Origin of the sequence: Rhodococcus sp. DMU2021 (genome assembly GCF_019641445.1) — a bacterium.
GTDB lineage: Bacteria > Actinomycetota > Actinomycetes > Mycobacteriales > Mycobacteriaceae > Rhodococcus > Rhodococcus pyridinivorans.
Genome location: NZ_JAIFKB010000001.1, coordinates 345080 through 736332, shown reverse-complemented (window position 1 = coordinate 736332; position 391253 = coordinate 345080). Strand labels below are relative to the sequence as shown.

Genomic DNA, 391253 nt, shown 5'->3' with positions numbered 1-391253 from the left:
ACGCAAGATGTCCGTCTTTCACGTCAAACATCCGTATCAGCGGAACGCGCCCTATATCGGACGCCGCCCTGTCGTCCTCTCAGGCGACTCCGTCCCATCGCCATAAGTAAACGGTATTGTGCTTAGCCTCGATCTTTCGCGCGGATCACGTGTCGGACTGAGCAGCTTCGGATTCGGTGGGGAGACCGTGGATGCGGTGTGCATCCACGGTCGACTGCCCGACACGGTCGGGTGACGCCGAGGTCCACGGCCCCGGAAACAGTTCCTTCGTCTCGATGGAGCAGGTACGTGCAGGTCACGCAGGCGCAGGAAGCGCTGCGAGCCGATTCAGGCCGACCACGAAGGACATCGACATCCGGAGCTGTGATGGCAGCGGCAGACGAACACGGCGGACGTGTCGGGCGATCCTCCCCGCGATCGACAGCAGCCTCAGTCGTAGCCGTTTCGGCTCCCACCTGCGTGCCGGAACCTCGGTGAATGCGAGCATCTGCATCCACGCGGTCAGCTCGCATGCGAGCTGCACGAGCGCGAGCCAGATCCGGTTCTGATCGAAACCGTGCAGCGGAAGATTCTGCAGCCCAGTGACTTTCGCTGCTCGGATCCGGTCCTCGCACCGGGCCCGACGCCGGTGCCGCAGCTCCAAGTCCGGGAGTTGCCCGCGCCGGGGGTTGGTGACGAACGCGGTCAGGCGTAGGCCGTCCCGGTCGGTGAACCGCAACTGCGCACCCGGATGCGGCCTCTCTTTCCGGACGATCACCCGCATGCCTGTCGACACGACGACAGATCGAGCAGGCCGGTCAACTCCGTCACCCAGGCGCCGTCGCGGACCTGTCCGTCGGCGTCGTAGGCCGGGGTCCAGGCCCGATCAGGAACCAGGTCGATCGCTTCGGCGTGGGCGTCGGTCAACCCCAATCCGACCTGGGGGTCCCTCCCGCTCGCGGGGGCGTACGACAGGCGCCGCTTGGTCAGATACTCGATCAGTTGGTGGGTGTCGCCGGCACCGTCGATGCGCACCAGCACCTTCTTCCCGACCCGGTATCCCGGGTAGAGCGGCAGCTGCGCGAGTGCGTCCTGCACGACGGTGATGGGGGTACCGCCCTGCACGTAGTGCTTGGGGGAGGATCGGCGGCGGTGTTCGATCCCGAGTTGCCCGGGCCGCAGCAGCATCGCGACGGGTTCACCGGTGCCGCCCACGCCGTGGTCGGCGAACGCGCACAGCAGATGGAAACCGAAGCCTCGCGTGAACGTCGGGGCGGCCTGTTCCTTCTCGGAATGCGCGGTGACCTTCGGTGACATCGATGTCGAGGACCAGCGGATGCGCTTCGTCGACGGCGTGCTCGGGAGCCGACGCACCGGCGGCGGTCCAGGCGTGGCGACGGGCTGTGGCGCGGGCCCGGTCGATCGCGGCGAGCGCGGTGTCGGCGTCGACGGCCAACACGCTGATCAGGCGGGAGACGGTGGGGTCGGAGGCCACCGCACCGAAGATCTCCGGGTGAGCCCGCAGTTGGCTGATGTCGGCGAGGCAGTCCCCACCGATCGCGAATGCCGTCGCGAGATCGAGCACGATCTTGTCGGGATCGTGTCGGGTCAGCGGTTTTCGATACGGTGCGAGCTCGGCTCGAGGTTAGGACGATCTGCTCCCCGATGAGCGTCGGTCCGCAAGCGCGGCACCCCGGCTGTCGTGTCGGTCATGACGGACGCAGATCCGGCCCGTAGCCCTCCACAGTGCGTCGCGCCGCGTCGGCAACCACATCGGTGAAGGAACCCCCGCTCTCCAGCACGCCGCGCGCAGCAGCTCCTGATCGACCGAGGGCGTCGGCTCGCCGCGTTCGATCGATGCCGTCGCCTGGGCGACCAATGCATACACCAAGGTGGCCAGCGTGACGGTCTCCTCGACGGTCGCGGGCACGTCCGCGATGCGGATTTCGAGGGTCGGATGATGCGCGGAGATCCGCACATCCCAATAGACCATTCGAGGATCCAGGATCGTGCCGGTGGTGAGCAGCGATTCGACCGCCGCGTCGTATTCCGCGGCCGAGGCGCACTGCGGGGGCAGTCCCGCGCTCGGCCAGCGCCCCCACCGCAGGTATCGCCAGCTGGCATATCCGGTGTCCCGGCCGTCGGTGATCGGCGAGTTGACGGTCAGCGCCAGCAGGGCGGGAAGCCATGGGCGCAGATGGTTGATGAGCTGGGCCGCGCGGTCACGATCGTCGACACCGATATGCACGTGGCATCCGCAGATCACGCCGTCGGCGACGCCACGATAGTGCTGTGCCATGCGTTGGTAGCGAGGCGTGGCGGTGACCGATCCGCTCGGAGGTTCGAAGATCGGTGTGCCGACCGCTACGAGCCGGCATCCTGCGCGCGCTGCGGCGTCGGCGGCCGTCGCGCGGGAGCGGCGCAGCTCTTCGCGTAGGTCCTGCAGGTGTGTACATACCGTGGTGGCGGTCTCGACCTGACACGGGGAGAGCTCGACCTCGAGCTCGATGCCGAGTGTGCGTCCGGCCGCGAGCACGTAGAGACTGCGCAGGAGGGGACGACCGGTACGGGGATCGACCAGGACGAATTCCTCTTCGACGCCGATCGTGGCCGCCGCCCCGCCGCGCACAGGAGCGGTGTCGGTCGGTCCTGTGGCGGCCATGGCGTTCTCCCCACTCGAGATCTTTCACTCTACGAAGGAAGAGCGGCCGGCGTGGGTGTACTGCAGTCGGAGATCTGTCTTACCGGACAGTGCGTGCGCGTTGCCGGTTGGCGGCGTGGCGGAGCTGCAGAATCCGCAGGCCCCCGGCGAGGCCGACGATCACCGCTCCGGCGATCGCAGCGAACAGCAGTGCCACACCCAGCGGCAACGAGAAGTCCCACGCGAACAGTTCGAGGGTGACGCTGTCCAGGTTCTGCAGGATGAACACCAACAGCAACAGCAGGATCAACACACCGACGATCAGGGCAGTCCACAACGCCCCGGTGCGGGTGCCTCTGATGCCTTTGCCCCGGGCGACGTCGGGATGCAGCCTGCTGGGAGCGTCCGGATCCGGTGTCGCCCCGGATGGGGGTACCGGAGTATCGCTACGTCGCGCGGGCGCCGAGAAATCGGGGTTCGAATCGTCAGGGCCCCTCGAGCTGGTCGTCATGTGCGATCGGGTACCCCGGCCCTGTTCCGGTTATCCCACCGGCAGAATCTTTGCGGTCAGTTCACGTCCCGGCTCCGCACCAGAATCCCGGTGGCGACCACTGCGACGGCAATGTAGGCGGCGACGGTGATGAGCGCCCTCGGTCCCGAGATCACATCCACCACCCCGGGTGTGCCCTCCCCTCCCCCGGTCACCGCGCCGACGAGCGATCCGGCTGCGGTTCCCGACAGGAAGGCCGTCACGTCCTCGACGAGCTGCAGCGCGGAGCCGACGCCTCGCAGCAGATTCTCGACGACAACCGTCCATACCAGCCCCAGGCCGACCGACAGCGCCGCACTGCGGGCGTAGGTGCCGAGGGCGAAGCCGATCGTTCCCCACATCATGAACACGAGGTACGCCGCACCCGCGGAGCGAAGAAGTGCGCCGGCCGACGGCATCGTGAGCGGTTGTGTTTCGATCGTGGCGAGCGAGACGGACACGACCGTGCACAGCACAGCGGTGACGACCACCATCGCGGCAACGATCACCGCAAGAGCGAGCAGGGCACCGATTGTCGGGCGCAGACGGCCGTGAGTGAACACGGTCTTCCACGTTCCCCAGCTGTACCCGTTCCCGGCGATGAGAGCACCCAGGACGAGCACGAGCGCACCACCGAACAACGGTGTGCCCTGGACCAGGACGTCAGGGATCGATTCGGGCAGGACGCTCTGCAGCAACGCTTCGGTCGGCTCCCCTTCCGTGGAGAAGCCGGCCGTTCCGGTCGTGTAGGAGACGTACGGGAATACGTAGCCGAAAACCATCGCGAGCAGGAACCACGTGCCGACCGTCGTCCACATCGCCGGCCACGAACGCAACCGGTACAACTCGGCACGCAAGCTCCGAGCAACGGTGTTGTGCCGTGCGGCAAGTGAGGTGGAATCGGAGTGCGAGCGGAGTGTCGAGGCGGACATGTCACGCCCCCTTCGTGGGTGTGGAACGAGTGGTCATTTCGAGGAACACGTCCTCGAGGATGCGTTCGGCCGGTCCGACCGACAACACATCCATGCTGTCGGCGACGAGCGCGCGGACGACGTCGGGCCGCGATCGGGCGGCAGATCCAGCAGCACCGAGTCGCCGTCGATTTCGAACCCGTTCTCTCCGGCGAGATCCGATGCGATCGAGACCACCCGATGCCCGGGCGTGCCACGAACTTTCAGCACCGCGTCGCCGAGCAGGGTGGAGACGGTCGTTTCGCGCACCGGGCGCCCGGTGACGAGATCGGCAGGATCGGTATTCGCTCCGCACAAAATGACGCAGGGCCTCGGGTGACACCCTCTCACCGAATGTCCCACCACGGGCGCCGCTTCTGTAGGAACGCCGTCACCCCCTCCGCGGCTTCCTCGGAACCGAACATCCGCGCCGAACGTGCTGCCAGGTCGTCTCCGTAACGATCGAAGTCCTCGAGGATCCGCTGCGTGACGAGGCGTTTCGATTCGGCCAGACCCTGCGGTGAGCAGGCACGGATCTCCGCGAGCAACTCCACCAGGACAGCGTCGGTATCGGACACCGACAGGGTGACGAGACCCTCGGAGGACGCCTCCTCGGGACCGAACCGTTCGCCGGTCAGGAAGTACCGTGCCGCTGCGCGCGGCGACAATCGCGGGAGCACGGTCAAGGAGATGATCGACGCGGCCAGACCGAGCCGTGCCTCGGTAAGTGCGAACGTCGACGCCGGCCCGGCGACCACGATGTCGCAGGCACCGATCAGACCCATGCCGCCGGCGCGGACGTGCCCGTCGATGCGGGCCAAGACCGGCTTGGGGAGCTCCAGGATCTGCCGGAGCAAGGCCGTCATGTCGCGGGTGCGTGCGGCAGCCGTTTCCTGCGCGGATCCGGAAGAGCCGCTCAGATCCGCTCCGGCACAGAATGTTCCACCGGTATGGGTGAGGATGACCGCGCGGACGGCGGGGTCGGCGGCCGCGTCGACGAGTCCGCGGCTCAGTTGGGTCAGCAGCGGTACGGACAGGGCGTTGCGGTTGTGCGGGGAGTCGAGGGTCAGTGTCGCAGCGCCGTGGTCGACGACGTAGCGCACCACCACCACCGGATCGGGTTCGGTCATGACAACTCCTTGATGTGGTGGCCCCCTTCGCTGTCGGGGCTCTCGACCGGTGCGGACACGTCGTGCGGGGTGAGGACAGCGAGGACGGTGCCGACGGCGACCTGATCGCCGACTTCGACGGCGAGCGTCGTGAGCGTGCCGGCAGTGGGTGCGGTGACGGTGTGCTCCATCTTCATCGCTTCGAGCCACACGAGCGGCCTCCCCGCTTCCACCACATCGCCGACGGCAGCGCCGAGCCGGATCACCGATCCCGGCATGGGTGCGAGCAGTGATCCTGCAGCAATTCGGGCGGTGGGGTCCACGAAACGCGGCACCGCAGTCAAGCGCACCGGTCCGAGCGACGAGTCGACGTGCACCGCGTCGCCGTATCGCGCCACCACAAAATGCCGGCGGACACCGTCGACGTCCAGAACCACGCGATCCGGGGCGAACCCGACGACACCGAGGTCGTCACGGCTGTCGACGTGGACACCGTCGCGGGTGACTCGGTAACGCACCACGTGGTCATTGTGGACGCCCGTGAATCGTGTGGCCTGCGGCTGCGAGGGCAGATTCCGCCATCCCGAGGGCAGTCCCGCATTCACCGTGGCAGCGGTGCGATTGGTGGCCGACTCCGCCAGAGCAGCGGCGATCGCGGACACCGCTTCCGCGTGCGCTGAGGCGAGCGGTGCCGACAGTTCCGTGAGTCCGTGGGTGTCGAAGAAGGCGGTGTCGGTCTCCCCCGCACGGAAGGCGGGATGTTTCAGCACCGCGACGAGGAGGTCGCGGTTGGTGACAATGCCGTGGATCTCGGTGCGCGTCAACGTCGATGCCAGCAGCCGCACCGCGCGGTCACGGGTCGGTGCGTACGAGATGATCTTGGCGAGCATCGCGTCATAATGGACCCCGACCTCCGATCCCGCGAGGACACCGGAATCGACGCGCACACCGGTGTGCCGGAGCACGTCGAACTCGCGTGCCTCCTGCGGCAGCGCGAAACGGTGCACGGTGCCGGACTGCGGTTGCCAGTCTCGGGCCGGGTCCTCGGCGTAGAGCCTGGCCTCCACGGAATGGCCGTGTACCGGGGGTGGTTCGGGGTCGAGGAGGTCACCGGCGGCGATGCGGAACTGGAGATCGACGAGATCGAGCCCGGTCGTGCATTCGGTGATGGGATGCTCGACCTGCAGGCGCGTGTTCATCTCCAGGAAGTGGAACCGCCCCGAGCGGTCCGCGAGAAACTCGACGGTGCCGGCGCCCTCGTACCCGATGGCCTGAGCGGCGCGCCGGGCGGCGTCGAACAGGCGTGGGCGCATCCCCTCGATCGCGTCGACGAGCGGCGAGGGGGCTTCCTCGATCACCTTCTGGTGGCGACGTTGGATCGAGCATTCGCGTTCGCCCACCGCCCACACCGTGCCGTGGCGGTCCGCGAGGATCTGGACCTCGATGTGCCGCCCGTTCTCGAGATACCGCTCGCAGAACACCGTCGGGTCGCCGAACGCCGACGCGGCCTCCCGGCGGGCCGCGTCGAGTTGCCCAGGCAGGTCGGCCAATGTCCGCACCACCCGCATTCCGCGCCCACCGCCGCCTGCGGAGGCCTTGACGAGCACCGGGAGGTCGGCGTCGGTGATGTCGGCAGGGTCGAGTTCGGCAAGAACAGGGACACCGGTGTCGGCCATGATCTTCTTGGCCTCGACCTTCGAGCCCATCCGTTCGATCGACTCCGGGCGCGGTCCGATCCAGATCAACCCCGCCTCGAGCACTTCGCGCGCGAATCGTGCGTTCTCGGAAAGGAATCCGTAACCCGGATGGACCGCGTCGGCGCCCGTCGCCAACGCTGCCGCGACGATCTTCTTCCCGTCGAGGTAGGCCTCGGAAGGGGTGACTCCCGCAAGTCGCACGGCAGCATCGGCGTCGCCGACATGCGGACTGTTCGCGTCGGCATCGGAGAACACTGCGATCGCCCCCAGTCCGGCCCGACGGCACGACGCGAACACGCGGCGGGCGATCTCCCCGCGATTCGCCACGAGCACCGTGGTGATGGTCGATTCGGTCACGGGAACCTCACATCCGGAAGACGCCGAAGGATTCGGCACCTGTGATCGGGGCGGTGGCAACAGCCGACAAGCACAGTCCCAGCACAGTGCGGGTATCGCGGGGGTCGATGATGCCGTCGTCGTAGAGACGACCGGACAGGAACATCGGCAGCGATTCGGCTTCGATCTGGTTCTCGACGGCCGCGCGCATCGCCTCGTCGGCGGCCTCGTCGAAGTCCTGGCCGCGTGCCTGCGCGGCAGCGCGTCCGACGAGAGAGATGACCCCGGCCAGTTGGGCACCGCCCATGACCGCAGACTTGGCGCTGGGCCACGCGAACAGGAACCGCGGTTCGAAGGCACGTCCGCACATGCCGTAGTGACCGGCGCCGTAGGACGCGCCGATGAGGATGGAGATGTGCGGCACCGTGGAGTTGGCGACCGCGTTGATCATCATCGCCCCGTGCTTGATCATGCCGCGTTCCTCGTATTCCCGACCGACCATGTACCCGGTGGTGTTGTGCAGGAACAACAGCGGCGTATCGGCACGGTTCGCGAGTTGGATGAACTGGGCTGCCTTCTGCGATTCCTCGTTGAACAGCACGCCGCGCGCGTTGGCGAGAATCCCGACCGGATAGCCGTGCACCTGTGCCCAGCCGGTCACGAGCGACGACCCGTAGAGCGGTTTGAACTCGTCGAAGTCGGAATCGTCGACGACGCGGGCGATGACCTCACGCGGATCGAAGGGTTGCCGAAGATCCTCAGGGACGATCCCGAGCAGCTCCTCGGCGTCGTACCGCGGTTCGCGTACGTCCGTCCGGGGTGCAGGGCCGGCCTTGCGGTAGTTGAGGCGCCGCACAATGCTGCGACCGATGCGCACCGCGTCCTGTTCGTCGACCGCGAAGTGGTCGGCCAGACCCGAGATACGCGCGTGCATCTCGGCGCCGCCGAGCGACTCGTCGTCGGATTCCTCACCGGTGGCCATCTTCACCAGCGGCGGGCCGGCGAGGAACACCTTCGACCGCTTCTCGATCATCACGACGTGGTCGGACATGCCGGGGATGTATGCGCCGCCGGCGGTCGAATTGCCGAAGACCACCGCGATCGTGGGGATACCTGCCGCCGACAACCGGTTCAGATCGCGGAAGAGCCGGCCACCGGGAATGAACACTTCTTTCTGCGTGGGCAGATCCGCGCCGCCGGATTCTACGAGGGAGATCAGCGGCATCCGGTTCTGCAGGGCGATGTCGTCGGCACGCAACGTCTTGCGGAGCGTCCACGGGTTACTAGTTCCCCCGCGCACGGTGGGGTCGGTGGCCACGATGACACATTCGACGCCTTCGACCACACCGATGCCCGTGACGACGCTGCCGCCGACGGGAAACTCGGTGCCCCAGGCCGCGAGCGGTGAGAGCTCGAGGAACGGCGAGTCGGGGTCGAGGAGCAGTTCGATCCTCTCCCGCGCAAGCAACTTGCCTCGGTCGTGGTGTCGCCGGACGTACTTTTCTCCCCCGCCGGCGAGGGCCTTGCCGTGTTCTGTGTCGAGTTCGGCCAGGCGAGCACGCATTGTATCGGCGGCTGCGCCGTATTCGGTGGAGCCGGCATCCAGGGTCGAGATCAAGGTGCTCACGTGTGCTTCTCCAGCAGGACGGTGGGGATGTCGAGGTATCGGGCGCGCAACCATTCACCGAGGCCCTTGGCCTGGGGGTCGAAGCGGGCACGGGAGGCGACGCCACGACCGAGGATTCCCTCGATTACGAAGTTCACGGCCCGCAGGTTCGGGAGCAGATGACGTGTGACAGGCAAGGGTTCGATCTCGGGGAGCAGGTCCTTCAGCGTGTCGACGGTGAGAGTATTTGCAAGCCATTGCCATTCGTCGTCGGATCGGACCCACAACCCGATGTTGGCGTCACCGCCCTTGTCGCCGCTGCGGGCACCGGCGATCGTGCCGAGCGGAACGCGACGAGTCTGTCCGGACGACAGCGGCGCGGGCACACTCGGGTCCGGCAACGGTTCGAGGGTCCGGGTGGTCGCCGCGGCCGGGATGTCGACGCGGGTGCCGTCTGGCAACACTGCAATGTGCGGCACGCGGGTCGCCTCGACGTACTCGGCCGTGTAGACACCGTAGGCGGTGCCCGGGCCGGGCGGAGCGGTGACGAAGAACCCGGGAGAGCTTGCAAGGGCGAACTCGACCGCCGTGGAGGTGAATGCGCGTCCGACGACGTCGGGATCGGGATCGCGCGCAGTGCAGCGCAGCAGAGCGCTCGCGGTTTCCTCCGTGTCGGCATCGGCATGGTCGGTGCGAGCAAGAGTCCATTCGAGTTCGGCAGGCCGCCTCGGCAGATTCGATTCCATCTGGGATCGCACCAACTGGGCCTTCGCGTCGATGTCCAGTCCGGTGAGGACGAAGACGACCTCGTTGTAGAACCCGGCGAGCGCGTTGAGGCACACCTTCAGGGTCGGTGGGGGCGGCTCGCCCTTCACGCCGGTGATGCGGACACGATCGGGTGCTTCCCGGCTCAGCGTGGCGGTGTCGATGCGCGCGGTGACATCGGGGTTCGCGTAGCGTCCGCCCGTCACCTCGTACAGCAGTTGTGCGGTGACCGTGCCGACGGTGACGGCTCCTCCCGTGCCCGGGTGCTTCGTGATGGTCGCCGCGCCATCGGCTTCGATCTCGGCAATGGGGAATCCGGGGCGGACGAGGTCGTCGAGTTCGGTGAAGAACGCATAGTTTCCGCCGGTCGCCTGGGTACCGCATTCGATGACGTGCCCTGCGACAACAGCACCCGCGAGTGCATCGAAGTCATCAGGAGCCCAACCGAAGTAGGCGGCGGCGGGACCGACGATCACCGAAGCGTCGGTGACGCGCCCGGTCACGACGATATCGGCTCCGGCATCGAGGCACCGCGTAATGCCCCACGCACCGAGATACGCGTTGGCGGTCAGCGGGCGCGGGTCGGCGTCGAAACCGAACTCGTCGATGCGAGCAAGGAGATCGTCGCCTTCGACGTGGGCGATGCGCGGGGACAGACCGAGCCGATCCGCAACCGTGCGCAGCGCCGCGGCCAGACCCGCAGGATTGAGACCCCCGGCGTTCGCGACGATCCGCACCCCCTTGTCGAGGGCAAGACCCATGCAGTCCTCGGCCTGCCGCAGGAACGTCTTGGCGTAACCGAGATCCGGATTCTTCAGACGATCGCGACCGAGGATGAGCATCGTCAGTTCGGCGAGGTAGTCACCGGTCACATAGTCGAGTTCGCCGCCTTCGAGCATCTCGCGCATCGCCGACAGACGGTCACCGTAGAAACCGGAGCAGTTGCCGATTCGCACGACGCGGCTCACGCGATCCACTCCTGGACCGGGCGTCCTGTCCGCTGAGTAACGAGCGGACAGAGATCGTCGAGAAGCTCACGCGACTCCACCATGTGGTCAGCGTCACATGTCGCTGCTCTCGGAGCAAGCACTCATGACTGTTTCACGCGGCCCCTGGTCGTACCCCTCACCGCCGATAACGGGCTCACCGCTGTGCGCGGCGACGACGCCTCCCATCCGGCACGTCGGATTGCCCGGCCGGCTCTGCGGCTCCTCGACTGCTCCCGAACTCGACGGCATCTGCGTCCGCACCTCGGCCGGTCAGTGCCTGCACCACCATCTCGAGGTCGTGCAGCGTCACCTCATCTGCCGACGAACGGCCTTCTTCATCTCGAACGGAACGGGCCATGACAACTCCTGACAGAAGAACCACCGACCGCACCGTCGACCGTCGCAACACGAACAGAACCATCGCCACACGAACCGGCACCGGCAAGGCACCGGGCCCGACATCATCGGCAGGCCTGCGACACCGGCAAGTCTAATCGCGCCCGGAAGTACTTTCGCCGCGATCGGTCGCGCGCACGTAACTTGCCAGGACGGCGAACCTCGAAATCGTCACGACTCCTCGTTCACGACTCCTCGTTCACGACTCCTGCCTACCCCGCGGCAGATACCGTGGATGCATACTTCACCGAGGTCAGGAGTTGCCGTGCCGAAGCTGGAGATCAAGCAGAAGGCCGAACTTTCCCGCAAGCAGGCATCCGAGCGGTTGATCGCACTCGGCCGCGCCTTGGCGACGGGATCCGAAGTGAAACTGGACTCGGGCGGTGACACCATTTCGCTCGTCGTCGCCGACCGACTCGAATGGGAACTCGAGATCGAGGTGGACGGCGCCCAGGTCGAGATCGAGGTCGAATTCAGTTGGCGCGACGCACCATCCGACAGCCCAAAAGCCGATGCGGACGAGGAGGAGGACGAGGAGCCGGACGAGGAAGCGGACACCGCCGAAGGTTCGGATGAGGACCCGGGTGAAGACGAGGACGAAGGCGAGCCGCAGCAAACCGAGCCGCGACGAAGAGCCCCGGTCAAGAAGACGGCGCGGCGTGGCCGGCCACGTAAACGCGTCGCCGACTGATCGATGCACAGCCCCTGCCCGTCCACCAATTTCCTGAGCAGCCGCTACTACGACGGTCGCGGCATCACCGACCTGTTCGACTCGCCCGACCGGGCCCACGCGTGGATGCAGACACTGAATGAAGAGATCAGCTTCCCTCGATCACCTTTCACACCGACCGAGGACCAGCTCGCGCAACTCCGACAACTCCGCGACACGCTCGGCTCCGTCTACCGCGACACGCTCGACGGTGATCCGGCCCAGGCAGCGGCCCACCTGCGCACGGTGCTCGATCGCACACGCATCACTCCCGGCATCGTTGTCGGTGACGATCGCCTCCACGTCCGCTGGACCACGGACTCCCACGACCCGTTCGAGGAATTGGTCGCCGAAATCGCCGTATCCGCAATCACAGCGGTAACCGGTCACGCGGCAACCTTGCTGTGCAAGTGCGAGGCACCACGGTGCGTGCTGTACTTCACCCGACTCAACGCACGTCAGCACTGGTGCAGTGACGTGTGCGGCAATCGCGCACGTGTCGCTCGCGCCGCAAGGACGCGCCGGAAATCGCATCCCGCAGAAGGCTCACAACCGAAAAGCGAGGCTCACAACCGAAAAGCGAGGCTCACAACCCTGGTGGTCGACCCTCCGGGTTGTGAGCCTCACTTCTGCATTGTGAGCCTCCCGTCGAACGCCATCTGCGGTCAGCGGGCGTAGCGGTCAGCGGGCGTAGCGGTCAGCGGGCGTAGCGGTCGGCGAGCTCGGTTCCGATCCGCGCCAGTTCCTCCTGCACCGAGACCAGCTCGAGGACCTCGACATCGTCGACTCCGTGAAGGTCCCCTGAGATACACCTCGCGACGGACGGGCGCACACCGACCCCGACGACCGGCGACCTGCACCCGCCTCGCTACGCTCCAGCCCATGAGTGAGCCGACTTCGACCTACGCCAACGTGACGCTCGACCCGCGTGCCAACGTCTACTTCGACGGCAAGTGCGTCAGCCACAACTTCCATCTGGCAGATGGAACCCGCAAGTCGGCCGGCGTGATCCTGCCCGCGACCCTGAACTTCGGCACCGCTGATCCCGAGGTCATGGAGCTGCACAGCGGCGCGTGCCGCGTCCGGCTCGCCGGCAGCGAGGACTGGACCTCCTACGGCGCAGGCGACTCCTTCTCGGTGCCCGGCGACTCGTCGTTCGACATCGAGGTCACCGAAGCCGTCAGCTACGTCTGCCACTACGGCTGACCACACTCCCCAGCGAACGAGAACGCTCCCACCGAGTCCTGCTCGGTGGGAGCGTTCTTCCGTTCGTGGCGACCGGGCCACTACATACGAACCCGACTCAGCCGGTGACCTCTGCGCGGTCGGCCGAAGTGCCGGCCTGCGCCTTCCGCTGCGACGAGGCGTGGCCGACGAACATCGCCGACGCCACGATCCCGATGATCAGGACCGAGGCGGGCAGGAGCATCGACTGGCTCAGCACGATGCTGAACTTCTCGGCGATCTGCTCCGGGAGACCGGCTCCCATCGCGGCTCCGCCGCCCTCACCGGCCTGCACCTCACCCAATCCTTGGGCGGCCATCCGCGACGAGATCAGAGCACCGATCGCGGCGCTGCCCAGCACCGAACCGACCTGGCGGGTGGTGTTGTAGATGCCGGCACCGGCGCCCGCCTGGTGGATCGGCAGGTTGTGCGTTGCGGTGGAGGCCAGCGGCGCCCAGATGCACGAATTGGACAGGCCGGCGATACCGGCGATGAGCAGGAACAGCACGATGGGGCTGTCCGGCGTCATGAGCACCGCGAACCCGAAGATCGTCGCGGAGAAGAGCGTGAAGCCGACGGTGGGCAGCACCCGGGGCGGCATCCGGTCGGAGAACTTACCGATGAGCGGTGCCGTCAGACCGGTGACGATCGCCATCGGGGCGAAGATCAGGGCGGCTTTCGTGGGCGAGAATCCGCGGACCGTCTCGAGATAGAAGTAGGCCGGAACCATCAGGGCGGTCATGGCTGCGCGCCTGGTTGAAGACGAACAGCACCATCACCGCGATACCCGCGAGGATCATCGTCCAGGTCCATACGTCCCAGTCGCGGCTGGAACCTTCCTGGATTCCGAAGACCAGCAGGAACAATCCGACGCCGCTGAGGATCACGCCGACGACGTCGAACTTGTGCGGTTGGGTCTCGAGACTGGGCACCAGCCATGCCGCCAACACGAAGGCGATGATGCCGACCGGGACGTTGATGTAGAAGATCCAGTTCCAGCCCTGCCAGTCGACCAGTACACCGCCGACGAGGGGCCCGAGCAGCGAGGCCAGTCCGGCGACCGCGCCCCACAGACCCATGGCGGTGCCACGCTTGTCGGGCGCGAAGGTGCGGGTGATGATCGCCATCGTCTGCGGCGTCATCAGCGCCGCGCCGAGTCCCTGGACGGCGCGGGCGGCGATGAGCATCTCGATGGTGCCGGAGGTCGCGCACCACAGCGACGCCGCGGTGAACACCACCAGGCCCGCGAGATAGACGTGCTTGGGTCCGAACCGGTCGCCGAGACGACCGGTGAACAGCAGGGGCACCGCATAGGTGAGCAGATATGCGTTGGCCACCCAGACGACCTGATTGATGTCGGCCTGCAGGTCGGCCATGATCGCCGGGTTGGCCACCGCGACGATGGTCAGATCCAGCAGGATCATGAAGAACCCGACCACCAGGGCCGACAGGCCCCACCACGGATTACGTTCGGTTTGGATCGATTTCGTTCCTGTTCGTACCGGTCGAGCACGACCGGCGATCTATTGGGTCGAGGTGTCCCGGTTCGGTCGTTGCGCTACGACCGACCGGGACCGCTACTTTCCGCACTGCTCCTCCGCAGTTCGGCGAGAGTCTCATCCGTCAGCGCCGCACCCCAGTCGCGGCCGAGATCACGGGGCGGGTCCGGAAGTCGTCGATCGGCGGCATCGACGCTCTGCCACACCAGGGAGCCGTCGCGGATCTCCTCGATCAGTGCACGAAGCCACTCCGATTCGTGGGCGGTCCTGTCCCGGAGGAAGTCGACGGCCACCCAGTAGCGACGCGGCACGCCGTTGTCCGCGGCCCACGTGCGGATCGCGTCGAACTCGACAAGTTCCTCCTCGAGCCTGTCGATGCGCTCGCCGAGGAGGACGACGACTTCGTCGGCCGGAAGGTTGTGCGATTCGGCGAGGCCGAGGGGAAAGATCGGATACTCCCGCACCGGGCGTCGGATGATCTCGGCGAGGCGGGCCCGCACGGTCGCGGCACCGGCCTCGGTGATGCTGTAGGTGGTGCGCTCGGGCCGATTACCTGCGCGTTCGGTGCCCTCCTGCCGGATCAGTCCGCTTTCCGCGAGACGGGAAACGGTGTGGTACAGCGAGCTCGGCCGGAGCTTGATCAGGTTGTCCTCGCGGCGCCTGAGCAGAAACTGGGTCGCTCGACATCGGCACGCTCGAGCGACCCCGGAATCGGCGCGTCCGGGTGGCAGAATGCCTGGGGGTGGAGGCCGATTCGCCGACGCACACCTGATGGGCACGTCCGTAGGAAGGACTTTCGAGTAGTCCGCTACGCATGGTTCCGCAGCACCGAGGGTGATGCTTCATTCGATGCCGCTTCCGGAGCAGGAGAGGATCCGTCATGGCCGACCTGGACTCCCCATCGACCCGCGAGGTCTGCGGAACGCCGGACAGGGCAGCGCGCACCGGCCCCGACAGGTGTCGGGAGCATTCCGGTCGTCGTTCACGTCGCGCATGATCCCGCGTCGCCGTCCCAGATCCTCAACTACGCCCAGTTCCCCGGCTGACCGGCAGCGACCGACGGTGTCGTCATCGCCCACTCGTGCTTCGGGACCACCGGCACAGCGCGACCTCCCTTCCATCTCGGTCGCACCGCGACATACGAGATCGGTCGCTGGTTGAGCCTACGCCGCATCTGGGGCGACGACGGCGATGCGATGCTCATGTTCACCTCCGGGCAGTCGCTCCGCATGCGGGCGTACCTGGAAGGACCGCGTGCGCCGTTCCTGCTCGGGGCGATGGACCCGGCCCAGCCGGACCCACTCGCGCTCGGTCCGTCCGGCAACGGCGGGACACGAGCCGATACCTCGGCACTTGTGTCACTCGACGGCGAGGTGGACGAGCTGCGACGTCAGATCGCCTCGCTCCGGTCGCTTCTCGATCAGATCGGCGCAATCCTGGACCGCGTCGGCTGATCACCCACCACGGACCCGTCAGGACGCACTGTGAGCGAACCGTCGTCGATCATCGGTACCTGGTTCCATTCCTACGAGGAGGACACCGACACCGCGAGGGTCTACCGCCGTCGCGGGTTTCCGGTTCCTCGCTCACGAGGTCCTCACGTTCGAATCGGGGCAACCATGAACCTGAGATGAGCGGTTCCGGCCGATGCGACGCACCGGCCGGAACCCGTCGTTCGAATACGGTCACGATCTGTGCAGCCACACATCGACGCTGCCGAACCCCATGTGTCCGCGCGACCGTCCCCGGTTGTATCCACCAGGAACCGCGGGGATGCCGATCGGTGCGCCACGATCCGGCGTTGTACCCGAAAATGTTGACGGCGAGCTGCGGCACCCATACGAGGTGCCCGCGAGTGAAGCCGCAGACAGTGAACGTGTTGCCCTTCATCAGGCACGGGACGCCACCTGCGGCCGCGCAGTTCTCGAGGTCGGAAAGACCGAAGATCGTGTGCGGTCAGTGGTTGAGATGTTGCAGCCGTTCGTGTTCCGACAGTCCACCCCACACTCCGTGCGGTTCGCCGCTGAGTATCGCGTGGGTGCGGCACTCGGCCAGCACCGGGCAGTTCGCGCAGATGCGCTTCGCGACGACCTCGCGCCGCCTGCGGATGTTCGGTGGTTCGCCCTCCGGGGCGAAGAAGAAGTACTCGTCGGAGGTCCGGCAGTTGGCATGCTGTTGCCATCCGAGTCGCGGCCGGACACGCTCGGTCAGCATGGTCATCCGACCATCACCACCTCCAGTGTGCGGGGGCCGTGCACGCCCTCGACGCGTTCGAGTTCGATGTCCGACGTCGCGGACGGTCCGCTGATCATCGTGATCGGCCGCTCCGGGACGAGCCGGGCCAGCGCTTCGGGCACTCCCACCTCGACGTCGCCCATCGCCACCACACACACGTGCAGGTCGGGGACCAGTGTCAGCGCGCGTCGCCCCTGGTCGGGGTTGCCGTCGAGGAAGATCGTGCCCGTCTCGGCGCAGGTGACCGCAGAGCCGGTGACGACCCCGTCGAGATCACCGAGGTCGGCTGCAGGTCGGTCGGTGGAGTCGACCACCACCTCGCCACCGAACTCCGCCATCCACGAGCGTTCCAGGCCCTCCGGGATCCCGACGCGGCGCACCCCGCGATCCGTGAGAATCTTCGCCAGCACGACGGGTAGATCCTCCGGCGTGCTCTGGTGCACGTGGGCCTTGTAGTCGACCAGTCGGTCGACCAACAGCTCACGGCGTTCGGCGTCCGGCAGGGTGCGTCCGAGACGGTAGTCGCGCGGTACCTCGACCGGTACCGGCGGTGCCAGGGTCTGCGCCGAACGGATCCGGCCGAGAATCGCGTCGCGACTGCTCATCGCTGCTGTCCTTCCTCGCGTGCCTTCGCGAGCGCGGCACGTCCTTCGTCGGATGCCCACCATTGCCGGAAGGTCTGTTTCGGCGGGGCCGGCATGTCGCGGGCGTCTGTCCAGCCGGCCAGTGGACCGGGAAGATGGGTGATCTTTCCCTTTTTGCCGGCGAGGACGCGGCCGAGCCCGGCGGCCTTCTGCGCGGCCGTCCAGCGTCGTGAGGTAGACATGGCCAGCGAGGCGGCCTTCATCGCCGCGGCCTCGGGTCCGAAGCGGGCGTGTTCGACCTTCTGGTGGCGCAGTTCCACCAGCAACGAGGGGATGTCGATCTTGACGGGGCAGGCGTCGTAGCAGGCACCGCACAGGCTCGATGCGAACGGCAGGCTGGCGTTGGGGTCGTCGGGTTCGTCCATGCCGGCCAATTGCGGGCTGAGGACGGCGCCGATCGGGCCCGGATAGGTCGAGCCGTAGGCGTGGCCTCCGGTGCGCTCGTAGACCGGGCACACGTTCAGGCAGGCCGAGCAACGGATGCAGTGCAGTGCTTCACGTCCGATCTCGTCGGCGAGCGCGGCGGTGCGGCCGTTGTCCAGCAGTACGAGGTGGAATTCCTGCGGGCCGTCGCCGGGGGTGACACCGGTCCACATCGACGTGTAGGGATTCATGCGCTCTCCCGTCGACGAGCGCGGCAGCAGCTGCAGGAACACCTCGAGGTCGCGGAAGGTGGGCAGCAGCTTCTCGATACCCATGACGGTGATGAGCGTCTGCGGCAGCGTCAGGCACATGCGGCCGTTGCCCTCGGATTCGACGACGGCGAGGGTGCCGGTCTCGGCGATGCCGAAGTTCGCGCCCGACACCGCAACCGGCACCGTCATGAACTTGTGTCGCAAGAATTTTCGTGCCGCGGCTGCGAGATGGCGGGGGTTGTCGTCGAGGTCGGGGTCGACGTCCGGCATCTCACGCAGGAAGATCTCGCGGATCTCGGCGCGGTTGCGGTGGATGGCAGGCACGAGGATGTGCGAGGGCTTGTCGTGGCCGAGCTGGACGATGAGCTCGGCGAGGTCGGTCTCGTAGGCCGCGATCCCTTGTTCCTCGAGGTGCTCGTTGAGTCCGATCTCCTGGGTGGCCATCGATTTGACCTTGATGACCTCGTCGGATCCCGTCTTCCGGATCAGGTCGGTGACGATGGCGTTGGCCTCGGCGGCGTCGGCCGCCCAGTGCACCACGCCGCCGCGCGCGGTCACCGCCTCCTCGAGCTGGGTGAGCAACTCCGGGAGGCGGTTGAGCACGTCGGTCTTGATGGCGGCGCCGGCGTCGCGCAGTTGCTCCCAGTCGGGCAGTTCCCCGGTGACGTCCAGTCGCTTGGCACGGATCGTGTGGGTGGCCTTGCCGATGTTGCGGCGCAACTGCGGGTTCGCGAGTTCCTGGTGCGCTGCGTCGGGAAACTTCCTGATGCCGCGCAGATTTCCGGATCCACGCGGCGGGACGACGGGCATACCGAGTGCGGTCACGCGGGCACTCCCTTGGGGGCGACAGCCGGTTCCACGGAGGCGAGGATCTCGGCGAGGTGGATGGTGCGGGTACCGGTGCGCAGTCGTGTGAGACCGCCACCGATGTGCATCAGGCACGACGAGTCGCCAGCGCTGCAGTATTCGGCACCGGTGGCGGCGACATTGTTCAGCTTGTCGGCGAGCATCGCGGTGGAGGTCTCGGCGTTCTTGATCGCGAAGGTGCCGCCGAATCCGCAGCACGAGTCGGCCTCGGGCAGTTCGACGAGGTCGATCTCGCGCACGGCCCGCAACAGCTGGAGCGGCTTCTCCCCCACTCGCAGCATCCGCAGCGAGTGGCAGGTGGGGTGATAGGTCACTCGGTGGGGGAAGTAGGCGCCGACGTCGGTGACGCCGAGGACGTCGACGAGGAATTCGGACAACTCGTACGTCTTGGCCTTGACGGTGTCGACCCGCCCGCACAACGACGCGGAACCGTAACGGGAGGCGACGATTTCGTGCTGGTGGCGAACGGATCCGACGCATGATCCGGAAGGGGCGACGACGGCGTCGATATTGGTGTCGTCGAAGGCATCGACGTAGTTCTCGACGAGCGGCAGCGCGTCGGGTTGGTAACCGGTGTTGACGTGCATCTGGCCGCAGCAGGTCTGGCGTTCGGGGAAGACGACGTCGTGCCCGAGCCGGGTGAGGAGCAGGGCGGTGGCCGAAACGGCCTTCGGGAACATCGTGTCGCCGAGGCACGTCGCGAACAGGGCGATTCGCATGGAGATCTCCGCATCGGGGGTGTGGTCTGACCACATTGAACCACACGTTCCGGAGATGCGCCGCACATTTTCGGATATCGACCACACATTCCGTCAGGGGGTCGACTGTGACGCGGACCATGGTGTACCTTCACGTGGTCTGACCACATCGGTCGAAATCACATCCGCCGCCGACAGCGGCGCAACCACAGGAGTTTCGTGTGGCAACCCGTATATCGGCGGTGACATTCACTCCCGCCACTGACGCCATCGCAGGCAGCCTCACCGCATCGGCTCTCGTGGGCCTTGCGCCGCTGCTGACCTTCTTCGTCCTGCTCGCCGGCTTCAAACTCAAGGCCTGGTATTCCGGACTCGGTGCCCTCGTCGTCGCGCTCGTCGTCGCGATCATCGGTTTCGACATGCCCGCGCCGCTGGCCGGCCTGTCCGCCCTGCAGGGCATCACCTTCGGGCTCTTCCCGGTGATGTGGATCGTGATCACCGCGATCTGGTTCTACGAACTCACCGTCGTCAGTGGCCGGTTCGAGGATCTGCGGCGCATCTTCAACTCGATCGGTCACGGCGACATGCGGATCCAGGCGATGCTCATCGCTTTCTGTTTCGGCGGCATGCTCGAAGCACTCGCCGGATTCGGCGCACCCGTCGCGATCACCGGCGCCATGCTCGTCACCCTCGGTATGCCCGCCCTGCGGGCCGCGGTCACGGTCCTGATCGCCAACACCGCACCGGTCGCCTTCGGCGCCATGGCCATCCCGATCACCACCGCCGGCGCCCTGACCGACATCCCCGCCACCGAGATCGCTGCCGTCGTCGGCCGTCAGACACCCGTCCTGGCGCTCTTCGTGCCGCTGTTGCTGCTCTTCCTCGTCGACGGTCGTCGCGGTGTCCGGCAGGCCTGGCCGATCGCACTGGTCACCGGCACGACCTTCGCACTCGCCCAGTTCTGGTGCTCGAGCCACTTCTCGTACGAACTCACCGATGTCGTCGCCTCGCTCGCCGGCCTCACCGCAGCCGTGCTCATGCTCCAGGTCTGGAAGCCGCGGACCCCCGAGGACCAACTATCACGCACCCGCACCCGCACCGATGCCGTCGCGGTCCAGGCCGGCAAGGAGGGACCCGGAGGCGCTCACGCTCCGCAGCGTCCCGTCGCCGACGAATCGCTGACCGCTTCGCGCGTCGTCATGGCCCTGTTCCCGTATCTACTGGTCATCACGGTGTTCGGTATCGCGAAGCTGTGGACCGTCGGTGTCGATCTGCCGGAGCGTCTCGCCGCCACCGACGTCAAGATCGAGTGGCCCGGCCTGTACGGCAATCTGATCACGGGCAACGGCGACGCATCGAGCAGCGCGGTCTACACGTTCTCGTGGCTGTCGTCGCCGGGAACACTGCTGCTGCTCAGCGGCGCGATCGTCACCCTCGTCTACGCACGGTGGGACAGCGGTGGCATGTTCCCGCTGACCGTCCGCCGGGCCGCGGCAACCTTTGGCACCACCGTCGTGAGGATGAAGCTCGCCATCGCCACGGTGGCCACCGTCCTGGGTCTGAGCTACGTGATGAATCAGTCCGGCCAAACCGTCGCGATCGGCACGTGGCTCGCCGGAACCGGCGCGATCTTCGCCCTGTTCTCCCCGATCCTCGGTTGGCTCGGCACCGCCGTCACAGGCTCGGACACCTCCGCCAACGCCCTGTTCGCCCGCCTGCAGCAGGCCGCCGGGCAGACCGCCGGCATCGACCCGACTCTGCTGGTCGCGGCGAACACCTCCGGTGGTGTGGTCGGCAAGCTGATCAGCCCGCAGAATCTCACCATCGCTGCCACCGCAGTCGATCGGCCGGGCAGCGAATCGGTGTTGCTGCGCAAGGTGATCGGCTACAGCGTCGCGATGCTCGTCCTCCTCTGTGTGCTGGTCTACCTGCAGTCCACCCCGGTGTTGTCCTGGATGCTTCCCTGATCCGGAATCGACTAGGCTCTGAAGTCATGTCGTCGTCCGAGGGTCGTGCGTGGGAGCAGGTGCTCAACCACTTGGAGCAGATGCTGGTCACGGGAGAACTCGGCCCGGGCCAGCGTCTGCCCCCGGAGCGCACGCTCGCCGCACAACTCGGCGTCGGCCGGTCCTCTGTTCGTGAGGCGCTGCGGGTGATGGAAGCCCTCGGTCTGCTCAGCACCCACACCGGATCCGGGCCGAACGCCGGTGCGATGATCGTCTCGCGACCCACCGGCGGGATGTCGATGCTCATGCGCCTGCAGGTTGCCGCGCAGAACTTCCCGGTCTCCGACATCGTCCGCACGCGCCTGGTGCTCGAGACGGAAGTGATGCAGACTCTGGCCGACCGGACCCCGGCACCGGAACTCATCCAGGCCGAGGAACTCTTGGACGCGATGGACGATCCGGAGTTGGCCGCACCCGAGTTCCTGGTTCTCGATGCCCAGTTCCACGTCGCGATGGCCGACGCGGCGGGCAACCTCGTCGTCGCGGCGATGATGGCCGGTCTGCGCGACTCCATCGAGAGCTACGTCCTCGCGGGCGCACCAAGTACCGACTGGCCCATGACCTGCGTGCGGCTGCGTCACGAGCACCGTGGTCTCGTCGACGCGGTCCGCGCCGGCGATGCCACGCTCGCCCGCAAGCGCATCGTCGAGCACATCCGCGGTTACTACACTCAGAGTTTCGGCGCCGACGCGTTCTGACGTCCGACTCGGGCGATGTCCACCGAATGGTCTGTGACCGGTTCGGGGACGCGTGTGGATCGTCGGCGATCGACCAGCACCGCGAATACCACGATGAGCAGCAGCGACCACCCCCAGGTAGGGCGCATGTACTCGGCATACCGTCCCGCCTCCACCCATCTGCCCGAGTACCATTCGTCGGCACTGAGGAAGCCGTACACCGCCAGCCAGGCCGGCCAGTTCCGCATCACGGACTGTGGGAGGACCACGCTCATGAGCAACGGGAACAGGAGCATCGAGTAGTACATCTGCCCGAGCGAACCGAGCAGGAACGACGCGGTCATCAGCACGCCGGCACCGGTGACTACGAAGAACACCTCGTCGTGCCGGTGGTAGCGGTGGAGCAGATACATCGTGGCCGCGGCGAGGAACGCGAAACCGATGCGCAGCGCGAGGATCAGTGGTTCGGGCAGACCGTAGTAGGTGCCATTGCCGGTGATCGAACTGTTGAAGTAGTCGCGGGACTGCAACAGATACGGAACGGTGCGTTCGACGAACTGCCACGGATCCGCAGCCCACGGCCACGCCAATGCGGTGAGCCCGACCGGCACCAATGCGGCGGTCAGGAGAACCTTGCTCTGGCGGCGCAGCACGGGAAGCAACAGCAACGGCGCGAGAATCGGTTTGATCGCGAAGGTCACCCCGATCGCCGCGCCCGCCCAGAGGTCCCGCCGCGCCAGCAACAGCGTCAGGAACGCCACCTGGCCGAGCAGGATCACCCCGTTGATGTTGGTGAACACCAGGGTGTTGATCACCGATTCGGACGCGAAGGCGACCGTCACCGCGATCGGGAACACCGTCGATCGCGCCGTGTACCCGAACATCCGCACGACGAGATACACGGCGACGAGGACGGCCGCCGCGTTGACCCCGATGAACGCCCATCGCGAGAGTTCGTGTTCGAGGACCGCGAACGGTGCGATCAGCAGCGAACCCGACGGCGGGTAGAGGTAGTGCGGGTCGACGTGTTCGTACGTCGCTGTGTAGACCGGTTCACGGTTCCAGAAGGCGACGGCTGCGCGGTAGACGCCAGTGAAGTCGTCCGTGCGCGCACCGTCCACGGCGCGGATCACCGTGTGATGGACGACGAGCATCACGGCGACCGGCCAGAAGACACACTTCAGCAGAGCCTGCGGTGACCGCACGGTCGGCTGGACCCACCACGGCCCACCGTCCCGACCGCGATCCGAGCTCTCGCTCATCGCTGATAAACGTCGGGAATCCCGTCGCCGTCCTCGTCGACCCGCTCGGCCGCCGTGATCCTGCGGTAGGCACGGTTACGGGCGACGAGAACAGTCGAGGCCAGAGCGGCGCTGAGCAACGATCCGCACAGCACGGCCACCTTCACGTGATCGGCTGCGACGGTGCCTGCACCGTAAGCGAGGTCGCCGATGAGCAGGGACACCGTGAAGCCGATACCGCCGAGCAGGGACACACCCAGCACGTCCACCCAACTCAGCTCGTCGTCGAGATGTGCTCGGGTGAAGCGCGCCACCAGGTAGCTGACCCCGAAGATTCCGACGACCTTGCCGACGACCAGACCGGCGATCACCCCGGCGGAGATGGGATCGGTGAGGGCGTTCGCCAGGCCGGTGAATCCGCCGACGGTGACGCCGGCGGCGAAGAAGGCGAAGACCGGCACGGCAATTCCGGCGGACAGCGGCCGGATCCGGTGTTCGACGTGCTCGGCGACCGGAATCGTGCGGTCCCCCACCTGCCGGGCGACGGGAACCGCGAAGCCGAGCAGTACACCGGCGATGGTCGCGTGCACACCGGATTCGTGGACCAGCCACCAGGTCACTGCCGCCAACGACGCCAGGAGCCACCAGGCACCGAAGCCGCGTCGGAGCGCGATGCCGAACAGCGCCAACGGGATCAGCGCCCCGCCCAGGTAGAGCAGGTTCACCTCGTCGGTGTAGAAGACCGCGATCACGGTCACGGCGAGCAGGTCGTCGACCACGGCGAGGGTGAGCAGGAACGTTCGCAGCGCCGACGGGAGATGACTACCGATGACGGCGAGAATCGCTACGGCGAACGCGATGTCGGTGGCCGTCGGGACCGCCCATCCGTTCAACGCGTCGGCGCCACCACGAAGATTGATGACGGCGAAGATCAGGGCCGGGACGATCATGCCGCCCAGGGCGGCGGTCACCGGCATGGCGGCACGCCGCAGGTCCCGCAGACTGCCTTCGACGAATTCCCGTTTGAGCTCGACGCCGACGACGAAGAAGAACACGGCGAGCAGTCCGTCGGCCGCCCAGGTGCCCAGGGACAGGTCCAGGTGCCATGACGCCGGACCGATACGGGTCTCTCGCAGGGCGTGGTAGGAGTCCGACCATCCGGTGTTCGCCCAGATCAATGCGATGACGGCGCCGATGAGCAGCAGGACACCGCCGACGGTCTCCTTGCGGAGGATCTCCGTCACACGGCGTGTGTCCTGCCATGTTCCGCGAGAGAGGAAAGGGACTCCGGAGAAGATGTTCGGCATCACAGGTCCTCGGAATTCTCGACGGCACGCGGTACGCGAACGTGGACCGGCTGGGTCGGATGCACCCGATCCGCATGGGCGGCAGTATGTTCCGATCCTCGGAGTGGAATCGGATACCGAAAACTAGGGCATCCCTGCGATTTCGGTGTCGGACGCCGACACGCAGCAGGGAGGCCGATGCGACCTCCGGCGCTGCGGTGGGCATGCCTCGCGAGAGTGCCGCTCACTGCGCCGGCTGCAGAGCTCGGGCGCGACGGGTGGCGACGGGACAGACGGGTACAGACACGGGTCCTCCGGTTCGACGACGTAATTCCTTCTGCCGACCAGACTTCCCGGCGCACCGAGATCGACCATACCGCATCGGGTCAGTTCGACGCGGTGCCCGTCACGTTCTCCTCGGGAGCGACCCGAACGGCGACCGTGGGTTCGTTCGTACCCGCATCCGGCGAGACGACGGTGGGATCGACGACGAGCACAGGCACATGAGAGTGCCCGATGAGGTATTCGGCGACGCTACCGAGCATCCGGGAGGACATGCCTCGTCCGCGGCGCCCCACGACGAGAACGTCGGCGTGGTGTTCCTCGGCGAACCAACCGAGGCATCGACCGGCCGGGCCGGCGAGGACGGCATATCCCACCGAAATATCACCCATCGATTCGACGGCCTGCTCGAGGCGTCGTCGCACCGTGGCGAGAAGTTCGGAGTCGGGATCGCCGGCGTCGTCGTAGGAGATCACGACGACGAGTTCGAGCACTCCACCGGCGGGGCCGAACAGTCGTCGCGCCGCATCCAGCGCATGCTTGGCCTCGGTGGATCCGTCGTAGCCGACCATCACGCGAAGTTCGCCCTCGTCGACCTCCCCGGCGTGCTGCCGGGCCACCGTCGTCACTTCGACGGACCGGGGAACACGCTCGATGCGCTCGAAGGCGATAGGGACGAACAACGGCCCGAGGATGACGGCGATGATCGTCCAGCGAGGGTCGTGGCCTCGCCGTGCCATCCACAGACCGGTCACGAGCCCGGACAGCACCCACACGACGAGGAAGGCGACGAAGACTGCCCAGTTCATGGCGTGCCCCCAGATGCGTGCGCCGAGAAGAGGTGTACCGCTGCGTTCATGTCATCCTCCGGGGTCGTCGAAGAAACCTGTTCCCGCCGACCAGTCTTCCCGGCACACCAGGGGAGACGATACCCGACCCGGCCGCGTGATCTCACCTGTTGTTCCGACAGGTCTGCGCGGAGGACGTCGCCGCGAGATCGCCCCCGTCAGCGTCGAGTCGGACCCCCGGCGGTATCCGCCCGATCACTGTCCTGCAACTGCCGGATGGCGTCGACCAGCGGCGCCAGGACGGGTTCGGTTGCGGCCTCGTCGAGCGCCTCCCGCAGGGCGGCGTTGTGGGTGGGCCGGGCCTCTTCGAGCAGGCGCCGGCCGGCGTCAGTGACGTCGGTGTAGATGCCGCGGCGATCGGTGGGACACAGATAGCGCGCGAGCAACCCGCGGTCCTCGAGCCGGGTGACCAGCCGCGTCGTCGCGCTCTGACTGAGGACCACAGCGTCGGCGACCTGGCGCATCTGCAGGTGCCCGCCCTCCCCGTCGTGCTGACGGTTGAGCACGTCCAGCAGCGAATATTCGCGCACGCTCAATTCGTGGCCGGACTGCAGAGCGCTCTCGATCCGGTTCTCGATTCGCCCGTGCAGGAGCGACAGCGCCGACCAACTGTTGGCCAACGCGGTCATCGACGGGTCCGTGGCGGTCATGGTCGGCTCCTGGGTCGGCTCGTACGAACAGGTGACGCCGACGGCATGCCGACGTCGCCACATCGCTCACTATACCCGCGCTTGCAGTTAGTCGGCGTCTGCAATTATTGTCTACGCCAGTAAAGCGCGTCTGCGTCTCTTCTCGATCGAAGGATCGTTCTCATGCCACTCGCCCTGCTGGCCCTGGCCATCGGTGCCTTCGGAATCGGCACCACCGAGTTCGTGATCATGGGGTTGCTCCCCCAGGTCGGATCGGATCTCGGAGTGTCGATCCCCACCGCCGGATATCTCGTCACCGGCTACGCCCTCGGCGTCATGATCGGCGCCCCGATCATGACGGCGCTCGGCACCAGAATCTCCCGTAAGAACATGTTGATGCTGCTCATGGGCCTGTTCGTCCTGGGCAATGCCGTCTCTGCCCTCGCGCCCACCTTCGCCGTCATGCTGATCGGCCGCGTGGTCGCCTCCCTCGCTCATGGAGCGTTCTTCGGCATCGGCTCGGTGGTCGCCGCGGAGCTGGTGGCACCGCAGAAGAAGGCCGCTGCCATCTCCCTGATGTTCACCGGACTGACGGTGGCCAATGTCGTCGGCGTCCCACTGGGTACCTTCGTCGGCCACACCGCGGGCTGGCGGGCGACGTTCCTGGTCGTCGCCGCGCTCGGCGTCGTCGGTCTCGTGGGCGTCGCGAAACTCGTCCCCGACGTCCCCCGACCCGAGGGCGTCCGGCTGCGTCACGAGATCGCGGCGTTCAAGAACGTCCAGGTCGTGCTGGCCATGACCATGACGGTCCTCGGCTTCGGGGGCGTGTTCGCCGCGATCACCTACATCGCACCGATCCTGACCGATGTCGGCGGTTTCGCCGAGTCCTCCGTCCCCTGGCTGATGGCCGTGTTCGGAACCGGCATGGTGGTCGGCAACCTCGTCGGGGGACATTTCGCCGACCGCAATCTCATGCCGATGCTCTACACCGCCCTGGCCGGTCTGGCCGTGGTGCTCGGTCTGTTCACCTTCCTGGCCTCCGACAAAACCGTGTCCGTCGCGGCGGTCTTCCTGATCGGCGCTCTCGGTTTCGCGACCGTCCCGCCCCTGCAGAAGCACGTCCTCGACCATGCGCACGGCGCCCCGACCCTGGCGTCCGCCGCCAACATCGGTGCCTTCAATCTCGGCAACGCTCTGGCCGCCTGGCTCGGCGGCATGGTGATATCCGCCGGATTCGGGTACACGGCACCCAACGCCGTCGGGGCCCTCCTGGCCGCGTCCGCCCTTCTCCCGGCGGTCCTGTCCCACCGACTACAGCGAAAGGACGATCACGCCAACGCAACTCGCCCATCCGCAGAACCCGACCTCCACAGCACCTCCCGTACGGCCGTCGACCCCGTCCGACTCTGATCCCGAACTACGCGAACACCCCCGAAGGAGCACCCTCTCGTGACATCGTCCACGATCCCCACCGTCACCCTGAACAACGGCGTCGAGATCCCCCAGCTCGGCTTCGGCGTCTTCCAGATCCCCGAGGACGAGACCACCGCGGCCGTCAGCGCCGCACTCGAGACCGGCTACCGCCACATCGACACCGCCGCGATCTACGGCAACGAGGCCGGCGTCGGCCGCGCGCTGGCGGACTCCGGACTGTCCCGCGACGAACTGTTCATCACGACGAAGGTGTGGAACTCCGATCAGGGCTACGACGCCACCCTCCGTGCCTTCGACACCAGCCTCGCCGCGCTCGGCCTCGATCGTCTCGACCTCTACCTGATCCACTGGCCGACCCCGGCCCGCGACCGCTATGCCGACACCTGGTGTGCCCTCGAACGCCTCGTCGAGGAAGGACGCCTCCGCGCCGCGGGCGTGTCGAACTTTCAGCCCGCCCACCTGCAGCGCCTGCTGGACGGCAGCTCGCTCGTCCCGACGATCAACCAGATCGAATTGCACCCCGGTCTGCAGCAGAGCGAACTGCGCGCCTTCCACGCCGAACACGGAATCGCCACCGAGGCATGGAGCCCGCTCGCCCAGGGCGCCGTGCTGAACGACGAGGCGATCACGTCGATCGCCGAACGCACCGGCAAGTCGCCGGCCCAGGTGGTGCTGCGCTGGCATCTGCAGCTCGGCAACGTCGTCATCCCCAAATCGGTCACGCCGTCCCGGATCCGGGAGAACTTCGAGGTCTTCGACTTCGAGCTGACCGACGAGGACATGTCGACCATCGCCGGTGCCGATCGCGATCTGCGCACCGGACCTCATCCGGACGAGTTCAACTGACAGACCTCGCGGCTCCGGACGGATCCACCGCCCGGAGCCGGTAAGGCGCTCGAAGAGCTGCGTTCAGGTGTACTCGACGGTCATCCTGTCGATGCTCCCGTCGAACGGGAACGGTGCCCGGTCGAAATAGTCGAGCGAAACCGGTGAACCCAGGCAGGTGCCGATGTCCAGGCAGTCGTTCGCCGTGAACAGCAACGGCGCACTGACCGGCACGACGCTCTCCCCCACCGACTGCCCGTCGACTGACATCCGGACGTTCAACGGACCACCGGGGCGCGCTTCGGCGTACTTGGTGACCACCTCGACGAGGTGGTGTCCCGGTGCGACGCGGCTCGCCGAACGCATCTTCGTCCGCATCAGGATGAACAGGTTGTACTCGTAGCAGAGGTAGCCGTCGTCCGCGAAGCACGTCAGGCCACCACCGTTGGCACCCAGCGCATATAGGACGCCGTGCGCCCGCTCCGGGAAGGTCACCTCGATGCAGACCCGGTTGTTCTTGTTTCCCAGTGCAGGAGCACAGAATTCGGGCATACGCGTGACGTCGCCGGTGAAATCCCAACTCGTGTACGGCGTGGTGATGCGTTGTTCCGGATGGATTGCCGCGACCCAGAGGCCCCCGCCGATGGGAAGGGCGTTGTTCTTGGCCGCTTCGATCGCGAACATCTCCCGCATCTGGGCCAACTTCTCGGGGTACTGCTCGGCGAGGTCGCGGTTCTGCGTCCAGTCCTCGTCGAGGTTGTACAGCTCCCAGGTGTCGTCGTCCGGGCTCCAATCGCGGATTCCGCCGGGCAGGCCGGGCAGCCACGGTGCGCGGGGCCCGAAGGCCGACGCCATCCATCCGTCGTGGTAGATCGCTCGGCTGCCCATGACCTCGAAGTACTGGGTGAGTTTGCCCGCCGGCGCGTCACGGTCCACGAAGGTCCGGGCGAAACCGGCGCCGTCGATCGGATCCTGCGGAATCCCGTTGACGGTCCGCGGCGGTGTGATGCCCAGTAGCTCGTAGAAAGTCGGTACCAGGTCGTTGCAGTGCAGGAACTGGGTGCGTGGGGTGCGCTCCGGCGTGATGCGCGCAGGCCAGCGCACCACCATGGGATTGCGGGTTCCCCCGAGATGGGACGCGAGGAGCTTCATGCCCTTGTAGGGCGTGCTTCCGGCCCAGGCCCATCCCGCGTGGTACATGTTGTCCGTCTTCGGCGAGCCGAGAACATCGAGTCCGCCGAGTTCGTCGAGCGCCGCGATGTGCTGGGCCGTCGTCGTGGGGATCCCGTTCTGCGCGAGCAGTTCGCTGATGGTGCCGTTCTGGCCCTCACCGGACGACCCGTTGTCGCCCCAGATGTAGAAGACCAGGGTGTTGTCGCGATAGCCCAGCCGGTCGAGTTCGTCGAACAACCGCCCCACCTGGACGTCGCAGTGTTCGGCGTATCCGGCCGCGACCTCCATGAGGCGTCGCTGGAAGGGCTTCTCGTCGTCGGGGATGTCGTCCCACGCTGTCATGGTGGGATGCCGCTCGGTGAGTTCGGCCTCCGGTGGGATCCAGCCTTTCTCCTTGGCCCGCTCGCACACCCGCTCGCGGTATGCGTCCCATCCGTCGTCGAACTTGCCTGCATACCGGTCGGCCCACGGCTTCATGATGTGGTGCGGCCCGTGCAGACAACCGCTGGCCCAGTACATGAAGAACGGCCGGGACGGATCGAGCGCCTTGTGGCGGCGCAACCAGCCGATCGCGTCGTCGGCGAGGTCCTCACTGAGGTGGTAGCCCTCCTCGGGAGTCTTCGGGGGCAGGACGACGGTGGTGTTGCGGACGAGGTTCGGCTCGTACTGCGACGCCTCGCCGGCGAGGAAACCGTAGAAGTAGTCGAAACCGACTCCGGTGGGCCAGTTGTCGAAGGGACCCGCTGCGGTGGTCTCCTCCGCAGGGGTGTTGTGCCACTTGCCGAAAGCCGCTGCGGTGTACCCGTAGTGGCGCAGCACCTCTGCTCCGGTGGCGCTCGACTTCGGGATGTGCCCGGAATAGCCGTCCCAGTCGTTGGCGAGTTCGGCGATCTGCCCGTTCCCGACGCGGTGATGGTTGCGCCCGGTCAACAACGATGCGCGGGTGGGCGAGCACATCGCCGTGGTGTGGAAACGGTTGTAGCTGATGCCTTCGTCGAGCAAGCGGTCGAGCGTGGGTGTGTTCACCTCGCCGCCGAATGCGCTCGGCAGACCGGGACCCGCGTCGTCGATGAGGACGACGAGGATGTTCGGGGCGTCATCGGGAAGGCGACGGTGCTGTGTGCGTGGGCTGTAGACCGATTCCTGCATGGTCCGTCCTGCGATGCTTCCCGACGGCACCGGTGGGAACGGCAGAGTTTCTCCGCCCGGGATCGGATCCGGACGCAGATCCTGGCTCATGGTGGATGCCTCTTCTCACCCCATCCGTTCCCAGTACACCACCGGTATCGGGCCGCACACACCCCTGATCAGGGTGAAACCTGCCCTGTTACGGGCGAATGATGCAGCGGAATCCGATATGGCACGTCGCGGTCTCCTCGGTGTCACCCTGACGGGCCGCGGGTCGGTACCGCAGGCAGTAGTTCGGGGCGCACAGATGCGATCCGCCCTTGATGACACGGCGCGGATACGCCTCGCGCGGATCGTGTTCGGCCTTGTCGACGCGGGGATTCGTCGGGATGCAGCACGACGACGCCGGCGCGACGTTCTTGCCGCTCGAAGCATGGTTCGCGGTGAAGTAGTCGGCGGTCCACTCCCACACGTTGCCCGCCATGTCGTGGAGCCCGTATCCGTTCGGCCGGAAGTGTCCGACAGGTGAGGTTCCGGCAAATCCGTCCGTTTCGAGGTTCTGCCACGGGAATTCGCCCTGCCAGACGTTCCCGCCGGGCCGGCCCTTCGGTTCGTGCTCGTCGCCCCATGTGAAGGCCGTGCGGTCGAGTCCGCCGCGGGCGGCGAACTCCCATTCGGCCTCGGTCGGCAGTTCCTTGCCGGCCCACTCGGCGTAGGCGCGGGCATCGAACCACGACACGTGGGTGACGGGATGGCGTTCCCGCCCGCCGACGGTGCTCCCCGTCCCTTCGGGATGACGCCAGTTCGCGCCCGGGACGAACGACCACCACCTCGTGTAGTCATCGAGCGGTACCGGCCCCGGAGGCGGCGTGAACACGAGCGAGCCGGGCACGAGCAGGGACGGATCGGCGCCCGGATAATCGGCGGGGTCCGGCGCGACCTCCGCGGTGGTGACGTATCCGGTGTCCTTCACGAAGCGCCGGAACTCGGCGACGGTCACCGGGTGCGTGTCCATCCAGAACCCGTCGACCGTCACCTGGTGGACCGGTCGCTCCTCCGGATAGAAATCCTCCGACCCCATCCAGAACATGCCTCCGGCGATGAGAGTCATGTTCTGTGTCGCAGCACGCGTCATGACGTCAGCCTCGCACGGCCCGGGTCGCGGCGCGAGGGACGCACCGACGCGACGAGACCGCGCATTCACCGGTCCCGTCCCTGCCCCGTACCGCAGACTCGGGATATGCCCTCCACGACGACGGAACTGTCCCCGATGCTGGCGACCCTCGGTCCGCCGCCGACAGGGAACTGGGCGTTCGAGATGAAATGGGACGGCCAGCGCACCCTCGCCACGGTGACCGACGGACAGTGCCGGCTGACCAGCCGCACCGGGAACGACATCACCCGGAGCTTCCCCGAACTCCCCCACCTGCTCACCACCGCGACGGGCGGCCGGGACTGCATCGTCGACGGCGAGATCGTCACCCTCGATTCCGAGGGTCGGCCGTCCTTCGCCCGGTTGCAGCGCCGCATGCACGTCCACCGTCCCACCGAGGAGCTACGCGCCGAGCTACCGGTGCTGATCTACCTGTTCGACGTCCTCGCTCTCGACGGGGAGTCCACGACGGAGTTGTCCTATCGGCAGCGCCGGGCCGTCCTCGACGATCTGATCGTCCCCGGACCTCGGGTTCAGCTGTCGCCCTACTGGACCGATGTCGACGCACCGACCATGCTCACGGTCGCGCGCGAACACGGCCTCGAAGGGATCGTCGCCAAGGACCCGGACGCACCGTATCTACCCGGGACCCGCAGCGACGGCTGGATCAAGACGCCGCTGCGTCGGAACACCGAGGTGGTCGTCGTCGGGTGGCTCCCCGGATCCGGCAAGGCTGCCGGCGGCATCGGTTCACTGCTGCTCGGCGCGCACGACGACGAGGAACGGTTGGTGTTCATCGGCCGGGTCGGGACGGGATTCACCGCCGCGACCCGACGTGAGTTGCGATCGCAGCTGCGTCCCTTGGAACGACCGACGACCCCACTGGCGGTTGCGCCGCCGGCACGGGAGACCCACGGCGCCCACTGGGTGGAGCCCATCCTCGTCGGAGAGGTCGAGTACCGGGAGTACGCGGGCGGAAGTCTGCGGCATCCGAGCTGGCGAGGACTACGCACCGACAAGACGGTGCCGGAGGTCGATCTCCCCGGCCGACACTGACCTTCCGGTTACCGTGAGGCGCATGGACCTCCGTCGCAGTGTCGCCGATGCCCGAGTGGCCCGCCTCGCCACCGCCGACGGATCGGGCGAGCCGCACCTCGTTCCGATCGTGTTCGCCCTCGACGGCGACGTGATCCACACGTGCGTCGACGACAAACCCAAATCCACCCGGCGCCTCCGTCGCCTCGCCGACATCGCAGAGAACCCGCGGGTGTGCGTGCTCGTCGACCACTACAGCGACGACTGGTCGCAGCTGTGGTGGGTCCGCATCGACGGCATCGCCACGGTCCACGACGCCGATACTCCCGAGGGAACTGCGGGCATCGACGCACTCGTCCGCAAGTACCCGCAGTACCGAGCGAAACGACCACCGGGACCGGTGATCACCATCGACAGGCTGCGCTGGCGGTCCTGGTCCGCGTGAGCAGCTAACGATCCAGCGCGAGCATCGCCTCGGCGATCTCGTCGACCGCCGCGACGGGGATCGCGGTGCCGGCATCGACCAGGACGAGCAACCGCGCTCTCGGGATCTTGCGTGCGATGGCTTCTCCGTTGCCGGCGGGGAAGAACGGAACGACGGGCTACGGGAGAAGCTGTGCGTGGCGCTTGGCCGACCCGAGCTCGCGACCGATGCACGGTTCCTCCACCACCGTGATCGCATCGAGCATCGCAGCGAACTCGACGAGGTCCTCACCGCGGCGTTCGCGACCGGGACGGTGCAGCACTGGTGCCGCGTCCTGGAAGACCACGGCGTGCCGGTCTCCCCCATCCGGCATCTCGACGAGATCTACAGCGACCCGCACACCGCCGCGATCGGCATGGTCGGCACCGTCGACCATGCGTCCGGGCCTCTCGAACAGATCGCGTTCCCGGTCAATTTCGGAGGGGTACGACCGCCGCTGCGGTCGGCGCCGCCGCTGCACGGGGAACACACCGACGAAATCCTCGCGGGATATCAGGAGGTCTCCGTTCCGTCCTAGCGACGAACGTCTCGAATATCGCTGACCTACGGCCGTTTCCGATCGATCGGGAGCGGCCGTAGGACTGTTCGACCAGAACGACGGTAGAGACATCCCGCTCCGGGTGCCGTCGCGGTCACGCAGTGCGGCAGCGCTTCTGAGGCCGACGTGTCCGGATTTCTCCGCGATACGCGGGGGTAACGTCCGCGAAACAACCGCCGCGCATGATCGGCATCGATTGCACGACCGCCGACTCGCACGAAAGAACAACATATGCAGCTGACTCCCGCCGACACCGAGAAACTCCTTCTGGCCGTCGCCGGCATGGTGGCGCGCGACCGGCGGGACCGCGGCGTCCGACTGAACTATCCCGAAGCCGTTGCCCTGTTGTCCACCTGGGTGATCGAACGCGCCCGCGAAGGCGCCGAAGTCGCCGACCTCATGGTGAAGGGCCGCGAGGTCCTCGCCCGCGACGAGGTCATGGACGGTGTCGCCGAGATGTTGACCGACGTGCAGGTCGAGGCCACCTTCCCGGACGGACGCAAGCTCGTCACGATCCACCACCCGATTTCCTGAAAGGAGCTCCGACATGGCATCCGGACCGACTTCGGGACCCGGAGCGATTCGCGTCGCCGAGGGCTCCCTTACCCTCAACGCGGACCGCTCCGACGACGAGCGCATCACCCTCGTCTTCCTCAACACCGGCGACCGTCCCATCCAGATCGGATCGCACATCCACCTGCCGGACGCGAACGCGGCCCTCGAATTCGACCGCGAACGCGCGCAGGGCTACCGCTTGGACATCCCGTCGGGGACCTCGCAGCGCTTCGAACCCGGCAGCAGCCGCGAGCTGGGCGCCGTCGCCCTGCGCGGACGACGCGTCGTACCCGGCATCCAGGTGCGGAAGCAGGAGGACTGAGAACGTGGAGATCACACGCGCCGAGTACGCGGCACTGTACGGACCGACGGTCGGCGACCAGGTACGTCTGGGCGACACCGACCTGTGGATCCAGATCGAGGAGGACCGCACCTTCGGTGGTGAGGAAGCCGTCTTCGGGGGCGGCAAGTCCATCCGCGAATCGATGGCACAAGGCGTGACGACCCGGGCCGAAGGTGCTCCCGACACCGTCATCACCAATGTGATCGTGCTGGACTGGTGGGGCATCGTGCGCGCCGACGTCGGCATCCGCGACGGCCGCATCGTCGCCCTCGGCCGCGCCGGCAACCCGGACATCGCCGACGGCGTGCACCCGAAGCTGCAGATCGGCCCGTCCACCGACGTCATCTCCGGTGAAGGTCGCATCCTCACCGCGGGCGCCTTCGACTCGCACGTGCACCTGCTGTCGCCGTCGCAGATCGTCGAAGCACTCGCCACCGGCATCACCACGATCGCCGGCGGCGGAACCGGTCCGTCCGAAGGATCGAAGGCCACCACCGTCACGCCGGGCCCGTGGCATCTGATGCAGATGCACCGCGCGCTCGACGCGCTGCCGGTGAATGTGCTGTTGCTCGGCAAGGGCAACACCGTCTCCGCCGAGGGGCTGCGCGAACAGGCCCTCGCCGGTGCCGCCGGGTACAAGGTGCACGAGGACTGGGGCTCCACTCCCGCCGCGATCGATGCGGCGCTGCGCGCGGCCGACGAGCACGGACTGCAGGTCGCGCTGCATTCGGACTCACTGAACGAGGCAGGGTTCGTGGAGAGCACCCTCGCCGCGATCGGTGGTCGCTCGATCCACGCCTTCCACGTCGAAGGCGCCGGAGGTGGGCACGCCCCGGACATCCTGAGCATCGCCGGATTGCCGCACATCATCCCGGGCTCGACCAACCCGACCTTGCCGCACACGATCAACACCGTCGACGAGCACCTCGACATGCTGATGGTCTGCCATCACCTGAACCCGGCCGTCCCGGAGGACCTCGCGTTCGCCGAGTCCCGGATCCGGGCCACTACCATCGCGGCCGAGGACATCCTGCACGACATGGGCGCCCTGTCGATCACCTCGTCCGACGCCCAGGCGATGGGCCGCATCGGTGAGGTCGTCACCCGCACCTGGCAGGTCGCGCACGTGATGAAGAACCGGCGCGGGGCGCTCGACGGCAGCATGCCCGCCGACAACGAACGGGCCCGCCGCTACATCGCGAAGTACACGATCAACCCCGCGATCGCGCATGGTGTCGACCACGAACTCGGTTCGATCGAGGTCGACAAGATGGCCGATCTGGTGCTGTGGGACCCGAAGTTCTTCGGTATCCGGCCGTCGCTGGTCATCAAGGGCGGATCGATCGCCTGGGCGGCGCTCGGCGACCCCAACGCCTCGATTCCCACGCCGCAGCCGGTGCTGCAGCGCCCGGCGTTCGGCGATGCACTCGCCCCGCACACGTCGGTGTCGTTCGTCTCCCCCGCCGCCCTCGACGACGGCCTGGAAGAACGACTCGGGTTGCGCCGCACACTGCTGCCGCTGCGGCCGACCCGGCACATCGGCAAGGCCGACATGAAACAGAACAATGTGTTGCCGCGCATCGAAATCCGTCCCGACACCTTCGACATCGACATCGACGGCGAGCGGGTCGATCCGGCGCCGGCCACCGAACTGCCGCTCGCGCAGCTGTATTCGATGTTCTGATGTTGCCCGACACTCTGTCCCCCACCACGGTGCTGCTCCTCCTCGCGGACGGGCGCGCGCCGGTCGGCGGGAACGTCAACTCGGGCGGGCTCGAACCGGCGCTCCAGGGTGGGATGTCGCCGACCGAGGTGCGTCGCTTCCTCGTCGCGCGGTTGCGCACCTCGGCGGCAGTCGAGGCCGGCGTCGCCGTGGTCACCCGGCACGCCGTGGACTCCGATGCCGGAACCGCCCCGGCGCTCCGGATCGACGAGATCGAGGACCACTGGGCGGCGCGCACTCCGGGCCCGGCCCAGCGCGACGCGTCCCGGTTGCTGGCCCGCGGTTACCTGCGACTGGCCCGGAACCTGTGGCCCTCCACCGTTTTCGACGACCTCGACGCCCGGACCCCGCGACCGTCGCGGGGACTGGTCGTCGGGGCCATCGCGGCGCTCGCGCGCATCCCGGCGATCGACACCGCCCGACTGGTGTTGTACGAGGAGGCGCAGGCGATCGTCGCGGCCTTCCTCAAACTGCACCCCACCGACCCGGCCATCGGTTCGCGATGGGCGCTCGAGACCTGCGCTCATCTCGAACCTCTCATCGCCGAGCTGTCCGCCCTCACCGATCCGGCGGACATCCCGGCCACCGGTGGCCCCCAGACCGAACTGTGGGCCGAAGCCCACGCATCCGCTCCAGAAAGGCTGTTCCGTGCCTGAACACACCACCACCCGTTCGCTCCGTCTCGGCGTCGCCGGTCCCGTCGGCACGGGCAAGAGCTCGCTGATCGCAACCATCTGCCGCACCCTCGCGTCCGAGCTGCAGCTCGGCGTGATCACCAACGACATCTACACCGACGAGGACGCCCGATTCCTCCGCTCGGCCGGCGTGCTCGATCCCGAGCGCATCCGCGCGGTGGAGACCGGTGCGTGCCCGCACACCGCAATCCGCGACGACGTGACCATGAACCTGCTGGCCGTCGAGGATCTCGAACGCGACTTCGCGCCGCTCGACGTGGTGCTGGTGGAGAGCGGCGGCGACAACCTCACCGCGACCTTCTCCCCCGCGCTCGTCGACGCGCAGATCTTCGTGCTCGACGTCGCCGGTGGTGGCGACGTCGCCCGCAAGGGCGGTCCCGGCATCAGCCGCGCCGACCTGCTCGTGGTGAACAAGACCGATCTCTCCCCGTATGTGGGTGTCGACGTGCCCCAGATGGTCGCCGACGCCGAGAAGGCCCGCGAGGGCGGACCGGTGCTGGCGCTGTCCCGGACCGACGCCGCATCGGTGCAGGCGCTCGGTGACTGGGTGCGCGAGATGCTGGCAGCCCACCGAACCGGGTCGCACACTCCTGTCGATCCCGGTCCGATGGCTCCGCACTTCCACGCCGACGAGGACGACGACCACGATCACAGCCATGGGCACGGGCACGGTCACGGTCACAGCCACGATCACGCCGTCGCGCACACGCACGACTGATCATGTCCCGCACCACGATCCGTATCGACCGCGCACCAGGCCGGGCACGACTGACCCAGCGGGCGGGCATGCTCGTCCCCCGCACGGTCGAGGTCGGTCCGGACCACGCGCGGGTCGCCCTCGTCGCCGCCGGCGCGCTGTTGCTCGGTGGTGACTCGGTGACCGTCGACGTCCACATCGACGCCGGATGCACACTCGAACTACAGGACATCGGTGGCACCGTCGCCTACGACGCCGACAACCGGCTGTCCCGGTGGGACGTGCGGATCACCGTCGCCGAGGGCGGCACCCTCGTATGGGACACCTACCCGTTCGTGATCGCCACCGGCGCCCGCGTGCACCGCGACACCCGGATCGAACTCGCCTCCGACGCCGCCGCGAGCATGCGGGAGACCCTCGTCTTCGGACGCCACGGAGAAACCGGGGGCGCGATCCGCAGCCGTACCTCGGTCACTCTCGATCGTCGTCCCCTCTTCGTCGAGGAGTTGTACGCGCACGGCGCGTTCCCCGAGCCCGGGATCCTCGGTTCCGCCCGGGTGCACGACGTCATCGCAACCTACGGGCGACGCGCCGAGGGCGACGGCGTCGTCCAGCTCGAAAGGCCCGGCAGCCTGCTGCGGTTCCTCGGTGCCGAGACCCATTCCTCGCCGCTCGAGTCGACCTGGCGCTCCTGGCGCTCCGCACACGTTCACCCGTCCACCCTCGAAGGGAGTCTCACCCATGCACGTCCCTGACCATTTTCTCCCCATGAGCGCCACCGCGCCCGCCGCGGCGATCGCCACCGGTGCGGTCGTCCTCGCCGCCACCGCCGGGCGGCCGCGCATCACGACCCGGGACACCCTTCTCGCCGGAACGACCGCAGCGATGATCTTCGGCGCTCAGATGGTCAACTACCCCATTGCCGGCGGCATCAGCGGCCATCTCATCGGCGGCGCTCTCGCGACCGCGCTCCTCGGGCCCCGGCTCGCGCTTCTCGCGATGACCGCCGTGGTCGGCGTGCAGGCATTGCTGTTCGGGGACGGCGGGATCAACGCCCTCGGGGTGAACGTGCTGCTGATGGCGGTGCTGCCCGTTCTCGTCACCGCCGGTGTCCGTACCGGCGCCGAGCGACTCGGCCTCGGGAAGCTGACGCGGACCACCGCCGCCGTCGGCGCCGGTCTGTCCGTGCCGGTGAGTGCCGCAGTTCTCGGCGTCGCGTACTCGGCGACCGCCGGAACCGGCGCCGCAGCAGCGTTCCTCGGCGATCTGACCGCGGTCCACCTGGCCATCGGTCTCGGTGAAGCCCTCATCACCGCTGCCGTGCTGAGCGCCGTGATGGCGTTCGCGCCCGGCGTCGCCGCGTGGGACGCGCGGCCTTCCGTCACTCCCGTTGCCGTCCGACGGGGTCTCGCCGCGATCGGCGGCCTGGGCGTGGTCAGCGCCTGTGCGCTGGCTCTGGTCGCGTCCCGCAGCCCGGACGGTCTCGAGCACATCGTCGGCGCCTATTCGCTGCCGGTCGGTGACGCCACTTTCGCCGGTCTTCCCGGCCTCGCCGACTACGGCACGCTCAGTGGCACCGAATTCCTCGCGGCACTGGCCGGGCTTGCCGCCACCGCGGTGATCGGCGCCGCCCTCGCCGCGATGGGTCGTCACACGCCGGTCCGTCAGAGCGCGTAACGGTCCTCTCGAAGCCCCTTCGAACGGTGCGGTCGCTGATGCGGCCGCACCGTTCGGCGTTTCGCGACCGATACGATCACCGACCGTTGCAGCTCCGTGACCTGGCGTTTTCACCGCCGATCAGGAATGTCGGAAATTTTTTCGATCCGGAGGGAACCTTTCCGCCTCCCGGTCCCTCTTACCTGTGTCAGTCACCGAGACCCCGAAAGAGGCACCGACCATGGCTACCAACTCCTTCCCCGGCAGCAGCTCCTCGAACGCCGACCGCGCCGCATCGCAGTCCACCGCCAGCGACCGTGCGGACTCGTCGTACGGCTCGCAGTCCTCCTACGACGGCAACTCGTCCTACGGCTCCTCGTCGTCCGACCAGTCGGGATCGACGAGCTACGAGTCCTACGAGCGTTACGAGCGTTACGACAGCTCCGGCTCCTCGAGCTCGGACTCGTCCTACGGCTCGGCGAGCAACTCGGGTGCGTCGAGCTCCGCCGGATCGGCCTCCTCGGCTTCCGATCGCGCCGCCGCGGAGAACGCCGAGTCCACCTCGAGCGTGACCTCCGGATCCGCCTCCACCGAGCCGGTCGTGCTCGACGAGTACACCCTCGGTGACGGCACCCGCGTCGCCGACGTCGACGTGGACGGCGACGGTCAGGTCGACCTGTCGCTGGTGGACTACGACGGCGACGGCAGGACCGACGCGCAGATCAGCGACTCCGACGGCGACGGCAACGCCGACCTGATCGAGTTCGACCGCGACGGCGACGGCTACATCGACGCCGCCGCCGGTGACCTCGACGGTGACGGCCGGCTCGATCTGGCCGTCTTCGACGAGGACGGTGACGGCGAGGTCGATGTGGTGGTGGACCTGCACTCCGGTGCGGTGGACTACGACGGCGACGGCATCGCCGACGACTACGTCGACGTCTCGGCTTTCGACAACGGCTCCGAGTCGACCGACGCCGGTTCCGATCTGGTCTGACACCCACTCCGACCGATCCGAGACGAAGGGCAAGCAGGTGATGTCACCGCAGATGCGTGAGCGGATCGACGAACTGATCGCGGCGGCGGACGTCGCGGCGGACGGGCCCGAGCGCGCCGCCGCGACCACACGACTCGCCGATCTGGGAGTCGAACGTCTGGCCGTCGAGCCCGGGACACGGTTCGATCCGAGCCGTCACCGTGCAGTGGCGGTGACGCCGGCAGCGGCACCGGCGGAGGAGACCCTGGTCGCCGCGATGATCCGGCCCGGCTGGTGTCACGAGGGGCAGATCCTGCGCTATGTCGAGGTGCGGGTGCAGGTTCCGCCGGCGCAGTGCCCGGCTCCGGGGGCGTCGTGACACCCGCCACCGGGCGACCACCGTTCGCCGCTATAGAGTCCGCGACGGTCATCGCACCGTCCATGCAGGTTTTGTGGGTTCGCATTCGAGAGGCACGATCGAGATGAGCTGGGTTCTGGCGGTCGATTTCGGCACGTCCAACACGTCGGCGGCACACCGGATCGGCCCGGACCGGGTCGAATCACTGCCGCTGACCCACACCTCCAACCTCATGCCGTCCTCGGTGTACGTCGACCACACCGGGGCGATCACCACCGGCGACGTGGCCATCAACCAGGCCACCGTGGACCCGGCCGGGTTCGTCGCCTACCCCAAGACCCACGTGGCCGTCGGGTCGGTGATGGTCCGCGGCCAGGACGTCCCCGTCGCCCACACCATCGCCTCGGTCCTGCGCACCGTCTACCACCAGGCGTTGCCCCGGCACAACAACCGCCCTCCGGCGGAGGTCGTGCTCACCCACCCCGAGGCCTGGTCCCAGCGCGAACTCGACGTGCTGCGCCTCGCAGCGTCCCTGGCCGGTCTCGGCGGCAGCGTCTCGCTGATCTCCGAACCCCGCGCCGCCGCGTTCTACTATTCACGTCAGCACGACGCGAAGATCGTCAAGGGCTCGACGATCGCGGTGTTCGACTTCGGCGGCGGCACCCTCGACATCGCCGTACTCACCGCGACAAGCGAATGGACCTTCGAGGTGATCCGGGCCGGCGGCGACAACACCCTCGGCGGCAAGAACCTCGACGCCACCGTCGCCCGCTGGGTCGACGAACGCCTGCGCGACGACGATCCGGATCTGGCGGCGTGGTTGCGCACCCCGGACGGGCTCGATGCCCGTCGCACCCTCGACGATCAGATCCGCCGCGCCAAGGAACTGCTCTCCGAGCATCCCTCGGCGTCGATCCGGGTCACCGGCAACGGCGCGGATCTGACCTTCACGATCACCCGCGACGAGTTCGAGCAGCTCATCGAACCGCAGATCACCCGAGGCGTGCAGCTCGCCGCCCAGGTGTTGCGCGATGCCGGGGTGGACCGGCCGGGTCTGCAGGCGCTGTATCTGACCGGCGGATCCTCACGGATTCCGTACGTGCATCGGCGGCTGTCCGAACTCGGATCCATCGCCACCCTCGACGACCCGAAGACCGTCGTGGCCAAGGGCGCGGCCGGCTTCGTCGCCGGTGGACGCACCACCGAACCCGCCGCCGACCTCGACACCGAGGTGCTGCGACCGGACACTCCCCGCCCCGCAGCACCGCGACCCGGCGTTCCCCGTCCGGGTACCCCTGCGGCACAACCGAACCCGGCACCGACCCGCGACATCGAGCGGTCACGGCCGTCTCGGCCCCTGCTCATCGCCGGGGCCGCCGTGCTGGCGGTGCTCGTCGCCGCAGGGGCGGTCTTCGGACTCACCCGTGGGGACGCGGACGACGGAGCGGCGGCCGGCGCCGCAGCCGCCCCCGCTGTGGCCGAGGACAGGTCGGACACCGGAGCACCACCTCCGGCGACGTCGGATTCGGTCTATCGCAGCGAGAGCACCGACGAGGTGGTCGAACTGCTGCCGACCAAGTTGCTCACCGGGTCGAGTTCGTGCGAGAAGTCCGGCTTCTCCTCGGAAGGTGCCATGCAGGTGCGGTGCCAGATCAGCCCCAACTCCAACCTCGGGAAGGCGCTGGGCATGGAACCCACCGACTACGAATCCGTGTCGGCGTACCGGGACGATCAGTACGCACGCTCGAACTTCATCCGGCTCCGCGACGCCAAGAACGACAACACCAGGATCGTCTCGGCGGACGGCACGCGTATCGCCGACTACGACCACCCACCGGGCGGCAACTCGTACTTCACCGTCATCGACAAGTCCACCGGACTCGTCGCGCAGTTCTCGACGACGACGGAGCGCGGCGAAGCACTGCTCGCCGAACTCGGTTGGAACGCCTGACCTGCCTTACCTCCCATACCTTCCTCTTCAGGAGTCCTCTTCTCATGCACATCCCTCGAACCGGCCGTCTCGCCCTGGCACTGGCGGCCGTCACCATCGTCACCGTGGCCGGCTGCTCGTCCGACAGCGACGCCACCGTCGTCGACGAGACCACGACTGAACAGACCTCTGCCGGTGTGGATCTCGACTCGCTCGATACCGGTGACTACAACACCCAGCCGCGCGATTTCGTTGCGCTGGGCATGGCAGCCGAGGATTTCGGTCCGGCGGTGGAAGGCCAGCGACTCGCCGAGTTCGTCGTCCACCCGCACACCGTCGACCCGGCCCTCACCGTCGGCGGATCGACCAACGGCGTGTTCCTCGGCGGCACGGGCAACATCTTCTCCGGCGACGAGAACGAGATCCTGAGAGAATTCTCGATCATCAACGCCTTCACCAGCTTCCGGAGCACCGACGACGACAGCCGCGAGTTCGGTGTCAGTGTCTGGCGATTCCCCACCCCCGAGGACGCCGCCGGCACCGCGCAGGCCCTGTACGAGTACAAGCTCGGGCCCGCGGACGGTCCGTTCGCCACCGGTCCGGAGACCCCGACGACGCTGCCGGAACTGCCCGACACACTGGCCACCACCTACTCCTGGCCGGAACTGGCCACCACCTCCCTGAGCACGCTCACCACACGCGGCATGTTCGTCGTCTACACCTACAGCGGCGACGACAGCGGTGGGACCGAGTGGATCACCGATACCGCGACGCGCGGTGTGCAACAGCAGATCGAGCTGCTCGACCGGTTCCCGGCCACCCCTACCGACGAGATCGCCTCGCTGCCCATCGATCTGGACAAGGTGATGGCCCGGGCCGTGGGATTCGTCGACAGCGAGTACTCACGTAACTCCGACATGGCGGTCTACGGACCGGACGGCTGGTTGCACTACGACTCCGCTCCAGCCGACACCGAGGTGGTGTTCGAACAGACCGGCACCGATCGTGTCGCGAAGGTCAACAGCGTCGTCTATCGCACCGCGGGCCCGGACGAGGCCGAAGTCCTGAAGGACGCGTTCGCTGCACACACGGCCGAGACGTATCCGGACCTGGTCGAGGACCCCTCGCTGACGCAAGGTCTTCCGAACACCACCTGCTGGTCGGGCGACGTCGCCGACGGTCGAGCCGCCGCGTGCCTGATGACCTACGGCCGCTACGTGGCCGAACTGTCCGGCTTCCGCTCGATCGGCAACGAGAATCCCGACTCCGACACGCTGCGCACCGTGCCGCAGCGCGTGGCCACTCAGTACGTGAAGTTCGTCCGCGCCGAGGAGATGGGCCTCGGCGAGAACTGACCTCCTCGCGGTCCGGTGACCGTCGGTGCACGACACCGAGGGCGGTCACCGGACCGCTGCGCGACGCGGCCGGGTAGGTTACTCCGCGTACAGATGGGGGTGCCATGCACGAGACGGAGTTGATCGAACGGTGCCGGTCCGGCGACCGGGCCGCGTTCGCCGCACTGGTGGAACCGTCGCGCACCCAGGTGTGGGCGGTATGTGTACAGATCACCGGTAACCGCCACGACGCCGAGGACGCCCTGCAGGACGCCCTGATCGCCGCCTGGCAGAACCTCGACAAATTCCGGGGCACCTCCCGCTTCGGTTCCTGGCTCTACCGCATCGCGAGCAACGCCGCGCTGGCGATCGTGCGCAAGCGCCGCGAGATCCCCGACGACGAGATCGACCTCGGTCGGGCCTCCACGGTGCCGGGACCGGCCGATCGCGTCGTCGACACCGACGCGGTGCGTCACGCCCTCGCTCGACTCCCGGAACAGTTCCGCGTCGCGGTCGTGCTCCGCGAATACGCCCAGATGAGTTACGCCGAGATCGCCGAGCATCAGAACGTGCCGGTCGCGACGGTCAAGACCCGCATCAACCGGGGGCGAGCACAACTCGTCGAACTGCTCGATCCCGCCCGCCTCGATCCCGCCGGTCTCGATCCCTGACCGGTAGATTGGGACGTGGCAGGAACATTCCGGGGCCCACACGACTCCAACCTGACGACGACGGACAACGGGGGAAGAAGGAAGAGCCCATGACAAGCGATGAGACCGATCCGCTGCCCTCACTGGGGGAGCTGCTCGGTATCGATGTGCTCGCCGACCTACCGGAACTGCCCGATCAGGTCTGGGAGCGCGCGCTCGACATCGCCACCGACCCCGGCACTGCCGCGGTCGATACCTCGTTGATCCCGGACGACGACGAGATCGTTCCGGAGACGGTCACCGTCGACTCTGTCGACCTCGATCCTGCCCTCGACCCCGATGCCGACCTCGACAGCGCAGGTGGAATCGACCCCGGCCTTGTCGACGACGACAACGGCGAGGCTTCATCCGACGACGAGGCAGCCTCGTTCGGCTTCACCGACAACGTCGACGAACCCGATCTCGGCGCGTAACCCACCGACCGGGTCAGTGTCCGCGGACGATCACCGTATAGGCGTGCGTCAGCGCTGTCAGCGCCGTGTCCTCCGCCGCCGACCGCGTCGACACGCTCTGGGCCTGCACCGCGACAAGCTTCTGTTGCGCCATCGCTCGGATCTGCTCGGGTGACGCCGTCGGCTCCAGCCCCAACGCCTCGGCGATCGTGCCGCCGCGCAGCACCTGGACCAGTTCGTCGACCGCCGGCGCGCTCGGGTCGGCCTGCAGCAGAGATCGCAACGCCCGCAACAACTCCACCGGCACCAGCGCCGGGTCCGTGCGCAGCGCCGAGACGATCTGCCGGATGGCGTCGCGCGCCGGATGCGAATAGACGAGGGCGTCGAGTTCGGCGAGGATCCGGCCGGCGCGGTGCAGCACCGCGAAGCGACGCAACGACTGTTCGAGCACCGCTCGCAGCGGATGGACGCCGGACACCCCGGACAACCACTGGTTGACCTGGTGCGCCCCACCCGTTGCCTGCGCGCGGGCGTGCACGAGCCCGTACTCCCCGATCAGCTCCAGCAGTCGCCACACCTGATCGCGCGGCACCGGCAGCGCGGCGGGATCCGCGTCGAGCAGATCGAACAACTCCAGCGGGGCCAGTGGGGCGAGCGCCACGAGCGCGTGGGCGTCGGCGTCGGTGAACGCACCGGTGTGGGAGGTCTGCGCCAGCAACCCGGCGACCGGCACCACCGTGCCGACCTGTCCCGCCAACCGCCGCGCGAGCACGTTCGCGTGTTCGGCGGCGTGTCCGAGCGGATCGCGGTTGCCGAGCACCCCGCGGCCGAAACCGTCTGCGCGCGACAGCACTCCGAGTGTGTTCAGCGGAGTGAAGCCGAGGCGCTGCAGGAATTCGACCTCGTCGGTGCGCGGCATCGAGTCGAACAGGAACACCGCCGCGTCGGCGTCGACGGACGCCGAGCGGGTCTGCTCGAATCCGTCGATCAGGGCGCGCTCGGTGGCGGCGGCGTTGGTGACGGTCAGTGTCGCCAGACCGGGGGTGTCGACGAGGGTGATGGTGCTCAGCGCATGGGAGGGCAGGTAGCGGTGCACGTACGCGACCTGCTCCGGCGGGACGCCGAGGTCGACGGTGGTGCCGAGTGCCAGCGGCACGGGTCGACGGGTGCCATCGGTGGACACCACGTCGGCGCGGGAGGGCGCACCGTTCTCGTAGACGGTGACGACATTGGTGGCCTCGAGCGCCGCGGTCTCGGCGACCGGCGCCCCGATCAACGCGTTCACCAGGGTGGATTTGCCGGCCTTGAGCCGCCCGACGACGACGATGCGCGGCGGTGACCACAGGATCGCGCCGATACGGTTGGCGTGGGCGACGAGATCACCGCCGAGCGCGGCGAGTTGGTGCAGGGCGGCGTCGATGCGCTGGTGCACCGGATCGGGTGCCCCGGTCTGCGGTGGGATGTGCGGGGCGCTCATGCGGCACCTCCCCTCAGAGCCGTATCGATCGGGGTGATGCGGGCGCGAGTGATGCGCAGGTTCTTCTCCAGTCGTTCGATGTTCGCGGTGCGGGTCGCGGCGTCCGCCTGCGCGGCGCGCTTGGCCTCGTCGATACGCTTCTGCAACTCGGTGATCCGGTCCTGCAGGTGTTTGCGGCGACGCAGCACGATCTCCGGGCGGGTGGTGGCCATCGCGGCCTCGAGCATGCGGGTCGTGACGGTCCGCACGGTCGCGAGGGTCTCGCGCAGCCAGGTCAGCAGGTTCGTCTTGCCGGTGCGCATCGCCTTGAACCCGAGATTGATCGCCACCCAGGCGACGCCGGCGATGGCACCGGCCCCGATCACCGCGCCGAGCATGGTGGTGCCGATCATGCCCATCGTCAGCACGCTCGGATCCAGCAGCCCTTGGCGTTTCGAGCCCACCTCCCCGGTCACCAATGGATCGGTCTGCAGCGCCTCGAGGGTGACCTCGCGGATGTGCTCCCACTGCTGCGGGTCGTCGAAGAGGTCGGTGACGATCTTCTCGAGGTCGTCGAGGAAGACCTGCGCGGTGGTGGCCATCGCGTCGAGCAGGTCGGCCTGGATCTGGGCGGTGAACACCTGCGGGGAGCGCCGCAGCACCTGCATCGACGACTTGTTGATGCGTGTCGTCCAGTCCTCGCGCACGCGGGCGAGCTCCTCGTCGAGGCGGGTGATCGCCCGTTGCCGCGCGAGGGTGAGGTCGCGCTGCAGGTGCTGTTCCCACTGCTGCGCCTCGTCCTTGAGCCCCTTCAGCCGTTCCATCTCGGCGGTCAGGTCCGGGATCGCGGATTCGCCGTCGCGCACCACGGAGAGTTCGTCGCTGATTCCGGTTTCGATGCGGCGCAACCCGTCGAGGGCGACGCGCAGCGCATCGGCTTCGGGGCGGTGCCGTGCGGCGGCGACCCGCTCGTCGAGCATCCCCCACAGTCCGGGGAGACCGGAGCAGGCGAGGCTGCGCTCGCGCACCGGGGAGGGCGGTAGCGCGGTCGCGGCCAGGGCTCGCACGCTCGAGACGGCGACGACGGGGATGTCGCGGCCGACGTGTTCCGCGACGGCGCGGCGGTTCTCCGCGACGATCTGTTCCCAGCGGGTGAGGTTCTTGTCGGTCTTGGTGACCACGACCAGCACGTTCTCCACTCCGGCAGCGCTCTCGCGCAGGAACCGCATCTCCGGTTCGGTCAGCGGGGTCGACGCATCGCATACCAGCACGAGCACGGCGGCCCGATCGGCGGAGTGAGCGGCCATCGCCGCGTGCCGGGGGTCGAGGCCGCCGATGCCGGGAGTGTCGACGACCGACGCGTTCGTGAGCTTCTCGGACGCGATCGGCACGACCGCCGCGACCGGCAGCGCCTCGACGGTCGGGTCCTGGACGTAGCGGCCGCCGGTGGTGATCCACTCCCCCAGCTCGGCGCGGTCGATGCGCCGGCGCCCGTCGGGGAACACCAATTCGGCGGTGCCCTCCGGGAAATCGTCGGTGGCGGTGACGAAACGGGTTGCGACGGCGGTCGAGTGCTCGACGTCGTCGAGAGCGGCGCCGTCGCGGCCGATGAGAGCGCTGACCAGCAGACTCTTGCCGCGCTTGATCTCCCCCACCACCACGATCGACGTCGGCCGGCCGGTGTCGGCGAGTTTGCGTTCGGCGCGGTCGGCGACCTCGTCGTGCTTGTAGGCGCGCAGCACCTTGCACGCGCCGTCGATCAGGTCGGCCACAGACGGATCAGGAGACACGCGACGACACTACATACCGGTCGGTACGGGGCCGTGCTCCACTCCGGCGTTCGGACTCGTGGCCGCGTCCACGATGATTTCCGGCTCCTGCCCCGGTCAACATTCGTGAACGGATCCGTCCGACTCCGGGAGACGTCATGACCCAGCAGACCACCCGCGCCCTTCCTCCGATCGTCGACGAGCAGACATGGCGGTCGGCGCTCGACGACCTACGGCGACGGGAGAAGGCCGCCACTCGCGAACTCGACGCCATCGCAGCGCAGCGCCGCCGGCTGCCGATGATCGAACTGCCCGACTACACGCTGATCGGCGCCGACGGCCCGACCCGGCTCGTCGATGTGTTCCAGGGCCGCTCGCAGCTCATCACCTATCACCACATGTGGTCCGACGGTGCCGAATGGCAGTGCGGTGGATGCACGAGTCTCACGACGCAGTGGACCCGGCTCGGCATCCTCGACAACTACGACGCCCGCATGGTCGTCGTCACCAACGGGCCGATCGACGAAGCCCTCACCTACAAGGTGAAGGTGGGCAACACGATGGAGTGGTACTCGTCGTCGGAGAGTTCGTTCGGCGCCGACGTCGACGCACCTCCCGGTGGAGGGTTCGCGGTCAACGTGTTCCTGCGCGACGGCGACACGGTCTACCGCACCTGGCACACCACCGGCCGCGGCACCGAGCAGCTCAGCTACACCTTCGCGCTGATCGACATCCTTCCGTGGGGTCGTCAGGAGGAATGGCAGGATTCGCCCGAGGGCTGGCCGCAGTCGCCGACCTATTCGGGGTGGCTCGATTCCCCCGATGTGGCGCGACTCTACGGTCCGGGCACCGGCGCGCGGTGAAAGCGGATGACATGGTGGACGCGACCCCGTCACGCGCCTGGTACGTGAGAACCGGTGTGTCACAGGAATTCAGTCGGCGAGGTAGCGCAGCATCACGGCGGTGGTGAACTGTCGGGTCTCGACCAGGCGCAGATCCACGCGCTTCTCCAGGGGCGGGAACATCGGTGTGCCACCACCGAGCAGGACGGGTGAGACGAACACCTGGTACTCGTCGATGAGACCGTGTGGGATCAGCGACGCGGCGAGGTTCGCCCCACCGACCTCCATGACGCCGTCTCCCTCGGCCTTGAGCCTGCGCACCTCCTCCACCGCGTCGTCGCTGACGAGGCGACTGTTCCAGTGGACCTCGGTGAGGGTGCGGGAGAAGACGACCTTGGGCGTGGTCGTCCACAACTCGGCGAAGTCGCGTTCGATGGGCGAGGCGTCCTCGGGCAGGTGCGGCCAGTACTCGGCCATCAGCTCGTACATCCGCCGGCCGTGCAACGAGAGCTCGAGCCGGCGGAACCGGTCGTTGTGGAACTGGTGCAGTTCGTCGTCGGGGTCGGTCCAGTCGATATTGCCGTCGCGGTCGTTGATGTAACCGTCGAGGGACACGCCGAAGTCGTAGATCAGTGTTCTCATGCTCCGATAGACCGTCGGCGCACCCCGAACTCATCGGCCCGGTGCGCCCGTGTCGGGCTTAAGGCTGGAGCAGCACGTCCAGACCACGCTCGAACTCGTCGATACGGCGACCGAGGGCATGGTGACCGCCGTTGACCAGCTCGGACACCCGGACGATCCCTGCGGTGTCCGCGATCTCGTTGAGGTTGCGCGACGTCCAGTACCAGGCGGCGGTGGTGAAGGCGTTCTCCGGCGCGGCGAGCAGCTCGGGGTGCGCGACGAAGTCGACGCCGATGTGCTCGCTGACCTTCTCATAGTTGTGGCGGCCCGTGATCTGGATCGCGCCGCGACCCTTGTAGCGCTCACCGTCGCCGGGATGGGTGTTTCCGAGATCGGCGCGACCCTCGTATGCGCGACCGGACGCGTACTCCTCGAAGGTGCGGAAGGAGTCCGATTCGACGGCCAGCTGGGCGATGAACGCCGCCTGACGGACCGGGTTGTCGATGCCGCTGCGCGCCATCGCGTCGTTCAGCGGCGCGATGAACTGCTCGACCTTCTCCGCCGGGATGCCCGGCACGATGCGGGTCAGTTCCTCGGGTGTGACGGCGGGGAGCGGCGCAGGAGTCGTCTCGGCGACGAGTTCGACCACCTCGCTCGCCTCTGCGGATTCGGCCTCTTCCTCGTCGTCGGTCACGGTCCAGCCGTCGGCGGCCAGGGCGTCGAAGTCGAGCGCCCGGAGCAGGTCGCGGGGCTCCTGGAAACGGGTAGGTGCAGGGGTGGTGGGTGCGGTGTCGGCGTGGGCGACGGAGGTACCGACGCCGAGCGCGGCGGTGAGGACGGCCGCGGCGGCGACCGCGGCACGGAAACGGCGCAATGATGAAACGGACAAGGGTCGTGCTCCAAGATTCGCCGAAGCTGGGTTCGGCCTTCGAACGGGGCCGCGGGCATCACCGGCGGGATCGTTACCACCGCACGGAGGGCCAACACACGACCATCAGGTCACAACCAGGTAACGTCGCAGGTCGAGAGGTTTTCAAGCGATCGTGGCCGACGCCATCTGAACCAATGAAAGTGGTGCGTGCCATACTCGGAAGTCGATCATTGCGGCGATCGCATCCGGCCGGCCCAGCGAGAACCTGCCGGAGCGGTACCTGGCCGATCCTGCCCCTTGTCCACCGAGGATCGCTGCACTCTCACCGAATTAGTTGTGCAGCAGTACCTTCGATCACGAAACCGCACGCGCCGAAGGTCCGTCCCGCAGATGGTCGAATCGAGGCCGCGATGGGTCGCCCCCCCTCGGGAACAGACCGGTTCGATTCGACCGAAGAGGTGTACACCCCCGAGCCGGGTCGTAATCATTTCGTGTCCGACGACACACCTCGATAACGCGTAGCCGCACGCCGACCGAGACCGTCCGCGTTCACAATACGACGACCCGAGCAGGAAGTACCGATTGGTATGTTCACACAGGTCGAAGACCCCGACCGTTCGGTCGGGTCTTCCATGATCAGCGCGCTGAAGCGGGTCGGCGCGGCGTGCTGCAGTAGCAAGCCCCGGTTCATAGCGCGAACTGCGCGGAGCGGTACCGACCGCCCTGTATGCCGCGCCGAGAACACTCAGCGGTCGCGGTAGTACGCCCGGATCGCGCGGCTCATCACCTTGATCTCACGGGTCCGCTCGTGCCGCAATCGGGCATCGGACCGGGCCGCGATCCATTCGTTCTCACGTCGCAGTTTGCGATGACTCTCCACTCGCCGGGCATCGAGGTCGCCGCGGTCGACAGCGGCACGAACCGCGCATCCCGGTTCGGTCTCGTGCGCACAGTCCGCGAAGCGGCAGTACTGAGCGAGCTCATCGATCTCGGGGAAGGCGGAGGCGATGCCGGCACCGGCGTCCCACATCCCGATACCCCGCAACCCCGGAGTGTCGATGAGGGTCACGCCGCCGCCCAAAGGGAACATCTCCCGATCGGTCGTGGTGTGCCGGCCCTTGCCGTCGCCCTGGCGCACCGGTGCCGTCGCCTGGATGTCGCGACCGCACAGCGCGTTGACCAGCGTCGATTTCCCGGCGCCGGACGCTCCGACGAACACGACGGTGCCGTGGAGCACCTCGCGCAGTTCATTCAGGCCGGATCGATTCGGCGCACAGACCTCGACCACGCTCGCTCCGGGTGCGACCATGGCGACCTGCTCGAATACCGCTTCGGTGGCGATGTCGACCTTCGTCAGGGCGACTACCGGTTGCGCGCCGCTGTCCCAGGCCAGCGCCAGCAGACGTTCCATGCGACCGAGATCGAGGGTGTCGGATGCGACCGTCACCACGACGGTGTCGACGTTGGCAGCGAGAACCTGCTCTTCCGAACGCCCCGACGCGTCGGCACGACGAATCGCGCCGGTACGCGGCAGCACCGCACAGACCGTGCAGGTCATATCGCCTTCGGTGGCCGGTTCGCGCACGATCACCCAGTCGCCGGTGCAGACGTGGTGGCGCGCTGTCCGTACCCGACCAGCGGATCGGTTCCGGGTGGGACATCGGGGTGCACGGTGACTCCTGGATCATGACGAGGCGCGGGTGGTCCGCTCCGACAGATCCGATGGTGAACTTCGCACCCTGCAATGCAATCGAATTTCCGCGTGCACCCTCAATCGCGGTGGGCCGACAGCAGCCAGGCCGGGAGCATCGAACGGCCCTTGTCGTCGCGTTGCCACGCGGCAGCCTCTTCGTCGCCGAGAAATGCGTGGATGAAGGCCGGCCGCACGTCGTCAACGGTCCAGAACTCGGCAACCACGTCGCGTAGCTCGTCGTCCGTCACAGGATTGGGTCCCTGGCCCTCTTCGGGGAAGGCGTCCTTCGAAAAGGCAAGGACGAAGAAGGACGCGTTCGGAGCAGCGGCACGGGTGACGGCGCTCAGGTAGGCACGGCGCCGGTCCACGGGCAGCGAATGGAACAGGGTGCTGTCGACGATCGTCGCGAACCGGCCGTCGAAACCCGTGAACGAGCTGATGTCGGCCACCTGGAAGGTCGCGGTCGTCAGTCCCCGCTCCGCCGCCGCGGCCCGAGCGGCCTCGATGGCTGTGGGCGACAGATCGAGACCGATCACGGTGTATCCCTGTGCCGCCAGACGGAGGGAGGTCTCGGCATGCCCACAGCCTGCGTCCAGCACGTCGCTACGGAATCTGCCCTCGTCGATCAATCGGGCGATCTCGGGCTGGGGTTCGCCGATGTTCCAGGGTACGGGGCCCGAAAACCCTTCGGCGACGCCCCGGTAGATGTCGTCCCACGGTGCAACCTGGCCGTCCTCGGTCATGGATCCGACGGTACGCCCGCCGCCGGATCCACCGCACCGATTCCGAATTCGGCACCGGTAACCGGTTCACTCGGCCGGGTTCGTGAGGAAGGATCGACAAGCGCCACCGTTCGAGAGGGGAACTCACTCGTGACCGAAACCGCCGCATCTGCACCCGCCGGCCCCGGCCGCGAACGTCAGGGGGTCGTGTACCGCAACGGCGCGCTGGGCCGGCGTCCGGCCGTCCCGACGTCCTTCGGCGACCTCGAACACGCCGCGCGACGCGCGAGTTCGAAGCGGGCCTGGGCGTATGTCGCGGGCGGCGCCGGCGAGGGACGCACGATGCGCAACAATCGGCGTGCGTTCGACCGATGGGCGATCGTCCCGCGCATGGCCCACGGAGTCACCGAACGCGACCTGAGTACGACCGTGGCAGGCACGTCGCTGTCCTCACCGCTGTTGCTGGCACCGATCGGCGCGGGAGCATTGATGGCCGCGGACAGCGACCTGGCGATCGCGCGGGCGGCCGCCGCGACCGGCGTGCCGTACATCTTCTCCAATCAGGGCTGCAATTCCATGGAGGACTGCGCTGCCGCAATGGGCTCCGCGTCCCGCTGGTTCCAGCTGTACTGGAGTTCCGACGAGGATCTCGTCGACAGCCTGCTGCGGCGGGCCGAAGCGGCGGGCGCCGAGGCCGTCGTCGTCACCCTCGACACGACGATGCTGGGATGGCGTCCGCAGGACCTGAATCTCGGGTCGTTGCCGTTCGCACGCGGCGAGGGCATCGCCCAGTACACCTCGGATCCCCGCTTCCTCGACATCGTCCGGCAGCGGATCGACGCCGCCCGCGACACGCTGACGGAGCGACCCGATGTCACGTTCGGCGCGATCCGCACACTGCTGTCGATGACCCGCAACCATCCGGGTCGATTCCTCGACAATCTCCGCTCCCCCGTACCGCGCGCCGCCGCGGAGACCTTCCTCGACATCTACTCCAATCCGGGACTGAGCTGGGAGCATCTGGCGACGTTGCGGGATCGGACGCGACTTCCCATCGTACTCAAGGGAATTCTGCATCCGGACGACGCGCGTCGCGCCGTCGACCTCGACGTCGACGCCCTCGTCGTGTCGAACCACGGTGGACGCCAGGTCGACGGATCGATCGCCTCACTCGATGCTCTGCTCGACATCCGTGCCGCGATCGGCCGGGAGCCGACCGTGTTGCTGGACAGCGGGATCCGAAGCGGCGCCGATGTCTTCGTCGCGCTCGCGCTCGGCGCGGACGCCGTACTCCTCGGCCGGCCCTACATGTACGGACTGGCGATCGCGGGTCGGCAGGGCGTCGAGGAGGTGGTCCGCAACGTGATCGCCGAGTTCGACCTCACCATGGCATTGACCGGTGCCCGTTCGGTCGCCGGTATCGACGAACGGTTCGTCCGGCCGAATCCCTCCTTCTGAAACAGGGTCAGGCCTTGCGCGCACGCACCTTGCGGTACGGGGTCTCGTCGATGCGCGTGGTGATCTCGGCGACCATCCTGTCGTACGACTCGTTCTTGCGGGCGATGCCGATGAGCCGCTTGGTGGTGCGCGCGGCGGCGCCCAGGTTCATCGGGCGGCCCTCGATGCCGTACATCAGGCGCGCCCACTCCGGCAGCAGCGACAACATGTCGTCCTGCACGACGACGAAGGTGAACACCTTCACCGGATTGCCCCACAGGTTCGGCTTCCGGAGCGCGTGCGTCACCTCGGCGGCGGCGAGCGACAGCGACAACCAGTGGCGCTGCTCGTCGACGTACGCCTCGAGGTCGGCGCGGGTGGCGGGAAGACGGGCCGGGTCTGCGCCGACGAGCTCTGCGGCGATGTGCTGTTCGACGACGAACTTGTCCTGTTCGGCGGGGGTCAGGTCGAGGCCGAAAGCCTCCGCACCACGCAGCAGCGCGAACGCGAGAGCGTTGTGAGTCCAGTCGATCCACACGGGCTCGTCTGCGCGCAACGTCGTGCCGATGTGCAGCCGGTACTTCACGGTGTTGCGGTGGAGGACGAGTTCCTCGGAGGTCTGCACATAACTTCCGCCGGTTCGCAGGAACACCCCCGTCGTGTCCCGTAACCGCTCCGCGGCCGGGCTGTCGATCGCGAGCCGGCCCAGCGTATCGGCGACAAACGCGTGGTCGTCGCGAAGTCACGTGCCAGCACCGCGATTTCACCCTCGTCTCGTCAGGCGAGGAGCGCGGCGTCGAGCACTCGGCGCGCCGCTGCGGGATCGTCGACATGGATCGCGAACCGGCTCACGAGCGCTGGACGGCGGCGATGTTCGAAGAAGCCCGGCAAGAGGGCCTCGACGGGTTCCGCGAGGACGAGATCGAGATTGGTGCCGTCGGGACCGGGCAGGAACAGCACCTCGCCGTCCACACCCGTCTCCGCCGGCTGGAAGCGATGGCGCGGGATACATCGCTGCAGGTTGTCGGCGTCGATACGTGCCACGACCTGATGTCCGGAGCGCAGGACGAGGCCGTCCCGTGTCAGAAGATGCGGGTTGACGACACGATCCGCGAGCCACCCCGCGAGAGGAAGAAGCGAGTACACCGAGACGATCAGCAACGTCCAGCGCAGCCATTCCCACGGCACGAGTATGTGGACCACCGCGATCTCGATGACCGACGCCACGAGCCACGCGATCGGCACGCTCATCGTGCCGCGGGTGTAACCGATCGTCGTCACCTCAGGTCCGGCGCCGACCCGACGTCCTCGTATCAGGAACCACAGTGCGCGGTAGCTTCTCAACTCTGCGCGTATCAGGGCCCCGGGCACGCGGCCGACGAGTTCGTCGAGCACCCCCGCCCACGGTGTTCCGGATCGGCGCAGGATTCGAACCCGCAGTGCGCCGACGATCAGCACCAGGATTCCCAGAGGTAGCTCGAATCCGAGCCAGACCTTCAGTGCTGTCACCGGTGTGAGGATGCCCAGTGCAACGAGGAGGGCGTTCGTACAGGCCACCACCACGGTGAGGACGAGAGCGGCTCGGTGGACGAGCCGGACGGTGCGCTCAGTCATGCCCGCGCTCCGTCCTGCTGCGGTCCCGACTGTGCGGCGACGCGCCGGACGAACCCGATCGCGACGGCCTGCTGGGCCGGGTCCGGAAGGAACTCGGCGAGCACCTCGGTGTTCGATTCGAGGGCAGTTGCCGCCTCGGCTGCCCACGAACCGAGCACCTCCGCCATGATCGGGATGTCGTCGAGCAAGGCGGTCATGCCGTCGATGACGGCGCTGACCTCGTCGGCTGCCGCGGTGGGATCTTGTCCGGCAAGTGCACCGAAGCGTCGGTAGACGGCGACCATGGCGTGCCGTTGTTCGGGGTCGTCGAGCAGGGTTCGCATGGCGTCGAGATACTCCGGTGATGCCTGCCCGGAGAGTGCGAGCATCTCCCAGCTGTCGCGTTCGCGGACGAACAGCCTCCGGGTGTGCGGGTCGTCCTCGCCGTCGATGAGTTCGTCGAACGCGTCGACGATCGGTGACGGCAGGGGCGAGAGCCGGTCGCCGACGCGGTGACGCTCGAGAATCGCGGCGAGTGCCTCACGTTTGACCTGCAGCGTCCGGATCTGATTGTCTGCCGCCTCGAGCAGCGATTCGAGGTCTGCGGTGAGATCGGACTCGGCATCTCGGTCGCTGCCGTCGGTGAAGTGGCCGCCGAGGACGGTCGCCACCGCACCCAGTGGAACACCCGACTGGGCGAGCCAGCGGATGCGCAGCAGACGCACCAGGTCGGCGAGTTCGTAGTCCCGGTATCCGTTGGGTGCCCGTGGGGGTTCGGGCATGAGCCCGAGCCGGTGGTAGTGCCGAACGGCGCGAACGGTGGTTCCCGCGGCCTGGGCCAAGTCGCTGATCCTCATGGCTTCAGCATCGACCCTGACGCTACGTCAGGGTCAAGCCATGAATGCGTCGGCGCACATCGGGGTGGGAACAACCCGAGAAGGACTGCGGTTGAGTGCAGTAAGATAGTTGACAGATCAACTACATGACCGAGAGGGGTTACCGTGCCTGCCGTAACCGTCGACAACGTTCTCGCTCTTCCTCGCGTCGAAGAGCCCGCACCCGAAGCGCTCTCGCGTCCCGTCCTGTCCGTGACCATTGCACCGCGCGGCTTCGAAGGCGAAGGCTTCCCGGTCCGCCGTGCGTTCGCGGGCATCGAGACGAAGTACCTCGATCCTTTCATCCACATGGATCAGATGGGTGAGGTGAACTACGCGCCCGGCGAACCGAAGGGCACCCCCTGGCATCCGCACCGCGGTTTCGAGACCGTCACCTACATGATCGACGGCATCATGCAGCACCGCGACTCCCACGGAGGCGGCGGCACGATCGGTGGCGGCGACACCCAGTGGATGACCGCCGGCAGCGGCATTCTGCACATCGAAGCACCACCGGAACATCTCGTGGTCAGCGGTGGACTGTTCCACGGCGTGCAGCTGTGGGTGAACCTGCCCAAGGCCGAGAAGTTCGTCGCCCCGCGGTATCAGGACATCGGCGGCGGCGAGGTCGCCCTGCTGTCCTCGGCCGACGGCGGCGCGCTCATCCGCGTGATCGCCGGAGAACTCGACGGGCACCGTGGCCCCGGTTCGACGCACACACCGATCACCCTGCTGCACGCGACCGTGGCGCCGGGAGCAAGCGTCACCCTGCCGTGGAACCCCGAATTCAACGCCCTGACATACGTGCTCGCCGGTGATGGCGCGGTCGGACCGGAACACCGCCCGATCCGGACCGGACAGACCGCCGTCTTCGGTAGGGGTGAAAGCCTGACCATCTCTGCTGCCGCGACACAGGATTCGCGCACCGACGCCCTCGAGGTGTTCGTGCTCGGTGGCAAGCCGATTCGTGAACGCGTCGTCATGGCGGGTCCGTTCGTCATGAACACCCGCGCCGAGATCATCGAGGCGATGGAGGACTTCCAGGCCGGGCGATTCGGTTCCATTCCCGCCGTGCGCCCGTCGGACGAAAATGCCTAGATGGGTAGTTGCGTTAGGGTGGCTTCGACCCCGGAGATCGGGGTTGAAGCCACCCAAGTCGGCTACCGTGCACCGGGTTCATCCTCACGCATGCCACGAATCCGGTGTTCTCGACCGCGCTGAGCGAGGTCGAGAACACCAGATCGTCGGCCGCGCCGCTTCTACGCCAGCGCCAGCGCTACGAGCGCGACCAGCGACGGCACGCTCTGACACAGCGACCCCACCACCCCGGTACCTCGTGGACGGCTCATCGCCATCCGGTCCGAGGCGAACAATGCCATGCCGGCCAGGAACATGAACGCGCACGTGTAGACGACGAGGGTGCGGCCCGGGGTTTCGTGCCCGGTCCACCACAGGATCATGCCGGCGAGCGCTCCGGATCCGAGGAAGAGGTTGTAGAAGCCGACGTTGAACGCCCACATCCGCACCGGTGGAACATCCGCAGCGGGGACGCGGAACACGCCCCAGTGGATGCTCGGACGGCGAAACAGGATCGTCTCCCACACGAAGACCATCAGGTGCACCGCGGCAGCGACCAGGGCCGCGAGTTGCGCAACGACGATCATGGCGAGACCTCCTCGGCGAATCGGATTCCGTAACGGGTGGCGATCTGCCCGAACCTGCTCATCAGTGCATCCTCGGGCAGGTGCTCCTCCCCCAGCGCGTCGAGGTCGGTGAAGAAACCGCTCATCCCGGTCCCGGAGCAGACGAGGAGAAAGGCCGCGTCGTCGGTGAGCACCGAGAAGCTGTTCATCGTTCCCGCCGCGATGGTGAGCGTGTCACCGGCGGCGAGTTCGCAGCCCTCGCCGTCGAGGAGGACGAGGATCCGGCCGCGCAGGAGGTGGTAGGTCTTGGGCCAGGGCTCGGAGTGCAGCGGCGGTGGGCTGCTGCAGGGCGTCTCGACCAGCATGAGCTCGTAGGCGTCGCCGGTCTGTTCACCGGACGACAGCACGGTGACGACGGCATCCGGCACCGACAATTGCCCGCCCGTACTGGCACGTTGGAGATCGATCGTGGACACAACTGCGACGCTATGGATCCGGAAACAGCCGGACCATCCCCTGAATCGGGGATGCTCCGTCTTCCGGATCCAGCGCATACTGGGTTCATGCTCGAAGTGCGGACGGAGCGCCTACGCCGCGAGATCCTGGAGTTCGCGGGCACCGGCGTCGGCGTCACCGCACTGCACCAGCGTGCCATCGAACTGGTCGATCGCACCGTACGCAGCGACTTGACGTGCTGGGCACTGTTCGATCCCCTGACCCTGGCGTTCGGTTCGATGACCAGTGGGCGCAACCGCATTCCCGGTGAGTACGAGCCACTGCTCGCGGAATCGGAATGCGGTGGACACGATCCCGCAACCTTCGCAGACATCGCCCGCAGTGGACGAACAGTGGTGCGGGCCTCGGATCTACCGTCGACCGAAGTCGCCCACAGCCTCCGGAACGCGGCGGTATGGCGTCCACTCGGACTCGACCGCGAGGTGCGAGTCGTCTTCACAGTGGACGGGTTGTGTTGGGGAGCGGCCGGTTTCGTCCGCTCGGGTCCGGACTTCACGGATCGGGAACTGGAGTTCCTGACAATGACCGCACCGGCGGTGGCGGTTGCGACCCGGGTGGCCGCCGTCCATACCCTGCACGCACGCCCCGGAGCCGATCCCGGTCCTGCCGTGATCGTGACGGATCCCGCGGGTGAGCCGGTCGCATCGACGGTCGCGGCGCGGATCTGGGAGGATCGGCTCGCCGGTCCGGTGCGACTGGCGCTGCTGTTGCGGGCGGCAACATTCGGGGCTCGGGCGAGTACGACCGGGGTGTTCCGGGCACGTATCCGCAACGACGGCGGAGGCTGGATCGTCGTCCGTGCGGCGCCGTTGAGCGCCGACGGCGACGAGGCCCGCACGGCGGTCACCATCGAACCCGCGGCCGACAGTGAACTCACAGACATGCTGTTCGCCGCGTACGCGCTGACCGCCCGCGAGTGCGAAGTGTGCACCGACGTGCTGAACGGACTGTCGACGGCCGAGATCGCTCGGCACCGGGGCATCACGCCGAACACGGTGCACGACCATCTCAAATCCGTCTATGCGAAGACGGGGGCGGGTAGTCGCGCGGAACTCGTCGCTCGGTTGGCCGGCCGGCAGATGCCCCGACCGTCCCTGTCGCCCCCATACACGCCGACGATCAGGTCCGCGCACTGAGCGATCACGCTCACTACACATTGAGCGGGGTTGCTCGTTGTATGCCACAGTGCCACTCGGTGCATGCAGCTGCCACGCCCGAGATCCCTCTGTTCCAGAGCAGGTGACGTCGGCCCGTTGTTTTTTGCACCTTGTTGCACATAGTCTGGCGTGAGAGGGACCGCCCCAGACGAAGAAGGAACACACCATGACGCTGCCACCGATCCTGTCCGGCCCGCTGAGCCTGCCCCTGGTCGCTTCCCCGATGTTCATCGTGTCGGGACCGGAACTGGTGTCCGCCCAGTGCCAGGCCGGAGTCGTCGGGTCGTTCCCGGCACTCAACGCCCGTCCCCAGTCGATGCTTGTCGACTGGCTGCAGCAGATCACCGAGAGCAACGCCGACTACGCGGTGCGCCACCCCGAGGAGTACGTCGCGCCGTTCGCCGTCAACCAGATCGTGCACCGCTCCAACGAGCGACTCGAGCAGGACCTCGAGGTGATCGTCGAGCATCGGGTCCCCATTGTGATCACCTCGCTCGGTGCCCGAGAGGAGGTCAACGAGGCTGTTCACTCCTACGGCGGCATCGTCCTTCACGACGTGATCTCGAACGAGTTCGCGCACAAGGCGATCGACAAGGGCGCGGACGGCATCGTCGCCGTCGCCGCAGGCGCCGGCGGCCACGCCGGGACGCAGTCACCGTTCGCATTGCTCCAGGAGATCCGCCGGTGGTTCGACGGCCCCCTGCTGCTGTCCGGCTCCATCGCCCACGGCCGCTCGATCCTCGCTGCCCAGGCCGCCGGTGCCGACCTCGCCTACGCCGGCACAGCCTTCCTCGCCACCGAGGAGGCCCGCAGCGCCGACGACTACAAGAACATGATCGTCGACAGCACCGCCAAGGACATCGTCTACAGCAACCTGTTCACCGGCGTGCACGGCAACTACCTGCGGGGAAGCATCGTCGCCGCCGGACTCGACCCCGACGACCTCCCCGAGTCCGATCCGTCCGCCATGAACTTCGGGTCCGGTGGCAACACCGGCGCCAAGGCCTGGCGCGACATCTGGGGCGCCGGCCAGGGCCTCGGCGCGATCGAGTCCGTCGTCCCCGCCCGCGAGCTCGTCCAACGACTCCGCGACGAATACGAGCTGGCGTGGACGTCCCTCGAACGACGCCGAGTCGCCATGATCGACGCCGGATAGCGTGACCTAGGCTGACGCGGTGTCTCTCAGGTTCGCCATCCTCACCGCACTGGTCGAGCGCGACAGCACCGGACTGGAACTGACGCGGCGCTTCGACCGGTCGATCGGGTACTTCTGGCCCGCGACCCACCAGCAGATCTACCGAGAACTGGACCGGATGCGGGCGGGCGACCTGATCCGTGAAGTCCCGACGGACGGAAAACCCGGTCGCGGTCAGCCCCGACGTTTCACCATCACAGCGGACGGTCGCCGACTGCTGCGCGGCTGGATCTCCGAGATCGAGGATCCGGACGTGGTGCGCTCCGGTGTCTCCGTGCGCCTGCGCGCGGCCGCGGCGCTCGACGATCCCGACGCCGCGCGTCCCGCGCTGGAACATCAACGCGCCTACCGGACGGCGATGCTCGAGCAGTATCGTGCCATCGAGCAACGCGACTTCGTCGAGGTCCGGGGCGACGCGCGGAGCACCCTGCAACATCTCGTGCTCCGCCTCGGCATCCTCCTCGAAGAAACGTGGCTGACCTGGCTGGACGAGGCGCTCGACACGATCGACCGGCTCGACCCGACACCGGATTCCTCCGCCGACCGCAGCGGAACGGTCCCGTAGACCGGAACACGAGAACCGGGCCGAGGCGTACCACGCGAGGGAGGTCGGCTTGTCTACACGGATGCAGGTCTACCTGTCACGGTGCGTTTCCGGCCTCAGGGTCGACTGCCGTCAGCGCGGTGATCAAGGTCCGACTCGGCCGCATCACGGCCACGGTCTTGTCCCTGTCCGGCCGGTAGTAGCCGCCGATGTCGACCGGCGCGCCCTGCACCTCGTTCAACTCTCGCACGATCGTGTCCTCGTCCCTGGCCAGTGCCTCGGCCAGCGGGGCGAACTGTTCTGCGAGTTCCGGATCCTCGGTCTGCGCGGCAAGTTCCTGTGCCCAGTACATCGCGAGGTAGAACTGGCTGCCCCGGTTGTCGAGCTCGCCGACCTTGCGCGACGGGCTCTTGTTCGTCTCCAGCAGCTTGCCGGTCGCTGCATCGAGCGCGTTCGCCACGATCTTGGCGCGCTCGTTGCCGGTCTTGATGCCGAGGTCCTCCAGGCTTACGGCCAACGCCAGGAACTCACCGAGCGAATCCCAGCGCAGGTGGTTCTCCTCCACCAACTGCTTGACGTGCTTGGGCGCCGACCCGCCGGCGCCCGTCTCGTAGAGGCCGCCACCCGCCATCAGCGGCACGATCGACAGCATCTTGGCGCTCGTACCGAGCTCGAGGATGGGGAACAGGTCGGTGAGGTAGTCACGCAGGATGTTGCCGGTCGCGGCGATGGTGTCCATTCCGCGGTTCAGCCGCTCCAGCGTGTACCGCATCGAGCGCACCTGCGACATGATGTGGATGTCGAGGCCATCGGTGTCATGATCCTGCAGGTACAGCTCGACCTTCTTGATCAACTCGTTCTCGTGGGGGCGGTACGGGTCGAGCCAGAACAGGACCGGCATACCGGAGTTGCGTGCCCGGGTGACCGCGAGCTTGACCCAGTCGCGGATCGGCGCGTCCTTGACGGTGCACATGCGCCAGATGTCACCCGCCTCGACGTGCTGGGTGAGCAGCACCTCACCGGTCTCGGCATCGACGAAGTTGGCCTCGCCCGCCTCCGGAACTTCGAAGGTCTTGTCGTGCGAGCCGTACTCCTCGGCCTTCTGCGCCATGAGACCGACGTTGGGAACGGTACCCATGGTCGTCGGGTCGAACGCGCCGTTGGTCTTACAGAAGTTGATGATCTCCTGGTAGATGCGCGCGAACGTGGACTCCGGCATGACCGCCTTGACGTCCTTGGGTCGTCCGTCGGCGCCGTACATCTTGCCGCCCGAGCGAATCATTGCGGGCATCGAGGCATCCACGATGACATCGCTGGGGGAATGGAAGTTGGAGATGCCGCGTGCGGAATCGACCATGGCCAATTCGGGACGGTGCTCATGGCAGTTGTGCAGGTCCTGCTTGATTTCGTCGCGCTGCGTACTGGGCAGCGTCTCGATCTTGTCGTACAGGTCGCCGAGACCGTTGTTGACGTTGACGCCCAATTCGTCGAACAGCTTCTGATGCTTGGCGAAGGCGTCCTTGTAGAAGGTCTTCACCGCGTGGCCGAAGACAATGGGGTGCGAGACCTTCATCATCGTCGCCTTGACGTGAAGGGAGAACATCACGCCCGTCTTGCGCGCATCCTCCATCTGCTCCTCGTAGAACTCGAGCAACGCCTTCTTGCTCATGAACATGCTGTCCATGATGTCGCCCTCACCCAGCTCCACTTCGGGCTTGAGGACGATCGTCTCGCCCTCCTTGGTGACCAGCTCCATCCGGACCTTGCGCGCCCGGTCCAGCGTCATCGACTTCTCGCCGTGGTAGAAGTCGCCGTGCCGCATGTGCGCGACGTGGCTGCGTGAGGCCATCGACCACTCGCCCATGCTGTGCGGGTGTTTACGGGCGTACTCCTTCACCGCCCGGGGTGCGCGCCGATCGGAGTTGCCCTCACGCAGGACAGGGTTGACCGCACTGCCGAGAATCTTGCCGTAGCGCTCCCGGATGGCACGCTCTTCGTCCGTCTTCGGGGCGTCCGGGAAATCCGGGACCTGGTAGCCCTTGCTCTGCAGTTCCTTGATGGCAGCCAGGAGCTGCGGCACGGACGCACTGATGTTGGGCAGCTTGATGATGTTGGTCTCGGGCAGTTGCGTCAGACGACCCAGCTCGGCCAGGTTGTCCGGGACGCGCTGCTCTTCCGTGAGGTGCTCGGGGAACTCGGCCAGGATCCGCGCCGGCACCGAGATGTCGCTGGTCTCGACCTCGATGCCCGCGGCTCCAGCGAAGGTACGCACGATCGGCAGGAAGGCGTAGGTCGCAAGCAACGGCGCCTCGTCGGTCAACGTATAGATAATGGTCGACTGCTTGTCGGCGCTCATTCTTGTCTCGACTCCCTACGTCGGTCCGGTCCGCCTCACGAAATGCTCCGCGTGCGGGATTGCATCGGGTATCAGGCTACGTGCGAGAACTCGAGAACGACATTTACTCGCCGGTAACTCGAACTCCGCCGACAGGCTTCGACGGCCCCTCGGGCGCCCAACCGTCGACCTCATGTCCGCTCGCGACCGAGAACGCCGCAGTCCTGCGAGCCACCGCTTCGATGGCCCCTCGACCTGTCGTAACGCGGGTGCGACCGGCGCACAGCATCGCCGTCAGTAAAGAAGTCTTCACAAGCAGTGGGAAGACTACTGTCACAAGCGATTCCGTTGTCGAACCGGACTGCGATCCCTCGTCCGTCCGATCGCGGCTCGAATGCCGACGCCGGAAGATGCTGTCGGCGGGGACGATCGTTCCGTCGAGAATCGAGGTTCGTCGATCGTTGCTTGGGGGAGACGACCGCGGACCCGAGAGGGAACCGCACGCCTGCGTCCCGATGAAGTACTTCACATTTCTCGCCGACGACTCGACCCGAGCGTCTACCGACAGGAGCCCGCCACTACTCCGACATCAATCGCAGGCGGGCGCGGGAACATCCTCGAACAGCGGCGACCCGATCGGCACGAGGTACACCACGTCGAGGATCACCGGTTCCGTGCCGAGATTGCGACCGACGTGCAGATGGTCCGGACCCGAGGGTTCGTTGATGAAATCACCGGTCTCGAACGTGACAGGCTCGCAGTCTCCTTCAGGATGCGTCAAGGTGCCGGCCCGCACGATGCCGAGCACGGGACCATCGTGATAGTGCCAACCGGTGCTACCGCCCGGTTCGATGGTGATCTCCCGGGCCACGGCGTGCACGCCGTCGGGTACGAACGGCAGCAGTCCCGGTGGCACCTCGATGTCCACCCATGTCACCCCTGAGATGCCCTCGCTCGGAGTGGCGTAGGCCCACCCGGGTATCGCCACCGCTACTGCACATGCCGTCGCCGCGAGTACACCCTGCACAGAGCGCTTCATGCGCACGGACGCTACCGTCTACACGACACTGCTGCAGGACAGCTCGCATTGCGACCCGCTCGCCTGCACCCGCGTCACTGTCGCCGGGTACGTCGAGCGGCCCGAAGGCGAGGAACTGGCCGCCGCGCGCGAAGCCCACCTGGCCGCTGTCCCCGGGACCCGCGTGTACATCGATTTCAGCGACTTCACGCTCTGGGTTCTTCGGGTTCGGCGCGTGCGCTGGGTCGGTGGGTACGGGCGGATGGATTCGGCCACCGCCGAGGACTATGCCGAAGCATTGCCGGATTCTGTGACCCCGTCGGCAGCTCGTGCGATCGCGCATCTCAACGACGATCACGCCGACGCGCTGCTGGCGATGGCCCGGAAGCTCGGCGGGTTCCCGGATGCGGCGGCGGCAACCTGTGTCGGAGCGACCGATACGGCCTCGACCTCGATGTCACCACGCCGCATGGGCGAGCCATGACGCATGCCGGCTATCTGTCACCGCCCGACTCCGACTACGAATTGCGCTCAGCAACAGTTGCTTTGGCTCGCGCGGCGCACCGCCAGACCGTCGTGGACACGTCCGTCTGCATCGACGTCGGCGGCGAGGGCGACACGGTAGTCGAGTCCCGCCTCGTTCACCGTGACGCCGACAGGTGCAGGTCGTGCCGGGCGGCGAGCGCGAGGGCGTCGGTGACATCGAAGGGTCTCATGCGGTTCACGCTCTCTTCGCCGCGTCGTTCCGGTCTACCGATATCCTCGGACGGTGGTGGCGGCCCACGTGCTGCTACAGGCGGGGAACAGGTCGGCCCCACACGCGTGTCCTGCCCGGGAATCGCCGCCCACTCGTGGCAATGTCCACAGAATGCATCCGTACGACCAGGGGTTCGAGCCTCCGCAAGCGTGCTCCGAGTGGTGCCGGGCACGCTCGTTCGACCTGCAGGTGCTCGACGAGGGCGTCACTGTCGACCTCAAATGGTGGAACAGCCACCTCGAACGGACCGGGCACGATATCCGCCTCCGGGGACGGAATCTCGACGGACGGATCATCGACGACGGCGACGCGATCGTCCAACGCAACGACCTCCGCCTCGACAGTGAACTGATCGAAGCCGACCACGCCGGTCTGGGGCTGTTGTTCCTGTGCGCGGCCTGGCGCAGCGCACATCCGCGACGACGCGGTGCCCGACGTTTTCCGGACGTCCGCGACGCACACGCCCCGAAGGACCGGGACCGGTTCACCAAGATCAAGGGAGTCCTCGACTACTGCGCGAAGACCAAGTCGCTACCCGACACCGCGCGGCAGACCTGGTCCGGATGGCCGGACACCCCCGGCGTCGGCGTATCGCTCCTGGCGACCTATCTGTGGGCGGTCGAGGTGCGGACCGAGGCGGGCCCGGCGCAACTTCTCGATCAGCACGCGGTGTCGACGCTCATCCACGAAGGGTGGCTCGAGGATCCGTCGGTCGCCGACTTCACGCTGCGGCGCTATCACCGGTACCTCGAACTCCTCAACATGTGGGCGTCGTTGATCGCCACGCGTCCGGAGATGGTCGAGATGTGGCTCGTCGACCGGTGGCACGCCCGAATCTGCGAAGCCCGGGACGGGTCGCACGCGACTCCGCGATTGTTCTGATCCTCTTGGGCGTCGCGGTGAGGCCGCCCGAATCGTCCCGTGGAGGCTGATGCACACTCGCAGAATGGGGTCACCGACTACGACGACCATCACCATGACGACCGGCGCGCAGCCGATTCCACAGCCGCGATGGAGACTGCCGCTGGTGGGTGATCTGCTCAGCATCGACGTGGCCAAGCCGGTTCAGCGTGAGATGCAGATGGCACAGGAACTCGGTGGGATCTTCGAACGCAAGATCCTCCAGCACCGGTTGATCGTGGTCTCGGGCGCCGATCTGGTGCGCGAGGTCAACGACGAGGACAAGTGGGCGAAGTTCCTCGGCAAGCCGCTGCGCAAGCTTCGCGTCATCGCCGGCGACGGACTGTTCACCGCGTTCAACTCCGAACCGAACTGGAGCAAAGCCCACAACATCCTCGGCCCGGGCTTCAGCCAGGCCGCGATGCGCGGCTATCACGACTCGATGCTCACCGTCGTCGACCGACTGGTCGACAGCTGGGACCGCGCAGCGGCCGACGGCGAGTATGTGGACGTGCCGAAGAGCATGACGTCGCTGACCTTCGACGTCATCGGCCGGTGCGGCTTCAGCTACGACTTCGACTCGTTCGGCCGCACCGAACCCGATCCGTTCATCGCGGCGATGAGCCGGGCGCTCGAGTACATCAACCGTTCGTCGAACGACATCCCCATCCTCCGGACACTGTTCGGCCGCAGTGCCAGGGAGCAGCATGAACACGACATTGCGCTGATGCAGGAGACGGTCGATCGCATCGTCGAGGAGCGGATGCGCTCCGGCGAGCAGCACGGCGATCTGCTGGACCTGATGATGCACACCGTCGATCCCGACACCGGCGAGCCGCTCGACCGTGAATCGATCCGCAATCAGGTGCTGACCTTCCTGGTCGCGGGTAACGAGACCACCGCGGCCACTCTGGGGTTCGCGGTCCATTTCCTGAGCCGACATCCCGAGGTGGTGGCGAAGGCACGCGTCGAGATCACCGAGGTCGTCGGTGCCGACGGCCGGATCGGGTACGAGCAGGTCGCCAAGCTGCGGTATGTGCGGCGGGTGGTGGACGAGACGCTGCGGTTGTGGCCGGCCGCCCCGGGTTATTTCCGCAAGGTACGCGGTGAGACCACCCTCGGCGGACGGACGCTGCCGAAGGGTTCGTGGGTGTTCGTGCTGTTGCCGCAACTGCACCGCGACCCGCTGTGGGGCGACGATCCCGAGCGGTTCGACCCGGACCGGTTCGAGCCCGCGGCCGTGCGCAAACGGCCGGCGCACATCTTCAAACCGTGGGGCACCGGCATCCGGGCCTGTATCGGTCGGCAGTTCGCGCTGCACGAGGCGGTGCTCACGCTCGCATCGCTGATCCGGCGGTACGACTTCGCTCCGGAACCGGGCTACGAACTCGACGTTCACGAGGCGATCACATTGAAGCCCCGTGACCTACGGGTGCGGCTCTCCCCCGCATGACCCGTCGCGTCGCCCCGGCAAGAGGGACGGCGGTCGGGTCGTCGACAGAGGCTGGCCGATCGGTGGCGACGAGCACGGCGATCCTTCCGATCATGCACTGAAGGACCACACGTCATCGCTCTATGCTCGGACGATGTTCCTTCTCTTCGGCTTCGGCACCAAGCGACAGAATCTCGGTCCAGGGCAGAACCGGACGTGTCCGCGCTGCCACAACACCACGCAGTGGCTCCGGATCCGGGAGTCCAAGCAGTTCACGCTGTTTTTCGTGCCGGTCGCGCGGTGGGGCCGCCGACAGTTGGAGCAGTGCGGGATCTGCGGTACCGCCGTGGAGATGTGAGCCCGGTCAGTCGGGATCGGCGAAGGCCACGAACGTCCTCGGCTGCCGTTCGGAGACGTGCCGTCATCCAGGCACCGCCCGCCTCCGGCGTGCAGACCGTGACCGAACCGTTATAGTCGGCGTCGTGACTACAGTTCTCGGTGTCTCGGTCGGTGCCAGCGCGGTGCGCTTTGCGCGACGTGACACCGGGAGCCTCGACAGGCCCGTCTTCGGATCCCACTCGATGCCCGCCCTGCTCGACCGGCCGGCCGAGCTGGCCGCGGAGTCCATCGAGACGATGCTCGCCGAAACCGACGAGATCGAGCAGGTGCGCGCCATCGGCGTCGCCTACCAGAACGAGACGCAGGCCGATTTCGTCCAGGGCGCGATGAGCCGCCTGGACATCGACAACTTCCGGCTCGTCCCGGAAGTGACCGCCGCGCTCGAAATGCTGGAAACCACAGGAGATCTCGACGACCACGAGACACTCGTGTTCTACGACCTCGGCAGCTCGGGCCTCACCGTCACCGTCGTCGATCGGGGCACCCGCATCGCATTGAGCACGGCACGCTCGGACCGGATCAGCGGCGACCTCGTCGACCACCTGATCTACGACCACCACGTCGAACTGCAGCGCTTCGCCGAGCCGGCCGACATGGCGGCGCAGCGGGCCCTCACCGCCCGGTGCCGCGACGCGAAGGAGCAGCTGTCCTCGAAGGACGCGGTGTGCATGCCCGGCGAGGGGGGTCTGCTACTGCTCTCGCAGGCCAGCTTCGATTCGCTCATCGACGGACCCGTGAAGGCCTCGGCCCGCCTCACCCTCGACGTCATCCGCCGCTCGGGACGCACTCCCGACGCCGCGGTGCTCATCGGAGGCGGAGCGAACATTCCACTGGTCACCGCCGTGATGGAGTCGTGGCTCGACATTCCGGTGATCGTGCCCTCGCAGCCCGAACTCGTGGCGGCGGAAGGCGCGGCGCTCCTCGCCCGCCCGGACACTGCGAAGGTCGTCGAGACGGCGGAGTTCGCTGCGCCGACGGAGTTCACCGAGACCGCACAGTTCGCCCCGCAGCTGGTCGCGCCGGACGCACCGACCGCAAGCTTCGCTGCCCCCGACATCCGGCAGGAGACCGAGACGCCCGCGCAGCCGCGGAACCGTCGACGCCTCCTGCTCGCCGGTGGTGCCGTCGTCGTCGCAGCGGCGATCGGCCTCGGTGTCGACCTGCTGCAGAATTCCGGTCGCGATCCGCAGCCCACCTCCACGCACCAGGAGACGCAGGAGCCACCGGCAGCGGAACCGCGGCCCATGACCACCACGGACGCATCGCCCGCGCCGGAAACCGTCCCGGCAGTGTCGGACGAGCAGTCGACGGCCATCGATCGCAGCGAGACCCGCACCACCTACCGGCCGCAGACGACGGCGGAGACCTCCGCGCAGGTCCCCATCACCACCGGCGCGCAGGACGATGCGGCAGCCGACACCTCGGTGCCGTCACTCGAACCGGAGCCGGCCCCAATGGTCCCCGGGCTCCCCCAGTTCGAGCTGCCGACGCTGCCGCCGCCTCCGCAGATCCAGCTCCCGCAGCTGCCCAGCATTCCCGGGTTCTGATCAATCAGCCGGAGACCGCCGCGGTGCGGCGCGCCGTCTCCGGTTCCGGATGAGGCAGCAGTCGCTGCCACCACCGGGCCACCTGCGGACTAGGAATCAGTCGCGCGATATGGAACCGGTTCGTCTCGGGTCCGGTGCGAACCGGCGACGCGGGCGGCAGGATCCGCTTCCGCGGAGGCGGACGGCCGGGGGCCGACCGTGGCCGCGGAGACCTTCGAGGCGCTGGGGGCACTCGCCGACGCGGCCGATGCCCACGCCCTGGCCCCGATCGCGTACCGCGACCACGCCGACACCCAACGGTCCGTCGAAGCCGCCGCCGCGGCCGCGGCACTGGCTGCGCGATGCGATCACGCCTCGTCGCCTGCGCTGGACGAAGCGGCCCGCCCACTCCCCCTGACCAGCCGGGAACGGGAGTTCGCCGCCATGGTCACCGCCGGGCTGTCCAACCGGCAGATCGCCGACCGGCTCGTGGCGCCGGTCGGCACCGTCGAGGGGCACATCTACCGGGCGTGCACCGAACTCGACGTCTCCGACCGCACGGAGCTCGCCGAGTTGATGCGCGACACCGGCCGGCGCTAGCGCGACCTCCGGTTCATCCCATCGACTTCGATCCGTCGAGGGACTCGCGGATGATGTCGGCGTGTCCGGCGTGCTGCGTCGTCTCGGCGACGATGTGCAGCAGCGCGCGACGCACCGACCAGGCGTCCTCGATGTTCCAGGGGGCCTTGGGGAGTTCGTGGACGACGTCCAGCGACGGCAGCGTGCGCACCAACTCGTCGGTTCGGGCCGCCACCTCGTCGTAAGCGCGCAGCGCACCTTCGAGGGTCTCACCGGGCTGCAGCTGGAAGTCCTTGTCGCGTTCGGCGAAATCCTCTTCGGTCCACTCGGTGAAATCCTTCTCCATGTAGTCGGCTCCGACCACGAGGAAATCCGCCCAACCCCGCTCGACCTCGGTGACGTGCTTGATGAGACCACCGATCGTCAATTTGCTCAACGTCGTTCGCTGAGACGCCTGTTCGGTGGTGAGATCGCGGGCCGTGAACCGCAGGAAGTGCCGAGCGTGGGCGAGGCTCGACAGCAGATCCCGGCGTTCCTGGTCGAGGGTCGGGGTGGCGTTCCGGGTGGTGGTGCTCTCGGTCATCGGGTGCTCCTCGTCGTCGTGATCCGGCAAGATCTACGTTACGAGCCATTGGTGCCAGTTCCTGTCACTTATAGGTCGGCAGGTGCGGAAGAATGAGGTCATGTCCGACACGAGCTCCCGCATCCTGCGGCTTCTGTCGCTGTTGCAGACCCACCGCTACTGGCTCGGCGCCGAACTCGCCGACCGGATGGGCGTCTCGTTGCGCACCCTGCGCCGCGACATCGAACGGCTCCGCGATCTCGGATATCCGGTGCGGTCCGATCGCGGGGTCGGCGGTGGGTATCAGCTCGCGCCGGGCGCGTCGTTGCCACCACTGGCTCTCGACGACGACGAAGCGGTCGCGCTCGCGGTCGGCCTACTCACCGCGGCCCAGACCTCGATCACCGGGATCGCCGAGATCTCCGTGCGCGCGCTGGCCAAGGTCATCCAGGTGATGCCGCCGCGACTGCGACGCCAGGTGGAGGCGATCGATGCGGCGACGGTCTCCGCCGATATCCCCTGGGCGACCCGCGCGACCGATTCGCAGCAACTCGTCACCGTCGCGCGCGCCTGCCGCGACGACGAACGCATCGTCTTCCAGTACACCGCCGCCGACGGCACCGCGACGGGCCGGCGCGTCGAACCCCGGCAGCTCGTCTCCCTCGGGCGACGCTGGTATCTCGTCGGCTACGACCTCGACCGCGGTGACTGGCGCAGCTTCCGGCTCGACCGCATGGCCGAGACCACGGCCACCGGGATGCGTTTCCGACAACGCGAGCTGCCCGGCGGCGACGCCGCGGCCTTCGTCGAACGCGGCATCCGCAGCCGCTCCCAGGTGAAGGTCAGCGCCGAACTGGAGGCGTCGGAGCACGAGGTGCGCCGCCGGATCGGTCAGTGGGCCGAGGTGATCGCGATCGACTCCGAACGGTGCCGGATCGAGGTGGACGCCGACAGCATGGACTGGGCGGTATTCGCCGTGGGTATGTCCGGTGGGCGGCTGCTCGGCGCGTCGCCACCGGAGTTCGTCGAGTACCTGGAGAACTGGTCGAATCGGCTGGTCACCGCCGACGAACACTCGAAGTGACCATCCATCTGGCGCTATGACACATCCCACAATCGGCCGGGCATCGGAATGCCGTCGGGGGTGGGGGTGGTTGCGCCACCCATGGATCTGTTCACACCCGTAGCCCTCGGAGACCTCGAACTCGCGAACCGCATCGTCATGGCCCCGCTGACCCGCCTGCGTGGTGGTTCGGCCGGTGTACCCGGAGACCTGATCGTCGAGCACTACCGTCAGCGGGCGAGTGCCGGCCTGATCATCACCGAGGGAACCTATGTGAACTTCGAATCGCAGGCCTTCGTCGGTCAGCCCGGCATCGTCACCGACGAGCAGGTCGCCGGCTGGCGTCGCGTCGCGGATGCCGTGCACGAGCGCGACGGACGCGTCGTGCTGCAGTTGATGCACGGCGGCCGCGTCACGCATCCCGACGTCAACGGTGGCCGGCGTGTCGTCGGGCCGAGCGCGATCGCCATCGATGGCCAGGTGCACACCGAGCAGGGCAAGCAGCCCTACCCTACGCCGCACGCGCTGACCATCGACGAGATCCCGTCCGTCGTCGATGATTTCGTCGCCTCGGCTCGCCGCGCGATCGATGCCGGATTCGACGGCGTCGAGGTCCACAGCGCCAACGGCTACCTGTTGCACGAATTCCTCTCCCCTGCATCGAATGTGCGGGACGACAAGTACGGCGGTTCGGTGGAGAACCGGATCCGCCTCGTCGTCGAAGTCGTGAAGGCCGTGTCGGCGGCAGTCGGCGCCGGACGTGTCGGGTTGCGGATCTCTCCCGAGCACAACATCCAGGACGCAGTCGAGACCGATCGCGACGATGTGCGTGCTGTCTACGGCTCTCTGGTCGACGCCCTGCAGCCCCTGGGCCTGGCGTATCTGTCGGTCCTGCACAAGGAGCCGACCGGAGATCTGGCGCAGGAGCTCCGGAAGCGTTTCGGCGGCAAGGTGATCGCCAACAGCGGTTTCGGCTCGCCGACCACGCGTGACGAGGCCGTGCAGCTGATCGACGATTCGCACGCCGACGCCGTGGCCGTCGGCCGCGCGCTGATCGCCAATCCCGACCTGGCCGAGCGCTGGCGGGACGGGCATCCGGAGAACGCACCGCGTCCGGAGCTGTTCTATGCATCCGGAGCCGAGGGGTACACCGACTACCCGTTCCTGCAGACCGTCTGAGCGTAAGCCCTACGAGGCGCTCGGATCCTTGCGCGCCGAACCGTTTCTCGCCGCTGCTGTAGCGCGGGCGAGCCTCGGTTCGGCGCGCGAGGTCGTTTCGGTCTCCCGAGACAGGTCGGGCATCATCCGTTCGAGCACCGGCCGCCAGCGCGCCACATCATCCGGGAAACACGTGCTCAGCAGCTCGACCATCGCCGACGGAGCGATCGAAGCGCCGGGCGACGCCCCGAGCAACCCGGCGATGCTGCCGTCCGCGCTCGCCACGACCTCGGTGCCGAAGGTCAGGACCCCGACCCTGCGACGATCGGGTTTGACGAGCTGAGCTCGTTGCCCCGCGTCGATCAACTCCCAGTCGGACTCCCGCGCCTCGGGACAGAATCGCTGCAGCTGCCGGAACTTCCGCGCGCGGGACGCGAGCAGCTGGCCGACGAGATAGCGCACCAGCGACAGATTCTGCAGGCCCACCGCCACCAACGGGGCGATGTTGTGCAGGCGCAGGGTGGTGAACAGATCGGTGAGCCGGCCGCGTGTGAGCAATCTCGTGCTGAACGTGGCGTACGGCCCGAACATCAACCACTCGCGGCCGTCGACGACCCGCTTGTCGAGATGCGGCACCGACATCGGTGGTGCTCCCACGTCGGCCTGGCTATAGACCTTCGCTGCATGCTGGGACACCACGTCGGGCTCGCCGGTGCGCAGGAACTGCGCGCCGATGGGAAAGACGGCGAAACCTCGCACCTCCGGGATCCGGGCCTTCTGCAAGAGTTTCAGGGCGTACCCGCCGGCGCCGACGAACACGAACCGGGATCGGACCGAGAACCGTCCCGTCTTCGTGTGCCCGGAGACGGTCCACCGCCCGTTGGCGGCGCGGCGCAGGCGTGTGACCTCGTGTCCGGTACGAAGCTCGACGCCACGACGACGCGCGTCCGACAGCAGTCGGTGTGTCAGGGCACCGAAGTCGACGTCGGTGCCCGCCTCGTAGCGCGTGGCGGCGACCGGTTCGGAGCCCGAGCGACCGGTCATCACCAGCGGTGCCCACCGCGCGATCGCGTCGGGGTCCTCGCTGTACTCCATGGCCGAGAACAGCGGCGAGCGTTGCAGGGTGGCGTGCCGCTGTCGCAGATAGTCCACATCGCGTTCGCCGAAGACGACGTTCATATGCGGTGTCACGTTCACGAACGTCGCCTCGCCCGGGTCGTCGAGGGACTGCCAGAACTGCCGTGAGATCCGGAACTGTCCGCCGATCTCCTCGGCCCGGGTCGAATCCGCGGGATCGGGCATGTAGTTCAGTTCGCACAGACCTGCGTGGCCGGTGCCCGCGTTGTTCCATGGGGCGCTGCTCTCGGCCGCGACCTCGTCGAGTCGTTCCAGGACGAGGATCGACCGATCGGGTTCGAGCCGTGTCAGCAGTGCACCCAGTGTTGCCGACATGATGCCGCCGCCGATCAGGACGGCGTCGTACTCCTGGTCGCCGTACTGTGCTCCGTCGGCAGAATGCCTCCGATCCACCATCATTCACCTGCTTTCGCCGTTGTCGACCTTCAGCGTGCCCCCTTCCGATTCATCCGTCCAATGAGATCTTGCAGGCAGTACCATGCAGATATGGATTGGTATGTGACGCCCGAGACCGCAATGGTCGCCCCGCTGCTCGTCGCCTTCGACGCCGCGGCGCGCGAAGGTCACATCACGCGCGCGGCGGATCTGCTCGACGTTCCCCAGTCTTCCGTCAGTCGCCGCATCCGGGCACTCGAGAAGGCAGTGGGTGTGACGTTGTTCCAGCAGTCCGGGCGAGGGGTCGTGCTGACGACTGCCGGGAGGGAGTTGCACGAACGCACCCGGCATCTGGTCCGCGAACTCGACGGTGCGATCACCACGGTGCGTGAGCACGCCGATCCCGACCACGGCCTCGTCCGCTTCGGGTTCCCGCTCACCCTCGGGCCGGTGAGCATCCCGTCGTTGCTGGCCGAGTTCCACCGACTGGCCCCCGGCGTCCGGTTGCATCTGGTCCAGGCACACGGTGAAGAGCTCGCGGAGATGGTTCGCGACGGCCGGCTCGATCTCGCCGTCATCATCCCTCCACCGGAGGATCTGCCGGTCACCGTGCTCGCGCAACAGCGACTGTTGCTCCACCTCCCGAGCAGCCATCGACTCGCCGGCCGTGCCCGCCTCGACCTGCGCGATCTCGCGGACGATCACTTCATCGCCAGCCCACCCGACTATCACATCCGCAGAGAACTCGAATCAGCTTGCGAAGAAGCAGGATTCGAACCATACATCGCGTTCGAGATCAGCGAGTTCGAAACGATCCGGGCACTGGTCGCCCAGGGCCTCGGTGTCGCACTGCTGCCTCGCTCGGAAACGCCTGTGCCCGGAATCGTGACCGTGCCGGTCGCCGGAATCGCGAATCGCACCATCGGATTGACGACCGGGACGAGGACGCCGTCCCCGGCGGTCGCGCGACTGCACGCTCACATCGCCGGGCACGCCGATAGATTCGACGGTCGCCGGCTCGATTCGTAGGTATCGTCCATCGAACGCAAGACATGGCGCACAGCTTCGCGAGCCGTGCGCCATCTCCTGCGTCGCCGGTCCCGACAAGGCGCAAGTCCGGGTTCGAATGGTCGCCGGCGGGGTATGCCACACAGATGCGATCGCCCGCAAACAGTGGTACCCGACGCCGCTGCCTACCACCAGCAAGGCGGCGCACTGTGAGAACATGTTCGATCTGCGCCATCCGGGCAGGAGCCGGTAACGATCTGCGACGTGCTCCGGCCGATGCTGGGGCGGTTCCCGTTCGGTCGGCCGGTGAAGACCGATCCGCTCGGGCAGATCGACACCACATTCGACGATTCGGCAGACACATCGACCCCCGAGCCGGTCGTCGCCTTTCTCTGACCTACCTACCGTCGAGGAGTTCTCCATGACAGCAACAGATCTCGGTTCCAGTGCCACGTTCGCCGGGCAACCGGTCGCCTCCCAGTTCATCGATGGGCAGTGGCGCGAGGGACGCTCCGACCGCGTCCTGACCGACACCAACCCGTTCGACGACAGCGTGGTCGCCACGATCCGCCTCGCTTCCGCCCAAGACGTCGACGCCGCCTACACCGCTGCCCGGGCAGCACAGACCGAGTGGGCCGCGACCGCTCCCGCCGAGCGCGCCACGGTCCTGCGTCGCGCCGCACAGATCCTCGAGCAGCGCCGAGCCGAGATCATCGACTGGCTGGTCGCCGAGTCCGGCTCGACGCGGATCAAGGCCGATACCGAGGTCTCCCTGGCCATCGGCATCACGCAGGAGGCGGCGTCGTTCCCGTCCCGGGTCCACGGATCGATCTTCGATTCGAACACCCCGAACCGTGAGATGCGGGTGTACCGAAAGCCCATCGGAGTGGTCGGGGTGATCAGCCCGTGGAATTTCCCGCTGCACCTGTCGCAGCGATCGGTGGCACCGGCGTTGGCGTTGGGCAATGCCGCGGTGATCAAGCCGGCCTCGGACACTCCGGTGACCGGCGGCCTGTTGATCGCGCGGATCTTCGAGGAAGCAGGCCTCCCGGCGGGAGTGTTGTCGGTGGTGATCGGCTCCGGTTCTGAGATCGGCGATGCTTTCGTCGAGCATCCCGTCCCGCGGTTGATCTCCTTCACCGGCTCGACACCGGTCGGCAAGCAGGTCGGTGCGGTCGCCACCGGCGGTAAGCACCTCAAGAAGGTGGCACTCGAATTGGGCGGCAACGCACCCCTGGTGGTCCTCGACGACGCCGATCTCGACGCGGCCGTCGAGGCAGCGGTGACCGGGTCGTTCCTGCATTCCGGACAGATCTGCATGGCCGTGAATCGCATCATCGTGCAGGCGCCGGTGTACGACGATTTCCTCGATCGGTTCACCCGAGCCGCGCAGGCCGTGTCCTACGGCGATCCGTCCGCAGACGGCACTTTGGTCGGGCCCGTCATCAACGATTCGCAGTTGAAGGGCCTCGAGGAGAAGATCGAGCAGGCCCGGGACGCCGGAGCACGCGTTGCGCTCGGTGGGGAGATCGACGGCCGGGTCGTGCCTCCGCACGTGTTCGTCGACGTCACGTCCGATATGGAGATCGCCCGCGAGGAGATCTTCGGCCCGATGGTCGCGGTCCTACGCGCCGATGACGAAGCACACGCCCTCGAACTGGCCAACGACCACGAATTCGGTCTGTCCAGCGCGGTCTTCACGCAGAACATCGACCGGGGACTGCAATTCGCGCATCGGGTCGAGGCGGGCATGACGTTCATCAACGAGATGACCGTTCAGGACGAGGCACACGTGGCATTCGGTGGCGAACGCAACTCCGGTCTCGGACGATTCAACGGCGAGTGGGCGATCGAGGAGTTCACCACAGATCACACCATCGGCGTGACTCGGCTGGTCTAGGCACGCCGCAGCGCCCTCCGACTCCGATACAGCATTTTGCCGTCTGCACCCTGCCCAGCCTCGGGGTGCAGACGGCAAGCTGTCACAGAAGCCTCCTCGGTTGACGGTGAGAACGCCCGGGCCGGCGTGCCGTTGCGTTCGCTGCCTCCTCTTTGTAGGCTCCGTTCATGGCAGGATTGTTGACAATCCTACAAACCCGGAGGCGGCCGATGGAGTTCCCGAACCGACGCGCCCATATTCTCTGCGGCCCCCGATCCTGACGCGGCGCACGCGATGAACGACGACCAGCTCAACATAGGACAGCGCCCCAGCGTCTCCTGCACGGACGAGGACGTCCGGATTCGCGTCCTCGCCGACAGACTCCGGACACTGGGCGTCCCGGTCGACACCTCCACGCGTCGACGGGCCGAGTACTCTTACGACGCCTCCAACTACCGGGTGCCACCTTCGGCCGTGGTCTTTCCTCGGTCGGTGGACGACGTCGTGGCGGTGGTGACCGTCTGCGGCGACACCGGGATTCCGTTGGTCAGCCGAGGGGGCGGGACCTCGATGGCGGGCAATGCCGTCGGCCCCGGTGTGATCGTCGACTTCTCCCGGCACATGAACCGCATCCTCGAGATCGACGAGACGGCCGGTGTCGCCGACGTCGAACCGGGCGTCGTGCTCGCGACCCTCACGCGGGTGGCCGAGGACGCGTCCTCGGGCCGGACGACCTTCGCCCCCGATCCCTCCTCGAAGAACCGGGCCACGGTCGGTGGCGCGCTGGGCAACGACGCCTGCGGCAACCACTCGGTGCGCTACGGCCGCATGTCCGATCACGTCCACGAGATCGACCTCGTCACCGCCGACGGGTTCCGGCTCACCGCGGCGCAGCAAGGTCTGCGTGCCACCGATCCCGACGACGCGGCCGCTGCGGCGCGCGCGCAGCAGCTCGACGCCGAGCTCACCGCGCTGGCAGGCGAGCACCTGTTCGAGTTCCGCACCGAACTCGGGAGGATCCAACGGCAGGTCTCGGGTTACCACCTCGATCATCTGTTGCCGGAGAAGCGGTTCGACGTCGCCCGTGCGCTCGTCGGATCCGAGGGAACCTGCGCGGTGATCGTCGGTGCCCGCGTCGAGCTGGTTCCCCGCCCGTCCAGCGCGTTGCTGGTCTGCCTCGGCTACGACGATGTCGTCGACGCGGCCCGCGACATCGGAACCATCCTGGAGTTCTCGCCTGCGGCAGTCGAGGGTGTCGACGCGGCGATCGTCGAGACCATGCGGCTGCGTCGGGGCGAGAACTCCGTCCTCGGACTCCCGGTGGGAAACGCCTGGCTCTACGTCGACCTGGACGGTGACGACCCGGACTCCGTGGCCGCGGCCGCCGACGCACTGCTCGACAAACTTCGCCGGAACGGCCGCCTCGTCGACGGCCGCGTCGCGGCCGACACCACCGAGCGTGCTTCCCTGTGGCGGGTGCGCGAGGACGGCGCCGGACTGTCCTCCCGCCTGGCATCCGGCGGCGAATCCTGGCCGGGCTGGGAGGATTCCGCTGTCGCGCCGGAGAACCTCGCCGATTACCTCCAGGACTTCCGCGCACTGCTCGACCGGCACGGTCTGCAGGGCGTGATGTACGGGCACTTCGGCGCCGGCTGCATGCACATCCGCATCACCTACGACCTGCGCACCGAGGAAGGCCGACAGGTCTTCCGCGAGTTCACGCACGAGGCCGCGCGGCTGGTGGTCCGTCACGGCGGATCGCTCTCCGGAGAACACGGCGACGGCCGTGCCCGCTCGGAACTCCTGCCGGTGATGTACTCCGCGCGGATGATGAGCGCATTCCGCGCCTTCCGCACGATCTGGGACCCGCAAGGCATCCTGAACCCGGGATCGCTGACCGACCCGGCGCGGATCGATGACGATCTGGCGTTGGCGGACGTTCCCGAACGAACCTGGCGGACCCACTACGACCTGCACCCGATCGAGGCGGTCCGTCCCGACGGCGCGCGGCCGCAACACACCCCCGCCCCGTGGGTGCACGCCGTCCAGGGCTGCATCGGCGTCGGACGATGCCGGGCCGACTCCGGTGGCGTGATGTGCCCGAGCTACCGCGCGACCCGCGACGAGAAGGACTCCACTCGGGGCCGGGCCCGGGTCCTGCAGGAGATGGTGCGCGGCGCCCGCACAATCGAGCAAGGGTGGAAATCCGAGGAAGTGCGTGAGGCACTCGATCTGTGCCTGTCGTGCAAGGCCTGCTCGACCGACTGCCCGGCCGGCGTCGACATGGCCACCTACAAATCCGAGTTCTTCTCGCACTACTACGACAGCACACGACGACCGGTGTCGCACTATTCGCTGGGGTGGCTGCCACGCTGGCTCCGCCTCACGGGGTTGGCAGCACCGCTGGTCAACGCGGTCCTGCGCACTTCTCTCGCCAAGCGCGCCGCCGCACTCGGCGGCATTTCCCCCGACCGGGTATTTCCGCCCTTCGCCTCCCGGCGGGCCTGGAAGAAGGCCGTGCGCGACGCACTACGTGGCCGGTCCGGTTCGACGCCGGTGGTGCTGTTCGTCGACACCTTCACTCGCGGGTTGCGGCCGGGGGTCGCCGGTGCCGCCGCCCGCGTGCTCGCCTCGGCGGATCAGCAGGTGATGAGCTGCTCCGCAGACGCGTGCTGCGGACTGACGTGGATCTCCACCGGCCAGCTCGACACCGCGAAGAAGAAGCTCTCCGACGCCGCCCGCACACTGGACGACGGCACCGACCGGCCGATCGTCGTCGTCGAGCCGAGTTGCGCCGCCGCCCTGCGCAAGGACCTGCCCGAGCTGGTGCCCACCGAGGCTGCGCGTCGCGTCGCCGCACGGGTCCACAGCTTCGCGTCCTATCTGGACACCATGGTGCGCAACGGCTGGACACCTGCCCCTGCACAACCGCTACCGAACGAGATAGTGCTGCAGACCCATTGCCACGAGTACTCCGTGTTCGGCGCCGGAAGCCATCGCCGGATCCTGACCGCAGCGGGAGTCGACGACGTCCGCGACGCAGTCGGATGCTGCGGCGTGGCAGGAAACTTCGGATTCGAGAAACAACACCACGACATCAGCATGAAAGTCGCCGAGACCTCCCTCGCCCCGGCACTGCGCGCGGCCGACGACGACTCCGCGGTGGTCACCGACGGCTTCTCATGCGCGATGCAGGTTGCGCAGATCGACGTGTCCGCCCCGGGGCAACATCTCGCAGAACTTCTCGACCCCGGGCCACGAATGTCGATGAACAACACCATCTCCGAGGAGGAAAGCGCATGACCGATGCAACGATCGTCGGGACACGGGTGGGCGTCTCCGACGCAGTGTCCCGCGTCAGCACAGAATTGTTCATCGACGGTGAGTGGGTCGAGTCGACCACCGGCGAACGATTCGAGGTCGTCGCCCCGGCGACCGAGGAGGTCATCGCGACCGTCGCGAACGGCAACGCCGACGACGCCCGGCGTGCCGTCGAGACCTGTGCTCGCGTGCAGAAGCACTGGGCGAAGACCGCTCCGCGCGAACGCAGCGTGATCCTTCGCCGGGCCTACGAGCTCATCCTGGAGCGGCAGGACGAGTTCGCGACCATCATGACCACCGAGATGGGCAAACCCTTCGCCGAGGCGAAGGGCGAGGTCGCCTACGCCGCGGAGTTCTTCCGGTGGTTCTCCGAGGAAGCCGTCCGCATCGGCGGCGATGTGACCAGCACCGGCGACGGCGCGACCCGCATCCTGGTGTCCAAGGAGCCGGTGGGACCGTGCGTCCTCGTCACGCCGTGGAACTTCCCGCTCGCCATGGGTACCCGCAAGATCGGACCCGCCATCGCAGCCGGATGCACCATCGTCTTCAAACCCTCGGAGCTGACGCCGTTGACCTCGCTGGCCCTGGTCGACGTGCTCGTCGAGGCCGGTGTGCCCAAGGGTGTGCTGAACGTCGTGCCCACCACCGCACCCGGGGAGGTCGTCTCGACCTGGATGTCCAGCGGTATCGCACGCAAGATCAGTTTCACCGGTTCGACCGCGGTGGGCATCCGGCTGCTCGAACAGGCATCCCAGCACGTGATGCGCAGCTCGATGGAGCTGGGCGGAAATGCCCCGCTCATCGTGTTCGAGGACGCCGATCTCGACCGGGCCGTCGACGGCGCGCTCGCCGCGAAGATGCGCAACATGGGTGAGGCCTGCACCGCCGCGAACCGCATCTTCGTGCACCGCGCGGTCGCCGATCGGTTCACCGAGAAGCTCGCTGCCCGTATGGATGCCCTCGCCGTCGGGGACGGCCTGGTCGAGGGCACCCAAGTCGGTCCGCTGGTCGAGGAGAAGGCTCTGACGAAGGTGGAACGTCTCGTCGCCGATGCCGTCGAACGTGGAGCGCGCGTGGTGTGTGGCGGCAGCCGGCCCGAGGGACCCGGCTACTTCTACCCACCCACCGTCCTCGCCGACGTGTCGAAGGACGCCGCGTTGATGAGCGAGGAGATCTTCGGGCCGGTCGCGCCCATCGTCGTCTTCGATACCGAGGACGAGGTCGTCGAGATCGCCAACAACACGCCCTGGGGACTGGCCGGATACATCTTCACCCAGGATGTCGACCGCAGTTTCCGTGTCAGCGAAGCGCTCGAGGTCGGCATGGTCGGGCTGAACACCGGCATCGTGTCCAACCCCGCGGCACCGTTCGGCGGCATCAAGGCATCGGGTCTCGGACGTGAGGGAAGCACCATCGGTATCGACGAGTTCCTCGAGGTCAAGTACGTCGCTGTTCCTCGTCGGTGACGCATGGTCTCACTGCGCCGCCGATCCTTGCGCGCCGAACCGTGTTTTGCCGCAACTGCAACGCGCACGAAGCCCGGTTCAGCGCAAGGTCGGTACGGCCTACCCGCGTAGGTCAGGAATCACCCGCTCACGCAACGGTTCCTGCTCGGCCGGCCGCAGTGCCGCACCACTTCGCGAGCGCGGCGTCGAGACCGTCCGTCGAGCCCTCCCCCACCCACGCCACGTGCCCGTCCGGGCGCACGAGCACAGCCGACGGCGCGACGACCTCCCCGAACAACGGCAAGTCCCATGTGCCCTCGTAACGCGCCCACACGAGGTCGACGCATTCAGGACGAGGCCCGGAATCGATTGGCGGGACATCGAATTGCAGCAGAAGTGGACGAGCCCGGTGCATGAGCCCGAACATGCGCACCGGCTTCTCCTCGGCGATGATGTCGAGATCCGGCATGCGGCGTCCCAGCAGCGGGTGTCCCTCACCGAGGTCGTAGGCGACGTCGAGACCGGAGATCAACGCCGCGATCGGTGGCCCGGTGTCGCCGACGCGAAGCACCTCGTCGATCAGATCGCGCAGGGCCTGCTGGCGCGGATCGGCCTTCTGGATGCCCAGGCCGACACCCAGTCCGCCGGTGGGGAGTTCCTCGGTGACCCGCACTTCGACGATCAGGCTGCTACGTGTCGCAGCCGACCCCTCGAATCCGATCCCGGCCTCGCAGCGCACGACACTGCGCCCACCACGTACCGAGCCTGGTGCACCCGAAGGTCGCGGTGTTCACCGTTCGCCCCTCGGCAAGGAGGCGCCCGGCGATCCCTCGATGATCGACGAGCGTCCCGGGTCAGCCCTCGATGATGCGCTTGATCGCGTCCAGGGTCGCCGGAATTCCGCTGCGGGCGGCCTGTTCCCGCGCGGCGATCCGGGCAGGAGCTTTCGCCCCGAGCTTCTCGTGGAATAATTTCTGCCCGGCTTCGGTGAACTCCCAGGTCTCCGTGAGTTCCGTGCCGGCGTCCGCGGGCTTGATGACGTAGCTCCAGCGCACGAGGCCCGGGCCGACCGACCATGCGAATTCGCGGCCCGGGGAGGCGACGACGACCTTCGACCGGGCCTCCCAGATGCGTTCGGGGGTGACGTTCCGGCCGGTGAAGAAGGAACCGACCTCGGGGCCCTGCCCTTCGTCCCACCAGCACTCCGCGCAGACGGGCGACCATTCACCCGTGCGGGTGACGTCGGAGACGAGGGCGTACACCTCGTCGGGGGTGGCGGAAACGACAACGGAGGACTCGAAGGTCAGGGGTGTGGTCTGCATGGCCACCATCCTGCCCTGTCCCGATCAGTGCGGCGCGACGCACCTGCCTGCCTTTGCCGACGACTACGCAGCGACGGCTCTGGTCCCCACACGCGCGGGCACGGGTCCGGCCGCGACCAAGGTGAACGGCGTCTTTACCGGAAAATCGTCGTGAAGGGATTCCACCTCGAGTTTTCGCACCACACTGGGCGAGGCCCAGGATTGCTTCGAGCATGGCGAAATGATCTCCGATGCAGGTGCGTGGGCCACCACCGAACGGCAGATACTGCCACCGCGACCTGTCTACCGATTGCCCGGGGGCGAACCGATCCGGGTCGAATTTCTCGGGCTCGTCCCAGAGCGACGGATCATGGTGGAGCGCGTAGGTGCCGACGATCGTATTCGTCCCGGCAGGGATACGGTAACCGTCGACCTCCACGTCGCGCATTGCCATTCGCGCGGCCGTCGCTGCGGGCGGACAGATCCGCAGTGACTCATGGACTATCTGGACGGTGTAGGGCAGATCCCCGATATCGCTCGCGCGCAACAGGCGGTCTCCGATGGCTGCAGCCTCCCGCGCCACCCGCTCCTGCATCTCGCGATTGCGGCCGAGCTGCCACAAGCTGTAGGCGAGAGTGGTCGCGGTGGTGTCGTGACCCGCGAAGAGAAACGCGAGCAACTCGTCACGGATCTTCTCGTCGCTGAACGCTCTGCCAGTGACCGGATCGGTGAGCTCGAAGAACAGCTTGATCAATTCGGCGCCATTGCCAGCACCGCTCCGCGCGGCGTCCATCGCCTCGTCGAGCGTTTCGGTGACAACAGCCAACGAAACACGGAAACGATGACGGGCACGTGTCGGCAGCCATGTCGGGGTTCGTATCGGTTGCAGGGCACGTCGTCCCACGAATTGCACCACCTGTCCGAGTGGAACTCCGACAGCTTCGGATTTCTCGCTGAGATCCGTTCCGAAGAGTGACCGGCCAAGGACACGCAGGGTGAGTCGCCGGGTTTCGGTGTCGAGATCGATCGACCCGCCCTCGCTCCACTCTGCCGCCATCGTGTCGGCGACCTCGGCGATCCGGTCGGCGTAGACCGCTACGTGCTTCTTGGTGAACAAAGGCTGCAACGCACGACGGTGCGGCACCCACGAATCGTGAGGAAGATTGAAGAGATTGTCGCCGACCCACACCCGTCCCTCGACGTGGACGGTCATTTCCTTGTCGAAGGAACCGTCGAAACCGCCGAGAACATCGTGGGCGCCCTGCGGCGAGGTGACGATAGCGAAGGTCGGCGCCCACCGGGCAGGACCGATATGTACGAGGGTGACCGGCCCGCCTGCATCACGGAATTTCTCGGGACCGGTATCGAGATGTCGGAGTGCCCGGATGCGGTCGATCAAATGCATCGGCACGTCGGGCGCAATCGGAGAATCCTGGGCCTGTGCGCTTGTCCTGGCCATTCTCCGAGTGTGGTCCGCCTCGGACGGTCACACCAGACCCACTACCGAGTCATTGCGCAACCGCAACCTTGCTGAACTCGAAGGGCAGGCTCGCATGTAACAACAGTTTGACCCGTGGGAAGACCGGATCTCGAATTGCACTTTCGAGACGTAAAGCGGGGTCCGCGTGAGGATGTCCACTTGTACTCGCGCAATGTTGATCATCGGAATCATTCTGTTCGGGCTGCTCGTCGGCGCGGTGGCACAGCTCGTCGTGGGCAGGTCCGGGACCGGGATCGACTGGACTCTCGCGTTGGTCGCGGGCGTCGGGGGTTCGTTCATCGGCGGTCTACTCATCAGCCTTCTCGCAGGTGACGGACTCGAATTACGCCCCAGCGAGATCATCGGCTCCCTCGCCGGCGCGATCATCGTGACCGCTGCCTGGTCGGCCTGGAAGTCCCGGTCGCGTCAGGCCTAGCGCTATCGGTATCCCGCGACGAGAGACGATGCCCGAGTGACCTCACGCCCCGCAACCGAGCAGCGACTGCTCGACATCGTTCCCGGAAATCCGGTGTGCCGGGTCGTCCTGGACCGGACGGGTGAACTCGGCATCGGAGACTGGTATCTCACCGCGGGCGGAGTCTTCCAGACGGTCTGGAACTTTCTCGACGGCCGCGACCGGCAGGCCGGCATCCGGGACTACGGGTCTACGCTCCGCACGGTTTCGACGACCTGTTCGGGATGGTGCTCCGCCCGAATCCGGTGCTGGCACCTCGCAACGTGTACGAAGCGAAAGCCCGACGATGGCAGGTGGAATAGCCTCGATTGGTCGTCGAACCGTGGCCCGAGCGCTGACATGCTCATTCGTCGAGATCCTCGTCGAATCTGCGTCGCGCTTCCTCGATGCGAGGAAGATTCGTCGACGCCCACATCAACAGAGCGTCGATCGGTTCACGCACCGTCTTCCCCAGTGGCGTGATGCGGTATTCGACCGCGACGGGGCGGGTGTTCACCACCCGGCGTTCGACGATTCCGTTGCGTTCGAGTCTGCGCAACGTGGTCGTCAGGGATTTCTGCGTGACCTCGGGAACGGCGCGCCGCATCTCGTTGAAGCGGCGCGGAGCCTCACACAATTCGGTGAGCACGCTCAGGGACCACTTGTCGAGGATCTGCCCCAACAGTTCCCGGTGGGCGGCGACGGCGAGCAGATCGTGGTCAGCGGTATCCGACATGAAACCTGGTTTCGTTGAAGTGACTTGCGGATACCAAGTATAACTTGGATACCAGTTGGTTCCGACCCCAGGAGAACTCCATGTCCGTGTCCGTCACCCTGTTCAGCCCCGAAGGCACGCTGCCGAACGCTCCTTACCACCACGTCGCAGTCTCCACCGGCACGCGACAGGTCGATCTCGCCGGACAGGTCGCATACATGCCGGACGGCTCACCGATTCCTACCGAGCTGGCCGGTCAGGTGGCCCAAGCGCTGCGCAACGTCGCACGAGGCTTGGACGGAGCCGGCGCGACCTTCCGCGATGTCGTGCGCCTGACGTTCTACGTCACAGACTGGCATCCCGAGAAGATCGGACAGTTCATGGCCGGTGTGCAGGCCGTCGCGCAGGAGATCGATCTGCCCGATCCGATGCCGCCGGCATCGCTGATCGGTGTCGCGGCGCTCTACGAACCTGTCGTGCTCGTGGAGATCGAAGCCACCGCGGTTCTCGAGGGATGAGCGTCGTAGATCAGGCCGCGCAGATCCCGAAGACGGGGAATCCGTCGTCACCCGCAGTGGACCGGAACGCGACCCGCACCCGGGCCTCGGCGCAGTCGGGGAACGATCCTTCGATCTTCGAGTAGAGCCATGGCCCGTCGTCGAGTTCGACGATTGCGAGGGTGACCGCGCTGTCGTCCTGCGCGCCGTCGTCGAGCGGTTCGACGACCTTCCAGGACACGATCGAGCCGGTGCCGGAGCAGCGGGCGGACTCGAGGTTCGCGCCGCCGCAGGAGGAGCAGCACGCTGTCTCCGGAGCGTGAAGCGTCGTGCAGCTTCCGCAGCGCAGGATCGTCATGCAGTTCTGCGTCGCGTGGGGCGCCATCGCAGTCCTTCCGTCAACGGAAAATGTCCGAGCCACGAAGCGGTCCGTCGTAGAGGGGGGCGGGACCCCGACGGGCCGATGACGTGGCTCCGATCATCGGCCCCCTATTCGAAGGTAGGTCGACTCGGGACCTTTTCCATCGGTACGCGAGCACACAGATCGTGGGGGTTCGCTGGTCGCAGCGCACAATGCCGGGTCGGTCGACAGGGGCTTTCGGGTCGTTCGGGCCACCGGATGTCACTTGGACAAGCGCCCGAGTAAACCTCCCTACCTGCAGATCTTCCCTACTTCGACGTGTTCCAGCTCGCACCGGCACCCAGTGCCACGCGCGGACACTGTGCGCACAGCCCGAATCACTACCGAAACAGTGTGCAGCCGCACCGGTGAACCGAGGGACGTTCGTCCTTCACGTGGAAGACAGCGGCACCCGATTCGCCGGGTCGACTCGCCCGCAAGCTCGGTCACTCCAACGCCGCACACTGCGCGCTGTTGCCCGGCAACGCACTCGAAGCGCTGGCCGGCCTTGCAGGACGTCGCCAGGAGTCGGGGCGGATCTGCCCCGCCGACGCGGATATGCCGGGCATGCCGCCCACGCTCATCCAGGTCGGCTCGCACGAATTGTTCTTGTGGACGCGGAGTCGATGGCCGACCGTCTCGCCGACGCCGGTAGGGCGTGCGATCTGCAGGTCTGGGACCGGCAGGTGCACATATTCCAGGCCGCCGCGGATCTGCTACCCGAAGGAGTCCGCGCGATCGGCGAGAGCGGACGGTTCGTTCGCAGCACCGTGCCCGCGTCCCGCTGACGCGCAGTCAGCCGGACGCGGGCGGAATCTCCGAATCGGGGGCGAGCACGGCGGCGCCGAGCCAGTGGCACAGCGCCAGCGCGTTCTCGAGGTCGAGCCGACACTCGCGGACACTGTGCCCGATCTGCTCCTCCGCCTTGCTGATCCGGTAGGCGACCGAATTCCGGTGCAGATGTAGTCTTTCCGCTGTGGCGACGAAACTCCCTCCGCTGGAAAGGAATTCCCGCAGCGTGTGCCGCAGTTGCGCGGCAGCGGGATCGTCGGCGGCGAGGCGACCGAGCACATCCCCCACCCAGCCGCGGGCCCACTCGAGATTCGTGCACATCAACGCGACCGCGCCGACCTCGTCGATCGAGACGAGACGCGGACCCGGCAGCGCCGATGTCAGAGCCACCTCCCGCGCCTGCGCCGCCTGCCGATGGGTGCGGACGAAACCGTCGATCCCCTCCTGCGGCGCGCCGACGGCGACACCGACAGGTCGCTGCCATGCCGCGACGATCCCGGACAGTCCCTTCGGGTCGATGCGATCGACCGTGCCGAGCGGGATCCATGCCCAGGCGGTGTACTCGTCGAACTGTTCGAACAGCACCCGACCTCCCCGCCCGAGATGTTCGGCCAGAGTCGTCACTGCCTGCTCGAGACCGTTCCATTCGGTGCCGGACCGGTCCCCACCGACCACCTCGATATCGTCCGTCCAGACGATCACCCCGAGGTGGCGCTGGCCGAGCCGGTAGCCGAGGGTGCGCTCGGCGTCCCCCACCTCGATCGGTCGTCCGGCCAGGATGTCCTGGATGCGGGCGGTCCGGGAGGCGTTGCGGTTGAGCAGCCAGGTATCGCGCTCGGTCTCGTAGACCCCGAGCAGCTTCTGCGACACCCCGTCGATCCCCGCGGAGAGTTTCATCAGGATCTCCACGCCCGCCTGCATCACTGCCGCGGCGTCGTCGCTGAGTCCGGCCAGCACCTCGAGGCACCAGCGCATGATGCTGTCCTGCGCGAGCCGGTTGCTGCGGTCGACCACCGAGACGGGGAATCCCTGTCGGGCCAGCATGCGCACCAGCGAGTAGGACGCCGCCGGGATCTCGATCTCCTCGAGGTCGTCCCGCAGGAACCGGGTCATGGCTGCGACGCCTTCCTCCGCGGCCTGGGCGAGGGAGCGGCGGGTGTGGCGGTCGGTGGACACCGCCTCGATCTCGGCCGAGATCCGCTCGGTCATGTACTGCGTGATCTCGGCGTGCCGCGTCGTCGACAGGTCGGCGACCGCCTCGATCAAGGCACGCGTGGCAGGTCCGGGATCGCCCACGCTGTGGGTGTCCTGTCCGATCTCGTGAGGATTCATCGTGTCCGATTCCGGAGGCTACGGCGTCTGTCCGAGTGCACTGCCTTGCCGAGCGCACCGCCTCGACCGTAACGGCTCGGGACGGGCCGCCACCGCGGATCGGGGCGTCCCTCGGGCAACGATCATGCCGACACTCACGCCGGGTGTTGTCCGGACCCGTCGGTTGCGCCGCCTAACCTGTCACGGTGAGTGAATCAGGCCGAGCGCGGTTCGGCGCGATGGAGGACGCGTTGGTGCGGGACGACCGCCTGCGCCTGTTCTCGTTCGCGACGGCCGAGAAAAGGGTGCACTACCTGTGGGTTCTGCGCGCATTCGATCACGCGCGCGGCAACTACTCGGTGCTGTTGCACGCCGGCGACGTCGAGAACGTCCTCACCCGACTGCCCGGCGCGAGCGGCGACGACGTGCCCGATTCCTCCGAGATCCCGGCGCTGCTCGAGCAGCTGCACGCGTGGGGTGTGCTCGAACGCAGCTACGACGGATCCCGGGCAGCGACGCTCGCCGAGTACCGCAACCGGCACTACGTCTACCAGTTCGGGCAGGCGGGCTACCGGGTGTTCCGCGCCGTGGAGGACGTGTTGTCCTCCCGCGGGGAGGACGTCTCGCTGTCACGTCTGGCCCTTCCCGATCTGCTTGCCGATCTCAACGATCTCGCCGACGCGAACGCCGCCGGCGACGGCGAGCTGGTCTACCGGAAGTTGAGCCGCCTCGACGCGACGTTGTCGGACATGGCCGAGCGCGCCGCCCGTTTCTATCTCGTCCTCGGCGAGCTGGTGCGCACCACCGAGGTCACCCCGGAGACCTTCCTCGCCCACAAGGACGCGCTGCTCACCCATATGCGCGAGTTCAGCACCGACCTGGCCCGCTACGCCCCGAAGCTTTCCACGGCGCTCGACCGGGTACAGACCACCGGGGTTCAGAAGCTCACCGCGGCCGCGGCCCGGCACGACGAGCGGGTGCTGCTCTCGTTCGAGGAACGCGAAGCGGACTGGGCGCAGCGCTGGTGGGGCGTCGAACACTGGTTCGTCGGTGTGGGCTCCGAACCGAGCGAATCCGAACGCCTGCGCGGCGCGACCATCAACGCGATCTCCGCGGTGCTCGGGCTGCTGCGCCGGCTCACCGAGCAGCGTCGTGGGGGTGTCAGCCGCGAGTCGCAGCTGCGGCATCTCGCGGGCTGGTTCGCTGCCGCGCCGTCCGAGGAGGCCGCGCACGCACTGTTCGATGCGGTGTTCGACCTGGGCCGGCCCCGACACTTCTCCGTCGCCCATCCCGATGCCGACATCGTGCCGGTCACCCGCTCGTGGTGGGAAGCGCCTCCCGTGGAGATCGCCCGCACCCTCGCCGAGACCGGCCGGCGCCCCGCAGCGGGAGCGCCGGGGCGGATCCAGCGCAACGACGCCGGAGTACGGCGGCTGCGCGAGGCGCAACTCGAGAAGCAGCGTCGCCGGGCCGAAGCGGCGCGTTCCCTCGCCGCCGGAGGGGTGCGCGAACGGAAGCTGAGCGAACCGGAAGCAGAGGTGCTGTTGAGCCTGCTCGACGCCGCACTGTCGGCCCGCGTGCCCGTGAGCGGGCGGGTGCGCAGCGACGATGCGTCCTCTGGTACGCAGAACGGCGTCAAGCTCACCCTCCGACCGAGCGGCGAGTCGACGGTGGTGCACACCGCGCGCGGGCGCCTGTATCTCGACGGTCTGTCGGTGGAGGTGCGATGAGGGCGCGTTCGATTCCGTCCGTCCAGCTGGATTCGTATCAGCGCGCCGCGCGGCTGGTGCTCACCCACCACCTCGTCACCGCGACCTTTCCCGACCGGTCGGCACTGGCGACGGTGCGCCGCTGGGCCACCGAGCTGCGGGAGGATCTGCTCGCCACCTTCGGATACCGGCTCGAGGTCACCGAGACCACCGCGCGGCTGTTCGCCGTCGCCGATCGCCTCGACGCGGGGGCGGGCACGTCGACGCACACCGGCCGGCCGTTCGACCGGCGCCGCTATGCCTATCTCGCGTTGGCGATCGCGGCGCTCGGTCGCGGCGCCGGGCAGATCACGCTGTCCGAACTCGCCGAGCACGTCGCGTCCGAGGCCAGCCGGGTGGACGGTGTCGAGCTCGACACCGAACGTGCCGCCGATCGCGATGCCTTCGTCGATGCCGTGACCTGGCTCGGCGTGCGCGGGGCGATCACCCTCGCCGACGGTGATGCGGGCAGGTGGGCGAGCGATCCCGACAGTGGTGAGGCGCTCTACGACGTCGACCGCGCGGTCGTGCATGCCCTGTTCCGGCCACCGCGGGCGTTGCAGCACCTCGAATCGGTGCGCGGTCTGCTCGGCAATGCCGGTGCCCCGCAATCAGATACGGCGGAGGTCCGGAGGCGGGTGCGACGCGCACTGGTGCAGCGTCCCGTGGTGTACGCCGACGATCTCGACGACGACGAAGCGCTGCAGTTGGCGTTGCCGCGCACCACCGACGAAGTAAAGTTGCTCACCGGCCTGGTGTGTGAGCGTCGCGCCGAAGGTGTTGCGCTGGTAGATACCTCGGGACGACTGTCAGATGTACGGTTTCCGAACACGGGGACGGTCGCGCAGGTCGCGCTGTTGCTGGCCGGGGAGATGTGCGATCGCGTCCTCGATCCCGACGCCCCTGCCCCACCCCGGATACCCGTACCTGCACAGACACAAGACGCTCTCCTCGCGGCCGTCGATTCCGCGATCCCGAGGTCGACGGTGTTCACCCCGCTCGCGGCGTCCGACACCCCGATCCCCGACGAGCTGGAGCAGGACGACGCCGCTCGTGCCCCGCTCGAGCATCCCTTGCTCGAGGATTCGTGGCTGGCGGGCACGGTCGGGCGTCTCGTCGACATCTACGGCCGGACCTTCGCCGCGCAGTGGCAGGCCGACCCCGCGGGACTGGCCGAGGCCGCGGTGGACATGCTCGACCGGCTGCGGCTGGTGGCCCGGGTACCCGGCGGGGTACTCGTCCTGCCCGCGATCGCCCGCTTCCGCGGCGTGACGGTCAGTGTGCGCGAACGTGATCCGGAAATCGACCTGTTCCCCGAGACCACCCCGCCGACAGTCCCCGCACCCGATACGAACCCGACGGAGATCTCATGAGCAGCGCCCGATTCCGCCCCACGCGTGCCGGGATCATCAACCTGTGGGACTACCGCGACCAGGAGTTCTCGTTCGCCGACGGACGACTGGTGCTGCGCGGACCGAACGGGTCGGGCAAGACGAAGGCGCTCGAGGTGCTGTTCCCGTTCGTGCTCGACGGCCGGATCGAACCGCGACGTCTGAACCCGTTCGCCGGCGAGGAGCGCACCATGCGCTCGAACCTGCTGTACCGGGGGCAGGACAGCGCCCACTCGTACGTGTGGATGGAGTTCTGCCGCGGCCGCGCCGACGACCCGGAGGCCGTCACCATCGGCATCGGGATGCGCGCCACCCGCGGCAACGACAAGGTCACCCGCTGGCATTTCGTCGTCGACGGCCGTGTGGGAGTCGACTTCTCGCTGCTCGACGACGAGGACCGACCGCTCACCCGCAAACAACTGGTCGATCAGATCGGGGCCGACGCGATCGCCGATCGTCCCGTCGACTACCGGGCGGCGATCGACGCGCGCATGTTCGGTCTGGGCGCACAACGCTACGACCAGCTGATCAACCTGATCCTCACGCTGCGCCGCCCCCAGCTCGCCAAGAACCTCGACCCGAAGGGCCTGTCGCAGGCGCTGACCGACGGTCTTCGTCCCCTCGACGACGATCTCATCGTCGAGGCCGCCCGCTCGTTCTCCGCGATCGAGGAGGTCGAACGCACCCTCGAATCCCTCGCGGCCGCCGACGATGCGGCGCAGCAGTTCGTCAAGGTGTATTCGAAGTACATCCGGCAGCAGGCCCGTACCGCCGTCGACAAGGCCGCCACCCGTCTCGGGGTGGTGGACACCGCGGTGCGGTCGCTGCGTGAGGCGGCCGAGGCCCGCACCGAGGCCGCCACCGCACGCACGGCCTCGGAGGAACAGCTCCTGGTGGCCGAACGTGACCACGAACAGGCACGCACCACCCTCGAGGCACTGCACCGCTCCAGCGCCTACGAGGGCAAACAGCAACTCGACGACCTCGCCTCGGCGGTGAAGAACCTCGAGCGCACCACCGCCGCGCAGGCCGAGCAGGCGAACCGCGCCCAGGCCGTCGTGGCCGACCGGCTCCGCGACCACGACAGTGCCCGCGACGCGCTCGAGACGGCGACGGCGGCACGTCGTCGCGCCGAGGACGGGCTGAGTGCGGCGGCCGAGGACGCCGGCATCACATGGACCGGTCTCGACGGCATCGAACGGACCGAGCAGCTCAGCGCGGCGATCGACGCGCTCGCCGAGGAACGCGACGCCGACGTGCGCGTGGTGCGCAGCGCACTGTCCCAGCTCGACGGTGCCGCCGCTGCGCGGTCGCGGGCCGAGGCTGCCGCGCTGCGTGCTCGCGCGCAACGCGACACCGCGTCGGCCGCGGTGGAGGCCGGCGAGACCATGGTCGAGCTGTCCCGCAGCGAGGTCGCCGCCGAGCTGGGCCGGTGGTGGTCCGATCGCGCCGAGACCTTCGCGGCCGTGGGCCTGTCCACCCCGGTCTTCGAGGCGCTCGACACCGCCTTCGGCACCGTCGGTCAGGACGATGCCCCGTCCCCGGCGGGTGTGTTCGCCGAGCACACCGGGCCCGTGCTCGACGACCTGCGGTTCCGGCGTCGCGTGTGCGGCGCGGAGATCGAATCGCTCGGCACCCGGATCGCCGAACTCGAGGCCGAACGCACCGCCGTCGCAGCCGAAAGTGACGACGCTCCCCCGACCTTCCCGGCCCGCACCGGCAACCGCGACGATCTCGTCGGCGCGCCGCTGTGGCAGCTCGTCCGCTTCCGCGACGACGCCTCGGCGCAGGACGCCGCCGGCATCGAAGCGGCCCTGCAGGGCGCGAACCTGCTCGACGGGTGGATCACCGACGGCCTCGGCGACCTGCCGGACATCGAGTCGGAGCAATTGTTGGTGCCGCTGGCACCCGGGCACCGGCCGAGCGGTCCCACGCTCGCCGATGTACTCGTTCCCGAAACCGACACGGCCGTCCCCGAGGAACGGGTCGCCGCGGTGCTGTCGTCGATCGCATGGGCCACCGATCCCGGCCCGGACGCGCGGGTGTCGGTCGATGCGCACGGTAGGTTCCGGCAGGGAGTGCAGCTCGGTCGCCACGTCAAGGAGCAGGCCGAGTTCATCGGAGCCACCGCCCGCGCCCGGCGGCGGCAGCGTCGCATCGTCGAACTCGAGACCACCATCGCCGAGTGCCGAGCCGACGTGGCGTCGCTGCGCGAGCAGGATCGCGAGATCGGCGACCGGCTCACCGCACTCGACGAGGCCGTGAAGTCGTTGCCGCGCACCGGATCCGTGCTCGCCGCGCTACGCAAGGTCACCGAATGCGCCGGCGCGCTGCGGACCGCATCCGAATCCGCATCCGCCGCCGACCGCGATCTGGACCAAGCGATCGCCGCGGTCGCCACCAAAGAACAGCACCTGCGGTCGACGGCCGGCCGACACCGGGCACCGCTCACCGCGACGGAACTCGACAGTCTCGATGCGGCCGTGCGGCACTTCCGTTCGCAGGGCCAGGCCTTGCAGCGCGCGCTGCGCGAGCAGGTCACCTGCGGTGATCGCCTCCGCGACAACGACGTTCGCCTCGACGAGGCGCGGGTCTCCGCCGAGAATGCGGCCGAACTCGCGGCGGAGAACGCCGAGACGCTGGCCAACGAGCAGCAGAAGCTCGAGACGCTACGCGAGTCGATCGGGGCGAGCGCCGACCGAATCGATGCCCAGCTCGACGAGGCCCGGCGCCGAATCGAGGCGGCGAAGACCGCCGAGCGGACCGCACGTAAGGCCCACGAGTCGGCGCTCGAGCGGATCGGCAAGGCCGAGGCCGCCCACGCGGGCGCCGAGCAGACACTGCGGTCGGCGCTCACCGAGGCCCGCGCCGACGCCGATGCTCTGGCTCCCTTCGCCCGCCGCGACCTGCTGACCCTGCTAGGCGTGGAGAGCGAGCACATGTGGCCGTCCAGCGCCGCCGCGTGGCTCGACGCCGATCAGCTGACCTATCGGATCCGGCAGTCCCCCGACGACACCGTCGACGTGCTGCCCACCGAGGTTGTCGCGTTGTTCCGGGCACTCGACGCCGCCACCGACTCGGTCACGGCCTCCGAGTCGACCCGCAAGTCCACCGCGTCTGCACTGAACTCCGCGCTGCAGGAGTTCGACGCCGAACTCGCCCGGGGTCGCGACTACCGCCTGCATTGGGACGCTGCCGACGGCATCACCGTCGTGCAGGTACAGGACGAACAGGGCTACACGTCCGTCGCGGCCTTCGCGCAACGTATCGCCCGAGCGCGGCAGGAACAGGAGACCCTGCTCACCGACTCCGAACGGCGCATCCTCGAAGACGCGCTCCTCACCGGTCTCGCGCAGCAGATCCACGAGCGCACCGTCGACGCCCGCGACCTCATCGCCCGGATGGGTACCGAGATGCGGCAACGGCACATGTCCTCGGGCAACACCATCGGGGTGCACTGGGTGCTCGCCGACCATCTCGACGAGCCGGCCCGGGCGGTGTGCAAGCTCCTCGACCGCGACGCGTCGATGCTGGCACCGGACGATCTCGCGGGGATCCGCGCGCATTTCGCCTCGCGGATCCGCGCGGAGCGGGCCGCGCACCCGGAACGGTCGTACCCGGAGATCCTCGCCGCGACGCTGGATTACCGCCGGTGGCGGGTGTTCTCGTTCAGTCTCGTCGGTGCGGACGGCAGCGAGGACCGCCTCACCCCGGCCCGGCACTCGGCGTTGTCCGGTGGCGAACAGTCCGTCTCCCTGCACCTGCCGTTGTTCGCCGCGGCGCACGTGATGCTCGATTCGGCCGACCCGCACGCGCCGCGCCTGCTCGCCCTCGACGAGGCCTTCGCCGGTGTGGATGACACCGGCCGCAGCGAATTGCTCGGCCTGTCCGTGCAATTCGACCTCGACCTGTTCATGACCGGTTTCGACCTGTGGATCACTTATGCGGGCGTGCCGGGGTGCGCGCACTACGACCTGTCGCATTCGGTGGCCGAGCACACCGTCGCCACCACGCTGCTGGTGTGGTCCGGTGGCGAACTGCTCGCCGAGCACGACGGGTCGGATCTGGAGAGCGCGCTGGGATCGCCGCGCACCCGACGGATCACACGCCCGGTGGAAGGAGCCCTCGAGTTCGCATGATCATGACGACGGTCACTACGGCGTGTTCCTCCTCGATCGAGGCTCTCACCTGCGCCGCGGACCTACGATCCGGAAGATGACGAGGCTTCGGGTATCCAGACTCATCGTCGGCGCCGCGACCGTGGTCGGGCTGCTGCTGGGCACGAGCCCCGCGGCAGCGGCACCGGCACCGGCACCGGGCGCGCGGGTGACCGCGTCGCCGGACGGTTTCGCGCTCGACGGTCGGGCCTGGTGGCCCACCGGGTTCAACGCCTACCAGCTCGCCACCGACTGGTCGGTGAACTGGGGATGCGGAGCGATGGTGGACCTCGACGCCTATTTCGGTACGTTGCCCCCGAATTCGCTCACCCGCTTCAATCTCTTCCAGGCGCTCGCCGTCAACCGGTTCACCGGGCAACTCGACTTCGGACCGATGGACGCGGTCTTCGCCGCGGCCGAAGCGCACGATCAGATGCTGCTGCCGGTCCTGGCACCACAGAACGGCGCGTGCGAGGACGAGGTCTTCAAGGGACGGCAATGGTACGTCGACGGGTGGACCGAATTCACCCCGGGACACGAACAGGTGGTGATGAGCTACCGGGACTGGATGCACACCGCCGTCGCCCGCTACCGGAACTCACCATCCCTCGCAGCATGGGAACTGGTCGGCGAACCGGAGACGAGTTCGTGCACCGACCCCGCGTGCCACTGGTGGACCCGGTCGTGCGAGCCCGGCGCCGCGCAGGTGCTGCGCGCCTTCTTCGACACGGCCGGAGCCGAACTGCGCGCCGTCGACCCACACACCCTGATCACGGCCGGTTACACCGGGGGCGGTCAGTGCGGCACCCAAGGTGACGAGTACCAGTTCGTCAGCGCCTCCCCCTATGTCGATGCCGTGCAGTACCACGACTACGGCGCCGACGGCCTGCCGTTGCCCGGCGATCAGTGGAACGGTCTCGCCCGGCGGGTCGCGCAAGCCGCAGCCGTCGGAAAGCCGTTGCTCGTGGCGGAGATCGGTGAGCTCGCCGGGTCCTGCGGGTCGCTCGGTGACCGCGCCGACCACATCACCACAAAGATCGAGGGCCAACGCGCCGCCGGCACCGCAGGTGCACTGCTGTGGGCGTTCGTGCCCGACCCGAGGGAAGCCGACTGTACCTACGACATCGGATTCGACGACCCGTTGTGGGATGTGGTCGAGGACCTCGGATCCCTCGAACCCTCCACTCTCCCGAACGCGCAGTTCTCTCCGTAAGAGCAGTCCTCACGCATCGACGGTCAATCGACGCTCGCGCCCAGAACGATTGCATGGTCCCCGATCTTGTCCATCTCGTCATCTCCGTCGTCCGGTCGACTGTCGCACTCCGTGCCTGTACACGAAGTCTGTGGTGGCGATCGCCGAGGGTCGCGAGTAGCGCACTACTCGATTCGGAATCCGGTTGACCGGCCGCGGCGGCACTGCTTCGATCGGTGCCATGAGCGACCGCACGCGCCTGACCCGCAAACCCGAACGCGGCACCGACGATCCGGCGGTGCTGCACCGGCTTCTCGACGAGGCCCGCATCGCGCACGTGGGTTTCGTCCGCGAAGGATCGCCTGTGGTGCTGCCGATGGCGATGGGCCGCGACGGGGACCGGTTACTGCTGCACGGCTCGACCGGCGCCGGCATGTTTCTCGACGCGCGGTCCGGGATCGAGGTGTCGGTCGCGGTGACGCATCTCGACGGGCTCGTCTTCGCCCGGTCGGCCTTCGACCACAGCATGAACTACCGCAGTGCGGTGTTGTTCGGTGTGGCCACACCGGTCGCGCCGGGCGAGAAGGAACACGCATTGAAGGTGGTGACGGAGCATCTGATTCCCGGTCGGTGGGACGAGGTCCGGTCGCCGACACCGAAGGAACTGGCCGCCACCACGGTCCTGGAAGTGCCGCTCACCGAGGTGAGCGTAAAGGTCCGGGCGGCCGGACCGGGAGAGGACGCCGGGGACGGTGAAGACCACTCCGTGTGGGCGGGAGTGGTGCCGTTGCGGACCGTCGCCGACGATCCGATCCCGTCACCGATCACCGGGTCCTCGACCGCGTTGCCACGCTCCGTGCGCGCATTTCTGTGACATCGAACGGGCTGTCCGTTGTGACATCGAAGGGGCTTTCCGTCGTGTCCGCCCCCGAATCCGACATCGGTGATGAAAGGATGCCCGCGTCGAAGGAACAGATCGGAGTCGCCGCGAGTGCCATCAACGTCCGTGTCCGTGAAAGCCGCACGCAAGCGGCTCGGTGAGCTGGTCCGGGAGGTCAACGACGAGACCGTCGCCGTCGAGATCGTCGGCAAACGCGGCACAGGCGTCCTGATCTCCAAGGACCGCTATGCGGCGCTGCAGGAGGCAACCTTCCTGCTCCGCTCCCCCGAACTAATGGACAGCCTGCGCCGGGAGATGCAACGTTCGCTCGAGGCCGCCGCGTCGACGGGCCGGCGGCAGCCGCCGGCTGCTCGCCGGCGCGCGAAGAACAAGAAGAAGCGCAAGAAACGGCGTCGCGCCCGTTGACCGTCTCCATCCCGTACATCTGCACACCGCCGCCGAGCACTGCGGCCGGGCGGTGCAGATGCCGGAAGTCTCGCCGCGAGGCGGTGAAAGCGGTCGTCCAGCTCGCCGATCCCGCGGCCGCCTCCGACGCGAACTCGCCACCTGCAAGTGCCCGACCGGAGTCGAGTTCGTGCGTAACCGGCCGCGCGATCCGACCCGCACCCGACTGGTCCAGAATCGACCGAGACCGGTGTTGTTCGCGAAATCCGTTGGGAACTCGCGAACAACACCGGTCTCGATTCGTCAGGATCGGGCGGTCAGGTGCCGCAGAAGGTCCGGAAGGACTCGGCGAACGAACGCGGTGCGGGCGAGACGTATTCGTTCCACTCGGCACGCGCCTCGAAGGGATGTGTGACGACCTCGAGCAGCCTCGCGAACGGTTCGAGGTCGCCGCCGGTCGCTGCCTTCAGCGCGGCGTCGACCTGATGATTGCGCGGGATGTACAGCGGGTTGACGCGGTCCATCGCCTCCGCCCTCTCCCCTGCTGCCCGGTCGTCCCGCTCGGCCGCGGCGTGCCAGCGTTCGAGCCACGGCGCCGAGCGCTCACGCGGCACGAGTCCGTCGAGGGGTGCCGGATTGCCGCGCAGTTCGTCGGCGAGGGCACGGAAGGTCACCGTCCAGTCGGCGCGGTGCTCTTCCAGCAGCGTCAACAGATCGTCGACCAGTTCCTGATCGAGAGAGTCCTCCGGGAGACCGAGTTTGGCGGCCAGACCGGACCGGTAGTGACGCTCGTAGCGGGTGTCGAAACTGTCCAGAACAGCGGTGACCGCGGCGATCGCCGCATCCGGAGTCGAATCGACGAGTCTGAGCAGGGTTTCGGCGAAACGCGCCAGATTCCATTTCAGGAGGGCGGGCTGGTTGCCGAACGCATAGCGCCCGCTGTGGTCGATGGAACTGAACACCGCCGCCGGATCGAAGGCGTCGACGAAGGCGCACGGACCGTAGTCGATGGTCTGCCCCGAGATGGTGGTGTTGTCGGTGTTCATCACCCCGTGGACGAAACCGACGAGCATCCACTGCGCCACCAGCGACGCCTGCGCCTCGACCACGGCGGTGAACAGTCCCAGGTAGCGGTTGTTCTCGCCGGTCTCCGGCAGGTCGAGCAGATCCGGATAGTGCCGGGCGATCGCGTGGTCCGCCAGTGCACGCACGACCTCTCCCTGCCGCGCCGCGAACTCGAAGGTCCCCACCCGCAGGTGGCTGGCCGCGACACGGGCCAGCACCGCGCCGGGCTCGGCACCCTCGCGGTGGACCGGCCGACCGGTCGCCACCACCGACAATGAACGGGTGGTCGGAATGCCGAGGGCGTGCATGGCCTCGCTCACCAGATACTCGCGCAGCATCGGCCCGACGACCGCGAAGCCGTCCCCACCCCGGGAGAACGGAGTGGGCCCCGAACCCTTGAGATGGAGATCGACGCGGTCACCGTCCGCGTCGACGAGTTCACCGAGCAACAACGCCCGACCGTCGCCGAGCAGCGGAGCGTATCCGCCGAATTGATGTCCGGCATAGGCCATCGCGACCGGCTTGGCACCCGCCGGCACCTCCGCGCCGGCCAGGACGGCGACGCCGTCGGCGCTGCGCAACGCCGCCACGTCCAGTCCCAGCGACACCGCGAGGTCCTCGTTGAGCGCGAGCAGTTCCGGGTCGGGGGCCTCGGCGCCCTGCCACGGCACCGACAATCCGCTCAATTCGTCGGCGAAGGAACTGCCGAGACCGGATATCGTGGTGTTCGTGCCGACGGGGAAATCCGGAATCGCAGTCATCCTTCGAGGGTAACCGTGTGAGACCGACGCATGTCGCGGGCGAGGAGCACGCCGGTGGAGCCCGGTCACCGGCGGCGCATCATTCCGTCCCGGACCGGGTATCCGCCCCCGTGCACACCGACCCGGACGATCCTCGCCGTCCCATCCGGCGGATCCAGGTCCGCGACGTCGCCGAGCACCTCCGCGATGTCCTGCGATCCGGACCAGCGGACCGGCACGACCATGTGATCACCGGCATCAGCGACGATTCCCGGACGGTGCGCCCCGGCGATCTGTACGTAGCGCTACCCGGACACCACGCCCACGGCCTGGACTTCGAAGCCGAAGCCGCCACCCATGGCGCGGTCGCGGTGCTCAGCGACCGGCCGTCGCGCCTGCTGCCCGCCTTCGTGGTCGATCGACCGCGCGACGTGGTCGGCCCGTTGGCGTCGTGGATCCTCGGGCATCCCTCCCACGACCTGCAGGTCCACGGCATCACCGGCACCAACGGCAAGACGAGCGCGACCTATCTCCTCGACACCGCACTCGCGGCCACCGGCGTGGTGACCGGCATGATCGGCGGGGTCGTCGTGCGCGGTCCGGCCGGCACACGACCCGCGACCCGCACCACTCCCGAGGCCTCGGTCGTGCACCGCACGCTTGCCGAGTTCCGTGACCAGGGCGTGCAGGCGGTGACGCTCGAGGTGTCCTCGCACGGCATCAGTCAGGGCCGCGTCGACGGTGTGCGGTTCCGTACCGTCGCCTTCACCAATCTCGGGCCCGACCACCTCGACTTCCACCACACGATGGAGCAGTACTTCGCCGCCAAGGCGGCACTGTTCACCGCCGACCGCACGCAGACGGCCGTGGTGAACATCGACGACGAGTACGGGCGACGTCTGGCGGCCTCCGTCGACGTGCCGCTGTGGACGCACTCGACCTGCGATGCCCGCGCCGACGTGTACGCGGACTCGATCCGGTGCGATCTCCACGGCACCTGCTTCACCGTGCACACGCCGGCCGGGAGTGCGCCGGTGCGACTGTCGCTGCTCGGACCACACCAGGTGGCCAATGCGCTGACGGCGCTCACCTCGGTGGCCGCCGTCGACGGCGACGTCCTGCAGGCCGCAGCGGGTCTGGAGACCCTCGCGGGTGTGCCCGGCCGGCTCGAACGCGTCGACGCCGGTGAGGGTGTTCTCGCGCTCGTGGACTACATGCACAACACGTCCGGGCAACGCGAACTGTTGCCCTTCCTCCGGTCGCTCGCCCCCGAGCGGCGACTGGTCCTCGTGATCAGCGCGACCGGAGAACGCTATCCCGGCAAGCGATTTCCGCTCGGGCACACCGCCGCGACCTACGCCGACGTGGTGGTCGTGACCGACGACAGTCCCCTCTCGGAGGACCCGCGTGTGCTCAGGGATGCGGTCGCCGAAGGGGCCTTCGCAGCGCGCAGCGCCCGCGTCGTCGTCGAGGCCGACCGACGTCGCGCGTTCGATATCGCCGTCGCCCACACCGGCCCCGGAGACGTCGTCGTCGTGGCCGGACGCGGATGCGAGCCACGCCTGGTCTCCGGGGACACGGTGCAGGTGTTCGACGACTGGGACGAACTGCGGCGCGCACTGCACCGTGCGCAACACCGGTCCGTCTCGCGCGTCCCCCGCCCCTGAGTCATCCGCCGGGTGGCTACGGCTGCAGCCACATGTAGCCGCTGGTGCCCCAGCTCGGAACTCTCATGGCGCCGGTGTTCGGGACGGAGACGAGCAGGCTCACACCCGCACCGGGATTGATGATCGTGCTGGTGCGGCCACCGGCGACGGTCACCGAGTACCGACCGTCCAGGATGTTACGAACGCGGCTGCAGACCCGGCTGACCGGACACGATGACGAACGACGCCACCGTCGACACCGGCGCGTCTGGTTCGGTGACCGTGTCGAGCACCCGGAAGTCGGCGTGCACGGCGTCCGGGGTGATCGTGGTACGCACGTAACCGCGCCGGTCGTTGTGGAACTTCAGGTGCGGGTTCGCCGCCATGTGCTCGACCTGCGTCGCGCCGGTGCCGTTGCCGTTCGACGTGATCGACGTGCACACCAGTTCCGAACCCACGACAGGCGCGTCCAGGTCTGCGAAGTCGACCTTGATGTCGTTGGCCCAGTGCCGGTGCACGTCACCGGTGAGGACGACGGCGTTGCGTACCGGCGAATCCACCCAGCCCTGCGTGATCCGCCGTCGCGAGGCCGCGTATCCGTCCCAGCCGTCCATGCTCACCTCGTCGGTGTCGGGTCTCGGGTCCTTGTCCTGTTCGGCGAAGAAGACCTGCTGGCCGAGGAAGTCCCACTGTGCGGTGGAGGTGCGGAAACCGTCGAGCAGCCACTGTTCCTGTTCGGCCCCGGTGAGTGTTCGTGCCTCGTCGTGACGTTCGGCGACGTTCTTCTTCCACCCGTCGCCGGCGGCCTGGTCGTCGCGGTACTGACGGGTGTCGAGCATGTGGAAGTTGGCGAGAGTGCCCCACCGGATCCGCCGGAAGATCTTCATGTCGTGCCCCGTCGGTGTCGACGAGGGGCGCAACGGCATGTTCTCGTAGTAGGCCTGGAAGGCAGCGGCGCGGCGGGCGAGAAAGTTCTCGGTGGTGTCGTTGCTCTGAGCGGCGTCGGTGTTCTCCGGAACCGTTCCGGCCCAGTTGTTGTCGACCTCGTGGTCGTCCCACACCACCAGCCACGGCGCGATCGCGTGCGCGGCCTGCAGATCGGCGTCGGCCTTGTACTGGGCGTGACGTTGCCGGTAGTTCGCCAGGGTGACCGTCTCGGGCCCGTCGAGCGAGCGGACGAGACCGGTGTCGCTGGTGTAACCGCCGCTGGTGTACTCGTACAGGTAATCCCCTAGGTGCAGAACGAGATCAGGGTTGTCCTCCGCCATGCGCCGGTAGGCGGTGAACCAGCCGTGTTCGTACTGCGCGCAGCTCGCGAACGCCATCGTCAGAGCCGCCGCGGTCTCGGTGGCCGACGGTGTCGTCAGCGCCCGCCCCACCGCACTCATGTGGTCGCCGGTACGGAACCGGTAGAAGTACTCCCGGCCCGGACGCAGCCCGAACAGTTCGACGTGCACGGAGTGGGCGCTGTCGGGGACGGCTCGTTCCTCACCGCGTGCGACGACACGGGTCATCTTCTCGTCCTCCGCGACCTCCCACTGCACGGTGACGGGACGGTTCGGCATGCCGCCGAGTCCGTCCTCGGCGAGCGGGTCGAGCGCGAGGCGGGTCCAGATCACGAATCCGTCCGGCACCGGGTCGCCCGAGGCAACACCCAGCAGGAAGGGGTCGCCCTTCACTCCCGGCGCGTCGGCGCGCGCGTATCCGGTGACACCGACGGAGGTGGCTGCGGTGACGACAGTGATTCCGAGTCCGGCCGAAAGGAACGATCTACGTGACAAAGGCATGGCCACGGAAGGTAGTGGCCGAATCTCCTTCGCACGGACTACGTTACCGAACGTAGGAAGAACACTCGGAAACATTTGGGGATACGCCGACAGGGGTCGGCAGCACCGCATCGAGGTCTACGATGAGGAGGGGCCTCGAACGGAGGAGACTGTCATGGTTTTTCCCGCACTCACCCACGTCGCCGTCACCGTCTCGGATCTGGCCGCAAGCACGGCCTGGTACTCGAACCTCTTCGACGCCACACCGGTCCTCGACGAGGACGACGAATCGGGCACCTTCCACCACGCGGTCTTCGCACTCGACGGTGGCACCTTGTTCGGCTTGCACACCCACCCCGGTACGCCGGCGCAGGCGACTTTCGACGAACGGAACACAGGGCTCGACCACATCGCATTCGGTTGCACGGCGAGCGATCTCGAGAAGTGGCGCGATCGGCTCGACACCCTCGGAGTTCCGCATGGAGACATCAAGAACGCCTCGTACGGTTCCGGGTTGTCGTTCCGCGATCCCGACAACATCGCGCTCGAATTCTTCGCGCCGCCGAGCTGATCACCCTCGCCCCCAGCGACGATCCGCCGCGCCCGGATGCTCTCTAGCGCAACCTCCGCCGCGGACGATAGCTCAGTCGCGGACGATAGATCGACGTTGCCCATTGAATGGCGTCCTCGAGTTGCCGCTCGCTCATCTCGAACACTTCGTCGACCTCCGGCTCCACCGGCTCGCAGGGGCAGTAACCGTTTGCAGGTCCGGCATAGGTGGACAGGACGGCACCACCTTCCACGACGAACACCCCGGGGTAGATCTCGCACGCGAAACGCCGGTTCGCCAGGACCCGATGGGTGACCTTGACTTCGTACACCTTCGTTACCTCCTCGGAAGCCCGAGTGTTCGGACCGGGTAATTTGCAAACCTGCAGAACCCCGCAGCGAACCGATCGAGTCGAATACTCGCGGTCGTCCAGCGATTGCTCGAATTCACGCCTGACGGCACGATGCTTCGCTCTGCCTCGACGGGAGTTCCGCGAACGAGGCCAGAGCAGCAGCGGGAAGTTGCCGACAATGCGACGGCTTGTATGCCGACTGACGTTTACGCATCAAGTCGAGGTTGAACTTCGCAGCCGCAGCGCGGACGTGCTTCGATTTCAGAGCTGAACGCACGAAGCGGATGTCATCGACAATCAAGCACTGCTCGAATCCTCCGCCGGACTTGTGGGTCCCCTCGCCGAACATCACTCCCCGAGCGGCGAGCAACACCCGGCCCCACCTACTGACCGGGAGATAGCGACTATCCACGAAGAACACGGCGGCTATGTCGTCCGACTCGTCGGAGACCGCAATGTAGAACGTCTCCAGGGCAGCCATGGAGATGCAGAAGATTCGCCTGCGGTTGGAACTCGGGAAACAACTCACCGTCCAGAATGTCGCCTCGGTACGGCACGGATACGGCACGCAGCGGGAAGGTACAGTCCAAGCGCCGCGACGATCTGGTCGTATCGAGGGTGTTCCTGGAGCCGTCGGAAGTCGCCGGCGTGATCCTTGATACGTTCGAGGCCCTCGCGTTCGTGGTCGAACGGGGAAGGGCTGATTTCGACCCACCGGTCACTGCGCACCGGGTTCCCCCTCTTCATTCCGATCGTTCACGTCCGTCACAACGTACCCGGACACACACAGTAGGGATCAGCGGCTATCCGGATCAGGACAAGGACTGTCGGACGCCCCAAGCACCAGGAGCATTCGAAGCTGGAGAAGTCAGACGGATTCGGCAAGCAAAGACTCGTCACCGACACGGACCAGCGACTTCTTCAAGCGTGGACTCGGACGATTCGACTCGAGCCAGCGCTTGATCGCCATCTTCTGATCCGACTTCGACAATCGACTCAGACCGAGGTTGTTGATCAACTGGCCGACGGCCCGCGGCTCCGAACGCTGAGTCTCAGGCGGATGAAAGCCTCTGTCGTCCCACCGACGACACCGAAGTCCGACATCAGATCACGTCCGCTTCCAGAACCGGCAGGACAACGCCAGAGCAGTCGGAATGACTGATCCGGCCCACGCGATGGGAGCGACCTGGGCCGAGCAGTGGCTCGCATCGGTACCGGAGGATCCGCTGAATCCGCTCGTAGAGTCGATCTGATCGCTGACACCGCTTCGACGCAGCGCGCTGCGCCTGGGTAAATTCCGCGGGCGCAACACTCCGACAACCACGCGGCCTCGATGGCATTCCCACCCGAGAGCACCAGCGAGCGCCCCACGTCCCCTCCCTCATGGCTTCGTTCCGGTGCCCTTCAGATCGCAGATGTGCCGATCTGCACCACACGCGCCCATTCCGGCGGCCTGTCCGGAACGAAGTCGGGGTTCGATTCGCTGTGGGTCGCAATGCGGGGGAACAGACCGACGATCGTCCGGCACCCCGGACGGCTGCTGGGCCAGGGGGTTTCCCCGTCGGTGAGCACCACCATTACATCCGGCCGGGGCCGAAGACGCAGCATCCGGGCGAATCCGGCGCGCAGATCCGTGCCACCGCCTCCGACCAGCGGAATGTCCTCGGCCTGACACAGCGGGTGCACGATCCGCGCGGCCGCGTCACAGGACAGCACCGTGACCAGGTCACGACGCCCTCCCACGGCCCGCGCGATAGCGGCGACCTCGAGCAGTGCACTGCCCAGATCCGCGTCGCTCACCGAGCCGGAGGTGTCGACGATGACACCGACCCGCGGCGGGGTTCGCCGCAGGCTCGGCAGCACCGCTCCGGGCACGGCAGCAGAGCGCCGCGCCGGCCGGCGGTAGGTGTAGTCGTCACCGGCGCCGGACGCGGAGGTGGCCGAGCGGATCGCCGCCCCCAACAGAGTTCGCCACGGCTGCGTCGGGTGCAGAGCTTCCTCCGCCCACCGCTGCCACCCGCGGGATGCACTGCCCGGCTGCCCGATGATGCTGTGCGCCACCCGGAAGCGCACAGCGTCCCGTTGCTCGTCGCTGAGCGCGTTCGCCCCTTCCGGTCCCCACTCCCACTCACGGCTCAGTCCGTCGGCACCGCTGCCGCAGTCGAGCCAGGCCAGCCTGTCGGTGCACGGACCGAGGCCGAACTGCTGCAGATAGTCCTCCATGAGCTGACCGGCGGGCAACTGCAGGGTCGACGGCAGAACGGCGTCGTCGGGTAGGGGCAATCCGTCACCGAACGCATCGTCGTTGATCTCCGCGTCGGCGGCGATGTTCATGCGTAGTCGATCGGCGCGACCGCCCAGGTCGTGCGCGCGGGCGTAGCGGTCGCTGCGGCCGTGGTGGTCGCGCAGTACGTGCGAGACCTGGTGAACAAGGACTGACGCCAGTTCCTCGACCGGCCGCTGAGCGACGAAGACGGGTGAGATGTAGCAGCGCCAGTGCCGGTCCACACCGATCGTCGGTACGCGAGGCGATGCGACGATGTGCAGCGCGTGCAAGGCGGTCGCGAGATACGGCCGGGCGCGCACGGCATACAACCGTGCGGCATAGATCCTGTTCGCGTCGAATGCCGGTGACGTCGTCATCGGCCGACTTGCGCGGCAGCGTCGTCCGCTGATCGCGCGACCGAGACGACACCGGCAAGCTCGTCGATCGATGCCGGCACCTCCCAGTCGTCGCGGCGCAAGGTGGCCAGTGTGGTCGCCGGCACAACCACGAGATCGGGCGGCCCGGATTCCACCGCAGTGGCCAGCAGTGCCCACGCCGCGTCCCAGCGGGGTTTGTCCGGCCGTCGGCGGACCGCGGCAACCACCGCGTCGAGCACGGCCTGGCGCAGATCGCCGCGCTCGGGAAGATCGGCAGCCGCCGGATCGGCGAGCAGCGCCTCCGGATCCGGAAGGTCCATACGCTCGATGGCGGCCAGCAGCTCGAAACCGGGTCCGTCACCGACACTCCCCCGAACCAGGAGGGACAGCACATCCTTCGACGACGAGGTGGCGGTGGCGAACGCGATCAGCCGCACGGTCATGTCCCAGCTCCGCGGCGACGGCCAGGCACTGCCACGACGGGTCTGACTGCTGGGGAGTTGATGTACGAGGGCGGGCCGGGCGGCGAGGAGTTCACAGACCGCGCGGCGGGCGAACGTCACGGCGTCGGAGAACTTCTCCGGATCGAGGCGCGGCAGCGTCGCGCGTGGCCAGGTTCCGCCGAGACCTCGGACGACCACGTCGTGGTCGTAGGTCCAGTTCAGATGCACGAATCGGTTCGCCAACGGTGGGCTCAGCTCCCAGCCGTCCGCTGCCGAGGACGGTGGGTTGGCGGCGGCGACGATGCGGATACCGGTCGGGAGTTGCATTGCCCCGATTCGTCTTTCGAGGACGATACGGAGCAGGGCCGCCTGCACGGCGGGTGGTGCCGTCGACAATTCGTCCAGGAACAACAGTCCCCGCCCGGCCTGCACGAGCCGGACCGCCCAGTCCGGGGGTGCCATGGGGACTCCGTGAGTTGCGGGATCGTCGCCGAGAACGGGCAGACCCGAAAAGTCCGACGGCTCGTGCACACTCGCGATGACAGTGGTCAGCGGCAGGTCGACGGTCTCGGCGAGCTGGGTCAGGGCGGCGGTCTTGCCGATTCCCGGTTCACCCCACAGCAGTACCGGTAGATCGGCGGCGACCGCCACGGCGAGGGCTTCGAGTTGGTCGTTGGGGCGAGGCTCGGTGGTGACCGCGTCGAGCATCGCCGACAACGCTGCAGCACTGTCGAGTTCGTTGTTCGTGGACCGGGCAGGAAGGAGTGGGGACGACATGTGTACCACCTGTGATGTCGGAAGGAACAGCAGGACACGAACGGTAGGACGCCCTGCGGAACAGCGGGCTTCGAGAAGGAAAGAGATTCAGTGTGATCGGGTGCGACGCGACCATCCGAGTCGGCGAGGTCGCGATGCGGGCGGCGGTCCCAGCGGTTCGGAGAGATACCGGTCGTAGATGGTGCGGCGGTCCGCGGAGGTCCGGAGTTCGTCCAGCAGAGGTCCGTCACGGAGGACCGCGTCGGGACCGAGCAGCCCTTCGACGACTGCCAGCGCCCCGGCGGCATCTCCGTGATCCAGGCGTTCACGAACGCCCGGCAGGCAGTCGGGACGGCGATGCGCCTGGTCGATGGCGTGAAGACACGGCAATGGAGTGCCGCCCAGTCGGGCGAGCAGTTCTTCGCGCCGGATCTCGGCGGGATCATGGTCGAGCGCGGTCAGGACGCCGTCGACCAGCCCGAGCCGGTGCCGTTCTCCACGGCAATCGATCAGGTGAGTTCGATTCCCCCGCTTCGGTATCCGGGGTGCTTGCGGCGGTGGCCGACCCGGATCCAGCGCTGCGGCGACCAGCGGGTGCAGACGGTCGGCGGTGATTGCTCCCGACCGGAGCAACGTCAGGTCTGGGGGCACCCAGATCGCGGCCTCGGGCAGCACCGGCAGCGCAGCGAGCCGGCCGCGCGGGTAGTCGTCCACAACACGCAATGCCACGGGATCCGTACCGCCGGCCGGTTCCACCACTACGTCGAGTCGACCCCCGCATCGCACCCGCACGGGACCGTCACGGTGCCCGTCCGTGCGGAGCAGGATGCCGGATTCTGCAGCCCAGCGGTCGACGGCGCAGTTCTCCGGGATCATCGCGGCCAGACTGGGGGCGAACGCGGTGGTGGCCGGCACCTGCCCTGTGCCACCGCGTAGTCGCAGTTCAGCGGACCTGCGGACATCCCACAGGTGCCGGTGGAGGTCGAGGCGGAACCGTCTGTTGGGGCGTGGATGGGGATGGTTCGTCAAATCCGAGCCGTCCCACAACGTCAGCGCGATCCGCTGCCCCGCATCCGCCCAGGCCGGAGCGGTCCGAACGATCAGATGCATGGAACTGTTCGCACCGCAGCGTTTTCTGTGCTCATGCGGCCCGTACCGGGCCAGCGAGATGGTCAGCCCCGGGCGTAGTAGTCCGTCGGGAGCTACGCGCGGTAGGTGCCAGCGCAGCAGGTCGGGGGCCAGGTGTCGTAGATCGTCGAGGACCTGCGACGCAACCTCGACGCCGTGCCTGTTGCGCAGTACGCGTAGGTCGAGGTCGGGGTCGAATCCCGCTGCGGCACAAGCGCCACGCCAGTCACCTGCACGGCGTCGGTCGGTCGCGTCCTCGATCATGGACGGCGGCACGGCGAACTCGCGCACGCGCAGCCAGAAGGACAGTCGGGGATCGGTCCCGTTCGCAGTCGGAGGGTGCATCAGCACTCACCGTGTGCGAACTGGGCCCCCAATCTTTGATCAGAGAAGGTTGTCATCGGCGCAATCGTAGCGTGTCGTGGCACGTGCGGCCAGTACGCGCGGCCGGTTGCCGCCTCGGGCGTGCTTCCGGTTGCGCTGGGGGTCGCATTCGCGCACGAGGTGCTGGACATAGACTGCTCACCCATGTCCGGGAATCCCGCCTTCGACCACCTCATCCGGTCCTTGATCGCCGCGGTCGGCGGGCCCACATTCGACCGCGGCAGCCGTTACGCCGAGCGGGGCGCGGTCGTCGATTGCGGATTCGACGAGGACGATCTCGTCGGTTTCGGAAGAATCGCCGGCACACGGATGTATCAGGCCGTCGTTCAACTGCACCCCGGGCCACGGGGACTCGAGTACGAGCACGGCGAATGCTCGTGCCCGGTCGGCTACGACTGCAAGCACACCGTGGCGCTTCTTCTCACATTGCTTGCCCCGCAGGAGGATACGACCCCGAAGACGCCCTCGTGGGAGGCACCGTTCGAAGCGATGTTCGAGGACCACGAGACCGGTAACGGCGTGCCCCTTGCCCTGCAACTGGCGTTGACACAACGAGCACACGCTCCGGCGCCGATGCTCACCGCGCGGGTGCTGCGGCCCGGCCGCACGGGATGGGTGTCCGGCAACATCTCGTGGCAGAACCTGGCCTACACCTACGACGTGAACAAGCAGCATCAGCAGTTGCTGCTCGAATTCGCAGCGCTGGTACAGGCATCGACACGCAGTTACTACAGTTCCGCCTCGAGCACCGTCGACCTGTCCGCAGTGTCGCCGCGACTGTGGTCGCTGCTCGACGATGCCCGCCGCCTCGGGATCGAACTGCGCTACGCGAAGAAAAAGCACGGCGCGGTGCCGCCGCCGGGCGCCGCAGAGGTGCACGTCGACGTCGCAGATGTGGGTGACGGCCTGACCGTCACCCCAGCCCTGCACATCAGCGACGATTCGACCGGGGCCGCGGTCGCGTTCATCGGTGCCCCCGCCCACGGCGTCGTCTACCTCCCGTCCGGGGATCACGACGGCGGCGCGCCGGCAGATCTACCGTTCCGTCTCGCGCAACTCCGCAACCCCGTTGCCGCCGGCATGCAGCGACTGCTGCAGAGCGGCGGTGCGCTCACCGTGCCGGCAGATCAGGTGCCGCGGTTCGCGACCACCTACTACCCGCGTCTGCACCGAGCAGCGACCGTCACCTCCGTCGACGGCTCGTTCACGGCACCGACCGTGACGGAGCCGGCGCTGCTCCTGCACGTCGCGTTCCGCCCTCAGCATCGCGCCGATCTGCACTGGCAGTTCGTCTACACCGTCGGCGACGGCGAATATACGGTCGAGTTGTACGAACATCTCGGCGACACCGTCCGCGACCGCGACGTCGAGGACGCGCTGCTCACCGAGATCCGACCGGTGGTCGCCCCGTTCGGATTGGACAACTCCGTCGACCGGCAGCTGTTCTCCCGCGTCACCATCGTCGATCTCAACACCGCACGACTGGTATCCGAGGTGTTGCCACTACTGTCCGGCCGTGACGACGTGCAGGTGCGCGTCGAGGGCACCCCCGCCGACTACCGAGACGTCGGCGACAGCCTGCGCATCGGACTGTCCACCAAGGCCACCGCCGACTCCGACTGGTTCGATCTGGACATCACCATCGAACTCGACGGCACGACCATCCCGTTCCGCGAGGTGTTCACCGCACTCAGCGACGGGGCGGCGTATCTGATGCTGCCCGACGGGGCCTACCTGCCGCTGGACAAGCCCGAACTGCAGCAACTGCGCCGGCTCGTCGACGAAGCCCGCGCGCTGCACGAAGACGACGATCCGGATCGGTTGCAGCTGAGCCGATTCCAGGCCGGAATCTGGGAGGAATTGGCAGCGCTCGGTGTCGTCGACAAGCAGGCCGCGGCCTGGAAGAAACAGGTACAAGGACTTCTCGACGTGAAGGCCACAGCAAAGACCCGGGTGCCGAAGGCATTACAGGCGACGCTGCGGCCGTACCAGCTCGACGGATTCCGGTGGTTGACGTTCTTGTGGACGCACGGGCTCGGCGGAATCCTCGCCGACGACATGGGCCTCGGCAAGACCCTGCAGTCGCTTGCACTGATCTGCCACGCGCGCGCGAAGCGACCCGCGGATGCCCCGGTACTCATCGTCGCGCCGACCTCGGTGGTTCCGAACTGGGCTACCGAGGCACGGAGGTTCGCGCCGGATCTGAATGTCGTCGCGATCACCGAGACGTCGGGCAAACGCGGTGCGTCGCTGGGCGAACTGATCGACGGGATCGACGTCGCCGTCACGTCCTACACGTTGCTGCGCTTGGACATCGACGATTATCTCGAACGGGATTGGTCGATGTTGCTGCTCGACGAAGCCCAGTTCGTCAAGAACCACCGGGCGAAGGCGTATCAGTGCGTGCGGCAGATCGAGGCACCACTGAAGGTCGCAATCACCGGCACTCCGATGGAGAACAATCTGATGGAGTTGTGGTCGCTGCTGTCGATCACGGCGCCCGGCCTGTTCCCTCATCCGACGAAGTTTCAGGACTACTATCGCAAACCCATCGAGACAGGCAGCAACCCCGAACTGCTGGTGCAGTTGCGGCAGCGCATCAAACCGCTGATGTTGCGTCGCACGAAGGAACAGGTCGCCACCGACCTGCCGGAGAAACAGGAGCAGGTGCTCGAGGTGGAGCTCGCACCGAAACACCGTGCCCTCTACGACCGGCAGTTGCAGCGGGAGAGGCAGAAGATTCTCGGGCTCGTCGACGACCTCGACAGCAACCGCTTCACGATCCTGCGGTCGCTGACCTTGCTGCGGCAGATGAGTCTCGATCCGGCGCTGGTCGACGACGCGCACGGCACAGTCGGCTCCGCGAAGATCGATGCGCTGCTCGAACAGCTCGACGACGTGATCGCCGGCGGGCACCGGGCCTTGGTGTTCAGCCAGTTCACCGGGTTCTTCGACCGGGTCCGGACACGGCTCGACGCTGCCGGAATCGACTACCTGTATCTGGACGGCAAGACCCGCAAACGCGGAAAAGTGCTCGAGGACTTCAAGTCCGGGGTGGCGCCGGTGTTCCTCATCAGCCTCAAGGCCGGCGGGTTCGGCCTGAATCTGGTGGAAGCGGACTACTGTTTCCTGCTCGACCCGTGGTGGAACCCCGCGACCGAAGCGCAGGCCGTCGACCGTACCCACCGCATCGGGCAGACCCGCAACGTCATGGTGTACCGGCTGATCGCCCGCGACACCATCGAAGCGAAGGTGCGGGCGCTGCAATTGCGCAAGGCGGAGCTGTTCTCGTCGGTCGTCGACGACGGAGAGATGTTCTCGTCGGCCTTGACCGCCGACGACATCCGCGCACTGCTGGCGTAATCGCCCCGTGCGTGGTTGTGGTAACACCCGCTACCACAACCACGCACCGACGCCTCAGCGCAGGTTCACACCAAGCAGCGCGTCGACCGCGTCGGCGAACAGACCCGGCGCCGATGCGTCGTCTCCCCCGCGCTCGACGGCGAAGGTCGCCCACCCGTCGAGGGCATCGAGGGCCTTCGGGGTGTCGAGGTCGTCGGCGAGGTGCTGGCGCAGGCGCGCGACCGTGTCCTCGGCGGAGGCGGCCGACGGCAGCGCCGCCGCCTGCTTCCACAACGCCAGTCGCGCCGCGGCGGCGGCGAGGACCTCGGACGTCCACGGACGGTCGACGCGGTAGTGCCCCGACAACAGCCCGAGCCGGATGGCGGCGGGGTCGACGCCCTCACCGCGCAGCTTGGAGACGAACACCAGATTGCCGCGCGACTTCGACATCTTCTCGCCGTCGAGGCCGATCATGCCGGTGTGCACGTAGTGCCGGGCGAAACGCCGGTCGCCGGTGACGGCTTCGGCGTGCGCGGCGGAATACTCGTGGTGCGGGAAGATCAGGTCGCTGCCGCCGCCCTGCACGTCGAAGCCGGAGCCGATGCGGTTGAGGGCGATGGCCGCGCACTCGATGTGCCAGCCGGGGCGTCCGGCACCGAAGGGCGACGGCCAGGCCGGTTCGCCGGGACGCTCCGCGCGCCACAGCAGGGCGTCGAGCGGGTCGCGCTTGCCGGGGCGCTCCGGGTCGCCGCCGCGCTCGGCGAAGAACCGCATCATCGTGTCGTGGTCGTAGCCGGACTCGTAACCGAACTGCTCGGTGGCGTCGGTCCGGAAGTAGACATCCGGGTACTCGGCGTCGTCGACGATGTAGGCGGCACCGGAGGCGACGAGCTTCTCGACGAGTTCGACGACCTCGTTCACCGATTCGACGGCACCGATGTAGTCGCGCGGCGGCAGCACGCGCAGCGCCTCCATGTCCTCGCGGAACAGGGCCGTCTCGCGCATACCGAGGACGACCCAGTCCTCACCGTCGCGCTCGGCGCGTTCGAACAGCGGGTCGTCGACGTCGGTGACGTTCTGCACGTAGTGGACGTCGTGGCCGGCGTCGCGCCAGATGCGGTTGACCAGATCGAAGGTCAGGTAGGTGGCGGCGTGGCCGAGGTGCGTGGCGTCGTAGGGGGTGATGCCGCACACGTACATCGTCGCGGTGTCGCCCGAGGTGACCGGACGCACCGCTCGGTCCGCGGTGTCGAACAACCGCAACGGAGGCCCCTGACCGGGGACGGACGGGATCGCGACGTCGGACCAAGATTGCATGACTACGAGCCTAATGGAGTCGCGGGAGTGCTCCGCGCGGGCACCCGGGCGTGCGGTAGGCGAACGGCTGGGACGTCAGAAGGCGGGCCAGGGAATGCGCCGGTCGCCGCGCGGATGCGGCATCACGGGGTGTTCGAGCAAGCGGGTGATCCTGCGCTGCAGGGCACGCACCTCGATGGCGGTGATGTGCTCGCACAGCTCCTCGGCGAAGCCGCCGTCGAACCGGCGCAGCAGCTTGTCGAGGTCGGCGAGGAGGACCGGGTCGACCGGGTCGCCGCTCCACCCCCACAGCACGGTGCGCAGCTTGTCGTCCTGGTGCAGGCAGATGCCGTGATCGACGCCGTAGACGTGTCCGTCGAGACCTTCGAGGACGTGGCCTCCCTTGCGGTCGGCGTTGTTGAGGACGACGTCGAGCACCGCCATGCGCTGCAGGCGCGGATCGTCGGCGTGGACGAGCACCACCTCGGCGCCGTCCAGATCGCGGGCACGCAGGATCGGCAGCCACCCCTGCGCGACCGCACCGGCCGGGCACAGGTCCACCAGATCCAGGCGTTCCGTTCCGCCCTGCGCGGAGTCGACCGTGTCGATCCAGCGCTGCACCATGCCGGGACCGTACGGGCCGTCGCGCAGCACGGTGAGCGGGATGACGTCCCAGCCGAGCGCCTCGGAGATCAGGTACGAGGCGACCTCGCGTCCGGCGAGGGTGCCGTCGGGGAAGTCCCACAACGGCCGCTCCCCGCGGACGGGTTTGTAGACGCACCGCACCTCGGTGTCGCCGAGCTGCGCGTCGCACACGAGGGTCGCGTTGCTTGCGTGTGCGATCTGCCCGACGACGTCGAGGTCGCCGTCGGTCAGCACACTCCGCACGTCCGGCGCCGTCACGCGGTCAGCTTTCTTCCTCGCCGAACCACGCGGCCGGATCGAATCCGGGGGTACGCAGGTAACCGTTGGTGCGGACGCAGATGTGTCCGTCGGCGCCGATCGGTTCGCCGCACAGCGGGCAGGGCGCGCGCCCGGCCGAGACGACGAGTTCGGAGCGGGCCGCGAATTCGCGGGCCTGCACCGGTGTGAGGAATACCCGCACCGCGTCGGGACCTTCCTCGGTGTCGTCGAGCACCACGGACTCGTCGAGTTCGGTGTCGGTGACCGCGAGCAGCTCCACCACCACCGATCCGGCGTCGGCGTCCCAGCCCAGACCCATGGTGCCGACCCGGAACTCAGCCTCGATCGGTGTCACCAACGGGCTGACGTCGACCTCGGGGTCGTCGGGGATCACGGTGCCGAAGCGGCGCTGTACCTCTTCGAGCAACAGCCCCATCCGGTCGGCCAGGATCTGCACCTGCTGCTTCTCCAGAAGCACGCTCACTACACGGGACTCGTGCACGGCCTGCAGGTAGAACACCCGGTCGCCCGGTTCACCGACAGTGCCGGCGATGAACCGATCAGGTGTTCGAAACACGTGTATCGCGCGGGCCATCACACCTCCTCGAGTCCCCACACTCTGCCATGACGGACACTGCCATTATCCGCGTGCCGTCTCCTGTCGGTGCCCCCGCGGTGGGTCGCCGGGTTCCTCGACCGCGCCGGGCACTTCGCCGCCGGGCACGGACTTGGGTTCGGACGGCCCGGCAAGCCCGGACAGGTCCGAACCGGTGTCGTTCACGCGCAGCACGAACGGCCGGGTGTCGGTGTAGCGGACGACGCTGAGCGACGCCGGCTCGGCGACGATCCGCTGGAAGCTGTCGAGATGCGTCGCGAGCGCGTCGGCGAGGATCGACTTGATGACGTCGCCGTGGCTGCACGCGATCCACACGACGTCCTTGCCGTGCGCCTCGCGCAGACGCCGGTCGTGTTCGCGGATCGCAGCGACCGCGCGGGACTGCACCTGCGCGAGCCCTTCACCGTCCGGGAAGACCGCTGCGGAGGCGTGCTGCTGCACGACCGCCCACTGCGGTTCCTTGACCAGTTCCTTCAGTTCGCGTCCGGTCCACTGCCCGTAGTCGACCTCAGCGAGTCGCTCATCGACGACCGGTTCGAGTCCACGATCGGTCGCCAGCGGCTGCACTGTCTGCCGGCACCGCAGCAGCGGCGACCGCACGATCTCGGTGATCTCGAGCCCGGCCAACCGGGTGACGAGATTCTTCGCCTGGACGTGGCCGACCTCGTCGAGTTCGACACCGAGGGAACGACCGGCCAACACGTGCGAGGTGTTCGCCGTCGACCGTCCGTGCCGCAGCAGGATGACCGTCATGCGCCCAGCCTAGAGGTACCGCCTGTCGGCAGCCTCTCAGGTGGCGGAGACCACGCCGGTGGCGAGCAGTCCGAGCACGATCACGCCGAGGATCACGCGGTAGCCGACGAACCAGTACATCGAGTGGTTGACGACGAAGCGCAGCAACCAGGCGATCGCAGCGTAGCCGACCGCGAAGGCGATCACGGTCGCGACGAGCAGCTGCGCCCCCGAGGCATTGAGCCCCTCCCCGGCCGGTTCGAAGGCGTCCGGCAGGCTGAACAGACCGGAGGCGACGACGGCGGGGATGGCGAGCAGGAACGAGTATCGGGCGGCAGCCTCGCGGGTGAGCCCGAGGAACAGACCGGCGGAGATGGTGCCGCCGGAGCGGGACACGCCGGGGATCAGGGCCAGCGCCTGCGCCGAACCCATGATCAGCCCGTCCTTGAGGGTGAGCTGACTCACGTCGCGCCGCTGTTTGCCGAAGTACTCGGCAGCTGCGATGACGATCGAAAACACGATGAGCATGGTGGCGACGAGCCACAGATTGCGGGCGACGGTGCGGATGTCGTCCTTGAACAGCACGCCGAGGATGCCGATCGGGATGGTGCCGAGGATGACGTACCAGCCCATCTTGTAATCGTGGTCGGAGCGGTGCTCCTTGTGGAACAGGCCGCGGAACCAGGCCCGCAGGATCCGCCAGATGTCCCCGGCGAAGAACACCAGAACGGCGGCCTCGGTGCCCAACTGGGTGACTGCCGTGAAGGACGCGCCGGCGTCCTCTCCGAAGAAGATCTCCGAGACGATCCGCAGGTGGCCGGACGAGGAGATCGGCAGGAACTCCGTGAGGCCCTGCACGATGCCGAGGACGATCGTCTGCAGCCAGGTCATCGATTCGCCGATCATGCGGCGACCCCCGGCACGAAGGCTGCGGTGGGGACGGATCGGTGGTCGCGGATGCAGGGAGCAGTTCTCACTCGGCGAAGGGTACGTGGAACCCGACCGGTCGGCGCGCCGGACGCTGCCGCGCGCCTGTTGCGCATTAGGGTGCAGTACCAGGGTCGTGGCCGAGCGCGGCGACGTCCCGTCGTGTCGGGAGGAAACGCGGACGGTTATGGAATACAGGACAGTCGGTGCGAGCGGCCTGCGGGTTTCACGGCTCGGCCTGGGCACCTTGACGTGGGGTCGTGGAACGGACGGCGACGAGGCCGCAGCCCAGTTGTCGGCCTTCGTCGATGTGGGCGGCACGCTCGTCGACACCTCCCCTGCCTACGGGGACGGGGTCGCGCAACGGATCCTCGCCGAGCTGCTCGACGACGTGGTGCCCCGCGACCAGCTGGTGCTGTCGGGCAGCTCCGGCATCGACACCACCACACTCGGTTCCGGCCGCGTGGACTGCTCCCGCTCGGGCCTGCTCAACCAGCTCGACGCGACCCTGCGTGAACTCGGCACCGACCACCTCGACGTGTGGCAGGTTGCGACGTGGGATCCGCACACCCCCGTCGACGAGGTGATGGACGCCCTCGAATTCGCCGTCACCAGCGGGCGCGTGCGATACGTCGGGGTGCGCGGCTATCTCGGCTGGCAGCTCGCGACCGCCGCGGCCGCGGCCCGGCGCCCGGCGCCGCTGATCAGCACGCAGGTCGAGTACTCCCTGCTCGCCCGCGGCGTCGAGGACGAGTTGATCCCCGCCGCGGCCCACCACGGCGTGGGTGTGTTCGCGGCCGTGCCGCTCGCCGGCGGTGTGCTCACCGGTAAGTACCGGTCGGGGGTGCCGGCGGATTCGCGCGGCGCCGACGACGTGCACACCGAGGAAGTGCGCCGTTATCTCACCGAATCCGCGGTGCGCGTGGTCGACGCGGTCGCCACGGCCGCCGACGGGCTGGGCACCTCCCCGCTGGCCGTCGCGCTGGCGTGGGTGCGCGACCGACCGCACGTGGCCTCGACGCTCGTGGGTGCCCGGGATCTCGCGCAACTGACCGGAGTGCTGGTCGCGGAGGAGTTGGCGTTGCCGCCGGCGATCGCCGCGGCGCTCGACGACGTGAGCGCGTGATCTCCGCGACACCGCCCGCACCCTGCCCTTATCCGGAAGGTTAGGCTAGCCTGCCGAGTACATTCGGTACAGGCAATGTGAGGGGAGGTCGGTCGATGGCCACGACCGAAGTCGTCGGATTCGCCGAACGGATCCGGCTCGAGACCCAGCAGGCGCACAGTGACACCGAGAACTCGGTGTTCGTCTCGGAACTGCTCGGCGGCAAGCTGTCGACCGAGGCCCACGCCGCGCTCATCGCCCAGACCTGGTTCGTCTACGACAGCCTCGAGCGGATCGGCCGCAGCTACGCCGACGACCCGATCGCCGGTCCCTTCCTCAGCGACGAACTGCTCCGCACCGCCGCGCTCGAAGCCGACCTCGACTTCCTCGTCGGCCCCGACTGGCGCGACCGCATCACGCCGCTGCCCGCAACGGTCGCCTACGTCGACCGGCTCGTGCAGGTCGCGGCGGTGTCCCCGGAAGCCTTCCTCGCGCATCACTATCTGCGCTATCTCGGCGACCTGTCCGGCGGCCAGATCATCCGCCGCATGCTCGAACGCGCCTACGGCTACGAGCGCGACGGGTTGCGCTTCTACATCTTCGACGGGATCCCGAAGACCAAGCCGTTCAAGGACGCCTACCGCGCGAAGCTCGACGCCGCACCGCTCGACGGCGACCAGCAACAGACCGTCATCGACGAGGCGAACCTCGTGTACGGGCTCAACGGTGCCCTGTTCGCCGACCTCGCGCGCGATATCGACCGGTATCGGGTGCGTGCCTGACCGATGTTCCGTTCCCTCCTCCGCCTCCCGGTCGCGCTGATCGCAGTGCTGGGTGTCCTCCTCGTCGCCGCATGCAGCGCCCCCACCACCGACGGCACGACCGCCACCGACGTCGCGACCGGTCCGCGCACCGCCGTCGTCGATGCCGAACCCGAGCCGATCACCACCGACCCGGCACCCGCACTGCCGGCCACGGTGCGCGGCGTGGACGGGGTCGAGACCACGATCACCGACATCTCGCGGATCGTGGTGGCCGACCGCTCCGGCACCCTGGCGCAGACCGTGTACGCCCTCGGACTCGGCGACAAGCTCGTCGGCCGCTCCACCGCGTCCTTCCCCGCGATCCAGGACGTCCCCAACGTCACCCCCGGCGGGCACGGTCTCAACGCCGAGGCGATCCTCGCGTTGAACCCGACCGTCGTGCTCACCGACACCTCCATCGGTCCGCTGGCGGTGCAGGAACAGATCCGCGCGACCGGCGTGCCGGTGGTGTTCGTCGACCCTGAACGCTCCCTCGACACCGTCGCCGACGACATCGAGGCGGTCGCGGCCGCGCTCGGTGTGCCCGAGGCCGGCGCCGCGCTCGCGCAGCGGACGCTCGACGAGATCGCCGCGGCGAAGGACTCGATTCCCGCCGATCATCCCGAACCCACCGTCGCATTCCTCTATCTGCGCGGTTCGGCGATCAAGATGCTCGGCGGCCCCGGATCGGGGGCCGATGCGCTCGTCGCGGCCGCCGGTGGTCGCGACGCCGGCATCCTCGCCGGCCTGGACTCGCAGTTCGTGCCCATCACCAGTGAGGCGATGATCGCCTCGGCGCCCGACATCATCCTGGTGATGACGCACAGCCTCGACTCGGTGGGCGGGCCGGAGGGGCTCTCACAACTCCCGGGGGTCGCGCAGACCCCGGCCGGGAAGACGGGCACCATCGTGGACATGGACGATTCGACCCTCCTCAGCTTCGGTCCGCAGACCGGCAAGGTCCTGGCCGCTCTGGTGGAGGCGTTCTACCCGTCGGACCGGTCGTGATCACCGGATGTCCGTGAGCGGAGAAATCACCGAGGCCACCGGCCTTCCCGAGCGGGCACTGCGGAAGGCCGGACGGGGACGCACCACCGTCGTCCTCGTCGGTCTCGTCGTTGCCCTGCTCGCCCTGGCCGTCGCGTCGGCGTGCCTCGGACAGGTGCCCACGAGCCCGGCCGAGGTGGTCGGCAGTCTGCTGCACCACATCGGGTTGGACCTCGGCCCGATGCCCGCGCATCCCGCCGGGGAAGTGACCTTGTGGGAGGTGCGCTTCCCGCGCGTGGTGCTCGCGATGCTCGTCGGTGCCGCCCTCGGCTGTTCCGGGGCGCTGTTGCAGGGCATCTTCGCCAATCCCCTCGCCGAACCCGGCGTGATCGGTGTGTCCTCCGGCGCCGCCGTCGGCGCGTCGGCGGTGATCGTGCTCGGCGGCGCATTCACCACCGGCTGGGCGCTGGCCGGCGCCGCACTCGTCTCCGGTCTGATCACCACCGTGCTGGTCTACGCGCTGTCCCGATCGAACGGACGCACGGAAGTCGTCACGGTGATCCTCACCGGCGTCGCCGTCAACGCCGTCGCCGGCGGGCTCATCGCGTTCTTCACCTTCGTCGCCAGTCCCGCCGCCCGCGACCAGATCGTGTTCTGGCAGCTCGGCAGTCTCGGCGGAGCCACCTGGGAGATCGTCGCGGTGGTCGCGCCGCTGACCCTGGCCGGTGTGCTCGTTGCGGTCCTGCTCGCCCCGAAACTCGACCTGCTGGCGCTCGGCGAGAGCGTCGCCCGGCATCTGGGTGTGGACGTCGAACGCGTGCGGCAATTGTCGATCCTGGCGGTCGCCGTGCTGGTCAGCGGCGCCACCGCCTTCACCGGCATCATCATGTTCGTCGGCCTGGTCGTGCCGCACCTGATGCGCCTGGCTCTCGGCCCCGCCCACCGGGTGCTTGTCGTGGCGAGTGTGCTCGCCGGCGCGGTCGTCCTGCTCGCCGCCGACCTGGGGGCGCGCACGCTGGTCGAGAACGCCGACCTGCCGCTCGGCATGATCACCGCCCTCATCGGTGGCCCGGTCTTCTTCCTGATGCTGCGCCGCACCCGCGCGAAGCAGGGTGGATGGGCATGAGGCTGCTTCCCCGCTCCCTCGGAACCCCGGACGCGGCCGTCCCGGCCCGCTCGGCACCGGGCACCGCGACGATGCGCGCGGTGGCTGTGCGACTGCGGCGCGGAGAGCGGGAGATCCTGCACGGCGTCGACTTCGAAGTGCGCACCGGTGAGGTCGTCGCGCTCGTCGGCCCCAACGGGGCGGGCAAGTCCACCCTGCTCGCGGCGTTGTCCGGCGACCATCCGATCAGCGGCGGCACCGTCGAGGTCGAGGGCCGTGCCCTCGAGCGGTGGTCGTCGATCGCCCTGGCGCGCCGCCGCGCCGTGCTACCGCAGCAGCACACCGTCGGTTTCCCGTTCACCGCCCGGCAGGTCGTACGGATGGGACGGGCCGCGTGGGCGCGCACCCCCAGACAGGACGACGACGACCGCATCGTCGCCGAGGCGTTCGGGACCTGCGACGTCGCCCATCTGGCCGACCGGCCGTTCCCCGCGCTGTCCGGCGGTGAACGCGCCCGGGTGGCGCTCGCACGGGTGCTGGCCCAGGACACCGAGACACTGCTGCTCGACGAACCCACCGCGGCACTGGACCTCGGCCACCAGGAGGCGGTCATGCAGGTCGTGCGGGCCCGCGCCGACGACGGGCACGCCGTGGTCGTCGTGCTGCACGATCTCGGGCTGGCCGCCGCCTACGCCGACCGCGTCTGCGTGCTCGAACAGGGACGCATCGTCGCCGACGGCGCACCCGGCGACGTCCTCACCGAAGAGCTCCTCGGCCGCGTCTACCAGTACCCCGTGGCGATCGGCCGCCACCCCGAGACCGGCACCCCGCTCGTGTTGCCGCGACGTCCGAACCGCGACCGGTCCGCCTCGGCGCAGACCTGAGCAGCAGATCACATCCGGCCCGTCGGACGACCCACTGATTTCTTCCCCGCGACCGGCATCAGGAACACTGAAGGTCGGCGCGCCGGGCGCCGGAGCACGTCCGGCAGGTGCGAATCGAATCCGAGGACGAGGAGCAACGATGGGCAGAGCGGGGATCCGAGCGGTCACGATGGTGGGCGCGATCGCGATGGTCGTGCTGGCCGGCTGCTCGTCGGAGAGCACCCCGGACGTGCTGCAGACCATCGAACCCGCCACTCCTGCGGCCGCCCCCGAGGTCGGCCCGTCCCCTGCCGGCGACGTCCGTCCGCTCGACCTGCAGGTCGATGCGCTGGTCGTCGAACCGTCCACGGGTACCTTCGCCGCGCTCGTCGACGACGGAGCACGGGTCGCGTTGTTCGACGACACGGCGTTCGACGGTCCCGGGACGGAACCGCGCCTGGTGGGCTTGCCGTCGTCCGCCGCCACCGTCGTGACCGGCCCCGAGGGCAGTGTGCTCACCCCCGTGTCCGGGGCCGTGCTGCGCATCGACGTCGCCGAGGGCGCCATCACCGAGGTCCCGGTCGACGGCAATGCCACGTCGGCGGCCGTGCTGTCCGACGGCCGCTGGGCCGTGGGCACCGACAACGGCCGCGTGCTCGTCGTCGACCCCGAATCCGGCGAGGTGGCCACCACCGTCGGTGGCCTCGCCTCCGTCGACGCCCTCGCCGTCACCGGTGACGCCGTCGCGGCGCTCGACCGCCGGCAGACCTCCCTCACCGAGCTCGACCTCGCCGACGCCCATCTCGGGCCCGCGCTGCGTGCCGGCGAAGGTGCGACGCAGCTGACCACCGACCCCTTCGGACGCGTCGTGATCACCGACACCACCGGCGACGAACTGCTCGTCTACACCCTCGACGCGATCGTCCTGCGGCAGCGTTATCCCGTCGGGCCCGCCCCGTACGCTGTGACCTACGACGAGACGCGGGACCTGATCTGGGTGACTCTGACGGGCAGCAACGAGGTCGTGGGCTACGATCTTTCGACCGGGATCCCGCGAGAACGCCACCGCTTCGCAACGGTGCGGCAACCGAATTCGATCGCCGTCGATCCGGCCGATGCGGCACTGGTGATCGCGTCGGCAACCGGTGACGGACTGCAGCGGATCCCGATCGAAGGACAGTGATGGCGAACGAGCGACTCGGCCGGTTGACCCGGATGCCTGTCGGTTGGGACACCAGCAACGACGAATACGAATACGTGCCGCTCAAGCTGCCCCGGGACGTGTCCCGGGTGAGCGCGTCGATGCGTCTGGCGATCTCCGCCGAATTCCACGGCTGGGAACTCACCCGGGTGCGCCTGTATCCGGACGGGAGCCGGCGGGTGCTGCTGCGCCGCCGCAAGACCGCCCATCACGTCCCCGAACCCACCGTTGGTTGATAACAGATCCCGGACCGTCGTGGACCGGGCTTGCAGGGAGTAGTTCGTGTACCGCTATCTTCTTCGGCTCATGTTCCTGTTGCCGCCGGAACGAGCCCACCACCTCGCCTTCCTCGCGATGCGCTGGTCGACTCGCGTCGGGCCGCTGCGCGCCCTGGTGGCGAAGGTGCTCGTCACCGACGACCCCATCCTCCGCAACACCGTCTTCGGCGTGCAGTTCCCCACGCCGGTGGGCCTGGCGGCCGGTTTCGACAAGGACGCGACCGGTGTCGACGTGTGGGGTCCGCTCGGATTCGGGTTCGCCGAGATCGGCACCGTCACCGCCCAGGCACAGCCGGGCAATCCGCAGCCGCGACTGTTCCGCCTCCCCGAGGACCGGGCGATCGTGAACCGGATGGGATTCAACAACCACGGTGCCGGGGAGGCCGCCAATCGGCTCCGGCAACGCCGCCGCACCGTCCCCATCGGCGCGAACATCGGCAAGACGAAGGTCGTGCCGGCCGAGCAGGCCGCCGAGGACTACACCGAGAGCGCACGACTCCTCGGCCCGCTCGCCGACTTCGTGGTCGTCAACGTCTCCTCCCCCAACACCCCGGGCCTGCGGGATCTGCAGGCCGTCGAGTCGCTGCGCCCGATCCTCGCCGCGGTGCTGGACACCGTGACCGTGCCGGTGCTCGTGAAGATCGCCCCCGACCTGTCCGACGAGGACGTCGACGCGGTGGCCGACCTGGCACTCGAACTCGGGCTCGCCGGCATCGTCGCCACCAACACCACCATCCGCCGCGACGGGTTGAACACCCCGCAGAGCCGCATCGAGGAGATCGGCGCGGGCGGCCTGTCGGGCGCCCCGGTCGCCGAGCGCTCCCTCGAGGTGCTGCGCCGACTGCGCGTGCGGGTCGGCGATCGACTCACCCTGATCTCGGTGGGCGGCATCGAAACCCCGGAGCAGGCGTTCGAGCGCATCCTCGCCGGCGCGTCGCTGGTCCAGGGCTACACCGGCTTCATCTACGGCGGTCCGTTCTGGGCGCGGCGCATCAACCGCGGCATCGCCCGCAAGCTGCGCGCGCACGGCTACCGCTCCATCGCCGACGCGGTGGGCGCCACCGCACGGGTCTGACCTGCAACGGACGGGGCCCGGGTCGCATTCGACCCGGGCCCCGTCCGTCACGACCTGTCAGCGCACCTCGTAGGTGCCGGTCAGCAGACCGCGGGCGATGGCGTGCCCGAAGACGTTGAAGCCGAGGAAGGCCGGGCTCGACTCGGGCGTGACACCCTCGAGCGCCTCGACGTCGAGTGCGTGCACCGCGACGATGTAGCGATGGTGGCCGTGGCCGGCCGGCGGAGCGGCACCGATGAACCCGTGGGCTCCGCCGTCGTGGCGCAGCGTGACGGCCTGCTCCGGAAGAGCGTCCGAGTCGGCGCTACCCGCACCCGCCGGCAGCTCCGTGACCGAGGTGGGGATGTTCGCGACGGCCCAGTGCCAGAAACCCGACGCCGTGGGGGCGTCCGGATCGAACACCGTGACGACGAAGCTCTTCGTCTCGGCGGGGAAACCCGACCAGGACAGCTGCGGGGAGACGTCGCCGCCCCCGGGGATTCCGAACGCACCGCTGGCCTGCGGGAGTTTCCATTCCTCGCCCTCGGCGAAGTCCGCGCTGGTCACCTCGAAGGTGGGCAGCTCGGGCAGGAACTTGTACGGGTCGTAATCGAAAGCCATTCCGGTCCTTTCGTGACGGTTTCATGTGTTCTAGGCGTGCATGAGGAAGTGTTCCATGACCCGGGTGCCGAAGCGCAGTGCCTCGACGGGGACACGCTCGTCGACACCGTGGAACAGCGCGGCGAAGTCCAGATCGGGCGGCAACTTCAGCGGCGCGAAACCGAAGCAGCGGATGCCGAGCTTGGCGAACGCCTTGGCGTCGGTACCGGCCGAGAGCATGTACGGCACCGTCCGGCCGATCGGGTCGTGCGCGAGGATCGCGGCGTTCATCGCGTCGACGAGCTCGCCGTCGAAGGTGGTCTCGTACGGCTCGAGGCCGGTGATCCACTCTCTGGTGACATTGGGCCCGATCAGCTCGTCGACAGTGCGTTCGAACTCGGCGAGCCGGCCCGGCAGGATACGGCAGTCGACGACGGCGTGCGCGGTGCGCGGGATGACATTGGCCTTGTACCCGGCGTCGAGCATCGTGGGGTTCGCGGTGTCGCGCAGGGTCGCGCCCACGATGCGGGCGATCGACCCGAGCTTGGCGAGCGCCCCCTCGAGATCGGGCGAGGCCGGGTCGAAGTCCAGCCCGGTCTCCTCGCTCACGGCGGAGAGGAACTCGGCCACGGAATCGTTGACGACCAGAGGGAAGGTGTGGGATCCGAGCCGGGCCACCGCGCGGGAGAGGACGGTGACGGCGTTGTCCTCGTGCAGGAAGGAGCCGTGCCCGGCGACACCCGTGGCGGTCAGGCGCATCCAGCGCATGCCCTTCTCGGCCGTCTCGACCATGTACAGGCGACGTTCGGTGCCGTCGGGACGCGGCACGGTCAGGGAGAACCCGCCGACCTCCCCCACGGCCTCGGTCACGCCCTCGAACAGCTCGGGCCGGTGCTCGACCAGCCACTGCGAACCGAACTTGCCTCCGGCCTCCTCGTCGGCGACGAACGCGAACACCAGATCGCGCGGGGGCACGATGTTCTCGACCTTGAAGTAGCGGGCGACGGCGATCATCATGCCGACCATGTCCTTCATGTCGACCGCGCCGCGTCCCCACACGTAACCGTTCTCGACGGCCCCGGAGAACGGGTGCACGCTCCAGTCCGCGGCCTCAGCCGGCACAACGTCGAGGTGGCCGTGGAGCATGAGGGCACCGCGGCTCGGGTCGGAGCCGGGCAGCCGCGCGAAGACGTTGCCGCGGCCCGGCGCTCCGGATTCGACGTAGGTCGTCTCGTAGCCGACCTCCTCGAGCACGGAGGCGACCCACTCGGCGCATTCGCGTTCGCCGCGGGTAGTGGTGGGTTCGCCGGTGTTCGAGGTGTCGAACCGGATGAGGCGGGAGACGAGGTCGACGACCTCCTCCTCCGCCCGGGACGGCTGGTGGGCGCTCGTGTCAATGGCCATGGCCGTATGTCTACCACCGCCCGTCCGCCATCTCGACAGTTCGGATCACCGCAGGTGGAGGTGGCGATTTGGGACCGTGGGCGTGGTGGGTTACTCTTTCACAGCGCCCACGACGAGTGGGCGCGAGCACCAGGTCCGAGTGGCGGAATGGCAGACGCGCTAGCTTGAGGTGCTAGTGTCCTATTAACGGACGTGGGGGTTCAAGTCCCCCCTCGGACACTCTGAGTCGAGACAGACGACGAAGGCCCCGAACATCATGTTCGGGGCCTTCGTCGTTGTCGGGAGAAGATCGAGCGGGCGACAACCGATACCGCATTCGTCATCCGCTGCGGCAACGTGCTGTAGCGGATGACGAACAAGCGAGCGGATCCACGCGAGGCGCGTCGAGTACCGCGAGCGCGCCTGAAGTGCCGTTTTGGGGATCGGACGCCCCATGCGCTACTGTTTCTTCAGCGCCCGCGGGAGCGGGTTCTACCGACATGCCCCGTGTGGGCGTCGGTCCGAGTGGCGGAATGGCAGACGCGCTAGCTTGAGGTGCTAGTGTCCTATTAACGGACGTGGGGGTTCAAGTCCCCCCTCGGACACTCCGAAACCCGAAGGCCCCGAACCGATATCGGTTCGGGGCCTTCGGTCCGTCCGGGGTCGGCGCGAGCAGACCCTCAGTCCCGGCGGCCCTTGCGGAAGTAACGGATCGGGCCGAAGAAGTTCACCGCGATGGTCAGCGCCCAGCGCAGCTTGCTGCCGTTGATCTTGTCGGCCGGTCGCCTCGCCAGATCGGCCCAGGCCGCGACGGCGAGCGACAACTGCACCACCGCGAGCAGGACCACCAGCACCTGCTGGGGGCGGCTCAGTTCGGCGAACTTCTTCTTGGACAAGGGGGAGCTCGGGCTCATCGTTCCTCCGGTACCTGCACGGGAATTCGGACACGATCATCCTGCCCGATACGATCGGGCGTACAGCAGCACACGGAAAAAGGCAGATGAACCCCCACAGCGACACCACCGCCGAACCCGCCACCGACGGCTTCACCCGCATCGACCCCGACGATCTGGCCACCTGTCTGCGGGTGCTCGACCAGGCAGCGGGTCTCGACGCCGAACATCCCGACGCGATCGCCGTGCAGCGGGCCGTGGGGCACATGTTCAAGAAGTTCAAGCGGCTGCGCCGCAACGAGGCCCGCAAGCAGCGCGTCGACGCCGACCGTCAGGTGCTGTCCGCGACCGCCACCGCCTCCCCCACCCGCATCGACGACGAGACCGCCGGACTCCCGCTGGCGTCGTCGACTCGCGGTGCAAGCGCGGGAACGCTGCTGCGTCCGCGGCACTGCTACATCTGCAAGGACAAGTACACCCGCGTCGACGCCTTCTATCACCAGTTGTGCCCGACGTGCGCCGAGGAGAACCACGCAAAACGCGACGCGCGCACCGATCTGCGGGGCCGTCGCGCCCTGCTCACCGGCGGTCGCGCCAAGATCGGCATGTACATCGCATTGCGGTTGCTGCGCGACGGCGCGCACACCACCGTCACCACGCGGTTCCCCAACGACGCGATCCGCCGCTTCACCGCGATGGAGGACAGCGGCGACTGGCTGCACCGGCTGCGCATCGTCGGCATCGACCTGCGTGATCCCGCCCAGGTGGTCGCCCTCGCCGACGATGTGGCCGCGCAGGGTCCGCTGGACATCCTCATCAACAACGCCGCGCAGACGGTGCGCCGCTCCCCCGGTGCCTACTCGGCGCTGGCCGAGGCGGAGGCCGATCCGCTGCCCGCCGGTCCGCGCCCCGAGGTCCTGACCTTCGGCAAGCCCTCGGACGCCCATCCGGCTGCTCTGGCCGGGTCGCTGCCGGCCGAGTTGTCGGCGCACTCGTTGACCTCGCTGGCACTGGTGGCCGGATCGGCGACACCCGAGCGGGTCGCGGCCGGCGTCGCCGTCGACGCCGGTGGCCTGCTGCCGGATCTCGTGCACACCAACAGCTGGGTCCAGACCGTCGGCGAGGTCGAGCCGCTGGAACTGCTCGAGGTGCAGCTGTGCAACTCGGTGGCGCCGTTCATCCTCGTCAACCGTCTGCGTCCGGCGCTCGCCGCGTCCCCGGCCCGCCGCAAGTACGTCGTGAACGTCTCCGCGATGGAAGGGCAGTTCGGGGGTCGCCGCTACAAGGGCGCCGGGCATCCGCACACCAACATGGCCAAGGCCGCGCTGAACATGCTCACCCGCACCAGCGCCGAGGAGATGCTCACCGACGGCATCCTCATGACCGCCGTCGACACCGGGTGGATCACCGACGAACGGCCGCACCACACCAAGATGCGGCTGGCCGAGGAGGGATTCCACGCCCCGCTCGATCTCGTCGACGGTGCCGCCCGTGTCTACGACCCGATCGTCCAGGGCGAGGCCGGCACGGACCTGTACGGATGCTTCCTCAAGGACTTCCGCCCGGCACCCTGGTGATCCGGACCCGGTGATTTGGGGAGACCGGTTCCACACCGTGGATCGTGGCCCACTCTCCGGGCCGCGGCGATAATGGATAACGTCCCCGCAGGCTCGCACGAGGAGAGTCATGACTGTCGCTGTCGTTCACGCCGATACCCCCGAAGGCCGGATCGCTCTGCAGGCCGCGGTGCGGGAGGCCGCCGACCGGCAGCAGTCGCTGGTGGTGCTCCACCCGCTTGACGAACCCGACGAGGTGGAAGGCGTGCGGGCACAGGTGAGCGAGGTGGCCGGTACCGACGGCTGGGAGTTGCTCTCGGCCGTCCACGACGGCGATCCGGTCGGCACGACCGTCGAACTGCTTGCGCGCAGCGGCGCCGAACGCGTGGTCATCGGCAGCCGCGGGCGCACCGCGACCGGCAAGTTCCTCGTCGAGCGGGCGGTGCAGCGGCTGATCACCGAGTCGTCGGTGCCGGTGCTCGTCATCAAGGCCGGCTGAGGCGCCGCCCGCCCTCCGGCAACCGCGTTCGTTCCGAGGCCGTTCGTTCTACCCTGGGCACATGGCGTTCCGGGTGGTCGCCGACCTCACGGCCTTCGTGCATCTGCTCTTCGTGCTCTACGTCGCGTTCGGTGGTTTCCTCGCGTGGCGGTGGCCCCGCACGATCGTCGCGCACGTCGTCGCGGTGGTGTGGGGAGCGGCCTCGGTGGCCGTGGGGTTCGACTGCCCGCTGACCGCGGTGGAGAACTGGGCACGCCGCGAGGCCGGCCAGGAAGGTCTGCCGCCGAGCGGATTCATCGATCACTACCTCACCGGGGTGATCTACCCGGAGTCCGCGCTCGGCGCGGTCCGCGCCCTCGCCGCGCTCGCCGTACTCATCTCGTGGGTGGTGCTGTGGCGCCGGATCCGTGTGACGAAGGTCGCCCCCGAGACTTACTCCTGAGTAGGGTGAGGGGCATGACTGTCTCCCGGGATCTCGACATCGTTATCTACGGCGCCACCGGCTTCGTCGGGCGCCTCACCGCCGCCTATCTCGCCGAGAACCTCCCCGACGGCGTCGCCGTCGGACTCGCAGGACGTTCACGCACCAAACTCGAGAAGCTCGCCGCCGACCTCGGAACCGACTGGCGGCTGATCGAGGCGAACGCCGACGATCCCGCCTCGCTGACCGCGCTCGCCGAGTCCACCCGCGTGGTGATCACGACCGTCGGTCCCTACGCCACGTACGGGCTGCCGCTCGTGCAGGCGTGCGCCGAGGCCGGCACCGACTACGTCGACCTCACCGGCGAGGTGCTCTTCCACCGCGAGAGCATCGACCGCTTCGACGACGTGGCCCGGCGCACCGGCGCCCGCATAGTCCACTCGTGCGGTTTCGACTCCGTCCCGTCCGACCTCGGCGTCCATGCGCTCTACCGCGCCGCGGAGGCCGACGGCAACCTGCCGCTCACCGACACGACCTTCGTGCTCGGCTCCTTCCGCGGCGGGGTGAGCGGCGGAACCATCGATTCGCTCCGGCAACAGCTCGACGCGGTCCGCAAGGATGCCGCCGCACGGAAGATCGCCGCGCGCCCGTACTCGCTGTCCCCCGATCGGGCTCGGGAACCCGATCTCGGTCGCCAGAACGACTTCGCGTTCGTCGACGGCAAATCCGTGGCGCCGGAGATTTCGGGGCGGCTCGCACCGTTCGTGATGGCCTCCTACAACACCCGCATCGTGCGACGCAGCAACGCGTTGCGCGACTGGGCCTACGGACGCCGGTTCCGCTACCGGGAGGTGATGAGTGTCGGCTCCTCACCGCTCTCCCCCGTCCTCGCCGGGCTCGTCGGACTCGGCACGGGAGCCCTCGCCGCCGGCCTGTCGTTCCCGCCCACGCGGTTCGTCCTCGACAAGCTCCTGCCCGCGCCCGGTGAGGGACCGTCGGAGGAGACCCGCGAGAACGGTTACTTCACGGTGGATCTGTACGCTTCGACCGAATCGGGAGCTCGCTACACCGCGCGGTTCTCCGCGCAGGGCGACCCAGGTTACAAGGCCACGGCCGTGATGCTCGGCGAGTCCGCCCTCTCGCTCGCCCTCGGCGGCGCGGCCCTGCACGCCGGTGGCGGTGTCCTCACCCCCGCGGTGGCCTTCGGGGACGTGCTGACCGAACGGCTCCGCACGGCCGGTTTCGAGATCTCCGCGCGCCGCCTCGGCTGACCTCGCCTCCGGCGCGCCCGATCGGCGCGCCGGGCCCGCCGAGTGTGGCTCCGTCGCTTCGACGGGCTATGCTCGACCGGACCGAACGATCCGCGCGCGGAACGAGACCTGAGGACGTGACCATGGCTGCGACGAGTACCGAGATGGCTCCGGCCGCTCGTCTCGCGCTCATGCCGTTCTGGCCGACCCGTCGCGGCGCCTGCTTCGATTGTCTGTGTTGCACCCGGGAGTGTTGCTGAGCGCTTCGCCGCTCGTCCAACTTTTCGGGTTCTTCCAGCTTTCGGAGCCAACGCATGTTCAATCTGCTCATCTTCACGCTCGTCGGTGTCGGCGCACAGCTCGTCGACGGCGCACTCGGCATGGCCTTCGGTGTCACCGCGACCACCCTGCTGCTGTTCAGCGGTGTCGGTCCGGCGCACGCGAGCGCCGCCGTGCACCTCGCCGAGGTCGGAACCACCCTCGTCTCCGGTGCCTCGCACTGGCGGTTCCGCAACATCGACTGGAAGGTCGTGCTGCGACTCGGTGTTCCCGGTGCCATCGGCGCCTTCCTCGGCGCGACCGTGCTGTCGGGACTGTCCACCGAGGCCGCCGAACCGGTGACCGCCGGAATCCTGCTGGCCATCGGCGTATACGTCGCGTTGCGCTTCTCGGTACGACCCCCTGCGGTCGCCCACGCCCGCACCTCCCCGCACACCGCGAAATTCCTGTCGCCTCTGGGCTTCTTCGGCGGCTTCATCGACGCGAGCGGCGGTGGCGGCTGGGGACCGATCACCACCAGCACCCTGCTCTCCCGCGGTAAGACGGCACCGCGCACCGTGATCGGTTCGGTGAGCGCGTCGGAGTTCCTCGTCGCGGTCGCGGCGAGCGTCGGCTTCCTGTTCGGGCTCGGCCACGACTCCCTCGGCAATCTCGTGATCGTCGCCGGTCTCGCGCTCGGCGGTGCCCTCGCGGCGCCGGTCGCGGCCTGGCTGGTCAGCCGCGTCCCTGCGACGCTGCTCGGTACCGGCGTCGGCGGTGTCATCGTGCTGACCAACGCGCACAAGCTCGCCAAGACTGTCGACCTCTCCGGCGCGGCGCTGGCGGTGCTCTACCTCGCCATCGTCGCTGCGTGGCTCACGCTGCTGATCGTGTCCTGGAAGCGTTCGCGCCTCACCCCCGCGGAGAAGAGCGGTTCGCTCGAACCGCTGGCGCAGCCGACACCGGCGGCACTGCTCGAAGGTACCGACGCGACGCCTCTCCCCGGGGCCCGTCCGGAGCCTCGGTAGGTGCCCGGACACAACGAAACTCGCCTGAATTCCACCACGTCACCACGGACTCCCGACGGGGCCTGATATCGCGGTTATGCCCGCGTGCGGTGGTGCTTCCCGATCCCGCCATCGAAGCGGCCGGCGGATTCGCGCACAGCATGCCGATCGACATGGCCCGGCACCGCCTTCACCGCGGCCGGCGTCGAACTCCCCCAGGCCTGCGTGTCGATCACCGTCGGCGGCCGCGATGCCGCGATGGTCCTCGATCCGGCAGTGCCGTGGCGGTCGCCAAGCAGCTTCTCGGGCTGTAACGCACGGTGTCGCAGCCCTCGACCGCCCGGGCAGAACCAAGATCACGTACAACTCGTACGGACGCTACGATGCGCCGTGGGAATCTGCCCCGATACGCCGTCGCATCCGCGACCCTCGCCGGCGCCCTGCTCCTCGGAGCGTGCTCCTCCGGCGACGACGCCACCTCCGACACCGCCTCGGACGCCGACTCCGCAGCCTCCGACACCACCACCTTCGACGCCGACACCGTCAGCGAACCGACCGGCCTCGGCAGCGACATCCTCGCCCGCTTCGACTCGTGCGACGATGTCGCGCCCGCCGTCGCCCCCTACATCGAGCGGCACTGAGCCTGCGCTCCTCGAGCGGCGTGGACGAGTACAGCGTCTACTGCGCATGGGAGACCCCGGACAGCGTCACCAACCTCGACGAGATCCGGTCGGTGGAGATCGTCCTGCCACCGGGATCCGGCAACGTCCCGTCGGCGAGCGACCTCGAAACCGGCGGTCTCGAACTACTCCCCGACGCACGACGCGTAGATCGCCACCGGGACGACGAGAATCCCTGCCGCCGAAGCGCACACGGCGACCATGGCGAACACTGCGAAGGTGTAGAGACCGACCACCCATGGCGGGTCCGCAGCACGCTCGACCGCCGGTGCGGCCGCAACGCGACGATGTAGGTGAGCTGTCCCCCAACCATGAGACTCCCAGTGCCACAAGCGCGCCCACGACCAGCCGGTCGCGCGGTGCGGACGTGACGAGAACGAGTCCGAGCGCGAGCAGCGACATGAGGAACCACTGCGAAACGTCGGTGAACGCCGAATCGGGCGCGAGAACCCGAAAACGAGATGAGCCGCCGCGACGATCGCGAACGCACCGAGAACGGTGACGGCGATCGTGCGGCGGCTCACGGGATCAGGAGTCCTCGCCGGACGTTCCGGGGTCGTGCACCCCGTCGAAGGCGTCGAGCAGGCGTTGCGCGGCGAGTGCGGCGGTCAGCGAACCGTCGCGCACCCCGGCCTCGACGTCCTTGCGGATCGCCCGCACGCGCGGGGAGGTCTCGAGACGACGCAACAGCTGGTCGTGCACCATCGTCCACGTCCAGTCCACCTGCTGACGGCGCCGGTTCTCGTCGAACATGCCCGCCTCGGTGAGCACTTTCTTGTGCTCGAGCACGGTATCCCAGAAGGTGTCCAGACCATTGCCGGTCATGCCGCTCATGGTGATCACCGGTGGCTTCCAGATCGCGTCGTGCGGATGCACCATGCGCATCGCGCCGGCGAGTTCGCGGGCGGCGACCCGCGCGTCGCGTTCGAACTCCCCGTCGGCCTTGTTGACGGCAACGAGGTCGGCGAGTTCGAGCACGCCCTTCTTGATGCCCTGCAGCTGGTCGCCGGTGCGGGCCAAGGTCAGGAAGCAGAAGGTGTCGACCATGTTCGCGACGGTCACCTCGGACTGTCCGACACCGACGGTCTCGACGAGGATCACGTCGAAACCGGCAGCCTCGAGCAGCACCATCGTCTCGCGGGTGGCCTTCGCGACCCCGCCGAGCGTGCCGGCCGAGGGCGACGGGCGGATGTAGGCGTCCCGCTGCACTGCGAGCCGCGCCATCCGTGTCTTGTCGCCGAGGATCGAACCACCCGTGCGGGTCGACGACGGGTCGACGGCCAGCACCGCGACCCGATGCCCCTGCTCGAGCAGATGCATGCCGAGCGCGTCGATGAAGGTCGACTTGCCGACACCGGGCACACCGGTGATACCGACACGAATCGCGTTGCCCGCGTTGGGAAGCAGGCGCAGCAGCAACTGCTGCGCCCGCTCCCGATGGTCGTCGCGGGTCGACTCGACCAACGTGATGGCCCGCGCGAGGCCGGCCCGCTCGTTGGCGAGCACGGCCTCGGCGAGGGCGTCGACGTCGATCTGCCGTCGGCGGGTCTGCGCGGCGCCGACCGAGGAGTCGCTCATGCCGACGTCAGCCTCCGAGGTGGTGGCCGAGCTGCGCGGCGAGCTTGGTCAGCAGACCGGTCGCCGCATCCGCGATCACGGTTCCGGGCGGGAAGATCGCCGCCGCACCCGCCGCGTAGAGCTCGTCGAAGTCGCCCGGCGGGATGACACCACCGACGACGATCATGATGTCCTCGCGGCCCACCTCGGCCAGCGCCTGCTTGAGGGCAGGGACCAGCGTCAGGTGACCCGCGGCCAACGACGACACGCCGACGACGTGCACGTCGTTGTCGGCCGCCTGCTGGGCGACCTCTTCGGGGGTCTGGAACAGCGGTCCCACGTCGACGTCGAATCCGAGGTCGGCGAAGGCCGTGGCGATCACCTTCTGGCCTCGGTCGTGACCGTCCTGGCCCATCTTCGCGACGAGGATGCGGGGGCGACGACCCTCCTCCTCGGCGAACTTCTCGACCAGTTCGGTTGCGGCGGTGATGTTGGTGGCCTTGCCGGCCTCGTCGCGGTACACGCCGCTGATCGTACGGATCTCGGCCTGGTGGCGGCCGTAGACCTTCTCCAGGGCGTCCGAGATCTCACCGACGGTGGCCTTCGCGCGGGCCGCGTCGATGGCCAGCGCGAGCAGATTGTTGTCGAGACCCTGGCTCTGCGCACCGGCGGCGCGGGTGAGCGCGTCGAGGGCGGCGCGGGTGGCCTCCTCGTCCCGGTCGGCGCGCAGTTGCTCGAGCTTGGCCAGCTGCTCGGCCCGCACACGCGAGTTCTCGACCTTGAGGACCTCGATCTCGTGGTCCTCGGTCACCTGGTACTTGTTGACGCCGATGACGGGCTGACGACCGGAGTCGATGCGCGCCTGGGTGCGGGCGGCCGCCTCCTCGATGCGCAGCTTCGGGATGCCCTCCGAGATCGCCTGCGCCATACCGCCGGCGGCCTCGACCTCGGCGATGTGGGCGCGGGCCTTGTCGGCCAGCTCGTGGGTGAGCCACTCGACGTAGTGCGAGCCGCCCCACGGGTCGATGGGCCGCGTGGTGCCCGACTCCTGCTGCAGCAGCAGCTGGGTGTTGCGGGCGATGCGCGCCGAGAAGTCGGTGGGCAGTGCCAGCGCCTCGTCGAGCGCGTTGGTGTGCAGCGACTGGGTGTGGCCCTGGGTCGCGGCCATCGCCTCGACGCACGTGCGGGCGACGTTGTTGAAGACGTCCTGCGCGGTGAGCGACCAGCCGGAGGTCTGCGAGTGGGTGCGCAGCGATTTCGACTTCGGATTCTTCGCCCCGAACTTCTCGACGAGCTCGCTCCACAGCAGGCGACCTGCGCGCAGCTTCGCGACCTCCATGAAGAAGTTCATGCCGATCGCCCAGAAGAACGACAGGCGCGGCGCGAACTTGTCGACATCCATGCCGGCGTCGAGTCCGGCGCGGATGTACTCCATGCCGTCCGCGAGGGTGTACGCGAGCTCGAGGTCGGCCGTCGCGCCGGCTTCCTGGATGTGGTAGCCGGAGATCGAGATCGAGTTGAAGCGCGGCATCTTCGCCGAGGTGTACGCGAAGATGTCGGAGATGATCCGCATCGACGGCTTCGGCGGGTAGATGTAGGTGTTGCGGACCATGAACTCCTTCAGAATGTCGTTCTGGATGGTTCCGGCCAGCTGCTCGGGCTTGACGCCCTGCTCCTCCGCCGCCACGACGTACAGCGCCAGGATCGGCAGCACCGCGCCGTTCATGGTCATCGACACCGACACCTGCGACAGATCGATGCCGTCGAATAGCTGACGCATGTCGAGGATCGAGTCGATCGCGACACCGGCCATACCGACGTCACCCTGTACACGCGGGTGATCGGAGTCGTAGCCGCGGTGCGTGGCCAGGTCGAAGGCCACCGACAGGCCCTTCTGACCGGCGGCGAGGTTGCGCCGGTAGAAGGCGTTGGACTCGGCGGCGGTGGAGAAGCCGGCGTACTGCCGGATGGTCCACGGCTGGTTCACGTACATCGTCGGGTACGGCCCGCGCACGAACGGGGCCAGACCCGGGTAGCTGCCGAGCGGGTAGCCCTCGGCGACGACGGCGTCGCGGTCGGCCTTGGTGTAGACCGGCTTGACGTCGATGCCCTCGGGCGTCGACCACACGACGTCTTCGGTGCTGTAGTTGTTCGCCTCGGCGACGGACTCGACGAGCGCGGCGGCCTGCTCCGCGGTGGGAGCGGTGGGCGCCGGCGCGGCCGGGTCCGTCAACGGGACGTCGGCGAAGCTGCCGATTTCGTGTTCGATGCTCACTTACGCTCCCAGAGTGTTCAGCAGGTCGGTGAGGGCTGCGACGGCGTCGATGCGCGCGGTGAGGAAGCCGTCCGGACGATCGTCCCCCTGCGCGTCCTTCACGGCCTTCTCGGGTCCGGCCAGCAGCACCGTCGTGATCCCCGCCGCACGCAGCGCAGAGGTGGCCGTACCGGCCTGCTCGCCGTAGCGGGTGTCAGTGCCGCACAGCACGGCGACGGACGTTCCGGTGTCGCCCACCAGGGACGACAGGTCGGCGTCGAGATCGAGCGGTCCGGGATTGACCGCTTCGATGCCACCGGCGGCGAGCAGGTTCGTCGCGAAGGTCGCCCGTACGTTGTGTTCGGCGATCGGCCCGAGCGGGGCGAGCAGCACCCGCGGGCGGGCACCGTGCGAAGCCAGGTAGGCATCCGAGCGGTCGCGCAGCGCCTCGAACGGTGCGGCGTACCGCGCGGCGGACGCGCCGGCCTCGGCGACACCGACCGGCAGCGGCTTCTCGGCCAGGTTCGGGAACTCGTTGACCCCGGTCACCGAGAACGTGCGGTGCGCGATGTCGGACTCGCGGCGGGCACGCGTCTGCGCGACACGCTCGGCGATCAGCCCTGCCTCGAGAGCGGCGCGGTAACCACCGGCCGCCTCGATCTCCTGGAAGAAGCCCCATGCCTTCTCCGCGATCTGCGCGGTCAGTTCCTCGACGTACCAGGAACCGGCGGCGGGATCGAGAACGCGCCCGAGGTTGGACTCCTCGAGCAGCAGCAGCTGGGTGTTGCGGGCGATCCGGGCGGAGAACGCCTCGGACACCTCGAGCACACCGGCCGGCAGTGCGGAGTCGAACGGCAGGACCGTGACGGCGTCGGCGCCACCGACACCCGCGCCGAACGCAGCGAGGGTCGTGCGCAGCATGTTCACCCACGGATCGCGCTGGGCCATCATCGCCGCGGAGGTCACGGCGTGCTGCGGAGCGTTGCCGGCCTCGGGAGCACCGGCGACCTGGGCGACGCGCGCCCACACCTGACGACCCGCGCGGAACTTGGCGATGGTCTGGAACTGGTCGTCGGTCGCGGCGAGACGGAACTCGAGCTGACCGAGCGCGGCCGCAACGGGAACCCCGGCGTCGACGAGTGCTCGCACATAATCGAGGCCGGCGGCGATCGCGGCACCGAGTTCTTCGGCGTCGGACGAACCGGCGTTGTGGAAGGCGGTGCCGTCCACGGTGAGGGCACGCACCGCTTCGGTGCGGTCGGCGGCGGCCCGTGCCAGCTCGACGGCCTCGTCGAGAGATACGTCGGGACGCTCGGAGAACGCGCTGGTGAGCGGCGCTGCACCGAGGAAGATGCGCACGGCGGCGCGGTCCTCGATATCGGTGCGGTTGTCGAGCACGGAGTACACGGCGGTGGTCGCTGCGACCGCGTCGGCACCGGCGTCGAGACGGACCGGCGCGAGGTCGAGGAGCACACCGTTGAGCGCGGTGTCGAGCGCGTCCACGGGGACCGCGCCGGCGCCGAGACCGAGCCACACCGAGCTGACGCCGTTGTTCAGCGCGTCGAGGATGCGCTCGTTGACCGAGGCCGCGTCGGTGCCGGTGAACCGGACGTCGACGAGCCAGCCGGTGTTGACGTCGCGCGTGGACGAGCCGCCGCGGACGAACGGGAACTCACCGGGCAGCGGCGCTTCGTCGCGCTCGTCGCGGACGCCGTACAGCGGCGCGACGGTGACGTCGTCGTAGGTCGTGGTCTCGAGCAGACGCTGCGGCTCGGGTCCGAGTTCGGCCGGGTCGACACGTCGGGACTTGGCCAGCACCCCCGCCACCGCGTCCTGCCACTGCGCATATGCGCGCGCGGCATCCTCGGCTTCTGCAGCTAATGACACGGGCGATTCCTCCTACTGCGGGTTTGCAGGCTTTGTACGGACGGCGTTGTCGGCCGGAGGTGGGCAACCTCGAAATGGGTAGGTTGCCTTCGGTGTGATGCTATCCCCGCACATCGCGCGATCGTTGTGGGGATCACCACAGTTTTTCTAGCGCTCGATAACGACGTCCTCGATCGGAACGTTATCGTGCCGCCTTCGTCACTCTGCTCGCGGGGATGCAAGAGACCGCCCGGCCGGTAGTGTGGACGCTCGTGACGAGGCTTGCCGCAGACCGCAGAGTGCTCGGCATCCTGGGCCTGGTGGCGGCTCTCGTCGTCGTAGCTCTCGTGGTGCCGCATCCGACGATCGCCCAGATCCGGGAGTGGTCGGAATCGGTGCACGGCCCGGCAATTGTCCTGGCGTTCTTCGCCGTCCACGCCCTGGTCACGATCGCCCCGATTCCGCGCACGGTGTTCACCCTCAGCGCCGGCGTGCTGTTCGGCAGTGCCGTCGGTATCGGCGTGACGGTCGCCGCCTCCACGGTCAGCGCCGTCCTGGCGTTCCTGCTCGTGCGGGCCGTCGGACGCAAGGCCGTGGAATCGCGCCTCACGCACCCGGCGGCGAGAGCGATCGATCTGCGGCTGGCACGCCGCGGATGGCTCGCGGTCGGCTCCCTGCGGCTGATCGCCGCCGCCCCGTTCTTCGTCGTGAACTGTTGCTGCGCCGTCTCGGCGGTCCGTCTCGTCCCCTACACACTCGCGACGGTCGTGGGCATCCTGCCGGGCACCGTGGCGGTCGTACTCCTCGGCGACGCCCTGACCGGGCAGACCGATCCGCGGCTGATGGTGATCACCGGGGTGTGCATCGCGCTCGGTCTCGCCGGGCTGTTGCTCGAGGCTCGACTCCCCGAGCCCGCCGGTTCGGCGCTCGACGCCGTCGTCGAGCCGGATCAGGATCCGGCGACGAGATAGTCGGCCAGAATCGGGCCGAGGACGGCGAGCGCGGCCGGGGTCATCATCTCCAGATGGTCGCAGTCGATCGTGTGCTCGGTGATCGTGCCGGACACCCACGGCCGCCACAGGGCCGGTGACGCACCGTCGTCCGTGCCGAGCGATCGCGCCGCGGCGACGAACAGCAGGTCGCCGTCGAAACATCGCAGGTCGAGCGTCGGCGCGGCCCGATGGACGTGCGCATAGGCCGTGAGGATCCGCTCCAGGTCGGCGGTGGACAGTCCGGTCTCGTGCCCGAGACTGCGGTTCACCGCGTCGAGCAGCTGCTCGGAGGTCATCTCGTCCGGCGTCGCGTGGGGCAGTTCGATGCCCAGTCCCGCCAGCAGCTCCGCGTGGGTGTGGGCACGCCGCTCGCGTTCGAGCGGGTAGTAATCGAGGACGACCAGGTCGACGGTCTCCCCCGCGGCGCGCAGTTCGACACCCATGTGGTGGGCGATCAGTCCGCCCTGGGACCAGCCGAGCACGGTGTAGGGACCTTGCGGTTGCACGGCCCGCATCTCCTCGACGTAGCGGTGCGCCAGTTCGGCGGGCGTCGCGTCGAGGGGTCCGCCCGAGAGGTACGGCAGTTGCAGCCCGTACACCGGCCGATCCGGCAGGTGGCGCAGCAGTCCCGCGTACACCCAGGACAAGCCGATCGCGGGATGCACGCAGAACACCGGTGGGCGGTGACCGTGCCCTCGCAGGGGGATCAGCACATCGAACATGCCGGTCGTCGGAGCAGTGGTCGCCGTCGGCTCGCCGAGGCGATCCGCGAGGCCGGCCGGTGTGGGGTCGAGGAAGACCAGGGACAGGGGAACTTCCCGGCCCAGCTCGCTGCGCAGCTTCGATGCCACGGCGGTCGCGGCGAGCGAGTTGCCGCCGAGGTCGAAGAAGTTGTCGTCGATCCCGATCCGATCGCGTTCGAGGACGGAGGCGAACGCGCGGGCCACGGCACCTTCGGTCGGTGTGCGCGGCGCCCGGTAGGCAGCCCCGACCGGCGCGGCCGCCGGTAACGCCGACCTGTCCACCTTCCCGCTCGGGGTGACGGGCAGGCCCGGTAGCACGACGATCACCGACGGGACCATGTACCGCGGCAGCCCGGTGGCCGCGAAATGCAGGATCTCGGGCGCCTCGATCGGAACGGTCCCGGTGGGCACCACATATCCGACCAGCCGGTCGCCGCTACCATCGTCACGCACTACGACCACGGCCTGGGCAACGGCCGGATGCCGGAGCAGTGCCGCCTCGACCTCCTCGAGCTCGATGCGCAGACCGCGCAGCTGGATCTGGAAGTCACTGCGCCCGACGTAGACGGGCTCGGCGCCCGCCGCGGCGCGGGTCCAGCGCATCAGGTCCCCCGTGCGGTACATCCGGCGCCCCGGTGCGCCGAGGGGGTCGGCGACGAAACGCGTCGCGGTCAGGCCGGGTTGTCCCGCATACCCTCGCGCCAGACCCGGTCCGGCGAGGTACAGCTCCCCCACCGCGCCGCCGGCGACGGGTTGCAGGTACGAGTCCAGCAGGTACTCGTCGAAACCGGGCATCGGCGGTCCCACGGTGGGATTCTCGCCGGGGACGAGCGGATCGAGCAGGTTCGACATCACCGTGGCCTCGCTCGGACCGTAGCCGTTGACCATGTGACGGCTACGGGCCCACGTCTCCACCAGGGACGGCGGGCACGCCTCGCCACCGACGCTCACGAAGGTCAGAGCCGGCAGCGCGTCCCGATCCAGCGTCGCCAGCACCGCGGGTGTGGTGTACAGGTGCGTGATCTCCTCGTCGGCGAGCACACGCTCGAGGTCGTCGCCGGCGGCGATACCGGGTGGCACCACGACGAGCCGCGCCCCGGCCGAGAACGCGACGATCGTCTCCAGCAACGAGGCATCGAACACCGGCAGCATCGCCTGCGCGACACGCGACTCGCGGTCGGCGACCGTCGAGAGCCGATCGACCAGCTCGGCGATACCGCGATGCGTCACGGTCACCGCCTTCGGCGTGCCCGTCGATCCGGACGTGAAGATCACGTACGCCGTGTTGCCGGCGCGCACCGGCACGCGGCGGTTGATATCCGGCACCGGCGTTGCCGGCGCACCGTCGAGGTCGAGGTCCCGGACGGGCACGACGGATACCCCGTCGGGCACCGCCGGTTCGGGTCCGTCGACGAGCACGCAGAGCGGTGTGACCGTCCGGATCATCGCGGTGACGCGGTCGCGGGGTTGGTCGGGGTCGGCGGGCACGTAGACGGCACCGGCACGGACGACGGCGAGCATCGCGACGACCCGCAGGAACGATCGCCGGATCGCCACCACGATGGTGGTCTCCGGTACTGCTCCGCGGGAGACGAGCAGATGTGCGAGCCGCTCGACCCGCTCGTCCAGCTCCGCGTAGGTCCACTGCCTGCCCGCATCGACGACGGCGACGGACTCCGGGGACCGTGACATCCAGTCGTCGAGGATCTCCGTCCACATCCGTGAAGGGGCGGTGCCGGGAGCGGACACGACCGGCACCTCGTCCCCGAACCAGCGGAGGCGGCCGAGCGGCACCGCCGGCCGGTCGACGACGGCCTCGAGGACCTGGGCGACCTGCGACACGATCGCGTCGGCCGCGGCCCCGTCGAACAGGTCCGGACGGTAACTCAGTCGCAGCCGCAGCGCGTCGTCGACGTGTGCGATGAGGGTCAGCGGATAGTGGCCGGAATCGTGTCCGGTGACCTCGCGCACCTGCATGCCCGCGATGTCGACCGCGTCGGACAGAGCCGCACGGTCGACCGGATACGACTCGAACACCGTCAGGGTGTCGAACCCGGCGGCAGGTCCGGCGACCTGCTGGATCTCGGTGAGGCCGAGGTGATGCCGGTCGAGCAGCGCGGTCTGCTCGGCACGGATTCGCTCGACGAGCACGGCGAGCGTCTCGTACGGGTCGAGCCGAACCCGCACAGGAACCGTGTTGACGAACAGGCCGATCATCTCCTCGACCCCGTCGACCTCCGCGGGCCGCCCGGAGACGGTCGATCCGAACACGACGTCGCGCTGCGAGGTGAGCTTCGCCAGCACGATCCCCCACGCGACCTGCACCACCGTGCCGACGGTGAGTCCGCGGTCCCGGACGAAGGCCTCCAGGCGCCGGGTGTCCGCAGGATCGAGCGCCCGTGTGGTCTCCTCGGACAGGGCCTGCACGGAGGACTGCTCGGCGTCCGGGGCGACCAGCGTGGGCCGATCCGGACCGGCCAGGTACCGCGACCAGGCGTCGCGCGCGGGCGCCGGGTCCTGCTGCACGAGCCACCGCACGTAGTCCCGGTAGGGACGTACCGGCGGGAGAACCCCGGTGTCCGCCTCGGTGCCGTACAGCACGAGGAGTTCCTTCAGCAGCAACGGCGCCGACCAACCGTCGAGCAGGATGTGGTGGTTGGTGAACACCAGCCGGTGATCGTCCGGTCCCATCCTGATCAGGCTCAGGCGCACCAACGGTCCGTGCGCCGTGTCGAAACGCTGCGTCCGGTCCTCGGTCTGCAGTCGGACCAGTGCCACCACACGATCCTCGGGGTCCAGATCGCTCAGATCCCGCTCACACAACGGCAGTTCGACCGACGCCTGCACGACCTGCACGGGCGGGGACTCCCCGTCGAAGACGAAGTTCACCCGCAGGTTCGGATGCCGCGCCGCCAGGGCGGCCACCGCCCGCCGGAGGCGTCGCGGATCGACGACACCGCCCAGGTGCAGGGTCAGTTGCACCGTGTACGCGTCGATCGAATCGTTCCGGAGGGCATGGAACAGGAAGCCGGTCTGCAAGGGGGTGAGAGGCCACACGTCCTCGAGGCCGGGATAACGGCGCTCGAGCTCGTCGAGGCGCTCCTGGCTCAACGGGACCAGCGGCAGATCCGACGGGGTGTGCCCTCCCGCGCCCGGTTCGGCGACGTGACGGGCGAGGCCGCTCAGCATGCGTCGCCACCGTTCGGCCAGATCCGACACCTCCGGGCGGGCGATGACCCCGGTCGCATAGGCGAGATCCGCGCGCAGCACCGGACCGTCAGCGGTGTCGACGACCATGGCGTTGACGGAGATCACCGCCGGTACCGGCTGAGCGGGATCGAGGCCACCGCCGAAGTCGATGTCCGTGACGGCGTCCGGCAGCGTGCTCCGGCCGTGGAAGTTGAAGGCGAGCCGGGGTGCCGGCAGGGGTTCGAGCGCGGCGCGGCCCTCGTCGTCGAGATACCGCAGCATCCCGTATCCGATCCCGTGGTCGGGAACGGCACGCAGGTGTTCCTTGACGGTCTTGATCGCGGTTCCCGCTGCGGTGCCGCCGCGTTCCACGGCCTCCACGTCGATACCGGTCAGGTCCAGTCGCACCGGATAGGCCGCGGTGAACCATCCGACCGTCCGGGACAGATCGGCTCCCGGCACCACCTGCTCCTCCCGGCCGTGCCCTTCCAACGCCACGAGCACCCGAGCGAGGTCGATCCCGCGCTCGGCGCGCTGCGCGACGACGGCTCCGGCCAGGGCTGCGAGGAGACCGTCCACGATGCTCCCGTGGAAGGCCACCGGGAGGACGCTCAGCAGCGCGGTGGTCGCGGGAGCGGGAACCTCGACGGTGACGGTGTCGACGGTGGCCCCGACGTCGACCGCGGGGTCCAGCTCTCTGGCGCCGAGCAGCGCATCCGGACCCGACAGGGTCGAGATCCAGAACGGTAGTTCGGCCGCGCGCGTGCCGCGGCGGGTGACCTCGACGAGACCATGCGCCCAGCGGCGCATCGAGGTGCCCGTCGGTGCGGGATCCGGGTCGAGTCCGTGTTCGAGTCGAGCCGCCGCAGCAGCGAGGTCGCCCAGCAGGATCCGCCAGGAGACACCGTCGATCACGGCATGATGTGCCACGAGCAACAGCCGCGACGCGGGTCCCGCCTCGAATCGCACCGCCTGCAACATCACTCCCCTGCCGGGATCCAACCGTCCGGTCGCGGCAGCGTGCTCGGCGGCGGCGATCGCGGTGAATTCGGGCCCCGTGAGGTCGTCGACCCGGACGTGACGCAGGATCGACGACGCCGAGACGGATCCGATGGGCCGTGTCTCGAGATGCAGCGCGTCAGGCGTTCCGGGCTCCGCGTGGAGCCGCGCCCGCAGCATGTCATGCCGATCCACGACCGCCTGCAGGGCCGCGAGAAGGTCGGCCTCGCGGAGTCGATCCGGCAGCGGAACCGACACCGATTGGCAGAAGCCCGGATACGTTCGGCCGTGCCCGACCAGCCACCGCAGTATCGGGGTGAGCGGAACGTCGCCGACGCCACCACCCGGCAGTTCCTCGAGCGTCATCTCGGCCCGTCCGGCCAGGGTGACCGCTGCGGCAAGCGCTACAACGGTCTTGTGTTCGAACACATCTCGGGGCGAGAGCACCAGTCCCTCAGCTTTGGCCCGCGCGACCAGCTGGATCGACATGATCGAATCGCCGCCGAGAGCGAAGAACGAATCCTGTGTTCCCACCCGGTCGACGCCGAGCACGTCGGCGAACACCCGAGCGAGGGCCCGTTCGGTGTCGGTGGTCGGTGCGATGTAGCTGTCGCTCCGCGTCGCGACCTCCGGGGCCGGCAGCGCGCGGCGGTCGAGTTTGCCGTGCACCGTCACCGGCAGGTCGGCCATGTGGACGAACGCGGCCGGAACCATGTAGTCGGGCAACCGCTCTCGGACGAAGCGACGGACGTCGTCGAGACGCTCCTCTGCGGCGGGGTCGTTGACATAGCGGGCGAGGCTGCCGATGTCATCGGCCGGACGGTACACATCGGTCAGCGCTGCATCGGCCTTGTCGTCCGGGTCGTCGCGGAAGACGATCACCTCCATCGATCCCGGTTCCTGCGACCACGTCACGGCGACCCGGTAGCCGAGTTCGGCGCCGAGCAGATCGAAGTCCGCAGGACCGATGCCGTCCGATCGTGGCCGGAGGTCCGGTTCCGGTACGAGCGTGTGGCCGGGCATCGCATCGAGGGAGGTCGTCGCGGCGATCACGGACTGCAGGGCGGTGTGCGGTACGCCGGTCACGCGCAGGGCGTCGGGACGGTCGGTCCGTAGCTGGTCGGCGAACGCGGCGAGTGTTCCGAATCCCGCCCAGGTCCGGCACGGAACATCGGCGAGCGACCTGGGTCCGGTACCGGTGTGCAGCACCACGCTGTAGCGGTACAGGCCGAGTTCGTTGGCCGTCCGCATCCGGCCGAGTTCGATGTCGACCCCGGTGACACCGGGCAGACGACGGAGCAGACCGGTGAAGAACTCGGGGGCGAGCAGCAGTTCCCGTTCGGAGAGCGCGGCACGACGGACGCGTTCGCGGATCGTGTCCGCGGTCTCGGTGCCGTCGGCACGGGCGAGTTCCACGGAGGCGGCGAAGTACGGCAGCAGCGCCAGGTTCCGGACATCGCCGAGATGGATCGATCCGCCGGGTGCGAGCAGCGGCAGGATCTTCCGGAGCACCTCGAGCAGATACGCCGCATCCGGGAAGTACTGGATCACAGAATTGAGCACGACGGTGTCGAAGTACCGCTGGGGCAACCCCTCGGTCGCGTGCGCCGGTTGCGTCCTCAACGTCACCCGATCGGCCCACGGCTGCGATCGCACGGCGGAGTGCAGCGTCTCGAGCGTCGGGGCCGAGAAGTCCGTGCCCCAGTACTCGGCACAGTCGGGGGCCAGTTCTCGGAGCAGGAGACCGGAGCCCACGCCGATCTCGAGCAGACGCCGGGGCCGGAGCCGCCGCACGGCCCGCACTGCGGCGTCGCGCCAGTCCCACATCTGCTCGACCGGGATGGGCTGCCCGGTGTCGGTGGCGTTCCAGCCCGCGAAGGCGCCGGTGTCGCCGCTGTCCTCGGGCGGCGGCGCGGAGTACACGTCGTCGTACAGTGCCCTCCACCGCTCGACGGTGCCGGTCGCGCGGGTCGGGTCGGCGAGCAGTGTCTGTTCCCGGTCGAGCACCACATACGCGACCAGTCGTCCGGTCTCGTGGTGGCCCGGAGTCTCCCGCACGACCACGGCGGCGCGGGCCACCGCCGGATGCGCACCCAGGACCGCTGCGATCTCACCGGGTTCGACCCGGAAGCCACGGACCTTGACCTGATCGTCGCAGCGGCCCACAAATTCCAGGTGCCCACCCGGGCCCTCGGCATCGCTCGTCGAGCGGATCCACCGCACGACGTCGCCGGTGCGGTACATCCGCTCCCCCGGCCCGCCGAACGGAGATGCCACGAATCGTGCCGCGGTCGTGGCCGGACGACCGGGATATCCGCGGGAGACCCCGTCCCCGGCGATGTACAACTCGCCGGGGACACCGGGAGGCACCGGCAGCAGTCCGGCGTCGAGGACGAGGACCGCCACTCCCGGGATCGGCGTGCCGATCGGGACCGACGCGCGGTCTCCTCGGGCGAACGCGTCCTCGACGAGGTACATCGTCGCGCACACCGTCGTTTCCGTCGGTCCGTACGCGTTGACGAGCAACGTCGAGGGATGCGATTCGTGAAAGCGGCGTGCGACCTCCGGGGACAGCACGTCACCGGCCGTGACCACCTGGTCCACACCGTCCCACACCCGCTCCGGAACGACGGCGGGGTCGGCGAGGGCGTGGAACAGCGGTGTCGGGACGAACATCGTCGTCACACCGTGTTCGGAGATCATCCGCGCGACCGTCGACGGATCGAGCAGACCGGGTGGCGCGAGCACCAGTTCGGTACCGCCGATCAGGGCGGGCCAGATCTCGTACACCGACGCGTCGAAACCCGGTGAGGACACCAGCGACATCCGGTGTCGCGGTCGCGAACCGGTCCATCCGTGCTCGACGAGGTGCACGAGATTCCGATGCGTGACGGTCACGCCCTTCGGGACACCCGTGGAACCGGACGTGTAGATCGTGTACGCGGTGTTCGACGGGTGCAGCAGCGCGATCCTGTCGAAGTCGGTGAGCGGTCGCGCATCGTCGGGCAGGGCGTGGGACGTCGGGCGGCCCGCCTCGTCGACGACCACGACGACGGCGGGGGTCGCATGTGAGGTGAATCGACTGTCGGTGACCAGCACGCGGGGCGCGGCGTCGGCGAGGACGAAGGCGGTGCGTTCGCTCGGATAGGCGGGGTCCAACGGCAGATAGGCGCCACCCGCCGCCGACACCGCGAGAAGAGCGACGACCAGTGCCGGGGACCGATCCAGGGCGACGACCACCACGGACTCGGGCCCCACACCCAACTCGACAAGCAGACGAGCCAGCCGGTTGGCCCGGGCATCGAGGTCGCGGTAGGTCCATCGGCCGGTGACGCTGGTCAGCGCCGGTGCGTCCGGTGTCGCCGCGACCCGTTCGGCGAGCACGGCCGGAACCGTCCGGTCATCGGTGGTGGCAGCCGGGCCGTTCCACGCGTCGAGGAGCAGGTCGCGCTCCGATCGATCGAGCAGGTCGACAGCGTCGACCCGTCGGTGCGGCGATCTCACGAGGGAGTCGAGGACACGGAGATACCGGTCCGCGAATCGTTCGACGGTGTCGCGCTCGAACAGATCGCTCGCGTATTCGATGCTGCCGAGCAGCCCGCCGTCCTCGGCGGACGCGCGCTCCGACACGCTGATGTACAGGTCGAACCGCGCGATGTCGGTCGCGACGGGCAGCATCTCGACGTGGATGTCTGGATGGTCCAGGCTCGGCAGCGGGTTGTTCTGCAATGCGAATGCGACCTGGAACAGCGGGTGATGGGCGGTCGAGCGCGCCGGGGCGAGCAGTTCCACCAACCGTTCGAAGGGCGCGTCCTGGTTCTCGTAGGCGGCCAGCGCCTTGGCCCGCACGCGGTCGAGGACATCGGCGAGCGTCCATCGTCCGGTGATGCCGTCCACGCGCAGCACCCAGGTGTTGACGAAGAATCCGACGAGATCGGCGAGAGCCTCATCGGTCCGCCCGGCCGCCGGACCACCGATCGTGATGTCGTCTCCCGCACCGAGCTTGTGCAGGAGCACCACGAGTGCCGACTGGAAGACCATCGACGCGGTGGCCCCGTGCTCGGCAGCCAGGTCGTCCGCCGCGAGGCGCAGCTCCGCGGGGATCGTGAACTCCACCCGGCCACCGCGGAAGGACTGCACCGCGGGGCGGGGACGGTCGAGCGGAAGAGAAAGGCATTCCGGGACCTCGGCGAGTTCTTCTCGCCAGTAGGAGAACTGCCCGTGCAGGATGCTTCCCGTCTCGTCCTCGTCCCCCAGCACGTCCCGTTGCCACAGGGTGTAGTCGGCGTACTGCACCGGCAATGGATCCCACCGTGGTTCGGTCCCCGCCGACCGGGCCGCGTATGCCAGCAGCATGTCGCGCACCAGCGGCACCATCGACGCGCCGTCGCCGGCGATGTGGTGCAGCACGAGCACCAGCACGTGGTCGTCGGAACCGGTCCGCAGCAGTGTGGCCCGCACCGGAATGTCGGTGGACAGGTCGAAGGGCCGCCGCGCCTCGGCGCGCACGGTCGCGTGCTCCTCGTCGGCGGTCACTGCCCGCACAGGCAGCGACAATGAGGTCCGCTCGACCGGCAGGATGCGCTGGAAGGCGACTCCGTCGGATTCCTCGAAGACCGTGCGCAGGGACTCGTGGCGTGCCACGACATCGCCGAACGCCGCCCTCATCGCGTCGATGTCCACCCGTCCGGTCAGGCGTGCCGCCATGGGGATGTTGTAGGTCGGCGACGGACCTTCGTAACGGTGGATGAACCACAACCGGGACTGCGCGTAGGACAACGGGATCCGGTCCGGCCGGCGTCGGGGTGTCAACGGCGTCCGGGCGACACCGCACTCCGCGAGGCGCGGTGCCAGCTCGGCGACCGTCGGTGCTTCGAAGAGCATCCTGATGGGTGCTTCGACGTGCAGTGCGGACCGGATCCCCGCCACGACGCCGGTCGCCGACAGGGAATCGCCTCCGAGTTCGAAGAAGTTGTCGTCGACGCCGACCCGATCCGGGGACAGATGCAGAACGTCCGCGAAGACCCCCGTGAGAGTCCGTTCCAGCCCCGTGCGCGGAGGACGATGGAGCACGCCCCGGCGGTCCGGGGCCGGCAGCGCGGCACGGTCCAGCTTGCCGTTGGCCGTGATCGGCATAGTTGCCAGCGGCACCACCACAGCCGGGACCATGAAATCCGGGAGTTCCGCCGCGAGCGCATCACGAATCGTCGAGGCATCCGGGACCGAACCGGTGCGCGGCACCACGTACGCCACGACCCGGTCGGATCCGGTCTCGCGCCGGACCACCGCCACGGCCTGCTCGACGTCGGGGTGGCGGAGCAGTGCTGTTTCCACTTCGCCGAGTTCGATGCGCCGCCCCCGCACCTTGACCTGCAGGTCGGCGCGCCCCGCGTAGATCAGCCGCAGACCCGAGGTGGCCGCTGCGCTGTCGTTCTCTGCGCTGTCGTCGTTCGTCGACCACCGCACGAGATCGCCGGTGCGGTACATCCGCGACCCCGCCGGCCCGAACGGGTCGGCGACAAACCGCGTCGCCGTCGTCCCCGGTCGCCGGTGGTATCCCCGCGCCAGGGCAGGTCCTGCCGGATACAGCTCGCCGATCACCCCGGGCGGCACCGGATTCAGGCGTGTGTCGAGCACGACGGACCGGAATCCGGGTCCGAGAGTGCCTGCGGTGACCGGTCTGCCGGGCACGAGGTCCTCCGACGCCATCTGCACGGTGATCTCGCTCGGCCCGTACCCGTTGACCATGCGGCGGCCCGGCGCCCATTTCTCCACGAGCCATGCCGGGCAGTCCTCACCGCCGACGCTCACGAAGGAGAGGTCCTCGGGGACCGCCGGATCGATCGTTGCAAGGACCGCAGGAGTGGTGCAGAAGTGGGTGATCCGCTCGGCGCGCAATGCATGTGCGAGGTCGTCACCGGCGGACGCATCGGGCGGGCCGATCACCAGGTGCGCCGCCGAGCCGAACGCCACGAGCAACTCCAGTACCGCCAGGTCGAAGCTCGGGGATGTCCCGTGCCAGACCCGCGCGTCGTGGTCGGCGAGGGTGCGGGTGTGCGCGACGAGGTTCGACAGTCCCCCGTGGGTGACGACCACGCCTTTCGGCTGTCCCGTCGATCCGGAGGTGTAGATGAGGTAGGCGGGTTGATCCGAACGCGCGGGCGCGCACCGGTCCGTGTCGGTCACCGGAGACCCGGTGTATCGCGTCGTCTCCGTGACCACCTCCGGATCGTCGACCGCGGTCCACGGCACGGTGCCGGGAAGCAGGGACCGTTCGCCGGTAGTGGTGAGTCCGAGCACGGCGCCGCAGTCGCGCAGCATGTACTCGATCCGGACGGGTGGATAGGCGGGGTCCACCGGAACGAAGGCCGCGCCCGTCTTCGCCACGGCCCAGATCGAGACGATCGAGTCGACGGACCGGGCCATGCCGATCGCGACGAAACGTTCCGGTCCTGCGCCGCGCTCGGCGAGCATGCGGGCCAGCCGATTCGATCGTTCGTCGAGTTCCCGGTAGTCGATCCGGGTCTCGCCGCACGACACTGCGGTGGCCGCGGGGGTGCGGAGTGCAGCGTCGGTGAGGATTTCCGGCAGCAGGCGTTCGGTCACCGGCGGCGGACCCGTCACGGGAGCGAGTGCGGTCCGTTCGGCTGCGTCGAGCAGATCGATGTCGCCGACCCGTATCTCCGGATCCTCTTCGACCGTCAGGAGGATACGTTCCAGTCGGCGGGCGATGCGCTCGACGGTCGGCGCGGTGTAGACGTCCGTGGCGTATCGGATGCGGAGCACGTCCGTGGACGTCGACTCGCGCCCGGCACCGTCGCCGGATCGCGGACGCTCCAGATCGATACGCAGGCCGACGTCGCCGAGGACGGCGTTCTCCACCTCCCTGTCCGCATCGCCCCGTCCTTCGACGGTGACGCGGAAGAGTGGGGCGCGCGATCCGTTCCGTGTCGGCGCCAGCGCGTCGAGCAGTGTCGCGGCAGGTATGTCGGCGTGTGCGAGAGCGTCCCGAGTCCCCCGGGAGATGTCCTCGAGGAGATCTCGGAACGGCTCGTCGAGGCGCACTCGGGTGCGTAGGGGCAGGACCGTGCGAGCAGGAGCGGTACCGGCCGGGGCAGGGACACCGAGGACGACGTCGTCGGTACCACCCGACCTGGCGACGAGGATCGCGTTGGCAGCCTGCAGGATCGGGACACGATCGTCGGCACATTCGGCGCTCGCTCGACCCGGTCCGATGCCGAGGGGATGGACGAACTGCGCCCACGCCGAAGCAGATCCCGCGTTGCCCGCCCGTCCACCGGCAGGTGCCTGCGTGGACGGTGACAGGGCGGGCGGGGTAGGTGCACCGGCCAGAAGATGCCGCCAGTGATCGAGCACGGTGTTCCGCCGGTAACGAGGTGCGGCCGCTCCGGCGCTCGGCGGGTGGATCGAACCGACCGGCGTTCGAGGGGCGGCTGCGACGAACTGCTCGAGGATCTCGGTGAAACAGATGCACTGCGCCTGTATCTCGTTCTCCTCGTATCGGTTCGGATTCGCCCGGAATTCGATCACGGTGCCGACCGGCACACTGCGGCGGTGGACGGTGATCAGCCGGTCCCCGACGGGCCCGCGCGACAGGACATGTGGTGTTCCCACGATGTCGCCCAGTACGGGTTGCTGATCGAACAGCATGACGTTGACCAAGGGGACCGAGAAGCGGGACACCGGTTCGGATGTCGCCCGGCGGATGTCGTCGAGTCCGCACGCCTGGTGTCGGAGGGCTCCGACGAGCTCGACCTGCATCCGCCGGACGAGATCCTCGACGGGTTCGCTCGGATCCACCCGGATCCGCAGGGGAACCACGTTGACGAGCATTCCGGCGGAGCGTCGCAGCTCGGCCGTCGTCCGCGCCGACACCGGGATGTTCACGAGCACGTCGTACCGTCCCGACCGCCGCGAGAAGAAACAGGCGGCGGCCGCGAGTACCACTGCGGCCGAGGAGGCGTCCCGCGTCGGCGGGGACCCCGACAGGTAGACGTCCGCAGTGTCCGACAGATCCGCCTCCGCCGTGATGGTCCGGACCGCCGGGGGCACCTCGGTGGTGTCGACATGGGGCAGGTCGCGGATCCGCTCGCTCCAGTACTCACGGTCCGCGACGAATCGGTTCGACGCGCGATACTGCCGGTCCTTCTCGTACAACGTCCGCAGATCCGCCGGCGGCTTCTCCGGCGGGGCCCCGTCCTGGCCGGAACTCCGGGAGGCGAGTGCCCTGGAATAGAGTTCGGCTCCCCTGCGAACGATGATCATCGCTCCGAACCCGTCGAGCGCGATGTGATGGGCTTTGACGTACACGAGGTAACTGGCATCACCTGTGCGCAGAACCACTATGCGGCACAACCGGTCTGCCATCAGGTCGACGGGTGCTTCCACATCCCGCCGGAGCCACTCCTCGGCCACCCCCCGCGGATCGGATTCGTCACGGAGGTCGACGACCTCGGTGGGTACATCGAGGTCCCGGTCGACGACCTGGTACGGACGGCCGTCCACGTCGACGAGGCGCAGGAGGACGGTCTCGAACTCCCGACCGGCGGTCGTCGACGCCCACTTCAGCAACTCGAGATCGAGTTCTCCACGGAACTCCACGTATTGGGCAATGACGAAAGGGACTTCGGGTACGAGTTGCTGGGCGAGCCAGATACCGTACTGGGCCGGAGTCAGCGGAAACGCACCCGCGCGCGCGTCGGAGTTCTGCGCGGTGCCTACGACGGGAGTGGCCACAGCGCCCCCTTCACGAGGATGTGTGCAGCGGCAGCGGCGAACGGGAGCGCCTCGTCGAGCCGGATGCCCTCGAGCATCGTGCACAGCTCGCGAGCGGGAACGACCGAGTCTGCACGCCGCTTCGAGAATGTATGCGTCAGCGTAGGACGGGGACGGGGTTGCTGCAATGCCGTGCAGTAGAACGAGATCGAGATGCGACCAGGACATCTCGCAGAGGACGACGCTCGCACATCTCGACATTCGGCATTTTCACACCATAAACCTTAGGTTTGTTTGATGGGATGGATAGAAACCTTCCGTCCGCGCTATGCTCGTTTTACAAACTTAGAATGCAAAACTCTCGGTAAACTCCGGACGAAGGGGAATTCACGCCCGGCCCGACGGTCGCACGAGTACTGAATCCACGAGAGCGGACGATGCACGAGGCCGGACCGGTGCAGTCGATTATGTTGCACTGCAACAATTTCCACTTCTTTCATGCCTGTTGCTCGAAACAGCCTTCCGGCAATCCTTCCCGGGAACCCTCCCCAGTTCCCACGAACACGCGACATCCATCCCCTGGAGGGAGGAAGCGCAGATGCCGATCCAGAGACGAATCGGACCTCGTTCGGGCACGGTCTGGGTGGACCTGTTCGGTGAAACCTCCGAGTACGCAGACGAAGCGAGCGCCCACCTGTTGAGAAGGTGGGCGAGCGGGTATCTCACCGAACCCAACCCCGACCTCGGCCGCAGCGGGCCCGTGTGCCCGTTCGTTCGCCCGTCGATCGGCAAGCAGCTCTTCGGAGCTGCATTCGTCCACGGATCCGGAATCGACGCCGGGGCACTCGGCACGATCGTGGAGGACCAGTTCGACCTGTACACGACGCTCTTACGCGAGGACGATCGCGACCGGAGCCTGAAGACGCTCGTGACCGTACTGCCCGACCTCACCGGCTTCGAGGTGATCGACGTCGTCCACACGGAATTCAAGTCGCGGTTCGTCGAACACGGTTTCATGCTCGGCCAGTTCTACCCGGGCTGCACCCAGCCGGGTCTGTGGAATCACGACTTCCATCCACTCGACGCCCCGTTGCCGATGCTGGTCGCCCGCCACATGATGACGACCGATTTCCCGTTTCTCGTTGGTCGCCAGGAATGGCTGTGCGCCTACTTCAAGAAGTTCGCCCCGGCACTGCCGTCGACACTCCGCCTCACCATCGCGAAACGGATGAAGTACGACGGCGATGCGGTGGACGCGATCACCGCCCATCATGAGCTGACGGGGAACGAGCCGGGCCGATAGGCTGTACGCGTCCCTGTCCCACATTCCGGTCGTCAAGCTTCAGGTCTTGATTATCGACAATCAAGCCCTCACACTTGACGCATGTTCGTCTTGACGGTCGACCAGCGGAGCAGCCGCCGAGACATCGACCGCGTGGCGGACCTCCTCACCGAACTGCAGGATGTTCCGCTGGTACGGCCCTTCGATCGCACCGCGGGCGACGAGGTCCAGGCCGTCGCGGACGATCCCGCCCTCGTCGTCGATCTCGTCCTCGACCTCCTCCGGAGGGAACGCTGGAGTATCGGGGTGGGAATCGGCCCGGTGGAGACCCCGCTTCCCGAACAGACACGCGCCGGCCGCGGACCCGCCTTCGAACACGCCCGCACCGCCGTCGAACGCGCCAAGAACGCCCCTGGGCAGGTCGCGGCCGAAGGCGACGACGCCGAGGCCACCGCCGACGTCGACGCCGCGCTCACCCTGCTCGCCACCGTCGTCCTGCGCCGCACAGACCAGGGGCACGAGGCGGTCGACCTCGCTCGTCAGGGCCTGTCGCAGGCGCGGATCGCCGAGCGTCTCGGCATCAGCAAACAAGCGGTGTCCCAGCGCCTCGCCACCGCCGGGTGGCAGGCCGAACTGGCCGGACGCGAACTCGTGCGGCGACTCCTGGAAAGGGCCGACCGTTGACCGTCCTCTCACTGGTGTGCCTGGCCGTGGCTGCTCTCGGACCCGCACTCGCGCTGCGCCCGAGCATGCCGGTGTGGCCGGCCGCCTCGTTGAGCATTGCGGGTCTCGCCGGTTCAGCCCTCGCCGCCACCGCGACCACACCGGTTCAGGGAGTCGCGCTCGCGGCCACGCTGATTCTCACCGCCACGGCGGCGATCACCGGGGGCGGACCCGCGGTCCTCGTGGCGTTCCGGATCGCGCGCCGGCAACCCGATGCCGGTCCCGAGCCCACCCCTCCCCCGGGCCCGCTCCGCGGCGGACGCGTCATCGGCGTGCTCGAACGCGGAGCGGTCACCGCCTCGATCCTCGCCGGATGGCCTGAAGGGATCGCCGTCATCATGGCGGTGAAGGGTCTCGCCCGTTATCCCGAACTACGCGAACCGAACGCCTCCGAACAGTTCATCATCGGCACGTCCACCTCGGTGCTGTGGGCGGTCGCGGTGTGCGGAGTCGGGCAGGCGCTGATCACCTGACGCCGGGATCTCCACCGTCAGGTCTTCTTCAGCGCACTCCCCTTGTGCATCGCGACGTGATCGGTCTTGTCGCTCCGGATCTCGTACTGCGGCTCGTCCTCGCTGCACCGCCGCGTGCGCCCCTTGAACTCCACGTCCTCCGTGTGCTTCGCAATGATCACACCCTCGACGTATCCGGCTTCGGAGTTCCATCGGACATGGTCACCGACGGAGAAGTGGGTCGCCATGTCGTCGTCCTCCCGATCGGCTCGCTTCCTGTGGCAGTCGGATAACCGTCTCCCATCGGTCCTACACCCCAGGACGATCAGTCCGTCCGATGCTCCGCGGGATCCGCGGACCCCTCGGCGACGGCACGGAAACGTTCGAGGTCCTCCGGACGGAACTCGGGCCGGGCGACCACCGCGTCGACGAGCAGACGCAACTGGTGCTGCAAGGCCGGCACCGACCCGGTGCGCCCCTGCTCGGAGAGATGATCGATGAGCATGCGCAGCACCCGGGCGAGCGCCGTGGCCACGTGCAGCTGCGCCGAGCCGGCCTGCCGGATCTGTTTGAAGGCGTGCTCGATGTACTCGTCGGGCGACAGGATCCACGGACGCAGCAGAATCCGGCCGTCCGCACCCCCGATCGCCGGCACCGGACTGTCGGTGACCAGCAGGGTGCGCAGCAGACTGCCGAGCCGGAGCACCACCTCGGTGGCGGTCGTCGGGTCGTTGATCGCCTGGCTCAGTGCGCGCAGCGCGATGTCGACGAGTTGCCGCAGCGCGAAGTCCACGTCCTGTTGCATGGTGCGCGTATTCGAGATCTCCACGGCCGCCTCGAGCCGCCGCAGGACCACCGCCCGTTCCGGCTTCGGATGGATCCGCAGCAGCGGTTCCCCGCAGTGAATGTACGCGCCGGGACGCGTCTCCATCCGCACGACCGAACCCGGCGGTACCACGGCGAGAACGAGCTCGGCCGGCGCCTGGGTCACCCAGCCGTCGCGCCGGGCGTACACCGTCGCCCCCTCGGTGAAATCCGGCTCCGGCACCCGGTCGACGTGGATCTCGCCGCGCGAACTCCGGCTCGTGTTCGAGATGACCTTCTCGGCCTCCGAGGCGATGCTGCGCACCACCTCCCCGACCTGCAGACCGTGGGCCAGCCGGTTGAGATAGGCGATGATGAGCACCACGGTCGACACCGCGAGGACCACAGCGAGGGTGGTCGACAGTGTCGGGGCAGGTGCGGCGTCGTCCGCGCCGATGTGGCGCAGTGTCAGCACGCAGTAGACGAAGGTCGCCACCAGCACCCCGATCACCGTCTGGCTGGCCCGATCCCGGATGAAGGACCGCATCACCCGCGGCGAGAACTGGCTGCTGGCCAACTGCAGGCTCACGACGGTCAACGAGAAGACGACGCCGGCGGTGGTGATCGTGGCACCCGCCACGGTGCTCAGCAGCCAGATCGCGGCGTTGCTGTTCATCTTCATGCCCCACGCGAAGGGGCCGAAGGTCCGATCGATGTAGCCGCTCACCTCCGCGAGCACGGCTCCGGCGACGACGACCAGCGCGGGCAGCGCGAACAGACTCTCCCGGAATCGGTATACGCCCGCGGCGATCCGCAACTGCATCCACGGTCTCGGCAGAGCACTCATGTCGACCAAGCTAACCATCCGCAATCCGTACCGCGGGCACTCGCAGCGAGCTGTGGGCACACGCACCGGATGTCCCCTACGGCACGGTTACGGCAAGTCCATGAGATACTCGACGGACAATTGAACAGCCACCGAACCGCGGCGGGAGAGTCCCGCACACAGCGGGCGCCGAAGGAGCAACCTCCCCGGGAATCTCTCAGGCCCCCCAGACCGCCACGGCGAGGCTCCTCTGGAAAGCAACTCTTCCGGGTTCACCGAAGGTGTAAGCGGCTCCGTCCGCGAAAGCTCTCAGGTCCGATGACAGAGCGGGGAACGACAACACCCGCTGGTGCTCGTTTCGTGCACCCTGGACCCGAGGTAGACGTGTGACCGTTTCCCTGGGCGCGCCCCTGCGCGCCGATCATGCGCTGCTCGAGCAGCGCCCCGAAGTTGCACCGACCGAGTCGCGTGGCCCTGTTCTCCCTCCCTCCCCCGCCCCGAAGTCGCCGCCGCGTACGAACCGGCGACTCGGGATCGCCGCGATCGTGCTGTCCGCGACCGCGATGGGCGCCGCAGGATTGTTCGGCCGCAAGGCCACTCCCGAAGGCGCGGTGCTCGGTGAAGCACTCACGCTCGGGCGGATGGCGGTCGGAGCGATCGGCATGCTCGTCCTGATCGCGCTGTCCCGCCGCCTCGGACAGTTGCGCCGGACCCGCCTGTCCTGGTCGGTCGTCGGTGGCGGTGTGCTCCTCGGACTGTCCCTCGCGACCTATCTGTCCGCCACGGTGTTGACCGACCTGTCCCGTGCCGTGGTTCTCCATTACCTCGGCCCCGTCGTCGCGACGGCCCTCGCCCGGGTGTTCCTGAAGGAGAGGGTCGGTCGCCTCGACGCCCTGTCGATCGGCACGGCGTTCGCCGGCATGTTGCTCGCCGCCGGCCTGGTGGGCGGTGAATCGTCCGGGGGCGAGCACGAGACGCTGGGTACCGTGCTGGGCGCTGCCTCGGGAGTCTTCTACGGCGGGGCCCTGCTGTGCTACCGCTATCGCACCGACATGCCGTCCGACGTCCGGTCCCTGTGGAACTTCGTCTTCGGCGCCGTCGCGGCAGGTGGGATGGTCGCGGTGACCCGACCCGACATGTCGGGGATGACCGCGACGCACTGGTTGTGGGCCGGTGGGTTCTTCGTCGTCTGTGGTCTGTTCGCGCTGGGGCTGCTCGTCGTCGCAGGCAAGCACCTCCGCGCCGCGGAACTGTCCGGCCTGTCCTACCTCGAAGTCGTGGTCGCGCTGATGATCGGCATGGTCGCCTTCGGAGAGTCCGTGACCGCGCTCGCCGCCGCGGGCGCCGGTCTCATCGTGGTGGCGATGGCACTGCCGATGCTCGGCCGCCGATGACACTGCCGATGCTCGGCCGCCGATGACACTGCCGATGCTCGGCCGCCGATGACACTGCCGATGCTCGGCCGCCGATGACACTGCCGATGCTCGGCCGCCGATGACGAGTGGGAGGGCGCGCCGGTCGGCGCGCCCTCCCACTCGTGATCGGTTTCCGTTACTGCTGTTGCGGCGGCTCGGCCGGCTGCTCGGATGCGTCGTTCGTCATCCAGCGCTGCGCCGGCGGCGTTGCGGGCAACGCCGACTGTACTTCACCGGCACCCCTCTGCGTCCCCTCCGTGGCGAGACCCGTCCGAACTGCGGGGTCGACCGGCTTGCGCGCGACCGCCTCGGCTTCGGCGACGGCCTGGGCCACCTCGGGATCGCGCTTGGTCGCGAACCAGTCCTCGACCTCGGCACTGTCGTCCTCGGGCCGTTGCAGTTCCTCGTCGACAGGACTCGGCTCGAAGCGGAAGACGCCGTCCTCGCCGGGCGCGCCGAGCGTCCGCGCGAATCCTTCGAGCGCCTTGCCGAAGTCGCTCGGCACCACCCACATCTTGTTCGCATCGCCCTGGGCCATCTGCGGCAGGGTCTGCAGGTACTGGTAGGCGAGCAGCTCCGGAGTGGGCTTGCCGGCCTTGATCGCGGCGAAGACCTTCTCGATGGACTTCGCCTCGCCCTGGGCCTCGAGGTAGCGCGCCGCGCGATCACCCTGCGCGCGCAGGATCCGCGACTGCCGGTCGGCCTCGGCTTCGAGGATCGCGGCCTGCTTCGCACCCTCGGCGGAGAGGATGCGCGACTGCTTGTCGCCCTCGGCGGTCTTGATCGCGGATTCACGGTGACCCTCGGCCGTGAGGATCATCGCGCGCTTCTCGCGGTCGGCCTTCATCTGCTTCTCCATCGATTCCTGGATCGACGGCGGCGGATCGATGCTCTTGAGTTCGACCCGGGCGACACGCAGGCCCCATCGGCCGGTCGCTTCGTCGAGCACACCGCGGAGCTGACCGTTGATGGAGTCGCGGGAGGTGAGCGTCTCCTCGAGGGTCATTCCGCCGACGACGTTGCGGAGCGTGGTGACGGTGAGCTGCTCGACCGCGGCGATGTAGTTGCTGATCTCGTAGACCGCCGCCTGCGGGTTCGTCACCTGGAAGTACACGACCGTGTCGATGCTCAGCGTCAGGTTGTCCTGGGTGATGACCGGCTGCGGCGGGAACGAGACGACACGTTCGCGTAGATCGACCTTCGCGCGGATACGGTCGACGAAGGGCACCAGGAAGGTGAGCTGACCCGACGCCGTCCGGTAGTACCGGCCGAGACGTTCGATGACCGCGGCCTCCGCTTGCGGTACCAGCGATACCGATTTGGCCACGACCACCACGACCAGTGCCACCACTACGGCGAGCACGATCAGAGCTTCCATCCTCAGACACCCCTCCACACGACGGCAGTCGCGCCGTCTATCTGCATCACTGTCACTGTCGTTCCCGGCCCGTACACCTCGGTGGCGTCCAGCGGCCTGGCGGTCCACACCTCACCGTCGATCTTCACGCGCCCGGAATGCTCCCCCACCTGCTCGAGGACCAACGCGTGCTTGCCCGGGAGAGCGTCGATCCCGGTGGGCAGAGCGGGCGGCTGGGAGTACCGGCGCCTCAGCATCGGCCGGACACCGAGCAGCAGAACCAGCGAGGTCACGGCGAAAATCACCGCGTCGATCCAGACGGGCAGATCGGTCACCGCGGAGACACCGCCGGTGACGAGCGCTGCACCGCCGAGCATCAGCAGCGCGAAATCGCCCGTGAGCGCTTCGCCGGCCGCCAACGCCACTCCGGCGATCAACCAAATCAATGCGGCCACGATCACCATCGAACCACAAATCGGACATCCTGGCAGATGCCCTGGTGGAGGAAGCGGTCTTGGCCCCTCGTCCTCGAGGCTGCTTTCCGCAGGGAAGATCTCAGGTCGGTAATTCTATATTCTTCGTCTTTCCGTCCTGACCGGAATGTCACCCCGGCTTCATAAGTGGAGGCAACCGAAACACATCCTTTTGCCGTTGTGAAATCGGTGATACCGTCCCCGAACTACCGGCATCACCCCCGCGCGTTCACTCCTCGTGGGAGCTCGATCAGCTCGTCACGCGGTTCCACGCGGCCATCGACGACATCGAGGACCCGTACGAGCGCGCCGTCGAATGGATCGTCGAAGCGGTCCGCACCGTTCGTTACCACCCGGTCGCACGACGATTCGTCGACAACGAAGCCGCCCTCCCCCTCCACCGACAGCTGATGTCCGCATCCGTTCCCCAGGCTTCGCACCCGAGGAGTCCGGCAATGGAAGTCACTCCCGCACAGCGCGTTCGCGCAAACATCGAGGACGATGTACCCTTCGCCGACCGCACCTTCGTCCGGTCGCCGGCAGACCGCCGCATCCGGCCGATGTTCCTGTTCCGGGCGCTGTCGCTCCAGGGCACCCACCCCACCGTCATGGTTGCGCTCGGTCAGCCCTCGTCGGGTTCGGTGACGAAGTCGACGAGGCGCTCCACGGCGCCGATGAGGTGCGATTCGAGATCGCGGAAGGAGTTCACGGCGTTGTAGACGCGCCGCCAGCCGTCCTGCGGCGTGCCCCAGCCGAGTTCACGGCAGACGCCGGTCTTCCAGTCCTGTCCGCGCGGAATGGAGGGCCAGGTGTCGATGCCCACGGCCTTCGGTTTCACGGCCTGCCATACGTCGATGTAGGGATGGCCGGTGACCATCACGTGCGGACCGAGATTCGCGGTGAGACGCTCCTCCTTGGACCCGGTGACGAGGTGGTCGGCGAGCACACCGACGCGCCGGCCCGGGCCGGGTTCGAACTCGGCCAGCCTGGCGCCGAGATTGTCGAGGCCCTCGAGTTGTTCGACGACCACGCCTTCGACCCGCAGGTCGTGCCCCCATACCCGTTCGACGAGGGCGGCGTCGTGCACGCCCTCCACCCAGATCCGGCTTCCCCGCGCCACGCGTGCGCGCAAACCCTCCACCCGGGTGGATCCCGAGGCGGATCTCGTCGGTGCGGAGGCGGGACGGATCTTCGGTTTGACGAGGGTGACGGGTGCTCCGTCGACCAGGAAGGCCGCGGGGCGCATCGCGAACAGACGGGTGCGTCCCTGCGCGTCCTCGAGCCGCACGAAGTCGCCGTCGTGGGTCTTCTCGATTCCCACGATCGCGCCGCACCAGCCGGATGCGGCGTCCTCGACGACGACGCCGCGCTCCGCTGCGAGTTCGGGAACGGCCTTCTTCTTGGTGCGGGCGTGACCGGCGTAGATGTCGCCGCCGTAGATATCGCGTGGGCTCACGCCAGTCCACCCTAGGACATTGCGCGGGACCGCTCGCGCTGCCACGCCGGACCGCCGTGCGCGGTCGCCGTATGCTTTCGGGGTGAGTTCTCCGAGCCTGACGCTGACCGTGTGGGCGGGGTCGTGGCTGTCCGGTCACGCCTCCCCCGACGATGTGATCGATGCGCTGCACGAGTGGGCGCCGATGCATCTCGTGGGTGCCCACGATGCGGCGACGGCCTCCGCGGCGGATCTGCCCGACAAGGGTGTCGCCGACGGTGCCGCCCTGCTGCTCACCCTGATCCGCCGCGTCGATTCCGCCGCCGGCGCCGGTCTGCATCTCGTCCTTCCCGCCCCGGGCGACGTCCGCGCGTTGCCTGCCGGTACGGCGTTCGCCTCCGCGGCGCTGGCTGCCGGTGAAGGCGTCGTCGTGGGAGCGCCCGGAACCCCGGGGCTGGGTCTGGTACCCGTGATCGAGGGTCCGGACGTCCTACGGTGGAACGTCTTCACGCTGCCGGCGGTACCCGAGATCGCGGTCGACGGTGGTCTCGGTGCGGCCGAGTTCGCGATCCGCGAGGCGGTTCGTGATGCCGCCTCCGCGTTGAGCGGAATCCCGACGGTGGGCACCGACGGGCGCCGCACCGATCCGCGGACGGAGATCGCCGAGAAGGTCGCCGAACTCGCGCGGCACCGCTATCCCCCGTCACTGCCCGCACGTGCCGTGCGCGTCCTCGACACCGCAGACCAGGTCGCGGCGATCCTCACCGTGGCCGGTCGCGGAGGAGGTCTGCGGGCCGGTTCGGTGTCCGCCGCCACCGGCCGCGAGGGCGCGCTGCAGCCGCTGTGGGCCGCGGTCCGCGAGGCCCGCACCGGTGCGGTCGCGGCGGCTCTGCGGGCCGAGCACCATCACTGACCGCGGCCGACAGTGCGCGTCGACTCCAGTGCGCGTCAACTCCGTTGCGCGGTGACCAACAGGTACTCCCAATTCATCGCTCCCCCACCGAGATCGTGACGTTGGGCGAGTTCGAGCAGGTCGAGATCGAGAGCCGCGACCCGATCGTGGTCGTCCGCGATGTTGCGGTACACCGCGATGTTGGGGCCGTAGGCGGACTTGAAGAACTCGCGGAAGTCCTCCCCGGTCGCGAAGCGTTCGACGCGCAGGTTCTCGGTGCGTGCCTGCAGGTCGGTGACACGGTCGCCGATCAGCTCGCGCACGTGCACCTCGTCGCCCCACAGCGGCGGCGGCTGTGCACCCGGCGGGGGCGGTGGCGCATACGGTTTCATCGTCGCGAACATCTGCCCGATGAAGCCGGTGGGGGTCCAGCTCAGTAGCCCGATACGTCCGCCCGGGCGGGTCACCCGGAGCAGTTCGTCGGCCGCGGCCCGGTGGTGGGGCGCGAACATCACTCCCACGCAAGAGATCACGGCATCGAAGCTCGCATCGTCGAACGGGAGCGCTTCGGCATCGGCTTCCTGCCAGTCGAGCGTCGCACCTGCCGCTTCGGCGTCACGGCGGCCGACTTCGAACAGTTCCGGGGTCAGGTCGGTCGCGAGCACCGTCGCACCGGTGAGGGCGGCGGGGATCGACGCATTGCCCGATCCGGCGGCGATGTCCAGGACACGGTCGCCCGGACCGATTCCGGTCGCGGCCACGAGAGCGGGGCCGAGTTCGGCGATGACCTCGGTCGCCACCGCTGGATAGTTGCCGAGTGCCCACATCGCCCGGTGCTTGGCCTTCAGGGCGAGATCGGCGTCGTGTGTCGTGGAGATGTCGGTCATCAGAGGATTCCTCCTGTCGAGGGACCCGGCTTCGGCACCGTCTCGGAAGCGGCCCGGGTCACAAATCGACTGTAGGAACGCGGACGCGGTGTCCTCCAGTACACAATCTGTACTGCACCGCCGCTCATCCGTGCTGGTCGCGGCGGTCCGACCGGCCTACGATCCGATCATGGGCCCGCCCTACCACCAGTTCTGTCCCGTCGCCAAGGCGATGGAGTTGTTCGACGAGAGGTGGACGCTGCTCGTGGTGCGCGAACTCGTGCTCGGCAGCGAACGGTTCAACGACCTCCGACGCGGCCTGCCCCGCATGTCGCCGACGCTGTTGTCGAAGCGGATGCACCAGCTCACAGCGGCGGGCATCGTGCAGCGCCTCGAGGACGGAAACGACGTCCGATACGTGCTCACCCCGGCGGGACGCGATCTCGAGACCGTCGTCGACGCACTCGGTGCGTGGGGCACGCGGTGGACCGGGAAACTCGGCGAGGTCGACCTCGATCCGCGACTGCTGATGTGGGACATGCACCGGCACGTCGACCATGCGGCCCTGCCGGAATCCCGGGTGGTCGTGGAGTTCGTCTTCCCGACGGTCACTCACGCGTCGCGCCGGTGGTGGATGGTCATCACGCCGCACGACGTCGACGTGTGCGACGAGGACCCGGGATTCGAGGTCTCGATCCGGGTGACGACGGGACTGCGGGAGCTGACCGAGATCTGGCGTGGCGAAGCGACCTGGCCGGACGCGTTGCGCTCGGGTGCCGTATTCGTCGACGGTCCGAGCGCCCTGCGCCGGTCGCTGCCCCGCTGGTTCGACTCCCCTCTGGCCTCACCGGCCGGGCACTCCGCCCGGTGAGGCTCGGAGGCATCTATCCGTTCGCGGCGGGCCGGGACGGGCGTTTCGGCGGCTCACAGCACCCGACGGCGCACAGGCTCCCGTTGCACGCGGACCCGAGCAGCGGTTCGGTGCCGCAGCGACGGGCGGTGACCCCCTCCCGCTGTTCCTCGACGAGCTCGCGGACGAGTTGCGCGAAGCGCGGGTCGGTTCCGGCCGTCGCCGCACGAGAGAAGCCCATGCCCAGCTCAGCGGCCCGATCGCGAGCCTCGGTATCGAGATCCCACACGACCTCGAGATGATCGGAGACGAACCCGACCGGCACGACCACGACGGCTCGGACTCCCCGTTCGTGCAGCGCATCGATGTGGCCGACGATGTCGGGTTCGAGCCACGGCACCTGCGGCGGACCGGACCGCGACTGCCACACCAGGTCGTAGTCGCCCTCGCCGAGCGCCTCGGCCACCAACCGCGCCGCTTCGGCGACCTGCCGGCTGTAGAGACGGCCGCCCTCCTCCGGCGGACCACCGGTCGCGTCGAAGGAGGTCGGAACGGAGTGCGCGGTGAACACCACGCGCGCGGAATCGCGCACGTCGTCGGCGAGTTCGACGCGGGCCGCGCGCACGGCGTCGGTGACGGCATCGAGGAACAGCGGGTGGTCGTAGAAGTGCCGCAGCTTCGTCAGCTGCGGGGCGTCCTCGACGGCGTCCCGCGCCCGCGCGATGTCCTCGTGGTACTGCCGGCAACCCGAGTAGCCGCCCCAGGCGGAGGTCGCGAACACCAGGGCGTTACGGATCCCTTCGTCGCGCATCCGCGCGACGGTGTCCTCGACCATGGGATGCCAGTTGCGGTTGCCGAAATAGATCGGCAGATCGATACCGTGCACGTCGAACTCGGCGCGGACGGCGTCGATGATCGCCCGGTTCAAGGCGTTGATCGGCGAGACACCCCCGAAGTGCAGATAGTGCTGCGCGACCTCGTCGAGTCGTTCCGGCGGGATCCCTCGTCCGCGGGTGACGTTCTCGAGGAACGGTCGCACGTCGTCGGGTCCTTCCGGTCCGCCGAACGACAGCAGCATCAGCGCGTCGTACGCCCCGGGGGTGTTCGTCATGGGAGTGCCTTCCGTCGTACGGTCAGCTGCCGAAGCCGACCTGGGAGTGGAAACCACCGTCGACGTAGACGATGGATCCCGTTGTCCCGGGTAGCCAGTCGGACAGCACCGCACACACGGTCTTCGCCACGGGCGTCGGATCGTCGACGTCCCAGCCGATCGGGGACGCCGCCGACCAACCCTCGTTCAGACGGTTCATCTCCGCGCCCGGGCCGGTCGCGTCGCCCGCGATGGCCTTGGCCGCGAGCGTCTTGATCGGGCCGGCGGCGACGAGGTTCGAACGGATACCGCGCGGGCCGACTTCCTTGGCCACGTAGCGGTTCACCGACTCGAGCGTCGCCTTGGAGACACCCATCCAGTTGTAGAACGGCACGGCCCGGGACGGGTCGAAGTCCATTCCGACGATCGAACCGCCCTCGTTCATGACGGGTAGGACGGCCTTGGCGAGCGCGCCGTAGGAGTAGGCCGACACCTCGAGCGCCACCGCGACGTCCGTCCAGGGCGCGTCGAGGAACGGGCTGCCCAGGCAGGACCGGGGTGCGAAACCGATGGAGTGGACGACACCGTCGATCCCCTCCGGTGCGAGTTCGCGGATCTTGTCGGCGAGACCGTCGAGATCCTCCTGGTTCTGCACGTCGAGGCAGATCGCCGGCGGCACCGGCTGCGGGAGACGCTGCGCGATCCGGTCGATCAACCGGAGTCGCTCGAAGCCGGTGATGATCACCTTCGCGCCCTGTTCCTGCGCGGCCTTCGCGGTGTGAAAGGCGATCGAGGCATCGGTGATGATGCCGGTGACGAGAATGGTCTTGCCCTCGAGCAGTCCGCCCATGAGTGTGTCGGTCCTCCAGTGAGATTCGGATGTGGTCGCGTGACCGTCAGTGGCCCATGCCCATGCCGCCGTCGACCGGGATCACGGCGCCGGAGACGTAGGCGGAGTCGTCGGAGGCCAGGAAGCTGACGACGGCTGCGACGTCCTCGGGCTTGCCGAGTCGCTGCAGCGGGATGAACTTCTTCGCCGTGTCGCGCAGGTCGTCTGACAGATCCGCAGTCATGTCGGTCTCGATGAAACCGGGAGCGACGACGTTGGCCGTGATCGATCGCGAACCGAGTTCGCGGGTGACCGAACGGGCGAGCCCGATGACACCGGCCTTCGAGGACGCGTAGTTGATCTGACCGGCCTGACCGGCGAGGCCGACCACGGAGCCGAGGAAGATCATGCGGCCCCAACGGGCACGGAGCATCGCACGGTTGGCGCGCTTGGCGCACCGGAAGGCGCCGGTGAGGTTCGCGTCGATCACCGAGCTGAACTGGTCCTCGGTCATGCGCATCAGCAGGGTGTCGTCGGTGATGCCCGCATTCGCGACGAGCACCTCGACGGGACCCTGATGCTCCTCGACCTCCTTGAACGCGGCGTCGACCGAGTCGGCGTCGGTGACGTCGCACCGCACACCGAACAGGTCGTCGGGCGCGCCCGAACCGCGGTGGGTCACGGCGACCCTGTGGCCGTCCGCCTGCAGGCGACGGGCGACGGCGAGGCCGATCCCGCGGTTTCCACCGGTGACGAGGACGGATCGGGGGGTGGCACCCGCGCGCGTGGACGCTGCGGCACTATCTGCGTCAGTCATGCATTCCAACCTATCTGGTGGCCTGGCCGGGACGGAAAACGCTCCGTGAGCGTGCACAAGGTGGATCAGGGCAACCGCTGGCGCAACACCATCGCCGCGCCGAGCCCCGCGATCACCGAGAACGCTCCGAGCATGAGCCACGGACGGCTGGCGTCGCCGCGGGTCGTCTCGAAGCCGATCTGCTCCTCGAGCGTGTTGTAGGCGTCCTCGAGTTCTTCGAGGCTTGCCGCCGTGAAGAAGCTCCCGCCCGAGAGATTCGCGATCTCCTTGAGCGACGGATCGTCGACGGGCACGGGGATCCGATCATCCTCGATGGTGACGGTGCCCGTCTGGGTGCCGAACGAGATGGTCGAGACCGGGATTCCCTTCTCCGCCGCCTGCCGCGCCGCGGTGAAGCCCCCGCGGGGATCGTCGGGACTCTCGGGGACGGTCTGTTTGCCGTCGGACAGCAGCACGATCCGCGCGGGCGGCGCCTGGTCGCTACCGCCGAGCACGGCGGCGAGCGTGTCGATCGACTGCATCGCTGTGAAGATCGCCTCGCCGGTCGCAGTGCGCTCGCTGAGCTGCAGGTTGTCGATCGCGGACTTGCTCGCCTCCCGGTTGATGGTCGGCGAGACCAGGACCGAGGCGGTACCCGAGAACGCGACGAGACCGAGGTTGATGCCGGGCGTCAGGTCGTCGGCGAACTGCTTGGCCGCCTCCTGTGCGGCGGCGAGTCGTGTGGGCGCGACGTCCGTGGCCTCCATCGACAACGACACGTCGATGACAAGCACGACCGTGGCCCGGTTGCGCGGCACCCGCTGTTCGGCGGTCGGGCCGGCGAGCGCCACGGTGAGGAAGACGAGCCCGACGAGCAACAGTGCGACGGGAATGTGCCGAGCGCGTCCCGGGCGGGCGGGCGCGACCTTCTCGAGCAGCTCGAGATTGGTGAAGCGCAGCGTGTTCGTCTGGCGCCGGCGCTGGACCAGCACGTATGCGCCGCCGAGGGCGGCGACGACGAACAACAGCAGCAGCCACCACGGTGAAGTGAAACCGGACAGGCTCATCGTCCCCCCTGCCGTGCGGGTGCGCCGAAGCTGTGCCGCCGGGCCGCGACGAATCGGACGACATCGCCGATCCAGTCGCGGTCGGTGCGCAACGTCAGCACCGGTGCACCTGAACTACGCAGCGCCTGGTGCACGGCCGCGCGATGCTCGACGGCGGCCTGCGCATAGTCGGCCCGCAGTTCGGGAGTAGTCGTGAATTCACGGGTGCGGCCCGTTTCCGGGTCGTGCAGCACCACGTCGCCCAGATCGGGCAGTTCGAGGTCGCGGCGATCGACGATCTCGACAGCGAGCAGTTCGTGCCGGCCGGACAGTGCCCGCAGGGAACGCTCCCAGTCGAGAGGGCCGAGGAAATCGCTCACCACGACCGCCAGACCGCGGCGGCGCTGGGGACGTCGCAGCGACTCGACGAGCCCCTGGAGATCACCGCGGGTCCCGTCGGGTGCGTGCGGGGTTGTCGCGACGGTACGCAACAACGATTGGGCGTGCAGCCGCCCACCACGCGCGGGGACGCGGGCCGTCTCGTTGCCGGTGGAGATCACCGCGCCGATCCGATTCCCGCTGCCGGTGGTCAGATGCGCGAGCGCGGCCACCGCTGCGATCGCCAGGTCGCGCTTCTCACACATGCCGGTACCGAAGTCCAGGCTGGCCGAGAGGTCGACCGCGAGCCACGTCTCGAGTTCCCGGTCGGCGACGGTCTGCCGCACGTGCGGGTGCGTCGTGCGCGCGGTGACCGACCAGTCCATCTGCCGCACGTCGTCACCCGGCTGGTACTCGCGGGCGTCCCCCGGCTCGGAACCGGGGCCCGGGATCAGACCGAGATGGTCGCCGTGCAGGACGCCGTCGAGACGGCGCCGCACGGTGAGCTCGAGGGTGCGGAGCGCGGCGGTGAGCGCGGGATCGCGCAATTCACCGGTCCGGAACCGCGGTGGCGACCCGTCGTGAGGACGTGTGCTCACCGCGCGCCCGCACCTCCCTGCGGATCAGGTGCACCGATGGGCGCCTGCTGACCGGCAGCGGCCCGCGGATCGGCAGGCGCCGGGCCGGGGGTCGCGGTCGGCACGGGTGCGTTCGCCTGGGGCGCGACCTGCGGAAGACCCACGGTCTGCAGGATTCGGGTGATGATCTGGTCCGGGGAGACGTCGTCCGCGAGCGCGTCGTAGGACAGCACCAGGCGGTGGCGGAGCACATCGGGGATGACGTCGACGATGTCCTGCGGCACCACGTAGTCGCGACCGCGCACGAGCGCCAGGGCACGCGCCGAGGAGATGATGCCGAGCGTCGCGCGGGGCGAGGCGCCGTAGGCGATCCAGCCCTGCACGTCGTGCAGGCCGAGCTCGGCGGGCCGACGCGTCGCGAAGATGACCCTCACCACGTAGTCGACGAGCGCGTGGTGCACGAACACACGGCCGGCGATCTTCTGCAGGCGCAGGAGCTGCTCGTTGTCGAGCACCTGCTTCGGCTCGGGAGCGGCGACACCCATCCGGTAGACGATCTCGCGTTCCTCCTCCACCGACGGATAGTCGACGAGGACCTTGAACAGGAAACGGTCGCGCTGCGCTTCCGGCAGCGGATAAACGCCCTCGTTCTCGATAGGGTTCTGCGTCGCCATCACGAGGAACGGCTCGGGCATCGGGAAGGTCTTGCCACCGATCGTGACGTGGCGTTCGGCCATCACCTCGAGCAGCGCCGACTGCACCTTCGCCGGGGCGCGGTTGATCTCGTCGGCGAGCACGAAGTTCGCAACGACCGGTCCGAGTTCTGTGTCGAACTCCTCGCGTCCCTGCCGGTAGATGCGGGTACCGACGAGGTCCGTCGGCACGAGGTCGGGAGTGAACTGCACGCGGGAGAACGACCCACCGACGACCTTCGCGAAGGTTTCGACGGCCAGCGTCTTCGCGACACCGGGAACGCCTTCGAGCAGCACGTGCCCGCGCGCGAGCACACCGACCAGCATCCGCTCGACCAGCAGGTCCTGGCCGACGATCACGCGCTTGACCTCGTAGATGGCCCGTTCGAGGAGACGGACGTCGTCGGCGGGGTCGTACGCCTTCGCAGGAGCGTCGCCGGGTTTCCGCATGTTCGCGCCGGACACCTGCGGAGCCGGACCGTTCGCACCGGCCGCCTTCGGCGCCGGCGCGGCACCCGCCGCAGCCTGGTTGTTCTTGCGTCCGTCGTTACCGCCCTGGTCGCCCGGCGTCGCCGAACCGGACGTCCCACCCTCGCGTGAGGTCACCAACAATCCACCGCTTTCGCCTACGTCGCTCCGCTGGAAACACCTGCTGCACCACTATTGCAGGTGCCGGCTCGGTGTGTCGTCGCCCCTGCACCGACCGGGAGACGGCACCCGGAAACGACCGGATGGCACCCGCCCTCGGTGGTACGAGGGCCGCGGCAAACCTCGCCCTCACGACACCATGCGCACCACGTACGGTGTCATGCCGCCCCAGCGTACCGGCGAGATCTTCACGAACGATCCCGACTGCGGCGCCTCGAGCATCTGCCCGTCGCCGAGATACAGCGCGACGTGCTGGCTGGCGTTGGGCCCGTAGAAAATCATGTCGCCCCGTCTCATCTGCGACGACGGAACCTGGGTACCGGCCGTGTACTGGTAGCCGGTGTAGTGCGGGAGCGAGATGCCGATGCCCGCGAACGCGTAGATCATCAGTCCGGAGCAGTCGAAGCCGACCTTGGCGTAGTCGCCGTGGACATCGGCGACGCCGCCGTCGCGGATACCGCGGGTCGGGCCGTTCTCGTTGCCACCACCCCACGCGTACGGGACGCCGATCTGGGACATCGCACGGTCGATGACGATCTCCACCGCAGCGGGACCGGTGACGGACGGACGCGACGGGGTCCCGGGCGTCGAATTCGGTGTGGAGGGGCGGGAACCCGATCCCCCGGTCCCCGATCCGGGGGTCTCCACGACGGGGTCGCCCGGATCCGGGTTCTCCCAGTCGATCCCACCGTCGTCGCCGCTGTCCTCGTCTTCGTCCTCGTCGGGGATCGTGCCGCTGTCGGTGCCATCCGGGACGGATCCACCGTCGGTACCGTCTGGGACCGTGGCGTCGTCGGTGTAGTCCGGTGCAGCCGTGTCGGTGCCACTCGTATCGGTGCCACTCGTATCGGTGTCACTGCCCTCCGGCGCTCCGGATTCGGTGGTGACCTCACCCGGTGAGGCGACGTCGCTCTCGCCGGTCGACGGAGACTCCTCGATCAGCGTGTGGGGGCGACGGCCGTTGGCGAGTTCCGCCGCACGTTCCCGGGCTGCGGCGTCGGCGGCGACACGCTCGGCTGCCGCGGCTGCCGCGACCCGTGCCTCCTCGGCGGCCGCCGCGGCAGCTGCTTCCTCGGCTGCGCGGCGACGGTCCCAGTCCTGGTACTGCGCGCGTTGCCCTTCCAGGCCCGCAACGTTCACGCGGGCCCGGTCGAGTTCGCTCTGCGCGTTCGCACGTTCCTGCTCGATGCGCGACTTCTCCGCGGCCTGCCGACCGAGTTCCGCTCGCGCGACGGCAATCGCGGCCTCGGCCTCGGCCCTGCGCTGCTCGGCGGCTTCCGCCGCCGCGTCGGCCTCGAGCTTGGCCGCGCGTGCCCGCGAGTGGGAGTTGGCCTCCTGGGCCCGGGCGCGCTGGAGCGCATCGAGCACCGCGGCGCGCCCGGCGGATAGCAACCGCATGACCTGGGCGCGGTCGAGCAGATCGTCGGGACCGTCGACGTCGAGGAAGGCCGCGAGGGAGACCGAGTTGGCGCCACGGGTGTAGCTGTCGCGGACGAACGCGTCGAAGTTCTTCTGGGCAGCGAAGATCCGGTCGGCGGCGTCGTCGAGTGCGCGGCGGGAATCCACGACCACCCGTTCGGCGAGATCCGCTGCGTCGCGCGCGCTCTGGAGATCGACGAGGGCGCGGTTGACGTCCTCGCGGCGGATGGCGACGTGCGCGTCGAGCTCGGCGAGCTGCTGATCCGCGCCGGCGATCCGGACGATCAGCTGCCCCACCCGGTCGATGTTGGCCGCGACGGCCGCACCAGCGCGGTCGATCTCGGCGTCCGAAGGGTTCGGCGGCGGGGGCGGTGCGGCGGACGCCGTCGTGGTCACGGTAAGGAGCACGGCTGTGACCAACCCCAAACCGGCGAGGAGCGTGCCGGTGCGCGTCCGCGGGGTGCGACCGGGCGTCGGACCGTCGGGTCGACGGCCTGCAGTGAGCGTCGTGGCGGTGCCGTCCGGCCCCGACCGTCGCGGAATCCCTCCGTGGATACCGAACCGTCTCACTTGCATCTCCCTCGGTCGCACCTGGTGGCCGAGACTTCCGGCCGGACGACCCGAGGAAGGCACGCAGCATCCGCTCGCCGTGGGTGCCCCACGGCTCACACGCTGCAGTCGTACACCGGCTGCGGACAGCGTCCCCACGAGCCGGGTTGTGACACACCTTCCCCAAGAGCGTCATGAAAACCGTACGACACCTCAGGGGTATGTCGCATGACAGTCAGGAAGATCGGCCGGAAGAACTCCGAAAGAACACGGTGCGGACACCGAGGAACACCGTGAGGACACCGAACGATCTTCCCTGCCGGATTCCGTCACGGTCGGGGCGAGGACAACCCGGAGACGATCTCCGCGGTGACGGAAAGAGACCTCAGACGTCCTTGGCCGATGACGATCCGTTACCTCCGGCAACGGTCGCGTCACCGTCCGCGCGGCGGCGTTTGGCGAGCCAGGTCGCGCCGGCCGCAAGGGCGACCACTGCGACGATCAGCAGCGTCATCAGCGTCCAGGGCGGTGACGGCTCGAGCACCGAGTCGACGAAGTTGCGTGTGGAGACCACCGGATCGCCGGTGTAGGTGCGATCCTGGGCGGCCTCGAGAGTGACGCGGTCGAGATCCTCGCTGAATGTCCCGACCCATCCCGGACTGAGGACCAGCACCGTTCCGCCGTCCTCGGCGCCGACCTCCGTCGCGAGGTCGCGCAGCTGCGAATCCATACGGGGGTCCCGGTCGAGCACGACCACGCTGAGGTCGATCCCGTTCTCCTGCGCGCGCTGCACCTCGGCGACGAGGTCGTCGACGTACTGCGAGGGCGCCGCCACCTGGTCGTCGGCGAGATCGGCGAGCACTTTTTCGACCGAGACCCCGGCGGGAAGATCCGTGAGCGCAGGGCCCGGTATACGAAGCAGTGGCGCAGACATCTCTCTCCGGTGGTGCTGGGGCAGAAGCCGGGCGATACGGCGATCCGGCCGTGCGGAGACGACACGAAGAGCCACACCCGTGGGCAAGGGAGAACATTACGCGATCGCGCGACGGCGGCTCGAAGCACTCGTCGCGAGCAGGACCGATGCCGGCGGGACGCTTCGTCGACACGACGGACCCGACTTCGGTTCAATACAGGACAAGCGTACTGTTAGAATCGAGGGCGAGACGCCACGACTACTGCATCCGGGCCACGGGCCGCGGGCGGACGTCGTGTGCCTCGCTTCAGCCGTCGACACAGCCCCGTCGGCGGCCAGCCGAAACGACGAGTGGAGCTGACGTGAGCACCAGTAGTGATTCGTTCGGCGCCAAGGGTTCGCTGCAGGTCGGAGACAACTCCTACGAGATCTTCCGCCTGTCGGCCGTCCCCGGCACCGAGAAACTTCCTTACTCTTTGAAGGTCCTGGCCGAGAACCTGCTGCGCACCGAGGACGGTGCCAACATCACGGCCGATCACATCCGGGCCATCGCCAACTGGGATCCCTCCGCCGACCCGAGCATCGAGATCCAGTTCACGCCCGCACGCGTGATCATGCAGGACTTCACGGGCGTCCCCTGTGTCGTCGACCTCGCCACCATGCGTGAGGCCGTGACCACCCTGGGCGGCGACCCGAACAAGGTCAACCCCCTCTCCCCCGCCGACATGGTCATCGACCACTCGGTGATCCTCGACTACTTCGGTCGCGCCGACGCCCTCGAGCGCAACGTCGACCTCGAGTACGAGCGCAACGGCGAGCGCTACCAGTTCCTGCGCTGGGGCCAGGGCGCCTTCGACGACTTCCGCGTCGTCCCCCCGGGCATGGGCATCGTCCACCAGGTCAACATCGAGTACCTCGCCCCGACCGTCATGGTCCGCAACGGGCAGGCCTACCCCGACACCTGCGTCGGCACCGACTCGCACACGACGATGGTCAACGGCCTCGGCGTGCTCGGCTGGGGCGTCGGCGGCATCGAGGCCGAGGCCGCGATGCTCGGCCAGCCGGTCTCCATGCTCATCCCGCGCGTGGTCGGCTTCAAGCTCACCGGTGAGATCCAGCCCGGCGTGACCGCGACCGACGTCGTGCTCACCGTCACCGACATGCTGCGCAAGCACGGCGTCGTCGGCAAGTTCGTCGAGTTCTACGGCGCCGGCGTGGCCGAGGTCCCCCTCGCCAACCGCGCGACCCTCGGCAACATGAGCCCCGAGTTCGGTTCGACCGCAGCGATCTTCCCGATCGACGGCGAGACCATCAACTACCTGCGCCTGACCGGCCGCAGCGACGAGCAGCTCGCTCTCGTCGAGGCGTACGCCAAGGAGCAGGGCCTGTGGCACGATCCGAGCCGCGAGCCCGAGTTCTCCGAGTACCTGGAGCTGGACCTGTCGACGGTCGTCCCGTCGATCGCCGGCCCGAAGCGCCCGCAGGACCGCATCCTGCTGTCGGAGTCGAAGGCAGCCTTCCGCCGCGACATCCACAACTACGTGGAAGGGCACGAGGCGACCCCGCACTCCAAGCTCGACGACGCGCTCGACGACACCTTCCCTGCGTCCGACCCGATCAAGCCCACCGCGAACGGCGACGCTCCGCTCGTTCCCCACGGCGATACTTCCGGCCGCCCCTCCAAGCGGGTCAAGGTCGTTTCCGAGGAGCGCGGCGAGTTCGTCCTCGACCACGGTGCCGTGGTGGTCGCAGGTATCACCTCCTGCACCAACACCTCCAACCCGTCGGTCATGCTCGGCGCCGCGCTGCTCGCCCGCAACGCGGTCGAGAAGGGTCTGGCCTCCAAGCCGTGGGTCAAGACCAACATGGCTCCGGGTTCGCAGGTCGTCAACGACTACTACGAGAAGGCCGGCCTGTGGCCGTACCTCGAGAAGCTCGGCTTCTACCTCGGTGGCTTCGGTTGCACCACGTGCATCGGTAACACCGGCCCGCTGCCCGAGGAGATCTCGAAGGCCGTCAACGACAACGACCTCTCGGTCACCGCGGTGCTCTCCGGCAACCGCAACTTCGAGGGTCGTATCTCCCCCGACGTGAAGATGAACTACCTGGCCTCGCCGCCGCTGGTCATCGCGTACGCACTCGCGGGCACGATGGACTTCGACTTCGAGACCGACGCGCTGGGCAAGGACAAGGACGGCAACGACGTCTTCCTGAAGGACATCTGGCCTTCCGCCCAGGAGATCGACGACACCATCAAGTCGGCGATCAACCAGGACATGTTCCGCAAGTCCTACGCCGACGTCTTCAAGGGCGACGAGCGCTGGCAGAACCTCGAGACCCCCGAGGGCGACACCTTCGCATGGGACGAGGATTCGACGTACGTCCGCAAGGCCCCGTACTTCGAGGGCATGACGATGGAGCCGGACGCGGTCAGCGACATCAAGGGCGCTCGCGTCCTCGCGCTGCTCGGCGACTCGGTCACCACCGACCACATCAGCCCGGCCGGTCCGATCAAGCCGGGTACCCCGGCCGCGCAGTACCTCGACGCCCACGGTGTCGAGCGCAAGGACTACAACTCGCTCGGCTCGCGTCGTGGCAACCACGAGGTCATGGTCCGCGGCACCTTCGCGAACATCCGTCTGCAGAACCAGCTGCTCGACGGTGTTTCCGGTGGTTACACCCGCGACTTCACCCAGGACGGTGCTCCGCAGGCGTTCATCTACGACGCCTCGCAGAACTACCAGAAGGCCGGCATCCCGCTGGTCGTCCTCGGTGGCAAGGAGTACGGTTCCGGCTCCTCGCGTGACTGGGCCGCCAAGGGCACCCGCCTGCTCGGCGTCAAGGCCGTCATCACCGAGTCCTTCGAGCGCATCCACCGCTCGAACCTCATCGGCATGGGCGTCATCCCGCTGCAGTTCCCGGCGGGCGAGTCGGCCGCGTCACTGGGCCTGACCGGCACCGAGGTCTTCGACATAGAGGGCATCGAGAAGCTCAACGAGGGCGTCACGCCGAAGACCGTCAAGGTCACGGCGACCAAGGACAACGGCGAGAAGGTCACCTTCGACGCTGTCGTCCGCATCGACACTCCCGGTGAGGCGGACTACTACCGCAACGGCGGCATCCTGCAGTACGTGCTGCGGAACATGATCCGCGGCTGAGAGCAGTGCTCGTGACCCGATCGGTCACATCTGTGTGAAGCGGCGGGCCCGGGGCGAGACTCGTCTCGGGCCCGCCGTCTCCCTCGAGCCGAAAGGAAGTGGCGCGTGCCCAAGGTCAGTGAGGACCATCTCGCCGCGCGGCGCAGGCAGATCCTCGACGGTGCCCGTCGCTGCTTCGCCGAATACGGTTACGACGGCGCGACCGTGCGACTGCTCGAAGATGCCACGGGTCTGTCCCGTGGCGCGATCTTCCACCATTTCAAGGACAAGGACGGACTGTTCCTCGCCCTCGCCCAGGAGGATGCGAGACGGATGGCCGACGTCGCGGCCAACGAGGGTCTCGTGCAGGTCATGCGCGACATGCTGTCCTCCCCCGACCAGTTCGACTGGCTCGGGACGCGGCTCGAGATCACGCGCCGTCTCCGCACCGACCCCGAGTTCGCGAGGGCGTGGACGCAGCATTCGGCCGAACTCACCGAGGCCACCGTCGGACGCCTCGAACGGCAGCGGGAAGCGGGCCGGCTGCGCGACGACGTGCCGACGGAAGTCGTCCTGGGTTATCTAGACCTCGTGCTCGACGGACTCGTCGCCCGCCTCGCTTCTGGGCACACCGAACAGGACCTCGTCGCGGTTCTGGACCTCGTCGAGGAATCCGTGCGCCGGCGCGACTGATGCGCCGGATCCGTTCCTCACGCCTTCTCGTCGCTCGCTGCCGCCCGACGACGGTTCGGGCCGCCGCGGCCCCGCAGCCGCACCTGCGACTCCACGAGAACGTTGTGCACGAAACCGTAGGATCGACCGGTTTCCTGCGCGAGCCTCCGAATGCTCGCGCCTTCCTCGTAGCGGCGCTTCAGATCCTCCTGCAAGCGGTCCCGCGATTCCCCTGTAACTCGGGCTCCCTTCGCGTAGGTCGTCTCTCCACCACCGGAATTTCGCGCCATCGGATCCTCCCTGCGCCCTCGCCAAAGGTCCCTTTCCCAGGCTAGAGGACTGTCAGGTTGCGCGGACGCAGATCGGACCAGCGGGAGCGGATCGGGGGACGGATCCGACCGGAGGCCCGATCAGGCGAGCTGGATGAGCTCGAGGTATTCCTGGGACCAGTGGTCCTCGGTTCCGTCGGGAAGCAGGATCACACGTTCCGGGTCGAGGGCCTCGGCCGCACCCGGATCGTGGGTGACCAGCACGACGGCACCCTCATAGCTGCGCAGGGCGTCGAGCACCTGCTCGCGCGAGACGGGATCGAGGTTGTTGGTCGGCTCGTCGAGGAGCAGCACGTTCGCCGCGGACGAGACGAGCCCCGCCAGGGCGAGTCGCGTCTTCTCACCGCCGGAGAGCGTTCCGGCCGGCTGCTCTAGCTGCGGACCGGTGAACATGAACGCGCCGAGCAGTCCCCGCAGGTCCTGTTCGCCGGCGTCGGGAGCGGCGTGCCGGATGTTCTCCCATACCGTCGCCGAGTCGTCGATGGTGTCGTGCTCCTGCGCGAAGTAGCCGACCTTCAGGCCGTGACCCGGCACGAGTTCGCCGAGATCCGGCTGCTCCACACCGGCGAGCAGCCGCAGCAGCGTCGTCTTGCCGGCACCGTTGAGGCCGAGGACGACGACGCGGCTGCCCCGGTCGATCGCGAGGTCGACGCCGGTGAAGATCTCCAGGGAGCCGTAGACCTTGGTCAGCTCCTTGGCCATCAGCGGGGTCTTGCCGCACGCGGCCGGTGTGGGGAACCGGATCTTGGCCACCTTGTCGGCGACGCGCACGTCGTCGAGGTCGGCGAGCAACTTCTCGGCGCGCTTGGCCATGTTCTGGGCGGCAGTGGCCTTGGTGGCCTTCGCCCCGAGCTTCGCGGCCTGTTTCTGCAGAGCGGACGCCTTCTTCTCGGCGTTCGCACGCTCGCGCCGGCGCCGCGCCTCGTCGGTGGCGCGTGCGTCGAGGTACTTCTTCCAGCCCATGTTGTAGACGTCGGCCTCGCCGCGCACCGCGTCGAGGAACCACACCTTGTTCACCACGTCGGCGAGCAGGTCGACGTCGTGGCTGATGACGATGAGCCCACCGTCGTGGTTCTGCAGGAAGCCGCGCAGCCAGGTGATCGAGTCGGCGTCGAGGTGGTTGGTCGGCTCGTCGAGCAGCAGCGTGGTGTCGGACTTCCCGCCGGAGCCGTCCGAGGCTGCGAACAGGATGCGGGCGAGTTCGACACGGCGGCGCTGACCACCCGACAGCGTGTGGAGGGGTTGGCCGAGGACCCGGTCGGGCAGGCCGAGGCTGTGGCAGATGCTCGCGGCCTCGGATTCGGCGACGTATCCGCCGAGCGTCGCGAAACGCTCTTCGAGCGAACCGTACTTGCGCACGGCACGGTCGCGGATCTTCTCGTCGACGGCCTCCGCCATGAGCGCCTGCTGCTTCTCCATGCTGCGGAGGATCTCGTCGAGACCTCGCGCCGAGAGCACCCGATCCTTGGCGAGGACGTCGAGATTGCCCTCCTTGGGATCCTGCGGCAGGTAACCGATGTCTCCGGAACGGATCACGGCGCCGGCGTAGGGTTCGCCTTCACCCGCGAGGATCCGCAGGGTCGTGGTCTTGCCGGCACCGTTACGTCCCACGAGGCCGATCCGGTCCCCGGCCTGCACCCGCAGCCCCGAGCCGGGGGCGGTGAGCAGCGTCCGCACGCCGGCGCGGACTTCGAGGTCGGTAGCGGTGATCACGCACGGGCTCCTAGAACGAAAGACGATGGATGGGTGCCATGGTGGCAAACAGCCGGGCACACGAATCACCCATTTTACAGTGACAGCACCTCTCTCCCACGGTGAGATGCACTACCCCTCGCCACGCGCGGTCGGGTTCTCCCCGTGCGCAACCTAGGCTGGCGCCCGTGACCCACCTTCCCGCCACCGACCTCGTCGTGGCCGGACTCGGCCCCGCCGGCCGTGCATTGGCGTTCCGTGCCGCCGCGGCCGGGCTGTCGGTGACGGCCGTCGACGTGCGTCCACAGCGTCGGTGGACCGCGACCTACGCGGCGTGGGCCGACGAACTGCCCGCCTGGCTGCCCGACGAGGTGGTGGCAGCACGCATCGACAGGCCCGCGGCGTGGACGACCGAGCCCCGGATCGTCGATCGTGCCTACCGGGTGCTGGACACGGCGTGCCTGCAGGACTTCCTCGCCCTCGACGCCGTCACGGTGGTCACGGGTCGGGTACGCGACGTCGATGCGGACGGCGTGGTCCTCGGCGACGGACGCCGGGTGACTGCCCGCTACGTCGTCGATGCCCGCGGGGTTCCCGCCGAACCGGAACGTGCCCAGCAGACGGCATTCGGGCTGATCGTCGACGATACGACCGCAGCTCCGGCACTCGACGGCCACGACGCCTGGTTCATGGACTGGCGCCGCGACAACGGCACGGGCCCCGACGACGTGCCGTCCTTCCTGTATGCGGTGCCGGTCGGCGACGGACGCACGATCCTCGAGGAGACCTGCCTCGTCGGTCGCCCGGCGCTCGGATTCGGCGAACTCGAACGGCGCCTGCACATCCGCCTCGCGGCGCGAGGCGTGCGCACGACCGGCGACGAGCAGGTCGAACGGGTGCGCTTCGCCGTCGAGAGCGCACCGACGGCACCCGGGGTGATCGGCTTCGGCGCTCGCGGTGGTCTCATGCATCCGGCCACGGGATACGCGGTGGCCACCGCCCTGTCCACCGCGGATGCGGTGATCGACGCGGTGCGCCTCGGCGAGGACCCCCAGCGCGTCCTGTGGCCGGTGCGCGCCCGCTCGGTGGCGACCCTGCGGCAGATGGGACTGCGGGTCCTGCTGCGACTCGACGCACGCGGAGCGATCGAGTTCTTCGACGCGTTCTTCGCTTTGCCGGTCGAGCAGCAGCGCGCCTACCTGTCCGGTCGCGACGACGCGACTGGCGTGGCGGCCACGATGTGGCGGCTGTTCCGGGTGCTGCCGACGGGTGCGCGCGGAACCATTCTGCGTTCGCTCCGCTGATCCGCCGGGTGCGGCGTGTGGCGAAGGTCTCGGCGAACCGCCCGGTGAGTTTCGCAGCTTTCCAGCGTGCTCCCGAGGTGTCGATCATGATGGACACATGCGGTCGATCTGGAAAGGCTCACTCGCGTTCGGCCTCGTCAACGTGCCAGTGAAGGTGTACTCGGCGACCGAGTCGCACGACATCTCCTTCCACCAGGTGCACGCGAAGGACGGTGGACGGATCAAGTATCAGCGTGTGTGTACCGAGTGCGGGGAGGTCGTCCCCTACCAGGAGATCGACAAGGCGTACGACTCCGAGGACGGCGAGCGGGTCGTGCTCACCGACGAGGACTTCGAGAAACTCCCCGCCGCCGAGAAGCACGAGATTCCGGTGCTGCAGTTCGTGCCCACCGAGCAGATCGACCCGATCCTGTTCGAGAAGTCCTACTATCTCGAACCCGATTCGTCGTCGCCGAAGGCCTACGGCCTGCTCGCCGCGACTCTCGAGCAGAGCGACCGGACGGCGCTGGTGCATTTCACCCTTCGTCAGCGCACCCGGCTGGCGGCCTTGCGTACCCGTGACGGTCTGCTCATCCTGCAGACCCTGCTGTGGCCCGACGAGGTTCGCGCAGCCGAGTTCGAGTCGCTCGACGACATCGAGAAGCCGAAGCAACGCGAACTCGCGATGGCCGAGACCCTCGTCGAGTCGATGTCCGACGATTTCGATCCCACCGAGTTCACCGACGAGTACCAGGTGGAACTGCGCACGCTGATCGACGAGGCCCTCGCCCGCGGCGGCGAGAAGGTCTTCCAGGTCGCCGAACACGACACCGGCGAAGAGGACGCCGAGGTGCTCGACCTCGTGGCGGCCCTGCAGCGCAGCGTCGACGCGGCGGGCAAGAAGGTCCCGTCCGGTTCGTCCTCCGGCGGGAAGAAGTCCTCGAAGAATGACGAGGATGAAGACGAGGACGCGAAGAAGGCCCCCGCGAAGAAAACGGCGTCGAAGAGTTCGGCGGCCAAGAAGAGTCCCGCCAAGAAGAGCACGGCGAAGAAGACCGCGTCCAAGAGTTCGGCGTCGAAGAGCACGGCGAAGAAGAGTCCTGCCAAGAAGACGGCCGCCAAGAAGACCTCCGGCGAACGCAAAGGCGCCTGACCTCCGACGAGAAGTCGAAGATCAGGCGCCGAGGCTCGGAGCCGGCGACAGCCGGATCAGACGGTGAAGCCGAGTGCGCGCAGCTGCTCGCGTCCGTCGTCGGTGATTTTGTCGGGACCCCACGGCGGCATCCACACCCAGTTGATGCGCAGCTCGTCGCAGAGGCCGCTGCGCACGAGTGCGCCCTTGGCCTGCTCCTCGATGACATCGGTGAGGGGGCACGCCGCCGAGGTGAGCGTCATATCCACGGTCACGGTCTCGTCGACCTCGGAGATCCCGTAGATGAGACCGAGATCGACGACGTTGATGCCGAGCTCGGGGTCGACGACGTCGCGCAGCGCTTCCTCGAGTTCGTCGAGGCGGCCCGGATCCAGCGGCGGGGCCGTGGCCGCGACCAGCGTCGAGGTCTCGTCCGCGCCGGCGTCGGCCGTCGGATTCTCGTCGGTGTTCACGGTGCCCGGTGCGGGTTCGGTCATCAGTTCTGTCCTCCGCTCGAAAGGGTGTGCGCGCCGCCCGCCAGGTCGGCGGGGGCTGCGTCCACGGTCTGCGCGACCGCGTCCTTGAAGGCCATCCAGCCCAACAACGCGCACTTCACGCGCGCCGGGTACTTCGCGACGCCGGCGAACGCGATGCCGTCGCCGATCAGGTCCTCGTCGCCTTCGACAGTGCCGCGACTGCCGACCATCTCGACGAACCCCTCGACGATCTTCAGTGCATCGCCGAGCGGAACGCCGATCACCTGGTCGGTGAGCACGGACGTCGACGCCTGGCTGATCGAGCAGCCCTGCCCGTCGTAGGAGACGTCGGCGACGGTGTCGCCGTCGATGTGCACGCGCAGGGTCACCTCGTCGCCGCAGGTCGGGTTGACGTGGTGCACTTCGGCGCCGAACGGTTCGCGCAGTCCGCGATTGTGCGGGTGCTTGTAGTGGTCCAGGATCACTTCCTGGTACATCTGCTCCATCCGCATCGGATCACGCCTCCCCGAAGAACTTCTGGGCGCGCCGGATCGCCGCGCCGAGTGCCTGCACCTCGTCCGGCGTGTTGTACACGGCGAACGATGCGCGGGCGGTCGCGGCCACCCCGAAGCGGCGGTGCAGCGGCCAGGCGCAGTGGTGTCCGACCCGGATCTCCACGCCCTCGTCGTCGAGGATCTGGCCGAGATCGTGCGCATGGATTCCGTCCACGACGAACGACACCGCCCCGCCCCGCTGTTCGGCGGTCGTGGGTCCGATGATGCGCACGCCGTCGATGCCGCCCAGCTCGGCGAGCGCAGCAGCGGTCAGCTCGTGTTCGTGTGCAGCGACGGCGTCCATCCCGATGTCCTGCAGGTAGCGCACGGCGGCACCGAGGCCGACGGCCTGCGAGACCATGGGCGAACCGGCCTCGAATCGCTGCGGCGGTGCGGCGAAGGTCGTGGCCTCCATCGTCACCGTCTCGATCATCGAGCCACCGGTGATGAACGGCGGCACGTCGGCGAGCAGGTCGCGGCGACCGTAGAGAACGCCGACGCCGGACGGACCGAACATCTTGTGTCCGGAGAAGGCGGCGAAGTCGACTCCGAGGGCGCGGAAGTCGACGGCCATATGCGGCACCGACTGGCACGCGTCGAGCACGACGATCGCGCCGATCTCCTTCGCGCGTCGCACGATCTCCTCGACGGGGGCGACCGCGCCGGTCACGTTCGACTGGTGCGTGAACGCCACGACCTTCACAGCGTCGGTCAGCGTCAGCGAATCGAGATCGATGCGGCCGTCGTCGGTGACGCCGTACCAGCGCAGGGTGGCACCCGTGCGCCGCGCGAGTTCCTGCCAAGGAACGAGATTCGCGTGGTGCTCGAGCTCGGTGACGACGATCTCGTCACCGGGTCCGAGCCGGTGCGGGAACCGGTCGTCGGCGAAGGCGTAGGCGACGAGGTTGAGCGACTCGGTGGCGTTCTTGGTGAACACCACCTCGTCGACGTCGACCCCGACGAACGACGCGATGACAGCGCGGGCGTCCTCGTACGAGTCGGTCGCCTCCTCCGACAACGCATGCGCACCGCGGTGCACGGCCGCGTTCCGCGTCGCCAGGAACTCACGCTCGGCGTCGAGCACCTGCACCGGACGCTGGGAGGTGGCCCCCGAGTCGAGGTAGACCAGGGGTTTGCCGTCGCGCACCGTGCGCGCGAGGATCGGGAAATCCGCCCTGATCCGGGCGATGTCCAAGGTCCGCACCGGCACCGTCATCCGATCACGCTCCTTGCGTTGCTGCCTGGGTGAAACGAACGTAGCCGTTGGTCTCGAGCTCGTCGGCGAGCTCGGGGCCACCGGACTCGACGACGCGGCCACCCACGAAGACGTGCACGAACTGCGGCTTGATGTAGCGCAGGATGCGGGTGTAGTGGGTGATGAGCAGGACGCCGCCGTTCTCGTTCTCCTGGTAGCGGTTCACGCCCTCGGAGACGACGCGCAGCGCGTCCACGTCGAGGCCCGAGTCGGTCTCGTCGAGGATAGCGATCTTCGGCTTCAGCAGACCGAGCTGCAGGATCTCGTGGCGCTTCTTCTCGCCACCGGAGAAGCCCTCGTTGACACTGCGCTCGCCGAAGGCCTGATCGATGTCCAGCTCGGACATCGCCTGCTTGACCTCCTTGACCCAGTGGCGCAGCTTGGGAGCCTCGCCGCGCACGGCGGTCGCGGCGGTGCGGAGGAAGTTCGACATCGACACGCCGGGCACCTCGACCGGGTACTGCATCGCGAGGAACAGGCCGGCGCGGGCGCGCTCGTCGACGCTCATCTCGAGCACGTCCTCACCGTTGAGGGTGATACTGCCCGAGGTGATCTCGTACTTGGGGTGGCCGGCGATCGCGTACGACAGGGTGGACTTTCCGGAGCCGTTGGGGCCCATGATGGCGTGCGTCTCACCCGAGCGGACCGTGAGATCGACGCCCTTGAGAATGTCGATGGGTTCAGCGTTCTCGTCGTTCTGAGCGACGCGGACGTGCAGGTCCTTGATCTCGAGGACGTTCGAAGGTGTGGACATCGAAATGCGTTTCCTTAGTGGAGAGGTATCGGGAGTACGGGGAGACGGCCGTCAGGCGCCGACGGCGGCGAGTTCCGCCTCGATGGCGGCCTCGAGCCGTTCGCGGACCTCGGCGACCGTGATGCGCTCGAGCAGCTCGTGGAAGAAGCCGCGGACGACGAGGCGACGCGCTTCCTCCTCGGGGATACCGCGAGCACGCAGGTAGAACAGCTGCTCGTCGTCGAAGCGGCCGGTCGCCGACGCGTGTCCGGCACCGACGATCTCACCGGTCTCGATCTCGAGGTTCGGCACGGAGTCGGCGCGCGCACCGTCGGTGAGCACCAGGTTGCGGTTGAGCTCGAAGGTGTCGGTGCCCTCGGCCTCGGCGCGGATGAGCACATCGCCGATCCACACGGTGTGCGCGTCGGGCTTGCCGGAGGCCGGATCGCCCTGCAGCGCACCCTTGTACACGACGTTCGACTTGCAGTTCGGCTGCGAGTGGTCGACGAGCAGGCGCTGCTCGAAGTGCTGGCCGGCGTCGGCGAAGTACAGGCCGAGCAGTTCGGCGTCGCCGCCGGGGCCGTCGTACTTGGTGGTCGCCGACACGCGCACGAGATCGCCGCCGAGCGCCACGGTGAAGTGGCGAAGCACGGCATCGCGGCCGACGCGAGCGTGGTGCGCGGCGACGTGTACGGCGTCGTCGGCCCAGTCCTGCACCGCGACGACCTTCAGCTGTGCGCTGTCGCCGAGCACGAACTCGATGTTCTCGGCGTAGGTGCCGCTGCCGCGCTGGTCGATGACGAGCGTGAGGTTGGCGAACGCCTCGAGCCGGATCTGCACGTGACCGTAGGCGACGGCGCCCTCACCCGGTCCCGTGATCGTCACGGTGACGGGCTCGGCGACCTCGACCTCGCGGCCGACGGTGAGGACGGTCGCGGTCTCGAACGACGAGTACGCCTGTGCTGCGATCCGGTCGAACGGCACACCGGCCTGTCCGAGTCGCGCGTCGTCGCGCGCCACGGTCTCGACCTGCACGCCGTCGACCGGGGTGACCTCGACGGTCGCGGTGCCGGTCGCGGGAGCGGTGCCGTCGTGCAGACCGCGCAGGCGGCGCAGCGGGGTGAACCGCCACACCTCGTCGCGACCCGACGGAATCTCGAAGGCGTTCACATCGAAGGACGTGAAGACCTCACCCTTGTTGATTGCCGGCACCCGGTTCTCGGCACGCACGGCATCCTGCACGCCCGTCGCGGTAGCCGGCGTGTTCTTCGCTTCCGCAGTCATTTAGCCGACTGCCCCTTCCATCTGCAGTTCGATCAGGCGGTTGAGTTCGAGGGCGTACTCCATCGGTAGTTCCTTGGCGATGGGCTCGACGAATCCGCGCACCACCATGGCCATGGCCTCGTCCTCGTCGAGTCCGCGACTCATCAGGTAGAACAGCTGGTCGTCGCTCACCTTCGAGACGGTCGCCTCGTGCCCCATCGTGACGTCGTCCTCACGGATGTCGACGTACGGGTAGGTGTCGGAACGGCTGATCTGGTCGACGAGCAGCGCGTCGCACTTGACGGTCGACTTCGAGCCGTGGGCGCCCTTGTTGACCTGCACGAGGCCGCGGTAGGAGGCTCGTCCACCGCCGCGCGCCACCGACTTCGACACGATGGTCGAGGAGGTGTGCGGCGCCAGGTGCAGCATCTTCGCGCCGGTGTCCTGGTGCTGGCCCTCGCCGGCGAAGGCGACGGAGAGCACTTCACCGCGAGCGTGCTCGCCCATCATCCACACGGCCGGGTACTTCATCGTCACCTTGGAACCGATGTTGCCGTCGATCCATTCCATCGAGCCGCCGGCCTCGACCTTGGTGCGCTTGGTCACCAGGTTGTAGACGTTGTTCGACCAGTTCTGGATGGTCGTGTAGCGGCAGTGGCCGCCCTTCTTGACGATGATCTCGACGACCGCGGAGTGCAGCGAGTCGGACTTGTAGATCGGGGCGGTGCAGCCCTCGACGTAGTGCACCGAGGCGCCCTCGTCGACGATGATCAGGGTGCGCTCGAACTGGCCCATGTTCTCCGTGTTGATGCGGAAGTAGGCCTGCAGCGGAATGTCGACGTGCACACCCGGCGGGACGTAGATGAACGAGCCACCCGACCACACCGCGGTGTTCAGGGCGGAGAACTTGTTGTCGCCGGCCGGGATGACCGTGCCGAAGTACTCCTTGAACAGCTCGGGGTGCTCGCGCAGGCCCGAGTCGGTGTCGAGGAAGATCACGCCCTGGCTCTCGAGGTCCTCGCGGATCTGGTGGTAGACCACCTCGGACTCGTACTGGGCGGCGACACCGGCGATGAGGCGCTGCTTCTCCGCCTCCGGGATGCCCAGCCTGTCGTAGGTGTTCTTGATGTCCTCGGGGAGCTCGTCCCAGCTCGCGGCCTGCTTCTCCGTCGAGCGCACGAAGTACTTGATGTTGTCGAAGTCGATTCCGTCGAGGTTCGAGCCCCACACCGGCATCGGCTTCTTGTCGAAGGTGCGCAGCGCCTTGAGGCGGATATCGAGCATCCACTCGGGCTCGTTCTTCTTGGCGGAGATGTCCCGCACGACCTCTTCGGACAGGCCGCGCTGTGCCGTGGCGCCCGCGGTGTCGGGGTCCGCCCAGCCGTATTCGTAGTGGCCGAGAGAATCGATCGTCTCTTCCTGCGTCAGCGGCGCGGTTCCGGACGTCTGATCCGATGCGACGGTCATGCGAGCTCCTTCCGGAGTCTGGTGGGCGTCGGCGCGGGCTGTGCGTCGACGGTCGACGGGTGGGTGGATGTCTTCCTGATGTGCCCTGGTTCGCGGAGCACTCGCGGTGGGATCGTCACGTAGGCGGCTCCGGACGGGGCGCGTCCGCTTTGGAGAGAACGGGCACATGTGTCGTGCAGAAGGCGTCGCCGTTCGCGATCGTCGCGAGGCGTTGCACGTGGGTTCCTAGGATCCGCACGAAGGCCTCCTGCTCCGCCTCGCACAGTTCGGGGAACTGCTCCGCGACGTGCGAGACCGGGCAGTGGTGCTGGCAGATCTGCACGCCGGTGCCGACGCGGCGGGTCGAGGCGGCGAAACCGGAGGCGGTGAACGCCCCGGCGATCTCCTCGGCGACGCTCTCGACGTCGTCGACGTTCTCGTCGGCGGGCGCGATGGTGCCGAGGATCGAGTCCACACGGCGGCGTGCGAAGTCCTCCACGGCAGCGTCGCCGCCGAGTTCGCGGAGGTGCCGCATGGCGGCGGTGGCGAGATCGTCGTAGGAGTGCCCGAGGCGGGCGCGTCCGACGGCGGTGAGCTGGAAGCGGCGGGCGGGGCGGCCACGACCGCGTCCTTGCCTGCGCGGCGGCGCGGCGGCCTGCGCCTCACCGGACTCGATGAGCGCGTCGAGATGGCGTCGCACGCCCGCGGCGCTGAGCCCCAGACGCTCGCCGATCTCCGGCGCGGTGATGGGACCTTCTTCGAGCAGCAACTGCACGACGGCGGCGCGGGTCTGACCCTCCGGGATCTCGCGGCCCGTCGAAGCAGGATTCTTGCGGGTGTCCTCGACGCGCGACGCCGTCGCGGCAGGTGCGTGACCTGCGCGTTCTGCGGTGTCGGTGGTGTCGGACGGGTATTTCACAACACCAGTGTGACGGAATTCGGAAGGACGGTCCACCAAGGGTGCCCTTTGTTACACCTCGTGACGGAGCCGTCGGAGACCACCCTCGTCGTCCCGTTACGCTTCTGACGTGCCGTCGACTCCTCCCCTGTCCGCCCCGCACACGACGTCTCCGTCGCCGGGCCGATCCGGGGTCCGCGAACGGCTGCACGTGTGGATCCGACGCGCTCTGGGCCTCGACGCCCCGGGACCACACGCCGATGTCTCGGTCGTCCTGCACGGCGACGAGATCGAAGGTCGCGGACTCGACGCGATCGAGAACGTCTACCTCCACCGCATCCGGCTGCTCGGCGCCACCGGTGCCGTCCTCATGGCAGTCGGGGCACTCGGCGCCGGCGCCCAGCCGGTCCTGCAGAACCCCGTGCAGGGCGTCCGCGCCCTCGGACTGGCGGCACGCATGCCGAGCGCCGCCCTCACGACGACCATGATCGGCACGGCGCTGGTGATCCTCGCCTGGTTGCTGCTCGGCCGGTTCGCGATCGGCCGGGGCGCACCGGACGGTCCCGTGCGCCGACTGTCCCGGTCGCAGCTCGACCGCACCTTGCTGCTGTGGATCCTTCCGCTGGTCGTCGCTCCGCCGATGTTCAGCAAGGACGTCTACTCGTATCTCGCGCAGAGCGAGATTGCCGCGCGCGGGCTCGATCCCTACGCGATCGGTCCGGCCGGCGCGCTGGGGGTCGACCACGTCCTGACCCGGACGGTGCCGAACATCTGGCGCGACACCTCGGCCCCCTACGGCCCGGCCTTCCTGTGGATCGGCGAGAAGATCACGTACCTCACGGGCGAGAACATCGTGGCCGGCATCTTCGTCCACCGGCTGCTCGCGCTCGTGGGCGTGGCCCTGATCGTGTGGGCGCTGCCGCGGCTCGCCCGCCGGTGCGGCGTCGCGTCGGTGAGCGCGTTGTGGCTCGGTGCCGCGAACCCGCTGTTGCTCTTCCACCTGGTCGCGGGCATCCACAACGAGGCCCTGATGCTCGGGCTCATGCTCGCCGGTGTCGAGCTCGCGCTGCGGGCCGTCCACCCGGACGACGAGGCGGCCTCGCGCCTGCGTCTCACGGGGTGGCTCGCGGCCGGCACCGCGCTGATCGTCCTGTCGTCGATGATCAAGGTGCCCTCGCTGCTCGCGCTCGGATTCGTCGGCATGGCCCTTGCCCGCAAGTGGGGTGGCGGCTTCCGCGCCGTGCTCGCCGCCGCCGCGATCCTCGGCATCGGGACCTGCGTCGTCATCGGCGCTGTGAGCTGGGGCAGCGGCCTGGGCTTCGGCTGGACGAAGACCCTGGGCACCGCCACGGAGGTCCGCAGCTGGATGTCGATCCCGACCCTGCTCGGCATGGGTACCGGCCTCGGCGGCGTGCTGCTCGGTCTCGGCGACCACACGACGGCCGTGCTGTCCATCACGCGCCCCATCGCAGCGCTGGTGGCCGCTTTCGTCACGATGCGCATGCTGCTCGCGGTGCTCATGGGACGGATCCATCCGGTCGGTGCGCTGGGGGTCTCGCTGGGCGCGATCGTGCTGCTCTTCCCGGTCGTGCAACCGTGGTACCTGCTGTGGGCGGTGATCCCGCTCGCGGCCTGGGCGACCCGCCCGGTCTTCCGGATCCCCACCATCGCGTTCTCGTCGGTTGTCGGCATGATCCTCATGCCCAACGGCAGCGAATACCAACCGTTCATCATCGTCCAGGCGTCGATCGCGACCATCGTCGTGGTCGGTCTGATCATCGTCGCCACACGCTCCCGGCTGCCGTGGCGGCTGCAGGAGCGCACACCACCGCGTCCGGCGGAAACCGCGGACGCCTAGGCTGGAACCCTGTGACCCCGAGTTCTCCCGCCGGTGCGGTACCGGCCGTGCGCCTGGACGGCGTCGTCAAGACCTACGGGGGCGTCACCGCCGTGAACGGTCTCGATCTGACCGTCGAACGCGCCCAGGTGCTCGCCCTCCTCGGCCCGAACGGCGCCGGTAAGACCACCACCGTGGAAATGTGCGAGGGGTTCGTCACTCCCGACGTGGGCACAGTCCGCGTCCTGGGGCTCGATCCCGTCGCCGATTCCGACGCCCTCCGCCCCCGGATCGGCGTGATGCTGCAGGGTGGCGGCGCCTATCCCGGTTCGCGGGCCGGTGAGATGCTCGACCTGGTGGCGGCGTACTCGGCGGATCCCCTCGACCCCGACTGGCTGCTCCAGCGTCTCGGGCTCACCGACGCCCGCCGCACCCCCTACCGCCGATTGTCGGGCGGACAACAGCAACGCCTCGCGCTCGCATGCGCGCTGGTGGGGCGCCCCGAACTGGTGTTCCTCGACGAACCGACGGCGGGTCTCGACGCACAGGCCCGGCTGCTCGTCTGGGAACTGATCGACGCGCTGCGCCGCGACGGTGTGAGCGTGCTGCTCACCACCCACCTCATGGACGAGGCGGAAGAGCTCGCCGACGAGATCGTCATCATCGATCACGGGCGGGTGGTCGCCGCAGGGACACCCGACGAGGTCACCCGCGACGGCGCCGAGGGCCAGCTGTGGCTGTCCGCGCCTCCGGGCCTCGACCTGAGTGCCCTGCAGTCCACCCTGGCCGGCACCCACCGGATCCGGGAGGACAATCCCGGGCGGTATCTCGTCGAGGGCACGATCGAACCGTCCGTCGTCGCGGCGGCGGCGACCTGGTGCGCGAATCTGGGCGCACTGGCAACCGAGATCCGGGTGGATCAGCGCAGCCTCGAGGACGTCTTCCTCGAGTTGACCGGTCGGGAGTTGAGAGGGTGAGCGTGACCCACGATCGTCTGGCGAACAACCGGTTTGCGGAAGGGACCTTCACCCCGCGACCGCAGCCGAACTCGCCGTCGAAGATGCTCGCGGCGCAGACCGCCATGGAACTCAAGTTGCTGCTGCGCAACGGCGAGCAACTCCTACTGACCATGTTCATTCCGATCACGCTGCTGATCGGCCTGTCGCTGCTACCGATCGGCGATCTCGGCGACTCGCGGGTCGACAGCGTGCTGCCAGCGGTGATGATGGTGGCCGTGATGTCGACGGCGTTCACCGGTCAGGCGATCGCCGTGGGCTTCGACCGCCGCTACGGCGCCCTCAAGCGGATCGGCGCGACCGCGCTGCCCAAGTGGGGAATCATCGCTGGCAAGAGCGCGGCGGTGGGCATCGTCGTCGTCCTGCAGGCCGTGTTGCTCGGTGCCATCGGGCTGGCCCTGGGCTGGCGCCCCTCCCCCGTCGACCTGCTCATCGGGGCGGTCGTCATCGCCTTGGGCACGGTGATGTTCGCGACGCTGGGGCTGCTGCTCGGTGGAACCCTGCGCGCCGAGATCGTGCTCGCCCTCGCGAACATCGTGTGGTTCGTGCTGTTGGGCATCGGCAGCGTCGTGGTGCTCGGCGACGTGATCCCCGAAGCGGTGGTCCACCTGCTGCGGATCGTGCCGTCGGGGGCGTTGACGCTCGCGCTCGAGAACGCCACCTCGGGTGTGTTCGACTGGTTGTCGATCGTCTCGCTGCTCGTGTGGACGGTGATCGGCGGCACCGCCGCGGCGCGCTGGTTCCGCTTCACCTGAGTCGTGGGCGGCCCGATCGGGCACGACCCAACTACAGCGTGTAGTGGTTCACGCCGTACCATCGAACCGTGTTGTATCGCGGCTACCTGAGCCTTGTCGACCGTCTCCCCCTGCCGTCGCTGCGGACGCAGAAGATCATCGCGTTCCTCACGATTCTCACCCAGGGCGGCATCGCAGTGACCGGCTCGGTCGTCCGCGTCACTGCCTCCGGACTGGGTTGCCCGACCTGGCCGCAGTGCTTCCCCGGGTCGCTGGTCCCGGTGGGTGTGTCGAGCGGGGTGAACACCCTGCACCAGGTGGTCGAGTTCGGCAACCGGCTGCTGACCTTCGTGGTCGTGGCCGTCGCAGCCGCGATCGTCCTGGCCGTCACCCGTGCGCGGCGCCGCAAGGAGGTCATCGCCTGGGCGTGGTTGATGCCGGCAGGCACCGTGCTGCAGGCGATCATCGGCGGCATCACCGTCCTGGCCGGTCTCGCCTGGTGGACGGTCGCGATCCACCTGCTCGCATCGATGCTCATGGTGTGGCTGGCGACAGTGCTCTACGCGAAGGTGAGCGAGCCGGACGACGGCACGGTGGTGCAGGTATTGCCCCAGCCGCTGCGCCGGCTCACCGCCTTGTCGGGTGTCGCGCTCGCCGTGGTCCTCGTGCTCGGCACGATGGTCACCGGCGCCGGCCCGCACGCCGGAGACAAGAGCGTCGACAGACCCGTCCCGCGCCTCGCGCTCGACATCACCAATCTCGTCCACCTGCACGCCGAAGCGCTCATCGGCTATCTCGCGCTGCTGATCGGCCTCACCTTCGCCGTCTACGCGGTCCATGCACCCCGAGCCGTCACGCTGCGTCTGAAGGTCGTCCTGGCCCTGGTGGTCGCACAGGCCGGCATCGGCCTCGTCCAGTTCTGGACGGACGTGCCTGCCGTGCTGGTCGTCTTCCACGTCGCCGGCGCCGGACTGTGCACGGCGGCGACCGCCGCGGTCTGGGCGGCCGGACGGACGCGCACGACCGCACCGGATCGCGAGCCCGTTCCGGCCTGACCGTTCGACGACGCGGCCCCTCCCCGGACTTCCGGGAAGGGGCCGCGTGTCGTCGTACGGATGTCGGGCGGTCAGCGCTCGTTGCGGGCCTTGGGGAACTTCGTCTGACGTGCCACCCAACCGGCCATCTTCGCCCAGTGACCCTTCTGCGGGTTGGCGATGCTGGTGACCTCGCGGTCCCACTCGGAGACGGTGACGTCGGGGATCTCCTCGACGATGGCGCGCGCCGTCGGGAGGTCCTTCGCGACGCGGTCGCCGAGGGTGCCGTCGGCGGCGACCACGGTGATCCGGACGCCGGACAGACCGATCGGCTGCAGCACGGCCTTCCCGGAACCTCCGTGCTCGGCGACGAAGCTGCGGATGGACGAGACGATGTCGGCCGGTGCGGCCACGACCTGTGTTTCGACGCTCATGTCTGCAGAATACTGTGAGCGCTATGCACGCAATCGAAGTGGCACAGCACGGAGGCCCCGACGTCCTCGTCCCCGTCGAACGACCCGACCCCTCGCCCGGACCGGGTGAGCTGCTGGTTCGCACCGACGCGATCGGCGTCAACTTCATCGACACCTACTTCCGCACCGGCCTCTACGGCACGGAGCTGCCGTACATCCCGGGCTCGGAGGGCACGGGCACGGTCGTCGCCCTCGGCGAGGGTGTGCGGGACACGGCGGTAGGCGACCGAGTGTCGTGGTGCGAGGCACCCGGCTCGTACGCCGAACTGGTCCGCGTCCGCGAGCAGGTCGCCGTGCCGGTCCCGGACTCGGTGCCGGCCGAGCAGGCCGCCTCGGTCCTCCTGCAGGGCATGACCGCGCACTACCTGCTGAACTCCGTCCACCCGGCACAGCCCGGCGAGACGGTGCTCGTCCACGCAGGTGCCGGTGGTGTGGGGCTGATCCTGACGCAACTCGCCGTCGCGAAGGGCGTGCGGGTGATCACCACCGTGTCCTCCGACGAGAAGGAGGCCCTGTCGCGGGAGGCCGGCGCCGCGGAGGTGCTGCGCTACGGCGACGACCTCGCCGAGAAGGTGCGCGAGCTCACCGACGGCGAGGGGGTGGCCGCAGCCTACGACGGTGTCGGTGCCGCGACCTTCGAGGCGTCGCTCGCGTCCGTCCGTGTGCGCGGCACGGTCGCGCTGTTCGGTGCCGCGAGCGGACCCGTCCCGCCCTTCGACCTGCAGCGGCTGAACCCGGCGGGTTCGCTGTTCGTCACGCGGCCCACCCTCGTGCACTACACCCGAGACCGCGAGGAGCTGCTGTGGCGGGCGGGCGACGTGCTCGCGGCGCTCGCCGACGGGTCGCTGAAGCTCCGCGTGGGAGCGAGCTATCCCCTCGCCGAGGCCGCCCGCGCCCACGCCGATCTCGAAGGACGCCGGACCACCGGATCGATCGTCCTGATCCCGTGATCTCCGGACCCGGCACGACGAACGCCCCGGCCGCTCGGCCGGGGCGTTCGTCGTGAAGCGTGGATCAGAAGTACGAGCCGATCGTCGGCAGTGCGAGCACGGAGTCGATCGCCAGGCCCAGGCACACCACCGCGAGGTAGTTGTTGGACTGGAGGAACAGCTTGAGCGGCTTGACCGACGCCCCGCCGCGCACACTGTTGAACAGCTGGTGCGCAACGATCAGGAACCAGGCGCCCGCGAGCAGCGCGACGGCCGCGTAGATCACACCGGCGGCCGGGACGATCACCAGCGTCGCGATCACGGTCGCCCAGGTGTAGAGCACGATCTGCTTCGTGACGTGCTGCTCGGTGGCGATGACCGGCAACATCGGCACGCCGGCTGCCTTGTAGTCCTCCTTGTAACGCATCGCGAGCGCCCAGGTGTGCGGCGGCGTCCAGAAGAAGATGACCAGGAACAACACGATGGGTTCCCAGCTCAGCGAACCCGTCACGGCGGCCCAGCCGACCATCACGGGCATACATCCGGCAGCCCCGCCCCAGACCACGTTCTGCCAGGTCCGGCGTTTGAGCACCATCGTGTACACGAGCACGTAGAACGCGATCGTCGCCACGACCAGCAGTCCGGCCAACAGGTTGGCGCGCCACCACAACCACGCGAAGGACGCGATGCCGAGCAGCATGCCGAAGACGAGGGCGTTGCGTGTCGGCACCGTCTGCCGGGCGAGCGGACGCAACGCCGTGCGTTTCATCACCTTGTCGATGTCGGCGTCGACGACGCAGTTGAGCGAGTTGGCGCTCGCCGCACCCATCCAGCCGCCGAACAGGGTGCTCAGGATGAGCACGATGTCGACGTTGCCGCGGTCGGCGAACAGCATCGCGGGAATGGTCGCGACCAGCAGGAGTTCGATGACCCGCGGCTTGGTCAACGCTATGTAGGCGAGGACGGTGCCGGAGATCCGGCCCCACGCGGTGTCGGGGCGCGGGGCGCTCGGCGCTTCGGGGGCGCCGAAGCCGTGTCCTCCCGGCCGTCGCCCTGCCCGCACACTGTCTCCTTGTCCCACGCGGATCCGCACCTTCGTTTCGCCCGTTCACGGTCGCCCGGTTCCGGACGCTCCTCTACTACGAACGATGGTAGACCGGACCGTTGCCCGGACCGAATCGACCCGTTCGGAGCAGCGCATTAGTCTGAAGTAGCGCGCGGGCCGACTTCCACCCGCCGGGACCCCGTACACCCATGTCAGGAGACTTCAAGCTCGTGTCGATCACAGACGAGATCCGCACCCTCACCCAGCCTGCGCATCCTGCCGACTGGACCGACCTGGACACCAAGGCCGTCGACACCGCGCGCGTGCTCGCCGCCGACGCCGTGCAGAAGGTCGGAAACGGGCATCCCGGTACCGCGATGAGCCTCGCTCCCCTCGCGTACACCCTTTTCCAGCGTGTGATGCGCCACGATCCGACCGACCCCGAGTGGGTCGGCCGCGACCGCTTCGTGCTCTCGTGCGGACATTCGAGCCTGACGCTGTACACCCAGCTGTACCTGTCCGGCTACGGACTCGAGCTCGCCGACCTCGAAGCGCTGCGCACGTGGGGTTCGCTCACCCCGGGCCACCCCGAGTACGGCCACACCGCCGGCGTCGAGATGACCACCGGCCCACTGGGTCAGGGTCTGGCCTCCGCCGTGGGCATGGCGATGGCCGCCCGCCGCGAGCGCGGTCTGTTCGATCCCGAGGCGCCCGCCGGCTCGAGCCCGTTCGACCACTACGTCTATGTGATCGCGTCCGACGGCGACATCGAGGAGGGCGTGACCTCCGAGGCGTCCTCGCTCGCCGGTGTCCAGCAGCTCGGCAACCTGATCGTCTTCTACGACGACAACAAGATCTCCATCGAGCACGACACCGCGATCGCTCTCGGTGAGGACGTCTCCAAGCGCTACGAGGCATACGGCTGGCACGTGCAGACCGTCGAGGGCGGCGAGAACGTCACCGCCCTGCTCGAGGCCGTCGAGACCGCGAAGGCGGTCACCGACCGTCCGTCCTTCATCTCCGTCCGCACGATCATCGGCTACCCGGCGCCGACGAAGATGAACAGCGGCGACGCTCACGGTGCCGCGCTCGGCGTCGACGAGGTCGCCGAGATCAAGAAGATCCTCGGCTTCGACCCCGAGAAGAACTTCGACGTCGACCCGGCCGTGATCGAGCACGCCCGGCAGGTCGTGACGCGCGGCACCGAGGCACGCGCCGCATGGCAGGCCGACTTCGACGCGTGGGCCGCCCGCGAGCCGCAGCGCAAGGAACTGTTCGACCGCCTGCACGCCGGTGAGTTCCCGGAGGGCTGGGTCGACGCACTGCCGACCTACGAGCCCACCGAGAGCGGTCCCGCGACCCGCTCGGCGTCCGGCAAGGCCCTCGCCGCGCTCGGACCGGTACTGCCCGAGCTGTGGGGCGGTTCCGCCGACCTCGCCGGCAGCAACAACACGACGATTCCCGGTTCCGACTCCTTCGGTCCCGAGTCGATCTCCACGAAGGACTGGAACGCGCAGCCCTACGGACGCACCCTGCACTTCGGCGTCCGCGAACACGCGATGGGATCGATCCTCAACGGCATCGCCCTGCACGGCCCGACCCGCCCCTACGGCGGCACCTTCCTCGTCTTCTCCGACTACATGCGGCCCGCGGTGCGTCTCGCGGCCCTCATGCAGACCCCGGCGATCTACGTGTGGACGCACGATTCGATCGGTCTCGGTGAGGACGGCCCGACGCACCAGCCGATCGAGCACCTCGCGGCGCTGCGCGCGATCCCGAATCTCGCCGTGATCCGCCCGGCCGACGCCAACGAGACGTCGTTCGCGTGGAAGGCCGCGCTGGAGAACCGCACCGGCCCGACCGCTCTGGCGCTGACCCGTCAGAACGTGCCGGTGCTCGAGGGCACGCGGGAGAAGGCCGCCGAGGGTGTCGCCCGCGGTGCCTACATCCTGGCCGAGGCCTCGTCGGGCACCCCGGAGGTCGTGATCCTCGCGACCGGTTCCGAGGTCCAGCTCGCCGTTGCCGCCCGCGAGACCCTCGAGGCCGACGGTGTGCCCACCCGCGTCGTCTCCGTGCCGGTGCTCGACCGGTTCCTCGAGCAGGACCAGGCCTACCGCGACGAGGTGCTGCCCCCGTCGGTGCGCGCCCGCGTGTCCGTCGAGGCCGGTCTCGCGATGCCGTGGTACCGCCTCATCGGCGACGCCGGTGAGCCGGTCTCGCTCGAGCACTACGGCGCCTCCGCCGATTACAAGACCCTGTACCGCGAGTTCGGCATCACTGCCGAGGCCGTCGTCGACGCCGCGCGTCGCTCGCTGACCCGAGTGAAGGGATGATCCGATGACCCAGCAGACCTCCACGCAGAACGCTGCGCTGGCCGAACTGTCCGCCCAGGGTGTCTCGGTGTGGCTGGACGACCTGTCCCGCGACCTCATCGACTCCGGCAAGCTCGCCGAGCTCGTCGCGACCCGCAGTGTCGTGGGTGTGACGACCAACCCGTCGATCTTCCAAGCCGCCCTGTCGAAGGGCCATGCCTACGACGCGCAGATCCGCGATCTCGCCGCCGCCGGTGCCGACGCCACCGAGGCGATCCGCACCGTCACCACCGACGACGTGCGCGCGGCCTGCGACGTCCTCGCGCCGGTGTTCGAGGCCACGGACGGCCTCGACGGACGGGTGTCGATCGAGGTCGACCCGCGTCTGGCGCACAAGACGGACGAGACCGTCCAGCAGGCCCTCGAGCTGTGGCGCATCGTCGACCGCCCGAACCTGTTCATCAAGATCCCGGCGACGATGGCGGGTCTGCCGGCCATCGCCCGGGTGATCGGTGAGGGTGTCAGCGTCAACGTCACGCTGATCTTCTCGGTCGAGCGCTACGAGCGGGTCATCGAGGCCTACCTCGACGGCCTGACCGCGGCGAAGGCCTCCGGTCACGACCTGTCGAAGATCCGCTCGGTCGCGTCGTTCTTCGTCTCGCGTGTCGACACCGAGATCGACCCGCGCCTCGAGGAGATCGGCACCGACCGGGCGCTGGCTCTGCGTGGCAAGGCCGGTCTCGCCAACGCGCGGCTCGCGTACGGCGCGTACCAGCGCGCGTTCGAGGGCGGGACGCGGTTCGAGCAGCTCGCCGAGGCGGGTGCCGTTCCCCAGCGTGCGTTGTGGGCGTCGACGGGTGTGAAGAACCCCGATTACCCCGACACCCTCTACGTCACCGAGTTGGTCGCGCCGAACACCGTGAACACGATGCCGGAGAAGACCCTCGAGGCCGTCGCCGACCACGGTGAGGTCACGGGCGACACCGTCACCCGCAACATCGCCTCCTCCCAGCAGGTCTTCGACGCGCTGGCATCGGTCGGTGTGGATCTTCCCGACGTCTTCCGCAAGCTCGAGGACGAGGGTGTGGAGAAGTTCGTCGTGGCGTGGAAGGACCTGCTCGCGGCGACGGCGGAACAGCTCGCGGCTCACGCGCCGGGCGCGGAGGGCTGAACGTGCCCGAATCCGGTGCGGCGGAGTGGGTGAATCCGCTCCGGGACAACAGAGATCGCAGACTGCCCCGTATCGCCGGCCCGTGCGCGCTGGTGATCTTCGGCGTGACCGGCGATCTGGCCCGGCGCAAGTTGATGCCCGCCGTCTACGATCTCGCCAACCGCGGCCTCCTGCCGCCCGGATTCGCGCTCGTCGGTTTCGCCCGGAGGGATTGGGCCGACGAGGACTTCGGTCAGGTGGTCCACGACGCGGTGCGTGAGCATTCGCGTACCCCCTTTCGCGAGGAGGTCTGGCAGCGCCTCGCGGAGGGGATCCGCTTCGTGCAGGGCACCTTCGACGACGATGCGGCGTTCGCGGAGCTCGCGACGACCCTCGAGAAGCTCGACCGCGAACGCGGTACGGGTGGCAACCACGCGTTCTACCTGTCGGTTCCCCCGGACGCCTTCCCCGTGGTGTGCGGGCAGCTGTCGCGTTCGGGTCTGGCCGCGGAACGCGGCGGCTCGTGGAGCCGCGTCGTGATCGAGAAGCCGTTCGGGCACGACCTCGAGAGTGCGCGCGAGCTCAATTCGGTTGTCGGTGAGGTGTTCTCCGAGGAATCCGTCTTCCGCATCGATCACTATCTCGGCAAGGAGACGGTCCAGAACATCCTCGCGTTGCGTTTCGCGAACCAGATGTTCGAGCCGGTGTGGAACGCGCACTACGTCGACCACGTGCAGATCACGATGGCCGAGGACATCGGCCTCGGTGGTCGCGCCGGCTACTACGACGGCATCGGCGCGGCCCGCGACGTCATCCAGAACCATCTCCTGCAGCTGCTCGCCTTCACCGCGATGGAGGAACCGGTGAGCTTCGCGGCGTCGGAGCTGCACGCGGAGAAGATCAAGGTGCTGTCGGCGACCCGGCCGGCGGAGCCGTTCGACGAGACCACCGCGCGCGGCCAGTACGCATCCGGCTGGCAGGGCGGCGAGAAGGTCGTCGGACTGCTCGAGGAGAAGGGTTTCGCGGCGGATTCGACCACCGAGACGTACGCGGCCATCACCCTCGAGGTCGACACCCGCCGCTGGGCGGGTGTGCCCTTCTACCTGCGCACCGGCAAGCGCCTCGGCCGCCGCGTCACCGAGATCGCGGTGGTCTTCAAGCGGGCCCCGCACCTGCCGTTCGACAAGACCATGACCGAGGAGCTCGGTCAGAACGCGTTGGTGATCCGCGTGCAGCCCGACGAGGGCATCACGATGCGCTTCGGGTCGAAGGTGCCCGGCTCCGAGATGGAGGTCCGGGACGTGAACATGGACTTCAGTTACGGCCAGGCATTCACGGTCTCCTCCCCCGAGGCCTACGAGCGCCTGATCCTCGACGTGCTCCTCGGCGTCCCGTCACTGTTCCCGGTGGACGAGGAAGTCGAATTGTCCTGGAAGATCCTCGATCCGGTGCTCGAGCACTGGGCGGCGAACGGGCGACCGGAACCCTACGAGTCCGGCACCTGGGGTCCACAATCGGCCGACGAGATGCTGCGGCGTACCGGCCGGGAATGGAGGCGTCCGTGAGGCTCCAGTTGCGCAACACCTCCGCGAATGCCATCAGTCGCAAGCTGGTGGAGCTGCGACGGTCGAGTGGAATGGTCACGCAGGGCCGTGTTCTCACGTTTATCGTGTGCGCCGGCGACGCGCGAGGCCTCGACGCCGCGATCACGGCCGCCACCGAGGCGTCGAAGGAACATCCCTGCCGCGTCATCGTCGTCGGTCGCGGACGACAGGACGGTCCGTCGCGGCTCGACGCGGAGATCCGGGTCGCCGGTGAAGCGGGTGCCTCCGAGGCATTGATCCTCGCCCTGCACGGCGAACTCGGTGAACATCAGGAATCGGTCGTGGTGCCTTTCCTCCTTCCGGACACCCCCGTCGTCGCGTGGTGGCCCAACCAGGCCCCCGCGGTCCCGGCCGAGGACCCGGTGGGTCGTCTCGCCGTCCGCCGCATCACCGACGTGACCAACTCCGACGACCCGCGTGCCGATCTCGCGACCCGCCTGTCCGGTTACCGGCCGGGCGACACGGATCTGGCCTGGGCCCGCATCACCTACTGGCGGGCGCTGCTGGTCTCGGCACTCGATCAGCCGCCCTACGAGCCAGTGCTCTCGGCACGCGTGTCGGGGCTGCGGACCGAACCGGCCGTCGATCTGATCGCGGGGTGGCTCGCGAGCCGTCTCGACTGCCCCGTCGAGCGATCCGTCGGCGAGCTGAGGGTGGAACTGCGCACGGCGTCGCAGACGATCGCCCTGGAACGCCCGCAGGAAGGTCGCGTGGCGACCCTCGAACGCACCCACAAGCCCGATTCGCTGATCAGCCTGGCGCGCCGGAACTCGGCCGAATGTCTCGCCGAGGAACTGCGTCGCCTCGATCCCGACGAAGTCTACGAAGCCGCGTTGTCGGCCCTGCCGAAGGTGGATTATGTCTGACACGGCCCGCACTCCGTCCGAGATCCGGCGTTTCGCCGACGCCGACGAGGTCGCCCGCGCCGCGGCGTCCGCCTTCGTCGATGCCGTCGTCGCCGCGCAGCGCGAGCGGGTGCAGGCCCACGTCGTGCTCACCGGCGGCGGTACCGGTATCGCGATGCTCGAGCACGTGCGTCGCGACCAGGGCGCCATCGACTGGTCGGCGGTGAACGTCTACTTCGGCGACGAGCGTTTCCTGCCGCCCGGCGATCCGGATCGCAACGAGGTGCAGGCCCGTGGGGCTCTGCTCGACCACGTGCCGATCGACCCGGCACGCATCCACACCATGCCGGCGCTCGGCGAGGACGGGTGCAGCACACCGGAGGACTCGGCCCAGCGGTACGCCGAACTCCTCGCGGCGCACTCCCCCGACGGCACCGTGCCGGTCTTCGACGTGCACCTGCTCGGCATGGGCGGTGAGGGACACATCAATTCGCTGTTCCCCCACACCGACGCGGTGCGCGAGTCGGAGCGTTTCGTGGTGGGTGTCGACGACTCCCCGAAGCCGCCGCCGGCCCGGGTGACGCTGACGCTGCCCGCCGTGCAGCGGGCGCGGCAGGTCTGGTTGCTGGTCACCGGTGCCGCCAAGGCGGAGGCCGTCGCGGCGGCCGTGGGCGGTGCCGCACCGGAGGACTTCCCGTCCGCGGGCGCCCACGGCACCGAACGCACCGTGTGGTTCCTCGATCCGGCTGCCGCAGAGCAACTCCCGGCGCAGTGACCGGGCGGAGCGTCGGGAGTCCGACGCCGTGATCGGCGATCCGGCCGTCATGCGCCCGCGCCGTCGAAGTCGGGATCGTCGGCGTCGTCCGTCTCCACACGGCGCCCCTCCGAAGTACCGGCGGTGTCGCCGTCGTCGACACCGGTTCGCACACACCGCATCCGATTCATCGATCGCGGACCTGCCGTCGAGCGCAGTGCGCGCAACGGTGATCGGCCCGGGACACATCGCACCGTTCGTGGGTCCATGCCGGTGAGCTCCTCCCGTCGTGGACCGTTGTCGTCACGGCCCTCTGTCTCGTTCGACGCGCCGGGACGCCCGACGGTTCCACTCGGGACGAAATCGGCCGGTCCGATCCGGGATCGAGCGGTCAGATACCCCGTTCGATCACCGCGGCGGTGACGCGGTCGTCGATCGACGACACCGGGTTCTCCCGTGCCACCCAGGGGTCACCGTCGAAGTACTTCGCGAAGATCTTCTCGGCCGTGCGGGTGGCGATCGCCTGCGTCGTCAACGTCGGGTTCGGACCTCCGAGACTGTTGGCGAGCGCCGAGTTGTCGGCGACGAACAGTCTCTTCACCCACCGGGCCTCCGCGTCGGCGTCGAGCACCGAATCCCGGTCGCTCACTCCCATCCGCATGCTCGACTGCGAGTGCAGGATCAGCGGTGGCCAGTCGCAGCGATGCACCCTCTTCGCGCCCGCCGCTCTCATCAACTCGACGGCCTTGCGGGTCGCGTGGTCACGATTGCGGCGGGTACGCGCCGAGCGCCGACGATGCTGCACGGTCACCCGCGGCGCCAGACCTGCTTCGTCCGGGTACAGGATCGGCGAGAGCGTCACGCGGTTGTCCGGTTCGACGTCGTCGTCCGAGATGACGAGCGCCGCGAGGACCCGGTCGGCGTCGGCCATCGTATCGAGCAGGTCGCGTCCGACGAGCCTCCCCACGCTGTCGGCCCCCGCGGAATCGACGACGCCTCCGGCACGTCCGTACCCGTGGATGCCGGAGTCGCTGAAGTTCAGCGCGTACGCGATCAATGCCGGGGGCAGGCCGACCTGCTCGATCCCGCCGTAGCCGGGCAGATCGACGCGCGCGTTGGAACCCGGGCCGCGCGTCTGCCCGGTGTACTCGTCGAAGACGCCGAAGACCGCGTCCATGTGGTGGTCGGTGAGGCCGCGGCCGACCCAGCCGTTCGGATTCGGCAGCGCCGAGTTCAGCCACAATCGTGGGCTCTCGATGCACCCGGCCGCCAGCACCACCACCGGGGCGGTCGCTTCGTGCTCGTCCTCTCCCGTCGTGAACCGCACTCCGCGCGCCACGGTCTCCCCGTTCACCTGCTCGACGAGGATCTCGAAGACCACTGCATCGGCGATCAGGGTGACGGCACGCCCCTGGGGTGACCACGCGTCCGCGGTGAGCATCATCGGGACGTACGAATTGTCGGTGGAGCGTCTGGCCTTGAGATTCCGCGGCGCCCCCAGCGGCAGATGACAGCCCTGATAGCAGTGCCCGCACATCGTGCAGCCCCGCGCTTCGGGATGGTGCAGACGCGCACGGTCGCGGGTGCGGCCGGCGGTACCACCGGGTTGGAGGATCGCGTTCTGCTGTGCGCGGTGGGCGGCCACGGTGGTATCGAGCGAGGTCTGGTGTGGCAGACCCATGGCCGCTGCTCCCCGCAGGAACAACTGCTCCTTGGCGCCCATCGGGGCAGTCTGCACCGGCAGCGTGGCCTCCACCCACTCGTAGTAGGGACGCAGTTCGTCGTATCCGAAGGGGAACAGGTGCGCCGTGTCGTACATGTCGCGGTCGGCGCCGTCGTATCCGGAGAATACGCCGGGTGCCGCCCGCGGCGAGTTGCCGAAGAAGTGGAGCGTGGTGCCACCGACGCCGGATACCTGCCACACGAACGAATTCTGAGGCAGATCTCGGAGCCACGGCGTGCCCGAGCGGTCTCCCGGTCCGTGGCGGAACAGCCCGGTGATCGGATTGTTGAGGTCGTCCTCGAAATGGGTCCACTCGTTCTCCGGGTCGGCGAAGCGGGGACCTGCTTCGAGAACGAGCACGTCGAGCCCGCGCGCCGCGAGTTCCTTGGCCACGACGGGTCCGCCACCCCCGGCGCCGATGACGATGACGTCGGTCATCTATCCCTCCACCTCGTCGATTTCGCCGTAGTAGCCCAGGAACTCGTCCCACCCGTCACTCGGCCCTGCATAGCGGCTCAACTCCCAGCCGACCGGCCGCCCCGTGAGCTCGCGCCGAGTACGGTTGTACGCGGAGACCTCCGAGAACGCCGCGAAGGCCGCCAGTGTGGGAATCGCGTTGACCACGAATTTCAGCACCAGACCTTCGAAACGCGGGTCGGTGTCGAGCCATTCGAAGACCTGCGCCTTCGCGGCATGACTCAGGTTCGCGAACGGCGCTGCGAACGGACCACTCACCGAACGCGGGTCGGCGGTGACACCGAAAGTGTTGAGCAGCACCGCGATCGCCGCGGCGCCGGGCAGGTTGCCCGCCTCGGGTCCGAGCAGCGGCATCGGCGAGGCCTGGTCCAGGGTTCGCTCGAGGGATTCCGCGGTGCCGGCGGTGACGCCGCCGGGCCGGTCGGTCCACACACCCTGTTGGTGCGAGTACGGGTCGTTGCCGGGTGCGACGAACGCGAGCACCCCGTTGATCGTGTCGCGTACGGGCGGCGTCTCGTTCAGCGGACTCGCGTCGGCTTCGCTCGCGAGCACCCCTGCGGTGCCGATCAACGCCGCCATCGTCGCGGCCGTCCCGGCGAGAAAACGCCGCCTGTTCCAGTACCCGTGCTGCGGGTCGTCCACGTCGCCCCCTCGTCGTTGCCGTGGTGCAGCGTACGAGATGTCGTGGAACGATTGCGGAATGTCGTCCGGATCGTCCGGCGGGTCGCACGGACCGGTGGAGCGATCCACGGAAATCGGGTAGCTCGCTACCCGTGCCGTCCGCGCACGGGGCGTGCAGGATTCGAACACGGCCGATCGGTGCGACGGGGTGGGAATCATGTTGCAGAAGAAGAGGGAGAGCAACCGGTTCGCGTCCGTCCTGGAGACACTCCGAGGCCGGGACGATGCTCCTGCTGATCGTCCCGGCGACGAGCGTCGCGCCGACGTTCTTGCGCCGGCCTCGGACACGGCACCTGCCGGACTGCGCAATGCGACGCCTTCGCGATTGCACATCACCGACGCGGAACGGCCGGACGCTCGCGTGCGCACCGCTCGAACGTCGCGTACCGACCGACCCGCAGCGGCAGTGGCCCTGGGAGGCGCTGATCCGCCACGGATAGGTCGTCCCCCTCCGCGCCACAGCGGAGACACGTCTCGGCGGCACCAAGGCTCGTTCCCGCCGCCGTCTGCACACTGTCACGTTGTGGTGCATGCTCGTGACCAGCGTGGCGGTGCCGGTGGCGGCATTCGCCACTGGGCTGGTGAGGATCGCAGAGGCTCCCGTCGTCGGTGAACCGGTATCCGTGAGGACCGAAGTGCCGGACAACGACCTCCACGACTGCCGCCATCCGAGTTCGAGGATCTCGTCCCTGTACCGACGGTTCACCCCGCCGTGCCGGATCGGGGCGATCCTGTGAACGGATTCGAGCAGCGCACTACACAGCGGGAGGACCCATCGCGGTGAAACGGACCGCACCGGCAGCCGGATGCAGGACAATTTCGATAAGGCGAGCGCCCATCGAGAGGAGCCGTGATGAGCACGCCGAGGACGATCACAGGCGAAGTGAGCCCGGAGCGCGATTGCCCGAGCGACTCGTCGCTGGTGCGGTTGATCTACCACCGCAACTTCCTGCTCCCGATCGGTGAGGTCTGGGCGGCACTCACCGATTCGGAGAAGCTGGGCCGTTGGTACGGCACGTACATCGGCGACCCCGCTACGGGCCGTGTGCTCCTGACCATGACGGACGACCACGATTCGGCCACCACCTACGTCGACATCCTCCGGTGTTCTCCCCCCGAGGGATTCGCCGTCGACGTGGACGGGTGGCAGCTCGAGGTGGTGCTGCGTCAGGTCGGGAAGGTCACCACCCTCGAGTTCACACACCGGCACGTCCCGCGCTCGGAGGCCGGAGAGATCGGGCCGGGGTGGCAGTACTACCTCGACCGCCTCGACGCAGCACTGGCCGGCACCCGCCCGCCGTTGTGGGACGACTACCTCGACCTGGTCGACGAATACCGCTGACCGGCGCCTTTCGCTGCAGTGATCCGCCCGACGAGCACCACCGGAAATCTCCATCGACGAGTACCGCAGGCCGTACAAGGTGGACGAGGTCGCCAACGACCGGATCGAGGAGGTCTGGTTCACGGGCGTCCACTCCGACGTCGGCGGTGGATTCGAGGACTGCCGGAACAGACGAGCGCGACGGCGACGCCGACCCGGATGAGCCGCATCTGGTGGCTCATCGGACGAGGAACTCGTGAGATCCTCGGCGGGGCACGATCGCCCGAAGGACTGAAGATCCACGAGAGCGTCGAGCTCCGGGAGGACGGTCTGGCGACCCGGCTACGGAATCCGCACTGGGTCGATCCGGAGTGGTACACGCCGAAGCGCTACGACCTCGAGGTATCCGGCCATACGAACCGCCGGACCGCGCCGCTCCGCCCCCATCGGAGGTCTCGGCGCACCGGGGTCGGTCACAACTCCCGTGAACGCGACAGCTCCGCCGACCTCGCCCTGAGGTGGCGCCGCTCGGGTTCGGTACCGGCGAGCTCGAGCGCCCGCCGATACACTTCGGCCGCTTCACCTTTCCGGCCGACCCGAGCCAGCAACTCGGCTCGTGCCACCACGTACGGTCCGTAGTCGCGGATACTCGGCTCGTCGGCGAGTCCGTCGAGGAGTTCGAGTCCGGCCGCGGGCCCGTCGCGCATCGCGACCGCCACGGCGCGGTTCAGTGCGACGATCGGTGACGGGCTCAGGGCGGTCAGTACGTCGTAGAGGGCGACGATCTGCGGCCAGTCGGTGCTGTCGACGTCGCTCGCCTCGTCGTGCAACGCGGCTATCGCGGCCTGCACCCCGTACGGGCCGGGTGGTCGTCCGGTGAGTGCGGCGACCACCAGTGCGCTGCCCTCCTCGATCATCGCGCGGTCCCATCGGGTGCGGTCCTGCACGTCGAGCAGCATGACGGCGCCGGTCGGGTCGGTGCGTGCGTCCCGGCGGGCATGGACGAGCAGCATCAGCGCGAGCAACCCGCTCACCTCCCGTTCCGTCGGCATCAGACGGTGCAGGATGCGGGTGAGGCGGACCGCCTCCTCTGCGAGGGCGAGGCGTTGCAGATGTTCACCGCTGCTCGCGGCATAGCCCTCGGTGAAGATCGAGTACAGCGCCGCGAGCACCACCGGCAGGCGCTCCGGCAGCTCGTCCGGTCCGGGTACCCGGAACGGGATGCGGGCACCGCGGATCTTCTTCTTGGCCCGCACGATCCGCTGGGCCATCGTCGGCGACGGGACGAGGAAGGCCCGCGCGACCTCGTTCGTCGTGAGACCACCGAGGCAGCGCAGGATCAGCGCGACGCGGTCGTCCGCCGCGAGGGCGGGGTGGGCGCACGTGAAGAACAGTTCGAGGCGGTCGTCCGTCAGTTCTCCGGCATCGGGCGGTTCGTACGACGCGCGACGTTCGGTGTCGACGGCGAGTTCCGCCAGTCGCGTCGCATACACGCGGTCGCGGCGCACCCGATCCAGCGCTCGGCGCCTGGCCGTGGTGAGCAGCCAAGCGCCCGGACGCTCGGGCACACCGTCGACCGGCCAGTGCACGAGCGCCGCCTCGAGTGCCTCCGATGCGACCTCCTCGGCGAGGTCGAGGTCGCCGAAGCGATGGACGAGCGCGGCGAGGAGCCGGCCGTGTTCCTCGCGGAACACCGACTCGACGGCCGAGGCCGGCTCCCCCATCGCTCAGTCCCCGAAGTCGGCGATCGGCCGCACGACGACCGTGCCGCCGTCCCGCGATCCGGGACAGCGTGCCGCCCAGTCGAGTGCCTCGTCGAGGCTGCCGACGTCGATGACGTCGTATCCGCCGAGCACCTCGCGGCTCTCGCCGAACGGTCCGTCGGTCACCGTGCGTCGTCCGTCCCCGTCGACCTGCACGGTCGTCGCGGTGACGAGATCCTGCAAGGCGTGCCCGGACACGAGGACACCCGCGTCGCGCATCGCCTTCTCGTAGTCCTGCCAGTCCTCGACGGTGCAGGTGGCCTCGGCGGTCGTGGATGCGTAGATCAACAGCATGTACTTCATGGCGGTCGCTCCCGTCTGTGTGGTGTTCGTCCTACACCATCACGACGAACGGACACCTGCCGGATCGACGCCCGACGAGAGATTTTTTCTAACCGCTGTTGCGCAACGCCGTGGCGAGACCGTTCATCGTGATCTGGATACCGCGCCGGACACGGTCGGTGTCCTCACCGGCACGGAACCGGCGCAGCAACTCGACCTGCAGGTGGTTGAGCGGTTCGAGATACGGGAACCGGTTGTGCAGCGACCGCTCGAGCGCCGGATTATCCGCGACGAGCGAGTCGTAGCCCGTGATCTGCCGGTAGGCGTCGACTGTACGGGCGTGCTCGTCGACGATGCTGCCGAACACCCGCTCGCGCAGTTCGGTGTCCTCGACGAGTTCGGAGTACCGGGCGGCCAGGCCGAGATCGGACTTGGCGAGCACCTGCGCCATGTTCGACAGCACCGAACGGAAGAACGGCCAGCGACGGTAGAGATCCTGCAGGGTCGCCAACCGGTCCGGATCACCAGCCACCCAGTCCTGCACAGCCGTTCCCGTGCCGTACCAGCCGGGGAGCATCACGCGGCTCTGGGTCCACGAGAGCACCCACGGGATGGCCCGCAGGTCGCTGATCGCCTTCGTCTGCTTACGGGAGGCGGGACGGCTGCCGATGTTGAGGGCACCGATCTCCGAGACCGGCGTCGCGGTGGTGAAGTACTCGACGAATCCCGGTGTCTCGTGCACGAGTCGGCTGTACGCGGCGCGAGCGAGGTCGGCAAGTTCGTCGAGGATGCGGTAGGCCTCCGGCGCGTCCTTCCCGAGGCCTTCGACATCGAGCAAGCTCGACTCGAGGGTCGCCGAGACGAGCGCCTCGAGGTTGCGGCGGGCGAGCACCGGTTCGCGGTACTTCGCGGCGATGACCTCGCCCTGCTCGGTCAGACGCAACGAGCCCTGGACCGCGCCGGGAGGCTGGGCCAGGATGGCGTCGTAACTCGGTCCGCCACCGCGACCGACGGTGCCGCCGCGACCGTGGAACAGGCGCAGCCGGATCCCGGCGGTGCGCGCCGCCTCGACGAGATCGAGTTCCGCGCGGTAGAGCGCCCAGTTGGCGGTGAGATAACCGCCATCCTTGTTGGAATCGGAGTAGCCGAGCATGATCTCCTGCAGTCCGTCGTGTCCGTCGACGAGGCTGCGGAACTCGGGCACGGCGAGGGCGGCGGTCAGCGTGGCGGCACCGCCGCGCAGGTCGTCGATCGTCTCGAACAGCGGGATGACCTGCACCGTGCTGCGCGGATAGCCGCGGTCGAGGTCGAGCAGCCCGACCTCCTTGAGCAGGACCTCGACCTCGAGCAGGTCGGACACCGAGGTGCACATGCTGATGATGTAGTGCTCGATGGCGGCCGGTCCGATGCGACGGACCACGTCGGCGGCAGCACGCAGGATGCCCAGTTCCTTGGCTGTCTCGTCCGACAGGTGGGCGTCGGGGGTGGTGAGCGGGCGGCGGATCCGCAACTCCGCGGTGAGCAGCGCGACCTTGTCGTCCTCCGGCAGGTCGCGGTAGCGGTCGGTCACTCCCGCCCAGGAGAGCAGTTCGGCGACGACGTTCTCGTGGACCTCGGAATTCTGACGCAGGTCGAGTGGCGCGAGGTGGAAGCCGAAGACCTCGACGGCGCTGCGCAGGTGCGCGAGTCGATCGTCGGCGATCACGGTCGCTCCGCCGGCGCGCAGCGAGGCGTCGACGATGTTCAGGTCGGTGTGCAGGCGGGCCGGGGTGGCATAGGGCTCGCACGGGATACGCACCGTGTGGGGCAGATCCACGCCGGGCAGCAGCCTGCCCGCGGTGGCGGTGAGGCGAGCGCGGATACCGTGTACGGCGCGTCGGTACGGCTCGTCGCTGTGGGCGGGATTGTCGTCGCCCGAGTCGTCGGCGAGCTTCTTCAGGGCGCTGCTGATGGTCGCGGTGCGTTCGGACATCGACAGTTCGCGTTCGAGCGCGGCGAGTTCGGTGAGGTGATGTCGCAGCGCGGTCTCACAGGCGCGATTCGCGGCCGTGGTGACGACCTCGCCGTCGACGTTGGGGTTGCCGTCGCGGTCGCCGCCGATCCAGGTTCCCGGCCGGACCAGCGGTTCGGTGAGCACCGCCGCGTCGGGCCAGCGTCGCCGGAGTTCGCGTCGCACTTCGGCGTTGAGGGCGGGAACGACGTCGAACAGTGCGAGGTCGTAGTAGCGCAGACCGTTGTCGACCTCGTCGATGATCCTCAGGCGCGCGAGCCGGATGAGCGCGGTGTCCCAGAGGGTCAGGATGTGCCGGTACAGGGCGCGGTCGATTTCCTCGAGCGCGGCGGGTTCGTCGGTCCTCTCCCGGCGCCGCATGAGTTCGGTGACGGCGGTCTGGACGTCGAAGACGGTGCGTCGGCGGGTCTCGGTGGGATGAGCGGTGATGACGGGGGCGACGAGAGCCGACGCGAGCGCGTCGGTCACGGTGTCGGCATCGAGGCCCGGACCGGCGGCGTCGAGCTTGGCGTAGGTGGCGGCGAGGCTACTGTCCTGCGGTGGGTCGCCTGCGCGCACGTGCAGGGCTCGACGTCGTTCGCGGTGCAGATCCTCGGCGAGATTGGCGAGCAGACCGAAATGGCTGAACGCCCGGGCGACGGGAATCAGGTCGTCGGTGGCGACGCCGGCGAAGCGTTCGGCGAGTTCGGTGCGGTCGATCTCGGAGCGCCGGATCCGGAAACTCTCCACCCGGGCCGATTCGACCAGGTCGAAGGTCTCGGGTCCTGCCTGCTCACGGATGACGTTGCCGAGGATGCCGCCGAGCAGGCGGATGTCCTCGCGGAGGGGTTCGGTAGCAGAGGCAGGCACAGTGTCCGTCATACGGCCAGTATCTGTGCCCGGCGGCCGGGGCGCGACCGCGGCAGCGTCCGTGCACGTGCGGGGATCAGCTGAACTTGATCTGCAGTCCGATGCCGAGGATCGAGATCACCCAGATGATGCCGGTGAAGACGGTGAGACGGTCGAGGTTCTTCTCCGCCACCGTCGAGCCCGAGAGATTGGACTGGACTCCGCCACCGAACAGGCTGGACAGACCACCGCCCTTACCGCGGTGCAGCAGCACCAGCAGGATGAGCAACAGGCTCGTGACGATCAGGAGGATGTCCAGGAACAGTTCCATGTCGGTGTTCGATGTCCTTCGGATGGTGGGCGACGTCGGCGTCAGCTTACCCGCTCGTCCTGTGAGGACGCTGCGGGTGTGCCGGGGACGCCGGGTGGGCGAAATGCGGGCGGGGTGCAGCATCTCGTCGAGATCCTGCACCCCGCCCGATGCCGGTCGCTCTAGAGGAGCGGACCGCCTGCGGCGATCGCCGACAGCTGAGCGAATTCGTCGGCCTTGAGGGAGGCGCCTCCCACGAGGCCGCCGTCGACGTCGGTCTGAGCGATGAGCTCACCGACGTTCTTGGCGTTGACCGACCCGCCGTACAGGACTCGGACCGATGCCGCGACCTCGGGCGAGGCCAGTTCGGCGAGGGTGCTGCGCACCGCGGCGCACACCTCCTGTGCGTCGGCCGCCGAAGCGACCTTGCCCGTGCCGATGGCCCAGACCGGCTCGTACGCGACGACGATCTTTGCGATCTCGTCGGCGGACAGGCCGGCGAGCGAGTTCTTCAACTGCTCGACGTTGTACTCGACGTGGTTGCCGGCTTCGCGGACGTCGAGTCCTTCGCCGATGCACACGATCGGAGTGAGACCGTGCCGCAGCGCGGCCTTGGTCTTGTCGCGGACGATCTCGTCGGTCTCACCGTGCAGGGTGCGACGCTCGGAGTGCCCGACGATCACGTAGGTGCAGCCGAGCTTCGCGAGCATCGCGCCGGAGATCTCGCCGGTGTAGGCGCCGGAGTCGTGGACCGATATGTCCTGGGCTCCGTAGGTGATGCCGAGCTTGTCGCCCTCGACGAGGGTCTGCACCGAGCGGATGCCGGTGAACGGCGGGATGACCGTCACGTCGACCTTCTCGAGGTACTTCTCGGGAAGGGTGAACGCGATCTTCTGCACCAGGGCGATGGCCTCGAGGTGGTTGAGGTTCATCTTCCAGTTGCCCGCGATGAGCGGTGTCCGTGCCATGACCGTCAGCCCTCCAGAACTGCGATGCCGGGCAGTTCCTTGCCCTCGAGGTACTCGAGGGAGGCGCCACCACCGGTGGAGATGTGGGAGAAGCGGTCCTCACCGAGTCCGAGCGACCGCACGGCCGCAGCGGAGTCGCCGCCACCGACGACGCTGAACGCGCCCTTGCCGGTGGCCTCGATGATCGCTTCCGCTACACCCTTCGTGCCCGCCGCGAAGTTCTCGAACTCGAACACGCCCATCGGGCCGTTCCAGAACACCGTCTTCGCCGAGCCGAGGAGCGAGGCGAAGCGCCGCACGGACTCCGGTCCGATGTCGAGGCCCATCCATCCGTCGGGGATGGAGTCGGCCGCGACGGTCTGCGACTGTGCGTCGGCCGCGAACTTGTCGGCCACCACCACGTCCTGAGGGATGTGGATGACGTCGCCGAAGCGTTCGAGCAGTTGCTTGCAGGTGTCGATCATCGACTCCTCGAGCAGCGACGTGCCGACCGAGTAGCCCTGTGCCGCAAGGAAGGTGAAGCACATGCCGCCACCGATTACGAGCGTGTCGACCTTGGGTGCGAGCGCCTCGATGACCCCGAGCTTGTCGGAGACCTTCGAGCCGCCGAGCACCACGGCGTACGGACGCTCGGTGTCGGTGGTGAGCTTGGCGAGCACGTCGACCTCGGCCGCGACGAGACCACCCGCGTAGTGCGGGAGCAGCGTCGCGACGTCGTAGACCGACGCCTGCTTGCGGTGCACGACACCGAAGCCGTCGGAGACGAATGCGCCGTCGTCGCCGACGAGCTCGACGAGCTCACGGGCGAAGGCGAGCCGCTCGGCATCGTCCTTGCTGGTCTCGCGAGCGTCGAAGCGGACGTTCTCGAGCAGGAGGATGTCGCCGTCGGTCAGCCCTTCGGAACGCGCCAGCGCATCCTGGCCGACGACGTCGGAGGCGAGCTGGACGTTGCGGTCGAGCACCTCACCGAGTTTCGCTGCGACGGGCGCGAGCGAGTACTTCGGATCCGGCTCGCCCTTGGGGCGGCCGAGGTGCGCGGTCACGACGACCTTGGCCCCGGCCTCCGCGAGCGTGCGGATGGTGGGCGCGGACGCGAGGATGCGGCCGGCGTCGGTGATCGTGTCGCCGTCGAGCGGGACGTTGAGGTCGGAGCGCACGAGTACGCCCCGACCCTCCACACCTGCGTCGAGCAGATCCTCGAGGGTCTGAACTGCCACTGTTCAAATGTCCTGTTCTACGAGTTTCAAAGAGACTTGCCGACGAGACCGACGAGGTCGGCAAGACGATTCGAGTAGCCCCACTCGTTGTCGTACCACGAGACGACCTTGACCTGCTCGTCGATGACCTTGGTCAGAGGCGCGTCGAAGATCGACGAGTGCGGGTCGGTGACGATGTCCGAGGACACGATCGGATCGGTGTTGTACTTCAGGATGCCCTTCAGCGGACCCTCCGCGGCAGCCTTCAGTGCGGCGTTGACCTCATCGGCGGTGGCCTTCTTGGTGAGGGTCGCGGTGAGGTCGGTGACCGAGCCGGTCGGGACCGGGACGCGCAGCGCGTAGCCGTCGAGCTTGCCGAGCAGCTCGGGGAGCACGAGGCCGATGGCCTTGGCGGCGCCTGTGCCGGTGGGGACGATGTTCAGGGCGGCAGCGCGGGCGCGACGCAGATCCTTGTGCGGTCCATCCTGCAGGTTCTGGTCCTGGGTGTACGCGTGGATCGTGGTCATCAGGCCCTTCTCGATGCCGAACTCGTCGTTCAGCACCTTGGCGAGGGGGCCGAGGCAGTTCGTGGTGCACGAGGCGTTGGAGATGATGTTCTGCGTGCCGTCGTACTTGTCGTGGTTGACGCCCATGACGATGGTGATGTCCTCGTCGGTGGCAGGCGCCGAGATGATGACCTTCTTGGCGCCGGCGTCGATGTGCCCCTTCGCCTTGGCGGCGTTGGTGAAGATGCCGGTGGACTCGACGACGACGTCGACACCGAGGTCGCCCCACGGAAGAGCGGAGGGGCCCTCCTTGATCGAGAGGGCCTTGATCTTCCGATCGCCGACGACGATGTCGTCGCCCTCGACATGCACGTCCTTGTCGAGGCGCCCCAGGATCGAGTCGTACTTCAGGAGCGTCGCGAGGGTGTCGTTGTCGGTGAGGTCGTTGACGGCAACGATCTCGATGTCGGTGGTGCCGAGTGCCTTCTGTGCCTCGACCGCCCGGAAGAAGTTGCGCCCGATGCGTCCGAATCCGTTCACGCCTACGCGGACAGTCACAATGAAGCTCCTTTGCCCAGTATTCCGATGGTCGTACTTGTGTGACCTTCACCCTAGTGGGGTTCGGTCGTACTGTGGGGAGCCGCCCGGCCGTGGCGCGAACTCCCTTGCAAGCCTGCCCCGCTATGCCTCGTCCAGCAACTCAGCGGTGACGGCCGACTCCGTATCGGGGATCCCGAGTTCCTTCGCGCGACGATCCGCCATCGACAGCAGGCGGCGGATCCGTCCCGCGACGGCGTCCTTGGTCATCGGCGGATCGGCGAGCTGGCCGAGCTCCTCGAGGGACGCCTGACGGTGCTGCACGCGCAGCGCGCCGGCGGCAGCGAGGTGGTCGGGCACGTCGGCGCCGAGGATCGCCAGCGCCCGCTCGACCCGCGCGGCGGCCGCCACGGCGGCGCGTGCGGACCGGCGCAGATTGGCGTCGTCGAAGTTGGCGAGGCGGTTCGCGGTCGCCCGCACCTCCCGGCGCATGCGGCGCTCCTCCCAGACCAGCCGGGTGTCCTGCGCGCCCATGTGGGTGAGCAGCGCGCCGATGGCCTCGCCGTCGCGGATCACCACCCGGTCGGCGCCGCGCACCTCACGCGCCTTGGCAGTGACGCCGAGCCGGCGGGCGGCGCCGACGAGCGCGAGGGCGGCCTCCGGGCCGGGGCAGCTCACCTCGAGCGCCGAGGAACGGCCCGGTTCGGTGAGCGAGCCGTGGGCGAGAAACGCCCCGCGCCACGCCGCGGCGGAGTCGGAGACGCTGCCGCCGACCACCTGTGCCGGCAGTCCGCGCACCGGTCGTCCGCGACCGTCGAGCAGACCGGTGCGGCGGGCCAGCGCCTCACCGTCCTTCCCGACACGGACGATGTACCGGGAGCTCTTGCGCAGACCACCCGCGCCGAGCACCTGAATCTCCGCGGGATAGCTGTAGAGCTCGAAGATCTCGCGGCGGAGGCGACGTGCGATCGATCCGAGGTCGACCTCGGCCTCGACGACCACTCGCCCGGCGACGATGTGCAATCCCCCGGCGAAGCGCAGGAGGGCGGACACCTCGGCCTTGCGGTTGCTGATCCTGGTGACCGACAACCTGCTCAGCTCGTCCTTGACCTCCGCTGTCATTGCCACGAGACGCTCTCCCTCCCACCCCCGCGTGTGGCACGGACTCCACCGCGCGAGGACAGACATGTTTCCAGTGCCCCCGCCAACTTGGCGGGGTCGTGTCGATGCGTACCGGTCTCGGCGACGTCGACGAACGAGACGTCCGCTCCGAATCGGGCCGCGGACCGGCTCAGGTGCTCGCGCTCGCGTCCTTCCGGTACCGAGGCAGCATCCACGACGACCTGGTCGACACGGAAATCGGGGGCGTGCTGGGCGAGAACGTGCAGGTGGCGTTCCGCGGAGAAGCCTGCGGTCTCCCCCGGTTCCGCCGCGAGGTTGAGCACGAGGACCTTGAGCGCCGTCGTGTGGACCAGCGCCTCGTGCAGGTCCGGGACGAGCACGTGCGGGATGACGCTCGAGAACCAGGATCCCGGGCCGAGCACCACGAGATCGGCCTCGCACACCGCGTCGAGCGCAGGCGGGCAGGCCGGCGGATCGGCGGGAATCAGCCGGACCCGGCGCACCTTGCCCGGGGTGGTCGCCACCGCGACCTGCCCCCGGATGCAGCGGCTCACCCGCGGGTCGGATTCGAGTCCCGACACGTCGGCCTCGATGTCGAGCGGGATCGGCGACATGGGCAGCACACGGCCGCGCACGTCGAGGACGCGGGCGAGCATGTCGAGGGCGGTGACGGTGTCGCCCGCGACCTCGGCGAGCCCGGCGAGGATCAAGTTGCCGACCGAGTGCCCGGCGAGGGCGCCCGTGCCCCCGAAGCGGTGTTGGACGGTCTCGGTCCACACCCGGACCTCGTCGTCGCGGCCGGCGAGCGCTGCGAGCGCCATGCGCAGGTCGCCGGGTGGGACGACGCCGAGTTCGGCGCGCAGCCGTCCCGAGGACCCTCCGTCATCGGCGACGGTCACCACGGCGGTGACCCGGTCGGTGAGGCGCCGGACGGCACTGAGCGTCGCGTACAGGCCGTGTCCGCCACCGAGAGCAGTGATCGCGGGGCCGGGCACCGCCCCGGAGCTCGGAGCGCTCTCGGAGTACGGCGTGCTGTCGGAGTCGGGAGTCTCGGCGGCGTTCACTCGCGCCCCAGATCCCGGTGCACCACGTTCACCGTCAGATCCGGTGCCTGCTCGAGGCGTGCAGCGAGGGCCTCGGCCATCGCCACGCTCCGGTGTTTCCCTCCGGTGCAGCCCACTGCAATCGTCATGTAGCGCTTCCCCTCCCGACGGTAACCGGCGGTCGTCAGATCGAGCAGCCGGTGATAGGTGGCGAGATAGTCCTCGGCACCGTCGCGGGAGAGTACATAGTCGCGCACCGCCGCGTCCTGCCCGGTGTGCGGCCGCAATTCGGCGATCCAGTGGGGGTTCGGCAGGAACCGCACGTCGCACACGACGTCGGAGTCCATGGGCAGGCCGTACTTGAAGCCGAACGACTCCACGGTCACCCGGATGGTGTCGGATGTCGCGTCGCCGAAGGCCGCCTCGATCTTGCGACGCAGATCGGGCCCGGACAGCGCGGACGTGTCGATGACGAGGTCGGCCGCGGCCTTCACGGGAGCGAGCTGCTCGCGTTCGACGGCGATGCCGTCGGTGAGCGTGCGATCGGCCGTGTCGGACTGCAGCGGATGACTGCGGCGTACCTGCTCGAACCGCCGGACGAGCACCGAGTCGGCCGCTTCGAGGAACAGCACCCGGGTGTTGACCGGGCGGGCCGCCAGATCGGTGACGACGCGTTCGAGGTCGCCGGTGAACAACCGGCTGCGCACGTCCATCACCACGGCGAGACGTTGCAGCGGAGGTTCGGCCTGCACCGCGAGATCGATCATCGACAGCACCAACTGGGGCGGGAGGTTCTCCGCGACGTACCACCCGAGATCCTCGAGGGCGGTCGCCGCAGTACTCAGTCCGGCTCCGGACAGTCCGGTGACGACGATGACCTCGGCCTGCGCCGGCCGTTCACCGTCGACACCCTGTTCCGAACCGTCCGCCATCCCCGGGATCCGACCCACTTCGGTCACTGTTCCGACTCCGCTCGTACTCCCGACACGCCGACGGAGCCATCATCGCCTACCGGCGTGTCGCCCGCATCCGCGGCCGTCGGGGCGTCGGTGTCCTGCGGCGACTCGGCCGGAGCCGGTACGTCGCCCCGCAGCGCCTCGAGGACGGCTTTCGCCGTGGCCTGCCCGATCCCGGGCACCGCGGTGATCTCCTCGACGCTCGCCTCGCGTAGCCGCGCGACCGACCCGAAGTGGGTGACGAGCGCCTTGCGTCGGGTGTCGCCGAGACCACGAACCCCGTCGAGAGCGGAGGCGGTCATGCGCTTCGACCGCTTGCTGCGGTGGTAGGTGATCGCGAAACGGTGTGCCTCGTCGCGGATACGTTGCAGCAGGTACAGCGACTCGCTGGTGCGCGGAAGGATCACCGGGTCCTCCTCCCCCGGCACCCACACCTCCTCGAGACGCTTCGCGAGCCCGACGACCGCGACATCCGTGATACCGAGTTCGTCGAGGACCTCGGCCGCGGCCGCGACCTGCGGCGCACCACCGTCGACGACGAACAGATTCGGCGGGTAGGCGAACCTGCGCGGACGGCCCGTCGCCGGGTCCAGTGCTGCTTCGGGCGCGAGGTCCCCGCCGTCGCCACCCTCCGGAACGGATCCGTCCGAATCGGCCTGTCGGGCGAGGTCGCGGTTGTGGCGGAGGAAACGCCGGCGGGTGACCTCGGCGATCGAGGCGACGTCGTCGGAGTGCCCGTCGCCCGCGGCGTGCTTGATGGCGTAGTGCCGGTAGTCGGACTTGCGGGGCAGTCCGTCCTCGAAGACGACCAGCGATGCGACGACGTCGGTGCCCTGCACGTGGCTGATGTCGACACACTCGATACGCAGCGGCGCCGAGTCGAGGTCGAGGGCGTCCTGGATACCCTGCAACGCCGCCGATCGGGCATTGAAGTCGCCCGCGCGCCGCAGCTTGTGCTGGGCAAGTGCTTCCTTGGCGTTGCGTTCGACCGTGTCGGCCAGTGCCTTCTTGTCGCCGCGCTGCGGGATGCGCAGACGCACGGGACCGCCGCGCAGACGCCCGAGCCAGCGGCTCATCTCATCCGGGTCGGGCGGCAGGGCGGGGACGAGCACCTCGCGCGGCACGGCACTGGTGGCGTCCGCGTCGTCGGTGCCGAGCGCGGCCTCCTCGCCGTAGAACTGGGTGAGGAACTGTTCGACGAGCAGCGAGAGTTCTTCGGCGTCGTCGGTCCCCTCGGCGGCCTCGACGCCTTCGACGTCGCGGTCCTCGGGACGGTCGAGCACGTCGCCGGACTTCTCGACGACCCAGCCGCGTTGACCCCGCACGCGACCGCCGCGCACGTGAAAGACCTGGACGGCCACCTCGAGGTCGTCGCCGGCGAACGCCACGAGGTCGGCGTCGGTACCGTCGCCGAGCACGACGGCCTGCTTCTCGAGTGCCTTGCGCAGTGCCCCGAGATCGTCGCGCAGGCGGGCTGCGGTCTCGAAGTCGAGTTCCTCCGCGGCGGCCTGCATCCGCTTCTCGACATCGCGGACGAGTTTGTCGGTGCGACCGGCGAGGAAGTCGCAGAAGTCCTCGACGATGCGGCGGTGTTCGTCGGCGGAGACGCGTCCGACACACGGCGCGGAGCATTTGTCGATGTAGCCGAGCAGGCACGGGCGGCCGATCTGCGCGTGCCGCTTGAAGACCCCGGCCGAGCACGTGCGCGACGGGAACACCCGCAGCAACAGGTCGAGGGTCTCGCGGATCGCCCAGGCATGCGAGTAGGGACCGAAATAGCGCACGCCCTTGCGGCGCGGCCCCCGGTAGACGAACAGACGGGGGTATTCCTCGTTCAACGTGACCGCGAGCATCGGGTACGTCTTGTCGTCGCGGTAGCGGACGTTGAACCGCGGATCGAACTCCTTGATCCAGTTGTACTCGAGTTGGAGTGCCTCGACCTCGGTGCGCACCACCGTCCACTCGACCCGGCCCGCGGTGGTGACCATCTGACGGGTGCGCGGATGCAGCGAGGCGATGTCGGCGAAGTACGAGTTCAGGCGGGACCGGAGATTCTTCGCCTTGCCGACGTAGACGACCCGGCCGTGCGGGTCGCGGAACTTGTAGACCCCCGGCTCCGTGGGAATGGAACCGGGGGCTGGGCGATATGTCGAGGGGTCGGGCACAGGTCCAGGCTAGTCGTCGCCCCTGACGGCTCCGCCGTCGTCGTCGCCCCTGACGGCTCCGCCGTCGTCGTGGCGCCTGACGGCTCCGCCGTCGTTGTTGTCGCTGACGGCTCCGCCGGTGTAGCGGGACTCCAGTTCGCGGAAACCCTCGAGCGCGTCCACGGCGCGTTCCCCGTCGCGCGCCTGGATGGCGACGACGGGCACGTACTCGTCGAACGGCAGTTCGAGGCGGGCCCAGGGGGCGCCCTGGTCGAAGAACAGCCCGCGCACGTCGGTCCACGGGATGTGTCGTTCGGCGACCACGTTGCGGACGGAGACGCCGTCGGCACCCGCCCGCAGCCGTGGGCGGGTGAACAGCAGGACGCCTCCGGTGAGCACGACACCGATGGCGAGGATCGCGATCTGGTCGACGACCCGCAGGTTCACGCCGGTGTCGCCGCCCCCGCGGAGCACGAGCGCCGCGAAGATGTGGATGGCCATGACGACGACCGCCGCCACGACGACCCAGCGCCGCATCTTCTCCGGGCGTACCTCGAGATCCCAGCCGGTCTCGTCGCGGGTCAACGCGCCGCCTTCCGCAGCCGCCGCAGGGTCACGGCGGTGTCGAGCGCGGCCGCGCAGGCCTGGCCGCCCTTGTCTTCCGCGGAGCCGGGCAGACCGGCGCGGTCGCGGGCCTGCTGTTCGGTGTCGGTGGTGAGAACACCGTTGCCCACGGGGGTGCCCTCGTCGAGCGCGATCCGGGTGAGGCCGTAGGTCACGGCGTCGCACACGTACTCGAAGTGCGGTGTGCCGCCGCGGATCACCACGCCGAGCGCGACGACCGCGTCGTGGGTGCGGGCGAGCTGCTGCGCGACGACGGGAAGCTCGATCGCTCCGGCGACCCGCTCGAGGGTGACGTCGGTGACACCCGCCTGCTCGGCGACACGCTGTGCGCCGGCGATGAGGGCGTCGGAGATCTCGGTGTGCCAGCTGCCGGCGACGATCGCAAGGCTCAGCCCTGCGGCGTCGGCGAGCTGCAGGTCGGGCAGGCCTTCGCCGCTCATCAGGCGTCTCCCTCGTCGAACTCGTCGAGACCGATCAGGTCGTGGCCCATGCGATCGCGCTTCGTGCGCAGGTACGAGATGTTCTCGCGGTTCGCGCGCAACGGCATCGGGACACGTTCGGTGATCTGCAGGCCGTAGCCGTCGAGACCGACGCGCTTGGCCGGGTTGTTGGTCAGCAGCCGCATCGACGAGATACCGAGGTCGACGAGGATCTGAGCGCCGATGCCGTAGTCGCGGGCGTCGGCGGGCAGGCCGAGTTGCAGGTTGGCATCGACGGTATCGGAGCCGGAGTCCTGCAGCTGGTAAGCCTGCAGCTTGTGCATCAGGCCGATGCCGCGTCCCTCGTGGCCACGCATGTAGAGCACGACGCCGCGGCCTTCCTCGGCCACCATCTCGAGGGCGGCGTCGAGCTGCGGACCGCAGTCGCAGCGCAGCGACCCGAAGACGTCGCCGGTCAGGCATTCGGAGTGCACACGCACGAGCACGTCGGAGCCGTCGCCGTCCGGGCCGGCGATGTCGCCGCGGACGAGCGCGACGTGTTCGACGTCGTCGTAGATGCTCTGGTAGCCGACGGCCGTGAAGTCGCCGTGCCGGGTGGGGATGCGGGCCTCGGCGACGCGCACGACGTGCTTCTCGTGCTTGCGGCGCCATGCGATGAGATCCGCGATCGAGATCAGGGCGAGTTCGTGTTCGTCGGCGAAGACCCGCAGTTCGTCGGTGCGCGCCATCTCGCCTTCGTCCTTCTGCGAGACGATCTCGCAGATGACGCCGGCCGGTCGCAGGTCGGCCATGCGCGCGAGGTCGACGGCGGCCTCGGTGTGCCCGGGCCGGCGCAGGACGCCGCCCTCCTTGGCGCGCAGCGGCACCACGTGACCGGGACGCGTGAAGTCCTGGGCGGTGGAGTTCGGGTCGGCGAGCAGCCGCATGGTGGCGGCGCGGTCGGACGCGGAGATACCTGTGCCGATGCCTTCCCTCGCGTCGACGGTGACCGTGTAGGCGGTGCCGTGCTTGTCCTGGTTGACGCTGTACATGGGAGGCAGCCCGAGACGGTCGCAGTCCTCGCCGTCCAGGGGCACGCACAGGTACCCGGACGTGTAGCGGACCATGAACGCCACGAGTTCCGGCGTTGCCTTCTCCGCGGCGAAGATGAGGTCGCCCTCGTTTTCACGGTCTTCGTCGTCGACCACGACGACCGCCTTACCGGCGGCGATGTCGGCGACCGCGCGCTCGATGGTGTCGAACCTCGTCACTTCCCTGGACTCCAACTCTCGTATCCGGACGACTCGTGCTCCGCGTCCACTGTCGATCTCCACAGTACGACGCGTCAGCGCGCGTTCTGCAGGCGCTCCACGTACTTGGCGATCACGTCGACCTCGAGGTTGACGAGGGTGCCCGGCTCGGCGGTGCCGAGCGTCGTCAGCGACAGGGTGGTCGGAATGAGCGAGATCTCGAACCACTCCTGTCCGCGTTCCCCTCCGAGACCCGAGACCGTCAACGAGACACCGTCGACGGTGATCGATCCCTTTTCGACGACGTAGCGGGAGATTTCGGCCGGGAGCGAGATGCGCACCACAGTCCAGTTCTCCGAGGGTGTGCGGGAGACGACGGCTCCGGTGGCGTCGACGTGGCCCTGCACGAGGTGGCCGCCGAGGCGACTGTTCAGCGCGGCGGCGCGTTCGAGGTTGACGGAGCTGCCGAGCGTGAGCTGTCCGAGCGACGACCGGTTCAGCGTCTCCTGCATTACATCGGCGGTGAAGGACCCGCCGTCGAGGACGTCGACGACCGTCAGGCACACCCCGTTGACCGCGATCGAATCGCCGTGCTCGGCGTCGGAGGTGACCAGCGGTCCGCGCACGGTGAAGCGTGCCGAGTCGGCGAGGTCCTCCTTCGCGACGATCTCACCGAGTTCCTCGACTATGCCGGTGAACATGTTCCGCTCCTTAGCTCCCGATCCGCGACCGGGTCCGATTCGGTTGTCCCGGTCCGGGACGAGTGTCAGTTGTCCCGGTCCGGGACGAGTGTCAACAGAATGTCCGAGCCGACGGTCTCGACCCGTTCCCGGCGGAACCGTAGCGCGTCGGAGATCGTGCCCACCCCGGCGTCCTCGACGGCGGCCTCGCCGGCTCCGAGCACGACGGGCGCCAGGTATGCCTGGATGCGGTCGACGCAGCCCGCTGCGAGGAAGGCGCCCGCGAGCCGGGGGCCGCCTTCGAGCAGCACGTCGGGTCGGTCGCCGAGCGCGTCGAGCACCTCCCCGATGTCGTGGGTGCGCAACACCAGCGTCGGCGCCGCGTCATCGAGAACTCTTGCGGAGGTGGGGATCTCACGCATACCGATAACGACCCTCAGCGGCTGGTGCGGCGCGAGTTCGCCGTCGGGCAGACGGGCGGTCAACCACGGGTCGTCGGTGAGGACGGTGCCGGTTCCGACGATGATGGCGTCGAGCCGGCTGCGCTGGTCGTGCACGCGCGCACGCGACTCGGGACCGGAGATCCACTTGCTCGTGCCGTCGGCGGCCGCGCTGCGACCGTCCATCGACGCGGCGTACTTCCACGTCACGTGCGGCCGGCCGGTGTGTTGCCGGTGCAGCCATGCCCGCAGCGGGCCGCGGGCGACGGTCTCGGCACCGAGACCGGGATGCACCGTGATGCCCGCGGCGCGGAGGGTGTCGGCGCCTCCCCCGGCGACGGGATTCGGATCGGCGACGGAGTAGTACACCGTCGCGATCCCCGCCTCGATGAGGGCCTGCGCGCACGGGCCGGTGCGGCCGGTGTGGTTGCACGGTTCGAGGGTGACGACGGCGGTTCCGCCGCGCGCGCGTTCGCCCGCGGCCTCGAGTGCCCGGACCTCCGCGTGTGGACCGCCGGGTGGTGCGGTGGCCCCGACACCTGCCACCGCGCCGTCCGCGTCGAGGATCACCGCTCCGACAGGCGGGTTGGGGCTGGTCGTGCCCCGCACGGCCTCCGAGGCGTCGAGCGCGAACTGGAGGGCTTCGGCGATCTCGGGTGCGGTCACGGCGCGAGCGTCAGGTGCGGGGACGCAGCCCCGGCCTGCGCCCGCAGTTTGCGGACCGCCTCACCGGGATCGGCGGCGCCGTAGACGGCAGACCCGGCGACGAAGCAGTCCACACCGGCTTCCGCGGCGGCCTCGATGGTGTCGGTGTTGATGCCACCGTCGATCTCGACGAGCAGACGCAGTTCACCCGAGTCGACCAGGCGACGCACCTGACGGGCCTTGTCGAGGACGTCCGGGATGAAGGACTGACCACCGAAGCCCGGCTCGACACTCATCACGAGCAGCGTGTCGAACTCCTTCAGGATCCCGAGATAGGGCTCGATGGGGGTGCCGGGCTTGACGGACAGCCCGGCCTTGCCGCCGGCCGCGCGGATGTCGCGGGCCACGGCGACCGGGTCGTCGGTCGCCTCCGCGTGGAAGGTGACGTTGTGGGCACCGGCTTCGGCGTAGGGCGGAGCCCATCGACCGGGGTTCTCGATCATCAGGTGACAGTCGAGCGGGATGTCGGTCGCCTTCAGCAGCGACTCGACGACCGGGAGACCGAGCGTCAGGTTCGGAACGAAATGGGCGTCCATGACGTCGACGTGGAGCCAGTCGGCACCGGCGACGGCCTGCGCCTCGTCGGCGAGACGAGCGAAATCCGCGGACAGGATGGACGGAGCGATCATCGGGTGGGCCACAACCGACGAGTCTAGTCGGCGCCCTCCACCGGGTCGGACCTGCGTCGCACCCGCCGCACGCAGCCGAACCCGGCCGGGAATCTCCGATCTCGGGCGCATTGGTGCCACCAAGTGGCCGCAATACCCGGAAGGCTGGCAGTCACCTACGAACTTGAGGATCATCGTGACCGATCTCCATCACCGCGAATCCCTCCCTCCCCGTCCGGACGGATCGAACACCGTCGACACCTTCCTGATCTCCGACGGAGCAACCGAACTCGTCGACTTCCTCGTCGCCGTCTTCGAGGCCGAGGAGGTGCCCGAAGCGCGCACCCTCGACCACGACGGGCTCCTCCTCCACTCGGAGGTGCGGGTCGGCGACTCCGTGCTCGTGGTCGCCGACCGGAAACCGGACTGGCCCTTCACCCCCGCCTTCGTACGGGTCCACGTGCACGACGTCGATGCCGTCCTCGAACGCGCCACGCAGCACGGCGCGGCGATCGTCACACGGCCTACGGACTTCTTCGGCGATGTCCTCGCCCGGTTCTCGGATCCGTCCGGCAATCTCTGGTGGATCCAGCGGCACGATCCCGGCGCCGACACATCCGCGTGGACGGACGATGCGGCAGCGGACGAGTCGCCGGACTGGTCGCACATCGCGAGTCCGGAACTCGGGTACATCCACTCGACACTCACCGAAGCCGTTCGTACCCTGCGGGATCCACGGTCTCGCGCGGTGTGACCGGCGGTCGCCGGACCGGCGCCGCGGGTCGTCAGACCAGGCGGGCGAGGGCGTCAAAACGATCGATGTCCTCGCGGTGGCAGACGTGGCTTCCGGCGGTGAGCAGTGCCGCGGTGCCGCAGGCGATCCCGAGAGCAAGCGCGTCCCGCAACGATCGTTCCTGCAGCAGTCCGACGACGAGTCCGGCGACCATGCTGTCGCCGGCGCCGACGGCGCTGCGCACCTTGGCCGCCAGGGCCGGCACCCGCACGGCCTCGTCGGCGGTCACCATGATCGCCCCGTCTGCGCCGAGCGAGACGACCACGATCTCCGTGACACCGGAGGTGACGAGTTCGCGCGCGGCCGCGATCTGCTCATCGTCGGTGGCCAGCTCCCGCCCGGTCCACTCGCACAACTCGTCCAGGCTCGGTTTGACGAGGTAGACACCCGAATCGATGCTGGTCAGCGCATCGCCCGACGAGTCGAGGACGAACCGCGCGCCGGCCTCGTGCGCCGCCGCCGCGATGCGTCGGACGAAGGTGCCGGGTACACCGGGCGGGAAGCTGCCGCTCGCCACCACGTACTTCGCGCCTTCGGCGACCTTCTCGAGTGTCGCGAGGCAGCGTTCCTGCTCCTCGTCCGTCAGCTCGGGACCGGGTGTGACGAAACGGTATTCCTGACCGCTGCGACGGTCGATCGCCGTGAAGCACTCTCGGGTGGACCCGGTGATCGGGACGATGTGTTCCTCGACGTCGTCGTCGTCGAGCAGACCGCTCATCTGTTCACCTCGCGCACCACCGGCCGGATAGACGGCGGCGGCCGAGGCACCGAGCACGCGCGCGACCTTCGCGACGTTCACTCCTCCCCCGCCGGCGTCGTAGAACGGTTCGTCGCAGCGGAGCTTGCGGGTGGGCACCACCGCGTCGGTGAAGGTCGTGACGTCGAGTGCCGGGTTCATGGTCAGGGTGACGATCTCGGGCATGACCGGAACCCTATTCGGCCCCGGCCGGCCGCGCGCGGAACTGCATCACGCCGCCGCCCGGTGCTTGCGCTTCTTCGCCCGGCCCTTGCTGCGACTCGCCACGGCGGAGCCGAGCATCAGCAGACGCATGGACCGCGCGGCGGCGTCGACGAGCAGGTCGTGACCGTTGGCGACGGCGTCCTCGAGGCGCATCGGGACGGGGATGATCGACGCAATCGCGCCGATTCCGACGTCGTGGACGTCGCGCGCCCCCTCGCCGAGCGACCCGGCGATGGCGAGCACCGGCACCCCGGCGCGCTGGGCGCGGCGGGCGACCTCCGCGGGCACCTTGCCGCGCGGGGTCTGGACGTCGATGCTGCCCTCGGCGGTGATGATCAGATCGGCGCGCGCGATCAGGGAGTCGAGATCGATACCGGACAGGCCGCTGTCGAGCAGCACGTCGAACCGGGAGGCGATCCGGGCGCCGATGCCCGCGGCCAGACCGGCACCGAGGCCGCCTGAGGCGCCGGTGCCCGCCCCGAACCGCACATCCAGCCCGTGTGCCCGCCCGTCCCGTCCGAGCACCTTCGCCCAGCGCTCCAGAGCGGCGGACAGCTCCTCGACCTGCGCGGGTGTCGCGCCCTTCTGCGGGCCGAAGACCCGAGCGACACCGGTCGGCCCACACAGGACGTTGTGGACGTTGCAGGCCAGGACGATCTCGGTGTCGGCGAGCGCCGGGTGCAGATCGTCGAGATCGAGACGCGCGGCGCGCGCGAGGTGCCGTCCCCCGTCGGGCAGTTCGTGGCTGTCGGCGTCGAGGATCCGGGCGCCGAGTGCTCGCAGTGCCCCGGCTCCGCCGTCGCTGGTGCCCGAGTCGCCGCAGCCGATGACGATGCGGCGGATGCCGTCGTCGAGTGCCGCGGCAACGAGTTCACCGACCCCGCGGGTGGTGGTGGCACCGGGATCACGGCGATCGGTGGGCACGAGACGAAGGCCGGCGGCCGAGGCCATCTCGACGACCGCCGTCCCGCGGGTGACACCACCGAGACGCGCCCAGCTCGCCCGCACCGGCTCGCCGACGGGACCGGTCACGGTGACCGGGACGAGCGTGCCGCCGGTGGCCTCGGCAAGGATCTCGGCGGTGCCCTCCCCACCGTCCGGAACAGGCACGAGGTCGACGGCGGCGCACGGCAGAGCCCGGCGGACTCCCGCACCGATCGCAGCGGCGACGCTGCGCGCATCGAGACTCTCCTTGAAACCGCTGGGTGCGACGAGCACGCGATGAGGAACCTTCAAAGCCATGACGACTCCGATCGTGAAACGGGACAGACCGTGGAACGGGACAACGGGGGAGGGAACAGGGATCAGACGAACAGCGACAGGCCGAGCAGCGGCCAGACGAACCACGCGAACAACAGGACCAGCGCGGCGAGGAGCGGGCCGAGCCGCGCTGCCAGGCGCAACAGGTCGGAGGTCGAGTAGGTGGATGTGCCGGGCACGTCCGCGAACAGCGTCACGGGCTTGGCCGACGACGGCAGGGTGTGGCAGAAGCCTGCGGCGGCCGTCGAGACGAAGGCCGCGGCGAGCGGATCGACACCTGCGCTCGGGGCGAGTGCCACCACGACGGGAACGAGAACGGCGGAACGGGCCGAGCGCGACTGGATGACCAGGTGCGCCGCAGCGGAGATCACGACCACGACGACCACGAACAACGGACCGGCACCCTCTCCGTGCGAGGTGAGCGGGCCGAAGGCCGTCGATGCGAGCCAGTCCGCCGCGCCGCTCGTCGTCAGCGCGGTACCGATCGACAGCGTTGCCGCCATGAACAGCAGCAGAGGCCACGGCACGGTCTTCAGCGCAGGCGCGAGACGCACGGAGCCGTACCGCGGGGAGGTCGCGACGAGCGCACCGAGCAGCGCCACCACCGCCGGGTGGATGCCGTGTACGGGTTCGGTGCACCACAGCACCATCACCACGACCAGCAGAAGGGCGGCGCGGGATTCGGCGACGGAGAGCGGCCCGCAGACCGGGGTGTCGGCCTGCGCGCCGATGTCGGCGGCGGTGACGGTGAGGCGTCCGCGCCGATCGTCGGTGGAGGTGAACAGCAGCAGCACCAGTTCGGCGGCGGCGTGCGACGAGACGATCGCCAGCGGCAGGCCGAGGATCATCCAGGTCGCGAAGTCGAATCCGGTGCCGGTCGCCGTGACGAGGATCTGCGAGGTGATCAGGTGCGCACCGGCGCCGAGCAGCGACGCCACCGCCGACAGCAGGATCACCGTGGGGAAGAGCAACGCGAGTGCCCGCACCAGTCGTGGCCGGTCTGCGAGGACCGTCGCGAGCGCGACGAACACCGGGAGCACCAGTGCGGCGCGACCGGAGGTCGACGGGACCGCGAACGCGGTGACGATCAGCGCGGCCGTCACCAGGTGCACGAGCGCCCGCGGGCTGTGCGCCCCCGTCACCAGGAAGGCCGCGCCGCGCGTCGCCAGACCCGAGGACGCGACACCGGAGGCGATCACGAAAGCGGACAACAGGAGCCACACGACGTCGTCGCCGAGGGTCGCGAACAGTGCATCCGCGTCGATGACCCCGACGACCGTGAGGGCCGCGGCAGCGCCGAGCGCCACATAGGTGTCGTCGATCCTCGTGAACACCCACAGCCAGACGGCCACGACGAACACGATCATGGTGACGGCGGCCGGAGGCGTCAGGTCGGGGTCGGTGCGCGTGAGATACACGAGGAGACCGACGGTGCCGGCGAGTATCCCGACCGCGACGATCCGGCCGGGCGTCGGGGCGGTGTGTCTGCGCGGCGGACGATGCTGTGGCGCAACGGAGCTCGGCGGGACGGTGGCGTGGAAGGTCATCGCAACCGGTACCCCGCTCCGCGGATCGTCTCGACCCGGTCTCCCCCGATCTTGTTGCGCAGTGCGCGCACGTAGACGTCGACGACGTTGGACGCGGGATCGAAGTCGTATCCCCACACGTGCCCGAGGATCTGTTCGCGGGAGAGCACCTGCCCGCGGTGACGCAGGAAGACCTCGAACAGGGCGAACTCGCGGCTGGTGAGATCGGCGCTCTCCCCTGCGATCTCGGCGCGTCGGGCCCGCAGGTCCAGAGCCATGTCGCCGTCGCGGATCACCGCTGCCGGATCGGCAGCCGAACTGCTGTCGCCGATGCGCAACCGGATGCGGGCGAGCAGTTCGGCGAACTGGAACGGTTTGCTCACATAGTCGTTGGCACCGCCCTCGAGCCCCGCGACGGTATCGGTGACGCTGTCTCGCGCGGTCAGCACGATCACGGGGGTCCGCACACCTTCACCGCGCAACCTCTCGAGGACGGTGAAGCCGTCCATGCGGGGCAACCCGATGTCGAGGATCACCAGATCGAAGGCGCCACTGCGAACGAGCATCAGGGCGGTCTCGCCGTCGGTGGCGTCGGTGGTGGTGTATCCCGCTGCGCGCAGCCCCTTCTCGAGGAAGGCGGTGATGCGGGTGTCGTCTTCGGCGATGAGGATTCTGCTCACTGCGATGCGGTCCTTCGAGTCTCGGCTGTACCGGGGGAACCGGCCGTGCCGGTCGTGCCGGTCGTGCCGGTGGTTCCTGCGGGGTCTCGTAGGGGGAGGTCGATGCCGAAGGTCGCGCCGTGCCCGACCGCGCTCTCGACCCAAGCCGAGCCGTGGTGCGCGTCGGCGATGGCGCGGACGATGGCGAGTCCGAGACCCGCCCCGCCTCGTTCGGCGGCGGGTCCGTGCCGGTCACCGGGGACGGTGCGTCCGCGGCGGAAGCGTTCGAAGATGCGTGCCGCGTCGTCCGGAGCGACCCCGGGTCCGGTGTCCCGGACCCAGATCCGGAGGTGCTCGGTGCCGTCGTGCTCGACGAAGACGGATCCGAGCTGGATGACGTCCCCAGGGTGGGTGTGCGTGACGGCATTGGTCACGTACTGCAGCACGGCCTGGGTGACGCGTTGGGCGTCGATGTCGGCCATGCCCTCGGCGATCTCCATGAGCTGCCAGTCGCGGGTGCCGAGCATCTGCGCCTTGGCCTCGACGTCGAGCATGAGGTCGGTGACGTCGACCGGTCGTCGCTGCACGAAGTCGGGGCGCTCGGCCTTGGCGAGGACGAGCAGGTCGGTGACGATCCGCGCCATCCGGTCGAGTTCGTCCTCGACGAGCCGGATCGTCTCCTCGCGCGTCGCGTCGTCGGCGTGACCGAGATCCATGAGTTCGAGGTGCCCGCGGATCACGGTGATCGGTGTCCGCAGTTCGTGGCCGGCGTCGTCGACGAACTGCTGCTGCGTGGTGTAGGCCTGTTCGAGGCGGTCGAGCATCGAGTTGAAGGTCTGTGCCAGTGCGGCGATGTCGTCGCGTCCGTGCACGGGCACCCGACTCGTCAGATCCTTCTCGCCGATGGCGGCGGCCACCTCGCGCACCTGGCGGATCGGGGCGAGGATCTGTCCCGCGACCAGCCAGCCGATGATCGCCGTGAGACCGAGGCCGCCGATCGCGACCAGTCCGATGGTGCGGGCGGTGTCGGCGACCTTCGCGCGCTGCTCGGCGGTGAACACGGCGACGATCAGCGCGCCCCGGTCGTCGCCGGAGGTGACGTCGGCGCGGGCCCAGCGCATCTGTCCACCGTCCACCTCGTGGACGCCCGAGCCGGTGGAGACGTTGAGGATGCGCTCGAACATCACACCGTCCTCGGTGAGGTTCGCCGGCAGGTCGGGCCGGTCCACCGCGATACGGCGGTCGAAGAGCAGCGAACCGTCGACGACGCCGACGATCACCTCGCCCTCCGAGGTGTGCTGACGGTTGAGATAGACCTCGAGCATCCGCTCCACGGAGGTGAACGGGAACGTCGTGGTGGGGTCGACGCCCTCGGCGGCGAATGCCCGGAATTCGTCGATCTCCTGAGTGATGTCGGCATTCGCATCTCGGTCGACGTGGTTGAGGAGCAGCACCCGCGCGGTGACGACGACGGCGACGAGCGCGACGGCCGTGGTCAGCAGGATCCAGCTGAGGATGCGCCACCGGGCAGGGAGAGCGGATCCGCGACCGGGGTGAGGGATGCGGAGGTGACCGGTGCGCTCCGTCCCGGCCGGCTTCCCGGACTCAGTCGTCATCGTCGTCCCAGTCGTCGTCCCCACTGTCGTCGCCGTCGTCGTCCCAGTCGTCGTCCCACTCGACCTGAGGGGTCGGCAGGGGCTGACGCGCGACGTCGGACCAGCCCGGATCGGGAACCGGGGCCGGCACGACGGCAGGCGGGGATGTCTGCGTGCCGGGGACCGACGGTGCGGATGCCGACTCCTGCTCGGGTTCGGGTCGTACCTCGGGCGCCTCGGCCCCGGGGGACGGCGCCGCGGGCTCGGTCGTGGTCGGCACGACGGAGACGGTGACCGATGCATCACCGATCTCGGGGGAGCCCGCCGGTCGTGTCAGGGCCTGGCTCCCCCACGCGACGGCCGCCGGGATCAGCAGCAGCGCTGCGATCACGAGCATGCGTTTCATCACCGGCATGGAGAACAGCATCCTGCACCGGAGTGAATCGATCGTGAAGACCGGATGAGAAGACTTTCATCTTCCCCGGCGCCGGACACGACGATCCGTGTCCGGCGGTCGCGATCAGCGCTCGGGTTTACGCAGCGCAGCCATGAACATGGCGTCGGTGCCGTGGCGGTGCGGCCAGAGCTGGACTCCCGGCCCCTCCCCGACCTGCGGCACGCCGGGGACGAGTTCGCGGGTGTCGAGCTGTTCGACACCGTGGCGGCGCACCGCGTCGGACACGACGGCGACGGTCTCCGAGACGTGCGGTGAACACGTCGAGTAGAGCACCACACCACCGGGACGCAGCAGTCCGATCGCCGATGCGAGCAGTTCCTTCTGCAGCCGCACGAGTTCGGCGACGTCGCCGGGTTGCCGTCGCCACCGCGCCTCGGGACGCCGACGCAACGCGCCGAGACCCGTGCAGGGTGCGTCCACGAGGATCCGGTCGTAGCCCGGTTCGAGTCCGGGCTCGCGCCCGTCGGCGATGTGCACGGTCACCGGCAGGTCGCGGGCGGTCTTGCGGACGAGTTCCGCGCGGTGGTCGACCGGTTCGACCGCGTCGACGGCGAACCCGTCGATCGCGGCGATGGCGCCGAGCAGCGCCGCCTTTCCGCCCGGTCCCGCGCACAGGTCGAGCCAGCGGCCCCGGTCCTCGCCGACGAGGGGTGCGAGGGTGAGGGCACGTGCGACGAGCTGGCTGCCTTCGTCCTGGACTGCGGCCATGCCTTCCCGGACGGGTTCGAGGCGGCCGGGGTCGCCGTGCTCGAGGTGCACCGCATAGGGCGACCACGGTCCGAGCTCACCGCCGGTGACGAGCGCGAGTTCCTCCGCGGTGATAACCCCGGGCCGGGCGACGAGGTGGACGATCGGGCGCGCGTCGTCGGCGGCGAGGACGTCGGCGAGTTCGGAGGCATCCGATCCGAGCGCGTGGGCGAACGCTTGCGCGATCCACAGGGGGTGCGCGTACCGGAAGGCCAGGTGACCCACCGGGTCGCGGTCCGGGTCGGGGGCGAGCAGCGTGATCCACTCCTCCTCCGAACGCTCACCCACACGACGAAGCACCGCGTTGACGAAACCTGCTCGGCCCGATCCGAATTCGGCCCGGACGAGGTCGACGCTCGTGGCGACAGCGGCGTGCGGGGCGACGCGCGTGCGCAGCAACTGGTAGGCACCCAGACGCAGTACGTCGAGCAGCGCGCCGTCGATCTCGTCGACGGGACGGTTCGCGGCGTCGGCGATCACGGCGTCCAGCAGGCCTCGCGCGCGGGCCGCGCCGTAGGTGAGCTCGGTGGCCAGGGCGGCGTCGCGCGCGTCGAGATGCCGCTCCCGGAGCAGCGACGGGAGAACGAGATTGGCGTAGGCGTCCCGTTCGCGCACGGCGCGCAGCACGTCCCGCGCGGCGACGCGTGCGGGGTCGGCGGGAGGCTTCCACGGTCGGGGGGCGTGTTCGGACGCCGGATTGCGGTTCGGCTTCCCACCGCCGCTGCGTCCCCCGCGACCTGCGGGGTTCCGTCCTCCGGCATTGCGCTTGCCCCGCGGGGGCCTGCCGGATTCGCTCATCGCGCACGCACCTTCGGGTCGAGACGGGCGCCGCGCGCCCAGTCCGTGGCTGTCATCGCCTTCTTCCCGGGCGGTTGCACCGTCCCGAGCCGGACGGCAGTGGTAGCGGTACCGACGAGCACGCCGTCCTTGCGGATGTCGAGCTCACCGGGTTCGAGGGTCTCGTCGGTCACCGTCACGGGACCGATCTTCACGCGCAGGTCGCCGATCATCGTCCACGCACCCGGAGCGGGCGTGACGGCGCGAATTCGCCGGTCGACGACGTGTGCGGGGAGTGTCCACTGCACCTGGGCGGCCTCGACGGTGACCTTGGGCGCGTGCGAGACACCGTCGGCCGGCTGCGGTGCGGGCGTGAGGATGCCGTCTTCGAGGCCGTCGAGGGTGGATTCGAGCAGCGTCGCACCGACCTCGGCGAGGCGGCCGAGCAGGTCGCCGGCGGTGTCGGTGGGACGGATCGTCTCGGTGACGACGCCGTAGACCGGACCGGTGTCGAGGCCGGCCTCGAGCCGGAAGGTGCTCGCTCCGGTGATCTCGTCACCGGCAGCGATCGCCGCCTGCACGGGCGCCGCGCCGCGCCAGGCGGGCAGCAGCGAGAAATGGAGGTTCACCCATCCGTGCACAGGGATGTCCAGGACGTCCTGCGGGATCAGGGCGCCGTAGGCCACCACGGGGCAGCAGTCGGGTGCGAGTTCGGTCAGTCGCGCGACGAACTCGGGGTCGCGCGGCGAGCGCGGCGTGAGGACCTCGATTCCGTGTTCGTCGGCGATCTGCCCCACGGCGGATCGCACGACCTTCCGGCCGCGACCGGCGGTGGTGTCGGGGCGGGTGACCACCGCGACGACCTCGTGGCGTGACTCGATGAGGCGGAGCAGCGACGGGACGGCGGGTTCCGGTGTTCCCGCGAAGACCACGCGCATGTCAGAGCACCGCCGAGCAGGAGGTGGGGTGCGCTGCGTGTGGACTGTGCGGGGATGTCACGGATGCTGCTCCAGTTTTCGACGGCGATGACCTCTCACAGTCTAGGGAGTCGACGTCGTGCGACCTGCATCACCGCGCCGGGCGGTCACCTCGCGGAGGCCGGTACCGGAGAGCATGGAGCTCAGGCGTCGGAGCCCGAGTGCCCGCGCTCAGGTGTTGGACTGGAGGATCAGTTCGGGGATACCGGTGCCGAGCGCGACGGTGGTGCACTCCCCGATCGCGTACCGGTCGGGGTCGAGCGCGTGCCGCGCGAGCTGCAGCGAGAAGCGGTCGTAGACCATGTTGAAGTGGCCGGTCAGATCTTGCGGGCACAGCTCCTGGATCACGTGATTGACGGCGCCCTCACCATGGAGTGCGACATTGCCGGCGGGCTGGATGACCTCGTCGACCTCGCTACCGATGGTCGTGTAGCGCACGCCGGGCACGGTGTCGGTGGGTGTGTTGAGTTCGGTGAGCAGTTCCGACCCCTGAAGCTGCTGCACGAGGGCGACGGAGAACTCGCCCTCGACGATGTCGGTCGCTCCGGGCAGCGCGGCGACGGCGGCCCCGATGCCGTAGAAGGTGCCTCCGTAGCTCGGCGACGCGATCCCCACCCACCGGTCGACGACCTCGCCACCCCCGAGTTCGTTGATGTAATAGCGGGCCACCGTGGCTCCCTGTGAGTAGCCGACGACGTCGACCTCCTCCGCACCGGTCGCGTCGAGGACCTCGGTGACGAACTCACCGAACTGTGCTGCGGAGACGCGGATGTCGCCCGTGCCGTAATCCTCGGCACCGTCGGCGAACCCGTAGTTCAGGGCGAATACGCACCAGCCTGACGCGGCGAGCAGCGGCGAGAGAGCAGCGAAGTCGGAGTAGGCGTTGGAATCGGTGCCGTGCGCGAGCACCACCGGATGAGGGCGCTCCTCGGACGGCACGCACGCGAAGTCGTTGCTACCGGCGGGGGCGACATCGGGGTTGTTCTCGGCGTATTCGGCCGCTTCGGCGTGCCCGGTGGCCACCGGTCCCGCCGGGACGGGCACGCTGCTGTACGCCCCTTCCCCGAGACCGAGGATCGGTCCGTCGTCGGACGGGAGCGGCTGCGCCGCCGCTGCGCCCACAGTCAGTGCCGCTGCACCCACAGTCAGCATCGCGACGATACACGCTCCGACGACACCACCGACACTCCGCCCGGCACCCATTCGTCCGCCCTCTCCTCCTGCGCCTCCCCGGCACCTCGGGAAGTAGATCGGTCACAATCACCGGCTCCGTTACTGTGACAAATAATATCCCCGGCAACGCGTGTCGCTGTCGTCCGTATGTACGGCAGCAGCCGGCGGGTCTTGCTCTCGGTCCACGCCGGATCGACACTGGGAACAGCCTCCGTCGACGGACACTCCACCGATCCCGACGGATCCGACGAGACCCGAATCATGGGAATCGCGCACTCCGCCCTCCGCCGCGACCCTCTCCGCATCGAGGTCGCCACCTCGACGAAGACATGGCAGCAGACCCACCGAGTGGCTCTCGCCCACCACGTGTTGTGGATGATGGATTTCCTTCACCATCACCACTGGTCCGAGGACCGTGGGCTCTATCCGCGTGTGGTGCAGTGCAATCCCGACGCGGCACCGCTCGTGGAGAGGATGAACGCCGACCACCGCACCATCGAGCCTGCGATCGCCCCAGTCGAGGAGGCGGCACGCGATCTCCGCGCCGACCGCCCCGGCTCCGGCGAGCACTCGGTGCAGCACTGTCCCGCTTGTCCGAGGTTCTGCTCCCCCATCTCGAACGTGAGGAGCGGGAGATGATGCCACTGGTCTCGACCAGCATCACCGACGCGCAGTGGCGCGCGTGGGACCAGGAGTTCAATATCGAGCCGAAGGGGATGCAACAGCTCGGCAAGGAAGGGAACTGGCTCATCGACGGTCTCGACGACTCCTCGCGCGATCACGTCGTGCACCTCGTGCCGCCCGTACCGCGTTTCGTCCTGCTGCGCATCCTGGACATTCGACATCGCCACGACTTCGCGGCGCTGTGGAAGGGTACGGACGCCGCATCCATTCCGTCGCAACCGATTCCGAAAGCGGCCTAGGCCGGCAGCGGAGATCCGCGCCCCTCCGCGGCCGGGTCAGCCGATACGCGGCGGATCCACCTGAACCCGCAGCGGACCGTCCGCGCGACGCGCCGTGCGGGTGGCCTGGGCGTCGCGCAGGGCGCGACCGAGTGCGCGACCGCGCTCGCGTGCGACCCGCACGATCATCCGGTGCACGTCCTCCGGTTCGGGTCCTTCGGATCCGAACGGCAGTCGTTGCCCCGGCGGGAGCGGCACGGGCCCGAGCACCTCGGCTCCCTCGGGCAGGTGTGTGGCCTCGAGCAGTTCGGCGACCGCCGCGGACGACCCGTCGATCGCGGCCATGTGGACCGCGGGCGGGAAACCGACCTCGGCTCGTTCGGAGACCTCGGACTGGGCGTGTCCCACGGGATCCCAACGCACGAGCGCCTGCACGGTGGGGATCCCGGAATCGGCGACGACCACGACCTGTCCCCCGTCGGCGAACGACCGTACGAGCGCCGATGCGGTGAGCCAGCGGCGCATCGTCTCCTCGGTGGCGCGCAGATCGGCACGGCCGAGCAGGGCCCACCCGTCCAGGAGCAGCGCCGCCCCGTAACCGCCCTCGGCGACGGGTTCGGCGCCCACGGTGGAGACGACGAGCGACGCCGAACCGGGCACGGTGTGCTTGACGTCGTTGCCGCCGGAGGTCACGACCGGCACGCCCGGAAAGGCGCGGCCCAGTTCTTCGGCGGTGCGGGCCGCCCCGACCACCACGGCCCGCAACGAGCGCGCGCCGCACGCGTGGCAGCGGTGACGCGCATCGGCGACACCGCACCAGCGGCATGCCGGGATCGCGGCACCGTCGGGACCGGCCGCCGTGGGCAGTGCGAGCGGGCCGTTGCAGTGCCGGCAGCGGGCGGGTGCCCGGCACTTTCCGCACGCGAGCGCGGGCACGTATCCGCGCCGCGGTACCTGCACGAGCACCGGGCGGTCGACCGCGAGAGCGGATCGGGCGGCGGCGAACGCGATGGCAGGCAGTCGCGCGGCACGCGCGGCCGGATCCCGTGCGAGTGCGTGGTCGCTGTCGGCGAGGGCCGTGACCTTCGGCGCGCACGCCCGTACGACGTCGCGGGGTGCCACGAGATCGTGTGCCCAGCCGGCCTCGACGAGCGTCTGGGTCTCCGCGGTGCGGGCGTGCCCGGCGATCACGATGGCGGCACCGACCGCGTGGGCGCGCAGAGCAGCCACTTCGCGGGCGTGCGGATACGGGGACCGTGGTTCGCAGTGCAGGTCGTCGCCGTCGTCCCACACCACGAGGAGCCCGAGATCGGGGGTCGGGGCGAAGACGGCGGCCCGGGTCCCGACGACGATGCGCGCGGATCCGCGCAGCGCCGCAAGCCAGCGTCGATACCGTTCGGCCGGTCCGAGGCCGGCGGCGAGGCCGACGACGTGATCGGCCCCGGCGACGTCTGCACACGCCTTCACGAGACGGTCGAGGTCACGCTGGTCGGGAACGACGAGCACGGCCGCCTTCCCCGAGGCGAGGGTCAGTGCGGCGAGTTCGGCGAGCCGTCGGGGCCAATCCTCACCGGGCAGCGCCTGCCAGGACGCGCGCGGGGCGCGGCCGCCGCCGAGCGCTTCGAGGAAGTTCTCGCCGTGCCGGTACCGGCCCCACGCGGCAGGATCGATCTCCGGAACAGGCGGAGGTTCCGGTGGGCGCGACGCCTCGGCTTCGACACGTGCGTGTCGCGGAGGTACCGCCAGACGCAGCACGTCGGCCCGGGTCCCGGCATAGCGGGTCGCGACTTCCTCTGCCAGAGCAGCGATCTCGGGCGTGAGGACCTGCTCGGACGAGACGACGCGGTCGAGTCGGCCGAGCTTGCCGGTGTGATCGCTCGTCGCGGCGCGTGCGAGCAGGAAACCGTCGACGAGACGTCCGGCGAAGCGGACGCGGACGCGGACGCCCGGACGGGCGTCCGCGTCCAGGTCGCGCGGGATCAGGTAGTCGAACTCCCGGTCGAGGTGCGGAACCGGTAGCAGCGGGAGAACCCGCGCAACCGGATCGACCTCGGCGGCGTCGAAATCAGCAGCCACCCGGGCCCGATCGGAATCTACAGACCGGCGGCCGCGCGCAGCTTGTCGGCGCGGTCGGTGTTCTCCCACGGCAGGTCGATGTCGGTACGGCCGAAGTGGCCGTACGCAGCGGTCTGCGCGTAGATCGGGCGCAGCAGGTCGAGGTCACGGATGATCGCTCCCGGGCGCAGGTCGAAGACCTCGCCGATGGCCTGCTGGATGCGGGCCGGGTCGGTCTTCTCGGTGCCGAAGGTCTCGACGAACAGACCCACCGGAGCAGCCTTGCCGATCGCGTAGGCGACCTGCACCTCGATGCGGTCGGCGAGACCGGCGGCGACGGCGGTCTTGGCGACCCAGCGCATCGCGTAGGCGGCCGAACGGTCGACCTTCGACGGATCCTTGCCGGAGAACGCGCCACCACCGTGGCGGGCCATGCCGCCGTAGGTGTCGACGATGATCTTGCGGCCGGTGAGGCCGGCGTCGCCCATCGGGCCGCCGAGGACGAACGATCCGGACGGGTTGACCAGCAGACGCACATCGGCCGTGTCGAGATCGGCCAGGTTCGGGTCGGCGAGTACCGCGTCGACGACGTGGGTGCGCAGATCCGGCGTGAGCAGGTTGTTCAGATCGATGTCGGCGGCGTGCTGCGTCGAGATGACGATCGTGTCGAGACGGACGGGCTTGTCGTCGGCGTACTCGATGGTGACCTGGGTCTTGCCGTCGGGACGCAGGTACGGCAGAACCCCCGACTTGCGGACCTCGGTGAGCCGGCGCGACAGGCGATGTGCGAGGGAGATCGGCAGCGGCATGAGTTCGGGCGTATCGGAGCAGGCGTAGCCGAACATCAGGCCTTGGTCGCCGGCGCCCTGGCGGGCGACCTCGTCGTCGGTGAGCACACCGCTGCGCGCCTCGTGCGAGACGTCGACGCCGCCGGCGATCTCGGGCGACTGCGCGCCGATCGCGATGTTGACACCGCAGGAGTTGCCGTCGAAGCCCTTCGACGACGAGTCGTAGCCGATCTCGAGCACCCGATCGCGGACGATCTTGGGGATGTCGGCGTATGCCGAGGTGGTGACCTCACCGACCACGTGCACCTGGCCCGTGGTGACGAGGGTTTCCACCGCTACCCGGGCACGAGGATCCTCGGTGAGGAGCGCGTCGAGAACCGAGTCGCTGATCGCGTCACAGATCTTGTCCGGATGCCCTTCGGTCACGGACTCACTGGTGAAAAGACGACCGCCGGTCTTGCTCACGAAACTCCCTCTCGACTGTGCGCCAGGCGCTGGACGGACAAACCGTATGGAGCATGCGCTCCCCGATCGGGTCGGCAGGACCCGATCGCAGTGCCGACGCTACTGCTCCGCAGGCGTCGGCGCGAGTATTGAAATCACCCGATTCTGCTGCGTTCCGCCAGCAGAGGTCCCAGCGCGTCGAGCACGCGGCTGGCCATGAGGGCCTTCGACCCGTGGGCGAGGGCGGTTTCCGAACCGTCCGCGGACAGCAACCAGCCGTTGTTGTCGTCGACCTCGAAGGCCTTACCTTCGCCGACGGCATTGACGACGAGAAGATCGCATCCCTTGCGGGCGAGCTTCTCGCGGGCGTAGGTGAGCACGTCTCCGTGTTCGTCGCCGGTCTCCGCTGCGAACCCGACGATGACCGTCTCGGCGGACAGACCGCCTTCGGCACGCGCTCGGACGAGACCGGCGAGGATGTCGTCGTTCTTCGTCAGCGCGATGGAATCGGGTTCGCCCTCGCCTTTCTTGATCTTGCTGGTCGCGAAGGTGAAGGGCCGGAAATCGGCAACGGCCGCGGACATGATGACCGCGTCGGCACCCGAGGCGTGCTTGGCGACGGCGTCCTGCATCTGAGCGGCCGTCTGGACGCGCACGACGTCGACCGCGGCCGGGTCGTCGAGACCCGAGACGCTGCCGGCGACGAGCGTGACGTCGGCGCCGCGCTGAGCGGCGAGACGGGCGAGCGCGTAGCCCTGCTTGCCGGACGACCGGTTGCCGAGGAAGCGCACCGGGTCGAGGGGCTCACGGGTACCGCCGGCGGACACGACGATGCGGCGACCGGCGAGGTCGCGGGGCAGCGCGTCGGCCCGCTCGAGCAGCAGCGAGGCCAGATTGAAGATCTCGTCGGGTTCGGGCATGCGCCCGGCACCGGTGTCCTTGCCCGTCAGCCGACCCGAGGCCGGTTCGACGACCACGGCACCGCGGCGACGCAGCGTCGCGACGTTGTCGACGGTCGCGGGATGCTCCCACATCTCGGTGTGCATCGCGGGCACGAACATCACGGGGCACCGCGCGGTGAGCAGGGTGGCCGTGAGGAGGTCGTCGGCGCGACCCGCGACCGCCCGCGCCATGAGGTCGGCGGTGGCCGGAGCGACGACGACGAGGTCGGCCTCCTGGCCGAGCCGGACGTGCTGCACCTGCGGCACCTCGGCGAACACACCGGTCTGCACGGGATTGCCGGAGAGCGCCTCGAAGGTGGCGCGCCCGACGAATTCGAGGGCGGACTCCGTCGGGACGACCCGCACGTGGTGTCCGCTCTCGGTGAAGGCCCGGATCAGTGCGCAGGACTTGTAGGCGGCGATGCCACCGGCGACACCGACGACGATGCGGCGGCGCTGCACGGATCCGGCCTCGCCGCTCGAAGCGGGGTTGCTCACTCGCCTTCGGTGTGCTCGAGCAGATCCGAGTGGATCTCGCGCAGGGCGATCGACAGCGGCTTCTCCTGCAGACCCGGCTCCACGAGGGGGCCGACGTACTCGAGGATGCCGTCGCCGAGTTGGTTGTAGTAGTCGTTGATCTGGCGTGCCCGCTTGGCGGCGTAGATCACCAGCGCGTACTTCGAGGAGGCGCGCTCGAGCAGCTCGTCGATAGGCGGGTTGGTGATACCCGTGGGGGTGTCGTAGACCGGAAGGGTGTTGCCCTCGAGGTCGGTCGCGGCTGCCTGGATGCTGCTCACTCGGTGTTCTCCTGAGAGGTCGCGGGATGGGAGGGCGCCGGAACCGGCAGCCGGATGCGCTCGAGGCGCGGACGGATCAGTCGGCTCCGGGTCCAACCAACAAGGATACCAATTCATCGCAGGCCCGGTCGACATCGTCGTTGACGATCACGACGTCGAACTCGTCCTGCGCGGCCAGTTCGCTGCGGGCGGTATCGAGCCTGCGAGCGACGACCTCGTCGGTTTCGGTGCCTCGGCCGGTGAGGCGCTCGACGAGCACCTCCCAACTGGGCGGGGCGAGAAAGACGAGGACCGCGTCCTGCATCGCCGCACGGACGGCCCGCGCTCCCGCGAGGTCGACCTCCACGAGCACCGGATGCCCCTCGGCGAGTGCGTCGAGCACCGGTTTGGCCGGAGTACCCGATCGCTGCAGGCCGCCATGGATGTCGGCCCATTCGAGCAGTTCACCGGCTTCGATCATCCGGTCGAACTCGGCGCGGCCGACGAAGTGGTAGTCCACCCCGTCCACCTCACCCGGTCGCGGGTCCCGGGTGGTGGCCGAGACACTGAAGTGCAGATCCGGGATCCGGCTCCGCAGAAGGCGTACGACGGTCGACTTACCCACCGCGGAGGGTCCGGCCAGTACCACCAGCCGGCCCCTCCGCGTTGCGGGTGCGCTGTCCGTCACGGGTCGTGCGTCAGCTACCACGTGCTCAGGCGTCGAAATCGAACCTGGCGAGCAGGGCCTTGCGCTGACGGTCGCCGAGGCCGCGCAGACGGCGGGTCGGGGCGATCTCCAGCTCGGTCATGATTTCCTGCGCCTTGACCTTGCCGACCTTCGGCAGGGCCTCGAGCAGCGCCGACACCTTCATCTTGCCGAGGATCTCGTCGTTCTCGGCGTCCTTGAGCACCTGCTTGAGGTCGGTGCCGCCGCGCTTGAGGCGCTCCTTGAGCTCAGCCCGGGCACGACGGGCAGCAGCCGCCTTCTCCAGAGCAGCGGCGCGCTGCTCATCGGTCAGCTGGGGAAGGGCCACGGTTCCTCCGTCTCATCGTTGGCTTTCGAGTCTTCACCGCTGTAACCAGCGGCGATAGCGACCGTACTCACGACCACCGACGAATGCGAACCCACCCCCCGGCGATCCGCTCGAAAATCCGTGCGGTAGTGCACGCCGTTCCCGCAGTGGATCCCACACCCCCCGATCGGCGTCCAGGCATCGCCACGAACTGCCCCAACAGAGAAAAACCCCAGGTCACCGGTAATCTGCTGCGACGGAGGGGGACGCATCGGGTCGGGCGGCTCCCCTACTCACCGGCCCACTGTTCCGGCGCCTCGGCGGGCCGAGAAATTTTTTTCCCATTCCGCGTGTCGCGCCACTCCGAGCGCAGGTCAGAGTGCATACGAGCGGTATGTACGACTCGTGCCCGGACCGCGCGTGGCGATCCGGGCACGAGAGTCGAACGTCTCAGTCCGTCAGGAAGGCGAAGCCGTCCAGCGTGCGGGTGACGGCGGCCCGCAGGTCGGCGACGGACGGGCCGGCCCGCAGCACGTCGCGTGAGACGTTGGGCACGACCGCGCGCAGGTGGTCGCCTGCGAGTCGTCGCACGTCGTCGGCGGTGCCGCCCTGGGCCCCCACTCCGGGCATCAGGATAGGCCCGTGAAGGTCGGACAGGTCCGGCGCCTCGGTAAGGGTCGCACCGACCACCACACCCACGGAGCCGAGCCCTGCGGCCCCGTCCGTGCGGGCAGCGCTGTTGCGATCAGCGCACTCGTCCACCACGGCCTGCGCGACGGTGCGCCCGTCGTCGAGCCGCGCGCGCTGGAACTGGGCACCCTCGGGATTGGAGGTCGCCGCGAGCACGAACACCCCGCGGCCCATTCCGGCGGCCAGATCGAGCGCCGGAGCGAGCGAACCGAACCCCAGGTACGGGGAGACGGTCACCGCGTCCGAGCACAGCGGAGAGCCGTCCGACAGCCAGGTGCGCGCATAGGCGTCCATCGTGGAGCCGATGTCGCCGCGCTTGGCGTCCGCGAGGACGAGCACCCCCGCATCCCCCAGGTCGGCGATGGTGCGTTCGAGCACCGCGAGACCGGCGGAGCCGTAGGCCTCGAAGAACGCCACCTGCGGCTTGACGACCGCGACGGTGTCGCCGAAGGCCTCGACGCACAGTTCGCTGAACCGGGCCAGGCCGCCGACGTCGTCGCCGAGCCCCCACGCGGTGAGGAGCCCCGGGTGCGGGTCGATGCCCACGCACAGCGGCCCGCGGCGCCCGAGAGCGTCCGCGAGTCGCTGCCCGAAGGGTGTCACGCCTGTTCGGCGGGTACGCCGCGCAGCCGCGCGTGCATCCGCTGGATCGAGCTGACTCCGATCTCACCGCGCAGTGCCGCCTCGATACCCTGCACGGCCGCGGAGGCACCCTGCACCGTGGTGACGCACGGGATGTTCGCGGCGACCGCCGCACTGCGGATCTCGTAGCCGTCCACACGCGGACCGGCGTTGCCCCAGGGGGTGTTGATGACCATGTCCACGTCTCCGGCGCGGATGCGGTCGACGACGTCGAGTGCGCCTTCCGGCTTGTCCTCGCCGGAGACCTTGTGGACCTGCTCGCAGGGAACACCGTTGCGGCGCAGCACTTCTGCCGTTCCCACGGTAGCCATGATGTGGAAGCCCAGGTCGGCGAGGTGCTTGACCGGGAAGATCATCGACCGCTTGTCCTTGTTCGCGAGCGAGACGAAGACCGTGCCCGAGGTCGGCAGGGAGCCGTAGGCGGCGGTCTGGCTCTTCGCGAACGCGGTTCCGAAGTCGTCGTCGAGGCCCATGACCTCACCGGTGGACTTCATCTCCGGGCTGAGCAGGGTGTCGATGCCCGTGCCGTCGGCACGCCGGAACCGGTTGAAGGGCAGCACCGCTTCCTTCACCGCGACCGGTGCGTCGAGCGGGATGTCGCTGCCGTCGCCCTCGGCCGGGAGGATGCCCGCGGCACGCAGCTCGGAGATGGACTCGCCGAGCATCACCCGGGCGCAGGCCTTGGCGAGCTGCACCGCGGTGGCCTTGGAGACGAACGGCACCGTGCGGGAGGCCCGGGGGTTCGCCTCGAGGACGTAGAGGATGTCGTCCTTGAGCGCGTACTGGACGTTGAGCAGGCCCTTGACGCCGATGCCCTTCGCGAGCGCGGCCGTCGAGCGGCGGACGTTCTCGATGTCGGCGCGGCCCAGAGTGATCGGCGGCAGCGCACAGGCCGAGTCGCCGGAGTGGATGCCGGCCTCCTCGATGTGCTCCATGATTCCGCCGATGTACACGTCGGTGCCGTCGCACAGCGCGTCGACATCGATCTCGACGGCGTCGTCGAGGAAGCGGTCGACGAGCACGGGGCGGTCGTCGGAGATCTCGGTGGCGTTGGAGATGTAGGTCTCGAGCGCCTTCTCGTCGTAGACGATCTCCATGCCGCGACCACCGAGCACGTAGGACGGGCGCACCAGCACCGGGTATCCGATGCCGGCGGCGATCTCGCGCGCACCCTCGAAGGTGGTGGCCGTGCCGTACTTCGCGGCCGGCAGGTCGGCCTCGTCGAGCACGCGACCGAACTCGCCGCGGTCCTCCGCGAGGTCGATGGCCTCGGGCGAGGTACCGACGATCGGCACCCCGGCGGCCTTCAGTCGACGCGCCAGGCCGAGCGGGGTCTGGCCGCCCAGCTGGACGATGACGCCGGCGACGGTGCCGGACTCGCACTCGGCGCGGTAGACCTCGAGGACGTCCTCGAAGGTCAGCGGCTCGAAGTACAGGCGATCGGCGGTGTCGTAGTCGGTCGAGACCGTCTCGGGGTTGCAGTTGACCATCACGGTCTCGTAACCGGCCTCCGACAGCGTCAGCGCGGCGTGGACGCACGAGTAGTCGAACTCGATGCCCTGGCCGATGCGGTTCGGGCCGGAACCGAGGATGAGCACCTTGGGCTTGTCGCGCTGCTCGACGACCTCGGTCTCGGCCGCGGGGTCGAGCTCGTAGGTCGAGTAGTGGTACGGCGTCTTCGCCTCGAACTCGGCCGCGCAGGTGTCCACGGTCTTGTAGACCGGGTGGACGCCCAGCTCCTGACGGAGGGCACGGACATCGTCCTCGGAGGCGAACTGTGCCGGGCGCAGCGCCGCGATCTGCCGGTCGGAGAAACCGTGGTGCTTCGCATAGCGCAGCTCGGTGGCACCGAACTGCTCGGCCGTGCGGACGTCCTCGCCCAGCTCGACGATGTACGCGAACTGCTCGAGGAACCACGGGTCGATCTTCGTGGCGTCGAAGAGCTGCTCGACGGTCGCACCGAGCTCGAGCGCCCGGGCGATCCGGTAGAACCGGCCGTCCGTGGGAGTGCGGATCTCTTCGAGGATCTCCTCGAGGGTGCCCTCGACCTCGGGGCCGGTCCAGAAACCGGCGGACTTGGTCTCGAGCGAGCGCAGCACCTTGCCGAAGGCCTCGGTGAAGTTGCGGCCGATCGACATGGCCTCACCGACCGACTTCATGGTGGTGGTGAGAGTGCCGTCGGCACCGGGGAACTTCTCGAACGCGAACCGCGGGGCCTTGACCACGACGTAGTCGAGGCTCGGTTCGAAGCAGGCCGGCGTTTCCTTGGTGATGTCGTTGACGATCTCGTCGAGGGTGTAGCCGATGGCGAGCTTGGCGGCCATCTTCGCGATCGGGTAGCCGGTGGCCTTCGACGCGAGCGCCGACGACCGCGACACGCGCGGGTTCATCTCGATGACGACGAGCCGGCCGTCGCGCGGATCCATCGCGAACTGGATGTTGCAGCCGCCGGTGTCGACACCGACCTCGCGCAGGATGGCGATCGAGAGGTCGCGCATCTTCTGGTACTCGCGGTCGGTGAGCGTCATCGCGGGGGCGACGGTCACCGAGTCGCCGGTGTGCACACCGACCGGGTCGACGTTCTCGATCGAGCAGACGATGACGACGTTGTCGGCACCGTCGCGCATGAGTTCGAGCTCGTATTCCTTCCAGCCGAGGATGGATTCCTCGATGAGCACGTTCGCGGTGGGCGAGGCCGCGAGACCACCGCCGGCGATGCGCTCGAGGTCGGCGTCGTCGTAGGCCATGCCGGAGCCGAGGCCGCCCATGGTGAAGGACGGTCGCACCACGACGGGGAAGCCGAGTTCGGCGACGGTCGCACGGACCTCGTCCATCGTGTAGCAGACGGCCGAGCGAGCGGATTCGCCGCCGCACTTGGTGACGATGTCCTTGAACTTCTGCCGGTCCTCGCCGCGCTGGATGGCGTCGAAGTCGGCGCCGATGAGTTCGACGCCGTACTTGTCGAGGATGCCGCGCTCGGACAGCGCGACGGCGGTGTTGAGGGCGGTCTGGCCGCCGAGGGTCGCGAGCACCGCGTCGATCGGGGTGCCGTTGGCCTGCTCGGTCGCGATGACCTTCTCGACGTAGTCGGCGGTGATCGGCTCGATGTAGGTCGCATCGGCGAACTCGGGGTCGGTCATGATCGTGGCCGGGTTCGAGTTCACGAGGGAGACCCGCAGGCCCTCCTCGCGGAGCACCCGGCACGCCTGGGTGCCCGAGTAGTCGAACTCGCAGGCCTGCCCGATGACGATCGGGCCGGACCCGATGACCAGGACGTGGGAGAGATCGGTACGGCGTGGCATTTAGTTCTTCTCTCCCTCGAGCAGGCGGGTGAAACGATCGAACAGGTCGACGGCGTCGTGGGGACCGGCCGCCGCCTCGGGGTGGTACTGCACGGAGAACGCCGAACCGTCGAGCAGTCGGACGCCCTCGACGACACCGTCGTTGGCGCAGGTGTGGGTGACCTTCGCGCGCCCGAACGGGGTGTCGAACTCCTGGCCTGCCTCACCTTCGAGCGCGAAGCCGTGGTTCTGGGAGGTGATCGCGATCTGCCCGGTCTCGTGGTCGATGACCGGGATGTTCAGGCCGCGGTGGCCGAACTTCATCTTGTAGGTGTTCAGGCCGAGCGCGCGACCGAGGATCTGGTTGCCGAAGCAGATACCGAACAACGGCAGCCCTTGGCCGAGGATCTCCTTCGTCAGGTGCACCACGTCGCCGACCGCCGCGGGATCACCGGGACCGTTGGACAGGAACACGCCGTCGGCCTTCAGGTCGAGGATGTCGTGCAGGGTCGTGGTGGCGGGGAGCACGTGCACGCGGATCCCGCGCGCAGCCAGCAGTCGCGGGGTGTTGCTCTTGATCCCCAGGTCGAGGGCCGCGACGTCGAAGCGCGCCTCACCCTCGGGTTCGACGACGTAGCCGCTGGTGGTCGTGACCTCACGTGCGAGATTCGCGCCGAGCATCGGAGGCTGCGCCTTGACGCGGTCGAGGAGGGCGTCGATGTCGAGGTCGTCGCCGTTCCAGGCGAGTGCGTCGCCCGAGAAGATTCCCGCGCGCATCGAGCCGAGGGTGCGCAGGTGCCGTACCAGCGCGCGGGTGTCGATGCCCGCGATCCCGACGACCTTCTGCCGTTCGAGTTCGTCCTGCAGGGTACCGGTGGCGCGCCAACTCGAGGTGGTGCGCGACGGGTCGCGCACCACGTAGCCGGCCACCCAGATCTTCGAGTCGGCCGCGTTGCCGTCGGGGCCGACCGATTCGTTGTCCTCGTCGTTCCAGCCGGTGTTGCCGATCTGCGGTGCCGTGGCCACCACGATCTGGCGGTGGTAGCTCGGGTCGGTAAGGGTTTCCTGGTAGCCGGTCATTGCCGTAGTGAACACGGCCTCGCCGAGCGTCTGGCCGACCGCGCCGAAAGTGGTGCCGCGGAAGGCACGTCCGTCCTCGAGGACCAGCACCGCGGTGCCGCCGCCGAATGTTCTGCCGCTCATGCGTTGTCTCCGTTCTTATCGACCGCACCAGAGCCGGCCGCGCGGGCTGAGATCTCGCGTGTCGTGATCGTCGTGTTGTTCGTCGTGATCGTCATCGTCGTTGTGATCGTCACCGTCTCAAGATTTTTCGTCCGGCCCGCTCGTCCAGAGCGGGTAGATCGACTTGTCGTCCCCGCGGAAGCCGGTGTCGACCTCCGTGCCCGAGGGCAGCTGCCAGCGGATGACCAGTACCCCGTCCTGGGACATGACCTTGCCCGCCAGACCGCGTTCGGTGCGGATCGCGCGGATCGAGTCCTGCGGGATCCAGATCGGGGATGCGCCGTCGCGTTCGAGCAGGGCACCGGATCGGTATCGGGTCAGTTCCGCGTTGGCGCGGTGGCCGAGATCACCGACCGCGATGCGGTCCTGCCAGCTCGGCGCGAGCGTGCTGCCGACGTACAGACCGGTGGTCGGCTCGACGAGCCGCTCCCCCAGCTCCGCCGGCACGGTCGGCAGTTCGCCGACCACGTCCTGCTGGCGTCGGGCACGTCCCTTCCAACCCTTCCACATCAGCAGGACGAGCACGACCCAGAGCGCGAGGAAACCGACGGTGATGAGAACGCGATCCATGTCGGTTCCTACCTTTCGGTCGAGCGCGGGAACACCGCACCGTCGCGGGCGGTGATCCGCCCGCGCAACACAGTGGTGGTGACCCGGCCCGGCAGGGTCATGTCCTCGTAGGGCGTGTTGTGGGAGATGCTCGCGAGGTCGGGACCGTGCACCGTCCACTCGGTATCCGGGTCGACGAGCACGATGTTCGCGGGTTCGCCTACCTCGAGGGGCCGGCCCTGATCGTCGAGGCCCACGATCTCCGCGGGACGCTCGCTCATGACCTTCGCGACGCCGCGCCAGTCCAGCAGGCCCGGCCGGACCATCGTCTCGATCACGACGGACAACGCCGTCTCGAGCCCGAGCATTCCCGGACGTGCCTGCGAGAACTCGCAGCACTTGTCCTGTTCGGCGTGCGGGGCGTGGTCGGTGGCCACACAGTCGATGGTCCCGTCCGCGAGGCCGCGTCGCAGTGCTTCGACGTCGCTCCGCTCCCGCAGGGGCGGGTTGACCCGGTTGATGCCGTCGTAGCTCTCGAGACGCGAGTCGTCGAGGAGCAGGTGGTGCGGCGTGACTTCGGCGCTGATCGCGATGCTCTGCGAGCGTGCCCACCGGACGAGCTCGACGGTGCCGGCCGTCGACGCGTGGCAGATGTGCACGCGGGCTCCGGCGTCGCGGGCGAGCAGCGCGTCGCGGGCGACGATGGACTCCTCGGCGGCACGGGGCCAGCCGGTGAGGCCGAGACGCGCCGCGGTCGGTCCTTCGTGCGCGACGGCACCGACGGTCAGCCGCGGCTCCTCGGCGTGCTGGGCGATGAGCACCCCGAGCGAGGCCGAGTACTCGAGCGCTCGACGCATCAGCAGCGGGTCGTAGACGCACTTGCCGTCGTCGGAGAACATCCGCACGCCACCGACACCGGCGGCCATCGTGCCCATCTCGGCGAGCTGCTTGCCCTCGAGTCCGACGGTGACCGCACCCACGGGGTGGACGTCGACAAGCCCGACCTCGCGGCCGCGGCGCCACACGTGGTCGGTGACGACCACCGAGTCGGCGACCGGATCGGTATTGGCCATCGCGAACACCGCGGTGTACCCGCCGCGCGCCGCGGCGGCCGAGCCCGAATCGACGGTCTCGGTGTCCTCGCGGCCCGGTTCGCGCAGGTGCGTATGCAGGTCGACGAAGCCCGGGAGCATGATCTGCCCCGTGCCGTCGACGATCTCCGCGTCGTCGCCGACCTCGAGGTCGGTTCCGACGGCGAGGATCTGCTCGTCGCCGAGCAGCACGTCGACCGGATCGCCCTCGCCGTAGAGGCGGACGTTGCGGATGAGCACCTGCGGCGTCACCTGTGTGTCTCCTGTTCCTGTGTCTCCCGGGTGGGAAGTGTGGGTCACGACAGGTTCCCTTCCGTCCCCACGAGCAGGCGGAAGAGCACCGCCATCCGCACGTGGACACCGTTGCTCACCTGTTGCAGCACCGCGCTCTGCGGGGCGTCTGCGACCGGGAAACCGATCTCCATGCCCCGGAGCATCGGACCCGGATGCAGGATCACGGCGTGCTCCGGCAGCAATGCCGCGCGCTTGGCGTTGAGTCCGTATCGAATCGAGTACTCGCGGGCGGACGGGAAGAACCCGCCGTTCATGCGCTCGGCCTGCACCCGCAGCATCATGACCGCGTCGAGGGTGGGAAGTTCGGCTTCGAGCGAATCGGCGACCGTCACCGGCCAGGTCTCCACTCCCACCGGCAGCAGGGTGCGGGGAGCGACGAGCACGACCTCGGCGCCGAGCATGCTCAGCAGCAGCGCGTTCGACCGGGCGACACGGCTGTGCAGCACGTCGCCGACGATGCCGATCCGGCGGCCTTCGATCGAGCCGAGACGCTGGCGCAGGGTGAGCGCGTCGAGCAACGCCTGAGTGGGATGTTCGTGGGTACCGTCGCCGGCGTTGACCACGGCCGGTCCGGAGCCGGATTCGTTGGTCCACTGCGCGATCCGGTGCGCGGCACCGGAGGCGGAGTGACGGACCACCAGCGCGTCGGCGCCGGCGGCGTGCAGGGTCAGCGCGGTGTCGCGCAGCGATTCGCCCTTCTTCACCGACGAACTGGACGCCGAGACGTTGATGACGTCAGCGCTCATCCACTTGCCGGCGACCTCGAAGGACACGCGGGTGCGGGTGGAGTTCTCGTAGAAGACGGTCATGATGGTGCGGCCGCGCAGCGTGGGGAGCTTGCGCACCTCACGCCCGAGCAGTGCCTGCTCGAACCGCTCGGCCTCGTCGAGAAGCCCCGTCGCGGAGTCCTTCGTCAGATCCGCGATGGTGAGCAGGTGTTTCACTGGGACTTGCCTCCGGAGATCTCGACGGCGTCGCGCCCGTCGTGTTCGGTCAGCAGCACGCGGACGTCCTCGCTGCGCGCGGTGGGGACGTTCTTGCCGACGTAGTCGGCCCGCAGCGGCAGTTCGCGGTGGCCGCGGTCGACGAGGACCGCGAGTTGCACCGCGCGGGGTCGTCCGAGATCGCGCAGGGCGTCGAGCGCGGCGCGGACGGAGCGTCCCGAGAACAGGACGTCGTCGACGAGGACGACGAGGGTGTTGTCGACTCCGCCCTCGGGCACCGAGGTGCGCTCCAGCGGGCGGTGCGGCTTCGTGCGGAGGTCGTCGCGGTAGAGCGTGATGTCGAGCGAGCCGACCGGGACACGGACGCCGGCGAATTCCTCGATGCGGTCGGCGAGGCGCTGGGCGAGGGTGATCCCGCGGGTCGGGATGCCCAGGAGTACGACACGCGGTGCGTCCTCGGGGGTGTCGAGAGCGGTCTTCTCGATGATCTGGTGTGCGATACGGGAGATCGTCCGGTGGACGTCGGCAGCGGAGAGCAGCTCACGCGCCGGCACGCCGGTACCGGAGGACGTAGTGGGGGTAGAAGCTGTGGACCCGTCCTCGGACACGGCCATACAGCGACCTCCTTCTCCGCCTCACTGGACGGATCGTTAAAGGATGCCTGACAGTTGTCGAGCCTATCAGCGTCGACGTCCGCCTCGGCACGGATGACGGGTGAAGCGCAACACAGGCCCGGATGCGTGAGCGGGCCCGGCGGGAGTCTTCCCACCGGGCCCGCTCACGGTGCCTCGTGTCGTCGCTCACCCGAGAAGGGTGACGAAGTCAGGACTCGTTCGAGCCCTGATCCTGCGACTCCTGCGCCGGCCGGGCGAGGGTGGCAGCGGCTGCTGCACGCACCTGGTCGGCGACAGTGACGATCTGACCCAGCACCCCGTTGACGAAGGCCGGCGAATCGTCGGTGGACAGCTGCTTCGCCAGCTCGACCGCCTCGTCGACGGCCACCACGGGCGGCACGTCGGTCGCGTGGAAGAGCTCCCACACCGCGATGCGCAGGATCGCGCGGTCGACGGCGGGAAGGCGGTCCAGCGTCCATTCGTGCAGGTGATCGGCGATCACTCGGTCGGTCTCGTCGAGGTTGTCGGCGACACCGCGGATGATGGTCTGCGCGTATGCCGGCACCGGCGCGACCTGGTCGTCGTCGATCGCGAGTTCGACGCGATCGGCGGCGAGGTCGACGGGGTGCACGTCGCGGGCCTCGGCCTCGAAGAGCAGGTCCACGGCGCGCTTGCGGGCCTTGTGGCGGGCCCCGAGCTTCTTCTGGTTACCGGACACTCAGGAATTCACTCGCCCGAGGTAGCTGCCGTCGCGGGAATCGACCTTGAGCTTGTCGCCGGTGTTGATGAACAGCGGAACCTGGATCTCGGCGCCGGTCTCGAGGGTCGCGGGCTTGGTGCCGCCGGTGGAGCGGTCGCCCTGCAGGCCCGGATCGGTGTGCTGGACGACGAGCTCGACCGTGACCGGGAGCTCGACGAACAGCGGGACGTCCTCGTGCGTGGCGACCTGCACGGGCATGTTCTCGAGCAGGAAGTTGGCGCTGTCGCCGAGCAGTTCGGGCGAGATGGTGATCTGGTCGTAGGTCTCGCCGTCCATGAAGACGTAGTCGGTGCCGTCGTTGTAGAGGTAGGTCATGTCGCGGCGATCGACGGTGGCGGTCTCGACCTTGACACCGGCATTCCAGGTCTTGTCGACGGTCTTGCCCGACGTCACATTCTTGAGCTTCGTGCGCACGAAAGCAGGACCCTTGCCCGGCTTGACGTGCTGGAACTCGATGATCTGCCAGAGCTGTCCGTCGATTTTCAGAACGAGGCCGTTCTTGAAGTCACTGGTGTCAGCCACTTGGTTCGTGTCTCCTAGGGTCGAGGAACCGCCCTCAAATGACGGTCAATGTCTTGTCGGTGAGCGTGAGCAACTCCGGAGTATGCTCCCGCACCACGAGCGTGTCTTCGATCCGCACGCCTCCGCGCCCCGAGAAGTACACGCCCGGCTCGACGGTCACCGCCGCACCGGCGACAAGTGTACCGGTCGCCGCGGCGCCGATTCCGGGCGCTTCGTGGATCTCGAGGCCGACTCCGTGGCCCAGCCCGTGCAGGAACAGGTCGGCGTAGCCGGCTTCGGCGATCACGGTGCGCGCGGCGGCGTCCACCGCGGCGCAGTCGACACCGGGCGCGAGCGCCTCGCGTCCGGCCTGCTGCGCGCGCAGGACCAGCTCGTACAGGTCGCGCTGCCAGTCCGCGACGCGGCTCAGCACGTAGGTGCGCGTCATGTCGGAGTGGTAACCGCCGATCTGCGCCCCGAAGTCGAGTTTCACGAAGTCGCCCTCCGCGAGGACCGCGCCGGTCGGGCGATGGTGCGGGATCGCCGAATTGGCACCGGCGGCGACGATCGTCTCGAAGGAGATGCCGTCGGCACCGTGCTCGAACATGCGCCATTCGAGGTCGCGGGCGACCTCCTTCTCGGTTCGACCCGGACGCAGACCGCCCGCCGCGATGAGGTCCGCCAGTGCGCGATCGGCCGCACCGCATGCCTCGCGCAACAGACCGATCTCGTGTTCGTCCTTCACGGCCCGCAGGTGTTCGACGAGCCCGGGAGCGGGAACGAAGCGGACGGACACGCCGAGCTCGCCCCACCGCGACCGTTCGTCGACCGTGACGACGTGACTCTCGAATCCCCAACGCGCAGAACCTGTTCCGAACTCGGTGACGAGGTGGGCGGCCGACGACCGGGCGATCACGGCCCGCAGGTCGGGGACCTGCTCCCCCACCTGCGTGACGTAGCGGCCGTCGGTGCAGATGACGGTGCGCGTCTCGTTCTCGTCGTCCTCGGTGGAGACGATCAGCGCCGCGTTGGATCCCGTGAAGCCCGTGAGGTAGCGGATACCGGTCAGATCGGTCACCAGCAGCGCATCGAGTTCGCGTTCGGCGAGCAGCGCACGCAGCGCTCGACGGCGGGAGGCGTGGTCGGCAGACATATCGCTCAACCTACCGCGATCACGGCTGTGGGACGGGACACACTGTCGGCTTCGCCACCCGTTACGCTGAGGTACATGAAACCCTGGTTGCTCCGCGGACTCGGGCTCGCCCTGGTCCACGTGGTCGTGCGCGTCCTGCTCGGTGCCGCTCTCATCCAGTGGCCGTTGCAGGGATCGGTACTGCGCTGGCTGGGCTTCGCCGTGGTGGTCGTCGCAGCGTTCGTCTGGGCCGGTCTCGACGGCATCCGCGACCACCGCGCCCATCCCGACGCCGACGAGGGCGACGACCTGACGATGCGCTGGCTCGCCGCCGGTGCGGTCACCGGCCTGGTCGGCGGGGTCCTCACCTGGCTCGTCGACACCGTCACCCCGATGCCGGTGGGTGTGACGTCCCTGTTCTTCGAGATCACCTCCGGTGCCGCGTTCACCGTGCTTCTGGTATTCCTGCCGGCGATGGCGGCGGTGACGCTGGGCCGGTTCTTCGCGCGCCGGAACGAGCGCAAGGCCGCCCGCGACGACGACTGGTCGGTCCACCGCGATCACCACGCGCCCGCAGGCGTCGGAGCGGCCGCGGGTTCCGCTCCCGCGAACTCCGCGCAGCAGACCGATCCCGCCTGGCGCAGCGACGACTCGCCCACCGAGGTGTTCCCGAGGGTCGATCCGAAACAGTGAGACCCGAGTAGTGAGACCCACAGCAGTGAGACCACCCGCCGCCGCACATCCGGGGGCGGGTGCTCAGTTTTCCGAGTTGTGACGGTCAGTAGAGGTAGCCGACCCCGAGGAGCCGACCATGACCGACATCACCGAGACGCTCGACCTGACTCCCGCGACCCGCCGGATGGAGCGCATCCTGGCGGGGATCGACGACGCCCAGTTGCCGGGGCCCACACCGTGTTCCGAGACCTCCGTCGGTGCGCTCGTCGACCACGTGCTGGGCCTGTCCCTTGCGTTCACGGCCGCGGCGCGCAAGGACATCGGCCCGCACACCGACACTCCCCCGCAGCTCACGAGCGAACTGCCGCCGGACTGGCGACGTCTCGTTCCCGACCGGCTCGGCGACCTCCGCCGAACGTGGAGCGATCCCGCAGCCTGGGAGGGCATGACGCGCGCGGGCGGCCTCGACCTGCCCGCGCCGGTCGCCGGACTCGTCACGCTCGACGAACTCGTCGTCCACGGCTGGGACCTCGCCGTGGCCACGGGACAGCAGTACTCCTGCGAGCCCGACGAAATCGCCGCGTGTACCGCATTCGCGGAGAGCATCACCGACGAGGAACGCGTCGCCGACGGGGGCGGCCTGTTCGGTCCGGCCGTCCGGGTGGGCGACGACGCTCCGCCGCTGGACCGCCTGATCGGACTGACCGGGCGCGACCCGTCGTGGAGACCGCCCGCATCGGCCGGGTGACGCTAGAGCAGCACGGTTCCCGCATCGGCCTTGCCCTGTCGCGCGACCTCGGAGTAGGCCGCCGCGAGCAGGGTCGGGTCGGGTCCCTCGAGCCTGCCGGGCTTCGCAAGTCCGTCGAGGACGACGAACCGAAGCATGCCGGCACGGTTCTTCTTGTCGGTCTGCATGCCCGCGAGCAGATCGGCGAAGGCGTCGGGATCGTAGGTGGTGGGCAGGCCGACGGATTCGAGGATCGCGCGGTGCCGGTCGGCGGTGGCGTCGTCGAGACGCCCTGCAAGCCGGCCGAGTTCGGCCGCGAAGACCAGGCCCACCGACACGGCGGCGCCGTGGCGCCAGCGGTACCGCTCGCGACGCTCGATGGCGTGGCCGAGGGTGTGACCGTAGTTGAGGATCTCGCGCAGGCTCGACTCCTTGAGGTCGGCCGCGACCACCTTCGCCTTGACCTCGACCGATCGCCGAATCAGCTCGGGCAGCACCGTCCCGGCAGGATCGAGCGTGGCCTCGGGGTTCTCCTCGATCAGGTCGAGGATCACCGGATCGGCGATGAAGCCGGTCTTGATCACCTCGGCGAGTCCGGCCACGATCTCGTTGCGCGGCACCGTCTCGAGGGTCGCGAGGTCGACGAAGACCGCCGAGGGCTCATGGAACGAACCGACGAGGTTCTTGCCCGCCTCGGTGTTGATGCCGGTCTTGCCGCCCACCGCGGCGTCGACCATCGCCAGCAGCGTGGTGGGGATGTGGTAGACCCGCACGCCGCGCATCCACGTCGCGGCCACGAAACCCGCGAGGTCGGTGGCGGCACCGCCGCCGAGGCTGATGACGGCGTCCGAACGGGTCAAGCCGATGCGGCCGAGCACCTCCCAGCAGAATCCGGCGACGGCCAGCTCCTTGCCGTCCTCGGCGTCGGGGATCTCGATGCGGTGGGCGTCGATGCCGGTCTCGGCGAGCGCCTCCCGCACGGCGTCGGCCGTCGCGGTGAGCGTCGGCTGGTGGAAGATCGCGACGGTCCGCGTGCCGGACAGTTCTTCGACGACGTCACCGAGCAGTCCCCGGCCGATGATCACCGGATAGGGCTGGGCGGTCTCGACGTCGATGCGTACCGGTTCGGTCACGGTGTGGGGCTCCGATCCTCGCTGATGGTCTGGCTGGTCGCGGCGTCCGCCGCTTCGAGTTTGGCGAGCACCTGCTGGACGACCCGCCCGGGGCTGCGGCCGTCGGTGCGCACCCGGATGGTCGCCGCCTGCCGGTACAGCGGGCGGCGGCGACGCATGAGGTCGCGGTATTTCTGGGCCGGATCACCACCGGCCAGCAACGGCCTGGTTCCGGCGGCGCCGACCGCGCCGGTGCGACGCAGTCCTTCCGCCACGCTGATCTCGAGATAGACGACGGTGTGTCCGGCCAGTCGCGCGCGGGTGCGCTCCGAAAGGATCGCTCCCCCGCCCAGGGACACCACACCGTCGTGGGTGTCGAGGGCGCGCGCGACGAACTCCTCCTCGATCTCCCGGAAGGCCGGTTCGCCGTCCTGGGAGAAGATGTCGGGGATGGTCCGGCCGGTCACACGCTCGATCTCGGCGTCGGTGTCGAGCAACGGCAGCTCGAGCGCGTTCGCGACCCGACGACCGATCGTCGACTTGCCCGCTCCCGGCGGGCCGATGAGTACCAGGCGAGGCGACATGCGATCACCGCGGCGGCCGCGCCGCGATGCCCTTCAGGTAGTGGTCGATGTTGCTCACGGTCTCGGCGAGCGAGTCGCCGCCGAACTTCTCGAGGGCGGCCTGCGCGACGACGAGGGCGACCATCGCCTCGGCGACGACACCCGCCGCGGGCACCGCGCACACGTCGGAACGCTGGTGGATCGCGACGGCCTCGTCGCCGGTGGTCATGTCGACCGTCGACAGGGCGCGCGGCACGGTCGAGATCGGCTTCATCGCCGCCCGCACGCGCAGGGCCTCACCGTTGGTCATGCCACCTTCGATGCCGCCGGCGCGGTTGCTCGAGCGGAGCACACCGTCGAGGCCGGGCTTCATCTCGTCGTGGGCAGCGCTGCCGCGGCGACGCGCGGTCTCGAAGCCGTCGCCGACCTCGACACCCTTGATGGCCTGGATCCCCATGAGGGCCGCGGCCAGTCGCGCGTCGAGGCGATCGGCACCGCTGACGAACGAACCGAGGCCCACGGGCAGCCCGTGCACCACGACCTCGACGATTCCGCCGAGGGTGTCGCCGTCGCGCTTGGCGGCCTCGATCTCGGCGATCATGGATTCCTCGGCGGCCTTGTCGTAGGCACGCACTGGGCTCGCGTCGATCGCGGCGAGATCGTCGGCACCGGGTTCGGGGCCGACATAGGGATCGGATGCGCCGATGGAGATGACATGCGAGACGACCTCGGCGCCGAACGCCTGGCGCAGGAAGTTCCGGGCAACCGTGCCGGCCGCCACGCGTGCTGCGGTCTCCCGGGCGCTGGCGCGCTCGAGGACGGGACGCGCGTCGTCGAAGCCGTACTTGAGCATGCCCGCGAAGTCGGCGTGGCCGGGGCGGGGACGGGTCAGCGGCGCGTTGCGCGCCTGACCTTCGAGCAGTTCGGCATCGACCGGGTCGGCGGCCATGATGGTTTCCCACTTGGGCCATTCGGTGTTGCCGATCTCGATCGCGATCGGGCCGCCCAGGGTGCGTCCGTGCCGGACGCCACCGATCACGGTGACCTTGTCGGCCTCGAACTTCATGCGTGCGCCGCGGCCGTAGCCCAGTCGCCGTCGCGCGAGTTGCTCCGAGATGTCGTTCGACGTCACCTCGACTCCGGCGACCATCCCCTCGAGCATCGCGACGAGAGCGGGACCATGGGATTCTCCAGCAGTTATCCAACGCAGCACAGGTCCATCCTTCCATGTTCGTCCGCCGACTCGACATGCCGCCCCTGGTCAACCCGTCGAGATCACCGCCAGCGCCGCGGCGGCGCACATCGACGGTCCGTGCGGAAGCACGCGCGGAGCGGCACGCACACCCCCGCGGCGGGCCTCCCGGAGCCGCAGAAACAGGGACGCACCTGCGGTGAGGACGGATGGGAGCAGTGCACCGAGGAGCACCGCCGAGGGGCCGGCGAGTCCGGTGACGGCACCGAGCCCGAGGGCGAGTTTGACGTCGCCCGCACCCACCGACCGCGGCACCGCGAGGTGGGTGATCAACAACGGTGCCGCGAGCAGAAGTGCACCGGCGAACGCCGCCCGGCCGTGCCCCGTCGCCGCGGCCACGCCGAGGATCGTGCCCGCTCCCCCGAGCGTCAGCACGTTCGGCAGACGCCGCACGAGCAGGTCCACGGCGCTCAGGCACACGCACCACCATCCGAACATCGCTGCTCCGACGACCGCCGCGCCCGTGGTGATCGAGACCGCGACGAGTGCGGCTGCCGCGCATGCCGCCTCGCACGAACCCGGCAGCGGCCGACGACCGGCCGTTCTTCCCGCCACCACGCGCACGATCGCTCCCACGCCCACGCCGAGAACCACCATCGCGAGCTCACCCACCGTCTCCCCTGCCACGACCCGGAGCATCCCCCATCCACACTCGCCGGCAGGGCGTTCGCGCGGTGTCCGGCCCGGTCCTGTGGACAGGCACGTCTCCTGTGGACAAAGCCGCACAGTGCGGCGATCGTCCTGCGAGGATTGCCGGAGTCTGTCGGTTCCGGTCGGAAGGTTCTGGTCGAATGGAGATTTCGTCGCTGCTCGAACACGTGGGCACGGCCATCGACGTCGTCGGAGTCGGCGTCATGGTGATCGGCGCATTGGCGGCGACGTGGATCGCGGCGACCGCGCGGCGGCGCGGACCGGGTTCGGAGATCTACGAGCCGTACCGGCGCAATCTCGGCCGGTCGATCCTGCTCGGCCTCGAATTCCTGGTCGCCGCCGACATCATCAAGACCGTCGCCGTCACGCCGACCTTCACATCGGTGGGTGTGCTGGCGGTCATCGTGCTCATCCGCACCTTCCTGAGCTGGTCGCTGCAGCTGGAGATCGACGGCCGGTGGCCGTGGCAGCGTTCGGCTCCCGACGCCGAGACGACGACCGGCACGACGCCGGCTACCTGAGCGCGTCCCGGACCTCGTCCCGCCGGCGCAGCAGATGCGCGCGCTCGATGGCGTTCTCCGTCCGCGCCGCGGCGGTGGCGTATGCCTCACTCGCCTCGGTGAGCCGGCCGAGGCGGGCGAGCAGGTCGGCCCGGACGGCGTGGAAGACGTGGTACCGCTCGAGGTCGAGGCGGTCGACGATCCCGAGAGCCGCTGCGGGACCCTCCACTTCGGCGAGTGCGACGGCCCGGTGCAACGCGACGACCGGTGTGGGATCCGCGGCCATCAGCAGGTCGTAGAGCGCGACGATCTGCGCCCAATCGGTGTCCTCGAAGGTGGGCGCGTCCGCGTGCACCGCAGCGATCGCGGCCTGGATCTGGTAGGGCCCCGGCCTGTTCCAGCGCAGGGTGCGCCGCACGAGCGCCTGCCCTTCGTCGATCAGCGCGCGGTCCCACCGCGAGCGGTCCTGATCTGCGAGCAGGACGAGGTCGCCGCCGGGTCCTGTCCGCGCGGCGCGTCGGGATTCGCCGAGGAGCATCAGGGCGAGAAGTCCCGTGGTCTCGGGATCGTCGGGAACGAGCCCGGCCAGCACACGCGCCAGCCGCACCGCCTCCGAACACAGGTCCGTGTCGACGAGTTCGGGTCCGGCGCTCGTCGTGTGGCCCTCCGTGTACACGAGATAAAGCACGGAACGCACCGCGTCGAGACGTTCGGGAAACTCGTCCGGGGACGGGATGCGGAACGGGATGCGCGCGTCGCGGACCTTCCCCTTGGCTCGGGAGATCCGTTGCCCCATAGTCGTTTCCGGCACGAGGAAGGCTCGGGCGATCTGCGCGGTGGTCAGCCCGCCGAGCAGCCGCAGTGTCAGCGCGACCCGCGACGCAGGCGCGAGCGCCGGGTGACAACAGGTGAAGATCAGACGGAGGCGATCGTCGGGGATCTCGGGCGGGACGACCGCTCCGGAGTCGAACGCGTCGTCGGATGTCGGGTAGAGCAGGTCCGCCTCGGCGTGCTTGATCGGACGTGCGGCCTCCCGCCGTGCCCTGTCGATCGCCCGGCGACGGGCGGTGGTGATGATCCACCCGGCCGGGCTCGGCGGGATCCCCTCCCCGGGCCACCGTTCGACGGCGATCGAGAAGGCGTCCTGCACCGCGTCCTCGGCGGCGTCGAGGTCGCCGAGGACGCGGGTGAGCACGGCGATCGCCCTGCCGTATTCCTCACGGAAGGCACGTGCGATGTCGGCGGTGGACGGCCCGGTCATCGAGCTTCGCACGTCATCCGGCGCAGGAGCCGAACGCCAGGGGCCGCACCTCGATGGGCAGTGTGGTGGCGTCGGCAAGACCGCGCGCCCACCTCAGCGCCTCGTCGAGGTCGGGCACGTCGATGACGTCGAAGCCACCGAGATGCTCCTTGCCCTCGATGTACGGACCGTCGGTCGTCGCCGTGCACCCCTCGTCCGTGCGCACGACCGTCGCCGTATCCGGAGGGTGAAGGCCGCCGGAGAACACCCAGACCCCTGCCTCCCGGATCTCGTTCTGCCACGCCGCGACCTTCTTCATGATCGGTTCGAGGAACTCCGGTGACGGCGGTTCACCGTCGGGCTGGTAGATGCTCAGCAGGTACTGCGCCATGGCGGGGTCCTTCCCCTCGGCGGCCGGCGGCTCCGGCCTCTCACCCTCTATACGAACGGTAGGGCGCCGATTCGACACCTGCGCGGAGAAATCCGCTGCCCACCCGCTCAGGCATCGCAGGTGGACAGCGGACGGTGTCGGGTGCGGCCTACTGCGCGACGAGTTCGACGATGGTGGCGTTGGCCTGGCCACCGCCCTCGCACATCGTCTGCAGGCCGTACCGGAGGTTAGTACGGCGCATGTGGAAGATCATGTCGGTGAGGATGCGGGCACCGGAACCCCCGAGCGGGTGACCGAGAGCGATCGCACCACCGTTGGGGTTGAGCTTGTCCTCGGGTGCGCCGATCTCCTTCTGCCACGCCATGGGCACCGGAGCGAACGCCTCGTCGACCTCGAAGACGCCGATGTCCTGGTGGGGCCGCGCCCCGTCGTACCGGGTTCTCAGGCCGGGTGCGGAGAGTTCAGATCGAGCCCGACGGCGCGCGCCATCTCCGCGCGCGGCGCGGGCAGCCCCGTGAACTGCTCGACCTGCCCGAAGGCCTGGTTCAGGAGCATGTGCAGACCGCTGACGACGCGGACACCGCGTGCCTCGGCCGCTGTCGCCAGCGGCGTGGGCCAAGGGTCGTAGATTGCATCGAGGATGCACGGCGCCTGCGCGAGAGCTTCTGTGTACGGCGCTGCCGCGGGTGCGGGCACGGTGCTCACGAGCGCACCGGCCTCGGCGCAGACCCGGGCCAATTCGGGTGCGTCGAACGTCAACCACCGAGCCTCGATGTCGTCGCCGAGACAATCGAACGTCGCGCGGGCTTTCTGCTCGGACCGCGCGACCACAGTCACCGAGCGCACACCGAGGTCGGTGAGACCGACGAGCGCCGGCCGCGCGGTACCACCCGAGCCGACGACGACCGCCGACGCGCCGGACAGATCGCCGACGCCGGCCGAGCGCAGTGCTCCGGACACGCCGTCGACGTCGGTGCAGTCGGCACGCCACCCGTTCTCGATGCGCACGAGGGTGTTCGCCGAGCCGATCCTCACGGCCCGCTCGGTGCGTTCGGTGGCGAACTCGAGAGCCGCGAACTTACCGGGCATCGTGACGGACAGACCCACCCATTCCTCACCGAGCGAGGACACGAGGCCCGGCAGCTGCTCACCGGTGCATTCGATGCGTTCGTAGGTCCACTCGGTCAGCCCGAGTGCCCGGTACGCCGCGAGATGCAACAAGGGCGACTTCGAGTGCGCGATGGGTTTCCCGAGGACCGCGGCCCTCCGGACACCTCCGTTCGGATCAGCGGCCACTGTCGAGGATCCCGCTCGCGAGTGCCAGTTCGGTGTTCTGCAGGTGCTCCTCGTAGGAATTCGCGAAGAGCGTGGTGCCCTTGTCGTCGATCGTCACGAAGTAGATCCATTCCCCCGGTTCCGGGTTCTCCATCGCCTGCAGCGCACCGATGCTCGGTGACGAGATGGGCGTCGCCGGAAGACCGACCATGGCGTAGGTGTTCCAGGGGGTCACCCGCGCGCGGTCGGCGTCGGTGGTCGCGAGTTCGGTCTCGTCGAGTTCGTAGTTGACGGTCGAATCGAACTGGAGCATCTGGTCGATGTCGAGGCGGTTGAGGATCACGCGCGCGACCTTCGCGAAATCCTGTGGCAGAGCCTCGCGTTCGACGAGCGATGCAGAGATGAGCATCTCGTACGGGGTCAGCCCCACCCGTGCGGCCGCGTCGGTGATCCCCGTCGCGTCGTAGCTGGCAGCACTTTCCGACACGAGGCGAGCCAGGATCTCGACGGGTTCGGCCGTCGGATCGAAATCCCAGCTGCCCGCGGCGATGAGGCCTTCGAGCTGCCGCCTGCGGTCGGGCACGTTCGCGACCGCGTCGCGTGCCCATTCCGGAACTCCGAGTGCCTGCAGGTCCGGGGTGGCCCCGGCCGCGTCGAGTTCCTCGTAGGTGACGCAGTTCTCGGCGGCCGGATCGCCGTGGCAGCTCGCCTCGGCGATGAGCGTGTAGATGCCCTTGCGGACGGCACCGGTGTTGACGTCGCGGATGTCGTGGAGCTGACGTCCCTCGGAGATCACGAGCGCACCGACCCGGCTGGCCGGGTCGACGAGGGCCGCGACGGCGTCGACAGCCGGGATGTTGGTGGCCACCTGGTAGAAGCCTGGTTGCAGCGAATTCATCCCCGAGTTCTGCACGGCCGCTTCGTAGAAGGCGGCGGAACTCGCGACGACACCCTTGTCGACGAACTCGCTGCCGATCTCCCCGGCGGTCTCGCCCGGGTTGACCCGGACGACGACGGCCGGTCCGGGAGGTCCGGTGAAGTCCGGCGGAAGATCGGTGCCGAGGAACCGGTCGTAGGCGAGATAGCCGCCACCCACGACGACGAGCAGGAGCACCGCGGCGGCGAGCGCACCTACGACACGTCCGCGCTTCTTACGCCCGCTCGCCTTCGGATCACGGCGTGCGGCGCGTTCCGAACCACCGACCGCGAGGGGGACCGCACGCTGCTCGGCGGTAATCTCCTCCGCTGCGACCGCGTCGTCGGCGGGGTCGTCGTCACGGCTCGCGTCGCGTGCGGCGTAGGAGTATCCGCCCGGGTACTCTTCGTCGAGATGTCCCCCGTCGGGGTGATCGGCCGGAGCGTGTCCGCGATCGGCGCCGATGGACCCCTCGTACTCGTACCCGGATCCTGCGTAGCCCCCGTCGCCGTAGCCCTGCTCGGCATAGCCCTGCTCGCCGTAACCCTGTTCGGCGTGACCGGGCGGCGGGCCATCGAATACACCCGGCTCGAAGTTCAGGACCGTGGTCTCGTGATCGTCGGGATCGGGTCGACGGGCCTCCGGGTGCCCACTCGGGACGCCCTCGTATCCACCACCGCCGTACGGATCACAGCCGTGGGAGTCGTTGCCGTACGGGTCGTGCCCGTATGCATCGTGACCTCGAGGGTCGGATGCGTACGGATCGTCGTACCGGTAACGCGGGTCTGATCGATACGGATCCTCGGATCCGGATCGATACGGATTCTCGGATCCGGTGCGATCCACTGGAGGTTCCGTGTACCCACCGGCGTAGGGATCCGCGAACAGATCCTGCCGTGCGTTCTCCGAATGGTCGTCGTGTCGTCCGTGCCGGCTCACCGGCTGTCCCCCGCGTCACGCCCCGACTCGTTCACTACCGAACTCCGCTCGTCCAACCAACCCTGCAAGATGGCCACGGCGGCGGCCTGGTCGATGACCGGCCGCGCACCTCGCGCACTCACCCCGCTCTCGCGGAGGGCGCGCGCCGCAGTGACCGTCGTGAAACGTTCGTCGGCCAGGCGCACGGGAACGTCGGGTAAGGCACGGCGAAGTCGACGCGCGAAGTCGCTCGCCAGTTTCGCGGCCTTGCCGGGCTCACCGCGCAGTGTCTGCGGCAGCCCGACGATAACCTCAACAGCCTCGTATTCCCTAACGATCTCGACGATGCGCCGGATATCGGGTGCGTCGGGTCCGCGTTCCTTGGACCGCGGCACCGTCTCGACCGGGGTGGCGAGGATCCCGTCGGGGTCGCTGGAGGCGACCCCGATCCGGACGCTCCCGACGTCGACTGCGATGCGGCGACCACGGCCGGGATCGTCCACTCCGGGACGATCGGGGCGCAGCGGTTCGGCCACGCTCAGCCGGCCAGCTCGCTCAGACGGGCACGGAAAGCATCGAGTGCGGCCGGGATACCGGCCGGATCCGCCCCTGCGCCCTGAGCCATGTCGGGCTTGCCGCCCCCGCGACCACCGATCGCGGGACCGAAGCTCGCGACGAGGTCGCCTGCCTTGATGCCCTTCTCCTGCGCAGCCTTGGTGGTGGCCACGACGAAGGGCACCTTGCCGCCGGCGTTGCCGAGCAGCAGCACCACGGCGGGCTCGGTGCCGAGCCGGCCACGGACGTCGGATGCGAGTGTGCGCAGGTCGTTGCCGGCGACATCCTCCGGGGCGGCCTCGGCCACGACGAGCACGTCACCGACGCGCTGCGCCTTGCTCGCGTACGTTCCGGCTGCGGCGGCGACGTTCGCGGCGCGGGTCTTCTCGAGTTCCTTCTCGGCGGCCTTGAGCCGATCGAGCAGGGCCTCGACACGTCCGGGCACCTCCTCGGAGGGAACCCTCAGGGTCGAGGACAGGCCCGCGAGCAGCGCGCGTTCCTTCGCCAGGTGGCGGTACGAGTCGAGACCGACGTACGCCTCGACGCGGCGGATGCCGGAACCGACGGACTGCTCACCGAGGAGCGTGACGGTGCCGACGTGCGAGGAGTGCTGCACATGCGTGCCGCCGCACAGCTCCATCGAGAACGGGCCGCCGATCTCGACGACGCGGACCTCGTCGCCGTAGTTCTCGCCGAACAGGGCCATCGCGCCCATCTTCTTTGCCTTGTCGAGGTCGGTGACGAAGGTGTTGACGGGATAGTTCGCCGCGACGGCCTCGTTGGTGACGGCCTCGATGTCCTGCTTCTGCTGCTCGGACAGGGCGCCGGGCCACGAGAAGTCGAAGCGCAGGTAGCCGGGCTTGTTGAGCGAACCGGCCTGCACGGCGTTGGGGCCGAGCACCTCGCGCAGCGCGGCGTGGACCAGGTGGGTGCCGGAGTGGCCCTGGGTGGCGCCCTTGCGCCACTCGGGATCGACCTGCACGAGGACGGCGTCGCCTTCGACGACCTGGCCCTCGAGCACCGTGACCTTGTGGGTCCACAGTTGCTTGGCGATCTTCTGGACGTCGTCGACCTTGATCTTCAGGCCCGGGCCGGTGATGCTGCCGATGTCGGCGATCTGGCCGCCGGACTCCGCGTAGAGGGGGCTGCGATCGAGGATCAGCTCGACCTGCTGGCCCGCGCCCGCCGCGTGCAGGCGCTCGCCACCGGTGATGACGGCGAGCACGTGCGCCTCGGTCACCAGCTCGCTGAAACCGGTGAACTCGGTGGGACCGCGGTCGAGGAGTTCCTTGTAGACGGTCAGGTCGGCGTGGGCGTGCTTGCGGGCCCGGGCGTCGTCCTTGGCGCGCTGGCGCTGCTCGGCCATGAGCGATCGGAAGCCCTCCTCGTCGACGGTCAGGCCCGCCTCGGCCGCCATCTCGAGGGTGAGGTCGATCGGGAACCCGTAGGTGTCGTGGAGGGTGAACGCCTCCGTGCCACCGAGCACATTCCTACCCTGCGACTTCACGGTCTCTACAGCGCCTTCGAACAGCTTGCTGCCGGTACCGAGGGTCTTGAGGAAGGCCGTCTCCTCGCCCACCGCGACGGTCTCGATACGCGAGAAGTCGGTGTCGAATTCGGGATAGGACGGGGCCATGGTGTCGCGCACGACCGCCATGAACTCGCGCATGGTGGGCTTGTCGGCGCCGAGCAAACGCGCCGAGCGCACGATGCGGCGGAGCAGGCGGCGCAGCACGTAGCCGCGGCCGTCGTTGCCGGGGTTGACGCCGTCGACGATGAGCATCGCCGCGGTGCGGGCGTGGTCGGCGATCACGCGGAAGCGCACGTCGTCGTCGTGCTTCGCGCCGTAGACGGCGCCGGTGAGTTCGGCGGCCTTGTCGATCACGGGGCGCAGCAGGTCGGTCTCGTAGACGTTCTCGACGCCCTGGAGCAGGAAGGCGACGCGTTCGACACCCATGCCGGTGTCGATGTTCTTCTTCGGCAGCGGGCCGAGGATCGGGTAGTCGTCCTTGGCACCACCCTCACCGCGCTCGTTCTGCATGAACACGAGATTCCAGATCTCGATGTAGCGGTCCTCGTCGGCCTCGGGGCCGCCTTCGACGCCGTAGGCGGGGCCGCGGTCGTAGAAGATCTCGGAGCACGGACCGCACGGCCCGGGGATGCCCATCGACCAGTAGTTGTCCTTCATGCCGCGACGCTGGATGCGTTCCTCGGGCACGCCGACCTTGTCGCGCCAGATCGAAAACGCTTCGTCGTCGTCGAGATAGACCGTCGCCCACAACTTCTCGGGGTCGATTCCGTAGCCGCCGTCCTCGACGGATCCGGTGAGCAGCGACCACGCGAAGGTGATGGCCTCTTCCTTGAAGTAGTCGCCGAACGAGAAGTTGCCGGCCATCTGGAAGAAGGTGTTGTGGCGGGTGGTCTTGCCGACCTCCTCGATGTCGAGGGTGCGCACACACTTCTGCACCGACGTGGCGCGGGTGTAGGGCGGGGTCTGCTGCCCGAGGAAGTAGGGCACGAACGGGACCATGCCGGCGTTGACGAACAGCAGGTTGGGATCGGCGAGGATCAGCGACGCGCTGGGCACCTCGGTGTGTCCCGCCTTCACGAAGTGATCGAGAAAGCGCCTGCGGATCTCGTGGGTCTGCACGTCGATGGTCCTTTGTGGTCTGGCGATGGTGTGAACTTCCCGGGACGGGCGGTCGACCCTGTCGATCGGCCGTTCTTCAGCTTATCGCGCCGCCGAAAGCGGCCGCGGTACGGCGCCGTGAGTACTCGGCGGAGGGCGTCACCGCTCACCGCGCACAATGCGGCGCAGCTTGGGCAGGCGGGCCGACAGCTCCCGTTCCACACCGCGACCGGTCGGCTCGTAATAGTCGACGCCGACCAGCTCGTCCGGGGCGTACTGCTGCGCGAGCACGCCGTCCGGGTGCGCGTGCGGGAACTTGTAGCCGATCGCGTTGCCGAGCTTCTGCGCGCCCTGATAATGACCGTCGCGCAGATGGGCGGGCACCGGACCGGCCCTGCCCGCCTTCACGTCGGCGATCGCGGCGCCGAGCGCGGCGGTCACCGAGCCCGACTTGGGTGCGGTGGCGATATGGATGGTGGCCTGGGCGAGCGCGAGCTGGGCTTCGGGCATCCCGACCTGCTGCACGACCTGCGCTGCGGCGACCGCCGTCTGCAGGGCGGTGGGATCGGCCATGCCCACCTCCTCACTGGCCTGGATCATCAGGCGGCGGGCGATGAAGCGCGGGTCCTCCCCCGCGACGATCATCCGGGCCAGATAGTGCAGGGCCGCGTCGACGTCGGAGCCGCGCAGCGACTTGATGAAGGCGCTTGCGACGTCGAAGTGCTGGTCGCCGTCGCGGTCGTAGCGCACGGCGGCCTCGTCGATGCTCGACTCCACGGTCGCGAGGTCGATGACGGCCGCGTCGCCACCGGAGACGGCGAGCGCCGTGTCGGCGGAGGCCTCGAGCGCCGTCAGGGCACGGCGGGCGTCGCCCCCGGCGAGCCGGACGAGGTGGTCGAGGGCGTCGTCGTCGATCTCGACCGCACCGGCGAGTCCACGGGCGTCGGTGCGCGCACGTTCGAGCAGTGCCCGGATGTCGTCGGGCCCGAGCGGCTGCAGTTGCAGCACCAGCGAGCGCGACAGCAGCGGGGCGACCACGGAGAACGACGGGTTCTCGGTCGTCGCGGCGACGAGCAGCACGATGCGGTTCTCGACGGCGGCGAGCAGCGCGTCCTGCTGGGTCTTGGAGAAGCGGTGGACCTCGTCGATGAACAGCACGGTCTGTTCGCCGTGGGTGAGGCGCCGACGTGCCAGGTCGATGACGGCACGCACGTCCTTGACGCCCGCGGACAGGGCGGACAGCGCTTCGAACCGGCGTCCGGTGGCTCCGGAGATCAGTGAGGCCAGGGTCGTCTTCCCAGTGCCGGGCGGACCGTAGAGCACGACGGAGGCGGCTCCCGATCCCTCGACGAGCCGCCGCAGCGGTGCTCCCGGTTCGAGCAGGTGCTGTTGCCCGACCACCTCGTCGAGACTCGCCGGTCGCATGCGCGCAGCGAGCGGCGCGTTCGCGCCGCCGGCCGCGACGGGTTGCCGGCGGACCTGCGGTTCGTCCTCGGGTTCCGGTTCGCGTGGCGCCTCGAACAGGGCGTCCGGTTCGGCAGACGGGTCGTTCGCCCCGAAAAGATCACTCACGCATCCGACGCTACAAGCTCGCACCGACGCCCGGTCGGCGGCGGTGTTCGTCGTTCGCATGGACGGATGACCGACCGTGTGGTCGGATCTTGATCGTGCCCACGACACCGACCGCCGAACATGTGTCCCGCCGCGCCGTGCTCCGGTCGTCGATTCTCGCCGCCGGTGCTGCGGCCTTCGCCTCGACCTCGCAGCACGCGCAGGCATCTCCCGCCGTCTTCGCGCACGGCGTGGCATCGGGAGATCCGTTGCCCGACGCGGTGATCCTATGGACGCGGGTCACACCCTCGCCGCAGGCGGCACCCGGCTCGGGCGCGGGACCGGACGTCCCGGTCACCTGGGAACTCGCCCGCAGCAACAGCTTCGACACGCTGGTCGCGAGTGGGACGGTGACAGCGAGTTCCGTCTCCGACCACACGGTCAAGGTCGACGCCCGCGGGCTCGTACCGGGCACGACCTACTTCTATCGATTCCGCGCCGGCGGTGCCATCTCCCCGACCGGCAGGACGTTCACCGCGCCCTCGCCCGACGCTGCGGTCGCACGCCTGCGCTTCGGGGTCGTGTCGTGCGCCGACTGGGAGGGCGGTTTCTTCTCCTCCTACCGCCACCTCGCCGCACGCGACGATCTCGACGCCGTGGTGCACCTCGGCGACTATCTGTACGAGTACGCGGCCGGGAAGTTCCCCGTCGCCGGTGGCCGCGGAGTTCGGACGCACGAGCCCGCCCACGAAATCGTGAGTCTCGCCGACTACCGCATCCGGCATGCGCAGTACAAGACCGATCCGAACCTGCAGTCGCTGCACGCGAAGGTGCCGTGGATCGTGATCTGGGACGACCACGAGTCGGCGAACGACGCCTGGGCGGGCGGGGCGGAGAATCACGATCCCCTCGTCGAGGGCGACTGGGCCCCCCGCAAGGCCGCGTCGGTGCAGGCCTACGACGAGTGGATGCCGGTTCGCCCGAACGGCGGACGGCTCTACCGGCGCCTGCGGTACGGACGGCTCGCCGAACTGTCGATGCTGGATCTGCGGAGTTATCGCTCCGAGCAGGTCCTCGGAACCGGACGGCAGGTCGACGATCCGAGTCGCACGATGACCGGACGGGACCAGATGGAGTGGCTCACCGCAGGCCTGGCGAGCTCCCCCACCCGGTGGCAGTTGATCGGCAATTCGGTGATGTTCTCGCCGATCGTGTTGCCGCCCCTCGATCCGCGGACTACCGGAGCACTGACCGAACTCGTCGGAGTGCCGGCTGGAGGTCTGCCCTTCAACACCGACCAGTGGGACGGTTACACCGCGGACCGTCGACGGTTGATCGACACCATCACGGCGGCGGGACTGCGCAACGTCGTCTTCCTCACGGGCGACATCCACACCTCGTGGGCGATGGACGTCCCGGTGGACGCCGCCGACTATCCGGGTGCCGGCACCGTCGCCACGGAGTTCGTGGTTCCGTCGGTGACGTCGGCGAACATCGACGAGTTGCTCGGTGTGCCTCCGCGGAGCCTGTCGCCCGCGCTGGAGGCGACGGCGACCGCGGCCAACCGGCACGTGCGGTTCGTCGAACTCGATTCGCACGGTTACGGGGTGCTCGACGTGACTCCCGAGGCGACGCAGATGGAGTGGTTCTTCATCGGCGACCGCACGGATCCGAACACGGACGCGCGCCGCGCCGTGGGATACCGGGTGGCCGACGGCGCGACGAGGATCGAACCCGCCGCTCCGCTGGTGTAGACGCCGGTCGGCACCTGGCGGATCGGTCGCTCTAGCCGGCGGCGCGGTCCTCGAGGTGGGCGAGCACGTCGCGGGCGTGCGCGGCGACGTCGTCGTGGCCTGTCGCGGTGGCGAACTCGGCGAGCAGCGACCAACGGGCGCGGAGCGCGGGGATGCGCGGCACAGACAGTCCGTGTTCGCGTACCGAGGCGATCCGGGCATGGTCCTCGGGCAGGAACAGGTGCGTGCTCAGCCAGATGCACGCGAGCAGTGCGTCGAGCAGCCGCTCCTCGAGCACCTCGTCGTAGGCCAGCTGCGGCCACATGGCGACGACCTCGGCGCGCCACGCGTCGGCCATCGCACGGATGCGATCGACGGACAGCGGCACCGAGCACAGGCACAGCGGGAAGGAACTGAGGGCGTATGCGATGTCCAGGGTCGCGTCGCGGAAGCCGCCCCATTCGTAGTCGAGGAACTGCACACCCTCGTCGCCGACCACGATGTTGTCGGGGCACAGGTCGGACGGGCTGAAGGCCCGGAAACGCCCGCCGGTGAACAGCTTGGACGCCCGCTCGGCACGCTCGCGTACCGACTCGGGCACCGACAGGCCGAAGTCGGCCTCGAGGAGCTCGGGCACACCCCGCACGGCATCGAGGGCCTGCTGGGACACGGCGTCGGCGACCCGCGCGACGTCGGCGCGACGCAGCAGCGCCGCGAAGTCCTCCTCGCGGCCGACGGTCGCCGCATGCATGCGTCCGAGTGCCTGAGCCAGGGCCATCAGGGTGTTCCCGGCGGCCTCGGAACTGTTGCGGAGCACCTCCGACAGGGTGGTCGCGTCGCCGAGGTCGCTGAGGACCAGCAGGCGAGCGTCGAAGTCGTAGGCGAGCAGTTCGGCACCCGGACGGTGATCCTTCGCGAGGGCCGTCGTGAACTGGTAGGAGACCGCCTCGCGGAGGAAGGCGATCTGCTCGTCCGTCTCGGAACCGCGGAAGTCGACGTGGCCGGTGCCACGCGAGGGCGGTACCTGCTTGAGGACAAGAGTGCGCGGGAGCGAGAACGGATTGGCGGCCACTCGTACCCGTACGACCATCGAGCGGCCACTGCCCCCGAGATCCACCGGATCGGTCAGGGTCACCGTGGCGCCGGTACGGCGGGTGAGCAGCGCTTCGGCGGCGTGAACCACCTCGGACACGGGGTCTGCCAATGTTGCGGTCATCACTGCCCAATCTACAGGTTCTCGGTCACGACGAGGTCCTCCACAATGCTCGGATCGAGCAGGACCTTCTTCACCCGTGCCCGGCCCACCAGGTCACTTTTGTCTGCTTTGCGAGGGGAAATCGCTGTTCATCCGGGTGTGTCCCCGTCCGCGCCCCGGCCGCTCCGCTCCTCGGACGCCGATCACGATCGGGACACGTCACGATCATTCCGGTGAAACGTGTGTCACCTTCTGAAAACCACGGGCGGTGCCACGATCTACCGCAGCCTTCACGACACCGAAGATCAGACCCTGGAGGGCGGCCGCGATCAGCACGTCCCGGGTGCGCTGCGACAGATCCTGAGGTTCGGGCCGTTCGTCACTGCCGCCGACCTTCTTCCACACTTGGTTGAAGACGGCTCCGGCGAGGATGCCTCCTCCCACACTGGCTGCGAGAGCGAGCGGCTTGTAGAAGATCACGCGTGCGTCGGCCATGGATACCTCCTCGATCCGTCGCCCCCGTTGGCGCCGGACCGACGGAGTACCCGGGCAGGATCCTCACAAACCTCATCGGGCCCACGAACCTCACTCGGGAGCACCACCGGACGGCACACACGACGGCGCGGTGCCCCCGTCCGGAGACGGGCGACACCGCGCCATCGACAGCTACGGGTGATCAGGCCTTGTCAGCGCCCTCGGTCTCGGGTTCGGGCACGAAGTCGATGCCTGTCTCCTTGCGCTGCTCCGGCGTGATCGGGCCGGGTGCATCGGTCAGCGGATCGACACCGCCACCGGACTTGGGGAACGCGATGACCTCGCGGATCGAGTCCATCCCGGCGAGCAGCGCGGTGATACGGTCCCAGCCGAAGGCGATGCCGCCGTGCGGGGGCGCGCCGTACTTGAACGCCTCGAGCAGGAAGCCGAACTTCTCGTTCGCTTCCTCCTCCGAGATGCCCATCACCTTGAACACCCGTTCCTGGATGTCGGGGCGGTGGATACGGATCGAGCCGCCACCGATCTCGTTGCCGTTGCAGACGATGTCGTAGGCGTACGCCAGCGCCGAACCCGGATCGGTATCGAAGGTGTCGATGTACTCGGGCTTGGGCGAGGTGAACGCGTGGTGCACCGCGGTCCACGCCGAATGACCGAGGGCCACATCACCGCTCGCGGTCGCGTCGGCCGCCGGCTCGAACAGCGGGGCGTCGACCACCCACACGAACGCCCATGCGTTCGGATCGATCAGATCGAGCTTGCGGGCGATCTCGTCGCGGGCGGCGCCGAGCAGTGCACGCATCTGCTTGGTGGGACCGGCGGCGAAGAAGATGCAGTCGCCGGGGTTCGCGCCCACGTGCGCGGCGAGACCCTCGCGTTCGGCGTCGGTGAGGTTCTTGGCGACCGGACCGCTCAACGTGCCGTCCTCACCGACGAGCACGTAGGCGAGACCCTTGGCACCGCGCTGCTTGGCCCACTCCTGCCATGCGTCGAGCTGACGACGCGGCTGGCTCGCGCCACCGGGCATGACGACGGCACCGACGTACTCGGCCTGGAAGACGCGGAAGGTGGTGTCCTTGAAGAACTCCTTGCACTCCACGAGTTCGATGCCGAAACGCAGATCCGGCTTGTCGGTGCCGAAACGGCGCATGGCCTCGGCGTAGGTCATCCGCGGGATCGGGGTCTCGAGTTCGTAGCCCACCAGGCGCCACAACGCGTGCAGCACCTCTTCGGCGAGGAGGATCACGTCGTCCTGATCGACGAACGCCATCTCGATGTCGAGCTGGGTGAACTCGGGCTGACGGTCGGCGCGGAAGTCCTCGTCGCGGTAGCAGCGGGCGATCTGGTAGTAGCGCTCGATGCCACCGACCATGAGCAGCTGCTTGAACAGCTGCGGGGACTGCGGCAGAGCGTAGAAGTTACCGGGCTGCAGGCGGGCCGGGACCAGGAAGTCGCGCGCACCCTCCGGCGTGGAGCGGGTGAGGGTCGGGGTCTCGACCTCCACGAACTCGTGGTGGGCGAGCACCGCGCGGGCAGCAGCGTTGACCTTGCTGCGCAGACGGATGGTCTTGCCCGGCTTCTCGCGACGCAGATCCAGGTAGCGGTACTTCAGGCGCGCTTCCTCGCCGACCTGATCGTCGAGCTGGAACGGCAGCGGGGCGGCCTCGTTGAGAACCACGAGCTCGGAGGCGTCGACCTCGATCGCACCGGTCGGGATCTCGAAGTTCTGGTTGCCCTCGGGGCGGACCTCCACCTTGCCGGTGATCCGGACGCAGTACTCCGCGCGGAGCCGGTGCGCCTGCTCGAGGACGCCGGCGCTGCGGAAGACCACCTGCGAGACACCCGAGGCGTCGCGCAGGTCGATGAAGATGACCCCGCCGTGATCGCGTCGCCGGGCAACCCAACCGGTGAGGGTGACTGTCTGCTCGGCGTGCTCGGCTCGCAACGAGCCGGCGAGATGGGTGCGCAGCACGGAATTCCTTTCGAAACGATCAGCGACGGGTTCGTCGGCTGTAATCCTACGAAAGACACGATCGGCCCGAGCGCACCCGTACCGAATAGTTCGTGCCAAGCTTGTCCGAATCCGACGAACACAGGAGAAAGCGGCGGCGATGACGTTCAGAGAAGGTGCACGCATGGATGCGGGCCGTGTCCGTACCGGCGGCGGTGGGCGTGGCGGAAAGCTCGCTCTCGGTGGCGGGGCCGGCGGCCTGATCGTCATCATCCTGGCGCTGCTGTTCGGCGGCGATCCGTCCTCGCTGCTCGGCTCGGGAATGCCCGACACCTCCGGCGATCCGCAAGCCGAGAGCGCACTCGAACAGTGCGAGGTCGGTGGCAGCGCCGCGAACGAGAACGTCGACTGCCGGGTGCTCTACACCGTCGGGTCGCTCGACTCGGTGTGGGAGCAGCAGTTCGCGACACAGACCGGCGTGGCCTATGTGCAGCCGGAGGTCGAGATCTTCACCTCGGCCACGTCCACCGGTTGCGGCAACGCCACCAGCGACATCGGGCCCTTCTACTGCCCGGCGGACCGGACCGCCTACTTCGACACCAGCTTCTTCGACGAACTCGAGACACGGTTCGGCGCCAGTGGAGGTCCGCTCGCGCAGGAATACGTCGTCGCCCACGAGTTCGGGCACCACCTGCAGAACCAGCTCGGCGATCTCGGTCGCGCACAGGCCGACCCGCGCGGCCCCGAATCCGGCGCTGTCCGTACGGAACTGCAGGCCGACTGCTACGCCGGGGTGTGGGCCTACCATGCCGACAAGCTGCCCGAGCCGACCACCGGAGAGCCCTTCCTCGTGCCGCTCACCGACGCCGACATCCGCGACGCACTGTCGGCCGCGTCGGCCGTCGGCGACGACCGGATCCAGCGGGCCGCCACCGGCCGGGTGAACCCGGAGGGATGGACTCACGGGTCGTCCGAGCAGCGTCAGGCCTGGTTCCTGGCCGGATACCGCACCGGCCGGGTCGACGCGTGTGACACCTACTCGGCACGCGATCTCGACAACCCGCCGGCACTGCGCTGAGTTCCGCGGTGTCGTGAACCGCAGAGCGAGCGCCGGGACGCCGTCACGCGACGGTGACGGTCATGTTCGCGCGGTCGGCGACCAGGTCGGCATGCTTCCGCATGCGCAGCGAGATGGGCCAGGTACCGGCGCGGCGCGCCTTGAAACAGAAGACCCGCTCGCCGGTCCCTCCCGGCAACGGGTTCTTCGACGGCAGGAATCGGATGTCGCGAAGGACGAGCCCCTCTCCGACCCTCGACGTCGACCAGCAGTAGTCCCGGGAGGTGTTCTCAGGGAGATGCAGTTCGATCGTGTCCCCGACACCGACCGTGACATCCTTCGGACCAGTGGCGATGTGCTTCATGACCTCAGGATAGCCCGCGAATGTGATTTTCCTCACTCTCGTGACCATGGCGCTAGCACACCCGTCGCGACCGCGATGTGTGATGGGACACAAAACGGGGCATTCGTTCTGCATGCACGAAGAACGAGCCGGAATCACACGCAGCGACGCGGTGATGGGAGGACGCCTTCTCGCTCTCGCACACGAGAACGGCTACAGCGAACTGACCGAAGAGGTCGCGGCGCTGGTGTCGAGCCCCGGTTCGAACCCGCCGTCACAGATCACTCCCCCGCTCTACGGGAACGTGCTGAGGTGGACGGTCTCGACGATCGCCGACGTCGTCGTCGACAAGATCGGCCCGCAGGTGCGTGGCGACGAGAGCTTCGAACTGACCATCCGGACCGAGAGCGGCCGTCACGTCCGGCCGGAGGAACTCCCGCAGCCGGAGAGCACCGTGATGAAAGCGGTCGTCGACGCGCTCGCCGGCGACTCGGTCGCGGCCCGCAGCGAACTCGACGAAGTGGTCTTCGCCATGGACTGGGCGTCGCAGATGGAAGCGCTGGTCGAGGCGGTGCTCTGGCTCGACCGGCTCCTCGACACCCCGGTACCGGACGGGAACGACACGCCGCCCTGGTGACCCCCATACGCGGATGGGCGTGAACGGCGAGCGATGCCCGCCTTCACTCCCCTGACCCCCGAGATACTCACGGCCTCCGTCGCCGATCGCGCCGAGGCGCTCACCGGAAGCGTGTGCATCGCCGTGAGCGCACCGGACGCGGCAGACCCGGTGGAATTCGCACAGCGTGTCGCGACGGAACTGAGAACGCGGGGCCGCGCAGCGGACGTCGTCGACCTCCACGATTTCGTCCGGCCCGCATCGCTCCGACTCGAGCACGGACGGACCGATCCGTACAGCTACCGCCACGACTGGTTCGACTACGCCGCGGTCGACCGAGAGGTGCTGCGCGCGGTACACGAACATCGACGATGGCTTCCGCGGCTGTGGGACGAACGCACCGACCGTTCGGCGCGCGAGCGCCCGCGTCGAGCGGCGGAGGACCAGATCCTCGTCGTCGCCGGCCCTATGCTTCTCGGCCGTGGTCTCGACTTCGATGTCACCGTCGTCCTGACGATGTCCCGGGGCGCGCTCGAAAGGCGCACGCGCCCCGAGGATCACTGGACGATCGACGCGGTGCTCGAACATGACGCGGTGCTCGAACATGCAGGAGCGGACGCGGACGTCCTGGTGCGCTACGACCACCCCACCCGCCCGGCAGTGCGGACGCGATCCGACTGAGCGGTCCTGCCGTCGCGGATCATCGCCCCGATCGAGGCTTGGCCAGGACCCGGTGAACCGCCGAGGTCACCGCGTCGGGCGCCACCGTGCCGAAGACCGCCATGGATTTCGCGAGCACGGAGCCGGGCACCACAGTCGCCTCGCCGCGCATCAGAGCGGCATAACCGTCGCGCGCGACGTGCGCAGGATCGTCCTTGGGCGCCTTCCCGAGGATCGTGTCGAGCATCCCGGCACGTGCGAAAAAGTGGGTGTCGGTGGCACCGGGGAGCATCGCGGTGAGCGTGACCCCGCTACCGTCGAGTTCCTTGCGGACGCCGTCGGTGAAGGACTGCACGAAGGCCTTGGACGCGTTGTACACGGCCTGGTAGGGGCCGGGCATCTTCGACACCACCGACGAGGTGACGAGCATCCGGCCCGAGCCCGCCCGCAGCATGTCGTTCAGCAGCAGGTGCGCCAGATGCACCGTCGAGCGCACGTTGACGTCGACGATCGAGAGGACGTCCCCGAGCTCTGCGTCGACGAACGCCCCGCCGATCCCGACACCGGCGTTGAGCGCAGCCGCCGCCGGGACGCGACCTCCGGCCGTCGCAGCCTCGTGGACCGCCCGGACCCCTTCCGGAGTCCTCAGATCCGCGTGGACCGACACCACCTCCGCGCCGGACGTCCGCAGGTCTGCGGCGACCTCGTCCAGAGTGTCCGATCTCGCCGCGAGCACGAGGTCGTATCCGTCGGCCGCGAACAGGGCCGCCAACTCCCGGCCTATGCCTCGCGATGCTCCGGTCACCAGAGCGAGGGGTCGAGCGTCGTTCATATCTCCTCCTCGGCACGTCTGGCTCGCGGGTACCCACACCCCGCCGGGTCGACACGGCGCCGGGATCTCGCAACAGTTTGGGGCGGGCACGTCCTCGGGTAAGCGGAGGGCACCCTGCGCGCGCAGTCCCTTCCGAGTTCTGGAGTCCACTTGCAGCACAAGATGTATCGGTCGTCGTCCGACATTGCATCGGAGGATGCACGCGAGGAACTCTGCGCCGCCGCGCAGAAGGTGTTCGGCTGGGACACGCTGCGTCCCGAACAACTGGACGCGATGGTTCCGCTGCTGGGCGGACGCGACGTCCTCGCCGTGATGGCCACCGGCTCCGGGAAGTCCGCGATCTATCAGGTGCCCTCGCTGCTGCTACCGGGGGTGACGGTCGTCGTCTCGCCCTTGATCGCGCTCCAGAACGATCAGATCGCCGGTCTGGACCACTCGGAGGCACCCGAGGCGGTCGCGATCAATTCGCGCCAGTGCGAGTCGGAGAACGAGGCGAACTGGCGGGCCGTGCTCGAACACGATGCCGACTACGTCTTCCTCGCCCCCGAGCAGCTCACCAAGGACGAGGTCCTGGAGCGTCTGAGAAGCGTGGAGGTCTCGCTCATCGTCGTCGACGAAGCGCACTGTGTCGCCATGTGGGGCCATGACTTCAGGCCGGAATATCTACGCCTGGGAGACGTGGCCGAGGCCCTGGGCCGGCCACCCGTCGTCGCGCTCACCGCCACCGCCTCACCCCCGGTCCGCGAGGACATCGTCGAGGCGTTGCGCATGCGGGATCCGCTCGTCGTCGCCGGTGGTTTCGACCGCCCGAATCTCGACATCGAGGTGCGCAGGCACACTGACGACGGCGAGAAGCGACGCGCCGTCGTCGAGGCCGTGGCGTCCCTGCCCGGTCCCGGCATTCTGTACGCCGCGACCCGCAAGGACACCGAGCGATACGCCGAGGCCCTGCGTGAACGCGGGATCGACGCGTGCCCGTATCACGCCGGGATGCGCGCGGCCGAGCGCGGGGACGTTCACCTCGGATTCCTCGACGGTCGCTGCGATGTCGTGGTGGCGACCTCCGCCTTCGGTATGGGCATCGACAAGCCGGACGTGCGTTTCGTCGTGCACGCCTCGATACCGGACTCGGTCGATTCCTACTACCAGCAGATCGGGCGCGCCGGACGCGACGGGGAGCCGGCCACCGTCCTGATGTTCTACCGTCCCGAGGATTTGTCGCTCGCGACCTTCTTCACCACCCACAACCCCGACGAGGAGCTGATCGGCCGGGTGTTCTCGGCGGTCCGCTCCGCGTCGCCGATGAGGCTCGGACGGCTGCGTACCGAGCTCGACGTGCGGGGGCGGAGACTGGCCAACGCGGTGAACCTGCTCGAACGGTGCGGAGCGCTCGTCTCCGGCCGGCGTGGACTCTCCGCCGCCGACATCCCCCGACGGAAGGCGGTCGAGCACGCACGCGAGACGGCCGCGTCGGGCGAACGACTGGACCGATCGCGGGTCGAGATGATGCGGGGCTACGCCGAGACTCGCGGTTGCCGCCGCCGGTTCCTGCTCGGGTACTTCGGCGAGACGCTGTCCGACCCCTGCGGCCGGTGCGACACCTGCCGGGACGGCGCGTCCGACGAGGTTGCGACGGTATCCGTGCTTCGGGGCGCCGATACTGCCCCGGCGTACTGCGAGACGTCCGTGTTCGCCCCGAACACGCATGTCGTGCATGCCGAGTGGGGACCGGGAGTGGTGATGACCTGCGAGCACGATCGCGTCACCGTCCTGTTCGACAGCGAGGGCTATCGGACACTGTCGCTCGATGCAGTCGCCGAGTCGGGGGTGCTGAAGGTCGACGACCCCGCACCGGCAGAGCCCGTACCTGCCCATGCCGAAGAACCCGTGGCATGAGGGGCCACGGGTTCTCCGGATCCCGTCATCACGACGGGTGGGTACGGATCAGGGGCGAACCGTGCCCGGGGTGGTCCGCGTGCGTGTCAGGAGCACACCGAGCGCGATCATGCCCACACCCAGGACGAAGTGCAGCCAGTCGTCCGCGGAGTTCACCGGCACGAAGTTGGCGCCGCTGTCCTTGTCGATGATCAGGCCGTAGATCCAGAGCACCAGGTAGATCGCACCGCCGATGATCAGGAAACTGCGGGCGGTTGCCACGGCCCGGGCCGCAGCGAGCCCCAGGACACCGAACAACAGGTGCACGATGTTGTGCAGGATGGAGACCTGGAAGATCCCCAGGAGCATGGCTTCGGAATGATGGCCTGCGCCCGAGAGTTGATCGTAGTCCGACGTGACCCCCGGGATGAAGCCGAGGATGCCCACCAGGAGGAAGACAGCGCCCACCACGAGCGCCGCAGTCTGCACCGGTGTTGCCGTCATCGAGCCACGGCCGGGGCTTGGGGTTCGAGATGTCATGTTCCGAGTCCTCTCACCGAACGTCCGTTCGGGTCGAGTGGTCCGAGTTACATTCCCCGGTTAGCCGTGACCGAACGAACCCAAACGTCGGTTTCCATGCTCGAGGACGGAGGTCGAGAACGGCGGCCGAGGTCGGGTGCGGCACTCCACCCTCTGGCCGGACGGACACGACCGTGTCCGGACACGACGAAGGCCCGCGGGATCAACCCGCGGGCCTTCGAGTCTGCGAGGCTCAGGCCTGGCTGCTGCCGAACGCATCGCCGGCCGCATCAGCAGAACCGGTGAAGAAGTTCAGCACGTCGAACAGGTCGGACAGGTTACCGAAGAGGTCGACAAGGAACTCGAGTGCAGGCACGGGCTTCTCCCATCAATGGAACGACATCGAAGTTGTGACGACTCGCGTCGACACGCGATCCAATTGTTACCTGCATTCGACAGCTGCGCAGCGCGAAGAATTGTAATCCGGAACACAAATCAGCCCTAGCAGGGGAAATATGGAGAATTCGGTGAAAATCGGCCCGATATGTCGTATTATTCGGGGAGTTTCCAGGCCGGACAATACGGCCTATTCGGGGAAGATTCCCATATTACAAGATCGCCTTGTGGCCATATCTCCACCCCGCGGGGGGAACTTCCGCCGGTGCCCGTTCGTCCTATCCTGTAAGTACACCTGCCCACCCGACCCCGAGGGAGTCATGAAACGCCCCAAGCGAAAACCTCGAAGACCCGTCCCGCCCAGATATGACGCTCTGCTCGTCACCCGAGCCCGGTCCCCGAAGTGCTGACCGCCCTCGGAATCGCGGCCGGCATTCTTGTCGTTCTCGCCATCACTGCACTGACCGGCTACTTCGTCGCGCAGGAATTCGCGTACATGGCCGTCGACCGCTCCCGCCTGAAGGCCCGCGCCGAAGGCGGTGACTCGGCTGCAGCCCGCGCACTGGCGGTCACCCGCCGCACCTCCTTCATGCTTTCGGGCGCTCAGCTCGGCATCACCGTCACCGGCCTGCTCGTCGGCTACGTCGCGGAACCGCTGATCGGTAGCGGTCTCGGCGAACTGCTCGGCGGGGTGGGCATCCCCACCGCGGTGGGTGTCGCCGTCGGCACCGTGCTGGCCGTGCTCTTCTCGACGGTGGTCCAGATGGTCTTCGGTGAACTGGTACCGAAGAACCTCGCCATTGCCCGTCCCGAACCGGTCGCACGCCGCCTCGCCCTGTCGACGAGCGCCTATCTCGCCGTCTTCGGATGGCTGATCAAACTCTTCGACGCGTCGTCGAATCTCCTGCTGCGGGCATTGCGCATCGAGCCGGTGCACGACGTCGAGCACTCCGCGACACCGCGCGACCTCGAACACATCGTGGCCGCGTCGCGCGAGACCGGCGAACTTCCGCCGGAATTGTCCACCCTCCTCGACCGAATCCTCGAGTTCCCGACCCGGACCGCCGAACACGCGATGATCCCGCGGTCGCGGGTCGACGTCGTCGAACTGGACGAGCCGGTCGCCACCATCCTCGACAAGATGAGCGAGGGGCACACCCGATACCCCGTGGTGGGCACCTCGTCCGACGATCTGCGCGGTGTCGTGCACCTGCACGACCTCCTCGGCCTCGACACCCCGACGGGCACGGCCGCGGGGGTCTGCCGCCCCCCCGTGATCGTGCCGGCCACGCTGGCACTGCCGGAGGTTCTCACCGAACTGGCCCGGGCCGAGGACGAGATGGCACTGGTGATCGACGAGTACGGCGGGTTCGCCGGCGTCGTCACCCTCGAGGACATCGCGGAGGAACTGGTCGGCGAGATCGCCGACGAGCACGATTCTGCGATGGCCGCCGAGGTCATCCGCCCCGAGGGCGACGGCTGGATCGTCCGCGGCGACGCACACATCGACGAGGTGGCCCGCACCCTCGACCACGAACTGCCCGAGGGCGACTACGAGACGCTCGCCGGCTTGGTCATCACCGAGTTCGGTGGCCTCCCCGAGGTGGGTGACACCGTCCGGATCACACTGGATCCGGATCCCGCCGAACTGCTGAACGGGGACGGCCCGATCCACAGGACCCTGGTGGCCGAGGTACGCGACATCGACAAGCACGTGCCGTCGTCCGTGCGCGTGACCGTTCTGACGGACGAGGTGACCGGCAATGAGTAATCCTGTGGTCGTCGCGGTGGTGACGATCGGCCTGATCGCCGCCAGCGCGTTCTTCGTCGCGGTCGAGTTCGCGCTCATCGCGGCGCGACGACACCGACTCGAGGACGCAGCGACGTCGAGCCGCTCGGCGCGGGCCGCCCTGCGCAGCGCGTCCGAACTGTCAGTGCTCCTCGCGGGATCCCAGCTCGGTATCACGGTGTGCACGCTCGCACTCGGTGCGACGACGAAACCCGCGGTGCACCACTGGCTCACGCCGTTGTTCGAGAACTGGGGCGCGCCGCTGTGGCTCGCGGACGTGGCCGGCTTCGTCCTTGCGCTGATCATCGTGACGTTCCTGCACCTCGTCGTCGGCGAGATGGCACCGAAGTCGTGGGCGATCGCCCACCCGGAGAAGTCCGCCACGATGCTGGCGCTGCCGATGCGCGCGTTCATGTGGGTGACCCGGCCGTTGATCGTCCGGTTGAATCATATGGCGAACTGGTGTCTGCGAAAGGTCGGTGTGGACCCGGTGGATCAGGTCGCCGAAGGTCAGGATCCCGATGCGCTGCGGCACCTGGTCGAGCACTCGGCCACCGTCGGCACGCTCGACGAGCGCTATCACGGGCACCTGAGCAGCGCGCTGGAGCTCGAGACGCTCACGCTCGGCGAGATCGTCACGCCGCAGGCCGAGCCGAGCAGCGTGAAGCCGACCTCGACGGCCGTCGAGATCCGTGAGACGGCCCATCGCACCGGGCACCTCCGGTTGCTCGTGCGCGACAACGGCCACGTGGACGGTGTCGTGCACGTGCGCGACAGTCTCCAGGCCGCACCCGGAACCACGGCGACCGAACTGATGCGCCCCGCGCTGACGATCGACGCCGCGACGCCGGTCTACGAGGCGCTGACGACGATGCGGGAGACCAGGAACCATCTGGTCACCGTCACCGAGAACGGACGGATCGTCGGATTGATCACCCTCTCGGACGTCCTGGCCCGGCTGCTGCCGATGAGCGGCGCCACGAGCTGACGTACCGACGTCAGGCCCGTCCCGGATCTCCGGGACGGGCCTGACGTCGTTTCCTGCCCCGGCCGGGACCGTTCAGGAGTGTCCGAGTGCGGCGTGCATCTCCCAGACGATGATCTCGGCGCCGGTGGCTGTGGTGAGCTGTCGGCCGCCACCTCCGGCGATCCGCGCTGCGTCTCCTTGGGCGAGAGGTCCGGCTCCCTCGAGTGCGGCTTCGCCCCGGGCGACGAAGAGGTGCACGAAGGGTGCGTCCGGCAGCGTCACGGGGCGATCCGGACGCATCCGCGCGACGTGCATGGCGGCATATCTGTTGCGGATGCGGATGGCGGAATGGTCGGCGTAGGCGTCCATTCCGGATGCGACCGGCACGAGTCCGCCGGAGAGCAGTTCGTCGTCGATCTCGAGTTGTTCGTAGCCCGGCTCGATCCCGGCTTCGTCCGGCAGCACCCACATCTGCACGAACCGCACCGGTTCGTCGTGCTCGGCGGCATACGACGCAGTGGCACCGGGATGACGCCACGAGTCGTTCTTCTCGGAGTGGAGGATCCCCGAGCCCGCGCTCATGCGCTGCGCGAGACCCGGGTAGATCACCCCGGAATGCCCCGTCGAGTCCTGATGCACGAGCGATCCGCGGAGCACCCAGGTGACGATCTCCATGTCGCGGTGCGGGTGAGTGTCGAAACCGCTTCCCGGACGGACGATGTCGTCGTTGTTGACCATCAGCATCCCGAAATGCGTGTTGTCGGGATCGTAGTGGTGGCCGAACGAGAAGGAGTGCCTCGAATCGAGCCAGTCGATCTTCGTGTGGAGGCGGTCGTCCGCGCGGCGGACGTCGAGAATCGGTGCGGTGCTCATGCGGGGTCCTGTGTCGGGCAGTTCGGATCTGCGGTGGGCGGATTGCGGCGGGGGCGGATACGCGCCTGGGGCAGGGGCGGCGCCGGGAGACGCTCGACCCTCCCGGTGTAGCCGGAGACGCGGCCGAACCGATCGCACCCGCGTTCCCAGGCGTCCCGGTAGGCGACGATCTCGTCGTGGTCGCGGCCGACGAAGTTCCACCACATCACGATCTCCTCGCCGAGGGGTGTTCCGCCGAGGAGGACGATACGTGCGGGTTCGTCGGTGGTGTTGGTCAGTTCGAGGGCCGGCACGCCGGTTCCGGTGTAGCCGAGGGCGGCTCGCGTGAGCACGGTGCCGAACAGCGCGACCGTACCGGTGTCGACGAGCACCCCGTGCTCGAACGACGGGTCGACGTCGAGGGTGATGCTCGCCGCGGGGTCCAGGACGATCTCTGCGCCGAGCAGCGGGGTGTACGTCGTCACGGGCGACTCCTCGCCGGCGAGCGAACCGAGGAAGACCTTGACCTCTGCACCGGGCACTCGAACGACCGGCGGCACGTGGTGCTGGAAGTCGCGGGGCGCATCGCGATGTGCGTCGGGCAGGGCCACCCACAACTGCACGCCGTGCAGTGTCGTGGTCGCGGAGGTGGAGACCTCGGAGTGACAGATTCCGTGGCCTCCGGTCATGAGGTTCAACTCCCCCGGCCGGACCATCGCGTGCACGCCGTGACTGTCGCGGTGTTCGATCTCGCCGGTGAACAGCCACGACACCGTCTGCAGACCGGTGTGGGGGTGCGGTGCGACGTCCATGCCGCCGGTGCGGGAGACGTCGTCGGGGCCGTAATGGTCGACGAAGCACCACGCGCCGATCAGCGAACGCTGCCGTTGCGGAAGCGTACGGCGCACGGGCATGGCCCGGGGGCCACCGAGCGGGACCTCACGCGAGGTGATGATCTCCACGCGGGGGCGGAGCGGGTCGCGGATGGGGAGGTCCTCCGTCCGGCAGCGGATCTCCTCGGGACGGGTGTCGGTGTTGCTCATGCCGCTCGACTCCTCTCGGTGGTCCGTCGGTCGACCCTATCCATTGTGTCACATTTGATTGCGCAGTCAACTAACACGGGTACACTGGGGATCATGGGAGACGCGAAGTGGCTCAGCGACGACGAACAGCGCCTGTGGCGCGCCTATCTGGATGCGACGCGCCTGCTGTTCCAGAATCTCGACAAGCAGCTACTGCGGGACTCCGACATCTCCTTCACCGACTTCGAGATCCTGGTCCTGCTGTCCGAGGCACCCGACCGCCGGATGCGCATGCGCGACCTCGCGGACGCGAGCACCACGACCCGCAGCGGCATCACCCGCGCCGTCTCCCGCATGGAGAACGCGGGGTGGGTGCGGCGCGTGGAGTGCGAATCCGACCGACGCGGCGCGTGGGCCGAACTCACGGACGTCGGCTACGCGAGACTCGCCGAGGCGGGTCCCGGCCACGTCGGGGCGGTCCGCGAGAACATGTTCGACCTGCTCTCCCCCGCCGACATCGCCCCCATGACCGAGGTCTTCGCCCGCATGCGCGATCGCATGATCGACGGCAGACGGTAGGCCTCCGCCCCGAAGCGAACTCCGCCCGCACCTCCGGAGCGGGACGTCGATCGGATCACGGATATGTTGACCGGGTCACAGCCACGACCTCCGAAGGCGGTACCTCCCATGCGGCACGACCCGCGACGCACCTCGCTCGACCTGTATCCGTTGCAGCGCACGATCACGCCCCTGTTCGGCGACACCGACGCGCTCGGACACATCAACAACGTCTCGATCGCCCGCTACTTCGAGCAGGCCCGCGTCCTCGTCATGGAGGCCGTGTCGTCGACCTTGGGCGATACCTACCCCTTCGAGCGTGCGGTACTCGCGAAGATCGAGATCAACTTCCTGGCCGAGGTGTTCTATCCGCACGACATCGTCATCGCCACCGGTGTCCACCGCATCGGGACATCGTCGGTGGTGATCGGCTCGGCCCTGTTCCAGCACGGCCGGTGCGTCGCGCTCGCCGACTCGGTGGACGTCGGCACCGCCGCCGAAGGCGGCTCGCAACCGATCTCCGAAGCATCGCGCGTGGCGTTCGAGAAGGTCCGGCTCGCATACGACGACTGACGCGCCGCCCACGAACTGTCTCAGAACAGGGTGAGCGCCGCCTCGGGTTCGGGGACGCGTTCGTCGGCGCGCAGCGCACCCCTCTCCTCACGCCGAGCGGACGCCCGGACCCCGAGGCGGTGACGTTCGAGCAGGGGCGCGACCCGCTCGTCCAACCACTGCGAGTACTCCGGAGCAACGTACGCGCCCCGTCCGTAGAGGCGGCGATAGCGTCTCATGAGGGCAGGATGCTCCTGCGCGAGCCACGACAGGAACCACCCGCGGGTCGAGCCGCGCAGGTGCAGCGGTATTACGGTGACCCCCGACGCGCCGGCGGCGGCGAGGGAGCCGAACAGCGTGTCGAGGTGCTGTCGCGAGTCGGTGAGGAAGGGCAGCACCGGAGCGACCATGACGTGGCACGACAATCCGGCGTCGACGACCGCCTTCACGAGATCGAGACGGGCCTTCGGTGACGGCGTGCCCGGTTCGATGTGCGCGGCCAGTTCGGGATCGCCGATCGGGAGCGACACCGCGACCGACACATCGACCTGACCGGCCGCCAGCGACAGCAGCGGAAGATCGCGGCGCAGCAGCGTGCCCTTCGTGAGAATGGAGAAGGGGGTGCCGGATTCGGCGAACGCCCGGATGACTCCGGGCATCAGCCGGTAGCGCCCCTCTGCCCGTTGGTAGGGATCGGTGTTGGTACCGAGCGCCACGTGTTCCCGGGTCCAGGATCGTCGCGCGAGTTCGCGGCGCAGGACGGCGGCGACGTTGGTCTTGACGACCAGTTGCGAGTCGAAGTCGTGCCCGCCGTCGAGATCGAGGTACTCGTGCGTGGGCCGGGCGAAGCAGTACCGGCAGGCATGGGTGCAGCCCCGGAACGTGTTGACGGTGTACCGGAACGGCAACCGGGAGGCCTCCGGCGTCCTGTTCAGCGCGCTCTTGCACAGCACCTCATGGAAGGTGACTCCCTCGAACTCCGGCGTGCGGACACTACGGACGAGACCGGCCCGTTCGAGGCCCGGCAGAGCTCCGTCGTCCGCATCCACAGTCTGACCCGCCCACCTCATACCCCCAGTCGAACATGTGTGCTATTCGCTGTCAACAGATCGTTCGGCATCGTGGTCGATCGGACGGAGCGCACTCGCGGTGCAACGAATACATCGGCATTCCCATCCGTTCATCCACAGGCGGCCGAGGGTCCGGTGGCTCGCCCGGTGCGCTCGAGTTACAGTGCTCGCCACACTGATCTTCGATGGGGGGTTCGATGAGCGGTCTGTTTCCCGGTGCCGGAATCCGGGTGGTGCCCGATGGTATTCGAGCGTTCGGGGCCACGAATCTTCGTGCGGCCGAGCAGGTGGCGCAGGCGGGGACGTTCGATCTGCAGGCCAACATCTCCGCGTTGAGTCCGGCTCTGGGACTCATCGGCGGAGAGTTCCTCGCGGTGTTCGCCGCGGCCCAATCCGAGCACACCAGTGCCGTCGCGCAACTGTCGTGGGCCTACGCGTCCAACGGCATCGCAGCACACGAGGCGGCCACCGGTTACGAAACGACCGACACCGGAACGGCTTCGGCGCTGGCCGACGCTGCGGGAGGACTGTGATGCAGGGATCGGTCATCGACACCGCAACACCCGCAGCGTCACCGACCGTTCTCGACGCTCTCCGCGCGTCGCCGATCGGACCGGTCCTCGACGCACCGCTGCCGGTACTTCCGGAACCCGTTCTTCCCGAGCCGGGTCTGCCCGTCCTCGAGGCGAATTCGATCGTCGAGCTGCTCGAATCGATTCCGGTACCGGTGCTGCCCGATCTCGAGACGATCGTGCGGCCGCTCACCGAACTCTGCTCGATGTTCGGCACCGGTATCCTCGACTCGCTCGATCCGTCGGCGATCCTGCAGCAGGGGTCGCGTCTGCTCGAGACCGCCACGATGCTCGGACGCAGTGCGCTGCACGCACTTCCGGAGTCGTGGGAGGGAGCAACGGCCGACGAGGCCGCAGGTCACGGTGTGCGCGCGCAGCAGTCGGCCCTCGAACTGGCCGACCGCGGCGACCGGATCGGCGACGTCACCCGCGCCGCCACGGCGACCGTCGAACGCGGCAACATCGAATTGACCGGCATCGCACAGTCGTTCGTGACCACGGCGATGGCGGCCGCACCGGCTCTCGCGACGCCGCCGGGCCAGGCCGCCCTGTTGGCGTCCGCCGCGCAGCATCTCCAGGCTGCCCTGGCCGTCGTTGCGCGTACCCGGGGCGAGCTGACGGTCCACACCGCCGCGATGACGGCGCTGACCACGCCGATTCCCGTGCCCGCGCCGGTGGCCGTGGCCGGGGTGCAGGAGATGCGCACGGTCGCCACGGCCGCAACCGATGTCGCGTCGAGTGTCGCAGCGCCGTTCACGGCCGCCGCGCACGCCGCGACCACTCCCACCGCCTACGCGTCGACCGCGCCCACCGCACACGCGGCGGCTCCGACCGTCGGTGCGGCGGTCGCGGGATCGGCCGGAACGGTGTCGGCCGGAGTGGTCACCGGTCACGGCACCGCGGGGGCCGCGTTCGGAACTGCGGGTGTGCCTGCCGCCGCTCCGATTCCGACCGCCCCGGGCTCGGGCGGGAGTGCGCAGGCCACGACCGGCGCGAGCGCGATGGGAAGGGCACCCTCGACCGGTGGGATGGTCCCCGCGACGTCCGCTCGCGGGTCCGACGACGAGGAGCACCGCTCCCCCACCCGTCTGCTGAGTGCCGCCGCGGAGGGCACCGAGGTCGTCGGCGAACTGCCGTTGGTCGTTCCCGCCGTGATCGGTTCGCACGACGACCGCTGAGCATTACTCGTCGATCGGACGAGCCTGTCAGTCGACGAGGGAGGCGACCTCGTGGTCGGTCAGCGTCGTCTGCGGCACCCGGCCGGCGCCGCGCGCGAGTTCAATCGCCCGGTAGAGCGGGCGTTCGCCGAGCGCGGCGTCGCGGGCCTCGGCCCGCAACTGTTCGACGAGCACCGACGAGATCGCCGCCGCCGGAGCGATCTCGCTGGTGGCGAGCGCATCCGCGAGCTTTCGCAGGGCCAGCACGTCGAGTTCGCGACCGCCGCCGTTGGCGTACAGGGCGAGCGGGACCGACACGAGATTGTGCTCACCGTCGTTGACGCGCACGACGGCCTGCGATACCCCGCCCACCCGGACGATCAGTTCGACACCGGCGAGTCGCGCGAGATCGACACTGCGCGACCGGAACGCCCCCGACAGCGTGACGACGGTGCCGCGCAGCAGCAGGTGCCGACGCGTGGCCAGGAACGCACCGACGGCCGGCGGCACCGCGAAGACGGCCCCGACGAGCAGCGCGACCCATCCGGGCGCGACGATCCAGACCAGAACGCCGAGGACGACGCCGATGGCGAGCGCGAGCAGCGCGATCCTGCGGGCGCGTGGCCGGAGCAGCCGGGACGGGATCAGATCGAGCGGGACGGCGGCACCGTCCCGGTCGTCATGCGCCGGCAACGACCTCACCCACACGGGCGACGACGTCCGTGAGTGCAACGCTGTGCTGCTCGCCGTTGCGCAGATCCTTGACGACGACCTCACCTGCCTCGAGTTCGCGGTCACCGAGCACGAGCGCGACGACGGCACCGGACTTGTCGGCCGCCTTCATGGCGCCCTTGAGGCCGCGCCCACCGTATGCGAGGTCGACGCGGACACCCGCGGCGCGCAGTCTGTGCGCGATGGGCACGAGGGCGACCTTGGCGGCGTCGCCCATCGGCACCCCGTACACCTCGCACCGCGCGGGGCTGCCGGCGGTCTTGCCCTCGGCGGCGAGCGCGAGAACCGTGCGGTCGACGCCGATCCCGAAACCGATGCCCGAGAGCGGCTGGCCGCCGAGCTGTTCCATGAGCCCGTCGTAGCGGCCACCACCACCGATGCCGGACTGGGCGCCGAGCCCGTCGTGGACGAACTCGAAGGTGGTCTTCGTGTAGTAGTCGAGGCCGCGCACCATGCGCGGATTGACGACGTACGGGACGCCGATCGCGTCGAGGTGGGCGAGTACCTCGTCGAAGTGTGCGCGAGCGGTGTCCGAGAGATGGTCGAGCATCAGCGGCGCGTCGGCGGTCATCTCGCGGACCTCGGGGCGCTTGTCGTCGAGCACGCGCAGCGGGTTGATCTCGGCGCGGCGGCGCGTCTCCTCGTCGAGCGGGAGGGCGAACAGGAACTGCTGCAGCTTCTCCCGGTACTGCGGACGGCAGGTCTCGTCGCCGAGCGAGGTGATCTCGAGGCGGAATCCGTCGAGTCCGAGCGACCGGAATCCTGCGTCGGCAACCGCGATGACCTCGGCGTCGAGCGCGGGATCGTCGATGCCGATCGCCTCGACGCCGACCTGCTGGAGCTGACGGTAGCGGCCCGCCTGGGGGCGCTCGTAGCGGAAGAACGGCCCGGAATAGGACAACTTCACGGGGAGCTGACCGCGGTCGAGACCGTGCTCGATCACCGCGCGCATCACGCCTGCGGTGCCCTCGGGACGCAGCGTGACCGAGCGCTCACCGCGATCGGCGAAGGTGTACATCTCCTTCGTGACGACGTCGGTGGACTCGCCGACGCCGCGAGCGAACAGGCCGGTGTCCTCGAAGATGGGCAGCTCGACGTGCCCGTACCCCGCCAGGCGTGCGGCACGGGTCAGACCGTCCCGTACCGCCACGAACTCCGCCGACTGCGGGGGAACGTAATCGGGCACACCCTTCGGCGCCGAAAACGTGGAGGCCTTGCTCACTGGTACTGCCTTCTCTCGGGATTCTCTCGGTTGGTCACCGGACGGATCGCGGTGTTCGTGCCGTCAGCGGGATTCTGCCAGGCCGGTGAGGAAGGGATTCGAGACCCGCTCCTGCCCGATCGTGCTCGATCCGCCGTGTCCGGGGAGGATGTTGGTGCCGTCGTCGAGCACGAGCAGCTTGCGCGCGATCGAGTCGAGCAGTTGCGCGTGGTCGCCGCCGGGCAGGTCGGTGCGGCCGATCGACCCCTGGAACAGGGTGTCGCCGGTGAGCGCGACGTTCAGGGCGGCCCCGTCCGGGGTGGTGGTGCGCGTGCGCAGGACGACCGAGCCGCGGGTATGTCCGGGCGTGTGGTCGACGACGAACTCGATTCCGGCGTGTTCGATCTCGTCTCCGTCGCCGAACTCCACGACCTGCTGCGGTTCGACGAACTCGACGCCGTCGAGGAAGGGGGCGAGGCTCGACCCCATGCCCTGCAGCGGATCGGTGAGCATCATCCGGTCGTCGGGGTGGATGTAGACGGGGATCCCGTACCGGTCGGCCACCGGCTGCGCCGACCACATGTGGTCGAGGTGACCGTGCGTGAGCAGCACCGCCCGGGGCGTGAGATCGGATCCGGTGAGGAACTCCACGAGCGGCTCGGCGGCGTCCTGGCCGGGATCGACGATGACGCACTCCTTCGCGTTGTCCTGCGCGAGGATGTAGCAGTTGGTCTGGAACATCCCGGCAGGGAATCCGGTCACGAGCACGAGCATCGCTCCTACGGGTGGAAGCCTTCGAGGTCTCCTACAGACTATGCGTTGCGCCCTGCCCGCGGGTTGCCGGTCCCGGGTGGCAGACTCGGGTCTGCTTCGAAGTCGGTTGGACCACATCGATCGTTCACGGGAGGACTACTGCAGTGCCGAGCAACGCACAACGGCGCCAGGCCGCGAAACGCAAACTCGAACGGCAGCTCGAGCGTCGAGCCGAACGCGAGCGCAAGCGGCGCCGCATGACGATCGCGCTGTCCGCGCTCGGAGTGATCGTGGTCGTCGGCGCCGGTGTTGCTCTGTGGGCGGTCGACCGGGGCGACGACACGGCCACCGAGGCGGCGTCGAACGACACCTCGGGTTCGGAAATGGAGTACGCCGCGCTCCCCGACGGCCGGTCCGAGCCGTTGCCCGAGACGGTGAGCTGCTCCTACACCGCGGACGGCCGCGAACCGTCGAAGCCGGCAGAGCCGCCGCGCACCGAGGGCATCCGCACCACCGGTGAGGGCAACACGGACATCAGCGTCAGCATGGAGACGAGCCAGGGGAACATCGGCCTGATCCTGCACAACGACGATTCGCCGTGCACCGTCAACAGCTTCCTGTCGCTGGCCTCGCAGAACTTTTTCGACGAGACGGCCTGCCATCGTCTGACTACCTCGCCGTCCCTGCAGGTCCTGCAGTGCGGCGACCCGTCGGGTAGCGGGTCGGGCGGTCCGGGATACCAGTTCGCCAACGAGTTCCCCACCGATCAGTTCGCCGCCGACGATCCCGCCGCGCAGGAACCGATGACCTATCCGCGTGGCACCCTCGCGATGGCCAACGCCGGCCCGGACACCAATGGCAGCCAGTTCTTCCTGGTGTACGGCGATTCGGTGCTGCCGCCGCAGTACACCGTCTTCGGCACGATCGACGAGACCGGTCTCGCGACCCTCGACAAGATCGCCGCGGCCGGCGTCGCAGGCGGAGCCGCCGACGGTGCCCCCGCGCTGGAGACCACCCTCACGTCGGTCAGGATGGACTGATGATCCGATTGCGCACCGCCCTCGCCGCCGGCGCCGGGCTGGCACTCCTGCTCACGGGGTGCTCCGACGATTCGTCCACCGATACCGCCGCGAGCTCGTCGGCACCGGCGTCCGCCGCCGACCGGCAGTCCCCCGCCTACACGGGCGAACTACCGGAGCGACCCAGCGGCACCGACTCCGTCTCGTGCACCTACGACGCCTCGGGTGACGCCGCACGCGACGTAACCGCCCCCGCCTCGGACGACGTCTCCGCCACCGGCGCTGCTGCCGCGCAGATCACCACCAGCGTCGGCGTGATCGGCGTCGAACTCGACCGTGCCGCGGCACCGTGCACGGTCAACAGCTTCGTGTCCCTCGCGGAGCAGGGCTACTTCGACGACACGCCCTGCCACCGGCTGGTGACCTCACCGGGTCTGCAGGTGCTGCAGTGCGGCGACCCGACGGGCACCGGCACGGGCGGGCCGGGTTACGGCTTCGACACCGAGTACCCGGAGAACGTGTACGCACCCGGCGACGCCCAGCTGCGCCAGCCGGTGATCTACCCGCGCGGCACGGTCGCGATGGCCAACACGGGCCGGCCCGGCAGCAACGGCAGCCAGTTCTTCCTGGTCTACGAGGATTCGCAGCTTCCCCCCACCTACACGGTCTTCGGGACGGTCGACGAGGCCGGACTCGCCGTGATCGAGGAGGTCGCGGCGGAGGGCGACGACGGATCGATGGCGGCCGGCGGCGGTGCCCCCAACCGCGCGGTGCAGATCGAGTCGGTGACCGTCGGGTCCTGACACCCCCGTTCGCACGGAACGTACGGACGTCCCGTCCCGGAGATTCCGGGGCGGGATGTCGTCGTCCGGCGCGAGACCGAGACGGATTCGGTCAGGCTGCCGAGGTCACCCGGTACACGTCGTAGACGCCCTCGACGTTGCGGACGACGTTGAGCACGTGCCCGAGATGTTTCGGGTCGCCCATCTCGAAGGTGAACCGGCTCACCGCGACCCGATCGCCCGTGGTCGTCACGGAGGCCGACAGGATGTTGACCTTCTCGTCGGCGAGTGCCTTCGTCACGTCGGACAGCAGACGGTGCCGGTCGAGAGCTTCGATCTGGATCGCGACGAGGAACACCGACGACGGCGAGGGCGCCCACTGCACCTCGATGATGCGCTCCGACTGCTCCCGCAGCGACCCGGCGTTGGTGCAGTCGGTGCGGTGCACGCTCACCGCTCCGGTGCGGGTCACGAAGCCCATGATCTCGTCGCCGGGGACGGGCGTGCAGCACTTGGCGAGCTTCGAGACCGTCCCCGGTGCGCCCGGCACGAGGACACCGGAGTCGCCGCTGTTCCGCGAGCGGGTCGGGATGGTCGACGGTGTGGACCGCTCGGCCAGTTCCTCTTCGACGCCACCGACGCCACCAAGCAGCGCGACCAGCCGTTGCACGACGTGGTGCGCCGAGACGTGGTGCTCACCGACCGCGGTGTACAGCGCCGAGACGTCGGCGTACCGCAGTTCCTTGGCGACCGCGACCATCAGGTCGGCGTTCATCAGGCGCTGCAGCGGCAGACCGACGCGACGGACCTCCTTCGCGATGGCGTCCTTGCCGGATTCGAGGGCCTCCTCGCGACGTTCCTTGGCGAACCACTGCCGGATCTTCGCCTTGGCGCGGGGTGAGACGACGAACGACTGCCAGTCGCGGCTCGGGCCGGCGTTGGGGTCCTTGGAGGTGAAGACCTCCACGACCTCGCCGTTCTCGAGCTTGCGTTCGAGGGCGACGAGGCGGCCGTTGACGCGGGCTCCGATGCAGCGGTGCCCGACCTCGGTGTGCACGGCGTACGCGAAGTCCACGGGCGTCGAGCCGGAAGGCAGCGTGATCACGTCGCCCTTGGGCGTGAAGACGAAGATCTCCTTGACCGCCAGGTCGTAGCGGAGCGATTCGAGGAACTCCCCCGGGTCGGCCGCTTCCCGCTGCCAGTCGAGGAGCTGCCGCATCCAGGCCATGTCGTCGAGCTCGGCGACATCACCCGAGTGGCGTCCCTTGGTCTCCTTGTACCGCCAGTGCGCGGCGATGCCGAATTCTGCGGTGCGGTGCATCTCGTGCGTGCGGATCTGCACCTCGAGCGGCTTGCCCTCGGGACCGATGACGGTGGTGTGCAGCGACTGGTAGACGCCGTAGCGGGGCTGGGCGATGTAGTCCTTGAACCGTCCCGCCATGGGCTGCCACAGCGAGTGCACGACACCGACGGCCGCGTAGCAGTCGCGGATCTCGTTGCACAGGATGCGCACGCCGACCAGGTCGTGGATGTCGTCGAAGTCGCGGCCCTTGACGATCATCTTCTGGTAGATCGACCAGTAGTGCTTGGGCCGGCCCTCGACGACCGCGTCGATCCGCGACGCGGAGAGTGTCCGTCCGATCTCGTCACGGACGGTGGCCAGGTAGGTGTCGCGCGACGGTGCGCGGGTCGCGACGAGCCGGACGATCTCCTCGTACTTCTTCGGATGAAGGATCGCGAAGGCGAGGTCCTCGAGCTCCCACTTGACCGTCGCCATCCCGAGGCGGTGGGCCAGCGGGGCGATGACCTCGAGGGTCTCGCGTGCCTTGCGGGCCTGCTTCTCGGGAGGCAGGAAGCGCATGGTCCGCATGTTGTGCAGACGGTCGGCGACCTTGATGACGAGCACCCGGGGGTCGCGCGCCATCGCGATGATCATCTTGCGGATGGTCTCGCCCTCGGCGGCCGAACCGAGCACGACCTTGTCGAGTTTGGTGACGCCGTCGACGAGATGCGCGACCTCTTCACCGAACTCGGCGGTGAGCTGCTCGAGCGTATACCCGGTGTCCTCGACGGTGTCGTGGAGCAGTGCCGCGACGAGGGTCGTGGTGTCCATGCCGAGTTCGGCGAGGATCGTGGCGACCGCCAGCGGGTGGGTGATGTAGGGATCGCCGGACTTGCGCTTCTGGCTGGCGTGCCGTTCCTCCGCGACGTCGTAGGCCCGCTGCAGCTGCGAGAGGTCGGCCTTCGGGTACAGCTCGCGGTGGATGGTGACCAGCGGCTCGAGGACCGGCTTGAGGCTCGTGCCCCGCTGACCGGTGATGCGTCGTGCCAGGCGCGCGCGTACCCGCCTCGACGCGGAGGTCGATGCCGGTGTGGGGGTCGGGTTCTGACCGGAATTGTGGGACCGATCGAGATTCTGGGTCATGCCTCAACCTCCCGTCGCGGCTGCGAACCCGGTTCGTCACCGATGCGCATGTCCGGACCGTACGGGCCCGGCGGGTTCACCGGCACCTGTGGCAACTCTATCCCTCAGATCCGCATGAGAGACGTCAGCGGGTACTTCTGCAGTCGCGTCCGGCCGCCGAGGGCTTCGATCTCGGTGACGACGGTGATCCCGACGACCTCGGCGCCGACGCGTTCGAGCAGTTCGACGGTGGCGGCGAGGGTTCCGCCGGTCGCAAGGACGTCGTCGACGACGAGCACCTTGCGGCCCTGCAGGGCCATCCAGTCGCCCGGGATCTCGATCGCGGCGGTGCCGTATTCGAGGCTGTATTCACAGGTCTGGACGGGCGGCGGGAGTTTGCCCGCCTTGCGGACGGCGAGCACGCCCACCCCCAGGGTGCGGGCGATGCCGCCGCCGAGGAGGAAGCCGCGCGCATCGATACCGGCGACGAGTTCGGCGTCGGGTGCCGCGGAGGCCAGCGCCGCGATCACGGCCGAGAAGGACGGTCCGTCGGCGAAGACGGGCGTCAGGTCGGCGAAACGGACACCCGCGGTCGGGAAATCGTCGACCCATCGGGTGTGTTCGGCCACGGCCACGGCAGCTTCTTCGACGAGCCGCGTATCGCCGATCCGTTGAGCGCTCATCCTCCGAGTATCCACCGGTCCATGTTCCAGCCCGCACCCGCGGTCGTCGGGTTGGGCACCCCGGCATGCATTCCCGCCGCGAACCCGATCGTGCGGGGCTGCGCGAACAGGGGCAGGATGGGAACGTCGCCCCACAGGATGCGTTCGGCCTCGGTCGCGAGTCCCGCGATGGCCGCGTTGTCCTTCGCCACGAGCAGGCCGTCGAGCAGTTCGTCGACGCGGCCGATCGAATAACCGCCGACGTTGCTGCCGGCCCCGGAGTGCAGTGCGTCGCGGGCGTGCTCCATGTCGGCTGCGCCACCGGCACCGGCGGCCGTGGCCGTCCCGACGAGGATCGCGTCGACCTCCCCCGCCGTCAGCTGCGACGGCGTGAAGGTGTCGGAGCCGGCGTCGACGATCTCGATGCCCGCCTCGCGGCAGGATTCGCCGATCAACTCGACGGTGCGCGCGCGGCGCTCGTCCGGTCCGAGATAGCCGATGCGGACCTGCATGCGGTCCTGACCGGAGGCCTCACGTTCGGAACGCGCGGCGTCGATGTCGACCTCGGCGTAGCCTTCGGCGGTCGGCACGGTCTGCGGGTACAGCGGCGAGTCGGGCGCCAGGAGCCGCGAGGTGATCGGGCCCGTGACGCCGTTCGACTCGTCGGACACGCCGAGTTCGTCGAACAGCTGTGTGCGAGGCGTGCACAGGGCGACGGCGCGGCGCGCCGCCGGGTCCTGGAAGACACCGCTCGTGGCGAACACCAGTTGTTCGAGGTTGCGTGAGACGACGGTGGAGACGTCGGCGCCGTCGCCGAGGTTGCTGTGGCCGACGGATCCCTCGGCCACGTCGACGACGTGGATGCGGCCGTCCTCCGCGGCCGCGGACGTGTCGGTGCCGCGCGGCCAGACGACGATGCGGTCGGTGCCCGGGGCGTTCCCCCACCACCGCTCGTTCGCGACGAGCGTCAGGCCGTCCTCGGCGGTGTACGACTCGAGGCGGTACGGGCCCGCGGACGGGAACAGCGCCGGATCGATCTCACCCGGGGTGAGGGTCCAGCCGGTGTTCCAGAACTCCGCGATGCGCCGGACGGCCTCGGTGTCGTTCGCCGTGATCGCTCCGACCAGGTCGGACACACCCGACCTTCCTGCCGCCACGTGGGCCGGCATCAGCTCGGTGGCCCCGAACAGCGCCTTCCAGTTCGTGTCCTCGCGGCCGGGTCGGAAGACGACGGTGGCCTCCTTCGACCCGGGCTGACAGTCGACCCGGTCGATGTCGGCGTAACCACCACGATGGGCAGCGTCGAACAGCGGGACCTGCTCGCCGGACTCGTCGGGAGCGGTGAAGCGTCCGCTCGACGCAGCCCAGGCCAGGACGAGGTCGTCGCAGGACATGGGCACACCGTCGGAGTAGACCGCGTCCGGCGACAGGCGGTACTGCACGGTGAGCCCCTCACCGGGCACGACCGAGGCAGTGCCGATGTCGGTGTCCGCGATCACCCGGCCCTGCGGACCGACGTAGCCGAAGCCCGGCAGCACCCGGGCGAACGCCTGGCGCGCGCCCGAGGCCGCACCGTCGACGGTGTTCGCGTTGTAGGTCGTCACCGTGTTGTCGATCGCGTACCCGATCGAGTGCACCGGTTCCTCGTCCGTGCCGCACGCGACGGTGGAGAACGCGAGTGTCGAGGCCACCGCCGCGCACGCGAGGAGCGTGCCGCGGCGCCTCGGCGACCGCCTCGTCGTCGGGTCGTTCCGCTCGCTCACCGCCATGTCAGGACCTTCTCTTGCCGCGCTTTCCGGTGGGTCGTGCCCCGGGGGCAGGGCCGCGACGGACCGTCGCCCGGTCGGGCAGGGATCCGGCGCCCTGCACCGTCGGCACCACCTTTGCGTCGACCGCGTCGGCCGACTGTGATCCGGCCGGCGTCCCGGCCTTCGCCGCGCGGGCGGCGGCCTCCTCCCGCTTGGCGAGCACCTTGCGGGTGTGCTTCGCGACCGGACCACGCCATTCCTCGAGCGTAACCAGCAACGGGGTCGCGAAGAAGATCGACGAGAAGGTACCGACGACGATGCCGACCAACTGGACGAGGGCGAGGTCCTTGAGCGTGCCCACACCGAGGAGCCACACCGCGATGACCATCAGCGCCAGCACCGGCAACACCGAGATGATCGTGGTGTTGATCGAGCGCATGAGCGTCTGGTTGACGGCGAGGTTGGCCTGCTCGGCGTAGGTGCGGCGGTGCAGGTGCAGGATGCCCCGGGTGTTCTCCTCGACCTTGTCGAAGACGACGACCGTGTCGTAGAGCGAGAAACCGAGGATCGTGAGCAGACCGATGACGGTCGCAGGACTGACCTCGAAGCCGACGAGGGCGTAGACACCCGCTGTCACGATGATGTCGAAGAACAGGGCGGTGATCGCTGCGATCGCCATGTTCCGCTGGTATCGGATCGTGATGTAGATGCTGACGATGACGAGGAAGACCACCAGCGCGATGAGCGCCTTGTTGGTGATCTGGCTTCCCCACGTCTCGCTGACGTCGGCGACGCTGATCGAGTTGCGGGACGGCTCACCGTCCGGCCCGGCGGGCTGGAACTCCTCGAACAGCGCGGTCTGCAACTCGGCGACCTGCTCGCCGTCGAGGGTCTCCGACCGGATCTGGACGGTCGCTCCGTCGCCGGCGCCGACAGTCTGCACCGCCTCGGGTTCGAAGCCGATGGTGTCGCTGAAGACGGTCTCGACTTCCTCGACGGAGACGCCCGGCACGGCCGGCATCTGGATGCGGGTGCCGCCCTCGAAGTCGATACCCCAGCTGAATCCGCGCAGCAGCATGCTGAGCAGGGCGATCAACACGATCACCGCGGTGACGATGTACCACCGCTTGCGGCGTCCGACGATCTCGAAGGCGCCCGTGCCGGTGTACAGACGGGACAGTCGGCTGTGCTGCGGCGCGGCCGTCGTCGTGGTCGTGTCGGTCATCGTCACGCCTCCTTCGCAGCGGTCGCGGCGACGAGACGACGCTCGTCGGCCACCTGCTGGATCGCGCCCAGACCGTTCACGCTCGGCTTGGACCAGAACTTCGACTTCGAGGCCAGGAACACCAGCGGCCAGGTCACCAGGAACACGACGACGACGTCGAGGATCGTGGTGAGGCCGAGGGTGAACGCGAAGCCGCGGACCTGACCGACGGCCAGCACGTAGAGCACGGCGGCGGCGATGAAGCTGACCGCGTTACCGGAGAGAATCGTGCGGCGGGCCCGTGCCCAGCCGCGCGGCACCGCGGAACGGAAACTCCGCCCCTCGCGGATCTCGTCCTTGATCCGTTCGAAGAACACGACGAACGAGTCGGCGGTCATGCCGATACCGATGATCAGACCGGCGACGCCGGCGAGGTCGAGCGTGAACCCGATGTATCTGCCGAGCAGCACCATGACCGCGTAGACCGCCATTCCCGAGAGAACGAGCGACAGCGCGGTGAGCAGTCCGAGCATCCGGTAGTACGCGAGGCAGAACAGGAGCACCAGCGCCAGACCCACCGCACCGGCGATCAGCCCGGCCTCGAGCGAAGCCAGACCCAGAGTGGCGGAGACGGTCTCGGCTTCGGATGCCACGAACGACAGCGGCAACGACCCGTACTTGAGGGTGTTCGCCAGCTCTGCGGCCTGCGTATTCGTGAACTGGCCGGTGATCGAGGTGGCGCTGCCGGCGGGGGTGGCGCCCTGGATCACGGGCGCGCTGACGACCTTCGAGTCGAGCACGAAGGCGGCCTGCTGACCGATGTTCGCGGCGGTGAACTGCGCCCACCTATTGCTGCCCTCGCTGTCGAAGGTCAGGCTGACCTCGTAGCGCGACTGCTGCTGATTGAAACCGGAGGTCGCGTCCTCGATCTGCTGGCCGTCGATGATGCTCGGGCCCAGCAGGTAGATCGCGGTGCCGTCGGTCGAGCACGCGACCAGCGGAAGCGCCGGGTCGTCGTTGCCGGCGAGCGGGTCGGCCGCGGAGCAGTCGAGGGCGAGAGCCGCCGCCTGCTGCACGGCGGGGTCCTCGCTCTGACGGGTGGCCTTGGCCGTGGCGATGTCTGCAGCCGCCTGTTCCTGCGGCGTGAGCGAGCCGTCGTTCTCGGGAGCCTCGGGTGCTCCGGAGGGCTCGGCCGGAGCCTGGGGCGCCTCGACGGGGGCCTCGGGCGTCTCGGCCGGTGCCGGGGCATCGGTGGGCGCGGTGGGATCCTGCGCCGGGAACGGACGTCCCTGCGGTTCGGGTGCGTCGGCGGGCGGAGCCTGGTCGGCCGGCGCGGGTTCACCGGGTGCCGGTTCGGCAGGGGCCGGTTCTGCGGGCAGCCCGCCCTCGGGGGTACCGGCACCGGGCTGCTCGGCGAGATCCTCGGCGGTCATGTTCGCGTCGATCGGTCCCCCGATCACCGGCCTGATGTACAGCCGGGCGGTCTGGCCCAGCGTCCTGGCCTGGGCGCTGTCCTCACCCGGGACGGTGATCACGAGGTTGTCGCCCTCGACGATCACCTCCGAACCCGACACACCGAGCCCGTTGACGCGGGTCTCGATGATCTGCTGGGCCTGGCGGAGGCTGTCCGGACTCGGGCTGCTCCCGTCGGGGGTTCGCGCGGTGAGGGTGACGCGGGTGCCACCCTGCAGGTCGATGCCCAGCTTCGGGGTGGGCGACTTGTCCCCGGTGAAGAAGACCAGTGCATACAACGCGGCGAGAATCACCCCGAACAGGGCGAGAGCGCGCACGGGATGCACCGATCCGTTGGAAGGTGCCACGGTCTGTCAGTCTCCTCGATGCGAGTGAGTGGTGGTCGGGTGCAGTCGCGCGGCGCTCGGCACCGGCACCGGAGACTCCGGTGCCGAAACCGTGCGTCGCGAATCGGCTGTCAGTACTCGGTCGGACGTCCCTCCGGCGGGTTCGCATCGTCGTCCTTGCGGAGCAGATCCGGATCCTGCGGGGTCTCGGTCTCGACGCGCTCCCGGATGACCAGACGCGACCAGGTCGTGACGACACCCGGCGCGATCTCGAGATCGACGGTGTCGTCGGCGAGGGCGGCCACCGTGGCGTGCAGACCCGCGGTGGTCATCACGCGGTCGCCGATGCGCAGGGAGTCCTGCAGCGCCGTCACCTTCTGCATCTCCTTCTTCTGACGCCGCACGCCCAGGAAGGTCGGGACGAGCAGTGCCAGGATCAGGAGAGGGAAGAGCAGTTCCATCGTTGAAGTCAGTCCTCGGTCGTTGTCGGTGGGTGGTGACGCGAGCGACACCAGCGGGTCGTGGTGGCGCATGCGTCACCACGACGTCGGGATCGGCCTGCACGGACCGACGCAGTAGACCAGTGTGCCATTCCCCGGGCGAGGGCCCTACCTCCGTACGTCCGGATCGTCCGGGTCGGACGGATCGACACCGCCCTCGAGGGTCGTGTCCGGGTCGTCCTCGAACAGCTCGAGCTGTGGTTCGCGCGCACGCACCTCGATGCCCCCGGTGGCGGCCTCCGGCGGCGGGGTGAGGCCGAGCTGCAACCAAGCGGCCTGCGTGGCCACACGTCCGCGCGGAGTGCGCGCGACCATGCCGGCACGGACCAGGAACGGCTCGCACACCTCCTCGACGGTGGCGGGCTCCTCCCCCACGGCCACCGCGAGTGTCGACACGCCGACCGGGCCACCACCGAAACTGCGGACGAGTGCGCCGAGAACGGCGCGATCGAGACGATCGAGACCGATCGGGTCGACGTCGTACACCTCGAGCGCGGCCTGGGCCACGGCCCGGGTCACGACACCGTCGGCGCGCACGTCGGCGTAGTCGCGGACGCGGCGCAGCAACCGGTTGGCGATACGCGGCGTGCCGCGGGAGCGACCGGCGATCTCCGCGGCGGCGTCGTCGCGGAGAGCGATCCCGAGGATCGATGCGGAGCGGTGCAGGATGCGCTGCAGCTCGGGGGGCTCGTAGAAGTCCATGTGCGCAGTGAAACCGAACCGGTCGCGCAGCGGGCCGGTGAGGGCACCGGAACGGGTGGTCGCGCCGACGAGGGTGAAGGGTGCGACCTCGAGCGGGATGGACGTCGCGCCGGGCCCCTTGCCCACCACGACGTCGACGCGGAAGTCCTCCATCGCCAGATACAGCATCTCCTCGGCCGGTCGGGCGATGCGGTGGATCTCGTCGATGAACAGCACGTCGCCCTCCGCGAGGTTCGACAGCATCGCAGCGAGATCACCGGCGCGTTCGAGCGCGGGACCGGAGGTCAGTCTCAGTGACGTGCCGAGTTCGGCGGCGATGATCATCGCCATCGACGTCTTGCCGAGACCGGGCGGACCGGACAGGAGGATGTGATCGGGAGTGCCGCCGCGCAGCTTCGCTCCTCGCAGAACGAGCTGCAGCTGTTCGCGGACCCGCGGTTGCCCGATGAAGTCGTCGAGACTGGTCGGGCGCAGACTGGTCTCGATGTCGCTGTCGGAGGGCAGATGCTCCGCCGTGACCGGCGACCGCTCGCGGTCGGCCGATGCAGCATCGAATTCGCGGGCCGCTCCTGAGGCCTCGAACTCACGGTACTCGTCGGTCACCGCGACCTACCCAGCAGCTTGAGCGCCGAGCGCAGTGCCGTCGAGACGTCGGCGCCCGGCTCCTCGGCAAGGACCTTGTCGGCGGCCGGTTCGGCCTGACGCGGCGTGAATCCGAGGCCGACCAGCGCCTCGACGATCTGGTCGCGCAGCGGCGAGGCACCGGCCGCGACAGGCGACGATCCCGTGGCGCCGAAGGCCGCGACCTTGTCGCGCAGTTCGACGATCATGCGTTCGGCGCCACGCTTGCCGATCCCGGGTACCCGCGTCAGCGCTGCGGTGTTGCCGTCGGCGAGAGCCGCCCGCAGCGCATCGGGTTCGAGGACGGCGAGCGTGGCCATGGCGAGCCGGGGGCCGACGCCGCTGACCGTCTGCAGCAGGCCGAACAGTTCGCGCGCCTCGGCGTCCACGAAGCCGTACAGCGTCATGGAGTCCTCGCGCACGATCATCGCGGTGGCGAGTCTGGCCTGCTCGCCGCGCCGGAGACCGGCGAGGGTCGCAGGTGTGGTGTTGATCCGATAGCCGATCCCACCCGCCTCGATCACCACGTGGTCGAGGGCTATGTCGAGTACCTCGCCGTGTACCGAGGCGATCACCGGCTACCTGCCTTCCGTGCGGCCGACTGTTCGCGCAGCCGCTCCTCGTAGCGTTTCTTCTGCTGGGCGGCCGCAGCTTCGGCGGCCGCGAGTCTGGCGATCAGCGGGGCCCGCCAACAGTGTGCGACGGCCAGCGCGAGCGCGTCGGCGGCGTCGGCGGGCTTCGGCGCGGCGTCGAGCTTGAGGATGCGGGTGATCATCGTGGTCACCTGCTTCTTGTCGGCCGTGCCACTGCCGGTGACCGCGGCCTTCACCTCGCTCGGCGTGTGGAACATGACCGGGATCGAGCGACGCGCCGCAGCCAGGGCGACGACGCCGCCGGCCTGCGCGGTGCCCATCGCGGTGCGCACGTTGTGCTGGGAGAACACGCGCTCGATCGCGACGACGTCGGGCTTGTAGCGGTCCATCCACTCCTCGACCGAGTCGGAGACCTTGAGGAGCCGGTGCTCGAGGTCGAGTTCGGGCGAGGTGCGGATGACACCGACGGCGACGGGGATCACGTCGCGTCCGCGTCCCGTGTCGACCATCCCCAGACCACATCGGGTCAGACCGGGGTCGACACCCATCACGCGCACCCGACTCACCTCTCGACACCCGAATACGGCCGGGTTTCCGACGCCTTCGACGGACCCGACCTTGCTTCGCACGATTGCGAACGCCTGTTCGAGAGCATAGCGGCCGGGATCGGGTGCCGGGAGACCGACACGCGACCCCGGCCGCTGTGACAAGTACGACGAGCGTCGCTCGTGGACGACTACGACGAGAGCGTCGCTCAGGCGTCGAGTTCGGCGAGGACGTCGTCGGAGATGTCGACGTTCGTGTAGACGTTCTGCACGTCGTCGCAGTCTTCGAGCGCGTCGACCAGCTTCATGACCTTGCGTGCACCCTCGGCGTCGACCGGCACCTCGACGGACGCCCGGAAATCGGGGTCGGCCGAGTCGTAGTCGATGCCGGCGTCGACGAGAGCCGTACGCACGGCGATCAGGTCGGACGCCTCGGAGACGATCTCGAAGGAGTCGCCGAGATCGTTGATTTCCTCGGCACCCGCTTCGAGGACGACCTCGAGGATCTCGTCCTCGGAGCGGCCGTTCTTCTCGAGCACGACGACGCCTTTGCGGGTGAACAGGTAGGCGACCGAACCCGGATCGGCCATGTTGCCGCCGTTGCGGGTCATCGCCGTGCGGACCTCGCCCGCGGCGCGGTTGCGGTTGTCGGTCAGACACTCGATGAGCAGCGCGACACCGTTGGGGCCGTAGCCCTCGTAGGTGATGGTCTGCCAGTCGGCACCGCCGGCTTCCTCACCGCCGCCACGCTTGCGGGCACGCTCGATGTTGTCGTTCGGGACCGAGCTCTTCTTCGCCTTCTGGATGGCGTCGAACAGGGTCGGGTTACCCGCCGGGTCGCCACCACCGGTCCGAGCCGCCACCTCGATGTTCTTGATGAGCTTCGCGAACATCTTGCCGCGCTTGGCATCGATGACCGCCTTCTTGTGCTTGGTGGTGGCCCATTTGGAGTGGCCGCTCATTCGCTTCGAGCCCCTTCCGGAGAAGTGTGGTCGGCGTCAACCGACAGGTCGGAGAGTCGATTCTACTCGCTCCCGGTGTGAGCCACCGGCACGGTGGCCGTGTCGTCATGTCGCCGAGGCCGTCGGGCGCACCCGAGGTCGGGTCGCCGAGCGCACGGTCTCCACGAACAGCCGGTGCACGCGATGGTCACCGGTGATCTCGGGGTGGAAGGACGTCGCGATCACAGCGCCCTGCCGCACTGCGACCACCCGGCCCGCCGCCGGCCCGTCCGGAACCGTGGCCAGGACCTCCACGTCGGGCCCGATCTCCTCCACCCACGGGGCTCGGATGAACACCGCGCGCACCGGCCCGTCGCCGAGACCCGTCATCGGCAGGTCGGTCTCGAACGAGTCGACCTGCCGGCCGAAGGCGTTGCGGCGCACCACGATGTCGAGGGCGTCGAGGTGTTCGGCGTCCTCGGTGGTGTCGAGCACCCGGGAGGCGAGCAGGATCATGCCGGCACACGAACCGTAGGCGGGCAGCCCGGCCTCCAACCGGGCCCGCAGCGGTTCGAGCAGATCGAACACACGCAGCAGACGGCTGACCGTAGTGGATTCGCCTCCCGGAAGGACGATGCCGTCGACCTCGTCGAGTTCGCGTTCGCGACGCACCGCGATCGTCCGCGCGCCTGCCTCCTCGAGAGCGCTGCGATGTTCGCGGACGTCGCCCTGCAATGCCAGGACGCCGATCGTGGGAGAGGAAATGGTCACCGTTGCCTGCCTGTCCGTTCGGGGTCGCCGATGCGCAGGCACTTTGTAGGGACGTCTTCGTCGGGGACGCCCTCGTTCAGGACTCGCGCAGGTACCGCGTGAGTCCTTCCTGCACCACCGCCGCGACCATGTTGCCGTTGCGATCGAAGATCCGCCCCTGGGTCAGTGCGCGCCCCAGCCCGGCGGAGGGTGACGTCTGGTCGTAAAGCAGCCAGTCGTCGGCGCGGAACGGCCGCAGGAACCACATCGCGTGGTCCAGCGATGCACCCTGCGTCCGTTCGTCGTCGTGGCCGACACTCGCCGAGCCGAGCAACGTCATGTCGCTCATGTACGCGAGCGTGCACACGTGGAAGACCGGGTCGTCGGGGAGGATCTCGCGGGACTTGAACCACAGCTGCTGCTGTGCAGCCATCCTGCTCGACGAGTCCATCCGGTCGCGGGGAACGAACCGGAAGTCCCATTCGGCCCATTCCTTCTTCGCCCACAGCAGGGTCGCGTCGTCGACCACAGTCTCCGGATCGGGCAGTTCCTCCGGAGCCGGCACCCGCGGAATCGTGTCCTGGTGCTCGATCCCCTCGTCGCGTACGTGGAACGACGCCGACATCGTGAAGATCGCCTTGCCGTCCTGGACGGCCGTCACGCGCCGGGTGCAGAAGGAGCGGCCGTCGCGGATCCGGTCGACGAGGTAGACGATCTGCATCGTCGGGTTCCCCGGCCGGAGGAAGTAGCCGTGCAGCGAGTGGACCCCGAATGCGGGATCGACAGTGCGGACCGCCGACACGAGCGCCTGACCGGCCACCTGACCACCGAACGTCCGCGGCAGCAACGTCTCCGTCGCTATGCCCCGGAAGATGTCGTTCTCGATCTGTTCGAGCGCCAGGATCTGCTCGATCTTCGCCATGGGAACTCCTTCTGTGCACCGTACGCAAGAAGGCTAGCTGCACGGAGGTGTGCCGAACGCCGTGTCCCCGGAAGGTGGCGAGAGAACCGGGATCGCTATCGAGTAGCGAATATGACACCCTCGGGAGAACGGAGGGGGTGCAATGCGACAAGTCACCGATATGGTGCGCAGGAACAGCGTGACGATCACGGGCAACCGACAGGGCCCGGTGGTCGTCCTCGCGCACGGTTTCGGCTGCGACCAGCACCTGTGGCGCCTGATGATCCCGCTGCTCGAACCCGACTTCACCGTGGTGCGGTTCGACCACGTCGGCTCCGGGCGTTCCGATGCGACCGCCTGGGACTCCCAGCGCTACTCGCGGATGGAGACCTACGCCGAGGACGTCGTGGACCTGTGCCGGAGCCTGGATCTCGGGCAGGTGCTCTTCGTCGGCCACTCGGTGAGCGCATCGATCGGTGTCCTCGCGGCGGCCGCTGCCCCGGAGGTCTTCTCCGGTCTCGTGCTGCTCGCGCCGTCCCCGCGCTTCATCGACGATCCGGCCAGCGGATACCGAGGTGGGTTCAGCACCGACGACATCGACGAGCTGCTCGAATCCCTCGAGGCGAACTATCTGGGCTGGACCGAGTCGATGGCGCCGGTCATCATGGGCAATCCCGAGCGACCGGAGCTCGGCGACGAACTCGCCGAGATCTTCTGCCGCACGGATCCCGAGGTGGCGCGCGTCTTCGCCCGGGTGACCTTCCTGTCCGACAACCGCTCCGACCTGGCCGCGGTGTCGGTGCCCACGCTCGTCGCCCAGTGCGCCCACGATGCGATCGCTCCGCGCGAGGTCGGTGCCTTCGTTCACGAGCAGATCCCCGGGAGCGAACTCGTGACCCTGAACGCGACCGGCCACTGCCCGCAGCTCAGCGCACCCGAAGAGACAGCAGCCGCGATCGCGGCGTTCGCGCGCCGATCGGGGTGACGGCGACGACCGATCGAACCCTCGATCCCCGTATCCGACACGGCGATGCGCTGTACGACAACGCGCCGTGCGGATTCCTGACGACGCTCCCGGACGGCCGGATCACGGAGATCAACCGGACCTTGACGGACTGGCTCGGGTTCACGAGCGACGAACTGGTCGGCAAGCGGTACTTCTCGGACCTTCTCAGCGTGGGCGGCCGCATCTACCACGAGACCCACTACGCGCCGCTCCTCCTCATGCACGGACAGATCAACGGGATCGCCCTCGAACTCGTCCGTGCCGACCGGACCCGGCTGCCGGTCCTGGCCGCCTCGGTGGTCGAGCCGGACGCCGAGGGCAGGCCCACGCTGATCCGCACGATGCTGTTCGATGCCCGCGAGCGCCGCGCCTACGAGACGGAACTGCTCCGTGCCCGTCGCGAGGCCGAACTCGAGCGTGAGCGGCTCCGCACGATCAACGCCACACTCCAGGCGACCCTTCTTCCGCCGAGCCTGCCCGCGGTACCGGGACTCGAGGTCGACGCGTACTACCACATCGCGTCCCCCGACGAGGTCGGCGGCGACTTCTACGACCTGTTCCCCGCGCGCGCCGGCACGTGGGGGCTGTTCCTCGGCGATGTGTGTGGAAAGGGCGCTCGCGCAGCGGCGGTGACGTCGATCGTCCGCTACACGCTGCGCGCCGCGGCGGTCTACGAGACGGTCCCGTCCGCGGCGCTCAGGACGCTCAACACCACCCTGCTCGACGAACGCGACAGCGAAACGCGAGCCCCCTTCTGCACGCTCACCTTCGGCACGGTCGCGCCCGATCCGGACACCGGACGGGTCGACATCCGTCTCGCCTCGGGTGGGCATCCGCCGCCGCTCCTCGTGCGCGCGAACGGCAACGTCGACTATCTCCCCACGATCGGCGGACAGCTGATCGGAATGCTGCCCACGCCGCGGCTCGTCGAGCACACCTTCGCGCTGCGCCCCGGCGACACGCTGCTGCTGTACACCGACGGGGTGACCGAGGCCCTCGTCTCCGGTGAGACCCGTGAACGCTTCGGGGAGGACCGGCTCCTCGAGCACGTCCGCGCATCGAAACCGACGAGCGCGGCGGAAGCGGTCGGGGCCGTCCGCGAGGCGCTCGCGACGCTCGGGGCGGGCGTGCAGGACGACGTCGCCCTGCTCGCCCTGCACGCGCCCCGGTAGAACGATCACCAGCCGCGTTCGGCGAGCCGGTGGGGCTGCGGGATCTCGTCGACGTTGATACCGACCATCGCCTCGCCGAGGCCCCGCGAGACCTTCGCGAGCACGTCGGGATCGTCGTGGAAGGTGGTGGCCTTGACGATCGCGGCCGCACGCTGGGCGGGGTTGCCCGACTTGAAGATTCCGGATCCGACGAACACGCCCTCGGCCCCGAGCTGCATCATCATCGCGGCGTCGGCGGGGGTGGCGATGCCACCGGCGGTGAAGAGGGTGACGGGCAGCTTGCCGGCGCGGGCGACCTCGACGACGAGGTCGTAGGGGGCCTGCAATTCCTTGGCGGCGACGTAGAGCTCGTCCTCGGGAAGCGAGCTCAGGCGCCGGATCTCCTGGCGGATCCGGCGCATGTGGGTCGTGGCGTTCGAGACGTCGCCGGTGCCGGCCTCGCCCTTGGAGCGGATCATCGCCGCGCCTTCGTTGATACGGCGCAGTGCCTCTCCGAGATTCGTTGCGCCGCACACGAACGGCACGGTGAACGCGAACTTGTCGATGTGGTTCTCGTAGTCGGCGGGGGTGAGCACCTCCGACTCGTCGATGTAGTCGACCCCGAGGGCCTGCAGGACCTGCGCTTCGACGAAGTGGCCGATGCGCGCCTTGGCCATGACGGGGATCGAGACGGCCTCGATGATGCCGTCGATCATGTCGGGATCGCTCATGCGCGACACGCCGCCCTGCGCGCGGATGTCGGCGGGCACGCGTTCGAGGGCCATGACCGCCACCGCGCCGGCGTCCTCGGCGATCTTCGCCTGTTCGGGGGTCACCACGTCCATGATCACTCCGCCCTTGAGCATCTCGGCCATGCCACGCTTGACGCGGGCGGTACCGGTGACGGGGGCGGTGTCGGGGCTGGTCACGATGGGAGTCCTCCTCGGTGGACGGATCGGCGAAAGCTGCCGGCGCACGGGCGACGGGCAGCGGAACCGAGCCTAGGGGCGCAGCCGAGCCGGTCCTATAGCCAGTTCGGAACAACTGGACTGCCTCACACCGGTCCACTCCTCGGACGGGCACTGAAGATCCTGCGTATTCCCGAAAGGAACCGTCCAGTTTCACGAACTGGATCTCTACGTGAGAGGCCCTGCGGCCGGACCGAAAGGGTTCAAAATTTCACTGGATCGCGCGGATCTCCGGCTCCAGCCGCCGCGTCGCGACCTGCCTCGCCTCATCGAGGAGCTCGGGCAGATCGTGCGGGTAGACCGGGTTCCCGGACCGCACCAGCGCCTGCAGTTCGTCGTCGTCGAACCAGCGATGGTCGAGGCGCATGCTCCGTTCGAGATCGGTGAAGCCGTCTGCAGCGGGTTCGAAGGACGGCACCCGCACCGAGAAGAACAGCTCCTCCGAGTGCAGGACCTCACCGTTGAACGGGAAGACGGCCACGCGCCGCCACATCGGCCCGCACAGGAGGTCGCGCTCGACCCGCAGACCGGTCTCCTCGGCGAGCTCCCGGAGCGCGGCCGTCGCCAGGTCCTCGCCGGGCTCGACGGCGCCACCGATCGTGAACCAGAAGTGCCGCTCGGGCACCGCGGGGTCGTGTCCGCGCAGCAGCAGGACCCGGCCGTCCTCGTCGAGCACGACGACGCGAGCCGACGTGCGTGCCCGATCCGGCACCGGGGTGGTCCGCGAAGCGGGAGCAGGGGCCGCTCCTGAGGAAGGGGACGTGCCGGGAACGGCCGGAGGCGCGGTGGCGACCGCACCCGCCCGCTCGGCAATCTCGAAATAGGTGGGCAGCGGCGCGGTTCCCCCGAGGTGCAACCAGCGGACCGGCCGTCGGGTGCGCAACGCCAGGGTGTCGCGCACCGCGTCGTTGTGGAAACGACGGGCGATGAGCACCCGCGCCTCCGCGTCGGCGAGCTCGGCCACGAGTTGGGGGCGCAGCCGGCCGGTCTCGAGCCGTGCCAAGGAGGCCGACAACGCGTTCTCGGCCTCCTCGCGCCGGGCGCGGTCCGCACGTTCGGCAGTATCGGCGAGCAGGGCGAGTGTGCGTCCCTCCGGGACCGGGATCGACGCCACGATGCTCCGCACGACCGCCGCGCGACGCGCCAGGGCCGCATCGAGTGCCTGCCAGGACAGATCCGAGCGCACATGGAGGCGGTCGAGTCGGTTGGCGGTGGAATAGGCCCACACACCGATCGCCACGACCACGGCGGCGATCAGCGACAGGACGAGGATCGTCACCGCGCTGACGGTCACGACCGGACCTCCCGCACCGGGCCGGCACCGACGGTGACGGTCTCGTAGACCCGCAGGATCTGATCTGCGACCACCGGCCAGTCGTACGCTTCGACCACCGTGGATCCGAAGTCGACCAATGCCTGCCGGCGGTCGTCGTCGTCGAGGACCTCGAGGAGTCCACGCGCGAGCGCATCGGCATCGGCGACCGGGACGAGGACCCCGGCCTGCCCGTCGCGCAGTACCCGGCGGAAGGCGTCGAGCTGGGAGGCGACGACCGCCGTCCCCGCGGCCATGGCCTCGACGAGCACGATGCCGAAGCTCTCACCACCGAGGTTCGGCGCGCAGTACACGTCGGCGCTGCGCATCGCGGACGCCTTCTCGTCGTCGTCGACCTGCCCGAGCAGCCGCAAGTGCCGGAAGTAGCGTCCCGCTTCCTTCCGCAAGCGGTCCTCGTCACCGCGCCCGACCACGAGGATCTCGATGTCGGGATGTCGGGCGACGAGCGCAGGCAACGCGCCGAGCAGGATCTCCATGCCCTTGCGGGGTTCGTCGTACCGGCCGAGGAAGAGCACCGTGCGGCCCGCTCGCGGGTAGCCCGGCAGCAGCGGGGCGTGCCGGAAGAACGGCACGTCCACACCGTTGGGGATCTCGACCGCATCGGCACCGAGAGAGGTGACCTGCCACCGCCGGGCCAGCTCGGACACCGCGATCCGGCCGCTGATCTTCTCGAGATAGGGCTGCAGGACACCCTGGAAGGTGCTGAGCACCAGCGATTTCGTCGTCGACGTGTGGAAGGTCGCGACGATCGGTCCTTCCGCCACCTTGAGCGCGAGCATCGACAGGCTCGGCGCGTTCGGTTCGTGGATGTGGAGGACGTCGAAATCGTTGTCGTTGATCCAGCGGCGGACCCGGGCATAGGAGACCGGACCGAAACTCAGGCGCGCAACGGACCCGTTGTACGGGATCGCGACGGCGCGACCGGCGGAGACGACGAAGTCGGGCAGGGGCGTCGTCTCCGACGCGGGTGCCAGCACACTCACCTCGTGCCCGCGGCCGATGAGGACCTCCGCGAGATCCACGACGTGTGCCTGTACTCCACCGGGAACGTCGAAGGAGTACGGGCAGACCATCCCGATCCTCACCTACGCCTCCATCCGGGCGCGGCGAGCCTCCGACAAGTCGTCGAGCCACAACGGCTGCAGCATGTGCCAGTCCTCGGGGTGGGCGGCGATGTTGGCGGCGAACCGGTCGGCGAGGGCCTGTGTGGCAGCGTCGATCCCGACACTCACGTCGAGCTCCGGATCCACGCGAAACCCCCAGCCGTCCTCGGTGAACCAGCAGTGCACCGGCAACAGTGCCGCACCGGTGTCGATGGCCAGTTTCGCCGGTCCGGCGGGCATGCGGGTGGGTTCGCCGAAGAAGGTGACCGGCACTCCCTTGCGGGCGAGGTCGCGTTCGCCGAGCAGGCACACGATCCGGTTGTCGCGCAACCGCGCGGCAAGCTCCCCGAACGGCGGCGTCTCCCCGCCGCTCGAGGGGAAGATCTCGAAACCGAGACCCTCGCGGTAGTCCACGAAACGGCGGTAGAGGGACTCGGGACGCAGGCGCTCGGCGACCGTGGTCAATCCGCCGAAGTAGCGGACGCACCACACGCCGGCGAGATCCCAGTTCCCACTGTGGGGCAGCGCCAGGATCGCGCCGCGACCGGCGGCGAGCGCCGCCTCGATGTGCTCACGGCCCTCGATGGACGAATCGATCGACTTCGCGGTCGCGTCGAGATCCATCGACGGCAGGCGGAACGCCTCGCGCCAGTAGCGCGCGTAGGACCGGACCGACCGGCGGATCAGATCGTCGGGCACCTCGTGCGGCTGTACCCCGAGCACCCGCGCGAGGTTGCGGCGCAGTTGCTGCGGTCCGCCGCCACGGCGCGCCGCATGGTCGGCGCCGGCGTCGAACAACCGTCGCGCGACGCCGTCGGGCAGTGCCCGGACCAGGCGCCAGCCACCCGCGTACGCGAGATCGGACGCCTTCTCGCCGACACTCACTGTGCTCCCCCGTCGTCCCGGGTCTCCGTCGTCCCCCCGGCCGGGGGCGTGATGGGAAGCAGTTCGCGCGCACCCGCGGAGTTGCGGACGGCGAGCACCCGCTGGAAGACGGTGATCACCGATCCGACGACGAGCAGCCACATGGCGATGTGGATCGCCCAGTCGAGTCCGAGGCCGGTGAGACCGGCGCCGACGAGCACGATCACGAGCCGGTCGGGTCGTTCGATCAGACCGCCGTCGGCGGACAGTCCACTCGCTTCGGCCCGCGCCTTCGCGTACGAGATGACCTGCGAGGTCACCAGACAGAGCAGGGTGGCGACGAACAGCGGACGGCTCTGCTCATGGTAGACGGCCCACCACGCGAGACCGGCGAAGATCGCGCCGTCGGCGACCCGGTCGCAGGTCGCGTCGAGAACCGCGCCGAAGCGCGTTCCGCCACCGCGGGCCCGGGCCATGGCTCCGTCGAGCATGTCGAACATGACGAACAGCCAGATCACCATCGCACCCCAGAACAGGTGTCCCATGGGGAACAGGGTCACGGCGGCGGCGATCGTGGCGACGGTGCCGACGAGTGTGACGGCGTCCGGAGTCAGGCCGGTACGGATCAGCGCCTTGCCGAGCGGCGCGGTGACCTTCGACACCGACGCACGCCCGAAGAAGCTCAGCATCCCGCGACCCCTGTCTTCCTGTCCGACCGTTGTGTCCGGAATCCGATCCTGCCACGAGTAGGGCCGGGAATGCGCAGTCGGCCCGCAGCGGATCGACACGCGAACGGCACCACGGCCGTACGATGCGATCGCGACGACTCGGGGAAGGCTGTCACTCGTCCCATGCCGAGGCGAGCAGTGCACGGGTGTCGCGCAGCAACTGCACCATGACCTTCGACCCACCGAGGACGGTGATGAAGTTGGCGTCGCCGCCCCAGCGCGGCACGACGTGCAGGTGGAGATGCTCGGCCAGCGAGCCTCCCGCCGCGGCACCGAGGTTGAGGCCGACGTTGAAGCCGTGCGGACGCGAGACGCGCTTGATGACGCGGAGCGCCCGCTGCGCGAACTGCATGAGTTCGGCGCTCTCCTCGGGCGTCAGGTCCTCGAGGTTGGCCACCCGGCGATACGGTACGACCATCAGGTGCCCCGGGTTGTACGGGTACAGGTTGAGCACCGCGTACACCGTTTCGCCGCGAGCGACGACGAGACCTTCCTCGTCGGACATCTTCGGGATATCGGTAAAGGGTTCGTACGGCTCGTCGCGACCTCGCGGGGACTCGGTGATGTACGACATCCGGTGCGGCGACCACAGGCGCTGCAGGTGGTCGGACTCCCCCACACCGCGATCGACCATCGACGCGGGGCTGTCGTCGGTCGCGGGGATGTCGGCCGGCCCCGGAGTGCGATCGCCCGTCACGACGGGCTGCCTTCCCCACCGGAACCGACGAGCTCGGCGGTGGGCGAGGCGTTCTCGCGGCGACGGACCCATTCGGTCACGATCCGCACGGCCTCGTCGACCGGCACGCCGTTGACCTGCGTGCCGTCGCGGAAACGGAAACTGACCGCGCCCGCCGCGACGTCGCGCTCACCGGCGAGCAGCATGAACGGCACCTTCTGCGTGGTGTGGGTGCGGATCTTCTTCTGCATACGGTCGTCGGAGACGTCGACCTCGGCCCGGATCCCCTGAGCCTTCAGCTTGCCCACGACGTCGAACAAGTGGTCCTCGAAGTCCGCGGCCACAGGAATGCCCACGACCTGGACGGGCGAGAGCCACGCCGGGAAGGCACCGGCGTAGTGCTCGGTGAGCACGCCGAAGAACCTCTCGATCGACCCGAAGAGCGCCCGGTGGATCATGACGGGCCGGTGTTTCGCCCCGTCGGTGCCGGTGTACTCGAGCTCGAATCGCTCCGGCAGATTGAAGTCGAGCTGGATCGTCGACATCTGCCAGCTGCGGCCCAGGGCGTCCTTGACCTGCACCGAGATTTTCGGACCGTAGAAGGCCGCACCGCCCGGATCCGGGACGAGGTGCAGACCCGAGGCCTCGGCGACCTCACGCAGGGTGTCGGTCGCGACGTCCCACAGCTCGTCGCTGCCGACGAACTTCTTGGGATTCTTCGTCGACAGTTCGAGGTAGTAGTCGTCGAGCCCGTAATCCTTCAGCAGGTCGAGGATGAACTTCAGGACGCTGGTGAGCTCGTCGCGCATCTGCTCCGGGGTGCAGAAGATGTGCGCGTCGTCCTGCGTCATGCCGCGCACACGGGTGAGCCCGTGGATCACACCGGACTTCTCGTAGCGGTAGACGGATCCGAACTCGAACATGCGAAGCGGCAGCTCGCGGTACGAGCGGCCTCGCGACCGGAAGATCAGGTCGTGCATCGGGCAGTTCATCGGCTTGAGGTAGTAGTCCTGACCCGGCTTGCGAACCGTGCCGTCCTCGTTGAGCTCCTCGTCGATGTGCATCGCCGGGAACATGCCGTCGCGGTACCAGTCGAGGTGACCGGAGACCTCGTAGAGGTGGCCCTTGGTGATGTGCGGCGAGTACACGAACTCGTAGCCGGCCTCGACGTGCCGCTGACGCGAGTAGTTCTCCATCTCCTGGCGGATGATGCCGCCCTTCGGATGGAAGACCGGCAGTCCCGAGCCGAGCTCGTCGGGAAACGAGAACAGGTCGAGTTCGGTGCCGAGCTTGCGGTGGTCGCGGCGCTCGGCCTCGGCGAGGAGTTCGAGGTGCGCGTCGAGCGCCTCGGTGGACTCCCAGGCCGTGCCGTAGATGCGCTGCAGGCCGGCGTTGTCCTGGTCGCCGCGCCAGTAGGCCGCGGAACTGCGCGTGAGCTTGAACGCCGGGATGAACTTGGTGGTGGGCACGTGCGGGCCGCGGCACAGGTCCTTCCAGACGAGCTCACCCGTGCGGGGGTTGAGGTTGTCGTAGATGGTCAGTTCCTTGCCGCCGACCTCCATCACCTCGGGGTCCGGCTCGAAGTCACTGCTTCCTGCCTTGTCGTCGATGAGTTCGAGTTTGAACGGTTCGTCCTTCAATTCCTCGCGGGCGTCCTCGAGGCTGTCGACGACGCGACGCGAGAAGCGCTGGGCATCCTTGACGATCTTCTTCATCCGCTTCTCGAGCTTCGCGAGATCTTCGGGCGTGAAGGGACGCTCGACCTGGAAGTCGTAGTAGAAGCCGTCGCGGATGGGCGGGCCGATGCCGAGCTTCGCCTCCGGAAACTCCTGCTGCACGGCCTGTGCGAGCACGTGGGCGGCCGAGTGGCGGATGACGCTGCGACCGTCCTCGGTGTCGGCGCCGACGGCCTCGACCTCGACGTCCGATTCCGGCGTCCACGAAAGATCGTGCAGCGTGCCTTCCGAGTCGCGGACGACCACGATCGTCTCGGGTCCCTTGGTGGGCAGACCCGCGTCACGGACCGCCGCGCCCGCAGTGGTCCCCGCGGGCACCCGGACGATCGTGGCTGGTTTCGCGGATGCGGGCGTGGTCACTGTGACGGACTCCTCGGCTCGATGCCTGATACGTGGTCGTCGCCGGACGCGTGCTGCGGTCGACGATCGCGAGCACACGGCAACTTCATCATGCTATCGACATCCGCCCGGGCAGCGAACACAGGGAGCCGAGCGGAGAAACTCAGAGGTGGTTGAGACCCGTCAGCACCCGTTCGAGCAGTTCGACGTTCGGTCCCACCTTGTCGGCCGTGCGGTGCACGGTGATCTCGCCGGTCGCCGCGAGATCCCCGACGAGCACGCGCGCGACACCGAGCGGGATCTGCGCGAGGGCCGCGATCTCCATGATCGATCTCGGCTGGGCGCACAACGCCAGCACGAGGCGATGCTCGTCCATCGCCGGACCGGACTCACTGCCCATCGCGGAGGGGACGGCCGACACGAGCACTTCGAGAGGCAGCTCCACCTCGGCTCGGGTGCGTCCCCCGCTCCGCACGAACGGGCGCACGAACGACGACGTCTCTGACTGGTTCATGTCCTCGATTCCCACACTGGTCCCGGTGCCCGCATTCCGGCCGGCCGGCTGCGCTGCACCGCCCGACAACGCTGTGTCGACCAGCTGCGCTGTGTCGACCGGCTGCGCTGCGGGACGGTACATCTCGGCTGCCGTGACCTCGTCCACGACGGGGCCCGGCTCGCGGTGATTCCGTACCGGCACGGCGTGATCCGCCGGCCGCCGACGTCGACGGGACCGACCGGATCCGAATCTCGCTCCGGTCGCCCCTACGACCGGCCATTCGCTGTCCGCAACGCTCATCCGGACGTGCCCTCCTCGACGACCACGATCCTGCCATCACTACGCGCACTTCGGCCACAAGCACCACAGCTGTGCCCACACGACACGCGTGGTCGGGCCCGAGGGGGCCGTTGCGGTTCGAAGGAAACAAGCGCTCGCGGGCGACCACCCGACCGGGCGCCACGCACGCTCAACGATTTCATCAAGGTACGAAAAAAGGCACCCCTGCGGGGGTGCCTTTCGTCACTGCCGATCTCGGTGGTCCCGGCTGGGATCGAACCAGCGACCTCCCCGGTGTGAACGGGACGCTCTTCCACTGAGCCACGGGACCGGGCCGCTCCGCAGCGGCTCGAACGAGATGGAACACTAACACGCTCCCGCCATGAAGACGAATCGCCTGGTCCCAGCGTTTCGACGCGGATGTTCCGTGCAGCGCGTTCGGGTGGCGCCTCTCGCGCGCGTACGCGAGCGGGCAGGAGACCGTGCTCGTAGAGACGAGAAGGCGCACCCGGAGCCCCGGGACGTGGACGGCCCTCAACTCGGGAGGACCGGGGAACGCAAGTGTCGGCCGGAGCGACACGAGCGGGGGACGCGGGCTCGGCCTCCGAAGCCCTATTCGTCGCCTCCCGCAGGGGTCATCAGCCCGTCACCTTCGCGAAATCTGCCGGTTTTCTGCCGTTGAACTGCGGATTTGTGCGTTTCGTAGATGCTCGGCTACTGTTTTGAACCGCACCACGGAGAGCACGACGCCGAACGGTGCGAATGCGGATGTAGCGCAGCTGGTAGCGCATCACCTTGCCAAGGTGAGGGTCGCGGGTTCGAATCCCGTCATCCGCTCGAGAGGTTGGACTCGACCTTTTACGGTGGAGTGGCCGAGTGGTGAGGCAACGGCCTGCAAAGCCGTGCACACGGGTTCGATTCCCGTCTCCACCTCGCGCGATTAGCTCAGCGGGAGAGCGCTTCCCTGACACGGAAGAGGTCACTGGTTCAATCCCAGTATCGCGCACCAGGTTCGACCAGCACGTGGGCCGAGCCGGTTCACCGAAAGAACGTGCACATGCGGATGTAGCGCAGCTGGTAGCGCATCACCTTGCCAAGGTGAGGGTCGCGGGTTCGAATCCCGTCATCCGCTCCATTCCGGCGATCACCATGCCGGCGCGATTAGCTCAGCGGGAGAGCGCTTCCCTGACACGGAAGAGGTCACTGGTTCAATCCCAGTATCGCGCACAGAAGATGAAGGCTCCCTTCGAATTTCGAAGGGAGCCTTCATTCGTTCGTGGAGACGCATTCGTTCGTGGAGACCGCCGATCGTCCGGGCCACCCGGTGAGAATCCGGCAACGGGTGATCCGGTGCGGAGGTATTCCCCCGCACCGGACCGGCGCGTCACGCGCCGAGCGTGTTGATCCCCGCGATCATCGCCCGCAGCGACGACTCGTTGCCGGTCTCGCCCGTGCCCATCACCCAGGTCGTGCGCTCGCCGGAGCGGCACAGCAGGAAGGTCGCGGACATCTCACCGAGGTCGTGGCGGTGGAACGACAGGATCTCGATGTTCAGCCCGAGGTCGTACAGCATCGCGGTCATCGCGGCGATCGGTCCGCAGGTCGTGGCGGATGCCGTATGGATCGTGTCGCCGATCGCGATCGTCGCCTCGAAGGCGCTGCGTCCCGCACCCAGGGCCGTCGCGGTCCAGCCACCGAGGCGGACCGGGCCGTGCTGCGCACCGTAGGTGGATTCGAACTCCGTCCAACTCATGCCGGAGGCTTCCTCGCGCAATCCCCGAGGAAGGCCGCGTCCGTAGCGGGCGAAGAACGGATCGGCATCAGGGGTGCCAGAGGGGAACATCGGAGCGAAACCCGAGAAGGAGGTGAAGGCGTTCATCGTTCGTAGTGGTCTTCCACGAGAAGGAAGGACCGACGCGTAGCTCAACGACCCGCAGCGAGGGGTCGGTCCGAATCAGACCCCGCTACGGCGGTGAACTACGAGTACGCGCTTCATAGCCGCGACGGTACAACGCACCGACATTTCGTGCAAGTCGCATGCACGGGACCGTGTGACGCAACCGTGACCACGGTCGCTGGAACCTGAGGGATCCCTCATGTAGCGTGGATGTTGCCATCCCCCCGATGGTGTCGAACCCCAGCCATGACCCCCCATCCAAGGCTGGGGTTCAGCCATATCCGGACCCTTCTCCGTCTCGCGTCCGGGCTCGTGTCTCCGTCTCGCATCGACACGCGGGGCACCTGCCGTATCGTCCCGTCCGAGTGCTTCACTGGTGTGCATGTCCATGCCACCACTCGAAGAAGCAGTCTCCGTCGACGAGGCGGGCATCTGGGACGCCGAGGCGATCGCTCAGGTCGCCGCCGCGACCTTCCCGCTCGCCTGCCCTCAGGACGCCGCCGAGGACGACATCGCCGACTTCATCGAGCGCACCCTCAGCGCGGAGAAGTTCGCCGAGTACCTGTCCTCCCCCGAACGCATCGTTCTCGAGGCGCGCGCGGGTGAGGAGATCGTCGGTTATCTGATGGCAGTGGACGCCGCTCCCGAGGATCCGGCGATCGACGCGATGATCACGGCGCGGCCGGCGATCGAGATCAGCAAGCTGTACGTGATGCCGGGCCATCACGGTTCCGGAATCTCTGCGGCGCTCATGAATGCGATCGTCGCGCGGGCCCACACACTCGGGCGTGTGGGCCTGTGGCTCGGCGTCAACCAGGAGAACACCCGCGCCCGGCGCTTCTACGAGAAGCAGGGCTTCGAGGTGGTGGGCACGCGCACGTTCGTCGTGGGGGCGCAGACGCACGACGATTTCGTCATGCAGCGCACCCTCCGAAGGGATGCCGGCCGGTGAGCCGGTGATGGGGTGAAGGTCGACCCGGCACGCAGGAGCGCCGGGTATCCGATCAGCCCGCGGCAACCTCGAATCGGGACAGCGCCAGCAGACGGGACGTCGCGCGCAGGTACTTCTTGCGGTAGCCGCCCGCGAGCATCTCGGGCGTGAAGATCTCGTCGAGCTTGGCGCCGGAGACCGTCACGGGGATGCTCGCGTCGTACATGCGGTCGGCGAGGACCACCAGACGTAGGGCCACCGACTGGTCCTTCGCCGGGTGCACACCCTCGAGGAAGACGGCGGGGACACCCTCGACGAGCTTGCCGTAACGGGAGGGGTGCAGCGTACTCAGGTGCGCGCACAGCTCGTCGAAGTCGTCGAGCGTCGCACCCGGGATCGCGTCGGCGCGCTCGGTGAGCTCTGCCGAGTCGACCGGATCGGGTGCAGGCGGCAGGTCGCGGTGACGGTAGTCGGGGCCGTCGACGCGGATGGTCTCGAAGATCGACGCGAGCTTCTTGATCTCGCGCAGGAAGTCCTGTGCCGCGAACCGTCCCTCACCCAGCTGGCCGGGGAGCGTGTTGGAGGTCGCGACGATCGAGACGCCGCGGGCCGACAGTTCGGTCAGCAGGCGCGAGACGAGCATGGTGTCGCCCGGATCGTCGAGTTCGAACTCGTCGATGCACAGCACGCTGTGGTTCGACAGCTCCTCGACGGCCTTGTTGAACCCGAGGGCGCCGACGACGTGGGTGAGCTCGACGAACGTGCCGAAGGCCTTGGGCGCGGGTGCGCTGTGGAAGATCGAGGCGAGCAGGTGGGTCTTGCCCACGCCGAAGCCGCCGTCGAGGTAGAGGCCGGCCCCCTGCGGCTGGGAGCGGCGGCCGAACAGGCCGCGCTTGCCGCCGCGGATCTTCCCGATCTTGCCGACGAACTCCGCAGCGGTCGTCACCGCGGCCGCCTGGCTCGGCTCGTTCGGATCCGGAATGTACGACTCGAAGCTCACCTCGTCGAACATCGCGGGGGGCACCATCTGCGCCACCAACTGGTCTGCAGGCACCACCGGATTGCGGTCGACGAGACGTTCGTGCATCAGCCCAGGGTACGACCGCATCATGCTCGGATCCTCACTCGAATCCGGAATGCGACCTACTTCACACGGCGTTCACCTCGGCGTCATGCACCGGGAGGACACTTCGGATCGGCCGCTCGACCACCGGTTGCGCGCGGCCGCCGGTGAACCTGGCAGGCTGTGCGCATGCGCAGATCGGGAGTGATCGCCGCGATGTTGATCACGGTTGCCGCGGCGTCGACCGCGTGCGGAGCAGGACCGTCGATACGTCCCGACGTCGCCGTGGTGCGCGACGATCCCGGTGTCGCCGTCGACGGGACCCCGCAGGACGAGACCGAGGTACCCGAACTTCCGGTGCCGTCGGCCGAACCGGCGTGGCGGAACTGCACGGACGAGACGCTCTCCTCGTTCGACGCACCGCCGGGTGCCCAGGGCCTCGTTCTCGAGTGCGCGGAGGTCGTCGCCCCGATCGATGCGGCCGGCACCGTGACGGGCACCTTCCCGCTGGCAGTCATGCGCGCACGACTGCCCGACACCCCCACCGACGTGGCGCCGCTGGTTCTCACGACCGGCGCCGACGTCGCGTCGACGCGCGCACTGACCGCCATGGCGACCGGCGCGATGTCGGGTGCACTGGCGATGCGTCCGATCGTCGCGGTGGATCGGCGCGGGATCGGCAACTCGCTCGCGATCGACTGCATCTTTCCTGCTGATCGTCGCGGTCTCGGCGATCTCGGACAATTCGGCCGCACCGGCGATGCACCCGAACGCGTCGCCGATCTGGGTCGTCAGGCGACCGTCTCGTGCACCGACTACCTGCAGCCGCAGCAGCTGATGTTCGGCGCATCACACGCCGCCGACGACATCGAACGCCTCCGGCAGGCATGGGGCGTGGACCGGATCGGTCTCCTCGGGGTGGGGAACGGTGCGACGGTCGCGCTCGCCTACGCCGCCGCCTATCCGGGCGCGGTCGGCCGTCTCGTCCTCGACTCCCCCGCCGCGGCCACCGCCGACGCCGAACTCATGGCCGAGTCGCAGGCCCGCGGCGCGGAAGCCGCCGTCGATGCCTTCGCCCGGCAGTGCACCGCCCTCGACTGCGCCCTGGGCGACGATCCGCGCGCGGCGATCGAGGATCTGCACGAGCAGGCCACCGAGGGTGAACTCGCGCCGGTCTCGGCCAATTCCTTCCTCACGGCGCTGACGGGTGTCCTCGGCACGCCGCGCGCCGATCTGCAGGCCCGCGTCCGTGAGGTGGCGGACGTCCTCGCAGCCGCGCGGGACGGCGATGTCATGCCGCTCATCGAACTGGTCGGTGTGGCCGAGGAGAGGCTCTCGACGGACGGTCAGTTCGTCGCCCGGTGCAGCGACGGACAGCGCTGGCCGACCCCGACCCACGCGGGCGATCTCGCCCGGAGTTGGTCCACCCTCTATCCGCTGTACGGCGCGGATCTGGCGACGGGCCTGACGGCATGTGCGGCGTGGCCGAGCCTGCCTCCCCCGCCGCTGCCGGCGGCGCTCGACGTGCCCGTGCTCGTCTCCTCGGGGGCCGCGGACCCGGTCGTGGGCAATGCCGGCGTGGAGTCGGTGACCGGTGTGCTCACCGCAGGCGGTATCGCCTGGGCGTCACTGTCGTGGCAGGGTGCCGGTTACTCGGCGGTCCTGCACTCAGGTTGTGTGCAGGCCCGGGTGGATGCCTATCTGTCCGACGGAGAACTTCCGCCCAACGGGAGCCTGTGCCCCTCGTGACGTTCCCCGGTCGGGGGCAGGGCGTGTGCACGGGTCCGCAGGCCCGCGGTGTACCGTGCCGTAGTGTTCCTCAGAAGTCTCGAACCCCGGACCGCACGCACGACCGCCGAGGTGGTCAAGGCTGTGGTGTGGCCCCTTGCCGTACTGACGGTTCTGCACCGGGTCGTGATCAAAGCGGTCAACGGGTTCCGGACGGACGACTTCACCCCGGTCTACAACGCCGCGCTGGCCTTCCTCAACCGCCGGCCGGTGTACACCGCCGAGTTCCAGTGGGTCGATCCCCACTACCTCTATCCGCCTTCCGGCACGTTGTTGATCGCCCCGATCGCGGTGATCGACCCCGAGCGGTCGCGGTGGTTGTTCATCCTCGCCAATGCGATCGCGATCCTCGTCGCGCTCTACCTGTTGCTGCGCATGTTCGGTCTGCGACTCGATTCGCCGATCGCGCCGGTGCTGGTCTTCGCCGCGTTCGCGTCCGAGACGGTGACGAACACGCTCGTCTTCACGAACATCAACGGTCTCGTCCTGCTCGGCGAGATCGCGTTCCTGACGCTGCTGCTCAAACGACGTGATCTGTGGGCGGGGGCTGCGCTCGGCCTGACCTTCGCCGTCAAACCGATCCTCGCTCCCCTGCTGTTGCTCCCGCTCGTGCGCGGACAGTGGAAGGTCTTCATCACCGCCGCGGGTGTTCCGATCGCGCTGACGATCATCGCGTGGCCCCTGTCGGTCGACGCGTGGCAGTTCGTCGAGCACACCGTGCCGTACCTGCTCGAGTCCCGCGACTACTTCAACAGCGCGATCGTCGGCAACGGCATGTACTACGGGCTCCCGGCCTGGCTGATCTTCGGTCTGCGGGCGGTGCTCGCGGTGATGGTCGCGGTGTCGGTGTGGTTGCTCTACCGCTACTGCCGCCACGACGAGGTGTTCTTCGTGTGCACCGCCGGCGGTGTGTTGCTCGCGGCTTCGTTCCTGCTCGGATCGCTCGGCCAGATGTACTACTCGATGATGCTGTTCCCTCTGCTGATGACGGTGCTGCTGCCGAACTCCGTGATGCGGAACTGGCCCGCCTGGCTCGCCGTCTACGGCTTCCTGAGCTACGACTCGTGGCTGTCGAACCGGTGGGTGGAGGCCGGGCGCGCGGCGGAGTACATGAAGACAACCTTCGGCTGGTCGCTGCTGCTCATCGTCGTCTTCGCCGTCCTGCTCGACCGTTACCTCGTCGCGAAGCGCGAAGGGCGCCTGGCGGACGGCATCGAGCCGTCGCACCTGCTCGAGGAGAAGCAGCCCGCACGGACGTGATCGTCCGTGCCGGTGCAGACGTGACGCGCGCGCCGAGCGCGGTTAGCGTGGAGATCATGACGTCTGCTCCTCGATCCGAACCCGCACCCAAGGTCGTCCACACCGACGAGGAATGGCGCGCGAAGCTAACTCCCGCCGAATTCGCCGTGTTGCGTCAGGCCGGCACCGAGCGTCCCTTCGTCGGCGAGTACACCGACACCGAGACCGAGGGCATCTACGAATGCCGCGCGTGCGGTGCCGAACTGTTCCGCAGCACCGAGAAGTTCCACTCCCACTGCGGGTGGCCGTCGTTCTTCGACCCCGCCGACTCCGACGCCGTGATCCTGCGCGAGGACAACTCGCTGGGCATGCGGCGCATCGAGGTGGTGTGCGCGACGTGCCACAGCCATCTCGGGCACGTCTTCGAGGGCGAGGGTTACCCGACGCCCACCGACAAGCGGTACTGCATCAACTCGATCTCCCTGCGCCTGGTTCGGTCGGAGTGATCCCGGCCGCGGCCAGCGCGGTCCACAGTGCGTCGTGCCGCTCGGTGGTCGGTGTCGGTTCGACGAGTTCGAACGCGCATCCGATCGACCGGGCGGCACCGTCCGCCTTCTCGCTGTCGCCGATCATCAGCGTCCGTCGCGGGTCGACACCGAGTCTGTCGACGGCGTGGCGGAAGATCTCCGGTTCGGGCTTGACGGCGCCCACCTCGAAGGACAGCGCGAACACCGACACGAGGTCGTCGATACCGAGCCGCGCGAAGGCCGGCCGCAGGTCGAAGGCGATGTTGCTCACCACGCCGACGGCGATCCCGTCTCCAGCGAGCGCCTCGATGACGGGGACGGTGTCGGGATAGACGGTCCAGCAGTCGGGGTCGGTCACCTTCTCGTAGAGCGCCTGTGCCTGTTCGGGATCGGCCACGCCCGATCTGCGCAGCACCGTCAGGTAGGCCTCGCGGTGCCAGCGCGGTTCGCGGTCGCGGTTGGTCCACGCGTGGTGCTCGTCGGCGTCCATCTCGACGGGCTGCCCGACGGGTTGCGTCAGCCGCCGCATGAGTTCGGCCTGCCGGTGCACGTCGAAGGGTCTGCCCTCGTGGTCGGTGACGTCCGCGAGCCAGCTCTCGTCCTCCTCGAGCCGGAACAGGGTGCCGGAGAAGTCGAACAGGACGGCATCGAAGGGGGTCTCGGCCATGTCCCGAGGCTAACGGCTGAGCGACAGTGGCAGGTCGGCTCGGCTAGATCTCCTCGAGCAGTCGCATCGCCGCCATCGCGGCGGGCCGGCCGCTCGCAGGGAATGTCCCGATGCGGACCGAGTCATGTGGCGCGAGGCTACCGACCGAGGGGCCGGCTTGCCACAATGTCTCGCATGGCTGAGACGGGTACGAGAATCCGGCGACACACGAAGCTGTCCGTCGTCGGCGCCGGGAGCGTCGGTACCGCGGTGGCGTATGCATGTCTACTCAGGGGTTCGGCAGACGCGATCGCGCTGTTCGACACGAACTCCGCGAAGGTGCGCGCGGAGGTCCTGGACCTGAACCACGGCACGCAGTTCGCGCCGTCGTGCCGGATCGAGGGCAGTGACGACATCGCGGTCACCGCCGGTTCCGATCTGATCGTCGTGACCGCGGGGGCCAAGCAGCATCCCGGCCAGTCGCGTCTGGATCTCGCGGCGGCGAACGTCGCCCTGACACGGGACCTGACTCCCGGCCTGCTGTCCGTCTCCCCCGATGCAGTGATCGTCTTCGTCAGTAATCCGGTCGACATCGTCACCCGCGCCGCGATCGCGGCGACCGGCGTCTCGGACGGCCGGATCTTCGGGTCGGGCACGGTGCTCGATTCCGGCCGGCTGCGGTATCTGCTCGCCCACCGCGCCGACGTCGCGGTCGAGAACGTTCACGCGTTCGTCGTGGGGGAACACGGCGACTCGGAGGTCGCCCTGTGGTCGAGTGCGACGATCGGCGGCGTGCCGGTGGAGTCCTTCGCCGTCGACGGACGACCCGTCTTCGGACCGGACACCCGCGCCGAACTCTTCGAGGAGGTCGTGCGCAGCGCCTACGAGATCATCCGCGGCAAGGGCGCCACGAATCTCGCGATCGGACTGTCGAGTGCCCGCATCGTGGAGGCCGTGCTGCGGAACCAGCGCCGGGTGCTCGCGGTGTCGACGCTGCAAACCGGGCGGCACGGCCTGCAGGACGTCTGCCTCTCGCTTCCCACCGTCGTCGACGCGCGCGGCGCGCACACCGTGCTCGATGTGCCGTTGTCGTCGGAGGAGGAAGCGGGGCTGGCCGCCTCCGCGGCCACCCTGCGTGAGGTCCAGTCGTCACTCGGCCTGTGACCGCTCAGCGCTGCCGGACGACCGGCGGATCGTAGGCCCGGATGGGCGGCAACTCGCCGTCGAACCGCTCGACGTCGACGAGCACGTGCTGCCCCGTGCATCCGTGGGACAGCGACGACGTGCCGACGTCGGGGGTGAGCACGTTCGCGTTCCCGTGCACGCACATCGATCCGGGATCGGACGGATCCAGCGGGTCGTACCAGGCTCCCGTCGCGAGCTGGACGACGTTCGGCAGCAGACCGTCGTCGAGGACCACCCCGGCGAGGCACGAACCACGATCGTTGAAGACGCGGACGATGTCGCCGGCTTCCAGACCTCGCGCGACAGCGTCGTCGGGACGCATCCGGATCGGTTCACGGCCACGGATCTTCGACGCCTGGCTCACCGGGCCGTGATCGAGCTGCCCGTGCAGGCGCGTGGCCGGCTGATTGGCGATCAGGTGCAGCGGGAACCGCTCGACCCGCGGGGAGCCGAGCCATTCGTCGGGTTCGTACCAGGTGGGGTGCCCGGCGCAGTCGTCGTAGCCGAACGAGTCGATATCGGCGGAGAAGATCTCGAGCAGTCCGCTGGGAGTCCGCAGCGGGTTCGCCGCGGGATCGGACCGGAAGTCCTCGAAGAGGGTCAGATCGTCCTCGGTCCGCATCCGGACCGGTCCGCCGTACCAGAAGTCGTCGAAGGGCGGCGGGTCCTCGATGCGCCGGTCGTCGGCGAGGACGAAACCGCGCCACTGCTCGTAGAGGTGTTCGAGCCACTCCCGGGAGGTCCGGCCCTCGGTGAACTGCTCGCCGAAGCCGAGGCGGTGGGCGAGAGCGGTGTAGGTGTCGTAGTCGTCGCGGGCGTCGGCGAAGCGTGGGACGGCAGCCTGCATCGCGACGAGCAGCGGATCGTTGCGCGTGCACGTCAGGTCGTCGCGCTCGAGCGCCGTGGTCGACGGCACGACGATGTCGGCGTGCTTGGCCATCGGCGTCCAGTACGGGTCGTGGACGACGATCGTGTCGGGCCGCTGCAGGGCGCGGCGGAGCCGGCCGATGTCCTGGTGGTGGTGGAAGGGATTGCCACCCGCCCAGTACACGAGCCGGATGTCCGGGAAGGTCAGGCGACGGCCGTCGTAGTCGAACTGCTCCCCCGGTCGCAACAGCAGGTCGGAGATCGCGGCGACGGGGATGAAGTCCTCGACGTCGTTGTTGCCCTGGAACAGGGTGGGCAGCGGATACGGGACGGGCGCGAGACCGGGTTCGTTCATCGAACCGTAGCCGTGGCCGAAACCGCCCCCGGGAACGCCGAGTTGGCCGAGCATCGCGGCGAGGGTCACGCCCGCCCAGGGCGCCTGCTCGCCGTGCCGCACGCGTTGCAGCGACCATGTGACCGACACCAGGGTGCGGCCACGGGCCATGCGTCGCGCGAGGTCGACGAGGGTTCCGGCCGGGATGCCCGACAGTCCGGCGGCCCACTCGGGGGTCTTCGGGACGCCGTCGGTGCGGCCGAGCAGGTACTCCTCGAAGCGGTCGTAACCGGTGCAGTAGCGGTCGAGGAACTCACGGTCGGCCAGACCCTCGGTGGCCAGGACATAACCGAGGGCGAGCATGATCGCGACGTCGGTGCCCGGCCGGGGCGCGAGCCACTCGTGCTCACCGTGCACGTCGCTGCGGATCGGGCTGAACGAGACGATCCGTCCGCCGCGGGCCCGCATCCGGTCGAGGGCGTCGCGGGTGGGGTGATCGCTCGTGCCGCCGTCGTTGACGGCGGTGTTCTTCAGCGGGATCCCGCCGAAGCACACCATCAGATCGGTCTCGCGGGCGATGACCTCCCAGGAGGTCGAGCGCGCGAACAGTTTCCAGTGGGTGCCTACGACGTGCGGCATGATCACGCCGGTCGCGCCGAGCGAGTAGGAGTGCACCGAGCGGGTGTAGCCGCCGAACATCTTCAGGAAGCGGTGCACCTGGCTCTGTGCGTGGTGGAACCGGCCCGGGGCGGACCAGCCGTAGGAGCCGCCGAAGATCGCCCGGTTGCCGTGCCGGTCCTTTACGCGCTGCAGTTCGCCCGCGAGGATCTCGGTGAGTTCGTCCCACGAGACCGCGACGTACTCGTCGTCGCCGCGTCGTGTGCTCGGTCCCGGTCCGTTCTCGAGCCAGCCGCGACGGACGGCCGGACCGGCGATGCGAGCACGGTGCCGCACCGATCCGGGGATGTTCCCGAGGATCGGTGAGGGGTCGCGGTCCCCGGCGTAGGGCCGCACGGCGACGACCTCGCCGTCGCGTGCCTGCGCCGAGAACATCCCCCAGTGCGCCATCTGGGAGAACAGACGACCTTCTCCCTCGGGTGGCACCGCGCTCGTCGAGGTCACGTCAGGGCAGCGACGCGACGAGGGCTTCGACGTCGACCCGCGGTCCGGTGAAGAAGGGGGTCTCCTCCCGGACGTGCAGGCGCGCGTCGGTGGCACGCAGGTCGCGCATGAGATCGACGATGCGGTGCAGTTCCGGCGCCTCGAAGGCGAGGATCCACTCGTAGTCGCCGAGCGCGAAGGCCGGAACGGTGTTGGCGCGGACATCGGGGTAGCCGCGGGCCGCCATGCCGTGGTCGGCGAGCATCTTGCGACGCTGCTCGTCGGGCAGGAGGTACCACTCGTAGGACCGCACGAAGGGGTACACGCACACGTAGTTGCCCGGCTCCTCCCCCGCGATGAAGGCGGGCAGGTGGCTCTTGTTGAACTCCGCGGGTCGGTGCAGTGCGGTGTTCGACCAGACCGGGGTGCTCGCGCGGCCGAGGATCGTGGTGCGCCGGAAGTCGGCGTACAGCTTCTGCAGATCCTCGATGTGCTCGGCGTGCGTCCAGATCATGAAATCGGCGTCCGCGCGGGTGCCGGCCACATCGTAGATACCGCGCACGATCACGTCGGTGTCGTCGAAGCGGGCGAAGAACGCTTTCGCGTCCTCGATCGCCGCGGCGCGGTCGTCGCCGAGGACGCCGGGCCGGACCTGGAAGACCGACCACATCGTGTAACGGAGGGTGGAATTGAGCTTGTCGTAGTCGAGACGTGCCATGACGTTCATCCTTCCATTCGTGCAGTCAGGCGTGCGGCTGCAGCCGTGCCTGTTGCGACACATGCGGGTACACCCACACCGTGCAGCATCGCGCCGGCGACCTCGAGTCCGTCGATCCCTGCGATCTCGGCCTCGAAGGCGGCGACGATCTCGCCGTGGTGTTCGCGGTACTGCGGCAGCCCGCCGTGCCACCGCTGCACGAAGGCGGCCACCGGTTCGGCGTCGACTCCGGTGACGGTCGCGAGATCCGCGCGGGCCAGCGCAATCAGGTCGGCCTCGGACGCGTCGACGAGCGCGTCGTCGCCGAACCGTCCGAACGACGCACGCGCGAGTGCGACGGGACGTTCGGCGAGGTGCGGCCACTTGCGGCTCGACAGCGTGAAGGCCTTCGCCGACAGTTCCTCCCCCGTCGCGACGAGGATCCCGGAGTTCTGCGGCAGGCCGGCGTCGTGCGGCAACGCGAGCGCGACCACCACCGACGAGGCGAGCGGGATCTGCGCGACGCACTGCGCGGCGGATCGGACACTGTCGGAGAGCAGCCGGGCGGCGTCCGGGGCGGGCACGGCAAGCACCACACCGTCGACCTCGCCGAGCGGATCGACCGACCACCGGCCACCGCTGCGCTTCAGTCCGGATGCGGCTGTGCCGTAGAGGAACTCGGCGTCGGCCTCACGGACGAGGGCTTGGATCAGCACGCCGTAGCCCTCGCGCAGCGTCCCGAAGACCGGGGCGTCCGACTTCGGGGGCAGAGCGCGGGCGACGGCGTCGCTCAGGCTCGTCGCGCCGGCGTCGAGGGCCGCGGCGAGCGTCGGGACGGTGGCACGGACACCCGCGGTGTCGGACAGCCCCGAGTACACCCCACCGAGCAGCGGGTCGACGCTGCGCTGCACCACCTGCTCACCGAAGCGTGATCGGACGAGATCCGCGACGGAGACGTCGGAGTCCCGGTCCCAGTGGAACGGCACTGTGGGTTCGGCGGCAATGCGCGCCAGGGTCTCGTCGTCGACGAGACCCTCCACGGCCTGCGCCGAGGCGGGGATGCCCATGAGCGTGCCCGCCGGCAGCGGATGCAGTCGCGCGTCGGCGTACAGGAGCGGACGGGCAGCCGAGGGGTGGACGATGTGGGCGCTCAGGCCGAGTTCCTCGACGAGCGCGACCACCTCGGGTCGGCGTGCGATGAACGCCTCGGCGCCGACGTCGACAGGATCACCCGCGAGCGGGACCGTGCGGAGCTTGCCGCCGAGCCGCGACGATCGCTCGAGCACGACGATGCGGGCGACGGCGCCGAGCGAACGACGCAGCCGATACGCGGCGACGAGCCCGCTGATCCCACCGCCGACGACCGCGACCGTCGGCGGGGTCACAGCGAATGCACCAGCTCGACCACTCGGGTGATGGCATCGGGATCGGTGTCGGGCAGCACGCCGTGACCGAGATTGAAGATGTGTCCGATGGCGCCGGCCTCGAGAGCACGGTCGGCCTCGGCGACGATGCGGCGTACCTCGCGTTCGACGACCTCCCGGCCCGCGAACAGAATCGCGGGGTCGAGGTTGCCCTGCAGGGCCTTGCCGGGGCCGACGCGGGTCGCGGCGACGTCGAGCGGGATGCGCCAGTCGACGCCGACCACGTCGGCGCCCGCCTCACCCATGGCGCCGAGGAGCTCACCGGTGCCGACACCGAAGTGGATGCGCGGCACCCCCGCACCGGCGATCTCGGCGAAGACACGCTCGGAGTGCGGCAGGACGTACTCGCGGTAGTCGGCGAGCGAGAGGGCGCCCGCCCACGAGTCGAAGAGCTGGACGGCGTCGACACCGGCGCCGATCTGCGCGCGCAGGAAGCCGATAGCGACATCGGTGAGCTTGCCGAGGAGCGCGTGCCAGGTCTTCGGGTCGGCGTGCATGAGCGCCTTGGTGTGCTCGTGGTTGCGGCTGGGTCCGCCCTCGACGAGATAGGACGCCAAGGTGAAGGGCGCCCCCGCGAAGCCGATGAGCGGGGTGTCGCCGAGTTCGCGGGTCAGCAGACCGACCGCGCGGGCGACCGCCCCGACCTCCTCGGCCTCGAGGGACGGCAGCGCGGCGACATCGGCGGCGGTACGGACGGGGTTCGCGACGACCGGGCCCGTCCCGGCGACGATGTCGAGGTCGATACCTGCCGCCTTGAGCGGGACGACGATGTCGGAGAACAGGATGGCAGCGTCGACCTTGTGCCGCCGCACCGGCTGCATCGTGATCTCGCAGACGAGCTCGGGGTCGAAGCACGATTCGAGCATGCCGACGCCGGCCCGGATCTCCCGGTACTCGGGCAGGGAGCGGCCGGCCTGGCGCATGAACCACACGGGCCGGTGGACGGGCCGCTCACCGCGCGCGGCCGCCAGCAGGGGCGCATGCGGCAGGATCCTTCGCGCGGGGTACTCCGCGGGCACCGCAGAGCCGACGTTCGTGTTCTCCAAGCCGGTCATCGATCCTCGTTCTTCGGGCACTGCGCGCCGTCGCGCAGGGCAGCGTCTGTCGGGTCCCGGACCGAGACGTGTGGCGCGGACCCGCTGCCCATGCTGCCACGACCGCGCCGCCCACCGGAATCGGCGCGCCTCCCGCGTGCGGTGCGTCACCGGCACTAACCTCCGCTCGGTGACCACCTCGCCCGCCGAGCCGGCCCGCTTCCGTTCCGCAGTCGATGCGATGAACGCGGCTACCGTGCGCCCGGAGATCGAGGTCGGGCCGATCCGACCCCCGCAACGGCTCGCTCCCTACAGCTATGCACTGGGCGCCGAGGTCCTGCACGACGAGACGGAGGGGGTGCCCGAGCAGTCGGAGGGCGACGCGTTCGGCCGTCTCATCCTGCTCTACGACCCCGACGGCGACGAGGCGTGGCACGGGACCACCCGGCTCGTCTCGTACATCCAGGCCGACGTCGACGAGAGCCTGGCAGCGGACTCGCTGCTGCCGGAGGTCGCGTGGAGTTGGCTCGTCGACGCCCTCGCCGCGCACGGTGAACCGCTCACGGCGCTGGGCGGCACGGTGACGGCGACGACCTCCGTGCGGTTCGGGGACATCGCGGGCCCGGGACGCGCCCACCAACTGGAACTGCGCGCGTCGTGGACTCCGCAGTCCGACATGCTGACCCTGCACGTGGAGGCGTTCTGTGACGTCCTCGCATATGCCGCGGGTCTGCCTCCGGCGGGGGTTGCGCGACTCCAGCGGTGAAAACCGCTGCAATCCGACCGGATTTCTAGAACCTGTTCTACTCTTGATTCCATGCAGCGTCTCAGCGGGCTCGATGCCGGTTTCCTCTACCTCGAGACCCCCAGTCAGCTCCTCCACATCTGCGGGCTGATCGTGCTGGATCCGTCCACCGTCCCGGGCGGCTACGACTACGTGAGACTACGCAACGAACTCGAAGCGCGCCTCACCGCCGTACCCCAGTTCCGGATGAAGCTCGCCGACAGCAGGTTCAACCTCGACCATCCGGTCTGGGTCGACGACCACGACTTCGACCTCGACCGGCACGTCCACCACGTCGGCGTGCCCGCCCCGGGCGGCCGGACCGAGCTCGCGGAGCTGTGCGGACACATCGCCGCGCAACCCCTGGATCGCTCCCGGCCACTATGGGAGATGTGGTTCGTCGACGGTCTCGACGACGGCAGGATCGCCGTCATCGCGAAAATGCATCACGCCGGAGTGGACGGGGTCTCCGGTGCCGCACTCATCGCGCAGCTGTGCAGCCTCGACCCGGCCGATCCCCGGCCCGAACCGGTGCAGTGGGGTGCCGGCGACGCGAACGATCTCGCCATCGCGATCGCCGGAGCCCTCAACGTCGCCCGCCGGCCTCTCCACCTGCTGCGGATCCTTCCCGGCGCGGTCACATCGCTGACCTCCTGGATCGCCCGCGCCCGACGCGGCGACGCCATGCCCGCGCCGTTCACGGCGCCGCGCACCCCGTTCAACTCCACCATCACCGGACACCGCACCGTCGGCTTCGCCGAGCTGAACCTCGACGACGTGAAGCTGGTGAAGAACGTCTTCGGCGTCACCGTCAACGACGTGGTGATGGCGGTGTGCGCCGGCGCGCTACGCCGATATCTGGAGCGGCGCAGCGAGCTGCCCGACTCCCCGCTCATCGGGATGATCCCGGTCTCGGTCCACGGCAGGTCGGATCGGCCGGGACGCAACCAGGTCTCGGCGATGTTCGCCGACCTCCACACACACATCGCCGACCCCGCAGAGCGGCTGCGGGCACTCTCGGAAGCGAACGCGGTGGCCAAGGAACACAACGCCGACCTCGGCGCGAACCTGCTGCAGGACTGGTCCCAGTTCCTCGGCGCGGCCGTGTTCGCCCCCGCGATGCGCGCCTACGCCGGACTGCGGCTCGCCGACCGGCACCCGGTGATCCACAACCTCGTTATCTCCAACGTGCCCGGACCTCCCGTGCCGCTGTACTTCCTGGGCGCCCGCATGACGGCGATGTATCCCTTCGGCCCGATCTTCCACGGCGCAGCGCTCAACATCACGGTGCTCTCCCTCGACGGCAGGCTCGACATCGGTCTGATCTCGTGTCCCGATCTCGTCCCCGACCTGTGGAAACTCGTCGACGACTTCTCCCCCGCCCTCGAGGACCTCATCCTCGCGGCCGGCGCGGAGAACGACGACATCCTCACATCGGATGTGGAGCGCGACGATGTCGTCTCGCAGGAGAGGTGACGGTGTTCTGAGGGGAGTTCGCGAGGCGTCGAGCGGGTCCGTGCGTGTCCACCGATCGGACGTTCCGGACAGGAACGGAATTGCACACGGGGACGACACCGCTAGAGTCACGCCCATGCCGGCACAGAACGACGAGGACGAGCAGAAGAGCACGAGCGTGACCACGGTGCCGCTCCTCGAACCCCGCGACGGCGTCCCGAAGGTCGTCACCACGGCGCGCGGGGTCGCCGACGCGGCAGCGATGCTCGCGCAGGGACACGGCCCGCTCGCCGTCGACGCCGAACGCGCATCGGGCTACCGCTACTCCGGGCGCGCCTATCTCGTACAGCTCCGTCGTGACGGCGCCGGCACGGTGCTGCTCGATCCCATTCCCACGCGGGACGACCTCGCTCCCCTGACCGAGGTGATCAACGACCTCGAATGGGTCCTGCATTCCGCCGACCAGGATCTCCCCGGCCTGGCCGAACTCGGACTCCGTCCGGCGAAGTTGTACGACACCGAACTCGCCGGTCGTCTCGCCGGATTCCCCCGCGTCGGTCTCGCCGCGATCGTGGCCGAGACCCTCGGCCTCGAACTGCGCAAGGGCCACGGTGCGGCGGACTGGTCGACGCGACCGCTTCCCGACTCGTGGCTCAACTACGCCGCGCTCGACGTCGAACCGCTCGTCGAACTCCGCGACGCGATGGCGCGCGAACTCGAGCGGCAGAACAAGACCGAGTGGGCCGCTCAGGAATTCGAGCACATCCGGCTCGCGGGGCCGCCCGCTCCGAAGCCCGATCGGTGGCGGCGCACGTCCAAGATCCACGCGATCAAGGACCGACGCCGCCTGGCGATCGTCCGGGAACTGTGGACCACCCGCGACGAGATCGCCGCCCGGCGTGACATCGCCCCGAGGCGCATCCTTCCCGACTCCGCAATCATCGCCGCCGCGGAGGCGAATCCCACGAGCGTCGAACAGTTGCAGGAGCTTCCGGTTTTCGGCGGTCCGCGGCAGCGGCGTTCCTCCCGTGCGTGGTTCAACGCGATCGAGCGGGCCCGTGCACTGCCGGAGGACCGGCTCCCACCTCTCACGCCGCCCCTGACCGGGCCTCCCCCAGCCGGCCGGTGGTCGCGTCACCACCCTGAGGAGGCCGCACGTCTCGCCCTCGCGCGCGGCGAACTCACCGCTCTGAGCCAGGAAGTCGCCGTTCCCGTCGAGAACCTGATCAGTCCCGAACTCGTTCGGCGCCTGTGCTGGGACTGGGACGTCTCCGACGGGGCCGACGTCGAGGAGTACATCGACGGCCGCTTCGCCGAGGGCGGGGCACGGCCGTGGCAGCGCGCGCTGACCGTGCCGCGACTCGCGAAGGCCCTGACGGCGGAGAACTGATCTCCGCCGTCTGCTCTGCGTGCCATCTACTTCCGGCGGCTGCCGCGTCCTGGACATCACATCAAGGCCGAAGAACCGCTCGTACACGTCGCGGCCGCCGTGGAACATCACCGCGGCGATCCACAACTGGAGCCTCGGATCGAAGGCGTTGTATCCGTCGGAGCGGACCGGTGCGTGGGCGCGGTTGACGAAACGCACCACCCTGCGCCGTTCCTCGTCGTCGCCGAACGCCACGAGGAAGATGTACGCGCTCGTGTTCCGGAAACGTGTGACGGGATCGATGAGCGCCCTGCTGTGTTCCACCACCCCGTGCTCTACCGGAGGCAGAGCGATCTCCATGAGGAACCTCCAGGTCAAGTCAGCGGGAACGCCGCTTCACCCACCACACCCCGTACCGTCGCGTCCGGTCGTCGCCGAGCCATGGAACGGGACTGTATTTCCAGATCGCACGGTGTCAAGCGGAGGTCCTCACCGCTTGGGCAGGTCGCAGACAGAGCGACGGCGCGGAGAGAATATTTCTTAACTTCTTACCCACTCGGAGGCGTCGCCACACTCCATGCCGCGTTCGAAGTCCGCCTTGTGGGCGAGTTCTCGCCGGAAACGTCGAGTCGGCCGTTCACCCCGGCGTAATGTTCCCCTGAAGAAAACACACTGTGTCCAACCCTTTTCCCGCTCTCGCGGCCAGTCCGATCCAGGAGTTCCTCGGTGACCCAACCATCGACCGCACACGCCGCGAAAGTCATCGCCGTGACCGTCGCGGCGGCCGTGGGCGGTTTCCTGTTCGGCTTCGACAGCTCGGTCATCAACGGCGCCGTCGACTCCATCCAGGACAACTTCGCGCTCAGTTCGTTCGTGACCGGTTTCGCCGTCGCCATCGCCCTGCTCGGTTGTGCCGTCGGCGCGTGGTTCGCCGGACGCCTCGCCGACAGTTGGGGCCGCAAGCGGGTGATGCTCCTCGGCTCCGCCCTGTTCGTCATCTCGTCGATCGGGTCCGGTCTGGCCTTCAGCGTTCCCGATCTCATGCTGTGGCGTGTGCTCGGCGGCCTCGGCATCGGTATCGCGTCGGTCATCGCACCGACCTACATCTCCGAGATCGCACCCGCTCGCTACCGTGGCGCCCTCGCATCACTGCAGCAGCTCGCCATCACTCTCGGCATCTTCGCGGCCCTGCTGTCCGACGCGGTGCTGCAGAACGCCGCCGGTGGAGCGTCGAACGAGCTGTGGTGGAATCTCGAGGCCTGGCGGTGGATGTTCCTCGTCGGCGTCGCGCCTGCCGTCCTCTACGGTGTACTGGCGCTGACGATCCCGGAGTCCCCCCGCTATCTCGTCGGCAAGGACATGGACGAAGAGGCTGCGGCCGTCCTGGCCAACGTCACGGGCGAGCTCCGGCCCGACGAGCGTGTCCGCGAGATCCGGCTGACGCTGCGACGCGAGTCGAAGGCGTCCTTCGGCGACATCCGCGGCCCGGTCTTCGGTCTGCAGCCGCTGGTGTGGGTCGGCATCACGATGGCCGTCTTCCAACAGTTCGTCGGTATCAACGCGATCTTCTACTACTCGACGACACTGTGGAAGTCGGTGGGCTTCACCGAGAACCAGTCGTTCACGACCTCGGTGATCACCGCCGTGATCAACGTGGTCATGACGTTCGTCGCGATCCTGTTCGTCGACAAGATCGGTCGCCGTCCGCTGTTGATGACCGGTTCGATCGGCATGTTCGTCAGCCTGCTGCTCGCCGCGATCGCCTTCTCGCAGGCGGTCGGCAGCGGTGAGGACGTCGAACTTCCGGCACCGTGGGGTGCGCTCGCCCTCGTCGGCGCGAACGCCTTCGTGATCTTCTTCGCCGCCACCTGGGGTCCGATCATGTGGGTGATGCTCGGCGAGATGTTCCCGAACCGCATGCGCGCGGTGGCCCTCGGTATTAGCACCGCCGCCAACTGGATCGCGAATTTCACGGTGACACTGGCGTTCCCACCACTCACCTCCGCGGTCGGCCTGTGGTTCCTGTACGGACTGTTCGCGTTCTTCGCCCTGCTGTCGTTCTTCTTCGTCAAGGCCAAGATCCCCGAGACCAAGGGCATGGAACTCGAGGAGATGCAGAGCTAACCGATACAAACGCCAGGGGCGGTATCCGGATCACCGGATACCGCCCCTGGCGTTTGCTCACCTGCGTCGGTCGGACTCAGCCCGCTTCGCGGTCGGACTGCTCGACCGCCGACGGTCGCGATCGCTCCTCGGGTTCGCTGTCGAGGCCGGCGACCCAGCCGTTGACCTGACGCGCCACGTCCTGGGCAGTCAGACCGAGTTCGGCGTGGATCTCGTTGCGGGAGGCGTGATCGAGGAACTTCTGCGGCACCCCGAGATCGCGGGCGGGCACGTCGACGCCGTTGCGGCGCAACGCGGCGGAGACCGCCGAGCCGACACCACCGTGGAGGCCGCTGTCCTCGATTGTGACGACGATCCGGAAGCCGCGTGCGAGGTCGACCACCGCGTCGGGCACGGGGAACACCCATCGCGGGTCGACGACCGCGGCGTCGATGCCCTGCCTGGAAAGACGATCGGCGACGTCGAGCGCGAGACCGGCGAAGGCGCCGACCGCGACGATCAGTGCGTCGCCGCACCGCGACGGCGGCATCCGCAGCACGTCGACCGTGCCGTCGAGACGCTCGATCGCCGGGATGTCTTCTCCCACCGAGCCTTTGGGGAACCGGAGGACGGTCGGGCCGTCGGAGACGTCGAGCGCCTCACCGAGTTCCTCTCGCAGCGTCGCCCCGTCGCGCGGAGCGGCGACCCGGATGCCGGGAACGATTCCCAGCAGGGACAGATCCCACATGCCGTTGTGACTGGCCCCGTCGGAACCCGTGACGCCCGCCCGGTCGAGCACCACGGTGACCGGCTGCCGAAGCAGTGCGACGTCCATGAGCAACTGGTCGAAGGCGCGGTTGAGGAAGGTCGAGTAGACGGCGACGACGGGATGCATTCCGCCGAGTGCGAGACCCGCCGCCGACGTCACCGCGTGCTGTTCGGCAATGCCGACGTCGAAGGTGCGCTCGGGGAACCGTTCGCCGAACTTGGCGAGGCCGGTCGGTCCGGGCATCGCGGCGGTGATCGCCACGACGTCCTCCCGCTTCTCTCCCAGCGCGATGAGTTCGTCGGAGAAGACCGACGTCCAGTCGGGAGCGGAGGCGGACTTCGCCCGGCCCGTGCGCGGATCCATCACGCCGGTGGCGTGCATCTGATCGGCGAGGTGGTTCTCGGCGGGCGCGTAGCCCGCTCCCTTGCGGGTGACGGCGTGGACGAGGACCGGACCGCCGTACGCCTTCGCGCGACGCAGCGCCGATTCCATCGCCTGCTCGTCGTGCCCGTCGACCGGGCCGAGATACTTGATGCCCAGATCGGTGAAGAGCACCTGCGGGCTGACCGCGTCCTTCACACCGGCCTTCATGCCGTGCAGCACCGAGTAGGCCGCCGAGCCGATCCAGGGGATCCGCTTGACGATGCGCCGACTGTTGTCGAGCACCTTCTCGTAGCCGGGCTTGAGGCGCAGCGCCGCGAGGTGCTCGGCGAGACCGCCGATCGTGGGCGCGTAGGAGCGGCCGTTGTCGTTGACGACGATCACCATCGAACGGTTCTGCCCGGCGGCGATGTTGTTGAGCGCCTCCCAGCACATACCGCCGGTCAGCGCGCCGTCGCCCACCACGGCCACCACGGTCCGATCGGACTGTCCGGACAGCGAATAGGCCTTGGCGAGTCCGTCGGCGTACGACAGGGCCGCCGAGGCGTGCGACGACTCGATCCAGTCGTGTTCACTCTCCGCGCGGCACGGGTAGCCGGACAACCCGCCTTTCTGCCGGAGACCGTCGAACTCGTCGCGACGACCGGTGAGGATCTTGTGGACGTAGGCCTGGTGACCGGTGTCGAAGAGGATCGGATCGCGTGGCGAATCGAACACCCGGTGCAGAGCGATGGTCAGCTCGACGACGCCGAGATTGGGACCGAGGTGACCGCCGGTCGCCGCGACCTTCTCGACCAGGAATTCCCGGATCTCCCCCGCGAGCTCGGTGAGCTCCACAGGAGAGAGTCGACGTAGATCGTCGGGCGACTGGATGCGGGACAGAACACCCAACTGGAACAGCTCCCTCCGGCTCGTGCCTCACGCTCGTCGCGCGAGTGATTTCCTCAGTCTACGGAGCGCGGGAACGGAGCGTCTCCCGCCACCGCCTCGCTTCCGCGTGATCTCCTGGTCACCGGCGGACGGATCGCCCGCCGGTGAGCGAGGTCACCCTCACGAGGAGATGTCGGCGCGATCGGCCGGCGACTTCTCCTCGACGAGGTCGATGGTGGTGCGCAACGCCTGGTTCGGGATCAGCACCACTGCCACCAGGGTAACGACCGCGAACGCCGCCGCCACGAGGAAGAGGGTCGCCGTCGCGTCGCCGTAGGCGGCACGGATGACTTCGGCCACCGGCTCGGGCAGCTGGGAGAAGTCGAGGCTTCCACCCGATCCGCCGCCGGAGGTGTCCACACCGAGCTTCGCGAGACCGTCGGCGGAGATCGTCGCGACACGGGACGCGAGGATCGAACCGAGCACCGACACACCGATCGCGCCACCGAAGGTGCGGAAGAAGGCGACCGAGCTGCTTGCGGCGCCGATGTTGCGCACGCTCACGGTGTTCTGCACGGCGAGGACGAGGTTCTGCATCAGCATGCCGGTGCCCAGACCCACGATCGCGATGTACACGCTGATCAGCGTGAGCGAGGTGAGGTGGTCGACCGTGCCGAGCAGGCCGAAACCGACCATCTGCAGGATCGCGCCGCCGATCAGGAAGCCCTTCCACTTGCCGAAGCGCGTGATGAGCCCACCGGAGAGCATCGACGAGACGAGCGTGCCGGCGACCATCGGGATGGTGAGCAGACCGGCGACCGTCGGGCTGTAGGCCCGCGAGGTCTGGAAGTACTGGCCGAGGAAGGTGGTGGCGCCGAACAGACCGATACCGACGGCCACGGACGCGATGATCGCGAGACCGGTGGTGCGTTCGGTGACGATCTTCAGCGGGATGATCGGATCGGCGACCTTCGTCTCGACGATCAACGTCGCGACGAGCAGGACGATGCCGGCACCGACGTACAGGGCGGACTCGACCGAGATCCACTCGTAGTAGCCGGCCTTGCCGGCGAAGGACACCCAGACGAGCAGGACGCTCACCGCGGCGGTGATGAGCGTGGCGCCGAACCAGTCGATGCTCACGTTCTCCTTGCGGACGGTCGTGACATGCAGCGTGCGCTGCAGCAGGATCAGCGCGACAACGGCGATCGGAACGCAGACGTAGAAGCACCAGCGCCAGCCGAGGAGGTCGACGATGACACCACCGAGCACGGGTCCACCCGACATGGCGACGGCCATGACGGCGCCCATGTAGCCGGAGTACCGGCCACGCTGGCGGGGCGGGATGATGCTGCCGATGATCGCGACGACGAGAGCGGTCAGACCACCCATGCCGATGCCCTGGATCACGCGGGCGGCGAGCAGGACCGGCACGTTGTGCGCGATACCGGCCAGGACCGAGCCGATCACGAAGACCAGGATCCCGAGCTGGACGAGCAGCTTCTTGTTGAACAGGTCGGCGAACTTGCCCCAGATGGGCGTCGACGCGGCGTTCGCCAGCAGCGCCGTCGTGATGACCCAGGCGTACTGGGTCTGCGTGCCGTTCAGATCCGCGATGATCGTCGGCAGGGCGGTCGAGACGATGGTGCTGCTCAGCAGCGCCGTGAAGAGGGCGGCGAGGAGGCCCGACAGCACGACGAGGATCTCGCGGTGCGTCATCTGCTCCTCGGCTGCCGGAGCATCCGGCTGCGCTCCCTGTCCGGAGACTGTGGTCATGAATTGGTCCTTCGAGTATCGATGACGAGCGGAGCCAGGGAGGAGGTGAGACGTTCGAGCGTCGTGATGGCGCCTGCGATCTCGTCCTCGTGCCAGTCCGAGAGTTCTGCGGAGAGCCGTTCGGTCCGGCGCTTCTTCACGATGTCGAGGATCTCGATACCCGCGACCGAACAACTCACCCGATGAGCACGACGATCGTCGGGATCGGGATGTCGATCCACGAGGCCTCGCTCGACGAGTTCGGCGATCTGTCTGCTCAACGACGACTGGCTGACGCACATTTCGACGGCGAGCTCGCTGGGCCGGCACTCCCCCATCCGTGCGAGCACGAACAGCACCGCGACGAGCGCGGAAGGAAGCACATCGGTGTCGTGGTGCACGAGTGCACCGCGCAGCGTGCGACCGAACATGAAGATGGCGTCGGCGAGTTCGTGGGCCTGAGCCTTTTCCGGCACAGCGAACCTCCGTCGGAGTGAACTAATTGATTACGTCATGCAACTATACAGATTAGTTGCGTACTACAAGCAATCTCTTTTCACGTCACACCAACTGTTGGATGCGGCCCTCGTCACACCTCGCCCCGAGCGGGTGCGACGGGAACCCGGTTCAACGGGTGAACAGTCCGATGCACTCCACGTGATGGGTGGAGGGGAACGCCGCGAAGGCCCGGACGTCCGCCAACTCGAATCCGTGGTCCCGGTACAGCCCCACGTCACGACCGAAGGACGCGGGATCGCAGCCCACGTGGACGATCCGGCGCGGTCCCGCTGCGGCCACGGCGACCACCACGTCCTTGCCCGCCCCCGCCCGCGGCGGGTCGAGGACGACCACCTCGGGAGCCGGCAGATCGGGAATCACCCGCTCCACGCGCCCGTGACGGAAGGACACCTGGCCGAGGTCGGCGAGCGCCTCGATCCCGTCGTCCACGGCGGTCTTCGACGACTCGACCGACACCACCCGACCGGACGGACCGACCTGCTCTGCGAGCACGGCCGCGAAGACCCCCACTCCGCCGTACAGATCCCATGCCGTCGCACCCTCCGAGGTCTGCGCCCAGTCGGCCACCGCAGCCGAATAGGTCGACGCGGCACCGCGGTGGGCCTGCCAGAAACCGGTCGGCGCCAACCGCCACTCGCGTTCGCCGACCCGCTCGACCACACGTCCCGAGCCTTCGATCACCTTCTCCGGACGGCGCGCGTTCACCGCCGCCCGCCGCGACGCCGCGCCGCGCCGGCCCTGCCGCCGCGCACCACCCGAGAGGACCGGAGGTGCGATCTCCACCACGTGCCGCCGGCCGTCCGCGTCGAGTACGACCTGCAGCTCCGCTCCCGGCTGCCACACACGATCGGTGAGGCCGACGTAGGCGTGCGGATCGATCTGCGGGCACGCCAGTTCCGGGACGACCTCGTTGCTGCGGTACCGGCGGTATCCCGGGTTCCCCACCACGTCCACCGCGAGCCGGACCCGGGTGCGCCACAGGGTGCCGTTGGACGCACCGCCCGGCACCTCCTCGACGGTCACCTCGCGGTCCACTCCACCGAGCCGGCGCAGCTGCTCGGCCACCACCGCGCCCGTGAAACGGCGTTGCGCCTCGACGGTCATGTGCGCGAGGTCGCAGCAACCCGCCCCTCCCGGACCGGAGATCGGGCAGACCCGATCGACGCGGTCCTCGGACGCCTCGAGCACGTCCTCCACGTCGGCGAAGCAGAACGACCCGCCCCGATCCTCGGTGACCCGAGCGAAGACACGCTCCCCCGGCAGTCCGTGCCGCACGAACACGACGCGCCCCTCGAACCGCGCGACACACGCACCACCGTGGGCGGGATTGCCGAGGATCACCTCGATCCTCCGGCCGGACCAATCCGTACGCGGGTGTGCCTGACGATTCACCGCGGTTCCTCCTCGTTGTCCAACTGTCGATCCTGCCCGTTGGGGGCGGCCCGCCCCACCGCACCGGCGTCCGCGGACGAGCGCAGCTGCCAGGGCACACTCGTCACCATCACCCCCGGCTGGAAGAGGAGCCGGCTCTTGAGCCGCAGGGCGCTCTGGTTGTGGAGCAGTTGCTCCCACCAGTGCCCCACCACGTACTCGGGGATGAAGACGGTCACGACGTCGCGGGGAGAATCGCGCCGCACCCGGCGGACGTAGTCGAGGACGGGCCGCGTGATCTCCCGGTAGGGCGACTCGACGACCTTCAACGGCACGGTGAGATCGCTCTTCTCCCATTCGAGTACGAGACGCCGGGTGCTCTCGTCGTCGACGTTCACGGTGATCGCCTCGAGGGTGTCGGGGCGGGTCGCCCGCGCGTAGGCGAGGGCGCGCATCGTGGGCAGGTGCAAGGTCGAGACGAGCACGATCGAATGGGTGCGGCTGGGCAGCACCCCGTCCCAGTCCGCCCTCTCGAGTTCGGCGGCGACCGTGTCGTAGTGGTGCCGGATCGCCTTCATGAGCCCGAACGCGACGACCATGGTCACCACTGCGATCCACGCCCCGGCGGCGAACTTGCCCGTCAGCACGACCAGCAGCACCACCGACGTGGAGACGCACCCGACGCCGTTGATCAGCCGCGACCGCGCCATGCGGCCCAGCGCCGACGGATCCGTCTCGGTGCTCAGTTCCCGCGTCCAGTGCCGCACCATGCCGGCCTGCCCCAGGCTGAACGCGACGAACACACCCACGATGTACAGCTGGATGAGCCGGGTGACCTCGGCCTCGAAGACCCACACGAAGACGACGGCGATCCCGGCGAGGAAGAGGATGCCGTTGCTGAAGGCGAGCCGGTCGCCGCGGGTGTGGAACTGGCGCGGCAGGTAACGGTTCTGCGCGAGAACCGAACCGAGCACCGGGAATCCGTTGAAGGCCGTGTTGGCGGCGAGCACGAGGATCACGGCGGTGACGATCGTGATCAGGACGAACGCGGCCGGCACCCCCTCGAAGACGGTGTGCGCCAGCTGGGAGAGCAGCGTCTTCTGCTCGTAACCCTCGGGTGCACCGCGCAGCTGGGTGTCGGGATGCTCGGCCACCACCACACCGAGCCGCTCGGCGAGGAAGACCACCCCGAGGAACAGCGTGACGGCGATGCCACCGAGCACCAGCAGGGTCGTCGCGGCGTTGCGTGCCTTCGGCTTCTTGAAGGCCGGCACCCCCGTGCTGATCGCCTCGACACCCGTCAGCGCCGCGCAACCGGACGAGAAGGCGCGCGCGAGTAGGAGGACGAAGGCGAGCGCGGTCAGATCCGTCTGCTCGGCGACGAGTTCGAAGTCCGCCGACTCCGCCCGCAGGTCGTCGCCGAGGACGAAGATCCGGAACATCCCGGCCCCGAGCATCACCAGCATGCAGCCCACGAAGGTGTAGGTGAGCACGGCGAACGCCCGGCCGGCGCGCCGGAGTCCGCGCAGGTTCACCGCGGTGAGCAGCACGATCGCGACGACGACGAAGAGCACCTTGTGCCGGGCGACGAACGGGACGGCCGATCCGACCGTCGCCGCCGCGGACGACAGCGACACCGCGACCGTCAGGACGTAGTCGACGAGCAGCGCACTGCCGACGGTCAGCCCTGCCGTGGGCCCGAGATTCTTCGTGGCGACCTCGTAGTCGCCGCCGCCGGACGGGTAGGCGCGCACGGTCTGGCGGTAGCCGGCGACCACGATCACGAGCACGAAGGCGACAGCGAGTCCGATCCACGGCGAGAAGGCGTAGGCGGACAACCCCGCGACGGAGAGGACGAGGAAGATCTCCTCGGGTGCGTAGGCGACCGACGACAGCGCGTCGGAGGCGAAGACCGGCAGTGCGGTGCGCTTGGGCAGCAACTCGTGCCCGAGAGTGTCGCTGCGGAAGGGGCGACCCAGCACGAGCCGCTTCGCCGCGGTGGAAAGCTTGGACACGCGCAAAGCCTATGCGGTTCCGGCCCCGAAGTACCCCTCGGCCGGGTCACGACCTCTCGAAGATCGTCACGCGGTACCGTTCGGATCGGCGGTCCACAGCGGTCCGTCTCGGAAAGATCGACCGGAACGGAGTCCACTGGGGTGTACGTGGTGGTGATGGGGTGCGGTCGGGTCGGTTCGGCGGTGGCCACCGCACTCGTCCGGCTCGGCCACGAGGTCGCGGTCATCGACCGCGATGAGAGCGCGTTCGGACGACTCGGCCCGGACTTCCCCGGTCGCACCGTGCTCGGCATGGGCTTCGACCGCGACGTCCTGATCTCTGCCGGCATCGAACACGCCGACGCCTTCGCGGCGGTCTCGTCCGGCGACAACTCGAACATCATCTCGACGCGCGTGGCCCGCGAGACCTTCGGCGTCGAACGCGTCGTCGCGAGAATCTACGACGCCAAGCGGGCCGCCGCGTACGAGCGGCTCGGCATCCCCACCGTGGCGACTGTGCCGTGGACCACCGACCGTTTCCTGCATGCGCTCACACACGACAGCGAGACCGCCCGCTGGCGCGATCCCACCGGATCCGTCGCCATCGCCGAGGTGAACGTGCACGAGGGGTGGGTCGGACGACGCGTCACCGACCTCGAGGATGCCACGGGTTCGCGCGTCGCGTTCCTGATCCGGTTCGGCACCGGGTTGCTGCCCGACCGCAGGACGGTGCTGCAGGCCGACGACTCCGTCTATATCGCGGCCGTGTCCGGTTCGGTCTCGGAGGCGATCACACACGCCGAGAACCCGCCGGTCGACGAGAACTGACCCGTCCACCCGAGAGGAAGCCCACATGAAGGTGGCGATCGCCGGCGCCGGAGCGGTGGGGCGCTCGATAGCGCGGGAACTGCTGCGCAACGCCCACGAGGTGATGCTCATCGAGCGCAAACTCGACCACGTAGAACCCGAGTCCGTGCCGGACGCGACGTGGGTACACGCCGATGCCTGCGAACTCAGCTCGCTCGAATCCACCGGACTCGAGCAGTACGACGTCGTGATCGCGGCGACGGGCGACGACAAGGCCAACCTGGTCCTCAGCCTGCTCGCGACCACCGAGTTCGGTGTTCCACGGGTCGTAGCCCGCGTCAACGATCCGCGCAACGAGTGGCTGTTCGACGAATCGTGGGGTGTGGACGTCGCGGTGTCCACACCGCGCATGCTCGCGGCGCTGGTCGAGGAAGCCGTCACCGTGGGCGATCTGGTGCGGCTGATGACGCTGCGCAAGGGCGCGAACCTGGTGGAGGTCACCCTGCGCGACACCACCGCCCTCGCCGGGAAACCGGTCCGGAAACTGGAACTGCCGCGCGATACGGCACTCGTGGCGATCCTGCGCGGCGGGCGGGTGATCGTCCCTCAGCCGGACGATCCGCTCGAGGGCGGGGACGAACTGCTGTTCGTCACGGCGGAGGACGTCGAGGACGATCTCCGGCAGGCGGTGAACCGCTAGTCGCGGAGTCTGTGCCGACTAGTTGCAGAGCCGGTGCCGACTGGTCGCGGAGCCGGTGCCGGCTAGTCGCGGAGCCGGTGCCGACCGGGGAGCCGAGGCTGCCCGTCGTGCGTGCCGTGCTCGTCGCGGGGCTTGTTCGACAGCCCGTCGTCCGTCGCCGGATCGTCGGCCGGCGCGTCACCGACCGTCTCCGAGGGCGCGGGTTCGACGATGCGGTCGGCACGCCGGACCGCCCAGAGGGTCACGAGCAGGGCAAGAGCAGTGAGCGGCCAGCCCATGCCGATCCGGGCCACCGCGAGCCAGCCGGTGCGGTCCTCGTCGTAGAGGTGGTTCTGCACGAGATAGCGACCGAGGAAGACCAGGGTCCACGCGAGGGTCGCGACGTCGTAGGCGCGCACCGCGGTGGTATGCGAACGCCACCGCGATCCCTGGCCGTTGAGCATCCCCCAGATCACGCCCACGAGCGGTCTGCGGACGAGCACGGACAACAGGAATGCGCCCCCGTAGACCAGGCTCGCGTAGATCCCGAAGAGGAAGTATCCCTTCGCGTCGCCGGTGCGATGAGCGATGAAGGCACACAGGGCGACTCCGAAGAAGCCCGAGATCGCGGGCTGGATCGGGGTGCGCTGGATCAGGCGCCACACGAGCACCGCGAGGGCGACGCCCAGCGCGGACCAGATGGCGACGGTGAGGCCCCACAGGCTGTTGACGGGGACGAACACCAGCACCGGCAGCGTCGAATAGACCAACCCGCTGATCCCACCGAGTTGTTCGAGCATCGTCTGCTGGTTGGTGTCGCTCACTCCTACGAGCCTGCCACATCCGGCACAGGGGTACGACCCTGCGTGCACCAGGGGCACCACTCCGCGCGCACAGAGGTCAGGCGGGCTCGCGCAGCTCGTAGTAGGGGTTGTAGATCACCTTGCGTCCGTCGCGTTCGCCGACACGACCGCGGACCATCAACGTACGCCCGGGCTCGATCCCCGGAATGCGCCGACGACCGATCCACACGAGCTGGATCGAGTCGGTCCCGTCGAAGAACTCCGCCTCGACGACGGCGGCAGCGGCACGCGAACACGACTCGACACTGCGAAGACGTCCGTACATGGTCACTTCCTGACCGCGGGCGCATTCGACGACGGGTAGGGCGCCCGTGGAGTGCGAGGATTCGGCCATCTGCTCGGCATCGAGTTCTTCGATGTCCTCGGTGAGCCGCCGTGTGAGCCGACGCAGGTAGCCGGCCGGGGAAGCCATAACACGCTCCTGTACGGAAGGGGCACGGATCTCGCGCCACCGGACTCTTCTTCGCCCGCCACTGTAGACCCATTCTCGCCGGATACAAGTTGCACGGTGCACACGCGCGTGCAGCCGTCGGTCGTCCTGCTGTGCGGGCAGGTGAGCGCGGTCTCCGGGGTTCGATGGTGCAGGATCGTCCGCATGTCCCACAGCGAATCCCCGGTCCCCCCGACCGCCGGCACCGCGGTCGTGCTTCCCGGCACGGGTTCGGACGCATGCTTCGCCGAGAAGGCGTTCGGCGCCGAACTCCGACGGCGGAGCATCATCCCGATCGCCGTCGATCCGGATCCGCGCGGTGTGGTGGCGAGCTATCTCACCGCGCTCGACGAGGCGGCCGAGAACGGGCCGATCCTCGTCGGAGGGGTGTCGATCGGTGCAGCCGTCGCGTTGAGGTGGGCATACGACAATCCGGACCGGGTCGTCGGCGTCCTCGCTGCCCTACCTGCATGGACCGGCGATCCGCGGGAGGCGCCGGCCGCCGCGAGCGCGCGGTGGACGGCCTCCGAACTGCGCGCCCACGGGCTCGATACGGTCACCGCTGCGATGACGGCGTCGAGTCCGCCCTGGCTCGCCCGGGAATTGACGCGTTCGTGGAGCGCCCAGTGGCCCGATCTCCCGTCCGCGCTGGACGAGGCCGCACACTACCGGGCACTCGACGTCGACGAACTGCGTGCCGTGACCGTGCCGGTCGGTATCGCCGCCGCGGTGGACGACGCGGTTCATCCGCTCGCAGTGGGGCGGCAATGGTCGCGGGAGATCCCTCACGCGGAACTCGCGACGGTGACACTCGAACAGGTCGGGGACGACCCCTCCGTGCTCGGGAGGTTGTGCCTCGCCGCGCTCGACAGGATCGTCCCCGTCCCGAACCGATGATCGGTACTGGCCTCAGAAGCCGAGTTGCTGCATCGCCGAACCGGATTCGCCGCGGCGCGGCGGCGTCTGCCGGGCGGGCGGGACCTGCTGCGTCTGCTGGGCGGGCTGTTCCGGCGGGGCGGTCCGCGGAGCGGGCTGCGCCGGAGCTCCGCCCTGTTGCTGCCGCGCGGCGGCCTGCTGTTGCTGCTGCGCGGCGGCCTGCTGTTGCTGCTCCTGCGCCGCGACGAGCTGGCGGGTGAGTGCCTCGGGCAACACGATCGGCAGCGGTGTACGGACCGGATGGGGTTCGGATCCGCGACGGACGACGGTGCCGGAGATCACCGACCGTGCGATCCCGACGAGTTCGGAGTCGGCTCCGGCGTTCCCCGAGGGCGCCGCGACGACGCAGCGGATCATCCAGCGGAAGCCGTCGACACCGATGAACCGGAGATCCGCGTTCGCGGTCCTGCCGTGCAGTTCGCGACCCCACGGCCCCGATTCGATGCTGACCTCGGCCTTGTCGTTGCGCAGCGTCTCCGCGAGCTCGGCGGCGACCTCACGCCACTGTCCCGGCGACTTCGGTGCGGCGTACGCGGAGACCGTGATGCGCCCGAACTGGGTCACGAGATGGACGTTCTGCGGCGTCCCGTTCGGAGCCATCTCGACCTGGATCTGACCACCGGCCGGCAGCGGTACGAGCACGGATCCGAGGTCGAGACGGGAGGCGGTCACCGTCTCCTCGTCGACCTCGTCGATGTCGTACGGGCCGGAATCGGCCGCACTTCCGGTGGCGTACTCGTCGTACTCCTCGTCGGCGGGCTCGTCGTACGCGCCGAGGTCGCCGGCGGAAGCGGCGTCGGTCGCCTCGATGTTCGACCCGCGGTCCTTGCGGCGTCGTCCGAACATGTCAGGAACCCTCCTTCACGAGGCCGGCGTGCCCGCCGCTCGATCCGTATCCGCCGCTGCCCCGCGCCGTGTCGTCGAGCTCGTCCACTTCGTCGAATTCGACGAGTTCGACACGCTGGACGAGCAGCTGCGCGATGCGGTCGCCTCGGCGGAGTTCGACGGCGCGCTCGGTGTCGTGGTTGATCAGACACACCTTGATCTCTCCACGGTAGCCCGCGTCGACCGTCCCGGGAGTGTTCACGATGGACAGACCGAACTTGGCGGCGAGGCCCGAACGCGGGTGGATCAGGCCGACCGTGCCCACGGGCAGCGCGACGGCGATGCCGGTGCCGACGAGCGCCCGCTCCCCCGGGCCGAGGGTCACGTCGACCGACGTGCACAGGTCCACACCGGCGTCACCGGGGTGGGCACGAGTGGGCACGGGGAGCTCCGGATCGAGCCGGCGCAGCGGTATCGGGGGAAGATCGGTCACGTCGTCCGAGACTACTCGCGTGCCGGGTCGCTCCGCCGAGGCGACTATCCTTACGGTGTGTCCCGTTCCTCGCGCACCTCACCGACTACACCTCCGACGGCCGACGCTCCGACCTTCTCGGAGCGGATGTGGGTGCCGTGGTGGTGGTGGCCGATCGGGCTCGGTGTGGCCGCCCTGCTCGCGGCCGAGCTGCACATGGGTGCCCCGGGGATGTACGCGTGGCTTCCCTACGTCCTTCTGCTCCCGGTCCCGATCTGGGTCCTGACCTGGCTCTCACGCAGCCGGGTCGAGGTGGTCGACGGCGAACTCGTCGTCGGTCGCGCACATCTGCCCGTCGACGTGATCTCGCGGGGTGTGGTGGTTCCGGCGTCGGCCAAGAGCGCCGCGATGGGCCGCCAGCTCGATCCGGCGGCGTTCGTCCAGCACCGTCCCTGGGTGCGGACCATGGCGCTCGTCGTGCTCGACGACCCGGAGGATCCGACACCCTACTGGCTGGTGAGCACGCGGCGGCCTGCCGAACTGCTCGCGGCGCTGGGTTGCGACGAGTCGGGCCGCAAGGACGATCCGACCCGCAAGTAGGGCTGTTCGAACGGGCACCGGGTCCCCGGATACGACACGGCCCCGGATGCCGGGAACAGCAGAGGCTGCCGTGGCGCCGGGGCACGCAGGAGGGAGACGCGGGTGACCACGGCGCATCGTCGTCACCCGGCCTCGTTTCGCACCTATGTCCTCACGCTGCCCTATGTCCTCACGCTGCGCAGTCCCGGCAGATCATGACACCGTTCTCCTCGCTCGCGAGTCTGCTCCGGTGATGCACCAGGAAACAGCTCGAGCAGGTGAATTCGTCGGCCTGCTTCGGGACGACACGCACCGACAGCTCTTCGCCGGACAGATCCGCCCCGGGCAGCTCGAAGGACTCGGCGGTGTCCGATTCGTCGACGTCCACCACAGCGGACTGGGCCTCGTTGCGCCGGGCCTTCAGTTCCTCGAGTGAATCCTCCGACACATCGTCGCTGTCGGTCCGCCGGGGTGCGTCGTAGTCAGTCGCCATTTCCTCTTACCTTCTAGTACTCGTACCGGTAGCCGGCCGGGACACGGACGGTGCTCCCGGCCAGGGCAACGCACGGCCGTCCGTTGGAGTTCCCGACGGGTGTGCCATTGCTGTGGCATACCCGAATTGACTCTGTTTTCGCGCCGCACCGCCCATTCTTGGACGGTTCGGCCGCCGAACAATAGCCGACCTCACGCACGAATATGCAATCGATGCGTGGAAACGCCGGGAATTGTCTGGCAATCGTCATCAACAACACAACGACTCGTGACATTTCCTCGGGTCGGCGGTTCCACCGACCACGTCCGCGACCTCTACAGTGAGTGCGACGAACACGGCATGACACGAGAGGCAGGGCCGCGTGGTTTCCCTGATCACCGAAGGAAGCGCAACCGATGACCGCGGCCGCCCGTTCCGTCGGCGCCGGGTGGTCCCGGCCGCCGTGGCGGGTGCCGTCCTCGCCGCAGGCACGATCGTCGTGTGGTCCTCCGTGTTCACCTCGTCCGAGCCCGTCACGACCACCGTGGCGTGCAACGCTCCCCCGACCGAGGCCACCGACCCCGAAGGCCCACAACCGGCTCCGCTCGGCGAGGTCGTGGACCGGTCGACGCTGCTCGAGGTCGAACCCGCTCCCCTGACTGCCACCCGGGTGCGCGTCTACAACGCCAACGGCGAACGCGGCCAGGCCACGCACGTGGCCGCTCAGCTGAGCGATTACGGTTTCTCGAGCCCGCCCGACGTGCAGGCCGGCAACGATCCGGTCTACGTCGACCAGAACATGCAGTGCCAGGGGCAGATCCGCTTCGGCGAGGCCGGGCGCGCTGCTGCGTCCTCGGTGTGGTTGCTCGCCCCGTGCGCCGAGTTGGTGCAGGACACACGCGAGGACGACACCGTCGACCTCGCGCTGGGAACCTACTTCCGGGACATCTCCCCCGGGGCGGATGCCGAAGAGGTCCTGCGGGCACTACGCGAGGTCCCGGCGGGCGAGGAGACGGCTCCGCTCGACCTCGATCTACTCACGGCCGCACGCAATGCCCGGTGCTGAATCTCTTTTCACAGACCGTGCATCCTGTTTTTCGTCACTGTTGCGGTAAAAGGTGACGAACCACAATTCATGATGTGACGAAACGGTCAATTCGGAATTGCGTCGAGCGCTCCGATTTCGGCGAGCAGAGTTTCGAAATCGGCCGCGATCCCCGGCGCGGCCGCGACCGTGAGTTCCCCGTCGTCCCCGGTGCCGCTCGGGACACGCACCACCGCACCGGCTTCCGCAGCGACGAGCGCCCCCGCCGCCCAGTCCCAGGGACCGAGTCCGTGTTCGTAGTGGGCGTCGACCCTGCCGGCCGCGACCATGCACAGGTCCAGGGCGGCCGCTCCGACACGCCGGATGTCGCGCACCCTCGGTAGCAGCGCCGCCACCAGCTCACCCTGACGTGCGCGTCGTGCCGGCGAGTACGAGAAGCCGGTCGCCACGAGCGCCAGTCGCGGATCCGTCACGGGATTGCATCGCAACGGCACCCGCGTGCCGTCGACGTCCAGATGGGCACCGAGACCCTCTGCCGCCGAGAACGTCTCCCCCGAGGCGATGTCGACGACGGCACCGGCCACCGAGCGTCCGTCGACCCGCGCGGCCACCGAGACCGCCGAGGCGGGGAGTCCGTAGACGAAGTTGACGGTGCCGTCGATGGGATCGACCACCCAGACGACTCCGCTCGCGGCAGTCACCGTCCCGCCGTCGGCCCCGGTCTCCTCGCCGAGGAAGGCGTCGCCCGGCCGCAGTTCCGTGAGCCGACGCCGGATGAGTTCCTCACTCTCGGTGTCGGCGGCGGTGACGGGATCGGTCACCGTCGATTTCGTCCCCACACTGGCGGCCTCCCCCGAGCCCGGAGGACCGAACAGCTCGACCCGGCGTACACGGACGTAGGACGCGGCCTCACGGGCGACGGTCACCGCCACATCCCTCAGCGCGGACAACTCGGATTCGGGGATTGTTCTCTGTGCGTGCACGAACCGATCCGAACACAGTGCCGACGGTTTCGCCACCGACCCCGCACCCGGTGACACCGGGCACTATCGTTTCCACGAGCGGAGCAGCCGGCCCCACCCAGCGAGAGGAAGTACGCAATGGCACAGGACGTCCCCACGGACCGAGCGACTCCCGTCAACCACGGATTCGGAGTCGACATCGGGGGAAGTGGCGTCAAGGGTGCCGTGGTGGATCTCGACACGGGCCGCTTGGTCGGCGACCGCATCAAGATCCTCACTCCGCAACCGTCCACTCCCGAGGCCGTGGCGAAGACGGTGGCGCAGATCGTCGAACAAGCCGGCTGGACGGGTCCCGTCGGCGTGACCCTGCCGAGCGTGGTCACCGGAGGTGTCGCCCGCACCGCCGCCAACATCGACAAGTCGTGGATCGGGACCGACGCCGGATCCCTCTTCTCGCGGGTGCTCGGCGGCCGGGACGTCTCGGTGCTCAACGACGCGGACGCCGCGGGAATCGCCGAAGACCGCTTCGGTGCCGCCAAGGACACCGACGGCGTGGTGATCCTCCTGACCTTCGGCACCGGGATCGGTTCGGCCGTGCTGCACAACGGTGTACTGCTGCCCAACACCGAGTTCGGGCACATGGAGGTCGACGGCAAGGAGGCCGAGCACCGCGCCGCCTCGTCGGTCAAGGAGCGCAACGACCTGTCGTACAAGCAGTGGGCCAAGGAGGTCTCGCGCGTCCTCGCCCGCTTCGAGGATCTGCTCTGGCCCGACCTGTTCATCGCGGGCGGCGGCATCAGCCGCAAGCACGAGAAGTGGATCCCGCTCCTGACCAACCGCACCCCGGTGGTCCCCGCCGAACTGCGCAACGCGGCGGGAATCGTAGGGGCTGCTTATGCTGCGAAAACAGGTGTCACTCCCTGAGTCCGGCGCATCGGCCGCCCGAGGGATCGTTACAATGGTCCCCAGCAGGCCGGAACCGGCCCTCATCCCGACAGACCTCTCCGCCGGAATCACTCTGGCGCGACGCCGCACTACCTCGTCACGAAAGGGCGTACGTGGCAGCCACCGACATCCACACCGCTGATTCCGCCAACGAATCGGCACCCGTTGCGGACGCTTCGAGCGTCGCAGGCGCTGCGGACTCCGCGGAGGGCACCGCTCCCGGTGCCAAGCCGCCGGCGAAGAAGACCGCTGCGAAGAAGGCCCCCGCGAAGAAGGCGGCCGCCAGGAAGGCTCCTGCGAAGAAGGCAGCCGCCAAGAAGACCACCGCGAAGAAGGCAGCAAAGAAGGCCACGAAGGCTGCGGGTTCGGGCGACGAGGACTTCGACGCCACCGAGGAAGCGGACCTCGCAGACCTCGAGGTCTCGGAGGGTGATCTCGCCGGCGCCGAGGATGTGGTGGTCGAGGACGACGAGCCCAGCGAGAAGGACAAGGCCTCGGGCGACTTCGTCTGGGACGAGGAGGAGTCCGAGGCGCTGCGTCAGGCACGCAAGGACGCCGAGCTCACCGCCTCGGCCGACTCCGTGCGCGCCTACCTCAAGCAGATCGGCAAGGTCGCCCTCCTCAACGCCGAGGAGGAAGTCGAGCTCGCCAAGCGCATCGAGGCCGGTCTGTACGCGACCCACATGCTGCAGCAGCTGGCGGCGAAGGGCGAGAAGCTCCCCGTCGCGCAGCGCCGCGATCTGAACTGGATCTGCCGCGACGGCAACCGGGCCAAGAACCACCTGCTCGAGGCGAACCTCCGTCTCGTCGTCTCGCTCGCCAAGCGCTACACCGGCCGCGGCATGGCGTTCCTGGACCTGATCCAGGAAGGCAACCTCGGTCTGATCCGCGCGGTCGAGAAGTTCGACTACACCAAGGGTTACAAGTTCTCCACCTACGCGACCTGGTGGATCCGTCAGGCCATCACCCGTGCCATGGCCGACCAGGCCCGCACCATCCGTATCCCGGTGCACATGGTCGAGGTCATCAACAAGCTCGGTCGTATCCAGCGCGAGTTGCTCCAGGATCTGGGCCGCGAGCCCACGCCCGAGGAGCTCGCCAAGGAAATGGACATCACGCCGGAGAAGGTGCTGGAGATCCAGCAGTACGCGCGTGAGCCCATCTCCCTCGACCAGACGATCGGCGACGAGGGCGACAGCCAGCTCGGCGACTTCATCGAGGACTCCGAGGCCGTCGTGGCCGTCGACGCCGTCTCCTTCACCCTGCTGCAGGATCAGCTGCAGTCGGTGCTCGAGACCCTGTCCGAGCGTGAAGCGGGCGTCGTGCGTCTGCGCTTCGGCCTCACCGACGGCCAGCCGCGTACCCTCGACGAGATCGGTCAGGTCTACGGCGTGACGCGCGAGCGCATCCGTCAGATCGAGTCGAAGACCATGTCGAAGCTGCGCCACCCGTCGCGGTCGCAGGTGCTGCGCGACTACCTCGACTGACATCCGTCACGAAGAACGAGGGCCATCCGATCGGGCGGCCCTCGTTCTTCGTTCCGGACCCCGAGGTCAGCAGAAGAAGGCCGCTGGAGAAGGGGCCGCTAGAGAAGCTCCGGTTCGTCTCCGGGAAGGCGCTGTCGCTCGTCACCTCCGGGGAGTCGTGTGGATGCGAACCGCATCACCGGTTCGACGACCCGCGCGGCCACCGGACCGAGCACGGCGGTGATCATCACGTATGCCGAAGCGATCGCCGCGAGGCGACTGTCGACGTGTCCGGAGGCGACGGCCAGCCCGGCGATCACGATAGAAAACTCTCCCCGGGCGATGAGTGCCGCGCCGGCGCGCGCCCGGCCCATCACGGCGATACCGTGACGGGCCGCCGCGATCCATCCGGTGACGAGCTTCGTCAGCGCGGTCAGCACGGCCAGCAGGATCGCCCAGCCGAGCACCGGCGGTATCGCCGTCGGATCGGTGTTCAGCCCGAAGAAGACGAAGAAGATGGCGGCGAACAGGTCGCGGAGCGGTTCGAGGACCCGGACCGCGTTGTGTGCCGTCGAACCGGAGATGGCGATGCCCAGCAGGAAGGCGCCCACGGCCGCGGACACCTGCAGGGCCGACGCGATCCCCGCCACCAGCAGCGCTGCGCCGAGCAGCTTGAGCAACAGCGTTTCCCGATCGGGGCTGTCGAGCACGACCGAGACGTAGCGCCCGTATCGCACCACCAGCACCAACACCACGGTGACGAGACCGAGTGAGATCGCGACGGCTTCGAGGCCGCCGAGCAGACTCACGCCCGCCAGGATCGCAGTGAGGATCGGGAGGTAGACGGCCATCGCGAGATCCTCGAAGACGAGGATCGACAGGACGACCGGTGTCTCGCGGTTGCCGAGGCGCCCCAGATCGGCGAGGACCTTCGCCACGATCCCGGACGACGAGATGTAGGTGACACCCGCAAGCACGAAGGAGCCGATGGGTCCGAGACCCAGGATCAGCGCGATGGCGGCTCCCGGCACCGCGTTCAGGGCGAGGTCGAGCAGGCCTGCCATCCGGGAGCGTCGCAGGCCGCTGATCAACTCGTTCGCGGTGTACTCGAGACCGAGCAGCAACAGCAGCAGGACCACGCCGATCTCGCTGGCGATGTGACTGAACGCCCCGATATCGCCGAGCTGGATGAAGCCACCATTGCCGAAGCACAGGCCGCCGATCAGATAGAACGGGATCGGCGACATGCCGATCCGCGCCGCGAGCCGTCCGAGGACGCCGAGTCCGAAGAACACCGCACCCAGTTCGATGAGTGCGAGTGTCGTCGTGTCCATTCTGCGGGATCAGCCGTTGCGCAGGATCCTGGCGGCCGCGTCGAGACCGTCGGCCGTTCCGACCGTCACCAGGATGTCCCCACCCGTGAGAACGAAGTCGGGTGTCGGGGACGGCATGACCTGACCGGCACGCATCACGGCCACGACGGACACACCGGTGCGGGTGCGCAACGCGGTGTCGCCCAGTACCGCTCCGTCGAACCGTGAATCCTCGTGGATGTGGAGCTGGCGGGTGAGGATTCCGGGCAGGTCGCGGTGGTCGTCACGCAACTGGGCGACGAGCTGTGGGGCACCGAGCAGATTGCTGAGCGTCGCCGCCTCCTCGACGGTGAGAGGCAGGGAGGCCGCACACGCGTCGGGGTCGCCCGCCTTCGAGATGATGAGGTCGCTGTGACCGTCCCGATGGGTGATCACCCCGATGCGGCGCCCGGAGGCCAGTTCGAAGTCCTTGCGTACACCGATCCCGGGAAGCGGCGTCACGTCGACGATCATGGTCGAAAGACTAGTCCTCCGGACCGACGGCATCCGCTCGCTCCCGGTCGAGGGGCGGGAACCGACCGTCCGGTCCCGGCAGGTAGGGCGTCACCTCCACAACGACGTCGACGGGCAGGGGCCCGTAGAGGTGCGGAAAGCGCATCGACTCCGGGTCCTCCGGTACGCCGGGTTCGAAACGGAGCGGGTCGACGAGGCGCGTCGGGTCGACGCGCAGCAGGAGGAGGTCCGTGCGGCCTGCGTACAACCGGTCGGCGGGCAGGTGCACCTGGTGCGGGGTCGACAGGTGGACGAAACCCTGGGTCCCGAGGGAGTCCGGCACGACCGCCCCGAGGGGTCGGAAGTGGTCCCAGTCGTCGCGGGAGATGATGTGCAGCAGGGTCTCGGTCATGGCGTCATTGTGCGTCGGACAGCCCGTCCGGGGCGTTTCCGGCCCCCTCGGGCTCTGCGCTGTGAGCGAACACACCGTGCGGAAAACGGCCATGTCGAAGCATTTTCGCTGTTCGATGCGTGAAACACGCCACCATTGGGCATCCAGGGGAACAACACGTGAATACGAATCGTCTGTCAGAGTAGATCCACCGCGCCGGCCGGTGCGGCGGACCAGACCCCGGCACCCGATATGAGCGGTGGCCAGTTTGGAGGAGTCATGCCCGGTACGTTGACCAGCCCGAAATTGACCGCTGCAGATCGCTGCGATCGGTGCAATGCCGCCGCTCGTGTCCGCGCCGTCCTTCCTACCGGCGGAGAACTGTTGTTCTGCGGGCACCACGCGAACGAGCACACCGACCGCCTCCGTGAACTCGGAGCGACGATCGTGAGCGAGTCCGACGCCACCGTGTGATCCGCCGTCCGGAACCACGGTTCCGAGACCCGACCGAACGGGCGACCACCTCGAGGTGGTCGCCCGTTCTCGTCGTCACCAACTGCGCAGGATCGCGATCCGGTCGCGCAGTTGCTCGGCGGTCGCCATCGCCGTCGGCGGACCACCGCACTGGCGACGCAGTTCGCCGTGGATCACCCCGTGCGGCTTCCTGGTCCGGTGGTGCACGACCGCGACGAGCGAGTTGAGTTCGCGACGGAGCTGGGCGAGGGTGTCGGCGGTCTCGACACGCTCGGTCACCTGGGGCGGCGGCGTGGGTGCCGGTTCGGCCTTCGGCTTGTTCAGCTGCTGTTCCTGACGCTGACGCAGCAGCGCCCGCATCTGTTCCGCGTCGAGCAGACCCGGGAGCCCCAGATAATCGGCCTCCTCGTCGGAACCCGCGAATGTCGCGGTGCCGAAAGAGGATCCGTCGTAGATGACCTGATCGAGTTCGGCGTCCGCCCCGAGCGAGTGGTAGGCCTTCTCGTCCTCGCCGGGCTCGTCCTTGCGCCGGTTCGCGTCGGCGAGCAGCTCGTCGTCGAAGCCCTCCTTGACCCGGTGCGGCTTGCCGAGGACGTGGTCTCGCTGGGCCTCGAGCTGGCTGGCGAGCTCGAGCAGCACCGGCACGGACGGCAGGAAGACACTGGCCGTCTCCCCCTTGCGGCGCGACCGCACGAAGCGGCCGATGGCCTGCGCGAAGAACAACGGGGTCGAGGCGCTGGTCGCGTACACACCCACCGCCAGTCGCGGGACGTCGACGCCCTCGGACACCATGCGCACGGCGACCATCCACCTCTGGTTGCCCTCGCTGAACTGCGAGATGCGGTCGGAGGCGGTGGGATCGTCCGAGAGCACCACGGTCGGCATCTCGCCGGTGATCGACTCGAGAATCTTCGCGTACGCACGCGCGGTGGTCTGGTCGGTGGCGATGACGAGCCCACCGGCGTCCGGCATGCCGCCGGCACGCAGCTGCTGCAGACGGGTGTTCGCCGCCCCCAGCACCGCAGGAATCCAGTCGCCTTGGGGATCGAGGGCCGTCCGCCACGCCCGGGCCGTCTGCTCGGCGCTGAGAGGCTCTCCCAGTCGCGCGGTGAACTCCTCCCCCGCACTCGTGCGCCAGCGCGCCTCGCCCGAGTACGCGAGGAATACGACGGGGCGCACGACGCCGTCGGCGAGTGCGTCGGCGTAGCCGTAGGCGTGGTCGGCCTTGGACTGCAGCAGACCGTCCTCGTTCGGTTCGTAGCTCACGAACGGGATCGCACTGTCGTCGCTGCGGAAGGGCGTACCGGTCAGTGCCAGACGGCGGGTCGCGTCCCCGAACGCCTCGAGAATGCCCTCACCCCAGCTCTTCGCGTCGCCACCGTGGTGGATCTCGTCGAGGATCACCAGGGTGCGACGCGCCTCTGTGCGCACACGGTGCTTGAACGGGTGCGAGGCGATCTGCGCGTAGGTGACCACGACGCCCTGGTAGTCGCTCGATGTCTGCCCGGTGGAGTTCGTGAAGTTCGAGTCGAGCGCGATGCCGATGCGGGCCGCGGCACCCGCCCACTGGTGCTTGAGGTGCTCCGTGGGGGCGACCACCGTGATCTGGTCGACCGTCCGGTCGCGCAGCAGCTCCGACGCCACCCGGAGGGCGAAGGTCGTCTTACCGGCGCCGGGGGTCGCGACGGCGAGGAAGTCGCGCGGCTTCGTCGCGAGGTACTTGGTGAGGGCGCGGCGCTGCCAGGCACGTAGCTGGGCCACAGGGGCGGAGGTCGTAGCTTGTCCGACGGTTTCGGTGCTCACCGGTTTCTCGTGCTCCTTGTCCGCTTGCTCGGGTCGGTGCCACCGCACTCGTCCGGGCGCCGACCGTCATGCAGCCTATCGTCTCGGAGCCCGCGAACCCGCCGAAGCCGCGGCGTCGGCGGGTTCTCCGAGGACTGCGTGGCAGAATTCGAGAGGCCCTCACCTGCCTGTGCGCGCACGCGAGCGTGTCTTCAGGAATTCTGGAAGTAGATGAACGACACACCACGATCCCCCGCACAGGCACCCTCCGGCCGCGTTCGCCGCGCGGTCGGAAAGGGCTGGAAGGTCGTGACGCACACCCTGTCGTCGGCCTGGGACCACTCGATCTTCAGCAAGGCGGCGACCGCGGCCTTCTGGCAGACCCTCTCACTGCCGCCCCTGTTGCTCGGTCTGCTCGGCAGTCTCGGTTACGTCGGTGGCTGGTTCGGTCCCGACACGGTGGAGATCATCACGTCGAAGACCGTCACCTTCCTCCGCTCGGTCTTCAGCGACAGCGTGGTCGACCAGATCATCGAGCCCACGGTCGAGGACGTCCTCCGTCGGGGTCGCGCCGACGTGATGTCGTTGGGCTTCGTGTTGTCGCTGTGGGCAGGATCGTCGGCGATCTCGACGTTCGTGGATTCGATCGTCGAAGCGCACCACCAGCAGGACCATCGCCACCCGGTGTGGCAGCGGATCTTCGGGCTGCTCCTCTACGTGATCTTCCTGATCCTGGCGGTGTTCACGATGCCGCTCGTCGCGCTCGGACCCACTCTGATCGGCCGGTTGCTGCCCGACGCCTGGTTCGATGTCGGCTCACGGATCATCGACACTTTCTACTTCCCCGCGGTGGGTCTGCTCCTACTGATCGGTCTGACGACCCTGTACAAGGTGGCGCTGCCGAAGTCACTGCCGTGGCACCGACTGCTCGGTGGCGCGGTGCTGGCCGGGGTGTTCTTCCTCGCGTCGAGCGTGATCCTGCGGTGGTACCTGACGTGGGTCGCGGCCACGGGCTACACCTACGGTGCGCTCGCCGCCCCGATCGCGTTCCTGTTGTTCACGTTCTTCCTGGGGTTCGCCGTGGTCCTCGGAGCGGAGTTCAACGCCACGGTGCAACAGTTCTGGCCGGCGCGCGCCACGCGTCTGGAGCAGTGGCGGATCTGGCTCGCGGAGCAGTCGGCCCGTGATCCGTCGCCCGACAGCGGACCGGTGACGAACCTCACCCGCCGGTTGACGAGCTCCACGACCATCCGGCTGTCGGACCTGATCCGGCCCGGGGATCGCCAACCCGAGTCGTGGCCGATCGACGGGAAACCCGTCGAGTCGGATGCGGCGCCGGACGATCGGCCTGCCCCCCACGACGACACTGCCCCCCACGACGACACTGCTCCCCACGACGACACTGCTCCCCACGACGACACTGCTCCCCACGACGACACTGCCTCGCACGACGACAAGGCCGGGGGATCCGAAGTTCCCCCGGCCCAGACCGAACTGTTGACGGTGGAGGCAGTATCACCGTCTTCGCCGGCAGCAAGACCGTCGCCGGAATCACCCGACGCCGCGGCGGACGACGAGGTATTCCACCAGGTGTCTCAGTCGCCCTTGCGCAAACCGTCGTAGACTTTCTTGCATTCGGGGCACACCGGCGAGCCGGGCTTCGGCGACCGGGTCACCGGAAAGACCTCACCGCACAGCGCGACCACATGGGTACCCATGACCGCACTCTCGGCGATCTTGTTCTTCTTCACGTAGTGGAAGAACTTCGGGGTGTCGTCGTCGGTCGTTTCGTCGGTGGTGGTATCCGGCCGTTCCTTGATATCCGTGCTCACGTGTCCATGATGCCGCACGGAAGGGCCGGATGTGTATGTGCGTGCGACGGCCCGGCGTGGGAAGGTGGAAGACATGGCGAGAACTCACGGTTTCGGCGGATCCCCCGAGAACGGATCGCCCGACAACCCGGTTCTGATCACCGCGGCGGAGGCGTCGCTCGAGGATCAGCACCGAGCACGGGTTCGCAAGTACCTCACCATCATGTCGGTCCGCATCCCCGCCCTGCTGCTGGCGGCGATCGCGTACGGCGTATGGGCCAATCCCTGGATCTCGATGGCGATCATCGGGGTGTCGATCCCGCTGCCGTGGATCGCCGTCCTCATCGCCAACGACCGGCCGCCGCGCCGCAAGGACGAACCGAGCCGCTGGGACGGCCGCTTCGACGATGCCCCGGCGATCGAGTCGTCCCGCCATCATGTGATCGACGGCTGACAGGGACCCCGGACGGGACGCTTGCGAGAATGTCGTGGTGGACCGCGACCTTCTCCTGTCTCTCTGCCCGGCTCTGCGCACCGCACTGATCCGGTGCCGCTACGACCTCGACACCGTCCGGGAACTGCTCGGCCCCGAGGCGCACGCCGCCCTCGGGCGTAGCGAACCCGTCCCTGCTCGGCGCATCGCGCGCGGTGCGGGCGATCTCGGCGTGCTCGTGCGGCTGTTCCTCCTCCAGGACACCTGCCCCGAGGACGAGGTCGCGCAGGCTCTCGCTCCGGTGACGACGGAGCAGGCCGTGCAGGCGGGACTCGTCGAACGCGACGGCGACGGCGTGCGGGCCGCTCTCGACCTGCGGCCCCTCGACGCCGGGACCGGCAGCCGCTGGGTGCTGTCCGATCTCGACGGCTCGATCCGGCCCGTCCCGACCCGCCCCGATCACGTCCTCGGCGTCGGTCAGGCCTCCCTGTCGCTGCTGCAGGCCACCCCGACCGATCGGGTCGGTTCGGTGCTCGATCTCGGCACCGGTTGCGGGGTGCAGGCGATCCGCGCCGCGGACCACGCGGACGAGGTCACCGCGACCGACATCAACCCCCGCTGCCTGACCCTGGCCACCGCGAGCGCCGCGTTGAACGAGATCGACATCGATCTTCTCGAGGGGTCGTGGTTCGAGCCGGTCGCCGGCCGGACCTTCGACCGCATCGTCGCGAATCCACCGTTCGTGGTGAGCGCCGGACGTGTCGAGCACAGCTACCGCGATTCCGGTCTCGACCTCGACGGCGCCAGCCGGCTCATGATCTCGCAGGCCGCCGAACACCTGAATCCCGGCGGCACCGCCGCGATGCTCGCGTCCTGGGTGCACGTCGAGGGCGAGGACTGGCGGACCCGCGTCGCATCGTGGCTGCCGTCACACGGCGTCGACGCCTGGATCGTGCAGCGCGATATCGCCGATCCGGCCCTCTACGTCGGGACGTGGCTGCGAGACGGTGACGCCGATCAACGCGAGCCGGAGGTCGCGGTGCGCGCCGAGCGGTGGCTCGACCACTTCGAGGAGCAGGGCGTCGAGGGCGTCGGGTTCGGGTTCGTCTACCTGCGCCGCACCGACCTGCCGTCCGATGTGATGGCCGAGGACCTGCGGCACGCGTTCACCGACGCGCTGGGCGACGAGGCGGTCGACTACTTCCGGCGCCTCGACTGGCTGCGTACGCACGAGGTGCTCGAGGCCCGTTTCGCGGTGCGGCCCGACACGGCCCTCGAGCGGGTGCACCTGCCCGGTGAGGACGGGTGGGACCAGGTGGTCGTGCGGGTGCATCGCGGTGGCGGTCCGGCCTGGCAGCACGAGGTGGACGACCTCGCGGCCGCCCTGCTCGGCGGCATGCGCGCCGACGGTCTTCCGCTCGGGGATCTCGTGTCGCTGCTCGCGGCCGCGCACGGCGAGGACGAGGACGACCTCCTCACGCAATCGGTGGGCCTCGTGCACGGCTTGGTGCGGCACGGGCTGATCGAGCCCGTCTGACCCCCTCCGGGGCGTTCCTGAGGTTCCACGATTCGGTTCTCTCAGCAACTTCTCAGGAGCTCATCGGGTTAGTGCAGGTCAGCGCGGTGGTACTCCGAGACCGACGGGAACTCCACCGCTTCGCCGGTCGTTGAACCCTGTGAGACACCACCGATGAGGAGGCACGTCATGGCACGCCCCGAAACCACCGCTCGCTTCGATTCCGACCTGGACGGTCAGAGCCCCGCAGCCGATCTCGTTCGCGTCTACCTGAACGGCATCGGACGGACCGCTCTGCTCACCGCAGCCGACGAGGTGGAATTGGCCAAGCGGATCGAGGCCGGCCTGTATGCCAAGCACCTGCTCGAGACGAAGAAGCGTCTGTCGGCGGCGAAGAAGCGCGACCTCGCGATCATCGTCCGCGAAGGACAGGCCGCTCGCAGCCACCTGCTCGAGGCGAACCTGCGCCTCGTCGTCTCGCTGGCGAAGCGTTACACCGGACGCGGTATGCCCCTGCTGGACCTCATCCAGGAGGGCAACCTCGGCCTGATCCGCGCAATGGAGAAGTTCGACTACGCGAAGGGCTTCAAGTTCTCGACCTACGCGACGTGGTGGATCCGTCAGGCCATCACCCGCGGAATGGCCGACCAGAGCCGCACGATCCGGCTCCCCGTCCACCTCGTCGAACAGGTCAACAAGCTCGCCCGCATCAAGCGTGAGCTGCACCAGCAGCTCGGCCGCGAGGCGACCGACGAGGAACTCGCCAACGAGTCGGGTATCCCCGTCGAGAAGATCGCCGACCTGCTCGACCACAGCCGCGACCCGGTGAGCCTCGACATGCCCGTCGGCAACGACGAGGAGGCCCCGCTGGGCGACTTCATCGAGGACGCCGAGGCGACGTCCGCCGAGACCGCCGTCATCGCCGGACTCCTGCACAGCGACGTCCGCAGCGTCCTCGCGACGCTCGACGAGCGCGAACAGCAGGTCATCCGGCTGCGCTACGGCCTCGACGACGGCCAGCCCCGCACCCTCGATCAGATCGGCAAGCTCTTCGGGCTGTCCCGTGAGCGTGTCCGGCAGATCGAACGCGAAGTGATGGTCAAGCTCCGCGAAGGAGACCGCGCCGAGCGCCTTCGCGCCTACGCCAGCTGACCGGGCGCGTCAGCGGTATCCGATCCCCGAGAACCGGGCTGGGTTCTCGGGGATCGTTGCCGTTCGGGTGCCTTCTCCGGCAGGTGTTCGGCCGCCGGACTGCCGTCAGCGCAGACGGCGCGGTCCGAGGTCGAGCGGGTGCGGTTCGGGCCCGATCCGCACGTGCGCGTCGGTGAGTTCGGCTCCCACCACCGAGGCCAGGACCGGTTCGCACACCAGTTCGCGCACCTCGGGCAGGTCGTCGGCGAGCGCCGAGATCCTCTGGACGAAGTCGACGAGTGCCGGCTTGTTCACCGGTGCGGCATTGCGATAGCCCGAGAGCAACGGCGCCGCCTTCGGCGCGTCGATCAACTCGACCGCCTCGTCCTCCGTGAGCGGAAGAACCCGGTAGGCGCGGTCGCCGAGCAGGTCGGAGATCACACCGGCGAGACCGAACGAGATGAGCGAACCGAACGACGGGTCGTCCTGCACACGGATCGCGCAACCGATGCCCTTGTGGGCCATCCGCTGCACGTGCATCAACGGCTCCCCCGACACCGCGGCCAGGTCGCAATAGGCGATCCGTACCGAATCGGCGTCGACGAGATCGAGCCGGACCCCGGTCAGATCGGGCCGGTGCCGCCACTGCGCACCGGTGGCCTTGACCGCCACGGGGAAGCCGATCTCGTCCGCCGCCGCGACCGCCTCCTCCTCGGTGGTGACGGCGCGGAAGTCCGCGACCTCGACTCCGTAGCAGGACAGCAGCAGGGCCGCCTCGGTATCCGACAGGTAGCGACCCTCGGGAGTCGTCTCGAGCCAGCCGTCCACGAGCGCACGGGCGCGCTCGGGATCGATGCCCGCCGGTCGCACGACCTGCGAGGGCGGACGACTGCGCCATTTCGCGTACCGCCACGCCCGCCCCAGGGCGAGCGCCGCTCGTTCCGGACCGGGATAGGACGGCACGGATCCGCGGGTCGGGTTGCCGTCCGGTCCGCGCACGGCCAGGACGTCGGGGATACCCTCGGTCGCCAGGAAGGTCGTGACCACCGGCTTCTCCGACCCGGCGACGGCGTCGCGCAGGGCCTGCGCGTAGGGCTGGACGTCGACGGCGACCGGCGGGACGAAGACCGCGATCACCGAGTCGACATCGGGTGAGTCGAGCGCCCGGGCGACGGCTTCGGCGAATTCCTCGGGCGACGCCTGCGCGCCGAGATCTACCGCGTCCGGTGCCTGCAGACCCTGGCCGCGGGCGGCGTCGACGGCGAGCAGACCCAGGGCGGTGGAGTTGCCGACCACGGCGACGCGGGGACCCGCGGGCAGCGGCTGGTAACCGAACAGCAGGGCCGAGTCGAAGAGCTGGCCGATGGACTCGACCTGGACGACACCGGCCTGCTCGAACAGGTATCGCACGATGGTGTCGTCCATCTCCCCCGTCCGGGCGGCGAGCGCCGGCGGCACCGCGTGGCGGCCGCTCTTGACGGCGACGATCGGTTTGCTGCGCGCCACCCGCCGCGCGATGCGCGAGAACTTGCGCGGGTTGCCGAAACTCTCCAGATACAGCAGCACCACTTCGGTGGCAGGATCGGTGTCCCAGTACTGCAGCAGGTCGTTGCCGGACAGGTCGGCGCGGTTGCCGGCCGAGACGAAGGACGACAGTCCGACACCCGTCTTGGCGGCCTCGTCGAGGATCGCGATGCCGAGGGCGCCGGACTGGCAGAAGAAACCGACGTTGCCGGACGCCGGGAGCACGGGCGCGAGGGTCGCGTTGAGTCGGATGGCGGGATCGTTGTTGGCGACACCGAGAGCATTCGGCCCGATGAGTCGCATACCGTGCGACCGCGCGGCCAGCGCGAGCCGCCGCTCGGCGTCGCGACCCTCCGGTCCGGTCTCGCCGAAACCGGACGAGACGACGAGCAGGGCCTTGACACCCTTCGCGAGACAGTCGTCGAGCACCGAGTCGATCGATTCGGCGGGGACGGCGGCGACCGCGAGATCGATCTCATCGGGGATGTCGCGGACGGTCGGGTAGGCGCGGACACCTCGGACGGACCGGTGTTCGGCGTTGACCGGGTAGACCGGCCCGGTGAACCCGCTGCGCAGCATGTTCACCAGCACGGCGTTGCCCACCTTGCGGCTGTCGGTGGAGGCACCGATGACGGCGACACTGCCGGGACCGAGGATGTTGCGCACGCTGCGCGCCTCGGCGGCGCGTTCGCGGGCGTTGCGGACCGAGACGAGGGCTTCGGTGGGGTCGATCGCGAACTCGAGCCGGACGACTCCCCCTTCGAAGCTGCGGCTGACCTGGTAGCCGGCTTCCCGGAAGACCGTGATCATGTGCCGGTTCTCGGCGAGGACCTCGGCGACGAAGGTGTGCAGTCCGTTCTCGGCGGCCGCGCCGGCGAGATGTTCGAGCAGGATCGGACCGAGACCGCGTCCCTGGTGAGCGTCGGCGACGGTGAAGGCCACCTCGGCGGAGAGACCGTCGCCCTCGTGCGAGAGTCCCTCGTACCGCCCGACGGCGATGATCTCGTCGCCGAGCACCGCGACGAACGCCACCCGGGACTTGTGGTCGACGACCGTGAAGTTGAACAGGTCCTTCTTCGAGATCGTCGGGTACGGACCGAAGTACCGCAGATAGCGGGTGCGTTCGGACAGTTTGCTGTGAAAGGCGACGATCGCGTCAGCGTCCTCGGGGACGATCGGCCGCAGGTGTACGACACCGCCGTCCGAGGCCAGCACGTCGGCGACCCAGTGCCGCGGATAGTCGCGGGCGCGCGCCAGCGCCGCTTCGCGCGCGGGGTCGGTCTCCCCTGTCGTCCCGGCACCCTGCGCGGGGGCCGCGCCCGTCGCAGACGCGGAGTCCGGTGCCGCTGAGGGATTCTGCCGGTCAGTCACGGGGGTCCTCCGGGTCCAGGCCGAGCAGCGGGAAGGCCGCCCGCCTCGTGGCGATGATCGCCGAATCGATGCGGGTCAGTGCGCGGTCCAGGGACGCGATCCCCGTTTCCGGTGTGCCACCGGGACCGTCCCACGGCAGGTACGAGACGTCGGAGCCCTCCCCCATGACCGTGGGCAGTTCGACGCTCGGGGCGAGAGCGCCGACGCGCTCGCTCCAGTCCGCCGGAACCGGGGTGCTCAGGTCGATCTCGCGGTCCAGCGCCGCGGCGATCAGGTGGGTCCAGGCGCGCGGCACCACCCGCACGAGGCCGTAACCGCCGCCGCCCACGGCGAGCCAGCGACCCTCGCAGTAGCGGTCGGCGAGATCGCGCATCGCGAGATACGACGCGCGCTGGCCGTCGACGGTCAGGGAGAGATCGGCCAGAGGGTCCTCGCGGTGGCTGTCGGCACCGCACTGACTGATGAGTATCTGGGGGCGGAACGCCGCGACCGCGCCCGGCACGACGGCATGGAAGGCGCGCAACCACAACGCGTCCACGGTGCCCGGCAGTACCGGCAGATTGATCGCGGTGCCCTCGGCCGGACCCGAACCGACCTCGCTGGACCACCCGGTGTTGGGCCACAGCGTCGCGGGATGCTGGTGCAGGGAGATGGTCAGGACGCGGGGATCGCCGAGGAATGCGTGCTGCACACCGTCGCCGTGGTGGGCGTCGACGTCGATGTAGGCGATGCGGTCGTAGCCGTGGTCGAGCAGCCACGAGATCGCGATGGCGGCGTCGTTGTAGACGCAGAACCCGGCGGCCCAGTCGGCCATCGCGTGGTGCATGCCGCCCCCGATGCTCACCGCACGGCGGGCCCGGCCGCTCGCGATCTCGCGTGCGGCCGCGAGGGTTCCCCCGGCGAGCGTCGCGCTGGCCTCGTGCATACGGGGGAAGATCGGGTTGTCCTCGGTGCCGAGACCGTGGGGTGCGTCGGCCGGGGGTGCCGCTCCCTCCGGAGCGGAGCCCGCGCGCTTGACCGCGTCGACGTAGGACGAGGTGTGGATGCGCAGCAGATCGGTGTCGTCCGCAGGGGACGGGCGGACCGTCTCGACGCCTTCGAGGAGACCGAGACTGCGGGACAGCGCCATCGTGAGATCGAGACGCGTGGGGTTCATCGGATGTGTCGGACCCCACCGGTAGTCGAGGTAGTCGGGGCTCCACACCACTATCCGATCGCCGCTCAGCTGTGTCGTACCGCCCGCCGCGGTGGAGCTCGTGGTCATGGACACAGACGCTACTGGTCCACCCACGGACATGCGAGCCTCGGAGGGCGCCCCCACCGTCCTGTTCGCACGGTTAGAATCGGCCCAGACGAAGGGGTGTGAGAGTGAAGGACCTGGTCGATACAACGGAGATGTATCTCCGGACCATCTACGACTTGGAAGAGGAAGGCGTGGTGCCGCTGCGCGCGCGTATCGCCGAGCGCCTCGAACAGAGCGGACCGACGGTCAGCCAGACCGTGGCCCGCATGGAACGCGACGGCCTGCTCCGGGTCGCCGGCGACCGCCACCTGCAGCTCACCGAGAAGGGCCGCGATCTCGCGGTCTCGGTCATGCGCAAGCACCGGCTCGCGGAACGGCTTCTCGTGGACGTGATCGGTCTCGACTGGGAGAACGTGCACGCCGAGGCCTGCCGCTGGGAACACGTGATGAGCGAGGAGGTCGAGCGGCGTCTCGTGGAGGTGCTCAACAACCCGACCACCTCCCCCTACGGCAACCCCATTCCAGGACTGGCCCAGCTCGGCCTCGACCGCACGGCGGTCCTCGACGAGAAGCTGGTGCGGTTGACGGACATCCCGCACGGCAAGCCGACCGCGGTCGTGGTACGCCGGCTCGCGGAGTACGTCCAGTCCGACCCCGAGGTCATCGCGCGACTGCGTGAGGCCGGTGTGGTCCCGGACGCGCGGGTTACAGTCGAGACGCGACCGGGCTCGGTGTCCATCACCGTGGCCGGTCACGACAGCTTCGAGCTTTCCGACGAGATGGCCCACGCCGTGCAGGTGAAGCAGGTCTGACCCAGGCCCCTTTTCGCATGTCCGGTACGGGCGTGCGAAAAGGGGATGTCCAGCGTGAGACTTCTGGTGACCGGCGGCGCCGGCTATGTGGGCAGCGTGTGCACGACCGTGTTGCTCGAGCAGGGCCACGACGTCGTGGTCGTCGACGACCTGTCCACCGGGAACGCCGAAGCGGTGCCCACCGGTGCCGAGTTCGTCGAGGGCGACATCGCGGCCGTCGCCGACGAACTGCTCTCCGGATCCCGTTTCGACGGCGTCCTCCACTTCGGTGCACAGTCCCTCGTCGGCGAGTCGGTGGAGTTCCCCGAGAAGTACTGGCAAGGCAACGTGGTGACCACCCTGGCCCTGCTCGAGGCCGTCCGCCGCTCGGGTACCCCACGGTTGGTGTTCTCCTCCACCGCCGCGACCTACGGCGAACCCGACAGCGTGCCGATCACCGAGGACGCGCCCACCCGGCCGACCAACCCGTACGGTGCGTCGAAGCTCGCCATCGATCATGCGATCTCCTCGTACGCGCACGCTCACGGTCTCGCGGCGACGAGTCTGCGGTACTTCAACGTCGCCGGCGCCTACGGCGGTGCCGGGGAGAACCGGGTCGTCGAGACGCATCTGATCCCACTCGTGCTGCAGGTCGCTCTCGGTGTGCGCGATCACATCTCGGTCTTCGGCACCGACTGGCCGACCAAGGACGGCACCGCGGTGCGCGACTACATCCACGTCAAGGATCTCGCCGACGCCCACGTACTGGCACTGACGAAGTCCGAACCCGGCCGCCACGGCATCTACAACCTCGGCAGCGGAGAGGGCTTCACCGTCCGCGAGGTCATCTCGGCGTGCGAGCGAGTCACGGGCCTGCCGATCGCAGCGGTCGACGCGCCGCGCCGTGCCGGTGATCCGGCCGTGCTCATCGCCTCGAGCAGCCGCGCGATCTCCGAGCTCGGGTGGAACCCCCAGCACACCGATCTCGACGAGATCGTCTCCGATGCGTGGGAGTTCACCCGGTCTCTCGGCGACCGGCTGCACGCTGCTCGACGCTGATCGAGGACACGGCTCCGGTTCAGGACGGTTCGTCGCCGCGCGGCAGTTCGAGTCCCAGCCGCGCCGCGATCTCGTGTCCGGTCTCCGCGAGGCCACGGATCGACTCGGGACGCAGTCCCGCCTGCAGGGCCTGGTCGAGCAGATCCGAAAGCCGGTGGCGGGGGTCGGATTCGAGGGCCGCTGCGAGCGCGACCCCGGCGAGCGGACCGTCGCCGCGCACGTAAGCGCCGAAGCCGACAAGCGCGGCGGCATCGGCCCGCTCGGGATCGGGCAGGGCCCGGGCGAGCTCGGTCCACAGACGCTCCGCCGGCCGTGCGAGCGGTCCGGTCGCAAGTCCCATGGCGGCGTCGCGCACCGTGCGGTTGGCGAGCAGGACGGCCAGCTCGGCGATGTCGGACGCGCTGGGATCCGTTCCGCCGGCGTACGTCTCGATGTGTGCGAGCACGGTTTCGAGTTCGAGACGGTCGGCGCGTTCGCCGCCGCCCTCGCGGGCACAGCGTTCGTACTCGCGGTCGCGGGTCTCGACGACCTCGTCGATACACCGCGCGACTTCCTGCCTCACCGCCGGCGGATACGGCGCGAGCAGTGCGGCGAGCTCGGTGCGGGAGCCGCGGATCGGGCTGCCCTCGAACACCCGGGCCACCGCGACCACCGAGGACCCGGGATCGGCCACGCTGCCGGTGATGTTCTGGCCGGGCACGAACCAGGTCGCTCCACCGGTGATCTCCGGTAGCGCGTACACCCCCGCCAGGTCGATGCCGACGGCGTCGAGATGGTCGGCGAAGTCGTCGACGAGCCTGCACACGTCGGCGATCACCGGATCGTGCCGGTCGATGAGGTCGTCGTCCACGAGAACGGCCACCACAGATTCCGCGCCCTCGCGGGCACAGACGGCGCAGAAGCGCCGGAACGCCGCGCGCATGGGTTCCGGGACCGACTCTCCGGGCCGGGGCAGGACGAGGTCGTGTCGCATCACGGCGCCGATACTCGCCACCTTCCCGTTCGGGCGGGTCGGAGCGTCACCCGTCGGGGTCAGGCACATCACGACGATCGAACGCATCGGCGGGAAGCCCATGAGGGCGGGCAGGGCGGCGATCACGTCACCGACATCGGTGAGACGGAGGGGATGCGACGACGAAGGCGTGGAAGTTGTCATGCTCGAACCGTGGCCCATCGGCCCGAGCGGAAAGCGACTCCCGGGGTCGTTCCGCGGCCTTCTGGGGATGAACCGGCCGGCTGTGGACAACTCCGCGACCGGCATCGTCGACCCGTGCCGAACGGACGATCCCGTCGGTGAACGCTGTTAGGGTGCGCGCCCGGCCCCGTCAGGGGCGGGCGGCGAAGTCGACGGCCTCCCGGAACACGAGGTCGAGATTGTCGGCGTCGGGCGGCGCCGCGTCGAAGGACAGGTACGTGACCGTCACACGCACGTCCCCGATCTGCGCGATCCGCGCGGCCATCGACTGCGTCATGCCACCCGATCCCCTGCCGGAGTCGACCGTGCGGGTCAGGGCCAGCGTCTCGGCCCCGTCGACGGCTATGGCGGGATCGTCGCCGAGGACGGTCGAGACGGTCGAGGTGATCCCCCGCACGGTGGCGTCCACCTGCGAGCACTCGGTGAGATAGGTGCGGTACTCGCCGACGTCCGGAGCGGAACGGGTGACCTCGACACTGATCGTCGCGCGACTGGCGTTGTCGGTACCGACCACCATGGCGGTGCTCTCGGGGGCGTAATTCTGCGCGGGCGGCAGACATCCGCCCGGATCGACCTTCGAGCCGGGCTGGATCCCGGTCAGGTCGGGCGCTGCCTGCGCCACGGCCTCCGGTGGGAGGACCACCGCGACGTACGGTTCGGGAAAACGTTCGGGAGGAAGCACCAGCTCGCCCGGTGCCCGGACAATCGCGGGTGCAGGTGCAGGCGCGGTTCCCGTCAGGGCTGCCGGTTCGGGCCGGGGGACGCCGGAGACGGTCTGGGAGCAGGCGGATGCGAGCATCAGGCACGCTGTCGCCACCGCGCTTCGGGCGGCCGATGCGCGGCGCCTCGGACGAGTGTCGCGTCGGGTCACCCGAACCTCCCTCGGTCGTCGACGTCGGGCAGGATGTGCGCCCCGGAATCGGTCGTCGTAGCGTCGATTAGACTCGAACACCACCATGCCACGTCGGGTGACCCCGGCGGAGATGCCGAGACGAAGTGTGATCGGAGTGGTTCGCAGATGGACGAACAGTCCCGCATGTACGAGCTGGAATTCCCGGCTCCGCAGCTCACCTCCCCGGAAGGTGAGGGGCCGGTCCTCGTGCACGGTCTCGAAGGTTTCGCCGACGCGGGACACGCGGTGCGCCTGGCGACCACGCACCTGCGCGAGAGTCTGGAGACCGAGCTCGTCGCGTCGTTCGCCGTCGACGAACTGATCGACTACCGGTCGCGTCGGCCGCTCATGACGTTCAAGGCCGACCACTTCTCGGACTACGCCGAGCCCGAACTGAACCTGTACGCGCTCATCGATGAGGCCGGCACCCCGTTCCTGCTGCTCGCGGGTGCCGAGCCGGATCTGAAGTGGGAGCGTTTCATCACCGCGGTGCGGTTGCTCGCCGAGCAGTTCGGGGTGCGGCGGACCATCGGACTCAACGCGATCCCCATGGCGATCCCGCACACCCGGCCGTTGGCGGTCACCGCGCACTCGACGAACAAGGACCTCATCGCGGGGCACCACCGTTGGTCGGGCGAGCTCCAGGTGCCCGCGGGAGTGTCGTCGCTGCTCGAATACCGCATGGGCCAGCACGGGCACGAGTCCGTAGGCTTCTCCGTGCACGTGCCGCACTATCTCGCCCAGACCGACTATCCGGCGGCCGCCGAGACGCTGCTGACGAACGTCGCAGAGGTCGGCGGCCTCGAGCTGTCTCTGCAGGCGCTCGGTGAGGCCGCGGCGCGGGTGCGGGAGCAGATCGACGAGCACATCGAGGACAATGCCGAGGTCCTCGGCGTGGTGCACGCGCTCGAGCGGCAATACGACAGCTACGTCGCCGCCCAGGAACAGCAGACCTCTCCCCTGCCGACCGACGAGAGTCTGCCGACGGGTGAGGAGATCGGGGCGGAGTTCGAGCGGTTCCTCGCCGAATACGACCGGCGCGGCGCCGGTCCCGGCGGCGATCTCCCCGGTCCGGACGACGGAAGAACCGGCGACGGCGGATTCGGCGAGTTCGACCCGGACGACGGGGACGATTCCGCTCCGCGTTGACACCACGGCGGGTTCGCCGGATGTTTCATGATCATCACAATCGTCGTTGTCGACGTCACATACAGACATGTACGCTTCGGCGACATGCCACAGTGGTAGTTGTGTCCGGTTCTCGGCCACGGGTCGGGCAGCCTGACTACCACCACGCGATCACCGACGTCGCAGGAGACGCTCATGGTTCCACCGCGCGCCCGGACGCTCCGCCCGGTTCCGGACAACGAACCCCGCATCGTGTTCCGCACGATCCACGGTTACCGACGCGCGTTCCGCCTGGCCGGAAGCGGTCCCGCACTGCTGCTCGTACACGGAATCGGTGACGACTCGTCGACCTGGCAGGACGTGATCCCGCACCTGGCGGAGAAGTACACCGTGATCGCCCCCGACCTGCTCGGGCACGGTCGATCCGACAAGCCGCGGGCCGACTACTCGGTGGCCGCCTACGCGAACGGTATGCGCGACCTGCTGTCGGTCCTCGGGATCGAATCGGTCACGGTGATCGGCCATTCGCTCGGCGGCGGGGTGGCGATGCAGTTCGCCTACCAGTTCCCGCACATGGTCGAGCGTCTGGTGCTCGTCGCGTCCGGCGGGGTCACCAAGGACGTCCATCTTGCCCTGCGGCTGATCTCGGTGCCGATCGTCAGCGAAGCGCTGCGGGTCCTGCGACTGCCCGGGGCGATGCCCGTCCTGCGCGCTGCCGGCGCGATGCTGAACCGGGTCAACGGATCGCCACTGAGGCCCGGTGCCCTGCTGCACGACACCTCGGATCTGGTGCGCGTACTGGGGAACCTCCCCGACCCCACGGCCTACGAAGCGTATTTGCGCACGCTGCGCGCGGTGGTCGACTGGCGCGGTCAGGTGGTGACCATGCTCGACCGCTGTTATCTGACGGAGAACCTTCCCGTCCAGCTCATCTGGGGCGATCACGACAGCGTCATCCCCATCGCCCACGCCTATCTCGCGCATTCGGCCATGCCCGGTTCACGTCTCGAGATCTTCCGGGGCTCCGGCCACTTCCCGTTCCGCGACGACCCGCTGCGCTTCCTGCGGGTGGTCGAGAACTTCCTGGAGACCACCGCTCCTCTGGAGTTCGACCTCGACCGCTGGCGCCGGCTCCTCGTGTCGGGTGTGAGCGAGTCGCAGATCAGCGGTGGCCCGGAGACCCGCATGGCGGTGCTCGGCGCGATGGGTTCGGACGAGCGCAGCGCCACCTGACCTGCACTACACGCCGGGCCACGCGACCCGCGGCGGTGGGTCGGGTCCTTCCGACTAGCCTGGAGAAGTGCTGCTTCCCGATCTGATACCCGACCCCGTCGACGACGACGCGCTGTTCGACGCGTTCACCACCTGGACGACGGATCGTGGCATCTCGCTGTATCCGGCGCAGGAGGAAGCGCTCATGGAGCTCGTCGCCGGCTCCAACGTCATCCTCGCCACGCCCACCGGCTCGGGAAAGTCGATGGTAGCGCTCGGCGCGCACTTCTTCGCGCTCGCTGCCGGGAAGCGCACCTTCTACACCGCCCCGATCAAGGCGCTCGTGAGCGAGAAGTTCTTCGCCCTGTGTGACGTCTTCGGCGCCGACAAGGTCGGCATGATGACCGGCGACGCATCGGTCAACGCCGGAGCACCGATCATCTGCGCGACCGCCGAGATCGTCGCGAATCTCGCCTTGCGCGAGGGACCGGACTCCGACATCGGCCAGGTCGTGATGGACGAGTTCCACTTCTACTCCGAACCCGACCGCGGGTGGGCGTGGCAGGTTCCGCTCATCGAGTTGCCGCACGCACAGTTCCTGCTCATGTCCGCGACGCTCGGCGACGTGACCTTCCTACAGAAGGATCTGACCCGCCGCACCGGACGGCCGACGGTGGAGGTCTCGGGCTCCGAACGACCCGTCCCGTTGACCTTCTCGTACTCGCAGGCACCCATCGGTGAAGCGATCGAAGAACTCGTCACCACCCATCAGGCACCCGTCTACGTCGTGCACTTCACCCAGGCCGCGGCTCTCGAGCGCGCCCAGGCCCTGACCAGCGTGAACATGTGCACGAAGGCCGAGAAGGAGGCGATCGCCACCGCGCTGGGCGACTTCCGGTTCTCCACCGGCTTCGGCAAGACCCTCTCGCGTCTCGTCCGGCACGGTATCGGTGTGCACCATGCGGGCATGCTGCCGAAGTACCGGCGCCTGATCGAGAAGCTCGCGCAGGACGGGCTCCTGAAGGTCATCTGCGGAACCGACACGCTCGGCGTCGGCATCAACGTGCCGATCCGCACCGTGTTGCTCACGGGCCTGACGAAGTTCGACGGCACCCGCACCCGGCAGCTCAAGGCGCGCGAGTTCCACCAGATCGCCGGTCGCGCAGGCCGCGCGGGATACGACACGATGGGCACCGTCGTCGTACAGGCCCCCGAGCACGAGATCGAGAACGTCCGGGCCCTCGCCAAGGCCGGGGACGACCCGAAGAAGCGCCGGAAGGTGCAGCGCAAGAAGGCACCCGAAGGGTTCGTCTCGTGGGGCGAGGGCACCTTCGACAAGCTGATCGCGGCGTCGCCCGAACCGCTGCAGTCACGGTTCTCGGTGAGCAACTCGATGCTGCTCAACGTCATTGCGCGACCGGGCAACTGCTTCGACGCGATGCGGCATCTGCTCGAGGACAACCACGAACCCCGTCCGGCGCAGCGCAAGCACATCCTCAAGGCGATCTCGCTGTACCGGGGCCTGCTCCAAGCGGGTGTGGTGCAGCAACTCGACGAGCCCGACGAGTTCGGGCGCCGGGCCCGCCTCACCGTCGACCTGCAACGCGACTTCGCGCTCAACCAGCCGCTGTCGCCGTTCGCCCTCGCAGCGATCGAACTGCTCGACGTCGACTCCCCCACCTACGCGCTCGATGTGGTGTCGGTCATCGAATCGACCCTCGACGATCCCCGTCAGGTGCTCATGGCGCAGCAGCATGCCGCACGCGGTGAGGCCGTCGCACAGATGAAGGCCGACGGCATCGAGTACGACGAGCGGATGGAACTGCTCGAGGAGATCACCTGGCCCAAGCCGCTCGTGGAGCTACTCGAGCCGGCCTTCGAGACGTACCGGGGTGGGCATCCCTGGGTGTCGGAGTTCCCCCTCTCCCCGAAGTCGGTGGTGCGCGACATGATCGAGCGCAGCATGACCTTCTCCGAGATGGTCTCGCACTACGGCCTGGCCCGCTCCGAGGGGCTGGTCCTGCGCTATCTCGCCGACGCCTACCGCGCGCTGCGGCAGACGGTGCCGGACGCCGCGCGCACGGAGGAACTCGAGGACATCATCGAGTGGCTCGGCGAGCTGATCCGGCAGGTCGACTCATCGTTGCTCGACGAGTGGGAGTCCCTCACCCATCCCGGGGTGGAATCCGACGACCAGCAGATCGCGTTCGGCGTCGACTCCCCTCGCCCGTTGTCCGCGAACGTCCGCGCGTTCAAGGTCATGGTCCGCAACGCGATGTTCAAGCGGGTCGAACTGGCCTCGCGTCGACGCTGGGACGAACTCGCGGCCCTCGGCGACGGTCTCGACGCCGAGGACTGGGAAGACCTGCTCGAGCTGTACTTCGACGAGTACGACGAGATCGGTACCGGCCCCGACGCGCGTGGACCGCTGCTGTTCACCGTCGAGATGGGTCCCGAGTTGTGGCGGGTGCGTCAGACCCTGCACGATCCGCAGGGCGATCACGGCTGGGCGTTGATCGGCGAGGTGAACCTCCGCGAGTCCGATGCGGCCGGTGAAGTGGTGTTCGACGAGTTCGAGATCGTCGAGGGCTGATCGTCGCAGGCGGCGGACCTCGGGAGCGGTAGCCTGACTCGGTGAGCGAACCGACCGTGCAACCCTTCCGCTTGGCCTACGTCCCGGGTGTCACCCCCGCGAAGTGGGTGCGGGTGTGGAACGAGCGGATGCCGGACGTCCCGATCGAACTGGTCCCCGTCGAACCCACGGCCGGTGCGGATCCGCTACGCGAGGACGTCGCCGACATCGCGCTGCTGCGCCTGCCGCTGCAGCGGGACGGCCTGTCGGTCATCCCGCTCTACACCGAGGTCTCCGTCGTAGTGGTGCCCAAGGAGCACGTGTTCGCGGCGGTCGACGAGGTGTCGGTGTCCGACCTCGCCGACGAGACGGTGCTGCATCCGCTCGACGACGTGCTCGACTGGGTCGCCCTACCCGGTGAGGAGGCGTTCGAGCGGCCCGCGACCACCGAGGACGCGATCTCGCACGTCGCCTCGGAGGTGGGTGTGCTCGTCACGCCGCAGTCGCTCGCCCGCCTGTACCACCGCCGCGACCTGACCTACCGTCCCGTCGTCGACGCGCCCGCGTCCCAGGTGGGTCTCGTGTGGGTCACCGACCGGACGACCGATCACGTCGACGAGTTCGTGGGCATCGTCCGGGGACGGACGGCCAACAGTTCCCGTGGCCGCAGCGATTCCGAGCCGGACGCCGAGTCGGGCGGCACCTCGCGTCGTGGCGAACGCAAGGGCTCGACCCCGAAGCGCCGCGCGCCCGAGCCCAAGACGTCCCGCCGGGCGGGGACGTCCGCGCGGAAGCGCCCCGGGAAGCCTCGGCGCGGTAAGCGCTGATCGATACCGCCGCGGTAAGCATTGATCGACACTGCCGCGGTCGGTGCTGATCGACACTGCCGCGGTCGGCGCTGATCGGGGTCTTCGTCAGGAAACGGGGCGGCAGGTCGGCGGGACGCAGCCACGGATGGTGTCGGCGAGGATGCGGTAGTCGACTCCGCGTGGGGACGACGAGCGGAACACCAGCCCGATCCGGCGGCCGGGTGCCGGGTCCGCGAAGTGCGCGACCTCGAGGTCTCCCCGGGCAGTTTCGACGGCGACCGCGGAGGCCGGGACGAGGGTGACGCCCAATCGTCCTGCGACGCAGCGCACCACGGTGGACAGGGAGGTCGCGCGGGTGTCGCCGAGTGCCGGTCGCGCGTCGATGGACCGGCACAGGTCGAGTGTCTGGTCGCGCAGGCAGTGGCCTTCGTCGAGCAGCAGCAGTTGTGCGTCGTCGAGCGCGGAGACCGAGAGGTCGGTGCGCCCGGCGAGTTCGTGTCCGGTCGGCAGGACGAGGACGAAATCCTCGTCGTACAGCGGCACTTCGATGACACCCGAGACGTCTGCGGGCAGGGCGAGGACGGCGACGTCGAGGGTTCCGGCGCGCAGGGCGTCGAGGAGACGCGCGGTCTGGTCCTCGACGACCTGCAGCGACAGCGCCGGCATCGCCCGGTCGAGTGCGGGCAGGATCTCGGGCAGGACGTAGGGCGCGACGGTGGGGATCAGGCCCACCCGCAGCGGGCCCGAGAGTCCGTCGGACACTCCTGCAGCCGCGTCGACGAAGCCGTCGGCGGCGTCGAGTACCACCTCCGCGTAGGGAAGCAGGCGCGCTCCCACCGGTGTCACGAGCACGCGGCGGGTGCTCCGCTCGATGAGCTGGACGCCGAGGCCGTTCTCGAGAGCCGCCAGCCCCTGGGACAGGGTGGGCTGGCTGACCTCGAGTCGCGCTGCTGCCGTGCCGAAGTGGCGGTAGGTGGCCACCGCGACGAAGGCACGCAGCTGCGAGAGGGTGGGCTGGTAGCTCTGATCGGTCACGCCTATCAGTGTAGTGCGACCTATCGTCTCTACCTTTCGCAGCTATCGGACGGTCGTGCGTCGACCACGAGACGGGCGCTCGCTGCGCCGACTGCCAGGTCCTACGACGCCGAGCCCGCCGCTCTTCCGGCAGCGAGGTCGTCCTCGTCCAGCACGACCTCGATCTCGCCACCGAACTCCACACCGGGAGCGAGCGGCAGCCGATCGCCGCTCCAGAACCGGCCGGGGTCGTACCAGTTGCTCCCCCGGTGCCGTTGCCGCAGCAGCCCCATCTCCTCCAGCGTCAGCCCCACCACTTCGGCGCAGTACGCGCTCTCGAGCCCACCGGACGGTACGGCCGCCCGGCGACGGCGCGGGAGCCGGCCCGCGAACCATCGCCCCGTGAGTTTCGTCGTCGACGGGAACGGTGTGCCGTCGAGCCGCGCGATCGTGCGCAGCAGCTGGTCCTCCTGGTCCGGGGTGACCGCCACCGAGACCTGCCGCAGCCAGCCGCGCTGGCCGTAACGCGCGGCCCACACCTGCACCGCACTGCGCAGGTCGTGCAACTGCACGCCGCGCTGGTGCCGCCCGGTCCACATGTCCGGGAGACTGCGTCCGAGCTCGGCGTGCCACATCAGCGGCGGCAGGTCCTCGAGCGCGACCGTCATCCCCACGTGGTTCACCGGTGCGTTGGTCAGCGTCTGGATTGCTCGGTCGGCCGGGGTGGCGCCGCGGAAGATCCACAGGTCCCCCGTGCGGGTCGTCGCCACGGCCTCGTCGAGGGTGAGACGCGAACGCGCACCGGCGGACCGATCTGCCGACGAAGTGTCCATGCCGTCAGCCTGCCATGCCCGACGGCCGCTGGGGTCGTCCCCATGACCCCGACGGACCGCTAGGGTCGCCCCATGGCACTGCGCGGTGGCAAGTGGTGGAAGCTCGTCGGACTCGCTGGGATCGTGGGAGTCGCGGCGACCGGTGCTGTCGCCGCCCGCAACGAGCGACAGCGACGGAACTACAGCCCCGACGAGGTGCGTTCGGTGTTGCACGAGCGCTATGCCCGTTCACTCGCCGCACGCGACGGCAGCGCCGAACTCCCCCTCGCCGAGGTACCGATCGGGCCGAAGGAACGGATCAGCCGAGTGCTGCGGCGATTCCGTCGGCGAGATCGGTGATCTGCTCGTCGGTCATCACGAACGACGGGGAGATCTGCATCGCGCCCTGACCGGCCGCGCGTCCCGAGATCCCATGCTGCCGCAGGGTTTTGACGAAACCGAGAGCTTCGGACGGATCGGCGAGCTGCACGGCCGCCACCGCACCGAGGCCGCTGCGCACCTCGGCCACCCGCGGGTGGTCCGCCAGCGGAGCGAGCTTCTCGTGCAGAGTCCGCTCGATCCGCGCCGCCTCGGCGAGCAGATTCTCACGCTCGATGATGTCGAGGTTGGCGAGCGCGGCCGCCGCAGCAGCGGCGTGCCCACCGTAGGTGTAGCCGTGGCGCCACCACACGTCTCCGGCGAAGAACGGTTCGGCGACGCGCGGAGCGACGAACAGGGCGCCCATCGGCAGGTAACCGGAGGTGAGTCCCTTGGCGGTGGTGACCATGTCGGGCTCCAGGTCGAATCGCGACGACGCGAACCACGAACCACCGATACGACCGAAGCCGGTGACCACCTCGTCGACGACGAACAGGATGTCGTGGTCGCGGCAGATGTCGCGGATCTCGGCGAGATAGCCGTCCGGCGGCAGGTACACCCCGCCCGCACCGATGACGGGTTCGCAGAAGAAGGCCGCGATGGAGTCGGCACCGACCGAATCGATGAGTTCGAGCAGCGCCTTGGCGTCGTCCCACGCAACCCGCGCGGTGTCCTCCCACAGGCGGCCGTAGCCCTCACCGTTGACGGGGATACCGGCGAGCGAGGTGCCGCCGACGTGCATGCCGTGGTACGCCTTCTCGCGCGAGACCAGCAGCCGCTTGCCGGGCTTCCCGACCTCCTGCCAGTACCGCCGCGCGAGCTTGGCCGCCGAGTCGACGGAGTCGGATCCACCGGAGGTGAAGAAGATCTTGCTGCCCGGAACCGGGGCGATCCCCGCGAGACGCTCGGCGAGTTCGACGGCGGGTTCGGAGGTCAGATCGCCGAAGTTCGAGTAGTGGGCGAGCTTGGCGACCTGCGCTGCGATCGCGTCGCCGATCTCGGTGCGGCCGTGACCGACATTGGTGAACCACAGTCCGGCGGTGGCATCGAGGTAACGGTTGCCGGCGTCGTCCCAGATGTACGCGCCTTCCCCGCGCGACACGACGAATGCGCCGTCCCGTTCGATCGCGCCCATATCGGCGAATCCGTGCCACAACGCACCCACGACCAACTCCCGTCCACGACGATCACGACACCCGCCATCGTATGCGGAGGAAACGACTCTGGCGCCGGAGGCCCGTACCCGCCACCCTGGTGCCATGACCGAGTTCCGCTTCTCCGTCAACATCTTCGAGGTCGGGTCTCCCGATGTGTTCGTTCGCTGGTGCCGCGCCGTCGAGGACGCGGGTTTCGACGCGGTGTACGCGGCCGACCATCTCGGTGTCCCCGCGCCGTTCCCCGTCCTGGTCGCCGCCGCCGGTGCCACCGAGCGTCTGCGGGTCGGCACGATGGTGCTCAATGCCGGTTTCTGGAATCCGGCACTGCTCGCCCGCGAGATCGCGACCACCGATGTGCTCACCGGCGGCCGGCTCGAGATCGGCCTCGGAGCAGGGGCCACATGAGATGGGAGTTCGAGGCGGCCGGGATCGAGTGGGAACGCTTCGACGAGCGCGCCGAGCGTCTCGAATCCACCGTGCAGGAACTGCAGCGATCGTTCACCGCGCCCGGTTTCGACGAGCAGGCGGCGTTGCGCGAAGCATTCGACCTGCCCGTGCTCCGTCCGGTGCAGCGGCGCGGATTCGGCGGCTACGGCCCGCCCCTGATCGTCGGAGGCACCGCGACCGGATCTTTTCCGTCGTCGCCGCCCACGCCGACATCGTGAGTGTCGCGGGTGCCGTCCTGCTGCCCGGGAGGCCACCGGGGACGTTCCGCATCGCCACCCCGGCCGAGGCCGACGACCTGCTCGACTCGCCGTTCGTGCTGATCGGCACGGTCGACGAGATGGCCGGGCAGATCCTGCACAGCCGGGAGCGCTACGGGTTCACCCACTTCACGGTCCACGCCCCGTACCGGGAGACCTTCGGTGAAGTGATCGGCCGGGTGCGTGCTCTGGCGGGCTGACCACCTGGCCTGCCTGCCCTCCCCGACCGGCCCCGACCGGGTCGTTTCGCTAGGCTGTGTGATCAGCATGTCCATCTCCCCCGCCCCGAATCGTCGCGAACTGCGCGCTGCCCTGTCCGAGGTCTCCCTCCGCGACGAGAACCGCCTCCGTCGCAGGCTCGACCGGGCGCGGGGCGGCGAGGCGCTGACCGAGGTCGCCGCCGAGATCGAGACCGCCCGCGCCCGGCTCACGTCCCGTGCGTCGTCGGTCCCGGAGATCCGTTATCCCGAGGACCTACCGGTCTCGCAGCGCAAGGACGACATCGCCGCCGCGATCCGCGACCACCAGGTCGTAGTGGTCGCCGGTGAGACCGGTTCGGGCAAGACGACGCAGATCCCGAAGATCTGCCTCGAACTCGGGCGCGGGGTTCGCGGCCTGATCGGCCACACCCAGCCGCGCCGTATCGCCGCGCGCGCCGTCGCCGAGCGACTCGCGGAGGAACTGGACACCGAGCTCGGCGACGCCGTCGGATACACGGTGCGCTTCAACGATCAGGTCACCGAGTCGACACTCGTCAAGCTGATGACCGACGGCATCCTCCTCGCCGAGATCCAGCGCGACCGCCTGCTGCGCCAGTACGACACGCTCATCATCGACGAGGCGCACGAGCGCAGCCTCAACATCGACTTCCTGCTCGGCTACCTCGCGCAGCTGCTTCCGCGTCGCCCCGACCTGAAGGTGATCATCACCTCGGCGACGATCGACCCCGAACGTTTCGCGCGCCACTTCGCCGACGCGAACGGCACGCCTGCCCCCATCGTGGAGGTCTCCGGCCGCACCTATCCCGTCGAGGTGCGTTACCGGCCGCTGACCGTCGAGGTGGGCGACACGCTGGTCGACCGCGACCCCGTCGACGCGGTGTGCGAGGCCGTCGAGGAACTCCAGCGTGAGGGCGACGGCGACATCCTGGTCTTCCTCTCCGGCGAGCGCGAGATCCGCGACACCGCCGACGCACTGCGCGACCGCAAGCTCCGCAACACCGAGATCCTCCCGCTCTACGGACGCCTGTCGGCGGCCGAACAGCACCGGGTCTTCGCACCGCACACGGGCCGGCGGGTCGTGTTGTCCACCAACGTCGCCGAGACGTCCCTGACGGTTCCCGGCATCCGCTACGTCGTCGACCCCGGCACCGCACGTATCTCGCGGTACTCGGTGCGGACGAAGGTGCAGCGACTGCCGATCGAGCCGATCTCGCAGGCCTCGGCGCGGCAGCGCGCCGGACGGTGCGGTCGTGTCGCCGACGGCATCTGCATCCGTCTGTACTCGGAGGACGACTTCGACGGCCGGCCGGAGTTCACCGAGCCCGAGATCCTGCGCACCAACCTCGCGTCGGTAGTGTTGCAGATGACGGCGCTCGGTCTCGGCGACATCGAGGCGTTCCCGTTCGTGGAGGCCCCGGATCCCCGCGCGATCCGCGACGGCATCGCTTTGCTCGAGGAGCTCGGCGCGCTCGAACCCGCCAAGAAGGGCGAGACGCCGCGCCTGACCGCGACGGGCCGCGAGATCGCCCGCCTGCCCGTCGATCCGCGCATGGCCCGCATGATCGTCGAGGGCCACCGGAACGGATGTCTGCGCGAGGTGCTCATCATCGTCGCGGCCCTGTCGATCCAGGACGTGCGCGAACGCCCGACCGAGTTCCAGCAGGCCGCCGACGAGAAGCACGCCCGGTTCGCGGTCGAGGGCTCGGACTTCCTGGCCTTCCTGCGATTGTGGGACTACCTGAAGGAGCAACGGCGGGAACTGTCGTCGAGCAGGTTCCGCAGGTTGTGCCGCGACGAGTTCCTGCACTGGTTGCGGATCCGTGAGTGGCAGGACCTGCAGGGGCAGCTCCGTCAGATCACTGTCGACATGGGCTGGCAGACGCACCACCGCGACGTGAATCCCGACGACGTCCACAAGTCCCTGCTTGCAGGTCTGCTGTCGCACATCGGTCTTCGCGAGGGCGACAAGCGCGACTTCCTCGGTGCCCGCGGCGCACGGTTCGCCGTCTTCCCGGGATCGTCGTTGTTCAAGAAGCCTCCGCGCTGGGTCATGGCCGCCGAACTCGTGGAGACCTCACGGCTGTGGGCGCGGACGGCCGCGCGCATCGAACCCGAATGGGTCGAGAAGCTCGCTCCGCACCTGGTCAAGCGCACCTACTCGGAGCCGCACTGGTCGACGCGCCGCGAGTCGGCGATGGCCTACGAACGCGTCACGCTCTACGGCATTCCCCTGGTCGCCCAGCGTCCCGTGCCGTACGGACGGATCGATCCGGAGGTCTCGCGCGAACTGTTCATCCGCCACGCCCTCGTGCAAGGCGAATGGCGCACGCAGCACAAGTTCTTCCACGACAACCGGGCGCTGCTCGAGGACGTCGAGGAACTCGAACACCGTGCGCGCCGGCGCGACATCGTCGTCGACGACGAGACCCTGTTCGACTTCTACGACCAGCGGGTCGGCCCGGAGGCGATCTCGGCCCGGCACTTCGACACGTGGTGGAAGAAGACCCGCAGGCAGCAACCCGACCTGCTGACGTTCACGCCGGACACCGTGGTGAACCAGGACGCCGCCTCGGTGCTCGAGGGCGACTATCCGGACGCGTGGCGCCAGGGCGAGATCCAGTTCCCCCTCACCTACCAGTTCGAGCCGGGCACGGAGGAGGACGGTGTCACCGCCCGCGTCCCCGTCGCGCTGCTCGCGAACCTCAAGTCCGTCGGTTTCGACTGGCTGGTACCCGGGATGCGGACCGAGCTGGTCACGGCCCTCATCAAGACCCTGCCGAAACACCTTCGGAGGCAGGTCGTACCGGCTCCCGATTTCGCAGCGGCCGCCCTCGCCTCGGTGACGCCGCGCTCCGAACCGCTCGTCAATGCGATGGCCCGCGAGCTGTCCCGGCTCGGCCGGTGCACGATCGAGTCCTCGGACTTCGATACCGGTGCGTTGCCCGACCATCTGCGGATGACCTTCGCCGCGGTCGACGAGCGCGGCACCGTGCTCGGCCGCAGCAAGAGCCTGGCGGCCCTGCGGAAGAAGTTGGCTCCGCGGGTCGAAGCGGAGGTCTCGCGCGCCGCTGCGGGCACCGAACGTCCCGCGGCGGTGGTGTGGACGGCCGAGACCCTCGGGAACCTGCCGGAGACCGTCACCCGCGAGGTCGGTGGCCGGAAGGTCACCGGTTACCCTGCCCTGGTCGCGGAGAAGGACGGCGTCGCGGTGCGCGTGCTCAGCACACCGCAGGCCCAGCAGAACGCGACGCGTCAGGGGTTGCGTGCCCTGCTTCTGTCGTCGGCACCGACGAAGGCGAAGGCCGTGACCTCGGGGCTGACCAACATGGAGCGGCTCGCGCTCGGGCGGAACCCCGACGGATCGTTCGAAGCGCTGATCGAGGACTGCCGTGCCTGCGCGGTGGACGAACTTATCGCCGCACACGGCGCACCCGTGCGCACGCCCGACGAGTTCGAGGCGCTCGCGTCCACGGTGCGGTCACACCTGCCGGGGCGCGTGGCCCGTCTGTTGAAAGCGGTTGTGCCCGTGCTGTCCCGCGCCCACGAGGTGGGTGTGCTCCTCGATCGGTCGGACGGCGAGGCTGCCGACGACGTACGCGAACAGCTGCAGTCGTTGCTGTTCCCCGGCTTCGTCACCGATCTGGGGTCGCGGCGGATCGCCGACCTGCCGCGCTATCTCACCGCGGCCGCGCAACGCCTGGAGGCGTTGCCGGCGAGTGCGCATCGCGATGCCGCGGGAATGGATGTGCTCGATCGCGTCTACGGCGCCTACGACAAGCTACTCGCACGACTGCCGGAGGAACGGCGCGCCGCGCCCGAGGTGGTCGAGATCTACTGGATGATCGAGGAACTGCGCGTGAGCCTGTTCGCGCAGGGTCTCGGAACGCGGATCCCAGTGTCGGAGAAGCGCGTCCTGAAGGCGATCGACGGGATCCGGTAGCGACCGGACCGGCCGGCGTGCGGTCGGCTTCGACCGGGTCGCTCAGTCGGTCTCGACCGAGCAGGACTTCTTGTGCTCGCGCAGTTCCTGAATCTCGCGTTCGAAATCCTCTGCAGAACTGAAGGAACGGTAGACCGAGGCGAATCGAAGATAGGCAACCTCGTCGAGATCGCGTAGGGGTCCGAGGATCGCCAGTCCGACCTCGTGGCTCGGGACCTCGGGTGAGCCCTTCGCCCGCACCGCGTCCTCGACCTGCTGCGCGAGCTTGTTGAGTGCGTCGTTGTCGACATCGCGCCCCTGGCAGGCGCGGGCCACGCCGCGCACGACCTTCTCGCGGCTGAACGGCTCGGTCACGCCGCTGCGCTTGACGACGGACAGCACGGCCGTCTCGACTGTGGTGAAGCGGCGTCCGCATTCGGGACACGCCCGCCGACGACGGATCGCGGCACCCTCGTCTGCCTCGCGCGAATCGACCACCCGGGAATCGGGATGGCGGCAATACGGGCAGTACATGTCGGTTCCTTCGTCGTGCCCGTGCGGGTCGCGACGTCGGCGCCGAAGCGATGTCTCCCGACCGGAACCGTCTCCACCCGCGAGTGGGCCGACACCGCCGCAACCACACGGAGTGGTGTGACTGACAGTGTTAGACAATACCCGCCTGTCCGGCTCGGGAGCGGATCGCGGGTCCGGCGGGGCCACGACGCCCTCATTCCCGGCTGGAATCCGGCAAGAGGAGGCGGATTCCGGCCTGCACGGCCGTACCGTCGAGCGAGTTG

Annotated in this window: 347 protein-coding genes, 8 tRNA genes, 8 pseudogenes and 1 riboswitch (1 of these 364 cut by a window edge); of the genes and pseudogenes, 153 read left to right on the top strand and 210 right to left on the bottom strand. The window is 68.6% G+C overall.

Annotated features, from left to right (window positions below):
* Positions 1-295 precede the first annotated feature (295 nt).
* The 8 genes and pseudogenes from K3M35_RS03415 to K3M35_RS03380 all read right to left on the bottom strand — a co-directional run.
* Positions 296-1612: pseudogene (locus K3M35_RS03415) on the bottom strand (IS1380 family transposase); the annotation flags it as partial.
* A 12-nt stretch (positions 1613-1624) separates the two neighbouring features.
* Entirely contained in the window at positions 1625-2641 is a 1017-nt protein-coding gene (locus K3M35_RS03410; RefSeq protein WP_217579783.1) for a glutamate--cysteine ligase, read from the bottom strand.
* 79 nt (positions 2642-2720) lie between these two features.
* Positions 2721-3131 carry a lipopolysaccharide assembly LapA domain-containing protein gene (locus tag K3M35_RS03405; protein WP_072740514.1) on the bottom strand — a complete coding sequence of 137 codons (411 nt, stop codon included), beginning with the start codon at positions 3129-3131 and terminating at the stop codon, positions 2721-2723.
* Between the two features lie 56 nt (positions 3132-3187).
* Entirely contained in the window at positions 3188-4081 is an 894-nt protein-coding gene (locus K3M35_RS03400) for an ABC transporter permease (protein WP_094980473.1), read from the bottom strand.
* Positions 4082-4446: 365 nt separating this feature from the next.
* Positions 4447-5229, bottom strand: a complete 783-nt coding sequence (locus K3M35_RS03395) for an enoyl-CoA hydratase family protein (RefSeq protein WP_217579784.1) — start codon at positions 5227-5229, stop codon at positions 4447-4449.
* Positions 5226-7262 carry a biotin carboxylase N-terminal domain-containing protein gene (locus K3M35_RS03390; RefSeq protein WP_220665958.1) on the bottom strand — a complete coding sequence of 679 codons (2037 nt, stop codon included), beginning with the start codon at positions 7260-7262 and terminating at the stop codon, positions 5226-5228. The genes K3M35_RS03395 and K3M35_RS03390 overlap by 4 nt, the downstream gene beginning before the upstream one ends.
* A 7-nt stretch (positions 7263-7269) precedes the next feature.
* The gene (locus K3M35_RS03385; protein WP_217579786.1) at positions 7270-8868 is read right to left on the bottom strand and encodes an acyl-CoA carboxylase subunit beta; all 1599 of its coding nucleotides are present in this window, start codon (positions 8866-8868) and stop codon (positions 7270-7272) included.
* A complete protein-coding gene (locus tag K3M35_RS03380) occupies positions 8865-10520 on the bottom strand; it encodes an acyclic terpene utilization AtuA family protein (RefSeq protein ID WP_254707587.1) in 1656 nt (551 codons plus the stop codon). The genes K3M35_RS03385 and K3M35_RS03380 overlap by 4 nt, the downstream gene beginning before the upstream one ends.
* A gap of 184 nt (positions 10521-10704) precedes the next feature.
* Here K3M35_RS03380 and K3M35_RS03375 point away from each other — a divergent pair, with 184 nt between their 5' ends.
* The 4 genes from K3M35_RS03375 (at position 10705) to K3M35_RS03360 (ending at position 12912) form a co-directional block, all read left to right on the top strand.
* Positions 10705-10971, top strand: coding sequence for a hypothetical protein (locus tag K3M35_RS03375; protein WP_138941536.1), 267 nt, complete (start codon positions 10705-10707; stop codon positions 10969-10971).
* Positions 10972-11262: 291 nt separating this feature from the next.
* The gene (locus tag K3M35_RS03370; protein ID WP_217579788.1) at positions 11263-11688 is read left to right on the top strand and encodes an amphi-Trp domain-containing protein; all 426 of its coding nucleotides are present in this window, start codon (positions 11263-11265) and stop codon (positions 11686-11688) included.
* Between the two features lie 3 nt (positions 11689-11691).
* Entirely contained in the window at positions 11692-12384 is a 693-nt protein-coding gene (locus K3M35_RS26840) for an ABATE domain-containing protein (RefSeq protein WP_217579789.1), read from the top strand.
* A gap of 204 nt (positions 12385-12588) precedes the next feature.
* Positions 12589-12912 (top strand): pyrimidine/purine nucleoside phosphorylase, encoded by a 324-nt coding sequence (locus K3M35_RS03360; RefSeq protein WP_019289422.1) that lies wholly within the window; start codon positions 12589-12591, stop codon positions 12910-12912.
* 97 nt (positions 12913-13009) lie between these two features.
* Here K3M35_RS03360 and K3M35_RS03355 read toward each other — a convergent pair.
* Together K3M35_RS03355 and K3M35_RS03350 are read right to left on the bottom strand one after the other, a co-directional pair.
* Positions 13010-14411, bottom strand: a pseudogene (locus tag K3M35_RS03355) (MFS transporter).
* A gap of 77 nt (positions 14412-14488) precedes the next feature.
* Positions 14489-15208: a PadR family transcriptional regulator gene (locus tag K3M35_RS03350; protein WP_254707533.1), complete on the bottom strand. Its 720-nt coding sequence runs from the start codon at positions 15206-15208 to the stop codon at positions 14489-14491.
* 378 nt (positions 15209-15586) lie between these two features.
* Here K3M35_RS03350 and K3M35_RS03345 point away from each other — a divergent pair, with 378 nt between their 5' ends.
* Positions 15587-15883, top strand: a complete 297-nt coding sequence (locus tag K3M35_RS03345; RefSeq protein WP_217579790.1) for a hypothetical protein — start codon at positions 15587-15589, stop codon at positions 15881-15883.
* A gap of 502 nt (positions 15884-16385) precedes the next feature.
* Here K3M35_RS03345 and K3M35_RS03340 read toward each other — a convergent pair.
* The 4 genes from K3M35_RS03340 to K3M35_RS03325 are packed head-to-tail and all read right to left on the bottom strand — an operon-like array spanning position 16386 to position 19529.
* Positions 16386-16649: a WhiB family transcriptional regulator gene (locus tag K3M35_RS03340; protein WP_006552065.1), complete on the bottom strand. Its 264-nt coding sequence runs from the start codon at positions 16647-16649 to the stop codon at positions 16386-16388.
* The gene (locus K3M35_RS03335) at positions 16646-17269 is read right to left on the bottom strand and encodes an LUD domain-containing protein (RefSeq protein WP_064060998.1); all 624 of its coding nucleotides are present in this window, start codon (positions 17267-17269) and stop codon (positions 16646-16648) included. The genes K3M35_RS03340 and K3M35_RS03335 overlap by 4 nt, the downstream gene beginning before the upstream one ends.
* Complete coding sequence (locus K3M35_RS03330) at positions 17266-18768, bottom strand: LutB/LldF family L-lactate oxidation iron-sulfur protein (RefSeq protein WP_006552063.1); 1503 nt, start codon at positions 18766-18768, stop codon at positions 17266-17268. The genes K3M35_RS03335 and K3M35_RS03330 overlap by 4 nt, the downstream gene beginning before the upstream one ends.
* On the bottom strand, positions 18765-19529 hold the full coding sequence (locus tag K3M35_RS03325; protein ID WP_064061041.1) for a (Fe-S)-binding protein: 765 nt from the start codon (positions 19527-19529) through the stop codon (positions 18765-18767). Before K3M35_RS03325 ends, K3M35_RS03330 begins: the two co-directional genes overlap by 4 nt.
* 200 nt (positions 19530-19729) lie before the next feature.
* Between K3M35_RS03325 and K3M35_RS03320 the strand changes: the two genes are divergently transcribed.
* Positions 19730-21475 carry an L-lactate permease gene (locus K3M35_RS03320; RefSeq protein ID WP_217579791.1) on the top strand — a complete coding sequence of 582 codons (1746 nt, stop codon included), beginning with the start codon at positions 19730-19732 and terminating at the stop codon, positions 21473-21475.
* A gap of 26 nt (positions 21476-21501) precedes the next feature.
* Positions 21502-22212: a FadR/GntR family transcriptional regulator gene (locus K3M35_RS03315; RefSeq protein WP_006552060.1), complete on the top strand. Its 711-nt coding sequence runs from the start codon at positions 21502-21504 to the stop codon at positions 22210-22212.
* Here the strand turns inward: K3M35_RS03315 and K3M35_RS03310 are convergent.
* The 4 genes from K3M35_RS03310 to K3M35_RS03295 all read right to left on the bottom strand — a co-directional run bounded on the left by K3M35_RS03310 (position 22185) and on the right by K3M35_RS03295 (position 26498).
* On the bottom strand, positions 22185-23453 hold the full coding sequence (locus K3M35_RS03310) for a glycosyltransferase family 87 protein (RefSeq protein WP_220665957.1): 1269 nt from the start codon (positions 23451-23453) through the stop codon (positions 22185-22187). The genes K3M35_RS03315 and K3M35_RS03310 overlap by 28 nt on opposite strands.
* Positions 23450-24676, bottom strand: a complete 1227-nt coding sequence (nhaA, locus tag K3M35_RS03305; RefSeq protein ID WP_064061040.1) for a Na+/H+ antiporter NhaA — start codon at positions 24674-24676, stop codon at positions 23450-23452. The genes K3M35_RS03310 and nhaA overlap by 4 nt, the downstream gene beginning before the upstream one ends.
* 428 nt (positions 24677-25104) lie before the next feature.
* Entirely contained in the window at positions 25105-25809 is a 705-nt protein-coding gene (locus K3M35_RS03300) for a universal stress protein (protein WP_217579792.1), read from the bottom strand.
* A gap of 197 nt (positions 25810-26006) precedes the next feature.
* Positions 26007-26498: a MarR family winged helix-turn-helix transcriptional regulator gene (locus K3M35_RS03295; protein ID WP_006552056.1), complete on the bottom strand. Its 492-nt coding sequence runs from the start codon at positions 26496-26498 to the stop codon at positions 26007-26009.
* 162 nt (positions 26499-26660) lie between these two features.
* Between K3M35_RS03295 and K3M35_RS03290 the strand changes: the two genes are divergently transcribed.
* Together K3M35_RS03290 and K3M35_RS03285 are read left to right on the top strand one after the other, a co-directional pair.
* Positions 26661-27887 (top strand): MFS transporter, encoded by a 1227-nt coding sequence (locus tag K3M35_RS03290; protein WP_217579793.1) that lies wholly within the window; start codon positions 26661-26663, stop codon positions 27885-27887.
* A gap of 39 nt (positions 27888-27926) precedes the next feature.
* Entirely contained in the window at positions 27927-28757 is an 831-nt protein-coding gene (locus tag K3M35_RS03285; RefSeq protein WP_217579794.1) for an aldo/keto reductase, read from the top strand.
* A gap of 63 nt (positions 28758-28820) precedes the next feature.
* Here K3M35_RS03285 and K3M35_RS03280 read toward each other — a convergent pair whose 3' ends face one another.
* Together K3M35_RS03280 and K3M35_RS03275 are read right to left on the bottom strand one after the other, a co-directional pair.
* Positions 28821-31148: an arylsulfatase gene (locus K3M35_RS03280; RefSeq protein WP_217579795.1), complete on the bottom strand. Its 2328-nt coding sequence runs from the start codon at positions 31146-31148 to the stop codon at positions 28821-28823.
* An 88-nt stretch (positions 31149-31236) separates the two neighbouring features.
* The gene (locus K3M35_RS03275) at positions 31237-32172 is read right to left on the bottom strand and encodes a formylglycine-generating enzyme family protein (RefSeq protein WP_033098165.1); all 936 of its coding nucleotides are present in this window, start codon (positions 32170-32172) and stop codon (positions 31237-31239) included.
* A gap of 105 nt (positions 32173-32277) precedes the next feature.
* Between K3M35_RS03275 and ligD the strand changes: the two genes are divergently transcribed.
* The 16 genes from ligD to K3M35_RS03195 all read left to right on the top strand — a co-directional run bounded on the left by ligD (position 32278) and on the right by K3M35_RS03195 (position 45637).
* The gene (gene ligD / locus K3M35_RS03270; RefSeq protein WP_064060990.1) at positions 32278-33246 is read left to right on the top strand and encodes a non-homologous end-joining DNA ligase; all 969 of its coding nucleotides are present in this window, start codon (positions 32278-32280) and stop codon (positions 33244-33246) included.
* Between the two features lie 22 nt (positions 33247-33268).
* A complete protein-coding gene (locus K3M35_RS03265) occupies positions 33269-33670 on the top strand; it encodes a TIGR03668 family PPOX class F420-dependent oxidoreductase (RefSeq protein ID WP_217579796.1) in 402 nt (133 codons plus the stop codon).
* A gap of 10 nt (positions 33671-33680) precedes the next feature.
* A complete protein-coding gene (locus K3M35_RS03260; RefSeq protein WP_374107751.1) occupies positions 33681-34226 on the top strand; it encodes a CoA transferase in 546 nt (181 codons plus the stop codon).
* A 252-nt stretch (positions 34227-34478) separates the two neighbouring features.
* On the top strand, positions 34479-34781 hold the full coding sequence (locus tag K3M35_RS03255) for an urease subunit gamma (RefSeq protein WP_217579797.1): 303 nt from the start codon (positions 34479-34481) through the stop codon (positions 34779-34781).
* A gap of 13 nt (positions 34782-34794) precedes the next feature.
* Positions 34795-35124: an urease subunit beta gene (gene ureB, locus K3M35_RS03250; RefSeq protein WP_088898586.1), complete on the top strand. Its 330-nt coding sequence runs from the start codon at positions 34795-34797 to the stop codon at positions 35122-35124.
* A gap of 4 nt (positions 35125-35128) precedes the next feature.
* Positions 35129-36829, top strand: a complete 1701-nt coding sequence (locus K3M35_RS03245) for an urease subunit alpha (RefSeq protein ID WP_217579798.1) — start codon at positions 35129-35131, stop codon at positions 36827-36829.
* Positions 36829-37524: an urease accessory protein UreF gene (locus K3M35_RS03240; RefSeq protein WP_064060984.1), complete on the top strand. Its 696-nt coding sequence runs from the start codon at positions 36829-36831 to the stop codon at positions 37522-37524. The genes K3M35_RS03245 and K3M35_RS03240 overlap by 1 nt, the downstream gene beginning before the upstream one ends.
* A complete protein-coding gene (gene ureG, locus K3M35_RS03235) occupies positions 37517-38281 on the top strand; it encodes an urease accessory protein UreG (protein WP_217579799.1) in 765 nt (254 codons plus the stop codon). The genes K3M35_RS03240 and ureG overlap by 8 nt, the downstream gene beginning before the upstream one ends.
* Before the next feature lie 2 nt (positions 38282-38283).
* Positions 38284-39015, top strand: coding sequence for an urease accessory protein UreD (locus K3M35_RS03230; RefSeq protein WP_217579800.1), 732 nt, complete (start codon positions 38284-38286; stop codon positions 39013-39015).
* Positions 39016-39028: 13 nt separating this feature from the next.
* Entirely contained in the window at positions 39029-39937 is a 909-nt protein-coding gene (locus tag K3M35_RS03225; protein WP_254707535.1) for an energy-coupling factor ABC transporter permease, read from the top strand.
* A 220-nt stretch (positions 39938-40157) separates the two neighbouring features.
* Positions 40158-40913, top strand: a complete 756-nt coding sequence (locus K3M35_RS03220) for a VCBS repeat-containing protein (protein ID WP_217579802.1) — start codon at positions 40158-40160, stop codon at positions 40911-40913.
* Positions 40914-40953: 40 nt separating this feature from the next.
* A complete protein-coding gene (grpE, locus tag K3M35_RS03215) occupies positions 40954-41271 on the top strand; it encodes a nucleotide exchange factor GrpE (RefSeq protein ID WP_217580200.1) in 318 nt (105 codons plus the stop codon).
* A gap of 103 nt (positions 41272-41374) precedes the next feature.
* On the top strand, positions 41375-43201 hold the full coding sequence (locus tag K3M35_RS03210) for an Hsp70 family protein (protein WP_220665956.1): 1827 nt from the start codon (positions 41375-41377) through the stop codon (positions 43199-43201).
* Positions 43202-43245: 44 nt separating this feature from the next.
* The gene (locus K3M35_RS03205) at positions 43246-44535 is read left to right on the top strand and encodes a hypothetical protein (protein WP_220665955.1); all 1290 of its coding nucleotides are present in this window, start codon (positions 43246-43248) and stop codon (positions 44533-44535) included.
* A 104-nt stretch (positions 44536-44639) separates the two neighbouring features.
* Complete coding sequence (locus K3M35_RS03200) at positions 44640-45185, top strand: RNA polymerase sigma factor (protein WP_016692266.1); 546 nt, start codon at positions 44640-44642, stop codon at positions 45183-45185.
* Between the two features lie 89 nt (positions 45186-45274).
* Positions 45275-45637, top strand: coding sequence for a hypothetical protein (locus tag K3M35_RS03195; RefSeq protein WP_084222385.1), 363 nt, complete (start codon positions 45275-45277; stop codon positions 45635-45637).
* Positions 45638-45650: 13 nt separating this feature from the next.
* On the opposite strand, the gene K3M35_RS03190 is transcribed toward K3M35_RS03195, so the two are convergent.
* Together K3M35_RS03190 and K3M35_RS03185 are read right to left on the bottom strand one after the other, a co-directional pair.
* On the bottom strand, positions 45651-47093 hold the full coding sequence (locus tag K3M35_RS03190) for a GTPase (protein ID WP_039587271.1): 1443 nt from the start codon (positions 47091-47093) through the stop codon (positions 45651-45653).
* On the bottom strand, positions 47090-48862 hold the full coding sequence (locus K3M35_RS03185; RefSeq protein ID WP_308257043.1) for a dynamin family protein: 1773 nt from the start codon (positions 48860-48862) through the stop codon (positions 47090-47092). Before K3M35_RS03185 ends, K3M35_RS03190 begins: the two co-directional genes overlap by 4 nt.
* A gap of 137 nt (positions 48863-48999) precedes the next feature.
* Between K3M35_RS03185 and K3M35_RS03180 the strand changes: the two genes are divergently transcribed.
* A complete protein-coding gene (locus K3M35_RS03180) occupies positions 49000-49704 on the top strand; it encodes a DUF899 family protein (RefSeq protein ID WP_033098148.1) in 705 nt (234 codons plus the stop codon).
* Positions 49705-49773: 69 nt separating this feature from the next.
* Here the strand turns inward: K3M35_RS03180 and K3M35_RS03175 are convergent, their stop codons facing one another.
* The 4 genes and pseudogenes from K3M35_RS03175 to K3M35_RS03160 all read right to left on the bottom strand — a co-directional run bounded on the left by K3M35_RS03175 (position 49774) and on the right by K3M35_RS03160 (position 53611).
* Complete coding sequence (locus K3M35_RS03175; protein WP_006552034.1) at positions 49774-50325, bottom strand: dihydrofolate reductase family protein; 552 nt, start codon at positions 50323-50325, stop codon at positions 49774-49776.
* A 58-nt stretch (positions 50326-50383) separates the two neighbouring features.
* Entirely contained in the window at positions 50384-51193 is an 810-nt protein-coding gene (locus K3M35_RS03170) for a glycoside hydrolase family 19 protein (protein ID WP_232333347.1), read from the bottom strand.
* Positions 51194-51920: 727 nt separating this feature from the next.
* Positions 51921-52769: pseudogene (gene rsgA, locus K3M35_RS03165) on the bottom strand (ribosome small subunit-dependent GTPase A); the annotation flags it as partial.
* A 176-nt stretch (positions 52770-52945) separates the two neighbouring features.
* The gene (locus K3M35_RS03160; protein WP_033098146.1) at positions 52946-53611 is read right to left on the bottom strand and encodes a class I SAM-dependent methyltransferase; all 666 of its coding nucleotides are present in this window, start codon (positions 53609-53611) and stop codon (positions 52946-52948) included.
* A 129-nt stretch (positions 53612-53740) separates the two neighbouring features.
* On the opposite strand from K3M35_RS03160, the gene K3M35_RS03155 reads away from it, so the two are divergent.
* A complete protein-coding gene (locus tag K3M35_RS03155) occupies positions 53741-55048 on the top strand; it encodes an alpha-hydroxy-acid oxidizing protein (RefSeq protein ID WP_220665954.1) in 1308 nt (435 codons plus the stop codon).
* Positions 55049-55055: 7 nt separating this feature from the next.
* Here K3M35_RS03155 and K3M35_RS03150 read toward each other — a convergent pair whose 3' ends face one another.
* From K3M35_RS03150 to K3M35_RS03140, 3 genes are all read right to left on the bottom strand, one after another.
* Positions 55056-55652, bottom strand: coding sequence for an oxygenase MpaB family protein (locus K3M35_RS03150; RefSeq protein WP_232333346.1), 597 nt, complete (start codon positions 55650-55652; stop codon positions 55056-55058).
* 152 nt (positions 55653-55804) lie between these two features.
* Complete coding sequence (locus K3M35_RS03145; protein ID WP_033098144.1) at positions 55805-56641, bottom strand: hypothetical protein; 837 nt, start codon at positions 56639-56641, stop codon at positions 55805-55807.
* A complete protein-coding gene (locus K3M35_RS03140; RefSeq protein WP_033098143.1) occupies positions 56638-57477 on the bottom strand; it encodes a MerR family transcriptional regulator in 840 nt (279 codons plus the stop codon). Before K3M35_RS03140 ends, K3M35_RS03145 begins: the two co-directional genes overlap by 4 nt.
* 144 nt (positions 57478-57621) lie before the next feature.
* On the opposite strand from K3M35_RS03140, the gene K3M35_RS03135 reads away from it, so the two are divergent.
* The gene (locus K3M35_RS03135; RefSeq protein ID WP_033098142.1) at positions 57622-58593 is read left to right on the top strand and encodes a pirin family protein; all 972 of its coding nucleotides are present in this window, start codon (positions 57622-57624) and stop codon (positions 58591-58593) included.
* A gap of 161 nt (positions 58594-58754) precedes the next feature.
* Here K3M35_RS03135 and K3M35_RS03130 read toward each other — a convergent pair whose 3' ends face one another.
* Entirely contained in the window at positions 58755-59159 is a 405-nt protein-coding gene (locus K3M35_RS03130) for a DUF1304 domain-containing protein (RefSeq protein ID WP_019289386.1), read from the bottom strand.
* On the bottom strand, positions 59156-59614 hold the full coding sequence (locus tag K3M35_RS03125) for a hypothetical protein (RefSeq protein ID WP_033098141.1): 459 nt from the start codon (positions 59612-59614) through the stop codon (positions 59156-59158). The genes K3M35_RS03130 and K3M35_RS03125 overlap by 4 nt, the downstream gene beginning before the upstream one ends.
* 87 nt (positions 59615-59701) lie before the next feature.
* Here K3M35_RS03125 and K3M35_RS03120 point away from each other — a divergent pair, with 87 nt between their 5' ends.
* From K3M35_RS03120 to K3M35_RS03110, 3 genes are all read left to right on the top strand, one after another.
* Positions 59702-60790 carry a helix-turn-helix transcriptional regulator gene (locus K3M35_RS03120; RefSeq protein WP_033098140.1) on the top strand — a complete coding sequence of 363 codons (1089 nt, stop codon included), beginning with the start codon at positions 59702-59704 and terminating at the stop codon, positions 60788-60790.
* A 187-nt stretch (positions 60791-60977) separates the two neighbouring features.
* Positions 60978-61967: a nitronate monooxygenase family protein gene (locus K3M35_RS03115; protein ID WP_024100901.1), complete on the top strand. Its 990-nt coding sequence runs from the start codon at positions 60978-60980 to the stop codon at positions 61965-61967.
* Positions 61968-61986: 19 nt separating this feature from the next.
* Complete coding sequence (locus tag K3M35_RS03110) at positions 61987-62571, top strand: PadR family transcriptional regulator (protein ID WP_006552020.1); 585 nt, start codon at positions 61987-61989, stop codon at positions 62569-62571.
* 76 nt (positions 62572-62647) lie between these two features.
* Here the strand turns inward: K3M35_RS03110 and K3M35_RS03105 are convergent, their stop codons facing one another.
* Together K3M35_RS03105 and K3M35_RS03100 are read right to left on the bottom strand one after the other, a co-directional pair.
* Positions 62648-64906 (bottom strand): NADP-dependent isocitrate dehydrogenase, encoded by a 2259-nt coding sequence (locus K3M35_RS03105; protein WP_019289382.1) that lies wholly within the window; start codon positions 64904-64906, stop codon positions 62648-62650.
* Between the two features lie 568 nt (positions 64907-65474).
* On the bottom strand, positions 65475-65924 hold the full coding sequence (locus tag K3M35_RS03100; RefSeq protein WP_033098208.1) for a cupin domain-containing protein: 450 nt from the start codon (positions 65922-65924) through the stop codon (positions 65475-65477).
* 49 nt (positions 65925-65973) lie between these two features.
* Here K3M35_RS03100 and K3M35_RS03095 point away from each other — a divergent pair.
* From K3M35_RS03095 to K3M35_RS26590, 6 genes and pseudogenes are all read left to right on the top strand, one after another.
* A pseudogene (locus K3M35_RS03095) lies at positions 65974-66464 on the top strand (DUF2470 domain-containing protein); the annotation flags it as partial.
* Positions 66465-66771: 307 nt separating this feature from the next.
* Positions 66772-67542 (top strand): hypothetical protein, encoded by a 771-nt coding sequence (locus tag K3M35_RS03090; RefSeq protein ID WP_019289378.1) that lies wholly within the window; start codon positions 66772-66774, stop codon positions 67540-67542.
* Positions 67543-67606: 64 nt separating this feature from the next.
* Positions 67607-69013, top strand: coding sequence for a cytochrome P450 (locus K3M35_RS03085; RefSeq protein ID WP_259443473.1), 1407 nt, complete (start codon positions 67607-67609; stop codon positions 69011-69013).
* 133 nt (positions 69014-69146) lie between these two features.
* Positions 69147-69350 carry a zinc-ribbon domain-containing protein gene (locus tag K3M35_RS03080; RefSeq protein ID WP_024100896.1) on the top strand — a complete coding sequence of 68 codons (204 nt, stop codon included), beginning with the start codon at positions 69147-69149 and terminating at the stop codon, positions 69348-69350.
* Positions 69351-69474: 124 nt separating this feature from the next.
* Complete coding sequence (locus K3M35_RS03075; protein ID WP_220665953.1) at positions 69475-70938, top strand: Hsp70 family protein; 1464 nt, start codon at positions 69475-69477, stop codon at positions 70936-70938.
* A 198-nt stretch (positions 70939-71136) separates the two neighbouring features.
* Positions 71137-71517, top strand: coding sequence for a helix-turn-helix transcriptional regulator (locus K3M35_RS26590; protein WP_174556284.1), 381 nt, complete (start codon positions 71137-71139; stop codon positions 71515-71517).
* Between the two features lie 13 nt (positions 71518-71530).
* Here K3M35_RS26590 and K3M35_RS03065 read toward each other — a convergent pair whose 3' ends face one another.
* Entirely contained in the window at positions 71531-72079 is a 549-nt protein-coding gene (locus K3M35_RS03065) for a DinB family protein (RefSeq protein ID WP_183079130.1), read from the bottom strand.
* A gap of 100 nt (positions 72080-72179) precedes the next feature.
* Between K3M35_RS03065 and K3M35_RS03060 the strand changes: the two genes are divergently transcribed.
* On the top strand, positions 72180-73142 hold the full coding sequence (locus K3M35_RS03060; protein WP_019289373.1) for a YafY family protein: 963 nt from the start codon (positions 72180-72182) through the stop codon (positions 73140-73142).
* 81 nt (positions 73143-73223) lie between these two features.
* On the top strand, positions 73224-74300 hold the full coding sequence (locus K3M35_RS03055; RefSeq protein WP_094980493.1) for an alkene reductase: 1077 nt from the start codon (positions 73224-73226) through the stop codon (positions 74298-74300).
* A gap of 9 nt (positions 74301-74309) precedes the next feature.
* Here K3M35_RS03055 and mqo read toward each other — a convergent pair whose 3' ends face one another.
* Positions 74310-75815, bottom strand: a complete 1506-nt coding sequence (gene mqo / locus K3M35_RS03050) for a malate dehydrogenase (quinone) (protein WP_006552008.1) — start codon at positions 75813-75815, stop codon at positions 74310-74312.
* Positions 75816-75902: 87 nt separating this feature from the next.
* On the opposite strand from mqo, the gene K3M35_RS03045 reads away from it, so the two are divergent.
* The 4 genes from K3M35_RS03045 (at position 75903) to K3M35_RS03030 (ending at position 83465) form a co-directional block, all read left to right on the top strand.
* Positions 75903-76820 (top strand): LysR substrate-binding domain-containing protein, encoded by a 918-nt coding sequence (locus K3M35_RS03045; protein WP_064060972.1) that lies wholly within the window; start codon positions 75903-75905, stop codon positions 76818-76820.
* A gap of 400 nt (positions 76821-77220) precedes the next feature.
* Entirely contained in the window at positions 77221-78699 is a 1479-nt protein-coding gene (locus K3M35_RS03040) for an aldehyde dehydrogenase family protein (RefSeq protein WP_064060971.1), read from the top strand.
* A 273-nt stretch (positions 78700-78972) separates the two neighbouring features.
* Entirely contained in the window at positions 78973-81981 is a 3009-nt protein-coding gene (locus K3M35_RS03035; RefSeq protein ID WP_259443472.1) for an FAD-binding and (Fe-S)-binding domain-containing protein, read from the top strand.
* Positions 81978-83465 (top strand): NAD-dependent succinate-semialdehyde dehydrogenase, encoded by a 1488-nt coding sequence (locus K3M35_RS03030; RefSeq protein ID WP_220665952.1) that lies wholly within the window; start codon positions 81978-81980, stop codon positions 83463-83465. The genes K3M35_RS03035 and K3M35_RS03030 overlap by 4 nt, the downstream gene beginning before the upstream one ends.
* A 127-nt stretch (positions 83466-83592) precedes the next feature.
* On the opposite strand, the gene K3M35_RS03025 is transcribed toward K3M35_RS03030, so the two are convergent.
* The 3 genes from K3M35_RS03025 to K3M35_RS03015 form a co-directional block, all read right to left on the bottom strand.
* Positions 83593-84183, bottom strand: a complete 591-nt coding sequence (locus K3M35_RS03025; RefSeq protein ID WP_220665951.1) for a hypothetical protein — start codon at positions 84181-84183, stop codon at positions 83593-83595.
* Positions 84184-84298: 115 nt separating this feature from the next.
* On the bottom strand, positions 84299-84775 hold the full coding sequence (locus K3M35_RS03020; protein WP_220665950.1) for an SRPBCC family protein: 477 nt from the start codon (positions 84773-84775) through the stop codon (positions 84299-84301).
* On the bottom strand, positions 84669-86150 hold the full coding sequence (locus K3M35_RS03015; protein ID WP_308257046.1) for a cytochrome P450: 1482 nt from the start codon (positions 86148-86150) through the stop codon (positions 84669-84671). Before K3M35_RS03015 ends, K3M35_RS03020 begins: the two co-directional genes overlap by 107 nt.
* Before the next feature lie 247 nt (positions 86151-86397).
* On the opposite strand from K3M35_RS03015, the gene K3M35_RS03010 reads away from it, so the two are divergent.
* From K3M35_RS03010 to K3M35_RS26000, 3 genes and pseudogenes are all read left to right on the top strand, one after another.
* Entirely contained in the window at positions 86398-86661 is a 264-nt protein-coding gene (locus K3M35_RS03010) for a GlsB/YeaQ/YmgE family stress response membrane protein (protein ID WP_217579816.1), read from the top strand.
* Between the two features lie 36 nt (positions 86662-86697).
* Positions 86698-86838 (top strand): annotated as a pseudogene (locus tag K3M35_RS26585) (hypothetical protein); the annotation flags it as partial.
* The gene (locus K3M35_RS26000; RefSeq protein WP_308257045.1) at positions 86802-87002 is read left to right on the top strand and encodes a nucleotidyltransferase family protein; all 201 of its coding nucleotides are present in this window, start codon (positions 86802-86804) and stop codon (positions 87000-87002) included. The pseudogene K3M35_RS26585 and the gene K3M35_RS26000, both read left to right, overlap by 37 nt.
* Before the next feature lie 41 nt (positions 87003-87043).
* Here K3M35_RS26000 and K3M35_RS03000 read toward each other — a convergent pair whose 3' ends face one another.
* The gene (locus K3M35_RS03000; protein WP_220665949.1) at positions 87044-87415 is read right to left on the bottom strand and encodes a helix-turn-helix domain-containing protein; all 372 of its coding nucleotides are present in this window, start codon (positions 87413-87415) and stop codon (positions 87044-87046) included.
* Positions 87416-87501: 86 nt separating this feature from the next.
* Here K3M35_RS03000 and K3M35_RS02995 point away from each other — a divergent pair, with 86 nt between their 5' ends.
* Positions 87502-87912, top strand: coding sequence for a RidA family protein (locus tag K3M35_RS02995; RefSeq protein ID WP_220665975.1), 411 nt, complete (start codon positions 87502-87504; stop codon positions 87910-87912).
* Between the two features lie 10 nt (positions 87913-87922).
* On the opposite strand, the gene K3M35_RS02990 is transcribed toward K3M35_RS02995, so the two are convergent.
* Positions 87923-88276 (bottom strand): Zn-ribbon domain-containing OB-fold protein, encoded by a 354-nt coding sequence (locus K3M35_RS02990; protein ID WP_006551994.1) that lies wholly within the window; start codon positions 88274-88276, stop codon positions 87923-87925.
* A gap of 641 nt (positions 88277-88917) precedes the next feature.
* Between K3M35_RS02990 and K3M35_RS02985 the strand changes: the two genes are divergently transcribed.
* Positions 88918-89079: a hypothetical protein gene (locus tag K3M35_RS02985; protein WP_220665948.1), complete on the top strand. Its 162-nt coding sequence runs from the start codon at positions 88918-88920 to the stop codon at positions 89077-89079.
* Between the two features lie 7 nt (positions 89080-89086).
* On the opposite strand, the gene K3M35_RS02980 is transcribed toward K3M35_RS02985, so the two are convergent.
* Entirely contained in the window at positions 89087-90415 is a 1329-nt protein-coding gene (locus K3M35_RS02980) for a CdaR family transcriptional regulator (RefSeq protein ID WP_220665947.1), read from the bottom strand.
* Between the two features lie 218 nt (positions 90416-90633).
* On the opposite strand from K3M35_RS02980, the gene K3M35_RS02975 reads away from it, so the two are divergent.
* The 6 genes from K3M35_RS02975 (at position 90634) to K3M35_RS02950 (ending at position 100188) form a co-directional block, all read left to right on the top strand.
* Positions 90634-92124 carry a TIGR02677 family protein gene (locus tag K3M35_RS02975; RefSeq protein ID WP_039587209.1) on the top strand — a complete coding sequence of 497 codons (1491 nt, stop codon included), beginning with the start codon at positions 90634-90636 and terminating at the stop codon, positions 92122-92124.
* The gene (locus tag K3M35_RS02970) at positions 92121-93515 is read left to right on the top strand and encodes a TIGR02678 family protein (RefSeq protein WP_220665946.1); all 1395 of its coding nucleotides are present in this window, start codon (positions 92121-92123) and stop codon (positions 93513-93515) included. Before K3M35_RS02975 ends, K3M35_RS02970 begins: the two co-directional genes overlap by 4 nt.
* Positions 93512-97672: a TIGR02680 family protein gene (locus tag K3M35_RS02965; protein ID WP_220665945.1), complete on the top strand. Its 4161-nt coding sequence runs from the start codon at positions 93512-93514 to the stop codon at positions 97670-97672. The genes K3M35_RS02970 and K3M35_RS02965 overlap by 4 nt, the downstream gene beginning before the upstream one ends.
* A 76-nt stretch (positions 97673-97748) precedes the next feature.
* The gene (locus tag K3M35_RS02960; RefSeq protein WP_220665944.1) at positions 97749-98903 is read left to right on the top strand and encodes a beta-mannosidase; all 1155 of its coding nucleotides are present in this window, start codon (positions 97749-97751) and stop codon (positions 98901-98903) included.
* 220 nt (positions 98904-99123) lie between these two features.
* Positions 99124-99756, top strand: coding sequence for a pyridoxamine 5'-phosphate oxidase family protein (locus tag K3M35_RS02955; RefSeq protein WP_006551988.1), 633 nt, complete (start codon positions 99124-99126; stop codon positions 99754-99756).
* Between the two features lie 132 nt (positions 99757-99888).
* Complete coding sequence (locus K3M35_RS02950; RefSeq protein ID WP_019289349.1) at positions 99889-100188, top strand: type II toxin-antitoxin system Phd/YefM family antitoxin; 300 nt, start codon at positions 99889-99891, stop codon at positions 100186-100188.
* A 296-nt stretch (positions 100189-100484) separates the two neighbouring features.
* Here K3M35_RS02950 and K3M35_RS02945 read toward each other — a convergent pair whose 3' ends face one another.
* On the bottom strand, positions 100485-101993 hold the full coding sequence (locus K3M35_RS02945) for a YdiU family protein (protein WP_220665943.1): 1509 nt from the start codon (positions 101991-101993) through the stop codon (positions 100485-100487).
* 17 nt (positions 101994-102010) lie between these two features.
* Between K3M35_RS02945 and K3M35_RS02940 the strand changes: the two genes are divergently transcribed.
* Positions 102011-103639, top strand: coding sequence for a UDP-N-acetylmuramoyl-L-alanyl-D-glutamate--2,6-diaminopimelate ligase (locus tag K3M35_RS02940; RefSeq protein ID WP_308257042.1), 1629 nt, complete (start codon positions 102011-102013; stop codon positions 103637-103639).
* Between the two features lie 16 nt (positions 103640-103655).
* Here K3M35_RS02940 and K3M35_RS02935 read toward each other — a convergent pair whose 3' ends face one another.
* A complete protein-coding gene (locus K3M35_RS02935; protein ID WP_155418960.1) occupies positions 103656-103793 on the bottom strand; it encodes a hypothetical protein in 138 nt (45 codons plus the stop codon).
* Between the two features lie 22 nt (positions 103794-103815).
* Positions 103816-105405 carry an alkaline phosphatase gene (locus K3M35_RS02930; RefSeq protein WP_121208742.1) on the bottom strand — a complete coding sequence of 530 codons (1590 nt, stop codon included), beginning with the start codon at positions 105403-105405 and terminating at the stop codon, positions 103816-103818.
* Between the two features lie 154 nt (positions 105406-105559).
* On the opposite strand from K3M35_RS02930, the gene K3M35_RS02925 reads away from it, so the two are divergent.
* On the top strand, positions 105560-105955 hold the full coding sequence (locus K3M35_RS02925) for a VOC family protein (protein ID WP_033096662.1): 396 nt from the start codon (positions 105560-105562) through the stop codon (positions 105953-105955).
* 43 nt (positions 105956-105998) lie between these two features.
* Here the strand turns inward: K3M35_RS02925 and K3M35_RS02920 are convergent, their stop codons facing one another.
* The 5 genes from K3M35_RS02920 to K3M35_RS02900 form a co-directional block, all read right to left on the bottom strand.
* The gene (locus K3M35_RS02920) at positions 105999-106265 is read right to left on the bottom strand and encodes a hypothetical protein (RefSeq protein WP_033096661.1); all 267 of its coding nucleotides are present in this window, start codon (positions 106263-106265) and stop codon (positions 105999-106001) included.
* A gap of 115 nt (positions 106266-106380) precedes the next feature.
* On the bottom strand, positions 106381-106767 hold the full coding sequence (locus tag K3M35_RS02915) for a hypothetical protein (RefSeq protein WP_094980503.1): 387 nt from the start codon (positions 106765-106767) through the stop codon (positions 106381-106383).
* Between the two features lie 923 nt (positions 106768-107690).
* Positions 107691-108929, bottom strand: coding sequence for a VWA-like domain-containing protein (locus tag K3M35_RS02910; protein ID WP_094980504.1), 1239 nt, complete (start codon positions 108927-108929; stop codon positions 107691-107693).
* The gene (locus K3M35_RS02905) at positions 108926-110149 is read right to left on the bottom strand and encodes a sigma 54-interacting transcriptional regulator (RefSeq protein ID WP_094980505.1); all 1224 of its coding nucleotides are present in this window, start codon (positions 110147-110149) and stop codon (positions 108926-108928) included. The genes K3M35_RS02910 and K3M35_RS02905 overlap by 4 nt, the downstream gene beginning before the upstream one ends.
* Positions 110150-110236: 87 nt before the next feature.
* Entirely contained in the window at positions 110237-111607 is a 1371-nt protein-coding gene (locus K3M35_RS02900; RefSeq protein ID WP_198387733.1) for a hypothetical protein, read from the bottom strand.
* A 177-nt stretch (positions 111608-111784) separates the two neighbouring features.
* On the opposite strand from K3M35_RS02900, the gene K3M35_RS02895 reads away from it, so the two are divergent.
* A complete protein-coding gene (locus K3M35_RS02895; protein ID WP_220665942.1) occupies positions 111785-115003 on the top strand; it encodes a DEAD/DEAH box helicase in 3219 nt (1072 codons plus the stop codon).
* Between the two features lie 54 nt (positions 115004-115057).
* Here the strand turns inward: K3M35_RS02895 and mshC are convergent, their stop codons facing one another.
* The 5 genes from mshC to K3M35_RS02870 all read right to left on the bottom strand — a co-directional run bounded on the left by mshC (position 115058) and on the right by K3M35_RS02870 (position 119432).
* On the bottom strand, positions 115058-116299 hold the full coding sequence (mshC, locus tag K3M35_RS02890) for a cysteine--1-D-myo-inosityl 2-amino-2-deoxy-alpha-D-glucopyranoside ligase (protein WP_094980507.1): 1242 nt from the start codon (positions 116297-116299) through the stop codon (positions 115058-115060).
* Positions 116300-116374: 75 nt separating this feature from the next.
* On the bottom strand, positions 116375-117181 hold the full coding sequence (locus K3M35_RS02885; RefSeq protein ID WP_060654473.1) for an SCO1664 family protein: 807 nt from the start codon (positions 117179-117181) through the stop codon (positions 116375-116377).
* Positions 117182-117185: 4 nt separating this feature from the next.
* Positions 117186-117776, bottom strand: coding sequence for a DUF3090 domain-containing protein (locus K3M35_RS02880; protein ID WP_006551966.1), 591 nt, complete (start codon positions 117774-117776; stop codon positions 117186-117188).
* Between the two features lie 45 nt (positions 117777-117821).
* Positions 117822-118550, bottom strand: coding sequence for a histidine phosphatase family protein (locus K3M35_RS02875; protein WP_039587189.1), 729 nt, complete (start codon positions 118548-118550; stop codon positions 117822-117824).
* Between the two features lie 36 nt (positions 118551-118586).
* Positions 118587-119432: an undecaprenyl-diphosphate phosphatase gene (locus K3M35_RS02870; protein WP_174556291.1), complete on the bottom strand. Its 846-nt coding sequence runs from the start codon at positions 119430-119432 to the stop codon at positions 118587-118589.
* 211 nt (positions 119433-119643) lie between these two features.
* Here K3M35_RS02870 and K3M35_RS02865 point away from each other — a divergent pair, with 211 nt between their 5' ends.
* From K3M35_RS02865 to K3M35_RS02830, 8 genes are all read left to right on the top strand, one after another.
* On the top strand, positions 119644-120582 hold the full coding sequence (locus tag K3M35_RS02865) for an aldo/keto reductase (RefSeq protein WP_006551962.1): 939 nt from the start codon (positions 119644-119646) through the stop codon (positions 120580-120582).
* Between the two features lie 95 nt (positions 120583-120677).
* Positions 120678-121343, top strand: a complete 666-nt coding sequence (locus tag K3M35_RS02860; protein ID WP_094980508.1) for a heme oxygenase (biliverdin-producing) — start codon at positions 120678-120680, stop codon at positions 121341-121343.
* Positions 121344-121346: 3 nt separating this feature from the next.
* Positions 121347-122372 carry a hemin ABC transporter substrate-binding protein gene (locus tag K3M35_RS02855; protein ID WP_200360088.1) on the top strand — a complete coding sequence of 342 codons (1026 nt, stop codon included), beginning with the start codon at positions 121347-121349 and terminating at the stop codon, positions 122370-122372.
* A gap of 7 nt (positions 122373-122379) precedes the next feature.
* A complete protein-coding gene (locus tag K3M35_RS02850) occupies positions 122380-123477 on the top strand; it encodes an iron ABC transporter permease (RefSeq protein WP_220665941.1) in 1098 nt (365 codons plus the stop codon).
* Positions 123468-124340, top strand: a complete 873-nt coding sequence (locus K3M35_RS02845) for a heme ABC transporter ATP-binding protein (RefSeq protein WP_033096648.1) — start codon at positions 123468-123470, stop codon at positions 124338-124340. Before K3M35_RS02850 ends, K3M35_RS02845 begins: the two co-directional genes overlap by 10 nt.
* 139 nt (positions 124341-124479) lie before the next feature.
* Positions 124480-125502: a lipoprotein gene (locus tag K3M35_RS02840; RefSeq protein ID WP_033096647.1), complete on the top strand. Its 1023-nt coding sequence runs from the start codon at positions 124480-124482 to the stop codon at positions 125500-125502.
* Entirely contained in the window at positions 125502-125756 is a 255-nt protein-coding gene (locus K3M35_RS02835; RefSeq protein ID WP_006551956.1) for a DUF5703 family protein, read from the top strand. The genes K3M35_RS02840 and K3M35_RS02835 overlap by 1 nt, the downstream gene beginning before the upstream one ends.
* Positions 125757-125802: 46 nt before the next feature.
* On the top strand, positions 125803-126873 hold the full coding sequence (locus K3M35_RS02830) for a quinone-dependent dihydroorotate dehydrogenase (RefSeq protein ID WP_220665940.1): 1071 nt from the start codon (positions 125803-125805) through the stop codon (positions 126871-126873).
* A 57-nt stretch (positions 126874-126930) separates the two neighbouring features.
* Here the strand turns inward: K3M35_RS02830 and K3M35_RS02825 are convergent, their stop codons facing one another.
* Positions 126931-127473 carry a YbhB/YbcL family Raf kinase inhibitor-like protein gene (locus K3M35_RS02825; protein WP_006551954.1) on the bottom strand — a complete coding sequence of 181 codons (543 nt, stop codon included), beginning with the start codon at positions 127471-127473 and terminating at the stop codon, positions 126931-126933.
* 30 nt (positions 127474-127503) lie between these two features.
* On the bottom strand, positions 127504-128856 hold the full coding sequence (locus tag K3M35_RS02820; RefSeq protein ID WP_006551951.1) for a M20/M25/M40 family metallo-hydrolase: 1353 nt from the start codon (positions 128854-128856) through the stop codon (positions 127504-127506).
* Positions 128857-128989: 133 nt separating this feature from the next.
* Here K3M35_RS02820 and K3M35_RS02815 point away from each other — a divergent pair.
* Positions 128990-129075: transfer RNA gene (locus K3M35_RS02815), tRNA-Leu, on the top strand.
* Positions 129076-129354: 279 nt separating this feature from the next.
* Positions 129355-129440, top strand: a tRNA-Leu gene (locus K3M35_RS02810).
* A 75-nt stretch (positions 129441-129515) separates the two neighbouring features.
* Here the strand turns inward: K3M35_RS02810 and K3M35_RS02805 are convergent.
* Positions 129516-129749, bottom strand: a complete 234-nt coding sequence (locus K3M35_RS02805; RefSeq protein WP_033096644.1) for a PLDc N-terminal domain-containing protein — start codon at positions 129747-129749, stop codon at positions 129516-129518.
* A gap of 86 nt (positions 129750-129835) precedes the next feature.
* Here K3M35_RS02805 and K3M35_RS02800 point away from each other — a divergent pair, with 86 nt between their 5' ends.
* The 7 genes from K3M35_RS02800 to K3M35_RS25990 all read left to right on the top strand — a co-directional run bounded on the left by K3M35_RS02800 (position 129836) and on the right by K3M35_RS25990 (position 135692).
* Positions 129836-131305: an SDR family oxidoreductase gene (locus K3M35_RS02800; RefSeq protein WP_006551546.1), complete on the top strand. Its 1470-nt coding sequence runs from the start codon at positions 129836-129838 to the stop codon at positions 131303-131305.
* Between the two features lie 109 nt (positions 131306-131414).
* The gene (locus tag K3M35_RS02795; RefSeq protein ID WP_006551545.1) at positions 131415-131783 is read left to right on the top strand and encodes a universal stress protein; all 369 of its coding nucleotides are present in this window, start codon (positions 131415-131417) and stop codon (positions 131781-131783) included.
* Positions 131784-131844: 61 nt separating this feature from the next.
* Positions 131845-132225, top strand: a complete 381-nt coding sequence (locus K3M35_RS02790; RefSeq protein ID WP_006551544.1) for a DUF2784 domain-containing protein — start codon at positions 131845-131847, stop codon at positions 132223-132225.
* Between the two features lie 14 nt (positions 132226-132239).
* Positions 132240-133475: a trans-acting enoyl reductase family protein gene (locus K3M35_RS02785; RefSeq protein ID WP_033096643.1), complete on the top strand. Its 1236-nt coding sequence runs from the start codon at positions 132240-132242 to the stop codon at positions 133473-133475.
* A gap of 293 nt (positions 133476-133768) precedes the next feature.
* Positions 133769-134740 (top strand): sulfite exporter TauE/SafE family protein, encoded by a 972-nt coding sequence (locus tag K3M35_RS02780; protein ID WP_232512301.1) that lies wholly within the window; start codon positions 133769-133771, stop codon positions 134738-134740.
* Between the two features lie 362 nt (positions 134741-135102).
* The gene (locus K3M35_RS25995; RefSeq protein WP_024100846.1) at positions 135103-135360 is read left to right on the top strand and encodes a hypothetical protein; all 258 of its coding nucleotides are present in this window, start codon (positions 135103-135105) and stop codon (positions 135358-135360) included.
* Positions 135361-135380: 20 nt separating this feature from the next.
* Complete coding sequence (locus K3M35_RS25990) at positions 135381-135692, top strand: hypothetical protein (protein WP_232512303.1); 312 nt, start codon at positions 135381-135383, stop codon at positions 135690-135692.
* A 235-nt stretch (positions 135693-135927) separates the two neighbouring features.
* On the opposite strand, the gene meaB is transcribed toward K3M35_RS25990, so the two are convergent.
* From meaB to K3M35_RS02760, 3 genes are read right to left on the bottom strand one after another with little or no spacing between them, the layout of a single operon-like run.
* A complete protein-coding gene (meaB, locus tag K3M35_RS02770) occupies positions 135928-136977 on the bottom strand; it encodes a methylmalonyl Co-A mutase-associated GTPase MeaB (protein ID WP_006551539.1) in 1050 nt (349 codons plus the stop codon).
* Positions 136978-136984: 7 nt separating this feature from the next.
* Positions 136985-139231, bottom strand: a complete 2247-nt coding sequence (gene scpA / locus K3M35_RS02765; protein WP_006551538.1) for a methylmalonyl-CoA mutase — start codon at positions 139229-139231, stop codon at positions 136985-136987.
* Positions 139232-141097, bottom strand: coding sequence for a methylmalonyl-CoA mutase family protein (locus K3M35_RS02760; protein WP_033096641.1), 1866 nt, complete (start codon positions 141095-141097; stop codon positions 139232-139234).
* Between the two features lie 278 nt (positions 141098-141375).
* On the opposite strand from K3M35_RS02760, the gene K3M35_RS02755 reads away from it, so the two are divergent.
* The gene (locus K3M35_RS02755) at positions 141376-142047 is read left to right on the top strand and encodes a TVP38/TMEM64 family protein (RefSeq protein ID WP_220665973.1); all 672 of its coding nucleotides are present in this window, start codon (positions 141376-141378) and stop codon (positions 142045-142047) included.
* Here the strand turns inward: K3M35_RS02755 and K3M35_RS02750 are convergent.
* On the bottom strand, positions 142026-155756 hold the full coding sequence (locus K3M35_RS02750; RefSeq protein WP_220665939.1) for a non-ribosomal peptide synthetase: 13731 nt from the start codon (positions 155754-155756) through the stop codon (positions 142026-142028). The genes K3M35_RS02755 and K3M35_RS02750 overlap by 22 nt on opposite strands.
* Positions 155757-156333: 577 nt before the next feature.
* Between K3M35_RS02750 and K3M35_RS02745 the strand changes: the two genes are divergently transcribed.
* From K3M35_RS02745 to K3M35_RS02735, 3 genes are all read left to right on the top strand, one after another.
* Positions 156334-157038, top strand: a complete 705-nt coding sequence (locus tag K3M35_RS02745) for a DUF6875 domain-containing protein (protein WP_220665938.1) — start codon at positions 156334-156336, stop codon at positions 157036-157038.
* 81 nt (positions 157039-157119) lie between these two features.
* Positions 157120-157701 carry a SatD family protein gene (locus tag K3M35_RS02740; RefSeq protein ID WP_064060324.1) on the top strand — a complete coding sequence of 194 codons (582 nt, stop codon included), beginning with the start codon at positions 157120-157122 and terminating at the stop codon, positions 157699-157701.
* Positions 157698-158213 carry a hypothetical protein gene (locus K3M35_RS02735; protein WP_071934909.1) on the top strand — a complete coding sequence of 172 codons (516 nt, stop codon included), beginning with the start codon at positions 157698-157700 and terminating at the stop codon, positions 158211-158213. Before K3M35_RS02740 ends, K3M35_RS02735 begins: the two co-directional genes overlap by 4 nt.
* Positions 158214-158230: 17 nt before the next feature.
* Here the strand turns inward: K3M35_RS02735 and K3M35_RS02730 are convergent, their stop codons facing one another.
* Positions 158231-158440 (bottom strand): DUF2945 domain-containing protein, encoded by a 210-nt coding sequence (locus K3M35_RS02730; RefSeq protein WP_006551530.1) that lies wholly within the window; start codon positions 158438-158440, stop codon positions 158231-158233.
* Between the two features lie 77 nt (positions 158441-158517).
* On the bottom strand, positions 158518-159843 hold the full coding sequence (locus K3M35_RS02725; RefSeq protein ID WP_174556286.1) for a DUF2254 domain-containing protein: 1326 nt from the start codon (positions 159841-159843) through the stop codon (positions 158518-158520).
* Between the two features lie 132 nt (positions 159844-159975).
* Positions 159976-160066, top strand: a riboswitch (glycine riboswitch).
* Between the two features lie 142 nt (positions 160067-160208).
* On the opposite strand from K3M35_RS02725, the gene K3M35_RS02720 reads away from it, so the two are divergent.
* Positions 160209-161216: a DMT family transporter gene (locus tag K3M35_RS02720; RefSeq protein ID WP_064060322.1), complete on the top strand. Its 1008-nt coding sequence runs from the start codon at positions 160209-160211 to the stop codon at positions 161214-161216.
* A 157-nt stretch (positions 161217-161373) separates the two neighbouring features.
* Here K3M35_RS02720 and K3M35_RS02715 read toward each other — a convergent pair whose 3' ends face one another.
* The 4 genes from K3M35_RS02715 to K3M35_RS02700 all read right to left on the bottom strand — a co-directional run bounded on the left by K3M35_RS02715 (position 161374) and on the right by K3M35_RS02700 (position 164523).
* Complete coding sequence (locus K3M35_RS02715) at positions 161374-162615, bottom strand: SPFH domain-containing protein (protein WP_006551527.1); 1242 nt, start codon at positions 162613-162615, stop codon at positions 161374-161376.
* 2 nt (positions 162616-162617) lie between these two features.
* Positions 162618-163058: an NfeD family protein gene (locus K3M35_RS02710; protein WP_033096636.1), complete on the bottom strand. Its 441-nt coding sequence runs from the start codon at positions 163056-163058 to the stop codon at positions 162618-162620.
* A gap of 224 nt (positions 163059-163282) precedes the next feature.
* Positions 163283-163666: a hypothetical protein gene (locus K3M35_RS25985; RefSeq protein ID WP_248846182.1), complete on the bottom strand. Its 384-nt coding sequence runs from the start codon at positions 163664-163666 to the stop codon at positions 163283-163285.
* A 23-nt stretch (positions 163667-163689) separates the two neighbouring features.
* On the bottom strand, positions 163690-164523 hold the full coding sequence (locus K3M35_RS02700) for a DUF3097 domain-containing protein (RefSeq protein ID WP_064060320.1): 834 nt from the start codon (positions 164521-164523) through the stop codon (positions 163690-163692).
* 82 nt (positions 164524-164605) lie between these two features.
* Here K3M35_RS02700 and K3M35_RS02695 point away from each other — a divergent pair, with 82 nt between their 5' ends.
* Positions 164606-165415 carry a hypothetical protein gene (locus K3M35_RS02695; protein WP_033096634.1) on the top strand — a complete coding sequence of 270 codons (810 nt, stop codon included), beginning with the start codon at positions 164606-164608 and terminating at the stop codon, positions 165413-165415.
* A 35-nt stretch (positions 165416-165450) separates the two neighbouring features.
* Here the strand turns inward: K3M35_RS02695 and K3M35_RS02690 are convergent, their stop codons facing one another.
* Positions 165451-166281, bottom strand: coding sequence for a class I SAM-dependent methyltransferase (locus tag K3M35_RS02690; RefSeq protein WP_220665937.1), 831 nt, complete (start codon positions 166279-166281; stop codon positions 165451-165453).
* Between the two features lie 169 nt (positions 166282-166450).
* Here K3M35_RS02690 and K3M35_RS02685 point away from each other — a divergent pair, with 169 nt between their 5' ends.
* Positions 166451-167131 (top strand): helix-turn-helix domain-containing protein, encoded by a 681-nt coding sequence (locus tag K3M35_RS02685; protein ID WP_064060344.1) that lies wholly within the window; start codon positions 166451-166453, stop codon positions 167129-167131.
* A 13-nt stretch (positions 167132-167144) separates the two neighbouring features.
* On the opposite strand, the gene K3M35_RS02680 is transcribed toward K3M35_RS02685, so the two are convergent.
* From K3M35_RS02680 to K3M35_RS02645, 8 genes are all read right to left on the bottom strand, one after another.
* Complete coding sequence (locus K3M35_RS02680; protein ID WP_064060319.1) at positions 167145-168221, bottom strand: ferrochelatase; 1077 nt, start codon at positions 168219-168221, stop codon at positions 167145-167147.
* Positions 168222-168243: 22 nt separating this feature from the next.
* The gene (gene inhA, locus K3M35_RS02675) at positions 168244-169050 is read right to left on the bottom strand and encodes an NADH-dependent enoyl-ACP reductase InhA (RefSeq protein WP_006551519.1); all 807 of its coding nucleotides are present in this window, start codon (positions 169048-169050) and stop codon (positions 168244-168246) included.
* Between the two features lie 46 nt (positions 169051-169096).
* Positions 169097-169846: a 3-oxoacyl-ACP reductase FabG1 gene (gene fabG1, locus K3M35_RS02670; protein ID WP_024100828.1), complete on the bottom strand. Its 750-nt coding sequence runs from the start codon at positions 169844-169846 to the stop codon at positions 169097-169099.
* Positions 169847-169911: 65 nt separating this feature from the next.
* On the bottom strand, positions 169912-170892 hold the full coding sequence (locus K3M35_RS02665) for a VWA domain-containing protein (protein WP_220665936.1): 981 nt from the start codon (positions 170890-170892) through the stop codon (positions 169912-169914).
* A complete protein-coding gene (locus K3M35_RS02660; protein ID WP_071934907.1) occupies positions 170889-171848 on the bottom strand; it encodes a DUF58 domain-containing protein in 960 nt (319 codons plus the stop codon). The genes K3M35_RS02665 and K3M35_RS02660 overlap by 4 nt, the downstream gene beginning before the upstream one ends.
* Positions 171845-173125 carry a MoxR family ATPase gene (locus K3M35_RS02655; RefSeq protein ID WP_033096632.1) on the bottom strand — a complete coding sequence of 427 codons (1281 nt, stop codon included), beginning with the start codon at positions 173123-173125 and terminating at the stop codon, positions 171845-171847. Before K3M35_RS02655 ends, K3M35_RS02660 begins: the two co-directional genes overlap by 4 nt.
* A 171-nt stretch (positions 173126-173296) precedes the next feature.
* Complete coding sequence (locus tag K3M35_RS02650) at positions 173297-175162, bottom strand: NlpC/P60 family protein (protein ID WP_248846181.1); 1866 nt, start codon at positions 175160-175162, stop codon at positions 173297-173299.
* A 358-nt stretch (positions 175163-175520) separates the two neighbouring features.
* Positions 175521-176069 (bottom strand): DUF6676 family protein, encoded by a 549-nt coding sequence (locus tag K3M35_RS02645; protein ID WP_024100824.1) that lies wholly within the window; start codon positions 176067-176069, stop codon positions 175521-175523.
* 341 nt (positions 176070-176410) lie between these two features.
* On the opposite strand from K3M35_RS02645, the gene K3M35_RS02640 reads away from it, so the two are divergent.
* Positions 176411-179206 carry an aconitate hydratase gene (locus K3M35_RS02640; RefSeq protein WP_064060316.1) on the top strand — a complete coding sequence of 932 codons (2796 nt, stop codon included), beginning with the start codon at positions 176411-176413 and terminating at the stop codon, positions 179204-179206.
* Positions 179207-179311: 105 nt separating this feature from the next.
* Entirely contained in the window at positions 179312-179878 is a 567-nt protein-coding gene (locus K3M35_RS02635) for a TetR/AcrR family transcriptional regulator (RefSeq protein WP_006551512.1), read from the top strand.
* Between the two features lie 17 nt (positions 179879-179895).
* Here K3M35_RS02635 and K3M35_RS02630 read toward each other — a convergent pair whose 3' ends face one another.
* Both K3M35_RS02630 and K3M35_RS02625 read right to left on the bottom strand, forming a co-directional pair.
* A complete protein-coding gene (locus K3M35_RS02630) occupies positions 179896-180147 on the bottom strand; it encodes a helix-turn-helix domain-containing protein (RefSeq protein WP_026061044.1) in 252 nt (83 codons plus the stop codon).
* A gap of 120 nt (positions 180148-180267) precedes the next feature.
* The gene (locus tag K3M35_RS02625) at positions 180268-181899 is read right to left on the bottom strand and encodes an ABC-F family ATP-binding cassette domain-containing protein (RefSeq protein ID WP_033096629.1); all 1632 of its coding nucleotides are present in this window, start codon (positions 181897-181899) and stop codon (positions 180268-180270) included.
* 167 nt (positions 181900-182066) lie between these two features.
* Between K3M35_RS02625 and K3M35_RS02620 the strand changes: the two genes are divergently transcribed.
* Together K3M35_RS02620 and K3M35_RS02615 are read left to right on the top strand one after the other, a co-directional pair.
* Positions 182067-183182, top strand: coding sequence for a lycopene cyclase family protein (locus K3M35_RS02620; RefSeq protein WP_064060315.1), 1116 nt, complete (start codon positions 182067-182069; stop codon positions 183180-183182).
* Positions 183183-183279: 97 nt separating this feature from the next.
* Positions 183280-184314: a Ku protein gene (locus tag K3M35_RS02615; RefSeq protein WP_019289299.1), complete on the top strand. Its 1035-nt coding sequence runs from the start codon at positions 183280-183282 to the stop codon at positions 184312-184314.
* A gap of 56 nt (positions 184315-184370) precedes the next feature.
* Here K3M35_RS02615 and K3M35_RS02610 read toward each other — a convergent pair whose 3' ends face one another.
* The 7 genes from K3M35_RS02610 to K3M35_RS02580 all read right to left on the bottom strand — a co-directional run bounded on the left by K3M35_RS02610 (position 184371) and on the right by K3M35_RS02580 (position 190975).
* On the bottom strand, positions 184371-184790 hold the full coding sequence (locus K3M35_RS02610; RefSeq protein WP_006551506.1) for a metal-sulfur cluster assembly factor: 420 nt from the start codon (positions 184788-184790) through the stop codon (positions 184371-184373).
* Entirely contained in the window at positions 184790-185281 is a 492-nt protein-coding gene (gene sufU / locus K3M35_RS02605) for a Fe-S cluster assembly sulfur transfer protein SufU (protein WP_026061042.1), read from the bottom strand. Before sufU ends, K3M35_RS02610 begins: the two co-directional genes overlap by 1 nt.
* Before the next feature lie 4 nt (positions 185282-185285).
* Positions 185286-186539: a cysteine desulfurase gene (locus K3M35_RS02600; protein WP_064060314.1), complete on the bottom strand. Its 1254-nt coding sequence runs from the start codon at positions 186537-186539 to the stop codon at positions 185286-185288.
* Between the two features lie 4 nt (positions 186540-186543).
* Positions 186544-187332 carry a Fe-S cluster assembly ATPase SufC gene (gene sufC, locus K3M35_RS02595; RefSeq protein WP_064060313.1) on the bottom strand — a complete coding sequence of 263 codons (789 nt, stop codon included), beginning with the start codon at positions 187330-187332 and terminating at the stop codon, positions 186544-186546.
* Positions 187333-187383: 51 nt separating this feature from the next.
* Positions 187384-188595: a Fe-S cluster assembly protein SufD gene (gene sufD / locus K3M35_RS02590; RefSeq protein ID WP_064060312.1), complete on the bottom strand. Its 1212-nt coding sequence runs from the start codon at positions 188593-188595 to the stop codon at positions 187384-187386.
* On the bottom strand, positions 188596-190041 hold the full coding sequence (sufB, locus tag K3M35_RS02585) for a Fe-S cluster assembly protein SufB (RefSeq protein ID WP_024100815.1): 1446 nt from the start codon (positions 190039-190041) through the stop codon (positions 188596-188598).
* A 115-nt stretch (positions 190042-190156) separates the two neighbouring features.
* Positions 190157-190975, bottom strand: coding sequence for a metalloregulator ArsR/SmtB family transcription factor (locus K3M35_RS02580; protein ID WP_064060310.1), 819 nt, complete (start codon positions 190973-190975; stop codon positions 190157-190159).
* Positions 190976-191048: 73 nt separating this feature from the next.
* On the opposite strand from K3M35_RS02580, the gene mptB reads away from it, so the two are divergent.
* From mptB to K3M35_RS02560, 4 genes are all read left to right on the top strand, one after another.
* The gene (gene mptB, locus K3M35_RS02575; protein WP_374107748.1) at positions 191049-192776 is read left to right on the top strand and encodes a polyprenol phosphomannose-dependent alpha 1,6 mannosyltransferase MptB; all 1728 of its coding nucleotides are present in this window, start codon (positions 191049-191051) and stop codon (positions 192774-192776) included.
* A gap of 11 nt (positions 192777-192787) precedes the next feature.
* Positions 192788-193732: an ABC transporter ATP-binding protein gene (locus K3M35_RS02570; RefSeq protein WP_220665935.1), complete on the top strand. Its 945-nt coding sequence runs from the start codon at positions 192788-192790 to the stop codon at positions 193730-193732.
* Positions 193729-194526, top strand: coding sequence for an ABC transporter permease (locus K3M35_RS02565; RefSeq protein WP_006551497.1), 798 nt, complete (start codon positions 193729-193731; stop codon positions 194524-194526). Before K3M35_RS02570 ends, K3M35_RS02565 begins: the two co-directional genes overlap by 4 nt.
* 68 nt (positions 194527-194594) lie before the next feature.
* Positions 194595-195560 (top strand): heme A synthase, encoded by a 966-nt coding sequence (locus K3M35_RS02560; RefSeq protein ID WP_024100811.1) that lies wholly within the window; start codon positions 194595-194597, stop codon positions 195558-195560.
* A 71-nt stretch (positions 195561-195631) separates the two neighbouring features.
* Here K3M35_RS02560 and K3M35_RS02555 read toward each other — a convergent pair whose 3' ends face one another.
* Complete coding sequence (locus tag K3M35_RS02555) at positions 195632-195973, bottom strand: hypothetical protein (RefSeq protein ID WP_006551494.1); 342 nt, start codon at positions 195971-195973, stop codon at positions 195632-195634.
* Positions 195974-195996: 23 nt separating this feature from the next.
* On the opposite strand from K3M35_RS02555, the gene K3M35_RS02550 reads away from it, so the two are divergent.
* Complete coding sequence (locus K3M35_RS02550) at positions 195997-196962, top strand: quinone oxidoreductase (RefSeq protein WP_006551493.1); 966 nt, start codon at positions 195997-195999, stop codon at positions 196960-196962.
* A gap of 64 nt (positions 196963-197026) precedes the next feature.
* Here the strand turns inward: K3M35_RS02550 and K3M35_RS02545 are convergent, their stop codons facing one another.
* Positions 197027-198004 (bottom strand): heme o synthase, encoded by a 978-nt coding sequence (locus K3M35_RS02545; RefSeq protein ID WP_006551492.1) that lies wholly within the window; start codon positions 198002-198004, stop codon positions 197027-197029.
* A 212-nt stretch (positions 198005-198216) separates the two neighbouring features.
* Here K3M35_RS02545 and tkt point away from each other — a divergent pair, with 212 nt between their 5' ends.
* Genes tkt through pgl form a run of 5 tightly spaced genes read left to right on the top strand, consistent with a single transcriptional unit; the run spans position 198217 to position 204672 of the window.
* Complete coding sequence (tkt, locus tag K3M35_RS02540; protein WP_039587395.1) at positions 198217-200319, top strand: transketolase; 2103 nt, start codon at positions 198217-198219, stop codon at positions 200317-200319.
* Between the two features lie 4 nt (positions 200320-200323).
* Positions 200324-201469, top strand: a complete 1146-nt coding sequence (gene tal / locus K3M35_RS02535; RefSeq protein WP_006551490.1) for a transaldolase — start codon at positions 200324-200326, stop codon at positions 201467-201469.
* 2 nt (positions 201470-201471) lie between these two features.
* Complete coding sequence (gene zwf / locus K3M35_RS02530) at positions 201472-203013, top strand: glucose-6-phosphate dehydrogenase (RefSeq protein ID WP_006551489.1); 1542 nt, start codon at positions 201472-201474, stop codon at positions 203011-203013.
* Entirely contained in the window at positions 203010-203918 is a 909-nt protein-coding gene (gene opcA / locus K3M35_RS02525; protein WP_024100808.1) for a glucose-6-phosphate dehydrogenase assembly protein OpcA, read from the top strand. Before zwf ends, opcA begins: the two co-directional genes overlap by 4 nt.
* The gene (gene pgl, locus K3M35_RS02520) at positions 203911-204672 is read left to right on the top strand and encodes a 6-phosphogluconolactonase (RefSeq protein ID WP_019289290.1); all 762 of its coding nucleotides are present in this window, start codon (positions 203911-203913) and stop codon (positions 204670-204672) included. Before opcA ends, pgl begins: the two co-directional genes overlap by 8 nt.
* Before the next feature lie 370 nt (positions 204673-205042).
* Here the strand turns inward: pgl and K3M35_RS02515 are convergent, their stop codons facing one another.
* Together K3M35_RS02515 and K3M35_RS02510 are read right to left on the bottom strand one after the other, a co-directional pair.
* A complete protein-coding gene (locus K3M35_RS02515; RefSeq protein WP_220665934.1) occupies positions 205043-206812 on the bottom strand; it encodes a GMC family oxidoreductase N-terminal domain-containing protein in 1770 nt (589 codons plus the stop codon).
* On the bottom strand, positions 206813-207493 hold the full coding sequence (locus K3M35_RS02510) for a twin-arginine translocation signal domain-containing protein (protein WP_230809435.1): 681 nt from the start codon (positions 207491-207493) through the stop codon (positions 206813-206815).
* Positions 207494-208385: 892 nt separating this feature from the next.
* Here K3M35_RS02510 and K3M35_RS02505 point away from each other — a divergent pair.
* A complete protein-coding gene (locus K3M35_RS02505) occupies positions 208386-208874 on the top strand; it encodes an SRPBCC domain-containing protein (protein WP_019289288.1) in 489 nt (162 codons plus the stop codon).
* A 46-nt stretch (positions 208875-208920) separates the two neighbouring features.
* Positions 208921-209076 carry a phospholipase effector Tle1 domain-containing protein gene (locus K3M35_RS26835; RefSeq protein ID WP_094980519.1) on the top strand — a complete coding sequence of 52 codons (156 nt, stop codon included), beginning with the start codon at positions 208921-208923 and terminating at the stop codon, positions 209074-209076.
* A gap of 250 nt (positions 209077-209326) precedes the next feature.
* Here K3M35_RS26835 and K3M35_RS02495 read toward each other — a convergent pair whose 3' ends face one another.
* The 17 genes from K3M35_RS02495 to rpe all read right to left on the bottom strand — a co-directional run bounded on the left by K3M35_RS02495 (position 209327) and on the right by rpe (position 227278).
* Positions 209327-210577 (bottom strand): RNA polymerase sigma factor, encoded by a 1251-nt coding sequence (locus K3M35_RS02495; RefSeq protein ID WP_220665933.1) that lies wholly within the window; start codon positions 210575-210577, stop codon positions 209327-209329.
* Positions 210578-210580: 3 nt separating this feature from the next.
* Positions 210581-210919 carry a YciI family protein gene (locus tag K3M35_RS02490; RefSeq protein WP_220665932.1) on the bottom strand — a complete coding sequence of 113 codons (339 nt, stop codon included), beginning with the start codon at positions 210917-210919 and terminating at the stop codon, positions 210581-210583.
* Between the two features lie 88 nt (positions 210920-211007).
* Positions 211008-213770, bottom strand: coding sequence for a phosphoenolpyruvate carboxylase (ppc, locus tag K3M35_RS02485; protein WP_064060302.1), 2763 nt, complete (start codon positions 213768-213770; stop codon positions 211008-211010).
* 64 nt (positions 213771-213834) lie between these two features.
* A complete protein-coding gene (gene secG, locus K3M35_RS02480; protein ID WP_006551479.1) occupies positions 213835-214068 on the bottom strand; it encodes a preprotein translocase subunit SecG in 234 nt (77 codons plus the stop codon).
* A 161-nt stretch (positions 214069-214229) separates the two neighbouring features.
* Positions 214230-215015, bottom strand: coding sequence for a triose-phosphate isomerase (tpiA, locus tag K3M35_RS02475; protein WP_033096619.1), 786 nt, complete (start codon positions 215013-215015; stop codon positions 214230-214232).
* A gap of 5 nt (positions 215016-215020) precedes the next feature.
* Positions 215021-216232, bottom strand: coding sequence for a phosphoglycerate kinase (gene pgk, locus K3M35_RS02470; RefSeq protein WP_006551477.1), 1212 nt, complete (start codon positions 216230-216232; stop codon positions 215021-215023).
* 26 nt (positions 216233-216258) lie between these two features.
* On the bottom strand, positions 216259-217275 hold the full coding sequence (gene gap, locus K3M35_RS02465; RefSeq protein ID WP_006551476.1) for a type I glyceraldehyde-3-phosphate dehydrogenase: 1017 nt from the start codon (positions 217273-217275) through the stop codon (positions 216259-216261).
* Between the two features lie 123 nt (positions 217276-217398).
* The gene (gene whiA / locus K3M35_RS02460) at positions 217399-218382 is read right to left on the bottom strand and encodes a DNA-binding protein WhiA (RefSeq protein ID WP_006551475.1); all 984 of its coding nucleotides are present in this window, start codon (positions 218380-218382) and stop codon (positions 217399-217401) included.
* On the bottom strand, positions 218373-219440 hold the full coding sequence (yvcK, locus tag K3M35_RS02455; protein ID WP_033096618.1) for a uridine diphosphate-N-acetylglucosamine-binding protein YvcK: 1068 nt from the start codon (positions 219438-219440) through the stop codon (positions 218373-218375). Before yvcK ends, whiA begins: the two co-directional genes overlap by 10 nt.
* The gene (rapZ, locus tag K3M35_RS02450; protein ID WP_006551473.1) at positions 219437-220351 is read right to left on the bottom strand and encodes an RNase adapter RapZ; all 915 of its coding nucleotides are present in this window, start codon (positions 220349-220351) and stop codon (positions 219437-219439) included. The genes yvcK and rapZ overlap by 4 nt, the downstream gene beginning before the upstream one ends.
* 23 nt (positions 220352-220374) lie before the next feature.
* Positions 220375-222540, bottom strand: a complete 2166-nt coding sequence (gene uvrC / locus K3M35_RS02445; RefSeq protein ID WP_220665931.1) for an excinuclease ABC subunit UvrC — start codon at positions 222538-222540, stop codon at positions 220375-220377.
* A 9-nt stretch (positions 222541-222549) separates the two neighbouring features.
* The gene (locus K3M35_RS02440) at positions 222550-223104 is read right to left on the bottom strand and encodes a PH domain-containing protein (RefSeq protein ID WP_220665930.1); all 555 of its coding nucleotides are present in this window, start codon (positions 223102-223104) and stop codon (positions 222550-222552) included.
* The gene (ribH, locus tag K3M35_RS02435; protein ID WP_006551470.1) at positions 223101-223583 is read right to left on the bottom strand and encodes a 6,7-dimethyl-8-ribityllumazine synthase; all 483 of its coding nucleotides are present in this window, start codon (positions 223581-223583) and stop codon (positions 223101-223103) included. The genes K3M35_RS02440 and ribH overlap by 4 nt, the downstream gene beginning before the upstream one ends.
* A complete protein-coding gene (locus K3M35_RS02430; protein ID WP_006551469.1) occupies positions 223583-224833 on the bottom strand; it encodes a bifunctional 3,4-dihydroxy-2-butanone-4-phosphate synthase/GTP cyclohydrolase II in 1251 nt (416 codons plus the stop codon). Before K3M35_RS02430 ends, ribH begins: the two co-directional genes overlap by 1 nt.
* A gap of 74 nt (positions 224834-224907) precedes the next feature.
* Positions 224908-225513 carry a riboflavin synthase gene (locus K3M35_RS02425; protein WP_024100797.1) on the bottom strand — a complete coding sequence of 202 codons (606 nt, stop codon included), beginning with the start codon at positions 225511-225513 and terminating at the stop codon, positions 224908-224910.
* A gap of 65 nt (positions 225514-225578) precedes the next feature.
* Complete coding sequence (gene ribD / locus K3M35_RS02420) at positions 225579-226598, bottom strand: bifunctional diaminohydroxyphosphoribosylaminopyrimidine deaminase/5-amino-6-(5-phosphoribosylamino)uracil reductase RibD (RefSeq protein WP_024100796.1); 1020 nt, start codon at positions 226596-226598, stop codon at positions 225579-225581.
* Positions 226595-227278: a ribulose-phosphate 3-epimerase gene (gene rpe, locus K3M35_RS02415; protein ID WP_006551466.1), complete on the bottom strand. Its 684-nt coding sequence runs from the start codon at positions 227276-227278 to the stop codon at positions 226595-226597. The genes ribD and rpe overlap by 4 nt, the downstream gene beginning before the upstream one ends.
* 163 nt (positions 227279-227441) lie before the next feature.
* Here rpe and K3M35_RS02410 point away from each other — a divergent pair, with 163 nt between their 5' ends.
* Positions 227442-227999, top strand: coding sequence for a glyoxalase/bleomycin resistance/extradiol dioxygenase family protein (locus tag K3M35_RS02410; RefSeq protein ID WP_071934888.1), 558 nt, complete (start codon positions 227442-227444; stop codon positions 227997-227999).
* A 31-nt stretch (positions 228000-228030) separates the two neighbouring features.
* On the opposite strand, the gene K3M35_RS02405 is transcribed toward K3M35_RS02410, so the two are convergent.
* The 9 genes from K3M35_RS02405 to K3M35_RS02365 all read right to left on the bottom strand — a co-directional run bounded on the left by K3M35_RS02405 (position 228031) and on the right by K3M35_RS02365 (position 238200).
* The gene (locus K3M35_RS02405; RefSeq protein ID WP_006551464.1) at positions 228031-228960 is read right to left on the bottom strand and encodes a 1-phosphofructokinase family hexose kinase; all 930 of its coding nucleotides are present in this window, start codon (positions 228958-228960) and stop codon (positions 228031-228033) included.
* Between the two features lie 45 nt (positions 228961-229005).
* Positions 229006-230241, bottom strand: a complete 1236-nt coding sequence (locus tag K3M35_RS02400) for a glycerate kinase (protein WP_220665929.1) — start codon at positions 230239-230241, stop codon at positions 229006-229008.
* Between the two features lie 62 nt (positions 230242-230303).
* On the bottom strand, positions 230304-231806 hold the full coding sequence (locus K3M35_RS02395; protein ID WP_220665928.1) for an SLC13 family permease: 1503 nt from the start codon (positions 231804-231806) through the stop codon (positions 230304-230306).
* The gene (locus K3M35_RS02390) at positions 231803-232465 is read right to left on the bottom strand and encodes a response regulator transcription factor (protein ID WP_220665927.1); all 663 of its coding nucleotides are present in this window, start codon (positions 232463-232465) and stop codon (positions 231803-231805) included. The genes K3M35_RS02395 and K3M35_RS02390 overlap by 4 nt, the downstream gene beginning before the upstream one ends.
* Positions 232462-234060 (bottom strand): cell wall metabolism sensor histidine kinase WalK, encoded by a 1599-nt coding sequence (locus K3M35_RS02385; RefSeq protein ID WP_220665926.1) that lies wholly within the window; start codon positions 234058-234060, stop codon positions 232462-232464. The genes K3M35_RS02390 and K3M35_RS02385 overlap by 4 nt, the downstream gene beginning before the upstream one ends.
* Positions 234050-234454 carry a hypothetical protein gene (locus tag K3M35_RS02380; protein WP_259443465.1) on the bottom strand — a complete coding sequence of 135 codons (405 nt, stop codon included), beginning with the start codon at positions 234452-234454 and terminating at the stop codon, positions 234050-234052. The genes K3M35_RS02385 and K3M35_RS02380 overlap by 11 nt, the downstream gene beginning before the upstream one ends.
* A gap of 105 nt (positions 234455-234559) precedes the next feature.
* Entirely contained in the window at positions 234560-236041 is a 1482-nt protein-coding gene (locus K3M35_RS02375; protein ID WP_006551458.1) for an RsmB/NOP family class I SAM-dependent RNA methyltransferase, read from the bottom strand.
* Complete coding sequence (fmt, locus tag K3M35_RS02370; protein ID WP_024100791.1) at positions 236038-236958, bottom strand: methionyl-tRNA formyltransferase; 921 nt, start codon at positions 236956-236958, stop codon at positions 236038-236040. Before fmt ends, K3M35_RS02375 begins: the two co-directional genes overlap by 4 nt.
* A 210-nt stretch (positions 236959-237168) precedes the next feature.
* A complete protein-coding gene (locus K3M35_RS02365) occupies positions 237169-238200 on the bottom strand; it encodes a triacylglycerol lipase (protein WP_220665924.1) in 1032 nt (343 codons plus the stop codon).
* Positions 238201-238317: 117 nt separating this feature from the next.
* Here K3M35_RS02365 and K3M35_RS25980 point away from each other — a divergent pair, with 117 nt between their 5' ends.
* On the top strand, positions 238318-238809 hold the full coding sequence (locus K3M35_RS25980) for a hemerythrin domain-containing protein (protein WP_259443464.1): 492 nt from the start codon (positions 238318-238320) through the stop codon (positions 238807-238809).
* Positions 238806-239093 carry a hypothetical protein gene (locus tag K3M35_RS25975; RefSeq protein WP_259443463.1) on the top strand — a complete coding sequence of 96 codons (288 nt, stop codon included), beginning with the start codon at positions 238806-238808 and terminating at the stop codon, positions 239091-239093. Before K3M35_RS25980 ends, K3M35_RS25975 begins: the two co-directional genes overlap by 4 nt.
* Positions 239094-239129: 36 nt before the next feature.
* Here the strand turns inward: K3M35_RS25975 and K3M35_RS02355 are convergent, their stop codons facing one another.
* The 16 genes from K3M35_RS02355 to K3M35_RS02280 form a co-directional block, all read right to left on the bottom strand.
* Positions 239130-241148, bottom strand: coding sequence for a primosomal protein N' (locus K3M35_RS02355; RefSeq protein ID WP_220665923.1), 2019 nt, complete (start codon positions 241146-241148; stop codon positions 239130-239132).
* 17 nt (positions 241149-241165) lie between these two features.
* Entirely contained in the window at positions 241166-242380 is a 1215-nt protein-coding gene (gene metK / locus K3M35_RS02350) for a methionine adenosyltransferase (protein ID WP_064060292.1), read from the bottom strand.
* A 134-nt stretch (positions 242381-242514) separates the two neighbouring features.
* A complete protein-coding gene (gene coaBC, locus K3M35_RS02345) occupies positions 242515-243798 on the bottom strand; it encodes a bifunctional phosphopantothenoylcysteine decarboxylase/phosphopantothenate--cysteine ligase CoaBC (protein ID WP_041803329.1) in 1284 nt (427 codons plus the stop codon).
* Positions 243795-244097: a DNA-directed RNA polymerase subunit omega gene (gene rpoZ, locus K3M35_RS02340; protein WP_006551452.1), complete on the bottom strand. Its 303-nt coding sequence runs from the start codon at positions 244095-244097 to the stop codon at positions 243795-243797. Before rpoZ ends, coaBC begins: the two co-directional genes overlap by 4 nt.
* A 76-nt stretch (positions 244098-244173) precedes the next feature.
* Positions 244174-244725: a guanylate kinase gene (gene gmk, locus K3M35_RS02335; protein ID WP_041803328.1), complete on the bottom strand. Its 552-nt coding sequence runs from the start codon at positions 244723-244725 to the stop codon at positions 244174-244176.
* Positions 244726-244789: 64 nt separating this feature from the next.
* Positions 244790-245110 carry an integration host factor, actinobacterial type gene (mihF, locus tag K3M35_RS02330; protein ID WP_006551450.1) on the bottom strand — a complete coding sequence of 107 codons (321 nt, stop codon included), beginning with the start codon at positions 245108-245110 and terminating at the stop codon, positions 244790-244792.
* Between the two features lie 429 nt (positions 245111-245539).
* A complete protein-coding gene (gene pyrF, locus K3M35_RS02325) occupies positions 245540-246382 on the bottom strand; it encodes an orotidine-5'-phosphate decarboxylase (RefSeq protein ID WP_220665922.1) in 843 nt (280 codons plus the stop codon).
* Positions 246379-249723, bottom strand: a complete 3345-nt coding sequence (gene carB, locus K3M35_RS02320) for a carbamoyl-phosphate synthase large subunit (RefSeq protein ID WP_220665921.1) — start codon at positions 249721-249723, stop codon at positions 246379-246381. Before carB ends, pyrF begins: the two co-directional genes overlap by 4 nt.
* The gene (gene carA, locus K3M35_RS02315) at positions 249724-250905 is read right to left on the bottom strand and encodes a glutamine-hydrolyzing carbamoyl-phosphate synthase small subunit (protein WP_064852084.1); all 1182 of its coding nucleotides are present in this window, start codon (positions 250903-250905) and stop codon (positions 249724-249726) included.
* A 117-nt stretch (positions 250906-251022) separates the two neighbouring features.
* The gene (locus tag K3M35_RS02310) at positions 251023-251514 is read right to left on the bottom strand and encodes a transporter (RefSeq protein WP_220665920.1); all 492 of its coding nucleotides are present in this window, start codon (positions 251512-251514) and stop codon (positions 251023-251025) included.
* An 8-nt stretch (positions 251515-251522) separates the two neighbouring features.
* Positions 251523-252836 carry a dihydroorotase gene (locus K3M35_RS02305; RefSeq protein ID WP_220665919.1) on the bottom strand — a complete coding sequence of 438 codons (1314 nt, stop codon included), beginning with the start codon at positions 252834-252836 and terminating at the stop codon, positions 251523-251525.
* A 44-nt stretch (positions 252837-252880) separates the two neighbouring features.
* The gene (locus K3M35_RS02300) at positions 252881-253822 is read right to left on the bottom strand and encodes an aspartate carbamoyltransferase catalytic subunit (RefSeq protein WP_016691672.1); all 942 of its coding nucleotides are present in this window, start codon (positions 253820-253822) and stop codon (positions 252881-252883) included.
* Positions 253819-254436 carry a bifunctional pyr operon transcriptional regulator/uracil phosphoribosyltransferase PyrR gene (pyrR, locus tag K3M35_RS02295; RefSeq protein WP_024100783.1) on the bottom strand — a complete coding sequence of 206 codons (618 nt, stop codon included), beginning with the start codon at positions 254434-254436 and terminating at the stop codon, positions 253819-253821. The genes K3M35_RS02300 and pyrR overlap by 4 nt, the downstream gene beginning before the upstream one ends.
* 208 nt (positions 254437-254644) lie before the next feature.
* A complete protein-coding gene (gene nusB, locus K3M35_RS02290) occupies positions 254645-255154 on the bottom strand; it encodes a transcription antitermination factor NusB (protein WP_006551442.1) in 510 nt (169 codons plus the stop codon).
* Positions 255155-255718, bottom strand: coding sequence for an elongation factor P (gene efp, locus K3M35_RS02285; RefSeq protein ID WP_006551441.1), 564 nt, complete (start codon positions 255716-255718; stop codon positions 255155-255157). It lies immediately after the preceding gene.
* A 34-nt stretch (positions 255719-255752) separates the two neighbouring features.
* Entirely contained in the window at positions 255753-256850 is a 1098-nt protein-coding gene (locus K3M35_RS02280) for a Xaa-Pro peptidase family protein (protein ID WP_006551440.1), read from the bottom strand.
* A gap of 75 nt (positions 256851-256925) precedes the next feature.
* Between K3M35_RS02280 and K3M35_RS02275 the strand changes: the two genes are divergently transcribed.
* Positions 256926-257522, top strand: a complete 597-nt coding sequence (locus K3M35_RS02275; protein ID WP_024100782.1) for a B-4DMT family transporter — start codon at positions 256926-256928, stop codon at positions 257520-257522.
* Between the two features lie 118 nt (positions 257523-257640).
* Positions 257641-258252 (top strand): TIGR03086 family metal-binding protein, encoded by a 612-nt coding sequence (locus tag K3M35_RS02270; protein ID WP_081263366.1) that lies wholly within the window; start codon positions 257641-257643, stop codon positions 258250-258252.
* A 2-nt stretch (positions 258253-258254) separates the two neighbouring features.
* Here the strand turns inward: K3M35_RS02270 and aroB are convergent, their stop codons facing one another.
* The 4 genes from aroB to K3M35_RS02250 are packed head-to-tail and all read right to left on the bottom strand — an operon-like array spanning position 258255 to position 261797.
* Complete coding sequence (aroB, locus tag K3M35_RS02265; protein WP_064060289.1) at positions 258255-259364, bottom strand: 3-dehydroquinate synthase; 1110 nt, start codon at positions 259362-259364, stop codon at positions 258255-258257.
* Positions 259361-259927 carry a shikimate kinase gene (locus tag K3M35_RS02260; RefSeq protein ID WP_064060288.1) on the bottom strand — a complete coding sequence of 189 codons (567 nt, stop codon included), beginning with the start codon at positions 259925-259927 and terminating at the stop codon, positions 259361-259363. The genes aroB and K3M35_RS02260 overlap by 4 nt, the downstream gene beginning before the upstream one ends.
* Before the next feature lie 4 nt (positions 259928-259931).
* A complete protein-coding gene (gene aroC, locus K3M35_RS02255; RefSeq protein ID WP_006551435.1) occupies positions 259932-261119 on the bottom strand; it encodes a chorismate synthase in 1188 nt (395 codons plus the stop codon).
* Between the two features lie 48 nt (positions 261120-261167).
* A complete protein-coding gene (locus K3M35_RS02250) occupies positions 261168-261797 on the bottom strand; it encodes an A24 family peptidase (protein ID WP_220665918.1) in 630 nt (209 codons plus the stop codon).
* A gap of 152 nt (positions 261798-261949) precedes the next feature.
* Between K3M35_RS02250 and K3M35_RS02245 the strand changes: the two genes are divergently transcribed.
* Positions 261950-262330, top strand: coding sequence for a DUF1622 domain-containing protein (locus K3M35_RS02245; protein WP_064060286.1), 381 nt, complete (start codon positions 261950-261952; stop codon positions 262328-262330).
* Here K3M35_RS02245 and K3M35_RS02240 read toward each other — a convergent pair.
* The 8 genes and pseudogenes from K3M35_RS02240 to K3M35_RS02205 form a co-directional block, all read right to left on the bottom strand.
* Positions 262323-263570, bottom strand: coding sequence for an RNA polymerase sigma factor (locus tag K3M35_RS02240; RefSeq protein WP_064060285.1), 1248 nt, complete (start codon positions 263568-263570; stop codon positions 262323-262325). The two genes, K3M35_RS02245 and K3M35_RS02240, sit on opposite strands and share 8 nt — an antisense overlap.
* Before the next feature lie 13 nt (positions 263571-263583).
* The gene (locus K3M35_RS02235; protein WP_019289266.1) at positions 263584-263940 is read right to left on the bottom strand and encodes a YciI family protein; all 357 of its coding nucleotides are present in this window, start codon (positions 263938-263940) and stop codon (positions 263584-263586) included.
* A gap of 148 nt (positions 263941-264088) precedes the next feature.
* Positions 264089-264346, bottom strand: a pseudogene (locus K3M35_RS02230) (acetyl-CoA C-acetyltransferase); the annotation flags it as partial.
* A gap of 35 nt (positions 264347-264381) precedes the next feature.
* Entirely contained in the window at positions 264382-265236 is an 855-nt protein-coding gene (locus K3M35_RS02225; protein WP_064060283.1) for a shikimate dehydrogenase, read from the bottom strand.
* A complete protein-coding gene (gene mltG, locus K3M35_RS02220) occupies positions 265226-267070 on the bottom strand; it encodes an endolytic transglycosylase MltG (protein ID WP_064060282.1) in 1845 nt (614 codons plus the stop codon). Before mltG ends, K3M35_RS02225 begins: the two co-directional genes overlap by 11 nt.
* A complete protein-coding gene (ruvX, locus tag K3M35_RS02215; RefSeq protein ID WP_006551427.1) occupies positions 267067-267585 on the bottom strand; it encodes a Holliday junction resolvase RuvX in 519 nt (172 codons plus the stop codon). The genes mltG and ruvX overlap by 4 nt, the downstream gene beginning before the upstream one ends.
* Positions 267586-267587: 2 nt before the next feature.
* Complete coding sequence (gene alaS, locus K3M35_RS02210; protein ID WP_039587098.1) at positions 267588-270254, bottom strand: alanine--tRNA ligase; 2667 nt, start codon at positions 270252-270254, stop codon at positions 267588-267590.
* Between the two features lie 138 nt (positions 270255-270392).
* Entirely contained in the window at positions 270393-271805 is a 1413-nt protein-coding gene (locus K3M35_RS02205) for a replication-associated recombination protein A (protein ID WP_024100770.1), read from the bottom strand.
* A 95-nt stretch (positions 271806-271900) separates the two neighbouring features.
* Here K3M35_RS02205 and K3M35_RS02200 point away from each other — a divergent pair, with 95 nt between their 5' ends.
* Entirely contained in the window at positions 271901-273538 is a 1638-nt protein-coding gene (locus K3M35_RS02200; RefSeq protein ID WP_064060340.1) for an alkaline phosphatase, read from the top strand.
* A 31-nt stretch (positions 273539-273569) separates the two neighbouring features.
* Here the strand turns inward: K3M35_RS02200 and K3M35_RS02195 are convergent, their stop codons facing one another.
* The 3 genes from K3M35_RS02195 to aspS form a co-directional block, all read right to left on the bottom strand.
* Entirely contained in the window at positions 273570-274733 is a 1164-nt protein-coding gene (locus K3M35_RS02195) for a kinase (protein WP_033096583.1), read from the bottom strand.
* A 204-nt stretch (positions 274734-274937) separates the two neighbouring features.
* The gene (locus K3M35_RS02190) at positions 274938-275207 is read right to left on the bottom strand and encodes a DUF4235 domain-containing protein (protein WP_006551422.1); all 270 of its coding nucleotides are present in this window, start codon (positions 275205-275207) and stop codon (positions 274938-274940) included.
* Between the two features lie 181 nt (positions 275208-275388).
* Positions 275389-277176, bottom strand: coding sequence for an aspartate--tRNA ligase (aspS, locus tag K3M35_RS02185; RefSeq protein ID WP_220665917.1), 1788 nt, complete (start codon positions 277174-277176; stop codon positions 275389-275391).
* A 139-nt stretch (positions 277177-277315) separates the two neighbouring features.
* Here aspS and K3M35_RS02180 point away from each other — a divergent pair, with 139 nt between their 5' ends.
* Positions 277316-278233, top strand: a complete 918-nt coding sequence (locus tag K3M35_RS02180) for a neutral zinc metallopeptidase (RefSeq protein WP_064060279.1) — start codon at positions 277316-277318, stop codon at positions 278231-278233.
* 43 nt (positions 278234-278276) lie between these two features.
* On the opposite strand, the gene K3M35_RS02175 is transcribed toward K3M35_RS02180, so the two are convergent.
* Positions 278277-278576 (bottom strand): protease inhibitor I42 family protein, encoded by a 300-nt coding sequence (locus K3M35_RS02175; protein ID WP_006551419.1) that lies wholly within the window; start codon positions 278574-278576, stop codon positions 278277-278279.
* Positions 278577-278688: 112 nt separating this feature from the next.
* On the opposite strand from K3M35_RS02175, the gene K3M35_RS02170 reads away from it, so the two are divergent.
* Both K3M35_RS02170 and K3M35_RS02165 read left to right on the top strand, forming a co-directional pair.
* On the top strand, positions 278689-279192 hold the full coding sequence (locus tag K3M35_RS02170) for a hypothetical protein (protein ID WP_064060278.1): 504 nt from the start codon (positions 278689-278691) through the stop codon (positions 279190-279192).
* A gap of 33 nt (positions 279193-279225) precedes the next feature.
* Entirely contained in the window at positions 279226-279852 is a 627-nt protein-coding gene (locus K3M35_RS02165) for a hypothetical protein (RefSeq protein WP_006551417.1), read from the top strand.
* Positions 279853-279871: 19 nt separating this feature from the next.
* Here the strand turns inward: K3M35_RS02165 and K3M35_RS02160 are convergent, their stop codons facing one another.
* On the bottom strand, positions 279872-280663 hold the full coding sequence (locus K3M35_RS02160) for an SDR family oxidoreductase (protein ID WP_033096580.1): 792 nt from the start codon (positions 280661-280663) through the stop codon (positions 279872-279874).
* 162 nt (positions 280664-280825) lie between these two features.
* Between K3M35_RS02160 and K3M35_RS02155 the strand changes: the two genes are divergently transcribed.
* Entirely contained in the window at positions 280826-282559 is a 1734-nt protein-coding gene (locus K3M35_RS02155) for an ATP-dependent DNA helicase RecQ (protein WP_064060276.1), read from the top strand.
* Positions 282560-282607: 48 nt separating this feature from the next.
* Here the strand turns inward: K3M35_RS02155 and K3M35_RS02150 are convergent, their stop codons facing one another.
* Together K3M35_RS02150 and K3M35_RS25970 are read right to left on the bottom strand one after the other, a co-directional pair.
* A complete protein-coding gene (locus tag K3M35_RS02150) occupies positions 282608-283042 on the bottom strand; it encodes a DUF4383 domain-containing protein (RefSeq protein ID WP_060653197.1) in 435 nt (144 codons plus the stop codon).
* A gap of 268 nt (positions 283043-283310) precedes the next feature.
* Positions 283311-283433, bottom strand: coding sequence for a hypothetical protein (locus K3M35_RS25970; protein ID WP_016933989.1), 123 nt, complete (start codon positions 283431-283433; stop codon positions 283311-283313).
* A 423-nt stretch (positions 283434-283856) separates the two neighbouring features.
* On the opposite strand from K3M35_RS25970, the gene K3M35_RS02145 reads away from it, so the two are divergent.
* Both K3M35_RS02145 and K3M35_RS02140 read left to right on the top strand, forming a co-directional pair.
* Entirely contained in the window at positions 283857-285224 is a 1368-nt protein-coding gene (locus tag K3M35_RS02145; RefSeq protein ID WP_006551412.1) for a hemolysin family protein, read from the top strand.
* Positions 285217-286230: a hemolysin family protein gene (locus K3M35_RS02140; protein ID WP_170318499.1), complete on the top strand. Its 1014-nt coding sequence runs from the start codon at positions 285217-285219 to the stop codon at positions 286228-286230. The genes K3M35_RS02145 and K3M35_RS02140 overlap by 8 nt, the downstream gene beginning before the upstream one ends.
* A gap of 72 nt (positions 286231-286302) precedes the next feature.
* Here K3M35_RS02140 and K3M35_RS02135 read toward each other — a convergent pair whose 3' ends face one another.
* Positions 286303-287082 carry a pirin-like bicupin family protein gene (locus K3M35_RS02135; RefSeq protein WP_006551410.1) on the bottom strand — a complete coding sequence of 260 codons (780 nt, stop codon included), beginning with the start codon at positions 287080-287082 and terminating at the stop codon, positions 286303-286305.
* Positions 287079-288104: a pirin family protein gene (locus K3M35_RS02130; protein WP_064060274.1), complete on the bottom strand. Its 1026-nt coding sequence runs from the start codon at positions 288102-288104 to the stop codon at positions 287079-287081. The genes K3M35_RS02135 and K3M35_RS02130 overlap by 4 nt, the downstream gene beginning before the upstream one ends.
* Before the next feature lie 93 nt (positions 288105-288197).
* On the opposite strand from K3M35_RS02130, the gene K3M35_RS02125 reads away from it, so the two are divergent.
* Entirely contained in the window at positions 288198-288662 is a 465-nt protein-coding gene (locus tag K3M35_RS02125) for a MarR family winged helix-turn-helix transcriptional regulator (RefSeq protein WP_006551408.1), read from the top strand.
* A gap of 108 nt (positions 288663-288770) precedes the next feature.
* A complete protein-coding gene (locus K3M35_RS02120) occupies positions 288771-289214 on the top strand; it encodes a thioesterase family protein (protein WP_006551407.1) in 444 nt (147 codons plus the stop codon).
* A gap of 20 nt (positions 289215-289234) precedes the next feature.
* On the opposite strand, the gene K3M35_RS02115 is transcribed toward K3M35_RS02120, so the two are convergent.
* Positions 289235-290263 carry an Rv2578c family radical SAM protein gene (locus K3M35_RS02115; protein WP_024100755.1) on the bottom strand — a complete coding sequence of 343 codons (1029 nt, stop codon included), beginning with the start codon at positions 290261-290263 and terminating at the stop codon, positions 289235-289237.
* 197 nt (positions 290264-290460) lie between these two features.
* On the opposite strand from K3M35_RS02115, the gene K3M35_RS02110 reads away from it, so the two are divergent.
* Together K3M35_RS02110 and K3M35_RS02105 are read left to right on the top strand one after the other, a co-directional pair.
* Positions 290461-290796, top strand: coding sequence for a type VII secretion target (locus K3M35_RS02110; RefSeq protein ID WP_006551405.1), 336 nt, complete (start codon positions 290461-290463; stop codon positions 290794-290796).
* A complete protein-coding gene (locus K3M35_RS02105; protein WP_220665916.1) occupies positions 290796-292013 on the top strand; it encodes a hypothetical protein in 1218 nt (405 codons plus the stop codon). Before K3M35_RS02110 ends, K3M35_RS02105 begins: the two co-directional genes overlap by 1 nt.
* A gap of 27 nt (positions 292014-292040) precedes the next feature.
* On the opposite strand, the gene K3M35_RS02100 is transcribed toward K3M35_RS02105, so the two are convergent.
* From K3M35_RS02100 to K3M35_RS02090, 3 genes are all read right to left on the bottom strand, one after another.
* Positions 292041-292685, bottom strand: a complete 645-nt coding sequence (locus tag K3M35_RS02100; protein WP_220665915.1) for a hypothetical protein — start codon at positions 292683-292685, stop codon at positions 292041-292043.
* Entirely contained in the window at positions 292672-293946 is a 1275-nt protein-coding gene (gene hisS / locus K3M35_RS02095; protein ID WP_220665914.1) for a histidine--tRNA ligase, read from the bottom strand. Before hisS ends, K3M35_RS02100 begins: the two co-directional genes overlap by 14 nt.
* 63 nt (positions 293947-294009) lie before the next feature.
* On the bottom strand, positions 294010-294693 hold the full coding sequence (locus tag K3M35_RS02090; RefSeq protein ID WP_220665971.1) for an MBL fold metallo-hydrolase: 684 nt from the start codon (positions 294691-294693) through the stop codon (positions 294010-294012).
* A 149-nt stretch (positions 294694-294842) separates the two neighbouring features.
* Between K3M35_RS02090 and K3M35_RS02085 the strand changes: the two genes are divergently transcribed.
* Entirely contained in the window at positions 294843-295718 is an 876-nt protein-coding gene (locus K3M35_RS02085) for a peptidylprolyl isomerase (protein WP_071934861.1), read from the top strand.
* Complete coding sequence (locus K3M35_RS02080; RefSeq protein ID WP_006551398.1) at positions 295718-296500, top strand: peptidylprolyl isomerase; 783 nt, start codon at positions 295718-295720, stop codon at positions 296498-296500. The genes K3M35_RS02085 and K3M35_RS02080 overlap by 1 nt, the downstream gene beginning before the upstream one ends.
* Positions 296501-296591: 91 nt before the next feature.
* Here the strand turns inward: K3M35_RS02080 and K3M35_RS02075 are convergent, their stop codons facing one another.
* The 12 genes from K3M35_RS02075 to K3M35_RS02020 all read right to left on the bottom strand — a co-directional run bounded on the left by K3M35_RS02075 (position 296592) and on the right by K3M35_RS02020 (position 309870).
* On the bottom strand, positions 296592-298904 hold the full coding sequence (locus K3M35_RS02075; RefSeq protein WP_024100749.1) for a bifunctional (p)ppGpp synthetase/guanosine-3',5'-bis(diphosphate) 3'-pyrophosphohydrolase: 2313 nt from the start codon (positions 298902-298904) through the stop codon (positions 296592-296594).
* Positions 298905-299008: 104 nt separating this feature from the next.
* Entirely contained in the window at positions 299009-299566 is a 558-nt protein-coding gene (locus K3M35_RS02070) for an adenine phosphoribosyltransferase (protein WP_006551396.1), read from the bottom strand.
* Positions 299563-301314: an ABC transporter substrate-binding protein gene (locus tag K3M35_RS02065; RefSeq protein ID WP_220665913.1), complete on the bottom strand. Its 1752-nt coding sequence runs from the start codon at positions 301312-301314 to the stop codon at positions 299563-299565. Before K3M35_RS02065 ends, K3M35_RS02070 begins: the two co-directional genes overlap by 4 nt.
* Position 301315: 1 nt before the next feature.
* Positions 301316-302518: a protein translocase subunit SecF gene (gene secF / locus K3M35_RS02060; RefSeq protein ID WP_228045024.1), complete on the bottom strand. Its 1203-nt coding sequence runs from the start codon at positions 302516-302518 to the stop codon at positions 301316-301318.
* A 2-nt stretch (positions 302519-302520) separates the two neighbouring features.
* Complete coding sequence (gene secD / locus K3M35_RS02055; RefSeq protein WP_220665912.1) at positions 302521-304317, bottom strand: protein translocase subunit SecD; 1797 nt, start codon at positions 304315-304317, stop codon at positions 302521-302523.
* Positions 304318-304427: 110 nt separating this feature from the next.
* Positions 304428-304757, bottom strand: coding sequence for a preprotein translocase subunit YajC (gene yajC / locus K3M35_RS02050; RefSeq protein WP_006551392.1), 330 nt, complete (start codon positions 304755-304757; stop codon positions 304428-304430).
* A gap of 147 nt (positions 304758-304904) precedes the next feature.
* Complete coding sequence (ruvB, locus tag K3M35_RS02045; RefSeq protein WP_230809613.1) at positions 304905-306002, bottom strand: Holliday junction branch migration DNA helicase RuvB; 1098 nt, start codon at positions 306000-306002, stop codon at positions 304905-304907.
* A 95-nt stretch (positions 306003-306097) separates the two neighbouring features.
* Positions 306098-306694 carry a Holliday junction branch migration protein RuvA gene (gene ruvA, locus K3M35_RS02040; RefSeq protein WP_006551390.1) on the bottom strand — a complete coding sequence of 199 codons (597 nt, stop codon included), beginning with the start codon at positions 306692-306694 and terminating at the stop codon, positions 306098-306100.
* Positions 306691-307269 carry a crossover junction endodeoxyribonuclease RuvC gene (gene ruvC / locus K3M35_RS02035; protein ID WP_033096573.1) on the bottom strand — a complete coding sequence of 193 codons (579 nt, stop codon included), beginning with the start codon at positions 307267-307269 and terminating at the stop codon, positions 306691-306693. Before ruvC ends, ruvA begins: the two co-directional genes overlap by 4 nt.
* A gap of 197 nt (positions 307270-307466) precedes the next feature.
* Positions 307467-308219 (bottom strand): YebC/PmpR family DNA-binding transcriptional regulator, encoded by a 753-nt coding sequence (locus tag K3M35_RS02030; protein ID WP_006551388.1) that lies wholly within the window; start codon positions 308217-308219, stop codon positions 307467-307469.
* Positions 308220-308324: 105 nt separating this feature from the next.
* Positions 308325-308963: a pyridoxal 5'-phosphate synthase glutaminase subunit PdxT gene (gene pdxT / locus K3M35_RS02025; protein WP_051121558.1), complete on the bottom strand. Its 639-nt coding sequence runs from the start codon at positions 308961-308963 to the stop codon at positions 308325-308327.
* Positions 308964-309045: 82 nt separating this feature from the next.
* Positions 309046-309870 carry an acyl-CoA thioesterase II gene (locus tag K3M35_RS02020; protein ID WP_006551386.1) on the bottom strand — a complete coding sequence of 275 codons (825 nt, stop codon included), beginning with the start codon at positions 309868-309870 and terminating at the stop codon, positions 309046-309048.
* Positions 309871-310012: 142 nt separating this feature from the next.
* On the opposite strand from K3M35_RS02020, the gene K3M35_RS02015 reads away from it, so the two are divergent.
* Both K3M35_RS02015 and K3M35_RS02010 read left to right on the top strand, forming a co-directional pair.
* Positions 310013-310834: an alpha/beta fold hydrolase gene (locus K3M35_RS02015; RefSeq protein ID WP_033096572.1), complete on the top strand. Its 822-nt coding sequence runs from the start codon at positions 310013-310015 to the stop codon at positions 310832-310834.
* Positions 310831-312027, top strand: a complete 1197-nt coding sequence (locus K3M35_RS02010; protein ID WP_033096571.1) for a SpoIIE family protein phosphatase — start codon at positions 310831-310833, stop codon at positions 312025-312027. Before K3M35_RS02015 ends, K3M35_RS02010 begins: the two co-directional genes overlap by 4 nt.
* A gap of 5 nt (positions 312028-312032) precedes the next feature.
* Here the strand turns inward: K3M35_RS02010 and pdxS are convergent, their stop codons facing one another.
* From pdxS to K3M35_RS01965, 9 genes are all read right to left on the bottom strand, one after another.
* Positions 312033-312935: a pyridoxal 5'-phosphate synthase lyase subunit PdxS gene (gene pdxS / locus K3M35_RS02005; protein WP_006551383.1), complete on the bottom strand. Its 903-nt coding sequence runs from the start codon at positions 312933-312935 to the stop codon at positions 312033-312035.
* A 250-nt stretch (positions 312936-313185) separates the two neighbouring features.
* A complete protein-coding gene (locus tag K3M35_RS02000; protein WP_217579854.1) occupies positions 313186-314268 on the bottom strand; it encodes an NUDIX domain-containing protein in 1083 nt (360 codons plus the stop codon).
* Positions 314265-315392 carry a glycosyltransferase family 4 protein gene (locus tag K3M35_RS01995; RefSeq protein ID WP_024100742.1) on the bottom strand — a complete coding sequence of 376 codons (1128 nt, stop codon included), beginning with the start codon at positions 315390-315392 and terminating at the stop codon, positions 314265-314267. The genes K3M35_RS02000 and K3M35_RS01995 overlap by 4 nt, the downstream gene beginning before the upstream one ends.
* Positions 315393-316295 carry a phosphatidylinositol mannoside acyltransferase gene (locus K3M35_RS01990; protein ID WP_006551380.1) on the bottom strand — a complete coding sequence of 301 codons (903 nt, stop codon included), beginning with the start codon at positions 316293-316295 and terminating at the stop codon, positions 315393-315395.
* Entirely contained in the window at positions 316292-316963 is a 672-nt protein-coding gene (gene pgsA / locus K3M35_RS01985) for a phosphatidylinositol phosphate synthase (protein WP_019289235.1), read from the bottom strand. Before pgsA ends, K3M35_RS01990 begins: the two co-directional genes overlap by 4 nt.
* 151 nt (positions 316964-317114) lie before the next feature.
* Positions 317115-317636: an HIT domain-containing protein gene (locus K3M35_RS01980; RefSeq protein WP_051121556.1), complete on the bottom strand. Its 522-nt coding sequence runs from the start codon at positions 317634-317636 to the stop codon at positions 317115-317117.
* A 59-nt stretch (positions 317637-317695) separates the two neighbouring features.
* Entirely contained in the window at positions 317696-319774 is a 2079-nt protein-coding gene (gene thrS / locus K3M35_RS01975) for a threonine--tRNA ligase (protein ID WP_006551377.1), read from the bottom strand.
* Between the two features lie 142 nt (positions 319775-319916).
* On the bottom strand, positions 319917-320549 hold the full coding sequence (locus K3M35_RS01970) for a DUF742 domain-containing protein (protein WP_217579855.1): 633 nt from the start codon (positions 320547-320549) through the stop codon (positions 319917-319919).
* Between the two features lie 238 nt (positions 320550-320787).
* Positions 320788-320859: transfer RNA gene (locus K3M35_RS01965), tRNA-Val, on the bottom strand.
* 433 nt (positions 320860-321292) lie between these two features.
* Between K3M35_RS01965 and K3M35_RS01960 the strand changes: the two genes are divergently transcribed.
* The 5 genes from K3M35_RS01960 (at position 321293) to K3M35_RS01940 (ending at position 321755) form a co-directional block, all read left to right on the top strand.
* Positions 321293-321365, top strand: a tRNA-Gly gene (locus K3M35_RS01960).
* Positions 321366-321390: 25 nt separating this feature from the next.
* Positions 321391-321461: transfer RNA gene (locus K3M35_RS01955), tRNA-Cys, on the top strand.
* A 1-nt stretch (position 321462) separates the two neighbouring features.
* Positions 321463-321537, top strand: a tRNA-Val gene (locus K3M35_RS01950).
* 50 nt (positions 321538-321587) lie between these two features.
* Positions 321588-321663, top strand: a tRNA-Gly gene (locus K3M35_RS01945).
* A gap of 20 nt (positions 321664-321683) precedes the next feature.
* A tRNA-Val gene (locus K3M35_RS01940) sits at positions 321684-321755 on the top strand.
* 157 nt (positions 321756-321912) lie between these two features.
* On the opposite strand, the gene K3M35_RS01935 is transcribed toward K3M35_RS01940, so the two are convergent.
* Positions 321913-322407 carry a 2-isopropylmalate synthase gene (locus tag K3M35_RS01935; RefSeq protein ID WP_006551375.1) on the bottom strand — a complete coding sequence of 165 codons (495 nt, stop codon included), beginning with the start codon at positions 322405-322407 and terminating at the stop codon, positions 321913-321915.
* Between the two features lie 400 nt (positions 322408-322807).
* Between K3M35_RS01935 and K3M35_RS01930 the strand changes: the two genes are divergently transcribed.
* A complete protein-coding gene (locus tag K3M35_RS01930) occupies positions 322808-323377 on the top strand; it encodes an N-acetyltransferase (RefSeq protein WP_217579856.1) in 570 nt (189 codons plus the stop codon).
* A 52-nt stretch (positions 323378-323429) separates the two neighbouring features.
* On the opposite strand, the gene zapE is transcribed toward K3M35_RS01930, so the two are convergent.
* Positions 323430-324443: a cell division protein ZapE gene (gene zapE, locus K3M35_RS01925; protein ID WP_006551373.1), complete on the bottom strand. Its 1014-nt coding sequence runs from the start codon at positions 324441-324443 to the stop codon at positions 323430-323432.
* A 165-nt stretch (positions 324444-324608) separates the two neighbouring features.
* Between zapE and K3M35_RS01920 the strand changes: the two genes are divergently transcribed.
* The 3 genes from K3M35_RS01920 to msrB all read left to right on the top strand — a co-directional run bounded on the left by K3M35_RS01920 (position 324609) and on the right by msrB (position 327952).
* Positions 324609-326168, top strand: a complete 1560-nt coding sequence (locus K3M35_RS01920) for an alpha/beta fold hydrolase (RefSeq protein ID WP_254707546.1) — start codon at positions 324609-324611, stop codon at positions 326166-326168.
* A gap of 63 nt (positions 326169-326231) precedes the next feature.
* The gene (locus K3M35_RS01915; RefSeq protein WP_019289230.1) at positions 326232-327467 is read left to right on the top strand and encodes a glycosyltransferase family 87 protein; all 1236 of its coding nucleotides are present in this window, start codon (positions 326232-326234) and stop codon (positions 327465-327467) included.
* A gap of 56 nt (positions 327468-327523) precedes the next feature.
* A complete protein-coding gene (gene msrB / locus K3M35_RS01910; protein ID WP_033096717.1) occupies positions 327524-327952 on the top strand; it encodes a peptide-methionine (R)-S-oxide reductase MsrB in 429 nt (142 codons plus the stop codon).
* On the opposite strand, the gene K3M35_RS01905 is transcribed toward msrB, so the two are convergent.
* A complete protein-coding gene (locus K3M35_RS01905; RefSeq protein WP_019289229.1) occupies positions 327915-328640 on the bottom strand; it encodes an HAD family hydrolase in 726 nt (241 codons plus the stop codon). The two genes, msrB and K3M35_RS01905, sit on opposite strands and share 38 nt — an antisense overlap.
* A gap of 174 nt (positions 328641-328814) precedes the next feature.
* Here K3M35_RS01905 and K3M35_RS01900 point away from each other — a divergent pair, with 174 nt between their 5' ends.
* Positions 328815-329783 carry an L-lactate dehydrogenase gene (locus K3M35_RS01900; RefSeq protein ID WP_006551368.1) on the top strand — a complete coding sequence of 323 codons (969 nt, stop codon included), beginning with the start codon at positions 328815-328817 and terminating at the stop codon, positions 329781-329783.
* 4 nt (positions 329784-329787) lie between these two features.
* Here K3M35_RS01900 and K3M35_RS01895 read toward each other — a convergent pair whose 3' ends face one another.
* The 4 genes from K3M35_RS01895 to hemE are packed head-to-tail and all read right to left on the bottom strand — an operon-like array spanning position 329788 to position 335282.
* Positions 329788-332073, bottom strand: a complete 2286-nt coding sequence (locus K3M35_RS01895; RefSeq protein ID WP_217580209.1) for a molybdopterin-dependent oxidoreductase — start codon at positions 332071-332073, stop codon at positions 329788-329790.
* A 55-nt stretch (positions 332074-332128) separates the two neighbouring features.
* The gene (gene hemQ, locus K3M35_RS01890) at positions 332129-332824 is read right to left on the bottom strand and encodes a hydrogen peroxide-dependent heme synthase (RefSeq protein WP_024100734.1); all 696 of its coding nucleotides are present in this window, start codon (positions 332822-332824) and stop codon (positions 332129-332131) included.
* Positions 332825-332829: 5 nt separating this feature from the next.
* Positions 332830-334188, bottom strand: a complete 1359-nt coding sequence (locus K3M35_RS01885; protein WP_217579857.1) for a protoporphyrinogen oxidase — start codon at positions 334186-334188, stop codon at positions 332830-332832.
* Positions 334185-335282 (bottom strand): uroporphyrinogen decarboxylase, encoded by a 1098-nt coding sequence (gene hemE, locus K3M35_RS01880; protein ID WP_019289225.1) that lies wholly within the window; start codon positions 335280-335282, stop codon positions 334185-334187. Before hemE ends, K3M35_RS01885 begins: the two co-directional genes overlap by 4 nt.
* 169 nt (positions 335283-335451) lie before the next feature.
* Between hemE and K3M35_RS01875 the strand changes: the two genes are divergently transcribed.
* The 3 genes from K3M35_RS01875 (at position 335452) to K3M35_RS01865 (ending at position 338890) form a co-directional block, all read left to right on the top strand.
* On the top strand, positions 335452-336027 hold the full coding sequence (locus tag K3M35_RS01875; RefSeq protein WP_024100732.1) for a DUF3000 domain-containing protein: 576 nt from the start codon (positions 335452-335454) through the stop codon (positions 336025-336027).
* 51 nt (positions 336028-336078) lie between these two features.
* Complete coding sequence (locus tag K3M35_RS01870; RefSeq protein ID WP_019289223.1) at positions 336079-337521, top strand: wax ester/triacylglycerol synthase family O-acyltransferase; 1443 nt, start codon at positions 336079-336081, stop codon at positions 337519-337521.
* Between the two features lie 115 nt (positions 337522-337636).
* Positions 337637-338890, top strand: coding sequence for a ribonuclease D (locus K3M35_RS01865; protein ID WP_217579858.1), 1254 nt, complete (start codon positions 337637-337639; stop codon positions 338888-338890).
* A 123-nt stretch (positions 338891-339013) separates the two neighbouring features.
* Here the strand turns inward: K3M35_RS01865 and K3M35_RS25965 are convergent.
* Positions 339014-339229 (bottom strand): annotated as a pseudogene (locus K3M35_RS25965) (oxygenase MpaB family protein); the annotation flags it as partial.
* Between the two features lie 366 nt (positions 339230-339595).
* Here K3M35_RS25965 and K3M35_RS01855 point away from each other — a divergent pair.
* A complete protein-coding gene (locus K3M35_RS01855; RefSeq protein ID WP_024100730.1) occupies positions 339596-340993 on the top strand; it encodes a sugar porter family MFS transporter in 1398 nt (465 codons plus the stop codon).
* Positions 340994-341069: 76 nt separating this feature from the next.
* Here K3M35_RS01855 and dxs read toward each other — a convergent pair whose 3' ends face one another.
* The 5 genes from dxs to K3M35_RS01830 all read right to left on the bottom strand — a co-directional run bounded on the left by dxs (position 341070) and on the right by K3M35_RS01830 (position 348652).
* Positions 341070-343013 (bottom strand): 1-deoxy-D-xylulose-5-phosphate synthase, encoded by a 1944-nt coding sequence (gene dxs, locus K3M35_RS01850; RefSeq protein ID WP_217579859.1) that lies wholly within the window; start codon positions 343011-343013, stop codon positions 341070-341072.
* Between the two features lie 159 nt (positions 343014-343172).
* Complete coding sequence (locus K3M35_RS01845) at positions 343173-344768, bottom strand: MDR family MFS transporter (protein ID WP_006551358.1); 1596 nt, start codon at positions 344766-344768, stop codon at positions 343173-343175.
* The gene (locus K3M35_RS01840; RefSeq protein WP_006551357.1) at positions 344765-345223 is read right to left on the bottom strand and encodes a MarR family winged helix-turn-helix transcriptional regulator; all 459 of its coding nucleotides are present in this window, start codon (positions 345221-345223) and stop codon (positions 344765-344767) included. The genes K3M35_RS01845 and K3M35_RS01840 overlap by 4 nt, the downstream gene beginning before the upstream one ends.
* Positions 345224-345374: 151 nt before the next feature.
* Positions 345375-346658 carry a class I SAM-dependent RNA methyltransferase gene (locus K3M35_RS01835; RefSeq protein ID WP_217579860.1) on the bottom strand — a complete coding sequence of 428 codons (1284 nt, stop codon included), beginning with the start codon at positions 346656-346658 and terminating at the stop codon, positions 345375-345377.
* Entirely contained in the window at positions 346655-348652 is a 1998-nt protein-coding gene (locus K3M35_RS01830) for an APC family permease (RefSeq protein ID WP_006551355.1), read from the bottom strand. The genes K3M35_RS01835 and K3M35_RS01830 overlap by 4 nt, the downstream gene beginning before the upstream one ends.
* A gap of 141 nt (positions 348653-348793) precedes the next feature.
* On the opposite strand from K3M35_RS01830, the gene K3M35_RS01825 reads away from it, so the two are divergent.
* Both K3M35_RS01825 and K3M35_RS01820 read left to right on the top strand, forming a co-directional pair.
* Entirely contained in the window at positions 348794-349459 is a 666-nt protein-coding gene (locus tag K3M35_RS01825) for a TrkA family potassium uptake protein (RefSeq protein WP_006551354.1), read from the top strand.
* A gap of 25 nt (positions 349460-349484) precedes the next feature.
* Positions 349485-350138 (top strand): TrkA family potassium uptake protein, encoded by a 654-nt coding sequence (locus K3M35_RS01820; protein WP_016694461.1) that lies wholly within the window; start codon positions 349485-349487, stop codon positions 350136-350138.
* Between the two features lie 62 nt (positions 350139-350200).
* Here the strand turns inward: K3M35_RS01820 and K3M35_RS01815 are convergent, their stop codons facing one another.
* Positions 350201-350941, bottom strand: coding sequence for a DUF3159 domain-containing protein (locus tag K3M35_RS01815; RefSeq protein ID WP_006551352.1), 741 nt, complete (start codon positions 350939-350941; stop codon positions 350201-350203).
* A gap of 76 nt (positions 350942-351017) precedes the next feature.
* Entirely contained in the window at positions 351018-351392 is a 375-nt protein-coding gene (locus K3M35_RS01810; protein WP_006551351.1) for an OB-fold nucleic acid binding domain-containing protein, read from the bottom strand.
* A gap of 183 nt (positions 351393-351575) precedes the next feature.
* On the opposite strand from K3M35_RS01810, the gene K3M35_RS01805 reads away from it, so the two are divergent.
* A complete protein-coding gene (locus K3M35_RS01805; RefSeq protein ID WP_063714178.1) occupies positions 351576-352307 on the top strand; it encodes an alpha/beta fold hydrolase in 732 nt (243 codons plus the stop codon).
* A gap of 12 nt (positions 352308-352319) precedes the next feature.
* Here K3M35_RS01805 and K3M35_RS01800 read toward each other — a convergent pair whose 3' ends face one another.
* Both K3M35_RS01800 and dut read right to left on the bottom strand, forming a co-directional pair.
* Positions 352320-353192: a DUF3710 domain-containing protein gene (locus K3M35_RS01800; protein ID WP_217579861.1), complete on the bottom strand. Its 873-nt coding sequence runs from the start codon at positions 353190-353192 to the stop codon at positions 352320-352322.
* Position 353193: 1 nt separating this feature from the next.
* Positions 353194-353664 (bottom strand): dUTP diphosphatase, encoded by a 471-nt coding sequence (gene dut / locus K3M35_RS01795; protein WP_217579862.1) that lies wholly within the window; start codon positions 353662-353664, stop codon positions 353194-353196.
* A gap of 126 nt (positions 353665-353790) precedes the next feature.
* Here dut and K3M35_RS01790 point away from each other — a divergent pair, with 126 nt between their 5' ends.
* The gene (locus K3M35_RS01790) at positions 353791-354243 is read left to right on the top strand and encodes a DUF3093 domain-containing protein (RefSeq protein WP_006551347.1); all 453 of its coding nucleotides are present in this window, start codon (positions 353791-353793) and stop codon (positions 354241-354243) included.
* A gap of 169 nt (positions 354244-354412) precedes the next feature.
* Here K3M35_RS01790 and K3M35_RS01785 read toward each other — a convergent pair whose 3' ends face one another.
* Positions 354413-354715 carry a DUF4193 domain-containing protein gene (locus K3M35_RS01785; protein WP_006551346.1) on the bottom strand — a complete coding sequence of 101 codons (303 nt, stop codon included), beginning with the start codon at positions 354713-354715 and terminating at the stop codon, positions 354413-354415.
* Between the two features lie 361 nt (positions 354716-355076).
* Between K3M35_RS01785 and cei the strand changes: the two genes are divergently transcribed.
* Entirely contained in the window at positions 355077-355760 is a 684-nt protein-coding gene (gene cei, locus K3M35_RS01780; protein WP_006551345.1) for an envelope integrity protein Cei, read from the top strand.
* Positions 355761-355846: 86 nt separating this feature from the next.
* Here cei and K3M35_RS01775 read toward each other — a convergent pair whose 3' ends face one another.
* On the bottom strand, positions 355847-356740 hold the full coding sequence (locus K3M35_RS01775) for an inositol monophosphatase family protein (RefSeq protein WP_217580210.1): 894 nt from the start codon (positions 356738-356740) through the stop codon (positions 355847-355849).
* A 99-nt stretch (positions 356741-356839) separates the two neighbouring features.
* Here K3M35_RS01775 and ppgK point away from each other — a divergent pair, with 99 nt between their 5' ends.
* The gene (gene ppgK, locus K3M35_RS01770) at positions 356840-357625 is read left to right on the top strand and encodes a polyphosphate--glucose phosphotransferase (protein ID WP_024100721.1); all 786 of its coding nucleotides are present in this window, start codon (positions 356840-356842) and stop codon (positions 357623-357625) included.
* A 134-nt stretch (positions 357626-357759) separates the two neighbouring features.
* Positions 357760-359133: an RNA polymerase sigma factor gene (locus K3M35_RS01765; RefSeq protein WP_019289209.1), complete on the top strand. Its 1374-nt coding sequence runs from the start codon at positions 357760-357762 to the stop codon at positions 359131-359133.
* 98 nt (positions 359134-359231) lie between these two features.
* On the opposite strand, the gene K3M35_RS01760 is transcribed toward K3M35_RS01765, so the two are convergent.
* From K3M35_RS01760 to K3M35_RS01750, 3 genes are read right to left on the bottom strand one after another with little or no spacing between them, the layout of a single operon-like run.
* Positions 359232-360446 (bottom strand): cation:proton antiporter, encoded by a 1215-nt coding sequence (locus tag K3M35_RS01760; RefSeq protein ID WP_217579863.1) that lies wholly within the window; start codon positions 360444-360446, stop codon positions 359232-359234.
* 9 nt (positions 360447-360455) lie between these two features.
* Positions 360456-360938, bottom strand: coding sequence for a cation:proton antiporter regulatory subunit (locus K3M35_RS01755; RefSeq protein ID WP_064060802.1), 483 nt, complete (start codon positions 360936-360938; stop codon positions 360456-360458).
* A gap of 10 nt (positions 360939-360948) precedes the next feature.
* A complete protein-coding gene (locus tag K3M35_RS01750) occupies positions 360949-361329 on the bottom strand; it encodes a DUF952 domain-containing protein (RefSeq protein ID WP_006551339.1) in 381 nt (126 codons plus the stop codon).
* 258 nt (positions 361330-361587) lie between these two features.
* Here K3M35_RS01750 and K3M35_RS01745 point away from each other — a divergent pair, with 258 nt between their 5' ends.
* Complete coding sequence (locus K3M35_RS01745) at positions 361588-361782, top strand: hypothetical protein (protein WP_006551338.1); 195 nt, start codon at positions 361588-361590, stop codon at positions 361780-361782.
* A gap of 75 nt (positions 361783-361857) precedes the next feature.
* Here the strand turns inward: K3M35_RS01745 and K3M35_RS01740 are convergent, their stop codons facing one another.
* Positions 361858-363585, bottom strand: a complete 1728-nt coding sequence (locus K3M35_RS01740; RefSeq protein ID WP_024100707.1) for a DEAD/DEAH box helicase — start codon at positions 363583-363585, stop codon at positions 361858-361860.
* A 210-nt stretch (positions 363586-363795) separates the two neighbouring features.
* Here K3M35_RS01740 and K3M35_RS01735 point away from each other — a divergent pair, with 210 nt between their 5' ends.
* A complete protein-coding gene (locus K3M35_RS01735) occupies positions 363796-365187 on the top strand; it encodes a YihY/virulence factor BrkB family protein (RefSeq protein ID WP_220665911.1) in 1392 nt (463 codons plus the stop codon).
* Here the strand turns inward: K3M35_RS01735 and K3M35_RS01730 are convergent.
* The gene (locus tag K3M35_RS01730) at positions 365160-365396 is read right to left on the bottom strand and encodes a DUF3039 domain-containing protein (RefSeq protein WP_006551335.1); all 237 of its coding nucleotides are present in this window, start codon (positions 365394-365396) and stop codon (positions 365160-365162) included. The genes K3M35_RS01735 and K3M35_RS01730 overlap by 28 nt on opposite strands.
* Before the next feature lie 73 nt (positions 365397-365469).
* Between K3M35_RS01730 and K3M35_RS01725 the strand changes: the two genes are divergently transcribed.
* The 3 genes from K3M35_RS01725 to K3M35_RS01715 all read left to right on the top strand — a co-directional run bounded on the left by K3M35_RS01725 (position 365470) and on the right by K3M35_RS01715 (position 368476).
* Positions 365470-365829, top strand: a complete 360-nt coding sequence (locus K3M35_RS01725; protein ID WP_006551334.1) for a DUF3099 domain-containing protein — start codon at positions 365470-365472, stop codon at positions 365827-365829.
* A 37-nt stretch (positions 365830-365866) separates the two neighbouring features.
* Positions 365867-367345 (top strand): class I SAM-dependent methyltransferase, encoded by a 1479-nt coding sequence (locus K3M35_RS01720; protein ID WP_217579864.1) that lies wholly within the window; start codon positions 365867-365869, stop codon positions 367343-367345.
* A 168-nt stretch (positions 367346-367513) separates the two neighbouring features.
* Positions 367514-368476: a sigma-70 family RNA polymerase sigma factor gene (locus K3M35_RS01715; RefSeq protein WP_006551332.1), complete on the top strand. Its 963-nt coding sequence runs from the start codon at positions 367514-367516 to the stop codon at positions 368474-368476.
* Positions 368477-368581: 105 nt separating this feature from the next.
* Here the strand turns inward: K3M35_RS01715 and K3M35_RS01710 are convergent, their stop codons facing one another.
* Positions 368582-371236: a bifunctional GNAT family N-acetyltransferase/acetate--CoA ligase family protein gene (locus K3M35_RS01710; RefSeq protein ID WP_050993479.1), complete on the bottom strand. Its 2655-nt coding sequence runs from the start codon at positions 371234-371236 to the stop codon at positions 368582-368584.
* Between the two features lie 106 nt (positions 371237-371342).
* The gene (locus K3M35_RS01705; protein ID WP_006551331.1) at positions 371343-372614 is read right to left on the bottom strand and encodes an acetoin utilization protein AcuC; all 1272 of its coding nucleotides are present in this window, start codon (positions 372612-372614) and stop codon (positions 371343-371345) included.
* 104 nt (positions 372615-372718) lie between these two features.
* Here K3M35_RS01705 and K3M35_RS01700 point away from each other — a divergent pair, with 104 nt between their 5' ends.
* Together K3M35_RS01700 and galE are read left to right on the top strand one after the other, a co-directional pair.
* Entirely contained in the window at positions 372719-373405 is a 687-nt protein-coding gene (locus K3M35_RS01700) for a metal-dependent transcriptional regulator (RefSeq protein WP_006551330.1), read from the top strand.
* Positions 373406-373450: 45 nt separating this feature from the next.
* Positions 373451-374443 (top strand): UDP-glucose 4-epimerase GalE, encoded by a 993-nt coding sequence (galE, locus tag K3M35_RS01695; protein WP_175427942.1) that lies wholly within the window; start codon positions 373451-373453, stop codon positions 374441-374443.
* A 19-nt stretch (positions 374444-374462) separates the two neighbouring features.
* On the opposite strand, the gene K3M35_RS01690 is transcribed toward galE, so the two are convergent.
* On the bottom strand, positions 374463-375599 hold the full coding sequence (locus K3M35_RS01690) for a DUF4192 domain-containing protein (RefSeq protein WP_024100702.1): 1137 nt from the start codon (positions 375597-375599) through the stop codon (positions 374463-374465).
* A gap of 169 nt (positions 375600-375768) precedes the next feature.
* Complete coding sequence (locus tag K3M35_RS01685) at positions 375769-376509, bottom strand: sensor domain-containing protein (RefSeq protein ID WP_308257040.1); 741 nt, start codon at positions 376507-376509, stop codon at positions 375769-375771.
* A gap of 147 nt (positions 376510-376656) precedes the next feature.
* Here K3M35_RS01685 and K3M35_RS01680 point away from each other — a divergent pair, with 147 nt between their 5' ends.
* The 4 genes from K3M35_RS01680 (at position 376657) to K3M35_RS01665 (ending at position 382269) form a co-directional block, all read left to right on the top strand.
* Positions 376657-377679 (top strand): proteasome assembly chaperone family protein, encoded by a 1023-nt coding sequence (locus tag K3M35_RS01680; RefSeq protein ID WP_024100699.1) that lies wholly within the window; start codon positions 376657-376659, stop codon positions 377677-377679.
* A 174-nt stretch (positions 377680-377853) separates the two neighbouring features.
* Positions 377854-378891, top strand: a complete 1038-nt coding sequence (locus K3M35_RS01675) for an alpha/beta fold hydrolase (protein WP_006551325.1) — start codon at positions 377854-377856, stop codon at positions 378889-378891.
* A 67-nt stretch (positions 378892-378958) separates the two neighbouring features.
* Complete coding sequence (locus K3M35_RS01670) at positions 378959-381463, top strand: RNA helicase (RefSeq protein ID WP_006551324.1); 2505 nt, start codon at positions 378959-378961, stop codon at positions 381461-381463.
* A gap of 41 nt (positions 381464-381504) precedes the next feature.
* The gene (locus tag K3M35_RS01665; RefSeq protein WP_220665910.1) at positions 381505-382269 is read left to right on the top strand and encodes a LysR family substrate-binding domain-containing protein; all 765 of its coding nucleotides are present in this window, start codon (positions 381505-381507) and stop codon (positions 382267-382269) included.
* Positions 382270-382356: 87 nt separating this feature from the next.
* Here K3M35_RS01665 and K3M35_RS01660 read toward each other — a convergent pair whose 3' ends face one another.
* Together K3M35_RS01660 and K3M35_RS01655 are read right to left on the bottom strand one after the other, a co-directional pair.
* On the bottom strand, positions 382357-383286 hold the full coding sequence (locus tag K3M35_RS01660; RefSeq protein ID WP_220665909.1) for a hydrogen peroxide-inducible genes activator: 930 nt from the start codon (positions 383284-383286) through the stop codon (positions 382357-382359).
* 101 nt (positions 383287-383387) lie between these two features.
* Complete coding sequence (locus tag K3M35_RS01655; protein ID WP_006551321.1) at positions 383388-384098, bottom strand: hypothetical protein; 711 nt, start codon at positions 384096-384098, stop codon at positions 383388-383390.
* 72 nt (positions 384099-384170) lie between these two features.
* Here K3M35_RS01655 and K3M35_RS01650 point away from each other — a divergent pair, with 72 nt between their 5' ends.
* On the top strand, positions 384171-384437 hold the full coding sequence (locus tag K3M35_RS01650; protein ID WP_006551320.1) for a hypothetical protein: 267 nt from the start codon (positions 384171-384173) through the stop codon (positions 384435-384437).
* On the opposite strand, the gene K3M35_RS01645 is transcribed toward K3M35_RS01650, so the two are convergent.
* Positions 384397-385590, bottom strand: a complete 1194-nt coding sequence (locus K3M35_RS01645; RefSeq protein ID WP_064060813.1) for an aspartate aminotransferase family protein — start codon at positions 385588-385590, stop codon at positions 384397-384399. The two genes, K3M35_RS01650 and K3M35_RS01645, sit on opposite strands and share 41 nt — an antisense overlap.
* 124 nt (positions 385591-385714) lie before the next feature.
* On the opposite strand from K3M35_RS01645, the pseudogene K3M35_RS01640 reads away from it, so the two are divergent.
* A pseudogene (locus tag K3M35_RS01640) lies at positions 385715-386516 on the top strand (TIGR03621 family F420-dependent LLM class oxidoreductase).
* A gap of 67 nt (positions 386517-386583) precedes the next feature.
* Positions 386584-390477: an ATP-dependent RNA helicase HrpA gene (gene hrpA / locus K3M35_RS01635; RefSeq protein ID WP_220665908.1), complete on the top strand. Its 3894-nt coding sequence runs from the start codon at positions 386584-386586 to the stop codon at positions 390475-390477.
* Positions 390478-390519: 42 nt separating this feature from the next.
* On the opposite strand, the gene nrdR is transcribed toward hrpA, so the two are convergent.
* Together nrdR and K3M35_RS25960 are read right to left on the bottom strand one after the other, a co-directional pair.
* Positions 390520-390990: a transcriptional regulator NrdR gene (gene nrdR, locus K3M35_RS01630; protein WP_006551317.1), complete on the bottom strand. Its 471-nt coding sequence runs from the start codon at positions 390988-390990 to the stop codon at positions 390520-390522.
* A gap of 193 nt (positions 390991-391183) precedes the next feature.
* Positions 391184-391253, bottom strand: the end of a protein-coding gene (locus K3M35_RS25960; protein WP_255026822.1) for a LysM peptidoglycan-binding domain-containing protein. It continues 506 nt past the right edge of the window; 70 of the gene's 576 nt are visible here — the last part of the coding sequence; its start codon lies beyond the right edge, outside the window — the gene reads right to left on this strand; its stop codon occupies positions 391184-391186.

Bases quoted from the DNA above. Each gene is read 5' to 3' on its own strand.
- carB (WP_220665921.1), bottom strand. From the start codon at position 249,723: ATGCCACGCCGTACCGATCTCTCCCACGTCCTGGTCATCGGGTCCGGC.
- K3M35_RS02990 (WP_006551994.1), bottom strand. From the start codon at position 88,276: ATGGCGCCCCACGCGACGCAGAACTGCATGACGATCCTGCGCTGCGGA.
- K3M35_RS03080 (WP_024100896.1), top strand. From the start codon at position 69,147: ATGTTCCTTCTCTTCGGCTTCGGCACCAAGCGACAGAATCTCGGTCCA.
- K3M35_RS02140 (WP_170318499.1), top strand. From the start codon at position 285,217: ATGAGTAATCCTGTGGTCGTCGCGGTGGTGACGATCGGCCTGATCGCC.
- zapE (WP_006551373.1), bottom strand. From the start codon at position 324,443: ATGCACGAACGTCTCGTCGACCGCAATCCGGTGGTGCCTGCAGACCAG.
- K3M35_RS03085 (WP_259443473.1), top strand. From the start codon at position 67,607: ATGGGGTCACCGACTACGACGACCATCACCATGACGACCGGCGCGCAG.
- K3M35_RS02425 (WP_024100797.1), bottom strand. From the start codon at position 225,513: ATGTTCACCGGCATAGTCGAGGAACTCGGTGAGATCGTCGCGAAGGAG.
- K3M35_RS02780 (WP_232512301.1), top strand. From the start codon at position 133,769: ATGTTCAATCTGCTCATCTTCACGCTCGTCGGTGTCGGCGCACAGCTC.
- K3M35_RS03130 (WP_019289386.1), bottom strand. From the start codon at position 59,159: ATGATCGTCGTTGCGCAACTCGCGGCCCTGGTCGCTGCCGCGGTGCAC.
- K3M35_RS02930 (WP_121208742.1), bottom strand. From the start codon at position 105,405: ATGCCTTTGTCACGTAGATCGTTCCTTTCGGCCGGACTCGGAATCACT.
- K3M35_RS03220 (WP_217579802.1), top strand. From the start codon at position 40,158: ATGGCTACCAACTCCTTCCCCGGCAGCAGCTCCTCGAACGCCGACCGC.
- K3M35_RS03280 (WP_217579795.1), bottom strand. From the start codon at position 31,148: ATGAGCCAGGATCTGCGTCCGGATCCGATCCCGGGCGGAGAAACTCTG.
- K3M35_RS03100 (WP_033098208.1), bottom strand. From the start codon at position 65,924: ATGAAGCGCTCTGTGCAGGGTGTACTCGCGGCGACGGCATGTGCAGTA.
- K3M35_RS03030 (WP_220665952.1), top strand. From the start codon at position 81,978: ATGACCGATGCAACGATCGTCGGGACACGGGTGGGCGTCTCCGACGCA.
- K3M35_RS03035 (WP_259443472.1), top strand. From the start codon at position 78,973: ATGAACGACGACCAGCTCAACATAGGACAGCGCCCCAGCGTCTCCTGC.
- sufD (WP_064060312.1), bottom strand. From the start codon at position 188,595: ATGACTGCGGAAGCGAAGAACACGCCGGCTACCGCGACGGGCGTGCAG.
- K3M35_RS02030 (WP_006551388.1), bottom strand. From the start codon at position 308,219: ATGAGCGGCCACTCCAAATGGGCCACCACCAAGCACAAGAAGGCGGTC.
- K3M35_RS03310 (WP_220665957.1), bottom strand. From the start codon at position 23,453: ATGAGCGAGAGCTCGGATCGCGGTCGGGACGGTGGGCCGTGGTGGGTC.
- K3M35_RS03210 (WP_220665956.1), top strand. From the start codon at position 41,375: ATGAGCTGGGTTCTGGCGGTCGATTTCGGCACGTCCAACACGTCGGCG.
- K3M35_RS02280 (WP_006551440.1), bottom strand. From the start codon at position 256,850: ATGTCTGCCGACCACGCCTCCCGCCGTCGAGCGCTGCGTGCGCTGCTC.
- K3M35_RS03225 (WP_254707535.1), top strand. From the start codon at position 39,029: ATGAGCGCCACCGCGCCCGCCGCGGCGATCGCCACCGGTGCGGTCGTC.
- K3M35_RS01900 (WP_006551368.1), top strand. From the start codon at position 328,815: ATGGCTGAGACGGGTACGAGAATCCGGCGACACACGAAGCTGTCCGTC.
- K3M35_RS02630 (WP_026061044.1), bottom strand. From the start codon at position 180,147: ATGGCGCGAAATTCCGGTGGTGGAGAGACGACCTACGCGAAGGGAGCC.
- K3M35_RS01970 (WP_217579855.1), bottom strand. From the start codon at position 320,549: ATGAGCGTTGCGGACAGCGAATGGCCGGTCGTAGGGGCGACCGGAGCG.
- K3M35_RS02080 (WP_006551398.1), top strand. From the start codon at position 295,718: ATGATCCGATTGCGCACCGCCCTCGCCGCCGGCGCCGGGCTGGCACTC.
- K3M35_RS02110 (WP_006551405.1), top strand. From the start codon at position 290,461: ATGAGCGGTCTGTTTCCCGGTGCCGGAATCCGGGTGGTGCCCGATGGT.
- K3M35_RS02610 (WP_006551506.1), bottom strand. From the start codon at position 184,790: ATGACCGAACCCGCACCGGGCACCGTGAACACCGACGAGAATCCGACG.
- K3M35_RS02065 (WP_220665913.1), bottom strand. From the start codon at position 301,314: ATGGCGGTGAGCGAGCGGAACGACCCGACGACGAGGCGGTCGCCGAGG.
- K3M35_RS02240 (WP_064060285.1), bottom strand. From the start codon at position 263,570: ATGACCGGGCCGTCCACCGCCGACATCGCACGTGCCTTCCGTGAGGAA.
- K3M35_RS02925 (WP_033096662.1), top strand. From the start codon at position 105,560: ATGGTTTTTCCCGCACTCACCCACGTCGCCGTCACCGTCTCGGATCTG.
- pgsA (WP_019289235.1), bottom strand. From the start codon at position 316,963: ATGCTGAGCTTCTTCGGGCGTGCGTCGGTGTCGAAGGTCACCGCGCCG.
- K3M35_RS01800 (WP_217579861.1), bottom strand. From the start codon at position 353,192: ATGTTCGGACGACGCCGCAAGGACCGCGGGTCGAACATCGAGGCGACC.
- K3M35_RS02190 (WP_006551422.1), bottom strand. From the start codon at position 275,207: ATGGCCGACGCACGCGTGATCTTCTACAAGCCGCTCGCTCTCGCAGCC.
- K3M35_RS02975 (WP_039587209.1), top strand. From the start codon at position 90,634: ATGGAGGACGCGTTGGTGCGGGACGACCGCCTGCGCCTGTTCTCGTTC.
- K3M35_RS02115 (WP_024100755.1), bottom strand. From the start codon at position 290,263: ATGAGGTGGGCGGGTCAGACTGTGGATGCGGACGACGGAGCTCTGCCG.
- sufB (WP_024100815.1), bottom strand. From the start codon at position 190,041: ATGACCGTCGCATCGGATCAGACGTCCGGAACCGCGCCGCTGACGCAG.
- K3M35_RS02970 (WP_220665946.1), top strand. From the start codon at position 92,121: ATGAGGGCGCGTTCGATTCCGTCCGTCCAGCTGGATTCGTATCAGCGC.
- K3M35_RS02855 (WP_200360088.1), top strand. From the start codon at position 121,347: ATGTTCCGTTCCCTCCTCCGCCTCCCGGTCGCGCTGATCGCAGTGCTG.
- K3M35_RS02965 (WP_220665945.1), top strand. From the start codon at position 93,512: ATGAGCAGCGCCCGATTCCGCCCCACGCGTGCCGGGATCATCAACCTG.
- K3M35_RS02710 (WP_033096636.1), bottom strand. From the start codon at position 163,058: ATGGTGATCGTGGCCGCATTGATTTGGTTGATCGCCGGAGTGGCGTTG.
- rapZ (WP_006551473.1), bottom strand. From the start codon at position 220,351: ATGGCGGACGGTTCGGAACAGGGTGTCGACGGTGAACGGCCGGCGCAG.
- K3M35_RS25995 (WP_024100846.1), top strand. From the start codon at position 135,103: ATGCGCCGTGGGAATCTGCCCCGATACGCCGTCGCATCCGCGACCCTC.
- K3M35_RS02385 (WP_220665926.1), bottom strand. From the start codon at position 234,060: ATGACGACTGAGTCCGGGAAGCCGGCCGGGACGGAGCGCACCGGTCAC.
- K3M35_RS03115 (WP_024100901.1), top strand. From the start codon at position 60,978: ATGACGCTGCCACCGATCCTGTCCGGCCCGCTGAGCCTGCCCCTGGTC.
- K3M35_RS02805 (WP_033096644.1), bottom strand. From the start codon at position 129,749: ATGAGCCCGAGCTCCCCCTTGTCCAAGAAGAAGTTCGCCGAACTGAGC.
- secG (WP_006551479.1), bottom strand. From the start codon at position 214,068: ATGGAACTGTTCCTGGACATCCTCCTGATCGTCACGAGCCTGTTGCTC.
- K3M35_RS02150 (WP_060653197.1), bottom strand. From the start codon at position 283,042: ATGACGGCAACACCGGTGCAGACTGCGGCGCTCGTGGTGGGCGCTGTC.
- K3M35_RS03375 (WP_138941536.1), top strand. From the start codon at position 10,705: ATGACTGTTTCACGCGGCCCCTGGTCGTACCCCTCACCGCCGATAACG.
- tal (WP_006551490.1), top strand. From the start codon at position 200,324: ATGACCCAGCAGACCTCCACGCAGAACGCTGCGCTGGCCGAACTGTCC.
- K3M35_RS01735 (WP_220665911.1), top strand. From the start codon at position 363,796: ATGAACGACACACCACGATCCCCCGCACAGGCACCCTCCGGCCGCGTT.
- K3M35_RS02245 (WP_064060286.1), top strand. From the start codon at position 261,950: ATGGAGATTTCGTCGCTGCTCGAACACGTGGGCACGGCCATCGACGTC.
- K3M35_RS03020 (WP_220665950.1), bottom strand. From the start codon at position 84,775: ATGGTGGCCATGCAGACCACACCCCTGACCTTCGAGTCCTCCGTTGTC.
- K3M35_RS02680 (WP_064060319.1), bottom strand. From the start codon at position 168,221: ATGACGAACACCCCCGGGGCGTACGACGCGCTGATGCTGCTGTCGTTC.
- K3M35_RS03410 (WP_217579783.1), bottom strand. From the start codon at position 2,641: ATGGCCGCCACAGGACCGACCGACACCGCTCCTGTGCGCGGCGGGGCG.
- K3M35_RS02120 (WP_006551407.1), top strand. From the start codon at position 288,771: ATGCGGCACGACCCGCGACGCACCTCGCTCGACCTGTATCCGTTGCAG.
- K3M35_RS02555 (WP_006551494.1), bottom strand. From the start codon at position 195,973: ATGAGCGTCGAAACACAGGTCGTGGCCGCACCGGCCGACATCGTCTCG.
- K3M35_RS01655 (WP_006551321.1), bottom strand. From the start codon at position 384,098: ATGGACACTTCGTCGGCAGATCGGTCCGCCGGTGCGCGTTCGCGTCTC.
- K3M35_RS02725 (WP_174556286.1), bottom strand. From the start codon at position 159,843: ATGAGTGCTCTGCCGAGACCGTGGATGCAGTTGCGGATCGCCGCGGGC.
- K3M35_RS03105 (WP_019289382.1), bottom strand. From the start codon at position 64,906: ATGAGCGCCGACAAGCAGTCGACCATTATCTATACGTTGACCGACGAG.
- K3M35_RS03265 (WP_217579796.1), top strand. From the start codon at position 33,269: ATGGACCTCCGTCGCAGTGTCGCCGATGCCCGAGTGGCCCGCCTCGCC.
- K3M35_RS02405 (WP_006551464.1), bottom strand. From the start codon at position 228,960: ATGCCCGAGATCGTCACCCTGACCATGAACCCGGCACTCGACGTCACG.
- K3M35_RS03040 (WP_064060971.1), top strand. From the start codon at position 77,221: ATGACAGCAACAGATCTCGGTTCCAGTGCCACGTTCGCCGGGCAACCG.
- ligD (WP_064060990.1), top strand. From the start codon at position 32,278: ATGCCCTCCACGACGACGGAACTGTCCCCGATGCTGGCGACCCTCGGT.
- K3M35_RS03065 (WP_183079130.1), bottom strand. From the start codon at position 72,079: ATGACCGAGAGCACCACCACCCGGAACGCCACCCCGACCCTCGACCAG.
- K3M35_RS01905 (WP_019289229.1), bottom strand. From the start codon at position 328,640: ATGGCCGAGACCCCCTTCGATGCCGTCCTGTTCGACTTCTCCGGCACC.
- K3M35_RS03360 (WP_019289422.1), top strand. From the start codon at position 12,589: ATGAGTGAGCCGACTTCGACCTACGCCAACGTGACGCTCGACCCGCGT.
- K3M35_RS03200 (WP_016692266.1), top strand. From the start codon at position 44,640: ATGCACGAGACGGAGTTGATCGAACGGTGCCGGTCCGGCGACCGGGCC.
- pgl (WP_019289290.1), top strand. From the start codon at position 203,911: ATGTCTGACACGGCCCGCACTCCGTCCGAGATCCGGCGTTTCGCCGAC.
- K3M35_RS02130 (WP_064060274.1), bottom strand. From the start codon at position 288,104: ATGAGCAACACCGACACCCGTCCCGAGGAGATCCGCTGCCGGACGGAG.
- K3M35_RS01930 (WP_217579856.1), top strand. From the start codon at position 322,808: ATGTCCATGCCACCACTCGAAGAAGCAGTCTCCGTCGACGAGGCGGGC.
- K3M35_RS02170 (WP_064060278.1), top strand. From the start codon at position 278,689: ATGCACGAAGAACGAGCCGGAATCACACGCAGCGACGCGGTGATGGGA.
- K3M35_RS03205 (WP_220665955.1), top strand. From the start codon at position 43,246: ATGCACATCCCTCGAACCGGCCGTCTCGCCCTGGCACTGGCGGCCGTC.
- K3M35_RS01810 (WP_006551351.1), bottom strand. From the start codon at position 351,392: ATGGCTTCCCCGGCCGGCTACCTGCGTCGGCTCACACGGCGGCTCACC.
- ribH (WP_006551470.1), bottom strand. From the start codon at position 223,583: ATGAGCGGCGAAGGCCTGCCCGACCTGCAGCTCGCCGACGCCGCAGGG.
- K3M35_RS02880 (WP_006551966.1), bottom strand. From the start codon at position 117,776: ATGGCCCGCGCGATACACGTGTTTCGAACACCTGATCGGTTCATCGCC.
- K3M35_RS02785 (WP_033096643.1), top strand. From the start codon at position 132,240: ATGACTGTCTCCCGGGATCTCGACATCGTTATCTACGGCGCCACCGGC.
- K3M35_RS02070 (WP_006551396.1), bottom strand. From the start codon at position 299,566: ATGAGCGCTCAACGGATCGGCGATACGCGGCTCGTCGAAGAAGCTGCC.
- K3M35_RS02665 (WP_220665936.1), bottom strand. From the start codon at position 170,892: ATGAGCCTGTCCGGTTTCACTTCACCGTGGTGGCTGCTGCTGTTGTTC.
- K3M35_RS02730 (WP_006551530.1), bottom strand. From the start codon at position 158,440: ATGGCGACCCACTTCTCCGTCGGTGACCATGTCCGATGGAACTCCGAA.
- secF (WP_228045024.1), bottom strand. From the start codon at position 302,518: ATGACCGACACGACCACGACGACGGCCGCGCCGCAGCACAGCCGACTG.
- K3M35_RS01790 (WP_006551347.1), top strand. From the start codon at position 353,791: ATGTGGGTGCCGTGGTGGTGGTGGCCGATCGGGCTCGGTGTGGCCGCC.
- nrdR (WP_006551317.1), bottom strand. From the start codon at position 390,990: ATGTACTGCCCGTATTGCCGCCATCCCGATTCCCGGGTGGTCGATTCG.
- pyrR (WP_024100783.1), bottom strand. From the start codon at position 254,436: ATGGCCGTGTCCGAGGACGGGTCCACAGCTTCTACCCCCACTACGTCC.
- K3M35_RS03395 (WP_217579784.1), bottom strand. From the start codon at position 5,229: ATGACCGAACCCGATCCGGTGGTGGTGGTGCGCTACGTCGTCGACCAC.
- ppc (WP_064060302.1), bottom strand. From the start codon at position 213,770: ATGACGGACACTGTGCCTGCCTCTGCTACCGAACCCCTCCGCGAGGAC.
- sufC (WP_064060313.1), bottom strand. From the start codon at position 187,332: ATGTCCACACCTTCGAACGTCCTCGAGATCAAGGACCTGCACGTCCGC.
- K3M35_RS02180 (WP_064060279.1), top strand. From the start codon at position 277,316: ATGACGTTCAGAGAAGGTGCACGCATGGATGCGGGCCGTGTCCGTACC.
- K3M35_RS26840 (WP_217579789.1), top strand. From the start codon at position 11,692: ATGCACAGCCCCTGCCCGTCCACCAATTTCCTGAGCAGCCGCTACTAC.
- K3M35_RS02715 (WP_006551527.1), bottom strand. From the start codon at position 162,615: ATGGAAGCTCTGATCGTGCTCGCCGTAGTGGTGGCACTGGTCGTGGTG.
- K3M35_RS02615 (WP_019289299.1), top strand. From the start codon at position 183,280: ATGCGGTCGATCTGGAAAGGCTCACTCGCGTTCGGCCTCGTCAACGTG.
- K3M35_RS02270 (WP_081263366.1), top strand. From the start codon at position 257,641: ATGACCGACATCACCGAGACGCTCGACCTGACTCCCGCGACCCGCCGG.
- hemQ (WP_024100734.1), bottom strand. From the start codon at position 332,824: ATGGCACGTCTCGACTACGACAAGCTCAATTCCACCCTCCGTTACACG.
- K3M35_RS02515 (WP_220665934.1), bottom strand. From the start codon at position 206,812: ATGACCGACGTCATCGTCATCGGCGCCGGGGGTGGCGGACCCGTCGTG.
- K3M35_RS02825 (WP_006551954.1), bottom strand. From the start codon at position 127,473: ATGGCTTTCGATTACGACCCGTACAAGTTCCTGCCCGAGCTGCCCACC.
- K3M35_RS03060 (WP_019289373.1), top strand. From the start codon at position 72,180: ATGTCCGACACGAGCTCCCGCATCCTGCGGCTTCTGTCGCTGTTGCAG.
- K3M35_RS03335 (WP_064060998.1), bottom strand. From the start codon at position 17,269: ATGAGCAGTCGCGACGCGATTCTCGGCCGGATCCGTTCGGCGCAGACC.
- K3M35_RS02685 (WP_064060344.1), top strand. From the start codon at position 166,451: ATGGGCCCGCCCTACCACCAGTTCTGTCCCGTCGCCAAGGCGATGGAG.
- fmt (WP_024100791.1), bottom strand. From the start codon at position 236,958: ATGCGCGTGGTCTTCGCGGGAACACCGGAACCCGCCGTCCCGTCGCTG.
- K3M35_RS02820 (WP_006551951.1), bottom strand. From the start codon at position 128,856: ATGGCCATTGACACGAGCGCCCACCAGCCGTCCCGGGCGGAGGAGGAG.
- K3M35_RS01725 (WP_006551334.1), top strand. From the start codon at position 365,470: ATGGCGAGAACTCACGGTTTCGGCGGATCCCCCGAGAACGGATCGCCC.
- K3M35_RS02865 (WP_006551962.1), top strand. From the start codon at position 119,644: ATGGAATACAGGACAGTCGGTGCGAGCGGCCTGCGGGTTTCACGGCTC.
- K3M35_RS01820 (WP_016694461.1), top strand. From the start codon at position 349,485: ATGAAGGTGGCGATCGCCGGCGCCGGAGCGGTGGGGCGCTCGATAGCG.
- K3M35_RS02980 (WP_220665947.1), bottom strand. From the start codon at position 90,415: ATGAATCCTCACGAGATCGGACAGGACACCCACAGCGTGGGCGATCCC.
- K3M35_RS03120 (WP_033098140.1), top strand. From the start codon at position 59,702: ATGCTCGAAGTGCGGACGGAGCGCCTACGCCGCGAGATCCTGGAGTTC.
- K3M35_RS02915 (WP_094980503.1), bottom strand. From the start codon at position 106,767: ATGGCTGCCCTGGAGACGTTCTACATTGCGGTCTCCGACGAGTCGGAC.
- ureB (WP_088898586.1), top strand. From the start codon at position 34,795: ATGGCATCCGGACCGACTTCGGGACCCGGAGCGATTCGCGTCGCCGAG.
- K3M35_RS02260 (WP_064060288.1), bottom strand. From the start codon at position 259,927: ATGTCGCCTCGCCTGGTACTCATCGGCCCGCCGGGAGCGGGCAAGTCG.
- K3M35_RS01865 (WP_217579858.1), top strand. From the start codon at position 337,637: ATGCCGGCACAGAACGACGAGGACGAGCAGAAGAGCACGAGCGTGACC.
- K3M35_RS02400 (WP_220665929.1), bottom strand. From the start codon at position 230,241: ATGGCTTTGAAGGTTCCTCATCGCGTGCTCGTCGCACCCAGCGGTTTC.
- mshC (WP_094980507.1), bottom strand. From the start codon at position 116,299: ATGCAATCTTGGTCCGACGTCGCGATCCCGTCCGTCCCCGGTCAGGGG.
- K3M35_RS03315 (WP_006552060.1), top strand. From the start codon at position 21,502: ATGTCGTCGTCCGAGGGTCGTGCGTGGGAGCAGGTGCTCAACCACTTG.
- K3M35_RS03290 (WP_217579793.1), top strand. From the start codon at position 26,661: ATGCCACTCGCCCTGCTGGCCCTGGCCATCGGTGCCTTCGGAATCGGC.
- K3M35_RS02985 (WP_220665948.1), top strand. From the start codon at position 88,918: ATGGCCGACCGTCTCGCCGACGCCGGTAGGGCGTGCGATCTGCAGGTC.
- K3M35_RS02160 (WP_033096580.1), bottom strand. From the start codon at position 280,663: ATGAACGACGCTCGACCCCTCGCTCTGGTGACCGGAGCATCGCGAGGC.
- K3M35_RS03175 (WP_006552034.1), bottom strand. From the start codon at position 50,325: ATGAGAACACTGATCTACGACTTCGGCGTGTCCCTCGACGGTTACATC.
- K3M35_RS02650 (WP_248846181.1), bottom strand. From the start codon at position 175,162: ATGCAAGTGAGACGGTTCGGTATCCACGGAGGGATTCCGCGACGGTCG.
- K3M35_RS03190 (WP_039587271.1), bottom strand. From the start codon at position 47,093: ATGAGCGCCCCGCACATCCCACCGCAGACCGGGGCACCCGATCCGGTG.
- K3M35_RS03160 (WP_033098146.1), bottom strand. From the start codon at position 53,611: ATGACCGAGGACGGCCAGGTTGCACCGTGGGACGACATCTACCGGGGC.
- tpiA (WP_033096619.1), bottom strand. From the start codon at position 215,015: ATGGCACGGACACCGCTCATCGCGGGCAACTGGAAGATGAACCTCAAC.
- K3M35_RS02495 (WP_220665933.1), bottom strand. From the start codon at position 210,577: ATGGGGGAGCCGGCCTCGGCCGTCGAGTCGGTGTTCCGCGAGGAACAC.
- K3M35_RS02195 (WP_033096583.1), bottom strand. From the start codon at position 274,733: ATGACCGCAACATTGGCAGACCCCGTGTCCGAGGTGGTTCACGCCGCC.
- K3M35_RS02895 (WP_220665942.1), top strand. From the start codon at position 111,785: ATGTCCGGGAATCCCGCCTTCGACCACCTCATCCGGTCCTTGATCGCC.
- K3M35_RS02365 (WP_220665924.1), bottom strand. From the start codon at position 238,200: ATGGGTGCCGGGCGGAGTGTCGGTGGTGTCGTCGGAGCGTGTATCGTC.
- K3M35_RS01870 (WP_019289223.1), top strand. From the start codon at position 336,079: ATGCAGCGTCTCAGCGGGCTCGATGCCGGTTTCCTCTACCTCGAGACC.
- K3M35_RS02600 (WP_064060314.1), bottom strand. From the start codon at position 186,539: ATGACGGTGCCGGTGCGGACCTTGGACATCGCCCGGATCAGGGCGGAT.
- K3M35_RS03055 (WP_094980493.1), top strand. From the start codon at position 73,224: ATGGATCTGTTCACACCCGTAGCCCTCGGAGACCTCGAACTCGCGAAC.
- K3M35_RS01935 (WP_006551375.1), bottom strand. From the start codon at position 322,407: ATGAACGCCTTCACCTCCTTCTCGGGTTTCGCTCCGATGTTCCCCTCT.
- K3M35_RS25980 (WP_259443464.1), top strand. From the start codon at position 238,318: ATGTACGGCAGCAGCCGGCGGGTCTTGCTCTCGGTCCACGCCGGATCG.
- K3M35_RS01805 (WP_063714178.1), top strand. From the start codon at position 351,576: ATGTCCCACAGCGAATCCCCGGTCCCCCCGACCGCCGGCACCGCGGTC.
- K3M35_RS02235 (WP_019289266.1), bottom strand. From the start codon at position 263,940: ATGGCGCAGTACCTGCTGAGCATCTACCAGCCCGACGGTGAACCGCCG.
- K3M35_RS02505 (WP_019289288.1), top strand. From the start codon at position 208,386: ATGAGCACGCCGAGGACGATCACAGGCGAAGTGAGCCCGGAGCGCGAT.
- K3M35_RS02375 (WP_006551458.1), bottom strand. From the start codon at position 236,041: ATGAGCGAATCCGGCAGGCCCCCGCGGGGCAAGCGCAATGCCGGAGGA.
- K3M35_RS02840 (WP_033096647.1), top strand. From the start codon at position 124,480: ATGGGCAGAGCGGGGATCCGAGCGGTCACGATGGTGGGCGCGATCGCG.
- msrB (WP_033096717.1), top strand. From the start codon at position 327,524: ATGACGTCTGCTCCTCGATCCGAACCCGCACCCAAGGTCGTCCACACC.
- K3M35_RS03000 (WP_220665949.1), bottom strand. From the start codon at position 87,415: ATGTCGGATACCGCTGACCACGATCTGCTCGCCGTCGCCGCCCACCGG.
- K3M35_RS01755 (WP_064060802.1), bottom strand. From the start codon at position 360,938: ATGATCGTCGACGTGACGCCGCTTCCCGGGATCGGTGTACGCAAGGAC.
- grpE (WP_217580200.1), top strand. From the start codon at position 40,954: ATGTCACCGCAGATGCGTGAGCGGATCGACGAACTGATCGCGGCGGCG.
- K3M35_RS01690 (WP_024100702.1), bottom strand. From the start codon at position 375,599: ATGACAACTTCCACGCCTTCGTCGTCGCATCCCCTCCGTCTCACCGAT.
- K3M35_RS03275 (WP_033098165.1), bottom strand. From the start codon at position 32,172: ATGACGCGTGCTGCGACACAGAACATGACTCTCATCGCCGGAGGCATG.
- K3M35_RS03240 (WP_064060984.1), top strand. From the start codon at position 36,829: ATGTTGCCCGACACTCTGTCCCCCACCACGGTGCTGCTCCTCCTCGCG.
- K3M35_RS03230 (WP_217579800.1), top strand. From the start codon at position 38,284: ATGTCCCGCACCACGATCCGTATCGACCGCGCACCAGGCCGGGCACGA.
- K3M35_RS01760 (WP_217579863.1), bottom strand. From the start codon at position 360,446: ATGGACACGACGACACTCGCACTCATCGAACTGGGTGCGGTGTTCTTC.
- K3M35_RS02910 (WP_094980504.1), bottom strand. From the start codon at position 108,929: ATGACGACGTCACCGGCATTCGACGCGAACAGGATCTATGCCGCACGG.
- mqo (WP_006552008.1), bottom strand. From the start codon at position 75,815: ATGATGGTGGATCGGAGGCATTCTGCCGACGGAGCACAGTACGGCGAC.
- K3M35_RS02740 (WP_064060324.1), top strand. From the start codon at position 157,120: ATGTTCGTCTTGACGGTCGACCAGCGGAGCAGCCGCCGAGACATCGAC.
- K3M35_RS02175 (WP_006551419.1), bottom strand. From the start codon at position 278,576: ATGAAGCACATCGCCACTGGTCCGAAGGATGTCACGGTCGGTGTCGGG.
- K3M35_RS01750 (WP_006551339.1), bottom strand. From the start codon at position 361,329: ATGACCGAGACCCTGCTGCACATCATCTCCCGCGACGACTGGGACCAC.
- K3M35_RS03340 (WP_006552065.1), bottom strand. From the start codon at position 16,649: ATGACCATGCTGACCGAGCGTGTCCGGCCGCGACTCGGATGGCAACAG.
- K3M35_RS03145 (WP_033098144.1), bottom strand. From the start codon at position 56,641: ATGACTGAGCGCACCGTCCGGCTCGTCCACCGAGCCGCTCTCGTCCTC.
- galE (WP_175427942.1), top strand. From the start codon at position 373,451: ATGTCCAGCGTGAGACTTCTGGTGACCGGCGGCGCCGGCTATGTGGGC.
- K3M35_RS02875 (WP_039587189.1), bottom strand. From the start codon at position 118,550: ATGACGGTCATCCTGCTGCGGCACGGACGGTCGACGGCGAACACCTCG.
- hemE (WP_019289225.1), bottom strand. From the start codon at position 335,282: ATGACCGGCTTGGAGAACACGAACGTCGGCTCTGCGGTGCCCGCGGAG.
- K3M35_RS02800 (WP_006551546.1), top strand. From the start codon at position 129,836: ATGAACCCCCACAGCGACACCACCGCCGAACCCGCCACCGACGGCTTC.
- K3M35_RS01745 (WP_006551338.1), top strand. From the start codon at position 361,588: ATGCCCGGTACGTTGACCAGCCCGAAATTGACCGCTGCAGATCGCTGC.
- K3M35_RS03380 (WP_254707587.1), bottom strand. From the start codon at position 10,520: ATGCGCGAGATGCTCGAAGGCGGCGAACTCGACTATGTGACCGGTGAC.
- K3M35_RS02945 (WP_220665943.1), bottom strand. From the start codon at position 101,993: ATGACTGCGATTCCGGATTTCCCCGTCGGCACGAACACCACGATATCC.
- K3M35_RS03195 (WP_084222385.1), top strand. From the start codon at position 45,275: ATGACAAGCGATGAGACCGATCCGCTGCCCTCACTGGGGGAGCTGCTC.
- K3M35_RS02845 (WP_033096648.1), top strand. From the start codon at position 123,468: ATGGGCATGAGGCTGCTTCCCCGCTCCCTCGGAACCCCGGACGCGGCC.
- K3M35_RS02860 (WP_094980508.1), top strand. From the start codon at position 120,678: ATGGCCACGACCGAAGTCGTCGGATTCGCCGAACGGATCCGGCTCGAG.
- K3M35_RS01675 (WP_006551325.1), top strand. From the start codon at position 377,854: ATGGTTCCACCGCGCGCCCGGACGCTCCGCCCGGTTCCGGACAACGAA.
- K3M35_RS02550 (WP_006551493.1), top strand. From the start codon at position 195,997: ATGCACGCAATCGAAGTGGCACAGCACGGAGGCCCCGACGTCCTCGTC.
- hrpA (WP_220665908.1), top strand. From the start codon at position 386,584: ATGTCCATCTCCCCCGCCCCGAATCGTCGCGAACTGCGCGCTGCCCTG.
- K3M35_RS03255 (WP_217579797.1), top strand. From the start codon at position 34,479: ATGCAGCTGACTCCCGCCGACACCGAGAAACTCCTTCTGGCCGTCGCC.
- K3M35_RS01980 (WP_051121556.1), bottom strand. From the start codon at position 317,636: ATGGTCGATCGCGGTGTGGGGGAGTCCGACCACCTGCAGCGCCTGTGG.
- K3M35_RS02960 (WP_220665944.1), top strand. From the start codon at position 97,749: ATGACGAGGCTTCGGGTATCCAGACTCATCGTCGGCGCCGCGACCGTG.
- K3M35_RS03015 (WP_308257046.1), bottom strand. From the start codon at position 86,150: ATGCATTTGATCGACCGCATCCGGGCACTCCGACATCTCGATACCGGT.
- K3M35_RS03140 (WP_033098143.1), bottom strand. From the start codon at position 57,477: ATGAGGATCAGCGACTTGGCCCAGGCCGCGGGAACCACCGTTCGCGCC.
- K3M35_RS03300 (WP_217579792.1), bottom strand. From the start codon at position 25,809: ATGAACTGGGCAGTCTTCGTCGCCTTCCTCGTCGTGTGGGTGCTGTCC.
- K3M35_RS02165 (WP_006551417.1), top strand. From the start codon at position 279,226: ATGCCCGCCTTCACTCCCCTGACCCCCGAGATACTCACGGCCTCCGTC.
- K3M35_RS02135 (WP_006551410.1), bottom strand. From the start codon at position 287,082: ATGAGCACCGCACCGATTCTCGACGTCCGCCGCGCGGACGACCGCCTC.
- K3M35_RS02380 (WP_259443465.1), bottom strand. From the start codon at position 234,454: ATGCCGGTGATGAAACGCATGCTCGTGATCGCAGCGCTGCTGCTGATC.
- meaB (WP_006551539.1), bottom strand. From the start codon at position 136,977: ATGAGCGACTCCTCGGTCGGCGCCGCGCAGACCCGCCGACGGCAGATC.
- K3M35_RS02490 (WP_220665932.1), bottom strand. From the start codon at position 210,919: ATGAAGTACATGCTGTTGATCTACGCATCCACGACCGCCGAGGCCACC.
- K3M35_RS01645 (WP_064060813.1), bottom strand. From the start codon at position 385,590: ATGGGCGCGATCGAACGGGACGGCGCATTCGTCGTGTCGCGCGGGGAA.
- K3M35_RS02745 (WP_220665938.1), top strand. From the start codon at position 156,334: ATGCCGATCCAGAGACGAATCGGACCTCGTTCGGGCACGGTCTGGGTG.
- K3M35_RS01705 (WP_006551331.1), bottom strand. From the start codon at position 372,614: ATGACCACGAGCTCCACCGCGGCGGGCGGTACGACACAGCTGAGCGGC.
- K3M35_RS02395 (WP_220665928.1), bottom strand. From the start codon at position 231,806: ATGACCTTCCACGCCACCGTCCCGCCGAGCTCCGTTGCGCCACAGCAT.
- K3M35_RS02645 (WP_024100824.1), bottom strand. From the start codon at position 176,069: ATGTCTGCGCCACTGCTTCGTATACCGGGCCCTGCGCTCACGGATCTT.
- K3M35_RS02795 (WP_006551545.1), top strand. From the start codon at position 131,415: ATGACTGTCGCTGTCGTTCACGCCGATACCCCCGAAGGCCGGATCGCT.
- K3M35_RS03405 (WP_072740514.1), bottom strand. From the start codon at position 3,131: ATGACGACCAGCTCGAGGGGCCCTGACGATTCGAACCCCGATTTCTCG.
- K3M35_RS02015 (WP_033096572.1), top strand. From the start codon at position 310,013: ATGCGACAAGTCACCGATATGGTGCGCAGGAACAGCGTGACGATCACG.
- K3M35_RS02310 (WP_220665920.1), bottom strand. From the start codon at position 251,514: ATGGATCGCGTTCTCATCACCGTCGGTTTCCTCGCGCTCTGGGTCGTG.
- inhA (WP_006551519.1), bottom strand. From the start codon at position 169,050: ATGGGCGGACTGCTCGAGGGCAAGACCATTCTCGTCACCGGCATCATC.
- K3M35_RS02275 (WP_024100782.1), top strand. From the start codon at position 256,926: ATGAAACCCTGGTTGCTCCGCGGACTCGGGCTCGCCCTGGTCCACGTG.
- K3M35_RS01715 (WP_006551332.1), top strand. From the start codon at position 367,514: ATGGCACGCCCCGAAACCACCGCTCGCTTCGATTCCGACCTGGACGGT.
- K3M35_RS03400 (WP_094980473.1), bottom strand. From the start codon at position 4,081: ATGTCCGCCTCGACACTCCGCTCGCACTCCGATTCCACCTCACTTGCC.
- K3M35_RS02125 (WP_006551408.1), top strand. From the start codon at position 288,198: ATGGGAGACGCGAAGTGGCTCAGCGACGACGAACAGCGCCTGTGGCGC.
- sufU (WP_026061042.1), bottom strand. From the start codon at position 185,281: ATGCGGATGGAGCAGATGTACCAGGAAGTGATCCTGGACCACTACAAG.
- ppgK (WP_024100721.1), top strand. From the start codon at position 356,840: ATGGCACAGGACGTCCCCACGGACCGAGCGACTCCCGTCAACCACGGA.
- K3M35_RS02075 (WP_024100749.1), bottom strand. From the start codon at position 298,904: ATGACCCAGAATCTCGATCGGTCCCACAATTCCGGTCAGAACCCGACC.
- carA (WP_064852084.1), bottom strand. From the start codon at position 250,905: ATGAGCGGCAGAACATTCGGCGGCGGCACCGCGGTGCTGGTCCTCGAG.
- K3M35_RS01650 (WP_006551320.1), top strand. From the start codon at position 384,171: ATGGCACTGCGCGGTGGCAAGTGGTGGAAGCTCGTCGGACTCGCTGGG.
- K3M35_RS02850 (WP_220665941.1), top strand. From the start codon at position 122,380: ATGTCCGTGAGCGGAGAAATCACCGAGGCCACCGGCCTTCCCGAGCGG.
- K3M35_RS02250 (WP_220665918.1), bottom strand. From the start codon at position 261,797: ATGCTCCGGGTCGTGGCAGGGGAGACGGTGGGTGAGCTCGCGATGGTG.
- K3M35_RS02155 (WP_064060276.1), top strand. From the start codon at position 280,826: ATGTATCGGTCGTCGTCCGACATTGCATCGGAGGATGCACGCGAGGAA.
- K3M35_RS02690 (WP_220665937.1), bottom strand. From the start codon at position 166,281: ATGACCGACATCTCCACGACACACGACGCCGATCTCGCCCTGAAGGCC.
- K3M35_RS02105 (WP_220665916.1), top strand. From the start codon at position 290,796: ATGCAGGGATCGGTCATCGACACCGCAACACCCGCAGCGTCACCGACC.
- K3M35_RS02020 (WP_006551386.1), bottom strand. From the start codon at position 309,870: ATGGCGAAGATCGAGCAGATCCTGGCGCTCGAACAGATCGAGAACGAC.
- yajC (WP_006551392.1), bottom strand. From the start codon at position 304,757: ATGGAACTGCTCTTCCCTCTCCTGATCCTGGCACTGCTCGTCCCGACC.
- K3M35_RS03045 (WP_064060972.1), top strand. From the start codon at position 75,903: ATGGATTGGTATGTGACGCCCGAGACCGCAATGGTCGCCCCGCTGCTC.
- K3M35_RS02955 (WP_006551988.1), top strand. From the start codon at position 99,124: ATGAGCGACCGCACGCGCCTGACCCGCAAACCCGAACGCGGCACCGAC.
- K3M35_RS03295 (WP_006552056.1), bottom strand. From the start codon at position 26,498: ATGACCGCCACGGACCCGTCGATGACCGCGTTGGCCAACAGTTGGTCG.
- K3M35_RS03010 (WP_217579816.1), top strand. From the start codon at position 86,398: ATGTTGATCATCGGAATCATTCTGTTCGGGCTGCTCGTCGGCGCGGTG.
- K3M35_RS03090 (WP_019289378.1), top strand. From the start codon at position 66,772: ATGCATCCGTACGACCAGGGGTTCGAGCCTCCGCAAGCGTGCTCCGAG.
- K3M35_RS25975 (WP_259443463.1), top strand. From the start codon at position 238,806: ATGATGCCACTGGTCTCGACCAGCATCACCGACGCGCAGTGGCGCGCG.
- K3M35_RS01845 (WP_006551358.1), bottom strand. From the start codon at position 344,768: ATGACCACAGTCTCCGGACAGGGAGCGCAGCCGGATGCTCCGGCAGCC.
- K3M35_RS02835 (WP_006551956.1), top strand. From the start codon at position 125,502: ATGGCGAACGAGCGACTCGGCCGGTTGACCCGGATGCCTGTCGGTTGG.
- fabG1 (WP_024100828.1), bottom strand. From the start codon at position 169,846: ATGACTGACGCAGATAGTGCCGCAGCGTCCACGCGCGCGGGTGCCACC.
- K3M35_RS03180 (WP_033098148.1), top strand. From the start codon at position 49,000: ATGACCCAGCAGACCACCCGCGCCCTTCCTCCGATCGTCGACGAGCAG.
- K3M35_RS01920 (WP_254707546.1), top strand. From the start codon at position 324,609: ATGCGCAGATCGGGAGTGATCGCCGCGATGTTGATCACGGTTGCCGCG.
- K3M35_RS02905 (WP_094980505.1), bottom strand. From the start codon at position 110,149: ATGTCGTCCCCACTCCTTCCTGCCCGGTCCACGAACAACGAACTCGAC.
- K3M35_RS03325 (WP_064061041.1), bottom strand. From the start codon at position 19,529: ATGCGAATCGCCCTGTTCGCGACGTGCCTCGGCGACACGATGTTCCCG.
- K3M35_RS01680 (WP_024100699.1), top strand. From the start codon at position 376,657: ATGGACGAACAGTCCCGCATGTACGAGCTGGAATTCCCGGCTCCGCAG.
- K3M35_RS02790 (WP_006551544.1), top strand. From the start codon at position 131,845: ATGGCGTTCCGGGTGGTCGCCGACCTCACGGCCTTCGTGCATCTGCTC.
- K3M35_RS01785 (WP_006551346.1), bottom strand. From the start codon at position 354,715: ATGGCGACTGACTACGACGCACCCCGGCGGACCGACAGCGACGATGTG.
- K3M35_RS01895 (WP_217580209.1), bottom strand. From the start codon at position 332,073: ATGGCGCACTGGGGGATGTTCTCGGCGCAGGCACGCGACGGCGAGGTC.